We start from the raw sequence: 461,373 nt of genomic DNA on the forward strand, positions 1-461,373 counted from the left end.
CATAACGCGAGTCTCTCGGAATTCTGATACTTCTCACTGACACTCACATTCTTATACAGCAATTCGGCAGCTTGCCACAGCCCCTCTTGAAATAGGCCTTCAGCCACTTCGAACAGCATGGGGGCATAGACCAGATTCTCCAGCAGATTCTGAACCACCTGTTCAACGCAATCCAGACGGCCCAGCTCAGCTGAGCGCACAAGAAATGGCCGCAGACGCCGCCAGGTGGGTGACGAGAAATAGAAACATTCATCCACGTATAAGCTATAAAAATGATCCTCCGGCAGATCCATCGCCCGGGTGATTCGCTCCAGATGATTCATAGCAATGGGCTGGTGACCACTAAGTATCCGGCTAAGCGTTCCTGAATTAATTCCGGATTGTCCCGAGAATTGATTAATAGGCATTCCCTTCTGCGACAAATACAACGCTAATTGATCGCGAATCATAGTTCTAGTAGTAGGGACCACGCAAACACCACCTAACTGGAATCCAATATAATTTCTTTTATAGTTGTAATAATATGTCACATTATTCCAATGGTCAATAACGCAGACTGCTGCAGATTAGTCTAATCCGTGAACTACAGGCAACCGGATTGCCATGATCGCAAAAAAATAGAGACTCTAGTAGTCTCATAAGGTAGGTCCACCCTTTCGATTCAAATTCCCCATCATCACCTCTATCTTGCTCATAACAGCATCCCGTAGACTTTGAGGCTCCATCGCTTCAATAATCGGACCATAAGAGAGAAAGTAATTTGAAAGCCAATCTCCTTCGGGCATCGATGCGATAACAGTAAAAGATCCATCTTCATGTTTTGTTATTTCTTTTTCACTAAAGTCATCGTATATTCTATACGCTCCAGCCGGAGAGATTTTTAACCGAATATCAATAAATTTCTGAAATTGATTATCTGTCACTTCAGCCGCAGATTCCACTAATGTCTCTTGCTCAAAAACCTCTTCAGTGATTTCAATATTAGCCATACGGGATATTTTGAATGTTCTGTATGTTCTTTTATCATAGCAATACGCTTTCAAATACCATGCCTTATCCTTAAAAATCAACTTAATCGGCTCAACCCTGCGCAAGCTTTTCACACCTGAGGTATTAAAATATTCGAATATAATAATATGTTTGCTTATAATTTCCATTTTTAGTGCATGGAAATTTTCTTTGTTTCGTTCATCACTTCCCCAGGGTGAGAAGTCCAATTCAATCCAATTAACATCACTCTTTTTGAAAAGGCTGCTTAACCGTAAAAGAATAGTCTCAATTTCCGGATACCGCGCTGCTGATAGATTCTGCAAGGCGAGCAGTATTTCATCCTGTTCTTTTTCAGAAAGTAATGACTTATTGAGTATAAACTTGTCAAGAATGACGATTCCGCCGCCTCTGCCTTGATTCGTATAGATAGGTATGCCAGCGCTGCTTAATGTCTCAATATCGCGATATATTGTTCTAACCGATACTTCAAAACGGTCGGCAAGCTCTTTCCCCGTAGTTTCTTTTTTCTCAAGTAAGTAATAAACAATGCCGAAAAGTCTGCTGATCTGCATTAAAGCACCTCAATTCAAGTACAGTATATCGTTCTAAACACGACACCAGTGTGTCATATTTACATATTTTTTAACACAAAACCAGACGGACTGTTGTCAGGTTTTGTCCTTTATATTAAGAAGTGTACAATCAACTGCGGCGTTGTCCGCACATTATAAAGGAGAATGATTATTATGATAAACAAAATTCAATTACCCCAACCGGTTGAGGAACATTTTCATGCGACAAATACAGATGATCCCGCGGCCTTCCTTTCGATCTTTGCCGAGGATGCCGTTGTTTTTGACACCGGCAAAGAATATCACGGGAAAACCGCTATCAAAGAGTGGAGCGACCAAGACTATTTCGAAGTAGGCTTAAGACTAGAAATCATAAATGTCGTTCAGAATGCCAAGGAGATCGTTGTTACCGCAAAATCAGACGGAAATTACGACAAAACCGGACTACCGGACCCCCTCTATCTTGATTTTCATTTTACTGTGGAAGGGGATAAAATTACACGCCTGCACAATGTTCTTTCCTCTAACAGTAGGGCAATTCCTTTGCCGCAGCCTATTGCAGCCTATTATCATGCCTCAGATATCTTTGACGGTGACCTTCTCGCTAACTGCTTTGCAGAGGATGCCATATTAGTTGACAATGGAGAAGAATTTCATGGTCCCGAAGTTATCAGCAAGTTCATTGTGAAGGCAAACAGAGACGCTGCGGGTAGGATTGAAATCACCAATTGTGCGGAGAAAAATGACGAAACGGTTGTCACCGCCACCATTTCAGGTAATTTCAAAGGCAGTCCAATTCCACTGGATTTCCGCTTCACGCTTAATAACGGGAAAATCAAAGCCTTGAATATCGTAGTGTCAGGTGTATAAAGAGGATGGTGGAGAATTTAATTAAGGTAAATCAAGATAAAGAGCAGGTTATCGAAAAGATAACCTGCTGCATATAACGTCGTCTATGTCTTCTTTGTTAGAACCCTGTTATTATATCCGGCAACTTCCGGACAGGCAATCTCCTCAGCTTCCCGGCGTTATGATTCAGCAGAAACATCTAGTAGTCTCATAAGGTCTCTATCGTCCTGGTATCACAATTGCAAAGCTGCTGCCTCTACTGTTCCCCCTGCTTCACCCACTGCGGAACCAGCGCTTAATCTGCTCCAGCGAACCCTTCGCTTCCGGGCCATTGTAGCCGAAGGCATTGCCAATCATCTTAATATATTCGTTAAAAGTCGTCTCCCGGCTATACCGGTCACTCCACCACGCCTTCGCGTTATAGCCCGAGTCCGCCCCGATATAAGTCAGCTCAATCCCCGACTTCTTATACACATGATCAAATATAAACTTCACCCGCCGCATATGAAAATCCGACGACACCACAATCGCCGACTTAAAGCCATGCTGCTTCATGATCGGAAGCGTGAACTGCGCGTTCTGGTAGGTGCTCTCGGCAGCATCTTCTGTCAGAATAGCGGATTCCGGGATGCCCAAGGAAAGGGCTGTTTCACGCATGTCACCGGCGGGGCCGGTGATCTCTTTAGCGTTAGACAGCAGGAGCTGCGGCGCGTAGCCTTTTTGATACAGCTTAACCCCTTGCTCCACCCGCCCTCCCCCGCCGCTGAGGATGATGATTACGTCTGCTTGCTTTGGAGTCTCCGATACGGGAAGGAAGCGCCCGGCAGTGAAGAAAATAATAAGTAACAGTAGTAATACTACACACAAGAAAATAATTATTTTATTCTTCGTTAATTTAACTCGTCTGTCATTTATAACATTATAATCCCTCAACCAAATCACATCTTTTTCCAAACCATTTTATTAACTATCCCTGTGTAACTCTGTATAATTTTCACTACCTTTACACTTACATTTTCGTCATTATAGTCTGGTGTCGTAATGCCTAAGTCACCATTTGCATACATGGAAACAGCAAGTTCTACAGACTGCAATACCTGTTCAGTGGTTATACTTCCAATAATAAAATTCCCCTTGTCCATAGACTCTGGCCTTTCGGTGCTGGTACGAACAGAGACTGCCGGGAATTTAAAATAAGAGGCTTCCTCAGGTATTGTTCCACTATCCGATACTACACAAAATGCATTCATTTGCAAACTATTATAATCAGAAAACCCAAAAGGAGTTAAACTCCTCACATTAGGATGGAATTTAAAATTTCTTTGATCAATAAATTTAGCACTTCGAGGATGAGTACTGTATATAACAGGCATATCATACTTATCAGCCATAGCGTTGACAGCATTCATCAGTGCTAGAAAGTTGTCTTCATTATCTATATTCTCTTCACGATGTGCGGATAGCAATATATACTTTTGTTTATCTAAACCCAAATCCGTTAGTATATTACTACTGTTTATCTTGTTAAGATTAGCACTTAAGACTTCTGACATAGGTGATCCAGTTACGTAAGTACGTTCTTTAGCAACGCCCTCATAGTTTAAATAACGGCGTGCATGCTCACTGTAACATAAATTCACATCTGCTATATGATCGACAATCCGTCTATTGGTTTCTTCGGGTAAGTTCTCATCATAGCACCTATTCCCAGCCTCCATATGAAAGATAGGAATTTTCAATCTTTTGGCTGATATTGCTGATAAAGCAGAATTTGTATCACCTAGAATTAAAAGCGCATCTGGTTTAACTTCTGAGAGCACCTTGTAGCTCTTTGAGATAATGTTGCCAATTGTCTCTCCTAAGTCACTACCTACTGCACTAAGGTAATAATCTGGCTCTCTCAACCCCAAGTCTTCAAAGAAAATCTGATTAAGAGAGTAGTCATAATTCTGTCCTGTATGAACAAGAATATGTTCAAAATACATATCGCACTTTTTAATCACTTCAGAAAGACGAATAATCTCCGGTCTTGTTCCAAGAATGGTCATTAATTTAAGTTTACTCATTTAAACCTCCACGAAATAGGTATCTGGATTCTCTGGATCAAAAGATTCATTAGCCCACATTATAGTCACCATATCCGTGTCACCCAAATTCTCGATATTGTGGGTATACCCAACAGGGATATCAACAACCTCTAGTACTTCTCCACTAACGTGATATTCAATAATTTCACTAAAGCCTATTTTCCTGAATCTTATGACACCAGTTCCACTTACAACCAGAAATTTCTCATTCTTTGTATGATGCCAATGGTTCCCCTTTGTAATCCCTGGTTTTGAAATGTTCACAGAGATTTGTCCTCTTTCTGGAGTTTTAATAAACTCAGTGAAGGATCCTCTATTATCTACATTCATTTTTAAGGGGTAGCTAAATTTTTCTGTAGGTAAATAACTTAAGTAAGTACTATATAACTTTTTAGAGAAGAGATCTGACATATTAGGAATTGCCCGTTCTTCACGGCTATTCTTGAACGAATATATTAGATCCACAATTTCTCCAAGAGTTGTAGAATGAATTACCGGAACTTCACAAAAATCCCCTTGTTTGTTCTCATTTCCCTTAAGCGCATGAATAAGTTCCTTAACCAGATCATCTATATATACTAGATTCATAACAACGCTTCGATCATTTACGTTAATTGGCAAATCACAAGCAATATTATGACAGAATGTTGCTACAGCACTGTTATAGTTAGGTTTGCACCATTTCCCAAATACATTCGGAAAACGATAAATCAACACTTTCGCCCCAGTCTCAGCAGCATAATGAAACATAAGATCTTCCCCAGCTTTTTTACTCATTCCATAAGCATTATTAAGGTTCGCCTGAGTTGAAGAAGCAATCATAATAGGACAGGTATTGTTATGCGCACTTAATTTTTTTAATAACATTGATGTAAATTCAAAGTTCCCCTCCATAAATTCAGACTGTTCCTTAGGACGATTTACCCCGGCAAGATGAAACACAAAATCTGCTTCTTTACAATATGTATCCAACAGTTCGGATTCAGTATCTTTGTCACATTCCATAATATCAGCATACTTATCATTAATTAATTCAGCGATAAGATTTTTACCAATAAATCCTCTCGCGCCTGTTACCAATATCCTCATAATTGATTCCAGCCTTTTAGTTCATTAGTTACATATTCTAATTCCAGTAATTTTCTCTTTATCTGTTCTATATTAAGTCTTTCAGTATTATGGGAATTATACTCTTCTTCAGAAGATAATTTTTGATCTCCTTCAATAAAATACTTATCATAATTAAGATCCCTATGATCTGCAGGAATTTTATAGAATCCTCCCATATCTACGGCTACCGCATATTCTTCTCTAGTTAATAAAGTCTCATATAACTTTTCTCCATGACGTGTACCAATTACTTTTATATCTTGTTGAACATCAAACAGTTCTCTTACCGCTCGAGCTAGATCTCCAACTGTAGATGCTGGAGATTTTTGCACCATAATATCTCCTGCTTGAGCATTATGAAAAGCAAATATTACAAGCTCTACTGCATCTGCCAGATTCATTAGAAATCTAGTCATATTAGGATCAGTCACGGTTAGCGGTTGATCATTTTTTATCTGATCTACAAACAAAGGAATAACAGAACCTCTTGATGCCATAACATTCCCATAGCGTGTACCACAAATCAAGGTCTTATTAGGATCTATAGTTTTTGCCTTTGCAACGTATACTTTTTCCATCATTGCCTTAGAAATACCCATAGCGTTAATTGGATAGGCGGCTTTATCAGTAGACAAACAAATTACTTTTTTCACTCCACATTCGATAGCAGCTGTTAGTACGTTATCCGTTCCTAATACGTTTGTCTTTACAGCTTCAAGAGGGAAAAACTCACAAGAGGGTACTTGCTTAAGTGCGGCTGCATGAAAAATATAATCTACTCCATACATCGCATTCTTAATAGACTGTAAATCTCTAACGTCACCAATATAAAACTTCACTTTATCATTTTTGTAAAGCTTTCGCATATCGTCTTGCTTCTTCTCATCTCTAGAGAATATACGAATTTCCCCAATGTCAGTACTGAGAAATCTATTGAGCACAGCGTTACCAAAGGATCCAGTTCCCCCGGTGATTAGTAGAGTTTTATTTGTAAACATATTTATCAACTCCAGAGTCTCTTTTTTTCAAAAATTTATTTAACGATATAGGCTGTACAATACAATACAAACCCATAGCTATTATATTGGCAATCACTATCCCTATCCATGAGTCGCACACCATCACAAGGATCCATGCAATAGGTATTTTAATGATAGCACCAATTGTAAAAAATATAGTTTGTGCCTTTAACTGCCCAAGCCCATTTGCAATACTAGAAAGTACGCCATTCCAAATAAATATACTTCCAGATAGTGCAAAAATAACTGCATAAAAATAATTCACCTTAATGGTATTATCACCTAACCAAATATCCACACCAAATTGCAAAATTAGTATCATTCCAAACTCACACAATACTGCTACTAATGCTAGTATTCGTAATATTTTATAGAGCTTTATAATCCATTCGTATCTTTGCTCAGCAAATGCCTTAGTAACAGCTGACCAAATCGGAGTTAATGCTAACGTAAAAACCATACCGATCAGGGTAAATAATTTATTGTATATTTGATATTCAACAACCCTATCTGGCCCGGTGAACCAAGTAATTAAAAACTCATTCGTAGTCGTAATAATCATATACATGATTTGAACCCAGAAGAAAGCCCCTCCGAGCTTCATGATATCATTAGCATACTTTCGATCAAAAAATCTTATATTCGGTCTACATTTAGGTAATTTCTTATAAAAAACTATTAGAGATACTACTATTAAGGGGATATTAACTGCCAATACATTTACAATTGCCATAGATATTAAATTTGACGTTATATCTGATGTCTTAGCTAAAGAAACATAAGTCAATGTAATAATACTAGTTAATAGACTTAATAAATTGATAAGAGCGGATTTTTGCATTGCATATAATATTGATGAAATCAACTTCAATAAAAACTGAAACATAATTCCAGAAAAGATAATACACACTGTTATATATAAAGCTTTTTCAGAAACAATGCTATTAGGTATATTGAATATGGAGTTCCAACTTATCCATTTAAAAACTATCATTGAAAACCCTACAGTTACCAAAACTACTGCACTTATAACAAGATAGGCAGAGGAAATATACTTTTTAGCCATTAAATCATTTTTATTCGTTATCACAGGAACTAAATGATTTCTCAAACCGTTTCCTATGCCTAAATCAAATGTTAGTATCCAAGATAATACAGAGAGCATAGTAAACCAAAGCCCTAATATTCGCTGATTTTCAAAATAGTTTATATAAGCTGGCAATGTGAACAATGAGATGATTAATGCTCCACCTTTAACTAAAAAGGCACCTAAAGTATTAAATAAAATGGTCCTATTATTCTCATTAGTTTTTCTTATCAAACTCTTTAGTTTTGAAATTAAATATACCATTTCAATCCCCTAATAATTCTTTTATATTTCGTACAAATTTGTTATCCAGCATTTTCACTAACTCGAAACTCTTATTTGTATGATTAACATCTATTGACATAATAGCATTTGCAAGCGCCTGAGGACTCTGCTCATCATAATAAGTAACTGCATGACCAATAGCTGAAACCTCAATTGCCTTTAGTCGAACAGAAACTACTTGTAGACCATTAGTCAAGTAAGACAATATTTTTGAAGGAAAAGATGTATTATTATATAGAGCATAAGCATCCTGAGTAGTTAAACCAATATCACAACTTTGCAAAAATCTAATATAATCTTCCCCTTTAAAAAGACCATCATATGTAATAGTGCATTTAGTATTTTTTGAGATTTCATCCACTAATTTCATCAAATCTTTTTTTTCTTTTTCACTTCCAAAACCAATAATATGAACATGATACTTCTCAGTCAAAAATGCTGCAGCTGTGACAGCAAGAATTCCTCCTTTTCTTGGATCTAAAGTGCCAGCATACACTGCATGAATTTTCCCATTATCTAATTTACAAGCCCTGTCTTCCTCAACTTGATAGGAACCATGAATTATTGTATAAGGCTTATTTTGAGTATTAATCTTTTCATTTAACAATTCACTCGGGAAAATGTAAGAATCAGCAATTTCAAAAAAATGATATTCTCTTTTTTCCATTCTTGAAGAGTATTTTTTCACATCTTGATAAATTTCCTCAACTTCTAAAAGAAGTTTAAATTTTTTTATTTTTTTAGCTAAAATTATCGGTTTTAAAATCATCATGGAATGATAAACTATTATTGTTTCACCTTTTTCAATATTCTTCAAGAGAAAAAAGAATAACCAAATCCAAGAATTTAATATTCGTAAAAATTTTAACAATCGTCTTTTAGCCCCAAATGTAGGTCCACACGTAAGAGTTATCCCATCAAAAAGAATTGTTTCCCTACCATAATATAGTCCTTTTTCATTTTTCGACCAAGATGGTGAAATAATCCCTACTTCTTTTCCAGATCTCACTATTGAATCAGCAATATAATCCATTTTATTTGTTGCAGATAAAAACGAATTGCGATTTTCATTAGAAAAGGAATCTGCATCGTAGAATCCAATATATTTCACAATACCCTCCATAATTTCACTCCCAAAAGAAGTAGTACGGACTGACGTCAAGATATCCACTTCCTGTATTTAGTTGAAAAAAGTAGAGCAAAGAAAGTACAAGCCCCGAGATAGCTAAAACTTTTATTTTTGGATTCTGTTGATGTAACACTTCTGGTATTAACAAGGTAATAAATAAATAGTAATAAAAGCCCGCTCTCATAATAACATTAGATTCACTCGCAAAAATTTGTACAAATATAGCAACAAGCATGTAATTTCTATATGCATTAAGATTCATATTTTGATTGTCACTACTATCAAAAACATATGCCAATATTAATATAAATATCATAATAACAAGCATAGTATAAGCATTTGTATCAACTACTTCACCAGGAACCCCTTTAAAGAGTCTATAAATTATCAAAAAAATCTCTTCTTTGAATATAAAAGTGATAATAAAACTTAATAATATAAAAAAGAAATTGAATGGTTTCAGTTTCCAATAATATAACGGATATGCAAAAATAAATATTACAGCAGTGAAGTGAAATAACGTAGCTAATGTTACAAATAAAATGAATTTAATTGTTTTTTTTTCTTGAATGTATTTCAAGCTAAAAAATACTATAGATATAGCAATTGATTGACGTAACCCCGAAAAACTAAATGTAAAAAAACCTAAGGTTATATATATGAATATACTTAATGATGGAATTTTAGAGTTCTTTATCCATATATAACAATTAGGGATTATTATTATTAGTGCAGTAACAGCTAGATATATTTGATTACTTATATTAAGTTTTGATAATATTTGAGAGTATAGTATGTAACCAACGTCATAGTTAAACAAACGTTCTCCTGAAAAAACATTGATATTTTTAACCATTTGATATCCCATTAAATATCCATTTATATCAACACCAACATATCTTGATCGTAACGCTTGAATAAGAAATATTCCAAAACAACCTAATATCACAACAATTTGACTTCGTTTGTATTTATCCCTTAAACCTATGAGAAAAAGTGATACTAATCCTATCCATAATATAAGACAATAGTATAATGTCATGATACTCTCCAATCAAGCACTTGTTATTCAAAGGACAATTTATTCACTCAGAAGTTTGTTGTATATTTCTAAATAATCAAAAACCATATTTTCTTTGGAATAAAATTGTCTTGATGTCTTAGTAATACTTTCAACCAAATGCGAATCTTTTTTGTTAATCCATTTATCTACAAGTAATTTTAGTCTTCCAACATCTCCATAACATGAAAATTCGCTATACTCTGATAAAGCAATTGTTTCAGGAGCTCCAGCTTCAAATCCAACTACAGGCGTTCCACACGCAAGTGATTCAGCACACACCATTGAGAAAGTCTCCCGTTTGCTGGTTAGGATTGTTAAATTAGCTAAGGAATAATAAGCTGCTAAATCATTCTGATTATTCACTCGACCTACATTAATTATATTTTCAGGAAGAGGAATAGATAAATCACGACCACCAATAACTATAATCTTTATATTAGTTCCTACTAACTTTTTTGCCAGCTCTACAATGTATTTACCACCTTTAATATCGTTTTCACTTAGACTAAAATTTGCTGTTACATGAAGCAATATCTTCTCATCACTTAATTGATGTTTTTCTTTTAAATAAAGAAAATCCCTTGGATAAAAGATATTTTTGGTGTCAATTCCATTTTTAATCACCTTAAAATGATGCTCTAACATGATGGGAGATTGCCTAGCTCTATCCTCTAACCATTGAGATACTGATATTATTTCTAACCCTTTGAAATTACTAAAAGCATCCTTCATCTTCAGCCATGCACTATTGGTACGGTCAAACTTATAGGATTTTGTAGCGTCCCATAAACGAGGGCAATTCCCACAACCAGTAAGCCACTTGTTACATTCATAAGCATACCCACAACTACCAGTATGCATAAATTCTGCATGCAATGTTAAAACTGTTTTAATATTATTTTTTTTCAAATAATCAAATAGACGATATATATTAACAAAATAACCATTAATACAATGTAGATGAACAATATCCGGCTTTTTCTTTTTAATTACTGCTATTAACCTACTTGTTGAACTGAAAGCTCCATTATATTGAAGTCCTGTAATGCGTGCTCTCAAGCCATTAAACTTTGCTGAAATTTCACTAGAAGTTTTATATACATTTTTTTCATTCACTACTTTCCCACGGCCATAACAAACATAGGACTGGATATTTTTTTTTTGTAAACTTATATGAATATCATTGACAATATTGCCTGTACTTCCAGATTTATAAACACAATTCACTTGCAGAATCCTCATTATTAATCCCTTACTTTCTTAGCGTATCCAGAATAAGATATTTAAATTCATTAGCGTTATCAAGTATATTATGTCTAGCACTAACAACTTTTAAAGCAGTGTTGATGTATTTCTTGCGTAATTCCCTATCGTTTATAAGCGTATTAAGAGATTCCACTAAATCATTTTTATCTGTTACAGTATAAGCTGACTTCGTTTCCCTTAAATACTTTACAAACGCTAAATTTTCGGGAGCATAAACTAATAAACACGTACCACTTGCAAGGCTATCTGAAATTTTGGTTGAAAATGCATGTTTTAAACTCCATCTGCTATAATCAGAAAAATTTTCCGCATGAACTAGTAAATCACTTTGTTGCATTACACGAATCACATCTTGATAAGGAATCAATCCAATGTATCTAATTCCACTACATCTTTTCAATTCAGCTTCAACCGTTTCATTTGGAATTTTACCATAAACATCAAGCTTGAATCTTTGATCAATTTTTTGTAAAGAATTAGCTATATCAATAAGAGATTTGTGTCTTCCTAAGCCTAAGTTGCCTAAATAAGAGGTTATAAACACTTCATTTTCTATTCTATCAAGTAATGGCACTATACTGGTAGATGTCATTAACACACTACTTTTGTGAATAAAGTGCTTATTATATGTTTCTTGCAACATATCACATATGTAGACTGTATAAGAGGTATACTGCATTAATTTTTCGAATTTCTTTTTATACTGAAAACGATAGAGAAAGTGAGTTAGTGAGATAGTCTTTTTATCTTTAAAATAATAATCTTCACTATTATATAGAAACACCGGTATATTTCTCTCTACGGCAATTTTCAGTACAATTTCTATCATAAATTCGTAATCCCCAACCTGCCATAATATTACATCAGGATTAAAATCATCAACCCATTTTTTAAATGCCTCACTCTTCCATCTACCACTATTCCATATTAGGTTCCGGACAAGATAATTTAACGGGGTTTTCTTTCGATGTTTTAAATATAAATTCTGAAGCATTTTTCCATCTTGATTTTTTATAATATTATGCCGCTCAACCACTCCACCTACTCGCTCTCCTTTATAAAATGCCTTAAGAACCTCAATATCAGTTACTCGAAAATATTTTTCGCAAACACTAGAGTCTGGAATTTCATTGTAAATATAAAATTGTGCTAGAGAATCTTTAGGCCAACCTACAAAAAAGTTCCCTAAAGTACGTCCATTTGAACCTGAGTTAGAAAAACAATTATGAGAAAAAACCAAAACTTTTGGATATGTATCATCATTCACTGAATCATTAAATTTAATCATAGGTTATCTCCCTCTAACAACTGAGACTTATAAACTCCAATAACTGTATCCTCTTTTTACAAACTCATTTTTATCTAATATACTCTTAACATCAATTATAACCTTCTCACTATTTCCCCCTTCGTAGAACAATCTCTCCACTTCTTCTACACTTAAATTCCTAAATTCATTATGACCAACAGCAAAAACAAGACAATCTACATTTCCTATATTTTTCAAATCTATTAGTCTAACCCCATATTCTTTTAATGCTTCATTAGCATTTGCTTGGGGGTCAACTATTATTGGTTCAATATCATATTCTCTTAATCTTTTAATAATATCTTCAACTTTTGAATTTCTTGTATCTGAACAGTTCTCTTTAAAAGTTATACCTAGTATAACTACCCTAGCTTTCTTTACAACTTTATTAGCCAGAATCAATTTTTTAATAATTGCATCTGCCACAAAAGAACCCATTCCATCATTAATTTTTCTTCCAGATAAAATAATTTGAGAATGATATCCCAATTTTTCGGCTTCGTACACAAAATAGTATGGATCTACACCGATACAATGGCCACCAACAAGTCCGGGTTTGAATCCTAATGCGTTCCATTTTGTATCCATTGCTTCAATTACTTCATTAGTATTAATATTCATACGATCAAAAACCATAGCTAACTCATTCATAAATGCAATATTAATATCACGTTGGCTATTTTCTACTACTTTTGCTGCTTCTGCAACTTTTATTGAACTAGCTTTATGAACTCCAGCCTCAATAACCAATTCATATACTTTAGCTATTTCTTCTAACGATTCGTTATCCATACCAGAGACCACTTTAATTATATTCTCAAGTCTATGGACCCTATCTCCAGGATTAATTCTCTCCGGAGAGTACCCGACTTTAAAATCAGTGCCACATTTGAGACCTGATTCCCTTTCTAATATAGGAATGCAAATATCTTCAGTAACACCAGGGTAAACTGTTGATTCATATACAACTATAGATCCTTTAGTTAAGTTCCTGCCAACTAATGTACTTGCTCCTTCAACTGGACTCAGGTCGGGAGTCTTATCAGCGTTTATAGGAGTAGGTACAGCAATTATATGAAACTTGGCTTCTTTAATTTTCCTCTCATCGGAAGTAAAATCCACAGTAGTTTGTTTTACGGCCTCATCTCCCACTTCTTTTATAGGATCAATACCGCTTTTATAAATATGTATCTTTTCTTCATTAAGATCAAAACCAATTACATTAACTTTTTTTGCAAAAGCAAGAGCAATAGGCATACCTACATAACCTAAACCTATCAGAGAAATTTTCTCTTCTTTATTTTTGATTTTCTCGAATAAACTCATGGATTAAGCTCCTCATTTTTCCTGTATTTCACTCTATTAATTAAGTATCTTTTAGTTTCATTAAACAAATCTAGGGGTGAGCATATTATCATCATCAACCCGCTTAAAATTAATCTAAAATATTTTCGGTTTCTTTTATACGCAACTACCATAACCGCATAATGTCTAAAGACAATAAACATTTTTTCTCTTAATGTAAAAATATAAAAATATTTCTTTTTGAAACTATATAACGCAAGTTCTCCAGTAATTTTATTTTCACCCTGGGATATTCCACCATCATTATGTCTATAAGCTATTACATCACATTCTGGGAGGTATCGAATTTTTAATTCATTTTCAATAGACTTCAGCATCAAATAAAACTCTTGCCCCATTTTCGCATCTTCAAAACCTCCGATAGCCCTTAGTCTTTCAGACTTATACATGAATGTTGGCGTTCCTGTAAGATGTCTCATAATATGATATTTTAGTAAATCCCGTTTTTCAAAACCTTTTAAATCTCTATATTCTCTATAATCAACAATTTCTTTTTTTTCATTAACTAGTTTTAAATCTGTAAACGACATATCAGCACCTGTGTTCAACATAAACTCAAGTTGTCTCTTTATTTTCTCTGGAAGATACTCGTCATCATCATCCAAAAAGGTAATATAGTCTCCTGTTGCGACATTTATTCCATTATTCCTCGCCAAGGAGCCTCCAATATTTTTCTTATTCATCAGATAAATAACATCTAGATCATTAATATACCTCTGCATGAAATCTTTCACTTGAGTTCTAAACAAAGAATCCGGTGGATTATCATCGACTATTACCACTTCTATATTTTTATAACTCTGATTCTTGATTGATTCAATTGCCCTAGCTAGATAATTGGTTTCACGTTTAAATGTTGGAATAACTACACTAACTCTACTATTTAAATGTTTCATTCTGCTATTGACCCCTCTTTATTAGGAGTAACTTGATAATTACCTACTACAGTTCTACCTTCAACAACACCATCATGCTTGGCAACTTTGATTATTGTGAGTAGTGTACATTTCAAATCAAACCACAGAGACATATTATTCAAGTATTCACTATCAAAACTTACTTTCAAATTAATAGTAAGCTCATCCCGCCCATTAACCTGCGCCCACCCGGTAAGACCAGGCTTAATCTCATTCGCCCCATACTTATCTCTCTCTGCAATCAGGTCATACTGGTTCCACAGCGCCGGACGAGGGCCAACTATACTCATGTCACCTTTGAGAATATTTATAATCTGAGGAAGCTCATCAAGACTTGTCTTCCTGAGGAATTTGCCTACTTTGGTGATGAAAAAGTCAGGATCTTGCAGGAGATGTGTAGGCATATCGCTTGGTGTATCTGTACGCATGGTTCTGAACTTGAGAATATAGAATTCTTTTTTATTCCTGCCTAACCGCTTTTGCCGAAATAGAACAGGACCTTTAGATGTAGACTTGATCACCACGGCGATAATCAAGAAAAAAGGCCATAACAGGAGCATTCCGATTAGAGCCAATATGAAATCTAAAGTTTGTTTTACGATCATATAAGGCTTCATACATTCACCTTGTCCTTGAGATTCTATGGTTTACAGCTACGCTTGAATATAATGCATCCTAAAACTGTAAACCATGTTTGTTCTGATATTGATACTTTTCAAGCCTATTATTTCCCCATACCCTCAGCCGCGGCTCTTCCCTTATCTAACTCAGCCTCGAAGGCCGCTCTATACTGAGCAATAATAGCTGTGCTATATCCATTAGTGTTTAGTTTTTGTTCAGCGTCAGCGATTATACTGTTAAATGAGGCTTTAAAAGAGGCTAGTTGCTCTAACCCTTTGGCCTTGATACTTTGCTTGGTTGCAGCATCTGTAGCAGCCACATATTCAAAGGCAATTCCTAACAATGTAGATGTACTCTGCGACTGTAGCGCGCTCAGCTTCGCTTCTGTCTCACTAGTAATACTCTCATAAGAAACCTTACCGGACCCTGTGCCTGCCGATCCTGAACCGCCTGCTGCTCCACCTGGTTCAGCCGCAGGAGTTGCTGCTGGTGCCGGTGTCGGGCTTGCAGATGGACTAATTCCCTTGTCGGTTGGCTTCGCCGAAGCCGTATTTTCTTCGTAGTTCTTGGAATTTGCAGTAATGGTCTTTGTTTTCGGATTCCAGCTAATGGAATTTCCTACAGATTCCGATAAGAATCTTAGGGGGACATAGATCGAGCCGTTCAGCAGATAGCTGGACTGGCCTTGGGGCAACGCCTTCGTACTCCCGTTAAATACATAACTTGCCTTAACGTTGTTCAGCGTAATATTCTTGGCTGTAAAAGAAGGACTGGAAGTCGCATTCATCAGGTATTCCTTAATGACTACCATCTCTGAGCTGCTTGGCTCCGCTACGGTTACCTTCAGGTTCTTGGCATCCCAGTTTACGCTCTTCTGCAGGGCATATGACATGAAGCGTAAAGGAACATAAGTGGTGTTATTGTACATGAACACATGTTGTCCGGCTGGCGGCTGTAGGGCTACACCATCGAATAGCATGGTTACATCCACATTCTGTACTTTGATAGCATTGGACGCCTTGAGAGGCGCTGTTGTTGCAGTGGCTACAGGAGTAGCTGCCGCTACGGTGGTAACCGGAGCCGATGCTGTCAGGGGCTCACAGCCCATTAAGGCTACGCTCAGAAGTACTGCTGCTGGAATCTTGATCTTGAACATGCCTATTCACTTCCTTTTTCTTGGGCTTTGAGTTGCTCTTCTTCAGCTAAGATCTGATCCCGGGTCTTGCCTTGGCTGACGCCGTACTTCTTGGCAATCTGAGCAAGCTCATTATATTGCTCCTCTGAGACCTTGCCGAGGATAATGCTGCGAGCTTCCCGCTTCTCTTCATTGGTTAGTCCGCCTTGGGCCAACTCTTGCAATCTCTTGATATCTGAGACACTGAGCTGCTTAGCTACGATCGCTGCCACATTCGCTTTATCTGTGATCGTTACGTTCTCTTGAACTTCCTTGGCCTTGTCCGTTGAGATATGGGCTAATCCATCCACACCCGCAGGTGTTGGAGCAGGAGTGCTTGCAGGCTTGTCGCTACTAACCGGCTTCTCCGTGCTGGCAGCTGCCGGATTAGCGACATTACCGGATGCAGGTGTACTATCTGGTGCAGAGCTTGAAGCCGGATCAACGGAAGCTGCTGGCTCCGCAGACGGGTCGCTATCTGCTACCACAGGCTCAATCACTTGTCCTTGAGGGACACTGGGCGTATTGCCAGCTTCCACATCGAAGCCGCCCGCCATTGAGTTCATCAGCTTGTCGACAGCATAATTGGCCGCGAATAGTCCGCCAACCCCTAACACCACAATGACCGACAGCATCCAGATCAATACTTTTTTCCATCTTTTCACTTCAGGTACCTCCACATCTCTAATTAGCTAATGGCTGCCTGGATCACTGGCTGCATCGGTACAATCTGGTTAATCACTTCGCGGATGGCTTCTGCATCTTCGGTGATCACCCGTTCTAACCGTTTGAATTCCAGCTCCATCTGGCTCCGGGTGATGACATTAGGTCTGCCGATGAAAATCCGGTCATGCTGAGTGGAACCCAGGTTCTCCTCATCGGTCAGCAGTTCTTCATACAGCTTCTCGCCTTCACGGATGCCGGAGAAGGTGATGTCGATGTCCTTGTAAGGCTCGTAACCGGACAGTGTTATAAGGTCCTCCGCAAGCGTCAGGATCTTAACCGGTTCACCCATATCCAGAACAAAGACTTCTCCGCCATTCGCGAAGGAACCGGACTGGATCACCAGTTGAACAGCCTCGGGAATAGTCATGAAGTACCGGACCATCTCGGGATGCGTTACGGTGACAGGTCCACCGGCTGCAATCTGCTGCTTGAAGGCGGGAATGACGCTGCCCCGGCTGCCTAATACGTTACCGAAGCGTACCGCAGAGAACTTGGTAGGGCTTGTTACATTGAGACTCTGCACATACATCTCGGCAATCCGCTTCGTAGCCCCCATGACGCTGGTCGGGTTCACGGCCTTGTCGGAAGAGATCATCACGAAGCGCTCAGCACCATACATGTCTGCACAGTCAGCTACATTGCGGGTACCGAAGACATTATTCTTGATGGCCTCGGAAGGGTTGCGCTCCATCAGAGGAACGTGCTTATGTGCTGCTGCATGAAAGACCACCTGCGGCTTGTAGCTCTGGAATACATCCATTAACCGGGTACGGTCCTGAATATCAGCAATTACGGTCACGATCTCCAGGTAAGGGAAGCTCTTGCGCAGCTCCATCTCAATCGTATAGATACTGTTCTCGCCGTGTCCCAGAATCAGCAGCTTGTCCGGTGCAAAAGGGGATATCTGGCGGCATAGCTCGGATCCGATCGAACCGCCTGCGCCCGTAACCAGTACGGTCTTGTTATGAACATAGCCCAGAATACTGTTCATGTCTGCAACAATCGGCTCACGGCCCAGAAGGTCTTCTACGCTGACATCGCGGAGCTTCTTGACAGAGATCTTGCCAGCGATCAGGTCATTCAGTGCCGGAATAATCTTCAGCTTCGCGCCTGTAGCCTTGGCCAGATTAATAATCTCGGATATTTGGGTTCTGGAGACCGAGGGCATCGCGATAATAATCTCGTGAATCTCCTTCTCCTTCACAATCCGCGGAATATCATAACGGTTACCCAGTACAGGTACACCCAGAATGGACAGGTGATATTTATCTGCGCTGTCATCAATGAATCCAACCAGCCGGGTGCCCGCGAAGGAAGGTCCCGTCAGTTCTTTGGCAATCAGGATTCCGCAATCTCCGGCCCCGACAATAAGCGTATGAAGCTCAGTATTCTTATTGTTGCTCCGGTCACTGCGGAAGACTCTCCAGAAGAAGCGGACGCCCCCCACCAGCAGCAGAACCGTCTCCATCGACCGGATTGCTATGCTGAATGGCACGCGCTCAGGCAGGATGATATAAGCAGCAGCATATGACAATACTGATCCTACTACAATAGCTTTGAGGACCGAGATAATCTCGTTAATACTGGCATATTGCCACATTCTGCGGTAGAGTCCGAAGTAGACCAGGCTTCCCCCGACCGCCACCGTGGAGATTACGCCGAACACGATCATCTGTACCACATATTCCGGCGGAATCTCATTGTAGAACCGGAACAGGTAGGACGTCACGATGCTGAACCATATGATCGCAACATCGATCATGAATAATACCAACACTCTGGTTTTCGCTGTCATTTTCAGTGCCTCCAAAAACAACATTTTATCTATTAAACAATTCAATTGCCATAGTAGTAATAGTAGTAGCCTTCACTGGCCTTGCGCTTCACATTGTTAAGGACCACGCCCAGCATCTTGGCCCCGACCCGGTCCAGATTGGCCTTCGCCTTAGCTGCAATATCGCGCTTCACCTTACCGTAGCTGACCACCATAATTACGCCATCACTCTTGGAGGCAACAATCTGTGCATCTGTAACGGCCAATAGCGGCGGAGTATCAATCAGAATCACATCATATAATTGACGCAGCTCCTGCAGCACCGCACTCATCCGGTTGGAGGCCATCATCTCAGCGGGATTCGGAGGAATCGGGCCAGATGTCATCAGATACAGGTTGTTCACACCGGATTCCTGAATCACATCGGACAGATTCGCCTGCTGCGAGAGCAAGGAGGACAACCCATACCGGTTACTCAGTGTAAAAGTCTTATGCGCTGTAGGCTTACGCAAGTCACCGTCGATCAGCAGCACCTTCTTATCCGCTTGCGCGTACGCAGCGGCCAGGTTGGCAGTAACGGTTGATTTTCCTTCCTCCGGTCCGGAAGAAGTGACCATAATAATTTGGATCTGTTCATCTACAGAGGAGAAATCTATGTTCGTGCGCAGTGCCCGAAAGGCTTCGGATACCGGCGAACGCGGGTTGGTCACGGTGATCAGATGACGTTGTTTATTTGGCTGCTGTGACATGCTCGAGTTCCCCCGCCTTTCTGCTCTGTGTCTGAGCCTGCTGCCCGGTGGTCTTGGTTTCTTCCTGGCCCAGCCGGGTAATCATAGCTATAGTCGGAAGTCCAAGGTATTTCTTAATGTCGTCTTCTGTCTTCAGCGTATCATCGAGATACTCCAGCAGGAAGGCGATCCCCAGACCAATCATCAGGGATACGATAAAAGCAATGGCGAGGTTCATGACCACATTCGGCTCTACCGGTCCGGGTGCAACTGGCGGATTAAGCTTGGCTTCGTTGAGGATGGACACATTCTGTACGTTGAACAAGGACGGAATCTCCTGCTTAAATACAAGTGATATGGCATTCACGATCTCTGCGGCTCTCTGGTATGAATTATCTCGAACGACAAGTGTCATCACCTGCGTATTATTTACAGAACTCACGTTAACCTTCTTCAGCATTTCCTCTGCCGTAATCCCGAACTGCGGGTAGTTCTTAGCCACAACATCGAGGATCGCCGGAGTCTTGATAATTTCCTTGTACGTATTGATCAGCTGAATGTTGGTATTGATCTGATTCAGATCCAGCTGTGCTGCCGTAGCTTGGGTAGGCGTCTGATTAACAATGATCTTCGTTGAAGCTTCGTAGACAGGATTCTTGATATATAAGCTGTAGATCCCGGCAAGAACACAAGCCACGATAACAATGCTAATAATCATCCACAGTCTCTTCCTGACAATCTGGAAATAATCGCGCAAATCCAATTCTTGTGCTGACAAGTGCATTTCCCTCCAAGCTGTAAATTCTTATACCCTATATCCTAAAAAAGTGCCTCCTCTCTATACGACGAGAGGAGGCTCTCCACAATACTATTTACTTACTTGAAGTTGATTGTACGGTAGATAATAACTGCAGCTTCAGCACGTGTAGCTGTGTTGTTAGGGTTAAACTTGCCGGCGTTACCGATCACCAGGTTGTTGCTGGCAGCGAAGGCTACTCCGTCTTTCAGGGAAGCAGCGATCTTGCCTGCATCGGAGAATTTGCTGAGGGAGCTGACATTCGTTGCAGCTTCCGGCTTCTGCGACTTCACGGCACGGGCAATCATCGTTGCCATCTCAGCACGGGTAATCGTTGCATTAGGATCGAACTGGGCTGCACTGCGTCCAGTAATGATTCCCTTCTCAGCAGCAACAGCTACGTAAGGAGCATACCAGGCAGTGGAGCTTACATCACCGAAGCTCTGCTTCGCGGAGTTGTTCTCCAGGTTCAGTGCGCGGATCAGCATCTTGGCGAATTCTGCACGGGTCACATTGTTCTTCGGAGCAAAGTTGCCGTTGCCTACGCCTTCAATAGCGCCCTTGGCTGCTACGACTGAGATCTGTCTTCCAGCCCAAGCCTGAACACTTGCAACATCCTTGAAGCTGACTTTGTTCTCCAGTACAGCGTAGGAAGAGAAGCCGTCACGTGGTTCAGTGATGTAATCACCATCTACAACACCGCCCTGGTATTGCAATTCTTTGTAGACTACCTTCGCAACGGACAGCAGTTCACGGTCAAGGCCTTCTGTATTCTTAAGCGGCAGCTTGATGATGATTGGCTCCTTGAAAGTGGTTGTAACCACACCGCCCACAGTCAGTTCGAAGTCATATACGCTGGATGCCAGCTTCATGCTGGACAAGGAAGTTACGGTTGTATCTGCTACAGTGGAAGTAGTCAGTGTAATAGCTTCACTGAACTGTCCTACCGGAATCGTTACGGTCAAGCCGTTGAAAGTAATCGCAATGTTGGCAATGCCTTTCGCCTTGGCTGCTTCGATGATTGCTTTGGACAATGGCACTTCTACGGTTGCCGCGTTCACTGTACCCAGGTTCAGGGTAAGTGTAAGACCTGTCTTACCGGCATTGGCAGCAACCAGTGCATCGAAGGCTTTCAGTACGTCAGCATCTACGAGCTTCAGGGTTGCTTTGTCGCCCACAATCGTTACCAGCTTAGATACATCGTACAGACCTGGTGTAGCTGTAGGGTTCGTAACCGGAGCAGTTACTGTGCCGCCACCGCCACCGCCACCTGTGCCAGTTCCAGGAGGGTTAGTAGTACCGCCATCGCTGAAGCCGTAAGCTTTGATATAAGCTGTAGCAAGGGCTTTCACTGCTGGCTTCGTTGCTGGAACTGCAATATTCAGGTTCTTCAGGCTCTCCTTAACATCATCAGGAGAAATGTGAAGATTGTACACTACCTGGCTTACTGTAAGGGCTCCAGTACCTGTGTTATGGTTAAGTACTGTAGTAATAGCATCATTAATCAATTTATCCTGGCTTGCAGGATTAGCAACAATCTCCAGCAGTTCAGCACTTGTCTTGCTGCTGACCAATGCGCGAAGCTCAGCTTCAACACCGTTATCTCCGAACAGGAATTCAATGAAATGATCCGTTGTAAGATTCTTTACGCCAGCCTCAGCTGCAATCTTCTTCAACAGGGCTACGTTATCCACATTGTAGCGGATATCCTTAATTGCAGTGTAATCCTTATCATATACATCATAGACTACACTGGATACGCTCTTGAATGCTGCATGGGCAGTCACCACGTCCGCGTCATTTAGGAAGGTGAGATTCTCAAGTACTGGCTTGAAAATTTCTCTGAATGCTGCAAGATCCACAGCGTTTGCTTGATTTTTGTAATTCAGAAGCGCTAATCTGTCGGCTTCTGTCAGCTGAGCATAAATCTTCTCAACCTTCGCCTTCACATCTGCCTGCGATACTGCTGCTGCGGAAGCTGTACTCACTCCAAAATGTTCAGCCAGCCCCTTGCTGCTGAACGGGAATCCGGCAACGGATGCCGCTGCCATGCTTACTGCTAGTGTAGATACTGCTAATTTTTTCTTCAAAGTCACTTGTCATCCACCTCTTGGTATGTATTTGTATTAATACTAGTGCAAGAATCCAGTAATACCCATTCTACCATTAATGACACGGAAGGTCACCCTTTACGAGAAAAAAATCCGAACAATCTATGAAGTTTGCTGTTAGATTGAATAGAATTCACTCGATTAATCTCGTTATTTGCAAGCACATCGCGCGCATTTTGTAGAAAAAAGTCGACTGACTCTTCTCCCAATTCCCGCCGCACCACTCCGTAAGCCTCGCTTAATCCAAAGGGTCGATGCATAGAATCATGCGCATCCGATGCAATAATATGCACGGCATGCTGCCGGCATAATTCGAGCGACAGCTTCTGCAGCTTACTGCCGAAGACGCCGGCTATACTCTGTGCGGTTACCTGTCCCAGGGCGCCAAGCTCTATTAAACGCAGCAGCTTAGACGGATCGGCAGCAACCTCCGCATTGCGCTCCGGGTGGGCGATAACCGGCACCATTCCCTGGATGACCAGCTCATGGCAGGTCTCCTCCATCGTGCGGGGCACCCGCGAAGAGGGCATCTCCAGCAGAATATACCGGGAACCGGCAAGCGTCAGCAGTTGTCCGCGCTCCAGATCATCGAGCAGTTCTCCGTAGATCCGGATCTCCTGCCCGGGCAGCACGACCAGCGGATTGCCTGCCTCCTGCAGCTTCGCGTTCAGCACCCGCACCGCCGCCTCAATCTCCGGAGCCGGATTCATATAGACTCCGTTCGCATGGTGGGGGGTAGCCACTACAGTTGTAATACCATCGTTATGGGCGTCAAGCGCCATGGCGAGAGCGGCGTCGTAATCAGCGGCTCCGTCATCCATGAAGGGTAGAATGTGGCTATGGATATCTATCATATGTTGTTTATCGGTCCTTTCGTAGAGGATATGTATAGTTTTCGCAAAAAAATACAACCATTTCACTAGGAAATGATTGCCAAATTTTAAAACAATATCATTTATGCTTCCAGTCGGAACAGCCGGACGGCCGCCTCTGCAAGTCTCTCATCGACTTCCTTAATTACTGCCTCTTGCTGACTACGGTTGCGCATATCGAGCAGTCTATCAATCTCTTGACGGAGCTGCTCAATCTCACATTCTATCGTCTGACGCTTGTAGACAGCCAGCATCTCTGCCACTGAATATTTATGCTGATAGATCAGCTTGGTGCCGCCCGGTCTCACTTCCGAGATCCGGCGCACCGAGCCGCCTTCATAGTAGTACATCATTGTAAGATCCTTATAAATCCGGTTTACGGTCCCCGTGCCCTTATACATGAAGAATAGTTTGCGGACTGCATTAATCAGATGAGGATTCACCACCCTGCAGGACAAGGAACCCATATAGATGCCGCCTTTGCGTTCAAAAGACAGATGGACCTCCTCGCCTCCGGCCTCCTCCAGCACAATCTCCTGTTCGCCCGCGCCTAGTACCTTCACACGGTGACTGATATAGCTGGTATCAGCGGTCAGCAGAAACTGGTTCAGCTGAAATTCGGTCATTTGCATCGTTGCATTCACATATTCCATCGCCAGACGCTGAGCCATAAACATCCCTCAATTCTTAATGACAAACCCTTAAGTCTCGGAAGGCGCTTCGTGCTGCGGTTCATCCCCGGAATCCTGATCATCCGGTTCTGCCGGAAGCTCTTCTTCGGTGGGTAGAGTATGTCTATCTATAAGTTCCCATAATTCGTCTTTGCCAAGTCCAATCTCTGATGAATACGCAATGAAGCTGTCTCCCGGCAGCACACCGAGCTCCTGCTTCATTACCTTGATATGCTTCGGCCAGCGGGTCTTCGGAATTTTGTCCGCTTTGGTAGCCACTACGCAGAGCGGCAGATCGTAGTGCTTCAGCCAGTCAAACATCATCTTGTCATTGGCTGTCGGCGGATGGCGCAGATCCACGACAAGCAGGACCATCTTCAGCGTCTCGCGCTCTGCCATGTACTTCTCGACCATTTTGCCCCAGGAGGCGCGCTGTGTCTTCGAGACCTTGGCGTAGCCATAGCCCGGGAAGTCAACGAAATACATGCTCTCATTCACAAGATAATAGTTCATATGCTGCGTCTTGCCCGGTGTAGAACTGGTGCGGGCCAGATTCTTGCGGTTAATCATCCGGTTGATCAGAGAGGACTTCCCTACATTGGAGCGCCCTGCCAGAGCAATCTCCGGCAAGGCATCCACTGGGTATTGGTCAGGGCCTACGGCACTGATAATAAATTCGGCGTTGTTAACTTTCATAAGACTTCCTTTCTAATGCACACTACTGGGCGCTTCAATGCTTATTTCTGTATCTGAATCTGAGCCGGTGTTAACTTCTTCTGCATGGTCTACGAGCGCGTGCTTCAGCACCTGGTCCATATGGGATACCGGCACGAACTCGACATCATTACGGACACTCTCAGGAATATCCTTGAGGTCGCGTTCATTATCCTTCGGCATAAGAATCTTCTTGTAGCCTGCACGGTGCGCGGCCAGGGACTTCTCCTTCAGGCCTCCGATCGGCAATACGCGTCCGCGCAGCGTGATCTCGCCGGTCATGGCCACATGCTTGGAGACATAACGCTTGGTGAGCGCGGAGATCAGCGCCGTGGCGATTGTAATCCCTGCGGACGGACCGTCCTTGGGAATCGCACCTTCGGGAATATGGATGTGAATATCGTTCTTCTCGTGAAAATCAGGGGCAAGCCCCAGCTCCTCCGCCTTCGAGCGGGTATAGCTGAAGGCGGCCTGCGCCGACTCCTTCATTACATCGCCGAGCTGTCCGGTCAGCGTCAGCTTCCCGGTGCCCTGAACCACCGTGACTTCAATCAGCAGCGTATCGCCGCCAACCTCTGTCCAGGCCAGCCCGGTAACGGTACCGATCTGATCCTCCAGCTCAGCCATTCCATAACGGAACTTCGAGGCTCCCAAGTAATCCTTGATCTCCTCCGGAAGAATGCTGACGCGTTCCTTCTCTTCCGAGACAATCTGCTTCGCCGCCTTGCGGCAGAGGGCAGCAATCTGCTGCTCCAGATTCCGCACCCCGGATTCGCGGGTGTACTCGCGGACAATCTTCAGCAGCGTATCGTCTCCGATGGACAGCTGTTCTTCCGCAAGGCCGTGGCTCTTGCGCTGCTTCGGCAGCAGATAACGGCTGGCAATCTGCAGCTTCTCCAGCTCCGTATAGCCGGGAATGAACAGCATCTCCATCCGGTCCAGCAGCGGACGCGGAATGTTGTGCACAGCATTCGCCGTAGTGACGAACATGACGTTCGACAGGTCGAACGGCAGCTCTACGAAGTGATCGCTGAACGTATTGTTCTGTTCCGGGTCCAGCACCTCCAGCAGGGCCGCCGACGGATCGCCGCGGAAGTCCGCTGCCATCTTGTCGATCTCATCCAGCAGGAAGACCGGGTTGATACTGCCTGCCGTCTTCATCCCCTGGATGATCCGGCCCGGCATTGCGCCGACATATGTGCGGCGGTGACCCCGGATCTCGGCTTCATCCCGCACGCCGCCCAGCGAGATGCGGACGAACTTGCGGTTCAGGGAGCGGGCGATGGAGCGGGCGAGCGAGGTTTTGCCGACACCCGGAGGACCTACCAGACACAGAATCGGCCCCTTCAGACCCTTGACCAGCTTCTGCACGGCCAGGTATTCCAGTACCCGTTCCTTCGGCTTCTCCAGACCGTAGTGGTCTGCGTCCAGCACTTCTTCCGCCTTACGGATATCCAGATCATCTTCCGTGGCTTCACTCCAGGGCAGACCGAGCAGCCAATCCACGTAGTTGCGGATAACGCTGCCTTCGGCCGAGCTTGCCGGCATTTTCTCCAGACGGTCGATCTCCTTCAGGATCTTCTCCTGCACCCGCTCCGGCAGATTCTTCTCTTCCATCTGGGTGCGCAGCTCATCGGCTTCACCGGCCCGGCCTTCCTTCTCGCCAAGCTCCTTCTGGATCGCTTTCATCTGTTCACGCAGGTAATATTCCTTCTGGGTCTTCTCCATCTGCTTCTTCACACGCTGGCTGATCTTACGTTCCAGCTCCAGCACTTCTCGCTCATTATTGAGGATATCGAGCAGCTTCTCCAGACGCTTGCTGACGTCAATGGTTTCCAGGATCTCCTGTTTGTCCTTGATCTTCAGCGCCAGATGACTGGTGATGACATCCGCCAGCCGCCCAGGCTCCTCAATATCGGAGACCGCAGCGAGCGTCTCTGGCGTTACTTTTTTGGACAAAGTGATGTAGTGTTCGAACTGGCTCAGCACGCTGCGCATCAGGGCATCGCTCTCCTGGTCCACATCCTCCTGCTCCGGCAGCTCACGCGCCATCACCTCATAGTACTCCTCGTTGTCCGTATAATGAATGATCTCAGCCCGCTCTACGCCTTCCACCAGCACACGGATCGTACCATTGGGAAGCTTCAGCATCTGCCGCACATTCGCCACCGTACCCACGCGGAATATATCCTCTTGCCCCGGCTCCTCAATATTAACTTCAGATTGGGAGCAGAGGAGAATAAGATTATCTTCAACCATAGCTTTCTCTAGTGCCCGGACGGACTTCTCACGGCCTACATCCAGATGCAGAACCATACTGGGATATACAAGAAGACCTCTAAGCGGTAATAAAGGAAAACGACGACCTTTGGATTTATTTTGTATCATCGCTTTCGCACCTCCCATGGTTCATAAGTAGTGTCATATGCATTCATTCTAACAAAAGCCGCATGAAAACACCAACAACCCGTGTCCGCAATTGGCGTTATTGGCACGCTCACCCATCGGTATGTAGTATTCGCCGAACATTCGTGTCCTATGCCGCTGCTGCTCCCCCTCCTAATGCGCCAAAAAAAATCCCCCGGCAGCTGCCCGCCAGGGGATTCTACTATGTGTCTGTCTTACCCGGGCAGACTCTCGCCCGAAGCATCCGCCTTCAACAGTGAAGGCGCTGAAGAGAAGGTCTCGCCAGACACGGCAGGCATTCTGATGTCTGCCGTATCGGTGCCGAACAGGTGGCGGAAGACTTCCTCCACCGTGTCCACCGGGATCACCCGCAGCGCGCCGAGATCGGCGAACAGCGACTGCCAGTTCTCCTTCGGAATCAGCACAGTCGTTGCTCCCGCCTGGAAGGCAGCCTCCACTTTGGCGACTACGCCGCCGACCGGCTTCACCCGGCCATGGATGCCAACCTCCCCGGTGATCGCCACCGTGTTGTCCACCAGCAGCTGCCGGATGGCAGAGACGATGGCTACCGCCATGGCCACCCCGGCGGACGGTCCGTCAATCGGCGTCCCGCCGGGGAAGTTAATGTGCAGGTCATACTTGTCCGGCTCCAGCTTCATGGAGCGCAGGACGGTCAGCACATTCTCAATCGAGCCCCGGGCCATGCTCTTGCGCCGCACAGTCCGCGAGCCTCCGCGTGTCTCCTCTTCATCGACTACCCCGGTGATATTCAGCCTGCCCGGCCCGTTAAGGGCTGGCGCGGCTGAGACCTCAATCTCCAGCAGTGTGCCCATGCCAGGCCCGTAGACGGCAAGGCCGTTGACCAGCCCGACCTGCGGGGCGGATGGTATCTTGCGCTCCGTCCGCAGCGGCAGCTGGCTGCTGCTGGCGACCCATTCCACTTCCGCAGCGCTCAGCGTATCCCGGCCTTCGGTCAGCGCCAGACCAGCGGCCAGCTGAATCATATTCACCGCCTCGCGGCCGTTCGTAGCGTACTGCTGCACGACCTCGACCGCTTCGGGGCTTGGCTTCAGCCCGATCTTCTGGACGGCATCCCGTCCGATCACGGCAATCTCCTCCGGCAGCAGCGGACGGAAATAAATCTCCATGCAGCGCGAACGCAGCGCCGGCGAGATCTCGTCCGGCGACCGTGTCGTGGCTCCGACCAGCCGGAAATCGGCAGGCAGGCCATTTTGGAAAATATCATGAATATACGCTGGTGTGTTGCTGTCCTCCGAGTTGTAATAGGCGCTCTCCAGCAGCACCTTGCGGTCTTCCAGCACCTTCAGCAGCTTATTCATCTGAATAGGATGCAGCTCGCCAATCTCATCGAGGAACAGAATTCCCCCATGCGCCTTGGTTACTGCGCCCGGCTTCGGCTGCGGGACTCCGGCCACCCCCATGGCCCCCGCACCCTGATAGATCGGATCATGCACGGAGCCGATCAGCGGATCGGCAATGCCGCGCTCGTCGAAGCGCGCCGTAGTGGCGTCGATCTCGGTGAATTTGGCATCACGTTTGAATGGCGATAACGCATTCTTCTTCGCTTCTTCCATAACTACCCGCGCCGCTGCCGTCTTGCCTACACCCGGCGGCCCGTAGATAATAACATGCTGCGGATTGGCACTGCATAACGCGGCCTTCAAGGCGCGCAGCCCATCCTTCTGTCCGACGATATCGTCAATGGAGGCGGGACGCGTCTTTTCCGAGAGCGGCTTGGTCAGTGAGATCATCCGCATCTTCCGCAGCTTGTCCAGCTCCTTGCGCGATTCCCGGTCCACCGCTGTCTTATTGGTCTTCTGTCCCCGCAGCAGATTCCAAAAATAAACGCCGATGACCAGCGCGAAAAAGAGCTGCACGACCATCAGCAATATACTTAGTTCCATAGGTCACCCTCCTGTATCCTTCCGTCTGCATGTTCTGTATTCAGCTACTACTAGGTAGTATAGCCGTTTCAAACATTCGTAAACTCCCGCAGCAAAAAAACCGAATCCCATTCTCCTTCCTTGCCGATAGATTGCATAGGATCACCTCATACGGAAAGACTATACGGGATGATGGGAGGCGAATGAACATGACACAGCTGGAGAACGCAGGCTCGCCGCAGGAGAAACTGCCGGACTCTCTGTCCGCTTTTATAGAGGGAATACAAGTCCGTCTGGGCACAAGTACAGATATCATCTACCGATTCATTACACTCGGACCCTCGTCTGTAGTGGTTGTATATATTGAAGGAATGGCTGATCCGCAGGCTCTGATGAAGGCCATTCATGAAGACGCGGGCCAGTTCAATGAGTTCAGTGAACCGCAGCCGGAGCGCTGCCTGAAGCTGCTGCAGGACAGAACGCTCTCCCTCGGCAAGGTTGGAGGGATTACTAATTATACAGAGGTAGAGACGGAACTGCTGGCCGGTAACTCGGTCATCTATATCGATGGAAGCACGCATGCGTTATCTGCCGGTACAGAAGCGCTGAAGCAGCGTTCAGTGGAAGACGCGGTATCCCAATCTGTAGTAAGAGGGCCGCGTGAAGGCTTCACCGAATCCCTGCGGGAGAACACGGCGCTGATCCGCCGGCGTATCCAGAACCCCAAGCTGCGTATTGAACAGCGGAAGCTTGGAGAGCAGACCCAGACCAATGTCGCAGTGATGTATATTGAAGGCAATGCCGATCCCGAAGTGCTGCAGGAGCTGCGCAGGCGGCTGGATGCCGCTAAGCTCGACAGTGTGCTGGAGAGTAACTATATCGAGGAGATGATTCAGGACCAGCGCTACAGCCCCTTTCCGACTGTCTATAATACGGAGCGGCCGGATTCGGCCGCATCCGCACTGCTGGAAGGCCGGATCGCCATTCTGGTGGAGGGCACCCCGTTTATCCTGGTGGTTCCAGCGCTATTAGTGCAGTTCTTCCAGTCCAGTGAGGATTATTACCAGCGGAGTGATTTTGCCACTCTGGTCCGGATGCTCCGCTTCTTCTGCTTTGCCATCGCACTGTTGACTCCCTCCTTCTATATAGCGATCACTACCTTCCACCAGGAGATGATTCCGACCACCCTGCTGATCAGCCTGATCGGGCAGCGCGAGGGGATTCCTTTTCCGGCCTTCCTTGAAGCCTACATCATGGAGATTACCTTCGAGATTCTGCGCGAGGCCGGCATCCGTCTGCCCAAGTCGATCGGCCAGTCGGTGTCCATCGTCGGAACGCTGGTGATTGGTCAAGCGGCGGTCGATGCAGGACTTGTCTCGGCGGCCATGGTTATTGTCGTATCCATTACAGCCATCGCCAATTTCACCTTGCCTGCCTTCAATGTGGGAATTTCCGTGCGGATGCTGCGGTTTGTCCTGATGGTTATTGCCGCTTCCTTCGGTCTATTCGGAATCATCATTGCCTTGATTATTCTGGGATTGCATCTGTGCAGCCTTGAATCTATGGGCATCCCTTACATGACCTCTTTTGCCCCCATGCGCCGGCAGAGCCAGAAAGATACGTTCATCCGCTTATCCCGGCGCACCATGAAGAAGTATTTTGGGCAGAATTAGCAGGGCGACATGAACTCTCTTCAACGAAAGGACTGCTGGCCATGTGGAGAAAATTCCTGTGTATCCTTCTGATCATCAGCCTTACCTTGCTCACCGGATGCTGGAGCCGCAAAGAGCTGAATGATCTGGCGCTCGTCATGGCACTCGGCATTGATCTCGATCCGGGCGGCTATGCCGTCACTGTTCAGGTGATGAATCCCGGGGAGGCGGGCAACCAGAAGGGAGGCAGCTCCGGGGGGGTGCCTGTGGTGACTTATCAGGCCATTGGCAGAACTGTTCCCGATGCGTTGCAGCGTATGTTGAGCATGACTCCGCGTATGCTGTATCTGGCCCACATCCGCGTGTTAGTCATCGGAGAGGCCTTGGCCCGCAGGGGAGTCAGCGATGTGCTGGACTTCATCTCTCGCAACCACGAGCTGCGTACGGATTTCTTCCTGCTGGTGGCGAAGGAATCCAGGGCCTCCAAGATACTGGAAATCATCACCCCATTCGAGCATATTCCGGCGAACTCCCTGTATTCTTCGATTCTGGTCTCGCATAAAAAATGGGCAGCCACCGGGAAAGTGACCCTCCAGCAGTTCATTACCGAGCTGGAGCGCGGCGGCTCCAATCCGGTGATGTCCGGTGTGCAACTGAATGGAGACGGGCAGAATGGAGGGTCCGTGAATAATGTGGATACGATCAGCCCGAAGACCATGATCGAGCATGCGGGAATCGCAGTATTTAAAAAAGACAAGCTGGTTGGCTGGCTGGACGAACCTGGCAGCAAAACGGTCAATTATGTCCTGGATGAAGTAGACTCCACAGTTAGCAATGAACACAGTCCCGGAGGCGGACTTGCAGGCTTCATAATAACCCGTTCAGACAGCAATCTGGACGTCCGGCTAGATGCACAGGGCAAGCCTGAATTTACGGTAAGGCTAAATATTGAAGCCAATCTCACCACGATTCAAGGCAAGCTTAATCTGAATAATCCGGCCAGCATCGAAGATATTCAGAGGAATCTGGAGCAGGATTATGACCTCAGCCTCACGCAAAATATCCGGGAGGTCCAGCAGAAATACGGCGCTGACATCTTCGGGTTCGGCGAAGCCCTGCACCGGAAGTATCCCCGTCTGTGGCGAACGTACCGCGAGAATTGGGAGGACAGCTTCAGAACCGTCAAGGTAAATGTACGCTCCAAGATAGTGATTCAGCGCATCGGTTCGATCATCCAACCTTTGAAACAGGAGATAGAGGAAAAATGACTTGGAATCTGATTCTGCTGTTATTTCTGTTACTGGTATTGATCCTGAAGACACCTGCCGTAATTAGACTACGGTCACTGCGGGATGCAGCCGCCTTCTATAGTCTCTGGAGTCTTACGGTTGCGGCAACCTTACTGGACATGGCAGACTTGCCTCAGTTCAGGCCGCTCGACTGGGTACGCAGTATCATGCAGCTTCTGTCCTGAAATAACTTTCATGAGCGAGGGAGTGAACCACCTGTGAAGAATCGTTCGGGTATTTCCTTACGGCAGTTCTATATCATGACCTTCGGACTCACCATCGGAACCTCCATTCTGATCATCCCAAGCGGATTAGCACATACTGCAAGAGAAGATGCCTGGGTCGCTGCTCTTTGCAGCCTCCTGATTAATCTGATTATGGTCATCCTGTATCTCGCGGTTGCCCGCCTGTATCCCGGCAGAGATCTCTATGAAATACTCGAAGCGGGTTTCGGCAAATGGGTTGGCAAAATTGTCTCGCTACTGTATCTGTTCTATTTCATGATTCTCACCGGTACGCTGCTGGGCGACCTCGGCTTCTTCATCACCAGTGAGATTCTGCCCGAAACACCAATTGAAGCGGTCCAGATTATCTTCCTGATCGCTGCCATAGTGAGTGTCAGTTCAGGGGTTGTCGTATTTGCCAGAGTATGCGAATTATTATTCCCCTGGGTGCTGTTCCTGTTCCTGATTCTGGTGCTGGCCCTGATTCCCAAAATCGAATGGAATCATATCAAGCCGGTCCTGGAAGGGGGGTTACCTCCTATCCTCCTTGGCGGCTATCAATCCGCTGTGTTTCAGGAACTCATCGTGCTGATGACCTTCCTGCCACTCGTCAGGAAGCCAAAAAGCGGGGAGCGGGCCTTTCTGCTGGGCACGTTCACAGGCGGCATGGTCCTTAGCATCATCGTGCTGCTCAGCTTGCTCATTCTCGGGATTGAACAGACGGAGAACAGCACCTTCCCCGCCTATGCACTGGCCAAAACGATCAATATCGGAAATATTCTGCAGCGGGTCGAAGGCATTCTGATCACCATTTGGGTACTGACCTTTTTCATCAAAATCTCGTTGCTCTACTTCTCCATTCTGAAGGGGCTGCAATCCGTCTTCCATCTGCGGAAGCAGGACTATCTCATCTATCCCCTGGCTGTATTGTTCATCATCATCGCTTGGAATACTTATATCAATACCGTTTATGTTAATGAAATCATTGCAAAAGTATGGGGGAATTTCGCGTTCATCTTCTTGGTGATTCTTCCCTTACTGCTCTATATGCTAACTTTGTTGAAGAAGACTATACGTAAGATTCGCATAAAAAAACGCCCTGGTGCAAACGTCTGATTGGACAGACTTCTGCAGCGGGGCACTTCAGGTACATGGACATAATTATAATTAGGACAGGGTTCGTAACGAACGGGGCGTTCTGTTAATTCCCGTTCTCCGAATTGCTGAGCGCAGCGGCCGGAGCCAGTCCGGCATGACTACGGCCGGGAATCTCGCCGGTCGCCTCGAAATGCTCCACAATAATGTCAATCTCCTTCTTCAGCTCGGAGACCAGCTCCGCCTCAGGCACCTTGCGGATCATCTTGCCGTAACGGAACAACAGCCCTTCTCCGCGCGCACCGGCGATGCCGATGTCCGCTTCTCTGGCTTCCCCCGGACCATTCACCGCACAGCCGAGGACGGATACCTTAATCGGCACCTTCAGCTTGGAGATGTACTCCTCCACTTCGTTCGCAATCGAGAAGAGGTCAATATCCAGGCGTCCGCAGGTCGGGCAGGAGATCAGAGTTGCCGCATTCGAGATCAGACCGAAGGTCTTCAGCAGCTCACGGGCCACCTTCACTTCCTCTACCGGATCAGCACTCAGGGAGATCCGCACTGTACTGCCGATGCCCATGGAGAGCAGCGCGCCGATCCCGGCGGAGCTTTTCACTGTTCCGGCGAACAGAGTACCGGACTCGGTAATCCCCAGATGCAGCGGATAAGGAATGACCTCCGCTGCCTTGCGGTAGGCTTCGATGGCCATTGGCACATCGGACGCCTTCAGCGATACGATAATATCGTGGAAGTCCAGCTCCTCCAGAATGCCGATATGGTACAAGGCACTCTCCACCATCGCCTCCGGTGTAGGATAACCGTATTTCTCCAGCAGGTGATTCTCCAGCGAACCGGCGTTAACCCCGATACGGATCGGTATCCCCTTCTCCTTACAGGCCTTAACGACAGCTTCCACCTTATCACGGCGTCCGATATTGCCGGGATTGATCCGCACCTTGTCGATGCCGTTCTCAATCGCCAGCAGGGCCAGCTTGTAATTGAAATGAATATCCGCTACGAGCGGGATATGAATCTGCTTCTTGATTTCCTTAATCGCTGCTGCCGCTTCTTCATTGTTGACCGTTACGCGCACTAGCTGACAGCCGGCTTCCTCCAGCCGCAGAATCTCGGCCACGGTTGCCTCCACATCAGCGGTCTTGGTCGTACACATGCTTTGGATGGCAACCTCGTTGTTACCCCCGATAATCACTCCGCCAACATTGACGGGACGGGTCTGGTGTCTCAGGAACATGGTTTTCTCCCCCATAACGATCAAAGCTCCACCCTCCCCGCCCCCGCAGGTCATGCGGGGTGTGCGGGAGAAAGTGGAGACCCTGAGCTGTATTGTTAAGCCGTGTCAGGCCCGGTTATTTAAGCCTGGCTTACGCGCTTTCTTCTTTTTTCTTATCCTTCTTGAGACTAAGCTCCGGCAGGGACTTCTCCTTAACAACCTCCTCGGTAATGACACAATCCTTAATGTCATCCCGTGAAGGCACCTCGTACATCACATCAAGCATAATGCTCTCAATGATGGCACGCAGTCCGCGGGCACCGGTGTTGCGCTTGATCGCTTCCTTCGCAATCGCTTCAAGAGCAAGCGGTTCGAACTTCAGAGCTACATTATCCATCTCCAGCAGCTTCACATACTGCTTCACGAGCGCATTCTTAGGCTCGGAGAGAATACGTACCAGGGTGCTCTCATCAAGCGGCTCCAAGGTCGAGATCACCGGCAGACGGCCGACGAACTCTGGGATAAGACCGAACTTCAGCAGATCCTCAGGCAATACCATGGACAGGTATTCACCGGCCTTGAGGTCCTTCTGTCCTTCAACCGCAGCGTTGAAGCCGATGACTTTTTTGCCGATACGGCGCTTGATCATCTGCTCCAGGCCGTCGAAGGCACCGCCCACGATGAACAGAATGTTCGTAGTATCGATCTGAATGAATTCCTGATGAGGATGCTTGCGTCCGCCTTGCGGCGGAACTGAAGCGACTGTACCTTCCAGAATCTTCAGCAGCGCCTGCTGAACGCCTTCACCGGATACGTCACGGGTAATGGACGGGTTCTCGGATTTACGCGCTACCTTGTCAATTTCGTCTATATAGATAATGCCGCGTTCGGCTTTCTCCACATCATAATCAGCCGCTTGAATCAGCTTCAGGAGAATGTTCTCAACATCTTCACCCACATAACCGGCTTCCGTAAGGGAAGTGGCATCTGCAATGGCAAAAGGTACGTTGATGATCTTCGCCATCGTCTGCGCCAGCAGGGTCTTACCGGAGCCTGTAGGTCCGAGCAGCAGAATGTTGCTCTTCGTCAGCTCCACATCTTCAATCTTGCTCTGGCTGTTGACACGCTTGTAGTGATTGTATACAGCAACGGAGAGCGATTTCTTCGCTTGCTCCTGGCCGATAACGTATTGATCCAAGATATCACGGATTTCCTTCGGTTTCGGAATATCCTTCATATCCAGCTCTTCTTCGTGGCCCAGCTCCTCTTCCACAATCTCCGTGCACAGCTCGATGCATTCGTCACATATATAAACGCCAGGTCCTGCTACGAGCTTACGAACCTGCTCTTGTGATTTCCCGCAAAAGGAACATTTCAATTGTCCTTTTTCATCGTTAAATTTAAACATCTTACCACCCCTTTAAGATATGATCGGTGAAGAGAGTACCTGGTCAATGAGCCCGTATTCCTTCGCTTCTTCCGCGCTCATGAAGTTATCGCGGTCTGTATCCCGTTCGATTTTGTCAAGGGGCTGACCTGTGCGCTCTACATAAATCTGATTCAGCTTCGCCTTGGTCTTGAGAATCCAGTCGGTATGAATCCAGATGTCGGACGCCTGCCCCTGAACGCCGCCAAGCGGCTGATGAATCATGACCTCGCTGTTGGTCAGCGCATATCTCTTGCCGGGCGCTCCGGCTGTCAGGAGCAATGATCCCATACTGGCTGCCATCCCTACGCAAATCGTTGAAACATCCGGTTTGATATATTGCATCGTATCATATATACCCATGCCGGCTGTGACAGAACCACCGGGCGAGTTGAGGTACAAGTGAATGTCTTTTTCGGGGTCATCTGCTGCCAGGAACAGCAACTGCGCAATAACCAGATTGGCGACATCATCGTCAATCGCACTGCTCAGGAAGATGATGCGATCCTTGAGCAATCTGGAATAGATATCGTATGAGCGTTCTCCCCGGCTTGTCGTTTCCACAACCATTGGTACCAGACTCATGCCACCAACCTCTTTTCTCTATACAGATTAGTCTTTCCGTTTCAGAAATATTTTAACACGTTCAAAGCGGGATGTCATTTATTCACTGTGCCCCTAAACCGCATTGCTCATGTGCATGCCATTATAACGCAATTCCACGGACAATGCCAATTGACGGATTCATGATATGTACTACCAAACGCCCGGCCCCCGATAAAAATAAGGCACGTAACAAAAACTTACGTGCCTTATCAAATCTCTATGGAGGCTAATGGATAGCCGTTCTAGGTAAAGGATTGAAGCTTACTCAGCCTTTGCTTCTTCTGCTGCTTCTTCTGCAGGTGCTGCCGGAGCTTCAACTTCCACGCTGTTGCTAACGAGGAATTCGATGGTCTTGCGCAGGGAGATCTCATCGTTCAGGCTGCTCAGGGAACCGTTGGCTGCCAGAATGCTGCGGATTTCTTCAGGAGTACGCTTGTAAGCTTCAGCCATAGTAGCCAGCTCTTGCGTAACTTCTTCTTCCGACACTTCGATCTTCTCTTCCTTAGCAATAACTTCCAGAACAAGGTTGTTACGAACGCGCTTCTCAGCATCGCCCTTCATTTGTCCCTGCAGGTCTTCACGAGTCTGGCCCGAGAAGCTGAGGAACATATCCATGTTCATGCCCTGCTGGCGGAGACGGGTATCGAAGTCACGAACCATGTTCTCCACTTCGCTGGCGATCATGGCTTCAGGAATTTCCACTTCAGCATTAGCTGCTGCTGCGTCAACTACCGCGGATTCACGAACGCTCTTCAGCTCTTCCTGCTTACGGGATTCGAGCTGTGCTTTCAGGTCTGCTTTGTATTCTTCCAGTGTGTCGAATTCACTAACATCCTTGGCGAATTCATCATCCAGCTCAGGAAGCTGTTTGCGTTTGATTTCATGCAGCTTCACTTTGAATACAGCAGCTTTGCCTGCGAGTTCAGCAGCGTGGTAAGTCTCAGGGAAGGTTACTTCAACATCCTTGAAGTCTCCAGTGGACATGCCCACTACCTGCTCTTCGAATCCTGGAATGAAGGAATTGCTGCCCAGCTCCAGGGAATGACGCTCAGCCTGTCCGCCTTCGAATGGAACGCCATCAACTGAACCGTCAAAATCAATTACTGTGATGTCGCCGTTCGCTGCTGCTCCTTCTTCAATGACAACAAGCTCAGCGTGACGCTCTTGCAGACGCTTCAGTTCAGCATCCAGCTCTTCGTCAGTAACTTCTGCCTTCTGTACTGGAACTTCCAGACCTTTGTACTCGCCCAGCTTCACTTCTGGCTTAACTGTGATCTTCGCTTTGAAGATGAACGGCTGGCCCTTGGCGAATTGCTCGATGTCCACTTCAGGACGGTCTACAGGGAAGATGTCAGTCTGTTCAACGGCTTCGCCGTAAGCTTCAGGAAGAAGAATGTCGATAGCATCCTGATACAGGCTTTCAACACCGAAACGGGATTCAAAAATCGGCCGCGGTACTTTACCTTTACGGAATCCAGGTACGTTTGCTTTCTTTACCACTTTATTAAAGGCTTTGTCGAGTGCTGCAGCTACGCGGTCTGCTTCTACTTCGACTTCAAGAACTCCGAGGTTCTTCTCTATCTTTTCCCAAGTTGCTTTCATAATATACTTTTCCCTCCAAAAATAGGTTACATGTTTACTTAAATAGTCCAACATTTCACGCACAGAATAACCACTATATTATATACAACATTACTTTATTTATCAAGTAGAGAACTCTTCACGAATCCCCTGAGCGAACGGTAGGCCCCCTCAAATTGGAAGCGCATGCTATCGGTGATGCCGTACATCCCCCGTGTTTCCTCTTCTTTGCGGTTCCCGTTCAGGCTCTCCGACACCATCTGGTGCAGGGCCCCCGCCCAAATATCCAGCTCCGAATACTCCCCGTCCAGCAGCTTGCGGTAATCCGCCGTCCCGTAGATGGACATGACGAACTGCCCCCACAGCTCCTGGGCAAAATAATACAGCGTCGGCTCATGCACCTCCGCCTGCTCTGCCACCCGTTCCAGCACCTGGCTGATCTGCGGCGGGAATTCGTCGTTCTGCAGCGGCACGGTCTCGATCTCCACCTCAGCAGCCTCATGGCCCCGGCTCAGCCTGATTGCCCCCTGAGCCCCTCTGCGCCGCAGCGTCTGCAGCGTGCGGAATTGCAGCAGGGGGTGCACCTCCGCCTGCTGCAGCCAGCCGGTCAGCGCTTCATCCACCCCGCTCCCCTCCAGGTAGGAGAGCTGCTCCAGCGCAAGCACTGTCGCTTCAGACAGCGGTTCGTTCATCACCCGCTTCAGCAGCTTATCCGGGTACTCCGCATCCTCCTCCAGCTTGGATCTGGCCAGAATCCGGGCCATGTCCTCTTCCCCCAGATCCATATCCTCCGCATCCGGGGCATCGTCCCCGTCACCGCCCTGCGCCGCGTAGGGGAAGGCCGCCGCCAGCCATTCCAGCAGCGACCGCCATTCCTCGTAGTGCCGCTCTTCCTGTCCCTGGCACTGCAGCAAAAAACGCAGCAGCTCCATCGCTTCCCCGTAACGTTCATTCTCCAGCATAACTGTGAGCTGAATCTGGTAGTAATCCAGGGTCTTGGGAAACAGCACGATGTTCTCTTTGGCGGGGGAATTGAATTGATTCATGAGGGCACCTCCTTTTCTCCGAACTGTAATCGCTTCTGATCCTTAATCAATTGTAGATTATAGCATATCCCTGCCCGGTTTCAAAAAAACAAGTTGAAAAAGTTAACTATGTATGATAACATAATTTTTGCTTGCTTTTCAGTCAGTCTTCATGTCCCGGTAGCTCAGTTGGATAGAGCATGCGCCTTCTAAGCGCACGGTCGGGGGTTCGAATCCCTTCCGGGACGTCATAGAAACAGCCTTCCTTCGGGAGGGCTGTTTTGTCGTCCGGGGGATGAGAACCCTAGGCGCCAGCCGGGGACGTTGGAGCATACGCTTCGTTAGCACTACTTCGCAATCAGCCGAATTTTGGCTGTATCCCTTCCGGGACGTCATAGAAACAGCCTTCCTTCGGGAAGGCTGTTTTGTCGTCCGGAGGATGAGAACCCCCTTTTATTTTGAATAGGATCAACGTAGGCGCTTGGGTGGACGCTGCGCGAACGGAACGTTGTTACAATCGCTGTTGTCTCCAGATTTTATTTATTTCCCTATTCGGTAAAAATCCGGAGACAAAGGCGACCGCTATCGCTTTTCCGCGGGTCGTTCCGTCCTCTCCGCTGTTTGAGCGGGAAATGAACCTTCAAAGAAACCACCACTCTTTAGTAGTGGAGGAATAAGAACCATGCACGAACTTTGCGGACTGACGATCCCTTATTCCGGCGGATTCCGCCTGTCCGCAGGGTCATGCGGACTCAAAGGCCGTTAAGTAACCTGTTTCTCCGCTTTTTCTGCTCGAATGAACAGTTTAACGTCCTCTGAGTCCGTTTAAGACAGAAAAGTTGGTTTTTTCGGCGAATAGCGTACCCTCAGTCCGGATAGCTCTGCTGGTGGCTACGTTCTATTTGTTCAACATGAACCGGCTCTAGTCCCACCCATTAAGCGTTAGCACCACAGCATTTCTTGAACTTCTTCCCGCTTCCGCAGGGGCAGGGGTCGTTACGGCCTACTTTTGCCGGGCTTATATAAGTTTTGTCAGTTCCGTTAAGTCTGTTATAAGTTCCTATAGGGGCTTTAACTCTAGACATCCGGTCTACTTCTTTCCTGCGCTTGGCCATCCGCGCCTCTTCCGCATCAAGCTTCTTCTTCCACTGCAGCAGTGACGGGTGAGCCGTATCAGAAATTACACAGTAAGCATAGATGGACTCTGTGAGATTCAAGTACCCCTCGTCATAGCCTTCCTCCACCATGGCCTCAACTAGCGGAAGACCTTGGCTTGATCCCAATTGGCAAAGGTCATCAGCCAGTTTAGTCGCATTGGTAATATCACGTTCTTCCGGCAATAAGGCGAGCAGCGCCTCCTCGGAGTCCGGCAGCTTAATTCTTCCGAATACATCGGCGGCAAATATCCGGAAGAATTCCTGTGAAGCAGAGACATATTGCTCGGTTAACGTCTTGATCACCCCGGCTGTGCCTATTTGAGCCAGCGCGTCAACGGAAGTGGTTGGAAGCAAATCATCATCTGTACCCAAAAAACTGCACAGCACAGGGATAGCCGTCTCCAGCTTCATCTGACCTGCCAGTTGGATTAGATAGTGGACTTCGTAGCTCGGAGAATCCGGGTCGTTATCGCGCAGCTTTTCCAGCACAGTATCAGCGTCCAGACATTGTCTAAGCGCCAGCTCATTCACTAGCTCATCCCCGTACACATTATCGAACTCATCCCAGTATTTCCCTGAACTCTGCTCCAGAAATAAGCTGAATTCGTCCAACAGCTCCTGGTCTGTCATCTTTGAGAGGCGAATCTTCTGATCAACCTTAATTTTCCATTCCGGAATTTCCTGGACAGACTCCATGAACGGGTCCAATAGCCGAAGATCACAATTCCTCAAAATTCCCAGCACCAGAAATCTTGTATTATAGTGGGTGGAAGGAGATTGGTACCAAGCCAGCAGCTCACGGATCGTTTCCTCGGTCTGCGGGAACTTATAGGCATGAAACAGGTGAACCTCTTCGGTATCCTTGCATTGCTTCAGCTTTTGTAACACAAGCGGCATCAGCGTAGTATCGTGCTCATACAAGAAACTGTCGGCAAAATACCTCAAAGCAGTATTGCTCACAGCCGGCTCCGGATGGAGAATAAAGCTTTTTACTTGTTCGGTATTGAACATTAGCAGGTCCCCCTCTTATTATGTTGCTTACTCATCCTTCGGCTGCATACTCCCACTAGTCAACGATGGATTTCGAGGTACCTCCTGCTTAGCCGGCACATAATGAGTAGCGTAATGTTTCTCAACATTGGGATCTCCGGACTTCGAAAAGCGGAGCGGTCGCTTCGGGCCTTTGCCCCACCTCATATAGGCGGTGTAAGACGGCTTCAAATGAAGCTCCCGCGCGTTCTCGCGAAGCAGCGACATGATAAAGCTGAATTGAGACAGATTGCCCTGAAGCACACGTTCCAAATATGGCACTCTTCCGAAGCGCCACTCTTCTACGAGCTTAGGAGTGATTTTCCCGATCCTCAAGAATACATCCAGGGGACTTACGAAACCCTTCTCCGAAACGATTTCATTGACCACATGGCGTACCTTCGTTCGCAGTTCAAGCCTATTCATGCAAGGACTCCTCCTGATGCCGGCAATCGGGACACTTCTCCGGAAAGTAAATGCCATCTGCCCGGTAGCAGCTAAAATCAAGGTGATCGAATACATACGGATAGCCGCATTCCGCACACTGCAGCAGCACTGGATCGCGCGAACGTACAATCAGTGATTGCGCACGTTCCCGCAGCAGCTCATGCCACTCCATCTCCACCAGCCGTTCGCGCTCATTCAGGTCTGCTATTACCTGCCTGATCTCAGCCTGTACCTTCCTGAACTCTATGGGCTGCCATTGCTGTAAAAAAGGGATGTATTTCCGGTCACCGGAACACAGGATTTTGAACAGGAACATCAGAATCATCCCCCGGTTCCGGTCCTTCAGATACTCCATACTGACCGGCGTGATCCCTTGGTCCAGCCAGTTCTCCCACTCCCGCAGCAGCTCCTCCGTCGCCCGCTCCCGCCGGACGGTCCAGCCGTAGACGGTGAACTCGATCAAGGGAAGCTTCCCGGACAGCTCGGTCTTCAGGTACCCGGCTTCGATGAGGACATCCACCTTCTCCATGATCTGCTCCATCGTCAGTTCGCGGAAGAAGCCATAGGCAGGAGTGTGATCCAAGCCGAGTTCAAGCAGCTTCTTCTCCTTCGAGCCCTTCAGGATCTCGGCCAAAAGCGTACGCCCCCCGGCGGCGATAATCTCATCGGCTGCCTGCAGAATGGCTAGCAGCTCCGGCCTTGGCAGCGGTGTATTCAAGGGATACTCGGTCGTCTGCTTCCGGTTCGGCTTACGGCGACTCTTCTTCTGCGTACTCACAGCGTTCTGCCTCCTTGTCCTTATCATGGGCACAGGCTAGTCCAGCCTGCACGTATTTTATAGTCGAATTATACCATATCAGGGCCGGGAAACAGGAAATTTAGAGGTGAGTTTCAGCGCTTCCCGGAGCACTCAGAAGCTCCAACCCCTTCACAGCAAACAGGCTGCCCGCCATGAAACTTCCATAGCAGAGCAGCCTGTTCTTACAGGGTTATAGCGATAGCGTGAATCCGCGCATCCGCATCCCTCTCAGCGTCCCCGGCGGCGGTTGCCCAGCCACAGCGGGAAGCGGAACATAAAGTTGATCAGCAGCACGACAAAGACCAGCACAGCGGCAGACTTATCCGCGATTTGCCGCGCATCCTCGACGATGGCCTCAGACTGCACGTACCACAGATGCACAGCCAGCGTCTCGCCCGGTGAGAAGAGGTTGAAGTCCCACATCTCGCCGGAGGTGCTGAGCCCGGCGGTCAGGATAATGACCGCCGACTCCCCGAAGGCGCGGCCGGCCACCAGGCAGACGCCTGTGACGATGGCCGGAAGGGCTACCGGCACGACGACCTTGCGGATGACATGGAACTTCGTCATGCCGAGGGCGTAGCCGGCTTCACGGATCTCGCCGGGGACCGCTCGCACTGCTTCCTCCGTGACGCGGGCCAGCATCGGCAGATTCAGCAGCGCCAGGCTGACGCCCCCGCCGAGGATCGTTAAGCCAACACCGAAGTACTCGGCGAAGATCGCCAGGCCCAGGAGGCCGAACACGATGGACGGCACCGAGGACAGGGATTCCACGCAGATGCGCAGCGCACCCGTGAAGGCATTATCCGGCGCGTACTCCGCCATATAGATCCCTGCCCCGATCCCGATCGGAACGGAGATCAGGAGCGAGATGAACAGGATATAGAAGGAGTTGAACAGGACGGGACCAATCCCGCCGCCGGGATCGATCTCCTCCGGCTGCTTGAGCAGGAAATCGGGTCTGAGCGAAGGCAAACCTTTGCTTAGAATGGTGAACAGCAGCCAGAAGATCAGCAGCATGACCAGAACGCCCAGCGTATAGAAGCCGATGGTCGCCAGTTTATTACGCCGCTGGGCTCTGGCCGTATGGCGTGTGCGCGTGAATCCGTTCATCAGGCATCCCTCCGTTTGCGGCCCAGGAGCCGGATAATCAGAATGAGTACAAACGAGATCAGCAGCAGCAGGAAGGCCATCATGTGCAAGGAATAGTTCCAAGTGGAGTCGAACTCCACGTTGGAGATCTGCATCACGATATTACTGGTCAGCACCGAGGTGGGTGCGAACAGGCTTTTCGCCAGCTGCGGCGTATTGCCGATGACCATCACAACCGCCATGGTCTCCCCGACTGCGCGGGTCATGCCAAGAATGACCGCCGAGATAATGCCCCGGCTGGCCGCGGGCAGAACGACGCGCATAATGACCTGCAGGCGGGTTGAGCCTAGCGCATAGGCGGCATCACGGTATTTGCGCGGAACAGAGACAATCGCATCATCGCTGATCCGGCAGATGGTCGGCAGCACCATCAATGCCAGCACGAGTGCGGCGGCAAGCAGTCCGTCCCCGAGACCTTCTCCGCTGACTCTGCGCAGGAAGGGCAGCAGCACGGTCAAGCCCAGATAGCCGTATACAATAGAAGGAATACCGACCAGCAGATCAAGCACCGGACGGATGAAGCTCTTCAGCCAATTCGGGGCAATCTCCGCACAGAGCACAGCCATCCCGACCGAGATGGGCACGGCAATGACCAGCGTCAGCGCGGTAAGCGATAATGTATTTACGATGAAGGCGGCGGCGCCGAAGGCATCCTCTTCCGGCGTCCAGTTGAACGAGAAGAAGAAGTCCTGCGGGGAGATGCGGGTGAAGAGCAGCAGCGCCGTTTTGCCGATGAATACAATAACTAGTCCCAGCACAAGACAGAGCGCAAGGATGCTGAATAAGAAATAATAACGGGAGATGCTGTTGCCCAGCAGATGTCTGCGGTGCCGCTTGGTGTTACGTTTAACTTCCTCTAGGCTTGTCTGTGCCTTAGCGCTCAGGCTATGAACCGGTGCCCCCATACTTTCCCTCCTGTAAGAGGCCAACCCCGTATATCCCGGAGCTGGCCGCTGTTACCTATCAATCTATTATGCTTGCTTGTCTTGAGCGATCTTAGGATTGCATCGCAGAGATTGGAATGAACTTAAGCTTCTTAAGCGAGCCCTGCTGGAACTTCTTGCTCTGTACATATTCGATGAATTCTTTGGTCGCGCCGGTCGGCTGGCCCTTCGTCATGTAGTAGCCGTAAGCCCAGATCTTGTACGAGCCGTTGATTACGTTATCCGTGTTAGCTTCCACACCGTTGAACTTCACAGCCTTGATATCGCCGCCCGTTACATAGACAAGGTCGATGTAACCGATAGCGTTAGGCGTTGTACCTACAGCTGTTTTCATGTCGCCGCTGGAGCCGGTTTCCTTGTAGTTCTTCTCTTTCTTCACGATGTCTCCGCCGCCCAGCGCTTTGGCCTGATAGTTAACGCGCGTACCGGAGCCAAAGGCACGAGTGATCACTACGATATTCGCATCCGATCCGCCGACCTCTTTCCAGTTGGTGATTTTACCGGCGTAGATGCCTTTGAGCTGCTCTGTAGTCAGGTTGTCTACTCCGACATTCTTATTAACGATGGTTGCAAAAGGAATCACAGCGACCTTATTCGCCACCTGTCCGTCAAAGGCCTTGAAGCCCGGAACATCAATGCTGGCATCCCAGTCGCAGGCTCCGATATCGGCAATCCCCTTCTTCACGGCCTGCGGTCCAGTCACGGAGCCCTTGCCGGAAGCGGCGATCTTCACTTTAGGGTGAAGCTTCTGGAATTCCTTAGCGGCCTGCAGCGTCAGCGGAAGCAGGGCCGTAGAACCGTTAACGGTGATTTTACCCTTGAGGCTGTCCGCTGCTGCGGCTGCCCCTGCAAAGGATGCGGTAACCGCGATCACCGCGGTAAGTGCTGTAACTGTGAATTTTTTGAACATCTTCATGTTTGAATTCTCCTCCCGGCGGTGTGCGCCGATTAAATGTTGTAATTAATTAGCAGCTTCCGGTGAGACTGACAATTGCAGCGCTTTGCCGTTCTGAATGACCAGTACCTTGCCGTCGCTTATAATAGCCAGCTTGCTGCCGTCTGCCGATACCGCCACTTCCGATACATCTTCAGTTGTCCGGTACAGTTCAACCGGAGCTGCACTGCCTGCAATAGAGTAAATTACCGTGCTGCCGTCCGCTGTAGTCCCGGAGACAACGAGGCCCGTGCTAACGCCTGTGGACCAGTTCACCTCTGCACCGAGGGTGACATCTGTGCTTTTACCGTCTGCTGTGATCAGCTTCAGCGTGTTAGCGGCATTGCCGTCTGCATCCGCACTCAGGTAGCTCACGCTGCCGCCAGCCAGAATCTCAGGATACAGCTTGTTGTCAGACGTAGTAGTCAAGGCTGCCGGCTTAGCACCTTTGGTCGTAAGATCCAGCTTATAGAGCTGTTCTCCAGCCTTGCTGAAGTCTACGGTAAGTGAATCTTCTGTGCTGTCGGCATCATTCTTCGCGGTACCGGTGATGTTGACGATGTATACTGCACTTTTGCCGTCTGCCGATATGCGAAGCTCCGATTTGTTCTCCACTTTATCTTCAAGCAGAGCCTTGATCTCTCCGGTCTCTACTGAAATCTGTGCCAGCTTCTCCTGCTTGTCGCCCTGGACGAAATAGAGCGTCTTGCCGTCACTGGACCACACGATATCTGTCTTCACGCTGGTGTCCTTGCCGAGCGGACTGATTAAGCCGGTGGACAGGTTGATCAGCTTCAGCTGGCCGGTCTCATCGCTGAATGCGCCCCACTGCTGGTCGGCGGAGACTGCGAAATCCACCGCGCCTTCGCTGGAAGAGAACAGATCATAGTTGCCTGGAGTCTGGGTGAATTTATAGAGCAGTGTGGACTCAGCGTCGCTTCTATTCGCAATCAGGCTGCCGTCAGCGCTCCAGTGAAGGGTATCAAATGAACCGGCGGGCCGGGCAAAGCTCAGAATCGTGTGGGCATCGGCCGCAAGCTCACCGCCAAGCGCCGTAACCAGCTTCGTCAGCTCCACATACGTTTTGCCGTTACGTACAACCGGGGCCACTGTGAATTCCAGGGCTTCGCCATCCACCTGATAGCTTTTCACGCCAGGCTGGAGCTGTACACTATGTAGACCTTTGCTGTCATTCAGCTGGATTCCGCTGCTGCCGTGCACAAGTCCTGCTCCCAGCTCTGCGGCTACCTGGCTCAATGAATAGAGCTTGTATCCGCCGCTGTTAATTGTGCTGAGTGTAACCGGCGTACCGTTGATGCTCCAGGACATGCTGCCCTCTACGGCTGCTGTGTTCACAGCTGCGGCACTTACTTGGCTGCTTGTGGCCAGAACACTAACAGCTCCCCCTGTTACGAGAAGTGCAGAAGCCAGAGCCGCGCCGATCCATTTACTATTCTTCAATTAGATTCACCCTTTTCCTATAGGTAACTGCTAATGTTATTTTCGTCTACGAGTGTCAATTCTGTTGCGCAGGAATGTTATGGAAATATTAACTGTAAAAATAATTACACGCCCAAACCAAACAAGACCCGCCCGGGAACCCTCCCGGACCGGCCTATTGTAAATCCTGTGTTAATTCACAATCCACGTCACGATAATCTCGTTCCCGCCGCGCTCTGATTCCGAGGGACTGCCAATAATAGAATACGAATAAGAGCCGTTCACTTTGCCGTTAATCAGCAGGTTATGGCTGTCGACAATCTCTGTCCCGAGTTCCAGCTCCTTCTCTCTTACATACTTCTGATATGTAGTTCCAAGAGCGGCCATACTCTCCTTCGTCTGATAGACCAGCATGGAGGATTTCTTCCCCTCTGACTGTTCACCTTGGGTAAAAGTAATGCCTGCCCCTTCGGGAATCGGCAGATCCTCCGGCAAATATTGCCTTGCCTCCGTCTTCTCGTCTGCCAAGGTATGAAACCGTCCGCCACTGCCGGACTTGTCCGCATCGCCGCAGCCGCTAAGTCCAGCCGCAGCCAGCAGAGCTGCCAGAGGAAGGAGCAGCTTATGTCCTGCCATAATTCCACCGCCTTTAGTGAATTGGGTTTCAGGATGCCGGTAACCATAGGATGTCCCTTTTATTACCCGGATCAAGAGCAGGAGTAACGGATAATCCTTACAATTTTATTTACTTTTGAGCAGGGAATCATTAGTATAATGAGTGAGCGCTCACTCATTATTATGGCGAATGGAGGAGATTGGTATGGATGAGGGGAAGCCTGTCATTGCGGTTACTCATGTGAATCGGGCTTTTGGCGATAAAACAGTGTTGAAGGATATTACGCTTCAGGTGAATCAGGCAGAGACCTTCGGGATTCTGGGGCCATCCGGCTCCGGCAAAACCACGCTGGTCAAGCTGCTTACGGGCATAGACGAGGTAACCTCCGGTGAGGTCACCGTGCTGGGGGTGCGGATGCCGAAGCTTGCCATGCTCCAGCAGATCGGATATATGGCCCAGTCGGATGCCTTGTATACGGAGCTTAGCGCCAAGGAGAATCTGGAGTTCTTCGCTGCTCTGTATGGCTTGAAGGGCGGCAACCGTACACGGCGGATCGGGGATGTGATGGAGCTGGTGAATTTGCAGGAGCATCTGCGGAAGCGGGTGGACCAATATTCCGGCGGCATGAAGCGCCGGCTGTCCTTGGCGATTGCCCTGCTCCATGAGCCGCCGCTGCTGCTGCTGGATGAACCGACGGTCGGCATCGATCCGGTGCTGCGCCAGTCCATCTGGAAGGAGCTGAAGGCGCTGAACCGCAAGGGAACGACGATTGTGCTGACCACACATGTGATGGATGAGGCGGAGAAATGTGACCGGCTGGCGATGATCCGGGACGGCGTGCTGCTGGCGGCTGATACCCCGGCCGGACTGCTTCAGGCCACCGGCACCGCCAGCATCGAGGAAGCCTTCCTCTGCTATGGAGGTGTACGCCGATGAGAATCCGGGCGATTACCCTGAGAATTCTGCAGCAGTTCATCCATGACCGGAGAACCATGGCGCTCATGTTCATCGCTCCCCTGCTGGTGCTTAGCCTGATGAGCCTGGTGTTCGGCAGCGATGCTTATGAGCCTAGGATCGGCGTCTCGGGGGGTGCGGCAGTGTTCAGTTCAGCGCTGGAAGCCCAGCAAGCTGAGGTTACCAGCTATGCCGATGAATCTACCGGTCAGGCTGCCTTGAGGGCTGGAGCCATCGATGCTCTCCTTACAATGAAGGGAGACGCTCCCGCTGTTGTCCTTGAAGGCAGCAATCCGGCGGCTAACCGCGCTGTGATCATGGCATTGCAGGAAGCTGCGCAGAGCCTCCGGCCGCAAGCTCCGGGCGGCGGGCAGCTCCAGCCGCAGATCAGCTATCTCTACGGCGCGGAGGATATGAAGACGATTGACCGCTTCGGCCCGATTATGATCGGGGTGTTCGTGTTCTTCTTTGTCTTCCTGATTGCCGGTGTCTCCTTCCTGCGCGAACGGACCACGGGCACACTGGAGCGTCTGCTCTCCACCCCGCTGAAGCGCTGGGAGATCGTCACCGGATATGTGTGCGGCTTCGGCATCTTCACCGTCTTCCAGGCCCTGCTCATCTCCTGGTTCTCCATCCAGGTGCTGGGGATTATGATGACGGGCAGCTTCGGCTACGTGCTGCTGATGACGCTGCTGCTGTCGATGTCGGCGCTGACGCTCGGCACCCTGCTCTCGGCATTCGCCGCCAATGAGCTGCAGATGATCCAGTTCATTCCCCTGGTCATTGTGCCGCAGATCTTCCTGAGCGGATTATTTCCGCTGGATACCCTTCCGCTCTGGCTCCAGCGCATTGGACTCGCCACCCCCATCTACTACGGCTCAGAGGCACTGATGGATATCATGGTACGCGGCAGAGGCTGGAGTGATATCGCCGGGGATGTGTTCATGCTGATCGGATTCTCCCTGCTGTTCATGCTGCTGAATGTACTGGCTCTGCGCAAGCACCGCAGAATGTAAAGGGTGAACGGGCTATGGTACACTAGGAGGAACTGCAAGAGTCTGGAGGTTCTATTGATGGAGAATAACCCTGCTGCCGATCAGGGGCAGCTGGAGCAAGACCAGTGGGTCCAGGAGCTGCTGGACCTCAGCGAGAAGGAGCAGGTCACGCCCAAGCAGCTGTCCATTCTGCGGGCGGCAATTGATGTTTTTGCGGAGAAGGGATTCTCGGCGGCCGCCACCAGTGAGATTGCCCAGAAGGCCGGCGTGGCCGAAGGCACGATCTTCCGTTATTACCGGACCAAAAAAGATCTGCTGCTCGCCATCGTTGTGCCCACCATGAGCCGGATGATCGCCCCATTCGTACTGCGCAACTTCAGCGGTGTGCTGGATGTGCCGTTCGAGAGCTACGAAGCCTTCCTTAAGGCCTTCATGGTGAATCGGCTGGAGTTCGTCCGCAGGAATCTGAAGATCGTCAAAATTCTCATTCAGGAGATCCCCTTCCAGCCTGCGCTGAAGGAGCAGCTGACCGAGAATATCTTCGAGCAGGTTCTGGCGCGTGTCACTGCAATTACCGAGCACTTCAAGGCGGAAGGTGAAGTGATTGATGCGCCCACTCCTGCGATTATCCGCTTTACCATCTCCGCGATTGCCGGATACCTGCTGACCCGGCTGGTGCTGATGCCGGAGCAGGACTGGAATGATGAGGCAGAGATTGAACAGACGATAAGCTTCATTCTGCACGGGATCGGCGGGAATGGATAATCTTTAAGTACGATATCCCCCGTGGGGGTGGCTTAGATAGAAGCAATAAAAGGAAGTGAGTATACGTGGGTTATCAGGTGCCGGAACGGGTAATCAAGCTGCTGTGCGGCAATGCCGCTTTTGACCAGGGAGCGGCTTATTATCATGCCCATAAGGTGGATCTTGTCTATACGGAGCATAACGAGGAAGAGGAATATTCCAAATACCGCGCTGAGGTCCATGGGCTGGAGAGCCATGAGATCGCGCTGATTATCGACAGTGACGGGGATGTGCAGGGGGAATGCACCTGCCCGGCTTACTATCACGGCGGCCCCTTCTGCAAGCATATTGCGGCGGCGCTGGTGGCGGTCCTCTACCGCAGCCGGGCGGCCGGAGCTGAACAGGCTGCAGATATGCTGGCAGATGCAGAGGAGACTTATCCCGTAAGGGACGGCAGTCTGCCGCTCGTGCAAGGCAGCTCCCCCCTCTCCGGGGCAGAGCACAAGGAGCGAAGCGCAGACCGGCAGCTGGTGAGCAGCATGCTCGGAATATTCACCGGAGGGCGGCAGCTGCCAAGCGGTGCCGGCACGTATATCGACCTGCGGACTCCGCTCCAGGTCGAGTTCATCTGCCGGCCCTTCAACATCGGCTACAGCAGCACGATGCTTGGAATCGAAGTGAAGCTGGGCCCCAAGCGCCTCTATATCGCGCAGAAGATCAGACCTTTTCTGGAGCAGGTTCGCCGGGGCGAGCCTTTTGAGTTCACAGCGCACTTCAGCTATGACCCCGCCCTGCACAGCTTCTCCAAGGAAGATAATGAGGTCCTGCTGAAGCTGATTGAGATCATGCAGAATGAGAAGGTCTACAACAGCCTCAACAATCCGTATGCTGCCGGCTCCAGCCATCCGGGAAATGACCGGCTGCTGCCGGTGGCCCCTTTTTTCTGGAAGAGTCTGTACCCCCTGCTAGAAGCCGCGCCTGCCGTACGCCTTCAGCATGGACAGCTTCAACTTGACCGCTTGTCGGTCTCGGAGGAGCTGCTGCCGCTCAGCTTCCAGTTCGACCAGGCACAGGAGGAAGGCTACCGGCTGGATGTCCGGGGGCTTGAGCAGCTTACGGTTCTGGAGAGCTACGGGCTGGTCTTGACCGAAGGCAGGCTGCTGAAGCTCCCGGCGCAGGAATGCGGGCGTCTCTCCGAGCTGAAGCGGATGCTCAGCAGCAGCCGGCGGGATAGCCTGGCGATTGCGCCTGAGCAGATGGAGCCCTTCATGGACAGGGTCATACCCGGCCTGAAGAAGCTGGGCAGAGTAAGCATTGCCGACGCCATCGCGGACCGGATCGTCCAGACCCGGCTACACGCCAGACTCTACCTGGACCGGGTAAGGGACCGGCTGCTGGCCGGGCTGGAATTCCAATACGGCGGAATTGTCATCAATCCGCTGGAGGAGAAGGCGCATGAGCGGAGCAGCGAGGTCATTCTGATGCGGGACGGGGAAGCGGAGCGGCGGATTCTGGACCTGATGGCCCATGAGTCCTTCTCGCGGACGGAGAGCGGGTATATCATGCGTGACGAGGACGGGGAATTCGACTTCCTGCACCATACCATCCCGCTCTTGGAACCGCTGCTTCAGGTCTATGCGACCACTGCGGTCAAGGAGCGGGTGCTTACGGAGCATGCAGCGCCCAAGGTCAGCCTGAGCTGGAACGAGAAGACCGACTGGCTGGACTTCAAGTTCGCCATGGAGGGCATCACGGAGAATGACATTACCGCGGTCCTGAAATCTCTCCAGGAAAAACGTAAATATCACCGGCTCAAGGACGGAGCTCTGCTCCCGCTGGATACCGCTGAGTTCCAGGAGATTATCGCGCTGATGAACGAGCTCGGCGTCCGCAGCGTGGATATCCGGAGTACGGAGTTCTCCTTGCCGCTGGTCCGTGCCCTCCATCTCCATGCAGGCACCTTCCAGGGGCAGACTATCGAGACCGGACGCTCCTTCCGGCGGCTGCTTGCTAATATGGCGAGTCCCGAGAATCTGGACTTCCCAGTGCCGGAGAGTCTGGCTCCCGTGCTGCGGGATTACCAGCAGTACGGCTTCCAGTGGATGAGGACGCTGGCCCATTACCGCTTCGGCGGGATTCTGGCGGACGATATGGGCCTTGGCAAAACACTGCAGAGCATCACCTTCCTGCTCTCGATGCGGGAAGACATCCGGCAGAGCGGCGTGCCCGCGCTTATTGTGGCGCCGGCCTCCCTGCTCTATAACTGGCTTAACGAGCTGAAGCGCTTTGCCCCGGAGCTTCAGGCGGTCATTGCCGACGGCACCGCCGGTGAACGCAGCCGGGCCCTGCGGAACACGGCCGGGCATGATGTCATCATCACCTCGTACCCGCTGCTGCGCAGAGATGTGGATGAGTATGCCAAGCAGTCGTTCCATACGCTCATTCTGGATGAAGCGCAGATGATCAAGAATCACGAGACTCAGACTTCGCAGGCGGTCAGATTGCTTCAGGCCCGCTACCGCTTTGCGCTGACCGGTACGCCGGTGGAGAATGCGCTGGAGGACCTGTGGTCGATCTTCAGTGTCGTTTTCCCTGGACTGTTCCCCGGAAAGAAGGCGTTCCATGATCTTCCCCGGGAGACGGTCGCCAGGCGCGCCCGCCCCTTCCTGCTGCGCCGCCTGAAGAGCGATGTGCTGAAGGAACTGCCGGACAAAATCGAGTCCCTCCAGGCCTCCGAGCTGCTGCCGGAGCAGAAACGGCTCTATGTCGCCTACCTGGCCAGATTGCGCAAAGAAGCGCTTAAGCATCTGGACAGCGACAGCTTCGGGAACGGCCGGCTCAAGGTGCTGGCCGGACTGACCCGGCTGCGCCAGCTGTGCTGCCATCCCGCCCTGTTCGTGGACGGATATACCGGAGGCTCCGGCAAATTCGAGCAGCTACTGGAGATTATCGACGAATGCCGGAGCTCCGGCAAACGGATGCTGATCTTCTCGCAGTTCACGCAAATGCTCGGCATGATCAGTCGTGAACTGGCGCTGCTGGGGATTACGCATTTCTATCTCGACGGACAGACCCCGGCCTCTCAGCGGGTTGAGCTGTGCAGCCGCTTCAATGAAGGCGAGCGCGACCTGTTCCTGATCTCGCTGAAGGCGGGCGGCACCGGCCTCAACCTGACCGGCGCCGATACGGTCATTCTCTATGACCTGTGGTGGAACCCTGCGGTCGAACAGCAGGCCGCCGACCGCGCCCACCGGATCGGGCAGAAAAAGATCGTACAGGTCATCCGCCTGGTAGCCCAGGGTACGGTGGAGGATAAAATGTACGAGCTGCAGCAGAAAAAGAAAAACCTGATTGACGAGGTGATCCAGCCGGGGCAGGAGGCGTTGTCGAGCTTGAGCGAGCATGATATACGTGAAATCCTCTCGATCTGAGTTGAACAACCTGTTGTAGCCCGTTCTGCTCTATTCGCAATATAAACAGGGACCTTCTGAGCGAGTAGCTCTGAAAGGTCCCTGTTTCATTTTACAACTGGCAAGTCCAGAATAATACCCTAACCCTCTATACGTCTGAGCTTAATTTCTCATGCGTCACTACACGGTGTGCATTCACCAGCTGGCCGGTTGATGTCTTGCCCCACACGGATATTCCGAGCTCATCTTCGTCTACTTCTCCAGTGATGAACACAAATTCATAGGCATTCAGATCGGCAAAATAATCCCGGGTTACCACTTGATTCGGAGCAACCTCAATCACCTCACTGACATACAGCGTTCTGGTGGTGCCCAGCACATACCCTTGAATACTAATAGTAGCACTGCCCGGGGCACTCCGCTTCACTATTCTTACCGTCACCGTCTGCGTAGGTCTGACTCCCGAAACGGCATTGTTCTCTATCGGTCCTGTTGACAAAATCGCCATCCTGTCTCGTCCTCCCTTGAAGTTCTAGTGTCAAAGTACGATATATTCATATTCGGACTTTCCTGTAACGGTGTGGACACAGGCCTGAGCCTATTCACCAATGACCGCAGGCACGCATATTCTTGAATAAGGAAAGACCGCCCATGGGCCGCGCTTTCTCCATACGAACGCCGAACGGAAGAAGGGACTCCCATGCCCCCTCCAGGAAAAGGAAAGAAGCCCGCCGCCAAAAAAACACCGTCCAGCTCCAAAACCCAGACACCTAAGGGGCTTGAATTCGCCGTAGCTGCACTTCTATTGACCGGCAAGCTGAAAGTAGACTCCATCCAGATGTACACGGACGCATCCATGTTCGTCAGTCTGGTGGGCAAATATAAAACCTTAAGTGATTTGAGCAATGACAATGTCGATAAGCTGGTCAGCTTCCTCGATAACAACAGCAGCCTTACGCTGAACGAGATCATGGCCGCTTTGAAAAAGAAAGCCGAAAACACCTGAACACATACGCAAGTGAAAGTGAGGGACGGGGCTATGGACAGTTTTGACGGAGAGGGATTTGCCGGTGGACTCCTGCTGGTCATTGTAATAGTGCTGCTGATTTATGGTTCAACAGACATCAAGAACCTGACAGGAGCGCCCAATGACGAGTAATTCTTAACCGGAGGACTCCTGCTGCACGGTAATCTGCTCTTGCTTTCTTTCGGAAATTCGCTATACTGATACAAACCCATATTGAATCGATGACCGGGAGAGTAATGGTCTTATATCTAGTCCCCAGCGAGCCGGGAAAGTGGAAGCCGGTACAGATTAGAACCATGAAGCGCACCCGTGAGATGGACTTCTGAACCTTAGAGTAGGAAGCCCCGGCCGAGGACCGTTAACCTGTAAGGTGGCTGAACCGTAAGGCTCAGCAACGAGAGTGGTACCGCGAGCGCACAAGCCTCGTCTCTTAGGAGATGAAGGCTTTTTTTGTCGTTATTTTATTCAGGAGGTTGTTATTCATGCCAATGCTAAGTGAGCTAATCCAAGAAAGCCTGAAGCAGTCTGTTCACAAAATCGCGCTAACCCTGGGCGTGCCAGCCATCGCTGAAGTAAATGTTGCCCTGGAGCAGCCGGCGAGTGCCGACCACGGGGATTATTCCAGCAATATCGCCATGCAGCTCGCCCGCCCCCTGCGCAAAGCTCCACTGGCTATCGCCGGGCTGATCGTCGCCGAGCTTGAAGCTTCGAGCTCTGTTCACGGACTGGTGCTGAGAACCGAAGTGGCCGGTCCGGGGTTTATTAATATGTATCTGGATTGGCAGGCCTGGGCACGGTCGAAGGGGAGTTTCACGCTGCCTCAGCATGCAGGAGGGTCGAAAGTGATTGTAGAGCATACCTCCGTCAATCCGAATAAAAGTATGCACATTGGACACCTGAGAAACTCATGTATCGGGGACGCGCTGGTGAGGGTACTGCGGGCGACCGGCCATACCGTTGAGGTGCACAACTATGTGGATGATCTCGGCAATCAGCTGGCAGATACCGTAGCCGGTCTGCTGAATGTTCCGCTGGCGGGAGCCCATGTCCGGTTCGGAGACTACTGCTGGGACATCTATGCCGAGATTAACAAAACGTATGCGCAGCAGCCGGAGATGGTACAGAAGCGAACTGAGATTCTTCATGCGCTGGAGGAAGGCCACGGCAACACTGCCTGGATTGGCAACCTCGTCGCCGGGCAGATCGTGAAAGAGCATGTGGAGGAGATGCGGGGGTTCGGCATTGACTACGATCTGCTGGTGTGGGAGAGCAACATTCTGAAGGAGGGCTTCTGGGCCTCGGCATTCGAGCTTCTGTCGCAGACGGAGATCTTCGTGCAGGAGACGGAAGGCAAGCTGGCAGGCTGCTGGATTCTGAAGCAATCCACTGAAGACGCTACACCAGACACGCTGGAGGAGCATCAGAAGGATAAGGTGCTGGTTCGCTCGAACGGAATTTTGACCTATACCGCCAAGGACATCGCCTATCATCTGTGGAAGTTCGGACTGCTGGAGAAGGACTTTAGCTACAGCGAATTTCAGAGCGGACTGTGGACGACCGGCTTGAGCGGACAGGCTCTGCCTTTTGGACGGGCGGACCAGGTCGTGAACGTCATCGATTACCGGCAGGAATATCCGCAGCAGATGGTCAAGCAGGCGCTCAAGGCATTGGGATTCGGTGCGCAGGCAGACGCGCTGCATCATGTCAGCTATGGGGTGGTCTCGCTGAGTCCCGCTTCTGCGGCCGGGCTCGGCATTGATACCTCCAGCGGCAAAAGCTCCTACGCCATGTCCGGTCGCCAGGGAGTCGGCATTAAGGTAACCGAGCTGGTCCGGCTCATGGAAGACATGATTGAATCCACCCGTTCGGACAAAAACGGCCTGTCCAGCCGGCTCATCGCCACCGCTGCCATCCGTTACTACCTGCTGCGCTTCAATCTGGGCACCGAGATTGTGTTCGACTTCAAGCAGGCAATGGAAATCTCCGGCAACACCGGCGTCTACCTGATGTACGCCTATGCCCGGGCGCAGCGCGTGCTTAGTAAGGCCGCTGCGGCAGGTGGCGGGAACGGTGTTAGCGAGTCCGGCGCTAGCGAGTCCGGTGTGGGCGAGTTCGGTGTGGGCGAGTTCGGTGCTAGCGATTCTGAAGTTGGCGAGTCTGATGTGGGCGAGTTCGGCGCTAGCGATTCTGACGTTGACGGGTCCGTCGTTGACGAGTCTGGCGTTGGCGAGTCTGGCGTTGGCGAGTACGGTGTGGGCGAGTCTGGCGTTGGCGAGTCTGGCGTTGGCGAGTACGGTGTGGGCGAGTCTGGCGTTGGCGGGGTACCGCTGTTCCCGGCGCAGCTCGAAGCGGCTGAGCTTGCCCTGCTGAGACAGCTCAGCTTGTGGCAAGACACACTCTATACAGCAAGCCGGGAGCTTACGCCGAATACGATCTGTAACTATGCCTATTCCCTGGCGTCGTTGTTCAGTAACTTCTACTCCGCTTGTCCAATTCTCAAAGGCGGGGAAGCCAGCATCACCTTCCGCCTGTGGCTGACCCGGAGCTTCACCGATACGCTGGGCGAAGCGCTCGACGTACTCGGTCTGCCTAAGCCGGAGCGGATGTAGACACATTGAGTCTTCATCCTCTTAAGAACCAATTACTCTAGCGGATGAATGAGCAGAACCTATGCGGGTCCGTGCAGCTTGCACAGCTACTCTCCCTTCTCCATCCGCCCACTCCTGGGGGCATCCTCTGAATTCAAGAGAATTCAAGTGTACTTATACACTAGGGGCATTAATGCCCCTCATTTCCGCTCGACGCCCACTTCCGGCACATTCTGGGGCACTTGTGCCCCTCATTTCCGCTCGACGCCGACTTCCGGCACATTCTGGGGCACTAATGCCCCTCATTTCCGCTCGACGCTGACTTCCGGCACATTCTGGGGCACTATTGCCCCTCATTTGCTCATTTTACTCACTATTGGTGAATTCAGGAGCACTTATGTACCTCATTCGCTCATTTGGGCCGCATTCAGTAAATTTAGAGTCAATTGGTCCGTTCTAAATTGAGCGTATTAAGATCGCTCCTTTGGAATGGATGGTTTTTGAGCTCTTTTGGATTGTTATGTATTTTGCACCCCGCTTAAACAGTGGAGCGGACGGAACGATTGTGTAAAAGCGATAGCGGTCGCCTTTGTGTCCGGATTTTCACCGCTAAGGGGAATACATAAAATCTGGACACAACAGCGATTGGAACAACGGTCCGTTTGCGGAGCGTCCACCCAAGTGCCCACGTTGATCCTACTCAAAATAAAAAGGGGTTCTCATCCCCCGGACAACAAAACAGCCCTCCCGAAGGAAGGCTGCTGTTTTGACGTCCCGGAAGGGATACAGCCCATTCGGGCTGATTGCGAAGTAATCCTAACGAAGCTTATGCTCCAACGTCCCCGGCTGGCGCCAAGGGTTCTCATCCCGGGACGTCAAAACAGCCCTCCCGAAGGAAGGCTGCTGTTTTGACGTCCCGGAAGGGATTCGAACCCCCGACCGTGCGCTTAGAAGGCGCATGCTCTATCCAACTGAGCTACCGGGACATGTAGGATAACGTTGTATCACTTGAAGCTTTTGAAGAGATATGTATTAACGCAACGTTATTCATTATACCTGATTCAGCAGAATTAGCAAGACCAAACTCTTCCAGTTAAGAAGCTTCCCGCAACCGCCGTCACGGAAAGCCTCCTGCTCTATGGTCAATCAGGGAAGCTGCCGGAAGTGCTCGCCCAGTTGCCGCTTCAGATCGCCGAAGATCAGCAGCTCGCGCTGGAACTTGGAGCGTTCATCCTCCGGAGTCATCACCGTACTGCCGGTGAAGCCGCTGACCGTAACGTCCTTGAAGGCATCATGCAGATTATTGTCGAACCAGTCGGTGGCCGTATCCGCATCATTCGTCAGAATTCGGACAATTTCATAGCCCTCCTCGCGCTGATCCTCAACAATATACACCAGCAGCGCGGAATCGCCCACAGCTCCAGGCAATACGCCAACCTCTGCGCAAGGCGCGCCGTCATAGTCAGTCATTCTGCGGATTTTGGCGTCTTTAATGTAATACACTTGTCATCATCCCTCCTGGCAAATTTCCCTCTCCCCTAGTGTTCGGATAAGGACATACATTTTATCCCTTCAATCGGCATATATCTGTATTACTTGGCAAAAAAGAAAGGACAGACAACAATCGCACAAAAGAGAGGATGAATCAGACATGTGCGGAATAACCGGATTTGTCCAGTGGCGCGGTGATCTTACCGGGCACTCGCAGCTGCTCGTCAGAATGACCGAAACGTTAGCCAACCGCGGACCGGATGCAGCCGGAACCTGGATTTCAGGGCCTATTGCCTTCGGACACCGCCGACTCAGCGTCATCGATCCCGAGAACGGTGCACAGCCGATGATTGCCCGCCATGAGGATAAGTTATACGCTATAGTATATAACGGCGAGCTATATAATGCCCCTGAGCTGAAAAAAGAGTTGAAGCAGCGCGGGCATCATTTTCTCACGGAATGCGATACCGAGGTTCTGCTGCATGCCTACATCGAATGGGGGCCGGATTGCACGGAGAAGCTCAATGGCATCTTCGCCTTTGCCGTCTGGGACAGCTTACGTGATCAGGTATTCCTGGCCCGTGACCGCCTGGGCGTGAAGCCTCTGTTCTACAGCCAAGTGGAGGACGTCTTCGTCTTCGGGTCCGAGCCCAAGGCGCTGCTGCAGCATCCCCTCGTCCAGCCGAAGGTCGGGCCGGAGGGTCTGGCCGAGATTTTCATTATTGGTCCGGCACGGACTCCGGGACAAGGGGTATACAAAGATATATTCGAGCTTCGCCCTGGGTCTGCCATGATTTACAGCCGCAGCGGAATCCGCAGCTATGCTTACTGGAAGCTGGAGAGCGTCCAGCATACCGATAACGTGGATGAGACGGCAGCACGGGTGCGCGAATTGCTCCAGGATACGCTGGAACGCCAGCTGGTCTCCGATGTCCCAGTCTGCTCGCTGCTCTCCGGCGGACTTGATTCCAGCGCCCTGACTGCGCTTGCCGTAGATTATTACAAGCGGACCGGCCAGGGCCGGGTCGATACCTTCTCCGTCGATTATGTAGACAACGATAAGCACTTCAAAAGCCATAGCTTCCAGCCCGGAGCCGACGGCCCCTGGATTCAGCGGATGGTCGACGAGCTGGACACGAATCATCACTTTATCGCTTTTGACACCCCGGAGTTGGTAGCCGCACTCGATAACGCTCTGTACTCCCGCGATTTGCCGGGGATGACCGACGTCGATTCCTCACTCTATTTGTTCTGCCAGGAGATCAAAAAGAAGGCCACAGTAGCCATCTCAGGCGAAGCAGCAGACGAAATCTTCGGCGGCTATCCCTGGTTCCACCGTGAGGAGATGTTATCTTCCGGCACCTTCCCCTGGTCAGTGGCCCCCAATATGCGTGCCGGATTATTATCGCCGGAAATCCGGGAGTGGATACGTCCGCTGGAATATTTGGGAGACCGGTACAGCGATGCGGTAGCTGAGGTACCGAAGCTTGACGGCGAGACCGGCAAACAGGCACAGATGCGGGTGATGTCCTATCTCAACATAACCCGCTTCATGCCGACCCTGCTGGACCGCAAGGACCGGATGAGCATGGGCGTGGGACTGGAGGTACGCGTTCCGTATTGTGACCACCGGCTGGTGCAATATGTTTTTAACATTCCATGGGAGATTAAGATGGTAGGCAACCGGGAAAAAGGCATCCTGCGCAAGGCGCTGGAGGGTGTACTGCCGGACGATGTGCTCTACCGCAAAAAAAGCCCGTACCCCAAAACGCATAACCCTGCCTATCTGAACAAGGTGCGCTCACAGGTACTAAGCATTCTGGACGATCCTTCCTCTCCCATTCTCCCGCTCATTGATCCGGCCAAAATCAGAGAAATCGCCGCATCGCCAGAGTCCTCCACCAATCTGCCGTGGTTCGGCCAGCTGATGTCCGGCCCGCAATTATTCGCTTATCTGGCCCAGGTCAACCTGTGGCTGAAGACATACAATGTGTCGATCGGCTGATGCCGCTTCAAACCAAAAACAGCGGCTCTCATCAAAGAGAGCCGCTGTTTTTATTTTATATTTTAGCAAGCCGGTCCGCCTTATTTTTCAGCGCAAATCATGAACACCGGCGTTGAACGGTACAAGACTTGCTGTTGCTCATCCAACACCTGTCCGTTCAGATTCTCTTCCGTATAGACAGCGGAGAAGCCCACCTCTGTGAGTGCCCGCACATCCCACTCCGGCCGCCACTCTCTTGTCAGCGGTAAGGCCAGGCTCAGACGGTCAGTCTCTTCGATGTTCGTATGATGCGGAAGCTCACCATAGCCCTTATCGATATAGGCCTGCTGATCCTCTGCGTGCTTCCGCGCCATCTCTTCATCCCATAGATGACGGTTCCAGTTGGCATCGAAGACCAGCAGCCGTCCCCCGGGCTTGAGTACTCTTGCCCACTCCTTGTAGGCTGACTGCGGATCGGCAAGACTCCAAGTGACATTGCGGCACACGATGAGATCAAAGCTCTCCGCAGCAAAATCCAGCTTATGCGAGTCCATCTTGCGGAACGTTACATCGACTCCTTCCCGGCTGGAGTGCAGACGCGCCTCTTCCAGCATATTGTCTGTACAATCTATGGCCGTAACCAAATGTCCGGCGCTTGAGAGAATGACGGAGAAGAAGCCGGGACCACAGCCAATATCCAGAACATGCAGGCTGTCCTTCTGTGGAGCATGATCAAGGATAAGCTTCAGCCAGGCCTCCCGCTGGAAACCGTTCAGCTCCTTCTGGATTCCTTCACTATACAGCTCTGCTTCGCCTTCCCAATACTGTTCTACCTCTTGTTGTATACTCATTATCATTCACTCCTTCTTGGCAAGTACTGTATCTTGATCATTTACTGTCCACATCCAGCTGGTTCCAAAAGACAGGTGTGAACGTGGTGTACCCCGGCTTGAATCCGGTCACTCTGTGATTAACGGCCAATATGTCATCAGGGAAATAAATCGCTGCAAACATCGCCTCCTGATACATTCTGAGGAATATGGAATCATAGGCACTCTGACGTTCCTGAAGATCCATGGCTCCGACTGCGTTATCAATCTGTGCTTCCAGCTCCGCATCAGACCATACCACAGCAGGTGCTTCAGTGGTTCGGTGGAACAGGGACAACAGGAACGAATGCGGATTATAAGCATCATCATAGGTCCGGTACAGGATGAGATCGTAAGCTTTGCTTGTCCATAAGGCATCATAATAAGCATTCGGCTCAAGCACCTGAAGCTTGACGTCAATGCCAATCTCCTTGAGTTCGGATTGAATCAGCTCACTAATGGTCTTCCATTCCGGATATTCCGCCTGCTGCAGCACGAAATTGAACTCAAGCGGGTTTCCGTCCTTCTCGGCAATTCCATCTCCATCCGAATCCTTATAGCCGGCAGTGGCCAGCAGTTGCTTCGCTTCTTCAGGATCGAAGCCGTACCATGTGTTATTGGACTCTGTGACATAGGGAACGGTCAGCGGGAACAAGCCCTTGGCCTCCTGTCCAATACCATTCATAAGATCGTTCACAATGCTTTTTTTGTTCATCGCCAAATTAATCGCTTTGCGGACATTCAGGTCTTGCAGAGCAGATGTATTATAGTTAAAAATCATGAAATGCGAGCTTGTTCCTGGTGATTTTTGCAGAGTTAGTGAGGAATCCGCTTCGATCACGGGTACACTTTCGACTGGAAGCTTCCCCATTTGTCCCCCGGCAATATCTACATCCCCGCTTTGCAGCGCCAGTACTCTGGACTGTGGATCAGGAATGACCTTCATAATAATTTTGGACAGCTTCGGCAGGTCTCCCCAATAATTAGGATTGCTGACCAGTACGGCTTCCTGATCCGTCTTATAGCTCTCTGCCATCCAAGGACCGGTTCCAATCGCCCGGACGAATGTACCGTTAATATCACCTGCTGGCTCCACTGCGGTAGGGCTGATAATCCGTACCGGTCTTGCAAAGGACAGCTCGGTCAGGAACGGATAATACGCTTTGTTGAATGTCATAGTAATCGTATGCTCGTCTACGACCTCAAGAGATTCCATGGCGGTAGCTACATTCAGCGAATTGGCCGGATCTTTAACCCAGCGTTCGAAGGAGAACTTGACCGCATCCGCATTAAATTCCGTACCATCTGAGAATTTGACCCCCTGACGAAGATGGAAGGTATAGACCTTCCCATCCTCAGAGATGTCCCATGACTCCGCAAGCGAAGGCAGGATTTCGCCCTTCTCGCCGTACTCAACTAATCCGTCGTATATCATCGCATGTACGTTCATCGAACCCTCATAGGCCCCGGCATCCAGCCGGTCAAGACCGGCATCAGCCGCTATGGCAACAGTAATCGCCTTGTCCGGGGAGTCAGAGGTTTGGGCTGCTCTATCAGAATGACTACAACCTGATATCCCCATTATTATTACAAGAAGCAGGATGAATAGTGATGTTGTTAATACAGTTTTTGACTTTGAGCTGGCTCTCATTCTCTGTACTCCTTTTCTCTATCTTTTCTCCTTAAGTGGGGGTCTTGCACAGGTATCGAGGATAGCAATTTCCGTGTATAAGGGTGGTCTGCCTGCTGCATGAGCCCCTCACCTGATTGCTTCTCCACAATCTCCCCTTGAACCATCACAGCTACACTGTCGCAAAAACGGTTCACGACCGACAAGTCATGTGTAATGAACACGTAGGATAATTCCAGCTCACGCTTTAATGCCTGCAACAGATCCATCATCTGCTTACGCAAGGTGACATCGAGACTGGAGAACGGTTCATCACAGATGATCAGCTCCGGGCGCAGTGCAATAGCTCTCGCAATTCCGACCCGTTGCTGCTGTCCGCCGCTGAGTTCATGCGGATAACTGTGAATGTGCTTCCGCTCAAGTCCAACAAGCTCAAGCGTGTCAGCTATCAGAACTCTGCGCGCGCCTGCCTTCCTCTCCCCGTAGTTCCGCAGAGGCTCTCCAATAATTTGCTCTACTGTGAACAGTGGATTAAAGGAAGCCAGACTGTTCTGGAACACCATCTGCATCCTGCTGCGGATCTTACGCATTTCGCTGAAGCTCCAGTCTGTATAATCCATACTTCGGTACAGCACTCTGCCGGAGGAGGGTTTCTCCAGTCCCAGCAAGAGCCTGGCCAAGGTACTCTTCCCGCAGCCGCTTTCACCCACCAGTCCCAGGGTTTCTCCGCTCTCCAGGCTGAAGGACACATCATTCACAGCTTGTACACTCCTTGCTTCAGATGTGAACCACCCCCTTTTCATTCCATACTTCTTATTCAGGCTTACCGCCTCCAGCAGCTTCATGGATCACCACCTCCCCCGTAGAACATATAATTCTATAGTTGTTATCTGCAATCCATTAAGTATTTAGTGTAGGGATGCACTGGACGTGAAAAGATGTCAAAGACGTTGCCTGATTCCACAATCCTTCCGGATTTCATCACATATACATAATCTGCAAGCTCGGCGACAACGCCGAGATCATGCGTAATGAGCAGGATGCCCATATGATTCGCCCGTCTGATCCGGTCCAGCTCCGTAAGTATCTGTGCCTGGATGGTTACATCCAGAGCCGTTGTAGGTTCATCTGCAATAAGTAAGCTTGCCCCGGAAGCCAGCGCGATAGCGATCATCACCCGTTGGCACATCCCGCCGCTAATTTGAAAAGGATATTTACTAAATAGCTGCGCCGGATCGTTAAGGCCCGCTTGCTGCATCTGCTTCATAGCCAGTTGCTTTGCTTCTTGCCCAGTGACTTGCCGGTGCAGGGCGATCGTCTCCATGATCTGCCTTCCAACCGGAAGCACCGGATTCAGCGCGTTCATGGGATCTTGAAAAATAACCGCCATTTCTGTTCCCCGGAGCTTCCTCAGCTGGCGGGTGGAGCACTCCCGGAGATTGTGGCCGTGAAGCCAGATGTCTCCGCTATCAATGCAGCCTGGAGGATCTAGCAGTCCCAGAATAGACATCGCCGTAACACTTTTCCCGCTGCCGCTCTCGCCAACCAGTGCAACAATCTGCCCGGACCTCACTTCGAGACTGATATCCTCTACAGCCCTGACTTGCTGACTTCCGGTATGGAAGCTGGTCGATAAGTGACTAACCTTCAGCAGGGTGGATTCATTGTTCATTTACCGGACACTCACCTCCCGGGTATCGTAATCACGCGCTGAGCGGCGCAAGCCTTCCCCCAACAGATTGAAGCCCAGAACTGCCAGCAGGATGGCCATTCCTGGGAAGAGCATGAGCCGCGGCTCAGTCTGAATATAGGCACGGCTGTCGTTCAGCATCATCCCCCATTCCGGTGTAGGCGGCTGGGCTCCCAGACCAAGGAAGGACAAGCCCGCAATCGAGAGCATAATTGTACCCGTCTCCATAGAAGCCAGAACCAGAATGGGCCGCGCCGCAACCGGCAGGATATGCCTGAGCACAATTTGCAAATGGGAAGTGCCCGACGCTGCGGCGGCTGCGATATATCCGCCTTCCTTGATCTGAAGCACCAGGCTGCGGATCACTCTGGCATATCCCGTCCACCAGACGGCTGCAAAGGCGATTAACAGATTCTTCATACTGGCGCCCAACATGGCTGTAATTGCGAGCGATAGAATTAAGCTGGGAAAAGCAAGTAAGATGTCGATGATCCGCATAATCAATTGATCAATTTTGCCGCCAGCGTAACCAGCCAGTAAACCAACGGGGATACTAATAGCAAAAACTACAGTCAAAACGGCAAATGAATAGTAAAGCGTAGTTCTTGTCCCATAGATTAAACGGGATAGCACACAGCGCCCCAGATGATCCGTACCCAGCGGATAATCCCAGGAAGGCATACTCAGCTTATGCTCCATGTGAATCTGCAGCGGGTCAGAAGGGGAGAGCCAGGGGGCAAAGAGTCCGGCGCCAATGAACAAAAGGATAATCCCTGTCCCGAGCTTCGCTCCGTTATTCTTAAATAAGCTACTTCGAAACATAATACCGTACTCCTTTTACAGCGTCACCGCAGCCTGATTCGCGGGTCCAGCATCAGATGCAGTGAATCTACTGCCAGGTTAATCAGAACAACGACGACAGCCATCCATAATACATAACCCTGAATGACAATATAGTCTTTTGCAAAAATCGCCTCAATCACATACTTTCCAATCCCCGGCCAGGAAAATATAGTCTCTACGACCACAGAGCCGCCGAGAAGCCCTGCTATGTTAACCCCAAGTAAGGTAAGACTCGGAAGAAGTGCATTACGAAGCGCATGTCTGGTGATGACTCTCCATTCCTGTAGCCCCTTGGCCCTCGCCGCCTTGATGTAGAGCGTAGCCAGAACGTCCAGCAGACTAGAACGAATCAAACGGATGTACACCCCTGCCATGCCAAACCCAAGTGTAAAAGCGGGCAGAATGACACTGGAGACCCCATCCATTCCTGTTACAGGTAATAGCTTCAGCTTCACTGAACCATAATAAATCAGGAGCAGACCCAGCCAGTAGCCTGGCATGGATACGCTAAACAGAGCACATACTCTTCCCAGCCGGTCAAACCATTTTCCCGGATACAGTGCAGAGCCTACCCCCATAGGCAGAGCTATAAGAATAGCAGCCAATAAGGAACAGCCGCTCAACAGCGCAGTAGCCGGGAAACGGTTCATCAGCTCTGTGAATACCGGACGATTGCTGCTGTAGGATATGCCCAGATCGAGGTGGAGCACACGGTACAACCAATGAACATATTGCATATATACAGGTCCATCCAGACCCAGTGCAATTCTTGCCGCCTCAATGGCTTCATATGTAGGCTTAATACCATCAGCACGCAGCATAATCTCTGCAGGATCACCTGAGGTTAGGTGCATCAGCGCAAAGGTTATGACTGAGATGCCTAGCAGCACAGGAATGAGCTGCAATAAGCGTTGCAACAAAGTTCGTATAATGGCATTCAACTCCATGTCTTTAATCGTAATTATTACGATTATAACATAAAAATTTTAAATGAATAGTCCTAATAAAAAAATAGCATGCTGCCGCCAAATGCAAAAAGCAGCCTCCCTTGAGGAGGCCGCTCTGTGCATCTACAGCTTATAATGCTCTATCTGTCAGCTTAGAAATTGAAATTATCCGGGTCCGGGCCGAAGCGGTGGTTCTGATTCAGCTCCTCGATGGCTTTAACATCCTCATCGCTGAGTGTGAAGTCGAAGAATCCGGCGTTCTCGATGATCCGCTCCTGATGGACCGACTTCGGAATGGTGATGACACCCTGCTGCAGATCCCAGCGCAGAACAATCTGTGCTACCGTCTTGCCGTAACGCTCTGCCAATTCCTTCAGCAGCGGCAGGTCCAGATTCCCCTGCATGAGCGGACTCCAGGCTTCCAGCTGGATATCATGCTCCCGTGCATACTTCAGCAATTCACGCTGGGTCAGCAGCGGATGGAATTCCACCTGGTCCACCACCGGCACCATGCCGCTGTCCTCGATGATATCCTCCAGATGATGCGGCTGGAAGTTGCTCACCCCGATGGATTTGACCAGTCCTTCCTTTTGCAGATGGATCAGCGCTTTCCAGGTTTCTTTATATTTACCAGCAACCGGCCAATGGATCAGATACAAATCTACCTGCTCCAGGCCCAGCTTCTTGCGGCTGACTTCAAAGGCCTTCAGTGTCGATTCATACCCCTGATCCGGGTTGCGGACCTTGGTGGTAATAAAGAGCTCTTCCCGGGGGACTCCGCATTCACGGATGGCCTGCCCCACACCCTCTTCATTGTTATAGCCGGCAGCCGTATCAATACTGCGGTACCCCGTCTCCACCGCAGACTTCACCGCACGGATAACCTCCTCACCATCCTTGGTCTGCCATACGCCAAGACCCAGCCACGGCATAGTTACTCCATCGTTCAAGGTAGGCCCGCCTGTAAATGGTGCGTTCTTCTCACTCATATCGATACCCTCCAAGCCTAATTTGAATTCAACAAGCTTCCTTAACCGTATTACCGCTCTCATAATCATCCAATTGCGAAATCTGTTCCCGTTATAGCGAATAGGTTGCCAAATCGTGAAGATTGTATGCCTCTTATGTACAAAAATGGAGCACAGCCCCTTCCCGGCCGTACTCCATTACATAACCCGCTTATTTCTTGTCAATCAGCTTGAAATCATCAAAATGGAACTCCGGCGATACGATGCAGGAGACGAGCGCCGGCTCTTCGCCGAGCGGGCGGGCGGCCTGCCATACGCCTGGAGGAATCACTACCTGCGGCTGCTGGCCCGCAGCGATATCCAGACCCAGGATAACCTCCGTTACGTTCTCCGGCTCTGCGCCATTGCCTCCCAGACTAAGCACGATCGGGCTGCCGGAATGATACAGCCAGATTTCGGAGGACAATACAGTATGCCAATCCGAACTCTCGTCAGCATGAAGCAGGAAATAGATCGATGAAGCTGATGCGCGCGGGCCCGAATAAGCCTCGCCCAGCGTGTCCTGAGGAATCTCAAACGGAGAATTCCACAGTCTCTTGTACCATCCGCCTTCCACGTGGGGCTGTAGCCCCAAGGTTTCTACGAGCGGGGAAATTTCTTTTTGCGTCATGGGTTCTTCTCCTTCAAGTTTTGCACAGCGGCAAAACAGTCTTCATAAGCAAAGGCTTAAGAGGTACAAGCGTACCTGCTAAGCCTCGGCCTGATTGTGCTATTAACTGTAACGGATCCTGCAGCAATTGTAAATTATCTTCTGCTTATTTGGCTTCTTTGCTAGCCTTGAATACTTCGGCAATCGCTCCCAGGCTGCCCAGCGTCTCCACCGCACTGGTCGGCAGGAATATTTTGTTCGCTGGTCCCTTAGACATGTCAGTCAGAGCTTCAAAGGACTGATAGGCCAGTACTTTTTCATCCAGTCCTGCGCTGGCAATCATGGCAATCCGGGCCTTCTCGGCCATCGCCACTGCTTCGATCGCCTTGGCCTGACCGAGAGCTTCCAGCTCCTGCGCCTGACCGAGACCTTCCGCCTGACGGATGCGGGCTTCCTTATCCCCTTCGGCCTTCAGGATCTTACTCTGCTTATCCCCTTCAGCACGAAGGATCATATCCTGCTTGGCGGCTTCCGCCTCCAGGACAATCGCACGCTTGCTGCGTTCTGCCTTCATCTGTTTGTCCATGGCTTCCTGGATATCGAGCGGCGGCTTGATGTCGATAACTTCGACACGCTCAATGCGCACGCCCCACTTCTCTGTCGCTTCATCCAGCGCGAGACGGATGTCGGAGGAGATTTTTTCACGGCCGGACAAGGTTTCATCCAGCTCCAGCTTACCGATAATCTGACGCATGGTGGCTGTGGAGATATTCCGTACCCCATACACATAATCGGAGATTCCGTACGTTGCTTCTTCCGGACCCACTACCTGATAGAAGATAATCGTATCGATCTGCACCTGTACGTTATCCTTCGTGATTACCGTCTGCGGCGGTACATTCGCCTGTTGAATCCGCAAGTCATGATAGACCCGCACCTGATCAATAACCGGAATCAGAATGTTCAGACCTGGTGTGAGCAGGCGATGGAATTTACCCAGACGCTCTACAACTCCAACTCTTTGCTGCGGGACAATCTTGATCGTCATTGCGATAAATACTACGACGACAACAATAATAATTCCGATAATCACCAATTCCATTAGTACATATCCCCCCATCGTTCTACTTCAATAATGGTAGTGCTTCTTCTTACTACAATTACCTGCTGACCCTTGCCCAGTGCTACTGTAGAGGTCGCACTCCATGTATCGCCGCCAATCTTGACCTGCCCGTAACGGCCAGGCTCAATCGGTTCGGTCACCAGACCCTGTCTGCCGATAATCTCGGTCCCGGTATCCTTGAAGCCCCGCGCATTGCGCAGCCGCTCAGACAATGGCTTGGTGAAGAACGTCAGGGCCAGGGCTACCAGCGAACCCGCTACAACCTGCAGCAGCCATGCATCCGGCAGCACAAGCGCAACCAGTCCGGCAGCCAAGGCTCCCAGGCTAAGCCATAACAAATAGAATGTAAACGTAAACATCTCTACAACAAACAAGACGCCAGCGGCAATTAACCACAATACCCACATACTCATTGGTGAACCCACCACCTTCCGCTATATACTACTATAACGAAATAATCGGCATCACGTTTCACAAAATTTTTGGAGGCCGGGACAGCCGCCTGTCTGTTCATTATATTTCAGCCTGTGGAAGCTTATGAACCTTAAGCGGATACAGGTCGGCTAAATTGTATTTAAACATAAATATATCCCATCGAAGCGCAAAAAACTCATTACCCAAATTTCCGTACCCCGGAATCCTGCTTCCAAAACCTCCAAGGAACGGAATTAGTTATAAATACGGTGCCAGCCACCACGCCTGAACTGGAATGGAGAGGGGCGGATCAAGCAAGTGGATTTAATACATCTAAATAAGATATATTATGGCTCCTACAGAAATTAGTTGGAGAAACAACACTTAATCGGCCCAGATTCCCTTGAATGGGGAGCGTTCGGCGGATTAACTGTACTTTTCCAACTGCTTCCTTCAATGACCGCGTTTCAGCGAAATTAAATGCCTTTTTTCCAACTGTGTTCGCACTCTATTCATAATAGCAAGCAGATTAAACAGCAGGATCGCTCGTAGCAACGTATCATTCTAAAAAGCACTTAAAAAAACGGTGCCAGCTTAAAAGCCAGCACCGTTCCTTGTTCTATACTTAGGCATACTCATGCCCTATGGCTGGATTTCCGTGCTGTCCGCTCCGCCTTTAGTTCAGCTTCCAGAGCGCAGGAGTGACATTCGGCTCCCAGCCGGCCAGAGAGGTATGCGCCTGCAGGCAGGTGTAGGATTGCCCGCTGTAAGTTACGATATTGCCGACACTATAAGTGGCGCCCGCTTTCCAGGCAGCAGCGCCTGGGGTAGCCGAAGGGACTGGCGTCACTACAGGAGTAGAGGTTGGCGCTACTGTCGGCGTAGCCGAAGGGCTTACTGTCGGGAGTGGCGTAGCTGTCGGCTGCGGAGTAGCGTTACCGCAAGTTCCGGTCACCCGCCACACCCCGAAGGCTCCGCTAAGATCCGGCCGGTCCCCTTGCGTCCACCACTGGGCCTGATAGATCAGCCCTCCATAGGAGGCCTGCTGCCCCTGTGTGTAGACAGCGGTGGAACTCCACGCAGCGGCCGTGCATTGACCTGGTGTCGCAGTCGGCGTAGCTGTTGCGGTCGGCGTGGCCGATGGCTTCACTGTTGCGGTTGGTGTCACTGTTGCCGTAGGTGTTGCTGACGGCTTCACTGTCGCGGTCGGCGTGGCCGATGGCTTCACCGTTGCGGTCGGCACCGGCGTAGCCGTTGGTGTCACTACTCCGCCGCCCAGTTCAGCGCTGAGCTTGGTCTGCAGCGTCTTATTGCGGTCCCCGCTGGTCTCCCAGAACATGGCTCCGGCCAGACCCTTGGTTTTCAGGTAGCTGGCTTTGAAGCCGATGGATTCGGCATCATCATAGCTGATGAAGGTTTGATTGGACGGGTTATAGAGATAAGGGACCTTGGAGGTGTTGTTCCAGTAACGGGTGTAGCCGTTCTTATTGATATAATTGGCTTCCAGATCACTGAAATCGTAGTTGCCCTTCTCCCAGGTTCCGGTCTGGGAGATCCCGGCAGATACCTGATACTGCCCGTTCCCCGCAGCAGGGGCCCCGCCCCAGCCCCGGCCGTAGAACGGCATGCCGAGCACCAGCTTATTAGCCGGTACGCCTGCACTCAGATAGCTGGTCACCGCCTTGTCGATATTATAGTTCGCCGGCTCGGTCAGCCCTGACGATGCGGCTGCCGGGTCATAATACAGCGGCGCATTGTGGCCGGTAGTAGGGTTCCAGCTGCCGTTGAAGTCGTAGGTCATAATGTTGATCCAGTCCACCACAGAGGCGATTCCGCTAAGATTGTTATTCTGGATGTAGGTCGGTCCGGCACCGGAAGCGATGGTCAGCAGATACGTTTTGCCGTCGGCAGCTCCTGCGGCATTCAGCTTCTCCCGGATCTTTTGGAGCAGCAGGATGTAGTTCTGCTTATCCTCGGGGCGGTAGCTGTTGCCCGCAAGTCCCCCGCTGACCGGGTATTCCCAGTCCAGATCGACACCGTCCATCTTGTATTTGCGGATGAAATCGACGGAAGAATTGGCGAACACCTCACGGCTTGCCGCCGTGGCAGCCACATCCGAGAAGCGGTTGGACCAGGTCCAGCCCCCGACGGAGATCATCGTTTTCAGATTCGGATTCTTCTCCTTCAGCTTCCAGAGCTGCTTCAGATTCCCCTTGATCGGGTCATCCCATTTATCATCACCGAAGCTTTTCTGGGCATCGATCCAGGGATCGCCCAGCACTACGGTGCCATTGGGAACGCTGATCGCCTGCCCCTGCTCGTTCTGGCAGGACCAGGTGACCGGATTCGGCCCGGTCGGGTCGGGATTGCCGTGTATTCCGTTCCAGCAAATGTCGGCAAAGGCATAGTTGATGACATTCATTTTGCCAGGATCGATATCCGTTACATTATAAGCCCGCCCGTAGGCGGCCCATGAAGCATAGTAGCCGACAATCTTGTAGTCTCCGGCTGCCTGAACAGTTCTGCTGTTTGCACCAAAAGCCGAAAAAAGAGTAAGGAAAAGGACTGCCGCCAAGCCAAGCACAAAGGATTTGCTTTTGATAAAGGCCATTTCGTGATTACCTCCCCGGTTCAATGCGTAACCTGTAAGCCTGCTTCATGGACATCCATGCGTCTTTGCCATCAAGGATATTAAGTGACCGTTCTTCCCTTGCCGCGAATGAGAAAGCTCAGCGTTCACCTCCCGGACCCGATTGGCCTTGACCTTCACCCTGTGAAACTATTAAACTCCTGGCAATCTGACTGGTAGAATAGTGAAATACAGCTCAAAAAAAGCGCAGTTCAGCAGCATACGGATCACTCGCTCCGCTACGGCCTACGTTGTTGTTTGGTACAGGGCAGGGTGGGTGGATTGCGACGATTTGCGGAAGGATGCAGGATCTGCGAAGGGGTGAAGTCAACTCTTATTCTCATACAAAGCCGGAGGATATGCTAGGGATAAATTTCCATAATCAGGGGGGATTATTATCTAAAAAAAACAGAAGCAGCCCCGAGCATACTGCTTACGGGCTGCTTCCAAGATTCCAACTCTTCTATTTACCGCCGCTCTGCGCAGCAGCAAGCTTCTCGGTCAGACGCCGCAGCGCCGTCCCGCGGTGGCTGATCGACTGCTTCTCTTCAAGCGTCAGCTCAGCCATCGTCTTCTCGTATTCCGGGAGATAGAACAGCGGGTCATAACCGAAACCGCCGGCACCCGCAGGCTCCGAGGTAATCCAGCCTTCGACCGTACCCTCAGCCGTCCATTCCCGGCCGTCCGCCGGATCATAGAGCGACAGGGCACAGACGAACCGGGCAGGACTCAGCAGCGGCTGTCCGGTATCCTCACCCTGCTTCAGCCGCTCCAGCTCGCTCATCAGCTTCAGATTGTTCGCCTCATCATCCGCCGCCTCGCCGGCATAACGGGCCGAGTATACGCCGGGGCTTCCGTCCAGCGCCTCTACACAGAGACCGGAATCGTCTGCCAGCACCGGCAGTCCAAGAGCGTCCCCTACAGCGCGGGATTTCTTGAAGGCATTCTCGGCAAAAGTGGCCCCGTCCTCGACCACATCCGGCAGATCCGGGTAGTCATACATGCTTTTGACCGTAAGTCCCAAGGGAGCAAAGGCATGCTGGAACTCCCGCACCTTGCCTTTGTTCTTCGTCGCGACAATCAGAATTCCGCTGCCGGACTTCATCCTACACCTCTTGACCGGGCTGGCCGGCAGGGATTTTGAGCGCGATGGCGCCAAGGACTTCTTTTTGCACAGCGATCAGCTCGTAGATCCCCTTCTCTCCGAGACCCAGCAGCTGGTCCAGCTCCTGGCGGGTGAACGGGCGCTCTTCGCCCGTGCCCTGAACCTCAACGAAAGCGCCGCTGCCCGTCATGACCACATTCATATCCACCTTCGCCTTGGAATCCTCTTCATAATTCAGATCGAGCAGCGTCTTGTCGCCAACGACACCCACACTGATGGCTGCCAGGTAGTCTGTAATCGGGAAGACCGTCAGCTTATTCTGGAGGGCAAGCTTGTTCATGGCGAAGGCCATCGCTACAAAAGCACCCGTGATCGAAGCCGTCCGCGTTCCCCCGTCTGCCTGAATTACATCGCAGTCCAGCGTAATACTGCGTTCGCCGAGCGCCTGCAAATTCACGACCGAACGCAGGGCCCGTCCGATCAGGCGCTGGATTTCCATGGTCCGCCCGGTCAGCTTGCCGCGTGCGGCTTCACGCTGGTTGCGGGTCTGGGTCGCGCGGGGAAGCATCGAATATTCGGCGGTTACCCAGCCCTTGCCTTGTCCCTTCAGAAACGGCGGGACCTTCTCATCCACGGTTGCCGTACAGATGACCTTGGTATCTCCCATCTCAATGATGACGGAGCCTTCTGCATATTTGTTGGTCTGGGTCGTTATCGTCAGTGGCCGGAGCTGGTCTTCGTTGCGTCCGTTTGATCTCATCTTTTCTGCCTCCTACATCGTATAGCGCAAAGTTTGTGTATACATTCATCCGTATCTTATACGCAGAAACGGGTGCCGCCCCCTATGGAAGAGAACGGCACCGCTGCTCCTGACCCGTTATTCGGATGAACAATACTTTATTCTATCAAAGAGTAGGCACAAAAGCATCTTTTTAGGCCGGTGGACCCGCTCTAAAGCGGCAGCTCGTTCACATATTCCGGCGCGGAGACCGGCTGACCGTAATCGACGTTGTTGGTACCCGTAACCGTATCCTTGCCGTTCAGACGGATCTGTACCAGCGAATCATCTGTATTCTGGGCCACCGTCAGCACGACCGACTCCAGCATCTCCTCGGGAATGCTTGTGCTGCCTTCGAACATATCATCGGTCAGCGATACGGTGACTACCCCGTTCTGCCCTGCTTTTACAGAATCAACTACCGTTCCCTGCGTCATGACCATCTCCAGGCCGTTCTCGGACTGCGGTCCGGCAATCAGCTCGCTCAGAGCTGCCTTCACCGTATCCCCGCCAGCGGGTACAAAACGGGTAACCGGAACATAATACTGGTGGCCGCCATCCGGTGAAGCAGCTGCGAAATAGACCGTGACTGCGCTGGAGTTCATCATCAGTGCGTTATGCTTCGGCAGATTAATGCCCATGGTACGGGACAGCGGGCGATCCAGCGGTGTGCCTTGCAGCGGCATTTCAGTCAGCTTTTTGCCATCGACCCAGAGCTGTACTCCCTTGATGTCATCCTGCCCGGTCAGTGTCCAGGTCAGCGCTTCAAGGATTTTGCGTTCATCCGCAGGATCGTAGTCGTTAAACGCCGAGTTGAATTCAACAATTGCGACATGGTCCTGGCCGACAGATACATTGTTCACTTTCGTCCCTGCAGGAAGTACGCCTTGGAAGCCCTTAGGCAGTGCAGACGCGTAATCCCCCTTGCTGACGAGTGCCGTGAGGGAATTTTTCAGCATGACCGTGTCCTCGCTTTTTGGAAAAGACAGAGCCACCGGAGCCAGCAGACCGTTCTGATCCTCCAGATACACAGTAGTCCGCTCCCCGGCTACAGCAGGCGCACCGGTATCCTTCACCCCGGCAGACAGATCAGTCTCATCCATGGAGGCCGGTCCGAATACACCGGTATCCAGCGTATCTTCCCCGCTCACTTGCAGCATTTGCGCTTCTACGGCGGCGGGAGGCGGGTCCACAGCGGCGGATTCTGAACCGAACAGACTGCAGCCGGAGAGCACAAGCGGAACGGCCAGCAGGCAAGCCGCAGACGCCCCGCGGAGGTGTTTCACTGGTTTCATCAATCTTCATTACCCCTTTCTAGCGTTAAGATCAGTTTGTACTGCTATGTATACGAGCCCTGTGTCCAAAAAATAACAACAGCTTATCCTAAATTACAGAAGTTCTGCCGGAACCCCTGCTTGGCTGCGGACACTGCTGTGTTCATCCAAGTTCAGCCTGCTTGCGGGATACAATTCCGGACGTTTCTGGACATCGGTCTGCCGCTTGCGTACAATTTAGTACATACCTGCTAATTCAACCTACTCACGAATGGAGGACTTTTCATGACTGATGCCAAAATTCCTTACAGCCTCAACAGCAAAGCCGTTGCCGAAGCGACCCGGTACTGGCTGCACAAGCGCGGGGTCACTCTGGAGGAGATTGCCGAGCTTGTCATGATGCTGCAAAAGAAATACTATCCGGGCCTGACCATGGAAGAATGTATTCATAACGTTGAGATGGTCCTCAGCAAGCGTGAGGTGCAGAACGCAGTCTTGACCGGCATCCAGCTGGATGTGCTGGCGGAGGAGGGCAAGCTGTTCTCGCCGCTGCAGGATATGATTGAGAACGATGAAGGATTGTACGGGGTAGACGAGATTCTCGCCTTCTCGATTGTTAATGTATATGGCAGTATCGGGTTCACCAACTATGGTTACGTGGACAAGCTCAAGCCCGGCGTACTGGAGAGGCTGAATGACAAAACCACCGGCCAGATTCATACCTATCTGGATGATATCGTCGGTGCTGTAGCCGCAGCGGCCAGCAGCCGGATCGCCCACCGCAAGCAGGCGGAACGCGAGCAGGAGCTGGGCCTGCCCCATGCCCCGGAGGACGCGGAAGAGGCTGCACGGCGCAGCCGGCTGGAGGAGACGTTGCCGGAATAAGATGAGAGCTACTATTCATAAAAGGAAAGGTGCGAAGTATGCATGACCTATTCGTTCGTAGTGGAGCCGCTGGCTGTCCAGGATTTCGAGAGTGAGGATGAGCGGATTGAGCGGTGTAAGGAATGGAATCTTCTGCCCGGTTCAGCCACCCGGGTCAAGACTTATCTGTACAAGCGGCAGGGCCTGACCCTGCCTTGTGAAATTATAGGGTTTGTGGATAATCAGACGGTGGTGGTCCAGTTCGAGAATAAGCAGCAGCATTGTATCCACCCGGCCTACCTCAAAGAAATGCAGACCGCCAGCTTCGGCCAGCGCGCGCAAGCGGCGGCGGATGCACGGTCCGAGGACCCGGCAGAAGCTGCCGGAGAAGCCGAGTTGCTGGAGAACCAGCCGGTTGCGGAGGTTCGCGGTGAGGATGATTCGGAGGGTGCGGGGAGTGCTGGTGCTGCGGTGGGCGATACTGCGGAGCGTTCAGAGAGTGGGAGTGCTGATGCCGCTGGAGGCGTGACTGCTGGGGAGACAGCGGCTCCTGCAGAGAAGCCGCGCAAGCCACCCGCCTCCAAAAAGAAGCCCGCCCTGCAGCTGCCGGAAGACAAGCTCAAGGTTACAGCGGTTGTCAAGGAATTTACGACCGTTCCCAACCACTTTTCGGATAACGATGATGAAGTGATTATCTATGACAATGTAGCGATAGAAGGGCATGAGCTGGCCATTGACGAAGTCTGGTCAAGCCATAGTGCCACGCTGAAGAAGCTGGAGCTGAAGGAGGGCGACCCTGTTTCTTTTGAAGCGAAGATTGTAGCTAAGAAGCTCTCCCAGCACCCAGTCAAATACAAAATCAACAACCCTTCCAAGATGAAGGTGATCCAGCCGGATTCTTAAGAATGGGGATAATTGCAGACCGCAGGCCACTGGACGGCACCGTCAGATTATTGTCTAGGGCAGAGCGTCCAGCGGCTGCGGTCCCATTTGGTTGCGTTCGAGGAGGATGCTGATATCCTCCATCAGCTTTTTGGCCGAAATAGGCAGCGATTGTGTAATCCACCATTCCATGACTCCCACAGCAGCCGAAGCCATAAAATGCAGCAGCATCTCCTTGTTCATCCCCCGGTTCACACCCTCCATATCGATCTGCTCCGCCAGTCCCTCCATCAGCATGGCATGCAGACGGCTTCTGAAGGCAGGAATGCCGCTGTTATTAATGAGTGTAATGAAGACGGTAGCATGCTGCTCCACATATTCAGCCGTACGCAGCAGGGGACCGGAGGAGGTGAAATCCAGATTCTCCTGCACGCCCATACAGCGGTCACGCAGCTCCGTCATTTCCTGCTCAACACACTGATCCAGCAGATCATATTTGTCCACAAAATGCAGATAGATAGTCCCTCTGCTGACATTAGCCCGCTCCGCAATCTCATGTACCGTAATCTGTTCAAAGCTCTTCTCTTCCATCAGACTAAGAAACGCCTTAAAAATAGCATCCCGCGTCTTCCCGATCCGCCTGTCCACCGCCATCCCCTCTTACCTCTCCTTCCCTTGAGCCCTTAGTTGGGTTCATTATATTTATCAGTTGTCAAAAAATCAACAGGTGTGCAGAATTCAAGGGCACTATGCTCCTCATTTACGCTACTCGGCCACTTTCGGCGAATTCAGGGGCATTTGTGCTCTTCATTTACGCTCCTCCGCCCACTTTCGGCGAATTCAGGGGCACTTGTGCTCTTCATTTACGCTCCCCCGCCCACTTTCGCCGAATTCAGGGGCACTTGCGCTCCTCATTCAGACTGCTCAAAGGGATTAATCCCTTTCATTTCTACACATCTGCCATTTCTAGCTGAATCAATGGGATTTATACCTTTCATTTCTACACATCCGCCACTTCCAGCTGAATCCTCCACAGCCCCCTAAAGAAGTTGGAGTCCTCCCCCACAAAAATGTAGACTAGATATAGGAGGAGGATGAACGGTATGGGACACTTAACAGGAACAAGAGAGAAGGCAGCGCAAGAGGTGTTGTCTGGCATTAAGGCAGCGGTGGTTGCCCGCAAGTATGGGGTGACCCCATCGACGGTGAATCAGTGGGTGAGGGACTACCGAGAGGCCCATGGGGAACAAGATCATCCGTATCCCCAGGAGCAGGTGGAGGAACTGAAGCGCCTCCTGGACGTGGAGCAGAAATACGAGAAGGCCGTCAAGATCCTCGGCGAAAAGGAGTTAGAGATCGAGATTCTGCGTGAACTGCTAAAAAAGCCAACCCCTGCTTATCCGAAAAAATCGAGGTAGCCGACATGTTCATTAAGCAGGGGAATACCGCAGCGTTGGTACTACGTCTCGTGGGGCTAGCAGAGTCTACGTATTACGACCGTAAGAAACGCAAGAAGCAGGATGTACAGGCCGTACCCCAGGGGCGCGGAAGACCCGTACCCGGCTATTCCCTGACCGAGTCTGGAGAGAAGATTAGCGACGAGGAAATCCAGGAATGGCTGCTGGAATTAATCGCTGGAGAGGAGCACGTGTACGGGTACAAACTGCTGGCCAAGTGCTTGTGGAACCAGCACGGGCTGAGGCTCAATCACAAGAAAAGCTACCGGCTGTGTCAGGCGCTGGATATCCTACAGCCGCAGCGTCACAAGCGTTTTAAGCATCCTCGGAAGCTGCCGGAGAACCGGGTCATTACAGGGGCGGGTCAGCTCTGGCAGATGGACATTAAGTACGGTTACGTGGCGGGCCAGGGCAGGCATTTCTTTGTCCTGAGTATTATCGATGTCTTTACCCGTGTCATCGTCGGCTACCACCGCGGATCGTCGTGTGAAGCCAAGCACGCCTGCCAGACGCTGGGACGCGCCATGGAGCAACACTGCGCCCCTGACAGCGCACGCCCGGTGATCCGCACCGACAATGGTCCACAGTTCGTCAGCCATCTGTTTGGCGACATGTGTGAAAGCTGGGAAATGACCCATGAACGCATTCCGCCTCGAACGCCGGATTTAAATGCTTTTATTGAATCGTTCCACAGTAATATCGATCGGGATTTGTTCCGCAAAGAGGCCTTCGAGACGTTCGAAGAGGCCTATGAAGCCGTGGACCGGTACATGGACTTCTACAACAATCGCAGAATGCATACAAGCCTTCGGAACATGCCGCCAGCTACCTTTGCGGAATGGGTCTTGACCCTAGAAGACCGCTCCCGCTTCTTCTGGCCGAGAGAAAAAGCGAAATAAAGAGCATATCTACGACAAGTACCGATTTTATACGGAGGACTCCGGGATAAGGGGGTCGCACCGAATCAATGGGATTTATCCCTTTCATTTCTGCTCATCCGCCATTTTCAGCTGAATCAATGGGATTTATCCCTTTCATTTCTGCTCATCCGCCATTTTCAGCTGAATCAATGGGATTTATCCCTTTGAATCTCATACCTCACCGCTTACAGCCGACTTTGGAGGAGGGATGAGATGAGTAGTGTTGTTTTCAGGCTACAAGTTCTCACCAACGAATTAGCCATTTCTTCCAGGCATTCCAGTTCTCTAGGTTCTCAGAATAATGTGAGGGTAACATCAGGCGAATAAGCGTGTTAGAGTCAACGGGTTGTGTGCAGCGGGGTATCAGCAGCGGGTTGTACCATTGAGTTACGGGTTGTGAGTTACGGGTTGTAAGTTACGGGTTGTGAGCTTAAGAGTTATGAATTGTGAGTTACGTGTTATGAGCTACTTGTGAATTGGCTGAGTGTGATGAGCTACGTGTATGTGTTATGAACTACATGTGATGAGCAGCGGGCTATCGGCAGCAGATTACAGTATGTTGTAATCTGCTGCCAGGAGCACGCACTGCTTCCTCGCACCAGTCTACTCCACAGCCGTGAAAAGCAGGCCGCCGCCTGGCCCGGCCTCCGTCTCGGCCGCCCGCCCCCGGCGCACCAGCTCGGCCAGATGGGCCAGCGCCTCGCTCATGGCGAACCGCATCTGGTGCGCTGTCGCGACCCGGCTGCGGAACAGCCCCTCGCAGACCGCGAACCCGCTCTGCGGTCCGCCTGCGAGCAGCGCGGCTGTAGCATCCAGCCGCTCCTCATGGTGCCGGAGCAGGCTGTCCGCCCGCGCCGTGAACCCCGGGAACGGTTCCCGGTGGCCCGGGAACGCCAGCGTAACCCGCAGGCTGCGCAACTCCCGCAGCCCCTCCAGGAACGTCAGCAGCGGCTGCGGATCGCTGCCCGGCTGCAGGCCGACATTGGGCGAGATCTGCGGCAGCACAGCATCGCCGCAGAGGATCTGCCCGCTGCCGCCGTGGTAGAATGACACATGCCCCGGCGCATGCCCGCCTGTGATAATGGGCTGCCATTTCCGGCTGCCCATCACAAACGGCTCCGCGGCATTGATATAGGTGACCTCCGGCTGCGGGGTCACCTCGGGCAGGAAGCTATCCAGATGCTCACGGATACCCAGAAGCCACTCCTCCGGCATGCCATGCCGCCGGAAAAAGAGCGGCAGCGCTTCATTCAGAATCGCCTCGTCCCCCCAGGCCAGGGCAGCCTCGGCATGCGCCCGCTCGCTCATCCACACCCGCGCTCCGCTGCGGGACTGCATCCAGCCTGCCAGCCCGTAATGGTCGGGATGATGATGGGTCACCACGATATCCCGCACCTGCGTCCAGGTAAGGCTCAGCGCCTCGAGTACCCCCTGCCAGGCATGCTCGGCAGCCGGTGTATGCGGTCCTGGATCAATGACCGTAACCCTGCCGTCCTTGTCCGGCAGAAGATAGCTGTTAACCTGGCGCAGCGGCAGCCCCATTGGTACAGATACCTGAAGAACTCCTTCGTCCCAAGCTTGAATGATCTCCTTGTTCAACCTTCCTTCGCCTCCTCTAAGCCCTCTCCCTGATGCCATCTCTAAGGTCTGCCTCCCATGAAGATCATGCGGGCTGAGGCTTCAGTGTCATATTCCTCTTCATCGTAGCCGCCGTGAACGGTATCCAGCCGCAGCCCGGCAGCGTCAAGCATTCTGCGGAAATCCTCCAGCGTGTAGAGCTTCACCCGTTCCTGGCACCTGCGGGCCGGAGCGCTCCCGGCCTTCGAGGTCAGCAGGATCTCCTTTTTCACATACCCCTCCTCGATCCGGCGGGTCTCGTCAATCGTGATATCTCCATCCTCGCGGACCGAATGGGGCACCAGATGGCGGATGACGTAAGCCGGGTTCAGGAAATCAATGAGGAACCGGCCACCCGGCTTCAGCATCCGGCAGATCTCCTTAAGCACCTTAATCTGCTCCTCATCCTCTTCAAAATACCCAAAAGAAGTGAACAAATTGACCACAGCATCGAAGCCGCCCGTAAGCGGAAGCTCACGCATATCCGAGCGCAGCCAGGTTACCTGCTCCGCACCCGCCTGCGCACGCGCCTCACGCAGCAGCACCTCCGACAGATCCACGCCCGTTACTTCATAGCCAGCCTGCGACAGAGCCAGCGAATGGCGGCCCATGCCGCAGCAGAGGTCCAGCACCTTCGCGCCCCGGGGCAGGCCAAGCCACTGGATCAGGCTCTCCACCTCATGACGCGCACCGCTGAAATCCCTGTGTCTGTATACAATCAGATAGTCCTCGCCAAAACATTGCTCATACCACTCACTCATCTCTCTCCTAACTCCCTCCATACCCCGCTTCACCGCACGGGCTTTCCCTGTCTCTAATAACGCCTATTGTACCGCCTTTTACTATAGAAGCCCAGCGAAGTCACAGACCTGCAACACATAATCATTTATTTATATTTAAAGGAATAGGATCACAGTGCGGGTTAAAAACGTATTACCTCGCGGCGTATATGTATTCAGTTTTCCGCATACATTCGGCCTACTCACCCTCCACGTGCCCATTGTATTCGGTTTTCCGCATACATTCGGCCTACTCGCCCTCCACGTGCCCATTGTATTCGGTTTTCCGCATACATTCGGCCTACTCGCCCTCCATGTGCCCATTGTATTCGGTTTTCCGCATACATTCGGCCCACTCGCCCTCGACGTGCCCATTGTATTCGGTTTTCCGCATACATTCGGCCCACTCGCCCTCCATGTGCCCATTGTATTCGGTTTTCCGCATACATTTTACCTCCTCAACTAGTCCGTCCTGCATACGCTGAAAATTAGTTGCACTCCTCCTGCTGCCCCTCCCCCTGCTCTTCTTCCTGCTCTTTCTCCTGCTCTTCCTCCTGCTCTTTCTCCCGCTCCTTCCTCAGCCCTACCATCCCCACAGAGCAGAAACGATTCATGGAATCGTAATTTCCTGAACAAACACAAACAGCAGCCCCGGTACCGCCGGGGCTGCTGCACATCTGTACGTTTGGTTATGAAGTAAGTTATGGGATCCTAAGTTATAGCTTCACTTCGCTTTAGCAGAGCCCTTATCCAACCGCTGGAGATACACGCGCGCTTCATAAGGGCGGAGCTTCAACTGCTGGAGATCCTCCTCCTGAGCAGGCTCATAATTGGAGATCAGCATCTCCAGCTTCGCGGCCGGCTGGAATTCCTCCGGCAGCTCGAATACCGGCTCATGCCCAAAGAAATTCAGGACCACGAGCAGGCGCTCGTCCTCCAGCGTCCGGGTATAGGCATAGATTTCGGGATGCTCCTTCAGCAGCAGTCCATATTCGCCGTAGACGATGACCTGATGTTTTTTACGCAGCTGGATCAGCTTTTTATAATAGTTGTAAATAGAGTCGGGGTCCTTGACGCTGCTGGCTGCGTTGATCTCCCGGGAGTTCGAGTTGACCCTGATCCACGGGACACCTGTGGTGAACCCGCCATCCTCGCCATCATCCCATTGCATCGGAGTCCGGGCATTGTCGCGGCTTTTGGTATGAATAGCAGCCATGATGTCGGCTTCGGGAACACCGGCGTTGCGCTTTTCCTCATAATAGTTCAAGGTCTCCACATCCCGGTAATCATCGATCGACTCGAAGGCCACATTGGTCATGCCGATCTCCTCACCCTGATAAATATACGGCGTGCCTTCAAGCATATGAATGAAGGTGGCGAGCATCTTGGCCGACGGAACCCGGTAGTACAGGTCATCGCCGAACCGCGAGACCGAGCGCGGCTGGTCGTGATTACACAGATAGTTGGCGTTCCAGCCCCGGTTATGCAGGACGGTCTGCCAATCGCTGATGATGGTCTTAAGCTCCGTCAGCTTCCAGGGCACCACATCCCATTTCCCGCTGCCCGGCGAGGCGGCATCCAGATTCATATGCTCGAACTGAAAGGTCATATTCAGCTCGCGGCGTCCGTCTCCAACATAATCCAGCGCCTGCTCCGGCCCGAGGCCGGAGGTCTCCCCTACCGTCATGATGTCGTAGTAATAGAGCACCTGATCGTGCAGATTCTGCAGCAGGGTATGCACATGATTCAGGTTCGAGAACATGTCATAGGCGCGGACAGTGGGGGTGCCGCCTGGATTCAGGGCATCCGGGTAGCCTTCCGCCTTCACAATATGGGCAATTGCATCGAAGCGGAAGCCATCCACACCCTTCTTCAGCCACCATTGCACCATCTCGTGCAGCTTGTCGATGACGGCCGGATTCTCCCAGTTGAGATCGGGCTGGAACCTGGAGTACAAGTGCAGATAATATTCATCCGTCCGGGGGTCAAGCTCCCAGACCGAGCCGCTGAAGTAGGATTCCCAGTTGTTCGGGGGGCCGCCGTTTTTGCCTTTGCGCCAGATATAATAGTCCCGTTTGGGATTATCCTTCGAGCTTCTCGATTCAACGAACCACGGGTGCTCATGCGAGGTATGGTTCAGCACCAGATCCATCATCAGCTTCATGCCGCGGGAATGCATCTCGCGCAGCAGCAGGTCGAAGTCATCCATCGTGCCGAATTCCTTCATAATGTCGCAGTAGTCGCTGATATCATAGCCATTGTCATGGTTCGGGGATTTATAAATCGGGCAGACCCAGATCACATCCACCCCGAGGTCCTGCAAGTAATCAAGCTTCGATAAGATCCCGCGCAGATCTCCAATGCCGTCACCGTTACTGTCCATGAAGCTAATCGGATAGATCTGGTAGACAACACTCTCTTTCCACCATTTAGGGTTCACTTCAGATACCTCCGCTTCTCTCGATTCCTGTGGTGCTAGACATAATAATATATCTTAACCATACTGGCTGAAGTGAATAACAATTTATCTAAAAAGCGTATAACTGCTCCTTAGTGTCAACCCCAGAACAGCAACTTCAACAACTGCGTATCTACAAGCCTTATAGACCCTTGCCGAAAAAAGAAAGGGCGGAAACCCGATCAGGTCCCTCGCCATCTAAACAACCCTGCTCTTTATCCTTGCAGTTGATCTGCTAGGCCAGCTGCTTAATCACAATCGAAGCATTGACATTGGCTTGTGTGCCCCCAGCCAGCGTCTGCAGTGTGACGGCGGCAGATGAGCTGTGATTCCGGAGCGTCAGCACATCACCTGAGGATAAAGCGATTATCGCCTGCCCGGTATTCTGCTGAGTGCCTGCGCCCGATCCATAGACCGTTCCCGGAACCTGTGCCCCATTCACGAATAGGGCGAACTGGCTGGGCTCCACACCGGATACCGAGAAATTAACCTCATAGATTCCGGCATTGGCAACCGAAATTGTAGTTGTCCCAGGGGCATGTGTAATTCCCGGAGTAATCAGCCCATTCGTATCAAAAGACACATCTGCCTCAATCGGCACTACCTGTGCTCCGAGATTATATACATAAGCAAACTGGGCGATTCCTCCAGCCGCTCCTGTGGCCCCGGTTGCACCCGCTGGACCGGCAACTCCTGTTGCCCCTGTGGCTCCAGCTGGCCCTGCTACACCTGTAGCGCCTGTGGCCCCGGCGGACCCTGCTGCACCTGTAGCGCCTGTGGCCCCGGCGGGCCCTGCTGCTCCATCTGCTCCGGCAGGACCTGCCGGGCCTACAGGGCCTGCCGCTCCGCCCGCTCCTGCGGGTCCTGCCGGTCCTACTGCTCCCGCAGGTCCTGCGGGTCCTACAGGGCCTGCGGGTCCTGGTGCGCCCGCCGGCCCTGCCGGGCCAATCCCTCCCAGCGCTCCGGCTATCCCAGCTGCTCCCGCTGCACCTAACGCACCGGCTGCTCCTGCGGCTCCGGCTGCTCCGAGTGCACCCTGAGCTCCGGCTGCACCCAATGCTCCGGCTGCTCCCGCTGCACCCAGAAGCCCGGCAGCCCCGGCGGCTCCACGGGCACCAGCTGCCCCGCCTGCTCCTGCTGCCCCGCCTGCTCCTGCTGCTCCGCCTACGCCTGCGGCTCCGAGCGCACCAGCCGCTCCCGCGGCTCCAGCTGTTCCCAGTGCTTCTACAGCTCCAGCCGCATTCAAGGCTCCTGCGGCTCCGGCTGCACCCAAAGCACCTAATGGAATATTAACGCGGACAATTTGCTTTTTGACGATAATATTTTTCTTGCAGCTGCAATTGTTGTCCTTCCGTTTTCTCACGGGACGTTTCGCTCTCGGCAAAGGGCATCCGGTAAGCTCCTCTGTGCAGCTCCGCTTTTTCTTCTTATATTCCGTACGACCCATATTCGACACCTCCTATAGACTCTATGTATCCTACTCCGTTCACCCAGAAAGGGCATGGACATTCATCCTGTAGGCAAATAATTATTTTATGGAAAAGTGGTTAATTGTACAGGATGGACAAGCTCAATTCACCCCGTCAGGCCGGAGTTTGTTCTCATACCCGCTCACCACCCGTCCACCAAAAACATATACTATTGCCGGACAAAAAGCTTTCATTGCCCCGTTGATCATATTTGATTGCAATGCAAAAAAAGAGTATTCCATTGCATAAACTGCAATCGAATACTCTTCCAGTAAAGCACCATGCTAAATCCGGGAGTAAGAATATCACCTCAAGAGTTCAATGAAGTGAGACCATAGCAACCGAGTGCTCCTATTTACAGCAGCCCGACCATCTTCAAGCCTTCATAGATCCCGTCCTCGCGGACAGATTTCGTAATGAAGGAGGCGGCCGCCTTCGCTGCCTTCTCGCCGTTGCCCATGGCAATGCCATACCCGACATACCCCAGCATCTCCACATCATTCAGGCCATCGCCAAAAGCATAGACCTCTTCCTTCTTCACCCCGATCACCTTCAGCATCTCCGCGATCCCGTTCGCTTTGGAGCCGTTGCCGGGCAGCACATCCATACACAGCGGGTGCCAGCGGATGAAATTCAGCTCCGGGTACCGCTCGGCATAGATCTGCTGACTCTCCTGCGGACAGAAGATCATCGCCTGGTAAATGTCATTTTTCAGAAAATATCCCGCATCATGCGTCGGAAATACCAGCTTCAGCGAACCAACGCTCGTATTGATGTACTCATGATCGGCCACATTCACTCTCATGCCCGCCGTATCCGTATACGCAACAGGGTGATCCAGCTTCTCCGCGAACAAGGTCAGCTCCTCCAGCACGCTGGTCGCAATCGGGTTCTTGTACACCGGCTTCCCTTCATAGACTACATACTGCCCGTTCAGCGAGACATATGAGTCAATTCCCAGCTCCCCGCGCAGCCCCTCGAACATATAATCCGCTCTTCCGGTAGCAATTGCTACATGGTGCCCGCGTCTCTTCAGTTCCGCTATCGCTTCTCTGGTGGAAGCCGGAATATTCTTGTCTTCATCATAGATCGTACCGTCAATATCGAAAAAAATCGTTTTCTTCAAAGTGATGCCTTCCCTTCTCCATACGCTCTGCCTATTTACAGCCTGCTCAAATTGTAACAAAATCCTCCGTCAAAGTAGAGTCTATTCTCCCCCCGGCCTGCCAGCCCCGGATATCATCAGCCGTTGTATTCCAAAAAAAGCTGCGCCGCACTCCACATGGAGGACAGCCCAGCTTAAGCATCCGCATATATAAAACGCACTTATAGTAGAACTCAAAGCTTGGTCGTCACTGCGGTGAACATTTGGACTTCCGGCCGCTGTTGTATTTTGGATTTCCTAATTGCAACCACTCCTCGTGGTAGAAATCCAAACACAATGGCGGTCGCTATCGCTCCTCCAGTTCCAAATTTCCCCTCCGCTTCTTTTTGCTTTTTGTTAAATTCTTTAGTGCGTTGCCTACACCGCGTTCTGCGCGCGCTGCTGCTCTTCCATCAGCCACTGCAGCAGCATGACTTCCGGCACAGTGCCCTTGCGGGCCTCCGCGTAGGCCCGGACCTTCTCCAGCAGACGGCCGGCCGTCTCGGCGCTGACCGCAAGTCCCTGCTGCTCCAGCACATGGGCCACGCCGCCGCTGCCGGAATGCTTGCCCAGCACATAGCGGTGCGCGCGGCCGACCACCGCCGGATCGAAGAACTGATACGTCTCCTGCTCCTTCATCAGCCCGTCCACATGAATCCCGGATTCATGGGTGAAGGCGAGCTGTCCCACGACCGGCTTCGCATCGCCGACACTGCGGCCGGACGCGGCAATAACCTTGTCCGCGAGGCTCTGGAGCCCCTCCAGCCGGACCGCGCATTCCCCGCCGTACAAATAGCGCCAGGCCATGGCTACTTCCTCCATGGCCGCATTGCCGGTCCTCTCGCCGATCCCGGCCACCGTCGTACTGGCCCACACCGCTCCGGCGGCGATGCCGCTGAGCGTATTCGCGCAGGCCAGCCCGAAGTCATTGTGGCAGTGTACCTCCAGCTCCACATCCCCAGGCACTGCGCCCAGCAGCTGGCTTACCCGCTCTGCCATCTGGCCCGGATGATGGGCTGAGACGGTATCTGCATACCGGAACCTGCGGATGCCTTCCTTGTATAAGGTATTCACCACTTCGATCAGGAAGCCTATATCCGCCCTGGAGGAGTCCTCCATGCCTGCCGATACAGTCATACCCTGCCGCAGCCCGTACTCCACGGTACGCAGCAGCTTGTTCAGACCTTCCTGGGGTGTCAGCCCCAGCTTGCCCTGCAGCTGAATCTCCGACACCGGAATGGAGATATGGCTCCAGTTCACGCCGGTAGCCTTGGCCTTGTCAATATCCCCGGGGACCGAGCGGTTCCATGTCATTAGCTTCATGGGTAATCCCAGCTCAGCAACAGCGGCAATATCCTCCTGCTCCCGCTTGCCCATGGCAGGAATGCCTACCTCTGCTTGCTCTACTCCGCTCTCCGACAGCAACTTTGCGATTTCCAGCTTTTCCGCCCTCGTGAATGATACTCCAGCCGCCTGTTCACCATCCCTGAGTGTCGTGTCACATAGCTTGAGACGTTTCACGGTTTACCTCCCTCTCCGCAGCAAGCGCAATTCGGATTACGGGCAATACGGACGCTATAACAGGCGAAGTCGAGTGAGCTGAAGCGATGCATTACGCCCGCGTAAGTTGTCCCTACCCCTGTAATCCATTTTACGGCCTCCAGCGCTGCCAGACAACCGGCAATCCCGGAGGTGGCGCCCAGAACCGGGAACCCGAGCGGCTCCCACTGCGGCGGCACCACCGGATACAGGCACTCGAGGCAAGGCGTAAGTCCGGGAATCACCGTAGTAAGCGATATTTCAAAGCCATACATGGCCGCTTCCACCATAGGTGTATTCGTATCGACACATAGCCGGTTCAGCGCATAACGCTCCGGGAAGTCGTAGCGGGCATCGATGACAAGATCGGCTGCTTCCACCCAAGGCCATGCCGCAGGATATTCAATTCTGGAATTATAGCCTTCAATCTCTACATGCGGATTCAGCTGCTTCAGCCGGGCAACCGCCGTACTCATCCGCTCCTGACCCAGATGCCCGCTGTCCATCAGAATCTGCCGGTTCAGGTCAGGGGCTACAATGACCCCCTCATGGGCCAAAATAAGCCGGCCTACTCCAGCCGCCGCCAAATAGAGGGCAGCCGTTCCGCCAAGCCCGCCGATTCCGGCCACCATAACCGTCGCTTCCTTCAGCGCCTTCTGCCCGTCTTCCCCGACCAGCTTCAGCTGCCGGGTGTACCGTTCCAGCTCCAAACCTCCGGCAAGCTGCTCCATCCCTGACTCCCCCTGTGACCACTTATATTAGATATTCCTTTCTTACTCTAGCCCTCCAGGCTAAGCAGGCCGTGCGCTGAAGTCAGCTCTTTATATTTCTCCAGCCATGCCATTCCTTCTTCAATGCACTCCACCCCGTACGAAATCGTCTTCTCAGCCGAAGTGAACGGGAAGGGGAAGCCGGCCCGCAGGCTCTTAAGCACCACAATGACTCTGCCGCTGTAGAGCAGCCCCCGTCCGAAGCCCTCGCCGTTAATCTCCGCCGTACTCTGGATCATAAGGCCGGTTCTCTCCTCCATAACGCCTGCCATGGCCTGGAACAGCAGCGGCACCTGCTGGCGGACCTTGGGCGACACCGCGCAATTGAATTCCGATTGATCCTTATCCCCGGCAGACGCCAGGAACAGCTTCGCGATCTTCTCCAGCGGAGGAAGGCTGCTGCTACGTCCGAAAAAGTCTCCGGCATCTAGAAGATGACACAGACGCCGGATCAGGGCATCTGCGGTCTCCGGATTCAGCTCCTTGCGCGCTCTGGGACTGCGCTGTCTCACCGCCGCAGCTCCCGGAATCACCGTACACTGCAGTGCCGCACTCTCATTAGCCATGGGTTCCATCAGCATCTCCCCCTTCATTCTCTTCCTCTTCCCGCAGCACCTTGGCCAACCACATCGGAGGCTTGCCTTGAAGCATCTCGACCAACCGCTTCAGCTGCTCTTCGATAGGGCTGCCGAACGGTAGCTTCACCGGCATAATCTTCCGGCGGGTTACCCGCGCAGCAGCCGATGCACCGATCTGCATGATGAAGATCAGAGTACAGTCGCCTATGGAATCCAGGCGGCTGTCGATTTTTCCAGCTTCATCCTGGTGCGGTACGGCAGACAGCTTGCGCAGCTCCAACAGCTCGGCTCCGGCTTTCGTTACATTATATACAGCGAACATCGGACTCTGTCCGAAATGCGCATTCACACGGCTTCCATCATCTGTGGCGAACGCTACTTTCACGGTGCCCTGCCTCCCTTTGCATTAACAGATTCCCTGCCTTATTACTCCATTCCATTGCTCCCCGGTACCCGGCCGAGACGGACATGTAAGCGCCAAGCTCATTCCAGACCGGGAACCCGGCCGGCATGAACGCGGCACCGATCCGCTGTGCCCCGGCGATCCCGTGGGAATTGCTGATCCAGAGATCCGCTCCCTTGCCCAGCACCTCGGCATCATCCAGATCGCCCACCCACACCTCGCGCTCCATTCCGGCAATAAGCGGGGTCTCGAACGAGGTGATCAGCGCCTTCTGCTCTACGCCCAGCTCCTCCAGCCACCCCGAGACCGAATGCAGATGATCCGGTTCCAATGCGGCAACAACCGACATTCCGGCAAATTGAAAATGCGCGTCCAGCATGCTGTCGAGCAGATTCTCCCGCTGCCAGCAATACCGCAGCGGCACCGGCTCCCCGCTGATCTGATGCAGGAAATGCAGCAGTTCATCGGTCGCCTTAAGCCCCATTGCCCCTTCGAATACCTTATACGGGGTCCCTATCGCATTATGCAGCCGTCTGGCCGGACGTTCCATGCTGCCGCCCACGGCAATCGTCAGCCCGGACTGCAGGCTCTGAAGCATAGAGTCCAGCGGAACCCCGCCGCGCGTCAGCGGCGAGAACCCGGTCAGTAGATGGCCGGACAAGGAGGTCGAGATATCCGGCAGCGCAATCACCTCGAAGCCGAAGGAGGAGATGATCTCCTTCAGTTCCATCACATCGGCCGGGGTTAAGAACGAGCCCGGCAGCAGGGTAATCTGCCGGGTATTTACGCTTCTTTGCCCCCGGTGTCCTGCCTGCTGGATCATCTCGTCAATCATGGCCTCCACCGTAGAGCTGAAGCCCGATTCCAGCGATCCGCGAAAATCAGGCAGCACCACGGAGAAGGCGAGACCTCCGCGCATATTCCGCTCTCTTTTATACGTCTTAAGCATGTTCTGATAATCCACACCGGCTACATCGGTCAATTCCGTCCCAATGATGCCGATGATATCCGGGCGGTGCTTGCTCAGCACCAGATTCAGCGCCTCCTCCAGATTGCGGTTGGCATCGAAGATGACATCCATCTCCTGCAGCGCCGAGGTCTGCACGGCTATCGGTTCCCGGAAATGCCGGGTCAGGAGCGCCTTCGGAAAAGCGGAGCAGCCCTGGGAGCCGTGAATCAGCGGCATGGCCCGGTAGCAGCCCTGCAATGCCAGTACGGCACCCAGCGACTGCCCGATCTTCATCGGGTTAACAGATGCGGGCTTTTTTCTCCGGTTAACGGTCATAGGGCGGTGCCTCCTTATCCCAGGGAGCGGGGCTTGCTGCCAGCTTCCAGATCGGGTTCGCAAGTGAATAGGTCAGCTCTTTGGCCAGCCGCAGCAGCCCTTCATATCCGGCATACGCCTTGTGGCGCTCCTGATTAATATCAATGAAGGGAATCTGCTCTTTCATCGCCACATACATATTGCGGCCGCCGGCAATCATAATATCCGCCTTGCGCTCTCTTACCGTCTTAATAATCCGGCTGGCCCCGCCCTCGGGAATGTATTCTGTATCATCACCCACACGGTCGGCAATCCGCCGCACATCATCCTCCGTGCTCTTGTTCGTCCCTACCCCGACGACCTGAACTCCCAGCTCCTTCAGGGCCGAGATGACGGACCAGCTTTTGACGCCGCCCGTATAGAGTACAGCCCGCTTCCCCCTCAGCAGCTTGCGGTAAGGCCGCAGCTCCTGGCTTAAGCGGGCTTCCTCCCGCTCGGTGAGCCGGTCCACCCGCCGCTCCATCTCCCGGTCATTCATCAGATAGGCCATCTGGCGCAGCGAATAGGTCGTCTCCTTCGCACCATAGAACGAGCCTTCGAAATACGGGATACCGTATCTCGCCTCCATCTCCTTGGCAAAGCCCAGCAGCGCCCGGCTGCAGACCACCATATTCACTCTCGCCCGGTGCGCCCACGTAATTTCTTTATAACGGGCATCCCCCGTAATCCGCGAGGTTACGGCGATCCCGGCGCTGTTCATCAGCTTCTCAATATCCCACATCTCACCGGCGATATTGTACTCCCCGATCAGGTTGACCCCCAGGGCCGTCTCCGGCTCCGGCTCCCCCGTCCCGATGACATACTGCAGCAGCGCATCCCCCGCCAGCCGGTTCCCGAGATTCTTGCTGCCGACGAAGCCAGGGCTGTTCACCGGGATAACAGGAATCCCTATCCGGTCCGCCGCCTCTTTGCAGACCGCATCCATATCTTCGCCGATCAGCGCGGTCACGCAGGTTGAATATACAAATATTGCCGGAGGCGCAAAGCGCCCGGCAATATAATCAATGCTGTCCTTCAATTTCTTCTCGCCGCCAAAAATAATATCAGAATCCGTAAGATCCGTAGCGAAGCCGTATCGGGACAGGGAGGGGCCGCTGGATAACGTGCCTCTGCTCTCCCAGCTGTTTCCGGCGCAGGCAATCGGTCCGTGAACCAGATGCGCCGCATCCATAATCGGCAGCAGCGTGATCTGGGCTCCGTCGAAGGAGCAGCCTCCGGCAGCTTCGCCCGGCTTGGGCCTTGGACAGGGCTTCGCCTTAGGCGCTATACTCCCGCAAGCCTGGGAATCAAATTCATCTTGCCGTAAAGGGTCCATCGGCTCTTCATCTCCTTCGCTTAAGAGGCTTGTGTTCCACACGAATCTTGCGCACTTCTATCTTATTAATGGCTAAAGACAAACGGCTCTAGCGCACCAGCTCAAAATTAAAGCCGGAGTTATGATCATCAAGCTGCTGCAGAATCGTGTTCACGATCAGGCTGAGCAGGTTGAGTGTTCCCTGATACCCGATAATCGGATAACGGTGCATATGATGGCGGTCGAAGATCGGGAAGCCGACCCGCACCAGCGGCACCTCCGCATCCTTGGCGGCAAATTTCAGATGGGAGCTGCCAATCGCCAGATCCACCTTGTCATTCAGCAGCAGCGAGCGCATATGCCACAGGTCTTTGCCGACATGCACAGTAGCTTCGGTGCCATACGGACTTGCTGCCAGCAGCGCTTCGGCTTCGTCCTTGAACTTCACTTCATTGAAGTCCACATCACCGTTCGAGCAGATAATGTGCACCGGCTCCATTCCGGTCTCGAGGCAGAACCCGATCAGGCCGATGAGCAGGTCCGGGTCACCTACCAGCGCCACCCGCTTGCCGTGCAGGTAAGGGTGACTGTCCATCAGCGCATCCACGACACGGCCGCGTTCTTCGGTGAGTATTGCTGGAATCGGGAGACCGGTCAGTTCGCTGATCGTATCCAGCAGCGTATCTGTGCCCTTAATGCCCAGCGGCGTGGATAACGCTGCCAGCTGCTGGTTCCAAGTGCCGCTGATATATTCCTGGGTCTTTTTCAGCGTATACTTTTGCAGGGACAAGGTGGCAAGCGCATTGGCTGCCTGCGGAACATCCGCAAGCTTCGTGCCGCCGTAGTAGTATTCATACTCTCCGGTTGCCGGTGAATCGTAGTTCCCGCTGTGGTCTCCAAGTATGGTGTACTTCGTATCGAAGGCACCCAGAATCTTGCGCAGCTCTGCAAAGTTGCCGGTGTATGGCTCGAAGCCCAGCATCACATTCAGCTTCTCTCCGCTCTCCGCGCCGCTCCCCGGCTTGCTCTCAATACCCGAACGGGTATAGAGGTAGCTCAGGATACCCTTGATCATGGCGTCGTAGCCAGTGATATGTGAGCCGACGAAGCTCGGCGTGTTGCAGTAGGCCACCGGATATTCCTCACTGATCACCCCTTTAATGCGGGCATTGCCGATAAAAGAGTTCAGGTCATCCCCGATGACCTCAGCCATACAGGTGGTACAGATCGCAACCATCTCCGGTTTGTACAAGGCGACACTGTTCTCCAGACCGTCAATCAGGTTATTCATCCCGCCGAATACGGCTGCATCCTCTGTCATGGATGTGGACACGGACGGCGTAGGCTCCTTGAAGTGGCGGCTGAGATGGCTGCGGAAGTAGGCGTTGCAGCCCTGCGAACCGTGTACGAACGGCAGCGTCTTCTCGAATCCGAGTGCAGCCATGACCGAACCCAGCGGCTGGCACGCTTTATGCGGATTAATCACCACATTCTGGCGGCTGAAATTCTTCTCCATATATTCTGCAGACTTGGAGTACGCGAGTGCTTCGGCGGTCTCCTGCTCGCTGCAGGGCGCTTCGAACTGCTTCTTGTTCTCCCGCTGCTGCACATAACGCTCTTCCTTGAACAAGCTGGTATTATCTTTAATGTTCAGTTCATCCCTGCTCATACGCCCGCCTCCTTCGGCTCCATTGTTCCTTGTCTGCTCACCAGAGCCCATACAGGGCTGTTCACGGTCATATCCATATCCTTCGCGAACACCTTAAAGCCGTCGAAGCCGTGATACGGGCCGCTATAATCCCAGGAATGCATCTGCCGGAACGGCACGCCCATCTTGTGATAGACATATTTCTCCTTCACGCCTGAGCCCACCAGATCAATGTTCATCTTCTTCGTGAGCTCTTCCAGCTCATAAGCTGTAGGATCATCCATGACAATGGTTCCCTCGGCAAGCATCGGGAGCATCTTCTCATAGTCATCCTTATGGGCGAATTCATAACCGGAGGCTACGATATCCATCCCCAGATCTTCATAAGCACCGATGGTATGGCGGGAACGCAGGCCCCCGATCATCAGCATGACGGTCTTATTTTCCAGGCGAGGTCTGTATTTGCGGATCACTGCATCCATGACCGGCTTGTATCTGGCAATCATCTGCTCGCAATTCTCTTGAATTGTCTCATCGAACAAGGCTGCAATCGCCCGCAGGCTCTCATACGTCTTCGTAGGCCCGAAGAAATTGTATTCCAGATAAGGGATACCGTAGGCTTTCTCCATATGGTCTACCATATAGTTCATGGAGCGGTGGCAGTGGATCAGGGTCAGCTTCGCTTTGTGGGCTACCTCCAGCTCGTTCAGAGAGCCGTCACCGGACCACTGGGCAATAACGCGCAGGCCCATCTCTTCCAGGAGGATACGGGAGGCCCAGGCGTCGCCGCCAATGTTATAGTCCCCGATAATATTGACATCGTAAGGCCCGGTCTCGGCCAGCTCGGCACGGCCCATCACGAAGTCACGGATCGCATCGTTCGCAATATGATGGCCCAGCGACTGGCTGACTCCGCGGAAGCCTTCGCAGCGTACCGGAACAACCGGCATTTCCAGCTCCTTGGACATCTTCTTCGACACCGCTTCGATATCATCACCGATCAGGCCGACCGGGCATTCCGACTGGACGGAGATCCCTTTGGCCAGCGGGAACATCTCGGTAATCTCACGCATAATGACGGCCAGCTTCTTATCCCCGCCGAACACGATATCCGTCTCCTGAAAATCACTGGTAATCTGCATCGCCGTAAAGTTATCGATGCCAAGCGTCCCATTCGCAAAGTTACGGCGTGAGCCCCAGCTATACTGTCCGCAGCCCACCGGCCCGTGACTGATATGGACCATATCCTTGATCGGCCCCCAGACCACCCCTTTGGAGCCGGCATAGGCGCAGCCGCGCGGGGTCATGACACCCGGACGGGATTTGATATTGGACTTCACCGCACAGGTGCTGCAATCAATGGCCTTTTCATCCGCCACCTGAAAATGCTTCTCGCGGTCCTTCCGCGCCTTTTTGGGATAAGCTTCCAGAATCTCTTCAACCAGCTTCTGATTCTCTTCAATATTCAGTCCCATGGTTTGACCCTCCTTCTGTTAATGGCTTACTTAAGAGTTGAACGTTAAGCGTGGTCGTCACTGCGGTGAACATTTGGACTTCCAGCCGCTGTTGTCTCCAGATGTTTTTTATTATTCCGCTTAGCGGATAACATCCGGAGACTGCATATGCTTCCGAAGCGAGCTTTCCTGCGGAAAGCTTTCAGGCGGACGCTACCGCTCCTCCAGTTCCAAATTTCCCCTCCGCTTCTTTACGCTTTTTGTTAAGTTCTTTAGTAAGCCTTATTGCCCGGAAGCCGCCAGCTTCTTGATCGCAGCTTCTTCATCTTCAATGATGCCGAATTCCATCAGCAGCTCTTCCAGCTCTTCCATCGAGATCGGGGTAGGGATCGTCAGCATTTTGTTATTGAGGATTTTCTCGGCCAATATTTCATATTCTTTCGCCTGCTGGTGCTCAGGATTATATTGGGCTACGGTCATTCTGCGCAGCTCGGCATGCTGAACGATGTTGTCGCGGGGAACAAAGTGAATCATCTGTGTGTTCAGGCGGCAGGCCAGCTCCATGATCAGCTCATCCTCACGGTCTGTATTCCGGCTGTTGCAGATCAGGCCGCCGAGTCTTACGCCGCCGCTAGTGGCATATTTCAGGATACCTCGGGCGATATTGTTCGCTGCGTACATCGCCATCATCTCGCCGGAGCAGACGATATAGATCTCCTGGGCCTTGCCCTCACGGATCGGCATGGCGAATCCGCCGCATACTACGTCACCCAGTACGTCATAGGAGACGAAATCCAGATCCTGATAGGCGCCCTCCTGCTCCAGGAAGTTGATCGCAGTGATAATCCCGCGTCCTGCGCAGCCTACCCCCGGCTCCGGCCCGCCGCACTCTACGTTGATAATGTCGCCGAAGCCTGTCTGCAGCACATCCTCAAGCTCCAGGTCCTCTACGGAGCCAAGCTCAGCCGCCAGCTCCAGCACGGAGTTCTGGGCTTTGGTATTCAGGATCAGACGGGTGGAATCCGCCTTCGGGTCGCAGCCTACGATCATGACTCTTTGTTGGAATTTGGTTGCCAGCTGAGCCAGGGTGTTTTGTGAAGTTGTCGATTTACCGATACCGCCTTTACCGTAGAACGCGATTTGTCTCATTGTTCATCATCCCTTCGAAATGTTTAGTTTTTCAAAATAAGAGCTGTACTTCACGCTTTCGAGAATGGCTTCCTGAATGCCGCCTTTGCGGACAAGAGGCAGGACACCGATTGCGTTCAGGCTGGCCCTTGGGGCCTCGCCGATGCCGGAGCAGAGAAGAATACGGCAGTCACTTAGAATTGATATAATTTCTTGCAGCGTAGCTGCTTTGTCACCGTTACAATCGGCCTTGCCATGGCAATAGGCTTGGATCTTGCGGACACCCAGGAGCTGTACATCCGTTCCGTCGGTGTCGTAGACCAGGAACTCAGTGGCATGACCGAAATGCTGATTCACCTTGTCGCCGCCTCTGGTGGCAACCGCGACCCGTGTCTTCGGCCCGCCGGCCTGAATGCGTCTGGCCTGTCTGGCCAAGACGCGCTCGCGGATCTTGGTGTCCAGCTCACGCTGGAACATCGCCCGGGCTTCTTCATTAATGACTGGCTCAGCCTCCATCGCTTCGAGCGGAAAATCGGGATTGCGGTCCTGGCCCAGCAGCCCGATCGCATCGGCCCGGCATTGCCGGCAGTGACGCATCACCTTCATCCCGTCACGGCCCAGCTGCTCCTGCAAATTAAGCAATTCCTTCGGACGGGGTGCCTTACGGCCATCCGCTTCATACTGGCTGCCCGGTGCGAGAATAAGCGGTGTTACATTGTGCAGCGTGGCTCCGAGCTCTTTTACCCGCGCTGACACTGCAGTCAGATGATGATCGTTAATCCCCGGAATCATAATGGAATTCACTTTGACCAGAATCCCCAGCTTCGCCAGCATCTCAAGTCCCAGTAATTGACGGCGGATCAGCAGCTCGGCTGCCTCTCTGCCTTCGTACCGTACGCCTTCATCGAACACCCAGGGATAAATCGCCTGGCCGACCTCAGGGTCAATGGCGTTGATGGTGATCGTGACATGGCGGATGCCCAGCTCCATAATCTCATCCACATGCCGGTACAGCGTGAGTCCGTTAGTGCTGAGACAGAGAGAGACATCAGGCACATGCTTCCTGACCCGGGCGAAGGTATCGAAGGTCTGCTCCGGGTTCGCCAGCGGATCTCCGGGGCCGGCTACACCCACGACCGAGAGCTGCATCAGCCCAGCGGCAACTCCCCGCACCTTGCGTTCCGCCTGCTCCGGAGTAAGCACCTCACTGACCACGCCCGGCCTGCTCTCATTCACACAGTCGAACTTGCGGTTACAGTAATTGCACTGGATGTTACAGGCGGGAGCAACCGGGATGTGCATCCGGGCATAGAAACGGTGGGCCTCCTCGCTGTAGCAAGGGTGGCGGCTAATCTCCTCTTCCGCTTCACTTGATAGACATGACGGCTGCATCATTTCCCACCTCCTAAAAGTTTATGGTTCAAATAGCCTTTGTTTTGGTTAATGTTATTTTATCTAACATTAATTTCACTTGGCCGCTTTAATTAGTTTCATCATATTTTCATTACCGGGGATCGTCAATTAGTCCAACGTTCGTTTTGCCCTTCATTTCCTTTTGTTTGCAGTTTCGCCATATGACATGTCAACTTACATGACTCACACTTATCATGTTTCCGTTTTCAGGCCTGTCATTTCTATTGATAGTTGTTCTTACAAAAACATTGACAACACCTCTTAACTCGGATATGATACTTTTAGCCAGAAACGAATCACCTAAAATTTCATATAATCCCGTAAAGGGGAGTAGCTGTTAGATAAAATCGTCAATACGAGAATATGAGGATATTCTCCGGTTTTATCGGCAATAGATTATTGTTAGCGAGACCTTTACCAACCAGGTTACCTTTATTCCAAAGGCTAATCTGTTTGGTAAAGGTCTTTTTTATATATATTTTTGGTTAAACTAATGGTATCACCGTTAGTTTCTCAAAAAGCAGCTAAACCCACTTGAGGAGGAAACAGCAATGGATTGGGGATTATTATTAGAGTACGGATGGGTATTGCTCGTTCTCGTAGCACTGGAAGGGCTGCTTGCCGCAGACAACGCACTTGTACTCGCAATTATGGTTAAGCATCTTCCTGATGAGGAACGTAAGAAGGCATTGTTCTACGGATTGGCTGGAGCGTTTGTGTTCCGGTTCGGATCGCTGTTCGTCATCTCCTATCTGGTAGACATCTGGCAGGTACAAGCCATCGGTGCGCTATATCTGTTATTTATCGCGGGGAATCACATCTTCCGAAAAGTGTTATTCGCTAAGCCGGTCACGGAAGACGCCGCTGAAAGCGGAAGCCCTGGAGCTGTAAATAAGAAGAAAGCCAGCTTCTGGTTCACCGTACTTAAGGTCGAGGTAGCAGATATTGCCTTTGCTGTAGACTCCATCCTCGCAGCCGTAGCCCTGGCCGTTGCTCTTCCGGCAAGTGGTATCCGCAACATCGGCGGCCTCGACGGCGGACAGTTCCTTGTAATCTTCGCGGGCGGGTTCATTGGTCTCGTGATTATGCGGTTCGCTGCTTCCTTCTTCGTTAAGCTGCTTCACACCCGTCCGGGTCTTGAGGTTGCTGCCTTCTTCATCGTCGGCTGGGTAGGGGTTAAGCTCGCAGTCATCACGCTGGCCCATCCTGCTCTGGGTGTATTGTCTGAAGACTTCGCACACAGCACCTGGTGGAAACTGACCTTCTATGTAGTTCTGATCATCATTGCAGCTACAGGCTGGTTCATGAGCAGTGTCAAGACCGAAGAGAATGTCGGCGAGAATCCTGTCAAGGAAGTCGATAAGCAGCTCGGTAAATAATCTATATTAGAAAGAAAAGCTCTATAAGATGCCCTTAAGATTAGAACTCAAAGCTTGGTCGTCGCTGCGGTGAACATTTGGACTTCCGGCCGCTATTGTATTTGAATTTCCTGATTGAAACCGCTGCTCGCGGTAGAAATCCAAATACAGCTTTTGCTTACGATGCGAGCTTTCCTTCGGAAAGCTTTCAGGCGGTCGCTTCCGCTCCTACAGTTCCAAATTCCCCCTCCGTTTCTTTTTGCTTTTTGTTAATTCTTTAGTTCGTCTTATATAGTCCATAAAAAAGAAATCGCCCCTTTGGGATGGATGGTCGATCTTCCATCTTACCAAAAGGGCGATTTCTTTTTGAGTTTTTGAAACTTAGATGTATTGTATACCGCTTAAACAGCGGAGAGGACGGAACGATTGTGTAGAAGCGGCAGCGGTCGCCTTGGTCTCCGGATTTTCACCACATAGGGGAATAAAAAAAATCTGGAGACCACAGCGATTGGAACAACGGTCCGTTCGCGCAGCGTCCACCCAAGTGCTCACGTTGCTCCCACTCAAACACTATCTCCGCCACTTCATGAATCTGTAATCCAGCACATCCACCAGCAGGAACAGCACGAATCCCACCAGACTGAACAGCATAATTCCGGCATACATCTCAGGGTAGTCCAGCCGCAGCCAGGCATCCATGATAAAGAAGCCCATGCCATGCTCCGTGCCGTAGATTTCGGTGAAAAAGAGTACGGAAATCGCTGTACCCAGCGAAATGCGAATCGTACTGAGGATCACCGATAAAGCGCCGGGAAGCGTCACATTCCAGAATTTCTGCATCGTGCTGGCACCAATACTCGTCAGGACATCATAAGTACTCTCAGGAATAGCCTTCACACCATCGCGTACCGAGATAATGACCTGAAACAGCAGGATCAGCATAATCATCAGCACCTTGGAGGTTTCTCCGAGACCGAAGAAGAGCATAACCACCGGCAGCAGCGCAATTTTGGGAATCGGATAGGTCAGATAGACGACCGGGTCCAATATCCGGTTCCAGAAAGGAGAGCGGCCCATTAGCAGACCGGCCAGCAGACCGAGCAGCAGAGCCAGCAGCACACCTTCAGTGATGCGCATCAGACTGTAGCCGACATTCAGCGCCACATCATGGGCCCCAAGCTGAAACATTGCCTTATAGACCGCGCCCGGGCTGGGAAGAATCGCGTGATTCATGAGCAGATAAGCGACATACCAGAGCGCATTCATTCCGGCAAAAACGAGCAGCAGGCGCAGCAGGTGAACAAAACGCCGTCGTTTTACCATTTCTCCATCATTACCTTTCGGATTCTCTTTGACTGCATAAAGTACTCCTCGCTCTCCCGCTTCTGGGAATGCTTCATGGCAAATACAGCAGCGTTATCGAGAATCTCCGGCGGCTCCTGCTGGCCCGGCAGCATGATGATAATCTTCTGTCCCAAGAGAATCGCCTCCTCCACATCGTGGGTCACGAACAGCGTGGTCGCCGGATGCGCCTGCCAGTTGTCGATAAAAATCTGCTGCAGCTCTTCCCGCGTAATGGCATCCAGCGCCGAGAACGGCTCATCCAGCAGCAGAAGCGTCGGCAGTATGGCAAAGGCGCGGGCAATGGCCACCCGCTGCTGCTGACCGCCGCTCAGTGAGAGCGGAAACCGGCCGGCGAGCTGGGCGATTCCCATGGATTCAAGCCAGTGCATAATTTGCCGGTCCTGCTCCCGCCTACCCCGGCCTGCCCCGCCCGGACGGGCGATCCGCATCGCAATCCCGATATTGTCTTTGACCGTCTTCCAGGGCAGCAGGCCATAATTCTGCGGCACGAGCCCGATTAGCGTGTCCTTGTCATGGACAGATCTGCCATTGAAGAGCAGTTCGCCTTCGTAACCGGGCAGCAGTCCGGCAATCGCCCGCAGCAGCGTGGATTTGCCGCTGCCCGAGGGACCGATCACCGTATAAATCCCGTGCTCCGGCAGGGTCAGGTTCATTTCCCCCAGGGCCAGCTGCCCGTTCTGATAAGCTACATGGAGCTGATTAATGCGGAGACCGCTATTTTTTAAACTGGACATCGGAGATCACATCTTCAGCCGATAGTGTTTTGGTCAACAGTCCTTTTTCACGGGCCCAGGCAAAAGCAGCCTCCACTTCCTTCACATCTACCTGGTTCGCAGGCAGATACTCCGGCACCTTAATCTCATTCTTCAGCGTATCGGGATAGCCCACTTCCTTAATAATCAGGTCGATATATTCCGATTGGTCATGCGTCTTCATATAATCGACAGCCTCATCATAAGCGGCGTACATATCGCGGATTCCTTGACCCTTGGCATCAATGGCACTCTGTGGAAAAGCCAGCACAAACGGATTGATCCCCGCACTATGGGTGGAGCTGAGAACGCGCAGACCGGCAGTACGGCCCATGGTGACAAAAGGCTCCGGCAAAACAGCCGCATCCGCCTTATGATTCTTAAGCAGCTCCAGACGCGTTGGAATCTGCGGCACTTCCGTTACAGTAATATCGGCTTCTGTCAGGCCTGCCTGCTTCAGCATCATGGCAACGGTATACTGGGTTGAGGTGTTCTTGGACAGGATGACGGTCTTCCCCTTCAGATCCTTTACCTCTTTCACTTCATCATTTCCGGTCAGCAGGTCGAATTCACCTGTGGTCGTGCTCGTGATTTTGACATCAAGTCCTGCTTCATTATAGATCGAGATTGCCACCAGATCCGCACTGAGGCCATCTACCTTACCCGCCTGAAAAGCCACATCACGATCCTTCGCGCTCTTGAAGGTCTGGATATCCAGGTTCACATGATGCTTCTGATCAAATCCCTGCTCATGGGCAATAATAAAAGGAATTGCATCGATGGATGGCAGCAGTCCCAGCGATATCGTAACGGCCTCAGCAGCTACAGCTGTAGCAGCTCCTGTATTAGTATCTTTGGCATTTCCTGCCTGATTTGCGCTATCGCATCCGGCAGCTACTACACTGACAGCAGCAGTCAGCACGACTAGCTTCATAAGGTGTTTCCAGTTTCTTGTCTTCATGGATCTTAATTCCCCCATCTCTTATCGGTTACGCTTCATGCGAATTTATTCACATACATAGTACACCCATTGTCCTATTTTGTATATTTATAAATTTAAGTATCAGTTTTCTAATGTCCAATATGTTCATGGAATTCTTTTTACAGCAGCACCCAATAATGACGCAAATATGCTATAATGACCTGTACCTATTCCGCAGGTATCCCCCCTTCAAGCAGCAGTCCTATTCCAACCCTATCTAAGGAGCTGTGCCCTATGAGCGATGTAATTCTCCAGCAGATTCTTGCCGAGCTGCAAGGAGTAAAGTCCGAAATTAACGGAATGAAGTCTGAAATTGCAGGAATTAAGACCGAAATCTCAGGAATCAAGACCGAAATTGCAGGCATCAAGTCCGATGTTAAAAATCTTCAGTCAGAATTCGCTACATTTAAGTCTGAAATTGTTGGCGAGTTGGTTATCATCAAGGATGAAATTGAAAGCATCAAGAATGAAATTGAAAACATCAAGACCGACATCGTTACCATCAAGGATGATATCGAAAGCATCAAGGAAGATACGAAGCTAATCCCGCTTATTCAACAGGCGGTGTCCGAAGTGAATACTGAAGTCGTTGCTGGCCGGGATTCTCTGGAGCGGATCGACCGAAGCCTGCGAGGACATGACGCAACGCTGGATATACTGGCCCGGCGTTCTATAGATCAGGAAGCTGAATTGAAACGTTTAGCTGCTTCCGCATAACATCCCGCCCCGAAGCGACCGCCCTCCCGGCTGCCGCTTTTTTGTTGCCTGCATATAGTCCATCTCACGAGGACATTGTTCTCTTATACAAATACAAACCCAGTTATCACAACATTATTCCTTATTTATTTGTCTTTATCAGGCGGACATTTCATTGCTTTTTGGATTATGTATGCTATAATGAAAGCGTAACCAAAAGAGATGTCCCAGAGGTTCATTACCGTATTTCATCGCCAAGGAGGATGAATGCAATGCTGGCAGGAATTAAGGAACTGAAGAATTGGGTAACCGGGATGTGGCAGCCGGGGATGGCTTCCGGAGAAGAGGATTACCGGAGAATGGAATACAGCGCACACCGCCATCTGCACACACCGCCAACGCCAAGCCCGCTAACTTACGAGCAGGAATCGCGCATCAAGACTGTCAAATTTCACTAATTTCCAGTTAGATGTATATATAGAACACCCTTCACCTATTAGGTTAAGGCCGCTAAGGAACGGGAGCATCCCGGCTCAGGCGGCCTTTTATTTGTTGCAGTAGATAAATTGAACTAATGATCTTTAGGTTTTAGGATTAAACGTGACTCCAGAGAAGTTTTGGACTTCCGGCCGCTGTTGTCTGCAGATTTCTCGATGTATCCCGTTTTTAACGGTTGAAATCCGCATACAAAGACGGACGCTACCGCTACTCCAGTTCCAAAATTCCCCTCCACCACTTTTCCTTTAACTATAATTTTTTAGTCCAATTTATATAGATTCATTATCTTGCTAACCACCGCAGGATCGTCTGTGCCGCTTCCTGATAGCGCTGTCCTACGAGAAGGCCGGTATGGGTGGTGTTCCAAAGACCTGTGTAGGCTGCGCGGAAATACGCTGCATTAGCTCTGCCCCGGTGCTCATCCTCATCACTGTTAATGGCATGGATCACCAGACAAGGGCAAGTAATGAACCCGCTGTCTACGGATACCCCTGCTGCCCCGAAATGATAAGAAAAGGTTCGAAACGCCTTGGCGGACTCCATCGTCAGGTATTTTCGCTGAAACGCTATGTCTTCTACCGTCTCATCCAGGCTGATCTCCTCTTCGCGGACCGGTGCGGGTACTACGTTACCCGGTACTGTCTTAACGATATCCGTATAAGGAACCTCCTCATGTACCTCTCTGCATAGACTCGAATCAATCAACACAAGTCCGGCCAGCCCGGCTGTCTCCGCCACCTTCTGGCTAAGAATTCCGCCCATGCTGAACCCGATTAGGGCAGGAGCAACTCCGCATTCAGCTTGGATCACCCGCATCACTTCATGGATATCCTCCAGATAATCTTCAAAGGTAATTTGCGTCATATCCAGCACCCGGCTCCGGTAATGACTTCTCAGATTCATCACATAACAGGTCCAGCCTTCACGGATGAAATGGGGAATGTACTTGCTCCACATCCAGCTTCCGGTATAGGCACCGTGTACAAACAGTAGGGGTACCTTATTCTCCTGTTCCTGGCCTTTTCCCGCCTCCTCTCCCTTATAAATCTCCAGGTAGAGATCATGCTCACCGACATATTTCTCTGTATGCGGCGGTAATTCATCAGTGTAGTCTCTCATTATAATGTCCTCTCTATAATTAGTTTGATATCAAACTATCACACCAAATTTTTAGAAATTATGATTGATTTTTATTAAAATCGCCAGCAAAATTGTCTGCTCCTCTTCCGTGATATCGCGGTAGAACTGCTTCAGCATAGCAGAAGAGACCGATTCAAATACCGGCTCCAGCGCCTTCCCCTTCCCGGTTAGAGTAACGTATACGTACCGTGTGTCCTCCTGATCCCTCTCCTTCTTAACCAGTCCCAGCCGGACCAGCTTATCCACAAGTGCTGTAACCGTAGATTTGTCCTTATGAATATGTGCCGAGATCCCGGCCATGGTCAGTCTGTGCTTAGACAGCAGCGCATAGAGAATATCTCCGTGAGAGGTGGCAATGTCCTCTACTCCCTGCTTCGCCATCTCTTGAACGATGAAGCGGTTAACCTTCTCGCGGATCTTGGATATAAGTGAAATAGCGTCTCTGGTCTCCATACATGGATTATAGTTTGATATCAAACCATTGTCAATAGATTAGTACATCAGTTCTGCTCCTATTCAGAGTCCTTATCAAGCAGCATGACTTCCTCACCCCGCTTCTGCCGGATCGCAATATTGGTTCTGCCCCAGGAGCACATCAGGTCAATGATTTCATTGGCTGTCACTCCATACTCGGTGATGTAATATTCCACTTTGGGCGGCATTTGGCTGTAGACCACTCTGCCGATGATCCCGTCCCGTTCCAGCTCACGAAGCTGCTGAATTAGAACTTTTTGCGAGATGCCCGGAATACTGCGCTGCAGTTCACTGGTCCTCTTGGTCCCCGACATCAGTATACATATGATCAGCGACTTCCATTTCCCGCCGATAATCTCAAGCGTTGCCTCGATCCCTAAATGATATTGCTTCATCCCCCGTACCTCCTTTGCCCTAATTTGAACACTGCTTCTCTTAGCATGCCATAATATCCGGCAAAGTCTAGTGCACACCTTGAGGTAACCTTGTTACTTTATTGTGTGTATTTACATTTTCGGGGGCTTACAAAATAATAGAAACAGCTGCACAACACAAATTATACACCGGAAAGGTGATCCCTAATGACAACCCTGGTAATCCTGGCACACCCCGATATAGAGGCTTCAAGAGTGAACCGGAGATGGAGACAAGAGCTGCTGCTGCATCCGGAGGACGTTACGGTCCACGAGCTCTACAAGGAGTACCCGGACTGGAGCATCGATGTTCTGCGGGAGCAGCGTTTATTGGAGGCGCATGACCTGATTATTTTCCAATTCCCCTTATACTGGTATAGCTACCCCCCGCTGCTGAAAAAATGGCTGGACGATGTGTTCACTCACGGCTGGGCTTACGGCTCAAGCGGAAACAAGCTGAAGGGTAAGAAGCTGGGCATAGCTATGACCATCGGCGATAAAAAGGAAAACTACCAGCCAGCCGGCTCTGTTTCTTTTACCATAGATGAAGTGATCGCGCCTTTCAAAGCCAGTGCCATCCATGTTGGAGCAATCGCCTTGCCTTACTTCGCCGTGTTCGGCGCTTCCTTCCAGGCGAGTGACGATAAAATTAATCAGAGTGCCGTGGATTATCTGGAGTACGTTCATTCCAGTAATTCCCTGGGTGGCCCACAATAAATAGGACAGCTCCTCCAGACTTAGCGTGTCGGCCGAATAGAAGCGTGTACTTCTTCTCTGCTCTATACAGTGCAATATACTCTCTTTACTCACTACGTCTCTACTAACCTTTGGCAGATCAATAATTTGTGATTCCGCATGAAATGACTTCACAATTGGTGGTTGTGCAATGCCCTTAATCTTGTCTGTTTTGATCTGCTTGAATTCATGAAATAATTTATCATTTGATAAAATTCAGATGGTGATCTAACTCACTCTTCCGTGATTTTGGTAAACAAAAAACCTCCCCTCACCCCGAAGGGAAAAGGAAGGCTTACACGTATTGTCATTGGAGTATGGCGGCAATATTTCCAGCAATTACGTTTGATTTTTGTACGGTACTTGCATTAATCAGGATCAATAAGCGCTTAGATTACCACCTCATCCTCCAAAATCAGCCGGTATCCCTTCTTGCCTTCCCTGGCAGCAAGTCCCCAGGCCTCGGCTGCCATCCAGGCGGGATCACTCCCCAGCCGGACCTTAAAGGCCCGGCAAGCTTCGGCCCGCCTGCGCAATTCTTCGCCGGCCCCGGGTTTAGCCGTTCCGGCAATCTTCTGCCGCAAGGCTCTCCACAGCTCTACATCCGCCAGGGCTCTTTGCAGCCAGGGTTCTGCTTCTGTCTGGAACTTGGAATTCTCCATTTCAAGCAACCGGTAGGAGACGCTCTCCAGTCGGTCGAAATACGCGTCAAGCCAGCGTATATCTCTGCTCTGCACAGCCTCTTTCAATTCCTCATATCCACCGCTATAGAGCTGGCTATTGAGATTCTGGCGGCAGAAGAACATCATGTCGTCTGCCAGCTCTCCGGCAAATTCGCGGACCGACAGCTCCCAGGATAGCTCAAGCATATAACGCTCACTGTTCCACATATAGTGGGCCATGGTGTTCAGTGTAATCTTGGAGCATTCCCACTGCACCATCGGATTCGCTACCACGGCCTGATGTCCGGTCTGGCCAAGCCGGGAATAACGCCCGCGGACCGGGTCCAGAAACAACCGGTCATAGTCGGCATCATTGACAGGTATGTTGTCCCACAGCCACAGCTCATGTCCGTAATGGCTGTAATTATCCCGTGCATGCCTGCTCCCGACTTGCCGGGCAAAAACGGCAGAGCCAGTCCAAAATACCTTGATCTCCGAATGCAGCTTCTCACCGATATCCCGCTTATATTCGGTATCCCAGGAGGACCAGTACTCAGAGGGGCACATCACCAGCATAACCTTCTGCAATTGACGGCTTAAATAGTCGTAGACACGGTTGGCCACATAAGCGTGTGCCAGTCCGGAGCGCTCAAGGTAATGAAGGTTCTCCCCTGACAAGGCGTAGTCGATGTCGTCCATCAGCAGGACGAAATGCCGCACCCCCATGGCGATCATTCCCCCCAGCTTCGCTTCCAGACTGGCAAAATCGTCTTCACTGCGAAACTGCAGATCGTTCCCCGGACTAATGCAATAATAGAAGTCCACCAGCTGCGCATCGCACTCCTGCTTCAGCTCACGAATCTGCTCAAACATCGCCTCAGGATAAGGCTCACGCCACAGCTCGCGGTGATAAGGATCATCCTTGGGAGCATGCATGAAGGTATTCATTCGATGAGCCGCCAGATAACGCACAGCATCCATCCGGTCCTCGAAGCTCCACGGTGTGCCGTAGAAGCCTTCAATAATGCCGCGGACTGGAAAAGAAGGCTCATCGTGAATGGTCGCCACAGGCAAGCGGCACCTGCCTTCATCTAGGCTCAGCAGCCGGTGCAGAGCATCCATTCCATACCGTAGTCCCCTCTTATTAGAGGCAGCTATCGTAACTGTGCCGTCCTTACGGATATCCAGCAGATAGCCATCCGCTTTAAGCGATCTCTCATATTTAAGTTCCAGCTTGATATTTCCAGGTTCAGGTGTTTCCTCATTTTCTCCAGACGGCTCAAGGATCACAATCGGGCCTTCGGCGGCAAGCGGCCACTCCCACTTCTGGATCATGGAGAACTTTGAAGTCAGCTCGATTCTCAACTGCTGCCCTTCCACCACCAACTCTTCACCCTGATCGTAATAGTCCCGAAAGTAATACTGCCGTTCCCTTAACGGCATCGTCATATGCATACCTCCTTAATCCGTAACCTTTACATTTCCAAACACGGCCTTGTTCCGCGAGTCATTCCCGGGGTTGCTGAGGGCAATCCCGATATACACCTTGCTTTTCATCGGGATCTGAATGGTTCCGACCGTCTGCCAGCTGCTCCCATTTGCCGAAATCGACCCTTTGAACGTATTGCCGGTTCTTGTCAGCTTCAGCCATTTCGGAGCTGAGGCAGTTGCCGTATGATCGGCCATAGTTCCCGCAGTTTCTGAACGATACTGGAAGGTGGCCCCATTCGATGGGGTAAGCATCATATCCGCGTGCTTGGAATTATGGCTCAGGGACTCCCGGATCATAATGCCGGCCTTGGCCCAGCCGTCCAGCCAACTGGTGGACTGCACCTTAACCACAATCTCCGCATTGCCGCTCACGGGTTGGTAGATATAATTCAGCTGATCCCCATTCCCCCAAATATCCGTAGAGCTGCTACTGAGTGTAAACTGCTTATTGGAAGCATTGTAGGTGGCGTTCCCCGGCATGGAACCGATATTCCGCGCCTTCCATACCGCAGGCAGCTGGGCCGGATAGTCCTGCTCTACCGGAGCCGTCCAGCCCGGCGTCGGCCAGGTCTCACGTTCATGGATGTTTGCCAGTTCCTCTTCCGGCCAGGCCCCGTAGGCAAAGAACGACAGGCGCTTCACACCCGGATAATTCTCGCGGATGCCCTTGTAGACCTCCTGATATTGATCATCGGACCAGTCATTATCCAGGGTAGCTACAATATCCACATCACTGCCGCTGATCGCGTCACTGGTATCCTTCAGGATACCGTAGGAGGTGCTGTATACCCAATCACTGTTGAATTCCCAGTCATCGAAGTACGCCATCGGTGCGACAAAGTCGATCTCATCCTTGAACTTGGCTACATTCTGTCCAACCTCGGTAAATTCCGGCGGCAGAATATATACACCGAGCTGCACATCCGGATTCGCGGATTCGGAAATATCCTCACGGATATCGCCTACATACTGTCCGATTTGTTCAGTTCTCCATTCATTCCACTGCTGACGCTGCGGCGAATCCGTATTGAAGTCAATGCTGAGCGGCGAATACCCGAACTGCGCCTGATACTTGGCAACCGTATAATCACTGACATCCATGTTGTAATTGTCGAAGCGGATCCAGTCCAGTACAACACCGTCCACATCATAATTCCCGATCACTTCCTGAATGATGGAGCGTTCATACTGCTGCACTTCATGGTGAATCGGATTGACGAAATATTCGTTGCCGTTAGAGCCCGTAAACGGAGTCTGAACCCCGTTCACCAGCGACTGCATCTGCCATTCATCATGAGCGAGGAAGGCCTGCTGGTCATGGAACTGGGGAATCCAGGCATGAACCTTGATGCCTGCGGCATGAGCTGCCGTAATGACAGCCTGCAAAGCATCGAAATTCTGATAGCCCTGGGCAATAGGAGCGATATCACTCTGATAAAATACACTGCCGGACGGAACCTCATCATCTTCATCCTGCTTCACATTCATGCTGATGACATCGACCCCGTAGCTGGTGGACAGCGCGATGAAATTCTGCACATCCGCCAAGTTCTTGAACTGGTTAACAGTCCGTACAATCACTTCCGTCTCAAATGGGGGATTGCTCTGCTCCTCGGCCTGTGCCGGAAGGGGAAGGGAACCCCCCGCTACCGAAGAAACCAACACAATGCCTAACACTGCCATGAACCTCGATCTCAATGCAAATGCCATAATATCGCCTCCACATCATAGTTTTATTTGGCCAGTTGCCCGTACGGCAGTTATTTCGTCAGGTTCATTTTCTTCACATTTTCCTGCCATTTTTCAGTTCTGAACTCAAGCAGCTTATCCAGCCCGGCTTTTTCGGTGTTCTTTCTGGCGGTATCCAGTGCTGCCAGCACCTCTTCATCCGATTTCGCCTGAACCATCTGGGCGTAAGCAAGAGTGTAAATATCTGCGATATTCTGTGCGATAATGCCGGTCTCCGTATCCGGAAGCGGATCGGTATTTACGAATTGTGTAATGTCCAGCGCGGTTTTCCAGGTCACGGTGGACTGGGCCACGGTCTCCCAGGATTTCTGGTTCGCGGAGAGCAGCGCCTCGAGGCTCATTTTGGCCGTATCAATGAAGGTCGTATTCCCGGCCCAGTTGAAGTCCTCGAATTTCCGCATCGTATCCGTACGCTCGTTAGCAGGCGTTGTCTTGTATTTCTCGTTTGGAATCGGCGCTCCATCCGCATCCTCCTCATCCCAGTACAAGCCCTTGGGGCCGAAGAATAGCACCTTCTGTCCCTCCGGACCCGTAATCCAGTCAAAGTAAGCGAAGATAGCCTCCGGGTCCTTGGCTTGTTTGGTAATGACGCTGACGTTCCAGCCCAGCGTCTCAAAGCCGCTTACAAATACTTTGGTCTTGTCTACTCCTGCTTTGTGGACAGGCCAGATAATTTCATAACCGCTGTCCGGATTGCTTGCTGTCAATGCCCGGTGTCCCTCGGCTCCATACGTAGTGATATTGGATTCGACCATGACTGCTACCCGGCCGGTATTGACCTTTTCCTTGACCGCATCCTGGGTTTGCTGCAGCGCATCCTGTGTAATTAGCCGTTCACGGTACAGCTTATTGATGTACAGCACCATCTCCTCGTAAGCGGGATCATCCAGGATCGATGACAGCTTATCGCCATCCGGATATCCCATGAGTGTAACGAACTTGCTGGTGGAGTTCTCCTTGAAGCCGCCATACATGATCTCCAGACCTGCACCCTTCTCCCCAACCTCCAGAGGGACTACATCCGGATACTTGTCTTGCACCAGGAGCAAATATTGATACAAGTCATCAAAGGTCTCCAGCGCCGGCCTGCCGAGTGCGTTATAGATATCCTTATTCACCATCCATCCGCCGTTGCCGAATTGCCCGGAGGTATACCAGTTCGGGATTTGATAGATTTTCCCGTCGTCGGAACGGAGCAGATTCAGGGTCGATTCCTTCACATATTTCTTGAAGTTCGGATATTTCTCATAGTAATCATCCAGTGCAACGAGCTGCCCCGCCTGCACCAGCCTCTCCACTGAGGACCCCCGGTCCGTAAAAATGACATCCGGCAAATCGCCGCCGACGATCATCGTGTTCAGCTTTTCTCCGGCCGCTCCTCCGGATTGGATCGGTTCAACCGTAACCTTGCGGTTCTCCTGAATCCACTTCGTCGCCTCATTCTCCCCCCATGGTGATGTCGTGAGCCAGTCGTAGTTGCCATAGAAGCTGAAGGTCACAGGCTTGATCCCGCTGCCGTCATCTGTAGCGGCCCCGGTATTCAGATTGTTCCCGCTTGTGTTCTGTGAAGTGTCAGAATTCCCCCCTCCGCTACAGGCAGCGAGCAGCAGCACCAGCGAAGTCAGCAACAGAGCTACCCATGTCAGGCGTTTGCGCATTCTTTTTCCTTCTTTCTACGTAAGATGGGGACTGCTATTCTTTCAATGAACCGACCATCACGCCCTTCACAAAGTACTTCTGGAGAAAAGGGTAGGTCAGGATAATCGGAATAGTAGCGATCATCATCGTAGCCATAGTCAGTGACTTCGTGGTAATCGTCCGATTCCGGTTCATATGATCCAGCGCGATCGCATTCGAGGAGCCAATCTGGGTCATGATGTTGGAGTTCATTACCTGCCGCAGCAGCGTCTGTATAGGCAGCAGGTGATCCTCGGTAATGTAGATCGCTCCCGTAAACCAGTCATTCCAGTAACCGACTGCGGTGAATAAGGCTATCGTGGCCAGCACCGGGCCGGAGACGGGAATCACGATCCGGAAGAAAATGCCGTAGTTGCTGCTGCCGTCGATTTTGGCGGATTCCTCCAGTCCCTCCGGCAAAGCGCTGAAGAAGGTGCGGATGACAATCATGTTCCAGACGCTGATGATGCCGGGGATAATCAGCACCCAAAAGGTATCCAGCATCCCCAAAGAACGGATGAGTAAATAACTGGGGATAAGCCCTCCGCTGAAGAACATCGTAATCATGAAGAACACCATGTATTGCTTGCGGAAAAGTAAGGTCTTCTTGGACATGCCGTAAGCTAGCAAGGCCGTAAAGAATACGGATAATGCTGTGCCGCAGAGCGTTCTGAGAATGGTGATCAGAAACGAATTCAGCAGGCGGTCATCCTGAAACACAATATAATAATTTTCCAGGGTAAAGGCTCTCGGCCACAGGGTTACACCGCCGAGCGCCGTATCGCTCCCCAGATTAAAGGAAATGACGAGCGCGTTCCAAAACGGGTACAGCATGAGTAGCGCCAGCAATGCCAAAAGGATATAAATACTCCGCTGCATCATTTTGTCGCCCAGGCTTAGTCTCATTGTTCGGCCCTCCTAAAAGGTTTATGGAGCATTGTTGTGGTATCTACCAGAGACTTACATCTGCCCGGCGGGCGATTTTGTTGGCTGTCACCAGCAGAAGGACACTGATTACCGCTTTGAACAGCCCTACCGCTGTCGCATAAGAGAATCTGGCATTTAATATCCCGACGCGGTACACATAGGTGTCGATCACATCGGAGTAGGGCCTGAGGATTGGATTGGTTGCAAGCAGCAGAATATCCTCGAAGCCTGCACTGAGCAGACCGCCGATGGCAAGAATCATAAAGATGACGATAATGGGGGTAATGCTGGGGAGTGTAATCAGGTGAATTTGCTTAAAGCGGCTTGCTCCGTCTATAGATGCAGCCTCATACAGGGTCGGATCAATGCCGGCAATCGCCGCCAGATAGACAATACTTCCGAATCCGACCTCCTTCCAGACATTTACACTTACCAGAATAGACCAGAAGTATTTCGGTACGGCAAGGAAGTTAACCGGCTCCTGGACCAGATTGAACCGTTCCAGCAGATAGTTCACCGTTCCGTTATCAACGGACAACAGCGAAAATACGAAACCGGATACAATAACCCAGGACAGGAAATAAGGTAGGTAGCTGACGGTCTGGATCACACGTTTGAAGCCCATATGCCCGACTTCATTCAGCATCAGGGCAAGCAGTATCGGGGCAGGAAACGAGATAATCAATTTTAACAGGCTAATCACAAGGGTGTTGCGCATCACATTCCAGAACTCCGGCGCCTCGAAGAACATTCTGAATTGCATCCATCCCACCCAGGGGCTATTCATCATACCGCCGAAAATATCGTATTGCTGGAACGCCATAACCACGCCATACATCGGAATGTAACTGAAAATGAATACAAAGATAATTCCCGGCCAAACCATAGACTGCAAATCCAATTGACTGTTAAACTTCTTCCACCTGCTCGGTTTCCCGGCCGTATTCATCCGCTTGACCTCCTCTGGACGATTCTATTGAAATAACGGCAAAAACGGTTTGTTCTTCTCCAGCATTTCATCCAGCAGCTGTTCCGCTACGGTAACCGAAGGCATGAGCGGATGATGAACCATCGCCTGCAGGGCCACATCCCGGTCTCCGTGTACAGCCGCCTCAATGGTAAGGCTCTCGTATTGCTTGACGGCAGCCAGCAGACCTCTGACGGATTGGGGAACCCTGCGCAGCGGAATCGGCAGCGGACCCTGCTTGGTGACTATACAATTCACCTCAATCGAAGCATCGTCCGGCAGGAAATCAATGATTCCGTTATTCCTTACATTCAGCGTCTGGATATCGCGCGAATCATTATGAATGGAACGCATCAGCAGCACTGCCGCCTCCGAGTAATAGGCTCCGCCGCGCTGTTCCAGCTGCCCCGGCTTCTCCTTCAGCTCAACGTTCCGGTACAGCTCAAACAGCTCCTCCTCCACCTTCTTCACGACTTCAGCGCGTGATCCGGCCGTTGCTGCGGCTTCCTTCTGTTCCGCTAGCATCGCATCAGTCATATAGTAATAGCTCAAGTAATAGGAAGGGATAGCTTTCAGACTGTTCAGAAACCGGTGGTCCCAGGAATCAAACGGCACATTGCTTGCCTTATAGCTCTCGGGGTAATCAATAAGCTCCTGCAGCTTGCTCTTCCCGTCAATCACGACATCGGATACCCAGTGCAGATGGTTGATGCCGACAAACTCCGCATAGATCTTCTCTATGGGAAGTCCGAAGAACCCGGAGAGCCACTTTTGAAATCCGATTGGCGAGTTGCACAGGCCTACGCTTCTAACCGATGAATATTTGTGAACTGCTTCAGTCACCATTCCGGCCGGATTCGTAAAATTCAGCAGCCAGGCATCCGGTGCCAGCTCCTCGATATCCCTGCAAATATCCAGAATGACCGGGATGGTCCGCAGGCCCTTCATCATGCCTCCGGGACCCGTCGTCTCCTGACCGATGACACCGTATCGAAGCGGAATCAATTCGTCCCACTTGCGTGCTTCCAGCATCCCTACCCGGATTTGCGTGCAGACGAAGTCCGCTCCGGCAATGGCCTCCCGGCGGTCAAGCGTCGCTGCAACGGTAATCGGCAGTCCGGATTCAGCAATCATGCGCTTGCTCAGTTCCGTAATCGTATGTAACTTCTCTCTTCCTTCTTCAATATCCACCAGCCATATTTCGCGGACAGGAAGCTCCTGGTGGTGCAGGATGATCCCTTCAATTAATTCAGGCGTATACGACGACCCCGCTCCGATAACAACCAGCTTCAAGGTTTCCCCCATGATAATTGCTCCTCCTTACCCTGTGATAGATGATCAAGAACCTCCTGATTCACATGCAACCCGCTGCTTTCCATTGCCAGAACGACCGACCCTACAACCGGCTCCCGGGTTAAAATCCTTAATGTGCCGTTCGGCGCCGCCTGCTTCACTCTTCGTTCAATGGCCCGGCGGATGATACCCGGGCGGTCTCCCTTGGTCAGCAGGCTACCTGCAAGCACGATGTCGAAGGATTCCTCCTCCATGGCCAACCGGCGGACAGCCGAGGCAGCCGCCAGACCCAGCTCATCCCCTTGCTTGACCAGCAGCCCGGTGGCCACCGGGTCCCCTTCCTTTGCCGCCTGAAACAGCAGCTCCGCAATTTGGGGAGGCAGGTCTCTGAAATGATCGAGGTAATCCTCTCTTAGCTGCGGGACATTGGAATAGCCCAGCAACTGAGTTAAGCGTTCGCTTAGGACCGTCTTCTGCTCTCTTCCGTCATCCGCCCTGAGGACACTGCGGAAGACCTCCATACTCAAGTCGTAGCCGCCGCCGAAATCCCCGAACCGGTACCCGAATCCGCCGCACTGATAGGTTTCGCCCGCCGGATTTTTGCCGCTGCAATTCACGCCGGAGCCGCAAATCAGCACGATCCCGTAATTCTTCTCTGTACCTGAACGCAACGCATTCCAGGTATCACAGGAAATCTCCGTCCGGGGAAGGCCGAGACGGCCGATGATCGGCCGTAAAATCCTAAAATCAGCCTCTCTGTCCGCTCCCGCCAATCCGAACCAGGAATAATCCAGTTGCTCCCTGGTCAGCCCGGATGCTGTAATGGCTTCCGCTACAGCCTGCTGCAAGCTGTTCTCCGCCTGCTCACGGTTCAGCTGATGATTCCCGTTCCCGCCCTTGCCTGCACCGAGAAGCCTCCCCTGTTCATCTGCAATCATTGCGTAGGTCTTACTGCCCCCTGCATCCACTCCCAAAAAATACTTCACAGATCATTCACTCCTAAATTTCAAGTTAATCGAACAGAAGCGGTAGATTCACGGATGAGAAGCTGAGGAGCAAGCTTCGTTACCGCAGGGGGCATCACCTCCCCATTGATCAGCTTCAGCAGTAAGTCAACGCCGATATTGCCCATCTGCGCCTCTGGCTGTCTGACCGTTGTGAGCCGCGGGTAGAATTCACCGACGAACTGCTGATCATCAAAGCCGACCACGGAGATATCCTGAGGCACCAGAATCCCCTCCTCACGCAGGGCTTGAACAACTCCGAGGGCAATAAAGTCGTCTCCCGAAAAAATGGCTGTCGGCAGCTTATCCTCGCGGACCCATCTCTTCGCCACCTCATAACCGCTGCTTACCGTAAAGCCGCAATATTCCGTGCCAAAGGGCGTTAGTCCCGCTTCATCCAGCGCCTGGACATAACCCCGTTTGCGCTCCATTACACTCAGGAACTCCGAAGGGCCGCCGATATAGGCGATCTGGGTGTGTCCAAGACTAATCAGGTGTCTTGTTGCTTCATACCCGCCCTGATAGTTATCGACGACGACACTCGGAACATCCTCATGCTCGAACTGGTTATCCAGCAGGACAACCGGGATGTTCTTTCGCTTCAGCTCCTCCACATATTCCTTCTCCTCCAGCGGAGACAGCAGGATAATCCCGTCCACGCGGTCCTTCTGGAACAGGAAGTTCACCCCATCATCATCGTTCTCGGCTATGGACAGTGCCAGAAAGTACCCCTGCTCAGCCAGCTTCCGGTTCACCACGCGGATCACACGGTCATAGAAAGAGTCATTAAAGTTGGTAATCGACATCCCAATGACTCCGGTCTTGCCGCGCACAAGGCTCCGTGCTGCTGAATTAGGCTGATAATTTAATTCCTCTATCGCTCTCAGCACTTTCTGGCGGTTGCCTTCACGTACAGAGGGGGAATTGTTAAGTACTCTGGATACGGTCACTACAGAGAGCCCCGACTTCTTGGCTACATCATGAATATTCATCTAAGTATCTATGCCTCCACACTCAAAAGTTTAAACGATTTAACTTTCAAAGAAATAAAAAAGATTTACTCAGCACGCCATAACTTACAGCCTGACTGAAAAATCGAACATTGAACGTCAGCTTTGCATTTATTAAAAGTATCAAAACCATTCCAAAAGTTTAAAGGTTTATACTTTACACTGATTTTACAACCAATTCCCCCGGCCGTCAATCCATAAAATGCAGCCGGACTTGACTTAATATTTCGGGAGGTTGGATCGCCGGGACTAGTAAGAGCAAAAAAAATCTCATCCCGAAGGATAAGAGAAAGCTTAATGATGCGCAAGCTGAAGCAGAGCCGCTATGATATACTAAACATATGATAAGCCAAGTGAGGTGAAGCCAATGAAGTGGGGAGAGATTACAGAATTGCACCCAAGCCGCTTTGTACTGGTGGAAGCAATTAAAGCAAGCTCAAGTAACCGCATGCGTCATTTAGAAGATATGGCAGTCATACAAGATTACGATAACCCGCAAGAAGCGTGGAGCGGCTATAAAAAGCTGCATAAACTTCATCCAAACCGTGAACTGTATGTATTCCATACAAGCAGAAATGATGTTGAGTTTGTGGAAGAGTTTTTTTCAGGAGTAAGGCAACCGATATGAAGTTACACCTCCTCCATGGCCTGACTATTATTTCTTTGACACTAACTCACCAAGGTAAATCCATTTCTCTTAGAAATCTTTTATTTGATACTGGCTGTGCTGCAACCGTTTTTGATTCCGATATACTAGCTGTAATAGGTATCGATATTGATTTTATTAACGGAAGAGCCAAGCGAATGTATGGAGTAGGAGGAACGAGCGAAATTTGTTATGAGCAGCAGATTCCCGACTTTTGCATTGAAGATATCGATTTGAGTGATTTTCCCATACTGCTTGGTTCGATTCAAGAGCCTTACGGCTTTGATGGAATTATTGGCATTGATTTTATGATGAGCGCCAAATGCAAGGTGAATTTTGAAACCATGACCATCGAACTTGATAAATAAACCAAGCGATGCCCCATCAGAGGTCAGCAAGCGCTTGGTTTATTTTTGCCCGCAACAAAAAACCTCCCCTCATCCCGAAGGATAAGAGAAGGCTTAAACGCATCACCTCTGAAGCATGGCAGCTATATTTTCAGCTCCCCAAGCTTGATCAGCTCGACAACCGCTTGCGAACGGCCTTTTACGTTTAATTTTTGCATTACGTTTGAGATGTGGTTGCGGACGGTTTTTTCGCTGATGAATAACAGTCCGGCAATATCCCGTGTAGTTTTGTCCTGCACAAGAAGCTCGAATACTTCGCGTTCACGATGCGTCAGCAAAAATTTGCTATGATGTTCGTTGCCCTTCAATGGTGTCACCCCTCCTTGCCCTGGGTTTGTTTGGTATAACAAGGTAAAGGGATACAGTCAAAACATACTATGTGGAGGGGCAGTTAATGGTGCTGTCGCAGCATTAAATTGGGCGGGGGCAGGCGCGGAGCATGGACAAACCCGGTACTTCTGACCCGAATGCACACAAAAAACGGCTGCTGCTCCTTAGTCATTAAGGCGGCATCCGTCGGGCAATGTCTATAGAAACCACGCTGCTAAAGGGTTGCTCAGGAAAAAAATATTGCTGAACATCCTTCCTGCCCGCAGCGTGAAACGGCTAACGTTACCGGTCCGTCACGCCCTTGCGGTCACGCCGGTTTCTCCGGTAAGGCTTGTTGCACCCCCAGTGTAAAGTATGAAATGGATTCCATAGCAAGCTTTTTATCGGCCGAAAAGCTGTTCATTTCTATGTTAGAATAAGGTCATACCAGTCTCACACAGGAGGCGCAGACGAACGTGGCTAATATTAAAGAAATCGCCCGGATGGCCGGAGTGTCTGTAACGACCGTCTCACGGGTGCTCAATAATCATCCGTATGTCAGCAAGGACAAAAGAGCCGCTGTATTGCAAACGATTGAGCAGCTCGACTATACCCGCAATATGAACGCCGTTCATCTGATTACCGGACGTACCGGTGCGGTGGCGGTGATTCTGCCGTATATTCATGCTTTTTATTTCTCGATTATTATGAATGGACTTGCCCACGAGGCGCTGCTCTCGCAATACCGGCTGATTCTGTGCCAGAGCAATTACCTGGAGGAAGAAGAAATCAAAGTGCTGGAGATGCTGCGCCATAAAGAGATTGACGGTGTTGTTATTGTATCTACTGCGCTGAAACCGGACATCATCGAGGAGTATACGGCCTACGGTCCAGTTGTCACTTGCCAGGACAGCGGAGAGCGGCGCTATTCCTCTGTCTATATTGAGCATTATGCGGCTTTTCGGGAGGGGCTGGAGTACTTGACCGGCAAAGGGTACCGCTCCATCGGGTATTGCGAAGGAAGGAGTAACGGCAGCAGCGCCGTGATCCGGCAGGCTGCTTACCGCGAATTCATTGCTGAGCATAAGCTGGCTTTTGAAGAGGAATGGATGATCTATGACTGTACAACGGAGGAAGACGGCGCAGCCGCTGCACAGTCCCTGCTGAAGATGCCACAGCGGCCGGAAGCCATAATTATTACTGGAGACCATGTAGCTGCCGGGCTGATTATTGAAGCGCGTAGAGCCGGCCTCAGCATCCCTGGGGACCTCGCAGTTATGGGCTTCGATAACCAGCCGATTGGACGGCTGCTTCAGATTACCACCATGGACAACCACCTGTATGAGATGGGGGCCGCCGCCTTCCGCATTATCCATGAGCAGATTCACTCGGAGCGCCCCGAGCCGGTCTACCGCAAGCTGGACTACCGGATTATTGAGCGGGCCACGGTGTAGAATCCGATCAGCCGGAAATTTATAAATACGAACTGCGTCTTCCGCCTGCCGGGAGGCGTATTTTTGCATTTTATTTGTGCGGATCAGTATGAATATGATAATTATCACTTTTTTATTGACAGCCAATAGGGGGAGATTTATGATAAGTCCATCATTGATAACGATTATCATTTTCATAAATGAAAAGGGGTATCCATACAGATGAAAATAGGCTATGCAGTACCCGCAGGTTTGCTTGCGGCTTCCCTCCTGTTTGCCGGCTGTGCGGGCAAGGACAACAGTAATAACGATGGCAACAACGGCAACAGTGGTAACAACTCAGGGAATAATGCTGCAGCCCAGGCAGGCAGCGGGGCAGAAAGTGTAGCGAAGGCCGGAGGTGAGACGAATGCAGATTTCACCACTGCCATCGACGAATACCGCAAATACGTCATTGAACAATGCGATGCGTTCGTTAAGCAGACCGAGGGCTTCACGGATGCTGTCAAGGAGGGCAAGCTGGATGAAGCCAAGACGCTGTATGCTCCGGCACGCATGCATTATGAGCGGATCGAGCCGATCGCTGAAGCGCTTGGGGATCTGGACCCGAATATTGATGCCCGTGAGAATGATGTAGATGCTGCGGACTGGCGCGGCTTCCATAAGATTGAACAGGCTCTCTGGCAGAACAATACAACGGAGGGCATGACGGATGTCGCGGACCGCCTGCTGAAGGATGCGCAGCTGCTGCGCGCCAAGGTGGAGACGGCCGGAATCGATGCCAATCTGCTCGTTACCGGGGCTGTTGAGCTGCTGAATGAGGTCTCCTCCTCCAAAGTAACGGGGGAAGAGGAGCGTTATTCCCATACGGATTTGTATGATTTTGTGGCGAATGTGGAGGGGGCCCAGAAGATCTATGAGCTGCTGAAGCCGGAGCTGGCCAAAAAAGACCCGGCCCTTGAGCAAACCATCGGCGAACGGTTCAACGCCTTAATGAATGAGCTGGCGCCGTTCAAATCGGGGGAGGGTTACGTCTCTTACGAAACGCTCAAACCGGAGGAGGTCCGCAGGTTAAGCCAGAACCTCGACGCCTTGGCTGAGCCGCTATCCAACATGGGAACGATTCTGGGAGTGTGACGATATGAACAAGAAAGATAAGAATTCCCGGAATAAGGCTGACGCGGATCACGGGATTCCTGCGCCGGAGACCAAACTGTTCAACACCAAATTCAGCCGCCGCGATATGCTGCGGCTGACCGGTGCCTCGGGTCTCGGGCTGCTGCTCGGCGGAGGCGGTGTGGGCGGCATTATGGCGGCACGCCAGGCAGCAGGACGGGCGGTCCCGGCCGCCGCAGCCTCCGGGCAGAATGAAGAGCAGGCGGATACGATCCCCTTCTACGGCAAGCATCAGGCGGGGATTCTTACCCCTGCGCAGAATTTTCTGTGCTTCGCTTCATTTGATGTGACGACTACCAAGGTCAGTGATCTGAAAAAACTGCTGGAGGACTGGACTGCCGCCGCTGCTGCCCTGACCTCGGGTACGATGATCGGCACGGCGAACGACAAGCCCAATCTCCCGCCTACTGACACCGGCGAGGCGGACGGCCTCACTCCTTCGGGGTGCACGCTTACCTTCGGGGCAGGTCCGGCCCTGTTCGACAGCCGCTTCGGCCTCTCCGGCAAACGGCCCGCCTCCTTCACCGAGCTCCCGGCATTCCCAGGGGACAGCCTGGAGCCGCAGTGGTGCGGCGGCGATCTCTGTGTGCAGGCCTGCGCGGACGATATGCAGGTGGCGTTCCATGCCATCCGCAATCTCGCCCGTATCGCCAGGGGTACGGCGGTGCTGCGCTGGACCCAGGAAGGCTTCCAGCGCAGCGGCAGCGCCGATCCGTCAGGCGGCACCCCGCGTAATCTGCTTGGCTTCAAGGACGGCACGGGGAATCCGGACGTCACCGATGAGGCGCAGATGCGAAATATCGTCTGGAGCGGCAGCGCCGATGGCCCGGCCTGGATGAACGGGGGCACGTATCTTGCGGTGCGACGCGTACGGTTCCGTATTGAGGTCTGGGACCGCTCCTCGCTGAGCGATCAGGAGGCCACCTTCGGGCGGCACCGGCAGAGCGGTGCACCGATTGGAGCCGGAGATGAATTCGCCGAGCTGAATCTGGCAGCAGCCGATGCCAGCGGCAAGCCCGTCATTCCGCCGGATTCCCATTCCGCCCTCGCTCATGGGGACGGCTCGGTCAAGATTCTGCGCCGCTCCTACTCCTATTCCAGCGGCATGGATCTCAAGACCGGACAGCTTGATGCCGGTCTGGTGTTCATCAGCTTCCAAAAGGATCTGATGAAGCAGTTCGTCAGCATCCAGCAGCGCCTTGCGAAGAATGACCGGCTGAATGAATACATGGTTCACACCGGCAGCGCCGTCTTCGCCTGCTTCCCGGGTGTACTGGAAGGCGGATATATCGGGGAGCTGCTGCTCGAGGGATGAAATGCCTAGGTTGTGACCGGTGACGCTGAGGAAGCAGGGCTATGGGGATTGCGAGGCCGAAAGCGCAACGGCGATTCGGGGACCGGAGAGGACGGAAAGGTAGCTGATCGTTACGGACTGAGAGGCCTTTATTTTCTCTTTTCGAGCATATTCAGCTACTCCAACGGACTGCACGGCGCTTATTTCCGCTACAGCGGGCGTTTTCCTCCCAATTATTTGTACATAAGCTCCACTGAGTCCGTTTAACTTGCAGAAACGTTAATATTACTAAAATAAGCGCAGCTGAGTCCGTTGCAAGTGACCCCTCCTCGCTAAACTTGAAGGGAATGATCCCGATGATGATCACGGTTACACAGAGTCCATGGCGGCCGATCAGGGCAGCGCTGCTGCTCCTCTGCCTGCTTGTGCTGCTGCCCGGCGCGCCGGCTTCTGCGTCAGGCGCGCCGCTGGATGAGCTGCTGCCGCCTGTAGGCAGCGCGCTGGTCGAGGCCGGCCAGAGCCGCTGGGAGGCGGCGGCGGCCGATGTTGAATCGTTCGCGGCGCTGTGGCGCAGCGCGAACGAGAGCAAGCCGGACCCGGCACTCGCCGGTCCGGCTGCTGAGGTGGACGCCGCGCTGGCCGCCGCGGCGGAAGCCTTGGCGGGCGGCGGCGGAGCGCCCGCCAAGGCGGCCCTGTCCACGCTCGCCCGCAGCGTGGACGCGTTCGTCACCGCCGCCGCAGGCGAAGGCGGCGGTGACACGGGCGCCGCCGGACGCGCAGCGGCGGCGAAGCTGCTGCCCGCGGCGGAGCGCACGCGGGATGCGGCGCGCAGCGCCGACTGGGCCGCGGCGGCGGAAGCCTACCGCGCCGTGGTGAACGGCTGGACGCCGGTGGAACGCGGCATCCGGGCAGACAATCCCGCCGTCTACGGCTTGCTGGAGACGAAGATGAGCCTGCTGCGCATTGCGCTGCAGGCAGAGCCGGTCCGCGGAGAGGCAGCGCAGGCGGAATCGGAAGCGCTGGTGACGCTGCTGTCCGGCTACAGCGAAGGCAAAACCGTCGATACCGGTGGCGCGCCAGCGGAGCCGGCTTCCATTGAAGGGCTGATCAGCTATCTGAAGCAAGCTTCCGCCTCTGCCCAGGCCGGCGACAGCGCAGCAGCCGCTGATATAATGGAACAGTTCATCGCTGCCTGGCCTTCGGCCGAAGGCCAGGTCCAACTGGCCTCGTCCAAGGTCTATGCCAGCATCGAGAACAAGAGCACCGCCGTCACCGGTTATCTGCTCTCCAGCCCTCCGAAGCTGGACCAAGCGCTATCGCTTATGGACACAATGCTCTCTGAGCTGACGCCGCTGGCCGGGGAACAGACTTATACCGCATGGGATGCGGCACTCATTCTGCTGCGCGAGGGGCTGGAGGCGATTCTTGTACTCGCCGCCCTGCTTGCCTATCTGCGCCGTGAAGCAGTACCGGCGGCCCGCCGCTGGGTCTGGTCCGGCGCAGCGGCAGGTCTGGCTGCAAGCATCGGCCTCGCCGTATTGCTGACCTATTCCCTCTCCCAAGCCGCCTCCGGCGGCGCACGCGAGCTGATCGAAGGCATCACCGGCCTCGTCGCTGTGGTCATGATGCTCACCGTCGGCCGCTGGCTGCATGGGAAATCCAGCACGGCAGCCTGGAATAAATATGTGGACCGCCAGATGCAGGGCGCTCTGGCCAAAGGCAATCTGTGGTACCTGTTCTTCATCGCTGCGCTGGCCATTTTGCGCGAAGGGGCCGAGACTACGATTTTCTACGCAGGAATGGCACCGGCCATTAATACCTCTCAACTGCTGCTCGGGATTGGCAGTGCCCTTGTGATCCTGATTATCCTCGGCTATGCCATGATTGCACTGAGCGCCAGATTGCCGGTTGCCGCCTTCTTCCGCGCTGCTACAGTGCTGATCTACTATCTGGTGTTCCGCTTCCTAGGTGAGAGCCTTCACGCCTTGCAGATCGCCGGCAAGCTGCCCGCCCATAACGGGCACAGTCTGCCTTCCATCGGCTGGCTGGGCATATATCCGACTTGGGAGACCACCCTCCCGCAGCTGCTGATTCTTGCCTTCATCCTGTGGGAGCTGCTGCGCGGCAGACGAACTGCAAATAGGACAAAGGCTGCAAACGGGATCACGAAGTAACTATACTAATTATGTAAAAGCTGCAATCTGTGCGTGTGCCTTCAAACACGCAGATTGCAGCTTTTTGTATCTCTGCCCTAATCCGAACTTGTAAGGAATATTTACAAGTTCAGATTAAAGAATCAACAGAAGTTGAATGCCGTGTCAAACACTAATCGCTGAGCGTGCAAGTGCAGAAAAGGACCATATAGGATTACCTGCGCGTCAGCACAATGTATGTTGTTTTCCACATACATTTGGCCCATGTGCCTGCGCGTCAGCATAATGTATGTTGTTTTCCACATACATTTGGCCCATGTGTCTACGCGTCAGCACAATGTATGTTGTTTTCGACATACATTTGGCCTATGTGCCTACGCATCAGCACAATGTATGCTGTTTTCCACATACATTCGCATTTGGCCCATGTGCTTACGCGTCAGCACAATGAACGTTGTTTTCCACATACACTTGGGCCGCAATTATATACATACTTTATCCAAAATCCACCTCCCTCCCCCTTAATTCAGCCCCAGATCAGCCTTAAACCAAACTGCCTATTGCAACCTTCCGCAATTTGTTTTATCCTGAGTATGAAAATAATTTTCTTAATAAACATATGAATTGTGTAAAATAATTTCAGAAAGCGGTGCATTCGGCCAGATTAAGTATTCATTCTACATGTACATCTTATAAGTAGAGAAAGCTACATGAATCTGAATCTATAGAAAAGAAGGTGAACGCTTGTCTCCCATTCTGCATGCTCTGGAGCATGACAAGCCCAAGCTGTCGCAAATGGAACGCAAGCTGGCTGAGCGTATTCTGGCCTCGCCCGGGGAGATTGTCCATATGGGCATCACCGAGCTGGCGGAGGAATGCGGTATCAGCACAGCGACGATTACGCGGTTCTGCAAAGCGCTGCACTTCAAGGGGTATCCCGATTTCAAGCTCAAGCTGGCGGCTGAGCTGGCGCATAGCGATGGCTCGCCGGAGACCGGCAGCTCCTCTTATCAGGACATCGTGGCCGGCAATCCGCTGCAATTCATTGTAGAGGCCATGCAGGCCAACCACCTGGCCTCGATCCGGGATACCACCTCGCTGCTGGATCTGAGCCGGCTGCAGCAGGTCATTGATCTGCTGTGCCGGGCGCGGCGGGTTGATCTGTACGGGATGGCAACCTCATCCATCGTAGCCCAGGATTTCTATCAGAAGCTGATCCGCATCGGCGTGAACTGTACCGCTTTTGCCGATTCCCATATGCAGATTACTTCCGCTTCCTCACTCTCTTCCGGCGATGTAGCCTTCGCAGTCTCTTATTCAGGAGAGACCCCGGAGACGGTGGATGCCTTAACCTGTGCGGCCGCAAGCGGCGCAGCCACGGTGTCGTTAACCTCATACGGAAGCAGTACTCTCGCTACACTCGCTGATATTCCGCTGTTCTCCTCGTCTCTTGAGCAGGGCATGCGGCGCGGTGATATGGCCTCACGGATCGCACAGCTGCACATTATCGATATTCTGTTCACCGGCATGGTCAGTACCCGGTTTGGAGATTTCATCCCCAAGCTGGAGCAATCTTATCTGAACGTCCAACATTACCGTCATAAACGGGGAGGTCAAATCTAATGAACATTTTGAAATTTCAGCATGAAGAAGATTTCGCAGCCACAGGAGCCAACCTGATCGCCAGTCTGCTGCAGAGCAATCCCAGAGCCGTTCTGGGGCTGGCTACCGGAAGCTCCCCTGTCGGGGTATACGAGAAGCTGGTGGAGATGCACCGCAAGGGCAATGTCAGCTTCGCCAAGGCATCATCCTACAATCTGGACGAATATGTCGGACTGCCTGTGGATCATCCGCAGAGCTACCGGAGCTTCATGAATGAGCATCTGTTCAATCACATTGATATCGACCTGGCACGCACCCATGTGCCTAACGGAAATGCTCCGGACCTTGCGGCCGAATGCCGTGCGTATGACAAGCTGCTGGAGGATAACGGTCCGGTGGATCTGCAGATCCTCGGCATCGGCAGCAATGGCCATATCGGCTTCAACGAGCCGGATGCCAGCCTGAGCAGCGGAACACATGTGGTCGATCTGCTGGAAGAGACCCTGGAAGCCAATGCCCGCTTCTTCGAGCGTGTAGAGGATGTGCCGCGTCAGGCAGTAACAATGGGCATCGGCGGAATTCTTAAGGCGAAGCAGATTGTACTGCTTGTCCGCGGGGAAGAGAAGGCGGAAGCGGTTAAAAATGCGCTGGAGGGCCCAATCACTACCCAGTGTCCCGCCTCGCTGCTGCAGAGCCATCCGAATGTGGTCGTCCTGCTGGATGAAGGAGCTGCGAAATGGCTGAAATAAACGGTGCGCACGGAGAATTGTTGTACGGCAAGGTGCTGACTCCTGACGGAATCACCGAGCAGGGTGTAATTGCCGTAGCGGACGGCTTGATTCAATATGCCGGAGAAGCCTCCTGGCTGCCCGCAGCCTATGAGAGCTGGCAGACAGTCACCCGGGAGCCGCAAGGTCTGCTGATCCCCGGATTCGTCGATGTGCATGTGCACGGCGGAGCCGGACATGACTTCATGTACAGCGATGCAGATGCGCTTGACGATATCACACGGTTCCATGCCTCACACGGGACGACCTCTATGCTTGCTACAACCATGACGGCTGCCAAGGCAGACATCGATCAGGTGTTAGCTGAGGTGGATGCTTATCGTTCCCGTGAGGGCGGCATGCCTTATGCAAGGCTGGCAGGTGTACATCTGGAGGGACCGTTCATCAGCGTGAGATGGCCAGGAGCGCAGAATCCTGAGCACATTGTTCCGGCTAATATAGAATGGCTGAAGGAATGGGAGGACAAGTATCCGGGAATGATCCGTCAGGTCACCCTGGCTCCTGAGCGTGAAGCTGCCCTGGAAGCTATCCAGTGGCTGCGCAAGCATGGCATTACGGCTGCGCTCGGCCACACAGATGCCACATTCGAGCAGGTGATTACCGCTGCAGATGCCGGGCTGAACCATGCGGTGCACATGTTCAATGCCATGACACCGCTGCATCACCGCAAGCCGGGAACAGCCGGTGCCGTCCTGTTCGATCCCCGGATCAGAGCCGAGGTCATTGCCGACGGCATCCATGTTCATCCGGCAGCCATCAGCCTCATTACCCGGCTCAAAAACAATCATAATCTGCTGCTGATCACAGATGCCATGTCAGCAACCGGACTCAGCGACGGAGAATATGCCATCGGTGATCTGCCTGTGATCGTCAAGGACGGCATAGCCACGCTGAAGGAGCACCCCGAAGCGCTGGCCGGCAGCACACTGACGATGATTAGCGGGTTCCGTTATCTGGTTCAGGAGGTTGGTCTCAGTCTGCTGGAAGCCTCACAGGCTGCCAGCCTTAATCCGGCGCTGTCGCTCGGCATGCAGCGGTCTATCGGAACGCTTGAGGCAGGGAAGCGCGGCGATATTCTGCAGCTGGATCAAGACCTGAACCTGCGGGGCGTATGGATCGGCGGACGTAAGCTGGAGGCCTGATCCGGATAAGACACAGCTTCGTATTCGTATAAACACAACAATGCAGCCCTCTCACCGGAAATCCGGGTGAGAGGGCTGCATTGTTTGCGTCTGTCGTCATTCACTTTTGCCCTTCTGTGCCGTCATTTGAATAAGCCTCATATCCCTCTGGAATACTATCTTCATTCAAAGCACTATGCTTGTAGTGCCTGCTTACTGTCCGCTGCGCGCAGGGAAAATCCGTTCCGCCATGATGCGGAATTCATTCGCGAAGCCTCTGAGCGGATGTCCGGCACGGAATTCCCGGGCATAATAATCGGCCCGTTCCACGAAATCCGGGTTCGCCGAGACATAGACATTGCTGACGTATGTGTTGCCTTTTTTAACCTCTGCGGCGATTTTGTTCTTGATCTCCCCGGGAAGCGTGTCTTTATCCTCCCCTATACTGCTTCTGGACATCAGCCCGTTATTGCCGTTCCCCGGATAATCTTCGGGAGCTGCCATACCTGTACCGCCAATGGTTCCAGTGCCTGTCAGACTTCCCGGAATGCCGGCCATGGAGCCGCCTGTTCCCGTCATTCCCGGCACCCCCGCAGCAGTTCCTCTTCCGGTAGCTTTCTCGCGGGTGGTACTCCGGGTGTGAACCTTGCCCGAAGCATCCTCCAGCATTACAGCGACATAAGCGCTTCTGCCAACCATAATAACGTTAGCTGAACGGACTTCCCGCATCGCCGCAACACGGTCAGCCAATTCCTTGCTCATCTCCATGCTGCCGAAGTCATCGTCACGGTTCATGTCCCGTGCGGAGTTCACGTGGATTCGCCCGTCTGTCCCCCGTACACTTTTCGTCTGCATATTGCCGCTATCTGCCGAATGGCCGGCACCGCAGCCGGTCATACTTATGGTGCCGAGCAGCAAGGCTGCAGACACGGACAAGCCTAATTTCGATCGCAACATTCCTTCATCCCCCATCACAGAATAATATAGTGTAGTGTGACAACCCTTAGCATGGCTCCTCCTCTGCCCGGTTATCCAGAAAGGATTTGGCAGAGCTGCCTCCACAGTCACATGTAAGAGAACTCCGGCGTATCTTATATAACAGCAGACTGTGTTTCTCCGCGAGAGTCCAGATCAGGAGGGGTAAGCTTGAGAATTCTATTTACGTTTTATGTACCGAGCGGCGGGGTTGAGACCCTGAACAGACTGCGGTGTGAGAGCCTTCAGAAGAACGGCATCGAATGCCATGTGCTCTATCTCATGCCGGGGTCCGGCACCCACAATAGTGTAAGCTTCCCGGTATTTGTCACGAACCAGGATGAAGAGATCAGAACGGTACTGAATACCCATCATTATGACGCCATTATCGTAACCTCCGATTATCTGCTGCTCGAACGCCTGCGCCGGCTGGGGTATGGCGGCATCCTGATCTACGAGTCCCAGGGTCTGGGAACACGAAGCGAAGCACGTAACGTGATTATAGAGTCCGTGCCTTATCTCCAAGCCTTCTGCAATGCCGTGCTGATTCCCCCCACCGATCATTTACTGGAGCTGTTTATCGAGATCTGCCCCTGGCTACAGCGCTATGTTATTCCGAACCTCGTGGATGTACAAGGATTCCGCTATATCCCGGCCGAAGCGCCCGTTGATCCTGTTATCGCCTGGGTAGGGCGGCTGGAGCCCAACAAGAACTGGAGCGAGTACCTGAAGATTGCCTATCATATCCGCAAACAGAGGCCTAACCTTCATCTCTGGATGTTCCATGATCCGAGCTTGGCCTCAGATGACCAGAAGGCGGCATTCAATGAAGAGCTGCAGGCCCTTGGCCTGAATGACCGGCTGAATGTGTTCACGAACATGCCTAACCAGATGATGCCTGTCTATTATTCATCGATTGCCGCTTCAGGAGGCTTTCTGCTGTCCAGCTCAGTCACAGAAGGCTTCGGATATGCTGTAGCTGAGGCTGTCTGCTGCTCCTGTCCGGTACTCAGCACGGATTCCGACGGAGTCAGATCCTTCATCACCCATAATATTACCGGCAAATTCTATCCGCTTGGCAATGTGGAGGCTGCCGTGAACGAAGGACTTGAGCTGATGAATAACACTGCGCTGCGTGAAGCCATCTGCTATCAGGGCCGTCAGCATATGGTTACGCATTTCGGATTCGATCAATACGCACATTCCTTCCGCGAGATGATGAACTCCTTCTCTATCTTCTAACTATTGCAAGCAAGCTTCATATATCCTATCTGCAGGCCAAAAAAACCTTCAAGCCCCAGCGCCAGCCGGGGCTTGAAGGTTTCTCTGTGTTTGGCGTTCTGCCTGGAGGCATCACACGCCTTGTCTGGACACCATCTCGAACAACTCGGCCTGGAAAATCTGCACGCTTCTCTCCCAGGTAAACTGCAGTGAATCCTGCTCTCCCCTGGCGGCCAGACGCTGTCGAAGCTCTCGGTCCTCTATCAGCGTCACTATATCCGCAGCAAGACGGTTCTCATGACGGTATGACATCAGACAGTTCTGCCCGTGTGCGCAGTATTCAAGATTCCCCCCCGAATATACGGTAACCAGTGCAGCACCGCAGCGCATCGCCTCCAGCCCCGGCAACGAACCGGCATCATTAGTACTTGCGCTGACAAAAATATCTGTCTCATTGTAATGAAAAGCCAGCTCGTTGTCATTGCCGGGTGTCCGAAGCTGATAACGCCCGGTGTTAAGCAAGGCCTGCAGACTATCAGATGCGGCATATTCAGCAGGGGGAGTCATGATATAGATCTCCACCTCTGGATGAAGCCGCTTGACCATATCGAGCTGCTGAATCAGGTATTCCTGTTCCCGGTGGCCGGAGAATCCGCCCTCCGGACGCCGCATGATGGCCGAGACGATCAGCGGCCAGTCTGCGTTGTCGCGTAAATGCGTATTCTTGAAATCCGGAGCAACGCCGACCGGAACAATTCTGCCCTTAATGCCGTGATTGATCCGTATGACCTCCTGCTGCCAGCGGGACAGCAGAAGCAGGTTGCGGGTAATGCTGTAGGAAGCGAACGACTGGTTATTATCCGGCAAGAAATTCGGCTCATAGCATAAGGCCAGCCGGATATGCAGCCCTTTGCCCTGCCGGCTGGCCCGCTCGGCAACCGGAACGGTTGTATAATAATTGGAGATAATTACATCCCCATAGGGAAAATCATCTTCGGTAAGCACCGGAGCGGGCGCAGTGATAATCGGACATTTCATCTCATATTCAACAAAACCATGGCTGGGCAAAAGAACAACGACCTCATGGCCAATTTCAGCCAGACGGTTAGCCAGCTCAGTTATCATCCGCTGCGCGCCGCCTCTGGATAAGGTCAGAACCGGGAAGGTCAGTCTCAATTCCTTGTCTCCTTTCTCAGCAGCTGCGTCAAATTGCCCCTGTGCATGAACTGCACCCTTGCAATCTCCCGGTTCTGCGCCTCGCTGTGCAGGACCGAGCCCATCTCATTATGCACACGGTAATCCAGCAGCGGCTCTTCTATATATGACCACTCATAATGCGGAAGAATCCGCAGCCACATATCATAATCCTGTGTATACAGGAGGCTCTCATTAAATGCTCCCACCCTGGAGAGGATCTCCATATCAAACAGCACCGTGCTGCCGTTAACCGGACAGCTGGACATCATGGTCTGAATGAGGGCCGGCCTGCTGCAGGCCGGCATCCGGACGATATCCTGAAACCGTTGCCCGTGCTCATTAATATAGTAGTAAGCCGTATGATTGAAGGAGGTTCCCGAGCTGCGGATGACTTCTATTTGCCGTCTGATTTTATCGGGATGGAACAGATCGTCCGCGCTTAACCAGGCAAAATAAGCTCCGTTTGCCACCTCAATTCCCCTATTGAGCGCCGAGCCGGTTCCTCCGTTGGTCTTGCGGACATACACGATCCGGCTCTTATAGGCTTCAAGCTTCTCCGTATGGAGTGTGGAACCGTCATCCACCACGATCAGCTCGATATCCGCGTAGCTCTGGGCCAGCACGCTCTCAACCGCCAGATGCACGTAGGGACAATTATAGAACGGAATCACCACCGAGACCTTGGTCTTCTGATTCATGCCCCGGCCTCCTCCCTGAGTTCATTTATACTGTCTTGCAGGCGAGCAGGGCGTCCAGCGGCGCGTGATTCTCACCGAAGGCTTCCCGGAATGAAGGATTCTCCGCATGGTGAAATCCCTTCAGTACGGTTACCGCGTAGCCCAGCTTCAGAAAGTCCTCAGGCTCCCAGCCGCTCCAGTGCTTCTGGTAATACTCCCCATGCAGATTGAAATGGTCCTTCCCCTCCTGCGGGAAGAAGCCCCGTGGTGTAAATACGATGACACGGTTCGCAGCGATAAGCTCCGCCTTACGCAGCAGCTCTATGCCTTCACTCATCGAAAAATGCTCCAGAGAATCGATCAGAGTGACCGCAGAGAAGGTTCCCGGCAGGAACAGCTTATCGATATGGCCGGCATCGGCATGAACCGGAATGATATGAGGGGACTTGTATTTGCGGTGCAGCAGATAAGGCCTGTGGATATCCAGCCCCAGCACTACAGCGGCCTCATACCGCTCCAGCAGCGTACCGGTACCGCTGCCGATATCCAGAATACTCTCGGAGAATTTCAGCTGCTCCAGCAGGACCGGCAGGAAGTCTTTCACTTCAATTTCCCGGTACATATGCTCTCCCTCCTAAGCGTTAGTTGCTTGGTCTTGGGCTGTGCTGCAGTGCCGGCTATGCGCGCTCCGGCAGCTAGCCGCCCATGGAAGCAATCAGGGCGCTTAAGGGAGCGTGATAACGGGCACTGGTTGCTGCAGCCTCGGCCATAATGACATCGTAGTGTCTGAGCGTGCCCATTCCCTCATGCCGGCGGTAAGCCGTCAAGGACTGGTTCAGCATCACCGGTGCATAACCGTTTAGAATTGCCCGGTACCACAGATCATAATCATGGGTATACGGCAGTGCTTCATCGAACATTCCGATGGCTCCGAAGATCTCCCGCTTGAACATCACCGTACAGCCGTTGATAGGATTGCCGTACAGGAAGCAGCGCAGATATTCAAGCTGGTTCGGGAATACGGCCGCAGCATTCAGCTCCATAGCCTGCGAGTTTCCGTTAATGTAATTGAAGTTGGTGTACGAGATCAGCAAACGGTTCTGTTCCATGAACAGAACCTGATTATTGATCTTGTCACGATAGAACATATCATCCGAGCTGAGCCAGACTACATAATCTCCCGTGGCATGCGCAATACCGTGGTTAAGTGCCGAAGCGGTGCCGCCGTTGGCCTTGCCCAGATAGTGAATGTAGGGCAGATAAGGGGTAATCCGCTCTGCATGCAGAGTTGAACCGTCATCCACTACGATAATCTCATAAGGCTGCCAGGATTGGCTTATGGCGCTCTGCAGCGCCTGCTCAATATAAGGGCAATTGTAAAAAGGAATAACTACGGATACTCTGGGCTTCATAACAACCTTCCTTCCTTACCGGCCCTTGCATAGCCGATAATATCCGCCAGCGAACGGTCCAGCGCAATCTCCGGCATCCAGCCGGAAATAACAGCATAGTCCCCCGATTCTTCAGGCGGTACCTTACTATCAGCAGATTCAAATGGAGGCTTCGCCGGAACGGCAGGTGTCGGGGAAGGATTGCCCCGACTGTGCTCCTCCTGCGGGCCCCAGTCCATCGCAACCGGAGCTGCGGCATGGGCCAGCAGCTTCGCCGCAACCTCCCCCAGCTCCCGCTCTGTCCCGGAATCAATGCGGTAGATCCTTCCTGTCTCGCCCGAATCCAGAATGAAGCCATAGGCCCTGACCGCATCACGCACATCCAGAAAGTCACGCAGCGCATGGCGCGAGGAGAGCCGAAACGCAGCAGGTGCGGCCGATCCGGTTACAGCGGCTGCTTCACTGCGCACAATATGCTGTGCCAGCAGGGAACAGAAGCCGGTGGACGGACCCGGACCAATCAGGTTCGAGGGCTCCGCCATCAGCACCGGCTGTGCAAACAGCTTTGCCCAGGCCAGCGATACCAGCTCCTCCAGCGTCTTGCTAAGGCTATAGGGATGGGGCGGGTCTGCCGCACCCGGTCTATACTTAAGCCGGGAGCCGGCCACCAGAATACGGCTGGCCGGCTGGACACGCAGCGCCTCAAGCAAATATAGAGTAGCCATTACATTGGTCTCCATGTAGAGCAGCGGGTCCCTCCAGGACTCCGGGACCGAATTCTTGCCTGCCAGGTGCAGCACCTGATCCGGCTTCACCGCTCCAATCATTGCCGCCACAGCCCTGCGGTCCCCCAGGTCACAGACATACTGCTGAACGCCGTCCGGGAACAACTCCGCAGCTGGCTTGCGTCGGACTACAGCAGTCACCTCCGCTCCTCCGGCGGCAAAGTAGGCCACGGCATGCCTGCCGGTAAAGCCGGAAGCTCCGGTAATAAGGAGACGCCGCCCGCTCATGTCAGCAGCTCTGAGCTGCGCATAAAGTCGGCAAGCTCGCTAAGCATCCGGGGATAGGAAGGCAGCTCAATCGTGACATCGCTTCTCGTGCTGATCAGCGTCCGGTCCTGAACCGGCGTCTGCTGCGGGATGATCTCAACATCCTCTTTATGAAATGCGGTCTGCATCATCTGCAGCAGCTGATATTTGCTTACGGGCTGCGGGTGGGCCAGATGAATCAGCCCGGAGAGATCCGAGTCCAGCAGGGAATCGATGGCTTTGGCCAGCTCCAGGGTGGTGACTCCATTCCACATCACGCATTCATATCCGGTTACCCGGCCTTTCTGGGCCAGAAACCATTCCATGAGGCCGATTCCGCCGGAGCGGATCTCGGGCCCGATAATGGAGGTACGGATCGTGAGATGTCCGGGATCGCGCACTTCTCCAAGACTCTTGGTGAGGGCGTAGACCGAGGTTCCATCCGCGGCATCCTCCTCCGTATATCCGCCGCGTGTTCCTTCGAACACGCAGTCGGAGCTGATATGGATGAGCCGGGCATGAATCTGGTCTGCTGCCCGCCGCAGGCGGTGGGGCAGAAATCCGTTGACATGATACGCGCCGATCCGGTCCCGTTCGGCGAATTGATTGAGTACCCCCATCGCATTAATAATGCAATGGGGGGAGACGATTTCAACCAGCTTCTCTACACCGGCGATGTCGTCGGCGTCTACATACAACCCTCCAAGATCCTTCTTATCCCGGGTTGTATGGAAGATGTGGTGCTTGCCCTGGCGGCGAAAATACTCCGCCAGCATATGACCTGCCATACCATTTCCGCCGAGAATCAGGAGCTTCACTGGAGGAACCCTCCCCGGATCAGGATATCTTTGATTTCAGCCTGCTCCATCAGATGATTCTCCGAGCTGAAGCTGCTGAAGGACACATGGGGGAAATGACGGTAATGCTCCTTCAGCTCCGGCATATCGAGTGTGGGCAGAATAACCAGGTACTGCTCATCGTAGACCACCGTAGTCAGGCTCTCGAAATCGCTCATCAGGATCTCATGGATTTTCTCACCCGGGCGGATGCCGGTCTCGATCATACTGACATCCGTCCGGCCGGAAGCTTCAATCAGCACATCGGCCAAATCCACGATCCGGCAGGTCGGCATGGTCATGACAAAGATCTCTCCGCCGATACTGACATCGGAAGCCTTGAACAGCAGGGTAATGGCATCGCGCAGGGTGAAAAAAAACCGGGTCATGTTCATATCCGTAATCTTTACCTGTCCCTTGTCCTTGATCTGCTTCATGAACAGATGGACCACGCTGCCGTTCGTGCCCAGCACATTGCCTCCGCGCACGGTAACAAACTTGGTGCCTGAACCGATCAGATTGGCATAGACGAACAGCTTCTCACCGATGGCCTTGGTCATACCGTAGAAGTTCGACGGATTGGCCGCCTTGTCGGTAGAAATGTAGATCGCCTTCTCCACATTGTTGGCAATCGCGGCTTCGATGACATTTTGTGTGCCGACCACATTCGTCTTGAGCGCCTCGTACGGCTGGTCCTCGCAGACGGGTACATGCTTGAGCGCGGCCAGATGGAAGACATAATCCACACCGCAGCAGGCAGCCACCAGCGCATCCTTGTCACGGATATCGCCGATGATGAAGCTGAGATGCTTATCTTCAAATTCACGGCTCATGGCTACCTGTGCAGACTCACTGCGGGAGAATACGATGATTTCTTTGGGATGCTGCGGCAGCAGCTGCCGGATCAGCTCATGCCCCCAGGAACCGGTACCGCCTGTAACCAGAATCCGTTTATTATTGAACATGCAGGTTCCCTCCAAGCAGAAATTTAACTACCTTTACCGAGACACCTTGGGCAAGATACCCTTCCGGCGCCTCCCAATCGGGCTTAAGCGACGTCATCAGCACGGTGCAGCGCAGAATGCTGTTCTGTTCTACCCCGGACACTACATTACTTCCGCAATCGATAGTTTCCGGGCGTTCTGTCGTCCGGCGTATGGTCACCGTAGGCACTCCCATCAGGCAACATTCTTCTTGAACGGTGCCGCTGTCGGTAATGGCGCACAGGGCATAACGTTCCAGATGAACAAAGTCAAAAAATCCGAAAGGTTCGTGAAACTCCACCAGCGGGTTCATACTCAGCGGGAACTGCTCCGTAAGCTTGGAGCGTGTACGGGGATGGATGCTGCAGATCAGGCGGAGTCCCAAATGCTCAGCCACCAGGTTCAGCCCGGACATAATCTGGAGCAGCGACTCCGGATCATCGACATTCTCGGCCCGGTGGGCTGTTACCAGCAGATACCGGCCGGCTTCAAGCTTCAGCCGGGACAGGATGTCACTGGCCGCGATCTGCTCTTCGTAATGCGTAATCACCTCATGGATGGGGTTGCCGGTTAACACGATACGCTGGCTGGGAAACCCTTCGCTGAGCAGATGTCTCTTACTCTGCTGGGTATAGGGCATATTTATGGTGGAGACGGCATCTATGACACGGCGGTTTTTCTCCTCCGGCACTTTCAGATCGTAACAGCGGTTGCCTGCTTCCATATGCACCACAGGGATGCCCATCCGCTCGGCCAGAATGGCACATAGCGCACTGTTGGTATCCCCCAGCAGCAGCACGCGGTCCGGCTGCTCTTGAAGCAGAATGCTCTCCAGACTGCCGAACATGGCGGCCAGCTGACCCCCGAGTCCGGCCTGCTTATCCTGCAACACGTAGTCCGGTGCGCGGAGTCCCAGCTCAGCGAAGAATACCCCGCTGAGACTGGCCGTGAAATTCTGTCCCGTATGCACCAGCACATGCCGCTCCGCATACCGGTCCAGCAGCGGAATGATAACGCTAAGGCGGATGATCTCGGGCCGCGTGCCCAAAATCGTCATGATCTTCATGGGTTCACTCCCCTTTGATTATGGCCTGCCCTTAGGAACCGGGCAGGCTGCTCAGGATGCCTTACGCCGCCGCTTGCTCCGGCGGCTTCCGGCCTGGCCCGCGCGGCGCTTCTTGCCGCCGCTGGCCCGACGGCGCGCGGAGCCTGCCGCGCGCTTCTTGCGGCGCGGGCGCGTTCCCGCCGCGCCGCTCCGGGACTTGGCGCGGCGCAGCCTGCCGCGCCGCAGCTTCGCGGCCCGCAGCCGTGCGGCGCGGCGCCCGGTCTTGCCCCGCGTCGGCTGTGCCGCGGGGGCGCTCTTTCCGCCCGCCGGCGCAGCAGCGGGCGGGGCTTCCGGGCCGCCGATGAGCTGCGGCGGCTGGAGGCAGTAGCGGAGATGCCACCTCTCCGCTAAGCCTTGCAGCCGGACGCGGTAAGCCGCCGGGCCGTAGACGGCCTCGATGCGCTCCCGCGCCTGCCGGCCAATGCCGGCCGCCATCGCCTGGTCGGCCAGCAGCGCGTTCACCCGCCCGGCCAGCGCATCCATGTCTCCCGCAGGCACTAGCAGCTCGCCGCAGCCTGCGGCGTCCAGAATCTCCCGCAGGCCGCCGGAATCATAAGCGACAACCGGCTTGCTGAAGGCATAGCCCTCCAGGGCGGTCATGCCGAAGCCTTCCCGGATCAGGCTGGGGACAACAAGCAGATCCATCGCGCAGTAAGCGGCCGGCAGACATTCTTCGTACCCGACAAACCGGAAGCGTGAGGTCAGACCCTCCAGCTTCACCTTGCGGACACAGCGCTCATAGTAGCTTTTATCCCCGGGAGTCCCCACTACGAGGTAGCGGGCAGCCGGATGCTGCTCATGCACCAGAACCGCCATCTTGACGAAATGCTCCAGTCCCTTCTCCTTATTAATGAAGGAAGAGACATAGCCAATCAGCGGGTCCCCCGGGGCGATCTTCAGCTCACTCCGCCGTTCCCCGCGCAGCTTGCTCCAGGCCTCGAACATCAAATCCGCGTCACTCCATGACGGAGGAAGCTGGGTCACCTTGCTATCGCGGATCTCCTCGGGGAAGCACGATGCCGCTGTCTGTGAAATCGCCAGAATCTCATCGCTGTTGTTGTGGATCAGCTCTACGCTGATCGGGGTGAACTCGTTGTCTGTAATGGTCTCCGAGATCTTCCAGATCACCGGTATGCCCAGTGTCTTCGCCGCGATGGGCGGCAGGGCATGCACACAGGTGCTGGTGATCACGAAGGACGGACGGAGCTCCGCAAGCCAGTGAGTCAGCTCATGATATTCCCGGCCCTCCTGCAGCTTGCGGATATCTGCCGGAAGACCGGCATAGGGAGTGTATACTCCATAGACCAGCGGAATAGACATCAGCCGGACTTGAAGGCCGTAGCTCCGGGCCAGCTGTGTCAGCTTCCCGTCCTGCGGGGCTACGAGGATACAATTGAAGTAAGGAGACAGCTCCCGGCTGAAGAATAACAGCAGCTTCTCCGCACCCGTAATACTGCGCGTGTTGGAGACATGGGAAAAGAGGACGATCGTCGCTTTGTCGGCCATGGTGTCTCGGCGCTCCCCTGCGAAGGGCTGTGGAGCAGCCATTCACCTCCTAAATTTTGAATGCACACAATCTGTTATCACTCAGCAGTGCTCCTGCTTGGGACGGGTATATTAGCTGACAGGCTAACATCTCTGCCCGGTACTCCAGTATATTGAGGAGGCACAGATGCCGGCACGACACCTGTCCCCTGTGATACGCACATTTTGCTGACAGCCTGTTCTACGATTGCCCTGCTGGCTTACCCGTAAATAACCCTAAGCAGCTGGCTCAGACGTCTGGTATACGTATGATCCCTCAGTGTCCGTTCGAAGGCGCGGAGGGACATCTCCCGGCGCTCTTCCTCGTGCGTCAGATAGTACTGGATTTTGTCCATCAGCTCGCGGGGGCCGGAGAAGGTGTCGATCTCTTCGCCCACCTTGTAGAAGGAGCCGAGATCATCACGGGCATCGCAGAGCTGCAGCGTGCCGCTGGCAGCAATCTCGAACGTGCGCGGATTCGGCGATACAGCCGGAATATACAGCGTGTTATTGTTGACGGCATCGTCGATATGCGAGCGGTGAAGGTTGATCACAATCTTCGAGCCGCTGTAAGCTACAGCCGTCTCCTGGGGGGACATCCATTTGCCGATCTCAATCCGGTCGCCATAGAGCGGTGCTTCCGGCAACCGGTCCCACCAGATTCCGTTAATGACCGTGTTATAGCTCATCAGCTCCGGCATAATATCGCGGAAGAAATTAATCCGGTTCCAGTAGGCAGACCCGATGAAGCTGACATCCCGGCTGACCGGCGAGCGTCCGGTAGTCGGACGGTAATGCTCACGGTGTGCGGCAAAGGGCAGATAGTGGACCTCCGTGCAGCCAAGGCCGCGGTAGATCTCTACGCAATTACGCTCCAGTGTGAATACATAGTCATAGTGAGGCACAATCTTCATTGTGAAATCGGTGTAATACGGATCATCGGTCAGCCAGATCGCGGTCTTGATGCCCTGACCGCGCAGAATAGCCACCTGCTCCAGGGGCAAATCCAGGCCATCCAGCACAAGCACGAGGTCGGGACGCTGGGCAGAAGCCAGCTCTACCAGATTCTGGCGCACATCGGTAATCGTCACGTGAGTGGTCAGTCTTTGCAGCGCGAAGAGCACAGCATCATCAATCGGAGAGTACGGATACCCTTTGCCTGAAGCCACGTACATCACATGGATATTCCTTACCGGCTGCGGCTCCTCCGGGCGTCCGTCCAGAACAGCCAGACGTCCCCGCAGATATCCTTCGTCATAGCCTCCCTTGAAGCCGGTCAGACGTCCCCGCAGCTTCTCTTCCTCCGCAGGGGTTCTCGGCAACGGCGGGGCAGGCATAATAAATTCGTTGTTCATGAGTATTCGCTCCTTTTGATCCATAATGAAATTCACCCTCTTGAAGTAAGAACACCCAATAAATGAGGCAGACGCGAAGTAAAGGTATGCCGGCGCAGCGTGGTCTGCAGTCCCCGCAGCGCATACTGCCGGCGCTCCTTGTCGTGCTTCAGGTAATAATCAATTTTGCGCTTCAGCTCATCGGCAGAAGCGAAGGTCTCCAGATCCCGGCCCGGCTTGTAGTGGATATCCAGATCCTGCCGGATATCGGTCAGCTGCATCGTCCCGCAGGCGCTGATCTCATAGGTCCGGGGATTAATGGAGAGGGACGGAAGCTGGAACGTATTCCGGTTGTCCATCCCTCCCTCCCAGGGCCGGTGGATATTAATGACCAGCTTCGCGCCGCTGTAATAATTGGCGGTCTCCTCCGGCGGGATGAAGCCCTCTCTGATGTACGGAGACAGCTCCTCGAAGTGGGCCAGCCGCTCCCAGAATCCGCCGGCGATGAGCACCTTCTTTCCCCGCAGGAAGGGGACCAGTTCATCGAACAGCTCCGTACGGTTGCGGAAGGCGTTGCCGATGAACACGACATCATAGTGATATTGCGGTCCGGTGTGGCGCGGGTAGAACATCTGGGGGTTGACGCACAGCGGAAGGTAATGCACAGACGCCGTCCCCAGCGAACGGTAGAATTCCACACAGCCCAGCTCATGCGTGAACACATAATCGTAATGCCGGCAGATGACGGATGTGTCCTCGGTGAAATAAGGATCATCCACAAACCAGATCGCCGCCGGGATACCCAGCTGTCTTATTGCCGTAATTTGTTCCAGATGATTCTCCGGAAAAACATGCAGCCCGTTCATCACCAGCACCGCCTCAGGCAATTCGCGCGATGCCACCTCCAGCATAGTTTCCGGAGGACAGATAATCAGCTCGCTTACCAGCAGCCGCAGCGCTTCTGCGACTCCCGCATCGATGGCCTGAAACCCCTGGGGAACATACATCAGTTTTAACGGCTGACATTCCCCCACTTCAAGGGTATTCAGGCGCTTCACGGCTTCGCACAGGCCGAGATGGTACCCTTGCAGATAGCCATCCCGGTAATCCTGTGGAAGCCCGCCTCTCTTTTTTGTTTTCACGGCCTTCACCCTGCCCCGTTATATTCTCAAGACAGTAGTACTATATGCGGAGTCAGCATCCGCCTCATGGACATCTGTCTGTATCACACCGAAATTGGCATATGCCCCCGGTCTTTCGCCCGCTTGGCCCGAACATCTACAGAATCCGTCCACTCTTGTCCATGCAGAGGCAGGGTCTGCACTTCGAAGCCTACTCAAGTCCTTTGCGGGTAAGACGGGAATCATCTACAATTAGAGGCATCACCTTTCACAAGAAAAACCTACTGAGGAGGCACTAAGATATGAGTTCAATCTATGACCCTATGCTGTATCTGCGCCATGTCGAGCTGCTGCGCGATGCAGTCCCTTCCTTTGGAAGCTATCCTTTTAATCTGCCGGTGGTACGCACCCTGGACCGGCTTGCTTTTCAGAAGCAGGTCACTTTTCTGGTAGGAGAGAACGGTAGCGGGAAGTCTACCTTGTTAGAGGGCATTGCTGCTGCCTGGGGGTTCAATCCGGAAGGGGGGACGCTGAATTTCTCGTTTAATACCCGCGCCTCGCATTCCAGTCTCTACGAATATTTGCGGATTGCCAAAGGAGTGAAGCGGCCGAAGGACGGCTTTTTCCTGCGTGCGGAGAGCTATTACAATGTGGCTTCTTATATCGATGCGCTGGATGAGGAGCCGGGCGCGGGGAACCGGATTAAAGACTCCTATGGAGGAAGCTCGCTGCATGAGCAGTCGCATGGAGAATCCTTCTTCTCCACATTCGTTCACCGCTTTGGCGGACAGGGCATCTATATTCTGGACGAGCCCGAAGCCGCTTTGTCTCCCCTGCGGCAGATGTCACTGCTGGCGCGGATGCATGAGCTGGCTGCGCAGAATTCCCAGTTCATCATCGCCACCCACTCCCCCATTCTGATGTCCTATCCGGGTGCAGAGATTCTTCTGCTGAAGGGAGAGAGTATCACGCCTGTTGCGCTGGAAGACACGGATCATTACACAGTCACCCGCGCCTTCATGACGAACCGGGAGAAGATGCTCCGCGAGCTGCTGGGCGATGAGCCTGATCCCTTATAAGCAGAAACGGCTCGGCCGTCCTGTTAAGAACGGCATTCGTTTCAGCGAGAACGTTAGGATTAAAACATATAAACGCTTAAATTTTAAAAAAAGACACTCCGCGGCGTTAACCGTCAAAGTGTCTCTTGTATTTGCATAGCTGCTCTGTATTTCTCTAATAAAGCTGGTCATCCTTCTCCGTATTACAATCACTGTATTCATTCAGGAGCGCATCCAGCTTCACCGATTGGCGGAGTACCCGGACATCCTGCATCCCGTACTCCAAGGCCAGTTTGTTCAGTTCCTGTCTTGCCTGTTCAATCTTATCCTTGTATTCTTCATTCCCCATAGCGGCCCCCTTGTAGGATGAGGCTGTATCAAGCCATTTCCACTCTTTTACTAAAGTTCCAAACACATTGTATTCTATAATCCGCTAGGGGTCAATTAAGGGTTTGACTTGACAGGTTATTTCAGCAGCCTCGACAGCTTATGCAGCGTCCAGCCCAGCATCGCCACCGCCATCATATCGAAGCAGACATTGAACAGGAACAGATGCTTGCCGATATCCGCGCGCCCGTCACCGAGAATCGGAACCAGGAACGAGAACAGGCCGATCAGTCCCAGCAGCATCATCAATTCTCCGGCAATCCGCCCTGCCGCCTCCCGCGTACGGAAGTATTGATAGAACACTCCGGCGTAATACACTAGATAGAAAATAACCAGGAACCCGAGGGAATGGGGCAGATGCTTGTTCTTGAGCTCGCTCCACCCGCTGTACATTCCTGCTACCGCGCCCGCAGGCTTGCCTTCGCTTTTCTCATAGCTTCCGAGATAGTAGGGACGGATAGACATGCTGTTAGCAGCCGCATACTTCATATTCTCTATTAACCGGCCGGGATGCTTCATATAAAAGAAAAGCACATCCTTATGCGAGACACGGTCATAGAAATCCGGACCCAGCGATGGATCATCCTGCTTGATCGCCGTATCCCCCTGGAAATAATTCGTCCCCGCCAGTACCTCGAGGCGCTCCGGCAGCCCCAGGTCGCGCAGATCGCCGCGCACATCCGGAGATTCGTTCAGTATGCCGAAGAACACCGTCTGATACAGGTTGATATGCTTAAGCTCCTTCGGCGCCGCCACATACATAATCACCGATACCAGCGCCGTAGCTACCGCAAGACTTAGCGCCAGCTTGCGCCAGCTGCCTGTTCCATTCAGCGTCCGCAGGCGCAGGAAGATCAGCGCGAAGGCGAGGCCGACCGGGGCATTCTGGATTTTGGAGCAGATCAGGAACAGCACGACAATGAAGAACAGCGTAAGTCCTTTGGAGGACGGCTGCTCCTGCCCGGTAAGCCTCAGACCCAGCGCGAACGTAAGCAGCATGAAGACCATCGACACGGGTTCGCCGAACAGAGAGTTGAAATAAGCCAGATAGCCGATATCGTAGAACACAAACAGCATTCCCGCACCCAGCAGCAGGCCTGTGGCATAGGAGCTCTTCGCACCCAGCTTGACGATCATCCACGTGGCAGCCAGCAGCAGCACTGCATATACAACTGCCAGAAGACGGATATCGAAGTAGCTGCCGTGAAATAAGCCCGCAAGCAGCCTTGGCACCAGCACCAGCAAAATTTGCGAGGACGGGTAGAAGCCCTTGAACAGATCATCATAAGCAAACTTAGAATGACTGTAGCTGAAGAAGCGGTCGGCATAGTCCTCCCCGGCATCAAAATAATTCAGCCCGACCGTATTCATCATCCGCAAAAAATCGCCGTTATCGGCAACGCCTGTGAAGGGCCGCACGAACAACAGATAGAGGATCAGCACAGCGCCGGCCAGCGAGATGAGGTATTCGGGTTTCCATAGTCTTTTCATAACATTCTCCTAACGCTGCGGAAGCAGCTTCACATATTCGTCAGATAAGCCCATCAGCTTCAGGATATAGTCGTAATCGCTCTGATAGGCACTGAAATCCTTCACCGGCTCATGCGTATCCAGCGAGACCGCCTCACCGTCCGAGAAGCTCTTACCGGGCACAAACAATACTTCATCATTAAAAAACGAGCCTGTCGGCAAATAATAGCGCATGCCCACCACATTACGGTCCACATTCAGCAAATCATGCCCGAACGCCGTGAACCCTTCGTCCTTCAGCGATACCCCGAGCAGATTGGCTACCGTCGGCAGCACATCCAGCTGTCCGCCGGTCCGCTCCACAACCTGTCCCTGCTTCATACCGGGCACGTGGATCACGAGCGGAATGTTGAACCGGCTGATCCGGTCATCATACTTGATGCCCAGCGCGTCCTCCACCTGCTCCGCCGGGACGTCCTTCGGCTGCAGGCCGAAATGGTCACCGTACAGCACCAGCACGGTATCCTCCCACATGCCCTGCTGCTTCAATCCGTCAATCAGTGTGCCTATCGCATAATCCGTATAGTTCACCGCGCTCAGATAATCGCCAAGCATCGTGCCCTGGAGCTTGTCCGGCACCTGAATGCGGCGGAAGCTGTCCGGCACCTTGAACGGATGATGGCTGGAGGCCGTCACCAGCTGGGCATAGAAAGGCGTGCCCTTCTGATGCAGCACCGCCAGCTTCTCCACGGCAGTAGCATAGAGCTGCTCATCGGAAGCCCCGAACGAATTGAAATGGTCATTCTTGAAGGAGCCTTTGTCATAGTAGCCGTTGAAGCCAAGCGCCGGATAGAGCTCATTCCGGTTCCAGAAGCCGACCTTATTCACATGGAACGTGTACGCCTCATAGCCCTTATCCCGCAAAAGCCGCGGCAGTCCCGGCAGCTCCCGGTCCCCGAAGCCTGTGGACATGGCCAGCGAAGCGATCGGATAAATCGAGGTGTTGCTCATAAATTCCGCATCCGAGGTATTGCCCGGACCTACCTGCTGATACACATGCGGGAAATAGAAGCCCTCTCCGGCCAGACCATTCAGCACCGGGGTCAGCTCCTGACCCTCCAGTGACTGATGCAGCGGGAAATTCTGGAACGCCTCCAGTTGGATGATGATGACGTTTTTCCCTTTTTGCGATCCGAAATGCTCAGGCAGACCGCCTGTCACAGCCTTGTATGGATAGGTAGCCTCCAGTGACTTCACCTTGGCTATCGTCTCCTGAAGATCACCGGTCCCGATGAGGCCGTTATCCTCCCGGGCCTTGATCGCTGCCACCACCTCATAATTCAGGAATCCGGCCGTCTCCGCCTGAACCAGCTCATTGGTAATTTCCCTGGCCGAATGAATCGAATACGCCGACAGCGAGCCGCCCCCTATGATTGCCACCAGCAGCACCACCAGATAGATGCTCCGGGTTCTGCTTGCAGGCTGACTGCCCCGCTGCCAGCGCATAGGGCCTCTTTTCCATCTACGGAAGAGCGAATAAATTATCACTATCAGCAGATCGGCAAAAAACAGATAATCGACCCACTCAATCGTAGATTCCACACTCTCTTTTACCTGAAAGACCTGGTTCAGCTCATAGAGCGCCAGATAGGTAGGCACCGAGCCGAAGTGATTGAAGTACACACTGGCCGCGAAGAGCAGCAGCGACAATAAGCCATTGAAGGTCCAGAAGACCCCTTTTCTCATCCGCCGAGGCGTAATTACAGCCAGCACACCTAGCAGCAGGAGCACCGGCGCCAGATCCGCAGCGATCCACTCCCAGGCAATCCGGTCAAAGAACAGCCCTCTCAACAGCAGCAGCTTCAGCCACAGCAGTCCCGCCACGATATAGAAATGCACCTGCGCAGACGCAGGTTTGCCCTCTCTCATTGCCATCCCCTCTTACTCTCTTCATTAATAGTGGTGTAAAATTAATTCCTTATTTCTGTAAAAAGCTCACGTTGCTCTAGTATAGCAATACTTGTAAAGGGAATCAAAAGAGGGCCACCCTATTAAACAACTGAGCGGGAGAAAAGGTTCATTAAGGTCATTATCATTATCCGGACAAAAAAAGCAGAGGCGCGAAGTCCCCTGCAAGGATACAAATTGAATCTGAGATGCTTCTGGTCCAGGCTGCAATCATGCCTCCGGTCACTATAGTCAGTTTGTCTGGAACAACTGGCATGGAGCCCCTACCGCTCAGGATAGCCGCGCGCTGCCCAGTAATCTTTTAATCGAAAGGTTCGCTTCATGGAGCACGACTTCCTTGTCGATGGTCTTCAGCAGCCCTGTGTGCATAAGAATCTCACCGTCAACCATCGTTGTCTCCACATCGGCACGGGTGGCCGAGTAGACAATCCGCGAGATCGGGTCCACATCATAGGAGGGGAAGGTATGGAAATTATAGAGGTTAAGGATAGCCAGATCTGCCTTCTTGCCGACCTCGATGCTGCCGATCTGATCCTCCATCCCGACCGCCTTCGCCCCCCCGATGGTCGCCATCCGAAAGACGCTCCGGGCATCCATCGTAGTCGGGCCATGCGCGGGCTTTTGGATGACTGCTGCCAGACGCATCTCGTTGAACATATCCAGGTTATTGTTGCAGGGCGCGCCGTCTGCACCCAGGCTGAGGTGAATATGGTCATGTAACATACCAGGCGTATCAGCAATGCCGGAGGCCAGCTTGAGGTTCGAGCCCGGACAGTGGCTGACATGAACACCGCGGTCCCGCAGAATCCGCTTTTCCTGCTCATCCAGCCAGACACAGTGAGCTAGAATCAGACGTTCGTTAGCCAGCCCCAGGTGATCCAGATAGACGACATTGCGCATACCGGTCATCGCCTGCACAAGCTCGATCTCGCCCAGATTCTCGGAAGCATGGGTATGCACCTTCACCCCGTAACGGGCCGAGAGGCTCTGTACCTCCCGCAGCAGCGGCTCCGTACAAGAAATGACAAACCGCGGGGAAAAAGCATACTGAATCCGGCCATTCGCATATCCGTTCCATTTCTCCAGCAGATCCACACTCTCCTGCAGCGAAGCCGCCGTCTCCTCCTGCAGGGCCGCCGGTGCATCGGGGTTCTTCCGGTCCATCATGACCTTCCCTGACAACGCGCGGATACCGCTCTTCGCAATCGCCTGGAAGGCATAATCCGTATGATGTACCGTCTCCATATCCACGATGGTCGTTGTGCCGCTGGTGATTAATTCCCCAATGCCGAGCATGGCAGAATAGTACAGGGACTCCTCGTCATGCGCCGCCTCCAGCGGCCAGATCCGCTTGCGCAGCCAGTCCATCAGCTCCAGATCATCCCCTTTGCCGCGGAACAGCGTCTGGCACAGATGAATATGCGTCTGGATAAAGCCGGGGATAACCGTCCGGTTCTTAGCGTCTATGACAAGTTCATCCCCATTCCCTTCAAGGCCGGTGCCAATCTCCACAATCAGATCGCCCTTGATACGGATATCGCCATATATAATGTCCTCCTGCTTGTTCATCGTAATAATCTCCGCATGCTTGATCAGGATATTCGCCATTGTCTTCTCCCCCTAGTCTTGTTGATATCCGGCTGCCTGTAACACAAAAAGGCCACAAAAATATGCCTCAGCATATTTTCGTAGCCAGAAATTTACGGTTCCCGGTAGAGACCCTTAAACCAATTATTAAGGATATACGAAAAGGACTATTCCAATGCTTATGAATAATCCCATCATAATTGAAAGACAACTTTCCTGTCAATAAGAGTTATTAAAGTTAACACAAATATTCGATAAAGTGAGTTTAGGGCATGAATCAACATTTTAACAATAGAAAATCAGACTTCAATGTAATGTTAACTCACTTGATCGGAAGTTATCTCTCCATATTCTCTGGCAGCACCTTCTCAAACACCGGAAAAGCAGCGGTACGGCCGGGAAAACAAATCTCGCCTCTCTGCGAATACCCGAGCGAAGGATACAGCTTAAGCACCCTGTCATTCTTCGCATATGTATCAAGCCGGATGCTTCTATGCCCGCTGCTGCGGGCGAATTCCTCGGCAAAGGCGATCAGCCGCCGGGCAATCCCTCTGCCCTGAATCTCGGGATGTACCGCGAGCCGGTGCATGATCAGATGCGGCCCCTGCTGCTGTTCCCATTCAATGCCTGCATATTGCTCCGCCTGGTTCTCATCCAGCACAAGAATCCCGGCAATCGCCTCATGCTCCAGGCAGACAAATAAGGTGCCCTTACCGATATCTTCACTAATGACTTCCCGGTTAGGGTACCCTTCATCCCATTGATCGCTTCCGCCTGCCTGCATAACTTGTACACATTCGGCAATCAGATTCATAATCTCCTGGATTTCCTCACTCCGCGCTCTTCGTATCTCATTACCCATCATGTGTGTTCCCCGCTTTCCTGCCTGAATAGTGACCCCGGTAAAGATTCTGTTAAGAAGTCTACCATATCCGGCCGGAAATTCCGAGAGCCCGCCTTATCCCAAAGTTCCCCATGTGCTATAGGGGCGGCGCAATATGCGCCAGCCCCTATATAACCGCAGCCCTGGTCCGCTGCTGTTCCTGCGGCTCTGTCAGCCAAGCTCCAGCTTATGCCCGTCCTCGAAGCCCTTGGCGAAACCGGCGTCGAACCCCACGTTGTATGCTTCGGTGTAGCCCTGCTGATAGGCGTCTCCCGGCGGCAGTTCCGGCGGGACGCCCAGCTCCGGGGGGAGCGGAATCACCTGCGGCACCAATGGTGTTTCGATTGCCGGTATGACCTGCACAGCGCGCACCCTGCGTAACCGGCGGCGTAGCCTTCTTTTTTTGCGCAGCTGCAGGGATTTCTTCCCCGGCTTACCGGGCAGACCCTTGCGCGATTTGCGTCCGGGACCTTTGCGTATCCGTGTCTTCCGCGACAGCAGCGGTCTGCGTCTCTTGCCCTTGCCCGTGGAACCAAGCTTGCCCAGTCTCTTTCTCTTCATCATCTACGCCTCCTGTACTTCATCTACTTCTGGCGGTCCCCTCTGAGCAGACCTTGCTCAGCCAGGGGGCTGCAGGCACTCCTTCTTTGGGCTCATGCAGCGAAATACCGGATATCATCCGGCACATCGAACTCTGGTACCCGCTAAGAATCCTGATATTGTCGCTCAGCTTGCGGGCTGTCAGCTCCGATTGCCCCGTCACTTCAGCAATACTCTCGAGGATGGCTGCAAGCGCTGCCTGGCTGCGGGCGATCGAGCGGATCATCTCCAGCTTGACGGCGTGTTCGGAGAGCAGCCCGCCGCTCATTTGCTGTCGTCCCCGAAGCTGAAGCCCTCGCCATCCCCGCCGAAATCGCCGCCCTCGTCTTCCCCGCTGCCCAGCACCGCCTTCAGATTGCTGTACAGCCCGTTCTCCAGCTTCGTCAGCCCCTCTACCATTTCCACGATTACCTCGTGAATAGAGATGGATTCCTTCAACTGGTCTTCGTGGGAGTCGAACGCTCTAGCGTGGATATGATGATGGGTCCACTGCTTCACTTTTTCCGCTTCCACCGCTTTGGCCTCGAGAATCATCGCGATGTTCCACTGGATGGCAGCGGTCGACTCCAGCATTTGCAGATATGCCTTTTCTCTGCTCATCCTCCGCCTCCTTGCTCAGATTACACGTTACCCTTACTCTTCTTCCTGACCGTTTAATTCCTTGATGACCCTGCCTACTCCCTCAGCCATCGCCTCTTCGAGATCAGCAAGTGCATTGAGATAAGCAATGATATTTTTGTTGACTTGGCCTGAGCTTTCCACCAGCCCACTGAATCCGCCGAAATCAGGGTCCGCATCCGGCAGATCGTGAACTATTTGCGACATACGGACGGCTACGTGGCGTTCGGCGTCGAGAATCCGTGCCATTTGTTCGTGCGTATGGGCCATGTGCTGCAGGACTTTTGTAATTTTACTCTGCACCTTCATGTCTCCTTTGCTCAAACGCCCTGCTACAGCATATGCGGCATCCGCCTTGACGGTGCCGGAGAAGCGCCGCAAGTTGGGCTGGGACATGTCGCAAGATGACCATTAATTTCAATGTTTGAATCCCCGTGTCCGCTTCCGCTTCAAGGTACGGAGAAGGCTGCATGCTGGAGCATATTGACAAGGGACAGGACGGCAGACTATGCTTGGCTGAAAACACATCCTAATGGTGTATGTCCGCATCTATGTACCCGGATTAGAACTGGAGGCAATCTATGAAACTTACAGGTGAACACCTGGACCTATCTCCTCTGAGCGCACCCGAGCTGGCGTTAGCCTTAGAGAATTACGCCGGGCTGGAGCAGGCGCTGGGCCTGAACGTGACGGCAACCGCAACCCTGATGGACGATGAAGAGATGCGCTATGCGATGCGGGTCAGGCATGCGAAGGTACTACAGGATGAAGAGAATTACTGCTGGCTGACCATGTGGGCCATCATCCACCGGGAGCAGCGGCAGCTCATCGGCTTCCTGATTCTCAAAGGCCGCCCGAACGAGCAAGGAGAGGTCATCGTTGGTTATGTCCTGGACGAGAGATACTGGGGCCAGGGCTATGCCACAGAAGCGCTGCGGCAGATCACCGCCTGGATCTTCAGCCATCCCGGCGCACGCTGGGTCATTGCAGATACCGAGAAGGACAACCTAGCCTCCCACCGTGTCCTGCAGCACCTGGGTGCAGAGCTGTACCGCGAGACCGAGGATTTGTTCTGGTGGAGAATCGCCCGGTCAGCAAGCAGCTGATCGTGATGAGTTGGGTGGCTGCCAAGCTGGGGGCTGCATGCTAAGGGCGATAAGCTGGGGCTCATGCTGAGGCGATAAGCTGCGGACTACGGGCGATAAGTTGAAGGCTGCAAGCTGGAGACTATAAACCCAGGGCTGTATGCTACGGGGGTTAAGTAAAAGGCTGCAAGCTGAAACGGCTGCACTGCCCGCCGGGGGAGTTAGAACCGACTTTCGACCCCTGCGCCCGCTTTCGGCGGATTCAGGGGCATTTGTGCTCTTCATTTCTGCCGAACGCTGACTTTCACCGGATTCAGGGGCATTTGTGCTCTTCATTTCCGCCGAACGCCAACTTTCGCCGGATTCAGGGGCATTTGTGCTCTTCATTTCTGTCGAACGCCAACTTTTGCCCGATTCAGGGGCATTTGTGCTCTTCATTTTAGCCCAGCGCCGACTTTTGGTGAATTCAGAGGGATTTATCCCTCTCCTTCCAGCCGCCAGCCCACTTCCGGCGAATTCTATGGGATTTATCCCTTTAGTTACCTTTTACCACTCAAGTTTCCTTCAATCCTCTTCCTCTTCCTCTTCCTCTTCCTATGTAGACCAACTAATTACTCTTCCCTCTCCCTCTCACCCGCTCTCCCCCCCTTCCACCCCGTTCAATAATCGCCCTCACCTACCAAAAAAAACGCCGCCCCTCAGGGCAGCGTATCTCTCAGCTTATCTCCGGCTTCGCGCAGAGACTGGAAGGTTCCCGCGTCGCTCCACCAGCCTTGCAGCACATCATAGCTTAGCTTGCGCTCGGCAGCATACAGGTTGTTCACATCAGTAATCTCCAGCTCGCCCCTTCTGGAAGGCGAAATCCGGCGGATGATATCGAATACAGCTTCATCGTACATATATATGCCTGTAACACAGAATTTCGTCTTCGGCTGCTCCGGCTTCTCTTCAATGTAAGCAATCAGGGAGGCATCGGCGCTGTCAAACACCGGAACTCCGTATCTGCGCGCATCCTCGACAGGCTTCAGGAGCACCTTCGCGGTACCCGCCGGCTGTTGCAGATAACTCTTCACGTAAGGCTCCAGACTATCCTTGAACAGATTATCCCCCAGCAGCACGACAAACCGTTCCCCCGGCAGGATGAATCCTTCCGCCAGCTCCAGCGCTTCCGCGATGCCGCCTGCCGCCTCCTGGATTTTGTAAGTCAGGGATACGCCAAATTCAGCGCCGCTGCCCAAAAAGTCAGTGTACTGTCCTGCGGACTGTTTGCTGATGACCAGGAGAATATCGGTGATCCCCCCCTGGCGCAGCCGCTCGATCCCGTAGCACACCATAGGGTACTTGCCGACCGGAAGCAAATGTTTGTTCATCAGCCGGGTGAGCGGGTATAGCCTTGTTCCTGTTCCGCCTGCCAGTATGACTCCTTTCACTTACGTTCCTCCTCTTTCTCTACGTCTTTTGCCTTCGGCCAGCGGCCTCAGATGAACTGCGCCGGGTCCACTTGCCATTTCTCTATAAAAAACCTGCGGTTGCGCTCCACCAGCTCCTGCAATGAGGCGGAATAGACCTCCTTGAAGCTGGCGCTGCCTTCATGATGAACCAGGCAATCTCCGGCAATCAGCAGCCGGTATCCCTGCAGCCGGGCACGGTAGCAGTAATCGTCATCCTCATAATGGCCCGGCGAGAATCGTTCATCGAGCAGGCCGATCGCGTCCATAAGCTGTCTTTTGAATAAAAAGCACAGACCTACAAGCCTTCGGGTCTCCACCCACTTCGCTGCATCAGGAATATTGGCCCGGAGTGCCTCGGCATGGAACCCTGCAATATCGGTATAGCCGGTCTGTACCTGCTGCTGTCCGCTGGCATAATTCGTCACCGGTCCGACAATCCCTATATCGGAGGCACTGTACAAAGCGCTCTTCAGATTATCCAGCCAGCCTTGCGACACAATGACGTCATTGTTCAGCAGCAGCAGCTCCTCCCCCGCAGCCAGCTGAAGCCCAATATTGCAGGCCAGCGGAAAACCGCGGTTCTCCGGGAGGGAAATGAACTTCAGCTTGCTGGCACGGCAATAGGCTTCGGTACCATCATCCGAGGCATTGTCCACTACAATAATCTCATAGGCTGACCGGGTATGCGCTCTGATCGATTCGACGCAGGAACGCAGCAGCCCAAGCCTGTTATACGTAGGAATAATAATGCTCGTCATTGTCATAACGCGTTCCTCCAGGCGGCAATCTGCCGGCGGTGCTCCAGCAAATTATCGGCCGACAGCTGCCCGCTGCTCTGCTGGTGGGCAATCACACAGACCAGGGCTTCCGCGTGATCACCGGCAATCAGCTGCTCCATAGCATTCCCGGCACCCGTGTTGCCCTGGCGCAGCCGGTTCTGCTTGATCACATTCACCCCTCCGGCCTTCTCCACCCGCAGGCGGCCCAGAATGGAGAGCGCCAGCGCCCGAGGCGGCACCATCAGCTCGCGGTAGCCGATTCTCTCCAGCGCCCGGCGGGATAAGGCATGCGGAACCGCCGTCATGGAGCTTGCTCCAAGATCAGGGCGGCCCAGAACCTGATTCAGGTAGAGCTTGCAGCGGGTAACCGCATCACTTAGCCCGAAGGGCGGCAGCAGCGGATCAAGGTCATTGAGCGCCACATCCACCCCCCGGTCCACCGCAGCCACAAAAGAGGACAGCTGCCCGGCGGAGATCACCATATCGCCGTCCAGAAACAACAGGATATCTCCCCGGCTAAGCTTGGCGCCAAGAGAACGTCCCACATCATGTCCGGCAGATTCCGGAATGTACACTATACTTGCCTGAGCGCATAGCCGGGTCCGCTGAAAGCTGCGGTCATTACATCCATTGAGCACAACAATAATTTCTTGCGGCTTCAGGCGTTCCACCTGCTCCAACAGCTTCGGCAACGTCTGCTCCTCATTCCTGGCCGAGATAATGACCGACAGCGAACCCTGAGATGCCGGCAGGGACAGGCCCCTACGCCCGGAAGCGGGCTTCCGCTTGGACCGGGAGAGGCCAGGGCCCGCCGCCGCAGGCTTGTTGCGGCGCTTCGCGGACCGCCGCTTAGCTGCGCCTCCACGCACTACTGCGCTGCGTCTGGCGGAGCGGCCTGTAGAGCCGCTGCTTCCAGGAGCAGTACGCCCCGCTGAAGACCGGCCGCTGACGGATACTTCCCGCGCTCCCATCATCTCACCATCTCCCTTCGCCGGATGCCGTCCCCGAAGCCAGCCCGGCCGCCCTTGCGTTCCAGCACCATTGCTACAGCATCCAGGTGGTCTCTGAGGATAGCCTCCTGCAGAAGATCACTGCCGCTGTGCTTCCGGCGGACCGCATTCATCCTGCCCACAGGCACGTTATACACCGCCGTCACAACCAGACCCTCCAGTACTGCCTGCGCATGTGCGAGCGGCGGCCTCGACAGCAGACCGCTGCCCAGAACATCTAGCGCCCTGCGGCTAATCGCATGAGGAACGGCGGTCAAGGAGCAGCCCTTCAGCTCAGACCTTCCGAGCAGAAGATTCAGCACATGCTTGGATAACACCACCGGATGCGGAAATCTGCTGCGGACCGGGCCGGAATAATCATTCAAGGCCAGATCCGCTCCGCCGCTGACCGCGTTCACGAAGGGACGCAGACGCGAGGCGGGGATCACCAGATCCCCATCAGTGAACAGCAGAACCGCTCCCTTCGCCGCCTCCGCGCCTACGCTTCGCCCGACATCGTGTCCGAGCGGCTGTTCATACACAATTACGTTAGCTCCGCAGGAGCGCGCAATATCTGCGGTCTGATCCGCAGAACCGTTAACAATCACAATAACCTCACAGCGGGGATGAACGCCTCTGGCTCCGGCAATCACTGCGGCAATCGTCGCCGCCTCATTCATGGCCGGAATAATAACCGACACCTCAGGCTGCGGATGATTCACCGCAGGCGGCAGTACAGCAGGCCGTACCGGCCTTGCCACCGGCCGCCGTGTTGTCCGGGTTGCCCGCCGCCCCGTGCGGCGGGCAGATGCTCCTTTTCTTTTCATGCTCATCCACCTTCCTTCACAGGGCTGCTCCCGGGCTGAGGGTTACACCATAGTCTATGTATCCCGCCACCCCCGGTAACGGCAAGTGTCTCCCTGAGCGCAGATAATTGGACAAATGCCGCTATGCGCCTCCACCCGGCAATAGGCCGCCACAGGAGAGCGCTTACAGGAGGAGGAACACTTCCGATCATCAGCAGCAGGAGTATATTAAAGCAGCTACAACACTTCTCCCGGCCTCCCTGCTTGTACAATTAGCAGAAATGAATAGCGTGAAGCCTATAAATGCTGGCGTAATCATGCACAAAAGGCGCAACCCACGGCTGCGCCTCATGTACAATCTATTCTGCCCTCAATCAATCAAAAGCACGATGCTCCACAGCAGGTTTGACCAGCGGAGTACCGAGCGCAATCCACGACAGCACGCCATAGAAATGCTGGGTCTCGCGCAGCCGTACCACCTCAATCGTCGCTCCTCCGCCCGTTCTGTTCTTAAGCGAGGCATGGAAGTACGGCTGGTTAGCCATGGCAACCAGCACATAGCCGGTATGGCCGAAGCTCTCGTCAAAAGAAACCGTCACCTCCACACTCTCCGCCTCACCATTGAACATGAACGCCGTCATCCCGAACTGCTGCAAAACCTCGCGGTTCCCGACACTCTGCACCGGATGGAAGGACAGATGCTCCGCATTGACTGATCCGGGCGCCAGATGATCCCCGTTCACTGCACCCTGAGCAATATGATGGCTCTGGATGCTGTCTTCTTCCAGATGCCGGGACTGGACGGCAAAGGGAGCGATTTTGGCAGCCTTCACCGCCTCATCCTGCAGTTCAGAGCTTCCTACCGCACCTTCAGCCAGATGGCCGGTGCCGACGCTGTGAATCGCAAGCTTCGCTCCGTTCACACTATGGTCCGGGAGCAGCTCGGAGGTCAGCGCATCCCCGGCCAGATGCTCAAGGCCTATACTACCAGGACGGATATGGCGTCCGTCAACGATTCCGGGAGCCAGATGGCCTCCGTAAATGCTGCCCGGAGCCAGATGATTAGGCCCCACCGCTCCTGGCGCCAGCTTGCTGCTGTCTATACTGCCCTCACCCAGCAGCTCGGAGGTCAGCGTGTTCTCGGCCAGATGCTCACGCCGGATGCTGCCCGTGCGGAGATGGCTGCTATCCACTGAATCAGGCGCCAGATGATCTCCGTTCACTACACCCTGAGCAATATGATGACTCTGGATGCTGTCTTCTTCCAGATGCCGGGACTGGATGGCAAAGGGAGCGATTTTGGCAGCCTTCACCGCCTCGTCCTGCAGCTCAGTGCTGCCTACCGCACCTTCAGCCAGATGCCCGGTGCCGACGCTGTGAAGCGCAAGCTTCTCTCCGGTAACACTATGGTCCGGGAGCAGCTCGGAGGTCAGCGCATCCCCGGCCAGATGCTCGAGGCCTATACTACCAGAACGGATATGGCGTCCGTCAACGATTCCGGGAGCCAGATGGCCTCCGTAGATACTGCCCGGAGCCAGATGATTAGAGCCCACCGCTCCTGGCGCCAGCTTACTGCCGTCTATGCTGCCCTCACCCAGCAGCTCGGAGGTCAGCGTATTCTCTGCCAGATGCTCACGCTGGATGCTGCCCGCGCGGAGATGGCTGCTATCTACTGAATCAGGCGCCAGATGATCCCCGCTCACCGCATTCTGAACAATGTGGTAGCTCTGCACGCTGTCTTCTTCCAGATGCCGGGACTGAATGGCAAAGGAAGAGATTTTGGAACCATCCACCGCCTCATCCTGAAGCTCTGAGCTTCCCACTGCCCCTTCCGCCAGATGCCTGGTTCCAATGCTGTGAGGAGCAACCTTCCCCCCTGTAATACTGTCATCCTGCAAAAGCTCAGAGGTCCGGGCATCCTGGGCCAGATGCTCCAGGCCGATGCTGCCGGGACGGATATGACAGCTATCCACGGCTTCAGGCGCCAGGTGACCTCCGTAGATGCTGCCGGAAGCCAAATGGATAGAGCCCACAGAACCTGCGGCCAGCTTGCTTCCACTAATACTGCCATCCGGCAGCAGCTCCGCACTTCTGGTTTCCTCCGCGAGATGCGCCAGCCGGATAATTCCCGGCGCCAAATGGCGATCCCGGATTACTCCGCCTGCAAGATGTTCTGCGTTCACGCTCTGCGGCTGGAGATGCTGCGAACCCACTGCGCCTTCAACCAGCTTGCTTCCACCTATACTGCCATCCGGCAGCAGCTCTGCACTTCTGGTTTCCTCCGCGAGATGCGCCAGCCGGATAATTCCTGAGCCCAAATGATGCTCCTGGATAGCTCTACCGGCAAGATGCTCTGCGTCCACGCTCTGCGGCTGAAGATGCTGCGAATCCACTGCGCCTTCGGCCAGCTTGCTTCCACCTATACTGCCATCCGGCAGCAGGTCCGCACTCTTCGTCTCCTCAGCCAGATGCGCCAGCCGGATAATTCCTGAGCCCAAATGACGCTCCTGAATTACTCTGTCTGCAAGATGCTCTGCGTCCACGCTCTGCGGCTGGAGATGCTGCGAATCCACTGCGCCTTCAGCCAGCTTGCTTCCACCTATACTGCCATCCGGCAGCAGCTCCGCACTCCTCGTTTCCTCAGCCAAATGCGTCAGCCGGATAATCCCCGCCCCGAGATGACGCTCCTGAATTACTCCGCCAGCAAGATGCTCTGCGTCCACACTCTGCGGCTGGAGATGCTGCGAATCCACTGCGCCTTCAGCCAGCTTGCTTCCGCCTATGCAGCCATCCGGCAGCAGGTCCGCGCCCCGCGTATCGGAAGCCAGATGACTGAGCTGAATGCTGCCGGCGCGGATATGCCGGCTGCTTACTGCATCCGCAGCCAGGTGGCCGCCATACACACTGCCTGCAGCCAAATGGAAGGCCCCTACCACTCCCGCCCCCAGCTTGCTGCCTGCGATGCTGCCATCCGGCAGAAGATCCGCGCTGCGTGTCTCTTTGGCCAGATGGGCCAGCGTAATCTCTCCGGCACCGATATGCCGGGCTTCCACCGCTGCCTGCGCCAAATGAACGGCCTGAACACTCGCTTCAGCCAAGTGAACCGACTCTACAGCACCCGCTGCCAGCTTCTCTGCGCCAATGCTTCCGTCGGGCAGCAGGTCTGCACTGCGGACCTCATCTGCCAGATGCGCCAGGCTAATGCCTCCATCCGCGAGATGCCGCCCTTCCACTGAGGCATCAGCCAGCTCGCTTCCGCCTACACTGCCAGGAGTGAGATGACGGGAAGCTACCGCCCCCTCGGCCAGCTTGGTGCCGCTGATGCTGCCATCCTGAATCTGGATCGATGAGACAGAGCTTGGAATAAGATGTCCGTTGCCGATCGACATCGGCCGGATATGTGCTCCGCCCACACTGCCAGCCGCCAAATGTCTGCCTTGCACAGACGTATCCTTAAGCGAATCCGGGCCGACCGCGCCTGCCGACAGATGCTCAGTCTGCACTGCTGAGGCTGCCAGCTTTTCCGCGCTTACACTGCCGTCCGCCAGCTTAATGGAAGTGACGGCCAGATCACCGAGTTTATCCGTTGAGACACTCTCCGGCGATAGCTTCAGCGAAGTGACGGCATAGTCAGCCAAATGATGCGGCTGTACAATCGCAGCAGTAAGATGGGCCTCCTTGACGGCACCGGAGGACAGCTTATCTGCCGTTACCGAACCGGATTGCAGCGCGGATGAAGTCACACTGCTGTCTCCCAAATGCCGGCGTTCGATGGCGCCGGATGCCAGATGACTGGCGTCTACAGCCTCCTCCTGCAGCACCCGCCCGCTGATGCTGCCATCCGCCAGGTGCTTCTCCTCCACGGCGCAGACCGCAATATGCTCTCCGCTGACCGCTTCTTTTGCCAGAATCGTACTCCCGACCGCGCCCATGGCCAGCTTGGCGGTAATGATGCTGCCGTCCGCCAGCTTGGCTGCGGTAATACTCTGGGGGCTAATATGCTCTCCTGTAACGGATTCATACCCCAGTTGTTCTTCCGTAACTGCCCCTTTGGCCAGATGGCCGGTCAGGACGGATTGCTCCTGCAGCTGGGCAGAGCCTACAGATTCTGCAGCCAGATGAGAATTATCCACAGCTTCGCGCTGCAGATGAGCCGAAGTGACAGCCTGCGCGGCAATCTGCGCACTGCGCACGGCAGATTTCGCAATATGGCGCGTCATCACGGCTTCGTCAGCCAGCTTATGAGCGAGAATGCTCTGATCCGCAATTTTGGAAGAGGTGACCGCCTGCTCTATCAGCTGTGCAGTTCCTACCGCGCCGTCCGCCAGCTTCACAAAAGAAATGCTGCGGTCTGCCAGATGACGGCTGCCAACTTCACCTTCGGCAATATGGTCGGCATGGATGCTCTCCGGGTTAATGTGCTGGCTGCGGATAGCTTTCGCCGCGATCTGCCGGGACCCGGTTGCCCCATCTGCGAGATGCCCGCTCTCAATAATACCGGGCTGAAGCTGCTCCTTGCCGATCAGGCGCGCCGCCAGCTGTTCCCGTCCAATGGCACCCGGGGCCAGATGCCTCGCGGTAATGACGCCTTCCCCCACATGACGGCTCTCGATCACTGCATCACCCAGCTTGACACCGCTGATCTCACCATCGGCGATTTTGTCGGCGGACACCGCTTCGTCAGCCAGCTTAGAGCGGTCAATACTGCCGTTACTGAGATGGCGGCTGTCAATACTGCTGCTGAGAATCTTCTCACCAGTCACTGCCCCATCATCCAGCAGCTCCGCTGTGATAATGAACTCACTGAGATGCCGGCTGCTGATGGCACCATCGGCAATATGTCCTCCGCTGATCATCCGGTCTGCCAGCTTCTCCGGACCGACGCTGCCATCCTTCAGCTTCTCGCCGCCGATGGAGTGATCCAGCAGTTTGCCCCCGCTGACACTGCTCTCCGCCAGATGCTCACCGGTAACGGACTCCGGCGCTATCTTCGAGGAGGTAACCGCCCGGTCCGCAAGGTTGATGCTCTGCACTGCATAGTCCTGCAGCCAGGGTGTGCCGATGATGCCATGCTTTAGCCTGGACCCGTCAATGGTCCGTGGAGCAATCTTGGCGCCGGTGACGGCGCCATCGGACAGATCATCGGTGTATACGGGCTGCAGGCGTTCTTTTTCCGGCGGAGCTGTTACCTCCGCTTCTAGCAGGGCAGCAGGGCCTTCCTGCTGGCGCCCCTCTTCCGTCACCGCTCCCTGATTCCCCTCCGGTGCAGGCACAGTCTGCTGGAGCGGCGCGGTCACTTCCAGCATCTCCACCCCGCTCACCTGCAGGGCAAGGTCTTCCCCCTCTGCCACTTCCACCCATTCCAATTCCTGGTTCTGTTGTGTTTTGGGACTGCTGTCCAACATGCTAAGTTCAGTCGTATCGGGATTATCCACGTAATAGAGCGGTCTTTTGGAACTTCGCTGCTGTTTTCGTTTGGGACTCTTCACAAGCAGTCTCCTCCTTCCATCTATTGTATCTTCTAGGCATCATATGCAGCAGCATGGGCGGATGACACCCTTCCCCTAGCCGGTAATCCAATCTTCTCCTTTCAAAAAAGGGCATCTGCCGCCGCGCATCCGTCCAACCCTTACGGGCACGTACATACATACAATGACAGGAGACATAAAAACAGCCGGGAAGTACTTCAAGATAACAGGAGGAACGAACATGGGGCAAAAGCTCGTTGGGATACTGCTAAATGCCGCTATGCACGGGGGCGTTCCCCGGTTAAAAACCGGACAGGAATCTCTGGCCAACTATGAAGAGGCCGCCGCTGCATACGGATTAACCCCTTGCTTTGTGAAGCTGTCCGACATCGACGTAGCGTCCGGCTTCAGCAGTGTCTATATGAAGAAAGGTCTGCAAGGCTACCGCAGACAAATCGTCCCTACGCCGGAGGTCATCCACAACCGGGCAATCTATGATCCCCGCAGCACTGGCGTCGAGCGCCTGCTCCGGCAAGGAATTCAGGTCTATAACAGCTGCAACCGCTACGGCAAGGATCAGATTCACGGCCTGCTGGAGCGCAGCCGCGAACTGCAAGCTTATCTGCCGGTCACTGCAAGCGGACTCTCCGGCCTGAGGGAGATGATGAACCGCTACCCGGATCTGATCCTCAAGCCTTGCCGGGGCAGCGTGGGTAACGGCGTGATGCGGCTCACCCGCAGCGGCGAAGGACGCTGGCTCTGGAGCTACTCTCTCTCTGGCTCAAGACGCAAGGTTAGCAGAGCCGTTAACCCGGACGCCCTTCCCCGGGTCCTCCGCGCCCGGCTCTCTTCTGTGCCCTATCTGGTCCAGGAACGGATTCCGCTGGCCGAGATTAATGGACGCCCCTTTGACCTGCGTGTTACGGTACAGCGGGGCTGGGGCGGAGCATGGCAGGTCACCGGCCTGTTCGCCAAGCTCGCCGCTCCAGGCGGCTTTGTATCGAACATTGCCAGAGGAGGCGAAGCCCTGAAATCCTCTTTTGCCCTGGAGCAGGCATTCCCTGGAGAAGAGGCGGCCAGAATCCGTATGTCCGTCCTCTCACTCAGTCTCGCCCTCGCCCGTGAGCTGGAGAAGAGTCTGCCGGGGCTGGCCGATATCGGTCTGGACATCGGTGTCACGAAGCACGGACAGCTGTATTTCATTGAATGCAACGGGCGCGACCAGCGTTACGGCTTCCAGAAGGCCGGACTGCGCGGGGTATGGAAAGACAGCTACCGCCAGCCTATGGGCTATGCCAGATATCTGTACGAAGAAGCATTAAGAATGAACTCTTATTGATTTGTCTCCTATTCTATGTCAATATAATGCAGAGCGGGTGGAGTCCCTTGGCACAGGATAACACTGCTGCATGATGGAAGGGAGATGGGCATGGTTAAACAATTGCTGCGGCTGATGACCGAGCTATCCTCGCACAGATGGCTTTCCAGGTTGATGGGGGCTTTATCCCACAGCAGACTCAGCCGCCTTATGATTCCGGTATTTATTCGTTCCTATCAGATTCCTGCCGCCGAGGCGGAGAAGGCTGCCGGAGAATACCGTACACTGAATGAATTCTTCAGCCGCCGCCTGAAGCCGGGGATGCGCCCGGTGGCCAGCGGTGAGCATGCCGTAGCCAGTCCTGTAGACGCGATGATTACGGCAATGGGCGAAATCAACTGCGGCACGATAATGAATGTGAAGGGGCAGGATTATACGCTGGAGGATTTGCTTAATCACTCGCCACACCTCGAACTGTACAAGAAAGGCTATTATTTCGTCCTCTACTTAAGCCCTACCGATTATCACCGGATTCACTCCCCGTTAACCGGACAGCTGAGGGAGAGCGATTATATCCGCGGACGGGCTTACCCCGTGAATGATTTCGGCATGCGCCATATGAAGAGTGTCCTGAGCCGTAACGAACGGCTGATTACTTATATAGCCGGCAGCTATGGCGAGACCGCCGTGGTCAAGGTAGGCGCAATGAATGTGAGCAGTATCCGCTATACTGATGAGACGGCCAAAGAATGGCAGCGCGGCGACGACCTGGCATATTTCGAATTCGGTTCCACGGTAGTCCTGCTGATGGAGAGCGGCACCTTCACCCCGCGCCCCGGGCTGGCCCCGGATACGAAGGTGAAGATGGGCGAGCTGCTGGGAGAGATGCGGCGGCCGGTCTAGTTCTGCCGGACCTGATCCTGCACGAACGTCACAACTGATAATAGGACAGGATTACACTTTCCGCACAGCACAAAACCCGACTAAGGACACGAATTCGTGTACCTTGGACGGGTTTTTTTGAACTCTAAATGAAGCTTCCGGGTTAGCGCATAGGTTGCGTTCGTCAGGCTTTTTTACCGGATAAAGGTGTATCTTACGCGCTCCGATTTCCGGAAGTAGGCTGTCCATATCACACAGGTGAATAACGCTCTAATCAGATCACGCATACTGCTTCCATCCTCCAGCTCACTGGCAACAGGAATATTCATCACGAGCACATAATCAACGATCCCGATCAGCAGGTTGACGGAATAGAGGATAATCATCATACGCGGCAGAAGTGCCTTTTTTTGATAAAACAAAATCAAAGTAAAAACAGTAAGCAACAGCAGCACTCCGTTCGCAGCCGCTTCAAATATAATCACCGGCGCCCAGAGCGGATGGTACATTTCCCCTTGCGGAGATGCCAGAATCCCCCAATACTCCTGGCTGAAGCTGGGAATATTGTAGTTCAACAGCTGATACGATACTTGAATTAACGTTGCGATTAATCCGATCTGCACCAGCACCAGCCAGCCTCCGAGACCTGACGGGCGTAGCGGTGGATAGTTTGGGGGTGAAGACGGTTGTACATTGATTTCCACAATTTGTTCCTCCTCATATAGTATAACCTTAACAAGAATATACATAATCCCCCTTATACTCAACTACAAATTATGTTTCATAAAAAAGGAGTATCCCAACCCCCTATGACGGCTGGAATACTCCCTTTATTATCATATACGCTAAGCTATGCTGGGCACAGCGCCGCTCCGTTTACTCCGTAACCTTACTCTGATTCGCCACCTCGCGGGCTTTCTGCTGCACCTCTTCCGGTTCGCCGAGGTAGAAGCGGCTGATCGGCTTCACATCGTCATCGAGCTTGTAGACCAGCGGAACGCCGGTCGGGATATTGAGATCCAGCAGCGCGGTCTCGTCGATATCCTCCATATACTTGATCAGGGCCCGCAGCGTGTTGCCGTGCGCCGAGATCAGAACCCGCTCCTTCTTGCGGATGAGCGGCACAATCCGGTTGGTCCAGAAATCTCCGACCCGGTGCACGGTATCCTCCAAGCTCTCGCCGCGCGGGATGTCACCCGGCCGGACTTCCTTGTAGCGGATATCATGTCTGGCATAACGCGGATCATCCGGCTCCAGCATCGGAGGGCGGACCGAGAGGCTGCGCCGCCAGATATGGAGCTGCTCCTCACCGTATTGAAGTGCGGTTTCACTTTTGCTGAGGCCCTGCAATGCACCGTAATGGCGCTCATTGAGCTTCCAGGATTTCTGCACCGGAATCCACAGCAGATCCATCTCATCCAGGATATAGTTCAGCGTCTTGATCGAACGCTTCAGCACCGAGGCGAATGCGAGATCGAAGGTATATCCGGCATCCTTCAGCAGCTTGCCCGCCTTCTTCGCCTCTTCAACACCCTTCTCCGTTAGATCAGGATCACTCCAGCCCGTAAACAGATTCTGCCGGTTGTATTCACTCTCTCCATGCCGTATCAGGACTATTTCGTACATAAGTATTCTCCTTCTCCCGTGTATATTTTGGCTGTGATGCTTTCCTTTATTTTGTCACAGCGCAGTGTCCGCTTCAACTTCAGGCCTGCCTTGCGGACTGGGGGGCCGCTATTTCAGCTATTCTGCCAGATCACGCAGGGCAAGCGGACTCAGATGCTCTTAAGTTAGCCCATACGCCTCCATTTCGGCCCCAATCAGCCTGATAACGGCTCCTGAGTCCGCAGCAGGGGGAATAAGTGACTTTTTCGCAAAATAAGGTCCTCACGGTCCGCATAGCACCGATGGCACACATGGCACGCATAGCACATACGGCACATTAAGCACCCGTTGCATACACAGCACATCTAGCACCCGAAGCACCTATACCACACTCAGCACAATACTCCCCCGCCGCTTCAGCGAATCTCCGATGGGCTCTTCCCGGTATGCTGCTTGAACTGGCGGCTGAAAAAGAAGATGTCCCTGTAGCCGAGCGCATCCGCCACCTCTGTGACGTTCATGCCCGCATACAGCAGCAGATGCTGAGCCCGTTCGATCCGTGCGCGAATCACATAGGACTGGACCGAGGAGCCGGTGATCTCCTTGAACTTGATCGAGAAATAGCGAGGGGACAGCCCTGCACGGGCGGCCAGATCCTCTACCCGGTGCGCCGCCCCGGGATGCTGGCTGACATAGTTGGCGACCTCGTGGATCACCTCCGCCAGCTGGTTGCTGACATGGCGCTCGACCGGCCTTGCCTGATCCTGCCGCAGCAGATGAATCATGAGCTGCTTCAGAATCAGACGGCCCTCCTCCTCCGCAGCGTAGGTCTGCACCAGGAACAGCCGGACATAACGGGCCAGCAGATGCTCGAATTCCACCGTCTCGCTCAGCTCGTGGTAGAACGCCGGTACCTCGGTCACCTCTTCGGCAACATCGAAATGAATATATGTAAGCACAAGCGGCTTTTGCGGATTATGTGTGGCGCTGGTATAATCCCCCGGGCGGAACAGGAAGCAGCTTCCCTTCCCTACCTGATAGGGCACTCCTCCGCGCACAACAGTCCCCTCCCCGCTCCAGACGTAGAATAAATCGTAATTTTGCAGCGGCTTCTCTCTTTTTTGCCACTTCCAGCCCGGTTCACAGACAATCTTCGCCAGAGCCGGGAGGATTACAAAAGAGGATGGCGATGCATGCAGCATATGATTCCCTCCTATAGATATAGCTTAAGCTTACTTTTCATAATACCTTGTCCGGTTCCCATTTGTACATCTTCTGGGCTGCGCATGGGGACGGGACGCCGCTTCGTTTCCAAAACTATTTATGAAAACGCAGCATTCCTAAGTGACGGGGGCAATCCACGGTGTTATAATGTTAGGCAATGTTAGCGTATATATCCCAGAAGAATACCGGAAGGATGAAACTGATGAATCCACTGGCTGGACAATTGAATGACAGCATCAAGGCAGGCAATGAACATGTGTACAATATGCTCTCTGGTCTCGGTAAAGCGATTTATTTTCCCAAAGAGGGGATTCTGAGCCAATCCGCAGAGGCAACGGCTCATGCTAAAAAGTATAACGCCACCATCGGGATTGCTACCGAGAACGGGTTGCCGATGCACCTTGGCGTAATCCAGGATAAGCTCTCCGCCTTCAGCCCCAAGGACCTGTACGGCTATGCACCTCCGGCAGGCAAGCCTGAGCTTCGCTCTGTCTGGCGGGAGAAGATGCTGCGGGAGAATCCGTCGCTTGAAGGCAAGTCCTTCAGTAATCCAATCGTCACGAATGCGCTGACCCACGGGCTTAGCATCGTTGCCGATCTGTTCGCAGAGCAAGGGGATGCCGTCATTTATCCGGACAAAAACTGGGAGAACTACGAGCTGACCTTCGGCATCCGCCGCCAGACTGAAACCGTGAATTACCCGCTCTTCACGGAGGACATGAGCTTCAACAGCGAAGGGCTGCTGGATGCCCTGCTGGCCCAGAAGGACCGCGGCAAAGCCATCGTCCTCCTTAATTTCCCGAATAATCCAACCGGATATACGCCAGGCCTTGCAGAAGGCGAGGCCATTGTTGCCGCTATCCTGCGTGCTGCCGAAGAAGGCGTTAATGTGGTAGTGGTCAGCGATGACGCTTATTTCGGACTTTTTTTCGAGGATTCACTCAAGGAATCCCTGTTCGGCAAGCTGGCGAATCTGCATCCTCGCGTGCTGGCGGTCAAGATTGACGGAGCCACCAAAGAAGAATTCGTCTGGGGCTTCCGCGTCGGCTTCATCACCTACGCTTCGGAGAACAAGGAGCTGCTGGCTGCGCTGGAACAAAAAACCCTGGGCATTATCCGGGCCACCATCTCCAGCGGCGCGCATCCGTCGCAGACCTTCGTGCTGGACGCGCTGAAGGCGCCGGAATTCTCAGCCCAGAAGGAAGAGAAATTCCTCATCATGAAAGGCCGGGCCAACAAAGTGAAGGCACTGCTGGACAGCGGTAAATACGGCGATGATGTATGGACGTATTATCCGTTCAACTCCGGTTACTTCATGTGCCTGAAGCTCTTTACTGTCTCTGCGGAGGATCTGCGGCTTCACCTGATTCACACCTACGGCCTGGGCACCATCGCCCTTGGCGAGAGCGACCTGCGCATTGCCTTTTCCTGTATCGAGGAGGATCAGCTGGAAGATCTGTTCGATCTGGTCTATGCGGGCATCCGTGATTTGGAGAAGGCTTGATCATCCGCCTGTGCATACCTGCGTCAGCCCCGGAAGGCCGGGGCTGATTTTTTTTGCCCGGTGCTACGGCATTGGCCTATACACGTTCTGCCCTCCGCACATACAATACGATGTACTCAAGTACAACAACTCACACGCGAAAGGGGAATGAACATGAGCGAAGAAGTTAGAGGCGGATACGGATACGGCGGCGGGTTCACAAGCACTGGAGCGATCCTGGTTCTCTTTATCCTGCTGGTCATCATCAGCCGTTCACTCTTTGTCTAACAGGGAGTGAGTCCCCTGGAGGGAGCTGCGTGCTCTCTCCGATCCACGTGTTATAGCATTCCCTGCTCCACCTGATATGAAGAGGGAATTCCCTTTTATACATTCTTATCTTCTAAAAATGGCCTCAGACTCCGCATCCGCGAGAGTCTGAGGCCATTTGTGTTACGCACACCCGCTTGCGGGTACGCCTTGTCGGCTGCTGCAATCTGTTCTACAGGTCGTCTTCATCCATACGCGCTTCCTTGCGGGTGGAGTTGGCCTTGAACAGATACGCCAGCAGGAATCCGCAGGCGAAGGTGCCTAGCACTTCCAGCGGGCGCTGCCCTAACTGAAGCAGGAGCGGCAATCCGGTCAGCAGCGCCAGGACCAGATGGGCCCGGAATACAAACTGGATCGTTCCCTTGCCCTTGCTGCCCTCCGGCAGCGGGTAGACGGTCAGCCAGAACGATTCGCTGTGCAGCTTGCGCAGCGCCGTCAGCTGAATGCCCATCAGGAAGAGGAAGAATACATAGATGCCGCTGCCGAGATAGCTGTCCTTCATCATCCACACCAGGAACAGATCCAGCACAGCCATCCGCAGGACGATGCCGAAGACGTCACCCCGGGCGAAGCTTTTGGTCAAGAGGAACCGGTAGGCTGAATCCCGTTGCCAACTCAGCCCGCTGCCCCAACGCGACAGATAACGGCGGGCATATACCCGCTGCTCGCGTCCCGGAACATCGACGAACCAGCCGAGGACCATCAACGCCCGGGTCCCCTGGTTCTTCTCCATGGTGATCAGGCGTTCCCACGGAACAGCATGCCGTCCGGGAACGGCCAGCGCGGCCGCATAGGCTGCGGCCAGAATCAGGATGAAGATCAGGGCGCGCATGGACGGCTGCCATAGCCATGCCCCGACCATTAGACCGCCGACCGCCCAGCGCAGCAGGTTATAGCCAGCCGCAGCGGGGCGGGAGAGCATCGCCGTCTCCCGCCATAACCCGTAGCTGGATAACAGCTTGACCAGAATCAGCACCAGCAGGGTAGCCAGCAGCCCCCGCGGTGACTCCTCGGTGCGTATGTACAGCGGCCATAATGTAATGAGGATAAAGGCCAGGCGCAGAATCTTCCACACATTGCCGCTGACCCAGGACGGGGCGAAATACTCTCTCATCCGGTGGCCCTGCGGCAGCAGGAAGATCGTATCCGGGGTCTGCAGATACGTCCGGAAGCTGCTGTGCACCGCCGCAGGCACCAGCAGGACGAACATAATCCAGCGGATCGGTACGCCAGGCGGAATATCGCGCAGCAGCGCTGTATACCAGGCGGAGAAGATGATCAGCACCAGCAGGAACACCATGGCGACACCGCTCTGAATGATATATCCCATATAAGGGACAAGGCTTCCTGTGAACCGGCTGCGCCGCTGCCGGCGCAGCTCCTTCAAATCCATATCATTTCCCTCCTTGAACCAGCTCGTAGAACAGCTGCTCCAAATTCAAGCCCTGCCGCCCGGCCTTCGCGGTCATCTCGGCGAGGGTTCCCTCCGCTATCACCTTACCGCCGTGCAGCACAATGAACCGGTCACAATAGTTCTCAATCGTAGAGAGAATATGCGAGCTGAGCAGAATTGAAGCTCCGGACTTCTTCAGGTCCAGCATGAAATCCAGCAGGGAGCGGATACCCAGCGGGTCGAGGCCGAGGAACGGCTCGTCGATGACATACAGGGCCGGGCGCGCTACGAACGCGCACATAATCATCACCTTCTGCTTCATGCCTTTGGACAGATGGGAGGACAAGGTATCCATCTTGTCCTCCATATTGAAGAGTGCAGCCAGCTGGCTGGTGCGTGATTCATAATCACTGCGCTCCACGCCATACGCTCTGGCAGTGAATTCTACATGCTCACGAACCGTCATTTCCTCATAGAGCAGAGGGGACTCCGGCACGAAGGACAGCGCACTGTGGTAGCTCTCAGGATCGCTGCTGCGCGTCTTCCCTTGTACCGTAATCTCACCCTTATGCGGGGACATCAGCCCCAGGATATGCTTCATCGTAGTGCTCTTGCCTGCACCGTTCAGTCCGATTAACCCAACCATCTCACCGGGCTGCACCTGCAGGCCGATGTCATGCAGCACCGGCTTGTTCAGGCTGTAGCCTCCGCTGAGGCCCGTAATTTCCAATACGGGAGCTGTATTCATTGACCGTCACCTCTCGGGGTTTTGTTCTTGAGCCATTTCGGGGCTCCCTTATTCTTGCGGTTCTGCTCCCGCTCCGCATTGCTGCGGGCCTTGCCGCCGGGCCCCGCCGCGCTGCGCGTGCCGGCGCTCACTCCCGGCCGGTGCTGCTCGCGCCGCGCCGTAACGCCACTGCCGCCAGCCGCTGCGCCCGGCTGGCCTGCCGGCGCGTCGCCGCCTGTCCCTCCGGCTGCTGTTCCAGCCGCCGAGGTCCGCACCTGCGGCTTGCCGGTGCGCGGCGCTGCAATGCCGCCGCGCGGTTCAGCCCCTTCGCGGCGCTCCTTCCCGCCCCCGCCGCCTAAATCACTGCGCTCGCCTTCCGCCAGCGCCTTGCCGAAGGCCATGGCCCGCTCGTCCAGCTGGATATCCAGCTCGCGGGCGAATTTGCGCATGATGAACGTCTGCTGCTCCGTAACGATCGTTACGGATAAGCCGCGTTTGCCCATGCGCCCGGTCCGTCCGGCACGGTGGACATAGTGCTCAGAGTCAAAGGCCGGATCGAAGCTGACGACAAGCGTCAGATTCTCAATGTCCAGGCCCCGCGCCGCTACGTCACTGGCGACCAGCACCTTGAGCTTGCCGTCCCGGAAGCGGGTCAGCACGTTTGCGCGCGTCACCTTGTCCGCATCTCCATAGAGCGCAGCAGCCGGAAGCCCCAGATGGTTCAGCTTCGCAGTCACTTCAGCGATGTCGTCCGTAGCGTTCACGAACACAATGGCCCGGTCCGGCTTGTAGTGGCGGATGACCCGGCGCAGCATATCGATCTTGTTCCGCTCCTCGCACACCACATAGTGATGCTCCAGGCTCGCTGCGGTCATCATCTCCGGCTCAATGCCCACCTCCGCCGGATTCTTCATTTCCCGGTTCGCCAGCAGACGGGTCTCCGGTCCAATGGTGGCTGACAGCATGACCAGCTGCCGCGTACGCAGCGCACTGCTGACGATCTTCGTCACTTCGCCTGCACCGCTAAGCTGGAACATCTGATCTGCCTCATCGAGAATAATCGTGCTCACCTCGTGCATCTTGAGCTTGCGCAGCCCGATCAGCTCACGTATGCGTCCCGGGGTGCCTACCACCAGATGCGGATGCTCCCGCAGCTTGTCAATCTGGCGCTTGATCGCCGCCCCGCCGATCAGCCCCATGGCCCGGATGCCCCGGTGTGCCCCGTAGCGCTCCGCTTCACGGAGAATTTGCATCGCCAGCTCCTGGGTTGGGGCCAGCACCAGCTTTTGCACCGATTTCGAGTCCGGGTTAATCCCTTGCAGCAGCGGCAGCAGATAAGCCAGTGTCTTGCCTGTTCCTGTCTGGGATGCGGCCAGAACATCTCTTCCTTCCAGCAGAAGCGGGATCGTCTGCTCCTGCACAGGGGATGGTTCGGTGATGCCGAATTCAGACAATCGGGCAGCAAGGTCTTCCTGGATGCCGATAGCCGCAAAAGAAGCTTTATTCATAATAGGGTTTCATCCTTTTCACTTAAGATAATATGTTCATTATATGCCAAAAAGGCCTCTCCACCAAATGGAAGGCCATAAAATCTAAGTTGGGGCCGTATTTAACACGGTCATACCATCCTGTATACCAAAGGGGGACAAGCCGTTCACGCCACAGACGGTAACTATGATCTATACTTCTCTGGTCATTTTCTGTTCATCAGGTTATAGGTCAGCTTGTCTGCCAGCCGCGGAAACAGGCCATAGAGCCGGATGCCGAAGCCTGCCAGACCGGGCAGATCCACTTCCTCTTTGCCCTTGTCCATCAGCTTGACGATCTTCGCGGACACATGCTGCGGCGTCATCATGATCCGGCTTACGCTTCGTTCATAATTGCCTGAAGGGTCGGCGGTCTTGAAGAATTCGGTGGCGATAGGTCCGGGGTTCACAGCCGAGACAATAATACCGCTCTTACGAAGCTCCTGGCGGAGCGCATTGGTGAAGCCGAGAACAGCATGCTTGGTGGCCGTGTAGGACACTGAGCGTGCTGTTCCGATTTTGCCGGCCATGGAAGCCACATTCACGATCTGACCGCTGCCGCGTGTAAGCATATGAGGAACGACAGCCTTGGTGCAGCGCACAATTCCCATATAGTTAACATCCATCATGTCGGCGAACTCTTCAGACTCCATCTCTGTAAAAGCCGCAAACTTGCCGTAACCGGCATTATTGAGCAGAATGTCAATTCTGCCGTATTGCTCCAGGATCTCCGCAAAGGTATGCTTAACTGCTGTTTCATCGGTCACATCACAGACGAACAGCCCATGCTCCCCCTGAATGCCCGCCGCAACAGCCTGCAGCTTGTCCCTGGACCGGGCCAGCAGAACGGGAACTGCCCCACGCTCGCTGAGCATCTGTGCCGTTAGCGCTCCAATCCCGCTGGAAGCTCCTGTAATCACCACAATCTTGCCTTGTACTGCCATGGAATAGGTTCAACTCCCGATTATTTGCCTAAGAGATCATAACCTGAATATCAAGCTCCCCGATGCCTTCCATCAGAAGAGGAATACTCAATGCTTTGCGCGGCAGGATGGACATACCCTCGGACTTCATCAGCTTCGGCGGGGTAATGTCTACCGACACCCCTTGATTGGAAAGAATAGTACTGGCATTGCCGCTGATCATATTGCCCAGCTCGGAAATGGCGCTCTGGCCCATCTCATCCATCTCTGTTATCACATAACCGCCCATCATGGCCGACACCATCTTAAGTGCTACCGGTTCGGCAATCCCGAAGATAATATTCCCGCTGAGCTGACCTGTCATTCCTACTTGGATCCATATATGATTATCGATCAGTTCAATATCCTTAATCCCCAGCATACCGGTGGACGGCGAGACTTGGATCACCTGTTCAATTACAATGCGCGCAGACTCTAAAAACGGATTGATTACTTCTGCTTTCATGAAAGTGCTGTCCCCCTCGACCAGTCTTTAGTCATATACCAAAAGTCCTAAGCAATAAAATTTATTATACTTCATATATCGGCATTATTCACCAAAAATTAATGGTCTTGTCGAATGATTTCTGAAGATAGTTTGGAGCGCAACATTGCCCTCCCGGGAGGAATCTCCTATAATTTAATCAATAAACGTAAGATCTGCGGCGTCACACCCTCCGAGTGCAGCACTCACAGCGACCCTTGTACCTATCTGCTTTGTCAGAATCCGCGGCTTGCAGACTCTAATTCTGGAAGCCGGCATGTGCGCATACGCCCTCCGGAAAGCTGCGGCTTTCCCTGTTTGTACAAATATACGGCGGCACCATCCGGTAGCCATAAGGGGGACAGTCCATGAATATCAGCCAGCTCGAAACATTGATCACCATCTCCAAAACCATGAGCTTCCGCAAGGCGGGAGAGCTGCTCAACCTGACGCAGCCGGCGGTCTCGGCCCAGATCAAAAGCCTGGAGGAAGAGTTCAAAACGCAGCTTGTTGACCGGAACCAGCCGGTGACGCTGACGGACAGGGGCAAGGTCTTCCTCGCCCACGCGGAACAGATTGTCGGAATCGTAGATGAGCTTAAGCAGCGCCTTGCCGATCTCGAAGAGAATCCCCAAGGGCATATTATTCTCGGTACGACCACCTCCATCGCCATCCAGATTCTCCCCCGGGTGCTCTCCTACTTCCAGGATCAGTTCCCTCATATCAAAACCTCGATCTCATCCATGTCCTCCTCCCAGATCTACCAGCAAGTCGAGAACGGGATTGTGGATGTCGGCATCGGCTATCTGATCGGCCGCAATCCGGGAATGACGACCTCGGTCCTGTATTATGATACTTTTGAACTGGTGGTTTCGCCCCGCCATCCGCTGGCCCAGGTCAAAACAGCCGGGATCGAGGCACTGGGCACCATCCCGCTCATCCTGCTCTCACCGGATACGGTCGGCCGGAAATTTGTCGATGAGGTACTGGCGAGGCACGGTATTCAGCCGCTGGTGATTATGGAGCTGACCAGCAGTGAGGAAGTGAAGCGGATGGTCGAGCTTGATCTGGGAGCGGCGGTCATCTCCAAGCAGTCTGTCACTGCCGAGGTCAGAAGCGGAACCCTGCGGATCGTCCCGATCATCGAGCTTGAGGTTACCCATCCTGTAGGTGTCATTACCAAGTCGGGCAAGTATGTCAACTCTGCGATGAGACAGTTCCTGAGCGACCTTAAGGGAATGCCCGAGACCCAGTTCATCGGCTCAGAGTAACCTGCACCCTATTTCGCCATATTGGCCTAAGGAGATGTTCCCATTATGAAGTTCGACCTGCATACCCATCATTTCCGCTGCGGCCATGCTGACGGCACGATCCGGGATTATATTGAAGCCGCAATAGCGGCGGGGCTGGATGTCATCGGTATTTCCGATCATTCGCCTTACTTCGGAAGCCCGTCCGAGCAGGCTTTTCCGCGCATTGCTATGGCCAAGTCCGAGCTGGTCCACTATGTAGAGGAAGTATTGTCGCTGCAAAAAGAATACGAAGGCCGCATTGATGTTCTGCTCGGTATGGAATCCGACTTTTTCCCGGAGCATGCGGAGCTGTACCGCAAGACCTACGCCGCATACCCGTTCGATTATATAATCGGCTCCGTGCATCATGTTGAGGAGGTCAGTATCTTCAACCAGGGCCGCTGGAAGGGGCTTGACCCCGCGCAGAGGCTTGCCTCCAAAAGCGAGTACTACCGGCTGATTGCCGAATCCGCACGCAGCGGCATCTTCCAGATTCTCGGCCACATCGATGCCATGAAGGGGAACTATCCGCCGTTCTCCGAGATCGCTGCCCCCAAGGAGATTGACGAAGCCTTGCGCGTAATAGGCGAATGCGGCCCGGCCATCGAGATCAACACCTCCGGCGGCACCAAGCTGTGCGGCGGCTGGTACCCTTCCGATGAGATTCTGGAGCGGGCCCTGCACTTCGGCGTGGAGGTCAGCTTCGGCTCCGATGCCCATCTCCCTGCCCGCGTTGCCGACCAGCGCAATCAGGTGGCTGCGCGGCTGAAGGAGATTGGATTCGAATACTGGGTCTATTACAAGCGGCGCGAGAAGGTTAAGGTCGCGTTGTAGGCAGTAAGTGGGCGGGAATTCTCCGCGTACAACCAGCACCGCGCAAACAGGCAGCGTAACGGGACACTCCCCGTCACGCTGCCTGCTGCTGTGGTGCTTTTTTGCGCTGTACACCTAATACTGTGCTTATTCCTTATTCAGATTCTCACAGGTGAAGCCCTGCTGCTTCAGGGTACGCTGCGAGTCCCCATACTGCGGATTCAGAGCGTAGAAGCGGGCAATCATACTAGTCCAGCTACGTTCCGTCAGCCCCTGGGACTTGAGCAGCTCCCGGTGAGTCTCATTATATTCTTCGATCAAGTGTTGCTGATCCGGGTTATAGACCTCTTCATGGTACACAGCTGCTATAGGCAGGCGTGAACCCTTCGGCTGTTCCCCCGCCGGATAGCCGATGCAGAGGCCGACCACCGGGAATACATACGCTGGCAGCTGCAGCAGTTCAATCACCCCTGCCGTGTTACGGCGTACGCCCCCAATCGGGATAATCCCCAACCCGAGCGACTCGGCGGCAGCTACTGCGTTCGATAGTGCAATGCCGACATCCGTAGCCCCAACGAGCAGCGCGTCTATATCCGCAGCCGTTTCGAACGGTTGGCCTTCCAGCTCCGCCGCAAGCTTGGCCCGGTGAAAGTCCATGCAGAACACCAGGAATACCGGTGCTTCCGCCACATGCTTCTGGTTACCGCTCAGCGCCGACAGCTGCTGCCTGCGTTCCTCGCTGCGTACCACAATTATCGATACTTGCTGGCCATTCACCCACGACGGTGCCGCCTGGGCTGCCTCAATAATCGTCTTCAGCTTCCAAGGCTCCACCGCCTGCCCGCTGTAGTTCCGGAATGAACGGTGGTTCATAAGTAATTTAATCACATCATTCAAAGATTCATTGCCTCCCCATCTATACTTGTCCATGTACCATCTACACTATCATAGCTCAATCCCCTTGGAGACTGCCAGCACACAATGTTTGATGCCACAAGTATGGTGGCTGCAAATTCAGGTGCACTAATGCTCCTCATTCAGCCATTTAGCCAACTATCTATGAATTCAGGGGCATTATTGCTCTTCATTCGGACATTTAGCAAACTATCTGCAAATTCAGGTGCACTAATGCTCCTCATTCGGCCACTTAGCCGACTTCCAGCCGCTTCAATGGGATTTATCCCTCTCCTCGGGAGCCCTGGCCCGCACACGGCCAAAAAAAATGGACCCGAATCATCGGGTCCCAACAGCAGTTATATTTTCAAAAGGGGGTCATGTACTTAGTTTAACCGCTGACTGTTAGAGTTTGATAACGGCATTATTTCAATTGTGTAACAATGTGAAGACTTTCATTACGTCGCCCGAGCCGTCCGCCATCGGCAGGGTCCGCTCCAGGGTCAGGCCGTTCCTCAGCATGACCTGAGCGGACCGGTAATTATCCCCACGGCAGCGCCCCTCGACCTTCCTCAGGCCGAGTTCCCTGAAACCGTAGGCCAGCAGCAATCCCAGTGCCTCGGTTGCATACCCGCGACCCCACCATAACGGATTCAGCATATAGCCCAGCACCGCCTGGCCCTCCTGCCGGTTCCAGTTCTGCAGGGAGACTGAACCGATCAGCTCCGGCTGGCCTAACATATAGATTCCTGCATGCAGCGCGCCGGGATCATAGCCGTGCAGCATCCGGTTCACCAGCTTATCCAGCACACCCTGCCGGGAAGTCGATCCATGGCGCAGCTGAATATGCGGCTGCACCTCAGGGTGGGAGAGCAGCGACTTCAGCAGCGCTCCGTCGCCGGACGCCATATTCTTCAGTTCTACCTTAGAACCTTGCAGTGACATCCCCATGATCATCTCATAAGTGCTCATGAACTTCTCCCTCTTCTTCTCCCGCCTATCGCGTCCCTCTCTTGCAGTCCGGCTACCCCCGGCGCAGAGTCAGCACGGTAAGCTCCGGGCGGCACAGGAAGCGCAGCGGCATCAATGTCTCGCCGAAACCCCTGTTCACATACACTGGCATGGCCTTATTCTCTGTATAATACAAGCCGTCTATGTATTTCTGAGATCCGTAGGGCGTGAACGGCGCGCCGACCAGCGGCAGGCGAATCTGACCGCCGTGGCTATGCCCCGAGAGCTGAAGGTGAAACGGGTACGCTTCCGCCACATCGGCGTAATCCGGCTCATGCATCAGCAGCACCGTGAAGATGCCGTCAGGAATATCCCGGATGGCTGCCTCCGGGTCCGGCTTGCCGTGCAGCATGTCATCCAGTCCTGCTACGGCAATCGTCGCTCCGCCTTGCTTGATCAGATAAGACTCGTTCCGCAGGACGCGGAATCCGGCCTCCGTCAGCAGACGGGTCAGCAACTCCGTATTCTTGTAATCATGATTCCCGAGGATGGCATACTTCCCAAGCGGAGCCTGTAGCTCTGCCAGCAGGGGGACTGAGTCGGTCAGATCCTCGGCATAGCTGTCTACGATATCCCCGGTGAAGCAGATCAGATCCGGCTGCTCTTCCTTGATATGCTTCGTCAGCCGGGCCAGATCCTTCGCATCCTTGTTGAAGCCCAGATGCACATCGCTGAAATGGACCAGCCGGGTCCCGGCGAACGCGGACGGCAGCTCCGCAAGCGGCAGCTCCCGGCGGGTCACCTCTAACCAGTTCGGCTCCCCCTGCCAGGCATAGCCGCCGGCGAGGAGACCCGCCCCTACCACCGCTCCTGCTCCCCGGGCCAGGAACTGGCGGCGGGTCATCTTGCGGCCGCTTCGGCCTTCCGGCTTCGGGGGGCCTGTTCCCGCGCCATCGGCAGCAGCAGGAACTGTACGCTCGGGAGAGCCTCCGAACGATTTTTTCATAGGGAGATTCTCCTCTCTGTCTTGAATTCTAATCGGGTTATTGCCGATCCGCTACGGCTTCATCCACTTTGTCATCAATATCTACTTCAATGGCCGCCTCAATCTCTTCCTCCGTGGTATTTACCCCAAGAATCTTGCGGAACAAGCCCAGCATGGACAGCGCATAGGCGACCGTAATGAAGCTGAAGCAGATCTGCATAACTACAACCAGCCTTGAGGTATTGTCTATGGGAGCTATATCTCCGTAACCGACGGTCGTAAAAGTAGCCACGCTGAAATAGAGGAACGTAATCAACTGGCTAAGCAGATCCTGGCCCAAGCCTTCTCCCTGGAACGAGGACTGTCCAAACAGCTTATATATCGATGTATATACGACTGTAAAAAAAAGAATGCAGGTGAACGCAGCGATGCTGATCCGGACCAGCGTCTGCTGCATTCTGACTTCCTTATTGTTGGAATCCCTGATTTCATGGAAAATAAACAGAATATAAAACAGGACTGAGGCCAGGACAAAAAACAGAATCAGTCCGCGCAGTCCCCGGTTGCCGGGCACAATCGTCCCCAGATCGATCAGGTTCAGCAGATCCTCCACCGAGATCAGCGCATAGATCAGAATAGGAGCAAGCAACACGCCTCTGCCCATCCAGTTCAGCTTCAACCGGGCAAACCTCACTACCAGGAATACAATGACAATGATATTAAAAGCCCAGATCCACCATGCCATGGCTTTTACGCTCCTGTTCTATGCTCCCGGCTTCCCGCCGGGAAGGTCCTTATCCGGTCCGCTTATGACTCTGATCCGGCATTCTTCCTCAGGAGCCTCGCGGTAGGCAAGGGCAATACCCTTAGCCTGAATGTCCTTGCGGCTGACCCGCCGCTGCTTGAAGCTCACTTCAACCTCCTGTGTGAACGGGAACGGGGTCAGGGTCAGCGTAGCACTGTCCTGCCACTCCGCCTCAATGGCACGGCCGGAGGTGAAGCTGAACTCCTCACTGCCGGAGAAGCCGTCTGCGAACCAGGGGTGCTTCTCGGATTCGGCGCTGCCCGGCCTACTAAGCGCCAGGAACAGCGACAGATCATCGCAGAATTGCAGCAGTCTGGCGTCATAATACAGCTCGCCTTCTTCAAGCGGTTTGCTCTGCTCCAGCGCCCGGTGGATACGGGCACGTCGGTCCGCTTCATCCTCCAGATATTGCGTCAGCTCCGGGCATTCCTCACCCGACACCTCAATCAGCCGTTCAAAATGCGAGCTGCACAGCAGCGCCCCGTATGGCGTCTCCGCTTCCACCTCATCGATTCCCCGTCTATAAAAGGTCAGCTTCGGCACAACCGGGAAATCGAGGAAGCTGTAAGGCAGCCCCTCCGCATCATTCCAGAACGGTGTCTCATCCAGATCAATCCAGCCCCGGTCATGGTTACTTACTGCCCACAGTACCTCAGCCCGGCGGCCTTCCGCGGGCGTATGCTCTTCCTTGAACCACTTAGCAAATTCTCCAGCCAGCAGACCGTGCTCATGCTGCTTCGTCATTACAAGCGTTCCATCCTGTTCACGGCAAATCACAGTCATTCCTCCCCGTTATCCGCTGTCAGACGGTTATCTTCAGCTATGTAGATTATAACATATTCACCTATATTTATCGGAACCTGTGGACGTATGGCTATTCTATGCAGCTACAGGCTTCTCATTACAGGCTGTCTACACATGTACCCTTTTTCCAGCCGGCCAGAAACATCCTTGACCTGTTACTATGCCAGACGCAGCCAAACAGGCCACCCAGGATTGACACCTGAATGGCCTGCTACAATTCTGATTATAGAGAAATGGGCTACATTGCCTCAGACACCCAGCCAGCGCTTGAACATATGCTTCGTCGTCTGCTTGTTGATCTCGGCAATGGAGGTCGTGAGCGGAATGCCCTTCGGGCAGGCCCGCACACAGTTCTGCGAGTTGCCGCAGCCGTCGATCCCGCCGTCTTCCATGAGCGCATCCAGGCGCTCTTCAGCGTTCATCTCACCTGTCGGGTGAGCGTTGAACAGCCGCACCTGCGAGATGGCTGCCGGCCCGATGAAATCGGTCTTCTCGTTGACATTCGGGCAGGCCTCCAGGCAGACGCCGCAGGTCATGCATTTGGACAGCTCATAGGCCCACTGGCGCTTCTTCTCCGGCATGCGCGGTCCCGGACCGAGATCATACGTGCCGTCAATCGGAATCCAGGCCTTGACCCGCTTCAGGGCATTGAACATCCGGCTGCGGTCAATCACCAGGTCGCGGACGACCGGGAAGGTCTTCATCGGCTCAATGCGCACCGGCTGCTCCAGATTGTCGATGAGCGCTGCGCAGGCCTGACGGGGTTTGCCGTTGATGACCATGGAGCAGGCGCCGCAGACCTCCTCCAGACAGTTGGATTCCCAGCATACAGGAACTGTATTATCGCCTTTCGCGTTCACCGGATTACGCTGAATCTCCATCAGCGCGCTGATCACGTTCATCCCCGGACGGTAGGCAAGCTCGAACTCCTCCGTATAGGGGCTGGTCTCCGGTTCATCCTGGCGGGTAATAATAAATTTCACATTTTTGGGAGCTGCTGCTGTTTCCGCCATGTCAGTTACCTCCTAGAAAGTTTGGTTAGTCTAACCTGTCAGTCCTTCGAGTAATCCCGTACGCGCGGAGGAATCAGCGATACATCGACTTCCTCGTAGGAGATCTGCGGACCGTCTGCTGTCCAAGCGGCTTTGGTGGTCTTGAGGAATTCCTCATCATTGCGCGTCGGGAATTCCGGCTTGTAATGTGCGCCCCGGCTCTCATTGCGCAGGAGGGCTCCAAGCGTCATCGCCTCCGATAGCTCCAGCATGTTCCACAGCTGGCGGGTGAAGGCCACGCCCTGGTTGCTCCAGCGCGAAGTGTCGCTCATATTGATATTCTTGTAGCGTTCCTTCAGTTCTTTGATTTTGCCGATGGTCGCTTCCAGCTTCTTGTTCTCACGCACCACGGTCATGTTCGCCGTCATCCATTCGCCAAGCTCCTTATGGATCACGTAAGCATTCTCTGTACCAGTCATCCCCAGGAGAGACTCATATTTATCGGTCTGCGTCTTGTGGAAGCTATCGAACACCGTCGAGGAGATATCCTGCACTGATTTCTTAAGGCCCTTGATGTATTCCACAGCCTTCGGACCAGAGACCATCCCGCCATAAATGGCAGAGACCAGGGAATTCGCGCCCAGACGGTTGGCCCCGTGGTATTGATATTCACATTCCCCTGCCGCGAACAAGCCGGGAATATTCGTCATTTGATTATAGTCGACCCACATGCCGCCCATCGAATAATGCACAGCCGGGAAGATTTTCATCGGAATCTTGCGGGGATCATCCCCCATGAACTTCTCGTAGATCTCAATAATGCCGCCCAGCTTGACGTCAAGCTCCTTCGGGTCCTTATGCGACAGATCCAGGTAGACCATGTTCTCGCCGTTAATGCCCAGCCCCTGATCCACACACACATTGAAAATCTCACGGGTAGCAATATCGCGCGGCACCAGGTTACCGTACGAAGGATATTTCTCTTCAAGGAAGTACCACGGTTTACCGTCCTTATAGGTCCAGATCCGTCCGCCTTCACCGCGCGCCGATTCCGACATGAGCCGCAGCTTGTCATCGCCGGGAATCGCCGTCGGGTGAATCTGAATAAATTCCCCGTTCGCATAATGCACACCCTGTTGATACACGGCGCTTGCGGCGGTTCCTGTGTTGATGACCGAATTCGTGGTTTTGCCGAAAATAATTCCCGGACCGCCGCTGGCCAGAATGACCGCGTCCGCCGGGAAGGTCTGAATCTCCATCGTCTTCAGATTCTGGGCGCTGATGCCGCGGCAGACCCGCTCATCATCCAGAATCACCGAGAGGAATTCCCAGTTCTCGCTCTTGGTCACCAAGCCTTCCGCTTCCCAGCGGCGCACCTGCTCATCCAGCGCATACAATAGCTGCTGGCCGGTAGTCGCCCCGGCAAAGGCTGTGCGGTGGCGCTTCGTTCCGCCGAACCGGCGGAAGTCGAGCAGCCCCTCTGGGGTACGGTTGAACATTACGCCCATCCGGTCCATCAGGTGAATAATGCCCGGTGCCGCTTCGCACATGGCCTTCACCGGAGGCTGGTTGGCCAGGAAGTCGCCGCCGTAGACGGTATCGTCGAAATGCTCCCAGGGCGAGTCGCCCTCGCCCTTGGTATTCACGGCGCCATTGATGCCGCCTTGAGCGCAGACGGAATGTGATCTTTTGACAGGGACCAGTGAGAATAGATGTACATGCGCGCCGGATTCAGCGGCCTTAATGGTAGCCATCAGGCCGGCCAGACCGCCGCCCACGATGATGATATCGGCTGATGCCATGATTGTTCCCCTCCTACAAGTTAATAGTTCTCTCTTCTATTACTAAATAAAGCTGCGCAGCGACTGCATCGCCACGGCTGCCGTTTGGAATTCATCGTTACGGAAGGTAACCAGCGACAGGACGAACATGAAAGTAACGATAACGAAAATACCTAGGCAAAGTACGGACGATACTCTCTGCGAACGCGGCCCCACCGTGATTCCCCAGCTGATCAGGAACGACCATAGACCGTTGGAGAAGTGGAAGCAGGCAGCCACGATTCCGACAATATAGAGAGTCATCAGCAGCGGCTGGGTCACAATGTTATGCATCACTCCGCCAAGCTGATCATGCTCCACCTTGCCGAGCGCTACCTGGACGCGGGTGTCCCACAGATGCCAGACAATGAAGATGAAGGTGACAACTCCGCTGATCCGCTGCAGCGTATAACGCCAGTTGCGCTCAAGATTGTAGCGGTTCAGGTTCGGCTTGGACTGGTACGCGATGTACAGGCCGTAGACTCCATGGTACAGCAGCGGCAGCCAGATGCCGAACAATTCCAGGAAGAAGACAAGCGGCAGGCTGTTCAGCCACAGCACACTGTCTGTGAAACCAGAAGCGCCACCCTCTACTGCTGCGAAGTTCGTCAGCATGTGCTCAAGGAAGAATGCCCCGAGCGGGATAACGCCGAGCAAGGAATGAATCTTTCTGGAATAAAATCCTCTCATGCAAAGTGTCCCCTTTCCATATAAAACAGCGTTTTCACAAGTCTTTTTAAAGAGCATACACCGCCGGGAGTACAGTTGAAACAGGGCAGCGGCAGACTTGATTTACCGGCTAATAGTCTGTTTTCACCACTATCCATTGTTTTCCCGGACTTTGCTGAATAATTCACAATATGTGAATATCTTGTGTCACTTTTCATGTTACTCTTTTTTTGCTTATAAGGGAATTGCAATCTAATTATTAATCGTTATACAATAATTGCATAAGAATATTTTTAATATGATAATAATTCTCATTTAGCTTCATTAATAACTTACAATTTAGGGTTGTCTTCCTGCTCATCAGGAGAACCTTGGATCCTCGGCTATACTTTTTATCACAGTTGGATGGGAATTTGGGAGAGAGGAGCACTTTGAAATGTATGATGATTTAGATGCGTTTGCTGCGGTGGTGGAGCACTCCAGCCTGAACCGGGCCTCACGCCAGCTCAACCTGTCCCAACCTGCCCTCTCCCGCAAAATCTCCAAGCTGGAGGAGCGGCTCGGCGTCGCCCTGTTCAACCGCTTCGGCAAGCGCCTGGAGCTTACAGAGGTTGGCCGGCTTACCTACACCTATGCGCTGGAGCAGCGGCAGCAGCGTTCCAAGTTCCTGGAAGCGTTATCGAAGTTCAAGGAGGGCGAGCCGCAGCTCGTAACCCTGGGTGCCAGCCTGACCACATTGCAGACCACCCTGCCTCCTCTGGTAAAAGCGTACACCGAGAAATATCCGGCAGCCGAGTTGAAGCTCATCACCGGGAAGACCCATGAGATGGTTACCGCTGTCAGCGAAGGCAAATGCGATGTCGCCATTATCGCCTCCCAGGTCCGGGAGCCGGGGCTGCGCTGCATCCCGCTGTTCGAGGACCAGCTCCGGCTGGTCGTCTCCGAGCAGCATCCGCTGACCCTGACGACGCGGCTCACCATGGAGCATCTCTCCCGGCTGCCGATGATTCTTTTCTCCAAGGGAACCTGGTACCGCCGGACGACAGATGATCTGTTCCAGCGCTGCGGGGTTGATCCCGATGTACGGATGGAGATCGATTCCTTCGAGGCCATCGTCCGTCTGCTGCCCACCATCAAAGCTGCGGCCCTGCTGCCGAATTCGTATCTGCGCCCGGAGCTGCTGAACGGCGGGGGGCTGGTCTCCCTGCACATCAAGGAGCTGGAGCAGACGCAGCGGACCACTTGCCTCATCTACCAGAGCAGCGGCGGACTCAGTACGGCAGCGCGCTGCCTGGTGCAGGTGACGGAGGATGTCTTCCTGAACAGCCGCGAGTAGCGGCGGGGAACACAGCAATCACCCGGCAAGCCTCCGTAATGCTACGGATCGGCCTGCCGGGTGAGGATACTGCCGGGTAATTCTTTTGCTATACTAAGCCAGGCTTACATCGAATTAACGGAACTTGCCTGCATCAATTGCCGCCTGCTTCTCATCGAGAATCTCCTGGTAGCCTGCCTCCAGATACGTCTTCTTGGCGGCTTCATACGTAGCATCGAATTCTGCCTCCGGAGCGAGCACCACCTTCACGTACAGCTCCTGGAACAGCGTATTCAGATCCGCCTTGTATTCGTTCACCTTCTCCAGCACTACATTGAACAGGGCATCCGGTGTACGGAATTCGGCAACCTCGTCATAATACTTCACCAGATCATCCGCCAGCGGCTCATAACCGGCCGGTGCCCAGTTGCGCAGGTTGGCCTTGCGGGTCTTGGCTTCATCCGGGTACTGGGCAATTTCTGTCACCAGACCCCAATAGTCCTTGTTATTGTTCTGTGCCAGCACCGCTTCGCCCTTATAATCCGGGTTCTTCAGCGCAATGCCGTCTGCGTCAAGCGTATAGTTCTCCCCTTCGATCCCGTTCTGGAACTTGAACAGGTTCTCCGGCTGGCTGAGCCATTCCAGATACATCCATACCGCTGCGCGTTCTTCAGGCGTAGACTCATAGTTAATCCCCATGATGAAGCCGAACGGCCAGTAAGCGCGTCCCTGAGGCTTGTTGCCTTCCGGAACTCCCGCATACGGAGGCACTACGGCAAATTCAGCATCCGGATTATTCTGCAGCGTAGCCGCAAAGACATCGGTGTTGTTCGCCAGATAGAAGCCGAAGTTGCCGGTTTTGCCTGCCACGAATTCAGCCTTAATCTTCGGTTCATCGTTGCGCAGATAGAATTCCTTATCGATCAGGCCGTTGTTATACTGATAATTGAGGTTACGCAGGTAAGCCTCAGTCTCCTCCGTAGTCAGATCGGCCACGCTGAGATCGGAATACAGCGCACGATATTTCGCATCCACCGGCCATTTACGGAACGGATAGTTGAAGTTGAAGAAGTTCTGCAGCAGATTGCCGCCGCTTACCCCGAGTCCGGCTTCCTTCCACTTGGCCAGCATCTCGTTATACTTCTCCAGCGAGGTCAGATCCTCAACCTTCATGCCTACCTTTTCCACCCAGTCCTTGCGGATAATGTTGACGAAGTTGTCGGCTTCAGGACGCGCAGCGAAGAAGAAGGTCTTCTGATCATCCACGGTACCATACTGTTCAATCGTCTCACCCATACTTTTCCAGTAGGTCGGCGCATAATTCTGAATCTCTGCATAGTCGAGCGGCTGCATCACATCCTCACCATAATAAGTAAGCGCTTGCGGCATATCATAGTGGAAAATAATATCCGGAGCCTTGTGCGAAGCCAGCAGCTGTTCGAAATCCGTTACTTCCTTGGAGCGGGTGATCGGCACATAATTAACCTCTATATTATATTTGTCGCCGAACTCCGCCTGCACCCAGCGGGTATAATAGTTATCGGACACGTTCCAGCCTTCATAGGCACGCTCATAGACCGGAATGTCGAGCGAGACTTTTTTCTCGAAGCCCTTGGAATAATCAGGATAGGCTCCTTCGGCTTGGTTCGTAGCAGCGGCTGTCTCGGCCGGCTTATTGCTGGATTCAGCTGTATCCTTGGTGTTATTTCCCCCGGAACACCCGGCCAGCAGGCCGGCCGTCATGACGGATGCCATCATTAACGAATACACGCTTCTTTTACTCATCGCAATTCCCCCATTTTTTGAATTTTCGTGATTCCAAAGAATGACTATATACCAGGGACGCAGGATTACTCCTTGACGGCTCCAAGCATAACACCTTGAACGAAGTATTTCTGGACGAACGGATACACACAGAGGATAGGCAAGGTAGCGAATACAACGACTGACGCCTTCAAAACTTCGGGATTGCTGAGCTGCACCTGGCTGGCCTCCAGCTGGAAGCTTTCACTTGCCTGAATGACCAGATAATACAGCTTGAGCTGAAGCGGCCGGAGCGAGGTCTCATGCTTGATATAGAACAATGCGTCCTGATAAGCATTCCAGCGTCCCACTGCATAGAAGAGAGCGAGTGTCGCCATAATCGGCTTGGATAAAGGCAGCACAATGCTGAACAGAATCCGGAAATGCCCGGCACCGTCGATCCGCGCAGACTCTTCCAGACTTACGGGAATCCCGTGCGTTAGAGAAGTCTTCATAATCAGCAGATTGAAGGCACTGAAGGAGAGGGGCAGCACCAGTGACCAGATGGTATCCATCAGCCCCAGATTATTGATGTTCATATAGTCGGGAATGATGCCCCCGCTGAAATACATGGTGAACAGGAAGATGAAGGTGATCACCCTGCGGCCCTTGAACTGGGTTCGGGACAGCGGATAGGCGGCGCAGATGGTCAGAATCATGCCCAGAATGGTGAACAGCACCGTCACGATGACCGAGATATACAGGGAACGGAGGATGCTGGCATCCGCGAAGATTTTGTTATACGCTTCAATGGTGAAGCCCTGCGGCCACAGAAAGACCTTGTTGGCAATGACAAAGGAGTCCGAGCTCAGCGATTTCGATACGACATGAATGAACGGCAGCAGGCAGATCAATGAGATGATAATAATGACGAGGCGGATCAGCGTTTCCCAGATATCAATACGTGCTTTATGGGGTGCAGCAGTGCCTCCGGCAATTGCTTTCATGGTTCCTCTCCTTTCTACAAAATCCCATCCTCACCAAGCTTCTTGGCTACGCGGTCTGCGGAAATAACCAGAATAATCCCGATGACGGACTGGAATAATCCGATGGCAGTCGCCCGGCTGAAGTTGCCGCTCTCAATCCCCCAGCGGTACACCAGAACGGGAATGGTGGTGGTGTACTCCGTGGTGGCCTTATTCTGCAGCGCATAGATACGCTCGAAGGAGCCGTCCATTACTTTGCCCAGCGCCATAATCAAGAGCGTCACAATCGTTGCCCGGATCGATGGAAGGGTGATATTCCATACCTTTCTCCAGCGCCCTGCCCCGTCCACCGTAGCCGCTTCATACATCTCAGGGTTGATGCCGCTCATCGCCGCCAGGTAGATAATCGTGCCCCAGCCCATGCTCTGCCAGACCCCGATCACGAGATAGCTAATGAGCCAATTCGTATCCTGCTGCAGGAACGGAATCCGGGTACCTCCCATCAGCTCTATGAGGTTATTGACAACGCCGCCCCCCTCACTGAGGAGCTGATACGCGATGGCTCCGATAATGACCCAGGAGAGGAAATGGGGCAAATACAGCACCGTCTGATTGATTCTTTTGAACCGTACACTCTTGATCTCGTTCAGCAGCAGAGCCAGCACAATCGGCATCGTGAAGCTGAAGCACAGGTCAAGCACGTTCAGCAGCAGAGTGTTGCGGACGGCCCGGATGAAATCAGGCTTGGCGAACAGGTCCTGGAAGACCTGCAGCCCGGCCCATTCACTGCCCCAGAAGCCTCTGGCGATCTTATAGTCCTTGAAGGCGATTACAAGTCCGGTCATGGGCAAATATTTGAATACGATGACAAAAGCCAGCGGAAGCATCACCAGCAGATAGAGCTGCCAATCCCGCTGTAAATAATAGCTGAACCCCTGTTTCCTTCTTAATAATGGACTGTGATTCGTTTGTGAAGCGCTTGCAGCTTTCAACATATTCACCTCCTGCCTTGAATTCTTCTTGCCGGCTGCCGGCTCGTGTTCTCCGGCCTGGCTCCTATGCTACCGCCTTCGCCGGGGCTTGAATATCATGAGTATTGATGATCACCTATCACAATTGATTCACAAATGATTGTTGCCCGGCGCACCAAGCTTCAGGCTAAGGTGAATAATCAAAACTGATAGGCATTCCCAAAATCAATAAAGCGCTTTCACTTAGGAGAGCAGGTACAAGTCGGATAGCGAGGGATGGGGCCGGGGGTGATTGGAGTGATTGGGGCGATCAAGGAGCAATCAAGGAGCAATCAAGGAGCGATGATAGCTAACAGGGAGCGATTCGGGAGCTATGAGAGCTATCAGGAATGATTAGGGAGCTACTGTTGCTCGCCCCGCCCGCTTTTACTAATATAGATTTGAACACTCCTACTTTCCACGAACTCAGGGGCACTTGTGCTCTTCATTTACTCAGTTGGCCAACTTTTCTGAAATTCAGGGGCACTTATGCTTCTCATCCGCTCACTTTCGGCTCCATCAGAGGGATTTATCCCTTTCTTTTCCGCATCCAGCTCACTTTCAGCACTATCAGAGGGATTTATCCCTTTCTTTTCCGCATCCAGCCCACTTTCGGCACCACCAGAGGGATTTATCCCTCTCATTTCCACCGCCTGCCCACTTTCCACCGACAAGCCGAAAAACTAAGATCCTTGAAACGAGATACCGGTCCGCCGGGGATGGGTTTCTAATGGTTTCTACGGGTTTCCATGAGCTTTTATGGGCTTTTATGGGCTTTTATGGGCTTTTATGGGCTTTTATGGGCTTTCATCACCATCTATGAGCTTCTAAGAACTCTTGCTCTTAGCCGATTTGTAGCCGCTCGGCGGCATGCCTTCATACTTGCGGAAAAAGCGGTTGAAGCTCTGCACATTGGCGTAACCGACCTCTGCGGCAATCTGCTTGATCGTCAGTCCCGAATCCAGCAGCAGCTCCTTGGCCTGCTCGATTCTTAGCTGGTTCACGAAATCAATCATGCTGCTGCCGGTCTGCTCATAGACAAGCTTGCGCATATAAGAGTAGCTGATGCCAATCTGCTTGGCCATGTCCTCGAAGACAATCTCTTCGCGGTAGTGCTGCTTCAGGTACTCCATGATCCGCTGCGCATAATTGGTCTCATGGGTGCTTCGGTCCAGGCTCTGTACAATCTCACAGTAAAAATCATACAGGTACTCCTCCAGCTCATCCAGCGTATCCATCGCGGCGAGAATCGAATACACGTTGCCCCGGCCCATAATCATCCTTCCGGTTCCGAGGTGGTTCTCCCGGAGATGCTTGATCGTCGCGCCCATCAGCTGATGATAGATGAACATAATATTATCGTAGGAGATATGTTCCTCTGCAGAGATCTGGCTGCGGATGCTCTGCAGCTCCTTGAAGATTCCCACCAGGTCGCCGGCATCCAGGAAATTCAGAATTCGCCGCTCGCTGCTCTCAGAGTCAACATACTTGCGGCTGTTATCCTCCCCGTCATGCCAGTACATGATGCTTCCGGCCCCCTTGATCATCCTGCGTTTAATCACCTCCATCGCCTCGAACAGCCGCAGCGCCACCCTCTCCGGAGCATCCGTCCGCTCACTCACCCCAATCGTGACCGAATGCTCCAGCAGCTCAAGAGACTGATCGCGGATCTCCTCCAGCGCCTGATGAATCAGAGTACTATGCGCCTCCCCCTCCTCCGGGGCAAAGTTCAGTACAATCACTGTACAGCCCTCATTATGGTAGATACAGCGGGCCACCAGCCCCTCAGCGAAAACATTCTCATACTTGGCACTCAGCAAATACCGGTGATAACTGCGCGTCTCCACATTGGTATGGCCCACGTATCTTCTATATTGGTCGATGGAGACCACCACCACTCTGTAACAGGCATGCGGAAAAACCTCCGTAATCCGCGGCGGAATCTCACCGCGCAGCAGACGGTGCACGGCAAGACTGCGGGTATCCTGTTCGCGCTCCTGCAGCAGCTGGAACAGACTCTCTTCCTCCTCCTGCATCCGTTTGAAGGCCAGATCCAGGAAGGCCAGCTCATTCTTGTTCACTACGCCCAGATCCAGCTTCGAGCGCATCGTCTGCACCAATTGCCTCAGGGGCCTGGATAGCCAAGTGGCAAGGAAGATGGCCAGCAGCGTCCCCAGTACAATGATCGCCCCCGTCAGCAGAATAATATTTCCCTGCATCTCCCGGGACTTGGTCATTAGCTCATCCATGGAGCTCCAGCTGACATTCCACCACCCGGACAAGGAGGAGCGGCTCCAGGCATACACCGTCCGTTTGCCCTCCAGCTTGCGGAAGGTGTAGCCTTCACTGGCTTCCTGATTCAGAATCTCCTGTAAGAACGGCAGCTTACGGCTGTCGGAGAGCAGCATGGACCGGTCATTGAAGGAGATCACCGTACCCGCAGCGTCCAGCAGCAGGTAGTTGCTCTCACCCACCTCGGTAGCATGCAGATATTTGCCGATCTGGCTCTCCTTCATGTTGACGACAATCACTCCCCGGGTGGTGGTGGACAGGCGGTTGAGTGGGTACACATAAGACACCACATTCTCGCCCGACGCAAGCTTACGGGGCACCCATACCCCGCTGATCCCCCTGCGCCCCTTAAGCGCTTCTGTGATCCATCCGATAGGCTCATAGCGGGCAAGCGTCGTGATGCTGCTGTCGGTAGAGAAGACATAATCGGAATCCTCCAGGACAAAGAATGAAGAGTACACACCATCCACCCGGCGGTTCAGGTTCAGCAGTTCCTTGGTCACGGACAGCGCCAGACTTACATTGTTATAGTTGGCGTTAATCTCATCGTAGGTCTCGAAGCTGCGGATGCGGTCAAAAATATTCGTCGCCGCCAGACGCGATGTATCCTGGGCCAGATTGGCCAGCGCGTTCTCGTTCAGCCTGCGGTTGGCATTAAGCCCGGCCAGCGTGGATTCCCCGATAGCCGCTTCAGAATTCTGTATAATCTGTGACCCGCTGTACCAGGTCAGGACTGCTGTAGGAATAGCCATAATGCAGAATAGAATCAACGCCAGCTGCAGGATCATCGGTGTTTTTTTCATCACATATCCCCCTAAGCATTTCTATGTTACCGCTTACAATATTTTTATTTTATCATTTCAGGATACATTTTACATATGTGTATAGGAAAATTTTTCAACCCCCGCGCGGCATGTTACAGGCTGATATGCAGGCGTTCTAATGTGCGGCTGCAGGCTTACGCCGAAACAGCAAAAACGCCTGGATGCATTGCCATCCGGGCGTTTGTAGCTTTCTTTTATCGGGATAGGCTGGCTGGCAGGAAGTCCTTACTCCGCATTCACCGCTTCATCCTCGAACTCCTCGATGCTGTCGTTGGAGCCGATTACCACCATGATGTCTCCCTGATGCACATGATCATGCGCGGTCGGGGCAACGATGATGCCATCCTCGCGGTTCAGGGCAATGATGCTGCAGCCGTATTTGGCGCGGGTGTTCAGCTCAGAGAGGCTTTTGCCGTTCATGCAGGCGGGCACCGTCAGCTCAACGACCTTGTAATCCTTGGAGATCTCGATATAATCGAGCAGATTCGGCGTCACCAGCTGATGAGCCACGCGGATACCCATATCCCGCTCCGGGAAAATCACCCGGTCTACCCCCAGCTTCGACAGCGCGCGGCCATGCAGAATGGAGATGGCTTTGCCGACCACCTGCTTGACGCCCAGCTCCTTCAGCAGAATCGCGGCCAGAATACTCCGCTCCATATTATCGCCGATCGCCACAATGCCGCAGTCGAAGTTACGCACCCCGAGCGAGCGCATAATCCCTTCATCCGTAGCATCCGCCATAACTGCATGCGTCAGCCGTCCGGTCATCTCCTCCACCCGCTCCTCCTGGTGGTCAATGCCAAGCACCTCGTAGCCCATGGACATCAGCTCCAGCGCCAGACTTGAGCCGAAGCGGCCCAGGCCGATTACAACAAACTGCTGTGGTTTCATGACTTGATTCCCCTATCCAATTATCATTTTGCCTTCCGGATATTTATATAATGGTTTACCCTGTCTCGGACCGAGCGCATACGCCAGCGTCAGCAGTCCCAGCCGTCCGGCGAACATGGTCAGGCAGATCAGGATCTTGCCGACCTGTGTCAGCTCAGGGGTCAGTCCCAGACTCAGTCCGACATTGGCAAACGCTGAGATCGTCTCGAACAGAATCATCAGATACGGCAGCCCCTCGGTAGTCGAGAGCATCATCGAGACCGTAACGATCAGCAGCAGCGCCAGCAGCGTAATGGTCAGTGCCTTGAACACGCGCTCCTGAGCCAGCCGGTAACGGAAGAGCACGATGTCTTCGCGGCCGCGCAGCATGGAGATGACAGCTCCGATCATCAGCGTGAAGGTTGTGGTCTTAATGCCGCCGCCGGTAGAACCGGGGGAAGCCCCGATGAACATCAGAATCACAATGAAGAACTGTGTGGCCTGACGCAGTCCCGTGATATCCAGCGTGTTGGCCCCTGCCGTACGCGGTGCCACCGATTGGAACAGGGAGGCCCATAGCTTGCTCCCGAGGTTCAGCGGTCCCAGGGTCCGCGAATTGGTGAACTCGAAGATGAAGATGACCACCATTCCGGTCACAATCAGTCCGGCTGTCATCGACAGCACCACCTTGCTGTGGAGCGACAGCCGGCGTGTGCGGCGGTATTCGGCCAGGTCGGAGATGACGATGAAGCCGATTCCCCCGGAGATGATCAGGAACATAACGACCAGGTTAATGACAGGGTCTCCGACATAGCTGATTAAGCTATGATCATGCCCGCCGAACAGATCGAATCCGGCGTTATTGAACATCGACACCGCGTGGAACACCCCGTAGTAGACCGCGCGGCCCAGCGGCATATCCACCGCCCAGCGGATGGACAGGAGAAGCGCTCCCGCAGCTTCAATGACCAGGGAATAGAGCAGCACCTTGCGGATCAGCCGCACAATCCCTTCCATCGAGCTCTGATTCATGGCTTCCTGAAGAATCAGCCGGTCACGCAGTGAGATTCTGCGCCTGAACACCAGCGCAAACAGCGTGGCCATCGTCATGAACCCGAGCCCGCCAATCTGGATCAGCACCAGAATGACCGCTTGTCCGAATCCCGTAAGATGGGTACCGGTATCCACTACAGCCAGTCCGGTCACACAGGCGGCAGAGGTGGCCGTGAACAGCGCGTCCATGAAGCGGAGCGGCTGCCCGGGTACGCTGGATACCGGAAGCATAAGCAGCAACGTGCCGATGAAGATAACCGCGGCGAAGCTCAGCACCAGGATTTGCGGAGGAGCCAGCTTCAGGAAGCGGAAGCCGGTGATCTTGGAAGACGGTGACGCCAAACTTCTCATCCTTTCAGGGTTCCATATTAGAAGTTACGAATCGGTCAGTATCAGATAAGCATACAAAATTATATACGTTATTGCCTAACTTCACAAAGACTCATTTTGATAAGAAGACAAAAATAACAAGCCTTTAAGCATAAGCCGGGACTTCTTCACGTAAAAGGATAATAAGGCATTTCTTTGTACCTGCCCGGCATGTAATACTATAATGGATGGATGAGAGCATTTTATTTCAAGGAGGCGTTCCATGAATCCCGTCGGCCAGCCCCTGCATCAGCGGCCCCTTACTACCAAACTTATCCTTGCCGGAATTCTCGGACTCATTCTATTTGTCATGTTCCAGATCGCTCCCCAGCTTCTCTCCAGTTCAGACGGGGATACAGCCATTCTCAGCAAAAGCGAAATCCGGGAGAAGGCCGCCGCCTTCGCCGCCGGGCAGCTCGGCTATGAAGCCGCAGCCGGAGATGAATGGGTGATCCTGTACAAGACGGACTCTTCCTTCTACGGCTATATGTCCCGTGAGAAGCTGCTTCCGGACTATTCCAAGAATAAGCTGGACCAGCGTTATCCGTTCGATGTGTACCATGCGGTGCTCTATACGTCCGGAGAGGCGGCAGCCCGGCTGGCAGTCGATCTCAATATGTATACCGGCAAGCCTGCGGCTTTTGCTGTTGGCGCCGATGCCGATGCTGCGTCCGGGCTGAATTACGGGGAGCGGCCCACGGCGGCAACCAAACGTACCGATCCTGCCAATCCTGTAAGCAGCATACCGGAGCTGAGTCTGGAGGCAAAAGAGAGGCTTGCCCTTCCCTGGCTGAAGCTATGGGGGGCCAATCCTGCCAAGCTGAAGATTGAGGCTAATCTTGAGGGATACGGGCTTGTCTATTCCGACAACTCCGTCACCATAGGTGAATTACCGCTTAAGTACCAATTCAATTATCTGAACGGCGAGGTCTCGTACTTCCGTGCCGGATTCTCGGCTCCTGCCTGGCATGATACTTATGTGGACGGGCAGACCTCGCTTGCCAAGAAGCTCACCTTGTTCGGCTACGGCCTACCTACCCTGCTGCTCGGCATCCTGGCGATGATCTACGGCATTCTGCGCAGGAAGCATACTTCCTGGAAACGCGGAATTTTCCTGAGCTCCGTCCATTTCCTGATCATGATGGTCAGCAGCTACAATGTGGTATCCGAATCCGGCAGCGGCAGCGCTGAAGCCAGGGTTACAGCAGTAGTCATGTTCATCATCTACGTTCTGTACAGTCTGCTGATGTCGCTCCTGCTCTACTTCTCTCTGGTCGGAGGGGACGGCTTGTGGCGCTCTGAGGAGAAGCTGAATCCTTGGCCCCGGGCCTCCGAGCCCGGCTACGGCCACTATGTACTGAAAAGTATTCAGGCTGGTTATATCTGGGCCTTCATCCTGCTTGGCGTACAGACCGTCATGTTCATTATTCTGTCCTATACGCTGGATAACTGGTCCACCACTGACGCCAGCCAGTCGCCTTACAATATGAAATATGCCTGGCTGCTGCCGATTGTAGCCTGGCTGGCCGGGCTCTCGGAGGAGGCGGTCTACCGTCTGTTCGGTATCCGGATGCTGAAGAAGCTGGTCAAGAATACGCTCATCGCTTCACTGATCACGACCCTAATCTGGGCACTCGGACATACGCTCTACCCGATCTATCCCGTCATCTCACGGCCGATTGAGCTGACGGTCATCGGTCTTCTGTTCAGCTATATTTTCATCCGGTACGGGTTCATCGCGGTGATGTTCAGCCATGTGGTATTCGACAGCATCCTGATGGGCGCGACACTGATCTTCATGCAGGATAAGGTGAATATCGGCGCTGGCATCGTGACCATCATCCTGCCGTTCATCGTCGGTTATCTGGTGTATCGCTTCAACCCTCCACGGGAGCCGAAGCAGGCCGAACCGAATCCTACTCCATAAACACCAGAAGCGGCTGCGCCTCCTCCTCCGGGATAGCGCAGCCGCTTCTGTATTGTTATGCTGTCCAGACTGACTTGTGCATTCTGTGCATTAATAGACGGACAATTCCCATAAAGAGTAGCCATATTGTGTGCCGCGCTGCGTCCCGTTCACTTTCACGTACCGCGCGCTGACCGGGTTGAAGCTGATATCGTCGATGTCCCCATCCCCGGTTGTTGTGGAATAGGCCGTTGTCCAATTCGTGCCGTCTGCTGACGTCTCGATTGTGTAGGCTTTGGCGTACGCGCCCTCCCAGTTCAGCAGGACACGGCTAACCGTCTGGGCAGAACCCAGATCCACCTGAATCCACTGCGGATCACTGAAGTCCGACTCCCAGCGGGTGCCAAGATCTCCGTCCACAGCACCGGCTGCGGGCTGCTTCGGATTCTCCGAAGCGGTCACCGCCTTGTTCAGCGCAAGGTTCACAGTTGGCGTTGTGCCGCCGGTAATCACCTGCTGCACCGAAGCATCATTATATCCGGCTGCAGTGACTGTAATCGTGTAAGTTTTCCCTGCAGGGAACAGCGCAGGGTTCAGGGTGATTGTACCGGCTGCCACGGTATAATTCGCTGCCGCTGCTGCCACTCCATCCACCCTCACCGCAGTAATTGCATTTCTCCAGGCCGCATTCTCCGTGAACGTCAGCTCAATCGGCTGGCCTGCTGCGTTCCCGGTGGTATCGGCTGTCATGGCAGGCGGAGTAAGCGGTGTTACAGCGCTGCCGCTGCCGTACACTTCCAGTTCCCATAAGGAATACCCGTACGGCGTACCGCGCTCTGTGCCATTAACCTTCACATACCGCGCGCTGACCGGGGTGAAGCTAATGTCATCGATGTCCCCGTCTCCGGTTGTTGCCGAATAGACCGTTGCCCAGTTCGCTCCGTCTGCCGACGTCTGGATCGAGTAGGCTTTGGCGTACGCGCCCTCCCAGTTCAGCAGCACACGGCTGACCGTCTGGGCAGAGCCCAGATCCACCTGAATCCACTGCGGATCGCTGAAGTCTGATTCCCAGCGGGTGCCCGGGTTCCCGTCCACAGCTGCGGCAGCGGGCTGCTTCGGATTCTCCGAGGCAGTCACCGCCTTGTTCAGCGCAAGGTTCCCTGTCGGCGTTGTGCTGCCGGTAATCACCTGCTGCACCGAAGTATCGGTATATCCGTCTGCCGTCACTGTAACCGTGTAAGTTTTTGCCGTGGGGAACAGCGCGGTGTTCAGCGTGATTTTACCGGCTTCCACAGTATAATTCGCTGCCGTTGCTGTCACTCCATCCACCTTCACTGCAGTGATTGCATTTCTCCAGGCCGCATTTTCCGTGAACGTCAGCTCAATCGGCTGGCCGGCTGCGTTCTGAGTGGTATCGGCTGTCATGGCAGGCGGAGTAAGCAGCGTATCTGTGGTGACCTTCGTCGGGTCCACCTTCACCAGCTTCTTGGCTTCGACTACAGCCGAGCCTGTCACTCCTCCGCTGTTGCGGAACGTAACGGTTATGGCCGCATTCGTCGGATTCCAGACCAGCGCGCGGTAGGCGGAACCTTTTTTATACACCGTTGCACTGTAGCCGTTCTCCGCCCAAATGTCCTTGGTGCGTGATCCAAGCGTGGCCATATTGTGCACGAACCAGTACGTGTTGTACAATTCGTTCTGCTGCGGCAGTGCCGGATTCCATTTATTCAGCACCGCCTGCGGATCGCTCAGCGCCTGAATCGGCCAGACAATATGGTACCAGTCCGGTTCCGGCCCGCCGTTATCGGCCACGAAGCCGCTGTATAATCCAGCCGCCTTAGCCGTATCGAACCCGTAGCTGGTTAAATATTCTGCTGTAGGCAGCCAGTGAATGCCATAGACATACACCGGATTCCCGTTGAAAAAGGTGCCGAAGAAATTCGAGCTTCCGTAAATCTGGCCCACCGTTTTATGCGTATAGCCCGGCAGCCAGTTATCCTGGTCGTAGTTGAACCAGTACTGCTGTACTGCTCTAAGCTCCGTCGTGAAGCCCATAATGGACGCATCGCGGAAGGCTGTATTGCCGGTCAGCGTGCTCCACATATATTGGCCGACCCAGCCGAACAGCGATTCCCCTGCTGCTTCCTGGTTATTGCCGCTGTCATTGTCCGCATACCCGCCGGCCCAGGAATGACCTTCATACGGGTCGAAGTTGCGGAAGTACGGGTACTTAGGGTCTGTCTTCGACGGATTGGCATAATCCCGGATCAGCTCATCGACCATTCCGCTGAATTTATTTCTGAAGTCGGTATCATAGGTGGCGAGCACGGCCGATGCAAAAACATAATAGCCATACGTGAAATGATGGTCCGTGATGCCGGAGTTCGCGCCGAACTCGCTGTTTTTATAGATCAATGTTCCCCAGTCAGAGTTGTAGTCGAAATAATAATCGGTTTCCCCCGAGGTGTACGTATACCAGTCTGTAAGCACCGTCTTCATCCGGGAGAGGAACAGATTCTTGTAGCTCTCATTGCCGATCTGATCGGCGATCAGCACACCCATGGCCAGCGGATGCAGCTTCTTGCCCTGCCAGTACGCATCGGCCTGCATCAGATTGGTGGCAGTGTCCGTATCCAGCAACGCCAGGTAATTCAGCAGATCCTGACGGGAATAGGTAGAATCGCCCGGCTCGGTGAACTGCGGCACAATGCCGTGGAATTTATCCGTAGTGGCGAACGAATTGCCCTCTGTCACCTTCATCGTTCCGCGGATGGACGGGAAGGAGACAGCGGTCAGCGGTGTTGTGGTCACCTTCCACTGGTGGGGAAGCTGGGCCATCAGCGTGGTATTCGGGAAGCCTGAACGCTTGAGTTCTGTTACCGCATTGAAGGTAGTTGTGACATCTGAGGTCGTCTCGTTGAAGGTATAGGCCACCTTCGTGTCCGTCACGAAGGCATAGCCGTGCTGGTAGAAATAATTCAGATTGGACGGTGCCGGAAGAGCCGACAGGGACAGGTAATTCTGGCCTCCTCCCAGCTGAATTTTGAGCTTGGCGCCGACCCGCTTGAAGGTTGTACCGGCCGGAGCATACAGCCCATAGTGTCTGGTTACCATTTCAGGCGTTGGCGCCCCGTTGGAATTGGTAACCGCAATGCCGATATGGTCTGCAGTCACGGTGTCGCCGTCTGCAGCCAGAATCGTAGTATTGCTGTCATTAAAGAAGCGGGCCCCGGCGGGCAGATACACTTCAGGACTGGACGGATCACTGAACTGCGAGTAGAGGTAAGGCGAGCCTTTGACGAACGTTGTCTTCAGCTTCTCCGCAGCGCCATCGCTTAACACCGCAGTCGCCGACCAGTCGCCGTAACCGGTAATCCGGTTCGACATCCCCGAAGTATTAATGTTGCCGGCCATCAGGAACAGGTCCGGGCTTCCCGCCGCTTCCTGCGCCTTGCCGTCGGCGCTTAAGTAGCCTGCACCCGGATTCAGAATGCTGAGGCCCTGCTTGGTATATTTCGATTTGAGCGGAAGCGTGATAATGCCGTTGCCGAGCTGATTGATCATAATGGACTGCCACCAGTCATTGGAAGGCAGCGGCGCAGTCAGCGCATCTGATTTGTACAGCGGATATTTAGGCTGGGGAACCGAGAGGTCATTCGCGGCATGGCTGCCTTGGCCTACGGGTACTGTGGTCAGTGTAGGCAAGGCCGGAATGTTATAGACCGGCTTGGGATCGCCTGCCACATAATCATAGGCTTGGAATTCAAAGATCGAGTACCCGAAGGAGGTGGCTCTGCTGATACCCTTCATCCGCAGATAGCGGCCGCTGGCATAGACCGGCAGATTAAGTGTGCCACCGTCGCCGTGAAGCTCGCGGTATACCGTAGTCCATGTGCTTCCGTCATTGGAAACCTGAATATCATAGATCCGGCCGGCAGCGGCCTCCCAATTAATGACCACCCGGCCCAGCGTACGTACGCTGCCCAGATCAACGCTCAGCCATTCATTATCGGTCGCGTTGGAAGACCAGCGTGTGTTCAGGTTGCCGTCTACCGCCAGTGCCGGCAGGGTAGAGCCGACAGGGAGATAGTCGGCCACCTGATAGGATGAAGCCGTCGCGGGCTTGTTCAAGGCCACATTCGGACCCAAAACTACCGGAGGAGGATTAACGCCGCCAGTGCCGTATACTTCAAACTCATAGAGGGAAATGCCGTATTGCGTCAGGTTCCGCTCTGTGGCGAATACCCGGACATAACGGCCGGTGCCGCTGAGTGTAATGTCATCCACACCGCCGTCTCCAGTAGTTGTGGAATAGATATCACTCCAATTCAATTCATCTGCGGATACCTGGATCTTGTAAGACTTGGCGTAAGCCCCTTCCCAGCGGAGCACAACGCGGTCTACCGTTGCAGTTGCCCCGAGATCCACATAAATCCAGTTCGGGTCCGTCCCCCATGAACTGCTCCACCGGGAACCTGTATTGCCGTCCACCGCCAGATCCGGGGTATTATTGCCCTCCGTGCCCGATGCATACGCGGGCCGGTCTGTGGAGAGCAGATAAGAGTCCGCGGCATATGCCCGTCCGGGCGGAAGAACCTGCACGAGACTCAGCAGCATGACGATGCTTAGAATAAGAGCGGTCCCGCTGATTCCCCTCTTGCGTCTTACAGATTTTGAATATACCATTCCCTTTATCCTCCTCTTTACGATTGGATTGCAGCTCTTCAGCCTGTAAACCTGACTTTTTCCGGAGTCCATTTCCCGGAGTCTGCATCAGCCCCTTACCCTGGTTCTGGAAGTCCACAGCTTTCACACAAGCGCTTTCATAGATTCATAATAAGCGTACCCCTTACCGAAACCGGTTGCAATTGGTAAAAGCGACGATTTATGCAAAATATGAAGATTTATCTAATTGTGCAGCGACAGATTACGGAACTTCACCCCATTTGCGCATTATGTTCGGTTTTCCGCACACATTGGCCTTCCGGGAATGTAGCGGGATTTCTGAGAATACCATCCATTCCTGACCACAACCAAAGAAGCCGGCCCATATGGGGCCGGCCTCTGTTCCGTTACCGTTCAACTCTACTTTAGATTGACGGCTCCTCATCCTTCAGCGCCTCCAGAATCTGACCGGCCAGCTTCTCGCCGATGGACAGCACCTTGAAATCCTCGATGGAGGCTTCCTTGATCTTCTTGAGTGACCCGAAATGCTTCAGCAGCAGCTTCCGGCGCTTATCCCCGATGCCCGGAATCGAATCGAGCTTCGAGGTGACCATTGACTTGCCGCGCTGCTCCCGGTGGAACGTGATCGCGAAGCGGTGAACCTCATCCTGGATACGCTGCAGCAGGTAGAACTCCTGGCTGTCTCTGGCGAGCGAGACCGGCTCGGCGGAGTCGCCGACCAGCAGCTGGGCGGTTCTGTGCTTGTCATCCTTGACCAGACCGCAGACGGGAATGAATAACCCCAGCTCATTCTGCAGAATATCGATCGCCGAAGAGATCTGGCCTTTGCCTCCATCGACTACGATCAGATCCGGCTGCGGCAGATTCTCCTTCAGCACCCGTTCATAACGCCGCCGGATCACCTCGCGCATCGTCTCATAATCATCCGGCCCCTGTACGGTGCGGACCTTATACTTACGGTACTCTTTGCGGGCGGGCTTGCCATCGATGAAAACCACCATGGCCGAGACCGGATTGGCCCCCTGGATATTCGAGTTATCGAACGCTTCGATCCGGTTCAGCGAGTCCAGCCCCAGGCTCTGCCCCAGACTGCTGGCCGCGCCGGAGGTGCGCTCCTCGTCCCGCTCGATCAGGCGGAACTTCTCATTCAGCGCGACCCGGCTGTTCTGGCAGGCCATGCCGATCATCTGCTTCTTCAGCCCGCGCTGCGGCACCAGCACCTTAATGCCCAGCCATTCCTGCAGGGCGGCTGCGCCTCCGGCCGCATCTACGGTCCCTTCGGCAGCCGCCTCCTGCTCTGCCTGCTCCTGCACAGCTTCGGCAGCCGTGGAGAGATCAGCCGCAAGCATCTGACCAGCGGCGTCCAGCTCGCGCAACTCCTCTCCGGCCTCCGTCTCGTCCTCTGCGCCCAAGGCAGCCATCAGCGCCTGTCCGCTCGGCATTCCTACAGCCTCCGGTCCGCCGCTTCCCTGACCAGCGGCGCTGCCTGCTTCCGGCGGAAGCATTCCGGCGCTGGCCATATCCGGCAGCAGGATTTCCTGCGGCAGCGCGGGATTGTCGCTGTAATACTGCGTCACATAAGACATGAAGTCACTGTACGCCTCTCCGTAGAACGGAAAAGCCGACGAGTGGCGCTGAATCATTTTCCCTTGCCGCATGTACAGGATCTGCACACACATCCAGCCCTTGTCTACCGCATAGCCGAAGACGTCGCGGTCCTTGGTATCGGCCGTATTGATCTTCTGCTTCTCCATCACGGCATCGATATGCTGGATCTGGTCGCGCAGCTCCTTGGCCCGCTCGAAGTACAGCTCCTCCGCCGCCTCCTGCATCTTCTTCTGCAGATCCTTCTTCACCGCATCATGCCCTCCGCCAAGGAACGAGGAGATGTTCTGAATAATCTCCTCATAGGCTGACTTCGGCACTTCCTTCTCGCACGGAGCCAGGCATTGGCCCATGTGGTAGTACAGGCAGACCTCCTTCGGCATTACCCCGCATTTGCGCAGCGGATACATCCGGTCCAGCAGCTTCTTCGTCTGCTGGGCGGCGTAGCTGTTCGGATATGGTCCGAAATATTTCGCTTTATCTTTCAGCACCCGGCGGGTAACCTCCAGGCGCGGATGGGCTTCGTTCGTGATTTTCAGATAAGGAAAGGTCTTGTCATCCTTCAGCAGCACGTTGTAGCGCGGCATATGCTTCTTGATCAGATTGCACTCCAGAATGAGTGCTTCCATGTTGCTCGACGTCACGATATATTCGAAATCAACAATATTGGCGACCAGCCGCTGCGTCTTCCCGTTGTGACTGCCGGTAAAATAAGAGCGTACACGGTTCTTCAGCACTTTGGCCTTGCCGACATAGATGATCGTACCCTCTTGATTCTTCATCAGATAGCAGCCGGGCAGATCAGGCAGCAGCGCAAGCTTGTTGCGGATATTATCCATATAATCCATAAGTTCTCCCCCACCTGTTACTACACGGTTATAAGGTAAGTTTAGAATAGAATGTACTACACATTCAAGCCTTAATATAGAACATCCGTTTCTATAGGACAGACAAAGCGCCTTCGGTAATCCGAAGGCGCTTTGTCTGAAGGGCCGCATGGCCCTGGTTACAGCAGGTTATAATCCATTATTGATGCTTGGCTACGATATTCTTAAGGGAGTCCTTGGAGTTCAGTCCTACGACTTTGTCGACAGGCTGGCCGTCTTTGAAGAAGATCAGAGTAGGAATACTCATTACTCCAAAACGGGAAGCTGTCTCAGGATTCTCATCGACATTCAATTTAGCAATCTTCACATCGTCACCCAGCTCGGTGGACAATTCCTCGAGAATTGGGGCAAGCATTTTGCAAGGGCCGCACCAAGGTGCCCAGAAATCTACTACTACAGTACCTTGACCTTCCACTTCATTCACGAAGGATTGGTCAGACACGTTCACGATAGCCATGATATTGTTCCTCCTTAGATAAGTTTTGTGAGCTTAAGCTGTACGAAATAACTTCCGCTCCTATAGCCTGAGCCAAGTCCGCAGAATTTACTCCGAGATCATAGCGGGATAAAATGCTTCATGTAATATGATAACCAGATTATCATTTACCGACACATCCACAGTATAACATAAATACAATGCATTTGTTATATATTTCGAGAAATTATATTGCATAAAATTAATTTGTCTTTTAGCGGTTTAGACTTTGTCCCTGAGATTCAGCTTCATCGTCCACGAGGTACCGGCTGTCCCCACATACTCGAAGCCGAGCTTGTGATATAACCGGACGGCCGCCTGATTCTCCGGATCAACGCTGAGCGAAAGTGACGGGTATCCATCGGACACGGCTTGCTGTATGATGCCCTCCATAAGCCTGATTCCCAATCCCTGCTGCCTGTAGTCAGACCGAATAGCAATGCCTAACTCCGGGGTTGTGGCATCCACAAATCCGTAGCCCTGGTTCGTCTCGTCAAACAGCCTGTACCAGGCAGCACCTGCGGGCTGATTATCCACCAGTGCGATTACCGCCCTGTCGCCTTGTCTCCCCCAATGTTCGTTGTACTTCGCAATCCCCGGGGAATTCAGCAGCTTACTTCTGGGAGGCTTACCTTGTTCAATATGAATGGACTCATAATGCATATCCATAAGAAAATCATACTCCTGCGGTTCCATAGGTCTTATATTTAGCATAGAATCACCCTTTTGGCATACGATCTTATCTTTACAACTTCCCTGCATCTTCGTATACTTGAAGAAAGCGCATTAATTGTCAATGACTTCTCTCACATGTATAACTGTAACCCACTTCATGCAGTCATGCAACAGCAAGGAGGAAGAAGCGAATGGACGTCAATGTCAACGCACAGGTCCGTGACCCGCGGGAGCATATCAATGAGGAGCCCCGCAACGATCTCGGTGATCTGATGGCTGGTTTCTTCGGGATGACCGGCTTCATGACCGTGGTCTTCTTCGGAATGGTAATCATCAAGTATTTGTCCGAATAGCTGCTTAGGTGCAGTGTCCGGTATTCTTCGCCCAGGCCTGGGCGGGATGCCGGATTTTTTTGCGTTCATTTTGCGATCCGTCAAGTGCCGTTAAAAATAACATAAATTTACAATTTAATAAAAAGAAAACACATTTTTGTTTCACAGGAGCCGTGTTACTCTGTATGCGAAAGCGCTCTTATACCCTATTTTGAGGAGGAAAGAAGAATGAAAAAGCTTGTCAGCCTTGCTGTCGCAGGCTTGTTGGCATCGGCGCTGTATTCCCCGGTATCGTTCGCTGACAACCCTGTTGTACAGACCATCTACACGGCAGACCCGGCCCCGCTTGTATACAATGATACGGTCTACCTGTACACCGGACATGACGAAGACAACTCGACCTACTATACGATGAATAATTGGAGGGTCTACTCCTCCAAGGACATGGCGAACTGGACCGATCACGGGTCACCGCTATCCTACAAGGCGTTCAGCTGGTCGAGCGGAGAAGCTTGGGCCAGCCAGGTGATTGAGCGCAACGGCAAATTCTACTTTTATGTCACGGCAAAAAGCACTTCGCTCGGACGGCCCGCCATCGGCGTCGCCGTTTCTAACAGCCCGACCGGCCCGTTCGTGGACGCTATCGGCAAACCGCTCGTCTCCAGCAGCTGGGGCGACATCGATCCTACGGTATATGTAGACAGTGACGGCCAGGCCTATCTCTACTGGGGGAATCCGACACTGAAGTATGTGAAGCTGAACCCGGATATGATCTCCTACAACCAGAGCACAGGGATTGTCCAGGTACCTATGACCACAGACAGCTTCGGTGTGCGAAACGGCAATGCTGACAGACCAACCCTCTACGAAGAAGGACCCTGGTTCTACAAACGCGGCAGCTTATACTACATGGTCTACGCCGCAAGCGGTATTCCAGAGAATATCGCCTATTCCACCAGCTCTTCGCCTACCGGCCCATGGAAGTACAGAGGGATCATTATGCCCACCCAAGGCGGGAGTTTCACGAATCACCCGGGCATCATCGACTTCAAAGGGCGCTCTTATTTCTTTTATCACAATGGCGCGCTGCCTGGCGGGGGCGGCTTTACCCGGTCAGTGGGGGTAGAGCAATTCACCTACAACGCAGACGGAAGCTTCCCGGTCATCAACATGACAACCGCCGGGCCGCAGCCCATCGCCACCCTTAACCCCTATGTCAGAACGCAAGCCGAGACCAGTGCATGGGCGGCCGGGGTAGAGACCGAGACCACCTCAGATACGGACGGGGGAATGAATGTCGGCTTCATAGATCACGGCGATTATCTCAAAATCAAAAATGTGAACTTCGGCGCCGGAGCCGCAGCCTTCGAGGCCCGGGTAGCGTCAGCAGGCAGCGGCGGTAATATTGAGCTGCGGCTGGACAGTCCGACAGGAACGCTGGTCGGCACCTGTGCAGTGCAGAATACAGGGGGCTGGCAGAGCTGGGTGACCAAGACCTGCACGGTCAGCGGAGCAAGCGGGACTCATGACCTTTACCTGAAATTCACAGGCGGCAGCGGATACTTGTTCAATATCAACTGGTGGAAATTCAACGCCAGCTAAATCTAAGCGCAGGCAAACAGGGGACCCCGGCCAGATGCTGGCGTGGTCCCCTATTTTAAAATATAGAATTTATAGGTTTCACCCGATAACTTATCCGAAGCCGTTTCCGCTTGTATTAATAAAAATTCAGTCTCTGGCCCTGCCACGCTGGTTCTCCCCATGCAGCGGAATCACCTCTACGAACGGGGCAATCCGGTCCATCAGCCGCTGACCCTTGTAGAGCTCTTCCCCGTCCTTGCTGGTGATGCTCAGATGCTTCTCCAGCCCGTCCAGCGGATAATTCGAGGTATAGAAGGTCGGCTTGCGGTTCATCCGGTAGTTCAGGATCGCTCCGAGCACATGGTCACGCGCCCAGGGATTGAGATTCTCGGCGCCGATGTCATCGAAGATGAGCAGATCACAATTCTTCATCGTATCGACCATTTCCTTCAGCTTCTGGTTGTCCATCATGATCAGCTTCAGTTCCTCGATGAAATCCGGCATATAGACAATCACGCCGCTGTAGCCCGAGATAGCCAGCTCATGGAGCAGATAGCACATCAGGAAGGTTTTGCCGGTCCCGAAGCTGCCCTGCAAATAGATACCCCGCGAAGTCAGGCCCTCTGCCCGCACAGTTGCTATATAGTCAAATATCTTGTTCACGGCTGAGGCCCGCCGGGGGTCCTTGCCCATAATATCCATCTCATCATATCCGCCGTTCAGCACCCGCTCATCCACATAGAAGCTGCGAATCCGCTTGCGGACATTATCCTGATTATCCTGTGCAATCTTCAGCTTGCACGGTGTCTTGCGTTCGTACAGATCCGTTACACCATTAACCGTCTCTACAGTAAGCTTGCTGTAATGCCCCTGGAAATCATTCGGGCAAGCCGCCAGGCCGGGGCAGTTCTTGCAATGCCGGTCCTCTTCGACATACTGGTATAGCCGGCTCAAGTGCAGCCGCAGCCGGGACTCGTCCAGCTCGGGATGCTCCGCCTGAAGCTCCTTGACCAGGGGATGGTTCAGCAGGGTCTGCTCCAGGTCACGGGAGCGCTGGCGCAGAGCGGGGTTGTTCATCGAACGCAGCACTTCGCCCATGGACTCCATCGCTGCACCTCACTTTCTTCAGGGCGTTCTCAGAACGCCTTTTTTCTTGCTGGCCTTGATCTCGGCCGCTTTCTTCATCATCGCCGCGAATTCCTCTTCCGATACGGTTCCGGCGCTGCCGTCATCAAGCACAATCGGAATCTCCTGCTTGCCGGACCGCCCGCCGCTCTTCGTATACGAACGCTGGCGGGCTCCCGCAGTGCCTGTGCCGGAGGAGGCGGAAGCCGCCCCCTTGCCCTTCACCTTCGACTGGTCACGGATATAGCGCACGGCCTTCTCGTAAGTATTCACCTGCTTCACCAGCATATTGGAGGCAATCGCCTCCACGAAGTTGCGGTTCATCCGCTGATCGCCGCCGGAGGCCACCATCGTCATCAGATAATGGATCAGGACATTGATCACTTCGCCGCTGAGCTTATAGTTCAGATCAATCTTCTCGAAGATATCCATCAGCTGGCCCGGAACTGCCCCCGGGAAGAACGTCTGTAGGAGCCGTGTATAAGGCTCGTTGCGCAGCATCATATTATATTGGTGAATGTCGCATTTGGACAGAAATTGCGGAGGCACTTCTACATAGAACTCCATTTCGACAGCCTGCTCCACCGGCACTGCGGAGGGATCACTCTCTTCCTCAGCGGCGGATCGCAGCGACACTACCTTGGCGGCAGCAATCTCTCTTTTCTCCTGACGCTTCCTATCCTGACGGAAATGCTGGCTTGCCTTGTACTGCAGCGTATCCAGAATCACCTCTCCGTCCGGCGTGAAGACATCATCCTCATCCAGCAGACGGCATACATCCTGCGGGCCAAGCTCGTATTTGCGGGCCACATAATTAATGACACCCATCTGGTTATGGTCAAAACGCAGCTTCTCAACATGCGCACGGTTCACCGATTCACGCGGGAAGCGCAGGATAATATCGCTGTAGGCTATATTCGGCTCAACCGCCTGAGTGGTGCCGGGCTGACGCACGGAGGCTACCTCGGCCAGCGCCTGCTCCAGCTCATAGTCGATCACATGGGTATTCAGCTCAAAAATATCATAAAAGGGCAGTGATATATTCTCTTTCCCGAGCGACCGCCCGCTCCATTCCTCCGGTTCCCGGTGCCAGAACTGCTCACGCAGCGACAGCACAGCGAACTTGCCGATCTTATCCCGGAGCAGCAGCGTCAGATGCTGGGTTGCAAAGAAATCAGCCGGCGACAGCGGCGGCATTAACTCGTATTCGTACATATAATCATCATTCTCCGCGGCATACAGCCGGCAGGTCTGCAGCAGTCCCACCGCCTCCAGCCGGGAAGCCTGGTCTACCATATATTTACGGCCCTTCTCGTTGGGTTCAACGCCCAGGGTCATAAAGAGCCTGCGCTGCTGCTCCACACCGGAGTAACCGATAGATTCAGCCGGAATATGCTCGAACAGCAATCTGTACAGGCTGATGGCGAACGCGCCTACCATTGGCTGATAGACTGAGCCCAGCATACGTCCATCCAGCTGGCTTAGACCGAATTCGCGGGACACGCAGTACCGGTGATGTTCAGTGAAATGATGCAGGTTGCTCATACGCATCTGCGGATACCTCCCCCTCTTCTATACGAATTCATATAGATTTCTATTCTATCACAAAACACCCGGCCGAAAATGTAAAATAAAGATGAATCCTTGGCTCTTCTGGCGGAAAAAGAAAAAAACGGCTCCCCCCATTACAGGAGATTAGCCGTTTCTTGTTGTACCGCCCTTCAGGCAGCGCTTAGAACATCTTGTATCCGCCCAGCCGCAGCTTCTGAATGGTCCAGCCGCTCAGCACCGCTCCGGCAAGACCGGCTACCCCGGTAAGATAATCCACAATGTGGAAGGTAGAGAGGTGCTCCCATAAGGACATCGCGCTCCGGTCCCAGATGGAGTAGACCACCACCGGAAGAATGACAATGACGAACAGATAGGCAGGGAACCAGGTAGTCTTCATCAGCATGTTAAGAATGAAGCCAATGCCGAACATCATCACAAAGAATAAAACGGCCAGAACAAACACCGGAATAAAGCCCATCGTACCGCCATCCCCTCTCTCTATAAAGAACCGCACACCTAAGCTTATATAATAGTAAGTTTACTAGAAAAAATGTAGCGAAGCAATGAACATTATCGCGCTCAATACCGGAATTCGCGTGAATGGGGGCCTTGGCGTTTGCTCTCTGCCGCCCGCTGCGCTACAATGCAAATAGCACCCGACCTATGTTCATACATATTTAAGGTATGCGGACCAAGAAGATTTTACGCGAGGATATTCCACCGATAACCTATAAGGAGTGAACAACTTGAACGAAGCCGCTTTGACACTGGAAGGCTGGTATGCGCTGCATGACTTCCGCTCACTGAACTGGACAGCCTGGACGGCAGCCGATGACGAGGAACGGGCAGTGGCCCTGGAGGAGCTGCATGCCTTCATGCAGGAGTGGGGACCTGTCGAGGAAGCGAAGGAGGGCAGCACTGCTGTCTATTCCATCGTGGGCCAGAAGGCTGATTTCGTGATGATGTTTCTGAGAGAGAGTCTGGAGGCGCTGAATGCGCTGGAGACCGCTTTTAACAAAATCGCCTTTGCCCAATATACTACGAAGGCTTATTCCTATGTAAGCATCGTTGAGCTCAGCAACTACGCCGCAGGAGGAAATGCCGGTGACGGCAGCGATCCGATGCTGAACCCGCATGTCGCTGCCCGGCTGAAGCCTGTACTGCCGCAAATGAAGCATATCTGCTTCTACCCGATGAACAAGAAGCGTGAGCTTGCCGACAACTGGTACATGCTGGATATGGAGAAACGCCGGGAGCTGATGTATTCGCACGGCCTGATCGGACGCAGCTATGCCGGCAAGGTGAAGCAGATCATCACCGGCTCCGTCGGCTTCGATGACTGGGAGTGGGGCGTGACTCTGTTCGCCGAGGATGCCCTGCAGTTCAAGAAGCTCGTCTACGAGATGCGCTTCGATGAAGTCAGCGCCCGCTACGGAGAGTTCGGCCCCTTCTATGTCGGCAACCTGCTGAACGAAGAATCGTTCGAGGAGATGCTGAAGCTGTAACAGCATAAACGCAAATAGACCGCCCCCTCTAGCAAAGGTATGCGGTCTATTTCTTGACTACTTTTCCGAAAGCCGCCGCCCTTAAAAGCGGCTATTGCACCCGAGAGCCGTGTTGCAAGCACGGCTCTCTTTGCATTGTACGTCTTTTCTACTTCCACTTATGCCGAAGGTTCCTTATCGTCCTCTTCGTCTTCGTCTTCGTCTTCGTCTTCGTCTTCGTCCCCGTCACGCAGGCTCTCCAGGTATTCCGCTGTCGCCCGGTCACGCGCGCGTCCCTTATCCTTCAGGCGTTCGATGGCCGGAAGAATGAGAATATCGATTTCCTTCTGGATATTGTAGGCCAGATCATACCGCGTCTGATCCTCCAGATAAGAGCCTACCTCAATCAGAGCATTATAGCGGTCGAGCTCCTCGCGCGTCAGCAGTCCGCGTACTTGCACGCTGCAGTGGCGCATCTTAGAGGAATCTTCCTTTTTTGAGCACGAGCGGGATGCCGCCGATGATGAGCAGGTAGCGCATATCGACAACCTTCTTCAGCTGCGCTGCCTTCCAGCCTTTGTAGGTCTTCTCGCCGACTACGGCAATTCCCTGGCCCTTGCCAAGTGAAGCTACGGTTCCCTTGTTGCTGAAGGCGAATTTCTTCGGCTGCTGGCTGCGGATGGCCGCTACGAGATTATGCGCACAGCATTCTCCCTGCTGCATAGCAATCTGTGCCGTCGGCGGGTAAGGACGCCCTTCCGGATTAATCATGAGGGAGCCGTCACCTATGATGAAGATGTTCTCATGTCCCGGAGCCCGCAGATATTCGTCTACCTTCACCCGTCCGCGCATCGCTTCGAAGCCGGCAGCCTCGATCAGACGGTTCCCGCGGATACCGCCGGTCCATACAATGGTGGAAGCCTTGATCTCTTCACCCGTGGCCAGAATCACGCCGCCAGGCAGGCATTCCTTGATCGCTACGCCCATCTTGAAGGTTACCCCCTTCTTGGTGAGTACGGTCATGGCATGCTCAACCAGCTCAGGCGCGAACCCCGGCAGAGCCGTAGGCGCAGCTTCTATATTATAGATGTTGACCATGCTTGGATCGACATCAAATTCTTTGCATAGTGCAGGAATCCGGTCAGCCAGCTCCGCAACAAATTCAATCCCGCTGAAGCCCGCGCCGCCAATGACGAAGTTGATATGCTCCTGTGCATTATTCTCATTCTTGTATTTGGCGAACTGGTACTGGATATGCTCCCGGATCAGCCGCACAGAGTTGATGCTGCGGATGGTCAGCGCATATTTGTCGAGTCCCGGAATCCCGAACGTTTCAGGCTCACCGCCAAGGGCAATCACAAGGTAATCATACGAGAGCGTTCCGTCCTCCAGAATAACCTTCTTCTGCTGGGTGCGAATCTCTTGCACCGAGGATTTGACAAGATCGATCTTGAACTCATCGATTAATTTGGAGATAGACACGCGTGTATGCTCGATGCTGTCCGTGCCCGCTGCAGGCATATGCAGATGGGTCGTGAAATAGTGATATTCATGGCGGTTAACCAGGGTTACATCGGCTTCATTATAATTCAAAGCTTTCTGCAGCCGCTGGGCGGTCAAAATCCCTCCATACCCCGCGCCTAGAATAACGATTTTGGGAATACTGCTCATGTTCCGGCTCCTTCCAACAGGTGAATCTGTCTATGTGTTATTTTTTGTAAAAAAATCAGGTTTCTTTTGTGAATTTATACACTTAAATTCAGAAGAATTTCCAATAAAACTTAAAGGATTTCTAAAATAACCATATCCATTGTAAACCTTAGTATCGTTTTAATCAAATATAATCATACAACAAAATGTCACACTTTTTCTTTGAAATCAAGGCCTTTGCAGGCAGGTGAGACTATGTTTATAATGAGTAGGTACGCTTGTATGGCAAATTGAAACTATCAACTCGGAGGTGTAATATTACGTGACATTAGAGCAAACCGTTCCTATGAGCGATCTGCTGATTATAGGCGGAGGACCAGCCGGTATGTTTGCCGCTTTTTACGGCGGTATGCGCCAGGCTTCAGTAACCCTTATTGAGAGTATGCCCCAACTCGGAGGGCAGCTTGCTGCTCTGTATCCTGAGAAATATATTTACGATGTCGCCGGCTTCCCCAAAATTACCGCACAGGAGCTGGTGGACAACCTGTCCCGGCAGATGGAGCTGTTCCAGTCCGATATCCGTCTGGAGGAGAAGGTCGTATCGGTTGTGAAGCAGGGTGAGCGCCATTTCACCGTCACCACCGACAAGGCTGAATATCACAGCAAAGCCATTATCATCACGGCAGGCGTAGGCGCATTTGAGCCGCGGCGTCTGGAGGTACCGGATGCACAGCGCTTCGAGAAAGCCAACCTGCATTATTTCGTAAATGATCTGAATGCTTATAAGGATAAAAAGGTGCTGATCAGCGGCGGCGGCGATTCCGCTGTGGACTGGGCGCTGATGCTGGAGCCGATCGCTGAACAGGTAACCCTGATTCACCGCCGCGATAAATTCCGTGCGCATGAGCATAGTGTAGAGAATCTGATGGCCTCTAAGGTAAATGTGATTACGCCGTCCGAGATCACTGAGCTTCACGGTGAAGAATTCATTACCAAGGTCACCTTGTCCCATATCAAGACCAAGGAAACTCAAGAAATCGCAGTAGACAGCGTTATTGTCAATTTCGGCTTTGTCTCCTCTCTGGGCCCGATTGCCGAGTGGGGAATCGACATTGAGGGCAACTCCATTGTAGTTGACTCCCGCATGGAGACCAGCATTCCGGGAATCTTCGCCGCTGGCGATATCACGACTTATCCGGGTAAGCTGAAGCTGATCGCTGTAGGATTCGGAGAAGCGCCGACAGCAGTCAATAACGCCAAGGTATATATTGATCCGGATGCGAAGCTGTCTCCGGGACACAGCAGTAATCTTAAGCTCTAGGTTGTCTATAACCTTATAGCCATAATAAAAGGGTATCCTTTCAGGTTGATTCCACCTCAACTTGAAAAGATACCCTATTCCTTGATGCTTGCGGTTTAAAGAAGTCCAATGCTGCAGGATGTGCTCTGATCTTTAATGCAGAACCGCATGGTCTGGAGAGTGTAAGTTCCGTTTGCGAATTTCAGCGAGAAGCAGGGCGATGAAATCATGCTCCAAATGCAGCTCTATCGCTCTGTGATAAGAGTCAAGCAGCATCTCATCCGACAATTCAACCATAACGTTCACCTACCTTTCCTTTATTTGGATCTGAATCTATCATAGCAAACTATCATTTTTCGAACAAGCGTTCTCATTATCCACAAGCTGCTGTGGAAATCCTGTGTATAATATGTGAGTAAGGGTTATAATGTCAGCAATTGCGCAGTGGACTATGGGGATAACAGTTATGCACAGGGCTGAAACCTGACATCTCCACACAAAAACTTTTTTAGAATGTTCATAATTGGCTGGGATATTTCTTGTTTTATTACCTCTGAATCTAAACAACTAAACGCAATATTATCCTATTACTGTATTTATCGTCAAATATAAAAATTTTATTAATCATTTAGGTCTTGTATTTACTTCCAGAATCCAAATCTTCCCCCGATGATCTACAGCATAGTCGAAGCCCAGTTCACCGATCCCCGGGAAATGCCGCTCCAGCAGCTCGGTACAGATTAGGGTCAGCCTGCGCATTTCCGCCTTTTTGGATGAGGTCCCCACTCTTGGCAATGATCTTCGCAGTCCCTGGCGGCAGCTGAGCATCGTACCTCCTTTGCAGAGATTCGTAACGAACAATCCCGGCCGGGCGACTCTCCCTACCATAGATCGGAACTCCCAGTGCTCGCCGTTCTTCACTACTTTGACCCGGTAATCAATCGGACGCCCGGAGATCCGTGCAAGGGAAATTCCCTGCTGGATCAAATATTTCCGTTTCACCTTGAATCTGTCCAGTGCCTGGCGCATGGAAGTAAAGTCTCCATAGATACGTGTGCTCTGCATATACGTGAAGCCATACCCCCTATGATCCCGGAACACCTTGATGACACCATATCCTCCTCCGCCTACAACCGGCTTGATGACAACATTGCCGTATCTTCCAAGCATCGCGGACAATCCGGCAGCACTATATTCCCGCGTTCTCGGAATGTAACCGGCAACCCGTGAATCGCTAAGCAGCGCCGCCGTCTTCAGCAGCTTGCTTGCCAGTTCTCTCCCCGCCATTATTTGCCCTCTCCTTTCGCATTCCCAGCCTACCCTATAGATTACTCACGAAAGGCCGTGCCCTCCTGTATGATTGTCCGTGGTATAGCAGGCCACAGCAAAAAAGGGCATATGGCTGCGGGGCCTTATGTCCCTGATTCATTTGACTGGAAAATCATTAAAATTCGTTGTATTATTGCCTGAAAGGGAGGGTTTCCTAATGGCTGAGTTTTTTGAAATCCTGTATTGGTTTGCGATGATCGGCATGTCTGTTGTACTGGCAGGAACGACAATACTCGTCTGTGCGCTTGGCTTCAAATTCATCAAGGACCGGCGCAGAGTGCTCGGTGCCGGCTGCATCGCCTTTTCCCTGGGGGCCTCCGCCCTGATCGTGTTCATGATTAACCTGAAATTTATTATCCCCGCCTGAAGCTTGTTCCCGGCAGCAGTGGCCCAGGAAGCGGATTGCGCGTTCCCCTGCCGTCATTGCTGCCTTCGGGCGGAACTCTTAAACGTCCATTCTTACATGATTCATAGATTCGCTCCGTTACCTTATTCTATGAAAACTGCAGCAGGCCGGCCTGTGCAGACAGACTGCTTCATTCGCTGAGCAGGTTCCGGCCTATTCCCCACTTTTTCGTTCCCTCCCTCTCCTGCAAGACACTCCAATCTTTGAAATTTCCGTTCAGACAACAACTTTTTCACTTTATATCCGTAATATGTATGTGCAATAAATTGGAAGACCTACTATTTTGAAAAAGGAGATTCTATCGTGTCGAAACCTGTGTACGGAAAACAGGCGGCTTCTGTCAAAGCTACGGACAAGCTTTCAGGGGCAGCTTGGATGATTTGCGCTGCGTTCCTGCTGTTCCTGGGCTGGGCCGCTTTTCAGATCGGATTGTTCAACGGAATGAGGGCGGAGTTCGAGAAGCCTATCTATGTAGCTGCATTGGTGAGCGGGCTTCTGATGCTGGCCTCTGCGATCCTGTATCTCAGAACCTTCAAGCTGGAGAGTCAGCGTGACCTGCTCACTGCAGCGGCCATTCTGCTTCCCGTAACCTATGCCCTGTCGCTATTCGGCGCAGCTTCCCGTTACTCGGCTATGAACATGCTGTTCACCCAGTTCACCTATGCCGCAGTCTTCATCATCAGCATCCTTCTGCTCCGGCACAAGCGGCTCAATTCCGCCGTCCAGCATGGCGTGCTTACCCTCGCTTACTTAATCGTAGGCTTTGGACTGCTCAACTGGCTCGGAAGCTGGAAGCTGGCTGGCAGCCTGGTGGGCTGGTTCTCAGAGACCGTAATTAACGGCAGGTATAACGATGCAGTTATGACTGATTCGAACGGCCTGCGCCTGACTTCCATTTTTCAGTATGCCAATACATATGCAGCCTTCCTGATGGCGTTTCTGTTCGTGGCCGTCTTCGCGCTGATCCGCTCCCGCAAATGGGCCGGACAGCTGTTGCACGGCTTCATGCTGGTGCCAATCATTGTCTCGCTGCTGCTTACCTTATCCCGTGGCGGACTCGTGCTGCTGCCGGTAGTATTCATCCTCCTGCTGCTCTTCCTGAAGCCTGTGCAGCAGATTCTGTGGATTGTCCATCTTGCGATTGCCGGCCTATTCTCTCTGCTGATTACCAGCCCGGTCACACGGCTGGGCCTGGAGCTGAATACGGAGTTCACCTCGTCCTCTGCCCTTAAAGGCTGGGGCTATCTGCTGGGAGCATCTGCCTGTGCAGGCGTGCTCTGTCTGGTGGTTCAGCGTTACCTGGCACCTTATCTGAGCCGCAAGCTTAACAGACTAGAATCACGCCGCATGAGCGGATTGTGGATTCCAGCCGTCTCTGTGGCTGGCGTCGCGATCATCGCCTTCCTGTTCATCGGCACCAGCGCGCGTAATATTCTCCCGGCGAATATCGGAACACGGCTGGAGAATATCAACTTCAGGCAGCACAGTGTCCTGGAGCGTTTTACCTTTTACGAGGATGCCATGAAGGTCGTCAAGGATTACCCGGTACTGGGCGCGGGCGGCGGCGGCTGGGCTACACTCTATGAGCATTATCAGAACAACCCTTATCTGAGCCGCCAGGCGCATAACTTTTTCCTGCAATATCTGATTGAAGTCGGCATTGTCGGCTTTCTGGTGTTCATGGGCTTCATTCTATTCATCTTCTACAAGTTCAGCAGAGGATATCTGAAACGGGAGACCGATGACTATAACAACGGATTCTTCTATCTCATTATCGCCTTGTCCATTCTCGTTCACAGCCTGCTGGATTTCAACCTCAGTTATGCGTTCATGGGGATGCTCGTCTTCCTCTCTCTGGGGGGAATGGCTGTGGCCATGGAGAGCAAGCCGCTCCGCTTTACGTGGAACAAGCTGTGGATCAGGGCTGGCTATTTCACAGTACTCGGAGTCGGCACAGGCTACCTGCTCTTCCTGTCTCTAGGGTACATCCGGTCAAGCTCTGAGGCTTATGCCGCCAAGAAGCTGATCCAAGTGAGCCAGTCCTATGAGGAGATCAAGGCTCCTTTGGTAAAAGCACTCAACATCCGCCCCTACCACCCCGAATCCGCTATGTACTTGTCCTTGCTGGATCAGAAGGTGTATGAGCAGACCAAGAACGAGCAGTTCCTGGACGAGGCCTATGCGGTATTGACCCGTGCGCTGAAGGATGAGCCGTCCAACAAAGAGCTGCTGACCCAGCTCGCAGGCTACTATGACCTGAAGAGCGAGAGCGATGCCGCCTATCATGTCTACCTGGACAACGCGGACAAGTTCATGTGGGATATCAACTGGTATGCCCAGTTCATCAGCCGGGCTTCACTCCTTGGACAGCAAGCTTATTCCAAGCAGGATGAAGCCGGGCAACAGACGTATTTCGCTTCCGCACTTGCTGCCTACAGACATGTAACGGACGGTATAGCGCATCTAAAAAGCCTCCCTCCCGAGCAGCTTCAGGGCCGTGAATTCTTCGTTACACCTACGATCGGCCTGAACATAGGGAGAGTACACCTCCTGTCGGGAGACAAGGATGCGGCGGCCGCTGCTGTGAAGCAGGGCTTCGTTGGCGGATACGAGGATCTGACCGACAGCGAAAGCCTGTGGACGACCGCCTGGTACAGCGGAGTGATTGCCCGGTCGCAGGAGCTGGGAGCCGCAGCCCTGAAGCGGTCGCAGGAAGCGGCGGCCGAGGGCAAGCTGGAGCTCAAGGACCAGGAGACGCTTAACAAGCAGCGGTATTTCAAAACCGGCTTGGATGCGTATACTTACGCCATTGCAGACCGGGATGCGAAGCAGCAGGATGTCACCGTCACACCGGAACTGCTGCTGAATACCGCGAAGATCCAGTACATGTCGCAGGACATGCAGGCCGCAGAAGCCACACTGAAGCAAGGTCTCAGTGAGGACTACAGCAACCCTGTCAACCGTGAGCTTGCCCGGTGGCTGCTGGCCGTTCAACAGAGACTGCAAAGCGCCCAGGATCAGGCGGTCTATCAGAAGCTGATCGCTGCTGATCCGGAAGAAGCGGCGAGGATTAATGAAGTGGCGGGAATGCCGCTGTAACCGCATAGTATCACTTATCCCTTAATTAACAACAAAGAGAGCGCCTGCCTGCGGCAGTGCGCTTTTTGCTGTGTACGGGGGCTGAGCCGCTATGTTATGTCCATTGGCAACTGACAACTGCGCTCCCATGTGCCTCCTTATTTTTGCTAGTAGACCATCAGAATTAAACAAGTGATTTCATTCCATAAATGTGGTAAGGAATGAAGCCGTGTTCGTAGCGAAAAAACTGGGATAAGTGTATTCTGCGCAACTAAAAACAGTGAAACGGGTGAACTTCCTCTTCTAATTGTAGTCTGTACAACTAAATTTGCCCGGATGGGCGAAAATCCAGGTATAGGGGCATTTTAATTGCACGAACTACATCTAAACTGAGATTTGGCGGCACATCGGACGATTTAGTTGTACGAATTGCAATTAAGCCTGCAGCTGCACCCTTCAACCCTACAGCCCGGCACGCGGGCGCAGCCCCTTATACTCCTCCTCCAGAATCGAATATTGGTAGGAGTCCATCCACTTCTCTTTATGATACATATGCCCTCTAAGATGCCCTTCGTATGTCATGCCAAGCTTCTGCATTACACGCGCGGAGCCGATATTCTCGGGGCGGCAGGTCGCATAGATCCGGTGAAGCTCCAGCTTATGAAAGCCCAAGTCCAGCGGTGCAGCGGCAGCCTCAGTAGCATATCCCTGTCCCCAGTACAGCCTGTTGTAGCAATAGCCGATCTCCCCTTGCCCTGTTCCGGTAATATGCAGGCCGCAGCCGCCGATCAGCAGCCCGTTCTCCTTCAGAACTACCGCATACTCGAAGCCCTGGCGCGGCTCCTCCTGCTGCAATATCAGCGTATGGCGGATATATTCGCCGGTATCCTCCAGAGAATTGGGCCCCCAGATCGAATGCGTTACTACTGCCGGATCAGATGCATACTCGTGTACCTGCCCTATATCCTCTGGAGTGAACTCTCTGATGATCAGACGTCTGGTCTCAAATTCCATATCTCTGCGGCCTCCTTACGCTTCTATTTGTCGAACAACCCTCTGCCAATCAAATTAGCTGTCACCGGCGGCTTGCCGATCTCCCGCGCCCATACCGAGAGCTGGCCGATATGATGGATCTCATGGGCGATCACATGCCGCATCACTTCCCCGTAGGGATGGGGCTCGCGTTCCCCTTCATCCGTAATATCAACCATAATCCGGTCTTCCAGCTCATCCGACCAGCCGTAGACAAACGGAGCCAGCTCCGCATGGCAGCGGGCGGAGAAATCCTGCACAAGCTCCAGGCTGGCGATTTCCCCGAATGCTGGAATTTCAATGGCTCTCTCCTGAATGCCGCCGCAGATCCAGCCGTATTCAACCGCTACAATGTGATACAACGTGGGCAGGATATAGCCTAAGCCCCCGGCGCGCGGCTTCATCAATTCGTCCCTGTCCACCCCGCTGCACCAGTTGAACCAATCCTGGCGCACTTGCCAGTTATACTCAAATAGCTTCTGCATCCGCTGCCTCCATTCTCCATATATTCCCTTACTCCATTCTTGTGTCACACTTTAACATAAAACAGGACAGGCCCGCTACCGCTAATTGCGGCAACAGCCTGTCCCCTAAGCTTGTCCTGCATTTATTCAAACACGTACTCGCCTTCGCCAACAGTCAGCGTCTGTCCCTTCAGTTGAGGGGAGTTCGTGCGGAACACGATCCGGCTGAGCCGGTTCTCCTCCCCTGGCGTGAATTCAAACGTCTGGTCTCCGGCCTTAAGGCTGTAGCTGCCATCCGAACCATCCGCAGATGCGCTCACCGGAAGACCAAACAGTTCACTCCAGTGGCTGGCGGCAGCGGCCGGATCGCTGACCCGGAAGCCTGCACTGACGACCTCCACCTGGCCTGCAGGGTGAGGACGGTTGATTCCCGCACTGTTCAGACTAGCCAGCCGCTGCTCATCCCTCTCGTTCCACTGAATAATGAACGGATAGGGCAGTCCCTGGAAGTCACCGTCAATGGTCATCATCCGCCACTCGATCCACCGGCCCTGATCATCCAGACGGCGGCCGTCAATGACCGGCGACAATAACAACCCCGCTTGCCTCAGGGTTGCCTCAACAGCTTCAATATCATCCGTGCGCAGCACCACCCGGCTAAGCACTTCATGCTCCGGCAAAAGCGTGACGGCATCCCGCACCACCACATTATGCTTGGTCGCCCGTGCCAGCTCCAGGTTCTCGATGCCGAGGAACTCCAGGTAGGTGAGCCCGAAATAACTGAGGGCGTTATACGTTCCCCAATCCTTATGCGATCCGCCCCGGAAGGCTGTTAGTCCATGCTCCGCGAAGAGCTGAACCGGCTGGTCCAGATCATTCACATAATGTACAAGGTGATCCCATTTCAGTACGGCCATTACTTCTTCACTCCCAGCTCCGTGGTCCTCTTCACCGCGACCAGTACACTCCGCTGCAATCCGGCAGCGAAATCACTGTTGTTCAGCTCATACAAGCCGTGCATACCGACGCCGCCAGGCGAGTTGTTGATATCCAGCAGTTGTCTTGGATGCAGTCCGGTCTGTTGCAGCATAGCCACCGCTCCCAGCATATTTTCCAGCGCCACCTTCCAGGCTTGCTCCCGCGGCAGTCCGGCAAGAACTCCGGCATCCGTGAAAGACTCAATGAAATAATAGATGTAGTTCGGTCCGGCTACCCCGAAGCCTGTGAAAATATCAATATAGGATTCCTCCAGAACCTGCACCTTGCCGAAGCCCAGCAGAAATGCTTCTACCTGCTCCAGAGAAGCGGCAGCATTCAGAGCTACACCGCTGTATCCATAACCGGTATCGGTCAAGGTATTCGGGATCACGCGGACAATCGGACGTTCTGCTCCGAAATAATCTCCAAGCTGGGCAATCGTTACCCCCGCTACAATCGATACAATGACCGCAGACGGTGAGGCAGATTGCTGGATCAGAGTTCCAAGTGCAGCCAAATTATCCTGCGGACGAACAGCGATAACGATCAGCTCTGCCCCGGAGAGGCCCTCTTCTTGCGTGCTCTCCGTGTTTACATTATATTTGGTTTTTAGAAGCTCAAGCCGGCCCTCATTAATATCTGACACACTGATCTGTCCGGCAGCCAGCGTGCCTCCTGCCAGGCAGGCCCGGATGATCGCTTCCGCCATCTGCCCGCCGCCAATGAAATGAATCTTGCCTTTTGACACTTCCATTCACTCCCTGATTAGATTAGTTATTGGCCCAAGCCTCCGGCAGAATGAACCCGGCATATTTCTCCTGTCCCAGGATGTATTCCTCGAACTCCTTGGATTCATACGCAGCCTTCAGATCCTTGGCCCACGGGGTATCCTGGTCCTTCTTGTTCACCGATACGATGATTCTGTGCTGCATAGGCGTATTCTCAATCTTCAGCGCATCTGTAATCTTGCGGTCGGGAGCGTTAGCGATATAATTCCCGTTCACTACACCATAATCAACGTCCTGCAGCGAGACCAGAATCTGTGCCGGGTCCAGCACTTTCAGGTCAATCTTGAACTTGTCCGGCTCCACGCTGTTGACATTGAAGTCCGCTACCCCGGCGCCCTCTTTGATCTTGACCCAACCCAGCTCCTCTAGAATCCGCAGCGCGCGCTCCTGATTAACCGGGTCGTTCGGAATCGCGACGGTAGTGCCGTCCTTCACATCGTCAAGCGTCGTGTGGTTAACCGAGTACAGCCCCTGCGGTGCACCTGGAACATAAGCAATGCCTACCATATCGGCGCCAATTTCCTTATTGATCGCATCCATATAGGCCGTACTCTGGAAGATACTCGCGTCAATCGAGCCTTCCTTCATGGCCGGGTTGACCTGCATATTCTGCGAGAAGGTTTTGATATCCACAGTATACCCTTTCCCTTCCAGGATCGGGAGAATGGATTGCCGGAACTGCTCCTCATACGTACCTACGCCGAATCCGACTGTGATTTCCTTTTTATCCCCGGAGCTTGCCGCTTCCTTATTGTTACCGCAAGCCGCCAGCACCGCCATCGAACTAATCAGTAGAACCGCCAGTAATTTTCTCATCACTCTCATCCCCTATCCTAATACTGTGTTTTTAAAATGCACTAATGCCTCGTCTGTAACCGTCAGCGGAATGGCGCAGTTGGGCGACAGAATAAACGGCTGCCCCTTCATCTTGGCCATGGCTTCCTTAGCCTGCTGTTCAATCTGCTCCAGATGATTTCCGGCAAACAGCCCGTGATCCACTCCGCCCACCTTCGTAGCCTTGAGATCGGCGTCCAGCCCGGGATTGCCTTCGGCTACCGTATCCCAGCTGATCCCGTCAATCCGGTAATCATTGAATTTCTCAGGCTGGGCATGAGCACCGCAGGTATGTAAAATATTCTTGCCATAGCTCGCCGCCTCCAGCACGATGGAATCATACGGTCTCGACAGCTCATCGAACATCGCTTCATCAAATAAGCCGGGGTGGGCTGTGCCTGTCACCGCATAGAACAGTCCATCTGATCCCGCCTGCCGCAGCTCCTGCACATAATCGGCCAAGGTTAAGGCAATCGCATGCAGGGCATGATGCGCAGCGGCACGGTGTTCCTTGAAGAGCGATTCCAGCGTCACCGGCTGCTCAATCCCGAATACGGTCTCCGTAACATAAGCAGAACGTCCTACTATGAACAGCAATACCGTGAGCGGTGAGAATACCGTCTGAATCAGCGGCGTATCCGGCAAGCCCTGGCGGATCTTCCTTACCGCCTCCAGATGCTCCAGCAGCGAAGGGGTTTGTGCGGCTTTTTTCACCTCAAGATCCCAGAGATTCGCGGCTGCCGGAACTGCCGTAGTCAGCTGTCTCGGAAATACCGTCCGGTAATCTGCGAAGTTATACTCATTTCCCCAGGCTTCCGCCAGATAGGTCGCTCTCGGGTTGATTTTCACCCAGTCCCAATCATATTTCTCCGTAAAAGAAATCGTAGACGACGCCAAGTCCTCAGCGTTCTGCTCCTTGTCAATAAAGTGGCGCCATCCGCTGATCATCGGCCGGTCCGCAAGTTCCCCGGATAAGATCGCCTGAAAACGCTCCTGCTTGCTCCATACACTCATCTGCCTATCCCCTTTGTCTCGTAATCTCTAGTAACGGCGAATCTTGCGCGCCAATGTGTTGCCCAGGGACTGAATACCCTGCACCAGAATGATCAGAATAATAACGGTAGCAACCATGACCACCTTGTCAAAACGCTGATATCCGTACACGATAGCCAAATCACCAACCCCACCGCCGCCTACGGTTCCGGCCATTGCGGTTGCCCCGATAAGCCCGATGGTCGCTGTGGTCAGGGAGAGGATCAGCGAGCCAATCGCTTCCGGCAGCAGGAAGTACCATATGACTTGTAACGGCGTAGCTCCCATTGCTTCCGCTGCCTCTAGAATACCCGGATTGACCTCCAGCAGAGAATTCTCCACCAGCCGTGCGATATAAGGTGCGATGTAGATAATCAGCGGAACAATCGCGGCACTGGTCCCAATCGAAGTATGAACAATTGCCCGTGTTACCGGAATGATAGCGACAAGTAAGATAATGAACGGAAGCGAACGGATAATGTTGATCAGCGGATTGAGCACCGTATAGAGCGCCTTATTCTCCAGTACCCCGCCTGGGCGGGTAATGACAAGCAGGATGCCAAGGGGGACCCCCAGAAGCGAACCTACAAAAAGCGACACGCCCACCATCTGAATCGTTTCAATAATTGCCTTCAGGAATTGCTCACTTGTGATCGATGTCGAGAACATAGGACTTCACCTCCTCTACCCGGACCTCATGCTGCTTCATGTAATTCAAGGCCGCTTCCATCTGTGCCGGATCACCTTGCAGTTGAACGATAATCGTACCGAGCGTCGTCTCTTGAATCTCTGTCGTATTCGCAAACAGAATGTTAACCTTGACGCCATAGGAGCGGATGATCTCATACAATACAGGCTCAGAAGCGCTCTCTCCGGCAAAATTCAGCTTATACACCCGGCTCCCCTGCTCAGTCTTCAGAGTTCTGCGGACGCTTGAGGTCATACTGTTCTGAATGACTGTTTTGACGAAATTCTGCGTCGTCTGATGCTTCGGTTCTCCGAACACATTCAGCACGCTGCCCTGCTCGATAATCCGTCCCTCTTCCATCACCGCTACCTTGTTGCAGATCTCCTGAATCACCGACATCTCATGCGTGATGATCATCACGGTGATGTTGTATTCCGCGTTGATCCGCTTGAGCAGCTGCAGGATGGACTGTGTCGTCTGCGGATCCAGAGCGGAAGTAGCTTCATCGCACAATAGTATGGAAGGGTTCGAGGCAAGCGCCCGGGCAATTCCAACCCGCTGCTTCTGTCCCCCTGACAGCTCGCTCGGATAGCTTCCAGCCTTGTCGCTTAGCCCGACGAATTCGAGCAGCTCCTCCACCCGCTTGCGGATTTCCGCCTTGCTCTTTTTCAGCAGAACGAGTGGAATGGCCACATTGTCGAACACCTTTTTGGACTCCAGCAGATTAAAATGCTGAAAAATCATGCCGATGTTTTTCTTGGCTGCCCGCAGCTCTTTGTCGCTGTACGCGCCCAGATCGTACCCGTCTACCAGCACCTGGCCCTCAGATGGCCGTTCCAGGTAATTGACCAGGCGGATTAACGTGCTTTTTCCGGCTCCGCTGTAGCCGATGACTCCGAAGATATCGCCCTTCTCCACCTTCAGGCTAATCCCCTTCAGCGCTTCTATCTTCACCTCTTTGCGGGTGAACGTCTTGTACACATTCCGTAGTTCAATCATAGTTGTTCCCCTCAATCATCTGGTAAATTTAGGATTCAGGATTCAAGTCTGCTGTTTCAGCTTCGCAAGCGCCTCTTCTGCCAGCAGGGCGAAATACTTAGCCGCCGGCAGGATGGCCGCCTCATCGACATCGAAACGGGGATGATGCAGCGCATGGTTCGGGCCGGTACCAATGTTCACAAAAGCACCCGGGATCTGCTGCAAATAATAGGCGAAATCTTCTCCGCCCATCTGCGGCGGAATATCATGTACCTCATAGCCTGATTGTGCCGCGACCTCTTTGGTGAAGTCTGTCCATCCTCCGTGATTGACCGTAGCGGGCGGGCCGGGATACCAGTGCAGCTTCGCCTCTGCTCCGGCTGCGGCTGCAATCCCTTCTATGATCCGCGTCATTTGGGCCGGGATGCTGCTGCGGATCTCTTCGTTATAGGTACGTACTGTACCTTCCAGCTCCACCTTCTCCGGCAGGACATTCCAGGTGAAGCCCCCGTTGATCCGGGTCACACTGAGCACGACCGGCTCTTGCGTGTTATTCAGGCGGCTGACTACGGTTTGCAGCATCGTAATGATCTGCGCGGCAGTCACAATGGTGTCTACCCCTTTCTCCGGTGTAGCGGCGTGAGCGCCGACCCCTTGCACCGTAATCTCAAAGCGGTCCACCCCCGCCGTTAAAGCTCCCGTTCTTGTGCCGAACGCCCCGTTAGGCAGGTCCGGTGAATTATGTAATCCGAAGATGGCCTCCACCCCGCTTAGCCCGCCGGATGCCAGTACATCCTCCGCACCGTGTCCCGTCTCTTCAGCCGGCTGGAACAGGATTCTGACCTTGCCCGGCAGTTCATGCTCACGCTGCTTCAGCAGGCTGGCCGCGCCCAGGATGACAGCGGTGTGGAAGTCATGGCCGCAGGCATGCATGGCTCCCGGAATCTCTGATGCGAACGGCAGGCCCGTCTGCTCCTCAATCGGCAGGGCATCGATATCGCAACGGATCGCTACTATGCTGCCATCACCTTTCCCCACCTCTGCGATCAGCCCGGTCTTCAGAGGAAGGTCCAGCACACGTATTCCCGCTTCATTCAGCCATTTACGCAGCTTCTCCGTGGTTCTGTACTCCTGATTGCTAAGCTCCGGTTCACGGTGCAGGTTCCTCCGCACTTCGGTTAGCCGGGCTGCCAGTGCTTCTTCCGTCTCATGCTGTGGTCTCATATTCCTGTTCTTCCCCCTTCATTACGTATGTTCAATTCCTCTAATCCGCTCCAGTGCAGTCGCGAGGCTGCTTAAGATATGCTCCCGCATCGCCCGCTCTGCCCCCTCCTCATCCCTGGCTACAATCCTCTGCAGAATCACAAGATGCTCCTCATCCGCCTGCGTATTCCAGTCCCCGTGCAGAGAGACATAACGGCAATACCGGAGGGAACGGTCTCTTAGCTGGTTCAGCACCTTCTCAAAAGTCTTCAGCGCGCTGATCTCCCACAAGTAATCATGGAATTCGAAGCCATAGGATACAACATCCTGCTGATCCCCCATCTGGAAGGATTGCTTCAGCTTCTCCAGAATCAGCGTTAACCGCTGAATATCCTTGATAGTAGCGTTTCTGGCAGCGCTTCTGGCGATATGGCCTTCAAGCATGCTGCGGATCTGGAAGATCTCTTCGACCTCCTTAATCGTTAAAGGGGCTACCCGCAGCCTGCCGTTGGGCTGGCGCACCAGGAAGTCCTCATTCTCCAGCCGCTGAATCGCTTCCCGTAACGGAGTCCGGCTGACCCCGAGAAGTGCCGCCAGGCTCTCTTCGTTAACCGCCTGATCCGGCTCCAGCTCGCTATCTATTATTTTTTGCTTAAGTGCATAGTAGGTATTATCCTTCGACAATCTTCGTGAACGCATTTCCATAGATTTCATTGCTCCTCGCCACTCATTTGCGGGTCGCCCGGTCAACTGTATAATTGTATACAATTAATAAGAGGAGAGAGATTTAAGATAAAATGAAAGTATCGGTTGAAAATCTCTCTGTGCAATCAAGCTTTTTTCATACTATAATCCCATTATCCCCACTAGTCAAGTATGTTTTATAGGGGAATTGCGAATTGACACTAATTGGACAAATAAATAACCCTCCTGCACCTAATAGGTGTCGAGGGCTATTCACCTTACTAAAGTTCAAATACTATCTCATCACTTGCCTCACCCATCTTGAACGGGTGACTGTATTCTTTGAACCTAAATTGAATTCCTGAAATCTCATCAGGTAAGGGTGGAGAGACTACATATTTATATGATGCATGATCTGATCCGCTTCCACCACTAATCATTCGGCAATCATATTGGCCGTTAATATCTAGTTCGTAATGCCTATGTTGATGAGAGTTGGATTCAACTTCCGGCTCATCGTCCCAATCTATATTTAGTGTTAATACACTTGCATTACTGTATTGTCGTAAGGACGTTAGAGTATAGAAACGCTCCCCGTTCACGACTGACTTCAGAATTGCAATGTGTTGTCTAAATCCGGCTGGTTCAATCATTGGTTTATATTGTTCTTCATTCATCATACTTCCAAATAACGACATCAAGAATCCTTCATAAAGCCCAAGTTCCTCTGACCATTTAGAAATATACTCTAACGGAGGAAATCCTGGATTATTATCCGCCACTTCCTTTCTCTTCTTGATCAAAGAGCAAATTTCTTGATCGATATCAATAATCCGTTCATCATAATGCTCTGTTGGACGTTCAAATGGCATTCTCATTCGTATCATTGTTACCCTCCTCATAGCTCCATTAATTATTTCATCACCATATTTTAACATATAATGGTTTAATTCAACATAAAAAAACCTCCCGACCGAAAGAAGCTCCTTTCTATATTACGATTAAAGTTGACAAATAATTGCCTTTTCTCCCATATTTATTTGGTGTCAGGTATAATAGATATGTTAAAGTCGATAATATTTACCACTAAATCCTGGAATGAAAAGAACCCTTCAACACAAAGTTGGGAGGAGTGTACCAATGATGGAGAAGAATTGGTTTGATTTATTGTGCAGGCCTTATAAAGAATTGGAAAAAGACCAACAGGAGAGCATCTACAAAAAATATCGCATTTTTATTTATCCCTATCTATATGCTCTACTTTCCGATCACTCACTTACTGAAGATTTGATTCATGAAAGCTTTTTAAAAATTTCATCAAGAGCACCACAGCTACAATCCATGCGGAATATTCCTGCTTGGATCAAACGTGTTGCTTATACTACCGCAATTGATTTTATAAGGAAGGCAAAAAAAGAAGCTGAGATTTTTAACGCCCTCGTTCCCCTTTATGAAACTTCTATTGGCTTTTCTGTAGAAACGGTATTAGAAAAAAAATGGCTGCATGAGGAATTGTATGATGCTATCGGAGAATTACAAAATAACCACCGTGCAATGGTGGAAATGTTTTATTTGGATGGGAAAAGTTGCAAGGAAATTGGAGCAATCGTGGACATAACGGAATCCACTACCTTAAAGAGATTGCAAAGAGCTAGAAATCATCTCCGACAGCTTATGTCACAGAATTAAGTTCAGTTATTTAAAATAGAAGAAAGTACCGGATGTTATCATTGGTGAATATATATTAGACCACAATAAACGGCAAACCCTTGTCCTAGACCTTGCATTCTCCCTTGGGAAACGATGAGCGCTTGAGTCTATTTTCATAAAATCAAGATTTCCAAAAAATATTTAGCCCATTTCCGTAGTTAAACGAATGTTCTGCACATAAAGAAAAGCGCCAATGCCCCCAAGGCGGGGCGGCGCTTTATTTACTGTGGAGAGGGCTATCGAGGACCATGAGCTTGCCTTTAGTCGCTTACCTGAATAGACTTTCGAGCCGTTTCTATTTTGAAGACCTCATTCTTTCCTCCGCCTTTAACCGAAAATTCTGCAATCGCGGAAATCTCGTAGGTGCCCGGTTTTTTAATCCGGTATTGAGATTTTTCTGAAATGACAGCCCCCTTCGGCATTGAAGTTGTAAGTCCAATATCTTTTCTTGCAATCGAATTAATCACCTTGCCGTTACTGTCCCGTACAACATAGTAAAATGCCGTGCTTCCCGTTGTAATCTCCAGATCCCGTCCAGTTTCATTTTTCAACTCAGCAGAAATAACAAATTCCTGATTTGCTTTCACCTGCTTCGGAATAGAGATCTGAACTGAAAAAGGTTCACTTTTCACGTTTTCTGAGGCAGATGGCGTGGGACTCGCCTTGGCAGCTATGGATTCATTCGGTTCCGAAGAATGATACAAAATTACGGCCATCAAAAGGAGAACAATCAGCTTGTTCAACATAAACACCTCCAACCTAATTGACGTCACGACAGATGGTTTTGTTTCGCTAAAATGGGTATGAATTCTAAAAAGAGATGTCAGGTTTCGCCTTAAACCATCGTTATATATTCAGTAGCCCCATATAGGAGAGTGAACTGCAACTTGATCTGCATCGGCTACAATCCGGGAGTTGTTGCAGAGCGCAAAATTAAAAGGAAGGGAGAATGGAGTCATTATCTACCGTCCGCTTTGCCACATTTCCCAATCACCCCATTTCAATACGAAGGGATGTTGATGAGGAATGTTTGTAAGAAAGTATATACTCCCTGTTTTCCTGGCAGCTTTACTCCTTTGCAGTTCAATCACTTCTGTACATGCAGAAGGAAGCTCTAATGCTGAAGCAAAGGCTTTTTTCGGAACAATCTCCGAAATCCAGGCTGCCACGCAAAAACAAAATGAATTGAACGAGATTCCGTATCCGATAGAATTGAGCACTCCTCCAGAACAATTAAAGAACAGCAAAGTTCTTGCCGATTATGTCGAGAAACAGCGGGTGAAAGCAGACTTACCGACCATTAAGAAACTAATTGAAAATGATCCCTCCCGTTTCTCGGGCCACTATTACGATGCGGATACCGGAATGGTAACCGTTCAGATCACGGAAGATTCGGAATCTTTGAAGGCATTAATAAGAAAAGCCTCAAAAAACGGAGATAAAATAAAATTTGAAGTAACAAAATACTCGTGGTCGGATATTACTGAAGCGAAAGAAAAAATCAAAAAAACAGTCCAACCGGGAACAGTACTTGCGCTCATACCGGATACAATGAACAATAAGCTTATTATCGCCTTAGACGAAAAATCTGGCATACAATCAAAGCAAACAGTTTCATCACTGCTTCTCGAAAAGTCAGATCTGCTTGTCTACACAACATTGCCAGCCTCAGCATTTAAAACGGAAACCGATAATACAAATTGGGGTTCCACCATTCCAATGGGTGCAAAAATCGGTGGCAATTACCGTCCAAACCCGAGTAACCCCTCACAAACGATCTATGGCGTATGCACTAACGGATATTTTGGCGTAAATGCTTCTGATCAAGCTGTAGTGGTGACTTCTGGCCATTGCCAAACAGCAGGCACCGTTAGTGCATGGTATCAGCCGACAAATGCAACGAGTTCGATAGGTGATTACACATTCAGGACTACATCCCCCGGTGACGGTTCAGCAGGGGCTTCCGATTCCGGATATATTACTTTAAATTCTGGATTTTCACCATGGGCACGAGTACCATACCCTTCTTCAACTAATATGGCTATGATAACAGGTACCTACGTAACCGATACGGTTGGGGATACCATCTACATGAGGGGCGCAAATAGTGGAGCAACGACTTCTGGCACGATCAAATATTCAAATGTTGATATTTGGTGGGGCTCAGATGGTTATGGTTATAACACTAACGAAGTCCTTGCCTCTGGCTACACCTCAGTAGGAGGGGATAGCGGCGGGCCTGTATTAACTAATTATGCTTATAACAATAATCTTTCTGGCTGGACCTTCAAACTGGCAGGAACTCATACAGGATCGCTAACAATAGACCAAGATTTGGCGAGCGGTATTAAAGCAGGCACCTATAAAGTATACGAGGCGTTGTGGTCAACATTTTCTGATTTAGGTCTTACTGGACTTTATCTCATTTCTCCATAACATCGACTTCCCGACAAAAAGCCGCAGAATCCTGTGTCTAGGATCTGCGGCTCTTTGTTGTATCTGGCCTTGTGGGTTCCTAATAAGTACAGTTTGCACCATACATAATTAAGAGGTCGCGGAAGCCGCAATCCACGCTTACTTTATCAATAATTCAGCATTCACAGGTTTAGCAAGGCTCCGCCGCCGGGTTCCCTGCTTCTTCCTTCGTACGGAACGAGGAGCCGCAGCCGCATGTAGCGCTGGCGTTGGGATTATTGATGGTGAAGCCGCCGGTCATGCCGGATTCCTCGAAGTCGATCTCCAGGCCGTTGAGGTAACGGATATCGTCTTTGCTGACGACCACCTTCAGACCTGCAACGTCCATGTAGATGTCCTGCTCAGTCTCGGTATCATCGAAGCCCATCGCGTACGAGAATCCGCTGCAGCCCCCGGCGGTTACGCCCAGACGGAGGAACATATCCGGCACTTCCTGCTCCGCAAGCATGGCCTTCAGCTGGCCTGCCGCTGTCTCACTTATGTTAATCATAATAACAACCTCCTTAGGGTTCATTGTATTGGAATCAAGCAGCCTTCAGGCTGTACGTAATGAAATCAATGCCTTGCCGGGAAAAGAATGAGTATGATGTATATCATTTTCATCGGCTCTTTCAATCAGTATACTCCACTATTCTTCTGCCCTCAAGTCGTAAACCGGGCGCAGGTAAGCCATTTATCCCGGAAGACCTGCAGTTTCTGGCGGTTGCTCACCCTACGGGAGAAGTTTATAATGAGAAAAGCGATAAATTTTCGAAAAATTGTCACGGGGGTTGCAGTTAACCTCTATTTATAATGCCGGCTGTTGCCGGATATTCTCAGGTACACGATTATGCGATGCAATTGCCTCGCCAACCTTCAGGAGGAACTTATATGTCTACCCTTATTACACCCCACACAGATGCCCGGATGGCGAACATCATTGAGAAGGTTCGCGGCGGAGAACGATTGAATTTGGAAGACGGCGTTTATTTATATGAGAGTAACGATCTCTTAACGATCGGACAGCTGGCTAATGAGGTCAATCTGCGAAAGAACGGGAATAAAGTCTATTTTATCGAGAACATGAGTCTATATTTCACCAATGTCTGCGAATCCCGCTGTGCCTTCTGCAATTTCCGCAAGGATGAAGGCGAAGAAGGGGCCTACACCCTCTCCGGCCAGGAGATGGTGGAGTATGTGCAGCAGCATATTCATCCCGGCGTGCGCGAGTTCCATATTGTAGGCGGGCATAATGATAATGTGCCCTTCCAGTACTATGTTGATTCGCTGCAGGCTCTGAACGAGCATTTCCCCGAAGTGACTCTCAAGGCCTATACAGCGGCAGAGATCGACTTCTTCACCCGCATCAGCGGACTTAGTATCCGTGAAGTGCTGGAGCAGTTGCGCGCCGCCGGACTGAAGACCCTTACCGGAGGAGGGGCAGAGATTCTGTCTGACCAGTACCGCAAAAAAATGCGCGTCGACAAAGCCAATGTCGAGGAATATCTCGAGGTGCACCGCACCGCCCATCACCTTGGCATGAAGACCCATACCACGATGCTGTACGGGTCGATTGAGTCCCGTGAAGACCGCATCCGCCATATGCTGCAAATTCGTGACTTGCAAGACGAGACCGGCGGTTTTATGGTATTCATTCCGCTGTCCATGCAGCCTAAGAACAAGAATGCAGGCATTATGCGCCGCAACTCCGCGAATGAGGATCTGAAGACCATTGCCGTCAGCCGCCTGATGCTGGACAATTTCGATCACATCAAGGCCTACTTCATTAATATCGGGCCCCAGTTGACCCAGGTTGCCCTGAACTTCGGCGCTTCCGATGTGCACGGAACGATCCTGAAGGAACGGATCAGCCACGCTGCCGGCGCGCTGACGCCGGAGGGCTTGACCCGGGATGAGCTGATCTGGCTCGTGAAGGGCGCAGGACGGATTCCTGTAGAACGGGATACCTTCTATAACGAGATCAAGGTATACGAATAAGAACAGAACAAGCTTACCTCAGCCAGTGAACGCAGAACTGCCTTGTCCATTATGTACCCGAAAGGAAGATCAGTTGGCATGAGAACCCTACTTGTCTTGGGCGGCGGCTACGGCGGTCTTGCCCTCATTCAGCAACTGCTGGATAATCATCTTCCTCCTGATGTGGAAATCATCCTGGTGGACCGGATGCCGTATCAGGGGATCAAGACCGAATATTATGCACTGGCCGCAGGCACCGCCACCGATTACCATCTGCGGATTCAATTCCCGGTACACCCCCGCCTGACCGTACGTTACGGGCAGGTGGGTTCCATTGATCTGGAGAGCAGGCTGGTCCTGCTCGATTCCGGGGAGCCGGTAGCCTATGATATCCTGGCGATTGCCCTCGGCTGTACGGATAATTACCATAACATTCCGGGTGCCGAGGAATACACCTGCAGTATTCAGAGCTTCGCCGGAACCCGGGAAACTTACCGCCGGCTGAACGATGTGAAGCCTTATGGAACCGTCAATATTGTCGGCGGGGGACTGAGCGGCGTAGAGATTGCCTCGGAGCTGCGGGAGAGCCGGCCGGATCTGAATATCTCTCTGATGGACCGGGGAGAACGTATTTTATCTTCTTTTCCGGCCAAGCTGTCCAGGTATGTCGAGGAATGGTTCAGTGAGCATCAGGTGGAGACGATTGGCGGGGTGTCGGTCTCTCATGTCGAGAAGGATGCCATCTTCAATGGCACCCAAGCTATTCCGGCGGATGTGACGGTATGGACTGCCGGTATTCAACCCGTGAAGGTCGTGCAGCAGCTGGAGCTTCCGAAGGACCGTGGAGGCAGGCTCATTGTGGGGGAATATTACAATATCGCTGAATATCCGGAGGTCTATGTGATCGGGGACTGTGCCAGCCTGCCCTTCGCGCCCAGTGCACAGGCGGCGGGTGCCCAGGGCGAGCAGGTGGGACAGATATTACAGGCGTTATGGCGGGGGGAAACCCCGAAGCTGAATAAGATTAAGCTGAAGGGAACCCTCGGTTCACTCGGTAAAAATGCCGGCTTCGGCCTGATGGGCCGCCGCTCCGTCATGGGCCGGGTTCCGCGCCTGCTGAAGAGCGGCGTCCTGTGGATGTCCAAACGCCATTTCGGCTAAAGAATCCCGGCTTGAATCCAGGCGGCTTAGTCTATCTCCAGGTTGTCCCAGGCCTCTGCCTCTCGTATAGCGGCTTCTATGGCCTCTTCCAGAGCAGCGGGGGAATCAGCCTCAATGATCTCCCCGTCAACCATGGCGAACGGCTGGAGATAACACTCTCCGCAGTTGTTCAGACAGCCGTACTCCACTACATCATATTCAGGGTTTTGCTCCAGCTTAAGCTTGAGCGGTTCAGTGCCGTGGCCGATGTTGCTGGCACAGAATTCTATAATTGGTCTCATGATAATCTCCCTATTCTGCCTTAACCATTTTATTTTTTAACTTTTTGTACTATAATAAACATACGAAAGGAGTGATTGAGAAATGAGTGAGAATGTACAAAGCGCAACCATGTACGATGAAGTACTGGAAGTCCTTGATAAACTTCGTCCGTTCCTGCAGCGCGATGGCGGTGACGTGGAACTGATTGATGTTGAAGACGGCATCGTTAAGCTGAAGCTTATGGGTGCATGCGGCAGTTGCCCAAGCTCCACGATCACGCTAAAAGCCGGGATCGAACGCGCCCTGATTGAAGAAGTAGAAGGCGTGGAAGAAGTCGTTCAGGTATTCTAATCCCGTTTCATAAACCATCCCGGCCTCCGCTAAGAGGCCGGGATTTTTTTTATTATAGAGGATTTCGTCTGTAGGATCAACCACCCGGCGATTCAAAAAGACCAGAAGCCGCTCCGCCAGCCATTTCTGGCTACGGGCTTCTTCTGGTCTCATTAGATTATTCCGCTTCCCTAGGCTTAAGCTTAGAATGCCGGGATAATTGCTCCGTCATATTGCTTTTCGATGAATTCCTTCGCTTCCGGGGAAGTCAGCGCTGCTGCCAGCTTCTGAATGGCATCGGAATCCTTATTGTCAGGACGGGCTACCAGCAGGTTAGCATACGGGGAATCTCCGCCTTCGATGAACAACGCATCCTTCGTAGGAGACAGCTTGGCATCCAGTGCGAAGTTGGTGTTGATCAGCGCCAGGTCCACTTCATCCAGCTGACGGGGCAGCATGGCTGCATCCAGCTCAATGATGTCAAGCTTCTTAGGGTTCTCGGTGATATCCGCTTTGGTGGAAGCAATATTGGTGTCATCCTTCAGCTTGATAAGACCGTTCTTCGCCAGCAGAATCAAGGCGCGGCCTCCGTTCGTTGCATCATTCGGAATCGCAACCTTCGCACCTTCTGCCAATTCATCGATCGATTTGATCTTTTTGGAATAGGCGCCAAATGGCTCTACATGAACAGCAGTTACAGATACGAGATCTGTGCCGTTCTTGGTGTTCTGATCATCCAGGTAAGGCTTGTGCTGGAAGAAGTTCGCATCGAGCTGCTTCTCGGCAAGCTGTGTATTGGGAAGAATATAATCTGTGAATTCTTTGATCTCCAGCTTAATGCCTTGGGCTTCAAGCAGTGGGGCAATCGCTTTGAGGATCTCCGCATGCGGTACAGGAGAAGCACCAATCACCAGGGTTACCGGGTCCGCAGCAGGCTCTGTAGTCGGCTCTGCAGCAGCCGCTTCTGTAGGTGCCGTTGTCGCAGCAGAATTCGTGGTGTTATTCGCCTTGTTGTTTCCGCAAGCGGCAAGCACCAATATCAAGGTCAGGCTGAAGAATGTAAGCAGTACTTTTTTCATCTGTAAATCCCCCTCTAATCCATATGGTTTATTGAATAAGGCTATATGTGGACGTACCTTATTTCCGTGTAAAATGTCTTACCAGCCGGTCACCGGCCATTTGCAGCAGCTGCACCAGAATCACCATCAGCGCTACCGAGATAAGCATGACTTCCTTCTCATAGCGGTAATATCCGTAGCGGATCGCCAGGTCACCCAGTCCGCCGCCGCCGATCATGCCGGACATTGCGGTATACGAGACAAGGGTCACAACAGTAATGGTTACACCGGCAAGCAGACCCGGACGAGCCTCCGGCAGCAGCACGCGCATAACGATCTGCCCGGTGGACGCTCCCATGCCCTGCGCCGCTTCAATAATTCCCCGGTCAACCTCCCGCAGTGCCGTCTCCACCAGTCTGGCGAAGAATGGCGCCGCGCCGATTACCAGTGCCGGAATCGTTCCAAGCACACCAATCGAAGTGCCCATAATGGCCTTGCTGAACGGAATCAGGGCAACCATCAGAATGATAAAAGGAACCGAACGCAGGATATTCACAACGAAGGATAATACCGAGTAAACCACCCTGATAATAACGTTATTTGACTTGCCCCATAAATATAACACAATTCCAAGCGGTAAACCAAGGATTATTGTGAATATTCCTGAAATAGCGATCATTTTGAGTGTAGCAATCGTAGCTTCCAGCATTTCTTCCCAATTAATTGTGCTAAAGTCCATTACAAAATCACCTCCACATCAAGACCTTGCGCTATGAGCTCAGTGAGCGTGGCTTCGACCGCACCCTCAGGTCCTTCGAACCGGACGATCAGCTGGCCGTAAGGAACATCCTTGATCGTAGAGATGGTTCCATGAAGAATGGCGAAGTGAACCCCGGTTCCCTGAACCACCTGTGAGAGCGTCGACCCGTAAGTCTTTTGTCCGAGAAAAGTGATTTTGACCGACTTCGTGTAACCTGGCTGTACAGCATCAATCGCTTGCCGGAGCGGTCCGTCCGACTGGGTCTCACTGCGGATGAATTCCTTGGTAACCTCATGCTTCGGCTTCAGAAAGACCTCGGCCACTTCACCCTGCTCCACAATACCGCCGCCATGGATCACGGCAACACGGTCGCAGATGCTCTGAATGACATGCATCTCATGGGTAATCAACACGATGGTCAGATGGAATTTGCTGTTGATATCCATCAGCAGGCGCAGAATGGAGTCTGTCGTCTGCGGATCAAGCGCCGAGGTCGCCTCATCGCATAACAGAACATCCGGATCACTTGCCAGCGCCCGGGCGATTCCGACACGCTGCTTCTGTCCGCCGGATAGCTGAGCCGGGTACTTATTCCAGTGCTCCTCCAGCCCGACCAGGGCGAGCAGTTCCTTAACCTTTTGTTCAATCTCGTTCCTTCCGGCTCCGATCAGCCGCAGCGGAAACGCGATATTATCATAGACTGTAGCCGATGAGAGCAGGTTGAAATGCTGAAAAATCATTCCGATCTTACGCCGCTGCTCCTGCAGCTGTCCCTGGCTGAGCGCTGTCAGCTCGACACCGTCCACCCACACCTCGCCCGCAGTCGGACGTTCCAGCAGATTAATGCAGCGGATCAGCGTGCTTTTGCCGGCCCCGGAGTGACCGATCACCCCGAAGATTTCCCCCTTCTTAATCGACAGGCTCAGCGCAGAGAGTGCAGTTGCCTGCTTACTGCCTTTGCCATACACCTTGGTTATATCCTTCAATTCTATCAACCGCTGCGTCCCCCTTCTGTTCTAGCTTCCATCATTGCAAAAAAGACCCCCTACGATCCATGCAGATCGCAAGAGGCCCTGTGTGTATAATGACAATGCCTTCTCATCTGCCAAAACCCCCGAATCCGGCGGCATTGTAGGAATTAGCACCATGACATTTGGATGCAGCGTAAGGCTGTATTCAAACCGGTTGCCGGGCTTCATCGGGCCTATCCCTCCGCCGCTCTCGATAAGATCATAGTATGAAGTTATAGACTCCGTATCCTGTCAGAAGTTAATGTATGCCTAAGTATAATTCAGTTTCGAGATTTTTGTCAAAGGTAAGTTTTTACGGACGGGCTTGTCCGGATTTCGGGCCTGGGGCCGCTTTGTTCTTGTGCCATTGTTCATTCCCGTAGCTGTATGCGGCGGCCAGTGATTGGCATACCATCTCCAGGCTCTGCTTCAAATCCTCCAGGTGGCTGTCGAGATCCTCCAGACGAATCTTGTCATGCAATCCCTGGTGACGCTGCCAGAGGTCGTCGGTCATCTCCGCGTTCATGTAATGGATCTCAGCGTTGCGCCGCTTGCGCAGATTCTCCACTGGCTCCCGGTAGGAATTCCTGATTCGCTCCAGCTTCTCCGCCAGCGGATGATGCGGGTGAAGCAGCTGAAATTGCCTCAGCACCGTGAAATAAGAGAAATGCGTCTTCACCTTGCCTGTATTGAGATTGTACAGATTATTCAGCACCGTGCCCAGCTTGTCCAGCAGCGAGAAGACACGGATGAAGCCATCCTTGTAGAAATACACATATCTGGCGTACTCCCCCTGCTCCGTGGACGACATATCATCCATATAACCTGCGATCACTGACTTCCGGAAAAAGGCTGCTGCGAACCAGCTCTGCTCCAGCTCATCCAGAGAGGAGATCAGGCCGCGTGTCCAAATTTCCAGCTTGCGGTATTCATGGTCATGGTCTTCATGTGCCGCCATCTCCTTGCGCAGCATGGAGGCTGCCTTCGCCATGGACTCCATAGCTTCAGCCAGCACACCGCTGTTCACGCGGGGCGGCTCTCCAAGTAACGTCCGCAGCATATTTTGACCCTCCTTAAAGTTCACTTTTACACTAGAGGAAAATAACGGTTCCAGTTGCGGTCTACCCGCTTCGCAATATCCTCGCTCGGAGCCAGTTCCTCCGGGTATCCCGGCTTCATCCGGGCATCTATAATGATCGGCAGTGTATAGCTGACGCTGCCCCGGTGTACCCCGGCCGCCGAATAGATATCATCCGCCGGATTGAAGCGGGTGAATACGGTCCACAGGAAGGAGGTCTGCGTGCTTACCGCCTCTTCTGCCTGATCCACCAGCACAATCAGCGGCCAGGCGGTCTCCCTCTCCTTGAAGGCAGCCACCAGCCGCTCCGGCAGCTCCGGGTCCTCTTCATAGGATGCACCGGAAACGGCTAAACATCCTCCGCAATAAGGCACAGCGGCGGTGATTGATGGAAGCAGACCCTCTGTATAGGTCCGTGGCAGCTCACGGACCGGGCTGCCAATGCCCGCCATCACCGCCTTACTGCCATGATTCAGCTTACGTCCGGTATAATCCAGTGTATCCATGGAGGTATTGGCAAAGATCGTCAGATCCGATTGCGGATTGAAGCGCTCAAGCACAGTTTCCAGCAGCTTGGGGAAATCCGTTAGCTCCACCTGCACATTAGTCAACAGCAGGAATTTGGTTAAAGAGAGCTGACCTTCCCCTAAGATACGAAACGCTGACACCATATACTCACGGGGATAGCTCTCCCTAACGACCGCTGAGGTCAGTGAATGCGAACCGGATTCGGAGTAGGACCACAGCGCTTTGACCGAAGGGATCAGCAGAGGATAGGCTGGAGCGAGCAGCCGCTGCAAATAATCCTTCAGATAATAATCCTCCTGGCGCGGCTTGCCGGTGATGGTCGCCGGGTAGATGGCATCCTTGCGGTGCCACATCCGCTGAACATGCATGACCGGGAAATTATGCTGCATGGAATAGTAGCCGGACTGGCTGCCGTAAGGCCCTTCCGCTCTCCGCTCCAGCGGAGACACGCGTCCCCGGATGGAGAATTCCGCCTCAGCCGGAATCCGGTGCCCGCCCAAGGGGTCCTGCACCATGGGAAGCTTGCCGCCCAGCATCAGCGAAGCCAGCATCAGCTCCGGAATCCGTTCCGGCACCGGTGCCACTGCCGCTGCAATTAGGGCCGGCGGCCCGCCGATGAAGACAGACACCGGCAGGGTCTCGCCGAGAAGCTCTGCCTGCGAGTGATGGAAGCCGCCGCCCTTGTGAATCTGCCAGTGAATACCTGTGGTGCTGTCGTCATACATCTGAATCCGGTACAGTCCGAGATTATGATCCTTGGGGTTGGTGATATTCTCCGTATAGACCAGAGGAAGCGTGATGAATGCCCCGCCGTCCTTAGGCCAGGCCGTAATCCGGGGCAGCTCCTTCAGCGGATCACTGCTGCTGCAGACGCCGAGTACCGGAGCCTCTCCTTGCGGTATATTCTTGGTTCCTGCCCTCAGCAGCTCCAGCAGCACCGTCTTCTCCCGCCATAAGCCGGCGCCTGAAGGCGGAAACAGCTGGTCCATCGCCGTTGTCAGCGACTTCAGCAGCTGCTCCGGTCTTGTCCCAAAGGCCTTGTTGACGCGCTGAACTGTACCGAACAGGTTCGTAGCGACCGGGAACGGTGTTCCTTGCACGTTCGTGAACAGCAGTGCCGGGCCTTCCTCCTCCACCACCCGGCGGTGAATTTCGGCAAGCTCCAGATAAGGATCAACAGGGGTATCTATCACTGCCAGATCCTTATCCCTGCGGAGCTGCTCAATCCATTGTCGTAAATTACCGTATCGCACTATAGCGTTCCTCCTCAAACAGGACCTTATGCTTATCCCGTCCACCGTTGCCGTTTACTTATTACTTGCTGCCCCTGCCGGCTCCGCTTAACTGCCAGACCCTTACACTCATGTAGCACAGAACCCCGAAGAGTCCGGAGATCAGCACGATATGAGACAACGCAGCAAATATGTACAATCTTTCATTATTCAATGTGTATACTACTGCGGCTCCGCTGAATACCTGCATCAGGCATAACAGAACTGCCGCTACTCCCAGAGCCCTCAGCTCCGGCAGCTCCTTATGCTTCCAGAAGGCCAGATGCCCAAGTATAGCCGTCAGCAGGAACAGAATCGCCGCCGCCATCCGGTGAATGAATACAATCCCTACTCCGCCGCTCATCTCCGGAATCCATTGTCCGTTACACAGCGGCCAGCCGGAGCACCCGCCTTGGGAGCTGGTATGGCTTACGTAGGCGCCGATGTAGACCACGATATATGAATATACTGCAGTAACCCAGGTTAAGTTGCGGAAGGCTGGGCGGACTTTGGGACTTCCTGTGCTGAATTCCGCTCCTGGAGCGAATGTCCGTCTGGTCCCAAGCGCCAGCATCAGCGAACCGGCGAAGGCAATCAGCGAGAAGCCCATATGCAGGGCCATAACCGCAGCCGACTGCGATTTCACTACTGCAAGCGCTCCCATCCCGCCTTGAACGATGACGAAGATCAGGGTCAGCAGGGCATAGGCCAGCAGATCTCTGCGGTGCCTGGCATAACGCCAGAAGGCAACCATGGAAGCCAGGGACAGCAGGCCAGCCAGGCCGCTGAACAAGCGGTGGGTATATTCAATCAGAGAGCCGATGGTATAGGCCGGAATCAGCTTCCCGTGGCACAGCGGCCACTGATTTCCGCATTCCAGTCCCGAGCCGGTCTTAGTCACCACAACCCCGCCGAACAGCGCCATGAACATAATGAGACAGGTCAGATAGCTGAGCCATTTTAATTGATGTGTCGTCAATAGTATCACCCGTATTGTATTGGAATGAGTATGAAACATATAAATGCTTATATGATTAGAAAAAAAGCACCGCTTCTGCTCGGATAGGGCGAAAGCGGTGCTGCGGAATTACTTGTGAATGCTGAGATAAACGTCCAGCGCCGTATCAAGAAACTTCTCGATTTCCTCCCGGGACTTCCGGAGCTTGTTCACAAACCGGACCAGTTCCCGTCCATCGGTGTACGCGACAAAGCTTGGAATGCCCAGAATATTCTGTTCCTGGCTGACATCGCCTACGGCATCGACATCCACTTCGACTAGGGTAAGACGCTCTGCATATTTCTGTTCCACATCCGGCATGAACGGATCAATGAATTTGCAATCCACACACCAATCTGCCTTGAAGACTGCCACCGTCAGGCGCGGAGACTGAATTGCCACCTGGAACTGGGCAGGCGAGCTGATTTTGTCCATTTATTGACCATTCCCTTCTATCAGAAAGTTACACAAGAAGCTTGCTCTTTAAGTGAAGCAAAATGTACGGAATAAGTCAAACATCATTATTCACCGGCACGAACACGGGCGGGCTGCAATTTCATTAAAGGACCCAGCAGCTTGCGCAGCGGACGGGGATAACCGGCAATCTCCTGGCTGCTGAGTACACCCAGAATAATCAGGAGAACCAGATACACAATCACGACTGCCGCTCCAACCACCAGACAGGTGATCAGGAAGGCCAGACGGGCCGGCATCAGATCAGTCATCAACAGGCCTGCTTCATTCAGACCATAGCCGATGCCTGCCGAGGCCAGAACCGCAATGGAGAAGCCTCCCCAGCGTTTGCCGAGAATGGAGAAGGGTACGATTTTTTTGAGCATCCGCAGATTCAGCAGTGTAATGACAATGAAGCACAATGCCGTAGAGCCGATAATGCCGTAGATGCCGAACCACTGGCTGAACAGGAAATTGGAGCCAAACTTCACGAGGATACCAACAAGTACATAATACATCGATATCCGCGATTTGCCCATTCCAAGCAGGATCGAGTTCGTGGTCATCATCGTAATCTGGAAAATGGTACCCAGCGTCAGCATCGCCACAATGCCGCTTCCATCGAGTGTCTTGAACAAGAGGCCATTCACAGAATAAGCAGCCACGACCAGGGAGAGCACAACCGGTGTGCCGGTCAGAATGGACACCCGCATGGCAAGTGTGACCTGACGCTGCAGGTGCTGTTCATCTTTGCGGGCGAAGGCGGCAGATATAATCGGAATCAGCGATGCACTTAGGGCGATCGACAAGACCGGAGGAATCCCGGCCACGCTCTGTGCCCGGCTGCCGAAGATCCCCAGTGTCCACGTGGCTTCCTTCAAGCCGATTTGTCCGCTAAGCAGCGGCACAATAAAGGTAGTATCAATGAAGTTCACTACAGGCACCGTAACGGAAGACAATACAATCGGTATGGACAGCTTGAAAATATCCTTGTAAATCTTCAGCAGCGGGATACGGGCCTCACTCGATTCATATAATGCAACCTTCTCCTCGCTGCGGCGCAGCTTCATGGCATAATACAGCATCACGCCAAAGGCGCCGATACTGCCGAGCACACTCCCGAAGGATGCGCCTGCTGCCATCCAGGTGTTGCTGTAGCCCTGGCGCAGCAGAATGAAGGCAAGCAGAATGGCCGTGGATACCCGGGCAATCTGCTCAACAATCTGTGAGATGCCGCCGGCCATCATATTGTTACGCCCTTGGAAATACCCGCGCATCATCGCGATCGCGGGGAATAGCAGCAGCGCCGGGGCAATCGCCCGTATGGCCAATGTACTCTCGGGAACCTTGCTGGATTCCGCATAATAAGGAGCAGCTATGTAGAGCGCCACACTCATAAGCACACCAACCACAGCCGCAAAAATCAGCGCCGCCCGGTACACCTGCTGTGCTTCCTGCGGGCGGTTCAGCGCATAGCGCTCGGACACCATTTTACTAAGTGTGCTGGGAATTCCAGCTGTCGCCAGCGGCAGCAGCAGCAGATACACGTTGTTGGCTTGTGTAAACGCAGCGTTACCGACTTCATTGAATAAATGCTCCAGCGGCACCCGCTGGGCAAGCCCGAGGACACGGGCCACCAGTGCGGCTGCCGCCAGAATAAGCGTGCCTTTGACAAAGGATTCTTTCTTGGTGGACAAGCTGTTTCGCCTTCTTCACAATAAATTTAGTAACGCCCGATCCAGATAAAGAAGAGGACGATCATAGCAATCTGCAGAATAATCTTGACGACTGTGCTGCTGAACAGCCCCAGCAGAGCGCCGAAGCTGACCTTAACCGCTTTGCCGGCCTTCTCGCCAGCAATCAGCTCGCCGATGAAGGCACCTGCGAACGGGCCAATCAGCAGGCCAAATGCCGGAATCACAAACGGACCGGCAATCAGACCGATGGTGCTGCCGATCACCGAAGCGCGGGAGCCGCCGAACTTCTTGACGCCCCAGGCCCCGACCACGTAGTCGGCAACGAACAGAACGACAACGATCAGGGTCTGGGCAATCCAGAACCAGGGACCGAAGGAGTCGAAGGAAAAGAACCAGCCATATACAAAGAAAGCCAGGTAAATCGCAAGCGCCCCCGGCAGGATCGGATATACCGCCCCCGCCAGCCCGATTGCGAACAAAGCAATGATCAGAATCCAGCCCAGAATTGTCAATTCCCTCAACTCCTTAAGTTTAGATAGCTATCAATGGTGCGGGTCGTAACTGCGGTGAATGTTTGGCTTCCGGCCGCTGTTGTCACCAGATTTCTTGATTCAAACCGCTGTTAGCGGTGGAAATCCGGTGACTGCTGATGCTTCCGAAGCTAGCTTTCCTACGGAAAGCTTTCAGGCGGTCGCTACCGCTCCTACAGCTCAAACTTCCCCTCCGTTACTCCCACCTATATTGTTGTCTCTCAGTAATCTTAAGCTCGTTTCGACACTCTACCGGCCGAGGTTCCGGCCTCTGTCAGGATGTACTTCTGGATCACTTCCGCGATCCCGTCTTCATTATTCGTAGCTACTACCGCATCCGCTTCCTGCTTAACAGTTTCCTGCGCATTGCCCATAGCCACTCCGAAGCCGGACTGCTGGATCGCTGCCAGGTCGTTGAGGCTGTCGCCTACGGCAACAACCTGGGACATGTTAATGCCGAGCAGCTTGCATACTTCAAGTATGCCTGAAGCCTTATTGACGCCAAGCGGATTAATCTCCAGGTTGAACGGCGAGGAGTTGGTGATCTCCAGCCCGCCCAGCTCCTGCAGGCGCATCAGCAGCTTATGACGGATATCGTTATCCTCGGTGGAATAGCCGAATTTCAACCATTCCCTGCTGTCAATCTCCCCGTCCCAGCTATCCCGGTTGTACACTTCATCTACGGAGTAGGCCCAGAACCAGATATCGAATTCTTCAGCGATCTTGTGCATCTCCCGGACCAGTTCAACATCCATCAGGGACCGGCGATACAGCTCATGAGGCGCACGCCAGACTTCACTTCCGTTGACCATAATCATCGGAGTGTTCAAGCCAAGCTGTTCAGCATACGGCATCGCACTGCGCGAGGAGCGTCCGGTAGACAGGCAGACATGTACGCCGGCTTCCATCGCTTTTTTGATCCATTCCACCGTAAGCGGGGTAATCTTCTGTTCGTCGTTCAGTAGGGTTCCATCCATATCCAATGCTAGCAGGCGGTATTTGGCAGTCATTTGCCACCCCTCCATTCTTGGTTGCTCTTTCGTTTGAAGGCAACCGTATATTTGGTATTACGCAGATCCATCTCCTACTCGATTATAATATCATCAGTTTGTTGCAGGAGTATTATCGGCACTGTCACCGGAAGCAGCGCCGTCATTTGAGTTCGCTGTTTTCAGGCTTTTCTTAGGCACACCGTCCAGTCCGTACTCCCAATCATAAGCATCGAAAATTTTACGCGCAACCGGAGCGGCACTGTTGGAGCCGAAGCCGCCTTCCGGAATGACCACAGCCACCGCTAACTTAGGATTATTACGCGGGGCGAAGGCAATAAATACCCCGTTATCGCGTAATTGCCCTTTTCCCAGCTGCTGTGAGGTCCCTGTCTTACGGGCAAAATCATAAGGGAAATCTGCGAATGCGGAGACCTTACTGTTCATGCCCTTTTTAATCTCTCTCCAATAGGACTTGTCAAAGGTCGTCACTTCATCCAGCACCTCGCGCTCAAACTTCTTGACCACCTTGCCCGCTGAATCCGTAATCTTGCTGACAAGCTGCGGCTTAATCCGCACCCCTTCATTCGCAAGCGTCGAGGCATACTGGGCTAGCTGCAGCACCGTATAACGGCCCTGCTGTCCGAAGGAGGCATAGACCAGCGCGGCTTGCGCACTGCCCGCTGCCTTAGTATCTGTGTAGTTGATCTGTCCCAGGTATTCATTAGGCAGACCGCTCTGCGTAGATACGCCCAGGCCGAATTCTTTCATATACTTATCCCAGATATTAATGCCCTCACCCTTGTAATGCTCATAAAGCTTCTTACCGACCATATCCACCATGAACACGTTGGAGGAATCCTCAATCGCCTTAGCCGGACCCATCCGGCCGTATACGTGACCCGAGGAATTTCGGACAGAGGATTTATCATCCTTACCGAAATAAGCAATCCCTTTGTCAGTGTACGTAGAGGAGGTACTGAAGAAGCCTTCATTCAGACCAATCAGCACCGTCAGAGGCTTAATGGTGGAACCGAGCAGCACTGTGGAGCCGAATCCATGACCGGACAGGCCGGAAGAATACGGGGTGATCGTCCCGTTCTGGTAATTGCCCATGATCTTGTTCCAGGTATCTGAATCCAGCTTCTCCGCTGTCCAGACATTGGTATCGTAATCCGGCATACTGGCCATGGCCACAATATTGCCGGTATCGACCTCCATCGCCACGGCGTAGCCTGTCTTGGCGTCAGGATGAGTCTTACCCTGTACAGAGTTGCGGTGCAGCCAATTAATCTGTTCGGTGATGGCCTGCTCCGTCTTAAGCTGAACATTCTTGTCAATCGTCATCCAGATATCATTACCCTTGACAGGCGGCACTACCTCTTCCACCTTCTCGGCCATGTTCTGCGGATTCACCGAGATGACCTGATAGCCGTTCTTGCCGCGCAGCTCCCGCTGGTATTGCAGCTCCAGACCGTCGAAGCCGACGAATTCATCGTCTTTATAATTCAGGCCGGGATCTGCGCCGATCTTCTTCATCGCGCTCTGAATATTCTTGTAGATGTTGAGCGTGTTGGAGGATTTGAAGGGCTTGATATAGCCGACCGTCTGCACGGCAACGGTATCCTTGTCGTAATGACGCACGCCTTCTTCTACGATCTCCAGACCGGGGAACTCGCTTTTGTGCTCCATGAAATAGGCGATTTCCTTGGTGGTCAGACCGGATTTGATCTTGCGGGCCATATAGCCCGAATATTTCTTGAAATATAAATCCAGAGAATTAATCACTTCATTAACGGTCAGCTTCTCGCCGTTCGGGTCGCCATATTCGTCAAATTTCGCAACCAGATTATTCGCCAGCGCATACGCATTGGCTCTTGCCTCCGGCTTCAGCGAGCTGATCCCCGTCTCCTTGTCCACCGCCTTGGCTGTATATTCTTTCGTAAGCGTAACATACAGCGTTTGAACGGAGGTGGAGTAGGCAATTTGCTCGCCTGCAGCTGCGCGGATGCCTCCGCGGATGGAGGCGAGCGGGACACTTTTGGTATCCCGGCTGGTCTCTACCTCGGTCAGCGTCGGTCCTTCCACAAATTGAATAACTGCGAGGCGAATAATAATGACACAAAAAATAACAAACGTGCTGAAGAAAAACACGTTAAGCCGCAGGCCAAGCGAGCTCTTGCTGTCCTTCTCTTCCGGGGGGGAGGCCTGCTTTCGGAAAACACCCACAGTTTTTCACTCCTCTACATCAAAATAAACCGTTTAATCCACCCTTGACTCTGGCACATTCTTCTTAGGGACTCCATCCAGTCCATACTCCTGGTCATAGGCTTCAAAAATCCGGCGGGCTACCGGTGCGGCACTGTTCGCTCCAAAGCCGCCTTCCGGAATAATCACGGCCACCGCAAGCTTAGGATGCTCACGCGGAGCATAAGCAATGAACACCCCGTTGTCACGGATGGCCCCGAAGGCTTCCATCTCAGAGGTTCCTGTCTTGCGGGCGAAGTCATACGGGAATCCGTCAAACGCCTTAACCTTAGTATTCATCCCGCGCTTGATCTCCTTCCAGTAAGAAGGGTGAAACGAGATGCTGTCCAGGACTTCCCGTCCAAATTGCTTAACCGTCTTCCCATCGGGATCTGTAATCTTACTGACGAGCTGGGGCTTAATCCGCACGCCTTCATTCGCAAGTGTTGCCGTATACTGGGCAAGCTGCAGTGCGGTGTATTTCCCCTTCTGGCCGAAGGAGGCATAGACCAGCGCCGCTTGGGCAGAGCCTGCCTTCTTGGGATCAAGATAATCGGCAACCCCGGGACTTTCACCCGGAAGCCCGCTTTGCGTAGATACCCCAAGCCCGAATGCCTTCATATATTTATCCCATATGGCAATGCCTTCTCCCGGATACTTCTTGTACAGGGCATTACCGACCCACTCTACCATAAAAGCATTCGAGGATTCCTGAATCGCCTTCGCCGGACTAAGCGGGCCCAGGACATGGCCGGAGGAATTCCTCACGGAGGAGCTGTTATCTTTACCGAAATAACCAATTCCTTTATCCATGTAAGTATCACCGGTAGTGAATAAGCCTTCTTCCAGACCGATCAGGACGCTTAACGGCTTAATCGTAGAACCCAGGTAGATCAATGACTTCAGTCCGTTGCCGGAGATACCGGAGGAAATATCGGTAATCGTCCCGTTCTGATAATAGTCCTCAATTTTGGCCCACTCTTCTGGCGGTAGCCTCTCGGCATTCCAGACATTCGTATCATAGTCCGGCATATTCGCCATTGCCACTACATTGCCTGTATCGACTTCCATCGCAACGGCATAGCCGGTGAGCGCATCCTTATGAAGCTTCCCCTGTACAGGGTTGCGGTGCAGCCAGTTGAGCTGATCCATAATCGCCTGTTCTGTGCTCATCTGCACCTGCTTGTTAATCGTCATCCAGATATCGTTGCCCTTGACGGGCGGGACCAACGCAATAACCTCTTCGGCCATATTCTGGGCATTGACTGAGATCGTCTGATACCCGTTCTTCCCTCTAAGCTCGCGCTGGTATTGCTGTTCAAGACCATAGATGCCGACGAACTCATCTTCCCTGTAGCTAAGTCCCGGGTCCGCACCCGTTTGTTTCATGGCGCTGCGGATATTTTTGTATAAATTATATCCTGTTTCTGTAGAACGGAATTGCTTCATATAACCAACCGTTTGGACAGCCACCGTGTCCTTGTCATAATGGCGGATACTCTCCTCCACCACTGACACCCCGGGATAACGCTGCCTGTTCTCCATCAGATGGGCGACTTCCTTCATCGTAAGACCGGCCTTGATCTTGCGCGGTACATACCCCAGTGACTTCTTGTAATCAAGGTCCAGCAGTTGCAGGATATCCTCCTTGAGCAGCTTCTTCGCAGAGGGATCCCCATACTGTTCAAAAACGGATGACAGCCCCGCCACCAGCGCCTTCGTATTCTCCTTGGCTTCAGCGGTGGGTTCATATAAGCCGGTGTTCTTATTCTTGACCTTCGCGGTGTATTCTTGGGTTAACGTAACGAATAGCGACTGAATCGGTGTGGAATGGGCGATGTCTTCCCCGCCCGCCGCGTGAATAGTCCCCCGGATCGCCGCAAGCGGAACATCCTTGGTCTCCCGGCTGGCCTCCACCTCGCTAAGCTCGGGACTCTCTACAAACTGCAGTCCCGCAAGCCGGATCATAATGATCACAAAAATAAAAAAAGTGCCGAAGAAAAACAGATTTATGCGTAAGCTCAGGTAGTTGCGGGTCTCTCCATCACCCGGGCCGGAGCCCGGCTTACCGAACCATCTCACAGCAAGTCCTCTCCTTGTATGGTTTGCAGTACTGCTTATCCGTCAGATCACGGGCAAGAGCTAACAGTACCGTCCTTTGAAAAGACGGCACAGCCGTTTCCACTTGCCCGCTGTTATTGTACCATAGATACAAGAGCGTCCGCTTCCTTCTCAGAGGACGTTTTCCTTGATATGCGTGGAGTCGAAATCCCCCGGATTGAACCAGTTGCCGCTGCTGGCCCAGGTGGAATCGAGCGGAATCCAGGCTGCGCTGCTGCTGATATAGATCTCATTCCAGGCATGCGGGCCATAACCGCCTTGACCGTCATAGCCCTTGCCGGTGACGACACGCACCTGAAGACCTTGCGAGCGGGCCATCATGGCATAGAGCCGCGCGTAATCAATGCATACCCCAAGCCGTGTATCCATCGTATCCTGCGGGGTCTGCTCGTGCCAGATCCGTCTCTCTTCATAATTCTTCGCCTTGTTATAGTCGTAGGCAATACGCGAGCCTACCCAGTCATAGAGCAGCCTGGCCTTCTCTTCATCGCCGCTTGCTTGTCCGGCGATCTCTGCGGCTGCACCGGCAATATCCGCCGAAATATCATGGTCAATCACCTCATATTTACGACGGAGAATGTCACTCATCTCGGCGGCTACCGCCTTGGTCAGTACCGGAAGCTTGCCTCTGACCTGTTCACCGGCCAGCGGCTCAAATACCGCTTCCGCACTCTGGCTGTAGACCGGTGATGATTGCACATAGCGGCTGAAGCCGCTGTCCGGGTTCAGGGCGACACTGATGAACAGGACAAAGACCAGCACCATGGCCCGGGTAAGCCCTGCGGCGGTGCCAAGCACTGCCCCGACCAGCCGGCTGGCGCCTGTGATCCGCCCCGAACCCCTCCCGGACTGGCGCGGCAGGCGAAACGGCAGCAGCAGGAACAGCAGACCCAGCAGCAGACGAATCAAGGTATAGCACAGCAAGAGCAGCAACAGAAACCGCACTACCGGTGAATTCGCCAGTACAGAGGCACCGGTATAATATAGCTGCTGCCATTGGCTTAGCTTGTCCTCCGGCGGAGTAATGCCGGAAGCCCAGTTCCCGGCAGCAGGCGAGAGGTATACGGCTGCGGGAATCGCCATCACCAGCGAAGCTGCCGCAAGCACTCCTGATCCGAGCATGCCGAACAGCCCTCCGGCTGCTCTGCGGAAGCCCCGGCCCCAGCCCTGCAGTGCAGAGAAGAGGACGATCAGCAGCAGAACAATGGAGATGATATTGGCTTCACGAAGACTTTCTATCCAGGTATTCAATGAATCACTCCTCCTTCTGCTGCTGCAGGTAACCCTGAGCCCGCTGCACTATTACTTGCCCGCCTGCTTCCGGGCTTCGTCGATGAAGGTCTTGGTTGTATCCGTAACGCTCCACTTCCCGAGGCTGACTCCGCGGAAGACCACTTCCACCTTGTCCTCTGCAGCAGAGCCCTTCACCTCCAAATTAGGAGTAGTGATGGTGAAGGTGCCGTCACCGCCAGAGGTATAGACCGCCTCCTGCGCTTCTTTGAGCATAACCTCCTGCGCCTCATTCTTCAGCGTGCTGACTGTCCCGTCCGCCACTTTGTTAACGGCATTACCGATCTGATCCATGGTCACCCCGCTATAAATGAATAACCCCACCACAATAACGACGACGATAGCCCATTTCAGCATAGTCTTAACGATGTTAACGACTGCGAACAGCAGGACAAGCGCAATAACGATAACAAGCCAATTCTCTCTGATAAACTGTGACCACACTTCCGGATTCATCAATTTCACAACACCCCAATCGCAAATTTCGCCACTCCGGGACGCTGTCCCGTCAGACATTTCATTAATATTAATTATTATACATGAATGACCTTTATAATTCATGGTTGCCGGAATGCAGAACTGCATACAGAGGCTGGCCAAGAAAATGGTATAAGCCCCCGCTGCCGCACGTAAAGTACAAGTAGGCTGTTCCCTCTGCTGGAATCCGTTCCGTCATCAGCGGCTGGCCGCTAATCTGGAGGTGTTATCCGTGAAAACTGCAATGTGGCTGTACCTCTTCATGTTCCTGGCGTTCTTCGATTTACATGCCCAGTACCCTATCCTGACACCCTTTGCCATGTCCCTGGGAGCGGGCCCGGCCTTCATCGGCTGGATGATGGGGATGTATTCCCTGACCCACCTCCCGGGCAATCTGCTGGCCGGTGTACTTGTAGACCGCAACGGCAGCCGCCGCTATATCGTATTCGCCCTTACTGTAGCAGGTCTGATCCTGCTTCTGCAGGCGCATGCCCAGCTGCCCTGGCATCTACTCCTGCTGCGGGCAGCGAGCGGGTTCGCTCTGGCGTTCCTCTCCCCTGCCTGTATGACCCTCTTGGCCTCGCTCTCGTCTGACCCTGCGACCCAGGGTAAATACATGTCAGGCAACGGAATTATTCACACGCTAGCTTCGGTTGTCTCCCCTGCCGCCGGAGCCTTCATCGTCGCCAAAGCCGGTTACTCCGGCACGTTCAGTACATTGGGGTGGCTCCTGATCTTCACCGGTGTGATGGCCTTCTTCAGTGTGCCGAAGCATAATCCGGCCCTGGCCCTGCCGGGGCCAGTACTCCCGGTGAAGGAGAATCTGCCGTCTGGGGCGGCCGCTACCGGCCAGCCTGCTGTCTCCAGGCGTTACTATCTGCTGCCCTTCTTCGTATCCTGCTCCCAGGGCGTACTGTTCTTCGAGCTTCCGCTGTCACAAGGACAAGACGGGATGGTATCTACCGGAATTCTGCTCTCCCTGCTCAGCCTTGGAGCGCTGGCGACCCTCTGCCTGTTCTTCCTGAACCGCCTCTCGCCGGGCATCCGGATTGCCGCTGCCCTGCTGGGAATGGCTCTCTGCTTCTTCACCCTGGCTGCCTTCCGCAGCATCCCGGCCGGAGTGATTCTCTTCCTGCTCGGCTCTGCCAAAGGCGTGTTGTTCCCGGCTATGGCCTCCCTCTTCATCAGTCTGGGCGGCGCAGGACGGCTGGGCCGGACCTTCTCGCTGCAATCCATCGCCATGTCCCTCGGAGCCTTCGCCGGACCCGTCGCTGCCGGGCAGCTAAGGGAGTACGTGTCCCCGTACTTCATCGCCTTCGTGCTGCTGATGACAGCCCTTATGCTGCTGCCTCCGGGCAGATCCGGCCGTCTCTCTTCCTACGCTCCCGGCTGGAACAGCCCGGCCGCCTGAATGCGACATTTCCCGGGGAATGAATACATATTGTTCCGCCAAGCTGTTAAAAATAGCGCAGCTTAGGTACAATATCGTCATAACAACTAAGATCCGGGGGCTGATTGCATATGTCCATCACCATTATTGTCGAAGGCAAGAACGACCGCAGCAGACTGAGGCGGCTGCTTGAACCAGAGGTCGACATTCTGTGCACCTTCGGTACGCTGAATACCCTGAAGCTGGAATCCCTGCGGAATACCATCCGGGACGGGGAAGTCTACCTGTACATGGACAATGACAGCTCAGGCAAAAAAATCCGTGCAGTCCTGCGTGATGCCTTTCCCGATGCCATTCATATGTATACCCGCAAGGGTTATGCCGGCGTGGAAGGGACTCCGGATGAATATAACATCACCCAGCTGGAGAAGGCCGGACTTGAAGATTTCATTATTTACCCCCAGCCGTATCCGCAGGGTATAGAAGGATAATTCATCGCATGAAGCATATACATTCTTAACCTTTCACCACAAAACGAGGGTGTCCTGTGCAGCAGCTCCACTGCTCCACGGACACCCTCGTTTATTGCGTTCCTGTGCTATTCACGGGCCAGCTTCTTAACCGTTCTGGCCAGGAACTCCGGCGTTACTTTCTCCGTATCCCCGGCATCGTACAATCCCCGGAGCCGGTTGTTCTTGTCCACCAGGCCAATAAGGTTCGCGTGGGCGAAATCATCCTTGCTCGTGCCATAGATCAGCACCTTGAAGGACTCCGCTGCCAGCTTGCGTACCTGCTCCTGATCCCCCCGCAGGAAGTACCAGCCGTTATAATCGGCATGGAACTTGTCGGCGAAGGCCTTGATCGCTTCCCTTGTATCATTCTTCGGATCGAAAGATATCGAGACGAATTCAACGTCTTTGCCGAAGCTGCCGTCTTTAACCAATATATCCTGCGTCTCTGACAGCATATAGGTGGTAATCGGACACACATCGGGACAGACCGTGAAGAAGAAATAGACCAGCCTTGCTGTGCCTGCCGTATCCGCCAGACTGATCTGCTTCCCGTCCACATTCTCCAGAGAGAAGTCCTGTACCTGACCTATGACAGGCAGCTTCTTCTCACCGAACCCAAAGGATTGGACTGCCAGATAGCCAGCCATAATTATTGCAATCAGCAGCAGCAGCCAGGTCCACTTGTAGCGCTTCAAGGTCTGCACAGGACGCCCTCCCCCTCTATCCTAAGAATACTTACACGTGAATGGTATTCAGCACCAGGGCAATCAGACTTAAGGTCAGATAATTAATGGAGAAGAGGAAGCTTTTCTTCGCCCATACCTCATCATCCTTTGCCTTGAATCCGATTAGAGTTAAGTAGAGCCATGCCACCGACAGTCCCAGTGATACAATCAGATAATATATACCTGCATAATCATAGGCGTACATCAGCACAGGCACCGGTAGCAGCAATGCCACATAAGGAATCATCTGGAATTTGGTGCGGCGCGTCCCCTTCACAACCGGAAGGAGCGGAAATCCTGCTGCTCTGTATTCCTCCTTGCGGCGGATGCCAAGGGCCCAGAAATGGGGCGGCTGCCACAAAAAGAGCATTGCGAACAGCAGCCAGGCGCCGAGATCCACTGTTCCTGTAACAGCCACATAGCCGATGACAGGAGGCATGGCTCCCGAGATCGCACCTACCGAGGTGCTCCAGGTGGAGGTTCTTTTGAGCCAAAGGGTGTACACTACAACATATACGAACATGCCGACTATGCCGAATAATCCGGCTAGTACGCCGCAGAAGGCGAACAGCACGCCCAGCCCGGCAATGCCGAGCCCAATGCCATAGATAAGAACCGTTGTCGGCTTCAGCCTTCCTGTAGGCAGCCCGCGTTCCCGGGTCCGTTCCATCTTCATATCCAAATCGCGGTCAAAATAATTATTGAAGACACAGGCTGAAGCCATGACCAGCATGGTGCCGAGCAAAGTCAGAATCAGGCGGCCATACTGTACATCCCAGCCTGATGCCACCCAGTAGCCTGCGAATGCCGCAATCAGATTGGAGCGGATAATCCCGGGCTTTGTAACGGTAATAAAGTCGCGCCAGCTTGCACCTTCCGGTGGAGACTTGGCAGACATTGATGCGGAATCAGAAGAAGCTTGATATCTCAATTGATTGTCCACGTATCGGGTTCCTCCTTCTAGGGAACTTCTTACACTCCGCTATTAACTTTATCATAGCAAACTGGGAAAGACTTTGACAATCATTGACCAAGATGTTCATTAATTCGACAATTACGTGACGATATTTATTTTCCCGTCCTTAAATAACTTAGCCCAATAATGGGTAGTTATTAATAGAGAACTTCCGTACAAAGGAGATCTGACTAATGGATACTGCCACACATTTTGTTATGGGACTTGGACTTGCAGGTCTGTCCTTCGTCGATCCGCTCGTCGCTTCGAATGGAACGCTTGCCGGAGCGGTGATGGTAGCTACTGTACTGGCTTCTCAGGCACCGGATGCCGATACCGCCCTGCGTCTGAAGGATAACGCGGTATACATCCGCAATCACAGGGGGATCACCCATTCCCTGCCCTTCTTACTGCTGTGGCCGGCATTGATCACCGTGGTCATCGGGCCGTTGTTCGGCTTCACGGACCTGAGCACCTTAAGCCATATCGCACTCTGGAGCTTCATCGGCGTTGCCGTCCATGTATTCTCCGATCTGTTCAACACCTACGGGACTCAGGCCGCACGCCCGTTCACCGAGAAATGGATCGCCTGGAACATCATCCATATTTTCGATCCGTTTATCTTCGGCAGCCATGCAGCGGCGATTATTCTCTGGATCAGCGGACTGGTGCCGCCCGCTCCCCTGTTCATCACCTTGTATGCCTGCATCGTCTTGTACTACATCTGGCGGACCCTCGTTCATGCCCGCATTACCCGCAGCATCAAGAACAAGGATGTTCACCATAATGCAGGCGACCGTTACTATGTGATCCCAACCATTTCGCCAACGCGGTGGAATCTGGTCAAAGCTAAGCCGGACGGAAGCTACAATGTCGGGCTGCTGAACAGCGGACGGCTGGAATGGTTCAAGCATGCGGTGTGCTCCACTCACCCCGCTGTCGAGCGTTCCAAATCCCATCCGGATATTCAGGCCTTCCTGTACTTCACCTCGTACGCTGTCGCGGAGGTGGAGGAGCTGCCCTCTGGTTATATTGTACGCTGGGGAGATGTCCGTTATTTACACCGTAAGCAATTCCCGTTCGTGGCTGTGCTGGTCATGGACCATGAGTATAGAGCGCTGAATACTTATGTCGGCTGGCTGAGCAGCGAGAAGCTGGATGAGCGCTTCGCCGTTGATCCGGGCACCGTCAAGCTGTAGGAAGTTTTTTGAAGACAGGTGGCATCTGCCGGGGCAGGTGCCTTTTTTTAATTACATTAACTACCTAAAATACATAAACGAATTAAAACTACAACCAGCTCCAGACAAGCAAGCCTTCAACACTTAGTAATTATTTGTAATATAAGTGTCTTCATCACGGACAGTCTGCTGTTGCAGGGAATGGAGTTAAGCCCACCTGTGCGGTCAAAGTTCACGCCGAGATGTTGTAAATATTGCAACTCTGGAACAGGGATTAAGATGTCGCTGTAGGGATTGTTGCATGAAATGCAGGAATTTCACCGCTCCGCCGTTTGGGGGAGGAAGATTGTGGCCTTTTGTGCAACATTATTTGATTTGGAGCGATTTATTAATCGAGATGTTGCAATTTGTGCAGGATTATGCAGCTCACCTAATACGTTATAGACTTTATTTAACGGGGGATCTATTCTCTTGCCCCCTCTTGACGTAACGGGACCGCATAAGGCACAATCAACAACAAAAGCGGTTACAATTCAAAGCCTATTTACGCTCACTTTACGTGAAATCCCGGCATGCTGCGAGCACACCGGGATTCACTTGTACATTATTTGAAGCAGAAAGGAAGGCTGGAACATATGGGTAAAGGTCTGTCACTGTGGTTCGCCTGCTCTTCAATTCTACTCCTCACAGCAGCTTCCATCTCGATCAGCTATAACATTTGGCTGGCGCTGCTGCTCGGCGCGCTGTGCGTGCTTAACATCGGCTGGGGCTTCATCGTCAAGGCCAGGCTGAGACGCAAGGCGGAGAGCAACCAGCCTACCCCTTAACTTAACGGGTAGGCAGGAAGCCCATCCGTTCCTTCACGCCCTCCAGGGTACGGGCGGCACTTATACGTGCACTTTCGGCACCCTGAGCCAGAATATCGCTGAGCATCCCTGAGCTGCGGATATCCTGATATCTTTGCTGGATTGGCTCCAGCAGCGCTACGACCACTTCAGCCAGCTCTTTTTTGAAGCCGCCGTACATTTGGCCTTCATATTTGTCGGCAATCTGCTGCAGGCTCATTCCCGAGCACTCGGCATAGATGCTCATCAGATTGCTGATCTCCGGCTTAGCCGCCGGGTCGAAAATAACCTCACGGCCGGAATCCGTTGTGGCCCGGCTAATCTTTTTGCGGATTACATCAGGCGGGTCCAGGAGTCCGATTCTGCTGCCGGGGTTGGGATCGCTTTTGCTCATCTTCTTGGTGCCGTCATCCAGGGACATGATCCGCGCCCCGACCTCCGGAATGTAAGGCTCAGGGACGGTGAAGAAGTCACCGAACCGGTGATTGAAGCGTCCCGCCAGGTCACGTGTCAGCTCCAGATGCTGCTTCTGGTCTTCGCCTACCGGTACCAGATCCGCATTGTAGACCAGAATGTCGGCGGCCATCAGCGACGGATAGACGAACAGACCTGCGCCTACGGATTCTTTGCCGGCCGACTTATCCTTGAACTGTGTCATCCGTTCCAGCTCACCCATGGCAGTGAGCGTAGTCAGAATCCAGCCCAGCTCGGCATGCTGCGGCACATGGGACTGCATGTAGACATGCGCGATCGACGGATCAATGCCTGCTGCCAGATACAACGCGGCTACCGATTCCGAATTCTCGCGCAGGGCTGCGGGGTCCTGGGCTACCGTAATGGCATGCAGATCGACCACCATGAAGTAACATTCGTACTCCTTTTGAAGCTTGACGAAATTCTTGATTGCCCCGATATAATTACCGAGTGTGAGTGAACCGCTGGGCTGTATGCCCGACAATACTTTTTTAGCCATCCTCTTATCCTCCATCATCATTATAATTGTCCGCTGGTGCAAGGAACGCAAAAAGGCCCCACATCCGCAAGGGACGTGAGACCGTGGTACCACCCTTATTCGCTGCCTGGAGTCCCCGGAGGGATCTATTCAAACAGCCTTGGCTTCCGTTAACGGGGAAGAGACGGCCGGTCTACTTAGGGCTTCTGCAGCCTGTTCGAGCGCGGCGCTCAAGGGTCCATTCAGTCAGAGGTGCACCACCGGTTCACATCAGCCACCGGCTTTCTGGAGGTACAGTCCATGCTTACTTGTCCCTGTCATCGCATTACTTGTGTTAATTGATGCCTCCATCATAGATCGGCCCGGAGAAGTTGTCAAATCCCTAACCTCCGCCGGATAAATCTGGTATGATAAAGGTATTCGTGTGTATGTAATCCGATTACAGCTTATCAAAGGAGCATATCTCTTATGAAACAGGTGACCAAAGGGCAATGGAACGGTTATGATACGTATATTTTGCATAGCCGGGAACTGGAAGTCACGCTTCTGCCCAGGCTGGGTAATAACGTAATTTCATTATGGGACCGCACCATGGAGCGGCAGATCCTCCGTCAGCCTGAAGAAAGCGACTTGGCATCATATATGCAGAAGCCTTATCACTTCGGCCTTCCGCTTCTTGTGCCGCCTGGCCGCATACGCGGCGGAAGCTTCCTGTTCGACGGAACAAGCTACCAGTTCGACCGGAATGCGGGAGGACATCATATTCACGGGCTGCACCGCACCCAGGCTTGGTGTGTCAGTGATATTGAGGAGGACGAGTTCGGCTGCGCGGTCACCACTGAGTTCATAACCACAGATGATCCGGAGTGGATCAGACAATTCCCTGAGCCGCTGAAGCTTGAAATGACCTTCCGGCTTCAGGATGACCGGCTGCAGCAGACGCTCAAGGTTACTCATCTCGGCAGCAAGCGTGTTCCTTTTGGCGCAGGCTACCATACCTGGTTCATGCTTGACGGAACGCCGTCCCGCTGGAATGTTACCCTTCCTGCCGGAGCCGTCTGCGAGCTGAGTGAGGATCTCCTGCCTACCGGACAGCTATTGCCGCTCGGAGAGCTTACGAGCCTGCATACCCGGCTGAATCTTCAAGGTGCGGACCTGGATACCGTCCTGCGTATAGCAGAGGGCCAGCCTGCCGAGGCCGTGCTGATGCGCGATGATGGATACGGGCTGCGTTACTCAGCCGATACTGACTTCTTCCGCCACTGGATTCTCTATACCAAAGGCGAGGCCGACCAGTTCCTGTGCATTGAACCGCTCACCTGGCTCCCGGATGCGCCTAATCTCCAGCAGGACGCCTCCGCTACCGGGCTGATCACGCTTGAACCCGGACAGACGCTGGTGCTGGGGGGCACCCTGCAGATGATCTACCCGGAACAATAAATTTCATAATAATTACCATCCTATAAAACTTCAACATCCGTGCATGAATTCTCCCTCCCGCGCTCATACTATCTTCACAACGGGCGAAGGAGGTGAGCACACATGGGTCAAGCAGGTCAACAAAGTCGTGGTAGCCGTTCTAACAACCTGGTCGTTCCTCAAGCGAATGCAGCGCTGCAGCAGTTGAAATATGAAGCAGCACAAGAGCTTGGAGTAACTATCCCGGCTGACGGTTATTATGGGAACTATACTTCCCGCGAAACAGGTTCTTTGGGAGGATATATCACCAAACGTCTGGTGCAACTGGCAGAGCAACAACTGTCCGGTCGTTCGTAATCGCTACCTTATCTTTACAAACCGTCTAAGCCGTGAGGCATAGACCGAGCAGCTTCACAGCCCTCCCGCGCTTCTCGTCGAAGCGCAGGGGGGCTTTTCTATATGTATATAGAATCAGCCGAAGGATTGATCCGAGACATCGCCGTGGTTGCTGCGCGGATAGCGGATCATCAGATTCGCCATATTGTAATTGGACTCCAGCGTGGCATCCACCACCACCATCCCCTGGCGTACAGCAAATTCATAGCTGATCTCTCCATGTGTCCACCGTTTCTTATATTTCAGGCTCTCCAGCGCCATGACGCGGAATGAGGATTGCTGGCCTGAAGTCAGCCCCTCCTGCCCGGCTGCGAAGCTTCCGCTGCGTCCGGCGAGCGGATTGTGGCGGACCCCGAACTTGCCGATGATATTATTCCTGATCTGTACAAATACGGTCCCTGAATTCAGTCCTGACAATTCCTCCTGCAGCTCATGAAATACCAGATCCATCTGTCTTGCAAGCGATAATTGTTCCGTCCTCACATGCATTTCCTCCTAAAAGTCTTGTGGGTGATGCAGCCTCATGGCTCTGCCTCACACAACACTTGCTTCGTAAGCAGTTGTTTGAATTTTGTGGGTCTAGCAGCGCTTATATAAGGCTTTAGGCTCATTATAGGGTACTAATTAAACACGCACAACATTATTCAACATAATTGGGTTATAATCCCTATAAATGCGCAAATTATTTAGTATTAATAGCAATATACAAGCTTTTGTCGCCATTTATCGACAAATAAACAGCATAAAAAGACCCCTAAACCGGGGTCTTTGCACATTCACACCATATTCAACCGCCATCATTTTACTGTAAAAAAGCAATTCGTCTCATTTTCGACAAATTCTTAGCCGCGTTGTTCCGTCATTTCCAGGAATTCATTAATATCGGCAACGATTAAATCTGCAGCCCCCTGCCAGAAATCCGGCTTGGACAGATCAACGCCCAAATGCTTCGACACCAGATCCTCCAGCGTCATCACTCCGGTATCCTGCAGCAGGCTGTCATATTTACCGGCAAAGGAAGCCCCTTCCTCAAGCGCGAGCCGGTATAGACCGGTGCTGAACATATACCCTACCGTATACGGGAAGTTGTAGAACGGCACATCTGTGATATAGAAATGAAGCTTGGACGCCCAGAAATGAGGATGATATTCGGAAAGAACCCCGCAGAAGGCTTCCTTCTGGGCTTCCTCCATCAGCGCGGACAATTCCTCACTGCTTACCAGACCTGCCTTGCGCTTCTCATAGAAGCGGGTCTCGAACAGGAAGCGGGCATGGATATTCATGAAGAACGCCACACTGTTCTGGATCTTCGCTTCAAGCAGCGCCAGCTTCTCCTCACTGTCCGTCGCAGATTTCACCTGCGCATCCGACACAATGACCTCCGCGAAGGTGGAAGCCGTCTCCGCCACGTTCATCGCATAGTTCTGGTTGAACAGCGGCTGGTCCTCCAGCAGGAAGGAATGATAGGCATGGCCCAGCTCATGCGCAAGTGTGGATACATTGGACGGCGTACCGCTGTAGGTCATGAAGATGCGGGATTCCTTGCTCTCCGGGAAGGAGACGCAGAAGCCCCCCGGACGCTTCGCGGCCCGGTCTTCGACCTCGATCCAATCCTTGTCGAAGGCGCGTTCGGCGAAATCCGCCAGCTTCGGACTGAATTTGCGGAACTGGGTCACGATGTCGGCGGCTGCCTGTTCATAGGGAATTTTGCCGGAGGACTTGCCGACTGGCGCATCCACATCGACCCAGGCGAGTGACTCCAGACCCAGAATCTCCGCCTTGCGCTTCAGATAAGATACCAGGGCAGGCTTACTCTTCGTGATTACATCCCACATGACATCCAGGGTCTCACGGGACATACGGTTGATGCCCAGTGGCTCCTTCAGCACATCCTCCCAGCCGCGGCCCTTGTACAGCTTCAGGCGGAAGCCTGCCAGATGATTCAAGGTATCTGCACAATAGTCGGCCGCGCCGCCCCAGGCTTCTTCCCATTTGCGGAACATCGTACTGCGGACCTCAGGATTCTCATCCGCCAGCTTGTTGAAGGCTTGCCCGGCAGAGAGCAGCTTCTGCTCCCCGTCTTCTTCACAAGGAATCTGGATCTGTCCGACAATCGTCTCATAATGCTCGCTCCAGCCATGATAGCCGTCAACTGCAAGCTCAAGTGCCAGGCTCTCCAGCTCCGGGCTCATCTTCTCACGGGCCAGATTCCGGCTCTCACTGAGCACGAAATTCAGCGGGGCAATCTCCGGCCGGGCCATCCACTCGGCCCATACCGCGTCAGAGGTCTGCCGGAGCACGTTATCGAAGGCAGAGCTGATGCCCTCATAACCGGCGCGCAGCCCCGTTACCTTGGAGGACAGTCTCACCGCCCCTTTGTCGAGCTGATTCTGTGCACCCAGACAGCCGGCGAATTCCGAGGCCTGTGTAAGGCGTCCGGCACAGCTCTGCAGCAGCTCAATGACCGGGTCCAGTCCCTTCGTTGAAGCCGCATCAGCCGGTGCGGCAGCGGCAGCCACCTGTGCGCGCAGGCGCTCAATATCGGATTCGAGCTGGCTCAGGAAGCTCTCAAACTGCGGGGAGGCCGAGCCTCCCGGAAAAATCGATTCCAGCTCCCATGTCAGTGATAACGGTTGTTTCATATATACTCACCATTCCTTCGTTATAGAGTAGTTTTCTTTGTATTTGCGGTACAGCCATGGTAAAGTGAATCATGATACTCCACTAATTGTAAGGAGGGCATCCTGATGAAGCCACTGCAAATATCGCCGGAGACGGCCATCACCTTATCGAAACAACTCGGCGTTCCGCTGGAACACCTGATGCATATGCCCCAACATATCCTGCTGCAAAAGATCGCTGAATTATCCAAGAAGGCCGCTAGCGAGACCCCCGAAGGCAGCGTGCCTGCTCCCTCTGACGAGAAGGACAAGCAATGATCCCCTTCAGCCATACCTGGCCTTATGACATTATTCTTGGCGACATGTACGTGCAATACTGCCCCTTCTGCGACCATGAGAATGTTCTTCTGCCGATGAAGCCGCGGGAGCTGCAGCACGTGCGTGACGGCAAAAAAAAGCTGCTGGTCTTTCCCTGCTGCAGTGCAAGTCCCACCGTCATTGATAATGACAATGACTACCTGTTGTTTGACCGGGCGGTCCGCTAAACGCGGTTGTCCGGCAGTTCGCCCCGCTTAAGCGGGCAGAGGCGTAGAAGAGGCATCCCTTCTACGCCTTTTTGCGTTCCGGTATACCGGATAGACACTCTAACACCCTCACTCCGCCTTCTATGTACCTGCGGGAAGCCCGTCCGGATCAACGTCCAGCCCGCGCATCTGCTCACGCAGAATGGCCCATTGCTCGCGAGAAGCCCGGATCATGGCCGCATCCGTAATCCGCTGGTCATTAATGACCCTTGAGAACCACCGCACAGCAGCGGCGAACTCCCCGATCCGGCGGTTCAACTCACCAATCAGATACATCAGCCGCGCATCATTACCACCGGATGAATCATTCTCGAACACCTTCACATACTCATCCAGCGAATAGGCCAGGAAACGCTGCTCCTGCACCGAATCCCCTTGATAACGGTACAGCCAGGCAATATGGTGAAGCAGGCTGGCTATAATACGTTCCTTGTCCTTAATGCTCTGCGCGCAGATCAGCGCCAGCTTGTACGTCTCCAGCGCCTCCTCCCAGCTACGCTTCTCTCCGAAGTCGCGGGCTTGCCACCGTCTTCCTACTTGTGCATCGAAGGACTTGCGCTGCCAGTCAGCCAGCTTGTCTGCAGAATTCTCCGTGGAGGCAAAGCCGCACTTTGGACAGACCCGAACCACATAATAATCGGGATTCTCCGCCTTGTAATAGGAGCAGAAGTCCGCATCGCGGCGGATGGCCTTCTTAAGGCTGGGACGTACTCTTGAGGTTGAAAATTCATGTTCACAGTTACAGCAGGTAACCTTAATCGAGTAAAGCGGTATTAATTCCGGCACGGGTGCCCTCATCCTTTCACAACTACACTTTATTCATGGGGCATATTGACAAAATGATGGGCGGGACCCGCCAGCCGGCTCAGGACAAACGTACGCAGGGACTCCTCCACACCAATCTCCTCCAGCGCCGCCTTCATGCAGGCGAGCCAATCCTCCGCCAGAGCAGGAGTGATGGGGACATGCATATGTCTGGCTCTCATCATAGGATGGCCGTGCTGCTCGGAGAACAGGGCAGGGCCTCCAAAGAATTGGCTCAAGAACTGATATTGCTTCTCCAGCACCGGAGTAATATCTTCAGGGAATAACGGGCTGAGCTGCGGGTGAAGCTGCACCTTGGCATAGAACACAGTCACCAGACGGTGAATTCCCTCAGCGCCTCCCAGGCTGTCATACAGGCTCTCTTTCGGATTCATTTGGAGGTTTCGCCTTCTTCCATATTAATCTGATAAGCAGTTGCTTATCATTATACCAAAAAACAGGCCGCACAGTTATCCCTGCCTTAAGACATGCCTGCTAAGCCTATGAAAATAAAAATTTGAACAAAAAAAGGCGCCAAACCGGAGTTCAGCGCTCGTAAGCTAATCAGTATGTTCTAAAATCTTCATCACCAGGCGGGACAAGGGAGACCCGGATCACATATACAAAAGCACAAACGAGCACTCCGGCAACTACACTCATCACCATCACTCCATCCCTGAAAATCTATCTCAACAAGATGTGCATTAATTAAGTTTATAATACCATAATTTCAATGAAAAAGCACCGGTAAATGTAACCGTTTTCCTCGTTTTTTTGTGCTGTTTGTCCAGCTTTCGGCATACAACTAAGCATAGAACTGGAGGCGAGAAACCGATGACTCTGAACAAAATCGCAAGCCCGCTGCTCGGGATCGTGCTGGCGGGCTGTATGCTGCTGATGCTGGTCCATCCCGCCAGCTCCCTGGATGCGGCGCTGCGCGGGCTCGCCGTCTGGTGGGATGTGCTGTTTCCCTCGCTGTTCCCATTCTTCGTCATCTCTGAAATTATGCTGGGCTTCGGCATCGTCCATCTCTTCGGCGCTCTGCTTGATCCGCTGATGCGCCCGCTCTTCAATATACCCGGCAGCGGCGGCTTCGCCCTAGCAATGGGATATGTATCAGGATACCCTGTCGGCGCGAAATTAACCGCCAAGCTGCGCGAGCAGGGAATGATCAGCAGAATCGAAGGCGAGCGGCTCGTCGCCTTCACGACCTCCTCGGACCCGATTTTCCTGCTGGGTGCTGTCTCAGTCGGATTCTTTCACGATGCCTCTCTGGGGCTTGTGCTTGCCCTTGCCCATTACGGGGGAGGGCTCATCGTAGGTCTGCTGATGTCCTTCCATGGCCGGGGCAGGCCGGAAGCAGCAGCTGTGAACACCGCCCTCCCCCATTCAGGCAGCTCTTCTGCATCTTCGGAAGGACAAGGCCCCGGCAGGCTGCGGACTGCCCTGAACGCGATGGCACATGCGCGCCGGGTAGACGGCAGAAGTCTCGGCGAGCTGCTGAAGAGTGCCATTACCTCCTCACTCCAGCTTATTATTGTTGTCGGCGGCCTGGTTGTCTTCTTCAATGTGCTGATGGAGCTGCTCGCCCGTGCCGGCGTAATGTCCGCCCTGTTCAGCATGACCGGACGACTGCTGTCGCTGGCCGGCTTCCCGCCTGAGCTCTCAGCCGCCTTGGTCAGCGGCTTATTCGAAGTGACGCTCGGCGCCCGGTCGGCTGGTGAAGCTGCCGGAGGCGTGCCGCTGCAATTCAAGGCTGCTGCGGCAGCGTTCATCCTCTCCTGGGGCGGCTTGTCGGTTCATGCACAGGTCGCCAGTATCCTGAACGGTACCGGACTGCGCTATCTCCCGTTCATGGCCGCCCGCCTGGTGCATGCCCTGCTCTCAGCGGTTCTGCTTCTCCTGCTATGGAAGCCGGTAGTCAGCTCGGGACTGGCCGGTCAGTGGTCCGCACTACCCGCCGCCTCCGGGCTAGCCGCTCCAGAAGCCGCTCTAATCAGCAGCATCAGTCTGCTCTGCCTTCTGCTCGCAGTCATGCTGGCCCTGTCGCTGGTGGTCTTTCTGCTGGGGAAGCTGTGGCGGCAATCTTATGCGCACCGCAGCTAATTCGATATGTCACGGCTCTATTGATGCAGCACTGAAGCGGATTCCGGCTTTTCACAGCGCTAATATTGTGTTCCGGGTCAAGATTGATTATGATCGGTGTATGACTGAATTACACAAAGGAGCCTGTACACCTTGAGATATTATGTTCTGGACCGCGGAGATGAATTATCCATCCAACTAGCGGAGCAATTTCACAAGCTGGCGCAAGGCCGGAATCTGGAGCTGGATGCCAAGTCACCGGAAATCGTGATCTCGATTGGCGGTGACGGCACGATGCTGCACGCTTTTCATACGTTTATCGATCAGATCCCGAACCTCGCATTTGTAGGCGTGCATACCGGCCATTTGGGCTTCTATGCGGACTGGCAGGCCGAAGAGCTGCCGTCCTTGATTGATTACATGTGCGGAGAGGTTGGGCCGCATAAACCCCGTATCGTACAGTACCCGCTGCTCGAACTGGAAATACATAAGAAATCCGGCTCCAGCAAGCACATTGCCCTGAACGAATTCACCCTTAAGGGCGTGGACGGGACGGTTGTGATCCAGGTGGATATTAATGATGTGACCTTTGAAATGTTCCGCGGGGACGGCCTGTGTGTATCCACACCTTCCGGCAGTACCGCTTATAACAAAAGTCTGGGAGGTGCTATGGTACACCCCTCGATCGAGGCGCTGCAGATTGCTGAAATTGCCTCCATTAATAACCGGGTATTCCGCACCATGGGCTCGCCGCTAATGCTGCCTAAGCATCATCACTGCGATATCTTCTCGCGCAAGGATCAGCGCCTGCTGCTGACCATTGACCATAATAATATTCCGGTGGATGATCTGATTTCGGTACGTGCTCAGGTCGCTGACCACAAAATCAGCTTCGCCCGTTACCGCCCTTTCCCGTTCTGGAACCGTGTCCGGGAGGCCTTCTTGGTCTAGTTAGTATTTGCCGATAAAGCCGGAGATGCCCCCGATCTCCGGCTTTATCATGCCGGCTGACGGGAACTCTACTGAGCCTGGCAGTATCCCGTAGAATAAATAGACAGACGGAATTTCCAAATGGTATAATGGTTCTATTTTACAAAGTTTTCTATTTGAAGGAGCGAATCTATTGAAGAAATTAGTATCCCTGCTAGGCATCAGCCTGCTGGCCCTTGTGCTGGCGGTTCCCGCTTTTGCCGCAGACAAACCCATTAAGGTGTATATTAACGGCAGCAATCTTGCCTTCACAGCAGGGACTTCGTATCTGAAGAATAATACGGTGCTCGTGCCTTTCCGCGTTATTTTTGAGAAGCTTGGCCTGCAGGTGCTGTGGGACTCCAAGACGGGTACGGTAACCGGCACCGGAACAGGGCTGGATATCAGCCTTAAGGTAGGCAGCAAGCGGGCCAGCGTCAATGGAACCGTCAAGCAGCTTACAGTCGCTCCTGTATCGAACGCCGGGACCACTTACATACCCTTGCGCTTCATTGCCGAAGCCACCGGGGGCACAGCGGTCTGGGATGCAGCCAGCCGCAGCGTGAAGATCACCGTATCGCCGTCCTCCGCCTCCAGTGAGCAGGAGATCAAGGCTATCATTCAATTAGCTAACCAATATTATAATGAAGAGAAGGCCAGCAGCTTCTATTCGCTTGTCGATGCAGGGGCAGACAAACCAGAAGCTGTAAGCAATATGAATTCCCAGTTCGAGCTATATGACATCAAGAACACGATTGAGAGTCTTAAAGTCCTCAGTGTTACAGGTAATGAAGCTACAGTCTATACTGTCGAAAAAGCAGTACGAACCGGCGGTTATTATACTCCGGATGAGCAGTACGAATATTTATATACACTGATCCGTCAAGACGGCGCGTGGAAGATCTCCGAAATGGAGCTGCAGGAATCCTCTGTGCTGCTGACGCGCGAACAAGGCATGAAGCCCGCTGTGCTTCCACAGGGCGATCAGACCGGGATTAAGGATACGCTGAGCAAATACTACCAGGGTATGAATGCCCGCAATGCAGATGCAGTCCTTGCCGTGATGACCTCGTACGATAAGGAAGAGGATGACTCTTACAAAGAGGAGCTGCGTGATTATTTCAAAACCTACGATCTGAGCTATGCGGTGTCTTCCTCCAATGTCTTCTATTACACTGACTATGAAGCCGCAGTCTATACGGAAGTGGTGATTACGGACGGTGAATCGAAGGAGACCTATACCCAGTCTCTGATCCTCCTGCTCTCGAAGCCGGAGAGCGGTGCCTGGACGATCGACACTACTTATCATATCGGCTTCGACGCGCAGTCCTAAATTCAAAAATTCATCTAAAGGATGTAATGAACTCATGAAATCAGCCAAAATCGTTACTGCACTCTTAAGCGGCTGTCTGGCGCTATCCATCGCCTGGGCCCCTGCTGCTTCAGCGGCAGATGCTGCTGCCTCTACAGAAGCGGCGCAAGCCTCGAAGACGGAGATCATCAATGAAATTATGCAATATCTGGAGTATTACAACGTTGAGGGTGTGGACCAGGATACACTTATCCGCGGTGCAATTGACGGTATGGTAGGCACATTGGAAGATCCTTATAGCCAATACTTCACGAAGGAGGAGGCTGCTGACTTCGGTCATCAGGTCGATCTGGAATATGTCGGCATCGGTGTCCGGCTGATGTATACGGCCAAAGAGCTATATATTGAAGAGGTCATGAGCGGTTCCCCGGCCGAGGCCGCGGGGCTAAAGCGCGGCGACTCCATTCTCAAGATCAACGGGGTGCGGGTGGCTGATACGAACGGCGATGAGCTGAGCGGCAAAGCGGGCACGAAGGTCTCTCTGCTGATTCAGAGAAACGGAGCTAACAAATCCTATACGGTAACCCGCAGTGAAATTGCTACAAGCTCCGTAACCAGCAAGATGCTTAACTCTAAAATTGCTTATATCTCCATCAACGGCTTCACCCAGACTGCCGATGAGGAATTCTCCGCAGCGCTGGACAAAATGCGTTCAGGCGGCATGAAATCGCTGGTTCTTGATCTGCGAGATAATACGGGCGGTTATATGGACAGCGCCCAGAATATCGTCTCGAAGTTCATGGATTCCGGCATTATGATGTACACCTCCGATCAGACCGGTACACTGAAGCCGGTCGCAATTACGAACGGCAGCAAGATCGGCGTGCCTGTGGTCGTATTGACCAATGAATATACGGCCAGCGCCTCCGAAGCCTTAACCGGTGCACTTCGTGACAACAAGCTGGCTACAGTTGTAGGCACGCGCTCATACGGAAAGGCCCGGATTCAGAGCCTGATTCCCATGTCCGGCGGCGGCGAGCTGAAGCTGACCACCATGAAGTATCTGACTCCGAACAAGGAGGACTTCAACCATATCGGGCTTGCTCCTGATATCGAGGTTAAGGGCAAAACTGCCCAGTTGATTACCGCTCTGCAAATTGCCGGCATGAAAGAGATTGTCGCGTCTGGTGACCATCATATCCTGGATATCAACGGCACTGCTTTTGCCGGAAATGTAGGTCTGATCAAGCAGGGCGATAAGGTGTATGCTGCCTCCCGTGTCCTCGCCGCACTAGTGGAGAATGAGGTCTCCTGGGATGCCAAGAATAAAAAGGTAATGCTGACCACCGGCGCCGGTAACGTATTCGGGTTCACCCTGGCCTCCAAGGAGGCGCTGTTCCAGGACGGAGAGTCCTTCATCGAGCTGAATGCCTTCAAGAAAAAGTTCCCTGCGCTCGTATGGAGCTACAATGCTTCACTGAAACAGCTGAAATTAGCTGTGAAATAGAATCGTCAGCGGTTTTTCGCATACCTTTGGCCCGTGCCCTCTCGCCCGCCCATAGAATTAGAAAAAGCCCCTTCAGCTAGTGTGCTGAAGAGGCTTTTTGAGTTACATTGAGAAACCGGGGGTACATGCTGTCCCCTTGGCTATCGTTCTAGTTGTCCTGCTTGTTCTGGTTACTATCCTGTCTGCTCTGGTTGTCCTGCTTCTCCGGTCTATCCTGCTTATTCTGATTCGCCTGCTTGTTAGACCGGTTGGAATGGTTGTCTTTGTGTTCTCTGTTCTGCCGGGCATTATTCGGTTGGCCTTGCTGGCCTCTGCCCTGGAACTCTTTATGGTTCTTCTTGCCCTGGCCTTCTTTGTTACGGTGATTGCGGCTCTGGTGCTCACGCACCGGTCTGTCTTTGGTTACATGCTCCCGGCCTGCACCCTTCGTCTGCGGCTCCCGGTGTTCTTTTACCGTTACCACCTGTTCAGCATCCTGCTCCAGATCCTCGTCTAGCTCCGGCTCCGGGATTTCCTTGATCAGAATATCCTTGAAGCTTCCCTCCTGCGGGGACTCCTTCAGCTTATGCAGCACAAAGTACGCACAACCAAAGTTACAGTATTCGTTAATATAATCCACCATGCCTGAGATGGCCGTGTCCCGGTTCACTTTAGGGTGATTATCCCGGTAAAAGCCTTTGAGGCGCAATTGGCTGTAGCCCCAGTCACCGATGATATAATCGTACCGGTCCAGCACTTCGCTGTATCTTCCGCGAAAAGCCTCAGGGTTCCAGCCATCCTTATGATCGAGCATCAGCTCGTAACCTTTTCCACCTATAACGATCAAGCGTGTGTCGCCTGCCTTTCAATGATATCTAGGGGGGCGTTGATAAGCCGTCATTGCGCGGGATTTTGAATTACCGGACGCTGCCGCTCCTACAATTTCAAAATCCCTCTCCATGACTCCATCAACGTGAGGGTGGGAAACGTCACCCAAGAACCTCGCCGGCTATCGCGGCATTGGTTCTTTCGACCCTTCAACCCCTTTTAAAAACAAACCTAAACCTTAAAATCTAAAAACATTAAAAACCAAAACCTATCTACTGTGACTCCGTCACGCGGCAAACTTGTTTACACAAATTTGTATAAAATCGAACCCAACGCAAATAGACTAAAAGACCTACCTATGCCTGTGAAACGGAACGCGCCTCACGGGCCACCGCAGCAGACTTCACCTGCTCATGGGCACGATAAGAGCTGCGCACCAGCGGGCCGGCCTCCACATGGCTGAAGCCGCGCTTCAAGCCCTCTTCCTTCAGCACCGCGAACTCCTCCGGCGGATAGTATTTCTCCACATTCAGATGCTTCGGCGAAGGCTGAAGATATTGTCCTAATGTCAATATATCACAATCTACGGCTCTAAGGTCATCCATCGCCTGCAGAATCTCATCCCACTCCTCACCGACGCCAAGCATAATGCTCGATTTGGTCGGAATCTCCGGCTTCATCTCCTTGGCCCGGCGCAGCAGCTCCAGGGAACGGCGGTACTTGGCCCTGGCCCGGACACGGTCGGACATCCGCTCCACAGTCTCGATATTGTGATTCAGGATATCCGGACGGCTGTTCATCACGGTCTCCAGGCTCTCGCGGTCCCCCAGAAAATCAGGAATCAGCACTTCAATGCTGCATAGAGGAAGGCGCTTACGGATCGCGGACACAGTCTCGGCAAAAATCGCCGCACCCCCATCCTTCAGATCATCGCGGGCCACGCTCGTAACCACACAATGCTTAAGCTGCATGCCTTCGGCAGCCTCTGCCACTCGTTCCGGCTCCAGCAGGTCCAGCTCGGTCGGCAGGCCTGTATTCACCGCACAGAAGCGGCAAGCGCGCGTACAAATATCCCCCAGAATCATGAAGGTCGCCGTGCGGTTAGCCCAGCATTCATAAATATTCGGGCAGCGTGCTTCCTCGCATACGGTATGTAACGTCTTCGAGCGCATCATACCCTTGATTTCCTGATATTCCTCACCGGTGGTTAACTTGATTTTGATCCAGTCTGGCTTGGGCTGTTTGGCTGTTCGATTAGTCAAAGTGATGAGACCCCGCTTTCGAGCTGAATGTCATGTCAATTTATTTCACAGTCAAAAGTTGCTGCCTCATATTATAGCATGTGAAGTAGTCCTTTGCCTGTTTTTGTGAACCTTGGAGCAGTCATGGATAAAAAAAGTCCTTTTGCTTCAATCTAAAGAAAAGCATCTGGCCCGAGTGCCGCTTCCGCAAACCTATATGCAATTCATGCGCCCAAACGCAGGAGGATGAGATCATGCTGGCTTTAATAAAGAGCCCCTACACCCGGAGAACCTTGATGTGTATGTCTGCCGCCGCCCTGCTCTGGAGCGGTAGTCCTGCCGAAAGTACCCAAGCTGCCCGTTATCATAAAATTCCCGAACTGAGCTCGGGCAGTCCTGCTCCCGCAGACAGCAAAGAGACTGCCGCCGCTGACCGCAAGCAGCTCTTTGAGCAGATGGGTGCGGCAACCGGCATTCCCTGGTACCGCTTCGCTGCCATCGATCAGTATGAACGGTCCATCGCCAGGAAAAGCAAAAAAACAGCCGCCGCAGATAGCACTTCTGCAGCGGCTAAGCCACGGCTTACCGGAATTATGATTCCGGCGCCCGTATGGTCCGGTCCGCTGAATCCGGATCAGGACGACAAGCAGCCGGAGTCGATCCGCTTTTTCGGCGGCTTCGGGCTGGACGGCTCGGGAGACGGCATCGCCGATCCCGAGAGCGATGCCGATGTGCTCTACAGCATGGCCCGCCACCTGCTCAAGTACGGGGATTCCGCTACGGATTTCAATATAGGGATCTGGGAGTATTATCATAACGGGCGGGCCGCCCAGCGCGTCTCCCAGTTCGCCAAGCTATATGAGCATTTCGGACGGCTGGACCTGTCCGGCAGCGCATTTCCGCTGCCGATCGGGACTAATTATGCCTACCGCAGCACCTGGGGCACCGGCCGGAGCTGGGGCGGCGCGCGCATTCACGAAGGTACGGATCTGTTCGCGCCGCATGGCTTGACGGTGCGCAGCACCTGCTTCGGCATTGTCGAGACCAAGGGCTGGAACCGCTACGGCGGATGGCGCATCGGTATCCGCGATATCGAGAACCGCTACCATTATTATGCCCACCTGATGGGGTATGAGAAGTCCCTGCTGCGCGGGGATATTGTCACTCCGGGACAGACCATCGGCTGGGTCGGCAGCTCCGGTTATGGCAGCCCGGGCACACAGGGCAAGTTCCCGCCCCACCTGCATTATGGCATCTACCGTGACCGCGGCATTACGGAGTGGGCCTTCGATCCTTATCCGCTGCTCAAGCAATGGGAGAACAAGGAATTCCGGCTGCTGAGACAAAACAAAAAGAAGAAATAACACCCGCTTGCTGCGTCCCTCAGAGTCCGTTACTCTTTTACCGTGGACAGAGGTTACAGGTTAGTGCAGCATCAGACAGCCAAATGGCTCGATCTCCACAAGAAGCTTGCTTGAGCTGCGGAGGGTGAGTCCGCTTAACAGCTCAGTCAGCACTTTGGTGTCCGAACGGTAGGCGGGCAGCTCCAGATGGTAGCGGTTGGGGGAGTTATTGATAATTAGCCCCATCCGATCCTGCCCGCTGCGCCGGACATAGCCAAGGATCACCCGCGTCTCATCTGTGAACCAGGGGCGGAAGGCCCCACGGCGCAGCACCTCATGCTCTGTTCTCAGCGAGATCAGCCGCTTGTACCAGTCCAGCAGTCCGGTATGCTGAGCCTGCTCCTCCCAGAGCATCGGCTGCCGGCAATGCGGGTCTGTAGCGCCTTCCATTCCAACCTCATCCCCGTAATAGATCATCGGCAGCCCAATATAAGTCATCTGGAAAAAGACAGCCAGCCGCATCCGGCTCATTGCCGTAGCTTCCCGGTCCCAGCCCCGGCCCCCCTCCTTGCAGGCGGTCAGGAAACGCAGCGTATCGTGGCTGCCCAGCAGCTGGAACATCGCCGAATTGGCCTGATCATTGTACAAGGCCTCCTGGTGCAGCAGCTGCTCCATGAACCGCGACGGCCCCGCAGACTGCGCTGCAAAAAACTCCAGCACCGCATCCCGCAGCAGGTAATTCATCCCGCCGTCGAACTGGTCTCCCCGCAGCCAGGGCCCGGAAGCATGCATAATCTCGCCGATCAGCAGAAGGTCCGGGAATTCCGCCTTCAGCTCCCGACGCAGTCTTGTCCAGAAGGCCGGAGTCACCTCGTTGGCCACATCCAGCCTCCAGCCGTCGATCCCCGCTTCCCGCACCCAATACCTGGCTACGTCCATCATGTAATCTGCTACCTCGGGATGATCCATATTGAGCTTAGGCATACTCGCCTCCGCCTTGGCGAAGGTCTCATAGCCGGGAGCCGGCGCCCCGCTGACCGGGAAGGAATGGATATAGAACCAGTCCTTGTAGCGCGAAGCCTCCCCATGCTCCAGCACATCCCGGAAGGCAAAAAAGGTATCGCCGGAATGATTAAAGACCGCATCCAGCAGAACCTTCATTCCCAGCCGGTGGGCAGTCCCGACCAGCATCTTCAGATCCTCAAGCGTCCCGAATCCAGGGTCTACCTTATAGTAATCGGAAGTATTATACTTATGCCCGGAAGGCGATTCAAAGATTGGCGTCATATAAATAGCAGTCACGCCAAGCTCTTGCAAGTATGTAAGCTTGTCTGTAATGCCTTGAAGCGTCCCCTGATGGTAGCTCTCGGGGTAAATCTGATAGACCACCGTGTCTGAACTCCAGGCAGGCAGCGCAATAGCCTGCGGGCGGTGAATATAGGCATATTGAAAGGCACCCGCCTGGTCCCTGTTCTCCGAGCTTCCCCGCTCCCCATACCATATGTATTCACCTGCGGGATTCCCGATGTGGAACAGATACCGGCATTTGCCAGTCTCGGCAGGAATAAGGGCTTCATGAATGTCATACGCTCCGGCACAGCCGATCCGCTCCATCTCTTGCGGAAGCTCATGGCCGGGTGAATCATAACGGTCAGCGTGGACAACCGTGCAGGACAAGGACTGTCCGCTCTGCACGAATAGTCTGAGTTTAAGCAGGCGGGGGCCTGCCGGGAAGGCAAAAGGGTCCTCCGCTGTGTGATATACGAATAACCGGGTAAGCATACTGTATAGTCTCCTTTTATGCCGCATAGAGCAGTCTCAGCAACTGTGTTATTATGACAGGTAGAACAAGGTTCGCCATTAGGGCGTACCATACCGTAAGGACGGGAGGGAAAGCTATGAAAGTTACTATTAAGGATATCGCCCAGGCAGCGGGTGTCGCCAAATCCACTGTATCCAAGGTCATGAACGACTCTCCCAAAATATCCGAGGAAACGAAGGCCCGGGTCCGGGACATCATCAAGCAGATGAACTATACCCCAAGCAGCATCGCCACCGGACTTGCCAGACAGAGCAGCAATACGATAGCTATCCTCATTGATATGTCCAAGGAAAGCGAGTTTCTCAATCAGTTCTTTTATAACATTATCGGCGGGGTGGAGAGCATCATTGGTCCTCTGAAATATGAGCTGACCATTGCCAATATCCAGCATGACCATGCGGAGGGGCATTTCCTGCAGAGGCTGGTGCTGAATAAGCGGGTGGACGGCATTATTGCCAACACCTCGGTGCTGACTCCTGAGCTGTGCGCGGAGCTGAACCGGCTTGAGTTCCCCTATATCTCCATCGGTGAGATCAACGCTCCGGGAATCTGGGTCGATTGCGACAATGAGCTGGGCGGATTCATGCTGACCCGGCATCTGCTGGACCAGGGCTACCGGTCTGTAGCCTTCATCGGCGGCGAGAAGGATGAGCCGCTCTTCCTGCGCCGTGCAGCCGGCTATCAGCGGGCACTCAGCGAGGCGGGAATGGCTGTGCAGAGCGGCTGGATCATCAATGGCCGGGCGGTGGAGGAGGATGGCTATCAGGCAGCCAAGCAGCTCCTGCAAAGTGCGAATCCCCCCGACTCCATCGTCTGCATGAGTAACTTCTCTGCTTACGGCGTGCTGCAGGCGGCCCGGGAATTGAATATCTCCATTCCTTCACAGCTGGGCATTGCCACGTTCGATGAATATCCCTTGTCCCCCTACACCACTCCTCCGCTGACTTCACTCGATATGGATACCTTCCAGCTCGGCGCATCCGCAGGACGATTATTAATGGACAAGCTGGATAACAAAGAAGCTGCTGTGAGCGGACAACTGCTGGAGCCGGAGTTGATTCCCCGGTTATCTTCCAAGCGAAGCGGCGGAGATGCTGCGGAATAACTAACGGAATCACGCAATAACGGAATAGAAGAATAGCGGGAGGACGGTAATCATCCTTTTCAATAGGAAACCGGTTTCCTTAAGCTGAAAATACCACGCCCCCTCCTCAATGTCAACGTATAATCATAAAAGCAGCGACAGACCGAAGAACCCTTTCCAGCCCTGGAAGGGTTCTTCGTCTACCCGGAATCGCCGGCGCGGCGGATAAACCGGAGCACTTCATCCATCATGGCGGGACTCTCCGCGCTATGGCAGACCATATGTCCGCTTTGCTCCATAATCAGCACCTGTCTGCGTTCCGAGGGGATCGTCTGCCGGAGATAGTCCGCACTTTTGAATTTCACCAGATGATCCCGCCTGCCCTGTACAATCAAGGTCGGCACCTTCAGCTGCGGATAAACCTCGAAGCTCTCACGCACCAGCCGCTGGAACTCCCGCGTGGCTCTCATGGGTGTAGAACCCCATTTGCTGAGATAATTCCGGAGCATCTCCGGGCGGACCAGTGTGCGCAGAATCTCGGCCGGGTTGAGCGGATACACCGGGGTTGACAACAAGGTGAGCGACTGAATCCTGGAAGCATACTGAACGGATAGCCGAGATGCAATCAGCGCTCCGGTAGAGAAGCCGATCAGATGCACTTTTTCGACGCTTGAGAATAGCTGCTTCAGCTCCTCCTCGGCGCTTAGCTGCCAGTCCCCCCGGCTTGAATGGAGCAGCTCCCTTCTGCTGCCTCCATGTCCATGCAAGGTAAACATTCTGGCCGCATATCCGTTCGCCTCCAGAAACTGCGCAAGCGGAGAAATCTCGTATTCGCCTCCGGTGAAGCCGTGTATAAACAGACAGCTCTCCATGCTTCCTCCTCCCAATCTTCTAATTCATCCATTTATAGAAAAATAAACCTTAACCACGCTGAAGTCAAGTGGGCACGGTTTTGCATAGCGTGAATATACCCCCCTTACAATTTCAAAGTCTATTCTCTCAAAGCGGCTATAGAGGTACTGAAGCATTGGCCCGCTATCTCTCCCACCAGTTCAGGCTTAGCGCAGATATAATCGTCCCGACTGCCGCGCTTGATGAACTTACGCTGATGCTGATGACATTGTTCGGAGGGACTATAATACTGCCAGTAAAAGCCGGACTGAACACTCCCGGAGCAATCTGATAACTCGCCAGCACGTTGCCCCCGGAAATAGCTGCGGTGGAGGACTGGACCGTCATGCTGCTTGCTGCCGCGCTGGCCAGATTATTATTTACCGGCGTCACCGTGGACGGTGAAGAAATTGTGCCTCCTTTGACAATGGTAAAGCTGCCAGAGATCGAGGTCAGCACCGAGGTGCCGCCGATACTGCCGCTGATCCGGGACAGATACAAGGTCCGGCCGCTGCCCGCAGGATTACTGATGCGGACTGAAATAACAGCCGAGAGAAGCGACAGCACGATCGTTGCCGAGTTCGAGGCATTCGCCGAGAATAATACGGCGGCCTGCGAAGCGCTGATCTCTGGCGGGGCACTGATATCCGGGGCACGGAAGGTGTTCGTCATTTCCACATAGACCGGCTGGTCATTGTCATTGATTACATAGTTGTTGGGCATGGTTCTTCTCCTCCTCTTCCGTTCTAAAATTCCCACCAGCTGATGTTGCCTGTTGCCGCAGTACTCCCTGACGCAATGGTTACCGATATCGTAAGAGAGTTGCCGGGAGGCAGGATCATCCTGCCGTCCATATTAAGGATGACCGGACCTATGGCCAGCAGCATCGACATTAATGTTGCCGGAGAACCTGTAGGCGCAGCCGTTGCGGTCCGGGCAGTGCCGACGCTTGTGACCGAGCTCCCGAAATTATAGTTGACCGGGGTGACTGTTGATCCACTCACCGTTGCATTACGCAGCAAGGTTAAGGTGACCGACGCTGTTCCCGTGCTTGCGATGATGCGGGAGATATACAAGGTACGTCCGCTGCCGCCGGGATTAGCTATCTGCATGACAAGCGGGGTTGAAGTACCCACCGTGGAGGCAAAAGGAATCCCAAACAATAAACCTGACATCGCGGCTCCCGCTTCAGGCAGAGTATCGATCCCGGGTGCAATATAGGTGTTAACCTGCTCGGTATACAGCGGCTGGCTATTCTGATTAAATACAGTCTCATTCGGCATATTCTCACTCCTTCTGTCGGTCTAGCATATTTTCATAGTATGCGAAGCTGTCCGGCAGGTTGTTTGGCGGCTGCGTATTTTTGCAGGGCTAACCCAGTCATTCTCTTAAAAGCTCCATATCCTAATATCACACCATTCGAATGGTCCTGTCCAACTCATGCTTCTCTCTATTAACCCGGCAGCCTATACATGCTTATGGACCCAGACGACGGTTTGGGTCTTTTCATGAGCAGGCTGACGGCAGAAATCGCCCACAGAAAGGATGACTCCATTTGCCAAATTTCAGTTCATTTCAGGCCAATCCGGATAATTTGCGCACACTTATTTTTGGGCGGGACCCCTCGACCCTGATCGACCGGCCGCTAACTACGGATACCAGCGGGAACCTGACCACCGTCATTTTGAACGGCACCATCTCTAGTATACTTGGTGCGACTATCACTGCTGGTACTTTAACATCTGCTGGTACGGTGACCAACCTCTTAGACGGTACGATTACTAGCGTGCTTGGTGCGACTATCACTGCTGGTACTTTAACATCCGCTGGTACGGTGACCAACCTCTTAGACGGTACGATTACTAGCGTGCTTGGTGCGACTATCACTGCCGGTACTCTATCATCTGCTGGTACAGTGACCAACCTCTTAGACGGTACGATTACTAGCGTGCTTGGTGCGACTATCACTGCTGGTACTTTAACATCTGCTGGTACGGTGACCAACCTCTTAGACGGTACGATTACTAGCGTACTTGGTGCGACTATCACTGCTGGTACTTTAACATCCGCTGGTACGGTGACCAACCTCTTAGACGGTACGATTACTAGCGTGCTTGGCGCGACTATCACTGCCGGTACTCTATCATCTGCTGGTACGGTGACCAACCTCTTAGACGGTACGATTACTAGCGTGCTTGGTGCGACTATCACTGCTGGTACTCTATCATCTGCTGGTACAGTAACGAACATCCTCGCTGGTACCATTACTAGCGTGCTTGGTGCGACTATCACTGCTGGTACTTTAACATCTGCTGGTACGGTGACTAACCTGTTGGACGGTACGATTACTAGCGTGCTTGGTGCGACTATCACTGCTGGTACTTTAACATCCGCTGGTACGGTGACCAACCTGTTGGATGGTACCATTACTAGCGTGCTTGGTGCGACTATCACTGCTGGTACTCTGAGCAGCGTAACGTCTATTTCCCAGCGCAGCTTCATTGAGCTGCCTACAACGGCAATTGCAACCTCGGATACCTATACGCCGCTGCCGGCCAACAATACCAGTGTCCTTGGCACCTATTCCTACTTCATTGTGAATACCGGAGCCAATCCGGTGAATACACGGGTCGAGATCAGTGCAGACGGAACCAACTATTTCGTCGATACGACCGGAGACAATCCGCTGCCAGCAGGTTCTGTAGACGTTATTGTGCCTGCCCGGTTCCTGAAATACACCCGCCTCTCCTATCAATCCGCCACGCCGGGTGCGGCTTCTACGCTTAATGTTATTTTTGATGCACAAGGAACGTAAGCATAATTTCCGTCATACGATGCAGGAGCCAAGAGTGCATGGATACCCATGTACTCTTGGCTGTGCGTTATTCCGCATCTACATAAGACGGCAGCAACGCATGTACATTCTTATTTTTGCAGAATACCCGGAGGAATTAAGGCCCGCGAAGGAGGAACGATCTTGAATCAATCTGCCAAACCTACACTAGGAGTACAGCTCATAGTCAACAATGAAGCCGAGCTGCTCCCACGTTGCCTAGCTAGTCTGCAGGGCGCCGATGAAATCATCGTGGTCGATACCGGCTCCACGGACCAGTCCGTGGAAATCGCCCGGAGATACGGGGCAACGGTCATTGAAGCCCAGTGGAACCACCATTTCTCAGACGCACGCAATACCGGTCTCTCCCATGCGGCCAGCAGTTGGATACTGGTCCTGGATGCAGATGAAATCCTTCAGACTTCCATAGATTCAATCAAGGAGATTCTCGGAGGCAGCACAGCCGAAGCGTACACGGTGCGCATAGAGAACCTGCTGGGAAGCAGGCCCGAGGATCGTCTGTATCACCATCCTGTGCGGCTGTTCCGGGGTGGGCAGGGCTATCTTTTCAGCGGGAGAATTCACGAAAGTGTAGAGTCCTCTATTCTCACAAAACATGGGTCCGCCTCCATCGAGGCCAGTCCAATAGAGATTCTTCACTTCGGCTACCTGCCCCCGGTCATGCGCGCCAAGCATAAAATCAGCCGCAACGAGCACCTGCTGCGGCTTGCGCTTGCGGAAGAGCCTGACGATGTGTTCAGCCGTTATAATCTGGCAGTCACCTGCTGTCAGGACGGACGGCTGGAGGAAGCCGGAGAACTGCTGCGCCAGAGTCTTACCCTCGCTCCGCTTCAGGCTTCTTACCGTCCCTCGATCATTCGCGATCTGTGCAAAATTGATCTGGCCGCCGGTAATGTGAAAGCGGTCGACAGCCTGCTGACCCGCGAGCTGACACGTTATGGAGATTATCCCGACCTGCATTACATGCAGGGCCAGTCGTGGGAGAACCAAGGATTCTATGAGCGCGCCGTCCAGTCTTACCAGCACGCCATAGATACCTCGTCTGCCCCGACTCCGCGCAGAGCATACGTCACTGAACAGGGCATGGACAGCTTCCGCCCGCTGCACCGGATGGGGGCCATTTTCCAGCAGCTCGGGAAGCAAAAGGAGGCCGCGCAGTTGTATCATCGTGCGCTTCAGCAGCACTCCCTGTATCTCCCCGCTTTGGAGGGGATCGCTGCTGCTTTTCAGGAGCTGGAGGTGCCGGAGGGAGAGATCGCCGCACTCTTGATACAGCTGACCGGCACAGCACAGCGTGCTGCCAGAACCGCAATTATCGGTACTTTATATCGGCTGGGCGCTTATAAGGCAATTGCAGAGCTGCCGCCTGCGGTCTGCCCGCTGGAGGAGGACACCTTGCTGTTCCTGCTGTCTTCCTGGATCATTACCGGAAAATATCATTCGTTCAGGAAGACAGCCGACAAGCTGCGGGCCGGCACTCTACAGCTCTCAGCCGGAGGATTGAACACAGAAACGGTGCGGCAGCTATGGCTCCTTGAAGCCATGGTGACATGGGAACTGGGCGAGAAGCTGCAAGAGGAGCTCTGGCTGCAATCACCTGCGGAAGTGCGTTCCGAATTGCTGGAGATCGATGCAAGGTTGTCGTCCGATGCTGCCGTGCAGCAAGCGGAGTTCGCCGCCTTCGGGGAATCCCCTCTGCTTGCCGAGGTCATCCGGCTTGCTGTGAAGCACCAGTTCATCGCCCTGGGCAAGCGGCTCGTTGAACGCTTCCCAGCGCATACAAGCACTCTGGCAGAGGCGCTCTATGAGGAAGGCTGGCGTGCAGAAGCGGGGGAACTGTTCATTGGCCTTGCAGGCAGCAAGGAAGCTTCAGGGGCAACCCTACGGTATCTCGGAGAACTGCTCATCGATAAAGGACATTATGCGGAAGCTGCCAGCTGGTACCGGCTTGCCTTGGGGGAATCCCCTGCAGACGATGCAGTTAGCACCGGACTAGCGCTCTGTTATCTTCATCTGGCGGAGCAGCGTCTCGCAGAAGCTGTAGAACGACTACAGGGGAAGGGGCAACCGCCTCATGGCCCGCTTCAGGAGGACAGTGCAGCGGTGGTTCAATCCATCGCGGTGCTGCGCCGCACCCCTTGGCATACGAAGTGGAATTACACCCAACGGCAGAGAGGAGCAGGTCTGAGCTAATGACCACGAAACCACACCAACCGCTGATTTCCTTATGCATGATTGTCAAAAATGAAGCCGACAACCTGGCCCGCTGTCTGCGGAGTGCGCGCGGGGCTGCGGATGAAATCATCATTGTGGACACCGGCTCCACCGACGCCACCCGATCCATTGCCCGCAGCTTCGGTGCCCGGATCATCGATTACCCGTGGAACGGGGATTTTGCCGCCGCACGCAATGCCGGTCTGGCCCTGGCGCAAGGCACCTGGATTCTGGTGCTGGATGCAGACGAGGAGCTGGAGCCGGGGAGCCGGGAGGAGCTGCTGGTATGCGCGAAGCATACGGAGTATGAGGCTTTTTTTGTGCGGATTCATAATCATCAGGGGACGGAGCGTGCTTCGCAGACTCTTACGGTCAACCCGATCCTCCGGATGTTCAAGAACCGCCCGAATTATCGCTTCAGCGGCATTATTCATGAGCAGATTGCGGCTGTCATTGTGCAGGAGAACCCGGATGCCGCGATGCATATGGGCACCGTCATTGTCCATCACTACGGCTATGCCGACGGAGTCGTGGAGCGGAAAGATAAAATCAGCCGTAATCTCGGATTGCTGAAGCAGCAGCTGGAGCAAAGTCCTGGAGATGCTTTTCAGCATTTCAATCTGGCGGTTGAATATATGCGGCTTGGCGATTACGGGCAGGCGCTGGAGCATATCGGCACCTCGCTGAACATGGCCCAGCCGGGTACCAGCTATGTTCACCTGCTCTATAAATACAAAGTCCGCTGCCTGGCGGTAACCGGTGATTACCCGGGTGCGCTGGAGACCTGCGGGCAGGGAAGCACGCTTTTCCCGGATTATCCCGATCTTCACCATCTCAAGGGGGCGCTGCTGCTACAGGTGTCTGCCTTAGCCGAAGCCAAGACCGCGCTGTTCCGGGCACTGGAGATCGGTGCCTCGCCTCCCCTCTACCATACAGAATCCGGGTTAGGCACCTATCTCACCCATACGCTGCTGGGGCAAGTCTGCCAGCAGATCGGCGAAGCGCATGAAGCGGCAGCCTGCTTCACCAGGGCAGCCCAGCTCCAGCCGGACCCCTGGCCGCTGATCCCCCGGCTCACGCGCCTGTTCAAATGCACGGGCCGCGAACCTGAGCTTCACGGCTGGCTGGCCGGGCAGCTGCCCGGCATCCTGACGGAGCAGCGCCAGGAGCTACTGCGCCTGCTGGTAAGGGATGGCTGTTACACAGCGGCGGCTGATATGCTTGAGGGCGGTGTGGGATCTGGTGTGGCGGCGGAAGAGAGGGATGCGGCGGCGCAGAGTGCGGGTGAGATCGATGGCGTGATGCAAGATGCGGGAGCGGTGGATGCTACGGCGCAGAGTGCGGGTGAGATCGATGGCGTGATGCAAGATGCGGGAGTGGTGGATGCTACGGCGCAGAGTGCGGATGAGATCGATGGCGTGATGCAAGATGCGGGAGTGGTGGATGCTACGGCGCAGAGTGCGGGTGAGATCGATGGCGTGTTGCAAGATGCGGGAGCGGTGGATGCGGCGGCGCAGAGTGCGGGTGAGATCGATGCTGGGGTAGGTGCTGGAGCGGTAGATGATGCAGGGCTGGAGGTGCCGCCTACTGCTGATTTGTTGGAGCTGTTGCAGCGGGCGGAAGCAGCTTCCGCAGCTGAGCTGAGCTACGATGATATCACCGGGCTGCTAAATCATCCTGCAGTTAACCCGGCGGACGGGAACACCTCACTCCCCTTATCTGCTATTGCTGCGGCTGTGCAGCCCTTGATTCTTTTGGCTGACAAGGTTCTGGCTGCGCTCGTAACTTCGGCCATATATTCACCGGCTGCTGCGGCTGCGCGTCTCACTCTTCCGCTTCCCAGATCAACCGATTAGTATGTCATCAGATGATCGGAGTTGCGATAAGCCTTAATTGTATTTGGTACAACTAAAACGCCTGATTGCTCGCCAATTTCCGGTTTAGTTGTACTTCGTACATTTAAACATCCGTTGATTCTTCCCTCTCCCCTTTTTGGGCAGATTTAGTTGTACAGACTACAGTTATCCAATGAAAGTGTGCCTTTTCGCTCGTTTTAGGTGTACGTTCTGCAACTATCCCTGCATAGTCCGTTTTTATTCAGCAGAGTGTCAGTTGCCTGGGCGTTGCGGACTGAGGGGCGTTTATTTTGGAGAAAACGCATGACTGGGAAGAGTTACGGACTCCACGGCGCTTAAAGGCGGATATGCTGCCTTAAATCATCGGTTAGAGTGATAATAGGTTCCTCTGAGTCCGCAACTCCGTAAAAAGTGCTGTTTTTTTGAAAATAACGGCTCTCCAGTCCATAAGGGGTATACCCGCTTGCTTTGCACCCCTACTTTTTCAATCAGATGCTGTTAGGAAGGAGCTTACAGACCATGGATACTCCCGGGATCTCGCTCTGCATGATCGTAAGGAATGAGGCGCAGCATCTGGAGCAATGCCTCCTGTCTGTTCAGGGTATGGTCTCGGAGATTATTATCGCGGATACCGGATCAGAGGACAACAGTATGGCTATCGCCGGCAGGTTCGGTGCCCGGGTAATCAGGCTGCCCTGGGAACACGATTTCTCCAAAGCCCGTAATCATACCCTACAGCTGGCCTCCTATGGGTGGATTCTGGTGCTGGATGCAGATGAAGCCCTTGCTGACTGGATGCCAGAGGAGTTAAAGCTTCTGCTGGAATCGGAGCATGCGGACGGGTATTTCCTGCCTTTTATTCATTATGTAGGTGATGCCTCCGGGCGCGAATACGTGACAGACAATGTTTGCAGACTCTTCCGAAACGATGTACGTATCTGTTTTCGCGGCAGCATTCATGAAGAGGTAGCCTCCAGCATCTGGAGCCTCCCCGGAGGACATATTGCTTATGCCCGTCTGCCTGTCCACCATTACGGCTATCTGGATGATGAGCTTCAGCGCAAAAATAAAGCCAGCCGCAATCTGCAGCTAATCCACGCTGCTCTGCGGCTTGAACCGGATAGCGTTCCTCTGCGGTACGCACTGGGCACGGAATATTACCAGCAGGGGCAATATCAGGCTGCGGCGGGCCTGCTGCTGCCGCTGCTGGAAGAAGCTCAGCCCGACTCCGGCTATACCGCCGACCTGTATCTCAAAACAGCCTTTGCCCTCCAAGCGGGCGGGCGGCCTGCGGACGCGGAGTCTGTCTATCAGGCCGGGATTGGGCTGTACGCAGATTTCACTGATCTGCTGGAGAGCTATGCGGGTCTGCTGCTGGAGCAAGGGCAGGTATGGCGGGCATACCCTCTGCTCCAGCAGGCGCTGGACAGCGGGGATACCGCACATAAATACCCTTCCTCCTCCGGCAGCGGAACCTACCGCACCCGCCTATCCGCCGGGCGGGTCTGCGAGCGGCTGTTCCTCTACGAGGAAGCAATGGAGCATTACAGACAGGCGATCGGCTACGCGCCTGATGACGTAACCGCCTGGGAGCAGCTGGCCACGTTGTGCCTGCTGTCCGGGCAAACGGAGCAGCTGACGGTGTTCACGCGTCAGCTGCTTCCTGCCCTGCCCCGACGAGTGCTGAGCAGGCTGGTGCCTGCCGCACTCAATGCCCGCGCCGCCTCGTGGATGGCGGCGCTTCTCGCAGCACCGCATCTGCCGGAGGATATCCGGCAGGTGCTTCAGGTGCTGCTGGGGACGCTGTTCCGCGACCCGGAACAGCCCGGGGCCGCATCCGCTGAGCTTGCGCGGATGCGGGAGGATGCGCCGGATGACCCGTGGGTATCCGGCTATCTGTGGGCCTTGTCCTGCCGCAGCGGCGGAATCGCCGCGGCAAGACAAGGCCTGGGGCGGCTGGCGGAGCTGCCGCCCGGGCTTGCAGCCATGCACCGCCGGCTGGCGGGGCAGCAGCCCGGCCCGGCGGAGCATCGGGCAGGCTCTAACAGCATGCAGGAGCACCAAGTCGCCTCCCCCCATGCTGAAACCAGCCATTCCAAGCTGCCACAATGCCAAACCGAAGAACAAGAAGACCCTTCTGTTCCGGCAGAATGTTCCTTCCCGGCCCCCGATATCGGCAGCTTAGCCGATTCGGAACACCGCGCAGACACACCGCGTAGCTCTACAAATTTTTCTTACGCAGCACAACTGCTGCTTCAAGCAGGCGCTTGGGACACATTGCTCCTGCTTGGCAAGCCCTTTGGCGCTGCACACTTTCTCTGGAGCAGACTTCCCCTGCCGCTGCTGCAAGGAATGCTGCATGCACCTGCTTCATTTAGATTACAGTGGTGTGCGGAATATACCGGGCAATCTCAGTACCATAGATTGCCCGGGGATGCTGCCGAATGGCTGCTCTATGCAGCCATAGCTCAATCCTGCGGGCAAGCTCCACAGCTTACGTCAGACGATGAACAGACGCTACTGCAATCCGGCAGCGCTGCCGCAATCACTGGCCTCAGTTATTACATGCTGCTGCTTGCAGCGGAGGTTCACCCGGAGGGGAGCATCGCCGCTACTGGCAGCATTCCGTGGCTGCTGCTTGTGAAGTCGGTGCTTCAGGGTGGGGGATGACAGAGATAACAATGTCTGAAGCTGCGCTTGGTTTCAAAGCTTTACTCATTCTCTTAACTCATAGGCAAAACGAAAGACCCTGAGGGGTAGCTCCCTCAGGGTCAACTTTAGACCTTTCTGCTCAGTTATAAATATTATACTCTTTAGCAACTACCCACCCATTAAGACCATACGAAGCGGAGATCGCATAGTAGTTATAATTTTCATGTAGTAAATATTCAAGCAAATCCTCTCTTTTTTCATAATACATCGGCCAAGCGGAGTCCTTTTGGTGCTCTAACAATTCCTTATTACTTTTGACAAATCGACTTATTTCGAATTGGCTGATATCAAGAAGAATACTCCCTTGCAACTGCGTTTCAAACATATGCGCCAAGACATCAATGAACTCAATCATGACGGGAACTGAATTGTCTTTGCCGCCCAATGTTTGGAATGTAATTTTTGACTTTTGCAAATCAACCTTATAAGAAATAATTTCATTATCATGAATATTTTGCATTCGTCCCCAACCTCCCAGTGAAAATCCTGCTCAAAATACAACATTACCCTGCTCATCCCGGCTACATTTCAAAGTTACTGCATAAAAAGCAGGATTTTTCATCCTCCAAACGCTCAGCGGGGGGCAATTCTTGCATTTTATACAACAACTCTATCATATCCCCGGATATCCCGGTTTCCGAGTTGCAATTTGTACAACATTATGGGAATACAGGGGTAATAACATTAATTGAATGACGCATTCCTCTCCGGCACCACTACAAAAAAGGCCCCGTCATAAGCCAAGGCCTCATTCCTCCTGTATTCACCTACGATAAGCCGACAAGCTTACCACCGGTCGGTCATCCTTACCGGCTTGATAACGCCTGCACCGAGTTCCAGTCTGTCGATGCATAACATGCGGTTGCCCGGCTCCCGGTCTCCGATGAGTCTGCGGTGATAGACGATCAGCCATTCATCGCGGTCCGGCAGATGCAAATATCCGTGATGGCCGGGGCCTTCCGCCACCGGCTCCTGCCTCTCCAGTATGGTCCCCAGGTTCGGGAATGGACCAAGCGGGTTGTCGCTTACGCCATAAGCGACCCGGTAGGTCCCGTTGGTCCATCCGCCCATTGACCACATCAGATAATACAGGCCGTCCTTCTTGATCATACACGGCCCCTCCACATAACCCGGCGGGGTGACGGAAAGGATGACCTCTCCGTCCGGGAACGGAACAAACCCCGTCATCTCCTCATTCATCCGGGCCACGTTGCAATGCCCCCAGCCCCCGTAATACAGATAGATTGCACCGTCATCATCCTTGAACAGATGAGCGTCGATCGGCTGCGCGCCGTGAACGAACCCGCCGATCAGCGGCCGGTGGAGATACCCTCTGTAGGGGCCTTCGGGAGCATCCGCAACAGCAATCTCCAGCCCGCCGGCTTCGCCGTCCTTCTGGATATCGTTCGAGGCAAAGACCAGATAATGCCGGCCGTGATGCTCAATCTGGGTCGGAGCCCATACCGCTCTCCAGATCCAGGGGAAATCATCCATTTCGATGATCCCCTCGTGGGTCGTCCAGTGAACCAGATCCCCGGAACTGAAGGCATCCAGATTCATCTGCCGGGTATATTCCGTGAAGGATCTGGTGGCATACACATAATGCCTGCCCCCATATGTTCTGGCCTCCGGGTCAGCATACCAGCCCGGGATAACCGGGTTCGTAATTCCGCGCAAGCGAATCTCCTCCTTTGCTCTGCACTAGCGAATTCAATAGCCGTACAGGCCACTTCCTTCCCGTTCCCGCACCCAGACCTGCATGAAACCAGGCTCCCTGTTGTCCCAAGCATAATAGGGGATGAACCTGAGCGGCCTGCCGTCTGCATCCCGGCTCTGCAGCACCGTCACCCCGCCCAGCAGCTCCGGCAGATGCTTCACCCGGAACCTCGCTCCGGCCGGCAGGGAGAAGGCATCATAGGAACTGCCGGGATGGTCCGTCTGCTCCAGACAATATACAACGGGTCCCCGCTGCACGGCAACCCTCCCTCTGTCCGCCTCCACCTCCGGTCTGGCCCGCACCTTATTCACGGGCAGCTCCAGCTCAAGCACCACCGTATCCCCCGGCGACCAGTTCCGCTCGAGCACCATATACCCCTGATGCGTCAAGGCTTCCGCCTCCCCGATGCTGATGCCTCCTGCCTCCACCCGGTACCCGCTGCACCACTCCGGCACCCGCAGCCGGATACTGAATTCGGCGCTTGCAGCAGGGTTCACCTCAAGCTCTATCCGGCCATCCCAGGGATAACGGGTGCTTAGCTTCAGCCTGACGCCCAGCCCGCTGGCAAGCCTAAGCTCCGCTTCGCTGTTCATATATTGATTCACCGCCAGGCCATCCTCTGTAACAGCATAGGAGTACTGGCCCAGGGATGGCAGAAAGCGGGCCAGATTGGTCGGACAGCAAGAGGTTTCAAACCATGGGACACGATGATGCCCGCCCTGGGAAGCCAGCGGATTCTCATAGAAATATTGATCCCCGGACAGGGAGATTCCCGACAAAGCGCCATTATACAGCTCACGTTCTACCACATCGGCATATTTACCGTCCCCGAACGTCAGATTCATCCGGTGATTCCAGAACACCATGGCAATGGCGGCGCAGGTCTCGCAATAGGCTGTCTCATTAGGCAGGTCATAATCGGAGGTGAAGCCTTCATTGTGCCTGGACGGCCCGATGCCGCCCGTTACATACATGTTGCGCTCAACCGTATGTGTCCAGACCCTGTGCAGAGCCTCCGTATAAGCGGAATCTCCTGAAGCATGGACAATATCCGCCATGGCCGTATACAGATACATGGCACGGACGGCATGGCCGGTGACCTGCTTAATCTCGCGGACGGGGACATCGTCCTGGCAATAGGCCGGTCCCCACTCCGGATTATCCCAGATCGCGCCAACACCATAGCCATGGCCTCGCTCCTCCAGCAGCCAGAGTGCCAACTTCCAGTAGCGCTCACTCTGCGTCACGCGGTACAGCTTCACCAGTGCCAGCTCGATCTCCTCATGCCCCTCCACCCAGTGCCGCTTGCCGGGGCCGAAGACCTCGTCAACATGATCGGCCAGACGGCAGGCCACCTCCAGCAACTCGCGCTTGCCGGTGGCTGCATAATAGGCAACCGCCGCTTCGATCAGATGGCCGCCGTTGTACATCTCGTGCTTCTCCATGTCTGTCCACTTGCCCTGGGGATTCTCCAGGGTAAAGTACGCACACAGATAGCCGTCTTCTTCCTGCGCAGCCGAGATCAGCCCGATGATCCGGTCAGCCTCAGCCTCCAGCGCCGCATCCCGCTCTGACATCAGCGCATAGGCAATGCCTTCAAGCACCTTGTAGACATCTGAGTCGTTATAATATTTGCCTTCGTAATGCCCTTCCAGCAGTCCTGCTGCCTTGGCGAAGTTATTGATGCGGCCGGTCTCCTCACATTTGGACAGGCAATCCGGCAGCGTGGTCTGCCTCAGCACCTTCAGGCGCGGCTTCCAGAACTCGTCATTGATAGTTACACAGGTGAAGGACACATCTTGCCAGGCATGAATCTTCGCTTGTTGCTCTGCCATTTCCGTTCCCCGCCTCCTTTATCCTTTTAATCCCGTTAAGGTTATGCCCTCCAGGAAGTAACGCTGTCCGGCCAGAAACACAATGACACAAGGCAGAACGACAGTGGCCGAGGCCGCCATCAGCAGATCCCACTGCGCGGTATAGGTGCCCTGGAACATTTGCAGGCCCAGCGCGAGGGTGAACCATTTGTCGCTTTTCAGATAGATCAACGGTCCCATGAAGTCATTCCAGGAGGCCAGGAAGCTGAACAAGGCCACTACGATAATCGCGGAACGGCTTAGGGGAAAGATGATCCGGGTATAGATCTGCCAGTAATTCGCCCCGTCCACATAGGCAGCTTCATCGAAATCGCGCGGAATGCTCAGATAGAATTGCCGGAGAAGGAAGATGTTGAAGATTCCCCCGCCGAAATAAGCGGGCACAATCAGCGGATACAACGTATCGTAGAACCCCATCATTTGCCAGCCCAGAAAGCTTGGGATCATCGTCACCGCCGCCGGCAGCATCATGCTGGTCATCAGGACCGCGAACACCGCATCCCTGCCCTTCCAAGGAATCCGTGAGAATCCGAAGGCTCCGATGCTGCTCGTAATTACGGTTCCCACCAGCACGGTGACCACGATGATGAGCGTATTCTTGAAGAAAACATCGAACGGCAGCACCGTAAGCGCCTTATGGAAATTGCCCCATTGAAACGGCTTCGGTATCCATTCGGGGGGCATGGTGAATATTTGCGATAAATTCATCAGCGAGCTGCGGATCAGCCAGACAAACGGAATGATGAACATACAGGAGATTAGGATCAGCGCCCCGTAACCTGCGGTAAGTGAAAGCTTCGATGGCCTCAAGCCCGGTCCCCCCCTTCGTAATACACCCATGACTTCGAGGTTCTGAAGACGATGAAGGTGAAGAACAGAATAATGACGAACAAGATCCAGGCCAGCGCGGACGCATACCCCATCTCGGCATCCCGGAAGCCTGTTCTCCACAAATAAAATACATAGAACAAACTCCGGTTATTCGGTCCGCCCTGCGTCAGAATGTAGGCTTCGTTGAAGACCTGGAAGGAACCGATAATCGTCATGATTGTATTGAAAAAGATTGTCGGGGTGACCATCGGAACCGTCACATGGCTCAGCTTACGGAACCAGCCCCCTCCATCCACCTCAATGGCCTCATAATACTGCCGGGGGATGCCGGATAGTCCGGCGAGGAAAATAATCACCGTGCTGCCGATCCCCCAGAGCGTGGTAAGTACGACTGAGGGGATCACGCTGCCTTCCCCGTACAGCCAGTTGCTGGTCGGCAGATGCAAGCGGCTCAGCAGCGAATTGATGAGGCCCAGGTCAGGGTTAAGCAGCCACATCCAGATCATGGCCGAGGCCACCGCCGGAACAATACTCGGCAGGTAGATGATCGTACGGAAGATAGCCCTTCCCTTCACATTGAGATTCAATAGCAGCGCGATCCCGAAGGAGAGGAGAATCACCGCAGGCACACGCAGTATGACGAAATAGAAGGTGATCCCCAGCGATTTATAGAACAGCTCATCTTCACCTGAGAACAGCCGCAGGTAATTATCCAGACCGGTGAAAGCGGTCTGCTCTTTGAACACATTATAGTTAGTCAGGCTGAGCACCAGGCTGGCGATCATGGGACCCAGCGTAAAAATGGCAAACCCAAGGATGGCGGGGGCGGTGAACAGCAGCCCGTAGAACATTCCTTTTCGCATACTGGCCTCCAGTCTTGTTGATTATTCCTTGATATCGCGCCGTCCCTTAATCTGGGCCTGGACCTTTGCCGCGATGGAGTCCATCGCTTCCTGGGCAGTCTGCTGGCCGAGCCACACCTTATCCAGCGCAGGATTGACCAAGTCCATAATATTGTTGAAATTCTTCACATAGCCGGTCGGGGTCTGATGCCCTTTGGTCAGAATCACATCGACAATGGCTTCCTTATAGCCGGACGGTCTGGCGTCCAGATTCTCCGTCCATTTGGCCAGTAGCGCAGGATCGGTGTACCAGTCCTTGGGAGATGGCATCCAGGTTCCGGCTGTAAGCATGTCAATGGAGGCTTCGGGATCGAGCAGCGCCTTCAGCAGCTCCCAGGTCTCCTGGGGATGCTTGGTGGATTTGAAAATGGAGAACATGCCGCAGACCACGGTGGTGACCGGCTCCTTCATTACAGGCATGACCCCGACATTGAAGTTGAAGTTCGACTGGGCGAGGCCTGCGCTTGCCCATTGCCCGTCTACAGTCATCGCCACCTTCTTGGTCTGGAGCGCTACATTCGTTGCCGGAATATTCTTGGACTGCACGGGTGAAGGGGAGACATGATGCACATTCATCAGATCGGATATTTTCTGAAGGGCTTCCACCGCCTCCGGCTGGTTCAGCCCGAAGGTTTTGCCGTCCGCTGAGATGAAATCCCCGCCGTTGGAATAGATGAAGTTGCTGTACACCCCCCACCAGGTGGAGATATTTGCTCCATATTGCTTGATTCTGGTCGGATCGAAGCCTTCCTGGTCCGCTGTTTTGCCGTTCATGTCCACCGTCAGCTTCTTGGCCACCTCAACGAATTCATCCCAGGTCCAGGCATCCGCCACATTCGACGGAGGAGGTTCAATGCCGGCGTCCTTGAAGATATCCTCATTGTAGAACAAGGCGAAGGATTCGGGGCCGGGGCCGATTCCGATAACATTGCCCGGCTCCAGGGAATAGGTAATATTGGGAACCAGTGTATCCGGACTGATATCGGCATCCGTATCCAGGAATTCCTGAAGATTATAGAATTTGCCCTGCTCCGCCATCGGAAAAGCAATGGTGCCCGATTCCATCATGGCAATGTCCGGAACATCATTCCCGGCGACCATAGTCGTCAGCTTGGTATCATAATCGGCGGCAATATGCTGAAGCTCGACCTTAACGCTCGGATGCTTGGCCTCGAAATTCTGAATCGCTTTTTTATAAGGAGCCACTTCCTCCGGTGAGCCCCAGACCGTCATCCGCAGCTTAATATTCTCCTTCGATCCGGAATTCCCGGAAGATGCGGAAGTGTCAGGGCTTGCAGTATTAGACTTCGAGCACGCAGACAGCACGGCGGCAAGCATCAGAACCAGAGCCAATGTGATGAAGACTGATTTCCTGGGTTGCGACATATTCGGAAGCCCCTCTCGATTTCTAAGTTCAACGGGTTCATAGCTGCAGTCTATGATGTCTTTATTATAAAATATAAGATAGCGCTTACATAACCCTAATCTCTTTGGATTGGTGGACCGGGATTGGCTTATAGCGGCAAAGTAATCACTACCTTCGTGCCTGCTCCCGGAGTCGAGAAGATGGATATCCCGTACTCGCCGCCGTAGGTCATCTGAATGCGGTCAATAGTATTCTTAATACCCACAGAGGAAGACTTCTGATACAGAATTCTGTGTACCGTCTCCGCACTCATGCCCCGGCCGTTGTCGGCCACCTCGTAATGCCGGGTTCTGCCGTTAATCCAGCCGCGGATTCCAATGAGTCCTCCAGAGCCGGTCTGATCGAAGCCGTGAAGAATCGCATTCTCCACAAAGGGCTGGAACAGCAGTCTCGGCACATCGTACGCCAAGAGCTGCGGGTCCATATCATACTCCACGGTGAACTTGTCCTCGAAGCGGATCGACATAATATAGAAGTAATTACTCATCCAGCTCATCTCTTCGGACAACGGTACGGCGTCCCATGTCTTCCGGGAGGTATAATGCAGCATGTTGGATAGACAGACAAGCATCCTGCTAAGCTCCTGCTGATCATTCTCAATTGCCGTCCAGTTCATCACATTCAGCGTATTATACAGGAAGTGCGGATGCATCTGCATATTCAGCGCCTGTATCTCAGCCTCTTTCTCCTTCAGCTTGATCTCGTAATTCTCCGTCACCAGCAGCTGAATCCGGTCATTCATCCGGTTGAAGCGCTGCGTCAGCACGCCGAACTCGTCATGGCTCACCACATCCACGCGGGTCTGGAAATCTCCCTCGCCCACCGATCTCATTGCGCTGAGCAGCCGCTTGATGGGCTTAGTGATTTTACCTGCAATGAAATAAGCGAAGATCAGAGCCACAATCCCCATCACAACAGCCAGTACAGTAATAGATGTCCGGATCACCGGCACCAGGCTGCTCACCAGCCCTGCCTCCGGTATCCACACCACAGACATCCAGCCGGTCACCTCCGAACGGTCGAAGCAGACGATCACCGCTTCGCCGTCCAGCTTCATTCTCCGTGCCCCGCTGTTCTCCCGCTGCAGCTTGTCCAGTCCTGCCTCCTTATAGATCTGTGCAACCTGACCCGGCTCACTGCTGGCGACTACCCTGTCCTGCGGATCAAGCACCATGTAGCGCGAGTTCCCCGGAAGGCTGTCTGCATACAAGGATTTAAGCACCTCGGATTTGAAGCTTATGGCAAGTACGGGGCGTTCCACTCCGGCATCCATTTTAGCAAGCTTCGTATTGCTCAGATAGGTGAAGTCCAGCAGACGTGTAGCCGAGAAGAGATAACGGAACTCCAGATTTCCGCCTTGCAGATAGGGCTGGTTGAACATGGACGCGAACTCATAAGTCGGTATCCACACCAGCTTCCCTCCCGCCTGCCGGGCCATACGGTATATATCCGATTGCGTCGGTTCTCCTTGAGGCAGGGGTTGTCCGAAGGTGAAGTAGGAGGTCCATAGCTGGTAGGCAAAGATATCCTGGTTCTGGGAAAAGGTTTTGCCGAGCACAGCCGTCACCTGCCGGTCGGCTGCGAACAGCTCCGCTTCATTCGCGGGGTCCAGCTGGTTGAAGATGCGGAACAGATCCTTATCGAGGAACAAGGACATGCTGTTCTGGTCCACGATCCGCAGCTTGGTGTCCATGACTTCATTATTCTTCCTGACAATCTCATATACATTCTTCTGCGCCTGCTCTGTGATAATCTTCAGGCTGGTCCGGTAGAATAAAGCCCCCAGAACGAGCAGGGGAATGGCGATCAACAGAATATAGCTGGCCAGCAGCCGGTAACGGAAGGTGATCTTCATGCCTCACGTTTCCTTTGCGACAGCGCATGCTTATAGGCTTTGGGCGACATGCCGTAATACTTCTTGAATACGCGGCAAAAATATTTCGTATCCTGAAATCCGCATTCCAGGGATATCTCATATATTCGGAGCGGCTCCCCGGCAAGCAGTACCTTGGCCCGCTTCATCCGGGCCGCCGTCACATGCTCCGAGAACGTTTTTCCCGTCCTGTTCTTGATCAGTGTACTGAAATAGGAAGGGTTAAAATGGAAATGCTCAGCTGCCCGCTCCAGTGTAAGCTCCTCCTTCATATGCTGCTGTATCCAGCTTAGGCATTCAGCGATCATGCTCTCCCCCTGATCCTGCCGGGATACGGTTAAGGCCAAATGCGCTTCCCGGAGTGCCTGCCCCAAATGGGCCACCAGCTCCGGGTACGAGCGGCATGAGCGGATAAGCATCGTAGCCGTACCGGTCAGCATCTGCTGCGCTCTCTTATCCAGAATGTCCTGATGCTCACTCCGGATCTGCAGCAGCATTAGCGATGCCTGCTCCTTTAGCAGCATAGGGCTGGCATGTCCACCGTCTGCAAGCTGGCAGAGGGCTTCCACACAAGCTTCCAGAACAAGCGCAGCATCATCCATTTTCAACGCCTCATAGACCTTGCTCCAGTCAGGAACGGCCTCGCGGGAAGAAAACCTGATCTCATCTGAAAACAGCAGCCCCTGCCGGAAATCATAGAAGTTGTAACTGTTGGCCGTTCTGGCTGCCAGATAGGACCGCGGCGCTTCCTCCCGGAGGGAACGGCATTCCGGGCCAATCCCGTGGGTGAGCTGTCCGGTATGCGCCCAATCCGCCGCCAAGGAACGGGCAATGGACCGGGCTTCTTCCCGCTTGTCCCCGGTAAGGGCTTCCAGGGAAATCAAGGTAACGGCGGCAAGAGAGCCGTCCTCCGTCATCCCGCTCAAGGGAATGGTGATGGCTTCCCCCCACCTGCCCCAGGCCTGCTCCAGAGCACGGATGAACACGCCGCTGTCCTGCCTCTCCCCGCTATCCTGGCAGGAGTTCAGCTCCGAATACACAGCGACACCGCTCTCCCGCAGCCAATCATAACCGTCCAGCTCCGCCAGCTCGGCCAAGGACGCACTGCCGTTCAGCCAGGACAGCATGAGCCGGTTCAGGTAGGCGGAAGAAGCGAGCTTAAGCCGGTGCTGCATTTCTTCCTCTTCACGGCGCTGCCTCTGTTCCGCTGTCAGCAGAAGGTCGATCCGGCTTAGGACATCCGCTACCTGGTCAATCTCCACCGGCTTCAGCAGGTAATCGTAAGCCCCATAATGAACTGCCTTCTGCGCATACTCGAACAGATTGTAAGCGGATACCATTACGACCTTGGTCCGGATACCTTCAAGCTTAAGCCGTTCCAGAAATTCAAGCCCATCCATTCCGGGCATACGGATATCAGTCAATATAGCTTCCGGGCGGTGGGCTTTCACCATTTCCATAGCGGACAAGCCATCCTGCACCGCCACCACCTGATCCTCCGGCCGAAGGCGTCCGATCAGATTGACCATCCCTCTAAGATGTCTGGGCTCATCATCCACGATCAATATTCTCATTATGCTAGCCCCCCAAGATTGGCTTACAGCCCCTGTCAGCCGCAGTGTTGCCCTTATTATAGAAGCCATTCCGGTTCATTCCTAGTGGATTCATATTGGAAAGGTGGATTTGAATTGAAAAATATGAGCTCAATCCTGAAAACAAGTAGAAAAATGTAGCTTAATTACTCCACTTCTGGCGGTTACAGGACAATAAGTGGATTAACAGCATCTGCTAATACCGTTCTGACCACTAGTGGAGAAATTACGAAAATTTAAATGCTGTTTTTCCAACTCTTGTCGCAATATCCGCCATTCGTCCATTAACAAGTGTCCTAATTCCACCCACTTCCCTCATCGTCCTCATCGCACCGGCAGCCTGCCAACTAATTCCGAACTTTATCCGCATTAGCCTGTATCAACCTCTCCGGCACAATAAAAAAAGACCCCCATTTAGCCATTAAATGACCACAGGAGCCCTTACCCCGACATTATCCCCGCTTCTCCCCTACTCCGGCCCATCCCCCGTATTTCCGCTTCCGCTTTCCGCATCCGGCGCATTGTTGCTGCCTGATGCAGGCGAGGGGCTCTCCCCGCTGCCCGCATGTCCGCCTGATCCGCCCGAGCCTGAACTGCTGTTGCCGCCGCCTGAAGGCGTGCCTTCCGCGCCGGTGCTGCTTTTCTCCGTACTCAGCGAAGGGGCCGGGATGGCGATGCCCGGGGCGCTGCTGCCGTTCTCGCCGACAGGCTTGCCCTGATTGTCATAGTAGTACATCGGAACGTCACCGACTACCATCAGGTAGGAGACGGGGATCTCTGTGTCCACCACCTGCGGCTCCATGTCAAAGGGGATTACGACCGCTACCTCGGTCACAATGTGAATATAGACCTCAACCAGAATCATATTGATTCCGGCATTTTGCTGCCGGGTATTCAGCTCCACCTTCACGGCCCCCTGAGGTTCGATCTTGATCGGAATATCGGGTCCAAAGGAGGCAATCAGCGGGCTGCCAAGCGCCTGGCCCAGCGGAATACGCTCGCTGCGGTTATGCAGTTCCTGCAGTGTGGACTGTATCACCTCGGCGGCTTGCGAGGTAATCCGCATATGCTCCTTATAGTTGAGCATGAAGCCGGAGATTTTGCCGCTCTTATCCGTCTTCCAGTCAATCAGCGCCTCAGCATTCCCGCCGTCCGCCACCTGGGACGTAATTGCCTTGTTAATGGATTCCGTAGCGATCTGCTTCACCCGGATCTGCGCCAGATGGAGAATCGGCGGCTTCAGGTGCTGCTCCACATAACGCAGCCCCTGCAGCACCGCCAGAAGCAGCAGCAGGCTCAGAACGATCCAGAATCTGCCCCGTCTGCGCGGCTTCCGCCCCTTGTCCCCGTCAGCTTCCTGCCGCTTCCCGTCCCTGCTGCCGAACAGGCGGAACCCGCCGCCCCCGCGCCCGGCCTTGCGCCAGACCCGCTGGCCCGGAGCGCCCGCTGTTCTCCCGGACGGCTTCGCTGTCCCGTAATCCGCTCCGCTCCCGTCCAGCCGGCCGCCGGACCTGGAGGGCTTCGCCACGAAGCCCCCGCTCCGTCCCCAGCTCCGGCCAGGCAGACCCGCGCCGGGTCTTGAAGGCTTCGCTTCGAACCTTGCTCCCGAACCCGCACCCGGCGGCCGGATTCCCGCTCTGGACGGTTTGGCCTTGAAGGCCTGGCGGCGCCCGACCGGCCCCCTCAGACCGCTTCCGCTGAAGTCCGGCAGCCGCAGACGCCCGAAGAGCGGTACGCCTGCGCTCCGTTTCCCCCATTTTCTGATTCTGCCCATGCCTGCAGTCCCTCCCGACATTCCTGCGGTCAAGCCGCTCCCTGTACTAATAGGCTATTCGGCGCACACGCAAAATAACCCCACAATGTGGGGTTTCCGCTTTGATATATCTGGTCCATTCTGAGGGTTGTCTCCCTCACCGCCGCTTGTACGGAGCAGCATTGTTGCAATTCTTGCAGGATTTCTCGAAATTTGTTACTGGCTGTGGCCACATGATATTCGCTTTTACTCATACATCCGCCCACACGCCTTCGCACTCGCCATTGTATTCGGTTTTTCATACACATGTTGGTTTCTCTTCCAGATAATTCACATAATCCTCCTCCCAACCCTATCCCCACCATAAAACAAGAACAAAATGCCTGCGGCATCCCCATTGTGATCGGTTTTTCGACCATATCCGGCCCACACGCCTCTGCCGCACCGATTGTAGCCGGTTTTTCGACCACATCCGGCCCACACGTCTCTGCCGCACCGAATGTAGTCGGTTTTTCGACCACATTCGGCCCACACGCCTCTGCCGCACTGAATGTAGTCGGTTTTTCGACCACATTCGGCCCACACGCCTCTGCCGCACTGAATGTAGTCGGTTTTTCGACCACATCCGGCCCACACGCCTCTGCCGCACCGAATGTGATCGGTTTTTCGACCACATCCGGCCCACACGCCACTGCCGCACCAAATGTGATCGGTTTTTCGACCATATCCGGCCCACACGCCTCTGCCGCACCAAATGTGATCGGTTTTTCGACCATATCCGGCCCCGAATATAGTCATCCTGCCGATGCTCCAAGACACTTACCCCCAACTTTATGCACAACTTATCCACATCGGACGCAAATCATAATTTCCTAATCCACAAAAAAAAAGAACATCCCCGCGGCAGCACACCGCAGCAACGTTCTTCTAATGCCCCGCCCGCTTGCGCTTATCCTCCTGAAGATGCCCCCAATGCAGCCGGACAAAGATAGCAAGCAGAATCAGCATAAATACGCCATACCACAACAGAAAACCGTTCCAGTCCTCACGCGGGACAATGAGCGAGGAGCTGAGCGTACCGAACAGCCAGATAAAAGACAGATTGCCGAGCACCGTCCCCCAGACAAAAGCCGCCGGCTTCATCGGAGACACGGCTGACATCAGGTTGATGATATTGCTGGGCACAATCGGAATCGTACGCAGCAGCACCAGGGTCCAGATGCCGTATCGGTCCAGATAGGTCTGCCATTTCTCATACTTCTTGAGCTTGTAGCCCCATTTGCGGTCGAACCAGTCGAAGAGATAGCGCCGGAAGAGAAAATAGACAATTACCGCGCCCAGGTTGCAGGCCAGCCAGCTGACAGCCATCCCGCCGATCACTTCGAATACAGAGACATGCAGCACAATCAGAATCGCCAGGGGGAAAAATCCGAACAAGCTTTGCAGCACGGCGAGCGGAAAGGTAGCAAAAACAATATACGGGCCGCTAAGTCCCAGACTTTGCAGCAGCCAGTCAATCCAGGCATTGATGATCTCGGTCATAGAGCGCTCTCCTTCCCTGACTCTTAGCAGCATGTAAAGGAACCGCTCATTAATGTTGAAGAAAAACACCCCTTGCGGGGTGTTTATTGAACATCTAACTATAGATTCTGCGACATAAGCGTACAAGTTACAGAATTGTTGCTTATTTTCTCCCATCATAGCACACATCGGTCATCGCCGCCAGATCACTGAACCCTACAGAGTTCACTTAAGCAGAGATACCAGCCGTCCACTCATTAACCTTGGCTTCATTACTCTCTACCCATTCCTTGGCCGCTTCTTCAGGCGATTGTCCGCCCTGAATCTTGACCATAACCTGCTCCATATCCTCTGCGGTCCATTTGAATTGGCTCAGGAACTTGTGCACATCCGGCATATCTTCCTTCAGACCTGAGCGGACCATGGTATGAATCTGCTCAGCTCCGCCGTAGACATTCTTCGGATCGTCCAGGTACTTGAGGTCCATGTTGGCGAACATCCAGTGCGGAGTCCAGCCGGTGACCACAATCGGTTCATTCTTGTCAAAAGCCTTCTGCAGCTCCTGCGCCATTGCCGCCGACGAGCTCTCCAGCAGCGTATAATCGCTCAAGCCGTAGGCTTCGAGCGCTTTTTCCGTGGCCGTCATAATTCCGGCCCCCGGCTCAATTCCGATAATCCGCTTATCGAGCGTTGCCGCTACTTCCGCATTATTCAGATCTTCAATGGAGTTGATCTCCATATAGGCGGGAACGGCAAGCCCGGTCTTCGTTCCATCCAGATTCACACCGGCATCCTCAATGTCCTTGCCGTATTTCTCCAGATAAGAGGCATGCGTGCTTGGCAGCCAGGCGGCTACCATGGCGTCTGCGCTTCCGTCAGCAATCCCGGCCCACATCGGCCCGGCATCGACCTGCAGCATCTCCACCTTCACGCCGAGCTTCGTTTCCAGCACTTCCTTGACTACGTTAGTACTGGCGATCTCGGAATCCCAGGCCACATAAGCCAGCTTCACCGTACTGTTATTATTGGACGAACAACCAGCTACCAGAATTACTGCCATTAGCAGCATCAGCAGGACCAGTGGTCTGCGCTTTATCAATTGGATTCTTTTCATATTAATCATACACTCCTATTCTTGTGGTTTGGATTTGAAGAGCTTCTGGGTCAGACGATCCAGCAGGATGGCAATAATAACAATCGCAATCCCCGCCTCGAAGCCCGCACCCGTCTTCGCCTGTGATACTGCACGGTATACATAGGCACCTACACCCTGGGCACCGATCATGGACGAGATGACGACCATAGACAGCGAGAGCATAATCGTCTGGTTAATCCCGGCCATAATAGTCGGGAGCGCGATCGGCAATTGCAGCTTGAACAGCTTCTGCCCTGCGGTTGAACCGAAGGCATCCGCCGCTTCCACCAGCTCCGGTGAGACCTGGCGAATCCCCAGGTTCGTTAACCGGATGGTTGGCGGAATCGCAAATATAATAGAAGCAATGACGCCGGGAACAACGCCCAGCGAGAAGAACGACACGGCTGGAAGCAGATATACGAACGCCGGCATCGTCTGCATGAAGTCTAAGATAGGGGTGGCAATGTTCTGGAAAGTCCGGCTCTGTGCACACAGCACTCCGAGCGGAACCCCGATCACTACAGCCAGCAGAGAGGCTGTCAGTACCAGGGCCAGCGACTGCATCGACGGTCCCCACAATCCAAGATTGTCAATCAGGAGCAGTCCGACCACCGCAAACAGCGCCATCCGCCATTTGCCGATCCAGTAGGCCAGAGCTGCGATCAGAAGGGTCAGCACCATTGCGGGCAGGAAATTCAGCGCCGCATCAATCCCGCTCACCATTCCGCCAATCACAGCATGAATGATATCAAATATAGGGCCGAAGTAGGTCGTGAGCCAATTTTCAATCCATTCTACGCCCTTTCCGAGCGGTATTTTGGGTAAATTCATGAACCAATTCCTCCTTCAGGAACCGCGTTACCGGCCAGGGCAGACAACACGGCCCCTTTGATAACAATGCCCTTCAGCTTCTCGCCTTCCCCCACTACAGCAACGGGCAGATGCGTCTCCGACATCAGCTCGAACAGATCATTCAGCAGGGTATCCGGCTGAACCCGGGGAATGTCGCGCAGCATCACATCCAGAATACTGCGGTTCTCCTTCAAGGCCTGTGAGGCATTATCCGCTGTCAGCAGACCTTGCAGCCGCATCTCATTATCTGCGACATACAGGCTGGAGACCCCGCTGTCCCGCATGAGCTGCAGGGCTACCCGGGGACCGCGTTCCGGGCGGATCATCTCCGGCTGGCGCATCACATGGGAAGCGGTCAATACTTTGGACAGATCCACATCCTCCACGAAGCGTTCCACATATTTGTTCGCAGGCTGAATCAGAATTTCTTCCGGCGATCCGATCTGGACAATGACCCCGTCCTTCATCAGGGCAATACGGTCCCCGATCCGCAGCGCTTCATCCAGATCATGCGTGATGAAGACAATCGTCTTCTTCACTCTGGATTGCAGCTCCAGCAATTCCTGCTGCATATCCTTGCGGATCAGCGGATCAAGCGCACTGAAGGCTTCATCCATCAGCAGAATGTCAGGATCATTGGCCAGACCGCGCGCCAGGCCGACACGCTGCTGCATGCCTCCGCTGAGCTGATCCGGGCGGTGGTTCTCCCAGCCCTTCAGCCCTACAAGCTCAAGAGCCTCCATGGCCAGCCGGGTTCGTTTGCTTTTCTCCACGCCCTGGACTTCCAGTCCGTATTCTGCGTTAGCCAGCACACTGCGGTGCGGGAACAGTGCGAACTTTTGAAAGACCATGCCGATATTCTTCCGCCGGAATTCCCGAAGCTGCTCCGGATTCATCTTGACAACATCCTTACCCTTGAACAGCACCTGTCCTCCGGTAGGCTCAATCAGCCGGTTCAACAGACGGACAAGCGTGGATTTACCACTGCCCGACAATCCCATAATGACAAATATTTCTCCCTCTTCAATGCTGAATTCGGCTTTATTCACACCGACCGTCAGCTTGGCTTCCCGGGCGATCTTTTCTTTGGACCAGCCTTGTTCTAATAATGGAAGCGCCCGTGCTGCATCATGACCGAATACTTTGGTTAACTGTTTCACCTCTATAATTGCCATGTTGACCTCCTTCTCTCCTTTTACTTTCGGGTTAACGCTACTGACCTAGTGTAACGGACTTACGAAAAAATACGCAAAGCTCATATTCGCTAAGAATTGAGTGTACAGTTTTAACTTTACGTACTTTACGTATAGAATACTCTGTTTAACGCCGGATTCCGTTCCGGATGAATTCTTTACTTCTTGCCGGGGATTTGATTACAATACACTAGGAGAGACATGCAGAATGTCAGCCTATTCCTCAGGAGGGACATCATGAACGATTTAGAGGGGCTTTTGCCCGAGCAAATAGAAAAAATCAGCAAAGCCCGTGAACGGGTCATCGACTCTATCGGCAAAAATATGGATTTATACGGCATCACCCTGTCCATCGGGCATTTATACGGTTACATGTACTTTAATGAGGGCCCGGTTACACTGGATGAGCTAAGCAGCACCATGGGCATGAGTAAGACCTCCATGAGTACTGGAGTACGTACACTGCTTGATTTGAAGATGATCGATAAAGTCTGGGGCAAGGGCACCCGCAAGGATCTGTTCGAGGTGGTTCCCGACTGGCATCAGAACTTCAGCGATTACTTCTCTATTAAATGGAGAAAAGCAGTTGAAGGGAATATGACCGCCCTTAACAAATCACTCGCCGAAATCCGGCAAATGAAAATCGATTACGCGGACGAGCCCGACCTATCGCGCCTGCTCCACACCGACGAGCTCAAGATTGAAGAAGCCATTAAATATTACCGCTGGCTGCTGAAGCTGATCGAAGCGCTGGAGACCGGCAAGATCTTTGAATTAATCCCTAAAGAATAATATCAGCTATTGGCGTTCAAACTATTCTGCTCATGCTGAAAAGGCTGTTCCAAAAGGGGATGTTCCATAAGCCATGAAATGGCAGGGACACCCCGTGTTTTGGAGTTGGATGGACGTTTGCGCTCGGTGAGGACGCTCCGCGAACGAAACGTTGTTACAATCGCTGTGCTCTCCAGATTTTTTTCATTCCCCTATTCGGTGAAAATCCGGAGACCAAGGCGACCGCTATCGCTTCTCCACAATCGTTTCGTCCTCTCCACTGTTTAAGCAGGAAATGGAACTACCAAAGACTTCAAGGGAACCTAGCCTCGCATACATTTGAGCCATCGCCTACGTTTGAGCACAATGTATGCTGTTTTCCGCATACATTCGGGCCATCACATGCGTTTGAGCACAATTTATGCTGTTTTCCGCATACATTCGGGCCATGCGCCTGCGTGTGAGCACAATGTATGTTGTTTTCCGCATACATTTGGGCCATGCGCCTGCGTTTAAGCACAATGTATGCTGTTTTTCACTTTCATTTGATCCCATATGATGCTTTATCAGGGAAACTATAGTTTCCATATAAGTATCAAAACGGCCGCGACCCTTTAATTCAAGGATTGCGGCCGTTTTCGCATGCTGATGTGCTGTCTTTCGGCAGTTATACTTCCGGCAAATCACACCATCTTTCGTTAGCTTACGGGTTCTCGATCAGACTGACATCATCGATGTAGATATGATTGCCTGCTTCGATAGCCGCATTCGTCTCTGCGCTGTTTCCGGGATTCAGCCCCAGCAGAAAGACCAGATGAACCCCTGCATCCGTTCCGCCGTTCATGGTGAAGGTGTAGCTGAAGCGCTGCATTTCGCCAGTTAATGAAGCGGCGGTTGTCTGCAAATATTTCGTATAATCTCCTCCGAAATGCTCGACTGCTACTTCAATCTGCCGGTTGATATCCGAACGGGCGCTGAAGGCCAAGGTATAGCTTTTACCCTGAGTCAGCTTCAAATCTCTGTAATCTACCTGAGCGGCGTAGTTGGCAGATCCCGTGAAGCCCAGCGACACCTCAAGCTCCCCATTCTGGACTGCGGCATTTCCGGTGCTCTCGAAGTACTGGGTCCAGCCTTTAAGGGCCGGCTGCGCATCGAATGTGCCGTTATCCAGTGTGCCGCTGGCAGGCTCGGTGTCCGGTCCGTCTGTTACCTTTCTAAGCACGATATCATCCAAAGAAATCGTATGCGCCGTATGGTTCGCCGTTTTATCTTCACCCAGCGTGGCGCCGATCAGATAGTTCAGCTTCAGCGGATTGGCGTTCGTCACACTGAACTGAGTGCTGTAAGTCGCCCATGTGGCTGTAATGTCGAACTTCGCCTGAGCCGCCTGGGCAGAGGTTCCGCTATATTCCACGATAATCTGCCGGGGAACGGTAGATTTCGCTCTGAAGCTTAGCTCATAGGTTGCGCCAGCTTCCAGCGGTATTTTCTCCTGATAGAGCTGGGTGTGCCAGGCTTGTGACCCGGCCGCCGTGATCAGCACCTCCGCTGCTCCGTTCACCACTTGGAAGGACGAGACTCCGCCTTCGCCGGACCAGGTGGACCAGCCCGAGCTGCCGCCGGTGAATGATCCGTTGACGACCAGATTGTTATCATTCGCCAGTATAGTCTGAAGCACACTAGCATTGACGTACCCTTCGGCTTCCACGGTAATGTTATAGCTTCCCTCTGCCGGGAAGGCGGCAGGCTGAATTGTGATTGCTCCCGACCCTACATTGTACAGCTCCGCCGCAAGCGTGACGCCGTTCACTTTAAGAGACTTAATGCTGCCGGACCATTCTGCTTTCGGGATGAAGGTAAGCTCAATCGGCTGTGATACCCGGTTGGCTGTGGAATCTGCGAGCAGCTCCTGCGGCTTCGCCGGGGCATCCTTGATCTCGAATCGCACATTGTCGATGATGATATCATGACTTTGCGGAACGCTCACACCCCCTACCTTGCCAAGCAGGAATTTCAGCGAGAGCATATCATTCGCCCCCTGCCGGAATTCGAACCGGTAATGCTTCATCTCTGGTGTCAGCTCCACCGTCTTATCGATGGAAGGGGAATAGCTCGCATTCTCTGCCTTCACATTCATCTGCCGGGCCACGCTGGCACTGGCATCGAATTCAACCACATAATCGAGGCCCGCCGCTGCCTTGAGGTTATTCTGGAAAAGCATCACCGAATACGCCTGATTGCCGGTATTCGTAATGCTGAATTTGGCTGCTCCATCCACCGCAGCGGCAGTGCTCTGGCCGCCGTCTTCTGTCAGCAGCCGCTCCCAGCTCGTAAGCCCGAAGCTGAAATCCCCGTTCAAGAGCGGGTAATAGGTCAGATCAGGATCATAATAGGAGCTGGTGCGTACCAGCGCGAATTGATCCAGAAAGACCGTTCCTGCTGTCCCGTCAAGCCGCAGTACGAATTGTCCAAGATGATCCGTGGCCCCCGCGAGATTCTTGAACAGCGCTTCAACCTGCTGATGTCCTGCATTCAGCTGAACCGGCTCCGAAGCATAGACTACGCCGTCATTGCCTTGCAGTTCGACTACAGCTGTCCTTGCGGAGAAGCTATCGGCCTCGAAGGTCAGCTTATAATCCTGGCCTTGCACCAGGAAGATTCCCTTCTGTTGCAGCGTAACCTCGCTGCCGCCGGTGTCTGCGTCTGTAATGTCCAGCTTCAGGCGGCCGTCAGCCTCAACCCGCGGAGTAACCTCCGCACCTCCTGAAGCAGCAATATGCCAATAGCTCATCCGGTCCGGTTCTCCCAGATCAAAGCTGCCGTTGTAGAGATGGTTGCCGCTGCCGAGCGGCGCCTTGGCGCTGTCTTGATCGAAGGGAATGCTATCGATTTCTTCAAGCCGTGCATTGCCAAGCCAGACCGGAGAAGCATTGGTCCCCAGATTGAACTCAATCCGCGCAGCATTGTCCGAGCTCTCCTTCATCTGGAACATCGTCTCGTAATGCTGAAGCTGCGGGGTCAGCACCGCCTTGAATGCCGGGGAATAGGACGGGAAGCCCAGCGGCGCGCCACCGGTCAGCCGTGCTGTGAACTCCCTCGCCGTATCTGTTCTGGCGTCGAAGCTCAGCTTGTAAAATCTGCCCTTTGCCAGCGAGACAATGGCTTGCGGCTGAATCGAATAGGTGTTGCCGCCTGGCTTCAAGATGTTTACCTTGAGCAGATTCACGCCGCCTGCCTGCTCCAGAGACAGAGCCGCATCCGCGCCTTCATCTTTGTAGAGTACCCAGTGGGCTGTATTCGGGATGCCCATCCCCGGATCTCCCTCCACCTGCTGCGTGAATCCGCTGTTATAAATGAAGTTCCCATCTGCCAGCGGCGGCTTCGCTCCCTCCAGATAAGGCTCCTTCGCCAGCTCCACCGGTACCGGCTGCCGGTATTCGCGTCCGGTCAGCTCATAGATTCTGACATAGTCAATCTCCATGGAACTCGGAAATACGGTCTCATCCGTAGGGTTACCGTCAAAGTTGCCGCCGACTGCCAAATTCATCAGCAGGTGGAACTTCTGGTTGAACGGTGCCGGATACGCATTGATAGCCGGCTGTCCGCTGCTCTTGCTGTACCAGTCATTCTTGGTCGAGAACAGCACCCCGTCCACATACCAGCGGATCTCTCCCGGCTCCCACTCAATGGAGTAGGTGTGGAACTCTTCAATGGTGGAACTGCCAGGCAATACATACTCCTTGCCGGAATAGACATTATCCGGCCACTGGGAACCATAATGGATCGTTCCGGCAACCACATTCGGACGGCTGCCCCAGCCTTCCATAATATCCAGCTCCCCGGAGGCCGCCCAATTGCCGTACACATAATTCTCCGGCAGCATCCAGATCGCCGGCCACAGCCCCTTGCCAGCCGGAGCTTTTGCCCGGATCTCGAATTTGCCGTACATTTTGCTGTACAAGCCATTGGTCTTAATTCTGGTGGAAGTGTACGGCTTGCCGCCTATTGCCTCCTTGCGTGCGGTAATGATTAGCTTACCGTCCTGCTCTTTCACATTCTTCGGATCATTGGTGTAATATTCCAGCTCATTATTGCCCCAGCCCGGATTCCCGACAGCGGTGCCGTCTCCGAGATCATAGGTCCACTTCGCAGGATCAATGACATTGTCATCGAATTCATCATTCCACACCAGACTCCACGGATCAGTGCTCGGCGCGGGTGTTGACGTGGGTGTCGGCGTCGCTGTCGGTTCCGGCGTAGGCTTCGCTGTCGGTGTCGGCGTCGGTGTCGCTGTTGGCTCCGGCGTGACCTCTGGTGTTGGTACTGGCGTCGGCTCCGGCGTAACCTCTGGCGTCGGTGTTGGCGTCGGTGTCGGCTTCGCTGTCGGTTCCGGCGTAGGCGTAACCACCGGAGTCGGCGTCACTTCCGGCGAAGGAGTGACAGCCGGTGTAGCCGTCGCTGTCTCTCCGCCACCGGCGGCCACAGGCGGCTGGCTGGCCTGCGGCGAGGCCAGATTGAGATTGCTGCGGCTGCCTGGCATGAGAACAATGCCCCCGGCCGTTACAGCCTCGGCCTGATTCAGCACAGTACCTAAGCTACCGCTGCCTGTAATTGTAGTGCCCCGGGCACCGGCTGTAAGGAGCAGCTCAGCCACCTGCGCCTGATTCATCAGCACCAGCTTGCCGGGAGTGCCCCAGATCAGCTTGGATAGCTTGCCTGACAAGCTCAGCGTGAGGTTGCCTCCGGCCGCATCAGCGGTGGATACAACCCCATAATTGCCAATAAGAGTGACCGTCTGCTCACCTGCCGGGAGGACAACACCAGCGAATCCCTCCCCGGTAAGCGCAGCTTCTTCAAGGATAGCACCGGAATCAAGATGTACCGTTCCGGCGGATGTTGTCCCGCTGGCAACGATGCGGACACTGCCCTTCGGCTTCGCCACCTGCACAGCCCCAAGGCTGCTGTCCGTAAGGCTCACGCCCTGCCCTCCACCGCCGCGAATATAGGTTGTGCCGGTAACCTGCACCCCCTGAAGCCGGATCACTCCTTCCCCGATCCCCTCGGTAAGATAGAGATTTCCTTCTATGATAGTGTCCCTCAGTGTAATATCCTCATGGCTCAGCACCACATTGCCCTTCACCTTGCCCAGCTTCACTTCCCCGGCGGCGGAGCGCAGCTCCGGCACCAGTGTATCCGCCAGCTTCGCCAGCTCGGCACGGGTGATCCTCCCGTCCGGCTTGAATAAGCCTCCGGGATAGCCCTGCATATAACCGGCTGCCGTAAAAGCATCCGCCGCAGCGCTAACTGCACTATCGGCTCCCGCCAGGTCGCTATACCTCCCCTGCGCTTGACGCTCTGTCTCCAGCCTCAGTATCCGCTGGAGCGCAAGGACCGCCTCCCCGCGTTTCAGCGGAGCCGCAGGTTCGATTCGCTGATGTGCGTCTTCACTCAGATACCCAGCTGCTACCGCTTTGGCGATATCGTCCTTGTACCAGGCCGCCGCCGGGATATCCGCCGGTAGCACAGCCGCCATATCCTTATAGCCGAATATACGGTTGACGATTGCCGTGAATTCTGCCCGGGTGACCTGCTGCTCCGGCCGGAAGCTGCCGTCCCCGTAGCCGGAGATCACCCCGCTGCGGCTCCAGCGCTGCACCGCATATGCCGCCCAGCTGCCCTCTTTTACATCGGTAAACGCTTTCAAATCATTAGCAGCCAAGCTCCCGCTCTGCAAGGCGGCTGTGGTCTCCGCAGACGCTGTCAGTCTGCTCTGAACAGACTTCGCCTCAGCCCCGCCGCTGCCCAGCGGCGATAGAAGTCCCGTTACGATGACAGCGGCCGCTAACAACGCTGATATATTTCTTTTCATTCCGTGTATGCCTCCTCAGGATTAGAGTCTCCTCTTACCGCATTTCCATCGCCCCGCTGCCTTCAAGTTGCTCTCAGCTCAATCTAAAGTACTCTCAGGCCCCCTGACCGAAATCGGTTTCGATTTTCTCCGTGCCATTCCTCTAAACGCAATTAACCTTTGACTTGTTTCGGCAAGTTGAATAGACTCTAGAAAGGACTGCTGTTTGACAGCAGAGAGTGTCCAAGTGAACGGTCAGTAGCCTTGAGAAACCCTGGCATACCCGTCTTTTGGCCCTGTTATAACTATGAAGCGGGGGTGAGCATAGCCATGCAAATGAATATCAAAAAAATCGCCGAAATGGCCGGGGTCTCTGTATCGACTGTCTCCAAAATCATGAATAATTACAGCGATGTTTCCGAAAAAACGAAACGAAGAGTGCTCGAAATCATCGAACAAACCGGATATACCCCCTCAAGCTCCGCCAAGACGCTGGCTACCAAGAAATCGAATCTGATCGGGGTTATTTTTGCCGGTGAGCTAAATGTGGAATTTACCCATCCTTTTTTTGTTGAGGTGCTGAATTCGTTCAAGAAGCAGATGGGGGTTCTGGGGTATGATCTGATTTTCTTCTCGAATGAAAAGTTCATTAACAGCGGCGATTACTACTCGCGTTGCCTGCATTTCCATGTGGACGGCTGTGTCATTATCTCGGGAGAACAGATGGAGCCTGCGATACAGGAACTCGACCAGAGCCATATTCCCTGCATCGGCGTTGACCTGGAGCTGACCGGCAGGAAATCCGGCTATGTCATGTCAGACAATTACCAGATTGCTTCCAAAGTGGTGGAGCATTTCTACCTGCTCGGACACCGGGAGCTTGGTTTCATAGGCAGCAGAGCGGATTCGGATATCTCCAACCGGCGCGAAGCAGGGTATGTCAGAGCCATTGCCGGCTTCGGCCTGGTCATGAATCCTAAGTGGTTCGTGCATGGTGATGATTTCTTCGAGCCCAGCGGGTATGCAGCAATGAACTCGTTAATTGCATCAGGAGATTTGCCAAAAGCGGTCTTCGCCGCCTCCGATCTCCTCGCCCTCGGTGCAATCCGCGCCTTGAAGGAGCAGGGTCTGCGTGTTCCTGAGGATGTAGCCATCATCGGCTGTGACGATATCGAGGCCTGCCAGTATACCAGCCCTACGCTGACTACCATCCGCCAGAACAAAGAACGCCTGGGTGTGCTCGCCGCCCATATGCTGTTCGATCTCATCAATAACCAGTCTGAGGGTGGCTCGTTTGTGGTTGAACCGGCGCTGATCGTCCGTGAATCCTGCGGCAGCGGGCTGAAACACTTGAACCGCTGAACGCCTAAACCACCGGATCGCCGTAACGCTGAACTTCTGCCTCTCCCGGATTTGCCCTGCGATCCCTCCCCTCCAGCTCAGAACTTCGCTTGGCTGCATGATGCACCCACCCGAAAACGCTTTCGATACTATAATCGCTCATTTAACGGGCTGCTTCAAGGCACCGTTTTTCTGGTTTTGGGGACCATTTTTCGGCTTGGCCCCCACATTGGCCTGTCCTTGCTTCTTTAGCCTGAACCCATCACAGCGAGGTAGGCTCAGCTACCTGAGGGTCCAGCGACAGTCTGACCAATTGACCCGCATGACTAAGCCCCGCACCGAATCCGTACAACAGCACCTGGTGACCGCTGCGCACCTTCCCTTCGCGGATACCCAGATCCAGCGCAAGCGGAATACTGGCAGCCGAGGTATTACCGAAGGCTTCAAGACTGTACAGTGCCTGCTCCAGAGGATAGTTCAGCCGTTCACAGATGGGTTCAATCATCCGCAGATTAGCGCTGTGCGGGATGAACCAGTCTACTCCCGCAATATCTGCTCCGGCGTTCTTCAGCACCTGCTGTACTCCCTGCGGAACCGTACGGACCGCCCACTTGAATACTTCCCGGCCATTTTGCACCAGCAGCCCTGTCCCGGAGAGCTCCACTCCGTTCACCTTCTCCGACAGCCCTGTGCGATAGACATGCTGCGCTCCGCTTCCGTCACTGCCGAGATGGTATCCCATGAAGTCGTCCTGCGCCCCGCCGCTCTCGACCAGCACAGCCCCTGCACCATCCCCGAACAGAATACAGGTACTGCGGTCCGTATAATCTGTGATCTTGGACAGCGTATCGGCACCAATGACCAGCACCTTATGATGCAGTCCCGAGGACACCAGCGCGTGAGCCGTATGCAGAGCATATACGAATCCGGCGCAGGCGGTACTCAGATCCATCGCTCCCGCAGTCAGCGGAATGCCAAGGGTATTCTGGACAATGGACGCTACAGATGGAAAAGAGAAGTCAGGCGTGCTGGTCGCCACAAGCACCATATCGACATCCTGCATGCTTTTGCCATAACGCTTCATCATATCCCGGACGGCAGCAGCACACAGATCACTGGTATATTCATCCTCGCGGCTGATCCTGCGCTCCCGGATCCCCGTCCGCTGCACAATCCACTCATCATTGGTATCCACCATCTGCTCCAGGTCCTGATTCGTAAGTCTCCGGGCCGGCACGTAAGATCCGATCGCTGTTATTTTTGCACCTGTCATTAGATCCACCTCAGCTTTTGATTTTATTAGTATCTGATATTAGTACTTGGTACTAATTATAACCTGCTCCAAACTATTTTGCAAAATGTATACCCGGAAATGCCGAGCGGCAATCACATCTTAACATTGTAAAGATCACAAACACATGCTACAATCTTTACAATGTTAAGATGACAAGCAAGTATGAAAGGAAGAATGCATACCTTGAAAGATAAACCTTACCACCGCGGCAATTTACGCAACCAGCTGATCGAAGCCGGCATCAAGCTGATTAACTTGGACGGCATGAATAGCTTTTCCCTGCGCAAAGTAGCCGCCGAATGTGCAGTCAGCCATACCGCCCCCTACAGCCATTTTAAAAATATAGATGAACTGGTAGCCGCCATGGGGGAGCATGTCACGAGCCAGTTTATGGACACTCTGCATGCCTCGGTTCAAGGCCAGGAGGGGAACCCTGATACGATTATTCTGCTGGGGCAGGCCTATATTGATTTTTTCATAGAGCATCCACAGTATTTCCAGTTTCTGTTCTACCATTCAGGCATCGTCATTGATCTGGACAGCTACGATTCTGACAGCTACCCGCCATTTGCCCTGTTCCGGACAACGGTCTATGAAGTGTTCCGCAGCAGCGGGCTGCCGGAGCCGGAATTCACCAAGCACTTAGTTACACTCTGGTCCATGGTGCATGGAATTACAGCTTTGCTTACCAATAACGGAGTGCGGTATTCGGGCAACTGGCGCGATCTGCTGGAGCTTAAATCTATCTTTTAGGGAGATGAAGTCTTGAGAACGATCATACACGATCTGCAGGAGCAAGAATTCGCGGGCTGGCTGGGGGATACGGCGCAAGAGGAAGTAACAGTCATCTCGGATAGCGGTGCGATCCGTTCGTGCATGGGCTGCTTCGGCTGCTGGACCCGGACTCCCGGGACATGCGTCATTAAGAGAGATGGCTACGACAATCTGGGGGAGTTGTTCTCCCGCAGCGATGAGCTCATGATCATCAGTAAATGTATGTACGGCAGCTATAGCCCCTTTGTGCTGAATGTGCTGAACCGGAGCCTCTCCTACATGCTGCCCTATTTTGTCACCACACACGGGGAGACACATCACCGGCCCCGCTATAAGCACCAGCTCACATTATCCGTACATTTCTATGGCAATGACCTTACGGAGGGTGAGCAGCATACGGCCCGAATGCTGGTCGCGGCAAACGGCCTGAATCTGTATTCGTCAGAGAACAACGTCTATTTCCACACCAGCCCGCAGCACATTAAGGAGGCCCTCCAATGAACATCGCGCTGATTAACGGCAGCCCCAAGCCAAACGGCAGCAACTCGGGCATACTGCTGTCCATGCTCGAGCCGCTGATTGCGGACGGGAACGAACTGCACCCCTATACGCCGAATAAAAGACCGCTCACTCCTGAAGAGTACAGCGAGCTATGCCGCATGGATGTGCTGGTTCTGGCCTTCCCGTTGTATTATGACGGAATTCCGTCACACTTGTTCCAGCTGCTGGTTACCCTGGAAGGATATTTGAAGACCGAGCGCGAACGGGAGATTTACGTCTATGCGCTGATTAACAACGGCTTCTACGAGGGACAGCAGAACCACATTGCGGTGGAGATCCTTAAGAATTGGTGCGCGCGCGCCGGTGTTCACTTCGGGCAAGCCATAGGCCAAGGCGCCGGGGAAATGCTAGGCTCCCTGGATAAGGTGCCTCTGGGCCGGGGGCCGCTGAAGAATCTGGGCCGTGCCATGCATAGCCTGGCCGAGAGCATCCAGTCCAGAAGCGCCGGGGAATCCCTGCTCTTCAGCCCGAACTTCCCCCGCTTTGCCTGGAAATTCTATTCCACCCGTTCCTTCTGGCACCGCACAGCCAGGGAGAACGGACTGAAGCCGAAGGATCTGCGGCGGCGGATGTAACGAATACTGTAACTAATTGCATACTGGCGGTGGGGGCTGCCGTACCCGATTACGATACGAGTGGAGGACTTAATTTAGGACTTAATTGCACTCCGTACATCTAAATCACCTGATATTCCTCCGATGATATGTTTAGTTGTATTTCGTACACCTAAATTCCACCAATACCGGACTTATCCCTCATTCGGGCAGATTTAGTTGTACAAACTACTGTTAGAAGCGGATACACCTCCTTTTCACTGTTTTTAAATGTATGGAATACAGCTATCTCCTCTATTTTTTTAAATAAATCATAGTATAGAGTACCTGTTACATAGTCTGCTGAGAAAGGGGATGCCTATGCACAGGATAGGAAAGTTATTGTTAGCACTTGTTCTTATAGTGATGATCACCGGGTGTAGTAGGCTTAGCTCCATGCCTTTACCCGAAATGAGCGCTACTTTGGATACTGGTGAAGTTGTTCCTGTGGAGATTAGTACGTATAGTTGGGGTGCTAAAGAGTTATACGGAGGTCCATGGGAAGCTATGGAGGAGAAAGATCCCGAGATCATTCCTGGCGGATCTACAATTAATATACAATTTGACTCTACACCTGATTCCATACTAATAAGAGAACACTTTAGTAAATACAAGTTCAAAGATATAACCGATTCTAACCAATTTAATATCCCGGATGATAAAGGGACCTACATTTATGGAGTAATGGCTACTTGGAAGAAAGGTTCCGCGATTTATGCCTTAAAAATTCAAGTTGAATAAAAAGCACTTAAGTTTTGAACTTGAAGCTTCACCGTCACTGCGGTGAACATTTGGACTTCCGGCCGCTGTTGTCCCCAGATTTCTTGATTAATATCGCTGTTCGCGAGTGAAATCCGGTGACAAAGGCGGTCGCTACCGCTCCTACAGTTCCAAATTTCCCCTCCGCTTCTTTTGCTTTTTGTTTATTTCTTTAGTGCTTTTTAATATGAATAGTACAACTTTTATTATCCCCAAAGAGCCCGGACCCCCTAACAGGACCAGGCTCTTTGGCATACCGCTATCTTGCTGAATTTAGAGTATTTCATCTCCAGTAATTCGCGGCCCATTGGCGTTACATTCTCACTTCACCGGCAACTCCACACCAGCCTCCTCCACCAGCTTCTCCGGCTTGACCGTGTTCCTGGAGCGGCAGTTCAGAAATTCCACTTCTTCCCCATTCTCAACATAAAAGGCCGGGCCGTCATGGTTCTCAATTGTGACCTGCTGGAACTGCACCTCGCGGACATTGCCGAGGAAGAAGCCCCGGCGCTGCATGTCCTGAAGTCCTGCCATCATATCCGGCTGGCCGGGCACCGCGTGCTCCGCCATCGAGATATCGATGTTGGTGAAGGTGATTTCCGAGACGGCCTGCTCCGCCAGCCCGTACAGGAATCCCGCCGCCGCATGGACATTGCGGGCTGTAATATTGGCATAATGAATCCGCCGGAACTGCGGGGTCTCCTCCGTCACCGGATACGGGTTCTTGTCCCAGACGTATTTCTCCTTGCCCCGGGGTCCGCAGAAATAATAGAGATTCAGCGTGAAGGGACAGATCACATCCTCCATCACAATGTTGCTGATCCGGATATCCTCAATAATCCCGCCCCGTCCCCGCCGGGACTTCATGCGGATGCCGCGGTCCGTCTGCTTAAATACACAATTGCTGATCGTCACATTGCGGATATCGCCGCTCATCTCACTGCCCAGCACCACCGCGCCGTGGCCGTGGACCATCACGCAGTTCGTAATCGTGATATTCTCGCAGGGAATCCGCTCCCGGGTATCCTCGGTGCCTGCCTTAATGGCAATACAGTCATCGCCGACATCGATATGGCAGTTGCTGATACGCACATCGCGGCAGGATTCGGGATTGATTCCATCGGTATTCGGGGAATCTGCCGGATTCAGAATCGACAGATTATCGATCATCACATTGCTGCAATTAATCGGATTCACCGTCCAGCTTGGGGAATTTACCAGCGTCAGATCGCGGAGCGTCACCCGGTTGCAATCGTCGAAACCAATCAGTCTTGGACGGGGATACTCCAGCTCTTCCGGGCGGCTTCGGTGCTTCTCCCACCAAGGTTCTCCATTCCCGTCAATGGTTCCGCTCCCGGTAATAGAGACATTAGTCAGGCCCACTCCGTAGATGCAGGCTGCATGAACCTCCTGCTCCACCCCTTCCCACCGTGATTCCACGGCAGGATAATCCGCCGGATCGGTACTGAAGGACAATACCGCACCGGGGCTGACATGCAGCTCAATATTGCTGTATAGACGGATTGCGCCGGTCAGGAAGGTACCGGCCGGAATATATACCGTTCCGCCACCGGCACTGCGTGCTGCTGCAACCGCGTCCGCAATCGCTTGCGTTGCTGGTACTCCGCTGTCCCGCTGCGCTCCGTAGTCTATTATGTTATACACGGTCCGCCTCCATTCTTGTCATCCGCTGCCGGGCTGATCCAGGCAGCTTCCGGCTCTATTGTGCCTGTGTCTGAACCGGCAGCCCTCTAACTCCACTCCGCTTATGCCGGATACAAACCCTGCATCTCCACACAGGCCATCACCAGCGCTCCCACGCCGTGCAGATCATTGCTGACCTTCGGACGGGTTACATAGTTACGGTAATCTCCCGCCGAGGTCCCGATGCAGATATCCGGCAGCAGCAGCCGGCCCTGCTCATCCCACTGGAGCACCTGAATTAAGCCTTCGTAGCCTTTACGCGCGGCTTCCGCCGCTTCATCCGCAACTTCAGCCGGAAGGATACCCAGCTTCACTGCTCTGGCAATCGTGTAGACGAACAGACAGGAGCCGGAGGTCTCCAGCCAATTATCAGGTTCATGTCCCTTATCCACCACCTGATACCACAGGCCGCTCTGCGGGTCCTGATAACGGATCAACGCCTGTACGAATCCGCTTAGCTCGGCTGCAAGCTCGGCCCGTCCAGGATCAGTCTCCGGCAGTTCATCCATGAACTGTGAGACGGCAAGCCCGTACCAGCCAAGCGAGCGGCTCCAGAATTCCGGCGAGCAGCCGGTGGCGGGATTCGACCATGGCATGCGGCGGCTCTCATCCCAGGCATGGTAGAGCAGGCCGGTCTCCTCGTCCTTCATGTATTTGCGCATCAGGCGCTCCTGGTGCAGCACCTCGGCCCGCAAGGCATCGTCTCTATAAGTATTCGCGTATTTCAGCGAGAACACCCCGGCCATGTACAGCCCGTCCAGCCACATCTGGTGCGGATATTTGTCCTTATGCCAGTACCCGCCCTCGGAGGTCCGGTTCAGCGTCAGCAGCAGATGGCGGAGCTTGAACGCAGCCTCCCGGTATTTCCGCTTACTGGTCCGTTCATACAGTGTGAAGAGCAGCAGCCCCGCCTGCACGGCATCCAGCTCATCCCGGGCAAAGTCGAAATTCCCCTGTTCATCCACCAGATCATCCACATACTGCTGGATATAATGGATGTAGCGGTCCTCCCGGAGTGTCTTCCACAGCAGCTCCATTCCGCACAGGAAAACGCCCTGATGATAATGCCAGCGGTGCGCAGGCGGGAGTTCTCCCGCCTGATACGTATCCATTAATGAATCACAGGCCTTTTGTGCCCATTCAATCGGTGTTTGCGGCAGACTGCCTATCATCGTAATCCCCCTTCAATTGGTCAGAATATCCGGCGGCCCCTCTATCTCAACGACCCTCCTTCCATCCTTCATCCTTCAGCCGTCAGTCATCAGCCGTCAGTCATCAGCCCTTCATCGAGCCCAGCATCGCACCCTTGGCAAAATGCTTCTGCAGGAACGGATACACCATCAGAATCGGCAGCGTAGCGACCACGATAACCGCCATCTTGATCGTCTGATCCGGCGGCGGAACCGTGCCGTCCAGTGTCGCACTATGATCCATCCCGCTGGCCAGCACGACAATCTGCCGCAGCAGGACCTGAATCGGCCATTTGGCGCTGTTATCAAGATAGAGAATGGCGCTCATATAAGTGTTCCAGTACGTCACAGCGTAGAACAGAGAGATCGTGGCAATCGCTGGCAGCGACAGGGGCAGCACGATTTTGAACAGAATCCCGAAGTCATTGCAGCCGTCAATCTTGGCCGATTCCTCCAGCCCCTCCGGAATGTTCTGAAAAAAGTTCTTGAGTATAATCATATTGAACGCACTGATCGCGGAAGGAAGAATCAGCGCCGCATACGAGTCAATCAGCCCCAGCTCCTTCACCACGAGGAACGTAGGAATCATCCCCCCGTGGAACAGCATCGTGAACACCACCAGGAAGTTGAACACCCGGCGGCCGTCCAGATCCTTGCGGGAGAGACCGTAGGCCATCAGCGCCGTGATGAACATACTGAACAGCGTGCCTATCAGCGTGACTCCAATCGATACCCCTAGGGCTCTGAAGATCGTATTCGTGGAGAAAATAAATTTGTACGCCTCTAAGCTCCATACCTTCGGAATCAGTACAAACTTGTTGGCAGCCAGCTCAGCACTGGTTGTGAAGGAGCCTGCTACAACGTGGATGAACGGCAGCACCGTTACCAGCGCGATAAGGGCAAGCAGTATAAAGTTGACGGCAGAGAATAGTCTGCCGCTGAACGTGCGGTCTTCTACCATTTGAATTCCTCCTGCGGCATTTTAATATACGCCTTCTTCTCCTATTTTCTTGGACACCTTATTGACGGTCATGACCATGATCAGGCCCACAATCGACTTGAAGAAGCCGATGGCTGTACTGTAGCTGAACTGCCCTTGCCGCAGACCGGCGGTGTAGACATACGTATCGATAATTTCCGCAACCTCGCGGTTCATGGAGTTGAGCAGCAGGTAGACATGCTCGAAGCCCAGGTCGAGAACGGAACCGATTTTCAGAATAAACAGGGTGATAATCACTCCCCGGATGGCCGGAAGCGTAATATGCCAGACCTGTCTGAGCCGTCCGGCTCCGTCCATGCGCGAAGCTTCATAGAGCCCCGGATCAATAGCCGCAATGGAAGCCAGATAGATAATCGTGCCCCAGCCTGCTTCCCGCCAGATGACCTGAAGGATATACATCGGCCGGAACCAGCCTGGACTCAGCAGGAAATTGATCTTGGCGAATCCGAAGTAAGCGAGCAGCTCGTTGATAATCCCCCCGTCCATCGTCACCATGACGAAGGAGATTGAGACGACGATAACCCAAGACATGAAGTGCGGCAGATACACCAGGGTCTGGAAGAATCTTTTGAAGAAGGTGCCTCTGAGTTCATTAAGCATCAGGGCCAGAATAATCGGAATCGGAAAATAAATCAGAATATTCATCCCGAACAGAATCAGCGTATTGGCTAATATGTTCAAGAAATCAGGCTCGGTGAACAGCCGGCTGAAATGCTTCATGCCCACCCATTCGCTCCCGGTAATCCCTTGGTAAGGCTTGTAATCCTGGAAGGAAATAATCAGTCCGTACATCGGCAAGTATTTGAAGATAATGAAATACAGCACGCCGGGGATGAGCATGACATAGAGCAATTTGTTGCGCCACAGCCGCTTCTTCAGCTCACTGCTGCTCTTGTATTTCTTCGGCTGCGGTTCGGGAACTACGCGGGGCGGGGCGGTTACTTCCTGCATGATTCTCTTCCTTTCTCTGTAAATTATTCTATAGTAGAAAAAAAGGCTGCCGGAGCGCTAACCCGGGGCAGCCCTCTTCCTGTGTTCAGTCCGCTGTTATCGCGGCTGCGCTCTGTTTATTTTTTGTACGCGGCATTATATTCTTCGATGATCTTCGCCCCGCCCCGGCTCTTCCAGTTCTCGACTTCCTTCTCGAAGCCGGCCTTATCAAGCTGACCATACATGTACTTGTAAGTCGCATCCGCAATAATCTGCTGCAGCTCTACGCCCTTGGACGTATAGGTTGCCGAGTCGAGCGCCGCCGTAGGATCTGCGACCCCGTACTTCACGTTCTCCAGCACCAGCTCCTCTGCATGAATCCGGCCCGGCAGCACGTTTAAGCTCTGGTACATACCGTTCGTTTCGTATTCGCCGATGACGCTGTCCTTGAAGCCTTTGACTTCGCGTTCAATGAGCTCTTTATTGTCGGTCGCTTTGGCTTTGCCGTCCACCACGGTATAGTGTGTGCCTTCAATGCCCCAGTACATCAGGTTCGATACTTCAGGAGTCATCATGTAGTCGAAGAACTTCAGAATCTTCTTCAGCTCCGCTTCATCCTTCACCGCCGATTTCGGGAACAGTACGACATTGTTATAGCCGGGAATCATCCACTGGGCGAACTTGCCGTCAGGTCCAGCCACCATACTATGCGTATCCAGCACGGCATCCGGCACGTTCTTGATCAGGTCCTTGTTCAGGGAATCGATATCCTGCATCGAGCCGCCGATATAGAGCCCGGCTTTGCCGCTGGTGAACATATTGACCGCATCCGTCTTGCTGGTTGCTGCGAAGTCCTGGTTCATGTAACCGCCTTCACGCAGCTTTTTGAAGAAATCCATAGTATCGATATATTGCGGAAAAGTGAACTCTGGCGCAAGCTGACCGTCCTTCTCCGCCCAGTTGTTCGGGGTGCCGAACCAGGAGGAGACGGTTTTGAACGCACCATACACCAGCTCGTTGCGGTCAACAACACCGATGGTATCCTTTTTCCCGTTGCCGTCCGGGTCCTGCTCGGTAAAAGCCTTAGCCATCGCGAACAATTCCTCCGTGTTGGCCGGCGCTTTCAGTCCCAGCTTATCCGCCCAGTCCTTGCGGTAGATGATGCCCTGGCGGGCCAGCGGGCGGCCGATATACAGGGTATACAGCTTGCCGTCTACCTTGGTGTTATTCAGGATCTCCGGCTTCAGCTTATTCAGGTTAGGGAATTCGCTGAGCAGCGGCCCGATCTCCCAGAACTGCCCGTCCTTGATCGCTTCCTTCATCTGCAGGAAGGTCGTCTGGTTCTTCAGGTACGTCACCTGCGGCAGGGAGCCGGTGGCGAACGAGGAGTTCAGCTTCTCTTCATACGTATCGGCCGGGAAGAACTGGTAGGTCAGCTTCGTATTCGTCAATTTCTCCACTTCATTCTTGATCGTATCCGGTGGAGTATCTGTCGTATTCAGCGGCAGCATAATCTTGATCTCTGTCGGCTTCTCCGGCTCTGCGGCCGGGTCCGTGGTTGCGGTTGTGTTGGTCCCGGTGCTGGCGCCCGGGTCTTTCGTGGCTGCCGCCTCTTTGTTGTTGTTACCGCCGCAAGCGGACAACATGCTGAGTGTCAGCAGCGAGCTCAGGAGCAGGGTGAAGGATTTTTTCGTCATTCCTCTTTGACCTCCGTTTAACTTGTATTGGTTACAAGCCTCACATTACGCTCTGGAGGGAATTACGAAAACAATCATTTGCTCATAAAGGTGCGCAGCGGCGGGAGGTGTGGGTTAATGATTATCGTGTGATGGGGGGATAGGCCGTGGGGAAAAACCCTTAGGGAGCGGCGGAGGGTGGGACTGAGGGGCGGCGCCGGGCGGTGAGACAAGGGGAGCGGCGGCGGGCGGGACTGCGTGAGCTTTGGACTTCCGGCCGCTGTTAGATTTGGATTTCCTGATTCGGACCGCTAGTTGCGGTAGAAATCCAAACCTAAAGGCGGACGCTACCGCTCCTACAGTTCCAAACCTCCCTCCGTCCCTTTCTGCCGCTCCAGTTAGGGGGCTTTCAAGGCCTATCCTTGAAAGGGGAGCAATGGGAATAGCCCCGCCGCTTCGCGCGGCGGGGCCTTGGAAGGTTACCTACTCCTGCAGGTAGCAAGTGGAAAAATGCATCTTAATTAGGCTCATTTCCGAGAAAAGGCGGAAGCAGGTGGAAAAAAGGCATCTAATTTTGTTAGTTTTGCCTACTGCGGCCGAATTGGGCGAATTTAAGTGTTGTTTTTCCAATTGTTATTTTAGCAGCGTTTATTTGTTCATCAACAAGTGGAACAATTCCAACTATCTCGGGCCGCATGATCCGAGTACGTACCGATCAAGAGATTTTGAACAAGCTTGATGCTTGCACCGAAAAGCTCCAAACGACCCGTTCCAATGTTATTCGCATTTCACTCTCAAAATAATCTTCCCCTTAGCCCGGCCGGATTCGGAATACTGCATCGCCTGCTGGGCTTCATCCAAAGGAAAAACCCGGTCAATAACAGGCTTGATTGCGCCCGATTCCAGATATGCAGTGATGATGTCCAGTTGCCTGCCGCTTGGCTTCATGAACAGGAAGCTGTATTTGACATTGTACTGTTTCTCCAGCTTGGTTAGCTTACGGGTAACAAGCCGGAGAGCCGTTGTTTTCAGAAAACCAGCACCATACTCTGCACCAAAACGGGCGTTGGGCAGACCCGATACGGATACGACCTGCCCTCCCGGTCTGACGATGCGGAATGCTCGCTCCAGCGCCTCACCACCGAGAGTATCGTATACTCCATCATAATTGTGCAGCACCTGATCGAACTGCTCTGTTTTATAGTTGATGACCTGATCGGCCCCAAGGGATTTAACGAGTTCAGTTCCAGCTTCACTGGCAGTCGTTGCAACGTAAATCCCCATCGCTTTGGCAAGCTGGATGGCAAAGGTGCCTACTCCGCCCGCTCCCGCCTGAATCAATACCTTTTGCCCAGCCGTTAGCTGCAGAATATCATGTAGTGCCTGATAAGAAGTGAGTCCGACCAAAGGAATGGAAGCTGCTTCTTCAAAAGTGAGGTTGTGGGGCTTCAGCGCGATATCATCCTCATGAACGGCAATATACTCCGCGAAGGTGCCAATTTTGCTTTTTCTGGGCCGGCCGTAGATTTCATCCCCTACCCTGAATTTCTTCACCTTGTCCCCCACCCGGGTAATGACGCCCGAGAAATCATTGCCCAGAATAAGCGGCATCTCATATTTCAAAAGCATCCGCAATTTGCCATCCCGGATTTTAAAATCAATCGGATTAATACTGGCCGCACGGATTTCAGCAAGCACCTCATGCTCGCCGACGTCAGGCATTGAGCGGTCCGCTAATTGAAGCGGGGTTTTTCCATATTTTTCAATAACCATTGCTTTCATGATGGACCCTCCAGCTTTTGTCTAATAGAACCGTTCAATGAACTCATCGATATGAGTGACTACATTCCTCAGCGTCCCGAGGTTGGTTCTGACGTCCATGTAATAAAAGTTCTTGGCCCCTTCCTCCCTGACCCTAATAATCCCTGCCTCTCTGAGAATTCTAAGATGATGCGACACCGCCGGGCGCGACAGATGGGTTAGCTCCGTAATCTCGCCTACACGCAGGCCGTTTGTACATGTAGTCTCCATAAGTGCCGTAATAATCGACTGGCGTGTATCATTCCCAATGGCAGACAAGATCTGCTGGCATGTTTTAAAATCTTCTCTAATCCTTCGGACCGCTTGCTGCTTATCCATGTTACTCCCCCTCAATCCGCTTCCCCGTTCAAAAAAACGAACCTTTTGCTGATGAGTATGCCACACCCGGTTACACGCTGCAATATTGGGAAAGAAAATCGAGATCACCAGGTTTTACACACGCCTTAATCTTTCAAGCGGCTGCATTCGAAAAAATCCAACTACTTCAGTCTCTAAAATACGTGTGCTTGTATAGTTCTATAGTTTCATCGTAGTTATCCGCATTCTTTGTATGAAAAAGCAAGGTAACCATGCAGGATCTCATTGACTTTTTGTCCAGGCAATAATATATTATTGTCAGGGCAAAAAAGGGGTGATGAAATGTCCGCTAAGAAGATGGGGCGTCCTCTATCTGACAATCCCAAAAGCAAAAAGATTGAGATACGTGTTGATCAAGAGATTCTGAGCAAGCTAGATGCTTGCACCGAAAAACTACAAACGACCCGTTCCGATGTGATTCGCAAGGGAATTGAAAAGGTGTTTGACGAGCTCCAAAAATAAAGAAGGAAGCAGCGTAAATCCCGCAAAGAACACCGCTACTTCCTACCCACACATCCGCTTGGATAAGCAGACTGCATAAATATCCTACCATGTGCAGGAAGCTCATTCAAGCGATGCGATGAACATAATGGGAGGACAAACATGAAAACAATTTTGGAAGCCTTGTACCATGGGAAGCTTCAACCCAATATGACCATTGTGCCGTCACATCCAGAATACCGCTCAGCTTGCAGACAAGTGGCATCAGAGACACAGCAATGGCGCGAACGGTTAGGTGAGGATGTGTTTCGAGAACTAGAGGAATATTTGGACTTGTGCGACAGCGTGAACAGTATGCATGTGGAAGCTGCCTTTATTGAAGGGTTCAAGTTAGGAGCAAACCTACTGATTGAAACGATGAGTAGTCGGCCATAAGCCGTTGAGAATATATTCGGATTAGTCCCATATCTAAGCCCCACCGCTGAAGCGACGGGGCCTTCTTTTGTATCAACATCTCCATTCTGGAAATGAGGATATTTCTGCAAATCGTTCAGGGTGTGTGCTTGAAGTCTACTGGGAGTGGGCGACGACGGTGATTGGATGCTTAGATTCAAGCCCAGTACAACATTTACTTATCACCATAATGAGTTCGAAAAGCATAAAACTCAATCACTCCACTTTGGATACGATATACTAAACGGTTGGTGTCATCAATGCGACGGCTCCAATATCCAGAGAAATCGCCACGCAGGGCCTCGGGCTTTCCTATCCCCTCATAGCCGTTTCGTTCAATATCTTTTATGAGTTGATTGATCCTTCTCAGTGTTTTTCTATCCTCGGTTTGCCAATATAAATAATCTTCCCAGGCATTGTTTGTAAAAATAAGTTTACTCATCAGCCATATTCTCTAATTCGTTCATTGTTTGAGTCACAGTGTTTCCTTGCTCCATCTGTTGAATGGATTGCTTTAACCATTTGAGGTTGGATGGATTATAGAAAGGATCAGTCTGAGTTGTGATTTCAAAAGGAATTCCACCTTGGCGTAGTGACTGTCTAACAAAGATATTTATCGCCGTTGTCATGTTTAATCCCAAATCTGAAAAAAGCAATTCCGCTTCTTTTTTTAGGTCTTCATCAATCCGAATATTGATATTGGTTTGAGCCATTCTCAACACCTCTTTCATAAGTATTGTTTACATCGTATTATATTTTACTCACAAGGTAAATACAACGTGCGCATATTTAGTGAGGATTGAGTTCGGAGAACAGAGACAACTCTCCGAATACCCTTGAGGTGAATGGTTAGCGATGCAATAGCTAAATTAAAGCAGGATCAATCTGCTGCAAAGGTTCACCAATAAGGCGGATCTTTTTTTATTAAGATGTACAATTTAGCCAAATGATCTTTCGTAGATTAGTCCCATATCTAGGCCCCACCGCTGAAGCGGCGGGGCTGCTTTTGCATCAACAGCTCCATTCTGGAAATGCCGATACTTCTGCAAATCGTTCAAGTGTGTGCTTGAAGTCTGTCTGCTGGGAGTGGGCGACGACGGTGATTGGATGATTTTTGGATGAAGATCAGCAGTGTAGAGGTAATGGTTCGTTTGAGGGTTGTAGGAGAAATAGCTTGTTCATCTGTTAACCTGTACTGCTTCGGGATTGATTAAGAATGTTGGTGAAAACGCCCAGAATCTTATGCTTCTCATCATTGATCAATTGATACTGCTGAACCGACTTCGTTAGAAATTCTAGGCCGCTGTGATATTCACCTCTGTCTAGTAAGTACTTAGCCAATTCCAGTAGTAAATTAGCTTGACGGTCAAGAACTAATCTGCGCGAATATCTCACCTGGACCAGATCAATAACACTCTTCTCTAGGTCCTGCTTAAATTGTTGTAAGATAGCATCGATATTAAAGTTGTATTTATTAGCAGCCTTAAGCATATACAACAACCCGGTAATTCTCTCCTCTTGATGTGCGTTAAGGTAGGCAGAATATTGCTCAATGACAGTAGAATCTCCACTTACCAGCTTTGTCAAAAGAATATTAGCTTTGGACCACTCCATGAACAAACTCTTCCAACGCTCGACCTCATCCCCTTGCTCTCTAACCCAGCTCAAATCAGCATAACTCGTTACATAACCCAAAGCCCCCTCATAATCACCCAGCTCATCGCAGACATTTCCACGCAGCAAATTACTGTACGCAATGTAAAAGAACAGCGGTCTGCCGGGAAGCTTGACGGGTTCGGATGCTCTGTGTTCGTCCAGGACCTTCAGGTCATATTGAATTCTGGCTTTATGGCCCATCTTAGCGGCGTATTCCTCAACTTTGTTCCAGCGCTGTAAGGAGCGGTATGTATTGGCAAGCTCTTTGAGTGCATTCAGCTGATCTACTTCATCCAACCGTTCGACAAAAGGCTCGAACGGGTTCGCAGCCCACAGGTTCCGGTTCTGATCATCGCTGAGCGCAATGGTAAACAGCCTGAACTGGCATAGCGCCAGCCGTTCTGAATGCTGATAACGTTCGGATTCGGCGACAATCTCGTAGATTGCGGTGGCGGCATCCCTTTTCCCGGCTATGAAGAGTTCTTCTGCACTATCAAACAACAGGGAAGCGTACATCAGATTGTCCATAATATGGCAGGCCATTCGCTCAATACTCTCCAGCTTGTTCAGTTCGGCACAGCGGAGCAGCAGCGGTCCAATCCTCCGCCAGTCGGAAGATCCGCCGATAATATAGTCATTAATGTACAGATCGTAGAAGAATCCCTCCTCCTGTCCCATGGCCCGGGTGATCCGGTCCAACTGCTGCATCGCAATAGGCCGGTGCCCGCGAAGAATATTGCTGAGTGTTCCGGAATGAAGCTGAGAACGCTTGGCAAATTGGGTAATCGTCAAACCAGTCCTCCGCAAATATTCCTCCAGTTCCGATAATACCGTAGTCGTTGCCTGCAAGTCCTAACCACCTTTCCTCTTTAATTTGTTATTTATAGAATAATATCCCTTTTATATTACACAAAATATATCAACGGAAGATTCATTAATCAAGTCTTTATTTATGTATTTTTCCTATATTTTAAAAATTTGGAATTTCGATTACCATTCAAATGTGGTACCACATTTTTCTCCTTCCACCTGCATGATGGCTGAGTCTGGACCAGCATTCGGCCTACATCCACCAGCCCATTGTGTTCGGTTTTCCGCATACATCAATGCTCCTCACCATTCTCCTTCAGCCACACTCATTCCAAGCTTATCATTGAAGCCGAGACAGCTTATTTGTCCTCAGTAAAATGCAAAATACCTGCGAGTTCCAATGAGGAACTGCAGGTATTTGCCTAATTCTTTTCTTATAGCGACTGGTACCCGGCTGAACAATTGTGGAGAACCTCACATCGTATAAGCCAAAATAATATCCCCGTTGTCCTCTAACTCCCCAGTCTCGGTGAATCCCACATCCTTATAGAGCTTATTGGCCGTTAGATTATGCGGAATATGCGATACCCTAATCTGTGTGCAGTCCTCGCGGCTGCTCAGCATCTTAATGACCTCTTTAATTGCTGCTTTCCCGTATCCTTTACCCTGAAATCTCCCGTCAATCATAAATCTCAGAATCCAATAGTAACCGTCTGTATATCTTTCATTATCAAAAAGGATAAATCCAACCATCCTTCCTTCAGCAAAAATACCGTAGGGTACCGATGTAGGCTCATTTACCGCATGCACAAGTGAATCTGCATTACTTGCAACCAAGTCCAACTGCTCCGTGCTCACGCTCAATTGAGTACATTCGTGTTCCAGCTCGGGGGTAATCTTATGTAATTTAACAATAGTCAAAGTGTTCACAACCTTCATTATGAATTGATCTTCAGTCAAGCTGAATGGTATAGATGATCTCCCCATCCTGGTTCAAGCGCTGCTCGCTGGTGAATCCTAATTCTTCATACAACTTCATTGCAACTGAATTTCTTTGTTCCACCGTTAAGGATATTAAGCTGCACTTCGGATGGATTTCTTTAATGAATTTAATGATTTCTACCATAGCTTGTTGCCCATAGCCTTTTCGTTGGTGCTTGTGGTCAATCTGAAACCCGCCAATCCAGTAATTATCTGAGCTTCCGGGAGTAAATGAAAGATAGAAGAATCCGATAATTTTTCCATCGATGGATAGAATATACGGATCTAACGCTTCATCCCACGGCTTGATATAGGCATATGCTAGGGACTCCATCACAGAAGGAACGAAGTTGCGCTGCTCCTCACCAACAGATATCTCTAGAGCTTCTTCCCAATTCTGGGCGTTCACAGGTTGGATAACGATTGGTTTCATGTTTTCTCCTTATATCAACAGTTGAGGTATAAATATCATCCTATCATAATATTGGTAAATTATCCTCTCACTCCTCCCCCTCCCGCGCCTTCCCCTCCGCCTCCCCGTACTCCTGAATAATCAGGCTGCCGCCGCTGGCGTGCCATTTCTCGACCTCCCCGGCGAAGCCGGCGGCGTCGATGTTGCCGAGAATATAATTGTAGGTGGCATCCACGATGATCGCGGACAGCTCGGCGTTCTTCTCGTCATAGGTCGGCGAGGTTAGCGACACGGTAGGGTCATCGACCAGAAACTGCTCGTTATCCCGGCTGAGCTGGTCGGCCAGGGCGGTGAGCTGCTCCTTTTGTGCGACCTCCTTGATATGGGTATTGCCTACATCGGCGATCATCAGGGAATTGAGCGGATTGACCTCATACACCCGAAGCTGGGACGTTTCTTCCGGAAGAATCACTTTGCCTTCCCCGTCCAGCTTATAATGGCGGCCCTCGAAGCCGTAAGCCATCAGGTTGGCTACATCCTCATCCATCGTGCGGTCGAAGAATCCCAGCACCTGCTTCAGCTCCTGCTCGGTAGCAATGGCTTTACGTGAAAAGAGGTACAAGCCGTTGTACTTCGGTATGGACCATACCTTATATCCGTCCGGCCCTTTAATCCTGTTAATCAGCGTCAGCTCTGCTTTGGGGTTGATCGCCTTGGCCTCAATGGAGAGCCGCTGCACATCCGTCATGCTCCCGATGAAGATCCCGGCCGTTCCCCGGATGAATTTGTCCCGCTGCACTTCCTTGCTGGTCAGGGCGAAATCCTGGTTAATGATCCCTTCCTTGTATAATTTGCGCATGAAGTTCATCGTGTCCATATATTCAGGGGTGGCGAATTCCGGGATGAACTGTCCATCTTCGATCTTCCAGTTATTCGGCGTGCCGAAATAGGAGCTTAACGTCTTGAATACCCCGTACACCAGATCGTTACGGTCCACCAGTCCGAGGGTGTCTGCCTTGCCGTTGCCGTCCGGGTCATTCGTGGTGAACTGCTTCATCACCTCATAGAGTTCCTCCAGCGTTCCGGGCGGACTGAGATGCAGCTTCTCCAGCCAGTCCTTGCGGATAATAATGCCCTGCCGGGAAGCCGGTCTTTCTGTATAGAGACCATAGATTCCCCCGTCCACCGAAGTCTGCTTAAGAATCGCCGCATTCAATTGACTGAGATTCGGAAATTCCGCCAGATAGGGACCAATCTCCCAAAAAGCGCCCGAGCGGATCATATTCTTGACCGGATTATAATCGGTGAATTTCACGAACGTTACTTTGCCGAGGGAGCCGGTGGTCAGTGCGGTATTCATTTTGTCCGTGTAGACGCCTTCCGGCACCCAGGTAATATCGAGCTGAGTCCCGGTCAGTCTCTCAATCTCGGCAATCAGCTCCGCTGAAGGCGTCTGCGGAAAATGCAGCGGTGCCAGAATCGAGATCGGCGCCGGGGCACCCGCTGAATCGGAATGCTCAGACTTATCCCCGCTGCAAGCGCTTAATATAATGAACAATAAGAATAGGATGAAGCACCCTGCAAGAGCTTTCTTCCTGCCCGTTAACCGGTTGAACATTCCATAACCCCCTGAAGCGTAATATTTATCTGCCTTAGAAGCCTATCTATTGAATAATGCAGCTTATGTATGAATGATTAGAGAAAATGATTATTGCGGCACCAGATGATTATTGTTATTATCCTTCGTGATGCATACACTTAAGACAGTGATTTTCCTATTTCATGCAAAGGTGCTGAACGCTGTTGAAACATCTTAGCTTTCTCAGTAAATTAACTATGTTCGCGTTCGCCATCAGCATCCTGCCGGTGCTGTTCATTGGTTCGTTCTCCTATTTCACATCCTCCAGCGAGATTCAAAAAAATGTTAATGAAAGCAAAAAGGAACTCATTTTACAAATTACCTCAAATGTAGAGCATAAGCTGAATACTGTCAACCAGACACTGAACCAGGTCGTAAACTCTTCGGTGCTGAAGAAGGCGCTGAACAACCCGCTTAGTGAAAACGATTTCATTTTATATAACGACATTCGCAATGAAATCCGCAATATGCAGTCCTTCGATACGAAGCTGGAGGATGTCATCCTGCTCAATCAGCGCCAGAACTGGATGATCAAGAATTCCGGGCTCTACCGGCTGAATGAATACCGCAATTACGGGCAGCTGACGAATCTGCTGAATGTGGAAGGCAGCTCTTCTTGGGTGCTGAACCCCTCCTCCCTGTTCTACAGTGAAGAGAGCATTAACGTGACCGGCTGCAATTACAGCATCAGCCTGATTAAGAAGCTGCCGACCACCAAGCTGCAGAAATACGGACTGGCTCTGGCCAATATTCCGGCCTGCAGTCTCCAGGACTTCATTAATCCCGATATGCAGCCGCTGGACAGTATTATGGTGCTGGATAAAAGCGGTCGGATTCTGCTGCATCCGGACCGCAAGCTGATCGGAGAGCCTGCCACAGCGGCCGGATTCACGGGATTCGAGCAGATCGCCGCTACCACTGAGCCATCGGGACAATTCAAGACCAAGCTTAATGAAGCCGATTACTCGATCACCTATATGCGTTCCCAGCTGAACGGCTGGATCTATCTGTCGGCCACCTCCATCAAGAGTCTGACCCGCGAATCCGGCAAAATTGGCACTTACACGGTATTCGTCTGCACGTTCATGCTGCTCTTGTCTGTGCTGCTTGCCTGGCTCGGCTCCCGGCGTATGTACACACCCATCGAACGGCTGTTGACCCAGATTGGACTGCGCCGTCCCGGTCTGCGGGCAGGGCGTACGGATGAATTCCAGCTCATCGGTGAGCAGGTCCATTCCCTGTTCCAATCCAAGTCACAGCTGGAGAAGGAGGTTAGCCAGCATCTCGGACAGGTGCGGACCTTCTTTCTGATTCAGGCGTTCGGAGGCAATCTGAGAAGACGCGAGCTGATGGAGGAGCTTGTGCAATACGGGTACGGTAAGCAAGTCGAGGAATGGAAGACGATGGCTGTCATTACGCTGAGCATCGACTTCTCCGAGGAGAATAGCTATGAGAAAAAGGATCTCAATCTGCTCTTATTTGCAGCGCATAATATGACTCAGGAGCTGGTCTCTGCGCATCACAGGCTAACCCCTGTGATGATGGGCCATGCCCTGACTGTCGTCATCGGAAGTGAGGAGGAGAGCACGGAAGCTTTTCACCGGATGCTCTATGCGCTGACGGAGAAGCTCCAGCAGGAGATTAACGGGATCCTGAAGCTGCAGGTCAGCATTGGGCTGAGCCTGCCGTTTCATTCGTTTGACAAAATGTCCATTGCCTACCGGGAAAGCCTGGAGGCTCTGAAGCACCGGATTACCCTGGGCAAAGGCATCATTATCCAGTACGAGAATATCAATTCCGGCAAGCATTATCTCAATTTGAACTACCCGACCCACACGGAAAATGACCTGATGGATGCCATCAAGCTGGCGGACAGCGATAAGGCGAAGGAGCTGCTGCATAAGCTGTTCAAGTGTATTTTTGCGCTGGGACTGTCGCCGCAGGAATATCAGATTCCGCTGACCCGGCTGCTGAACAATACGCTCATTATGATGCAGGAATCGGGAATTACGCTGAATCAGATCTATCACGCGGGCGGTTCCCTGTTCGAGGAGCTGACCGATCTGCATATCGTGGCCGAGATTGAAGACTGGTTCTGGACCATTGTGATTCAGCCGGTCATCGTCATCTTCCACAGCAGGCAGAACGCCCAGTATCATAATATCTCCGAGAAGCTGATCGACATCGTCCAGCATGAGTATGACCAGGATCTGACGCTGGAGGAGTGTGCTTCCCGGCTGCATTATAACGCCAACTACATCAGCAGTGTATTCCGCAAGGAGACGCAGTATTATTTCAGTGATTACCTGACCATGTACCGGTTCAAAATGGCCAAGAAATGGCTGGAGGAGACCGATATGCCCGTGAAGGATATCGCCTCCCGCCTGAGATACAATAATTCACAGAATTTCATCCGTTCCTTCCGTAAGCAGGAGGGGATGACCCCCGGGCAGTACCGGGAGAGCTTCCACACGAAGCTTAGAGCGGTCCCGGGCGATGAGTAGGGGCCTTGCCTTCAGGCGGGGCCTCGAGCCTCTTCAGCTTTCTTTTTCTGATAAACCATGTAAGAAGTACAGCCAGAATAAGCAAGATGCCGCCTGCAGTAATCGCAATATTCCTGATATCTGGTACATAGACTACCAGCTGAATCGGCTCGGAATCCGCAAGGGACACATGCCAGGTTAACGTGTTGCCGTCTTGCTCGGCCGCATTATTAGCCCCGTATAGATCATAGGGAATCGTTAATTTGAAATCGACGGAGAAGCTGCCCATCAGCAGCCGCACCAGGGACTTAGGGACATTCAAGCTGCCGATGCCGTGGATAATCTCATCGGAGTAGGCGTTCAGCTTAGGCTGGGCCATCACATCGTATTTGGTATACAGCCACCTGTCCGTCTGTCCCACCTTAGCCTCTACAATATCAAAGCCGCTGCTGCTATTCTTCAGCTCCTCCATCGAAGCATACGATTTATGAAATTGATATTCCGTTGATTTGCCGCTTGCTGTCTTCTTCAGCTCTATGCCTGCGGCCGCCAGCCGGGTGGTTAGAAGCTCCTCCACTTTGCCGCTGACCAGCTTCTCTGCCCGGGCATCCAGCATAAGACTGAAGGCCAGATCCAGGGAGCCGTCCTTCTTCACGGTTACATGGGCGGTGCCTTGCGCGCACCCTGTAAGCAGCAGGACAAGCATAAGCATCATCAGTATTGCCTTAATTCGAGTCCCGTTCAACCTGCGTTTCTTCAACCTCTGTCCCTCCATCCGCTGACTGTTGCTACTAGCTTAACCGTACCTTGAAGAAGCGAATCTTCTCTTATGGAGTCAAGCTTAACACATCCCGGGGAGGTACAGAAAGCCCCCAGCCTGCGGATATCCGTAAGCTGGAGGCTTCCATGTGCATAATCCTGTTATTTTTTCAAATGATAAGGGACGGTAGTGATAATTACATTACGCCGGTACAGCAGATGCGCGCGGATCAGCAGGCTCGATTGGTTATGCAGAATGTTATGCCAGCCCTTCTTCGGTATGAATTGAGGGACAATGACGGTCACCTGATAATTCGACTCGCTGGCCTTGCGCTGAACCGTATCAATGAACTTGGTCAATGGATGAATGATGCTGCGGTAAGGTGAATACAACGTTACCAGCCGTACTTCAGGATGGAATTTCTTCCACTTCTCTTCGAAAATAGCGTCATCCTCCCGCTCGAACGGGATGTGGACGGCGATAATCTGCTGCGCACTCAGCGACTTGGCATACCGCAAGGAATTCTCCACCACATGGGTAATCCCTGCTACCGGCAGGATGATGATATTCCCTTCAATCGCAAGCGGCGGCTCCCCGCAGGTGGCTACCCGCAATTGATCGGCGACCGATTCATAATGCTTGTAGATGCGGTAGAAGAACAGGATAATCAGCGGCAGGAAGACCAGGACCGGCCAGACCTGCGTGAATTTGGTCAGGAAGAACATCATCGTGACAATGAAGCTGATCAGCGCCCCGATTGCATTGATGATCAGCTTAGGCAGCCAGCCCTCTGGCTTGTGCCGGAGCCATTTGACGATCATGCCTGTCTGCGACAGGGTGAATGGGATGAAGACCCCGACTGCATACAGCGGAATGAGATGCTCCGTCCGCCCCTCAAAGGCAATGATCAGGATAATCGACAAGATGCCCAGGCTGAGAATTCCGTTCGAGTACCCCAGACGGTCTCCGCGCACAGTGAACATCCGGGGAATGAATTTATCCTTCGCCAGATTCACAGCCAGCAGCGGAAATGCGGAATATCCGGTGTTCGCCGCCAGAACCAGAATTAAAGCTGTCGTTCCCTGCACAACATAATACATGAAGTTGCGGCCAAAGACATGCTCGGCAATATCGGACACCACCGTAACCTGTTCACGCGGAGCAATGCCGTAATAATACGCCAGGAACACGATGCCTGAGAATAACAGCGCGAGCAGAATTCCCATCGCCGCTAAGGTTTTGGCTGCATTATTCGGTGCCGGTGCCTTGAAATTGGGGATCGCATTCGATATGGCCTCCACCCCAGTCAGCGCCGAGCTGCCCGAGGAGAACGCCCGCAGCAGCAAGAACAGGCTGATTCCGGCCACCGGTGTTCCCAGTGAGGTGTGAAGCTCCGCCGGTACTCTTCCGGTCAACACATTGAACAGGCCCAGCCCGATCATAATGAACATCGCCAGTACGAACAGATAGACCGGGTACGCAAGGAAAGAGGCCGACTCAGTAACCCCGCGCAGATTCAGTGTCGTGATCAGCAGGACGAAGATGATGGCAATTATCACGTTATAAGGATGCAGGCTCGGAAAAGCTGAAGTGATCGCATCCGTTCCCGCAGAGACACTGACCGCTACGGTAAGTATATAATCGACGAGCAAGGAGCCCCCGGCAATCAGACCCGGATATTTACCCAGATTCTCCTTGGATACAACATAAGCTCCGCCGCCCTGGGGATAGGCGAAGATGATCTGCCTATAGGAGAGTATCAGGGCCAGCAGCAGCACCAGTACCCCGCCTGCAATCGGAATGGAATACCAGAATGCGGCTGTACTAACCGTGATCAGCACCAGCAGAATCTGCTCCGGGCCATAGGCCACAGAGGACAAAGCATCTGAGGACAGTATGGCTAGGGCCTTGGTTTTGTTAAGCTTCTGTTCTCCCAGCTGATCGGACTTCAGCGGCCGTCCGATCAGGAACCTTTTTACCGAAGACATCATCATCACTCACCGACTTTTTTATTGTTATATTACCCCTGGTGCACGAATAAAATCTGGACCTTTAATTGGATACAGACACTATTTTTGCTGCCGTTCGATACTACATTAATTCTTTTATCACCATCTGTATATATGCAGATATCCTAGACAAACCCCAAACCATGAATAACAAATGATATTCGCCGAAAGACACAGCAAAAGGGACCAAGCAGGCTTTCCGCTCGGTCCCTTTTGCTTATTTCAGCTTTTTTTGCTATATTCAGCCATTTTCAGGAGGTCTTAGAGCCAGTCCTGTGTAAGCAGCGTCCGCAGCAGCTCCACCTGCTCCCTGCCGATCCGTGCCGTGATTTCGGCTTCAATATTCTGCTTGATCTCCAGCATACTCCGGCAAGCCGCTGTCCCCTTCGCCGTGAGCACGATAGGCTTGTCCCGGCTATTCCCTTCCTTAGCAGCAGTATCCACGTAACCTTCATCCAGCAGATTGTTGATCGTCTTTTGCGTCCCCTGGCGGGAAATGCTGATCAGCCTGCTGATCTCCGAAATGGACAGAACGCCGTGCTGCTCCAGCATCGCCAGAATATGCGTCTCTGTCTTATTCAGCGGCTCGCCGCTCATCTGGTTCACCTTGTCCCGCAGCACCTTATGCTTCTCGCTGATCATATCGACCAGATTCAACCCGCTCATATATTCCTTCATTTACAAGACCTCCATAGATAGAAATGCAGTTCCGTCTAACCGAGAATTACTGTCGCTCCAATTGTCAACCAGGTTGACAATAATCCATCCCACTGCTACTATAAGTGAAGTTTGACAAACTTACATTTAAGGGAGTTCGGAAACATGGGCAGTAACAAAAAGGAAGCTTTAATTTTCACCAGTATGATGTGTTTTTGCATGGTCGTCTTTATGTCTTTTTACAATGTGATTATAGCGAATGGACTCAACAGCAGACTGCTCACGGATGTGGCTGTGGGCTTGCTCCCGGCACTTGCCGTTGCCCTGTTCTGCGATATTGTGGTGGTTGGCAGAATTGCCAAAGGGCTGGCCTTCAAAATAGTGAAGCCGTCCGCACCCCAGATCCGCAAAGTGCTGACGATCTCGTGCTTCATGGTCTGCGGCATGGTCATTCTCATGTCTCTATACGGCACACTAGCACACTTCGGATTCGGGGACAACTTCTTCCGTCATTACTTCTCCATCCTGGGGCTTAATTTCATCTGCGCCCTGCCGCTCCAGCTCCTGGTGGCCGGTCCGCTGACCCGCTTCCTGTTCAGCCGGATGTTTCCGGTCCGTACGGCAGCACCAGGCGTCTAGGGCTGGCTGAAACCAGCCCGCCGCTTTTACTCGAATACGGGCATGGCCTCCAGCCATGGCTGCGGTGTTCCCGCCATACCAAAAAGGGTGCTCAGCAAGCCATGACCTCATGGCTGTGCGGAACACCCTTGTCCGGGATTCATTCTATTGATTATTTATTCCATGAAAGACAGGCGCCCGCCCTGGAGCCGTACACTGCCGCCCTTAGCATAGAAGCTTAGGCCCGAGCAGATGCCTCCAGGGAAGACCAGGCTGGTGATGGCGGCAAGGCCGTCATTGGCGAATATCTCCACCGAACAGGCATCCAGCAGAATACGCAGGCTCTTCAGGCTGCCGATTCCCCCGGTGCTCTGGAGATCGGGAAATATTTCTGAGAAGCCGGTCTCGCCGGACTGATCTCTGTGCAGGGTTAGAGTGTCTTCAGCAGCAGAGTAAATGAGTTCAGTATACTCAGTAGCTGTATGATGAATAATAAGACCGAATTCTTCCGCTTCATTGTCCGTAAGTGTAAGCCGCAGCTCCAGGGCTGAATCCTTGCACTTGATATCCTGGCGCTCGCCCGGTATCAGCAGCATCTCCGGCAATGCCGCAGACTTTGCCGCGAAGTAACGATCCAGCTCTGCTACCGGCTGCTGGCGGATCATCATCCGGCCGTCTGCCGCATCATGCAGCGTCAGTACCCGCGGAATCGTCATCGCTCCGCGCCAGCCCTGGCTTGGAACCTGATTGGCATACCGCCAGTTGCTCATCCAGCCGATGAAGATCCGCCGCCCGTCTGCAGCCGGAATGTCGGAGAAGCTGACCCCTGCGTAATTGTCTTTGCCATAATCCAGCCAGCGGATGTCGCTGTGCTCCGGTGTGAAGACGGAGCCGTCGAAGCCACCGACGAAATATTGCGTCCGCGAGCCGTATCTCGCCCCGCTGTTATCACCGATGCTGACCAGCAGCACCCACCTGCTGTCTCCTGTCCCTTCCACCGGGAGCTCGAAGAGATCCGGGCATTCCCATACTGCATCATGAGAGCCTGCACCCTCACCGAATTCACTCTCCAGGCTCCACTCCCGCAGATTCGGGGAGGAGTAGAACGTGATCGTCTGATCGGTCGCCAGCACCATCATCCATTTCCCGTGAGCTTCAGACCAGAACACCTTCGGATCACGGAAATCGGTCTTGGAAGGATGCGTCAGCACCGGGTTGCCTGCATACTTGATCCAGGTCCGGCCATTGTCATGGCTGTAGGCCAGGCTCTGTCTCTGCACGGCAGGCGACGATTCCGTCGGCTCCTGATGACTGGTATAGATGGCAACGATACCCGGCTTCTCCGGGAATAGCCCGCTGGTATTATTCCAGTCAACGACTGCGCTGCCGGAGAACGCATAGCCGTGATCATCCGGGTACAGCGCAATGTCCAGCTCCTCCCAGTTAATCAGATCCTTACTGACGGCATGACCCCAGTGCATCGGCCCCCAGATGGAGGAATGCGGATGATACTGATAGAACAAATGATATTCCCCTTCGTAATAAACCAGTCCATTTGGATCATTCAGCCAATGCTGCTCCGGCGTAAAATGCAGCGCCGGCCTGTGTTTGGTTCTCCCGATAATTTCCACTCCATTACCACCTTTATCTATTTATAAGTTCATCATGTTCCGCGGCTAGTGCAGTCTCAGCCTTTGTTCTTGAGATAGCTGTCATATCCTCTTTGCTTGATCTCCAGCCATTTGTCCAGCCCGAGTCTGGACAGCTCTGCCTGGTAATCCTTCCATTCCTCTTCCACTTTACCGGTCTTGGTCCATTCCGCGCGCTTGCGGTTCACATAAGCGAACAGGTCCGTCTCAATGGCGGTCAATTCCTTCTGATCCTCCAGGGAGTAGAAGACACGCGGGAAGTTGTTATCGGCCTTCATATAAGGCACCAGCTTCTCCTTCATGAGGTCCAGCCGCCAAGCAGCATCATCCGGCTTGGTAGTCACCTTACCGTAGTATTCATCCAGGATCGCCAGCGGACCGCCGATGCTGGTTTTCTGGCGCAATTCAACCGGAGCCGCGCCTTCCAGCGGCAGATGCTTCAGCATTTTGGCCGATTCATCGTATTCAAAAATATTCTGCTGCGTCTCATCCCCATACGTTCCCCAGTTGTCCTCAACCGACTGCTGCGGCTCATAGAGCTGGTCAATCCACTTGGCGGTAAGCTCCAGATTCTTATTTGAACCGGTAATAACCATCCGTCCACGGTCAAAACCGAAGTTGTTCGTACGGGCTACATTGACCTCTCCGTCCGGTCCGGCAAGCGGCTGCATCAGATCATATTTATCGTTGAACCCGGTAATATTGGCTTTATCCCACTGGAAATAGAGACCGTAGCGCCCGCTCTGCCCTTTAGCCAGATAGGTGTTGTAATCCTGTTCAAACGCCTCTTCGTCGATCAGATCAAGCTGGTACAGCTCGTTCAGATACTTAATGCCCTCTTTATATCCGTCCTGGCCTGCGGTGAAGACCACTTTGCCGTCATTGGTAACCACCGTGTGATCGCCGTTATCCCCGAGACCGAACGAACCGAACAGGAAGTTCATATCCTCATTGCCGTTATTCAGCACAAAAGACAGCGGGATCTCATCCTTCTGGCCGTTCCCGTTCGGATCATCATTCTTGAAGGCAACCAGCACCTTCTTCAGCTCCTCCGTCGTAGTTGGCATAGCGAGTCCCAGCTTCTTCAGCCATTCCACATTGATCCACGGCATCCCGTTGACCGAATGAATGCTCTCCTTGCCGGAGCCCAGCTCTTCAATCCATGGAAAAGCATAGATATGCCCGTCCTGCGCAGTCATCATCGATTTGTACTCCGGCGCGGCGGCCAGCACCTTCTGCAGATTCGGCATGTATTTCTCGATCAGCTCCTCCAGCGGCACAATCGTTCCGTCCTTGCCCAGGGTCAGCAGATCATAATCCGAATACGCGGCATCGATGATTGCATCCGGCAGGTCCCCGCTGGCTACAGCCAGATTTCTTTTCTCAATAAAAGCGTCGTTCGTGTAGTTGGTGAAATCGATGTGGACCCCGGACTTCTCCTCCAGCCGCTTGTAGATCAGCTTCTCGTTCGGATCGGCAGGCGCCAGCGCTGAGCTCTGGGACATGAAGTGCAGCGATACCTTCTCTTTAAGAGGCAGCGTCACATTCTCCAGCTTGTAATCCTCCGAAGCCGAGGAATTGCCGCCCCCTCCGCCGCAGCCCGCAAGCACGGAAGCCGAGAGTGCCAGCACAGACAAGGTTTGCAATGTTTTTTTCATATGAGATTCCCCCTAATATTATTTAATGGAGCCGACCATGGCGCCCTTCTCGAAGTATTTTTGGAAGAACGGATACATCACGATAAGCGGCAGACTGGAGATAACAATGGCAGAATATTTGATCATTTCAGACAATTTCTTAAGCTCCGCCTGGGCCAGTGCATCGGCAATCATGCCGGGCTGCACCTGATTCTGAATCAGGATCGAACGCAGCACCAGCTGCAGCGGGAACAGCCGGGAATCGTCCAGATAAATCATGGCATCGAAATAAGAGTTCCACTGCCCCACGAAGGCATATAAAGCCAGCACGAAGATAATCGGTTTGGACAGCGGCAATACAATCCGGAAGAAAATGCCCAGATCAGACGCCCCGTCGATACTCGCCGCCTGAAACAGCTCCTTGGGCAGGCCCTGGAAATAGGTCTTCGCCAGAATAATATTGAACACGCTGATCGCCCCCGGCAGGATCACCGCCCACACCGTATTCAGCATCCCCAGATCCTTCACGACCAGATAGGTCGGAATCAGACCGCCGCCGAAGAACATCGTAATCAGGAAGAAGATCATTACCGGCCGCTTCCCGGCCAGCCCCTCAATAGACAGCGGATACGCCGCGAAGACGGAGAAGAATACCGTAGCCAGCGCGAAGGCGGCAGAGTAGAACAAGGCGTTGAAGAAGCCGCGGATCATCGCGTCGTTGCTGAGAATTTTGACGTAGCCTGTAATGGTCCAGTCCGACGGCGCAATGGCCAGCCCCTTGGTAATGAGCACATTCGGTGTTAAGAAGGAGGCCAGCACGACATACACCAGCGGAAACAGAATGACCAGGATGAACAAACCAAGCAATATATACGTGATAACAACCAGAATCCGGTCCTTCCCGGAATATTGAATATCCATACTTACCTCCTTTTAATACAGCCCTTCCCCTTCGTTCAGCCGTTTGACGACCGTATTGACGAAGACCAGCAGGATTACGTTAATGACGGAATTGAATAATCCGATCGCGGTGGAATAGGCATAATCGCCGGCCTGCAGACCCACCTTGTAGACATAGGTCGCAATGATCTCCGAGGTCGGGGTATTGAGCGCCGTCTGCATCAGGAAGGCCTTCTCATAGCCGATGGACATGATGCCGCCTGCGGCAAGGATGAACAGCACGGCCATCACCGGCCTCAGCGCGGGCAGATCGATATGGCGGATGCGCTTCAGCAGGGAGGCACCGTCAATCGTCGCCGCATCATGAAGCTGCGGATCTACACCGGCCAGCGTGGCTACATAGATAATCGAGGACCAGCCTGCCGTCTGCCAGATGCCTGACAGAATATATACGGTACGGAAGTAAGCGGGATCACTCATGAAGGACACCGGCTTACCTGTAAAAGTAGTAATGAGCGCGTTCACCACACCTGTCGGCGACAGAAAGACAAACAGCATCCCTGCGACAACCACAACCGAGATAAAGTTAGGTGCATACACAATCAGCTGGATGTTCTTCTTCAGCTTCGCGCTGCGGATCAGATTCAGCATAAGCGCCAGCACAATCGGCACCGGAAAACCCAGAATCAGCCCGTAGGCGCTTAATTTAAGCGTATTCATTAGAATATCGTAGAAATTCGGCGAGGAGAGGAACCGCTCGAAATGCTCGAAGCCCACCCATGCGCTGCCCAGGATGCCTCTGCGCGGGCTGAAATCCTTGAAGGCAATAATAGCGCCGTACATTGGAACGTATTTGAATATAACGGTAAGAATTACGGCCGGAGCCAAGAATAAATACAGGATATAATTCCGGCGCAGATAGCTTAGAATTGATTTACGTGATTTGAGTTCAGTACCCCTTTGTTGAACCATCGGATTTGCCAATTTTCCCCCTCCTTACAGTGCGGCTGTGCTAATGCTGCTGTGCAACAGGGCCGCTGCTAGCTTGCCATTCACATGGCATAGGTCCGCCCGGATCTGTCTATCCTCCTGACGGTTAGGTTACCCACCTCCGGTCTAACTATTAATTTACATTTAACAAAATGAATAGGTTTTCAAATTTACATTTGAACATGTTTTGCCTTTACAATTTATCAGAGATGGTGATTATAAGTCAATACATTTTGCACAAAAAATAATTAAAACCGTGCATTATACAGTGCAAATGTAACATTAACATAGATATTAGTATTTATCAGTGCCTTTAATTTTTGAATTGTAAAATAAATTTGTGCATTTGTAAAATTACGTTGTCAATATTGAGTAAATGCTATATATTAGGTAGCAGAGGTTACTAATACGGGGAAACAAAGGTGGAACACAGTGATGAAGAAAGCAAAGGTCACCATTCAAGACATTGCAGATGCGCTAGGCATCTCCAGAAATACGGCCTCCAAAGCCCTGAACGGTGCAGAGAGCATTCCTCCCGAGACCCGGGAGAAGGTCATCAACAAGGCCATCGAGCTCAAATATAAACAATTCTCCTATCTGGAAGCAGCAGGCAGCGCCTCTGAGAATCAGGGTAATATCGCCCTTTTGACCAGCAATCTCCCCAACAGCTCCCACTTCGGTTCCCAGCTGCTCAGCGGACTGGAGAAGCGTATCAGTACCGAAGGCTATACCTTGTCCATTTATTTTGTCCGGGAGAACGATATTAACGGTATGACTCTGCCCGGCAATTTCGAGCCTGCGAACGTGGACGGCATCATTTGTATTGAAATGTTCAGTAAAGAATACAGCGGGCTGGTTACCGAGCTCGGCATTCCAACGATCTTCATTGACTGCGCGTCCGACATTATTTATCCGGAGCTGAAGGCAGATCTGATGCTCATGGAGAATGAGCACAGTGTGTGTTCCATGACCCGCAAGCTGATGGATCAGGGAGTGCAGAGCTTCGGTTTTGTAGGCGATTACAACCACTGCCGCAGCTTCAATGAACGCTGGATCGGCTTCAATCGGGCACTCTCCGCGGCCGGTATCCCGCTCAATCCCGAATTATGCATTGTGGGTCAGGACCGGGACTACATGCTGGAGGCGGACTGGATGGATCAGCAGCTGGACGCCCTTGACGAATGGCCCTCCGCCTTCATCTGCGCCAATGACTTCATCGCAATCCGTGTCATGAAGTCACTTAAGAACAGAGGAATCAAAGTGCCGGAGCAGGTTGCGGTCTGCGGCTTCGACGATGCCTCGGAATCCCGGATCATCGAACCCCATCTGACAACGGTACATATTTACAGCGGTCATATGGGGATTGTCTCTGCCGAAATGCTGCTCTCCCGGATCAAGGACCCTGCCAAGCCCTATCAGGTGACACATGTCGCTACAGACGTTGTATTCAGAGACTCTACCCCCGCTCTTAGCTAATACCAACCCATTCTGCCTGGAGGTTATTTCACAATGAAACTACATGGTTCAGTCCTTTGTGCGGGCGAGCTGCTCATTGATTTCTTTTGCACCGATGTTGACGTCAGCCTGACCGCAGGGCGGCATTTCTCCAAGCAGGCCGGCGGAGCCCCAGCGAACGTAAGTGCAGCCATTGCCCGGCTCGGCGGCCACTCCGCCTTCCTCGGCAAAGTCGGAGCCGATCCCTTCGGCTTCTTCCTGAAGCAGACGCTGGAAGAACAGAACGTGGATACCTCGATGCTGCTGCTTGATCCCGCAAGCCCGACCACACTGGCTTTTGTCTCGCGCTCAGCGAACGGGGAACGCGATTTTGTGTTCCACCGCGGGGCAGACCGGCTGCTCAGGCTGGAAGAGCTTGACCGGGCAGCCGTCCGTGAGGCGGCCATGCTTCATTTCGGCTCGGCGACAGCGCTGCTGGCTGATCCCTTCCGCGAGGTCTATATGACGCTCATGGATGAAGCGAAGGCGAACGGACAGTTCGTCTCCTTCGATCCCAACTACCGGGGCGATCTGTGGACCGGGCGTCAGGAGGAATTCATCACGCTGTCCAGAGCCGGTATCTCCAAGGCCGATCTGGTAAAGGTCAGCGACGAGGAGCTGCAGCTGATTACAAGCGAAGCGGACCGTGATGCCGCCCTTGATATGCTGCATGAGTGGGGAGCCGGAGCAGTAGCCGTTACTCTGGGCAAAGACGGCACCCTCATCTCCTCCCCGGACTCCCGGCTGCTGATTCCGAGCATCACCGTGAAGTCCATCGATTCCACGGGTGCCGGCGATGCCTTCATCGGAGCGCTGCTCTGCCGGATCAGCCAGCTGGCCCATCCGGCGGACTTCACCCGCAGCGCGGAGCTGCAGCAAGAATTCGTCACCTTCGCCAACCGGGTGGGGGCGATGGTCTGCACCAAGGTCGGGGCGATTGCTGCGCTGCCGACACTGGACGAGGTCCAGGAATTTGCCGGGTAAGCTGCGGAGCTGCTGTTAAACCAATCTTTACCTGCTGTTTTCATCACAGACAGGGGAGCATGGCACGTAATATGATAAGCACATTATCATATGGTTGAAGGAGCAGCTTTTGCATGACGATGAAACAAGAATTCGATAATCTCATGGCGTTTGCCAAGGATTTAATCATTGAGAATCTCGGCTTTTATTATGATATCAATTATGGTTATTTCCAGCCCGAGACCCATCCGATTGTGGACTTCATCCGGCTGATAGGCAGACGTATTCAGAGCCAGCTCATGCTGATGCCCGCGCTCTACGGGGAGGTCGACCAGATGGAGCGGATGTTCTCGGACAACCTGTTCTTTGATGAATGGGCCGAGGTGACGCTGGACGGACGGAGCTTCCACTTCCTGATGCGGCAGATTGACAACAGCAGCAGAATCATCAAACTGGCACGTGACCTGGTCTTCCCCTCCCCCTGGATTCCTCGCAAGCTGCGCGACAGTCTGATCCGCATAGGTGAAGGTACCCTGAACGGAAGCTGGCGGCAGGATAAGGATCATCAGGTTACCCTCTGGCTCCCTCTTGGCATCTCCTTCGTGGAAGGCTCAGGGCATCATTCCATAACGGCGGGGATCGCCAAGGGCGAAGGGGAGCTCTACCCCACCTCGGTGTATGACATCAGCCTCATCTATGATCACGTGTATACCGACGGCAGATATTACTACAGAACGCATGACCATTCGATTATCTCCGAGGTTCATTTCGTGGAATGCGCCGCTATCTTTGAGATCGGCCGGATCATGGCGGCGCAGAAGATTATTTTCTGAGGGACGACAAACCATAATTTCCCAAACAGCAAAGAAGCCGCGAACCCGCCCAAATCGGACGGTTCACGGCTTCTTTAAGTAGTCGCTCTCGGCACGAGCTGGAACCCCAGCGGCTCCTGCTCCGCCTCTTCCCCCTTCAGCTTGCCGAGAATCAGATGCAGCGCATTCTGCGCCTGTGCGCCAATCGGATTATTAAGTGAGGTGATCCCCAGCGTATGGGCCAGCTCCGTGTTGTCGAAGCCGACAATCGCCAGTTCCTCCGGTACCTTCACCTTAAGTCTGCGGGCTTCGCTCAGCACCCCTGCCGCTACCATATCATTGGCGCAGAGGATGGCATTCGGAGGCCCGCCAGGAATCAGCAGCAGCCTGCGGATCAGCTCCTCACCCTGCCGGATGGAAAAGATCCCTGTCTGCGACCATTCCTGGTTCACCTCCAGATGATATTTGCGGGCAGCATCCTGGTACGCCTGTATCCGCCCGGAGGTATTCATACTGGCCGGCCTGCCCCAAGCATTGGCAATCCGCGTATAACCCCGTCCGATCACATGCTCAAGTCCCAGCATGTACCCGTCATATTGATTCATGGCGACACTCTGAATCTCAGGAAGCTCCATCCGCTGCCAGGAGACAATCGGCCCGTATTTGCAATAGGAGCCCAGGAGCGCCTGATCGTTAACGCAGGTGCTGATGACCAGCGCATCGACTCTTTTGCGCCGCATATCCTCGAAGGCTTGCAACTCTTTGGCCGGATCACCCCCGGAGGTATAGATAATCGTCTGATATCCGTGCCGGCTCGCAGTCTCCACGAAGCTGTTCAGAAAAGGCAGCATTACCTCGTTGATCCCCTCCGTTACCATCCCGATCTGCATCGTCTCTCCTGTGGACAAGGAGATGGCATTGCCGTTCGGCACATAGTCCAGCTCTTCCATGATCTTCAGGATGATCTCCCGCGTTGCCTGGCTCACATGGGGAGAACGATTCAGCACCCTCGATACTGTAGCTTTGGAGAATCCCGACAGTTTAGCGATTTGATCCAGATTCGACATGATGGCTCTCCTTACATAATTTTTCATCTTTATAATAATACTTGACATGTAACGCGTTACAACATTTAGCATTGAATTATAGGACCTATGAACAGCTTACCATATCTGAATCCATAACTAATAGAAGGCGGGATTATCTATGAACACTCCATTTCCTGAAGGCTTCCTGTGGGGCGGCGCAGTCGCTGCGAACCAATTGGAAGGCGCATACAACGAAGACGGCAAAGGCCTGTCCACTCAAGACGTAGCTCCGCAAGGAATAAGGGGCCCTATCACCGAGGTGCCTACCGAGGATAATATGAAGCTGGTCGGCATCGACTTTTACCACCGGTACAAAGAAGATGTTAAGCTTTTTGCCGAAATGGGCTTCAAGGTCTTCCGTACCTCCATCGCCTGGTCGCGAATCTTCCCGAACGGCGACGAGCTGGAGCCTAATGAGCAAGGTCTGCAATTCTACGATGACCTGTTCGATGAATGTCACAAATACGGCATTGAGCCGCTGGTGACCCTCTCCCACTACGAAACTCCGCTGCACTTGTCCAAGCAGTATGACGGCTGGGTGAACCGGCAACTAGTCGGCTTCTATGAACGGTATGCCAGAACGGTATTCACCCGCTACAAGGATAAAGTGAAGTACTGGCTGACCTTCAACGAGATCAACTCCATCCTGCACGAGCCATTCATGAGCGGCGGGATCTATACACCGAAGGACAAGCTGAGCAAGCAGGATCTGTACCAGGCCATTCATCACGAGCTGGTCGCAAGTGCTACAGCGGTCAAAATCGGACATGAGATCAATCCGCAGGCCCAGATCGGCTGTATGATCCTAAGCATGCCAACATATCCGCTCACGCCTAACCCGGACGATGTCATTGCGGCAATGAAGTCAGAGCATATGAATTACTTCTTCGGAGATGTGCATGCGAGAGGCGTGTACCCTGGCTATATGAAACGTTACTTCAGAGAGCACGGCATTGAGATTCACATGGAGCCTGGCGATGCGGACATTCTCAAGCATACCGTTGACTTTATCTCGTTCAGCTATTATGTGAGCATCTGCGAGACCGGAGACAGCAGCAAACGTACCCAGGAAGGCAACCTGATCGGGGGCGCACCTAATCCATACCTGAAGGCTTCCGAATGGGGCTGGCAGATTGACCCGCAGGGTCTGCGCTATGTGCTGAATATGTTCTATGACCGTTACCAGAAGCCGCTATTTATTGTGGAAAATGGACTCGGAGCCAAGGATGAGCTGATCACCGGCGAAGACGGCGTGCCAACCGTCAATGACGACTACCGGATTGAGTACCTGAATGACCATCTGGTGCAGGTGGGCGAAGCCATCGAGGACGGCGTTGAAGTCATGGGATACACCTCTTGGGGCTGTATTGACCTGGTCAGTGCGTCAACCGCTGAACTAAGTAAACGCTACGGCTTCATCTATGTAGACCGCCACGACGACAATACAGGAACCCTGGAGCGCTACCGCAAGAAATCCTTCCACTGGTACAAGGATGTTATTGCTACCAATGGACAAAGCCTGCGGCGCTCAGGCCAATAGAATAGCCAGACAATACAGGTTGTCCCGAAAAGCCATAAAAGGCTGCTTGGGACAGCCTTTTTTTCATGGAAAAAGATAGCTTCTTGCGTTCTTCATGCGCCCAGCCTGGGTTAGACTGTAGGAATGGTAGCGACAGCGGCCCATTCCGCCGGTCTTTACCTGCCCCTCCCCCCCGATAACTGAAGATATCAATTTCAGTTGAATAAGCCATTAACAAAAAGCTGGGAAGGAGCAGAGGGGAAATTTGGAACTGTAGGAGCGATAGCGACCGCCTTTGTATACGGATTTCAACCGCAAACAGCGGCTTGAATCAAGAAATCTGTATACAACAGCGGCCGAAAGTCCAAATGTTCACCGCAGCGACGAGTTTAAGCTTTGCGTTACCGTTACTGCCATTCCATCTCATATTCCATCTCATATTAATATCTTCAGTCAGCTCCTTTACCATTTTGAAACTAATTGCCCGAAAGGTTAGGATATACTAGCCACAGATGAATCCTAAGGAGCGTAACTGTAATGAACAAATATACCTTCGGCCTCAGCAGCCTCTTATTCTTAAGCCTGATCGCCTCCGGCTGTGGCACCATGAAGACACCGAGCGATCTGCTTCAAGCCCCGGCACAGGGGAATAGCGACGGCAATCTTACCGGAATCGTCAAATCCTTTCTACCGGCCAACGCGCATTTAACGGTTCCCATCCACTCGGAATCCGGCAGTGCGATTCAATTACAGGATCTGGACAAGGACGGGCAGGGGGAGCTACTGGCCTTCTACAAGACAGACAAGACCGATTACGAGATCAACACCCTTCTCCTCTCACAACAGAACGGCAAGTGGACCAAGCTGGCTAACCTTACCGGGGTGGGCAGCGAATTGAATGAAGTGTCCTTCACAGATGTTACCGGTGACGGAGCGGAGGAGCTGCTGCTCGGATACGGCGGCGGGGAGGGATTGAGCAAAGAGCTGGCGGTCTACAGCCTAAACGGCGGCAAGCTGACCGAGCTGCTTAAGCAGCCTTACGACCAGTTGGTCCTTGGCGACCTGACCGGGAGCGGGCATACCGACATTGCCTTGCTTCAGAGTACCTACACCACAGATAACCTACGCGAGACCCATCTCCTGTTGCTCCGGCTCAAGGACGGTACGCTGCAGACCTTATCTGACCAGAAGCTCGATGGTAATGTCATCGAAGCCCAGTTCGGCAAGGCGTCCCCTACCCGGGAAGCAATCGTCATCGATGCCGCCATTGGCGCACATGCTTCCTATACTTCACTGCTAACTTGGGAAAAAGACAGGTTTACTGATATACTGGCAACAGATGATTATCAGCGTACTGCGCTCGCTGCAAGCAAGGATCTGGTGCTGTCTCCGCCAGCCGTCTCTCCTGACCTGCTTGGCAGCAGCAGTATTGCAATTAAGGACTACCCGCAGTCCAGCCTGGATGTGAATAATGACGGGATCTTGGAATTCGGCTTCCTGGTGCCGCCAGCCGGTACGGAGAGCATGGCTCCCTTGGCGACCCCATTCATCACCAAATATTATCAGTGGGACGGACAGACCGGCCTGACCTTCGTGCAGGAGCAGTTCGACCGCTGGGGCTTCAACTTCCGTATTCCCAAGTCCTGGGCGGGCCAGACCCTGCTGGAGGTTCCGGGAGAATCACCCCAGCCCTGGGAGAAGCTCCAGTTCAGCTACAAGAATACCGGGTCTGCTGTGAAGGCTCCGCTGCTGGAGCTTCGCCTGCTGACGAAGAAGGCCTGGGCTGCCGCAGAGGTCCAGCTGAAGGCTGAGAATAGAGAGTATAAGCTGCTGTATGAGCAGGGGAACTCTAACAATGACACGGAGCCTACCCTATTCGTTGCCGTAATGCCCGCAGCGGATGCCGCCGGCAAGCTGCAGGGGGCCGATCTGCAGAATTATAATCAGCTGAAGCTGACATTAGATGAAGTCGTTCAGCTGGCCGGCACACCTCAGAAGCCCCGGCAATAAGAAGGAGAGCTGTTCATGAAAGTGCTGATACTGGAAGATGAGAAGCCTATCCGTGATCTGCTGTGTATCAACCTTAAGCGGGCAGGCTTCGAGATCGCGGAGGCTTCTACCGGTGAAGAGGCGCTGCGCATTGCAAGAGAACAGAGGGATTTTGACATCGCGATTCTCGACCTGATGCTGCCCGGACTCAGCGGGTTCGAGGTGTGCACCCTTCTGCGGACACACTTCCCCCGGCTGGGAATCATTATGCTCACCGCCAAAAGCCAGGAAATCGACAAGGTCATGGGCCTGGAATCCGGCGCAGACGACTATGTGGTCAAGCCCTTCAGTCCGGTGGAGCTGGTCGCCCGGGTGCGCTCGCTCTACCGCCGGATGTATCCGGGAGAAGTGCTGCCGCAGGAGAATCTTATCGAGCTGCCGCCTTTTACACTATTGCTGGATGAACGGAAATTATTGAAGGACGGGCAGGATATCCCGCTGACCCCAACCGAGTTTATGATCGTTAAGCTGCTGATGGAACAGCCGAACAAGGCCATGAACCGGGATGATATTTTGACAGCCGTATGGGGGCAGTACTTCATGGGGGATCTTAAAATTGTAGATGTGAATATCAGCCGAATCCGCCAGAAGATCGGACAGGAGTCCTCCGGGCCGCAGTTCCTCGAGACCGTGTGGGGATTCGGATATATTTGGAGGGGCTAATTGTGCTGAAGGGAATCAGGTCCAGACTTATCGTCTATATTACCCTTGTGCTGCTCCTGATCGTGCTGCTGCTGGAGGGAGTGTTCATCGCTGCTGTCCACTATTATTATCTGGGCAGTGCGATGGAGACATTGAATACAAGGGCCACGACTTCAGCGACCTTTTTCAATAAGTATCTGGAGAGTTATAGCTTGAATGAGCGGGCGCGTTATATTCTGGAGAATCTCTCCCCTGAGGAGAGCAGTAAGGTGGAAGTGCTGAGTCCAGCTGGGCACGTGGTCATTAATTCCTTCGGCTTCTCCAGTACAGAGCAGGTGAGTACCCCTGATGTGAGAGCAGCTCTGACCAGCGGCAAAGGAAGCTTTCAGAGCATCAAGCCAGTGAACGGGGAACGAATTATGGCGGTCTCTATCGCGCTGAAGGAGTCGGGGAGCACAATCGGCTTGCTGCGGTACTCGGTCTCGGCAGAGCCTTTATATCATGTTATTATCCGGATCGCACTCAATGCAGCCGTCATCGGGCTACTCGTCATTGGATTCGGCTTCATGCTCAGCCTGATTATCGCCAAACGGATCGTAGGGCCGATCCAGCAGCTGACCGGGGTCGCCAAGGAAATGGCCACCGGTAATTTTGCCGTCCGGGCAGCGAGGCGCTATGACGATGAAGTCGGCACCCTTGCGGTAACGCTGAATTATATGTCGGAGGAAATTCTCAAGAGTGAGAAGCTCAAATATGATTTCATCTCCTCCGTCACCCATGAGCTGCGGACCCCGCTTACCTCCATCAAAGGCTGGGGGGAAACGCTGCTGGTCGGTGATTTATCAGATAGGCAGGAGATCCTGCAGGGGCTTGAGGTCATGACCGGGGAGACAGACCGGCTGATCGGACTGGTGGAGGATCTGCTCGACTTCTCCAAATTTCAGGCCGGAGAGATCCGCATTGTGCGCCAGCCGTATGATCTCAGAGGCCTGCTGGAGGATCTGCTGCTGCAGTTCAGATACCGGGGGCAGACGAAGCAGATCCGCCTCTACGCCGACCTTCCCGATCAGCCGCTGCCGGTGGACGGTGATTTTAACCGGTTGAAGCAGGTGTTTGTCAATTTGCTGGATAATGCGTTCAAGTTCACCCCTGCGGAGGGTGAGATCCGCCTTACCGCAGTGCTCGAAGGCGAACGGATAATCGTCACCGTGGCTGACAACGGCGAAGGCATCGAGGCCGCGGATCTGACGCAGCTTGGCACCAAATTCTTCAAAGGCCGCTCCCGTCAGTCCGGCAGCGGCCTGGGCCTCGCCATCTGCAAAGAAATTATCGAGCTGCATGACGGGCGTCTGCGGATCGAGAGTGAGTTCACCAAAGGAACCTCGGTAATTGTTGAGCTGCCGCGCTACGAGGTGGAGCAGCATTTTGCATCACCAGTGCAGCTCTAGCTCTGTATCCCCCTGTGCTTCTATAACTCTACCCGGGCTTGTCCGCTCCCGTGCGCGATTTCCACAACTGGCTTAGTCTCTATAGAGACATTACCGGCCACGGCTCTGGAGATCATACAGGAGGCTTCAGCCTTATGTGCCAGCCGCTCTGCCATCTTCAGCTGCGCCGGTGTCGCACCAGCCTGGAGCACAATGCTAGGCTTGTGCACGATCTTTTCGTACGTGAACACATTATTCGTGACATCTACTGTCGCTTCAGACGCCAGGGTCAGGGCCTCTGGAACAATCTCCGAACGCTCCAGCATTGCGGCCAAAGTAATCAGGTAACAGGTCGCTGCTGCACCCAGCAGCATCTCATCCGGGTTCGTGCCGGTTCCCGGCCCGCCCATCTCCTGCGGAATCGATATAACCGTCCGCAGTCCGCCCGCATCAATATGCCCTTCGCTGTTCCGCCCTCCATTCCATACCGCCTTCAGGTGAAAAGGATGCTTCATCTCACTCCGTCCTTTCTTTTCTGCTTAGCTGATTTTACAGCCATCTCTACACTTCTACTGCAACTTAATCTCGTCAAAAAGCCCCGTCTGCTGATCAGGCTGATCCAGGTATGCAGTCTCATTCGCTGGACAGCTTCCGCCCAGGTACGTAGCAAAAAGCGCCTCTACCTGGGCCATAGTGACCGGCTTTGCGGAATCCTGTAATTCATATCCGAGCTGGCCGTTAGGCTCAATCGTCGCTGTTTTGACATCGCTGAGCCTGGAGATCCCCTGTCCCCGCAGGCTCATCTCCAGCTCATCGACGGTTAATCTAAGCTTCCTCAGATTCTTAGGCTGAAGCTGTCCCTCCGCAATAACAATAACCGCAGGCCCCTTAATTAGCCGCTCAAAAGCATTCCACCGTACCTGCAGCCATTCCACTATAATTAACACTATGATGAATACGGCTGCTGCAACTATAGTAATCAGAATACTATGATCGGCGATCGGCTGCACAATAATCGTCCCAATTGAGATCATGGCGATCGTCGTAGGAATCGTCATCTGCGAGATCGATTTGCGGCCGGCTAGCCGCAGCACCAGCATCCCGACAATGATCAGCACCAGCGCCTTCCAGATTTCGCTCCAGATTTCATTCATCGCTCCGTCTCCTTTTGACAGTAGATAGGCTAGCTTTTGTCTTACAGGAGGCGAATATGCATATCTAGAGAATCGGAGCCCGGCACACGCCCGCCGGAATCCCCAACCGGTTGTAATGCTGCTTGATGTTGACAAGCGCATGCCCGCTGAACACCTGCGCCACTATGTCCTCCAAAGGTCCAGCCTCCACCTGCTCCTTCCGCAGCAGACGCTCCACCGCGCTCTTGATCTCCAAGGGGTATAGATTTCCCGCCACACTGGAGAGGCCATTGCAAGGGCCTGCGGCGAAATTCTCCACAAGCCTCATATCCCCTGCTGCAAAAAGAATGAACCCCTCCGGATACTCCACTCCCACATGCCGCTGCAAATCGCCTGTTTCCTTGTAGCCGACAATATTCGGATGGCGCAGGATTAACGTGTACAGCGACTCCGGGGTCAGATCAAATCCGGTCCGGCCGGGATTATTATACAGCGCTACGGGCTTGCTCGTATGACTAAGCAGTTCCTCCACATAAGCAACCGCCTGTTGCTGCGTAGGCCGGATATACGGGGGAAATCCGATCAGCAGCACATCCATCACTGATGTCTCCACCGCCTGCACCAGCCGGACAGCATCACGGGTTCTTATCGCGGACACGCCGAAGATCAGCTCCATCCCCGGAGAACGCTTTTGATTGAAATATTCAATAATTTCTAATCTTTCCTCAATACTCAGCGAATGCTGCTCGCCAGTACTTCCTGAGATCAGCAGGGATTCGATGCCGTTTTGCTGCTGGTAAGCCACGATAGGCGCAAATCCGTCAGTATTCAGACCCTCATCCCCATGAAAAGGCGTTGGAATCGCCACATTTAATCTTTTCATCCCCTCACCCCTTTCTGTCTTCTCTCTAATGTAACAAAAAATCCCGATGAATCAAGAGAGACTTGATCATCAGGATAAATTCAGTTCTATAGCAACACGGCTTCCCGCTTACTTAGCCTTACCGGCAGGCTCATAGATCAGACAACGCAGTTGTTTACCCGGATAGCGGAATTCCGCATTATATTTGCTGCCATCTTCCAGTAATACATCCACGGCCACCATCCCGCGTTTATTGTTTACCTCAGTGCCCGTCAGATACGCCTTCACTATCTTTCTTTTCTCTCCCTGCTTGTCCTTTACAATCCGGGTAGCTTCCTTTACCCAGCTGTCATCCTTCTTCATGGCAGCCGCAGCTGCCGCGTCGATAGGGGTTCTTTTCATCACAGAGTTAAAAGCTGTCGTATCAACCACCACCCCGGTGTCAGGATCGATCTGCACACTATATTGCCAGTATTCCTGACCTTGTCCAAGCAGAGTAAGCGACTTATATGGTTCAGAGTGAACCGACCAAAATGAAGGTATGCCATAACCCGGTTCCACCAGCATAACATTTGTTTTCAGCTTGGAGACATCGGCATCGAACAGCTTGCGCACACTTTCAGCCGCCCGTGCCTGTACTTCAGCCTTGCTGAATTTCTGCGGTACGGCAACGGCCGGAGCAGTGATATTACGTTTGGATGCCACAAGATTAACCCGGTAGGACCAGTCAATCATTTGCAGCAGCTCTTCATCCGTCCAGGTGCGCTCCGGTTGATGATACGTATTGGTCTTTATATCGAGATACAATTCTCCTTGACCCGCCTCTAGCGGCAGAGGCTTCTGCGGCCGCACACCATCATACACATACTTATCCTCCAGCACCCGCCTGCGGTTGATCTCCGCATCGCTCATCGCCCGGCCTGAAATATGGGGATCGCCTGGGAGCTCTAGATAGTAGTAGATTTGCTGAATTTGTTCCTCTGTCATCTGCTTAATCAGATCATCATTCACGGTAGATACCGGCACGGGTGCCTCGACCTTCAGCACAGGAACAGCACTTCCTGCCGGACTTGCCTTAGCACTAACCGGAGTTGCCGTACTGTACTTTGCGATGACTGCTGAGTTCGCCAGACTGGGGACAAGGAGTCCGCTGAATGCGAACATACCGCTTGAGCATAGGACAACTGCCATCGTAACAGACCACTTTTTCTTGTTCAATTGTATTACCTCCATCGGGATTCAGGATATTAACTCTATCCATAGCTTAATCCCGGGATATTATAGAGTAGAAGTGCAGTTGTTATGGAGTTGTAAAATAGCTTCACAAAGTGGAGCTTAAAAAAAGCCGGATGCTCGTCCCCTCACCAGGAGCAGATTGCAGCTCAACTCTGCCCTGATGCGCTTCGGCAATCTGGCGGCATAGAGAGAGACCGAGACCTGCGTTGCCATAGGCCCGTGAACGGGATTGGTCTACACGGTAGAACGGCTCAAATGCCCGCCTGCTCTGCTCTTCTGTCATTCCACTCCCGCTGTCCTGTACTTCAAGTACCCCTTCTCCGTCCTGCTGATAGGCCAGCAAGCGGATTGTGCTGCCTGGCGGGGACGCAGGAATGGCATTCTCAATCAGATTCACCAGAAAAGCTGCCAGCAGATCCGCATCTCCCCATACGGCAGGAATGGTGCTATCCAGCTCCAGCCGTAATCCGTTATCTGTTACCCTCTGCTGCTCGGTCTGGGCCACAGTGTCGAATAGCGAAGCCACATCTACCTCTGCCAACACCAGCGGCTGATGCCGCAGAACGGACAGATCCAACAGTTTAAAAGCTAGATTCTTCAACCTCACCGTCTCGCTGAGAATATAGCGCCCCGCTTTGACCTGATCCTCCTGATCTATGTTAGCCGTGGTCAGCAGCTCCGCAAATCCCTGCATACTGGTCAGTGGTGTCCGCAGCTCATGAGCTAGATTATCGACCATCCGCTGTTTATCCTCAGCCATGCCTGCGAGATCGCTCATCCGCTGCTCTATCACAGTAGCCATCTTGTTAAAGTTGAAGGCCAGTTCCCCGAATTCATCCCTGCTGTTCAGCTCCACACGATTGGAATAGTCGCCTTCGGCAATCGTCTTCGTCGTCTCCGATAACAGCTTGAGCGGCTTGGTCAGATTCCGGATCAGAAGGTAGAGCAGTACCACAAGAAGCGGCCCTACAATCCAGTTAATCATCACAAAAAAACGGTTAAGCTCCTCCTGCTGAGCGTACAGCCCGCTGATATCGCGCTTGTATACCAGTTCCAAATGTTGATAGGGAGCCGGGAGCGGCATCGCTAACGTCATGATATGTTCTTCCTGTGCTGCACGCGTCTCCTCCTGACCGGGACTCACCCCGTCCTCAATGGGATACAGCAGCCGACCATTCTCACGTAGTTCCAATCCTATTCCCTGTTTGCGGTAATGCTGACCATAAGATTGAGTCACGCTTACCAGCAGTTCAGGGTTGAGCGACATCCCTCTGAACCGATTGGATTCCAGATTCTCATATATACTGTTTGTAATCAGCAGTTGCTCGCTGGCCGCGCGTTTACGCTCACTCGCCATGTTCAGCTGCCAGCTTTTTTTCAACACCATCACGACACTCACATCAAGGGCCGCTATAAACAGCACCAGGACAGCAAGAAGAATCTTATGCCAGAACCGCATGGCTAGACCTGAACTTCCAGCCGGTAGCCCAGCTTGAACACGGTTTTGATCCGTTCTTCCCAGCCCAGCTTTTTGCGCAGCTGCCGGATATGTACATCCACAGTACGGGTATCACCCGCATAATCATAACCCCATGCCAGCTCCAGCAGCTTCTCTCTGGAAAGAGCAATATTCCGGTTACGGATCAGCACTTCAAGCAGCTCGAATTCTCTGGCCGTCAGATCCACCAGCAGCTGATCCACCCACACCTGACGCTCCGTGAACCGGACTTCAACCCCATCACATACAAAAGCAGAGGCGGCCTGCTCATTCCTCCGCAGCACAACATTAATCCGGGCCAGCAGCTCCAGAATCTCAAAAGGCTTAATAATATAATCATCCGCACCCAGCTCGAAGCCCCTGATCCGGTCAGAGAGTGCACCCCGGGCCGTAATCAGAATCACCGGAATCCGTAGTGGCGCAATCTGCTCCATCACCCCGAACCCGTCCAGTCCGGGAAGCATGACATCCAGCAAGATTAGATCCGCACGCTCCTTCTCCAGCATGTCCGCTACCTCCGAGCCGCTATAGGCTTTGGCATACGTATGTCCCACCAGCTTAAGATTCATCGTTATTAAATCATTAATCGCCTGTTCATCCTCAACAACAAGTATATGAGCCATCTGTCGAATATCCTCCTAACTCTGTAGCCACAGAATACCCTTTCATAGGTAACCTAATCTTAATCATACCAGATTCCAAAGCATCCATAACCTATAAGCCGAACCTGACCTTACACAACCGCCTGCCAAAAAATCCTGACAAATCAAGAACTGCTTGATCGTCAGGACTAGTTTGTTCATTGAACATAAGCTTCCCGCTTATTTCCACTTATCGGCAGGCTCATAAATGAGGCAACGCAAAATCATACTCGGATAGCGAAATTCCGCATTATATTTGCTGCCGTCTTCTAATAACACATCTACCGCAACCATTCCACGTTTGTTGTTCACTTCAGTATCGGTCAGATAGGCCTTTACGATCTTCCTTTGCTCTCCTTGCTTGTCCTTAACAATCCGTATAGCTTCCTTGATCCAGCTAGGATCCTTTTGGACTGATTTAGCCGCAGCCTCATCAATAGGCGTTCTTATCGCTGCCAAATTAACTGCTGTCGTATCCACTACCACTCCGGTTTCTGTATCGATAATCACATGGTAATTCCATACCTCCTGTCCTTGTCCCCGCATGGTCCGCTCCTTGTAGGGAGAAAAATACACCCACCATTGGGAAGGAAAGCCATATTCCGCTTTTCTCAGATTAGTTGCCATTTGCATCTTAGACACATCGGCATCGTAGAGCTTACGCACACTTTCAACCGCACGCATGATGAATTTAGATTCGCTGTACTTTTGAGGAAGAACAGGTTTTTCCGGAAAGCGTAGAGAGGCTGCAGACGCCTGGCGATAGTTCCAGTCTATAAGCTGCAGCAGTTCTTCATCGGTCCAAGTTCTATCTGGAACGTAGAGCGTATTGGTCTTTAGATCCAGATATAAATCTCCTTGTCCCGCCTCGAAGGGCAGGGGCTTCTGAGGCCGAAGGCCATCATACTCATACTGATCTTCCAGCACCCATTGACGCTTAGTTCGAAGGTTAAGCTCAGATTCGGTTTGATCCTGGCCGCCAACTACCGTGGGCTCAGGTGCTTTACTCAGAGAATCATAAATTTGCTCCATTAGCTCCTTGTTCATATTCTTCCGCAGGTAATCATCGACAGTAGATACTGGCACAGGTGCCGCTACTTTCAATACAGGAACTGTACTCTCCGGCAGTGTCAGTCTGAGATCATTCTGTGCTGCTGCGCTGCCTTTGGTGACAACAGCAGAGTTCACTAAGTTCGGGACGACAACAGCACTGATGGCGAATAACCCTCCTGCACATAACAGGACTGCTATAGAAGCAGACCACTTCTTCTTATTCAACGGGATAACCTCCACAGGAGTATAGTATTTTCTCTACCATTACCCTACTCTCAACATGTTATAAAGTAGAGTGACAGTTGTTATGGAGTTGTAAAAAGAGACCCTCGCCCGGAATAGAACAAACTTACCCTGCGGGTGAAGAATGCTGGTACCTCAACGCCTTCTGGTAGAATACATCCAGCCCATAGGCTATTTTCTCTCTCATCGGCCGCTTGTAAGGAGCAGCAATGTTGCACTTTTTACAGGAATTCTTTAAAAAAGTTACGGGCTACGCTACATTGTTGCATTATTTGCACAAATTTCGGTGGTTAGAGCAAGTTAGCGCTGAATTTGTTGCATTTCGTGCAGGATTTCAGCATAGACCGCTTCTACGGGGCAGCATTGTTGCACTTCTTGCAGGATTTCTTTATAAATGTTACTGGCTGTGAAGAATGGGACCCATCCCTCGGCGCAGCAGCACCTATTGTGTTCAGATTTCCTAAAAATACAAAAAGACCACTGTCGAGTAATCAACAGTGGTCTTGTGTGCTTGGCAACGTCCTACTCTCCCAGGACCCTTCGGTCCAAGTACCATCGGCGCTGGAGGGCTTAACGGTCGTGTTCGGGATGGGTACGTGTGGAACCCCTCCGCTATCGCCACCAAACGGGCATTTGAATATCAAATGCTATTATTCAGGTCTCAGCATCGCCAAATGCTGAAAACAAATCTTCTTTACAGAGCTACTTGAGCTCCATAAATTACAATTTGATTCCTGAAAACTGAATCCGAAACGAATCTGCGAATTATTTTTTGGATAAGCCCTCGACCGATTAGTATTGGTCAGCTCCATGCATTGCTGCACTTCCACCTCCAACCTATCTACCTCGTCGTCTTCAAGGGGTCTTACATACTGGGAAATCTCATCTTGAGGGGGCTTCACGCTTAGATGCTTTCAGCGCTTATCCCGTCCGTACGTAGCTACTCAGCCATGCTCCTGGCGGAACAACTGATGCACCAGCGGTACGTCCATCCCGGTCCTCTCGTACTAAGGACAGCTCCTCTCAAATTTCCTGCGCCCACGACAGATAGGGACCGAACTGTCTCACGACGTTCTGAACCCAGCTCGCGTACCGCTTTAATGGGCGAACAGCCCAACCCTTGGGACCTACTTCAGCCCCAGGATGCGATGAGCCGACATCGAGGTGCCAAACCTCCCCGTCGATGTGGACTCTTGGGGGAGATAAGCCTGTTATCCCCAGGGTAGCTTTTATCCGTTGAGCGATGGCCCTTCCATGCGGTACCACCGGATCACTAAGTCCGACTTTCGTCCCTGCTCGACTTGTAGGTCTCGCAGTCAAGCTCCCTTATGCCTTTGCACTCTGCGAATGATTTCCAACCATTCTGAGGGAACCTTTGAACGCCTCCGTTACTCTTTAGGAGGCGACCGCCCCAGTCAAACTGCCCGCCTGACACGGTCCCCGTACCCGATGAGGGCACTAGGTTAGAACCTAGATACGATCAGGGTGGTATCCCAACGGCGCCTCCGCAGAAGCTTGCGCTCCTGCCTCCACGGCTCCCACCTATCCTGTACAGATCGTACCCAAATTCAATATCAAGCTGCAGTAAAGCTCCATGGGGTCTTTCCGTCTTGTCGCGGGTAACCTGCATCTTCACAGGTATTAAAATTTCACCGGATCTCTCGTTGAGACAGCGCCCAAGTCGTTACGCCATTCGTGCGGGTCAGAATTTACCTGACAAGGAATTTCGCTACCTTAGGACCGTTATAGTTACGGCCGCCGTTTACTGGGGCTTCGGTTCACAGCTTCGGATTGCTCCTAACCGCTCCCCTTAACCTTCCAGCACCGGGCAGGCGTCAGCCCGTATACTTCGCCTTGCGGCTTCGCACAGACCTGTGTTTTTGCTAAACAGTCGCTTGGGCCTTTTCACTGCGGCCCCCTCGGGCTATTCACCCTACCGAGGCACCCCTTCTCCCGAAGTTACGGGGTCATTTTGCCGAGTTCCTTAACGAGAGTTCTTCCGCGCGCCTTAGAATTCTCTTCTCGCCTACCTGTGTCGGTTTGCGGTACGGGCACCTTCTCCTGGCTAGAGGCTTTTCTTGGCAGTGTGAGATCATGACCTTCGCTACTATAATTTTCGCTCCCCATCACAGCCCAGCCTTAACGATGTGCGGATTTGCCTGCACACCAGCCTCACTGCTTAGACGGACATCCATCAGTCCGCGTCACTACCCTCCTGCGTCACCCCATCGCTCATAGCGGATTACGGTGGTACAGTAATTTCAAACTGTTGTCCTTCGACTACGCCTGTCGGCCTCGCCTTAGGTCCCGACTTACCCTGAGCGGACGAGCCTTCCTCAGGAAACCTTGGGCTTTCGGCGGATCAGATTCTCACTGATCTTTTCGTTACTCATACCGGCATTCTCACTTGTGTAGTGTCCAGCGCTCCTTACGGTACACCTTCAACCCCTACACAACGCTCCCCTACCCCAGATGCAAAGCATCTAGCCATAGCTTCGGTGGTGTGTTTAGCCCCGTTACATTTTCGGCGCAGAGTCACTCGACCAGTGAGCTATTACGCACTCTTTCAATGGTGGCTGCTTCTAAGCCAACATCCTGGTTGTCTGTGCAACTCCACATCCTTTCCCACTTAACACACACTTGGGGACCTTAGCTGATGGTCTGGGCTGTTTCCCTTTTGACAATGGATCTTAGCACTCACTGTCTGACTCCCGGCAAGAAGTAAATGGCATTCGGAGTTTGACTGAGCTTGGTAACCCTTGCGGGCCCCGCACCCAATCAGTGCTCTACCTCCACCACTCCATTCACCGAGGCTAGCCCTAAAGCTATTTCGGGGAGAACCAGCTATCTCCGAGTTCGATTGGAATTTCTCCGCTACCCCCACCTCATCCCCGCATTTTTCAACATGCGTGGGTTCGGGCCTCCAGTGCGTGTTACCGCACCTTCACCCTGGACAGGGGTAGATCACACGGTTTCGGGTCTACGTCCACATACTTAGTCGCCCTATTCAGACTCGCTTTCGCTGCGGCTCCGGCTTCTCACCTTAACCTTGCATGTTAAACGTAACTCGCCGGTTCATTCTACAAAAGGCACGCCATCACCCATAAAGAGGGCTCTGACTTTTTGTAAGCACACGGTTTCAGGTTCTATTTCACTCCCCTTCCGGGGTGCTTTTCACCTTTCCCTCACGGTACTGTTTCACTATCGGTCGCCAGGTAGTATTTAGCCTTAGCAGATGGTCCTGCTGGATTCATACGGGGTTTCACGTGCCCCGCACTACTCGGGATCCGTCTCGGAGAGAACACAGTTTAGGCTACAGGGCTTTTACCTCTATCGCGGGCCTTTCCAGACCTCTTCGCCTACTGAATTCCTTTGTAACTCCATGTGAGACGTCCCACAACCCCAAGAGGCAAGCCCCTTGGTTTAGGCTGTTCCGCGTTCGCTCGCCGCTACTGACGGAATCACTATTGTTTTCTCTTCCTCAGGGTACTTAGATGTTTCAGTTCCCCTGGTCTGCCTCTGCATTTCCTATGTATTCAGAAATGAGTAACTGCGAATTACCACAGCTGGGTTTCCCCATTCGGACACCCCCGGATCAAAGCTTGCTTACAGCTCCCCGAGGCAGTTTCGTTGTTCGCCACGTCCTTCGTCGGCTCCTGGCGCCTAGGCATCCTCCGTGTGCTCTTAGTAGCTTAACCAATACGTTTTCCCTAAGGAAAATCGCTAGTATCGCCATTAATATGAAACTTGTTTACACAAGTTCAGCTTAAAGGAATGTTCTAAAACGCAAATTCGTTTCGGTATCCAGTTTTCAAGGATCAAGTTGCTGTTATTACGGGACAATCACGGCTGTGATGTTCGGAATAACAGACAGTGTTACTTGAGAGTTTGAGCTCTCAAAACTGACCAACGAGTGAGTATTCGAACCCAAGGGTTCTATTTTGGAAGCGAAGCTTCCGATTTGAATGTCTCCATTGCAGAAGACGATTCTCCATAGAAAGGAGGTGATCCAGCCGCACCTTCCGATACGGCTACCTTGTTACGACTTCACCCCAATCATCTACCCCACCTTCGGCGGCTGGCTCCCTTGCGGGTTACCCCACCGACTTCGGGTGTTGTAAACTCTCGTGGTGTGACGGGCGGTGTGTACAAGACCCGGGAACGTATTCACCGCGGCATGCTGATCCGCGATTACTAGCAATTCCGACTTCATGCAGGCGAGTTGCAGCCTGCAATCCGAACTGAGACCGGCTTTGCTGGGATTGGCTCCACCTCGCGGCTTCGCTTCCCGTTGTACCGGCCATTGTAGTACGTGTGTAGCCCAGGTCATAAGGGGCATGATGATTTGACGTCATCCCCACCTTCCTCCGGTTTGTCACCGGCAGTCACTCTAGAGTGCCCAGCTCAACCTGCTGGCAACTAAAGTCAAGGGTTGCGCTCGTTGCGGGACTTAACCCAACATCTCACGACACGAGCTGACGACAACCATGCACCACCTGTCTCAACTTTCCCCGAAGGGCACCTGATGCATCTCTGCTTCGTTAGTTGGATGTCAAGACCTGGTAAGGTTCTTCGCGTTGCTTCGAATTAAACCACATACTCCACTGCTTGTGCGGGTCCCCGTCAATTCCTTTGAGTTTCAGTCTTGCGACCGTACTCCCCAGGCGGAGTGCTTACTGTGTTAACTTCGGCACCAAGGGTATCGAAACCCCTAACACCTAGCACTCATCGTTTACGGCGTGGACTACCAGGGTATCTAATCCTGTTTGCTCCCCACGCTTTCGCGCCTCAGCGTCAGTTACAGCCCAGAAAGTCGCCTTCGCCACTGGTGTTCCTCCACATATCTACGCATTTCACCGCTACACGTGGAATTCCACTTTCCTCTTCTGTACTCAAGTCACCCAGTTTCCAGTGCGACCTCAGGTTGAGCCCAAGGTTTAAACACCAGACTTAAATAACCGCCTGCGCGCGCTTTACGCCCAATAATTCCGGACAACGCTTGCCCCCTACGTATTACCGCGGCTGCTGGCACGTAGTTAGCCGGGGCTTTCTTCTCAGGTACCGTCACTCCGGTAGCAGTTACTCTACCGGACGTTCTTCCCTGGCAACAGAGCTTTACGATCCGAAAACCTTCATCACTCACGCGGCATTGCTCCGTCAGGCTTGCGCCCATTGCGGAAGATTCCCTACTGCTGCCTCCCGTAGGAGTCTGGGCCGTGTCTCAGTCCCAGTGTGGCCGTTCACCCTCTCAGGTCGGCTACGCATCGTCGCCTTGGTGGGCCGTTACCCCACCAACTAGCTAATGCGCCGCAGGCCCATCCCCAAGCAGCAGATTGCTCCGCCTTTCATTCTTCTCTCAGGAGAAAAAAGAAATTATCCGGTATTAGCTACCGTTTCCGGTAGTTATCCCAGGCTTGAGGGCAGGTTGCCTACGTGTTACTCACCCGTCCGCCGCTAAGTTTGAAAGGAAGCAAGCTTCCTCTCAAACTCCGCTCGACTTGCATGTATTAGGCATGCCGCCAGCGTTCGTCCTGAGCCAGGATCAAACTCTCCAAATTGGTATTTAGAAAGAGCGATTGCTCATTTTGAAACATCTGACGAGATTTTACATTCTCATTTTTGGATCTCACCGAAGTGATTTCCCACTCACTCGTTGTTCAGTTTTCAAAGATCAAGCTCGTTGTCAGTGTCGATTAGCTCGTCACCAGCAACTTTTATAATATAACATGGATCAGACAACTATGCAACTATTATTTCAAAAGTTCTTGCTGAAGCAATACCATCAGCTCTTCCGCAGTATCCCAAACCAGAGGACGTATCTCCTGAAGATGGATCCTTAATGTATCTGCCTCATCGCCTCTGACCGTCCAGATTACCGGAATGTTCAGCCCAAGCGCATAGCCCGCTGCCAGATACACCTCAGATGACTGGCCTGTGAGGTCCGCAATAACCAGCTTGCTGTCCGCCACAGGCTCCAGCGAATTCGCAGCTTCGTTCTTGCTGGCAAGCAAACGGGGAAAATAGCCCAACTGCTCGATTTTGGCCCACAGCTTGTCCTGCCACTCCGCCTGCAGCTTCTCATCATCCGGCAGAAGAACGGTGCATTGCTGTAAGGTCCGGCCTCCTGAAGTAGCCACTGCTTCTTCCCACCCCAGAGAGGTCAATGTGAAGTTCATACCTTCCCGGACTAACAGATTCTCACCTTGCAGCCTGTCAATAATATAGACCAGCTCCTGCAGATTGGGAGAGTATGTCAGATTGTAGCTGCGGGACAGGGGATGAATCACTACGGGCTCCCTGGGGCCACTACAATGCCTATATAGATACTGCAACAGCCGGCCTCCTTTATCCTCAGCCGTTACCGGAATACCCGGGGCATTCACAATATCCTCCAGATCGCCGAACGCAAGGATCACCTTCTCGCCACAATCCGTCTTTTCGCGGATATAACCTGAGATCAGATGCAGCATGTCCCGCTTCTGCTGGAACGAGAGCGCAAGAATTGATTCATAGCTGTCTCTAATCAGGCCGTAGCTTCCGCCAGGAGAGCAGGAGCAGTCAATATACTGATCGTACTCACCGTCTGCTGTAATGCGGACAATCTGATCGCAGAATGCACAATGTTTCTTTTGCATAATCATCACCTCTTCAGAATAGCAGTCCCCCTACCTTACCAAGAATGTATTGAAAAGTGGACCGGAAATTCCTTCCTCCCCGACAGCTTGACATGCCTGATTTCGGAATTATGCCAAGGAGATTGCCGAAGCGGAGCATGCGGAGTTCACCACATTTTAATTAAACTGCCAGCAGCTCAAGCTTAGATTACCATACTGATAACTCCGGTGAAGCAGCTGCGCATTACGCCCCGGGTCTCCCGCTCCCATAGCGATGAGCAGCGGAATAAAGTGCTCACTCGTCGGGACCGCCATCTCCGCATAAGGAGCAAGCTCCTCGTATTGAAACAGCGCTTCTGTATCCCATGCTTCTACCTTCTCCTGAATCCAGCGATCAAACTGCTCGGCCCACCCGTTGATCTCATCCGAACTCCAGTTCAATCTCCGCAGATTATGAACGGTTCCCCCGCTGGCGATAATCAGCACATCCTGTTCACGCAGCGCCGCCAGCGCCTTGCCGATCTCATACTGCTGCTCATTAGGCAAATCACGATTCACAGACATCGCCACAACCGGAATATCCGCTTCCGGGTAGAGCAGCTTCAGCACAGCCCATGCGCCGTGGTCGAGCCCTCTTTGTTCATCCCTGACATTCTTCACACCACCCGCGGTCAAAAGCTTCTGAATCTGCTCCACGAGAGCCGGATCACCATGTGCGGGATACGTCATCTGGTACAGCTCGTCCTGGAATCCGCCAAAGTCATAAATGGTATCATACGTTGCCGCCGCGCCCACTGACTGCACGGGTTCCTCCCAATGCGCTGAGAAGAGAACGATGGCTTTCGGTTTGGGCATATGGTCCTTGAACTCTTTTAACAGCTTGGTGTAGGCATTATCTTCAAGAACGATAGATGGGGCTCCGTGTGCAAAAAAATAGGAAGGCATCATAGTCAATCACTCCTTATTAATGGTTAATCCGGCATCCTGCTTGAGCCATTGCAAGAAATCACGCTGGTTCTCTTCAGTTACGCCATGGTCGGACGGATAGAGTCTGAAGGTCAACCGTTCGGTTTGCCCCTCCAGATAGGCGGCAGTCTCATGTCCAATGCGCACCGGGAACACCGAATCGTATTCACCATGTGAAGCGAAGACAGACACGTTCTTAAGGCTGCGGAGGTTATACTCCATTTTCACAAATTCAGGAATATATCCATTCAGTGCTACAATCCCCTTCAGCTGATCTCCCATCGTAAGCGCAAGCGTCATAGACAGAATGGCCCCTTGGCTGAAGCCGAGCAAATAACGTTTGTCCGGATCGATCGGATACTGCTGCGTTGCATAGTGAATGAAGGTCTCAAGATCGCTGACAGCTTGGTCAAACATCTCGCGGATAGGGTTGCCCAGGCTTTTCAAATCATAATATTGATACCCCATACCCAGTGGCAGATTCCCGCGAACCCCGATAATAATGAACTCCTTAGCCAGCGGGGCCACCAGACCGAACATATTGCGCTCATCAGAGCCTTTGCCGTGAAAAGTAAAGATCACCGGGTATTTCCTGCCCTGCTCCAGCCCATCCGGTAGGTGAACATCATATGAATACTTAGGATTCATCTTATTTTCCTCCATAACTGAAGATTATCACTTGAATATTAGTTATAATAATATATTTTCTATATGAGTAATTTATCGCAATGCACATTGACTTGTCAACAATAAAATTGTTAATATGAAAATAAGTTTAGTATTACAAATATTATAGAGGTGTGATCCTATGGATATCGGCGCTACAATACGGGCAATCCGCAAGCGGAAAAATATCACCATCGCGCAAATCTGCGACACTACCGGCCTCTCCCAAGGCTTCATGAGCCAGGTCGAAACCAATAAGACCTCACCTTCCATCGCTACACTGGAGAATATCGCCCAGGCTCTGAAGGTTCCTCTTGCTTATTTGCTGCTCAAAAAAGAAGAACGCATGCAGATTGTCCGCAAGGATGAACGGAGAATCACCACCAGCGGCGCAGCTAAGCTAAAGGTTGAGCACCTCAGCTCCACCCAGAACGTCCGGATGTCGATCGTCGAGTTCCCTCCTGGTGCCATGATTGGGGATGCCCCCCATGCGCATGAAGGACAGGAGGTCCATGTCGTCATTAAAGGAAACATCTATGCCCAGCAAGGGGAAGATGGAGCTGAATTTACTGAGGGTGATTCCTTTAGCTGGAACGCCTGCACCCCCCATTCCGTCCGAAATACGGGTGAGGACACCGCGATTGTACTAATCTCCATCTACACTGAAAACGAAAACGGACAGGATGTCCTCTAAACAATTAAAAGCCCGTACTCTGGCCTTATAGGCGGAGTGCGGGCTTTTATTCACATATTCGCTATCTCATTATATTCAGCATGCTTCTCAATCTCCGTCACGATCATCTGCTGATTGATCTCTTGTATCTTATAGGCCTTGGCCTGTTCTCTGGAGGAGATCACTTTATACCCATCATCTTTGTAAATAATGGCACAGTGATTCTCAATGGCTATGCCTGTTGTATTCATTCCCTTAATCATCTCCAAAAAATCTGCCTCGCGGTTGTCTTCATTATAATGAGGACAGTGAATTCCTGGTAAGATCCCCATCGCCTTCAATTTGATATAGATCCATTTCCCTTCATTATCGAACGCCTCTGAGTCACTATGACCGTATTCGTACCAGCAGATCGAACCCGCACTCATTCCTGACAGCACAACCCCCGAGTCGTACGCTTGCTTCAGCAAAATATCCACACCATGCTCCCGCCAGATGTCCAGCATCTTTCTCGTATTACCGCCACCCACATAGATTAAATCGGCGGATAAGATCATGTTTTCGATCTCTTCTGGTGCATATGTATTCTTCGTCAGTAGTAAATGCTGGACCTCACACCCTAAGTGGTCACCGTACACTAATTGAAAAGAGTCACAATATCCTTCCGCATCCATACTGGCTGTAGGAATGAACAACGCTTTGGGATTCTTTTTGTTCGTTAGATCTACAATCGTTTGATCGATTGCCAAAGTCTCCAATTCGCTAATCTCTCCTCCGCCAATCGCCACAATAATCCCCATCTTCATCACTCCTATTTATAATATTGAAGCAAAAAAAGAATACAAAAAAGTCCCGGATGCATTACGTCTTATTCAGACATACCGGGACTGACTTTGTTGTGAAAGTTATATAGGTTGGTTAAGATAATTCCCCCGCTGCCGCATCCCCTCAAACAGCAGGATCGTTGCGGCCATCGCGGCGTTCAGTGATTCGGCGCGGCCGGCCATCGGGATGAGGATGCTTTTGTCGACTAGACGGGCTGTCTCAGGTGAGATGCCTTGGCCTTCGCTGCCGATCAACAGCCACTGGCTGCCGTGGAAATCATGGGTGTAGCAGGAATCCTCCGCCGTCAGCGAGGTGCTGACCAGCAGCGCACCACGCTCCCGTGCCTGTGGCAGAATCGTGCCGAGCTCGCCCTCCACTACCGGGAGATGGAACATCGAGCCCATCGTGGACCGGATGGTCTTGGGATTGAAGAGGTCGGCGCAGCCCTGGCCGAGGATCACGCCGTCCGCGCCCGCCGCATCCGCGCTGCGGATGATAGTGCCTACATTACCGGGGTCCTGGACCCCGTCCAGCACCATAACCAGGCTGTCCGGCTTCGCCAGAATGGCCTCTATCCCCTTCTGCTCCTTCCGCACAATGGCGAACACCGGCTGCGGGGTGCCCGTGCTGCTGCACTTGGCAACCACCGCCGCCGACACGCCGATGACCTCCATGCCCTGTACGGCCTGAAGCAGCGGCTTCAGCTCAGACGGCATCCCTTTATCGAGGTCGTACGCTAGGCATTCCACATCCACTTCCGCCTGCAGCGCTTCCTGCACCAGATGAATGCCTTCCACGATATATTTGCCGGACCGGTCACGGTGCTTCTTCTCCTGCAATCCGGCCCATTCCTTCACCCGCGTGTTCTGCGGCGACATAATTTCCATAGGGTCCTACCTTTCTGTTGCTTACAGATTCCTATTGATAAGCCATTTCCAGCTTCGTCAGATTATCCTTCCGTCCGACAATGACAAGAACATCACCATCGGTCAGGCGGTCCTCCGCTCTGGGGGAGATATTCATTTCCTCGCCCTGACGGATCGCCATAACATTGCACCCATATTTGGCGCGTATGTCAAGCTCCTGCAGGTTCTTGCCCAGCATCGGTCCTGAGACCTTCATGTCGAGAATGCTGTACTCCGGTGACAGCTCGATGTAATCGAGGATGTTCGGAGAAGCGAGATGATGCGCCACCCGCATCCCCATGTCCCGCTCCGGGTAGATCACCTTATCTGCTCCGATTTTCCCCAGCACCTTGCCGTGCAGCTCACTTTTGGCTTTGGCGATAATGGCAGGTACGCCCAGATCCTTCAAAATCAGCGTTGTCAGAATGCTGGCCTGAATATCCTCCCCGATGGCGACCACCACCACATCGAAGTTACGGATGCCAAGCGCACGCAGCGCCTCTTCATCCGTGGAGTCTGCAGATACGGCATGGGTCACAATGTTGGAGATTTCCTGGGTGCGCTGTTCATCCGCATCAATGGCCAGCACCTCATAGCCCATCCCGCTGAGCGCTTTGGCCACACTTGAGCCGAAGCGGCCCATACCGATGATCGCATACTGTTTTTTTGCCATTAAGCCTTGTCCCTCCCGCCCATATAATACATCTCACACAGTATAGCATAAGCCGTTATAAACTTGAATGTTCAGCGCTCCCGCAGGGCACCTTATAAGAAGGCTGCTTACCTGACTAAGCCCCTGCTTTCGAAGTCAGTTTTGCGATGCTGATTCAGGAAGCAGATGCTCACAAAACTTTAAGGAGGCCGATTATGCCAGTCACCCTTGATTTGCGCCAGGCCATCATTCACAAGGTGCACGGCCAGTCCGAAGAAGGTCTGCGGGAGGTTATTGAGAATTCCGTGGACGGGCCGGAAGCCGCGCTTCCCGGACTGGGTGTCGTCTTTGAGATGATCTGGAAGGACCTCGACCCTGCGAAGCAGGACCGGGTTCTCTCTATGCTGCACAGACATCTGGACAAGCTTACCCCAGGGTCCATCACCTCCTAGAGGAGGCCCATCCCGTCAAAAACCTCCGCACCCCACCGTGCTGCTGCACAGGTGGAGCCGGAGGTTTTTTTATAGCCTAATCGTACATATGCTTAACTGCTCATCTTACTTCTATTACACCCATCAAGGTGCAGTCTCCAGGAACTTCGCGGTCGGATTCTTCTCCATCGCGGTCCGCATAGCGTATTCGTTCTCGAACAGCACTACGTAATTGCCCTTCTTGTCCGTAACCAGAGTGGAGTTGATCCGGAACTTGCTGGCATCCGGCTTGTTCTCATCCACAATCCAGCGTGCGAACTGGTAGCTCATGCGCTGAAGCTGCACATCCACGCCATACTCACCCTTCATGCGGTATTCGAACACCTCGAACTGCAGTTGTCCGACTACACCCAGCAGAATATCATCGAAGTTGACGGTACGGAACACCTGGATCATACCCTCTTCGGTCAGCTGGTCGATCCCCTTCTGGAATTGCTTCGACTTCAGTGCATTCTTGATGGTGACTTTGGAGAAAATCTCCGGCGAGAAGGTCGGCAGCTCATCGAATTCGATATCTCCGGCCTGACTTAGCGTGTCGCCAATCCGGAAGATGCCCGGGTCGAACAGACCGATAATATCCCCCGGATACGCCTCTTCAACAATGTCCCGGTCCTGGGCAAGGAACTGCTGCGGCTGGGATAGCTTGATGTCTTTGCCGGCACGTACATGCTTCACACTCATCCCGCGCTCGAACTTGCCGGACACGATACGCAGGAAAGCGATACGGTCACGGTGTGCAGGATTCATGTTCGCCTGAATTTTGAATACATAGCCGGTGAATTTCTCATTCGTCGGTTCTACAGAGCCCGCTGTACTGCGGCGTGGTTCAGGCTTCGGCGCAAGCTCCAGGAAATTATCCAGGAACGTCTGCACACCGAAGTTGTTGATAGCACTGCCGAAGAATACCGGAGTAATCTCTCCGCGCAGCACCTTCTCATAGTCAAAAGGATCGCCCGCTACATCCAGCAGCTCCAGATCCGCGCATAGCTGATCATGCAGGTACTCCCCCGCCATCTCACGGATAATCGGGTCGCGGTAGCTCTCCACCTTCTGTACTTTAATTACGGAATGGTCATCGCCCTGGAACAGCTCAACCTGATTCTTCATCCGGTCATAGACGCCGCACAGCTCACGCCCCATCCCAATCGGCCAGTTCATCGGCACCGAGCGGATGCCCAGCACATTCTCCAGCTCCTCCATCAGATCAAACGGGCTGCGGCCTTCGCGGTCCAGCTTATTAATGAAGGTGAAGATCGGAATGCCGCGCTTCGCGCAGACCTGGAACAGCTTGATGGTCTGTGTCTCCACACCCTTGGCTACGTCGATCAGCATGACCGCGCTATCAGCCGCAGTGAGCGTACGATAGGTGTCTTCACTGAAATCCTGGTGACCCGGAGTATCCAGAATGTTCACCCGGTGGTCCAGGTAATCAAACTGCATCACAGAGGACGTAACCGAGATTCCGCGCTGCTTCTCAATTTCCATCCAGTCACTGGTGGCGTGCTTGCTTGCCTTACGGGCTTTGACTGTACCTGCCAGACGGATGGCACCTCCGAAGAGCAGCAGTTTCTCTGTCAGCGTAGTTTTACCCGCATCCGGGTGGGAAATAATCGCAAAGGTTCTGCGTTTGTCGACTTCACTCTGAAGCTTATGGTCCGTTGCTTTATTCATTGCACATATCCCTTCATCTATAAATTCATGCTTACTTCTGCCTCTATTACCGGATCAATCAAATCGGTCTATTCATGGATTCAGATCCTTTCCTTAGAGAATCAACAGAGAATCAACGTCTATTTCTTGAACGTAACGTTTACCATGTATAGGATCATCTATAGCGCTAGGCTTAGAAATCTTTATGTTGAAAGCATCCTTCTCAGTATAGCAAAATCCGGCAGAGATTATCTACAAAAAAGCGCCTGTAGTGAAATATCTTGTAATATAAATTCACGATTCAGCAAAAAGATCCCCCCGCAACGAGATGCAGGAGGATCTGTAACAATTCTTCTTCAGGGACTAGCGGTTAACCTGCCAGACCACATTGTCTTCATCCTGGCCGTTGACCGGCCACCAGTGGAAGCCTTCTCCGGCAAGCAATTGGTCGGCTTCAACCGGACCCCAGGAGCCCGCAGGATAGGAAGCCAAGTCGTTGCTCTCTTCCTTCCACGCCTTGGCAATCCGGTCCACGAAGGACCAGGCCGAGGACACTTCATCCCAGCGGGTGAAGTAGGTGGAATCGCCGCGTGCAGCATCATGCAACAGACGCTCATACGCCTCCGGCGAGTTGATGCCGATCATGCAGCTCTGGCAGAAATCCATGGCCAGCGGCTGAATCTCGGATTCCGAGCCCGGCTTCTTCGCATTGATCTTCACATAGATGCCTTCCATCGGATTGACGCGGATGACGAGCAGGTTCGGCTCGAGCTTGTGCTTCTGGCCCAAGTAGACGTTGGTCGGCATTCCTTTGAATTCTACAACCACTTCGGTGGTCTTCACAGGCAGGCGTTTGCCGGTACGGATATAGAAAGGAACTCCAGCCCAGCGGAAGTTATCCACGAACACACGGGCTGCGAAATACGTCTCTGTATTCGATTCCGGGTCCACTTTGTCTTCCTGGCGGTAAGCCGGAAGCGTCTTGCCCTTGTAGAGACCTTGAGTGTATTGGCCGCGGACTACGTTCTCGCGAACTTCATCAGCGGTCGCGTAAGGACGCAGCGAACGTAGAACCTTCACCTTCTCATCACGGATATCTTCAGCCAGCAGACGGCTAGGCGGTTCCATAGCGATCATCGTCAGCAGCTGCAAAATATGGTTCTGGCCCATATCGCGCAGCGCCCCCGCATGATCGTAATACCCGCCGCGTTCTTCCACGCCCACCGTCTCGCCGAGTGTAATCTGAATATTGGCGATATGCTTGTTGTTCCACAATGGCTCAAAGAAGGCATTGGCGAACCGGATCACTTCAATATTCTGAACCATTTCCTTACCCAGGTAGTGGTCAATCCGGTAGATCTCCTCTTCCTTGAAGACTTGGCGGATCTGTTCGTTCAGTTCCTCAGCGGATTCGAGATTGTAGCCGAACGGCTTCTCGATGACCAGACGGTTCCAGCCTCTGGCCTGCAGCATCCCGCCTGCCTTGAGGTTGAAGGATACGCTGCCGAACAGCTCAGGCGCAAGCGCCAGATAGAACATGCGGTTGCCCGGAATATGGAATTTCTCTTCCAGACGCTCCGTCTGCTCATTCAGCTCACGGAAGCCGTCAATATTATTGATGTCGAGTGACTTGTATTCAAAATGCTGTACGAACTCGTTCCATTCCGCAACATCTCCTGCCTGATAACGGCAGAACTCGCGAATGGATTCCTTCACATCTTCCCGGAACTCATCCTGGGTACGGGGACGCCGAGCCACGCCAATGACCGCAAAATCTTGGGTCAGCTTGCCTTCACGGTACAAACTGTAAATCGCCGGGAAAAGCTTACGCCGGGCCAGATCTCCGGTTGCCCCGAAGATAAAGAATACAGCACCGGGTGTATGCAGTGCATCAAGGGTTTGATTTTCAGCCATGGCTCCTCATCTCTCTGTATGTAATATAGTTGACATTCATTCTCATCGCCTGGTATGAAACAACATACGACTATAGGCGTGATGTCATTTTATCATAATTGCACGGAGGATGCCATCACATTCCTGACAGTTTTTCTCGGGATTTCGCACTTTTCCATTACTCTTTCTTATGCCTTCACCGGATTACGCTTATATTAAGTCATTTAACTTCAGTATTCGATTGTAATTAATGGCATTCCAAGGGTTATCCGGTTCACGTCTGCATTGACGTTCTTGTGAACTGCCAGCTGGAGGGCCAGGCTGTGGTTACCGCTGCTGACTGTGCGCTGAAGACCCGGGACACTATACGAATGACTGGATGTAGAGATATCGGTGTAGCTCTCCTCTGCCTGAATACCGGGAAGCTCCGCAGCCATTAACTGCTCCGTAGCAAGGAGTGCTGCCTGCGTTCCGCCCTGCTCCTTCGCTGGTGCCTGCAGCGAAGCATTCCACTCCGCAGCAATTCCCGCCTGCAGCATCGCCTCTCCGGCGTCCGCCGCTGCGGCCGGCAGCTCCGGGGAGCCCAGAAGATCAGCCGTCTCCAGCGTAACAATACAGTAGCTGCGGCCGCCGCCAAGCTCACTCCAGAACAGGGACAGCTGTGTACCGCCACTGAGCTGCGCGGCAGAACGCCAGACCCGGTGCCCATCATCATCTGCGCTGCTAATTCCATCCAGTCCAAGCCTAGTGGCAAGGTGCTGTACAGCAACCTCATCAGTCTCTTCGCCGCTGTATTCCCCCTGCCATTTCAATACGAGCCGGAGCGGCGCGCCGGGAGCGGAGGCCTGTCCGCCCAGTGTGGTCAGCAGGGCAAGGGATTCCTGAAGCTCTCCGGCAGCTGCAGAAGCATCAGCACTCTGTACACCGCTTCTTCCTGCGGGTTCCGCGCTTCGGAATCCGCTCAGGAGCATCAGCGCACATATCCCCGCCAGCGCCAGCACCAACACCAGTATCCCCTTACTCTGCCCTTTATTCCCCACTCCGCATCTCCCTCTCAACCGATCTAGTAATCTACTAGACAGGTTATCCAATTTCAGAGAAAGATATACGAACGCATGCAAAAACACTTCCAAGATCATCCGGGCGGACTCACTTGAAAGTGCTGTGTGGCTTCAATAGACCGGGCTTACTCCGCCAACCCGTTCTTATATGCATAAATAGCCGCCTGGGTCCGGTCTTCAACCCCCAGCTTGGCAAGAACATTCGTGACATGGAATTTCACGGTCTTGATTCCAATAATTAATTGATCAGCAATATCCTGGTTGGATTTGCCCTGGGCTAACAGCTTCAGCACTTCCATCTCGCGTTCGGTAAGCTCTTTGTAAGCCGGTGCCTCTCCTCTTGCATTGGAACGGAACCGGTTCATCATCTTGGAAGCCACCTGCGACTCCAGCACTGACTGGCCTCTGGCGGCTGCCCGGATCGCATCAGCGACTTCGCTGGCCCGTGAGGTCTTAAGCAGGTAACTGAAGGCTCCCGCTTCAATCACCGGATACATCTTCTCATCATCCAAATAACTGGTCAACACAATCACCTTGCAATCCGGGTACAGCTTCAGCAGCTGTCTGGTCGTCTCGATTCCGTCCATGCCGTCCATCACCAGATCCATCAGCACCACATCCGGCGTATACTCCTGGGCCAGACGGATGCCCTCCTCGCCGCTTCCCGCTTCGCCGACGACTTCAATGCCATCCTCGGTGCCAAGCACCGCAGCAAGTCCGATCCGGACCATCTCATGATCGTCTACAAGCAGGACCTTGATTGCATTATCTTCTTCTATCTCCATTGTTACACCTGCCCCCTATTCATTGACTACCGGTACGGTAATATCAATCCGCATGCCTTTGCCGGGAGCAGTGATGAACTGGATCGAGCCCCCGATCTCTGTAATCCGCTCCTGCATATTCGACAGACCGTAAGAGGTCTGCTTGCTGTCATCCATCTCGAACCCGATTCCATCATCGCGCAGCGTGAGCCGGACGGTATCACCCCGGCGGTGCAGGCGGATCTCCATCTTCTCCGCTTTGGCATGGCGGAGCGTATTGGAGATAGCCTCCTGCACAATACGGAACAAATGATTCTCCACGCCCTTCAGCAGCTCTACACCCTGATCCATCTCGAACAGAATATCAATCGGCACCTTGATCTTCAGTTCCTTAATCAGCTCCTGCAGACCTTCTTCCAGCCCCTTACCTTCCAGGTACACCGGTCTCAGGTGCAGCAGCAGCGCCCTCATCTCGGACTGGGCTACTGCAGACATCTCCTCGATCAGCGCGATTTGCCGCTGTGCCTTGTCGAAGTCCTTCTCCAGCGTCCGGCCTACTGCCGTTGCCGTCATCGAGATGGCGAACAGCTGCTGCGATACCGCATCATGCAGCTCCCGTGCCAGCCGCTGCCGTTCCTCTATGATTGCCGTGACCCGGGCCTGCTCAGCAAGCTTCGCGTTATTGGTGGAGAGCCGTTGCAGCGTATTCACCTGATTCTCCCACTTGCCGCTGATCCGCCCGAGCTGTTCCCCGAGCCGCCCCAGCTCATCGTTGCCCAGGTCCGGCATAGCCGGGGTAAGATTGCCTTTCTCCCAGGCGACCAAGGTGGCCCGCAGTAATTCCAGCTTGCGCTTGCTGCGGAAGCCCTGATAGAAGCCGTACCCGATTCCGAAAGCCATCGGCAGCAGAATCAGCGTCAATCCTGTCCTTATGCCAATCCGCCAATCCTCGAACGGCCGTAGTAGCCCATATGTATACATAATATATGTAATAACGAGCAGCATGAACAAAGAGAACAGAGCTCCCTCACCCATACTGCGCGTTACCATATTACTGCTTTTTTTGTCCATGCCGGGAGCTCTCCCTTCTCTCTTGGCCCTAACATACTCTTAGGGGAAGCGTATGTCCAGATCCCCCATTAGATAAGAAATGTTAAACTTCACTTTATGCTCACAGCTGTCATAGTTAGGTGACTTCCAGTTCAGCCGGTTCAGCATCCCCGTATCGCGGTTACTACCGGACTCAATCGAGCCGAACAGTACGAATGCCTCAATCTCCACTCCGTAATCCTCAGACAGCAGAATGTCCACATCGCCAAAAATCCCCTGATACAGCATAATCGTCTCCTGCTCTTCCGCCATGGCCAGTGAAAGATCCACATCCACCTCGCCCAGCACATGCCAGGCGCTCAGACTGCGCATCACCCACGGCGAGAGATCCCAGTCGAATCTGGAAGAAAAGCTTTGCTTCTGCACAAACCCCGCCTTGCGCTGCATTCTTTTCGATTTGACAAAGAACATCCCCAGCGAAAGCAGGCAGATGCCAAGCACCAGCAGCAAATGATCCAGCAACAGCAGGACTGCTCCGACTCCCATTAGCTTATAACCTTGCTTGACCTTGCCCGACGTCGTCTGGTAGATTCCCAGCAGCAGGAACAGGAGTGCGACAATGGAGAAGAAGCCGATCCATTTGCCAAATATCATCAAGCAGCCTACACCAATCAATCCGATGGCAATCAAACGGTTCCGTTTATCCATTTCCGCACCTCCTTAGAGTTTTGCAAAGCAAAACTTACTTCGTAAGCATTGGCTGAGTTTTGCGAAGCAAAACTGACCTCGTAAGCATTAGCTGAAGTATCGCGAAGCTACATCTTCAACATACTGCATCCGCTACAAAAGCCATACCGGTATGGAGAATCCATACCGTATGGCTTTACCTTGATCAGCATATCATATCCGGCTGCTCTTTAGGAACAGGGATTATTGTTCTTTTTTATTCAAAGGAGGGGCTGCAGGAGTTGAGTTCAGCTTGTTCTTGAGTGCGGCAAGCTGCTCCTCCACTTTCAGTTCCTTCTCAGGATCTACCGGCTTAGCATATGCGGTTGCCGAAGGGCTATACGGAGCGCGCATCACATCTGCTTCCGCTTCGAGCTGCATGATCTTTTCTTCCATGCGGTGGAAGCCAAGGGAGGCACTTCCGCTCTCAATGGAATGTACGCTGCTGATCTGGGACATTTGCTTCTTGGCCTTAGCCATCTGAGCGCGGGATACCAGTTCATTGCGTTTGTTGCGCATTTTGTAGAACTCATCCTTCATATCATGAAGCTGCTGCACCAGTTCCTTGGCCTGTACTTCAGCCTGTGCGTGAAGCTCGCCATACTCGGTAAACTTCTGGTCGAAGTAGATTTTCTCTTCCAGCAGCTTACGGGTAACTTCCTCCTGCCCGTTCTTGAGTGCAAGCTCAGCCTGTGCAGCACGTTGTCCGGCAACCTTGGCAGCTTCGTCCACACGCTGTTTCATACGGCGTTCATTAGCCATCTGCTTCGCTACCGTTACTTCAGCCTCATGAATCTCAGCCTCCATATCGCGCAGATACTGATTAAGCATCACAATCGGGTCCTCTACCTTATCCAACATATCATTTACCGACGCCTTAGTCATATCTTTAATCCGTTTGAATACTCCCATAATTTACACTTCTCCCTTCTCGTATTTAGCAAGTTTTTGTTTGAGCTCTTCCACTTCTTTTTGCAGTGCCTTCTTCTCGATATCCTTCATCATGGCATCCAGGCCGGAATCAGGAGCCGCATGAGCGCCTGCCTTCTCATAACCGGGATTGTAGCCCGGCTGTCCGCCATAGGGGCCATATCCCTGAGGTCCTTGGTGCGGAGCCTGTGGTCCGCGGCCATATTCAGGTCCGCCGGAGTAGGGTCCGCCGTACGGGCCGCCCGGCCCACCAGGTCCGGGACCGAAGGGATTGTACTGGTTAGGCTCCTTGGCAATCACCATCGCTGCGATAAAGTATACGAGGATTGTAGCTCCACCGCTAAATGGAATACTGATCACCAGCAGAATCCGGAACAGTGTAGAGTCAATGCCGAGAGTCTCGGACAATCCGCCTGCCAGCCCAGTCATTACTTTGTCTCTTGTTGAACGATACAATCGGGTCATACTACTACTCCTTTCTGCCATCATTGTTCAGCTTCTCCTTTAGACGGGCCATTTCTCTTTCGAGTACGGTTGCCACGGTCTCTCCGGCCTGCACCGCATATTCCTGTCCCATCCGGCGCAAGTCGCTCAGGCTTTTGGCTTCTAGCTCCCAGTCGTTCATCTTGTCTTCCAGACGGCCGAACATTTTGGGAACATCTCCGCCGCCGCCATAAGCACCGGCTCTTTGATTCATGCGCTGCTGCAGCCGCAGCGACTCCATCCGTGCTGCATAGAACTGGCGTTTGCTGTATACCGTCTGATACTCCATTTTGAGCTCGTTCAGCTGGGATTCCAGTTCGAAAAGTGATTGCTGGCTCGTCTCCAGCAGCCCGCTGTATTGCTCCAGCTTTTCCTCGTGGATAATTTTCTCCTGCAATGCCAGCTTGGCCAGATGATCTTCGCCTGCCTTGAGTGCGAGGAGCGCCTGCTCTTCACGTTTGTTCCTCATGGCGGTGGCCTGATTCACCTGCTGCTGCAATTGCTTCGTATGAGAAGCGTACTGCTGGTACAGCCGTTCGGCCTCCCCGATCTCTTCACGGGTTGAATGTAGAAATTGATCAATCAGCTTCACCGGATCTTGGCTCTGCTCCAGTCGTTCATTCAAGTTGGCTACGGTGATGTCCCTCATTCTGCGAAAAACACTCATGATTTCCTGCTCCCTCCCTGCTTCTTAATAAGTATGGACTGTGTGTATTAGTATGTTCTGCTTTGTTTGCCCCTCAGTACCGAGATGCCCCACACTACCAGAGCAATACCCAGCAGTGGACCGATAATCCAGGAAAGCTTGGAGATCAGAGACATGACACCGATGAACAGCACCACCCAGCCGATAATCTTGCGGCCGCTCTTAATTCCGTAGTATCCGAGCACAACCAGCACTGCCGGGAACAGGATACCGAAGATTCCTGAAATCAAGTGAGGCAGAATGCCAAGCAGCATTACCGCTCCGATTACAATCAGCGCAATCGCAAGTCCGTTACCTTTGTTTCTTTGCATTTGTTATCACCGCCTTTCGCTGCTCTCTTTCTTATACCCTTATTCTAGGGCAATCCCGCATCTTTCAAAACAGACTGTGGACGGTTTTATGTACTGGACCTTAGTCGGGGATGGTTGCAGGACTGGAAGCGGCTATACATCCTGAAATATATTCTATTGCTGCTTCCTGCAGATGCGGAGAAGTTTAGCATGCTGAAGAGAAAAAAAGGCTGCAGCGATGTAAGCAACAGCTCATGGATGTACAAATATGTAATGAAGATCGCTGCACTGGGGTTTGCTGAGGGAGATACAAGTAGTCCAAGGCTTTGGGAACAAGAAGTTCAAGGTGGATTTCTACCATGGAGATGCCCTTTTTATTGTCCGACGAATCAAGACTGCACCGCCCCACTTGCAGGATATTCCAGGGTTGGCCATAATATTGGGAGAATGCCTGATTACTAAAGGAGTCATGCCCATGAAGACACTACTCATCGTTGAAGACGATCAAAGCTTGAACAAGGGGATAGCCCTGTCACTTGCCCATAATGAATTGCATATTGAACAAGCCTATTCACTGGCAATGGCTGATCAGATTATCTCCTCAACCCCAATCGATCTCATTCTGCTGGATGTGAACCTTCCGGACGGAAGCGGACTGGATTACTGCGAAAGAATCCGCGGAACCTCGCAGGTGCCGATTATCTTCCTGACGGCCAACGACATGGAGCCGGATATTGTAACCGGGTTTGCTCTGGGGGCTGATGATTATATCACCAAACCGTTCAGTCTGATGATTCTGCGGGCCAGGGTAATGGCCGTCCTGAGAAGAAGTGATGCGCTTACCAGTGAGAGGATCGTTATAGGCCTGCTTGAATTTGATTTTGGCAAAATGGAGTACTTCAAGAACGGCCAGCCGCTGCTGCTGAGCAAATCCGAACAGAAACTGCTGCGCATACTGGTAACGAATAGGGGAAACATTCTGACCCGTGAGCAGCTGATCGACAAAACGTGGAGCCAGGAGGCGGTATTCGTGGATGAGAATGCACTAACGGTAGCCATCAAAAGATTGCGGGCCAAGATCGAAGAGGATCCCTCTTCGCCTCAATATATCAAAACTGTATATGGTTTAGGGTATACATGGACAGAAGGTCCTGTTCTATGAAGAGACAAGAACGGCTGCCGCTTAACCAATTGGTGAATCTGGCATTTGCTGCAGCTTTTATCATTCTGGTGCTGGTATATGTGACTTGTATTATATTACTGGAGATCACTGCTTCATCGCTGCTTGGACTCTCTCTTCTATTCATAATCTGCATACTGATCCTTGGAGGTGCCTGGTCCCGATCGCTCCGGAATATGGTTACTTCTTTCATGGGAAAGGTAGAGACATTGGTAGACAATGCTACTCACGGGCGTGAGCCCACCTATAATTATGAAGAAACCCTGCTCTCCTCCATAGAACATAAATTAATGCGGTACATAGAGATTGCAAGAGTCAACGGACAGAATCTGGAAACGGAAAAGAACAAAATTAAAGAACTGATCTCCGACATCTCCCACCAGACCAAAACACCCTTATCCAATATTATGATCTACAGCCAGTTGCTTGAGGAAAGTCTGGTGAATGATGAACATGCGCTTCAGCTTACTGTACAAGTTAAAAAACAGTCGGAAAAACTCGACTGGCTAATCCAATCCCTGATCAAACTGTCCAGGCTGGAGACGGGCATGATCTCTTTGCGCCTGGAGCCTTGTCCTGTGATCCGTGCGGTTTCTGAAGCAGTCTCCCAGATCCTCATCCAGGCAGAGAACAGCCGCATCACTATCAGTATAAACTGTGAACCTCACATCACAGCGTGCTACGACCCCAAATGGACAACGGAAGTGTTATTCAATCTGCTGGAGAATGCTGTGAAATATTCAGAACCAGGGGGCAGTATCCATATCACTGCGGAAGCAAATGAGATGTTTATACGCCTGGATATCGCAGATACCGGCCGTGGAATCTCCCAGGAAGAGCTGCCCCAAATCTTCAAGAGGTTCTACCGGGGAAAGAATGTGCGCGATTCAGAAGGTGTGGGAATTGGGCTATTCCTGGCCCGGGAGATCATCACCGCTCAAGGCGGACATATGAAAGCTGCTTCTGTTCCCGGACAAGGCACTGTGTTCTCGATCTTCCTGCCGCTATTCTGAATATGTCCATTCCGTCAGATTTCAGACACTCTCCTGTTAGATTTGTCTGATACCTTGTAGAGGTGGATACAAACATACGCACAGGAGGAATATAACATGTCTATTCTACGAATAGAGAATCTCAAGAAATATTATGGAAAAGGAGAGCATACGGTCAAAGCCCTGGATGACGTGTCTATAAATGTAGAAAAAGGGGAGTTCGTGGCAATCGTCGGGACAAGCGGCAGCGGAAAAAGCACGCTGCTTCACATGCTTGGCGGTCTGGACCGGGCTACAGAGGGCAAGGTTTATGTCAACGGGCATGATATTTTTCAGATGAGTGATGAGAAGCTGACCATCTTCAGACGCCGTTCTGTAGGATTTGTCTTCCAGAGTTATAACCTGGTGCCGATCCTGAGTGTGCTGGCAAATATCGTCCTGCCCATTGAGCTTGACGGTGGCCAGATTGACCAGGAATATCTGAACCTGATCATCACAAGTCTGGGGCTTCAGGAGAAAGTTGGTAACCTGCCTTCTGCGCTCTCCGGAGGCCAGCAGCAGCGTGTAGCTATCGCAAGAGCGCTTGCCACCAAACCTTCCATTATTCTGGCCGATGAGCCCACCGGCAATCTGGACAGCAGGACCAGCCAGGAGGTACTTATCCTGCTGAAACAGCTCAGTGTCAAATTCGACCAGACCATTGTAATGATCACACATAACGAGAGCATTGCACAGATGGCGGACCGGATCATCCGCATTGAGGACGGCAGGCTTGCCCTGGGATCGGCGCAGGCCCACGGGGAGAGCCGGTTATGATCGCGACGAACAACCGGAAGACCATATTAAATCTGGCGATGACTAGCCTGAGAGCCAACCGGCTGCGGAATCTGGCTGCCATCTGCGCCATTATACTGACTACACTGCTCATCACCTCCATTTTCACCATGGCTCTAAGCATTAACCAATCCATGCAATACGCACAGATGAAGACAGTCGGAAGTGACTTTCACGGAGGGTTTAAATATCTTAGCCCGGAACAAGTGGAGACGCTGCTGAAGCACCCTTCCATTAAACAATCCTCTCTCTCCCTTAATTCCGGCATATTGCATAATAAAGTGTTCGACCAGGACCGGGTTGAGGTGCTGCAGGTTGACCAGAATTACGCTGATCACGGCTTCATAGAATTTGTTGAAGGGGGATTGCCTGCCGGAGAGAATGAGGTTGCCCTGAATACCTGGGTTCTGGGCAAGCTAGGGGTGCAGCCGGAGCTCGGGAAGGAAATCACACTGCAGATCGATACCGGAGAACAGATCATTAACCGCAAATTCACCTTGGCGGGCTATTATGAAGCGGACAAGCAATTGGCGATGGCGGGTCTGGCTTTTGTCTCCAAGGCCTTCACCGATAAAAACCTCTCAGACATTGATCCCGTACAATCGAAGGAAAGCGGATCCTACGTAAACACCTCAGAACTGAGTGTCATGTTCAACAATTCATTTCATATTGAGAAAAAAATGAACAGGATTCTGGCTGATACGAGAATTACGGCTCCTATCGGGATCAATTGGGCCTACTCCAGCGTATCTTTGGCGGAAAATGTTGAGAATATCCTTCCATATGCCGCAGTTATCTTTATCATTATGCTTAGCGGCTACCTGCTTATTTACAATATTTTTTATATTTCGGTGGTCCAGGATGTGAAGTTCTACGGCCTGCTGAAAATGATTGGCACCACCCCTAGACAACTGAGGAGAATCATCGCTATTCAAGCCAGGCTGCTGTACCTCATTGCTCTGCCATTCGGCCTTAGCTCCGGTTATATGACCGGCAGATGGGTTACACCTCTGACTACTTCGCTATCAGGGGAGATTAAAGGAAATTCTCTATCATCCAGTCCATGGATATTTGCAGGGGCAGCCCTCTTCTCCTTCCTGACCGTGTGGATCGCAGCGCATAAGCCGGGCCGGCTGGCAGCGGACATCGCCCCGGTGGAAGCCGTTAAATTCTCAGGCGTTCAGAATAGCGGAAAAAGAACCCTCAAGCCATCCAAGCATGGAGCCAGACTATACCGGATGTCGTTCTCCAACCTGTTCCGGAGCAAGAAGAAGCTGAGCCTGATGCTATCCTCGCTCTTCTTAAGCATTCTGCTATTTAACACGATATTTACGGTGATCTCCTCTATGGATGTCAATAAATATCTCAGTGCATATATTCATGGAGATTATATGATTCACAACAAGGGAATTGTCCAGCAGGAGGGGGAACGCTCAGTCAATGAAACCGAGCTGTCCGAGGAACTGTGTGCGAAGCTGAAGCATCTGGACGGTGTGGAAAGTATCGATAAAGTATATTATACCCTCTTCTCTTATCCTCCGGATGATTCCGTCCGTGCTTCAGCAGAGTCTTCAGCCACTCCCTCCGCCATTCCCGCCAAAGTTCATACCCAGCTCTACGGGCTCGATTCCGGCTGGTACGATCTCGCTGATCAGGATATACTTGAAGGTCACTTTACCAAGGAACAATTCGATTCCGGAGATTACATACTGGTGGCGGAGACTCTTACAGGGCCAGGTGCTTATACAAGCTACTATCATCCCGGGGATACAATCAGCTATTCCGGATTGAAGAGGAGATACGAAGTGATGGCCGTGCTGAAATATAATGCTTTCTATGCAGCAACCAGTCAAACGTATTTCGGTAACGGCTACAATGCCTTTTTGCCTGCAGCCGAACTCCGGCAAGCCACTTTGGAGAGCGGGACTCCAGCAGACATCCTCTCGCTTACCCTGAATGCAGCCCCAGGCAAGCTTGATGAAACGGGGCAATTGATCAGGGAGGCTATCCGCCCGCTGGATGCTCTGCAGCTGAAATCAAGAGAAGATTACAGGAAGGAGTTAAGCGATAATATCCATATTTTTCAGATTATAGGGTATGGACTGAGTCTCGTAATTGCACTTATTGGCCTGCTTAATTTCATTAATTCTGTCCTGACCGGAGTGATCGCACGCAGGCATGAATTTGCCGTTCTAGAGAGCATTGGAATGACCAAACAGCAGCTCAAGCGTATGCTCGTCTACGAAGGCATGTACACCGTGCTTCTCACTGCGCTGCTTACCTCTACTATAGGTGTGCTGCTGACTTACTGCACCGCCAGGGGTATTGCCGCAGGGATGGCCTACATGGAATTCCGGATGATGTGGCTGCCGTTTATTCTGATCATCCCGATCCTGGCAGTCCTCTCTTATCTCATCACCTTAAGCGCCTATAAGCCGCTCGCCCGCAGCCCGATTGTCGAAAGGCTCCGTGAAATGGAATAAAGGCATGCTGAAACAGCCGGATGCTCTAATAGAGTACCGGCTGTTGCTGTTATAAGATATGAAATACAGTTTAATAATAGCGTACCTGAACAGTCAGCAGAATGTGGTTATTCGCTCTCAGTGTACCGCCGCTGCTGCGGTTGTATATCAAGCGCTGCTTGAGTAACCACAGGCTGTGGCTTACTTCGGAAAAGAGTCACCAAAACCACAGCCCCGATAATGATCACGGCAGCGATCAGGGTGTTCAAGGTAAGCTGTTCGCCTACCAGCAGCCAGCCAAGCAGCACAGCGACTACCGGATTAACGAAGGCATACGTGGAGACGAGGGTAGCGTCAGCATTCTTAAGCAGCCAGATATAGGCTGTGTAGCCGACAATGGAGCCGAAGGTGATCAGGTAGGCCAGAGCCAGGTACGAGCGCATAGAAATGCCGGAGAGTTCAATCCTGGACCAGTCGCCGGTAAAATAAGAGAATATCACCAGCAGCGCGCCTCCCGTTAGCATCTGCGCAGCTGTCGACATCAAGGGTGAACCTGGCATGGTTGCGCTTCGGGAGTACATAGACCCTGCCGCCCAGCTTATGGAAGCTGCCAGCAAGGTAATAATGCCAATCATATCGGTAGCGGTACCGCCCTCTCCCTTCCCCGGCTGGAAGACCAGCACGGCGATGCCGAGCAGTCCAAGAACAATTCCTGCGATGACTCCGGTATTCGGCCGTTTGCCGCCGCGTCCAAGCCAGCCCATCAGCATCATCCAGACAGGCACCGCCGCTACGATGAGCGAAGCGATGGAGGAAGAGACTCTTTGCTCTGACCAGGCTACTACCCCGTTGCCCCCAAGCAGCAGCAAGGCACCTACAATCGCGGAGGATCGCCATTCACGCCCGGCCGGACGCTTCGCTCCGCTTACTCTGGCAATGAGGTACAGGACCACACCTGCCGTGAAAAAGCGGACCCCTGCCATCAGAAAGGGCGGCATCGTCTCGATGGCAATCTTCATGCCTACATAGGTGCCTCCCCAAAATAAATAAACAAATAAGAGTGCTATTCCCACCACATATAACTGATTCATTTTCCCCTTATGCTTCAAGCCGCGTCATCCCTTTTCCCTAAAAACAGGTTTATGAGGGGTCTCCCGTTCTATCATTTATAAGAACATCCCCTGGGCAATATTATAGCATGATCCCTCCCCGTACATTGACTAATCGTTAGAGTATCTCAATGTTAGCGGCTGGTTCTCGTCAAGCCCTACTTTCTCAACATCTCCCTCTTCAATAGTATTATTAATAAAAAGTTTCCAGTGCTTCTCTTTATCATTTTTAATATCACCTACCTTAATTATTTGTCCTTTCTGATCTTTTTCGATTAGCATCCCCTGTTCAGCATTGTCTGAAATGGCCTGAAGTGCTTTCCAGACTGTGGGGTTATCATCAATAATCTTAACGGTCTGAAGAAACAAAATATCATCTTCATTATAAATAACTACATTAACTTTTGTTTCCACATCTCCTTGACCTGTGTATTTTACGCCATGATACTCAGGAGAAATCCCATCCCCCTTTTTACTTCCGCATGCTGTTAACGATAATGCAATAACCATTACCACAACTAATATACTGTAAACGGGTTTTGTAGAATTCACTTTAGGTTGAAACACTATTATTTCCCCCTCCAAGATTATATTAAACTATTTGCTGTCCCTCGCTCATTCACTAAACCGGATTCGTTCCATCAAGCTCTCCTTGCTTAAGCGCCACTGCATGTAGAAGGTAGTCCCTATTTGAACTGTGAAATAGGCGAATAATAGGGTCAGCATGGCTGTCATTGGCAGTTGATATTGGACATAGGCGGAGGATTGCTTGAAAATTTCAACGCCAAAATATCCTGCTGGAATGCCCAGTGAAAAAGTGAACAACAGACTGATTAGGATCACCATTAAGCCTTCACTGCCTAATTGTAAAATCAGCTGACTCTGCGACAGTCCAATAGCTTCAATTAAGCTAATTTCCCGCTTTCTAGAATTCATACTCGTTAAATTGGAATTTATTAAATTAAATATGCTAATAATCATCAATGCTGAAATAAGACCATTAGCCGCCAACTGAAGCACTTTCTTCATCCCATTGAACTCTTGATATATTTCTTGAAAAGAAGTGAATGTTATTCTTCGATCGGCATTTGCAATCCCTTTGAGGGTTTGCTCTACCTTCCCTTGTTGGCCTTGATCGACTAAAACACTAATCTGCTTAATACGTTTATCTAAGTCCAATCGCTTAAACAGGTTCTGATGCGCAATAAGAGCTCCACCCTCTGAAGTACTACCTTTATACGTAACATAATTGGGCAATACACCGACAATAGTGAATACATGTTCTTTCTTTCCTTCTCCATACTTTGCCAATCGTATTTTATCACCCACTTGGTACCCTCCATCTTCCGCGACCGCAATGAGATTATCACCATTTCTCAGTTCCATAAGCATAGAATCATCTTTCCCAAGTCTTTTAAGTGTATTTTTCATTAAGGCATCATCGTAAGCATAAATATCCGTTCGAATTTCCGGGTTTTTCATACTCGCCATGTCCTTGAGATGAAGGTTTGCATCTTGTTTGTTATAGATCAAGACATCATACATTTCTGTTAATACTGTCTTGACACCAGTAATAGCATCTACTTGGTTTATAACTTTGTTATTTAACAGATCTAGGTTTACATCAGTTCCACGGTAAGCAGCAGTACTTAATTTATAATCACCAGGCACCATACTTCCAGCCATATTATTAATATTAATACTACTAAGAATACTCCCAGTGACCACAAAAATAAGTCCTGTCAGGGTAATCGATGTTATGGTAACCCAAGTGCGTTTACGGTATCGGATCAATTGTGCCAATACCAAGGTGAACCCGCTAAATGAATTTTTGAATTTTTTTTTGGTCTTATGTCTTTTCTTTCCTAAATCTTCAGCGGGATTGTAACGAATAGCTGCAATCTCCGTAATTCCTCCTACTTTTTTAGCAGGAATATAAACAGAAAATATAACGAGAATCAGACCTGTAATAAAAGCAATACAAGCAATGTAAGGAGTCAGTTGAACATATAATTCGGAGCTACCACTAGCCGTATTTCCTAAGAAGGGAATAAATGCTGCACTTCCCCCTACCCCCAGCAAAAGCCCCATAAAACTCCCAACCAGCGAAATCATAAGTCCTTCAGTAAGAATCATCTTTCGCAGTTGATTAGGAGTCATTCCTATTGCTTTCATCATCCCAAATAAACGGATCTGTTCTGATATATATATATTGAATATGTTATAAATAACCATGGCTGCACTAATTATAATTACAAACACAACAATGGTTACTTTCAGAATAGATAACGGATTCTGCTCATATGCGCCATTGTAACGTTCATTGATTTGTATTTGATCATCTTTTAGCTGAGAGCCCTCACCAATTTTGTGAGCCGTAGATGAAGCATTAAAGTCTGAATTCAAAAGAGCAAATAAAACAACATCCGGGTTAGGACTATATTGCCTGGAAAGGTTTTGAGAAATAAACATCAGACCAGCTCTAACCGTTTTACGTACGGCGATATCATCAATAATGCCAACTAGCTTAAATTTTTTTGTTATATGTTCTGTTTCCCCTGCATTCATAACTTGCAAATTCAATGGAATTACTACTCCTATGTTAGGAGAAAAGCCAAGTTCGTCAATCACCCATTTATCCAATACAATTTCGTCGTCAGTGACCGGAGCCCTCCCTTGCATTAATTGAATCAGTCCTTCATTAATTCCCTCTATATAACTTATAGCCATATTAATATTCAATTTTTCAAACGTGTCCGACTTAACATTTTTACTGATATAGGAAACATAGTGCTTTTTTATCTTCGGATTATTCTCAATAGCTTGTTGCTGCTCCGGCAACAAATGCTCATACTGCACATGATAGGCACCTAGCTCATTAATCGCTTCTCGCTTGCTCCTCTGGTCGTCAGAGTAGAAATAAGTCAGCACCACAAAAATTAAGGCTACGGCTAAAGCTACTGTACCTACAGTCAATAAGGTCCGGCTTTTGTGATGACGTAAATTTTTCAGGGATACATTGTGGACAGTAATCGTATTTTTCATCCTTCTACCTCTACTGCTATGGAACCGTCCACCACTCGAACAGTCCGACCTGCAAGCTTAGCCACTTCGTCATTATGCGTTACAACAATCAAAGTCTGATTATATTTCTCTACGGATAAACGCAGCAAATCCAAAACGTTGTTGCTAGAACGGCTATCGAGATTTCCTGTGGGTTCATCTGCGAGCACAATAGCCGGTCTAGCTGCCAATGCACGGGCAATTGCCACCCTTTGCTGCTGGCCTCCAGACAATACTGTGGGCAGACTGGCCCGCTTTTCATAGATCCCCAGAGTATTTAAAATATCTTCAATATAGCTAACATCTGCTTTATTCCCATCCAGCCCAATGGGTAAAATGATGTTCTCCCACACATTAAGTGAGGGTACCAAATTAAAAGCCTGAAACACAAATCCGATTTGGCGGCGGCGAAATACGGCTAATTGACTCATTGGCAATGTGTAAATGGAAGTCCCATTTATGATAACCTCCCCGCTTGTAGGCGCATCCAAGCCCCCAATGATGTGCATTAATGTACTTTTGCCTGCACCAGACTGTCCAACAATAGAGATAAACTCACCTTTCGCCACTGAGAAATCAACATTGTGGATTGCCTTCACTTGACCTTCTCCGCTGCCATAATATTTACATAACTTCTTTCCTTCCAGAATCATATCGGCGCCTCCCTTTATACGTGGATACAAAAATATCCTCCCCTAAGTGGTTCTCTAGGAAAGGATATCCAATAGTTATCTATTATTTATCAACTCTGGTGCAGCAAAATCGAAACTTTCACACAGGCGCCACCTGACTTATTGTTCGTTAGCTGAATACTGCCCCCTTGCTTCTCAGCCAGTACCTTGCAAATATTCAACCCCATGCCATAATGGCTCTCCTCAGCTTCCGCCTTGCTTGTATAAAATGGCGTGGTAGCAAGCTTCAGATCCTGGCTTGAGAACCCTTTGCCATCATCACTGACTGTAATTGAAAAGAATCCTTTAACAAATTCAAAACGTACAGAAATCGTCTGACTTGCATAACGAAGCGAATTGGCAATCATATTTTCGTATATCCTGGTAACCATTCCTGTATCAATGTTCAACGATTGTTCAGCGATTTGATTTTCAAATGATAATTCCAATGAATGTTCCCGTGCCAGAAATTCAGCCAAACTGCTTAGTTGTTTCAAAAAAACGGAAACCTCTACTTTCGTCAGGGCTACCGAGATATCTTCGAGTTTTTGCACCTCGCCCATAATTTGCACATAATTCTCCAGCCGTAATATATGTATACTCATAGTTGTTATCGTATCCAGCAGCTTCTCCTTGCTTATTTTATCTCCTGGCAGATATCTATTTAAAAAATCCGCGTAACCTCTTAATACTGTCAGCGGTGTCCGGAGATCATGTGAAAAAGCTGCATTCAACTGTTTTCTGTCCTCTATAGAACGCCACATCTGACGGTTGTTATCCTCCAAAGCAGCTCTCATGCTCTCAAAAGACCTGCACAGCTGCCCCATTTCATCTTCGCTATATTGCGGAATATGAAAATCCAAGTCATTATTGGATATTTTAGCAGAAGCTTCGCGCAAAATCCCAATCGGTTGTTTGAGCTTATTGTGGTAAAACAACCAGGATGCCGACAAGGTAGCCAGCCCAAAAAATATCAAAATGGACCAGGAGTCCAGAAAACTGCATAACTTAATAATCTGTTCATCTGTATAAGAATAATCTGTATTGAAGTCCTTCATGTTGTAGACAATGGCTGGATTCTCAATGTCCGCTGAGGTGTACGAGTCGTTATACTTCAGAAACATATTATTACGTATCTGACCTGCCCCAGTAATAGTAATCACACTAAGGAGTCCGGCAATAAGGACAAATACAAGCATATAGATCATAAATGTCACCCTAATGGATAAGTTACGCCAACCTTTTATTACCCTACCCATTTATAGCCCACACCCCATACTGTTGAAATGTATATGTGATCACTAACCTCATTAAATTTAGACCGAATTCTTCTGATATGCTCTGCAACAACGATGCTATCCCCTTCATGATCCAGGCCCCAGACTTTTTCATAGATATGTTCTTTATCAAAGACTTGACCGCTGTTCATGGACAACAACTCAATAATACCAAATTCTTTCTTGGCAAAAGAAAGTGCGCGTCCTTTGTAATACACCCCTCTGGCGGAGTAGTCGATCACTAAATCATCTGAAAATCTGGTTTGTGTCTTAACAGATTGTCTTCGTTCACGGCGCAGATGTGCCTCTACCCTAGCTCCAAGCTCATCAATGCTGAACGGCTTCACAATATAATCATCCCCGCCCACTCGAAAGCCATTAATTTTATCTGACTCTTCCACTTGCGCAGTCAGGAATATAATAGGGCAGGATACGAAATCCCGTATACGAGTGCACACCTCAAGACCATCAATCTCCGGCATATTAATATCCAGTATAATAATGTCTGGATTATACACTACTTTGCGTAATGCCTCCCCGCCGCTCCGCGCAGTTAAGACCTTATAACCATTTATCTCAAAATAATCTTTCAGCAGATTAACTATATCCGCCTCATCATCAACAATAAGAATTTGATTATTCATAGCTCATAATCCGCCTTCCTCGCCGGTACTTCCCCGTTCCCCGCCGAATATCGCTCCTTCCGCAAGCCCCGACACGAACCGCTGCAGCCAGGCATAGTACTCGGCCGCGTGCTCCAGCTTCTCCAAGTCTCTGAGGCAGGCCTGCCGCTCCTCTTCGGGTGTGTCTGCTGCATAGGCCAGTGCCTGGAGGCCCGGGACCGCAGCTCCCATCGCTTCCTGCATCACATCGATCTCCCGCTGAAGCTTCAGGGTGAAGAAGTTCCGGAAGGCCTCGAAGAAGTCCGTCTCCGCTGCATACAGCTCCTTCCGCTCGCGCTTCTCCGGCAGCTTCGTAACCATCCGGGAGGCGATCAGGGAGCGGACTCCGTAGCTCATATTGCTTTTACTCATATTCATGACCTGCTTCATTTCCTCCAGCGTCATCGGCTTGTCCTCGAAGAACATCACTCCGTACAGCTGACCGAAGGAATAATTCGCTCCATATAAATCCATGGTCTGGGCTATGGCATCGATAACCGGGCCGAGCAGCTGCTCCCGGGGCGAACGGTGCGGATGTTCCTCGCCGAATGCGGCCTGCTTCATCAGGTGGCACCTCATTTTCACATAGAATCGTTCTCTCTACCTTACACAATACCGCAGCTTTACCGCAATCATCCTACAAATTTTACACAAAATCCGACCGGGTTTTACCCCCGCTTGACCACAAGCCTGCCTCATGAGTGTACAATTTTTTTTGAACAGAGGAGCTGTCCTCTGCATTATACCGCATCAACCAATATGAATGAAATGGAGAATATGGACGAAAATGACACGTTCAAAATTATTCAGCGGCTTGAAGCCCGTGCTGTTCACTCTGCCGGCCATGATCCCTTTCGCCGTATTCTGGCTCGCGCCGCTGCTGTATGTGCTGTATCTCAGCTTTACGGAATGGGATTTCATGAGCCCGGAGAAAACCTTTGTCGGCTGGCAGAATTATACCGATCTGCTCAGCAACCCCGCTTTTTACAAAGCGCTGAGGGTGACCGTTCTCTTCTGCCTCGGCAGTGTGCTGCCGGTGATCCTGCTCGGACTGGGTCTGGCCCTCCTCATGAACAGAAAGCTGAAGGGCTCGGCCCTCTATCAGATCCTGCTGTTCTCGCCTTGGGTGACGCCGACCGTCGCTGTGTCTATCGTCTGGTCCTGGATTTATCAGCCTGAAGCCGGGCTTGCCAATGCGGTGCTGAACTTCTTCGGCCTGGATTCCATCGGATGGCTGCAGGACCCCAAATGGGCATTAATCGGCGTCCTGCTGGTCACGATTTGGAAGTCGGTCGGCTGGGCAATGATCTTCTATCTGGTGGCGCTGCGCAATGTGCCTTCCGACCTGCTGGAAGCCGGGGAGCTGGACGGGGCAAGCCCGGTGCAGAAGTTCCTGCGGATTACATGGCCGCTGATCTCGCCGACTACTCTTTTCTTATTCGTGGTGCAGTTAGTCTCGGCACTTCAGGCCTATGACCAGATTAATGTCCTGACCCAGGGCGGCCCGTCCGGCTCCACCCGCACTCTGCTCTATCTGTATTATCAGTCCGCCTTCGAATCGTTCCAGATCGGAGAGGCCTCTTCCGTTGCTGTCGTCCTGGTCTTGATCTGCATGCTGCTGTCTGTCCTCTCGTTCGGGATCAGCAAGCGGACCACTCATTATCAATAGAAGCTTTACTATCAGCCCTTAAGGAGGTCTCACCGCTTGCCTATATTCACAACTATCAGCAGGCTGGTCCGCCAGATTTTTTTCGCCGCGCTTGCTCTTCTGATGGCCTTCCCGTTCTATTGGATGGTTACGAGTGCCCTCAAGACCAATGATGAGATCTGGCGCTCCCCGCCCACACTCTGGCCTGAGGTGCCGCTGTGGGGCAACTTCGCCGCTGCCTGGAACGAGGCGCCGTTCGCCAGATATATGGGTAACAGTATCTTCGTCGCTGTCTCCATTGTCCTCCTGCAGACAATCAATTCCGGGATGATGGCTTATGCGCTGACGCATATGAAATTCCGCCTGAAGGGCTTTTTTGCCGGAGTGATTCTGTTCGGTTATATGGTTCCTGCAACGGCAGTCTACCTGCCCGGATACCTGGTCCTCTCCGAGTTACACTTGCTGAACTCCTATGCGGGCCTGATTCTCTCCAACTGTGTGAGTATCTTCTCGATCTTTCTGATCAGGCAGGCCTTCCTTCAAGTCTCGCATGAGCTGGTGGAGGCCGGTGAAGTGGACGGTGCCTCGCATATGCGGATTCTCTGGACGATCCTTGTGCCGGTCACAAGATCCTCATTCGCCGTACTGGCGCTGATTACCTTCATTGACCAGTACAACAATTACTTCTGGCCGATGCTCATTACGAAGGACCCCAGCCTGCAGCTGGTCTCGGCCGGTCTGCGCAGCTTTTTCGTGGAAGGAGGTGCTTACGGACTGAAATGGCCGCTCATCATGGCCGCCAGCGCCTTCACGATTGCCCCGCTGCTGCTAGTCTTCCTGCTGGCGCAGAAAACGATAATGCAAAGTGTCAACATGACCGCAGGCTCAAGTAAAGGCTAAACCCTAAACTTCAATACCCAAAAGGAGAATGATGATGAACGTATCAAGTAGAAACAGCTTCGCAGTCCTTTTAAAGGACGGTACCGTTCCAGCGAGAAATTCTTCTATTTTCAAAAGGTTGTCTGTAGTATCCCTGATCGCCGGACTTTCCGTGCTCACCGCTTGCGGCGGAAATGCCGCTCCCGGCAATGCATCCACTACGGACGGCGCAGCCGCCGCAGTCCCTGCTGCCAATGCCGCTCCGGCTGGAGGCGCACCGGTCACGATTGAATTCTGGTATGGGCTCGGCGGCAAGCTGGGTGAAAATATGGAATCGCTCATTCAGAAATTCAACGCCTCCCAGCAGGAGGTCATCGTCAAGGGGATCGTGCAGGGGGATTATACAGAGACCGAACAGAAGCTTCAAGCAGCGATTGCTGCCGGGCAGGTCCCGGCGGCGGTCCTCTCCTCCAATATCGATTGGGCGCGCAAGGGTTATTACGCTGCGATGGATGAGCTGATTGCCGAGCAGCCGGACTTCAATAAAGAGGATTTCGTCCAGACCTTCCTGAACCAGGGCCAGGTTGACGGCAAGCAGTATTTCCTCCCGATGTATGGATCGACCCAGGTGATGTACTACCGTAAGGATGCTTTTGCGAAAAGCGGCATAGACGCCAGCCAGATTAAGACCTGGGAAGACCTCGCTGCAGCAGCGAAAAAGATGACCGTCTCCGAAGGCGGCAAAACCACCTTCTACGGCTGGGAACCGATGTGGGGCTCCGGCAATATGGTTGATGCCGCTCTCAGCAAAGGAGGCAGTATTCTTAGTGAGGACGGCACCAAGGTCACGATTGATTCCCCGGAGTGGATCGACGCCTGGGAGTTCTTCCGCAAAGCAATTCATGAGGACAAGACGATGCGCATTCATTCGGGCGGGCAAGGCTGGGAGTACTGGTACAAGACGATTGACGATGTGATGAAAGGCCAGGCGGCCGGATACACCGGCTCCAGCGGCGACCAGGGCGACCTCGATTTCAGCGTCGTCTCCGCTATGGAGCAACCGGGCTGGGCCGGAGCCGGCGAAGGCAAACCTGTCGCCGGGGCGAGTATGGCCGGTATTCCTGCCAAAGCCGGAGACGCCGAGAAGCAGGCAGCGATGAAATGGCTGACCTACTTCACAAGCTCCGAGAATACGGCCTTCTGGTCCATCCACACCGGCTATATTAGCGTCCGCCAGTCTGCGCTGGAAGATCCGGCATTCGTCGCTTTCAGTGAGAGCAACCCGCAGATCAAAATCCCGCTGCAGCAGGCGGCTCATGCTTCCCCTCCGTTCCAGGACCCGACAGGCGGCAAAATTAATGATGCCTTGACCATCGCAGCGGATAAGGTGCAGATTGAGAATATTCCGGCAGCCGAGGCGCTGAAGGAAGCGCAGCAGATGGCTCAGGCGGCACTGGATAAACTGAAATAGAACGGCTGAACAAATTTCTATAAATGAAGGGGGACGCTGCGTGATTGAGCTTAACACTCCGCAAGGAAACTATCCCGTATCGGCCATCCTGTTCGATAAGGATGGAACCTTACTACAGTTCGTATCCCTCTGGGGAAGCTGGGGCGAGTGCTTCCTGGACCAGTTCACCTGGAGGCTTGAGCAGCGCGGACTGAGCTTCCCTGAGCAGCACCGGGCCTCCCTCCTGGGAACAGTTCATGATGACGCAGGGAAGATCACCGATTACGACCGCAACGGTCCGCTCGCCATGGGCACGATGAGCGATCTGTACGCCATTGCGTCCTGGCAGGGTTATTCTCTCGGCCTATCCTGGGCCGAAGCGGTCGAACTGGTGGACTCCTGCCGGAATGCAGCGGATGCGATGCTGGAGCAGAGCCGTCCGGTCCGCCCGCTTCCCGGGCTGGCGCCTTTTCTGGATGCGTGCGCAGCCCAGGGCATACCTATGGCCGTAGTGACTGCCGATGAAACGGCGTCAGCCGAGAGTCATCTGCGCTGGCTGGGCATCCGCCAGTATTTCACCGCCGTGATCGGCACCGATCAGGTGGAGCGGGGCAAGCCCTTCCCCGACATGGCGCTGCTTGCCTGCGGGCGGCTGGGGGTATCTCCGGCTGAAGCCGCCGTGATCGGCGATACGAACGGAGATATGCGGATGGCGAAGGCTGCGGGCACTGCCGTAGCCATTGGGATTGCCGGCGGAATTACCGCCGGGCTGGCGGCTTCAACTGCTGCGAAAGGACCGGCGGTAACGGCGGGTGGAATGGTGCAGACGGCGGCGAGCCGGGTTACCGCTACGGCAGACGCTGCAGGAAGCGAGGCGGCTGATGCGGGACGAAGCGGGCTGACAGCAGACATGCAGGCTGCCGGGGCTCTTTTGCCGGATGCAGATTGTGTAGTATCGTCTTATGCGGAGCTTGGCGTACGAAGGATGGTACGATGAAGGCCGAAGGGGCCTTGGCCTGGGTATTTCTTGCCTTAGCTATTGTCTTCGAGCTGTCCGGAACGGTCTCCATGAAGCTGTCGCATGGCCTCACCCGGCCCTGGCCCTCTGTGCTGATGTTCGTATTCTACGGAATCAGCTTCACCTCACTGAGTGTCGCCCTCACCTCCATCAAGGTTGGAGTCGCTTATGCCGTATGGTCCGGAGCGGGTATCCTCCTGATTTCTCTGGCGGGGGCATTGTTGTTCGAAGAGAGGCTGACGGGCTCCTCCCTCCTATGGGTGACTGTGATTATAGCCGGAATTATTGGTTTGAACATTAGTACCAAAGGGCATTAGCCTAACGAATATAAAATATTTCAAGGAGGCTTCGCTTGCCTATGAATACATTTGCCACACCCGACGTTACTGAACCGCTGTTGACGTTCCAGATTATTACCGACACCCATGTCACGGCCGATCCCGAGCATGAGTACAATCAGAACTTCGGACGGGCGCTTGAGGATATAGCGGGACATACTCAAGGCAGCAGCGGAATCATGCACATTGGAGATATAACAGACAATGGCTTCCCGGAGGAGTATGAGGAGGTCCAGCGTATTCTTGAGCTGCATCAGGCGTCCTTGCCGCAGCTTCGTTACACCTTGGGCAACCATGATGTCGGCCTCGGGCATTGGGAATCCCGCCTTGGGATGTATACTTCCCGGATGGGGATGCCAGGTCCTTATCATGATCACTGGATCGGCGGGTATCATTTCATCTTTCTCGGCACAGAGGAAGGGCTGCCTACGTTCTGCAGTCTATCCGCTGAGCAGCTGCAGTGGCTGGACCGCAAGCTTGGTGAACACGCACCGGACAAAGCCAAGTCTAACGGGCAACTGCAGAAGGACCTGGAACAGACTCACCTGCCGGATCAGCCCGTCTTCCTCTTCCTGCACCAGCCGCTGAAGGATACGGTAGCCGGTTCACTGGAATCTCAGGAATGGTACGGGGTAACACAGGATCAGGAGCTGCGCACTATTCTGTCGCGGCATCCGCAGACCTTGCTGTTCACCGGACATACCCACTGGGAGCTGGAGGTCAGCAACACGATGTTTCCCGGCAACGGGCAGACGGCTACAATGTTCAATGCTGCTTCGGTGGCCTACCTCTGGACGGATGCAGATGAACACAAGAGCGGTAGCCAGGGCTATTATATAGAAGTCTATGCTGATAAAGTGCTTGTACGGGGACGGGATTTCACTACCGGAACCTGGATTGAAGCGGCGCAATATGAGGTGGCGTATCCCGTTAACGCTCTACGGTAAATTAGGGAATCATTGATGTATCAAGCAGGAGCAATGTGCTTCCTGCGCAACAAAAGACGGCCCTCTCTCCCAAGAGAAGGCCGTCTTTCGTTTACTTCGGTATAGGATGTAACCCGTTTATCTTCTATTTAAAAGCAGGAAGCGCGATGTCCGCGTAATTATCCTCCAGGAACTTCTTCACTTCCGGGCCGCTGATCGCCTTCGCCAGCTTCTGGATGGCTTCGGAATCCTTGTTGTCCTCACGGGCAACGAGGGTGATGGTGAAGGCGGAATCTTCACGCTCGGTGATCAGCGCATCCTTCTTCGGAGTCAGACCCAGCGGGCTCGCGTAGGCTGGCGTCATCGCTACCAGATCCGCATCATCCAGCATCCGGGCCAGCATCAGCAGATCGACCTCCTCGAACTTATAGTTCTTCGGATTGGCAGTAATGTCAGCTTGGGTAGCCTGAATTCCTACCCCATCCTTCAGCGTAATCAATCCGGCATCTGCGAACATTTGCAGGGAGCGTCCAATATTGGAAGGATCATTCGCCATCACAAGGGTTGCTCCCTCGGGCAGATCAGCAATATTCTTGAAGCGTTTGGAGTACCCGCCGTAGATGGCATCATATACAGGCTGGACCGGCACCAGCTTTGCCCCTTTGCTGGCATTGAACTGTTCCATGTACGGGACATGCTGGAAGAAGTTCGCATCCACCTCTTTATTCGCCAGTGCTTCGTTCGGCTGCACATTATCAGACAGCACGACAACCTCCATATCCACGCCTTCTTCCTTCAGAATCGGCTTCACGATGTCGAGGATATCCGTCATTGGCGGAATCAGCGAGGCTACTTTGATCTTCACAGGCCCGGTGCTGGTTGCCGCCGGTGTCTCTTCCGCTTCTTTGCTGTTGCCGCAGCCTGCAAGTGCAAGCGTCAATACAAGCAGTACCAGTGCAAACGTGGTGGTTATTCTTCTTCCTGTTCTCTTCATGATATCTCTCAAGCCCCCATTATTGTATAGTATTCTAGCGTTTGTCGAGCAGTCTGGCTATCGTGCTTCCCGTGAATTGGATGAGCTGCACCAGCACAATCATCACGAGAATGGCATAGATCATCACCTCGGTCTCGAAGCGCTGATACCCGTAACGGATGGCGAAATCGCCAACCCCGCCGCCCCCGACAACCCCCATTACGGTTGAAAAAGAAATGAAGCTGATCGTAGACGCCGTGAGTCCCAGCACCAGCCCTGAACGGGCCTCTACATATAGAAATTTGAAGATGATTCCCAGCTTGGATGCTCCCATCGACAATGCCGCTTCAATCGTTCCCCGCGGAACCTCCAGCAGTGATTGCTCTACCAGCCGTGAGTAATAAGCAATGGCAACGATGGACAGCGGCACCGTGGCCGCCAGTGTGCCAATCGACGTACCTACGACCAGCCGCGTGAACGGAATCAGCGCCACCACCAGCAGCAGGAACGGAAACGAACGGATGACATTGACGATGCTGTTCAGCACCAGAGACAGCCCTCTATTCTCATACAACTGGCCTTTGCGGCAAAAATACAGCAGTGTCCCCAGCGGAAGACCCACCAGCAGCGCAGCGCCTATGGCAATGCCGACCATGACAAAGGTCTCGCCGATAGACTGCCACATCTGATCCTGGTATTTCAGCATACTCTCAAACATGGGATGCCCCCGTTCTGCCGGTGATTCTCTCCCGGAAGGAGCCTGAATGCGTTCCCGGCGGTAGGAAGCCGCCCTCGCCGCGGGAGAAGGAATCTACGATCCGTCCGCCCTCCATGACGGATACCTCGGAACAGATGCTCCGCACAACGTCCAGCTCATGGGTAACGATCACGATGGTTACGCCCAGGGAAGCATTGATATGGCGCAGCACCTCCAGAATATCCGCAGTGGTGCCCGGATCAAGCGCAGATGTCGGCTCATCGCACAGCAGCAGCTTCGGATTGTTCGCCAGTGCGCGGGCAATCGCTACCCGCTGGCGCTGTCCGCCGCTGAGCTGGGCCGGATATTGCCCGGCTTTGTCCGCAAGGCCTACGAATTGCAGACATTCCTCCACCCGCTTCATCCGCACTGCACGCGGCACTCCGGCAAGCTCTAGAGAGATCGCCACATTCCGGCTGACGGTAGCATTACCGATCAGGTTAAAATGCTGAAAGATCATACCGATTCTCTGCCGCTGCCGGCGCAGTTCCTTGTCCGGCAGCTCCGTAAGCTGTTGCCCGTCAACCGTAACCGTTCCTGCATCGGGCCGCTCCAGCAGATTCATCAGCCGCAGGAGCGTGGACTTCCCCGCCCCGCTGGCGCCAATAATACCGTGAATGGCACCCGCCTGTACTTCAAGTGATACCTGATCGACAGCCGTATAAGGGCCGTCCTTCAGAGTGAAGCTCTTGCTAACCTGAATCAGCGAAAGAATATGAAGCCCTCCCCTACAGACTGCCTGGACATGCTCCCTGAACCTCAGGACTTATTGTACTATAATTATTTAAAATCTGTTTCATTAAAAATCTCTTTAAATAATAAGGTATTTCTTCCGCTGTGTCATCATTTTTTTCAAAATGATTGCTAAGCCCTTGGAAGAGCAGAGCATTATAAGGATGCTCGCGGCTCTATGGGATTATTCAAGGGAAGCAGGATAGTACCACAAAAACGGGTGCAGTCCCTGGTAGGACTGCACCCGTTTTGCTATTTTGCATACATAAGTCTATTCGCTCTGAACGCTTATTCTTTCACACTGCCGACATTAAGACCCACTACGAAATACTTCTGCATGAACGGATACACCAGCAGTATAGGTACGGAGGCGACCACTGTGATAGCTGCCCGGATCGAAATCGGCGTGACCATCGCCCGTGCTGAATTCTGATCCATCCCCACCCCGTTGGTTACGGTAGGGTTCCCGTTAGAGTTCATCGTTGAAGACAGCAGCTTCATCAGCTCATACTGCAGTGTACTCAGATGTTGCTTGGAGGAGGTGTAGATGAAAGCATCGAACCAGGCATTCCAGGCTCCGACCGCCACGAACAGTGCAATGGTCGCCAGCACCGGCTTACAGAGCGGGAAGACGACCCGCATGAAGATTTTGAAATCCCCGGCGCCGTCGATTCTGGCCGATTCCATCAGACTCTCCGGTATAGTCCCGATGTAAGTGCGGATGACGATCATGTTGAACGCGCTGATCATCGATGGAATAACATAGACCCAGAAGCTGTTCAGCAGGCCTAGGTCCTTAATCAGGAAGTAGTTCGGGATCAGACCTGCGCTGAAATACATCGTCAGCACGAAGACTACAGTAATAAACTTACGGAATACGTACTCCCTGCGGCTTAAGGTATACGCCAGCATGGTAGTCAGAAAAATATTAAGCAATGTAGAAATCACTGTACGTGCCACTGAAATCAGGAAAGCATCAAAAATCGTTCCGGTGGCAAAGATCGCTTTATAATTCTGAACGGTCCATTCTCTTGGCCATAAATAAATGCCGCCGCGGATCGTATCATTCCCTTCATTAAATGAAACAGCAATCGTATTGATGAATGGATATAAAGTCACAACCACCAGACAGACCATGAAGACCGTATTGAAGGAAGTGAACAAAAACGGTTCAAGTCTGCCGGTGCCTAGGTTTCTTTTCGCCGTAAAGCCTGCTTTATGCCCAGGGCTAATCTGCCGGTTATCCGCCATTATAACAACCTCTCTTCCCCAAGCCGCTTGGAAATCCCGTTAGCCATAAGCAGCAATGTCACGCTGACCACCGTTTTGAAAATCCCGCCAGCGGTTGCGAGTGAATAATTCCCTTGTGCAAGTCCATATTTAAGCACGAAAATATCTATCGTTTCGGCCCAGTCTACTACCAGTCCGTTGCCGAGCAGGTACTGCACTTCAAAGCCTGCTTCCAGCACATGTCCTATGGACATAATCATCAGAATAACAATGGTTGCCTTGATGCCAGGCAGGGTTACGTGCATCATTTTCTTGTAACGGTTCGCTCCGTCAATCTCGGCAGCCTCATACAGGGCAGGGTCAATGGAAGCGATGGCTGCCAGATAAATAATCGTATTCCAGCCTACTTCCTTCCACACATGTGAAGCCCCTACGATTCCCCAGAAATATTTGCCTTCACTGAGCCACAGAATCGGCTCTTTAATCAGATGCAGCTTCATCAGAACGATATTTACAATCCCGTCATTGATGGACAGCGAGGTGGCCACAATACCGGTAACGATAATCCATGACAGGAAATGGGGCAGATAGGAGATTGTCTGCACGGTTCTTTTCCAGAATACTTTCTTAATCTCGTTAAGCAGCAGCGCCAGCACGATGGCTGTAACGAAGCCGAGGATCAGATTGATAACCCCCATAGCCAGCGTATTGCGCAGGACACGAATGAAGTTATCATCGGTGAACAAAAACTTGAACTGCTTCAGTCCCACCCATTCCTGCTCACCGAAGGACTTGGCCGGTCTGTAGTTCTGGAAGGCCATGGTCCAGCCCCACACAGGAACGTAGGCAAAAAGGATAATGTAGAGCATTAAAGGCACAGACATCCAGATCAGCTGTTGTTGATTCTTAATTACGCGCCAGGTAATCGGCTGTTTTTTCCTCTTGTTCTTCTTCGGACGCCGGACGCCAGTATCTATTTCTAAGGTCTCATCCATATTCGTTGTCTCCTACTCCATCAAATTAATGTAAGGCGGAAGGCCGGTTGACGGCCTTCCACCTTCTAAAACCCGGTACCAGACCTTACATTATTTACTCCAGTTCTCAATTCTCCACTTAATCTGCTCATTGATCTTGTCTTCGTAAGCCTTCACATTGGCTTTCTCGATCTGTTCCGTATAATCGGTCCATACGGAATCGAATTCGGCCGGCTTGGCAAGAATGGCTTTCGGCAGGAACTTGGTCTGCAGCTCATTTAGCTTGGTACTGGCGATTTTGGCATCCGAGCCTTCAATCAGGTCGATGGACCAGGCAGGATAATACACAGGGTTTGGCGGCGGATCGCTGAAGAAGTCCACGTAGGAATTGAAGCCATAGGCATCCAGAACTTCCTTATCGTACGGCTTCAGACCTGCTTTGTATTCTTCCGGCTGTGCAGCGGCATCCGTGGAGTTGCCGTCGCTGTAGCTTCCTTCGGTCTTAGGCAGATATTCGAACAATGATTTGGCCTTGTTGGCCAGCTGCCAGGTTGCATCGGCTGCATCATCACGCTGCTTCTGGGTTCTCATGAATCTGCCGTTCTCAACAATATAATCCTCGCCTTCTACACCCCAGGAGAACAGCTTCTGCCACTTCTCATCCATCAGGGTGTCGAGCAGCTTGATAATCTTCACCGGATCTTTGGCATTAATGCTGATGCCGAAGCCATTGTTAAGATTGAGCACCGCAAGATCGCGGTAGTGGTCTTTGGTCGACTCATCGTATACCAGCGGAAGACCTACATAAGTGCGTTCAATTTTATTCTGGGTCGTCAGTGAATCCTCAGCAGCGTTGAAGTTCCAGTGCTGGTCGAACATCCCCAGAACGGTTCCGCTGGACAGCTTTGCCATATACTGGTCGTAGTTCTGCACAAAGGTTTCTTTGTCGATAATGCCCTTCTCGTTCATCTCATTCAGCTTCTGATAGTACTTCTTGGCATAATCCTTATTGGCAAATACCTCGGCCACGCCGTCCTTCACGACTACGCCGCCATCATTCGGATGTCCGATCAGATGCTGAGGTGCGTTGAACAGACCCCAGTTTTTCCAGTCATAGTTCAGAATTTCGAACCCGATGGTCGGGCTTCCGTCGATTTTGGGATACTTTGCTTTATATTGCTCAATCAGGTCAAAGTACTGATCCAGTGTCTTAACCTTCGGATAGTTGAATTCCTTAAGCACTGCTTTTTGAATCCAGAAGGCCGGTCCCGAATACCATGAGCTGTTGACCTTACCGTTATATACACCGTAGTTAGGCAAAATATAAATATGTCCGTCATTCGGGTCCTTCATCATGTTCCAATATTCTGCATAATGCGCTTTCAAATTCGGCGCATGCTCTTCGATCAGGTCTTCAAGCGGGATATAAGCCCCTGCTGCTGTAAGCTTGGTGCTCCCGGTCATAAGGTCCGGATAATCCTGGCCGGCAATCATAACGCCCAGCTTCTGGTTAATATCACCTGCCAGGAATTCCATATCGAAGCTGGCACCGGTCTCCTCTTTGATCTTCTTGTAGATCTTGTTGTCCGGTGTCGGCTGTTGCCCGGCTACCCCGATAAATGCGCTAACCTTGAATGGCTCAATCTTTCCTCCCGTGTTAGCTGAAGCAGAATCCGCTGCTGTAGTCGCCTTTGCTTTGTCAGTTGTAGCAGAATTCTTGTCGTTGCCCCCGCCGCAGCCTGACAGTGCGAAGCTAAGGGTTAATAGCGCAACCAGGGAATACTTAAACGTCACTTTCGACTTGCCCCCCATTAAAGCACCTCCATAGTGTTTGTCTTTAATTTGTAAGCACTTACACAAGTAAATTATAGAGGTGAACTATCCGCTAAAATACGACCGAACTAAAGGTGTACCCCCGAAAATTTTAGAACTTGGCATGCCGGTACTCATTCGGGCCCATGTGCAGCTCCTTCTCGAACCGCTTCAGAAACTGTCCGTAATTGGCATAACCGACACGTTCGGCAATCTCTGAGAGCTTCAGCCTGCTCCCGCGCAGGAGCTCAGCCGCAGCCTGAATCCGCAGATGATGCAGCTGCTCATTGAAGGTCATCCCGTTCTTCTTAATCAATAATTGCCCCAGGTATACCGGATGCAGGAAGAAGATCTCGGCCAGCTTCTGAATGCTCAGACTCTCCTGATAATGCTCCCCGATGTACTGGTTGATCTCCCGGACAATCCCATGCGACTTATAATTCTGCTCTTGCACCAGCAGATCTATGGCCTTCCCGCCGTAGGACAATAAGCGGCTGAGGAGCCCGCTCAGCGGGGTCATCGCCTGCTGAATCTCTGATACCTCAACACCCGAGGCCACTCCGCCCTCTTCGCCTGCGGCTTCTGCCCCAGGTGCGAGTGCGAATATCCGGTACATGAGGTGGATTACGAATTTGCGCACCACCTCCGGCGCCACCTGCTGTTCCCGGAAGCTGCGGGCCGCTGCCTCCAGTGCCTCGCGGTAGCCAGCCGCGTCCAGGAGATTCACGCAGTCCAGCAGAGCATCCATCAGCCCGATATGGTCATAGTGATAACTGAAGGGCTTGTCCTGCACCGCGCTGTAAGCCAGCGCCCCTGCCTGCTCCGGCTCGTAAAAGAAATGTAGAAGAGTCTCTTTGGCCCGGCCATAACTGCCCTCTATGGACAATAAGGAGTCTTCGGGGGTTCCCAGAGCGACATGGACATTCTCTCCCCCGTACTCGCTCGGCAGGGCATCCAGCACTTCAGCTATTCCGGCAGCGTCCCCGCTGCCTTCCGTCATCCCGTACACGATCCCGAGCAATCCCGCCTCCAGATCCATCGTTACCAATGCTTTATATCCGGTCAGCAGGGAGACTGTGCGGCTCCTCACCTCTGTATACAGCTCCGGGACTGTCCGGATCAGGCAGATGTTCCAGGAAGTGCTTTCCTTGAAGCCGGGCAGAGTCTCCAGCCATTCCATAAGCTCGGGTTCTCCCTTTTTGCCATATAACAGCCCCTTGATTAAGGTTGCCGCCTCTTCCCCGGAAGCGGTCTCATGGATTCTTCTGCGGTTCGCCTCCTGCTCCAGCTCCAGGCGGATCTCCCGCAGCTCCTCGGTAGCCTCCTCCGGGAAAACCGGCTTCAGCAGATAATGATTGATTCCATAGCTGATTGCCTTACGGGCGTATTCAAACTCACTGTAGCCGCTCAGAATGACGAACTTCGTCGAATCCGTCCCCTCCTGCCGCCACTCCCCGATCATCTCCAGACCATTCATCAGCGGCATATGGATGTCGGTAATGACCAGATCCGGCTGAAGCTGCTTCATCATCTGCAGCCCCTCCCGGCCGTTGCCGCAGGTTCCGCACAGCTCGAAGCCCAGCTCCTGCCAATCGATCCACATCTCCATACCTTCCAGAGCGCTAGGCTCGTCATCGATTAATAGAACTTTGTATTTCATCGTCTATACCTCTCTTTCCAGGGAATAATTCTTCTCAAGCAGCTTCAGGGGAATGCCAAAGGTCACTACGGTTCCCTGATCCGGCGTACTGGATATCTCGAAGCGCACCTGATCTGCGTAATTCAGCTCCAGTCTGCGGTATACATTGCGAATCCCGATGTGGGTGCCCGAGTAATCCTCCTTGCGGACCGCGAACATCAGCTCCTTCAGCTTCTCCGGCTCCATGCCCTTACCATTGTCGGATACTGTAATCTGCAGCCTGTTATCTAGCACGACCGCAGCCACTTTGATTACGCCCAGCCCCTCAATCGTCTGCAGGCCATGCTTGCAGGAATTCTCGACCAGCGGCTGCATACTCAGCTTCGGTATTTTATAATCCAGGGACTGCTCATCGATCTCAAAGGTATAATCGAATTTATCCCTGAACCTGAATTTCTCAATCCTCAGATACATGTCGATAAATGCGATCTCCTCGCGCACCGGCACCAGATCCTCCTTCCAGCTCAATAGTCTGCGCAGCAGCTTCGACAAGCTTTTTATAATATCGGTGACATCGTTATATTTGTTCTTGGTGCAGACCACCAGAATCGCATTCAGCGTGTTGAACAGGAAGTGGGGGTTCATCTGGCTCTGCAGAAAATTCAGTTCCGCCCTGACGCGCTCCATCTCCAGGTTCTTACTCTGGATCTCCAGCTTGTATACATCGTTGATCAGGGAGTGGATTCTGGAGGTCATCCGGTTAAAATTGTGGATTAGCCCGCCAATCTCATCCCGGCCCTCATCGATGGCGATCAGCTCGAACTTCTCGTTCGTCACCTTCTGCATATGCCGGGACAGGCGTTTCACCCGGTAGTTGTAGGAGCGCAGCATGATATATATGAATATGCTGGTCAAAAGAGTAAGCGTGGTGGCTAGGCCCGCTGCGTACAGCCGGATATCGAGAACCGCCTGGGAGATCCGCTCCCCCTGCGTAATTCCGACAATCCTCCAGCCTTTGAGATAATTCGCCGTCCCTACAGCCATTACCCGAACCCCCTCGCTCTCGTCCTGGCTGTCCCCCCACTGATCGAATACCGGATAGGGATCATCTGTAATATGCTGATAGCCGCTGTCCGCTGACATCACGATCTTGTTCTCCCCATTGATCAGATAGAGGCTCAGGTAATCCCGTTCCCGGACGATAATGTCATAGATCTCACTAAGGTCCAGATCGATCCGCAGCACCTTCTCATAGTTGTTCAGATTACGGTAATTGTCCATGGTCTCAATAATGCTGAGCGTCGGGGTGGATGAAGCCAGATTCTTGTTCTCCATGATCCGGTAAGCAGCAACATAGACCTGGGTAGTGGCCTTCTTGGCCTGCCGGTACCAGTCACTGAACCATACTTTATCGTTCATTACCTGATAATTCCCCCCGGATACAACCGTCTGGTTGTTCGTGAATATACTGATTCGTTCCAGCTGGTTATTGACAGGCATATAGCTGTTCATCCGGTCTCTCAATTGTTCGTTGAACATACTGTAGAATTCGATAGAGTCCGTATAGGTCCGGTCCAGCATCTCGTACAGATTCTTATCCGCAGCCAGCGTGTAGCCGACAGAGACTCCCCCTTCAATAAAATCATGGATGTCCTTCCGCGCCCGCTCCATGGAAATCTCCAGATTCTGCTGCTCCCGCGATTTGATGAGATCTGTAATCCGCTCCAGGAATACCAGATTCAGCACCATGATCGGCAGGAGCACACCCACAATGTAGATGAGATAGAACTTGTAGCTTAGCGGAATATCATTGACGATGGTGCCGAATTTAAACCGTTTTGTCGCCATCCCTCACACACACCCGGCTTTCTTAAGATTTCGGGGATCCCACAAAGCACCTGAGTAGCCTTCGAAGCCAAAGATCCCCCTTGTGGGGTTACTTTAGATTTCGGGGTCCCCGCAAAGTATCTGAGTAACCTTCGAAGCCACAGCCCCACTTTGTGGGGTTATTTTAGAGCTGTTTATTGTTGTGGGCATTCTTGTACACCGAAGGTGATGAACCCACCTTATTCTTGAACTTGTCGATGAAATAATCGGTATTGGAAAAGCCCACCTGCACCGCGATATCCGATATCTTGAGCTGGGTGCGCTTGAGCAGGCTTTTGGCCGCTTCGATCCGCTTCTCATTCAGATAATCGCTGAAGCTGCGCCCCGTCTCCTTGCGGAACAACTGGCCCAGATAGGCAGAATTCATGTGGAACTGCCTGGCGAGATCCTGGAGCTGCAGCTTGCTGCGGAATTCCAGATCTACATATTGAATAACATTATAGATGGTGTTCCCCTCGTTATGGGCCCGCAGCTCGGTGAGGTACGCTGCGGTCTCCAGGCAGAGCCGGTCCACATACAGGCTGAGCTTGTAATAATCCCTGAGCCCGCCCAAGTTGCCGTACTCCTTATGCATCGCACACATGATCTGGTCGGGGTCTCCCTGCATCTCAGCAATACTCCGGCATAAGGTCATCTCCAGATGGGCTACCTCAGCCTGTGCAGCGTCAATACTCACCCTCTTGGCGGTCATGGCTGCGAAGGCTTCCCTGGCAGCAGCCCGGATTCTCTCAGGCACGCCTTCCTTCACCTCATCCAGCACACGCGTAAAGTGCCCGTCAGTGAATTCGGGAGACAAGCGGGCCATACGCAGATCATTGTAGTAGAAAATTCCGCCCCGCTCCTTCCGGTATTTAAGCCCCCAGACCTCAAGCGTCTGGGTGTACAGCTCCTGGACGGCGCGCAGGCCGTTCCCCCGGCCGCTGATCATTACAGCCACCGGTACCCCCAGCTTCGCTGACTGCACCTTCTGCACCTGAGCGGCTGCTGCCTCCAGTGCTTCCGTGGACAGTCCGGCTGAGCGAATCAGAAGCCCGGCCCTTCCGGCCGGGTCCTGGAACACATAGCCCAGGTGATCCGGGAAGCCTTCGGTATCCCCTTCATTCAGGCTCACCGTACCTGAACCTGAAATGGCAGCAGCAAGAATGCATTGCAGCTCTGTATCAGGCTGAAGCCCCAGCAGACCGCAGGCGGCGTGTTCCAGCTCCTGACTCCAATCCCCCTGGACACAACGGCTGATCAGATTATGCACCAGAATATTATGCTTCTTCCGTTCCTCTAGTCTGGAAGCGGTTTCATAATGGATAATAGCTCGGATCTTCCCAAGCAGTTCCTCGATCTCCTCCTCATCCACCGGCTTCAGCAGATAGCCGTCCACCTTATGGCGCAGCGCGGTCCGGGCATAGTTGAAATCGTCATACCCGCTCAGGATCACGAACCGGGGCGGCGGGTCTACCGTTTCCTTCACCGCCGCAATCAGCTCCAAGCCGCTCATCACCGGAAGATTGATATCCGTCAGCAGCAGATCCGGCCTGTGCTCCCGGATCAGCCGCAGGGCCTCCCCGGCACTAAGCGCTTCAGCGCATACCTCGAATCCGGCTTTCTCCCAGTCCACCATCGTCCGGAGTCCTTCCAGAACCCAGGGTTCATCGTCCACAATCATGACTTTCAGCATGAGCTCCGCTCCCCTCTCAATAATCAAAATTTGGTAAGTACTTGAATTACAAGTAATGCTAACATACAAGTTCAATCATGTGAATGTTAAGTTAAGCGAGGCTTTCTTTAAACGAAACAGGGAAGTCCGCAGCCAGTATGATCTGGCTATAGACTTCCCTGTTATCAACTTACCTTCTTAACGGCCTATTGTATTCGGTTTTTCACCTACATTCGGCAAACTTTCCTTCCCATACGAGAACAAAATGCCTGCTGCATCCCCATTGTGATCGGTTTTTCGACCACATTCGGCCCACACGCCTCTGCCGCACCGAATGTAGTCGGTTTTTCGACCATATCCAGCCCACACGCCTCTGCCGCACCGAATGTAGTCGGTTTTTCGACCATATCCGGCACACACGCCTCTGCCGCACCGAATGTAGTCGGTTTTTCGACCATATCCGGCACACACGCCTCTGCCGCACCGAATGTAGTCGGTTTTTCGACCATATCCGGCACACACGCCTCTGCCGCACCGAATGTAGTTGGTTTTTCGACCATATCCGGCCCACACGCCTCTGCCGCACCGAATGTGGTCGGTTTTTCGACCATATCCGGCTGTTCGGTGAAATCAGCGAAGTCATTCCTATGACTGATCCAGAATATAGTCATCCTGCCGATGCTCCAAGACACTTACCCCCAACTTTATGCACAACTTATCCACATCGGACGCAAATCATAATTTCCTAATCAACAAAAAAGCCGCCCAACCGCACCGGATGTTTTATGAGAAAAACATCCGGTGCGGGGCGACTTCATAAAAAGCGCTCAACTATAACTTTAGTATCTGTCTTAACCCTATTCCTCTTCTCCCAGCTCCGCCCGCAGCTTCAGGAACACCTGATAGCTCCGCTCCGCTACCTCAGAGATGGCGATCGGGTGGAAGCCCGGCAGATCCGCATACAGCAGGTCATTCAGCGGTGTGGTCCATTGGACCGGCAGCTTAGCAGCCCCCAGCTTCGCTCCCATAATGGAGCCGACAGTGGCCCCGTTGCAGTCGGTATCCATTCCGGCTGATACGGAGGTGACCACCGCTTTCTCGAAGTCATCGCCGCCGTAGATCAGCGAGGCGGCTACAATAGCAGCGTTGTTATTCGTATGCACCGGGTCGTAATGGCTGAATTCGTCCCAGAGGGTGCTGACCAGTTCACGCTCACTGCTTGCCTGCTGTGCAATTTCAACTCCCCGCAGCACATCTTTAGCCAATCTGCTCGTCTGCGGAATCTCACTCAACCCGATCTGGACAATCTCCTGATTGCTGAGGCCTGCGAACGCCGCTGAGATCATCGCGGCATTGAACATCTCGCCGTAGATCCCGTTCTTCACATGCGAGAAGGAAGCATCCCGCCAGCCCAGCTCTGCCGCCAGCTCGGGATGTCCGGCCGCTCCATAAGCCAGGGCATCTGCGCGGATTGCTGCACCGATCCATTCCCGGTACGGATTCAGATGCATCCGTACCCGTTCCTGCCGCAGCGGCCAATCCGCCGGCTTCTCCCCGTGCAGATGGGAGGTCTCCTGAGCAAAGTTCATATAGCTCTGCGTTTCCGCCGTGCAGACCTGACTGTAGGTCAGATGCCCGTGCCACAGCTTGCCGATATCCCAGGAATCCCAGTTCAGCCCTTTTTGCTCCAGCAGCATCAGGCCAAGCACGGTATAACGGATATCGTCATCGCTCTCCATGTAGCTGATCTTCTCACGCGTGCTGGTGAAGGACCAGTCGCTTAAGCCGAGGCCATATTCCTCGCGTGCCGTGGAATGTTCAGGAGTATAACCTGTAATCGGCCAGGCATCCGCACCGCGGAACCACAGCTCGATATTCTCCCAGCCGGTCCGGCCATCCTTCCCGTACAGGTAATCCCAATATTCCAGCGGCTTGCCCAGCGCGCAGCCTACACTCCGCCCGAGCCAGGCCCCGTAGAACCTGTCTCGCCACTGGTCCGGCGTCCAGTCCACCGCTAGCTTGCGCGGACCTTCCGGACGGAGCTGCCTGATCCCCGCCAGATCCGAAGGCTCCTTATAAGGGAAATCAGCGGATACAGGAAGTGCCATCAGCTCCCGGTATACCTCCATCAGCTTGTCCTCATCGTTCCCGGCCGTATCCAGCTTCTCCGCCAAATTGCCCGGCTGGCAGCCTTCCTCGATCCGCTGCTGCAGCTCGAACCTTACCGTCTCCTGCAGACGTTCCCAGCCCGCCATCCGTTAGGATTCTCCTGCCGGAGACCCCAGCTGCCGGTCTAACCGTTCCAACGAATCGAACAGCAGCTTGATGAAGGCTTCGCGGTCCACACCAAGCAGTACCTCTGTATTCGCAGGCTGGTCCGGCTTCTTGCGGCGGTCGGCCACGGTCATGCCGCGGGTAAGCTTGCCTTCGGTCTCTACCGTTACATACAGGTGCTCGGATTCGAACAGCTCCGGGTGCAGCAGCCAGGCAATGGCGCAAGGATCATGCAGCGCATTGCCGACAAAGCCCATTTTCTTCCCGTAGATCGAATAGAAATCCAGCAGCTCGCCGACCATGACGGACACGGGACCGCGGGTCTTCAGCTCCTGAATCTCCTCTTCGAAGATCGCCGCTTTATCTGTCACATCCAATCCGCTCATGACAATCGGAATGCCGGATTCGAAAACGATCCGCGCCGCCTCCGGGTCTACATAAATATTGAACTCCGCTGTCCGAGTCACGTTGCCGTAAGCCAGTCCGCCGCCCATTAGAGAGATCTTCTCGATCCGCTCCTTCACTTCCGGGTACGCCGTAATCAGCAGGGCGATATTCGTCAGCGGGGCGGTAGGCACCAGAGTGATCTTCTCTTCCGAGGCGCGGATAATCTCCAGCATGAATTCTACTGCCCCCTGCTCTACGGGCTTGAACTTGCTAGCCGGCAGCGCCGGGCCATCCATGCCGGACTCCCCGTGGGCTTCCTCCCCGGTAACAAGCTTGCCCAGCAGCGGCGCCGCAGCGCCCTTGGCTACCGGAATATCTGCATTTACAAAGCTGAGAATCTTGAGCGCATTGTCGGTGATTTTATCCAGAATCTGGTTGCCGCCAACGGTTGTAATCCCCCGGATATCCAGCTCTCCCGGATGTGCCAGCGCAAGCAGAATGGCAATCGCGTCGTCATGCCCCGGATCGCAGTCAATAATGATAGGTGTTGGCATCGTTGTCGCTCCCTTAGGTTAGTTGTGAGTGGCTAGATAAGACGCACTAAAGAGTTGAACTTGAAGCTTGGTCGTCGCTGCGGTGAACATTTGGACTTCCGGCCGCTGTTGTCACCAGACCGCTTCTTTTTGCTTTTCGTTAATTTCTTTCATACGCCTTATCTACCTTGTTTATTTCGTAACAGTCGTCTTAAGCTTCTTATTCTTCTTCCGTGTCTCGGAGATGGCGTAGATAATCAGACCGATCACCGTTGCCACATAAGGCAGCGTAGCGATCAGCTCCGCCGGAATCTTCAGCACCTGCAGGGCATTGGATAACGCGTCAGCTGCGCCGAAGAGCAGCGAGGTCAGCGCTGTGCCCACGGTGGTGCTCCGGCCCATGGATTCAGCAGCGATGGCAATCCAGCCCCGGCCGGCGATCATATCGCGGGTGAACAGCGACAGGTAGCCCATCGACATATAGGCTCCGCCCAGACTGGCGAAGAAGCCGCTGAGCAGCAGCGCGCTGTACTGGATACGGACTACACTGACACCCACCGACTGGGCCGCATGCGGATTCTCGCCTACAGAGCGGATACGCAGCCCCAGCGGTGTACGGTTGAGCAGATAATAGACTACGAGTACCGACAGTATAGAGAAATACGTCAGAATGTGGTGCCCCGACAGAATCGGGCCCAGCACCGGAATATCCTGCAGGAGCGGAATATTTATACTCGGCAGTACTTTACTCGCTAAGGAGGTGGAAGATCCCTTGTCGCCGCTCAGCAGGTACAGAATGAATACCGTACCACCAGAGGCGAACATATTGATCGCCACCCCGCCAAGAATAATGTGGGTCTTGAATTTCAAGGTGAAAAAAGCCAGAATGCCCGCAATCAGCGTTCCCGACAGCACCGCCCCAAGCAATCCCACCCAGGCGCTCTGCGTATAGGCGCTCACAATAACCCCGGCCAGCGCCGAGACCAGCATGATCCCTTCCATCCCGATGTTGATGATTCCGGCACGGTTCGAGATCAGCGCCCCCAGTGCAGCGAACAGAATCGGCGTGGTTACACGCAGGACAGAGAAGGCAAAATCCGTCGTCAGAATGACATTCAGCAGACTGTTCATGCTTCCTTCGCCTCCTTCAGCAGCATGCGGTTCTTCCAGAACTTAAGGAACTGCTCAGCGGATATCAGCAGAATAATGACAGCCTGAATGATCGAGATCATCTCGGACGGCACATCGGAGAGGCGCGACATCATATCGGCGCCAATGCGGATATAGGCCAGGAAGAGCGCCGATACAATGACGGAGAACGGATTATTCTTGGCCAGCATGGCCACCAGCGCACCATCCATACCGTAGCCCGGCAAGGACGTCCACTGGAACCGGCTGTACATCCCGAGCACTTCCACCGAGCCGCCCATACCGGCAATGAACCCGGCGATCAGATGGACCAGAATGATCACCTTTGCCGTCTTCATGCCTGAATAACGGGCGAAGTCGCGGTTGACCCCGGTCATCCGCAGCTCATAGCCCCATTTGGTCCGGTAGAGGAACAGATGGGCCAGCACAATAAGCACCAGCACGATAATAAGTCCGGTGTGAATCCGCGTCCCTGCAAACAGCTTGCTGAGCTGTGCGGTTTTCTCGAATTTAAAAGAAACGTTGGCAAAGGCCTTGGCGTCCCGCAGATGATAGTTCAGCAGGTACAGCCCGACCCCAAACAGGATGTTATTGAACATCAGCGAGGTTACCAGCTCATTGGCGTTCCACTTCGCTTTGAGAATACCGGGGATGGCTGAGAGCAGTGCCCCTACGATCGAGCCCGCAAGAATCGCCACTACCGGATGGAACCAGCTGTTCAGGCTGAGATGAATCGCCAGCGCAGTAGTCACGACACCGGAGAAATAGAAGATCCCCTCCGCTCCCAGGTTGAACATATTGGCCCGGAACAGCAGGGAGACCGCAAGACCGGTGAACATCAGCGGAATCGCCATCTCAATGACATTGCCGATATGGCCCTTCGTGGACAATGGCTCCCAGAGGAAGATTCCGATCGTCTTCACCGGGTGGTCACTGACCAGCGAGATAATCAGGAACGCGATAATAAGTGCAATGACGATGACCGCCGCTGTGCGGATCGCCTCGAAATATTTGACTTTAAACATGATATGCGGCCCTCCCGGTCTGCTCTTTGTCCTGCCGGTTAATTCCCAGCATGTAGAGCCCCAGCTCTTCCTCACCGACTGCTGACGGATTATCGAAATAGGCAACAATCTGGCCCTCATACATCACGAGAAGACTGTCGCTCAGCTCCAGAATTTCATTCAAATCCGCGGATACCAGCAGCGTGGCACAGTTCGCTGAGCGCAGCTCCAGCAGCTTCTGGTGAATGAACTGGGCAGCCCCGATATCAACGCCCCGGGTCGGCTGCTCGGCGATCAGCAGCTGCGGATTCGTGGAACATTCCCTGGCTACGACTACCTTCTGCATGTTACCGCCGGACAGCATGCCGATCGGCTGCTGCGGGCCGGAGCAGCGCACCTTGAATTCCTCCACCAGCGCAGAGGCCAGCGCAGCAATTCTTGACCCGTGCAGGAAAAGCCCTTTATTCATATCCTTCTGACGGTAGCGCGTAGAGATCAGATTGTCGGCAATGCTGGCTTCTCCGGCAGAGCCCTGGCGCATCCGGTCCTCAGGGATATAGGATACCCCCAGGTTGCGGATGTCCAGAATATCCAGCTCACGGATGTCCTTCCCCTTCACCTGTACCGACCCGCTGCCTTCAACCCCGCGCAGGCCGCCGGTCAGCGCCTCGATCAGCTGCGTCTGTCCGTTCCCTTCAACGCCGGCGATGCCGACAATCTGGCCTTCACGGACCGAGAAGCTGATCCCGGAGAGCAGCGCTTTTCCCTGGCTGTCTGAGACGCTCAGCCCTTCCACCGCAAGCACCGGCTTGCCGTAGGGAAGATCGCTTTTGTCGTACTTCAGCACCACATCCCGCCCAACCATCAGCCGCGAGATCTCCTGCTCTGTTACTTCCTTAGTATCGAAGACGCCTTCACTCCGGCCGCCGCGCATGATGGTAATCCGGTCACAGATGGCTTTGACCTCCTTCAGCTTGTGCGAGATGAACACAATCGTGTGTCCCTGCTCCTTAAGCTGCTGCAGCTCATGGAACAGCTCCTCCGTCTCCTGCGGAGTCAGCACTGCCGTTGGCTCATCGAGAATGAGAATCTTGGCCCCGCGCACCAGCGCCTTCAGAATTTCCACTTTCTGCTTCATGCCGACACTTAGGTCCTCCACCTTCGCCTTGGCATTCACTGATAGATTATATTTACGTGCAGTTGCCTCCGTCAGGCGTACGGCCTCTGCATAATTGAAGCCAACGCCCTTCTTCGGCTCCATACCGAGCACCATATTCTCCGCCACCGTAAAAGAAGGCACCAGCATGAAATGCTGATGCACCATACCGATACCGCGGTCAATCGCGTCCTGCGGGGACTGCAGCTTCACTTGTTCTCCCCGGATGTAGAGCCCGCCTTCGCTTGGGCTCTCCATTCCGAACATAATTTTCATCAGAGTCGATTTACCGGCTCCGTTCTCACCCGCAATCGCATGGATCTCGCCTTCGCGTAGGGAGAACTCAACGTCCTTGTTGGCAACCACACCGTTCGGATACACTTTGGTGATTCCCCGCATTTCCAGCAGAGCATTTGCCATGGTTCATCAACGCCTTTCAACCAAAGATTCTGTTCATGTCCTTAAGGTTTAACAGCATTACGGATGGCTTCCACTTCAGAAGTCTCCATACCCATTGCGTTATCCACCTTAATTTCCTTATTGATCAGCTTCTGCTTCACTTCTTCAATCTTGGTCTGCAATTCAGCCGGGAATGCCGCCTTGTAGATCTCGTTCTCGGCAATGCCTACGCCGTCTTCGACGAAGCCAAGCACATCGCGTTTACCCATTTCAAGCGTGCCGTCCTGCAGTTTCTTCACTGCGCCAAGGATGGCCGAATCAATCTTTTTAATCGCAGAAGTAACGATCAGGTTGGCTTTCACACTATCCGTATCCTTCAGCAGCATCGCCTGGTCAGAATCGACGCCGATCGCATATTTGTTCTTTTCCTTCGCTGCATCGAAGATGCCAAGGCCCGTACCGCCCGCTACGTTGAAAATAATATCCACACCCGAGTTATACTGGATCAGCGACAATTCCTTGCCCTTGGCAGGGTTTACGAAATCTCCGGCATAAGAGACAGCTACCTTCACTTCTGGATCAACATACTGTGCTCCCTGAATGTAACCAACCAGGAAGGCATTGATGCCGGGAATGTCCATTCCGCCCAGGAATCCGATCACATTGTCCTTGTTGGCATTAGGCATATCAGACTGGGTAGCAAGCGCCGCAGCCGCTCCGGCCAGGAAGGAGACCTCATTGGTCGAGTAAGACATATTGTACATATTGGCAGGCGCTTCCTCGATGTCGGTGTCATAGTTGATGAATTTTTTATCGGGATTTGCTTCTGCCGTTGCATTGAACATTTCTGTAATTTCCGAGCCGCCGGAGATGACAACATCCCAATCCTCAGCAGCGATATCATTAAAAGTCGGCTCCCATTTCGTCTTGTCAGCGCCCATTTCCACAACCTTCGTCTCTGCGCCAAGCTCGCTTTTCACCTTCTGCAGACCATTGTTCGCCGCATCAAAAAACGACTTGTCCCCCAGCGTTCCCGGAATCAGCAGCACCACCTTGAGCTTGTCCCCCGCAGCCGCGCCGCCTTCCTCATTCGTTCCCGGAGTTGCAGTCGCACCATTCCCGTTCCCGGACTTGTTGTTCCCGCATGCAGCGACCAGTACCATAACTGCCAGTAACATTAAAGTGAGCATTTTCTTTTTCATTTTCTAAGTTCACACCCCTATTTGTAATAGATCCACCCTGCCTGAATAGCATAAAATCCCAATTACACGTTTTGTTGGTCCCATCGAATCGGGCAGCATGAATAAGCGACTGTTGAAATTCTGAAAATAAGCATTTTACTCTGAAAACCAAACATTTCATGTTACATTTCGCTAAAAAACCGTAAAATATCCGAACAAGATGGCCAGTCAAGTTGAGAATCTTCGGTTTTATTGATAAGATCATATCAAATGAAAACATAAATATTTATATATTTTCGGTCATGTTTTTGTACGATTCGGCTAAATGACGATCAAGGGAGGCTCATCATGGATCGTGTCCTATATATTGTAAATGCAGAACATGAAGCAGGTACCTATATCCCTCCGCACCAGCATGAGTGCTTCGAGCTTGTCTATTACATCCACGGTCAGGGCACCTGCAGCATCGGCCAGCGCAGCTATCACTTCCGGCCCTCTACCTTCGCCCTCATTCCGGCTGGCTTCAAGCATGATGAGAATCATCAGCCCAGCCCGGAGGTGCTGTTCGTCGGCTTCCACTGCGGCAATCCAGTGATCAATTCGCTGTCCGGTGTGTTTGACGATGATAAAGAGCACACAGTGCTACAGACCCTGCAACGGATGAGCGCTGAGTTCAAGCGCAAGCGCGACGGGTTCAGCGAGCTGCTGAATCTGCAGATGAGTGAAATTACCGTCTATCTCCAGCGGCTGCTCAGCGCCTCCGATTTCCATTCCCCGGCAGAGGATCAGATGCAGTATGTACTCAATTATATGAACGAGCATTACCGCCACAAGCTCTCGGTGGCCTCGCTGGCAGAGATGTCCGGTTACAGCTATGACCGCTTCCGGCATCTTTTCAAGGAGCGGTTCATGCACTCTCCCCACCGTTATCTTTTACTAAAACGCCTGGATTATGCCAAGTCGCTCCTCCTGCACAGCCAAATGCATATTTCCGAGGTCTCGGCTGCAGCCGGATTCGTCAACGACGCCCAGTTCTGCAATATGTTCAAACGGGAGATCGGCCTCTCCCCGCGCACCTTCCGCATTCAGAGCAGAGTCATATAGGGAATAATCCCTCCCCTGTCACAAGTAGCTTTTGTACACGAATCTTGCATTTGTTCACTGCGCAGGGGTCCGGCCTGTTCACAGTTGTAAGCTTGTTCTACTGTCCTGTTCATAGGCTGGAGCTTATAATCGTACTATGAACATTTAAGACAAGGACGGTACCCGCAAGAATACACAGTGAGTCAGGGGGCTACTTTGGATGAGACTGAACAAGATCGGCAATCAACGGGCATTGTACAGCAGACTGCTAGTCAGCATTACGCTTTGCGTCTCCTTAACCTTTCTGGTCTCCACCATCATTTATTACAACTACTATATCGGCGTAGAAAAGAAACAGACCTTCCAGTCCGACCTAGGCAACCTCACACAGACCAGCCGCGAGGTCGTGAACATGACGGATGCTGCGCAATCGCTTTCTTTTCAAATCTACCGCAACAGCACCATCTCCAAAATCGTGTTCTACGATAAGCCGGACATCTACGATGTCACCGCCGCCATGTCCGAGCTGGGCAACTATCTAAGCTCCATGCCTTATATTGAATCCATCTATGTATATAATCCCAAGGGCGGGCAGCTGTATGTTGCCTCCTCCCATGGTCAGAACGGTGTGTATACCGAGAAGGAGCTGGTCGATACCTCCATTCTGGATATCCTGAGCCACTATCAGAACTATAAGGCGTTCACTCCCATTCCCAGAGTCTATTCCAACGGCGCACAGGAGAACGATCAGGTCCGTGCCTACACCTTCCTGTGTCTGGATGCGATCGGCTGGGACCGGGCCATTAATTCGGCGGTGATTGTGAATATTTCGGCTCCGTGGATCAACAAAGAGATCGCCAGCCCGGCGGATTCCACCAGCGCGACCTATATTCTGGATGATCAGGGTGCTTTCCGCTCCAGCAACAGCCTGAAGCAGCAGGAGCTTACCCCGGAGGAAGCAGGATTCATTGAGCAGCGGATCAAGGGCCGGGAGGCCGGGTATTTCATCGCTCCCTTCGGGGGCGTGAACTCGCTGATCTCTTATACGGCACCGGATGATTTAAGCTGGCAGTATGTACGAATTACGCCGTATGAGATCATTACGAAGCAGACCAACAACATCCGCAACACCACCTTGCTGATCGCAGGTTTGGTGCTGGTGGCCGGCATCGGCCTCTCCTGGATCATGTCCAGAAGCCTCTACCTGCCGATGAACCGGATTGTCAGCGAGATGCATATTCTGGAGACCGAGAAGCGCGACAGCATGTTCATGATCCGGCAAAATACACTGCGGGACCTGATCCTCGGCCTGAAGCCCTTGCAGTCCATGCAGCAGGTAGAGAAGCTGCGCCAGCTCGGCATTCATTTCACCTTCAATGATGATTACCGGCTGATCCTGCTGCGGATTGACCGTTACCGGGAGTTCCGGGAAGCCCGCTCCTCTTATCTGCTGGCCTCCAAGTTCGCCATTATGAACATCGCCTCCGAGATCTGCGGCCAGACCTACCGCGTGGAGACCGTAGATATGAACGATGACGGGATTCTGGTGCTGCTGAACATTATCGATCCCGTGGAATATACGGATACCGGCCTAATCGAAGCCCTGCTCCGGCAGATTCAGCAGGCCTGCTCCGACTATCTGAAGATCAGCCTTACTCTGACCTACAGCCATATTGACCGTAATGCCAGCCAGCTGCATCAGCTCTATCAGCAGGTCCGCGAGGCGTCGAATCACCGCCTGTTCTATGGGCATGGCTGTATCCTGAATGCCCAGGACATCTGTGCGCTAGAGTCCAGCACTTATCATTATCCGGCGGACAAGGAGAAGAGGCTAGCGGATGCGCTGCTGAGCGGCAAGCTGACGGACGCCGCCGAGCAGTTCAGCGCGATGATCCGCGAGACCGGAGCCTTCCCTTACCAGACCGCCCAGTTAACCGTGTCCAGGCTCAGCGTCACTGTAAGAGAGATCGTGAATACTATTCAGAAGCGTAACCGCTTACAAATCGATGGAGTGGCCGAGCTGCCCAGCCTTGACGCCATCGAGACGATAGACGAGCTTGAGGAGGCTTTCGCCGCCCTCTTCCATACCCTGCAGGAGCAGCTGGCCGGCAAAAAGAACACCAAGCAGCACGACCTCATCTGCCAGATCAACGCTAAGATCAATGAAGATTACATGAAGCCTCATCTGAGCCTGAACCAGATCGCCGATGAACTGGACATGTCACCCATCTATATCAGCCGCCTCTACAAGCAGCAGACCATGAACAGCATCGTCGATGTCATCCTGGAGGTGCGGATGCGCGAAGTGTGCGCCCTGCTGGAGAACACCGACCTGCCCGTCACCGCGATCGCCGAGCGCTGCGGCTTCACCAGCAGCTCCTACCTGCACCGGATGTTCAAGCGCAGCTTCGGTACAACGCCTACCGACTACCGGCGTTTAAAGAGCGTGCGGACTATATAAATCGTATTTGTAAGTTTTCGAACTGGGGCCGTAGCCCCAGTTTAGATTCAACTTGTTAACATTTTCACAATTGAAAATGTTAAAAAACACGATATACTAAAATCACATAAGATTGGTTTGCTAACTGAGGAAATTGTACAGCAAGCAAAAATCATATCTTCTTATTTATCCGGGAGGTGTCTTTTTTGGAAGACGTTATTAATTTTGTCCAAGCTTTCAAAGGTCTGGAGGAGCGGATCGATGAATTTATTAATGAGGATTCATTCCTGGAATATTTAGAGGGATCAGAAGCAGTTGTTGAAGGAGGAGCTTATGTGTGGTCCAAATTAAAACCTGCTGAAATTAGTAAACAGGATCACATTAACTCAGATTATATGAAATTAGCAGAAGAGGTCAGAAATGTTTTGACCAATGAACACAGTCCGCATATTGAAAAGTTTGAACGGAGTTGTGCCATAGTATTAAACTATATTCGGCAAGACACTCTGCTGTGGGTTCCTGGACTGAAAAACGTAATTGAAAATATAAAATCAGAACTGGACTTACAGCAATTTTTCATAGAATTAACTAGATAGCACACTTTATCATCCATGGTACAGTAACGCTTTGGTGGAACACCAAGCCTTCTTTTAATCGCTTTGGTGGAACACCAAGCCTTCTTTTTTCGCTTTGGTGGAACACCAAGCTTCTTCTGGTTTAATCGCTTTGGTGGAACACCAAGCCTTCTTTTGTTCGCTTTGGTGGAACACCAAGCCTTCTTTTAATCGCTTTGGTGGAACACCAAGCCTTCTTTTGTTCGCTTTGGTGGAACACCAAGCCTTCTTTTAATCGCTTTGGTGGAACACCAAGCCTTCTTTTGTCCGCTTTGGTGGAACACCAAGCCTTCTTTTGTCCGCTTTGGTGGGACACCAAGCCTTCTTTTGTTCGCTTTGGTGGGACACCAAGCCTTCTTTTGTTCGCTTTGGTGGAACACCAAGCCCTTCTCCGTGTGCACGGAGAACTAGGGTACGCTTCACCTCAAGCCCGTCTCCAGATTCGTGGAGACGGGCTCTTCTGCTCTCCCCAACTGCCCCGGAAGCCGGGGGCTGACGCGGCAAGAGGGCCGGGGTTGACGCAGGTGTGCCCAGCGCTTAAACAGCGGAGAAAACGGAATGAATGTGGAGAAGCGGAGCGTTCGCCTTTGTGTCCGGATTTTCACCGCTAAGGTAGAATAAATAAAAATCCGGACACAACAGCGATCGGAACATCGTTCCGTTTTCGGAGCGTCCACCCAAGCGCCATCGCCACTCCAGCACCAACTTCGGCTCCAGCCCCACCCCAGCACCCCCGGGCACACAAAAAGCCCCAAAAGCCATTCGGCTCCAGGGGCTCCCTTCATTATTTTAGACCTTTCTCAGCCACATAAGCCTCCCACTGCTTCGTCCACTCCGCCTGAATCTTCTCCAGGCCCGCCTGCTTGGCCTTCTGCATGAAGGTCTCCAGGCCCTTATCCACATCATCCACCAGTCCGGCCTCCAGCGGGAACAGGTACTGCTTCTCTACCTGCTCAAGCGCAGCCTTCTCTGCCTGATAGGAGGTGTAGTCCTCGGCGAAGCCCAGGAACAGGTCCGGCTTCTGGATTTTATCCAGCTCATCAAAGATCGCCTTGACCCCGTCGAAGCCCTTGTCAAACAGCATGAACTCCGGATTTCTCCACGCCCAGCCGTTCATGCCCTCACGGGTGAAGCCATTGGAGGTACTGGTGCCGACCAGCTTGTAATAGCCGTCTTCTACTGTGTAGTTCTTGCCTTCAATACCGTATTGCGTCAGCTGATTATACCGTTTGTCGAGCACCATCTTCTGATAGAAGGCAAGCGCCCGCTCCGGGTTCTTGCTGCTCTTCGGAATAGCGAACCCGTTGTGAATCGGATGTACAGGGGTCGCATAGCCGGTGGTTAAGCCGAAAGGAGAATACGCCAGCTCCCAATCCGGATGAGTTGTGCTGATCTTCATTTTCATATCATTGAACCGGTTAGGATTGTCCCCGAACATGCTGGCCGCTTTACCTGAAGTGACCGGGTCCTGCATCGTATCCTTAATATTCAGCACATTCTTTGGAATAAAGCCTTTATCGGCCCAGCGCTTCATCATCTTCAGCTCTTCTTTTTGCTCCTCGGAGCCCCAGTAGGAGTAGACCGTGGACGGAGAATCATACTTCACACCCATGCCGTACGGCAGCGCGCCGACCATTTTATGCAGCTCCGTATAGATATAATGAAGGTTGTTACCCACATCGCTGTTGAGGGACATCGGCATCATATCCGGCTCGTTTTTGACAATGCCGTCCATATAAGCCTCATAGCTGGCCAAGTCCTTGGGCTCCGGGAGATTGTATTTCTTACGCAGATCTTCGCGGTAGACGAACCCGTTGGTTACATACTCCTTGAAGGTCGCCGGAACCGTATAGATTTTACCGTCAACCTTAACGTCCTCCCACATCTTCTCAGGGACGAATTTCTGGAGCTCGGGAGCCGCCTTAGGTAGCAGATCATCCAGTGCCAGGAAGGCACCGCGCTTCGCATAGGATTGATATTGCGTCCAGTCCGCCGTAAAAATCAGATCTATCGCCTGCCCGGAGGACAGCAGCAGCTTATACTTCTGATCCCAGTCCGTCCAGCTGGTGAAGTTGAACTTCACCGTGGCGTTCAGGTCCGCTTCAGCCATTTTGTTGACCTCCGCCTGGATGGCCGGAAGATCCTTAGGAGCATCGCCGAGCATATAGAATTGCAGCTCCACCTTTTTCGAGGTGTCGATCCCGCTATCCGCTGCCGGAGCAACTCCCTCTGATGCAGGCGGTGTGCCTGCGTTGCCGTCCTTCCCGGCGCTGCCGGTATTGCCATTGCTGTTCCCCCCGCCGCAACCGGCCAGGAGCGATAGAGCGAGCAATCCAGTTGTAAGCGTAACCAAAGATCGTCTGCCTGCTTTCTTTCTCATGAATGAACCCTCCTAGAATTTGTTGTAAGCCCACGCTTCCCCGATGCCCTCGTGCAGTTCTCTACCCGGAAGCATACCATCCTTGTGTCTAACTCTATGTTAGCCGATATAGCAGATGTACGGTAAAGGTACAGTCTGCCAGCCGGTTCTAACCTTTCACCGCTCCGATCGTCAGACCCTTCACGAAATAACGCTGGATGAACGGATACAGGAACAGAATCGGTCCTGTGACCACAATCGCCATCGCCATCTTGGTGGATTCTGTCGGCAGATCACTGCCTAAGCTGACCCCGGTACCCGCGCCCATATTGGCGATGAAGGAGGCTGAGTTGATGACATTGTACAAATGGAACTGCAGCTGATACTTATGCGGATCATTAATGAACAGCGATGAGGAGAACCAGTCGTTCCAGTAAGCCAGCGCAAGGAACAGGCCTACCGTAGCAATCCCGGGCATCGAGAGCTGCAGTACAATGCGCCAGTATATTTTGAAATCCCCCGCCCCGTCAATCTTGGCCGATTCGAACAGCTCCTCCGGCACCGCCGAGCGGATGAAATTCTTCATCAGAATAATCAGGAACGGCGTCATCAAGCCAGGGAAAATCAGCGCCCCGTAAGAGTCCGTCAGATGCAGATACTTGGTGATCATAATGTACCAGGGCACCAGCCCCCCGCCGAACAGGGTCGTGAAGTAAATATAGAACGAGAAGGTATTGCGGTATTTGAAATCCTTGCGGGCCAGCACATACCCGGCCATCGTCATGAAGAACAGTCCCAGCGTCGTCCCCGTCACCGTAGTAAACAGCGTCACCCCATACGCCCGCAGTACCTCATCAGGGAAGGTGAATACCGTCTTGTAGCCCTCCAGCGAGAACTGCGCCGGGATGAAATGATAACCATCCTTGATGATGGACTCATTAGCTGTCAGGGAAGCCGAAATAATCAGCAGGAACGGAATCAGACAGGCTAAGGAGCCCAGTATAATTACGGTGTAAGCCACTCCCTGGAGTAGTCTGGTGTACGAGTCGTCTTTGATTTGCATGCTCTTTCTCTCCTTCCGCAGCAGGTTCCGCACAACCTAGAACAAGGCGTAATCGTCATTTATTTTACGGATGATATAGTTGACCGTCATAATCAGGAAGAAGCCGAACAGTGATTGGTACAGGCCGGCCGCCGTGGCCATCCCGACATCGAAGGTCACCTTGAGCGAACGGAACACGTACGTATCCAGAATATCCGTTGTATTGTACAGCACCCCGTTATTGCCAATCAGCTGGTAAAAGAGGTCAAACTGCCCCTTCATAATACTCCCCAGCGAGAACAGCAGCAGCATGACGAAGGTCGATTTCAGCATCGGCACCGTGATATACCAGATCCGCTGAAAAATGTGGGCACCGTCAATTTTGGCCGCTTCATAGTATTCCTCACTGATGCCCGTGATGGAGGCCAGGTAGATGACCATGCTGTAGCCGAGATTTTTCCAGAGATAAAAGAGAATGATCAGGAAAATCCAGATAACCGGATTATTATAGACATCCACCGGATTCGCCCCGAACTGCGTCAGCAGCGTATTCAAGAAACCGTTATCATAATTGAACACATTGTAGACGATAACGCTCAGAATAACGAACGATACGAAATACGGCAGGAACATGACCGATTGGGTCAGCTTCTTGAACCACTTCACCCGCAGCTCGCTGAGCAGAATCGCACAGATAATCGCCAGCACATTCCCGAGTAAAATAAAAGCCAGATTGTAGCCGATCGTATTGAGCGTCAGCTTCACCAGCGTGCCCGACTTCCAGAGGAATTCAAAGTTCTTGAGCCCCACGAAGGGAGCGTCGAACAGCCCGGAATTGAAATCAAACTGCGTGAATGCATAATAGACCCCGACCATCGGAAAATACGAGTTAATTAGAAAGAACAACAGCGTAGGCAGCAGCATCAGGAACAGAATCCGGTTATGGACCAGCTCATACACGAAGCCCTTCTTCCTTGTCTTCCGGGTGCCGGACTCAAGCTGCGTGGACAGCCCGCCTGTTCCCTTCAAGGGAAGCTGGGTGACGAGCGGTATACCGGTCTTGCGTTTGCGGTGTCTCAAAGCCTTCACTCTCCTATGCCTATAGATAAGTTGCCGCGTCACTGGGTTCGAAGCCTCTGCCCTTGGGCCTTGATGGCCCCTGCGGCTTCGTGAAATCCAATGTATGACCTGAGTATAGAAGAAGCCTCCTGCGGCTGAACAGTGAAGCTTCGGGATATTCCTGTACTTTACGGCTAACCGCACTGTGCACTTATCATACATTTGTGCAGTAATCGCAAGTTCAACGCAAATAAGCCCCCGGAGTACTCCTTAAGGAGAAGAATCCGGGGGAATTCGGGTGGTCGCGCTGGACCTATCCACAGCCTTACGATTTAAACTTGCCTGTAATAAATTATAGGTGATATACTCTGGGAAATGTACTAATTCTCCAACCTAAACTTTCAATATCCAAACTTTCTTCAGGAGGCCAGCCCATGAACCCGCTTCTGTTCCGCATCCCTCCCCTGCCGCATTATATAGCCAGCGGCCTCAATCACTGCCAGCCCGGCTATCAGCACCGGAGCCGCCAGCAGATCAAGGTATTTGACTTGCTCATTGTCCAGCAGGGATGCCTGTATATCGGCGAGGAGGAGCAGCGCTTCACCGTGAAGGCAGGCGATGCCTTGATCCTTCGCCCCGACTGCCACCACTTTGGAACCGAAGGCTGCAAGGAGGATACGGCCTATCATTGGCTCCACTTTCAGACCTTCCATGACCTGCCCGCCTTATCGGTGACAGGGTCCGCTTCCGGCACTCTGACTGAGACTACAGGAGAGCATCCCGCTTCTCTATTCGATATCAGCTCCTTCAATCTGGTGTTATCGCAGTTTGTTAACTTACTTCTGCCGGACAGAGCTTACGAGGTATTGGAGCAGCTCACGCAATTGCAGGCCACCGCCCACCTCGAAGCCGTCCGCTTCAGGCAGCAGCTCCTCTTCCAGGATCTTCTGCAGCAGCTGGCCGCTTCTGTGAACCCGGAGCACCGCAGCTCCCAAACCACCCTATGTGCCGAGCAGGCCGCCTCCTATCTCCGCACCCACTACCGTGAAGAGATTACAACCGCCATGCTGGGAGACAGCCTCAACTTCCATCCGGTCTATATCGCCCGTTGCATGAACAAGGTATATGGCTGTTCACCCATGGAATATCTGCTCCGCTACCGTATCGGACAGAGCAAGCTGCTGCTAATGCAGACCAGCTTCCCGATCTCCCGGATTGCCGAAGAGGTCGGCTTCAACCAATCCTCCTACTTCAGCTCCAGCTTCATGAAGCTGGAGGGGTTGTCGCCGCGCGAATACCGGCAGCGCTTCTCATGAAACAGGCCATCAGCGAAGAATACGCTGATGGCCTGTTTACTTAGTGATGATTACGCCTCCGGCAATGCCGCCGTCAGCGTGAACTCGAATTCCAGCTGCTGACCCGCTGCGATCCGGTATTCCGGATGCACCGGCGCTCCCCAGCTGTCATCCCCGCCCACACCCATCTGCTGTGCAGCGAGGGTGACAACCGTATAGTGCACCTTAGGCAGCTCATAAGCATGTGCTGCCTGCTCCAGCTCGAACGCTGTATACGGTGACAGCGTACATTCCAGCGGCTGGCCCGCAGCCGCCTGAACTTGCAGCCCATACCCTCGGCTGTCCGTGATGCTCACCTCACGGACGCCCGTCCGGTTGCCGGATTCCTGCGGTACCAGATACGGTGACGGCAGCTCCGTCACCTTACGGCGGAAGCGGGTGAGCCGCGCTCCATATGCGCGGTCACTATAGTTCTCTTCCGGTCCGCGGGCATACCACTCGGAGGCCTCGTAGTCTGCCGGCATCCGGAAGGATACCGCCACTACCGGCACATCCGGCAAGCCGTCTGCTCCGGTGTAGACCATCCGGACACGGACGCTGCCGTCGGCATGAACCGTGTATTCAATGCTTGCCTTCAGCTCACTGCTGATGCTGAAGGCGTAGTCGAAGCTGACCGTAGCCCGGTCTGCTTCGGTGTGCAGGCTGACCGCCGTACACTGGCGGGCCAGACTGGCCGCGAACCAGCCGCCGGCATGGTACCCCAGGCCAGTCCCTTTGTCATTGTCGGTGGTGGCCCGCCAGAACAGCGGAGCCGGCGGAGTCGCAATCATCTCGCGCCCCCCGTAGCAGAGCGACACCAGGGAGCCCGCCTGCTTGGAGAACAGGGCGGAGAAGCCGCGCCCGGTGACCCCGATATTTACATCCCCTTCAATGACGCCGAACTCCCCGGACGCAGGCAGCAGTGCCTTTTTCCCGCCTGCTGTTGCCCCGGCTGCTTCTACGCGGAACACATGCTCTCCATAAGCGGTCTCGAACCCGGAATCCGCCCATAGTTCAGCTTCCTTCAGCGTAAGACTTACCGCCAGCGTGTACTCCCCTGGAGCTGTGGATACATCCGGCAGTTCCAGCGAGATTCTCGCCTCTTCCTGAGCCGCAACCGCAAGCTCCTGCTGCCCCTTGAAGATTTCCCGTCCTTCTCTGAGCAACCTGAACTCCAGCAGCAGCCGCTCCGTTCCCTCGAACAGATTGCCGTTGATCACCGTCACGGCATCCGCTTCAGGAACCAGCCGGATGTTCTGGTAGAGGAACTTCACCTCTTGCATCTTCGGCGTAAGGGTCCGGTCAGCGAAGACGATCCCGTTACCGCAGAAGCTGTAGTCCGTCGGCCGGTCATTGAAATCCCCTCCATACGCCAGATACTCTTCACCGTACCGGTCCTTGGCTACCAGCGCCTGATCGATGTAATCCCAGATGAAGCCGCCCTGATAGAGCGGATAACGGCTCTCCAGCTCGATATATTTATGGAGTCCTCCAACCGAATTCCCCATAGCATGCATATACTCACAGCTGATATACGGCTTATCCGGCTGATTCTCCAGGTACTCCACAATGTCGGCGGGCTTGGCATACATCCGGCTCTCCATATCACTGCTGTCATTATATTTGCGGTTATGGAAGACTCCTTCATAATGCACCAGCCGTCCCGGATCAGCCTTGCGGAAGTAATGGGACACCTTGAAAATGACCTCACCCGCATACGATTCATTGCCGCAGGACCAGATCAGGATCGACGGATGATTTTTATCGCGCTCCAGCATCGATACCGCCCGGTCCATGACAATCCCCTCCCACTCCGGCTTATCCCCGGGGATGTTCCAGGACGGCTCAACGGCGCCCATCTTCTGCCACGAGCCATGGGATTCCAGATTCATCTCATCAATCACATACACCCCGTATTCATCACACAGCTCATACCAGAGCGTCTGATTCGGATAATGCGAGGTCCGCACTGCGTTGATATTATTCTGCTTCAGGATGATGATATCCTTAATCATATCTTCCCTGGAGATGTTCCGTCCTGTGCGGGGGTTGAACTCATGGCGGTTGACGCCTTTGAACATGATCCGTTGGCCGTTCAGCAGCATCAGCTTGTCCTTCAGCTCGAACACGCGGAAGCCCGCCCGCTGCACAATCGCCTCCACCAGTTTCCCTTCGCTATTACTTACAGAGATACAGACGTTATACAGGTACGGATTCTCCGCGCTCCACAGGAACACCTTGCCTGCATCCATACTCAGAGCCGCCTTGCCCGCCACAGCCCGTCCTTCTGCTGTCGCCACCACAGCGCCTGCCGCATTCTTCAGCTCCATTCGGATCATAGCCTCGGCCTCTGATGCCATGCGAAGTTCAGCCGTTAACTTGCCTTCCTCATAGGAAGCATCCAGCCCCGCCTGAATCCGCAGATCCTGTACATGCAGCTCAGGAACCGTATACAAATACACCTCACGAAAAATCCCCGAGAACCGCCAGAAATCCTGATCCTCCAGCCAGCTCCCCGTGCAGCGCTGATAGACCTCAACCGCGAGCTTATTGGCTCCTTCCTGCAGATAGGGTGTCAATTCAAATTCCGCAGGGGTGAAGCTGTCTTCACTGTAGCCGACGAAGTGCCCGTTCAACCATACATAACAAGCCGCCTCTACCCCCTGAAAAGAAATAAAGACCGGTCCCTTCCCCATATTCTCCGGCACCTCAAAAAACTTCACATAGCTGCCCACCGTATTACTGCTCACCGGAATCTCCGGCGGTCTTACAGCATCCAGACCGTCCCAAGGGTACATCGTATTCGCATATTGCGGCCTGCCGTACCCCTGAAGCTGAATATGACCCGGTACCTGGATGTCCCCCCAGCCTCTCGTATCATATTCCGTCTTATAGAAATTCTGCACACGGGCTGCGACATTCACTGCATAACTGAATTTCCAATCTCCGTTCAGAGAGTGGCGCAGCGCCATGGGGGCTTGTCTCTCCGCTTCCTCCATCGTTCTATAATACCGGTGGTCCGAATGCGCTTCCAACCGGTTCACCTTAAATACAGATACATCGCTCAGCCAATCCAGACTAGGTTCATTGCCTGACATTATAGTGTCCTCCTTCATCTTCTTGAAGTGAATCTGTTCCTTATTCTACCCAAAGTTTGCCCCGGCTCCAAGAAGCGGATCACAACTTCGGTGCAGATAACTTACTTTTCAGGTGGTTTTATGATTTCCGGAGGCTTTCGCTTCATTCTCAAGGGAGGCGAAATAAGCGATCTTATGGTCAATCTTCCGGGCAAAGCTCTGAAAGAACTTAATCTTCTCATCGATATGCTGTTTATGCTCCTGCAGCAGCTTGCGCTGATCGGGCAGACGGTCCCTGCCTTCCTGCGAGAACGCAATGAATTGCTTAATGTCCGCTATAGCCATTCCGGTATCCTTCAGGCAGCAGATTAGCGAGATCAGCTCCAGATCCTCATCATTGAAGCAACGGTTACCGTTCACATCCCTTGCCACAACCGGCAATACACCCTCCCGTTCGTAGTAACGCAGCGTATATTGGCTCAGTCCGCTTTTTTGTGCTATGGTTTTGATGCTGTATCCCATCATGCAGCTCCTTTCTGCCAACCATGGCTGGCTTCACCTATATGTAAAGGTAACACCAATCCGTTTCTATGAACAGCCACTCTATGATTCTATTGACTTACACCTAACTCTAAGGTCTAAGCTTACACTATACCTTCATTTAAGGAGTGAATAATTAATGGTAAAAAGAATTAATGTGGCTAACGGTACACTTGAGGTGTCCGAGATTTCACTCGGCTGTATGCGGATCGCTGATTTGTCTCCCAAAGAGGCTGAAGTCCATATCCACAGCGCCCTTGAGGTCGGCATAGACTTTTTTGATCATGCGGATATTTATGCCGGCGGCAAAGCGGAGGAAGTATTCGGGGATGTACTGGCTGCAAATCCCGGCATGCGCGACCGGCTCATGATCCAGGCCAAATGCGGCATCCGCAATGGCTTCTTCGACTTCTCCAAGGAGCATATCGTGAGCTCAGTAGAGAACAGCTTGAAGCGGCTGCAGACCGATTATGTAGATGTCCTGCTCCTCCACCGCCCCGATACCCTGATGGAGCCGGAAGAAGTAGCCGAAGCCTTCGATGATCTGGAGCGCAGAGGGCTGGTCAAGCATTTCGGCGTCAGCAACCAGAACCCTCTACAGATTGAGCTGTTGAAAAAGAATGTCAAGCAGCCCCTCCTCTTCAACCAGCTTCAGCTCAGCATCATGGTTACCGGCATGATTGATGCCGGCTTCAATGTCAACATGACCAATGCGGGTTCCGTAGTCCACGATGGCGGAATCCTGGAGTACAGCCGCCTGCACGATATGACCATCCAGCCCTGGTCGCCGTTCCAATATGGATTCTTCGAGGGCGTATTCCTGGGCAACGAGAAGTTCCCTAAGGTGAATGAAGTGATTAACCGTCTTGCCGCAGAAAAAGAGGTAACCGATACCGCCATCGCGACCGCTTGGCTGCTTCGCCATCCGGCCAAAATGCAGCCGATTGTCGGCACCACCAACACCGCGCGCCTGCTCGACATCGCCAAGGCCTCAAGCATCACCCTCAGCCGCGAGGAATGGTACGAAATTTACCGCGCAGCGGGAAATGTGCTGCCTTAAACCAGACCATCTGTATGAAAGACCTGCAAATCCTCTTTAGAAAGGGGGTTGCGGGTCTTTTTGTATTGCACCCATGACTTCAAGCAAGTTTTATAATAGGCTCTTGCAAAAAATTTTATATCATAATACGCTTTTCACAGACATCGATGTACTTATATTTAGAAGGAGAACAACTATGAATAACAGAATTCTAGATTTCGAGAATCTGATTAAAACAGAGTATGGCAATATTGCTGGTATTGTAGTACTGCTCGGCAGCGAAAAGGTATATGAAGGCTATTTTGACGGCTACACCGCTAACGATCCGATACATATTGCATCGGTGACGAAGAGCGTTGTGTCTGCACTGATCGGCATTGCCATAGACAAAGGCTATATTAATAGCATTGACCAGAAAGTATTGGAATTTTTTCCTGATTACACGGTCAAACGCGGTGAAAAAATGATACAGAATATCACAATTAAAAATATACTGACAATGACCGCACCATATAAATACAAGTCGGAGCCATATACAAAAGTCTATACCAGCGAGGATTGGACCAAAGCTGCGCTGGACTTGTTGGGTGGCAAGGACGATCCTGGAGGATTCAAGTATTCCACAATCGGCCTACAGGTCCTGTCGGGAATCCTCACCAATGCAACCGGCCAATCTGTACTTGATTTTGCCACAGAACATCTGTTTGAACCGTTGGGAATCAAAGCGCCCCCTAATGCGAATATACATTGTAAAGAAGAGTATTTGGCGTTCCTCAAAGATAAATTTGTTAATGGTTGGATCATAGATCCCAAAGGAACGAGCACCGCCGGTTGGGGACTTACCTTAACCCCCTTGGATATGGCAAAGATCGGTCAGCTATACCTAAATGAAGGTTTGTGGAACGGTAAGCGAATGCTATCCGCAAAATGGATCAAGGACAGTACCCAAGAAAACAGCCGATGGGGAGAGTTACCTTACGGGTATTTATGGTGGATTGTTAACAATGAGGGACAAGGTTGTTATGCGGCTTTGGGCGACGGCGGAAATGCGATTTACGTAAATCCCAACAAGAAAATCGTAGTTACGATTGCTTCTCGTTTCATGCCGCGTGCGAAGGACAGAATTGAATTGATTACAAAGTATATCCTACCGTTGTTTGAGCCGACAAAGGAGTAACCGATATCGCCAAAGCCTCGGACATCACCCTCAGCCGCGAGGAATGGTATGAGATTTACCGCGCAGCCGGGAATGTTCTGCCTTAACGAAGAAGGCAAAAAAACACCGCCAGACTTTAGACCTCTTTGGGCTAAAGCTGGCGGTGTTTTCTTTAACTACCTCGCGATTGGGCTTGCTTTTTTACCCATCTTATAAATTCCAATCCAGGCTAACATTAATATGATCTGAGCCAGAACGACCAGCCACAAGACTTCCGTGAAACCTCCTATAAGGCAAAAAATAGTGTTAACCAGAGGGAAACCTAAGAACGTAAACATGATCGGAAAATCTTTTTTGGGAGTGATTGAATAATTAACCTTCCGGTCCCAGAGCTTTAGGAAAGCTAATGCTAAAACTCCGATTGTAATTACAGAAAGTGCAATCAAATTCACCCATTGCATATTAGAGGTTCTTTCGAAGAACGGCCCCATATAATTAAAGAAGTTAGATAACGGTGAGAACATACAAGCCAATGACGCAAGGGCCGCCAGAAACGGATAGATGTAACCAACGGTTTTACTGTAGCCTTTCTTTTTATGCCACCATTCCCCTATCAGAATAAAGACTGTCCAATACCCCGCGATATAAATCCATCCTGTAAAATTCATCACGGGTTCCCCATAGATCTGAGGTTCCCCGGCCAGCGGATAATACGTCCATCTTGCAATGGTTCCATCCATGGTCTCAAAAATCTGTTTAACGGCCACCGGATCGAGTGAAAAGTCAAATACCATAGCGCTCAAGCCCGTAATAAAGGGTTTAGTCCAGGACGGTATATTTACAGACTTCAGAACACGCAAAGTGGAATAAATGATCAGAAACTCAATAATAGGAACAGTAATCGGTATATTAAATAACATTAAGATACTCCGCCCATAGGCGTAGAAACCTTCCCCAAGCGATGAAGCAGTAATTTCAAAAACGGCGGCGTAAAAAAATACAAAACCAAGAAATTGCAGCAGAACTGTTTTGGGATGCGTTTCCTTATCAAGGATATAAAAAACCATTAGAACAGCAGCAATTAAGACGCTAATATCTTGAATTATCCATACAGGTACGACAGTTATATCACCCATATTTTACCTCCATTTAAGTTGAATTTGAATTGAACGTTCAAGTAAATTATAATTTCACTGTGTTACTTAAACAACAGGCTGTTCGATTGAGATATGTTAGTTATCATACAAATCACATTAGATTTGTTCATTTACTATTTTATTATTTTAAATTGGGAGGATAATATGGAAGACAAAAAAACAGATCATAGAGTGAGATATACAAAAATGGTGATCAAAGAAAGCTTGTTGAAGCTGCTGACAGAACGGTCAATCAATAAAGTTACAGTGACCGACATTTGCAGAGAAGCAGGGATTAACCGCAACACCTTTTATTCACACTATGCGAATCAGTTTGAGCTTCTTGCAACGATCGAAAATGATCTTTACGAAGAAATTAAGCAACTTGGAATTAGTTCTTCAAACCCTCAAAAGCTATCTTATGAATTATGTAAGTATATAAAAGCGAATAAAACAATATGTGAGGTTCTGTTCTCCGAGCATGGCGATAAAGAATTATTAGAAAGGATCCTTTATATCAGTCACGATTTAACGATTGAGCGATGGAAGCAGGAATTAAAATATTTTGATCCGCAATTATTTGAGTCCTGGTATACGTTTACCGCTCATGGCAGTATAGCCATTATTAAAAAGTGGGTGAGTAGTGGCCTGAAGGAAAGCCCGAGTAAAGTTGCAGCTTTTATTGATAAAGCCACAGAGGCTGTATCCAAGGCTTTTTATTCCGAGGAATTATAAATCATAAAAAATGAAGCGGTCCCTCTTTTTTGCGGGCCGCTCCCCTGCTCTTTTGCCAACATTCAATTTCATTCCGACTGATCCGGTTGATCTTTTGCTGCTTGTAAAAGTGCGGCCTCTTTCGCTGAAAGCTCATTTATCTATTAGGCTGGAAGGGCCATTCATGGCTGTAGACATCGGATATCTTTTCCAGCACTTGCTTATCATATTATGTGAATTTCAATTCACGACTGAGGTTGTCCGCCGCAAGGACTGCGCCTTATTCGTACCGGGTCAAGATATGCTTGAAATCCGGCTGATGTACCATCGCATCATAAATATAGAGCACATTTCCGCCAGGATAACCGAGTACGCACTCTACGCCTTCCTGCAGCAAGCCGCGCAAAAGCACCTCCGAACCGGTGATATATTCCCCTGCTGGCATGGTTGTTTCATTCGTCATTCCTAATTGCTGTTCCATGGGGCAGCCTCCTTTGCAAAATAAAAAGTTAACCCCTTTATGCTCAGATGAGAGGTAAGTTAGCGATAGAAGTCAACCATATCTCCAAACAACTGTTTAATAAATTCAAGCTCGCTTTCGTTATATTTCCCCAAAAATTCGTACATTCTTTGCTTTTCCTTCGCATGAAGCTCATCATGAGCAGCAAATAGCTTTTTGCCGACAGACGTTAGCCGAAAATACACTTCCTTTTTGTTGTCGTTGAGCTGGGCTTTTCGAACCCAACCTGCCTTTAGTAATTTATTTGCAATTTTGGAGGTATTTCCTTTGCTTAAATTTATTCTCTCCGCGATGGAAGTGAGATTGATCGGCTCCTGCTCACCGATGCACGCAATGATGTGCAGTTCCGTCATATTCAAGCTGAATTCCGATTCAATATGTTTCCGGATATCCTCCAGGTATGTGGCAGTTATTCGGGTTTCATATTGCTCTTTTTGCTCAAGAAACTGAACGAAAAATTTATGAATGGCGGTTTTGTTCTTATTGGCAGTATCCATGATTATACTGGCTCCTAAACTTGTTTTTATTATTATATCATATATTGTTCTCTGTGAAACAAATGTTCATACACTTATTTATATTAGGGTTGACAGAACAAATAGCAACAAAGTAAACTGATATTGTTTCATATGAAACAAAATTAGAATATAATTTTCATCACACTTGTTTTAACAGGCAGTAAAAAAGGTTCCAACGAAACAATAATTGATGAAGGAGGTTTACTGGAAATACTTGACCACTTTTCAAGAGAAGATTTATAAATATGGGAATGGAGCCTACCTGCCTATGGAAATTGTGAATCCGAAGATATTGACGGACAAGGTTACATCTGTAATTTCTCATGTCGTGGTAACTACTGCCTCAAAACTGGCTTTCATCTCAGGTCAGGTTTCTGTAGATGAATCAGGAGCATTGATCGGTTCAGGGGACTATTACGCGCAAGCGATTCAAGTGTTCACCAATCTTAAGTATGCATTGGAAGCCGTGCAAGCGGATCCCTTGTGCATTGCAAAAATGAATATTTTTGTTGTTAACCACAGCCCGGATTTGATTTCGATTATTTTTGACGCCGGATTTCATGTGTTTGGCCCTAACTGGCCGAAGACAGCAAGTACCTATATAGGCGTTCAAGCACTAGCCGATCCTGAATGGCTTATCGAAATAGACGCTATCGTGATCTTCCCATAATGTATAAGGAAAGAGGTTATTGATATGAAATATGAAGTCATCCTGATCGGTGGCGGTCCTGTCGGCATGATGTTGGCTGGAGAATTGGCCTTAGCCGGTGTAAAGGTATGCGTCATTGAGCGACTAAAGGAGACAACCCCATATTCACGTGCGCTTACCGTACATCCACGCACGCTTGAAATATTAGATATGCGTGGAGTGAAATCACAATTAATCAAGCAAGGCCGCTTACTTTCGAGAGGACATTTCGCCGGATTAGATACTCCTTTGGATTTCTCGGTGTTGGATTCTTCTTCCAATCATACCCTCTTTTTACCGCAGAGTGAGACGGAGAAGGTCCTGGAGGACTGGACTGTTAGTCTTGGCGCGGAGGTCTTGAGAGAGGTTGAGGCTCTGTCTGTGCATCAGGATGAGAATGGGGTCAACGTTAAGATCGCGGGACCGCATGGAGAAACAACGTTAAGATCAGCTTATGTGGTAGGTACGGATGGAGCCAGAAGCTTGGTTCGCAAACACGCAAATATATCCTTTGAAGGTACAGATGCGACCTTCACGGCTATTCTGGGGGATGCCGTTCTATCTGATTTGGCTCCTATGAGTGTCATATCCCGAATTACAGAACAAGGATTGGTCAGCATCATTCCAATACATGATCATATCTATCGAGTCTTGATGATCGATATGGAGAGACGTAACGTCTCCAAGGATGAGAGCGTTACATTGGAAGAGTTTCGTTCATCGCTCATCCGTACGACCGGAAGCGACCTGGGATTGAACGATGTGAAATGGATGTCCCGATTTGGAAATGCTACACGGCAAGCGGGACGCTATCGGAATGGTCGATTGTTCTTGGCGGGAGATTCGGCGCACATTCATTTTCCCGCTGGTGGACAGGGAATGAACGTCGGCTTACAAGAAGCGATGAACCTAGGCTGGAAGCTTGCAGGAGCAATCAAAGGCTGGGCTCCAGACTGGCTATTAGACAGTTATCATGCCGAACGTTTTCCATGGAATACGGCCTTGCTCCGGAATACCGAGGTTCAAACCCTGCTTCTGGACGTGACGCCTCTCATCACGGAACTGCGAAGCATGCTGGCTAATCTGATTCAAATACCGGAGGCTAATTATCAAATCGCTGCACAAATTTCCGCCCTGGACGTACATTATGCACCCGACGCCGAAGCGCGTTCCCATCCTTTAAACGGGAAACGTTTCAAAGATCTAAGCTTAAAGCTGAAAGATGGGCAATTAATTAACTCCTATCCACTCCTGCACAAAGGTACTTTTCTTCTGTTGCATTTCCATTCTAATGAACAGAATAGCGGTCAATGGGAAACGTATAGCAACCTTCAAGTTGTACATGCCTCTTTAGCTGAGGCTGACGCGGATTGGAACGACGTCCACACGGCGCTTATTCGGCCGGATGGACATATTGCCTGGGCGATTTCTCTATCCGATCCAAATCCAATTCAAACCATAAAAGAAGGAATCATTCGCTGGTGCGGAGACATTACCGTGTAGTAATTCGGGATAAACTAAAATCACGCAGTGTTGTCTTGCTAGGATCGAAGCCAAGGAACTCCGGTGGCGCTGGTTATCCTTGACCGGCCGGCGGAGCTGGCGACTGGAGGAACTTTTGCGGTAGGGAAATGATCCAGAAAAATAAGAACAGCCCATTAGATGAAAAATCTAATGGGCTGTTCTTACTAAAAATAATACCGGCGAGAGGACTCGAACCTCCACGGTTTCCCACTCGATTTTGAGTCGAGCGCGTCTGCCATTCCGCCACGCCGGCGTACACATATATAAATTCCAGAAAAAAAATAATGGAGGTGCCACCCAGATTTGAACTGGGGATAAAGCTTTTGCAGAGCTTTGCCTTACCACTTGGCTATGGCACCACATGAAATGGAGCGGACGACGGGAATCGAACCCGCGACCCTCGCCTTGGCAAGGCGATGCTCTACCGCTGAGCCACGTCCGCATATAATGGCTGGGGATATAGGAATCGAACCTATGAATGACGGAGTCAAAGTCCGTTGCCTTACCGCTTGGCTAATCCCCAATATATTTTTTAAAAGAAAATGGGGCGACCGATGGGTCTCGAACCCACGAATGCCGGAACCACAATCCGGTGCGTTAACCCCTTCGCCACGGTCGCCATGTGAAGCTTTTAAGTTGTATTGCTATGTAATTCTTATAAAAGAAATGGGGCGACCGATGGGTCTCGAACCCACGAATGCCGGAACCACAATCCGGTGCGTTAACCCCTTCGCCACGGTCGCCATATGATTCTTTTATATGAAATTACTTGGCAGGGGCAGCAGGAATTGAACCCACACCAACGGTTTTGGAGACCGTTGTTCTACCTTTAAACTATGCCCCTAAAAAATGGTGGAGGCTGATGGATTCGAACCACCGAACACGTACGTGAGCAGATTTACAGTCTGATGCGTTTGGCCACTTCGCTAAGCCTCCACGGTATGGTGCCGGCGAGAGGACTTGAACCCCCAACCTACTGATTACAAGTCAGTTGCTCTACCAATTGAGCTACACCGGCATATTAAGTTGTGTATGGTGGCGCGGGAGGGAATCGAACCCCCGACACAAGGATTTTCAGTCCTTTGCTCTACCGACTGAGCTACCGAGCCATAAAAGTAATTTTGTAAAGATGGCGGAACCGACGGGATACTCTTCACTCCGTTACGAGATTGCGAAGTATTCCTTACGATGCCTATGCTTCAACGAACCCAGGGATTTCTCATCCCTTACGCCATTAAAAATGGCGGAACCGACGGGATTCGAACCCGCGATCTCCTGCGTGACAGGCAGGCATGTTAGGCCAACTACACCACGGTTCCAAATTGGTTGCGGGGGCAGGATTTGAACCTGCGGCCTTCGGGTTATGAGCCCGACGAGCTACCGGGCTGCTCCACCCCGCGTCATTGAACAAAATCTATTCGGTTAAGATAGATGGTGGAGGCTGAGGGGTTCGAACCCCCGACCCTCTGCTTGTAAGGCAGATGCTCTCCCAGCTGAGCTAAGCCTCCATGTATCAGTTCCAAAAAAATGGTGACTCGTATGGGATTCGAACCCATGTTACCTCCGTGAAAGGGAGGTGTCTTAACCCCTTGACCAACGAGCCATGCTGTGTAAAAAGTATTCAGTGAAAAGTAACGCTACGGAGAGAGAGGGATTCGAACCCTCGAGACGCTTGTGGCGCCTACACGATTTCCAATCGTGCTCCTTCGGCCAAACTCGGACACCTCTCCATATGGCTCCCCGAACAGGACTCGAACCTGTGACAACTCGATTAACAGTCGAGTGCTCTACCAACTGAGCTATCAGGGAATATACATATCAGGCTTGATCGCCTGAAAACTGAATCCGAAACGAATCTGCGTGTTAAAAGTTTGGATAAGCCCTCGACCGATTAGTATTGGTCAGCTCCATGCATTGCTGCACTTCCACCTCCAACCTATCTACCTCGTCGTCTTCAAGGGGTCTTACATACTGGGAAATCTCATCTTGAGGGGGCTTCACGCTTAGATGCTTTCAGCGCTTATCCCGTCCGTACGTAGCTACTCAGCCATGCTCCTGGCGGAACAACTGATGCACCAGCGGTACGTCCATCCCGGTCCTCTCGTACTAAGGACAGCTCCTCTCAAATTTCCTGCGCCCACGACAGATAGGGACCGAACTGTCTCACGACGTTCTGAACCCAGCTCGCGTACCGCTTTAATGGGCGAACAGCCCAACCCTTGGGACCTACTTCAGCCCCAGGATGCGATGAGCCGACATCGAGGTGCCAAACCTCCCCGTCGATGTGGACTCTTGGGGGAGATAAGCCTGTTATCCCCAGGGTAGCTTTTATCCGTTGAGCGATGGCCCTTCCATGCGGTACCACCGGATCACTAAGTCCGACTTTCGTCCCTGCTCGACTTGTAGGTCTCGCAGTCAAGCTCCCTTATGCCTTTGCACTCTGCGAATGATTTCCAACCATTCTGAGGGAACCTTTGAACGCCTCCGTTACTCTTTAGGAGGCGACCGCCCCAGTCAAACTGCCCGCCTGACACGGTCCCCGTACCCGATGAGGGCACTAGGTTAGAACCTAGATACGATCAGGGTGGTATCCCAACGGCGCCTCCGCAGAAGCTTGCGCTCCTGCCTCCACGGCTCCCACCTATCCTGTACAGATCGTACCCAAATTCAATATCAAGCTGCAGTAAAGCTCCATGGGGTCTTTCCGTCTTGTCGCGGGTAACCTGCATCTTCACAGGTATTAAAATTTCACCGGATCTCTCGTTGAGACAGCGCCCAAGTCGTTACGCCATTCGTGCGGGTCAGAATTTACCTGACAAGGAATTTCGCTACCTTAGGACCGTTATAGTTACGGCCGCCGTTTACTGGGGCTTCGGTTCACAGCTTCGGATTGCTCCTAACCGCTCCCCTTAACCTTCCAGCACCGGGCAGGCGTCAGCCCGTATACTTCGCCTTGCGGCTTCGCACAGACCTGTGTTTTTGCTAAACAGTCGCTTGGGCCTTTTCACTGCGGCCCCCTCGGGCTATTCACCCTACCGAGGCACCCCTTCTCCCGAAGTTACGGGGTCATTTTGCCGAGTTCCTTAACGAGAGTTCTTCCGCGCGCCTTAGAATTCTCTTCTCGCCTACCTGTGTCGGTTTGCGGTACGGGCACCTTCTCCTGGCTAGAGGCTTTTCTTGGCAGTGTGAGATCATGACCTTCGCTACTATAATTTTCGCTCCCCATCACAGCCTAGCCTTACGATGTGCGGATTTGCCTGCACACCAGCCTCACTGCTTAGACGGACATCCATCAGTCCGCGTCACTACCCTCCTGCGTCACCCCATCGCTCATAGCGGATTACGGTGGTACAGTAATTTCAAACTGTTGTCCTTCGACTACGCCTGTCGGCCTCGCCTTAGGTCCCGACTTACCCTGAGCGGACGAGCCTTCCTCAGGAAACCTTGGGCTTTCGGCGGATCAGATTCTCACTGATCTTTTCGTTACTCATACCGGCATTCTCACTTGTATGCTGTCCAGCGCTCCTTACGGTACACCTTCAACCTACATACAACGCTCCCCTACCCCAGATGCAAAGCATCTAGCCATAGCTTCGGTGGTGTGTTTAGCCCCGTTACATTTTCGGCGCAGAGTCACTCGACCAGTGAGCTATTACGCACTCTTTCAATGGTGGCTGCTTCTAAGCCAACATCCTGGTTGTCTGTGCAACTCCACATCCTTTCCCACTTAACACACACTTGGGGACCTTAGCTGATGGTCTGGGCTGTTTCCCTTTTGACAATGGATCTTAGCACTCACTGTCTGACTCCCGGCAAGAAGTAAATGGCATTCGGAGTTTGACTGAGCTTGGTAACCCTTGCGGGCCCCGCACCCAATCAGTGCTCTACCTCCACCACTCCATTCACCGAGGCTAGCCCTAAAGCTATTTCGGGGAGAACCAGCTATCTCCGAGTTCGATTGGAATTTCTCCGCTACCCCCACCTCATCCCCGCATTTTTCAACATGCGTGGGTTCGGGCCTCCAGTGCGTGTTACCGCACCTTCACCCTGGACAGGGGTAGATCACACGGTTTCGGGTCTACGTCCACATACTCAGTCGCCCTATTCAGACTCGCTTTCGCTGCGGCTCCGGCTTCTCACCTTAACCTTGCATGTTAAACGTAACTCGCCGGTTCATTCTACAAAAGGCACGCCATCACCCATAGAAAGGGCTCTGACTTTTTGTAAGCACACGGTTTCAGGTTCTATTTCACTCCCCTTCCGGGGTGCTTTTCACCTTTCCCTCACGGTACTGTTTCACTATCGGTCGCCAGGTAGTATTTAGCCTTAGCAGATGGTCCTGCTGGATTCATACGGGGTTTCACGTGCCCCGCACTACTCGGGATCCGTCTCGGAGAGAACACAGTTTAGGCTACAGGGCTTTTACCTCTATCGCGGGCCTTTCCAGACCTCTTCGCCTACCATATTCCTTTGTAACTCCATGTGAGACGTCCCACAACCCCAAGAGGCAAGCCCCTTGGTTTAGGCTGTTCCGCGTTCGCTCGCCGCTACTGACGGAATCACTATTGTTTTCTCTTCCTCAGGGTACTTAGATGTTTCAGTTCCCCTGGTCTGCCTCTGCATTTCCTATGTATTCAGAAATGAGTAACTGCGAATTACCACAGCTGGGTTTCCCCATTCGGACACCCCCGGATCAAAGCTTGCTTACAGCTCCCCGAGGCAGTTTCGTTGTTCGCCACGTCCTTCGTCGGCTCCTGGCGCCTAGGCATCCTCCGTGTGCTCTTAGTAGCTTAACCAATGCGTTTTCCCTAAGGAAAATCGCTAGTATCGCCATTAATATGAAACTTGTTTACACAAGTTCAGCTTAAAGGAATGTTCTAAAACGCAAATTCGTTTCGGTATCCAGTTTTCAAGGATCAAGTTTAAAGATGAGAGCTTAAACTCTCAAAACTGACCAACGAGTGAGTATTCGAACCCAAGGGTTCTATTAGTGGAAGCAAAGCTTCCGATTTGAATGTCTTCATTGCAGAAGACGATTCTCCATAGAAAGGAGGTGATCCAGCCGCACCTTCCGATACGGCTACCTTGTTACGACTTCACCCCAATCATCTACCCCACCTTCGGCGGCTGGCTCCCTTGCGGGTTACCCCACCGACTTCGGGTGTTGTAAACTCTCGTGGTGTGACGGGCGGTGTGTACAAGACCCGGGAACGTATTCACCGCGGCATGCTGATCCGCGATTACTAGCAATTCCGACTTCATGCAGGCGAGTTGCAGCCTGCAATCCGAACTGAGACCGGCTTTGTTGGGATTGGCTCCACCTCGCGGCTTCGCTTCCCGTTGTACCGGCCATTGTAGTACGTGTGTAGCCCAGGTCATAAGGGGCATGATGATTTGACGTCATCCCCACCTTCCTCCGGTTTGTCACCGGCAGTCAGTCCTAGAGTGCCCAGCTTCACCTGCTGGCAACTAAAGTCAAGGGTTGCGCTCGTTGCGGGACTTAACCCAACATCTCACGACACGAGCTGACGACAACCATGCACCACCTGTCTCAACTTTCCCCGAAGGGCACCTGATGCATCTCTGCTTCGTTAGTTGGATGTCAAGACCTGGTAAGGTTCTTCGCGTTGCTTCGAATTAAACCACATACTCCACTGCTTGTGCGGGTCCCCGTCAATTCCTTTGAGTTTCAGTCTTGCGACCGTACTCCCCAGGCGGAGTGCTTACTGTGTTAACTTCGGCACCAAGGGTATCGAAACCCCTAACACCTAGCACTCATCGTTTACGGCGTGGACTACCAGGGTATCTAATCCTGTTTGCTCCCCACGCTTTCGCGCCTCAGCGTCAGTTACAGCCCAGAAAGTCGCCTTCGCCACTGGTGTTCCTCCACATATCTACGCATTTCACCGCTACACGTGGAATTCCACTTTCCTCTTCTGTACTCAAGTCACCCAGTTTCCAGTGCGACCTCAGGTTGAGCCCAAGGTTTAAACACCAGACTTAAATAACCGCCTGCGCGCGCTTTACGCCCAATAATTCCGGACAACGCTTGCCCCCTACGTATTACCGCGGCTGCTGGCACGTAGTTAGCCGGGGCTTTCTTCTCAGGTACCGTCACTCCGGTAGCAGTTACTCTACCGGACGTTCTTCCCTGGCAACAGAGCTTTACGATCCGAAAACCTTCATCACTCACGCGGCATTGCTCCGTCAGGCTTGCGCCCATTGCGGAAGATTCCCTACTGCTGCCTCCCGTAGGAGTCTGGGCCGTGTCTCAGTCCCAGTGTGGCCGTTCACCCTCTCAGGTCGGCTACGCATCGTCGCCTTGGTGGGCCGTTACCCCACCAACTAGCTAATGCGCCGCAGGCCCATCCCCAAGCAGCAGATTGCTCCGCCTTTCATTCTTCTCTCAGGAGAAAAAAGAAATTATCCGGTATTAGCTACCGTTTCCGGTAGTTATCCCAGGCTTGAGGGCAGGTTGCCTACGTGTTACTCACCCGTCCGCCGCTAAGTCTGAAAGGAAGCAAGCTTCCTCTCAAACTCCGCTCGACTTGCATGTATTAGGCATGCCGCCAGCGTTCGTCCTGAGCCAGGATCAAACTCTCCAAATTGGTATTTAGAAAGAGCGATTGCTCATTTTGAAACATCTGACGAGAATTTACATTCTCATTTTTGGATCTCACTGAAGTGATCTCCGATACTCACTCGTTGTTCAGTTTTCAAAGATCAAGCTCATCTTTCGTCGCCGTTTTTTGTCTCAGCAGCGACCTTTATAATATATCACAGCGCCCTCGTTTTAGTCAACCTTTTTTTTAATTTCTTTTTTCGGCTGATTTACGACTGCATTGCTGCGCATCGTTATGTCAGAGGGACGAGTTATAATTTATCATAAGAACTGCACCCTAGTCAACCCTTAATATTCAGTTTCCTTTCAGCTCTTCTGCAAACCTGGACAAATAAAAAAAGAGAGTACACTCACCCTCTCCATTCTCCCGCTAATGCTATCTATATAGAGCTGTTACCGCCAGTAGGCGATTTGTTAACTTAAAGGGTATAACGAATGGCATGACCATCCCCGGCATCCACTGCCCACGAGGCGATCTCCCGAATTAATGAACGGGATACCAGCTTGCGAAGCACAAGCGGCAACTCTGCCTGGAGCGGGCTGAGCCCCGAATGCTGCAGAAGCTCCTTAATGCTCCACGCCTCCTTACGGCTGCCCAGGATATGAAGCAGCATGATACAGCAATCCTCCATTTTTGACATAAGGGCAAATTCACAGGCGAGCAGAATCAGTTCAATTCTCTGGTCCAGTGTCTCTGTGCTGATAGTCAACTCTTCATATAGCTTATGGACCGGGGAGTTCAAGCTTTTCACCTGTCCCCATACTGCCGGTTCCGGGAAATACCCCGCTTCACTCACTTCAATGCGCGCCCAATGATACAAGGCAATGAGTACGCAATTATAGGCATCCATGGTGCAGCCTGCTTCAATATAACGCTTGGACTTAATATACATATGTAAAAAACGGGAGAATTCCATGAACAGCACCCGTTCTTTGAGCGGGCCCTCAAACTGGGTGAGCTGCTTACGCATCTCCGCCAAGATCCCCTTCGGGTCCCAGAGTACCTCTCCGGATATCAGGCTGCTAAGAAGCTCGTTGTTATCTCCGGCCATAACAGCACGTTCCAATGCAGATAGACCTACATGCACCGATTGTGTCCGCTTATCACCAGCAATGCTATGGGTTATGATGCGTTCCGTCTCCTGTTCCTCATGCAGCAGAAGGACCACCATATCAAAATCGTGCAGCAGCGCACTTTGAAACGTGGCGTCTCCTCTTTGCCGCCAAGCAACGGCTCCAAGAACATTCTCTTCAAAAGTCTCCCCGCTTAATAGGGTCAAATTGGACAGTTCCATGCTTCCCTCCATCAAATTTGGCGATTTTGCGTCCGTCAGTTATAATCTCTATACATAAAGCTTATTCTACATATTCATGCCAGTTCCTCCTGAACAACCGAACTATATTTCAGTTAGGAGATCGTACTCATGAAATTTAAATCGGCCAAAATCAATGCTTTTCGCACCTGGGGACTGCTTCTGACCATGCTTGGCATGGGTCTCATGATCATGGGAACCGCAGGTATTGTATTCTGGGGCTCTGCCGGCAAAGTCGTTGCTGCTGTCGGTCTTGTCATTGGACTCGTCTCCATGATGGCCAGTCTGGCTATTTATTTTTGGGCGGGCATGCTCTCAACCAGTGCGGTTCAGGTGGAATGTCCGGAGTGCCATAAGCTGACCAAAATGCTGGGCAAAACCGACCGCTGCATGTTCTGCCACACCATCCTCACCATGGACCCTGCACAAGCTACCATTACTGCCGAAGAGCTTGAAACCCAGCAACTGAAACACTAATCCTCTCCAAGCAGTGCTTACTGACATTATGCATTTATTTAGAGACAAGGTAATGTAAGAATAGTATTGTCTGCCAAAAAAGGTGTTGTCCACTGTAGGACAACACCTTTTTTTAATGAAATCATCTTATTTAATAATTCCCTTCAATGCTTCCCATGCCTCCGGACTGGCAAAGCTACGGTTCCAGGCTGCCACACCGCCCAGCTTCAAGGACTGGGCCAGCTCTACCCGGGCTGTGAGCGAGGTGGTGTCCTCGATCCAGATTTTGCGGAGAACATCCTCTTCCTTATACTCCACGTAGTTCTGTCCGGCTTCCTTATCGAATACCGGTGTCAGCTTCTTCTCAGCGATGATCTCCTTGACCGCATTCATACTGACGGCCTTGGAGCTTACTTTGGTCTTGCCCTTCTCGGTGGCTTCCGTCCAGATCCGCGTATAGAGTGGCACTCCCAGAATTAACTTCTCTGCTGGCACCTTATCCTCCTCGATAATCCGGTTCATAGAGGTCTTAACCCACGGTAAAGAGGCTACTGATCCTGCAACCGGACTGGCTGCCCAGTGCTCGTCGTAGGCCATTACAATCAGGAAGTCGGACACGGCGGCAAGCGCCGGACGGTCGAGAAACAGGGACCACATCTCGCTCTTGGACTTCGGCGTAACATCAATAGAAACAATCAGATTACGGCTCTGGGCCATCGGCTTCAGTTCCCGCATGAACTGCGTTACGTTCGGTCCATCCTTGGTGTACACATTCTCGAAGTCGATATTAATCCCGTCTAAATTGTACAGGTCTGCATACTTAAGCATCTGCACAATGGCATTCATCCGATTGTCATACGTGGATAAGGCTTCAGTGGTCAAATCGGGTTCAAAGCTGTTGCTCAGCAGCCCCCATACCTCCATCCCCTGATTATGCGCCCAATCTACATAAGAGCGGTCCGCCTGGCTACGCACATTCCCCTTCACATCAATAATGCTGAACCAGGTGGGGCTAACCACATTAATTCCAGGCAAGGCTGCGAATTTGGCGGGATTAGGCTTGCGTTCATACACGGCTTCCCAGAACATGTTTACCGGCTTATCCTTCCAGCTGCGCTCCGCGCGCGTAGGTATTGCGGGCTTTTTCTCTACAGTTCGGGTACCGTCTACGGTAATATCATCCGCCTTGGCGTAGCCCGAATAACCATTATCAAGCTGAGCGTATACCCAGTCCTTGGTGTCCGTGTTCCAGATCCGTACAACATCCCCAGGATTCATATCCGCCAAAATCGGTGCATGCACCGAGGGCTCACTGCGCAGGGCTTTCGTTTTCCCGCCTTCTTTGCCCTTCACCTTGCCAAGCGGCACCGATTCACCTGCAGTCATTAGCAGCACTGCACCGGTATTCGTATCCTCTTCGATCTCGAAGCCGTACAGATTCTCCAGTGTGTCTACCGGAAGATAGGTCACTTTATCTTTAACCTCGGGAGCAAGCCGAAGCTGCAGAGGTTCATTGTTCAGAGCTGCGGCCTTGGATTCCTCCTGCATGTACAACAGACTGCTGTCCGTTGAGAGGATGACTGATTTGCTCTCTTTTTCATAGCGGATAGAAGGATCTACATATTCCTGCAAAAAAGGCAGCGGTAACAGCAGTCCGTCCCCCGTACCCGATGCTGAATAGCCTGTAAGCTGTCCCTTCACAAAAATCGGCTTGTCCAGCCCCTTCCAGTCCGGGTCCAGATGCTGGCGGTTCGGCAGTACATAATAAACAACCCAAAAGGCTGCGGCGGCTATGATGACAAGTCCCAATAAGCGGCGAGTAAGACTTCCACGCTTTGTGACGCGTCTTTGTCTCTGTCTTCTGTCCAAAATAGGTCCTCCAAACCATTCGTTGAATTTTAAAAGCAGGCAACACTTCTGTTAAGTATACGCCATGCAGGCGAGCTTGGTTGCGCGAATCTCTTGGAAGGTTTGTATTTTTGTAACAGCTTGATTCTCTCTTCATATAAAAAAGCGTGCAGAATCCGCATTCGGACTCTACACGCTTATAGGTATCATTCCATTCAGTGCTGCTTCTCGCCGCAGCCTTTGCACACACCGTACAGCTCCATACGCAATCCATGAATCTTGAAGCCTGTGGCCCGTTCGGCCTGCTGCTCTACCTCATGAAGAGTGGAATAGCTGAAATCCTCAATCTTGCCGCATTCCTGGCAGATAACATGATAGTGATCAGATACATTGGCGTCGAAACGGCTGGAATTATCACCGTAGGTCAGCTCACGGACCATACCTGCTTCCATGAACATCTTAAGATTGTTATACACAGTTGCCACACTCATGCTCGGAAACTGAGGCTCAAGTGCCCGGTAAATATCGTCTGCTGTAGGATGATTCATCGCTTCCATCAGATACGTTAGAATCGCATGACGCTGAGGCGTAATACGGACACCGGTTGTCTTGAGTTGCTCCAATGCATGCTGTACGCCACTACCCATCCATGCCACCGCCTTTAATTATACAACTTAATAATAATTCTAATGTAATTGTATGACTCTGCTTTCAACGTTGTCAATGAAGTCATTACATTATATTCATTATTATATAATAAAAATTCCTTATTTCAATATTTGCTCACATTTAAATTGCTGTTTCCGTCTACACGCAGCTTGAATTCACCGGTTCCAATCTGGCCGGAAAGCACTTTTTTGTCAATCACGAGCCCTGGCAGGTCTGTTACGATATCTCCATATCCGCTGGAGCCCTCCACCGTATAATTACCTGTTAGCGGCAGGAACAGTTCAATATCCCCCACTGCACTGTACACATCCCAGTCTCCCCCGAAATCCCCGGAGCGGATGCTGATCCGGCCGTTCAGGGATTCGGCATGCAGCTTGGATCTTGCTCCGGATACCTCCACATTGCCATTCTTCGTGGACAGATCCAGCACATCCCCGCTGTCATATGCCGTGATGTTGCCGACCGCCGTTGACAGCTTCAGGGCACCTCTAACGTCCCAAGCCCCCATATCGCCTCCGCTTGTCCCCAGCTCCACATTGCCCAGGACATCTCTGGTGCGCACCGCACCGTTTAAGGTTTTACCTTTTACATTGCCGTAAATGCGGTGCAGAATCAGCTCCCCGTTCCCGGTCTCCAGCGAGATGTCGGCAATGGCTTCCACATTCTGCAGGGTAATTCCGCCATTCATCGTACGGACGTTCAGGTCGAACCGCCGGTCTTCCGGCAGGGAGATATCCAGGTTGATCCGCGGCTGGCGTTTGCCGGATTCACCGTACGCCTTACTCTGGGGTGTGATCTTGATTGTCGTACCTTCCGTCACCTCGACAAAGGACTGGTCCGCTATGGCTTCCGCCTGCACCCCGTCCAGCTGGTCTACCCAGACGGTTGCCGTAATCTCAATATCCTCCACAGCAGCCCGGTGAATGAGAATGTCTCCATTAATAGCGTCAATATTGACCTTGGAGGTGTTCAGTTCCACCGGAACCATCAGCGGAGCCTTCTGATATGAGCTTCCTTCCGCTTCCCCGTAATCGACTGCCGCCACGGTCAGGTTAAGACTCACCTTGTTCCACAGATGCAGATAGTGCTCCTGCTCGGTTACAATAAACACACAGGCAGCCAGTATTACCGCAGAGAACAATCCCCGCAGATCCATCCGCGCTCTTCCGGCAGTACCGCTCTGCTTCAGACGGCGGAAAAGTATATAGATCAGCAGATACTCTACTCCCCATAATACCGGAATGATAGGCCACCATTTGAGCAGCAGCATCATATAATCTGTTCCATCACGCCAGTCCAGGAGAAGCAGGATTCCGACAGCAGCCAGCGTTACTGAGGCTGTATATCTGCCGATCCGCCGCTTCTTCCGCTCCTTGTCCTGACGCGCTATGGAGTCCCTGGCCATCTCTCTGATCCCCATAAGAAGGCCGAGGCCTATCAGCACCACTGCAACGGCAGCACCGGCAGAGGTCTCAATGAATCCCCGAAGCCAGGGCGGCTTTTGCTGGAAAAGAAAGAGCATCGCCCCGCCGATAAGCAGCAGGAGGCCAAAGGAAATCCCCGGCTCGCTGATCCTTACCCGGCGTCTTGAGGTTGTTGTACCGGACTGGATGGTCTCCAGCTCTTCAAGATCATGCTCAACAGGAAACCGCAGAATCAGGTCTGCGTTCTGAAGCGCGTCAAACACATTATAGAAGTATAACACCGGAATCAGCAGCCCCAGTAAAATCAGCAGCGGTACATTGATTTGCATCCCGATAGATGAGAAATACAGCAATGCCACAATATCCAGCACAATAAGGAAAATGACAGAAACCCCTTTGCGGAGCAGCCCGAGATAGAGATGTCCCGTGCCGGGAAGCACTGCAGCAAGCAGGCCGGCTATAAATTTACGTTTACGCGGACGGCGTTTGGGACGGGGAGGGATGTAGGGATGGTTCAATTCTACGTCAGCTTCAGACAGCGGCAAGCCTGCCTCATTCTCTTCTTCCCGCACGGAAAGCTCCTCATGATTCTGATGGCCGGAACTCATTCTCGGTACTCCTCCTTTCTAAATTGGGATGTACTTGTCATTTCAGCCTGCTTGTCCGGTGGAATTCCAGCAGCTCTACTCCAGGAACCACCTCTTCGGACCCGACAGGAATGAACCCGTGCTTGGTATAGAGCGTCACTGCCGGAAGGTTCAGCTTCCCCGTAGATACGATAAACTGCTCCATCTCCGCGTAACGGACAAAGATAAATTCTAACAGTCTTCCGGCCACGCCTTGGCGGAAATGGTCCGGGCTGACCATCATCCGGGTAACGGTTAGCTTGCCGGGAGACTCCTGGGTGACTGCAACAGCGCCGAGCAGCTCCTCCGTCTCATCGAAGCAGCCGTAGAACTCCTCTGTAACCCGGCTGAGCATGTCCCTCGTCTCCAGCAGCGGCGGTATGTCACGAAACCCGATGATCTCCGCCTCCAGGCGGTATGCCTTATGCTGAAGGCTCCATAGCTCATCCAGCGTGATCTCATCCTGCAGATTCAGCTTCACTATTGTATCCATCCGTACATTCCCCTTATATACTGCACAGGGGCCTGCCGTTGCCGACAAGCCCTGTGCCCAAGATTCTATAATCTATTACCCAATCTAGCTGTTCAGCACTTCTGCTAGCAGTGTGTTCACAAGACCCGGGTTAGCCTTCCCTTTGCTCGCCTTCATGACCTGTCCTACAAGGAAGCCGATCGCTTGTTTCTTGCCGGCCTTGTAGTCTTCGACAGATTGCGGATTAGCAGCGACCACTTCCTGTACGATTTTCTTGATCGCACCTTCATCACTGATCTGCACCAGACCCTTTTCTTCAACGATAACTGCCGGCAGCTTGCCGCTCTCCAGCATTTCTTTGAACACGGTCTTGGCAATTTTGCTGCTGATGGTTCCGCCTGCGATCAGGCCGATCATCTCGCCCAGCCCCTGCGGCGTAATCTTCACCTGGGATAACTCCAGATTATTGCTGTTCAAATACCCCAGCAGATCGCCCATCATCCAGTTGGCGACAGCCTTGGCATCCTGCGTGAAGGCAAGACTGCCCTCGAAGAAGTCCGCAAGCGGCTTGGAGGAAGTGAGCACTCCGGCATCATAGGCAGTCAGACCAAACTCCTCACTGTACCGGGCCTGCCGGGCATCCGGCAGCTCAGGGATCGTGGAGCGGATCGCTTCCTTCCAGTCCTCGCCAATATGCAGCACAATCAGATCCGGGTCCGGGAAATAACGGTAATCATGGGCTTCCTCCTTGCCGCGCATGGACAAGGTCTTGCCTCCCGCTTCATCCCAGCGGCGGGTCTCCTGTACAACGATTCCCCCGTCATCCAGAATCTCCCCCTGACGGAACTGCTCATACTCCAGCCCGCGCAGAACCCCGCGGAAGGAGTTCATATTCTTCAGCTCGGCCCGGATGCCAAATTCCTCCTGCCCCACCGGCCGTAGGCTGATATTGGCATCACAGCGCATCGAGCCTTCTTCCATCTTCACATCCGATACATCGCAATACTGCATAATGGCGCGGATCTTCTCCAGGTAAGCACGCGCTTCCTCCGGTGAACGCAGATCAGGCTCCGAGACAATCTCAATAAGCGGAGTGCCTACCCGGTTGAAGTCAACCAGTGAAGCAAATCCTCCATCCACGTGAGTCAGCTTGCCCGCATCTTCCTCCAGATGAAGACGGGTGATCCCGATCCGTTTGGTCTCTCCATTCACTTCAATATCAATCCAGCCGTTCAGGCCGATAGGCTGATCAAATTGCGAAATCTGGTAGGCCTTCGGGGAATCGGGGTAAAAATAGTTTTTGCGGTCAAACTTGCTGACATCGCCGATCGTACAGTTCAGAGCCATTGCCGCTTTCATGGCATACTCTACCGCCTGGCGGTTAAGCACCGGCAGTACACCGGGGTGGCCGAGACAGACCGGACAGGTATGGGTATTAGGCGGAGCGCCGAATTCTGTGGAGCAGCCGCAGAAGATTTTGGACTTGGTATGAAGCTCCACATGAACTTCAAGCCCGATGACCGTTTCATATTTAGACATAGATAATCTCATCCCTTAAAAGTTTTGTGGGCATATACTCAAACTATATAAGAAGCACTAAAGAAATAAACAAAAAGCAAAAGAAACGGAGGGGAAATTTGGAACTGTAGGAGCGGTAGCGACCGCCTTTGTCACCGGATTTCAACCGCGAACAGCGGTATTAATCAAGAAATCTGGGGACAACAGCGGCCGGAAGTCCAAATGTTCACCGCAGTGACGATGTAGCTTCAAGTTCAAATCTTAAGTGCATCTTAATATAAAAGCTACATTTGCGGGCGGGCCTTGTGATGCTCTGTATGTTGTTCAAAGGCATGCGCAACGCGCAGTACCGTACTCTCATCAAACTCCTTGCCGATAATCTGCAAGCCGACAGGCAGACCTTCAGCGAACCCGCAAGGGATGCTGATAGCAGGAATACCGGCCAGGCTGACAGGAATGGTAAGGATATCATTCAGATACATGGTCAGCGGATCTTCGGTCTGCGAGCCCAGCTTGAAGGCTGTGGTTGGCGCAGTCGGGCCGATCACGACATCATATTTCTTGAACACTTCATCAAAATCCTGCTTAATCAAGGTGCGCACCTTCTGCGCCTTCAAATAATAAGCATCGTAATATCCGGAGCTTAGCGCATAGGTGCCGAGCATGATCCGGCGTTTGACTTCAGGGCCGAAGCCCTGGCTGCGGGAGTTATGGTACAGATCCAGCAATCCACCCCCATCATCCACACGCACTCCGTAACGGACACCGTCAAAACGGGCCAGGTTGGAGGAAGCCTCGGATGAGGAAAGGAGATAATAAGCGGCTACGGCATATTCGGTATGCGGAAGGGAAACCTCTTCCCACACTGCGCCTAGGCCCTCCAGCACTTTGAGTGCTGCGAGCACCGATTCGCGGACCTGGGCGTCCACACCTTCACCCAGGTATTCCTTCGGTACGGCAATCCGCAGACCTGAGATGTCACCAGTCAGCGAACTCAGATAATCAGGTATGCTGACCTTGGCCGAGGTGGAATCCTGGGCATCATAACCGGCAATCGCCTGCAGTACATATGCAGAATCCTCAACGCTGCGGGTAATTGGACCAATCTGATCCAGGGAGGAGGCAAAAGCCACCAGCCCGTAACGGGAGACCAGGCCATAGGTAGGCTTAAGGCCGACTACTCCGCAGTAGGAAGCCGGCTGGCGGATCGAACCGCCGGTGTCGGAACCAAGTGTAAAGAATACCTCTCCGGCCGCAACCGCTGCTGCCGAACCGCCGCTCGAACCGCCTGGAACACGCTCCAAATCCCATGGATTGCGCACAGCGCCGAAGCTGGAATTCTCATTGGACCCGCCCATGGCGAACTCGTCCATGTTCAGCTTACCTATAGTTACGGCATCAGCCTGACGCAGCTTGGAAACTACGGTAGCATCATAAATCGGCTGGAAGTTATTAAGGAACTGGCTGGCACAGGTGGTGCGCAGACCTTGGGTCACAATATTATCCTTGATTCCGGCGGGCAATCCGAATAACAGACCACGCGCAGCTCCGGTTGCCAGCTTGTCATCAAGCGCACGTGCCTGATCGCGGGCCCCCTCTTCATTCAGTGTCAAAAAAGCATGAACCTTGCTGTCACGTTCCGCAATGACGGACAGGGATTCTTCAGTCAGTTCACGGACCGAGACCTCTTTACTGTGCAGCATGTTATGTACTTCAGGTAGTCGATATTGAAACAGGCTCAACTTGCTTCCTCCTCTCAGGGTATGGTTATTCCAGAACAGCGGGAACCTTGAAGTGTCCCTCTTCATGTTCCGGTGCGTTAAGCAGCGCTTCCTCTTGGGTCAGGCTCTCCTTCACCACATCGTCACGCATCACATTGCTGACTTGCAGCACATGGGTGGTCGGCTCTACATTCTCAGTATCCAGCTCATTCAATTTCTCGGCATATTGTAAAATAGCATTCATTTGTTCGGTGAAGGTAGCCTCTTCTTCCGGGCTTAATTGCAGTCGGGCCAGCTTGGCCACATGCTGCACATCTTTGACGGTGATGCTCATAATGGATATCCCTCCTGTTTAAAGGGCTAAAGCGCCCGGATAACGTTTTTAATTATAGGGTAGACGGCCTTACAATTCAATGCGCTTGTCGATTGAGGGGGATATATACAGCAAAAGACCCGCACCTGCTGATTGTGGCAGCAAGCGGGTCTTGAGTGCTTAAGCTTAATCCGGCTAATGATTCATCCGGTAATACAGATCATTCCAGCGCAGCTCATTCTCAAGTGAAATCAGGGTGCTGGAGGTGTCGATGACAAGGCACTCGACTCCTGCCATGCGCGCCCAATCCCGGAGCTGTTCACTTGTTGTATGGAAGGAAAAGGCGAAGTGATGTGCACCCCCGGCTAGAATCCAGGCTTCCGATGCACGGGTCAAGGACGGCTCTGGCTGCCAGAGGAGGCGCGCTACCGGCAGATGAGGCATTCTATGTTCATTCTGTACGGCATTCACTTCATTGACGATCAGACGGAACCGGTCGCCCATATCCACCAGGGTAGCATTGATTCCTCTGCCGCTGGCTCCGTTAAAAATCAGTCTCGCCGGAGCTTCCTTGCCGCCGACAAACAAGGGATGCACTTCAATTCTTGGTCTGTCCGCAGCCAGGGACGGGCAGATCTCCAGCATATGGGAACCCAGCACCATTTCATTACCCTTTTGCAGATGATACGTATAATCCTCCATGAAAGAGGTCCCTTGATTACCGGCCATAATCTTCATCATCCGTACCAGCGCGGCCGTCTTCCAGTCGCCTTCACCGCCGAAGCCGTAGCCTGCCGCCATCAGCCGCTGAGCCGCCAGCCCCGGTAATTGCTTCAGTCCATGCAGATCCTGGAAGCTGGTCACGAACGCTGTATATCCGCCCTCCTCCAAAAATTCGCTCAGCGCAATCTCCATCCGCGCCTGTTCACGAATGGCTTCCCGTTCAGCGCCATCGGCACGTCCCTGATCCGTAAAATCGTACAATTCGGCGTATTCATCCATCAGCGTACGCAGCTTGGCATCACTTACACTCCGAACCCGTTCAGCCAGATCACCGGCCGGATAACCGTTGACCGTCCACCCCAGCTTGATTTGCGCCTCCACCTTATCGCCTTCCGTCACCGCAACATCACGCATATTGTCGCCGAATCTGGCGATCCTCATCGTCTGGCTCCCGGTATAGCCCGCCGCCGTCTTCATCCACCCTCCGATTCTTGCACGCACCTCTTCATCCTTCCAGTGGCCTGCAATAATCTTTCGGGCCATGCGCAGGCGGGCGCCGATGAACCCGAACTCACGGTCGCCGTGCGCCGCCTGGTTCAAGTTCATAAATTCCATATCTATACTGTCCCAAGGAATCTCGACATTGAACTGGGTATGCAGATGCAGCAGCGGCTTGCGCAGCTGGGTCAGCCCCGAGATCCACATTTTGGCCGGTGAGAAGGTGTGCATCCATGTGATCACCCCCGCGCAGGTCCCGCTGGAATTGGCTTCAAGACAAACTCGCAGAATCGCTTCCGGAGCCGTGACCGTTTCGCGGAATTGGATCGGATACGGAAGGCCCCCTTCGCGGTTTAGCTCCTCCACCATTTTCCTGGAGTTCTCCTCCACTTGCTCAAGTACTTCCTCTCCGTACAAACCTTGGCTCCCTGTTACAAACCAGAATACATAAGGCTTAGCCTGCAGCATATCAAATTCCTCCGTTTGTTCAGTTCGTTTTGAATTTCAATTCAATCTCATAATGAACGGCTGCTCCAGGCTCCAGCAGCTTCAAAGCATGCGCTCCGCGCTCTTCCGCTCTCCCCCGGGTCCAGCAATTGGACGGCTCGAGTCCCAGCACATGCTCGCCAGCTCCCGGCATTCTCCACTGCACCAGTCTGGGGAGCGTCAGCCGGTTCCACTTCAGCTCTGCCGTCAGACCGCCCGCAGAATAGGATAAGCCGGGTACAGGAAAAGAAGGGCTGCAGATTTGTGCGCAGATGTACGTTTGCTGCTCCAATGGCTCATGGTAGTACACTTGTTCTTTAAAACGCTGATCCGGCGCCTGCCATTCATGTATCCGTGATATCTCCATATCATCATCACGCGGAGCACAACTGCTCTCCGGCATGATGATCCTGGTATCCTCCGCAAGCAGCGGAAAGCCAAAGTTGAAATGATACAGCATCAGATGCGGGGCCGGTGTAAAGCCTACATTCTCCACGCAATCGTTAAGCTGCAAACTGTTCTCGCCAAGCCTGCTTGTAATCGTGCGGGTCAAACGCAGCTTATGTCCAAAGATGGACGTCTCCTCTACGACTCCCCGCAGGCGTATCTCATATTCATTACCTTGCCATTCCGCCTGATAGGAAGCCTGGCGTGCAGGCGTATGATGAATCTGTCCATGCAATCCATAAGCTCCGTAATCGTCCCGGCCGGCCGCACCTGCCTGCGACAATCCGCAAGTCATCAGCAACCCGCCGGAAGCTGTCTGCAGCCAGTGATTCCCCTCTTCCCGGAAATAAGCGGGATGGGGATCTCCGTTGGCGGCAGACCAGCTAAACGGAATGCCGCAAAATTCAGCCAAAGAGATATCCATTCCCTTGCCGGGATGCACCCAATAGGAGAGGCCGGAGCCGGTCCGCACACGGAACACTTCCTGACCGGCCTCCGGCCCCTCTCTCATTACAAAGGGCTGCACTCCCGCAAGCTGCTCTATCCGGCCAACTCTGGCCTCCAGCTCACGCCGGGTCCATTCTCTGCCATAAAGTCTTGCCATACTGCCATTCCTCCTGCACCCGGGAAGGAAAGCCTCAGGCTTGTCCGGCACTCCCGAAAATTCTCATCGTACGAACAATATCCTGCTGCACTGCTTCCATAGCCCATCTGGATAGATCATGATAATAGCTTTTGCGCTGCTGCGCACTGTTGGCCGCCAATTTCGCCTGGAGGGTATTGGCCACTTCATGCGCCATATTGGAATAATAGTTAAGCTTGCGGATGCCGCACTGTATGGAGGTGATATAGGCGGCTTCATCCAGTCCAGACCCTCCATGCATCACCAGCGGCAGGCCGGTAAGCTCTTTGATGAGCTTCAACCGCTCAAAATCCAGAACCGGTTCTGTCAGATAAACACCGTGCGCTGTCCCGTAAGCAACGGCAAGGGCATCAACATCGGTATGTGCAATAAAAGTTTGGGCTTCTTGGGGATTGGTGTAGACATCGTCCGGATCATATTCTTCTATTTCTTCCTCCGCTCCTCCGCCCTCCGGACGCAGAATCTTGCCAAGCTCGGCTTCTACGGAAACTCCGAGCGCCTTGGCGATTCTGCTGATTTCATTGGTCTGGCGGATATTCTCCTCCAGCGGCAGATGCGCGCCGTCGAACATCACCGACGAGAAGCCGAGCTGCATCGCCCGGATCAGAATTTCGTGATCCTGGCCGTGGTCCAGGTGTACGGCAACGGGAACCCGCGCTTGCCTCGCAGCCGCCAGTATAATGGGAGCGATCACCTCCAGCGGAACAAGCGGAATATGCACTTCCGCAAAGGCAGAATGACCGGTGAGCGTGCCTCCTCGGCCCCGGCAATGATTCCCCGGATCATCTCCAAATTAATAACATTGTACGCGCCGACGGCATAACGTTTGGCTTCGGCATCCTTCATTAACTCTTTCAGGGTCACTAATGGCATTCTTCAGCATCTCCTATAGGTTTGACATGGCGCTATTAACCGCTTGATACAACCGTTTATATTTGGCGTAATTCTCGTCATAGTGCTTACGGTTCTCCGGGCGGGGATAGAAGGTAGTGCCCGCCTTCACCAAACGGCGGGCAGCTTCTGCATAGGAAGGGAACACTCCCAGCGCCACCCCGGCCAGAATAACCGCTCCGAGAATACCTGCCTCTTCGATATCAAGGGCGATGACGGCCCTGTTCATGATGTCCGCCTTGATCTGCAGCCACAGGGCGGACTTGGCACCGCCGCCACAGGCTTTTAGTTCCCTGATACTCATACCTGCTTGCTCCAGGCAATCCAGATTGAGCCTCATCTCAAAGGTGACGCCTTCCATTAAAGCTCTGTACAGCTCACCCTTTGTGGTATTAAAATTCAAGCCCGCGATGACCCCAACCGCAGCCGGGTTCATGTATGGAGTGCCTGAGCCGGCAAAATGCGGCAGTACCAAGATGTCCGTGGGACCTTCTCCGGCGCTCTCGCCCATAATCTCATAGACACTCCGCCCGGACTCATCTGCCGCACATTTCTCTTCATAACCGAACTGGTCCCTGTACCACTTCAGCAGGGAGCCGCCGGTGAAATTAAACGCATAGGTGGTATAACTCCCCTGGATATAAGGAACCAGCGCCAGCTTGCTGAGCGCAAGCGCCTTATCATCGACCTGCATGGTATGGAAGACCGGCGTGATGCACTCTACAGTGCCAATACCGTCTACAGCCGAGCCTTCTTCCGTGACTCCCGCGCCGATGGCGGCGCATACCTGGTCATGTCCGCCGAGCACCAGCTGAAGGTGGGCAGGCAGCCCCAGCGCCTCAGCCGCTGCGGGTGAAATCCGGCCGAGCTGTGATCCAAGCTCCAGCGCCTGGGGAAATATCCCGCTCCTTAAGCCTGACGCCCGGATAATCTCCTCATCCCACTTAAGCCGGTGAACATCAAAGGCCATCGTTCTGGACGCCAGCGAGTAGTCGATCACGGGTCTTGCACCCAGCTTGTAGAGAATAAATGATCCAAACGGCAGAAAGGTATGAAGACGCTCATAAATGTCCGGCTGCTCTTCCCGGTACCACATCAATTTGGAGAGGGTGTACATCGGATGGGGGTGAAGGCCCGTCTTGCCAATGATCTTCTCTTCTCCGATATGCTCCACCAAAACCTCCAGTTGCCCGCTTCCCCGCTTGTCGATATACAGCAGGCTGTTTCCAAGCACGCAGCCCCCGCTGTCGAGCAGAACGGCAGCCTCCCCAAAGGAAGAAACGGACAGTCCGGCAAGCATGGCAGGCGGTCTGTCATACTTAATCATTGCGGAACTGATCACAGCTACCACCGCTTCCCACACCCGCTGCGGACTCAGCTCATAACAGCCGCTTTCCGGCGATTCCATGGGATATTCCCTGTATGCCTGGGCCAGCACCTCACCCGTTGGAGCCATAATCAGGCATTT

The 461,373-nt window shown here is 52.6% G+C and carries 399 protein-coding genes, 18 tRNA genes, 5 rRNA genes, 1 pseudogene, 2 riboswitches and 1 other annotated feature (2 of these 426 cut by a window edge); of the genes and pseudogenes, 110 read left to right on the plus strand and 313 right to left on the minus strand.

Annotation, left to right across the window (positions count from 1 at the left end; all coding sequences use genetic code 11):
- Positions 1–470 carry the 5' portion of a helix-turn-helix transcriptional regulator gene (locus tag NST69_RS24135; protein ID WP_342550217.1) on the minus strand. Its footprint begins 931 nt before the window's first position, so only the first 470 of its 1,401 coding nucleotides appear in the window; it begins with the start codon at positions 468–470; the stop codon falls past the left edge of the window.
- Between the two features lie 165 nt (positions 471–635).
- Positions 636–1,562, minus strand: a complete 927-nt coding sequence (locus NST69_RS24140; RefSeq protein ID WP_342547337.1) for a YafY family protein — start codon at positions 1,560–1,562, stop codon at positions 636–638.
- A gap of 174 nt (positions 1,563–1,736) precedes the next feature.
- Between NST69_RS24140 and NST69_RS24145 the strand changes: the two genes are divergently transcribed.
- Positions 1,737–2,432, plus strand: a complete 696-nt coding sequence (locus tag NST69_RS24145; RefSeq protein ID WP_342547338.1) for a nuclear transport factor 2 family protein — start codon at positions 1,737–1,739, stop codon at positions 2,430–2,432.
- A gap of 252 nt (positions 2,433–2,684) precedes the next feature.
- On the opposite strand, the gene NST69_RS24150 is transcribed toward NST69_RS24145, so the two are convergent.
- From NST69_RS24150 to lonB, 23 genes are all read right to left on the minus strand, one after another.
- Entirely contained in the window at positions 2,685–3,353 is a 669-nt protein-coding gene (locus NST69_RS24150) for a YdcF family protein (RefSeq protein ID WP_342547339.1), read from the minus strand.
- The gene (gene wecB / locus NST69_RS24155) at positions 3,350–4,477 is read right to left on the minus strand and encodes a UDP-N-acetylglucosamine 2-epimerase (non-hydrolyzing) (RefSeq protein WP_342547340.1); all 1,128 of its coding nucleotides are present in this window, start codon (positions 4,475–4,477) and stop codon (positions 3,350–3,352) included. Before wecB (NST69_RS24155) ends, NST69_RS24150 begins: the two co-directional genes overlap by 4 nt.
- Complete coding sequence (locus NST69_RS24160; protein ID WP_342547341.1) at positions 4,478–5,587, minus strand: capsular polysaccharide biosynthesis protein CapF; 1,110 nt, start codon at positions 5,585–5,587, stop codon at positions 4,478–4,480.
- Entirely contained in the window at positions 5,584–6,606 is a 1,023-nt protein-coding gene (locus tag NST69_RS24165) for a polysaccharide biosynthesis protein (protein WP_342547343.1), read from the minus strand. Before NST69_RS24165 ends, NST69_RS24160 begins: the two co-directional genes overlap by 4 nt.
- Complete coding sequence (locus NST69_RS24170) at positions 6,593–7,978, minus strand: polysaccharide biosynthesis C-terminal domain-containing protein (protein ID WP_342547344.1); 1,386 nt, start codon at positions 7,976–7,978, stop codon at positions 6,593–6,595. The genes NST69_RS24165 and NST69_RS24170 overlap by 14 nt, the downstream gene beginning before the upstream one ends.
- A 1-nt stretch (position 7,979) precedes the next feature.
- On the minus strand, positions 7,980–9,122 hold the full coding sequence (locus NST69_RS24175; RefSeq protein ID WP_342547345.1) for a glycosyltransferase: 1,143 nt from the start codon (positions 9,120–9,122) through the stop codon (positions 7,980–7,982).
- 4 nt (positions 9,123–9,126) lie between these two features.
- Positions 9,127–10,170 (minus strand): EpsG family protein, encoded by a 1,044-nt coding sequence (locus NST69_RS24180; protein ID WP_342547346.1) that lies wholly within the window; start codon positions 10,168–10,170, stop codon positions 9,127–9,129.
- A 39-nt stretch (positions 10,171–10,209) separates the two neighbouring features.
- The gene (locus NST69_RS24185) at positions 10,210–11,433 is read right to left on the minus strand and encodes a glycosyltransferase (protein ID WP_342547348.1); all 1,224 of its coding nucleotides are present in this window, start codon (positions 11,431–11,433) and stop codon (positions 10,210–10,212) included.
- 10 nt (positions 11,434–11,443) lie between these two features.
- Positions 11,444–12,745 carry a glycosyltransferase gene (locus tag NST69_RS24190; RefSeq protein WP_342547349.1) on the minus strand — a complete coding sequence of 434 codons (1,302 nt, stop codon included), beginning with the start codon at positions 12,743–12,745 and terminating at the stop codon, positions 11,444–11,446.
- Between the two features lie 27 nt (positions 12,746–12,772).
- Entirely contained in the window at positions 12,773–14,092 is a 1,320-nt protein-coding gene (locus NST69_RS24195; RefSeq protein WP_342547350.1) for a nucleotide sugar dehydrogenase, read from the minus strand.
- Positions 14,089–15,027 carry a glycosyltransferase family 2 protein gene (locus NST69_RS24200; RefSeq protein WP_342547351.1) on the minus strand — a complete coding sequence of 313 codons (939 nt, stop codon included), beginning with the start codon at positions 15,025–15,027 and terminating at the stop codon, positions 14,089–14,091. Before NST69_RS24200 ends, NST69_RS24195 begins: the two co-directional genes overlap by 4 nt.
- Positions 15,024–15,665, minus strand: coding sequence for a sugar transferase (locus tag NST69_RS24205; RefSeq protein ID WP_342547353.1), 642 nt, complete (start codon positions 15,663–15,665; stop codon positions 15,024–15,026). The genes NST69_RS24200 and NST69_RS24205 overlap by 4 nt, the downstream gene beginning before the upstream one ends.
- A 107-nt stretch (positions 15,666–15,772) precedes the next feature.
- Positions 15,773–16,825 carry a stalk domain-containing protein gene (locus tag NST69_RS24210; RefSeq protein ID WP_342547355.1) on the minus strand — a complete coding sequence of 351 codons (1,053 nt, stop codon included), beginning with the start codon at positions 16,823–16,825 and terminating at the stop codon, positions 15,773–15,775.
- Between the two features lie 2 nt (positions 16,826–16,827).
- On the minus strand, positions 16,828–17,508 hold the full coding sequence (locus NST69_RS24215) for a hypothetical protein (RefSeq protein WP_342547356.1): 681 nt from the start codon (positions 17,506–17,508) through the stop codon (positions 16,828–16,830).
- Positions 17,509–17,531: 23 nt separating this feature from the next.
- Positions 17,532–19,364, minus strand: coding sequence for a nucleoside-diphosphate sugar epimerase/dehydratase (locus NST69_RS24220; RefSeq protein ID WP_342547358.1), 1,833 nt, complete (start codon positions 19,362–19,364; stop codon positions 17,532–17,534).
- Positions 19,365–19,405: 41 nt separating this feature from the next.
- Positions 19,406–20,092: a CpsD/CapB family tyrosine-protein kinase gene (locus NST69_RS24225; RefSeq protein ID WP_209876903.1), complete on the minus strand. Its 687-nt coding sequence runs from the start codon at positions 20,090–20,092 to the stop codon at positions 19,406–19,408.
- The gene (locus tag NST69_RS24230; RefSeq protein WP_083678063.1) at positions 20,073–20,849 is read right to left on the minus strand and encodes a Wzz/FepE/Etk N-terminal domain-containing protein; all 777 of its coding nucleotides are present in this window, start codon (positions 20,847–20,849) and stop codon (positions 20,073–20,075) included. Before NST69_RS24230 ends, NST69_RS24225 begins: the two co-directional genes overlap by 20 nt.
- A 98-nt stretch (positions 20,850–20,947) precedes the next feature.
- On the minus strand, positions 20,948–22,963 hold the full coding sequence (locus NST69_RS24235; protein ID WP_339250646.1) for an S-layer homology domain-containing protein: 2,016 nt from the start codon (positions 22,961–22,963) through the stop codon (positions 20,948–20,950).
- 86 nt (positions 22,964–23,049) lie between these two features.
- Positions 23,050–23,832, minus strand: coding sequence for a CpsB/CapC family capsule biosynthesis tyrosine phosphatase (locus NST69_RS24240; protein ID WP_339250649.1), 783 nt, complete (start codon positions 23,830–23,832; stop codon positions 23,050–23,052).
- 101 nt (positions 23,833–23,933) lie between these two features.
- A complete protein-coding gene (locus NST69_RS24245; protein WP_339250651.1) occupies positions 23,934–24,521 on the minus strand; it encodes a non-ribosomal peptide synthetase module in 588 nt (195 codons plus the stop codon).
- A 30-nt stretch (positions 24,522–24,551) separates the two neighbouring features.
- Positions 24,552–25,217: a ribosome biogenesis GTP-binding protein YihA/YsxC gene (gene yihA / locus NST69_RS24250; RefSeq protein ID WP_036726020.1), complete on the minus strand. Its 666-nt coding sequence runs from the start codon at positions 25,215–25,217 to the stop codon at positions 24,552–24,554.
- Between the two features lie 12 nt (positions 25,218–25,229).
- Complete coding sequence (gene lon, locus NST69_RS24255) at positions 25,230–27,623, minus strand: endopeptidase La (protein WP_339311338.1); 2,394 nt, start codon at positions 27,621–27,623, stop codon at positions 25,230–25,232.
- Between the two features lie 233 nt (positions 27,624–27,856).
- Positions 27,857–29,566 (minus strand): ATP-dependent protease LonB, encoded by a 1,710-nt coding sequence (gene lonB, locus NST69_RS24260; RefSeq protein WP_342547363.1) that lies wholly within the window; start codon positions 29,564–29,566, stop codon positions 27,857–27,859.
- A 188-nt stretch (positions 29,567–29,754) separates the two neighbouring features.
- Between lonB and NST69_RS24265 the strand changes: the two genes are divergently transcribed.
- Genes NST69_RS24265 through NST69_RS24280 form a run of 4 tightly spaced genes read left to right on the plus strand, consistent with a single transcriptional unit; the run spans position 29,755 to position 33,826 of the window.
- On the plus strand, positions 29,755–31,218 hold the full coding sequence (locus tag NST69_RS24265; RefSeq protein ID WP_342547365.1) for a spore germination protein: 1,464 nt from the start codon (positions 29,755–29,757) through the stop codon (positions 31,216–31,218).
- A 41-nt stretch (positions 31,219–31,259) separates the two neighbouring features.
- Positions 31,260–32,465, plus strand: coding sequence for a Ger(x)C family spore germination protein (locus NST69_RS24270; protein ID WP_342547366.1), 1,206 nt, complete (start codon positions 31,260–31,262; stop codon positions 32,463–32,465).
- Positions 32,462–32,671, plus strand: a complete 210-nt coding sequence (locus tag NST69_RS24275; RefSeq protein ID WP_342547367.1) for a hypothetical protein — start codon at positions 32,462–32,464, stop codon at positions 32,669–32,671. Before NST69_RS24270 ends, NST69_RS24275 begins: the two co-directional genes overlap by 4 nt.
- 33 nt (positions 32,672–32,704) lie before the next feature.
- Entirely contained in the window at positions 32,705–33,826 is a 1,122-nt protein-coding gene (locus NST69_RS24280; protein WP_339250661.1) for an endospore germination permease, read from the plus strand.
- 85 nt (positions 33,827–33,911) lie between these two features.
- Here the strand turns inward: NST69_RS24280 and ispG are convergent, their stop codons facing one another.
- The 5 genes from ispG to NST69_RS24305 form a co-directional block, all read right to left on the minus strand.
- Positions 33,912–35,057, minus strand: coding sequence for a flavodoxin-dependent (E)-4-hydroxy-3-methylbut-2-enyl-diphosphate synthase (gene ispG / locus NST69_RS24285; protein WP_209877026.1), 1,146 nt, complete (start codon positions 35,055–35,057; stop codon positions 33,912–33,914).
- A gap of 130 nt (positions 35,058–35,187) precedes the next feature.
- On the minus strand, positions 35,188–36,444 hold the full coding sequence (gene clpX / locus NST69_RS24290; RefSeq protein ID WP_209876883.1) for an ATP-dependent Clp protease ATP-binding subunit ClpX: 1,257 nt from the start codon (positions 36,442–36,444) through the stop codon (positions 35,188–35,190).
- A gap of 12 nt (positions 36,445–36,456) precedes the next feature.
- Complete coding sequence (gene clpP / locus NST69_RS24295) at positions 36,457–37,047, minus strand: ATP-dependent Clp endopeptidase proteolytic subunit ClpP (RefSeq protein ID WP_036726029.1); 591 nt, start codon at positions 37,045–37,047, stop codon at positions 36,457–36,459.
- 282 nt (positions 37,048–37,329) lie between these two features.
- Complete coding sequence (gene tig, locus NST69_RS24300; protein WP_339311345.1) at positions 37,330–38,670, minus strand: trigger factor; 1,341 nt, start codon at positions 38,668–38,670, stop codon at positions 37,330–37,332.
- Between the two features lie 95 nt (positions 38,671–38,765).
- The gene (locus tag NST69_RS24305) at positions 38,766–39,695 is read right to left on the minus strand and encodes a hypothetical protein (protein ID WP_209876881.1); all 930 of its coding nucleotides are present in this window, start codon (positions 39,693–39,695) and stop codon (positions 38,766–38,768) included.
- 153 nt (positions 39,696–39,848) lie between these two features.
- Between NST69_RS24305 and NST69_RS24310 the strand changes: the two genes are divergently transcribed.
- Positions 39,849–39,922, plus strand: a tRNA-Arg gene (locus tag NST69_RS24310).
- A gap of 687 nt (positions 39,923–40,609) precedes the next feature.
- Here NST69_RS24310 and NST69_RS24315 read toward each other — a convergent pair.
- The 8 genes from NST69_RS24315 to NST69_RS24350 form a co-directional block, all read right to left on the minus strand.
- A complete protein-coding gene (locus tag NST69_RS24315; protein ID WP_342547368.1) occupies positions 40,610–41,842 on the minus strand; it encodes an SEC-C metal-binding domain-containing protein in 1,233 nt (410 codons plus the stop codon).
- Positions 41,843–41,869: 27 nt separating this feature from the next.
- A complete protein-coding gene (locus NST69_RS24320) occupies positions 41,870–42,286 on the minus strand; it encodes a hypothetical protein (protein WP_342547369.1) in 417 nt (138 codons plus the stop codon).
- Positions 42,279–43,085 carry an RQC-minor-1 family DNA-binding protein gene (locus NST69_RS24325; protein WP_342547371.1) on the minus strand — a complete coding sequence of 269 codons (807 nt, stop codon included), beginning with the start codon at positions 43,083–43,085 and terminating at the stop codon, positions 42,279–42,281. Before NST69_RS24325 ends, NST69_RS24320 begins: the two co-directional genes overlap by 8 nt.
- Before the next feature lie 249 nt (positions 43,086–43,334).
- Positions 43,335–44,216 (minus strand): phosphate ABC transporter permease PstA, encoded by an 882-nt coding sequence (gene pstA / locus NST69_RS24330; RefSeq protein ID WP_036726033.1) that lies wholly within the window; start codon positions 44,214–44,216, stop codon positions 43,335–43,337.
- Positions 44,216–45,160, minus strand: coding sequence for a phosphate ABC transporter permease subunit PstC (gene pstC, locus NST69_RS24335; RefSeq protein ID WP_036726035.1), 945 nt, complete (start codon positions 45,158–45,160; stop codon positions 44,216–44,218). Before pstC ends, pstA begins: the two co-directional genes overlap by 1 nt.
- A 91-nt stretch (positions 45,161–45,251) precedes the next feature.
- Positions 45,252–46,115, minus strand: a complete 864-nt coding sequence (locus NST69_RS24340; RefSeq protein WP_036726036.1) for a phosphate ABC transporter substrate-binding protein — start codon at positions 46,113–46,115, stop codon at positions 45,252–45,254.
- 45 nt (positions 46,116–46,160) lie between these two features.
- The gene (locus tag NST69_RS24345) at positions 46,161–47,594 is read right to left on the minus strand and encodes a stalk domain-containing protein (RefSeq protein WP_342547373.1); all 1,434 of its coding nucleotides are present in this window, start codon (positions 47,592–47,594) and stop codon (positions 46,161–46,163) included.
- Positions 47,595–47,765: 171 nt separating this feature from the next.
- Positions 47,766–48,209 carry a hypothetical protein gene (locus tag NST69_RS24350; RefSeq protein WP_339250679.1) on the minus strand — a complete coding sequence of 148 codons (444 nt, stop codon included), beginning with the start codon at positions 48,207–48,209 and terminating at the stop codon, positions 47,766–47,768.
- Positions 48,210–48,393: 184 nt separating this feature from the next.
- Here NST69_RS24350 and NST69_RS24355 point away from each other — a divergent pair, with 184 nt between their 5' ends.
- The 4 genes from NST69_RS24355 (at position 48,394) to NST69_RS24370 (ending at position 54,313) form a co-directional block, all read left to right on the plus strand.
- Positions 48,394–49,125, plus strand: a complete 732-nt coding sequence (locus NST69_RS24355) for an ABC transporter ATP-binding protein (RefSeq protein ID WP_036726041.1) — start codon at positions 48,394–48,396, stop codon at positions 49,123–49,125.
- The gene (locus tag NST69_RS24360; RefSeq protein WP_342547375.1) at positions 49,122–50,159 is read left to right on the plus strand and encodes an ABC transporter permease; all 1,038 of its coding nucleotides are present in this window, start codon (positions 49,122–49,124) and stop codon (positions 50,157–50,159) included. The genes NST69_RS24355 and NST69_RS24360 overlap by 4 nt, the downstream gene beginning before the upstream one ends.
- A gap of 57 nt (positions 50,160–50,216) precedes the next feature.
- Positions 50,217–50,903: a TetR/AcrR family transcriptional regulator gene (locus NST69_RS24365; RefSeq protein ID WP_051478062.1), complete on the plus strand. Its 687-nt coding sequence runs from the start codon at positions 50,217–50,219 to the stop codon at positions 50,901–50,903.
- 65 nt (positions 50,904–50,968) lie between these two features.
- Positions 50,969–54,313 carry an SNF2 helicase associated domain-containing protein gene (locus NST69_RS24370; RefSeq protein WP_342547376.1) on the plus strand — a complete coding sequence of 1,115 codons (3,345 nt, stop codon included), beginning with the start codon at positions 50,969–50,971 and terminating at the stop codon, positions 54,311–54,313.
- 127 nt (positions 54,314–54,440) lie between these two features.
- On the opposite strand, the gene NST69_RS24375 is transcribed toward NST69_RS24370, so the two are convergent.
- Entirely contained in the window at positions 54,441–54,800 is a 360-nt protein-coding gene (locus NST69_RS24375; RefSeq protein WP_036726044.1) for a hypothetical protein, read from the minus strand.
- 192 nt (positions 54,801–54,992) lie between these two features.
- Between NST69_RS24375 and NST69_RS24380 the strand changes: the two genes are divergently transcribed.
- On the plus strand, positions 54,993–55,298 hold the full coding sequence (locus NST69_RS24380) for a hypothetical protein (protein WP_339311359.1): 306 nt from the start codon (positions 54,993–54,995) through the stop codon (positions 55,296–55,298).
- Between the two features lie 233 nt (positions 55,299–55,531).
- Positions 55,532–55,753, plus strand: a binding site (T-box leader).
- Positions 55,754–55,807: 54 nt separating this feature from the next.
- Positions 55,808–57,928, plus strand: coding sequence for an arginine--tRNA ligase (gene argS / locus NST69_RS24385; RefSeq protein WP_342550218.1), 2,121 nt, complete (start codon positions 55,808–55,810; stop codon positions 57,926–57,928).
- Between the two features lie 891 nt (positions 57,929–58,819).
- On the opposite strand, the gene NST69_RS24390 is transcribed toward argS, so the two are convergent.
- Positions 58,820–58,893 (minus strand) — tRNA-Arg (locus tag NST69_RS24390).
- A 160-nt stretch (positions 58,894–59,053) separates the two neighbouring features.
- The gene (locus NST69_RS24395; protein ID WP_036726047.1) at positions 59,054–59,410 is read right to left on the minus strand and encodes a hypothetical protein; all 357 of its coding nucleotides are present in this window, start codon (positions 59,408–59,410) and stop codon (positions 59,054–59,056) included.
- Between the two features lie 148 nt (positions 59,411–59,558).
- On the opposite strand from NST69_RS24395, the gene asnB reads away from it, so the two are divergent.
- On the plus strand, positions 59,559–61,403 hold the full coding sequence (asnB, locus tag NST69_RS24400) for an asparagine synthase (glutamine-hydrolyzing) (RefSeq protein WP_342547377.1): 1,845 nt from the start codon (positions 59,559–59,561) through the stop codon (positions 61,401–61,403).
- A gap of 80 nt (positions 61,404–61,483) precedes the next feature.
- On the opposite strand, the gene NST69_RS24405 is transcribed toward asnB, so the two are convergent.
- The 14 genes from NST69_RS24405 to NST69_RS24470 all read right to left on the minus strand — a co-directional run bounded on the left by NST69_RS24405 (position 61,484) and on the right by NST69_RS24470 (position 76,322).
- On the minus strand, positions 61,484–62,233 hold the full coding sequence (locus NST69_RS24405) for a class I SAM-dependent methyltransferase (protein WP_342547378.1): 750 nt from the start codon (positions 62,231–62,233) through the stop codon (positions 61,484–61,486).
- Positions 62,234–62,270: 37 nt separating this feature from the next.
- Positions 62,271–63,902, minus strand: coding sequence for a nickel ABC transporter substrate-binding protein (locus NST69_RS24410; protein WP_342547379.1), 1,632 nt, complete (start codon positions 63,900–63,902; stop codon positions 62,271–62,273).
- A complete protein-coding gene (locus NST69_RS24415) occupies positions 63,899–64,726 on the minus strand; it encodes an ATP-binding cassette domain-containing protein (RefSeq protein ID WP_342547380.1) in 828 nt (275 codons plus the stop codon). Before NST69_RS24415 ends, NST69_RS24410 begins: the two co-directional genes overlap by 4 nt.
- Before the next feature lie 41 nt (positions 64,727–64,767).
- A complete protein-coding gene (locus NST69_RS24420) occupies positions 64,768–65,553 on the minus strand; it encodes an ABC transporter ATP-binding protein (RefSeq protein WP_342547381.1) in 786 nt (261 codons plus the stop codon).
- Positions 65,554–66,393 (minus strand): nickel transporter permease, encoded by an 840-nt coding sequence (gene nikC, locus NST69_RS24425; RefSeq protein WP_342547382.1) that lies wholly within the window; start codon positions 66,391–66,393, stop codon positions 65,554–65,556.
- A 23-nt stretch (positions 66,394–66,416) separates the two neighbouring features.
- Entirely contained in the window at positions 66,417–67,361 is a 945-nt protein-coding gene (gene nikB, locus NST69_RS24430) for a nickel ABC transporter permease (RefSeq protein ID WP_051478064.1), read from the minus strand.
- Between the two features lie 152 nt (positions 67,362–67,513).
- Positions 67,514–68,350, minus strand: a complete 837-nt coding sequence (locus tag NST69_RS24435) for an aldo/keto reductase (RefSeq protein WP_342547384.1) — start codon at positions 68,348–68,350, stop codon at positions 67,514–67,516.
- A 190-nt stretch (positions 68,351–68,540) separates the two neighbouring features.
- The gene (locus NST69_RS24440; RefSeq protein ID WP_076083140.1) at positions 68,541–68,999 is read right to left on the minus strand and encodes a cupin domain-containing protein; all 459 of its coding nucleotides are present in this window, start codon (positions 68,997–68,999) and stop codon (positions 68,541–68,543) included.
- 145 nt (positions 69,000–69,144) lie between these two features.
- Positions 69,145–70,080, minus strand: a complete 936-nt coding sequence (locus tag NST69_RS24445; protein ID WP_342547386.1) for an SPFH domain-containing protein — start codon at positions 70,078–70,080, stop codon at positions 69,145–69,147.
- Positions 70,080–70,514, minus strand: a complete 435-nt coding sequence (locus tag NST69_RS24450) for an NfeD family protein (protein ID WP_342547387.1) — start codon at positions 70,512–70,514, stop codon at positions 70,080–70,082. The genes NST69_RS24445 and NST69_RS24450 overlap by 1 nt, the downstream gene beginning before the upstream one ends.
- 677 nt (positions 70,515–71,191) lie before the next feature.
- Positions 71,192–73,126 carry a glycosyl hydrolase family 18 protein gene (locus tag NST69_RS24455; protein ID WP_342547388.1) on the minus strand — a complete coding sequence of 645 codons (1,935 nt, stop codon included), beginning with the start codon at positions 73,124–73,126 and terminating at the stop codon, positions 71,192–71,194.
- Between the two features lie 481 nt (positions 73,127–73,607).
- A complete protein-coding gene (locus NST69_RS24460) occupies positions 73,608–74,249 on the minus strand; it encodes an XTP/dITP diphosphatase (protein ID WP_036726063.1) in 642 nt (213 codons plus the stop codon).
- A 1-nt stretch (position 74,250) separates the two neighbouring features.
- Positions 74,251–75,009: a ribonuclease PH gene (gene rph / locus NST69_RS24465; RefSeq protein WP_076083128.1), complete on the minus strand. Its 759-nt coding sequence runs from the start codon at positions 75,007–75,009 to the stop codon at positions 74,251–74,253.
- A 191-nt stretch (positions 75,010–75,200) separates the two neighbouring features.
- Positions 75,201–76,322, minus strand: a complete 1,122-nt coding sequence (locus NST69_RS24470; protein WP_036726066.1) for a GerMN domain-containing protein — start codon at positions 76,320–76,322, stop codon at positions 75,201–75,203.
- A gap of 264 nt (positions 76,323–76,586) precedes the next feature.
- On the opposite strand from NST69_RS24470, the gene NST69_RS24475 reads away from it, so the two are divergent.
- The gene (locus NST69_RS24475) at positions 76,587–77,186 is read left to right on the plus strand and encodes a phosphatidylglycerophosphatase A (protein ID WP_036694809.1); all 600 of its coding nucleotides are present in this window, start codon (positions 76,587–76,589) and stop codon (positions 77,184–77,186) included.
- A 42-nt stretch (positions 77,187–77,228) separates the two neighbouring features.
- Positions 77,229–78,068, plus strand: coding sequence for a hypothetical protein (locus NST69_RS24480; RefSeq protein WP_342547389.1), 840 nt, complete (start codon positions 77,229–77,231; stop codon positions 78,066–78,068).
- A gap of 54 nt (positions 78,069–78,122) precedes the next feature.
- Here NST69_RS24480 and NST69_RS24485 read toward each other — a convergent pair whose 3' ends face one another.
- Complete coding sequence (locus NST69_RS24485) at positions 78,123–78,701, minus strand: TetR/AcrR family transcriptional regulator (protein WP_342547390.1); 579 nt, start codon at positions 78,699–78,701, stop codon at positions 78,123–78,125.
- A 449-nt stretch (positions 78,702–79,150) separates the two neighbouring features.
- Here NST69_RS24485 and NST69_RS24490 point away from each other — a divergent pair, with 449 nt between their 5' ends.
- Positions 79,151–79,465 (plus strand): helix-turn-helix domain-containing protein, encoded by a 315-nt coding sequence (locus NST69_RS24490; protein ID WP_339313306.1) that lies wholly within the window; start codon positions 79,151–79,153, stop codon positions 79,463–79,465.
- Positions 79,466–79,470: 5 nt separating this feature from the next.
- Positions 79,471–80,403: an IS3 family transposase gene (locus NST69_RS24495; protein ID WP_340957263.1), complete on the plus strand. Its 933-nt coding sequence runs from the start codon at positions 79,471–79,473 to the stop codon at positions 80,401–80,403.
- Between the two features lie 624 nt (positions 80,404–81,027).
- On the opposite strand, the gene NST69_RS24500 is transcribed toward NST69_RS24495, so the two are convergent.
- From NST69_RS24500 to nifB, 16 genes are all read right to left on the minus strand, one after another.
- Complete coding sequence (locus tag NST69_RS24500; protein WP_340980166.1) at positions 81,028–82,023, minus strand: MBL fold metallo-hydrolase; 996 nt, start codon at positions 82,021–82,023, stop codon at positions 81,028–81,030.
- A gap of 41 nt (positions 82,024–82,064) precedes the next feature.
- Complete coding sequence (locus tag NST69_RS24505) at positions 82,065–82,802, minus strand: class I SAM-dependent methyltransferase (RefSeq protein WP_340980167.1); 738 nt, start codon at positions 82,800–82,802, stop codon at positions 82,065–82,067.
- Positions 82,803–83,308: 506 nt separating this feature from the next.
- Positions 83,309–83,434: a hypothetical protein gene (locus NST69_RS24510; protein ID WP_268748450.1), complete on the minus strand. Its 126-nt coding sequence runs from the start codon at positions 83,432–83,434 to the stop codon at positions 83,309–83,311.
- A 110-nt stretch (positions 83,435–83,544) separates the two neighbouring features.
- The gene (locus tag NST69_RS24515) at positions 83,545–85,260 is read right to left on the minus strand and encodes an alpha-glucosidase (protein ID WP_209876087.1); all 1,716 of its coding nucleotides are present in this window, start codon (positions 85,258–85,260) and stop codon (positions 83,545–83,547) included.
- Positions 85,261–85,513: 253 nt separating this feature from the next.
- The gene (locus tag NST69_RS24520) at positions 85,514–86,725 is read right to left on the minus strand and encodes a collagen-like protein (protein WP_342547391.1); all 1,212 of its coding nucleotides are present in this window, start codon (positions 86,723–86,725) and stop codon (positions 85,514–85,516) included.
- A gap of 377 nt (positions 86,726–87,102) precedes the next feature.
- Entirely contained in the window at positions 87,103–87,873 is a 771-nt protein-coding gene (locus NST69_RS24525; protein ID WP_245368363.1) for a Cof-type HAD-IIB family hydrolase, read from the minus strand.
- Positions 87,874–88,269: 396 nt separating this feature from the next.
- Positions 88,270–89,412, minus strand: a complete 1,143-nt coding sequence (locus tag NST69_RS24530) for a homocysteine methyltransferase (RefSeq protein WP_342547392.1) — start codon at positions 89,410–89,412, stop codon at positions 88,270–88,272.
- Entirely contained in the window at positions 89,409–90,161 is a 753-nt protein-coding gene (locus tag NST69_RS24535; protein WP_339311380.1) for a HesA/MoeB/ThiF family protein, read from the minus strand. The genes NST69_RS24530 and NST69_RS24535 overlap by 4 nt, the downstream gene beginning before the upstream one ends.
- A gap of 47 nt (positions 90,162–90,208) precedes the next feature.
- Entirely contained in the window at positions 90,209–90,775 is a 567-nt protein-coding gene (locus NST69_RS24540; protein ID WP_342547393.1) for a DUF269 domain-containing protein, read from the minus strand.
- A complete protein-coding gene (gene nifX, locus NST69_RS24545) occupies positions 90,759–91,163 on the minus strand; it encodes a nitrogen fixation protein NifX (RefSeq protein WP_342547394.1) in 405 nt (134 codons plus the stop codon). The genes NST69_RS24540 and nifX overlap by 17 nt, the downstream gene beginning before the upstream one ends.
- Complete coding sequence (gene nifN / locus NST69_RS24550) at positions 91,138–92,466, minus strand: nitrogenase iron-molybdenum cofactor biosynthesis protein NifN (RefSeq protein ID WP_342547395.1); 1,329 nt, start codon at positions 92,464–92,466, stop codon at positions 91,138–91,140. The genes nifX and nifN overlap by 26 nt, the downstream gene beginning before the upstream one ends.
- The gene (gene nifE, locus NST69_RS24555; protein WP_342547396.1) at positions 92,456–93,820 is read right to left on the minus strand and encodes a nitrogenase iron-molybdenum cofactor biosynthesis protein NifE; all 1,365 of its coding nucleotides are present in this window, start codon (positions 93,818–93,820) and stop codon (positions 92,456–92,458) included. Before nifE ends, nifN begins: the two co-directional genes overlap by 11 nt.
- A gap of 88 nt (positions 93,821–93,908) precedes the next feature.
- On the minus strand, positions 93,909–95,468 hold the full coding sequence (nifK, locus tag NST69_RS24560) for a nitrogenase molybdenum-iron protein subunit beta (RefSeq protein WP_339311389.1): 1,560 nt from the start codon (positions 95,466–95,468) through the stop codon (positions 93,909–93,911).
- Positions 95,465–96,922 carry a nitrogenase molybdenum-iron protein alpha chain gene (gene nifD, locus NST69_RS24565; RefSeq protein ID WP_342547397.1) on the minus strand — a complete coding sequence of 486 codons (1,458 nt, stop codon included), beginning with the start codon at positions 96,920–96,922 and terminating at the stop codon, positions 95,465–95,467. The genes nifK and nifD overlap by 4 nt, the downstream gene beginning before the upstream one ends.
- A gap of 261 nt (positions 96,923–97,183) precedes the next feature.
- Positions 97,184–98,050 (minus strand): nitrogenase iron protein, encoded by an 867-nt coding sequence (nifH, locus tag NST69_RS24570; RefSeq protein ID WP_342547399.1) that lies wholly within the window; start codon positions 98,048–98,050, stop codon positions 97,184–97,186.
- A gap of 6 nt (positions 98,051–98,056) precedes the next feature.
- Complete coding sequence (nifB, locus tag NST69_RS24575) at positions 98,057–99,424, minus strand: nitrogenase cofactor biosynthesis protein NifB (protein WP_339311394.1); 1,368 nt, start codon at positions 99,422–99,424, stop codon at positions 98,057–98,059.
- Between the two features lie 569 nt (positions 99,425–99,993).
- On the opposite strand from nifB, the gene NST69_RS24580 reads away from it, so the two are divergent.
- Positions 99,994–100,821, plus strand: a complete 828-nt coding sequence (locus NST69_RS24580; protein ID WP_076083072.1) for a TerC family protein — start codon at positions 99,994–99,996, stop codon at positions 100,819–100,821.
- 549 nt (positions 100,822–101,370) lie between these two features.
- On the opposite strand, the gene NST69_RS24585 is transcribed toward NST69_RS24580, so the two are convergent.
- The 3 genes from NST69_RS24585 to NST69_RS24595 are packed head-to-tail and all read right to left on the minus strand — an operon-like array spanning position 101,371 to position 103,878.
- Positions 101,371–102,123, minus strand: coding sequence for an ABC transporter permease (locus tag NST69_RS24585; RefSeq protein ID WP_342547400.1), 753 nt, complete (start codon positions 102,121–102,123; stop codon positions 101,371–101,373).
- Entirely contained in the window at positions 102,117–102,899 is a 783-nt protein-coding gene (locus NST69_RS24590) for an ABC transporter ATP-binding protein (protein ID WP_342547401.1), read from the minus strand. The genes NST69_RS24585 and NST69_RS24590 overlap by 7 nt, the downstream gene beginning before the upstream one ends.
- Positions 102,880–103,878: an ABC transporter substrate-binding protein gene (locus NST69_RS24595; RefSeq protein WP_342547402.1), complete on the minus strand. Its 999-nt coding sequence runs from the start codon at positions 103,876–103,878 to the stop codon at positions 102,880–102,882. Before NST69_RS24595 ends, NST69_RS24590 begins: the two co-directional genes overlap by 20 nt.
- 255 nt (positions 103,879–104,133) lie before the next feature.
- On the opposite strand from NST69_RS24595, the gene NST69_RS24600 reads away from it, so the two are divergent.
- The gene (locus NST69_RS24600; RefSeq protein WP_342547403.1) at positions 104,134–104,616 is read left to right on the plus strand and encodes a hypothetical protein; all 483 of its coding nucleotides are present in this window, start codon (positions 104,134–104,136) and stop codon (positions 104,614–104,616) included.
- Between the two features lie 251 nt (positions 104,617–104,867).
- The gene (locus NST69_RS24605) at positions 104,868–105,053 is read left to right on the plus strand and encodes a hypothetical protein (RefSeq protein WP_036723496.1); all 186 of its coding nucleotides are present in this window, start codon (positions 104,868–104,870) and stop codon (positions 105,051–105,053) included.
- Between the two features lie 322 nt (positions 105,054–105,375).
- Here NST69_RS24605 and NST69_RS24610 read toward each other — a convergent pair whose 3' ends face one another.
- Genes NST69_RS24610 through NST69_RS24620 form a run of 3 tightly spaced genes read right to left on the minus strand, consistent with a single transcriptional unit; the run spans position 105,376 to position 107,102 of the window.
- Positions 105,376–106,212, minus strand: a complete 837-nt coding sequence (locus NST69_RS24610; RefSeq protein ID WP_342547405.1) for an alpha/beta hydrolase — start codon at positions 106,210–106,212, stop codon at positions 105,376–105,378.
- Positions 106,213–106,263: 51 nt separating this feature from the next.
- A complete protein-coding gene (locus NST69_RS24615) occupies positions 106,264–106,686 on the minus strand; it encodes a MarR family transcriptional regulator (protein ID WP_342547406.1) in 423 nt (140 codons plus the stop codon).
- A gap of 59 nt (positions 106,687–106,745) precedes the next feature.
- Positions 106,746–107,102 carry a helix-turn-helix domain-containing protein gene (locus tag NST69_RS24620; RefSeq protein ID WP_340980176.1) on the minus strand — a complete coding sequence of 119 codons (357 nt, stop codon included), beginning with the start codon at positions 107,100–107,102 and terminating at the stop codon, positions 106,746–106,748.
- Positions 107,103–107,288: 186 nt separating this feature from the next.
- On the opposite strand from NST69_RS24620, the gene NST69_RS24625 reads away from it, so the two are divergent.
- On the plus strand, positions 107,289–107,837 hold the full coding sequence (locus NST69_RS24625; protein WP_342547407.1) for an NAD(P)H-dependent oxidoreductase: 549 nt from the start codon (positions 107,289–107,291) through the stop codon (positions 107,835–107,837).
- Between the two features lie 407 nt (positions 107,838–108,244).
- Here NST69_RS24625 and NST69_RS24630 read toward each other — a convergent pair whose 3' ends face one another.
- Genes NST69_RS24630 through NST69_RS24665 form a run of 8 tightly spaced genes read right to left on the minus strand, consistent with a single transcriptional unit; the run spans position 108,245 to position 118,617 of the window.
- Positions 108,245–109,966, minus strand: coding sequence for a beta-N-acetylglucosaminidase domain-containing protein (locus NST69_RS24630; RefSeq protein WP_342547409.1), 1,722 nt, complete (start codon positions 109,964–109,966; stop codon positions 108,245–108,247).
- Between the two features lie 12 nt (positions 109,967–109,978).
- Positions 109,979–111,718 carry a family 10 glycosylhydrolase gene (locus NST69_RS24635; protein ID WP_340980180.1) on the minus strand — a complete coding sequence of 580 codons (1,740 nt, stop codon included), beginning with the start codon at positions 111,716–111,718 and terminating at the stop codon, positions 109,979–109,981.
- Positions 111,719–111,768: 50 nt separating this feature from the next.
- Positions 111,769–113,415, minus strand: a complete 1,647-nt coding sequence (locus tag NST69_RS24640; protein WP_340950502.1) for an extracellular solute-binding protein — start codon at positions 113,413–113,415, stop codon at positions 111,769–111,771.
- A gap of 34 nt (positions 113,416–113,449) precedes the next feature.
- Complete coding sequence (locus NST69_RS24645; RefSeq protein WP_339250777.1) at positions 113,450–114,340, minus strand: carbohydrate ABC transporter permease; 891 nt, start codon at positions 114,338–114,340, stop codon at positions 113,450–113,452.
- Positions 114,341–114,383: 43 nt separating this feature from the next.
- Entirely contained in the window at positions 114,384–115,310 is a 927-nt protein-coding gene (locus tag NST69_RS24650; RefSeq protein ID WP_209876049.1) for an ABC transporter permease subunit, read from the minus strand.
- 24 nt (positions 115,311–115,334) lie between these two features.
- Complete coding sequence (locus tag NST69_RS24655) at positions 115,335–116,633, minus strand: 6-phospho-beta-glucosidase (protein WP_342547412.1); 1,299 nt, start codon at positions 116,631–116,633, stop codon at positions 115,335–115,337.
- Positions 116,618–117,607, minus strand: coding sequence for a BadF/BadG/BcrA/BcrD ATPase family protein (locus NST69_RS24660; protein WP_342547414.1), 990 nt, complete (start codon positions 117,605–117,607; stop codon positions 116,618–116,620). The genes NST69_RS24655 and NST69_RS24660 overlap by 16 nt, the downstream gene beginning before the upstream one ends.
- A gap of 20 nt (positions 117,608–117,627) precedes the next feature.
- Positions 117,628–118,617, minus strand: coding sequence for a LacI family DNA-binding transcriptional regulator (locus NST69_RS24665; RefSeq protein WP_342547415.1), 990 nt, complete (start codon positions 118,615–118,617; stop codon positions 117,628–117,630).
- 385 nt (positions 118,618–119,002) lie between these two features.
- On the opposite strand from NST69_RS24665, the gene NST69_RS24670 reads away from it, so the two are divergent.
- On the plus strand, positions 119,003–119,263 hold the full coding sequence (locus NST69_RS24670) for a hypothetical protein (protein WP_342547416.1): 261 nt from the start codon (positions 119,003–119,005) through the stop codon (positions 119,261–119,263).
- A complete protein-coding gene (locus NST69_RS24675; protein ID WP_342547417.1) occupies positions 119,260–119,649 on the plus strand; it encodes an aspartyl protease family protein in 390 nt (129 codons plus the stop codon). Before NST69_RS24670 ends, NST69_RS24675 begins: the two co-directional genes overlap by 4 nt.
- A gap of 122 nt (positions 119,650–119,771) precedes the next feature.
- Here NST69_RS24675 and NST69_RS24680 read toward each other — a convergent pair whose 3' ends face one another.
- Positions 119,772–119,996: a LuxR C-terminal-related transcriptional regulator gene (locus NST69_RS24680; protein ID WP_019908812.1), complete on the minus strand. Its 225-nt coding sequence runs from the start codon at positions 119,994–119,996 to the stop codon at positions 119,772–119,774.
- A 477-nt stretch (positions 119,997–120,473) separates the two neighbouring features.
- Between NST69_RS24680 and NST69_RS24685 the strand changes: the two genes are divergently transcribed.
- From NST69_RS24685 to nagA, 7 genes are all read left to right on the plus strand, one after another.
- Complete coding sequence (locus NST69_RS24685) at positions 120,474–121,451, plus strand: LacI family DNA-binding transcriptional regulator (RefSeq protein WP_342547420.1); 978 nt, start codon at positions 120,474–120,476, stop codon at positions 121,449–121,451.
- Between the two features lie 201 nt (positions 121,452–121,652).
- Complete coding sequence (gene efeO, locus NST69_RS24690; protein ID WP_342547421.1) at positions 121,653–122,567, plus strand: iron uptake system protein EfeO; 915 nt, start codon at positions 121,653–121,655, stop codon at positions 122,565–122,567.
- Positions 122,568–122,571: 4 nt separating this feature from the next.
- The gene (efeB, locus tag NST69_RS24695; protein ID WP_342547422.1) at positions 122,572–123,921 is read left to right on the plus strand and encodes an iron uptake transporter deferrochelatase/peroxidase subunit; all 1,350 of its coding nucleotides are present in this window, start codon (positions 122,572–122,574) and stop codon (positions 123,919–123,921) included.
- Between the two features lie 335 nt (positions 123,922–124,256).
- Entirely contained in the window at positions 124,257–126,074 is a 1,818-nt protein-coding gene (locus tag NST69_RS24700; RefSeq protein WP_342547423.1) for an FTR1 family protein, read from the plus strand.
- A gap of 723 nt (positions 126,075–126,797) precedes the next feature.
- Positions 126,798–127,676 carry a MurR/RpiR family transcriptional regulator gene (locus tag NST69_RS24705; RefSeq protein ID WP_036727152.1) on the plus strand — a complete coding sequence of 293 codons (879 nt, stop codon included), beginning with the start codon at positions 126,798–126,800 and terminating at the stop codon, positions 127,674–127,676.
- The gene (gene nagB / locus NST69_RS24710; protein ID WP_036727151.1) at positions 127,676–128,404 is read left to right on the plus strand and encodes a glucosamine-6-phosphate deaminase; all 729 of its coding nucleotides are present in this window, start codon (positions 127,676–127,678) and stop codon (positions 128,402–128,404) included. The genes NST69_RS24705 and nagB overlap by 1 nt, the downstream gene beginning before the upstream one ends.
- Positions 128,392–129,585, plus strand: a complete 1,194-nt coding sequence (gene nagA, locus NST69_RS24715; protein ID WP_342547424.1) for an N-acetylglucosamine-6-phosphate deacetylase — start codon at positions 128,392–128,394, stop codon at positions 129,583–129,585. The genes nagB and nagA overlap by 13 nt, the downstream gene beginning before the upstream one ends.
- Before the next feature lie 192 nt (positions 129,586–129,777).
- Here the strand turns inward: nagA and NST69_RS24720 are convergent, their stop codons facing one another.
- Positions 129,778–130,521, minus strand: a complete 744-nt coding sequence (locus tag NST69_RS24720; protein ID WP_342547425.1) for a YhcN/YlaJ family sporulation lipoprotein — start codon at positions 130,519–130,521, stop codon at positions 129,778–129,780.
- A gap of 189 nt (positions 130,522–130,710) precedes the next feature.
- Here NST69_RS24720 and NST69_RS24725 point away from each other — a divergent pair, with 189 nt between their 5' ends.
- On the plus strand, positions 130,711–131,781 hold the full coding sequence (locus tag NST69_RS24725) for a glycosyltransferase family 4 protein (RefSeq protein ID WP_342547426.1): 1,071 nt from the start codon (positions 130,711–130,713) through the stop codon (positions 131,779–131,781).
- 111 nt (positions 131,782–131,892) lie between these two features.
- On the opposite strand, the gene NST69_RS24730 is transcribed toward NST69_RS24725, so the two are convergent.
- The 11 genes from NST69_RS24730 to NST69_RS24780 all read right to left on the minus strand — a co-directional run bounded on the left by NST69_RS24730 (position 131,893) and on the right by NST69_RS24780 (position 142,980).
- The gene (locus NST69_RS24730) at positions 131,893–132,936 is read right to left on the minus strand and encodes a glycosyltransferase family 4 protein (protein ID WP_339250799.1); all 1,044 of its coding nucleotides are present in this window, start codon (positions 132,934–132,936) and stop codon (positions 131,893–131,895) included.
- A complete protein-coding gene (locus NST69_RS24735) occupies positions 132,933–133,655 on the minus strand; it encodes a glycosyltransferase (protein WP_339250800.1) in 723 nt (240 codons plus the stop codon). Before NST69_RS24735 ends, NST69_RS24730 begins: the two co-directional genes overlap by 4 nt.
- Positions 133,656–133,680: 25 nt before the next feature.
- Positions 133,681–134,256 (minus strand): class I SAM-dependent methyltransferase, encoded by a 576-nt coding sequence (locus NST69_RS24740; RefSeq protein ID WP_076082334.1) that lies wholly within the window; start codon positions 134,254–134,256, stop codon positions 133,681–133,683.
- Between the two features lie 73 nt (positions 134,257–134,329).
- Positions 134,330–135,046 carry a glycosyltransferase gene (locus NST69_RS24745; RefSeq protein ID WP_036727141.1) on the minus strand — a complete coding sequence of 239 codons (717 nt, stop codon included), beginning with the start codon at positions 135,044–135,046 and terminating at the stop codon, positions 134,330–134,332.
- A complete protein-coding gene (locus NST69_RS24750; protein ID WP_342547427.1) occupies positions 135,043–136,038 on the minus strand; it encodes an NAD-dependent epimerase/dehydratase family protein in 996 nt (331 codons plus the stop codon). Before NST69_RS24750 ends, NST69_RS24745 begins: the two co-directional genes overlap by 4 nt.
- Positions 136,035–136,874 (minus strand): SDR family oxidoreductase, encoded by an 840-nt coding sequence (locus NST69_RS24755; protein WP_036727137.1) that lies wholly within the window; start codon positions 136,872–136,874, stop codon positions 136,035–136,037. Before NST69_RS24755 ends, NST69_RS24750 begins: the two co-directional genes overlap by 4 nt.
- Positions 136,871–137,857, minus strand: a complete 987-nt coding sequence (locus NST69_RS24760; protein ID WP_342547428.1) for a polysaccharide biosynthesis protein — start codon at positions 137,855–137,857, stop codon at positions 136,871–136,873. The genes NST69_RS24755 and NST69_RS24760 overlap by 4 nt, the downstream gene beginning before the upstream one ends.
- Positions 137,847–138,941, minus strand: a complete 1,095-nt coding sequence (gene wecB / locus NST69_RS24765; RefSeq protein ID WP_036727134.1) for a UDP-N-acetylglucosamine 2-epimerase (non-hydrolyzing) — start codon at positions 138,939–138,941, stop codon at positions 137,847–137,849. Before wecB (NST69_RS24765) ends, NST69_RS24760 begins: the two co-directional genes overlap by 11 nt.
- A gap of 51 nt (positions 138,942–138,992) precedes the next feature.
- Positions 138,993–140,528: a glycosyltransferase gene (locus NST69_RS24770; protein WP_342547429.1), complete on the minus strand. Its 1,536-nt coding sequence runs from the start codon at positions 140,526–140,528 to the stop codon at positions 138,993–138,995.
- 197 nt (positions 140,529–140,725) lie between these two features.
- Positions 140,726–141,859, minus strand: a complete 1,134-nt coding sequence (locus NST69_RS24775) for a glycosyltransferase (RefSeq protein WP_209876010.1) — start codon at positions 141,857–141,859, stop codon at positions 140,726–140,728.
- 32 nt (positions 141,860–141,891) lie between these two features.
- Positions 141,892–142,980, minus strand: coding sequence for a DUF3880 domain-containing protein (locus tag NST69_RS24780; protein ID WP_339250807.1), 1,089 nt, complete (start codon positions 142,978–142,980; stop codon positions 141,892–141,894).
- Between the two features lie 281 nt (positions 142,981–143,261).
- Between NST69_RS24780 and NST69_RS24785 the strand changes: the two genes are divergently transcribed.
- On the plus strand, positions 143,262–144,038 hold the full coding sequence (locus NST69_RS24785; protein ID WP_342547430.1) for an AAA family ATPase: 777 nt from the start codon (positions 143,262–143,264) through the stop codon (positions 144,036–144,038).
- A gap of 154 nt (positions 144,039–144,192) precedes the next feature.
- On the opposite strand, the gene NST69_RS24790 is transcribed toward NST69_RS24785, so the two are convergent.
- The 9 genes from NST69_RS24790 to NST69_RS24830 form a co-directional block, all read right to left on the minus strand.
- Positions 144,193–144,366, minus strand: a complete 174-nt coding sequence (locus tag NST69_RS24790) for an aspartyl-phosphate phosphatase Spo0E family protein (RefSeq protein WP_341017000.1) — start codon at positions 144,364–144,366, stop codon at positions 144,193–144,195.
- A 116-nt stretch (positions 144,367–144,482) separates the two neighbouring features.
- On the minus strand, positions 144,483–145,895 hold the full coding sequence (locus NST69_RS24795) for a hypothetical protein (protein ID WP_342547431.1): 1,413 nt from the start codon (positions 145,893–145,895) through the stop codon (positions 144,483–144,485).
- Between the two features lie 9 nt (positions 145,896–145,904).
- Positions 145,905–147,803 (minus strand): LTA synthase family protein, encoded by a 1,899-nt coding sequence (locus NST69_RS24800; protein ID WP_342547432.1) that lies wholly within the window; start codon positions 147,801–147,803, stop codon positions 145,905–145,907.
- 309 nt (positions 147,804–148,112) lie between these two features.
- Positions 148,113–149,450 (minus strand): 5'-deoxyadenosine deaminase, encoded by a 1,338-nt coding sequence (locus NST69_RS24805; protein WP_209876000.1) that lies wholly within the window; start codon positions 149,448–149,450, stop codon positions 148,113–148,115.
- 61 nt (positions 149,451–149,511) lie between these two features.
- A riboswitch (purine riboswitch) is annotated at positions 149,512–149,610 on the minus strand.
- Between the two features lie 156 nt (positions 149,611–149,766).
- Positions 149,767–150,294: a GNAT family N-acetyltransferase gene (locus NST69_RS24810; RefSeq protein ID WP_339250816.1), complete on the minus strand. Its 528-nt coding sequence runs from the start codon at positions 150,292–150,294 to the stop codon at positions 149,767–149,769.
- A 189-nt stretch (positions 150,295–150,483) separates the two neighbouring features.
- Positions 150,484–150,876: a hypothetical protein gene (locus tag NST69_RS24815; RefSeq protein ID WP_155991539.1), complete on the minus strand. Its 393-nt coding sequence runs from the start codon at positions 150,874–150,876 to the stop codon at positions 150,484–150,486.
- A gap of 16 nt (positions 150,877–150,892) precedes the next feature.
- A complete protein-coding gene (locus NST69_RS24820; RefSeq protein WP_036701531.1) occupies positions 150,893–151,180 on the minus strand; it encodes a hypothetical protein in 288 nt (95 codons plus the stop codon).
- The gene (locus NST69_RS24825; protein WP_036727122.1) at positions 151,177–151,512 is read right to left on the minus strand and encodes a hypothetical protein; all 336 of its coding nucleotides are present in this window, start codon (positions 151,510–151,512) and stop codon (positions 151,177–151,179) included. Before NST69_RS24825 ends, NST69_RS24820 begins: the two co-directional genes overlap by 4 nt.
- A gap of 33 nt (positions 151,513–151,545) precedes the next feature.
- The gene (locus NST69_RS24830) at positions 151,546–151,833 is read right to left on the minus strand and encodes a nucleoside-diphosphate sugar epimerase (protein WP_036701568.1); all 288 of its coding nucleotides are present in this window, start codon (positions 151,831–151,833) and stop codon (positions 151,546–151,548) included.
- Between the two features lie 278 nt (positions 151,834–152,111).
- Between NST69_RS24830 and NST69_RS24835 the strand changes: the two genes are divergently transcribed.
- Complete coding sequence (locus NST69_RS24835; protein ID WP_339250822.1) at positions 152,112–152,636, plus strand: GNAT family N-acetyltransferase; 525 nt, start codon at positions 152,112–152,114, stop codon at positions 152,634–152,636.
- Positions 152,637–153,313: 677 nt separating this feature from the next.
- On the opposite strand, the gene NST69_RS24840 is transcribed toward NST69_RS24835, so the two are convergent.
- The 5 genes from NST69_RS24840 to NST69_RS24860 form a co-directional block, all read right to left on the minus strand.
- A complete protein-coding gene (locus NST69_RS24840) occupies positions 153,314–154,045 on the minus strand; it encodes a sugar phosphate nucleotidyltransferase (protein WP_339250824.1) in 732 nt (243 codons plus the stop codon).
- A gap of 47 nt (positions 154,046–154,092) precedes the next feature.
- The gene (locus NST69_RS24845) at positions 154,093–154,830 is read right to left on the minus strand and encodes a glycosyltransferase family 2 protein (protein WP_339250826.1); all 738 of its coding nucleotides are present in this window, start codon (positions 154,828–154,830) and stop codon (positions 154,093–154,095) included.
- Positions 154,827–155,819, minus strand: a complete 993-nt coding sequence (locus NST69_RS24850; RefSeq protein ID WP_245368361.1) for a glycosyltransferase family A protein — start codon at positions 155,817–155,819, stop codon at positions 154,827–154,829. Before NST69_RS24850 ends, NST69_RS24845 begins: the two co-directional genes overlap by 4 nt.
- The gene (locus tag NST69_RS24855) at positions 155,816–156,661 is read right to left on the minus strand and encodes a glycosyltransferase (protein WP_339250831.1); all 846 of its coding nucleotides are present in this window, start codon (positions 156,659–156,661) and stop codon (positions 155,816–155,818) included. Before NST69_RS24855 ends, NST69_RS24850 begins: the two co-directional genes overlap by 4 nt.
- A 353-nt stretch (positions 156,662–157,014) precedes the next feature.
- Complete coding sequence (locus tag NST69_RS24860; RefSeq protein ID WP_342547433.1) at positions 157,015–162,129, minus strand: WIAG-tail domain; 5,115 nt, start codon at positions 162,127–162,129, stop codon at positions 157,015–157,017.
- Between the two features lie 220 nt (positions 162,130–162,349).
- Here NST69_RS24860 and NST69_RS24865 point away from each other — a divergent pair, with 220 nt between their 5' ends.
- Positions 162,350–163,447, plus strand: a complete 1,098-nt coding sequence (locus NST69_RS24865; RefSeq protein WP_342547434.1) for a YheC/YheD family protein — start codon at positions 162,350–162,352, stop codon at positions 163,445–163,447.
- A gap of 90 nt (positions 163,448–163,537) precedes the next feature.
- A complete protein-coding gene (gene asd, locus NST69_RS24870; RefSeq protein ID WP_339250837.1) occupies positions 163,538–164,329 on the plus strand; it encodes an archaetidylserine decarboxylase in 792 nt (263 codons plus the stop codon).
- A gap of 173 nt (positions 164,330–164,502) precedes the next feature.
- Here asd and NST69_RS24875 read toward each other — a convergent pair whose 3' ends face one another.
- From NST69_RS24875 to NST69_RS24885, 3 genes are all read right to left on the minus strand, one after another.
- Positions 164,503–165,012: a DUF2569 domain-containing protein gene (locus NST69_RS24875; protein ID WP_342547435.1), complete on the minus strand. Its 510-nt coding sequence runs from the start codon at positions 165,010–165,012 to the stop codon at positions 164,503–164,505.
- A 172-nt stretch (positions 165,013–165,184) separates the two neighbouring features.
- Positions 165,185–165,934 (minus strand): 2,3-diphosphoglycerate-dependent phosphoglycerate mutase, encoded by a 750-nt coding sequence (gene gpmA / locus NST69_RS24880; RefSeq protein WP_036727105.1) that lies wholly within the window; start codon positions 165,932–165,934, stop codon positions 165,185–165,187.
- A gap of 395 nt (positions 165,935–166,329) precedes the next feature.
- Positions 166,330–167,115 carry an AraC family transcriptional regulator gene (locus NST69_RS24885; protein ID WP_036727103.1) on the minus strand — a complete coding sequence of 262 codons (786 nt, stop codon included), beginning with the start codon at positions 167,113–167,115 and terminating at the stop codon, positions 166,330–166,332.
- A gap of 224 nt (positions 167,116–167,339) precedes the next feature.
- Between NST69_RS24885 and NST69_RS24890 the strand changes: the two genes are divergently transcribed.
- Complete coding sequence (locus NST69_RS24890; protein WP_342547436.1) at positions 167,340–168,641, plus strand: aminotransferase class I/II-fold pyridoxal phosphate-dependent enzyme; 1,302 nt, start codon at positions 167,340–167,342, stop codon at positions 168,639–168,641.
- A 153-nt stretch (positions 168,642–168,794) separates the two neighbouring features.
- Positions 168,795–168,908: a YjcZ family sporulation protein gene (locus tag NST69_RS24895; RefSeq protein ID WP_209875980.1), complete on the plus strand. Its 114-nt coding sequence runs from the start codon at positions 168,795–168,797 to the stop codon at positions 168,906–168,908.
- A 211-nt stretch (positions 168,909–169,119) separates the two neighbouring features.
- Here the strand turns inward: NST69_RS24895 and NST69_RS24900 are convergent, their stop codons facing one another.
- The 5 genes from NST69_RS24900 to NST69_RS24920 form a co-directional block, all read right to left on the minus strand.
- Entirely contained in the window at positions 169,120–170,340 is a 1,221-nt protein-coding gene (locus NST69_RS24900) for an ABC transporter permease (RefSeq protein ID WP_342547437.1), read from the minus strand.
- Between the two features lies 1 nt (position 170,341).
- A complete protein-coding gene (locus tag NST69_RS24905) occupies positions 170,342–171,088 on the minus strand; it encodes an ABC transporter ATP-binding protein (protein ID WP_036701580.1) in 747 nt (248 codons plus the stop codon).
- On the minus strand, positions 171,085–172,575 hold the full coding sequence (locus tag NST69_RS24910) for a DEAD/DEAH box helicase (RefSeq protein WP_342547438.1): 1,491 nt from the start codon (positions 172,573–172,575) through the stop codon (positions 171,085–171,087). Before NST69_RS24910 ends, NST69_RS24905 begins: the two co-directional genes overlap by 4 nt.
- Before the next feature lie 185 nt (positions 172,576–172,760).
- Positions 172,761–173,537, minus strand: a complete 777-nt coding sequence (locus NST69_RS24915) for an SDR family oxidoreductase (RefSeq protein WP_209875965.1) — start codon at positions 173,535–173,537, stop codon at positions 172,761–172,763.
- A gap of 28 nt (positions 173,538–173,565) precedes the next feature.
- Positions 173,566–174,021, minus strand: a complete 456-nt coding sequence (locus tag NST69_RS24920) for a chemotaxis protein CheX (protein ID WP_036727095.1) — start codon at positions 174,019–174,021, stop codon at positions 173,566–173,568.
- Positions 174,022–174,407: 386 nt separating this feature from the next.
- On the opposite strand from NST69_RS24920, the gene NST69_RS24925 reads away from it, so the two are divergent.
- Positions 174,408–175,310 (plus strand): LysR family transcriptional regulator, encoded by a 903-nt coding sequence (locus NST69_RS24925; RefSeq protein ID WP_036701586.1) that lies wholly within the window; start codon positions 174,408–174,410, stop codon positions 175,308–175,310.
- Positions 175,311–175,355: 45 nt separating this feature from the next.
- Positions 175,356–176,165, plus strand: coding sequence for a histidinol-phosphatase (locus NST69_RS24930; RefSeq protein ID WP_339250859.1), 810 nt, complete (start codon positions 175,356–175,358; stop codon positions 176,163–176,165).
- A 126-nt stretch (positions 176,166–176,291) separates the two neighbouring features.
- Here the strand turns inward: NST69_RS24930 and NST69_RS24935 are convergent, their stop codons facing one another.
- The 8 genes from NST69_RS24935 to NST69_RS24970 all read right to left on the minus strand — a co-directional run bounded on the left by NST69_RS24935 (position 176,292) and on the right by NST69_RS24970 (position 184,085).
- The gene (locus NST69_RS24935; RefSeq protein WP_342550219.1) at positions 176,292–177,032 is read right to left on the minus strand and encodes an NADPH-dependent oxidoreductase; all 741 of its coding nucleotides are present in this window, start codon (positions 177,030–177,032) and stop codon (positions 176,292–176,294) included.
- Positions 177,033–177,467: 435 nt separating this feature from the next.
- Complete coding sequence (locus NST69_RS24940; RefSeq protein WP_340950456.1) at positions 177,468–178,010, minus strand: GNAT family N-acetyltransferase; 543 nt, start codon at positions 178,008–178,010, stop codon at positions 177,468–177,470.
- 52 nt (positions 178,011–178,062) lie between these two features.
- Positions 178,063–178,995, minus strand: coding sequence for a metallophosphoesterase (locus tag NST69_RS24945; protein ID WP_076082256.1), 933 nt, complete (start codon positions 178,993–178,995; stop codon positions 178,063–178,065).
- A 37-nt stretch (positions 178,996–179,032) separates the two neighbouring features.
- A complete protein-coding gene (locus tag NST69_RS24950) occupies positions 179,033–179,719 on the minus strand; it encodes an ion channel (protein WP_340950454.1) in 687 nt (228 codons plus the stop codon).
- 18 nt (positions 179,720–179,737) lie between these two features.
- On the minus strand, positions 179,738–180,556 hold the full coding sequence (locus NST69_RS24955; protein ID WP_340950453.1) for a DUF3891 family protein: 819 nt from the start codon (positions 180,554–180,556) through the stop codon (positions 179,738–179,740).
- 275 nt (positions 180,557–180,831) lie between these two features.
- Positions 180,832–181,596 (minus strand): succinate dehydrogenase iron-sulfur subunit, encoded by a 765-nt coding sequence (gene sdhB, locus NST69_RS24960; RefSeq protein WP_036701591.1) that lies wholly within the window; start codon positions 181,594–181,596, stop codon positions 180,832–180,834.
- 38 nt (positions 181,597–181,634) lie between these two features.
- The gene (gene sdhA, locus NST69_RS24965) at positions 181,635–183,377 is read right to left on the minus strand and encodes a succinate dehydrogenase flavoprotein subunit (RefSeq protein WP_036701593.1); all 1,743 of its coding nucleotides are present in this window, start codon (positions 183,375–183,377) and stop codon (positions 181,635–181,637) included.
- Positions 183,378–183,419: 42 nt separating this feature from the next.
- Positions 183,420–184,085, minus strand: a complete 666-nt coding sequence (locus NST69_RS24970; RefSeq protein WP_342547439.1) for a succinate dehydrogenase cytochrome b558 subunit — start codon at positions 184,083–184,085, stop codon at positions 183,420–183,422.
- 415 nt (positions 184,086–184,500) lie between these two features.
- Here NST69_RS24970 and NST69_RS24975 point away from each other — a divergent pair, with 415 nt between their 5' ends.
- On the plus strand, positions 184,501–185,400 hold the full coding sequence (locus tag NST69_RS24975; protein ID WP_340938347.1) for a LysR family transcriptional regulator: 900 nt from the start codon (positions 184,501–184,503) through the stop codon (positions 185,398–185,400).
- 114 nt (positions 185,401–185,514) lie between these two features.
- On the opposite strand, the gene NST69_RS24980 is transcribed toward NST69_RS24975, so the two are convergent.
- The 7 genes from NST69_RS24980 to NST69_RS25010 all read right to left on the minus strand — a co-directional run bounded on the left by NST69_RS24980 (position 185,515) and on the right by NST69_RS25010 (position 194,502).
- Positions 185,515–187,164: an ABC transporter substrate-binding protein gene (locus NST69_RS24980; protein WP_342547440.1), complete on the minus strand. Its 1,650-nt coding sequence runs from the start codon at positions 187,162–187,164 to the stop codon at positions 185,515–185,517.
- A 65-nt stretch (positions 187,165–187,229) separates the two neighbouring features.
- The gene (locus NST69_RS24985; RefSeq protein ID WP_340938344.1) at positions 187,230–188,129 is read right to left on the minus strand and encodes a carbohydrate ABC transporter permease; all 900 of its coding nucleotides are present in this window, start codon (positions 188,127–188,129) and stop codon (positions 187,230–187,232) included.
- A 14-nt stretch (positions 188,130–188,143) separates the two neighbouring features.
- Positions 188,144–189,103: an ABC transporter permease subunit gene (locus NST69_RS24990; RefSeq protein ID WP_340938342.1), complete on the minus strand. Its 960-nt coding sequence runs from the start codon at positions 189,101–189,103 to the stop codon at positions 188,144–188,146.
- A gap of 464 nt (positions 189,104–189,567) precedes the next feature.
- On the minus strand, positions 189,568–189,762 hold the full coding sequence (locus NST69_RS24995; protein ID WP_342547441.1) for a hypothetical protein: 195 nt from the start codon (positions 189,760–189,762) through the stop codon (positions 189,568–189,570).
- Positions 189,763–189,945: 183 nt separating this feature from the next.
- On the minus strand, positions 189,946–192,213 hold the full coding sequence (locus NST69_RS25000; protein ID WP_342547442.1) for an AraC family transcriptional regulator: 2,268 nt from the start codon (positions 192,211–192,213) through the stop codon (positions 189,946–189,948).
- A gap of 246 nt (positions 192,214–192,459) precedes the next feature.
- Positions 192,460–193,128, minus strand: coding sequence for a TrkA family potassium uptake protein (locus tag NST69_RS25005; RefSeq protein WP_036721939.1), 669 nt, complete (start codon positions 193,126–193,128; stop codon positions 192,460–192,462).
- A 12-nt stretch (positions 193,129–193,140) separates the two neighbouring features.
- Entirely contained in the window at positions 193,141–194,502 is a 1,362-nt protein-coding gene (locus NST69_RS25010; protein WP_340994290.1) for a TrkH family potassium uptake protein, read from the minus strand.
- 250 nt (positions 194,503–194,752) lie between these two features.
- Between NST69_RS25010 and NST69_RS25015 the strand changes: the two genes are divergently transcribed.
- Positions 194,753–196,456 carry a CPBP family intramembrane glutamic endopeptidase gene (locus tag NST69_RS25015; RefSeq protein ID WP_342547443.1) on the plus strand — a complete coding sequence of 568 codons (1,704 nt, stop codon included), beginning with the start codon at positions 194,753–194,755 and terminating at the stop codon, positions 196,454–196,456.
- 90 nt (positions 196,457–196,546) lie between these two features.
- On the opposite strand, the gene NST69_RS25020 is transcribed toward NST69_RS25015, so the two are convergent.
- From NST69_RS25020 to NST69_RS25035, 4 genes are all read right to left on the minus strand, one after another.
- Entirely contained in the window at positions 196,547–201,121 is a 4,575-nt protein-coding gene (locus NST69_RS25020) for a discoidin domain-containing protein (RefSeq protein ID WP_342547444.1), read from the minus strand.
- 404 nt (positions 201,122–201,525) lie between these two features.
- The gene (gene uvrC / locus NST69_RS25025; RefSeq protein WP_340938334.1) at positions 201,526–203,574 is read right to left on the minus strand and encodes an excinuclease ABC subunit UvrC; all 2,049 of its coding nucleotides are present in this window, start codon (positions 203,572–203,574) and stop codon (positions 201,526–201,528) included.
- 178 nt (positions 203,575–203,752) lie between these two features.
- Positions 203,753–204,070, minus strand: coding sequence for a thioredoxin (gene trxA / locus NST69_RS25030; protein ID WP_036701616.1), 318 nt, complete (start codon positions 204,068–204,070; stop codon positions 203,753–203,755).
- A 240-nt stretch (positions 204,071–204,310) separates the two neighbouring features.
- Positions 204,311–204,757 (minus strand): GNAT family N-acetyltransferase, encoded by a 447-nt coding sequence (locus tag NST69_RS25035; protein WP_342547445.1) that lies wholly within the window; start codon positions 204,755–204,757, stop codon positions 204,311–204,313.
- A 197-nt stretch (positions 204,758–204,954) separates the two neighbouring features.
- On the opposite strand from NST69_RS25035, the gene NST69_RS25040 reads away from it, so the two are divergent.
- Entirely contained in the window at positions 204,955–205,116 is a 162-nt protein-coding gene (locus tag NST69_RS25040; RefSeq protein ID WP_143803803.1) for a YqzM family protein, read from the plus strand.
- 207 nt (positions 205,117–205,323) lie between these two features.
- On the plus strand, positions 205,324–206,697 hold the full coding sequence (locus NST69_RS25045) for a glycoside hydrolase family 43 protein (protein ID WP_342547446.1): 1,374 nt from the start codon (positions 205,324–205,326) through the stop codon (positions 206,695–206,697).
- Positions 206,698–206,823: 126 nt separating this feature from the next.
- Here NST69_RS25045 and dnaI read toward each other — a convergent pair whose 3' ends face one another.
- The 3 genes from dnaI to NST69_RS25060 all read right to left on the minus strand — a co-directional run bounded on the left by dnaI (position 206,824) and on the right by NST69_RS25060 (position 209,830).
- Positions 206,824–207,783 carry a primosomal protein DnaI gene (dnaI, locus tag NST69_RS25050; RefSeq protein WP_340950433.1) on the minus strand — a complete coding sequence of 320 codons (960 nt, stop codon included), beginning with the start codon at positions 207,781–207,783 and terminating at the stop codon, positions 206,824–206,826.
- Positions 207,784–207,801: 18 nt separating this feature from the next.
- Positions 207,802–209,352, minus strand: coding sequence for a DnaD domain protein (locus tag NST69_RS25055; RefSeq protein ID WP_076081645.1), 1,551 nt, complete (start codon positions 209,350–209,352; stop codon positions 207,802–207,804).
- A gap of 181 nt (positions 209,353–209,533) precedes the next feature.
- A complete protein-coding gene (locus NST69_RS25060; protein ID WP_036721959.1) occupies positions 209,534–209,830 on the minus strand; it encodes a YuiB family protein in 297 nt (98 codons plus the stop codon).
- Positions 209,831–210,098: 268 nt separating this feature from the next.
- On the opposite strand from NST69_RS25060, the gene hemQ reads away from it, so the two are divergent.
- Positions 210,099–210,857 carry a hydrogen peroxide-dependent heme synthase gene (gene hemQ / locus NST69_RS25065; RefSeq protein WP_340950431.1) on the plus strand — a complete coding sequence of 253 codons (759 nt, stop codon included), beginning with the start codon at positions 210,099–210,101 and terminating at the stop codon, positions 210,855–210,857.
- A 158-nt stretch (positions 210,858–211,015) separates the two neighbouring features.
- On the opposite strand, the gene NST69_RS25070 is transcribed toward hemQ, so the two are convergent.
- Positions 211,016–211,312: a hypothetical protein gene (locus NST69_RS25070; RefSeq protein ID WP_342547447.1), complete on the minus strand. Its 297-nt coding sequence runs from the start codon at positions 211,310–211,312 to the stop codon at positions 211,016–211,018.
- 1 nt (position 211,313) lies between these two features.
- Positions 211,314–212,507 (minus strand): NAD(P)/FAD-dependent oxidoreductase, encoded by a 1,194-nt coding sequence (locus NST69_RS25075; protein WP_036701637.1) that lies wholly within the window; start codon positions 212,505–212,507, stop codon positions 211,314–211,316.
- 325 nt (positions 212,508–212,832) lie between these two features.
- Between NST69_RS25075 and NST69_RS25080 the strand changes: the two genes are divergently transcribed.
- Positions 212,833–213,807 carry an NAD(P)/FAD-dependent oxidoreductase gene (locus NST69_RS25080; protein WP_342550220.1) on the plus strand — a complete coding sequence of 325 codons (975 nt, stop codon included), beginning with the start codon at positions 212,833–212,835 and terminating at the stop codon, positions 213,805–213,807.
- A gap of 132 nt (positions 213,808–213,939) precedes the next feature.
- On the opposite strand, the gene sda is transcribed toward NST69_RS25080, so the two are convergent.
- Positions 213,940–214,083: a sporulation histidine kinase inhibitor Sda gene (sda, locus tag NST69_RS25085; protein WP_036721967.1), complete on the minus strand. Its 144-nt coding sequence runs from the start codon at positions 214,081–214,083 to the stop codon at positions 213,940–213,942.
- A 327-nt stretch (positions 214,084–214,410) separates the two neighbouring features.
- Entirely contained in the window at positions 214,411–215,073 is a 663-nt protein-coding gene (locus tag NST69_RS25090) for a YheC/YheD family protein (RefSeq protein WP_036721970.1), read from the minus strand.
- Positions 215,074–215,272: 199 nt separating this feature from the next.
- Between NST69_RS25090 and NST69_RS25095 the strand changes: the two genes are divergently transcribed.
- On the plus strand, positions 215,273–215,482 hold the full coding sequence (locus tag NST69_RS25095) for a hypothetical protein (protein ID WP_036701644.1): 210 nt from the start codon (positions 215,273–215,275) through the stop codon (positions 215,480–215,482).
- Between the two features lie 342 nt (positions 215,483–215,824).
- On the plus strand, positions 215,825–218,620 hold the full coding sequence (locus NST69_RS25100; RefSeq protein WP_342547448.1) for an O-antigen ligase family protein: 2,796 nt from the start codon (positions 215,825–215,827) through the stop codon (positions 218,618–218,620).
- Positions 218,621–219,061: 441 nt separating this feature from the next.
- On the opposite strand, the gene NST69_RS25105 is transcribed toward NST69_RS25100, so the two are convergent.
- From NST69_RS25105 to NST69_RS25155, 11 genes are all read right to left on the minus strand, one after another.
- Complete coding sequence (locus NST69_RS25105) at positions 219,062–219,613, minus strand: GNAT family N-acetyltransferase (RefSeq protein ID WP_342547449.1); 552 nt, start codon at positions 219,611–219,613, stop codon at positions 219,062–219,064.
- 23 nt (positions 219,614–219,636) lie between these two features.
- Positions 219,637–220,116 (minus strand): DinB family protein, encoded by a 480-nt coding sequence (locus tag NST69_RS25110; RefSeq protein WP_342547450.1) that lies wholly within the window; start codon positions 220,114–220,116, stop codon positions 219,637–219,639.
- Positions 220,117–220,238: 122 nt separating this feature from the next.
- Positions 220,239–221,012: a VOC family protein gene (locus NST69_RS25115; RefSeq protein ID WP_339250914.1), complete on the minus strand. Its 774-nt coding sequence runs from the start codon at positions 221,010–221,012 to the stop codon at positions 220,239–220,241.
- Positions 221,012–221,821, minus strand: coding sequence for a pyrroline-5-carboxylate reductase (gene proC / locus NST69_RS25120; RefSeq protein WP_342547452.1), 810 nt, complete (start codon positions 221,819–221,821; stop codon positions 221,012–221,014). Before proC ends, NST69_RS25115 begins: the two co-directional genes overlap by 1 nt.
- 22 nt (positions 221,822–221,843) lie before the next feature.
- Entirely contained in the window at positions 221,844–222,677 is an 834-nt protein-coding gene (locus tag NST69_RS25125; protein WP_339250918.1) for a MetQ/NlpA family ABC transporter substrate-binding protein, read from the minus strand.
- Between the two features lie 12 nt (positions 222,678–222,689).
- Positions 222,690–223,709: a uroporphyrinogen decarboxylase family protein gene (locus NST69_RS25130; protein WP_339250920.1), complete on the minus strand. Its 1,020-nt coding sequence runs from the start codon at positions 223,707–223,709 to the stop codon at positions 222,690–222,692.
- A 27-nt stretch (positions 223,710–223,736) separates the two neighbouring features.
- Positions 223,737–224,396 carry a methionine ABC transporter permease gene (locus NST69_RS25135; protein ID WP_036721991.1) on the minus strand — a complete coding sequence of 220 codons (660 nt, stop codon included), beginning with the start codon at positions 224,394–224,396 and terminating at the stop codon, positions 223,737–223,739.
- Positions 224,371–225,414 (minus strand): methionine ABC transporter ATP-binding protein, encoded by a 1,044-nt coding sequence (locus NST69_RS25140; protein ID WP_339250923.1) that lies wholly within the window; start codon positions 225,412–225,414, stop codon positions 224,371–224,373. Before NST69_RS25140 ends, NST69_RS25135 begins: the two co-directional genes overlap by 26 nt.
- Positions 225,415–225,456: 42 nt before the next feature.
- On the minus strand, positions 225,457–226,617 hold the full coding sequence (locus NST69_RS25145; protein WP_339250925.1) for an amidohydrolase: 1,161 nt from the start codon (positions 226,615–226,617) through the stop codon (positions 225,457–225,459).
- 21 nt (positions 226,618–226,638) lie between these two features.
- A complete protein-coding gene (locus NST69_RS25150; protein ID WP_036722000.1) occupies positions 226,639–227,301 on the minus strand; it encodes a GntR family transcriptional regulator in 663 nt (220 codons plus the stop codon).
- Between the two features lie 260 nt (positions 227,302–227,561).
- Complete coding sequence (locus tag NST69_RS25155) at positions 227,562–228,167, minus strand: hypothetical protein (RefSeq protein WP_340980246.1); 606 nt, start codon at positions 228,165–228,167, stop codon at positions 227,562–227,564.
- 253 nt (positions 228,168–228,420) lie between these two features.
- Here NST69_RS25155 and NST69_RS25160 point away from each other — a divergent pair, with 253 nt between their 5' ends.
- Entirely contained in the window at positions 228,421–228,969 is a 549-nt protein-coding gene (locus tag NST69_RS25160) for an RNA polymerase sigma factor (protein ID WP_051477763.1), read from the plus strand.
- Between the two features lie 281 nt (positions 228,970–229,250).
- Here NST69_RS25160 and NST69_RS25165 read toward each other — a convergent pair whose 3' ends face one another.
- A complete protein-coding gene (locus tag NST69_RS25165) occupies positions 229,251–229,736 on the minus strand; it encodes a hypothetical protein (RefSeq protein ID WP_036722003.1) in 486 nt (161 codons plus the stop codon).
- 280 nt (positions 229,737–230,016) lie between these two features.
- Between NST69_RS25165 and NST69_RS25170 the strand changes: the two genes are divergently transcribed.
- A complete protein-coding gene (locus NST69_RS25170; RefSeq protein ID WP_036722004.1) occupies positions 230,017–231,426 on the plus strand; it encodes a hypothetical protein in 1,410 nt (469 codons plus the stop codon).
- Positions 231,427–231,595: 169 nt separating this feature from the next.
- Here NST69_RS25170 and NST69_RS25175 read toward each other — a convergent pair whose 3' ends face one another.
- Positions 231,596–231,955, minus strand: coding sequence for an iron-sulfur cluster assembly accessory protein (locus NST69_RS25175; RefSeq protein ID WP_036722005.1), 360 nt, complete (start codon positions 231,953–231,955; stop codon positions 231,596–231,598).
- A 380-nt stretch (positions 231,956–232,335) separates the two neighbouring features.
- Between NST69_RS25175 and mqnE the strand changes: the two genes are divergently transcribed.
- Both mqnE and NST69_RS25185 read left to right on the plus strand, forming a co-directional pair.
- The gene (mqnE, locus tag NST69_RS25180) at positions 232,336–233,442 is read left to right on the plus strand and encodes an aminofutalosine synthase MqnE (RefSeq protein ID WP_036722008.1); all 1,107 of its coding nucleotides are present in this window, start codon (positions 232,336–232,338) and stop codon (positions 233,440–233,442) included.
- 78 nt (positions 233,443–233,520) lie between these two features.
- Positions 233,521–234,582 carry an NAD(P)/FAD-dependent oxidoreductase gene (locus NST69_RS25185; RefSeq protein WP_036722010.1) on the plus strand — a complete coding sequence of 354 codons (1,062 nt, stop codon included), beginning with the start codon at positions 233,521–233,523 and terminating at the stop codon, positions 234,580–234,582.
- A 26-nt stretch (positions 234,583–234,608) separates the two neighbouring features.
- On the opposite strand, the gene NST69_RS25190 is transcribed toward NST69_RS25185, so the two are convergent.
- Entirely contained in the window at positions 234,609–234,863 is a 255-nt protein-coding gene (locus tag NST69_RS25190) for a YuzB family protein (RefSeq protein ID WP_063829082.1), read from the minus strand.
- Positions 234,864–234,945: 82 nt separating this feature from the next.
- Here NST69_RS25190 and NST69_RS25195 point away from each other — a divergent pair, with 82 nt between their 5' ends.
- Positions 234,946–235,194, plus strand: a complete 249-nt coding sequence (locus NST69_RS25195) for a NifU family protein (RefSeq protein WP_036701687.1) — start codon at positions 234,946–234,948, stop codon at positions 235,192–235,194.
- A 182-nt stretch (positions 235,195–235,376) separates the two neighbouring features.
- Here NST69_RS25195 and NST69_RS25200 read toward each other — a convergent pair whose 3' ends face one another.
- The 14 genes from NST69_RS25200 to NST69_RS25265 all read right to left on the minus strand — a co-directional run bounded on the left by NST69_RS25200 (position 235,377) and on the right by NST69_RS25265 (position 251,658).
- Entirely contained in the window at positions 235,377–236,252 is an 876-nt protein-coding gene (locus NST69_RS25200; protein WP_036722014.1) for a MetQ/NlpA family ABC transporter substrate-binding protein, read from the minus strand.
- Between the two features lie 58 nt (positions 236,253–236,310).
- Entirely contained in the window at positions 236,311–236,970 is a 660-nt protein-coding gene (locus tag NST69_RS25205) for a methionine ABC transporter permease (RefSeq protein WP_036722016.1), read from the minus strand.
- Positions 236,970–237,986, minus strand: a complete 1,017-nt coding sequence (locus NST69_RS25210; RefSeq protein ID WP_209875902.1) for a methionine ABC transporter ATP-binding protein — start codon at positions 237,984–237,986, stop codon at positions 236,970–236,972. The genes NST69_RS25205 and NST69_RS25210 overlap by 1 nt, the downstream gene beginning before the upstream one ends.
- Positions 237,987–238,086: 100 nt before the next feature.
- Positions 238,087–238,222: riboswitch (SAM riboswitch) on the minus strand.
- A 92-nt stretch (positions 238,223–238,314) separates the two neighbouring features.
- Positions 238,315–239,061 carry a Cthe_2314 family HEPN domain-containing protein gene (locus NST69_RS25215; RefSeq protein WP_036722024.1) on the minus strand — a complete coding sequence of 249 codons (747 nt, stop codon included), beginning with the start codon at positions 239,059–239,061 and terminating at the stop codon, positions 238,315–238,317.
- A 26-nt stretch (positions 239,062–239,087) separates the two neighbouring features.
- Positions 239,088–240,860, minus strand: coding sequence for a UbiD family decarboxylase (locus tag NST69_RS25220; RefSeq protein WP_340950408.1), 1,773 nt, complete (start codon positions 240,858–240,860; stop codon positions 239,088–239,090).
- A gap of 61 nt (positions 240,861–240,921) precedes the next feature.
- Positions 240,922–241,857 carry a COX15/CtaA family protein gene (locus NST69_RS25225; RefSeq protein ID WP_340950407.1) on the minus strand — a complete coding sequence of 312 codons (936 nt, stop codon included), beginning with the start codon at positions 241,855–241,857 and terminating at the stop codon, positions 240,922–240,924.
- A gap of 108 nt (positions 241,858–241,965) precedes the next feature.
- Positions 241,966–242,310, minus strand: coding sequence for a thioredoxin family protein (locus NST69_RS25230; protein WP_036722030.1), 345 nt, complete (start codon positions 242,308–242,310; stop codon positions 241,966–241,968).
- A gap of 86 nt (positions 242,311–242,396) precedes the next feature.
- The gene (locus tag NST69_RS25235) at positions 242,397–244,025 is read right to left on the minus strand and encodes a polysaccharide biosynthesis protein (protein ID WP_209875896.1); all 1,629 of its coding nucleotides are present in this window, start codon (positions 244,023–244,025) and stop codon (positions 242,397–242,399) included.
- Between the two features lie 26 nt (positions 244,026–244,051).
- Entirely contained in the window at positions 244,052–244,537 is a 486-nt protein-coding gene (locus NST69_RS25240) for a DUF456 family protein (RefSeq protein ID WP_340950406.1), read from the minus strand.
- Between the two features lie 248 nt (positions 244,538–244,785).
- Positions 244,786–245,565 (minus strand): Cof-type HAD-IIB family hydrolase, encoded by a 780-nt coding sequence (locus NST69_RS25245; RefSeq protein ID WP_036722039.1) that lies wholly within the window; start codon positions 245,563–245,565, stop codon positions 244,786–244,788.
- Positions 245,566–245,658: 93 nt separating this feature from the next.
- Positions 245,659–247,773, minus strand: coding sequence for a penicillin-binding transpeptidase domain-containing protein (locus tag NST69_RS25250; protein WP_340950403.1), 2,115 nt, complete (start codon positions 247,771–247,773; stop codon positions 245,659–245,661).
- 33 nt (positions 247,774–247,806) lie between these two features.
- Complete coding sequence (locus NST69_RS25255) at positions 247,807–249,873, minus strand: penicillin-binding protein 2 (protein ID WP_340950401.1); 2,067 nt, start codon at positions 249,871–249,873, stop codon at positions 247,807–247,809.
- Between the two features lie 150 nt (positions 249,874–250,023).
- Positions 250,024–251,163, minus strand: a complete 1,140-nt coding sequence (locus tag NST69_RS25260; RefSeq protein WP_342547456.1) for a transglutaminase domain-containing protein — start codon at positions 251,161–251,163, stop codon at positions 250,024–250,026.
- Positions 251,164–251,214: 51 nt separating this feature from the next.
- Complete coding sequence (locus tag NST69_RS25265) at positions 251,215–251,658, minus strand: hypothetical protein (RefSeq protein WP_036722049.1); 444 nt, start codon at positions 251,656–251,658, stop codon at positions 251,215–251,217.
- Between the two features lie 253 nt (positions 251,659–251,911).
- Between NST69_RS25265 and NST69_RS25270 the strand changes: the two genes are divergently transcribed.
- Together NST69_RS25270 and NST69_RS25275 are read left to right on the plus strand one after the other, a co-directional pair.
- Complete coding sequence (locus tag NST69_RS25270; RefSeq protein ID WP_340950397.1) at positions 251,912–253,090, plus strand: MFS transporter; 1,179 nt, start codon at positions 251,912–251,914, stop codon at positions 253,088–253,090.
- Between the two features lie 110 nt (positions 253,091–253,200).
- Positions 253,201–253,560: a DNA primase gene (locus NST69_RS25275; protein WP_036722053.1), complete on the plus strand. Its 360-nt coding sequence runs from the start codon at positions 253,201–253,203 to the stop codon at positions 253,558–253,560.
- 107 nt (positions 253,561–253,667) lie between these two features.
- Here the strand turns inward: NST69_RS25275 and NST69_RS25280 are convergent, their stop codons facing one another.
- The gene (locus NST69_RS25280) at positions 253,668–254,285 is read right to left on the minus strand and encodes an SCO family protein (RefSeq protein ID WP_340950396.1); all 618 of its coding nucleotides are present in this window, start codon (positions 254,283–254,285) and stop codon (positions 253,668–253,670) included.
- A gap of 31 nt (positions 254,286–254,316) precedes the next feature.
- Positions 254,317–255,249, minus strand: coding sequence for a heme o synthase (gene cyoE, locus NST69_RS25285; protein ID WP_036722057.1), 933 nt, complete (start codon positions 255,247–255,249; stop codon positions 254,317–254,319).
- A 206-nt stretch (positions 255,250–255,455) separates the two neighbouring features.
- Here cyoE and NST69_RS25290 point away from each other — a divergent pair, with 206 nt between their 5' ends.
- Positions 255,456–256,460, plus strand: coding sequence for a metal-dependent hydrolase (locus tag NST69_RS25290; protein ID WP_342547457.1), 1,005 nt, complete (start codon positions 255,456–255,458; stop codon positions 256,458–256,460).
- 614 nt (positions 256,461–257,074) lie between these two features.
- A complete protein-coding gene (locus NST69_RS25295) occupies positions 257,075–257,266 on the plus strand; it encodes a hypothetical protein (protein WP_036701722.1) in 192 nt (63 codons plus the stop codon).
- Position 257,267: 1 nt separating this feature from the next.
- Here the strand turns inward: NST69_RS25295 and trpS are convergent, their stop codons facing one another.
- Positions 257,268–258,257, minus strand: a complete 990-nt coding sequence (gene trpS / locus NST69_RS25300) for a tryptophan--tRNA ligase (RefSeq protein WP_036722062.1) — start codon at positions 258,255–258,257, stop codon at positions 257,268–257,270.
- Positions 258,258–258,704: 447 nt separating this feature from the next.
- On the opposite strand from trpS, the gene NST69_RS25305 reads away from it, so the two are divergent.
- Both NST69_RS25305 and NST69_RS25310 read left to right on the plus strand, forming a co-directional pair.
- Positions 258,705–259,676, plus strand: coding sequence for an aldose 1-epimerase (locus tag NST69_RS25305; RefSeq protein WP_342547458.1), 972 nt, complete (start codon positions 258,705–258,707; stop codon positions 259,674–259,676).
- 102 nt (positions 259,677–259,778) lie between these two features.
- Positions 259,779–260,012 carry an alpha/beta-type small acid-soluble spore protein gene (locus tag NST69_RS25310; RefSeq protein WP_036701727.1) on the plus strand — a complete coding sequence of 78 codons (234 nt, stop codon included), beginning with the start codon at positions 259,779–259,781 and terminating at the stop codon, positions 260,010–260,012.
- Positions 260,013–260,126: 114 nt separating this feature from the next.
- On the opposite strand, the gene NST69_RS25315 is transcribed toward NST69_RS25310, so the two are convergent.
- The gene (locus tag NST69_RS25315; protein ID WP_342550221.1) at positions 260,127–260,501 is read right to left on the minus strand and encodes an O-methyltransferase; all 375 of its coding nucleotides are present in this window, start codon (positions 260,499–260,501) and stop codon (positions 260,127–260,129) included.
- A gap of 392 nt (positions 260,502–260,893) precedes the next feature.
- A complete protein-coding gene (locus tag NST69_RS25320; protein ID WP_342547459.1) occupies positions 260,894–262,693 on the minus strand; it encodes a M3 family oligoendopeptidase in 1,800 nt (599 codons plus the stop codon).
- A gap of 105 nt (positions 262,694–262,798) precedes the next feature.
- On the opposite strand from NST69_RS25320, the gene NST69_RS25325 reads away from it, so the two are divergent.
- Both NST69_RS25325 and NST69_RS25330 read left to right on the plus strand, forming a co-directional pair.
- Positions 262,799–262,990 carry a YycC family protein gene (locus tag NST69_RS25325; RefSeq protein ID WP_036722071.1) on the plus strand — a complete coding sequence of 64 codons (192 nt, stop codon included), beginning with the start codon at positions 262,799–262,801 and terminating at the stop codon, positions 262,988–262,990.
- Complete coding sequence (locus NST69_RS25330; RefSeq protein ID WP_036722073.1) at positions 262,987–263,217, plus strand: hypothetical protein; 231 nt, start codon at positions 262,987–262,989, stop codon at positions 263,215–263,217. Before NST69_RS25325 ends, NST69_RS25330 begins: the two co-directional genes overlap by 4 nt.
- A gap of 120 nt (positions 263,218–263,337) precedes the next feature.
- On the opposite strand, the gene NST69_RS25335 is transcribed toward NST69_RS25330, so the two are convergent.
- Both NST69_RS25335 and NST69_RS25340 read right to left on the minus strand, forming a co-directional pair.
- On the minus strand, positions 263,338–264,042 hold the full coding sequence (locus NST69_RS25335; RefSeq protein ID WP_235191738.1) for a DUF2225 domain-containing protein: 705 nt from the start codon (positions 264,040–264,042) through the stop codon (positions 263,338–263,340).
- Between the two features lie 29 nt (positions 264,043–264,071).
- Positions 264,072–264,455 carry a globin gene (locus NST69_RS25340; protein WP_036722077.1) on the minus strand — a complete coding sequence of 128 codons (384 nt, stop codon included), beginning with the start codon at positions 264,453–264,455 and terminating at the stop codon, positions 264,072–264,074.
- Positions 264,456–264,894: 439 nt separating this feature from the next.
- Between NST69_RS25340 and ylbJ the strand changes: the two genes are divergently transcribed.
- The 4 genes from ylbJ (at position 264,895) to NST69_RS25360 (ending at position 269,933) form a co-directional block, all read left to right on the plus strand.
- Positions 264,895–266,166, plus strand: a complete 1,272-nt coding sequence (gene ylbJ / locus NST69_RS25345; protein ID WP_342547460.1) for a sporulation integral membrane protein YlbJ — start codon at positions 264,895–264,897, stop codon at positions 266,164–266,166.
- Between the two features lie 132 nt (positions 266,167–266,298).
- Complete coding sequence (locus tag NST69_RS25350) at positions 266,299–267,096, plus strand: NAD kinase (protein WP_076081552.1); 798 nt, start codon at positions 266,299–266,301, stop codon at positions 267,094–267,096.
- A gap of 172 nt (positions 267,097–267,268) precedes the next feature.
- Positions 267,269–268,447, plus strand: a complete 1,179-nt coding sequence (locus tag NST69_RS25355; RefSeq protein WP_342547461.1) for a stalk domain-containing protein — start codon at positions 267,269–267,271, stop codon at positions 268,445–268,447.
- A gap of 34 nt (positions 268,448–268,481) precedes the next feature.
- On the plus strand, positions 268,482–269,933 hold the full coding sequence (locus NST69_RS25360) for a S41 family peptidase (RefSeq protein ID WP_036722086.1): 1,452 nt from the start codon (positions 268,482–268,484) through the stop codon (positions 269,931–269,933).
- Between the two features lie 148 nt (positions 269,934–270,081).
- On the opposite strand, the gene NST69_RS25365 is transcribed toward NST69_RS25360, so the two are convergent.
- Entirely contained in the window at positions 270,082–270,759 is a 678-nt protein-coding gene (locus NST69_RS25365) for a YutD-like domain-containing protein (RefSeq protein ID WP_340950388.1), read from the minus strand.
- Positions 270,760–271,096: 337 nt separating this feature from the next.
- Entirely contained in the window at positions 271,097–272,002 is a 906-nt protein-coding gene (gene lipA / locus NST69_RS25370; RefSeq protein WP_340980248.1) for a lipoyl synthase, read from the minus strand.
- Between the two features lie 233 nt (positions 272,003–272,235).
- On the opposite strand from lipA, the gene NST69_RS25375 reads away from it, so the two are divergent.
- Positions 272,236–273,345: a M23 family metallopeptidase gene (locus NST69_RS25375; RefSeq protein WP_340980249.1), complete on the plus strand. Its 1,110-nt coding sequence runs from the start codon at positions 272,236–272,238 to the stop codon at positions 273,343–273,345.
- 60 nt (positions 273,346–273,405) lie between these two features.
- Here the strand turns inward: NST69_RS25375 and NST69_RS25380 are convergent, their stop codons facing one another.
- Complete coding sequence (locus NST69_RS25380; RefSeq protein ID WP_340980251.1) at positions 273,406–275,106, minus strand: alpha amylase N-terminal ig-like domain-containing protein; 1,701 nt, start codon at positions 275,104–275,106, stop codon at positions 273,406–273,408.
- 116 nt (positions 275,107–275,222) lie between these two features.
- On the opposite strand from NST69_RS25380, the gene NST69_RS25385 reads away from it, so the two are divergent.
- Positions 275,223–276,251, plus strand: a complete 1,029-nt coding sequence (locus NST69_RS25385) for a LacI family DNA-binding transcriptional regulator (RefSeq protein ID WP_340980252.1) — start codon at positions 275,223–275,225, stop codon at positions 276,249–276,251.
- A 179-nt stretch (positions 276,252–276,430) separates the two neighbouring features.
- Here the strand turns inward: NST69_RS25385 and NST69_RS25390 are convergent, their stop codons facing one another.
- From NST69_RS25390 to NST69_RS25400, 3 genes are all read right to left on the minus strand, one after another.
- On the minus strand, positions 276,431–277,102 hold the full coding sequence (locus NST69_RS25390; protein ID WP_340980253.1) for an alpha/beta fold hydrolase: 672 nt from the start codon (positions 277,100–277,102) through the stop codon (positions 276,431–276,433).
- 163 nt (positions 277,103–277,265) lie between these two features.
- A complete protein-coding gene (locus NST69_RS25395) occupies positions 277,266–277,844 on the minus strand; it encodes a hypothetical protein (RefSeq protein ID WP_339250978.1) in 579 nt (192 codons plus the stop codon).
- A 23-nt stretch (positions 277,845–277,867) separates the two neighbouring features.
- Positions 277,868–278,404, minus strand: coding sequence for a hypothetical protein (locus tag NST69_RS25400; protein WP_339250980.1), 537 nt, complete (start codon positions 278,402–278,404; stop codon positions 277,868–277,870).
- 713 nt (positions 278,405–279,117) lie between these two features.
- Between NST69_RS25400 and NST69_RS25405 the strand changes: the two genes are divergently transcribed.
- The 4 genes from NST69_RS25405 to NST69_RS25420 all read left to right on the plus strand — a co-directional run bounded on the left by NST69_RS25405 (position 279,118) and on the right by NST69_RS25420 (position 286,715).
- Positions 279,118–279,936, plus strand: coding sequence for a DUF6385 domain-containing protein (locus NST69_RS25405; protein ID WP_342547462.1), 819 nt, complete (start codon positions 279,118–279,120; stop codon positions 279,934–279,936).
- Between the two features lie 162 nt (positions 279,937–280,098).
- On the plus strand, positions 280,099–282,168 hold the full coding sequence (locus NST69_RS25410) for a glycosyltransferase family 2 protein (RefSeq protein ID WP_340980256.1): 2,070 nt from the start codon (positions 280,099–280,101) through the stop codon (positions 282,166–282,168).
- Positions 282,168–284,045 carry a glycosyltransferase gene (locus NST69_RS25415; protein WP_342547463.1) on the plus strand — a complete coding sequence of 626 codons (1,878 nt, stop codon included), beginning with the start codon at positions 282,168–282,170 and terminating at the stop codon, positions 284,043–284,045. The genes NST69_RS25410 and NST69_RS25415 overlap by 1 nt, the downstream gene beginning before the upstream one ends.
- 519 nt (positions 284,046–284,564) lie before the next feature.
- Entirely contained in the window at positions 284,565–286,715 is a 2,151-nt protein-coding gene (locus tag NST69_RS25420) for a glycosyltransferase (RefSeq protein ID WP_342547464.1), read from the plus strand.
- Positions 286,716–286,836: 121 nt separating this feature from the next.
- Here the strand turns inward: NST69_RS25420 and NST69_RS25425 are convergent, their stop codons facing one another.
- The 14 genes from NST69_RS25425 to NST69_RS25490 all read right to left on the minus strand — a co-directional run bounded on the left by NST69_RS25425 (position 286,837) and on the right by NST69_RS25490 (position 303,408).
- Positions 286,837–287,217, minus strand: a complete 381-nt coding sequence (locus NST69_RS25425) for a hypothetical protein (RefSeq protein ID WP_342547465.1) — start codon at positions 287,215–287,217, stop codon at positions 286,837–286,839.
- Between the two features lie 326 nt (positions 287,218–287,543).
- Complete coding sequence (locus tag NST69_RS25430) at positions 287,544–288,434, minus strand: glycoside hydrolase family 43 protein (protein ID WP_235192081.1); 891 nt, start codon at positions 288,432–288,434, stop codon at positions 287,544–287,546.
- Positions 288,435–288,467: 33 nt separating this feature from the next.
- Entirely contained in the window at positions 288,468–290,309 is a 1,842-nt protein-coding gene (locus tag NST69_RS25435) for a beta-L-arabinofuranosidase domain-containing protein (RefSeq protein WP_340980260.1), read from the minus strand.
- A gap of 18 nt (positions 290,310–290,327) precedes the next feature.
- A complete protein-coding gene (locus tag NST69_RS25440) occupies positions 290,328–291,098 on the minus strand; it encodes a carbohydrate ABC transporter permease (RefSeq protein WP_235192084.1) in 771 nt (256 codons plus the stop codon).
- A 56-nt stretch (positions 291,099–291,154) separates the two neighbouring features.
- Positions 291,155–292,042, minus strand: a complete 888-nt coding sequence (locus tag NST69_RS25445; RefSeq protein ID WP_036732595.1) for a sugar ABC transporter permease — start codon at positions 292,040–292,042, stop codon at positions 291,155–291,157.
- A 21-nt stretch (positions 292,043–292,063) separates the two neighbouring features.
- Positions 292,064–293,467, minus strand: a complete 1,404-nt coding sequence (locus NST69_RS25450) for a sugar ABC transporter substrate-binding protein (RefSeq protein WP_340980261.1) — start codon at positions 293,465–293,467, stop codon at positions 292,064–292,066.
- Between the two features lie 128 nt (positions 293,468–293,595).
- Positions 293,596–295,362 (minus strand): sensor histidine kinase, encoded by a 1,767-nt coding sequence (locus NST69_RS25455; protein ID WP_340980262.1) that lies wholly within the window; start codon positions 295,360–295,362, stop codon positions 293,596–293,598.
- Positions 295,359–296,954 (minus strand): response regulator, encoded by a 1,596-nt coding sequence (locus NST69_RS25460; protein WP_340980263.1) that lies wholly within the window; start codon positions 296,952–296,954, stop codon positions 295,359–295,361. Before NST69_RS25460 ends, NST69_RS25455 begins: the two co-directional genes overlap by 4 nt.
- 487 nt (positions 296,955–297,441) lie before the next feature.
- The gene (yunB, locus tag NST69_RS25465) at positions 297,442–298,278 is read right to left on the minus strand and encodes a sporulation protein YunB (RefSeq protein WP_340980875.1); all 837 of its coding nucleotides are present in this window, start codon (positions 298,276–298,278) and stop codon (positions 297,442–297,444) included.
- A gap of 497 nt (positions 298,279–298,775) precedes the next feature.
- On the minus strand, positions 298,776–299,501 hold the full coding sequence (locus NST69_RS25470; RefSeq protein WP_340980265.1) for a hypothetical protein: 726 nt from the start codon (positions 299,499–299,501) through the stop codon (positions 298,776–298,778).
- Positions 299,502–299,652: 151 nt separating this feature from the next.
- Complete coding sequence (locus NST69_RS25475; RefSeq protein WP_339251004.1) at positions 299,653–300,267, minus strand: VTT domain-containing protein; 615 nt, start codon at positions 300,265–300,267, stop codon at positions 299,653–299,655.
- A 208-nt stretch (positions 300,268–300,475) separates the two neighbouring features.
- Positions 300,476–301,360, minus strand: coding sequence for a glycine betaine ABC transporter substrate-binding protein (locus NST69_RS25480; protein WP_340980266.1), 885 nt, complete (start codon positions 301,358–301,360; stop codon positions 300,476–300,478).
- A gap of 15 nt (positions 301,361–301,375) precedes the next feature.
- Positions 301,376–302,212 (minus strand): proline/glycine betaine ABC transporter permease, encoded by an 837-nt coding sequence (locus NST69_RS25485; RefSeq protein ID WP_036732574.1) that lies wholly within the window; start codon positions 302,210–302,212, stop codon positions 301,376–301,378.
- Positions 302,209–303,408: a glycine betaine/L-proline ABC transporter ATP-binding protein gene (locus NST69_RS25490; protein WP_036732571.1), complete on the minus strand. Its 1,200-nt coding sequence runs from the start codon at positions 303,406–303,408 to the stop codon at positions 302,209–302,211. Before NST69_RS25490 ends, NST69_RS25485 begins: the two co-directional genes overlap by 4 nt.
- 255 nt (positions 303,409–303,663) lie before the next feature.
- Between NST69_RS25490 and NST69_RS25495 the strand changes: the two genes are divergently transcribed.
- The gene (locus tag NST69_RS25495) at positions 303,664–304,218 is read left to right on the plus strand and encodes a transcriptional regulator (protein ID WP_036732568.1); all 555 of its coding nucleotides are present in this window, start codon (positions 303,664–303,666) and stop codon (positions 304,216–304,218) included.
- 682 nt (positions 304,219–304,900) lie between these two features.
- On the opposite strand, the gene NST69_RS25500 is transcribed toward NST69_RS25495, so the two are convergent.
- Positions 304,901–310,066 (minus strand): carbohydrate binding domain-containing protein, encoded by a 5,166-nt coding sequence (locus NST69_RS25500; RefSeq protein ID WP_340980268.1) that lies wholly within the window; start codon positions 310,064–310,066, stop codon positions 304,901–304,903.
- Between the two features lie 315 nt (positions 310,067–310,381).
- Here NST69_RS25500 and NST69_RS25505 point away from each other — a divergent pair, with 315 nt between their 5' ends.
- Positions 310,382–311,407 carry a LacI family DNA-binding transcriptional regulator gene (locus NST69_RS25505; RefSeq protein WP_340980876.1) on the plus strand — a complete coding sequence of 342 codons (1,026 nt, stop codon included), beginning with the start codon at positions 310,382–310,384 and terminating at the stop codon, positions 311,405–311,407.
- 241 nt (positions 311,408–311,648) lie between these two features.
- Here the strand turns inward: NST69_RS25505 and NST69_RS25510 are convergent, their stop codons facing one another.
- A complete protein-coding gene (locus NST69_RS25510; protein ID WP_340980269.1) occupies positions 311,649–312,659 on the minus strand; it encodes a ketoacyl-ACP synthase III in 1,011 nt (336 codons plus the stop codon).
- A 204-nt stretch (positions 312,660–312,863) separates the two neighbouring features.
- On the opposite strand from NST69_RS25510, the gene NST69_RS25515 reads away from it, so the two are divergent.
- From NST69_RS25515 to NST69_RS25530, 4 genes are all read left to right on the plus strand, one after another.
- On the plus strand, positions 312,864–313,433 hold the full coding sequence (locus NST69_RS25515) for a TetR/AcrR family transcriptional regulator (protein ID WP_340980270.1): 570 nt from the start codon (positions 312,864–312,866) through the stop codon (positions 313,431–313,433).
- A 12-nt stretch (positions 313,434–313,445) separates the two neighbouring features.
- Positions 313,446–313,955, plus strand: a complete 510-nt coding sequence (locus tag NST69_RS25520; RefSeq protein WP_342547466.1) for a flavodoxin family protein — start codon at positions 313,446–313,448, stop codon at positions 313,953–313,955.
- A complete protein-coding gene (locus tag NST69_RS25525) occupies positions 313,952–314,590 on the plus strand; it encodes a hypothetical protein (RefSeq protein ID WP_340958309.1) in 639 nt (212 codons plus the stop codon). Before NST69_RS25520 ends, NST69_RS25525 begins: the two co-directional genes overlap by 4 nt.
- Positions 314,591–314,929: 339 nt before the next feature.
- Positions 314,930–315,349, plus strand: a complete 420-nt coding sequence (locus NST69_RS25530) for a hypothetical protein (RefSeq protein WP_340980272.1) — start codon at positions 314,930–314,932, stop codon at positions 315,347–315,349.
- Between the two features lie 339 nt (positions 315,350–315,688).
- On the opposite strand, the gene NST69_RS25535 is transcribed toward NST69_RS25530, so the two are convergent.
- From NST69_RS25535 to NST69_RS25565, 7 genes are all read right to left on the minus strand, one after another.
- A complete protein-coding gene (locus NST69_RS25535) occupies positions 315,689–317,032 on the minus strand; it encodes a glycoside hydrolase family 28 protein (protein ID WP_340980273.1) in 1,344 nt (447 codons plus the stop codon).
- A 101-nt stretch (positions 317,033–317,133) separates the two neighbouring features.
- Complete coding sequence (locus NST69_RS25540) at positions 317,134–318,243, minus strand: glycoside hydrolase family 88 protein (RefSeq protein ID WP_340980274.1); 1,110 nt, start codon at positions 318,241–318,243, stop codon at positions 317,134–317,136.
- Positions 318,244–318,346: 103 nt separating this feature from the next.
- On the minus strand, positions 318,347–319,222 hold the full coding sequence (locus tag NST69_RS25545) for a carbohydrate ABC transporter permease (protein ID WP_036732546.1): 876 nt from the start codon (positions 319,220–319,222) through the stop codon (positions 318,347–318,349).
- 21 nt (positions 319,223–319,243) lie between these two features.
- Positions 319,244–320,212 (minus strand): sugar ABC transporter permease, encoded by a 969-nt coding sequence (locus NST69_RS25550; protein ID WP_036732542.1) that lies wholly within the window; start codon positions 320,210–320,212, stop codon positions 319,244–319,246.
- Between the two features lie 116 nt (positions 320,213–320,328).
- Positions 320,329–321,888, minus strand: a complete 1,560-nt coding sequence (locus NST69_RS25555) for an extracellular solute-binding protein (RefSeq protein WP_036732540.1) — start codon at positions 321,886–321,888, stop codon at positions 320,329–320,331.
- 756 nt (positions 321,889–322,644) lie between these two features.
- On the minus strand, positions 322,645–323,649 hold the full coding sequence (locus NST69_RS25560) for an NADP-dependent oxidoreductase (protein WP_342547467.1): 1,005 nt from the start codon (positions 323,647–323,649) through the stop codon (positions 322,645–322,647).
- Positions 323,650–323,670: 21 nt separating this feature from the next.
- Entirely contained in the window at positions 323,671–324,006 is a 336-nt protein-coding gene (locus NST69_RS25565; protein WP_342547468.1) for a metalloregulator ArsR/SmtB family transcription factor, read from the minus strand.
- 321 nt (positions 324,007–324,327) lie between these two features.
- Here NST69_RS25565 and NST69_RS25570 point away from each other — a divergent pair, with 321 nt between their 5' ends.
- Both NST69_RS25570 and NST69_RS25575 read left to right on the plus strand, forming a co-directional pair.
- Complete coding sequence (locus NST69_RS25570; protein ID WP_340958303.1) at positions 324,328–324,507, plus strand: CopG family transcriptional regulator; 180 nt, start codon at positions 324,328–324,330, stop codon at positions 324,505–324,507.
- A gap of 141 nt (positions 324,508–324,648) precedes the next feature.
- Positions 324,649–324,921, plus strand: coding sequence for a DUF6809 family protein (locus tag NST69_RS25575; protein WP_342547469.1), 273 nt, complete (start codon positions 324,649–324,651; stop codon positions 324,919–324,921).
- A gap of 193 nt (positions 324,922–325,114) precedes the next feature.
- Here the strand turns inward: NST69_RS25575 and NST69_RS25580 are convergent, their stop codons facing one another.
- The 6 genes from NST69_RS25580 to NST69_RS25605 all read right to left on the minus strand — a co-directional run bounded on the left by NST69_RS25580 (position 325,115) and on the right by NST69_RS25605 (position 330,416).
- Positions 325,115–325,381: a Txe/YoeB family addiction module toxin gene (locus tag NST69_RS25580; RefSeq protein WP_342547470.1), complete on the minus strand. Its 267-nt coding sequence runs from the start codon at positions 325,379–325,381 to the stop codon at positions 325,115–325,117.
- Positions 325,374–325,652 (minus strand): type II toxin-antitoxin system RelB/DinJ family antitoxin, encoded by a 279-nt coding sequence (locus NST69_RS25585; protein WP_342547471.1) that lies wholly within the window; start codon positions 325,650–325,652, stop codon positions 325,374–325,376. The genes NST69_RS25580 and NST69_RS25585 overlap by 8 nt, the downstream gene beginning before the upstream one ends.
- A 472-nt stretch (positions 325,653–326,124) precedes the next feature.
- Positions 326,125–327,444 (minus strand): transcriptional regulator, encoded by a 1,320-nt coding sequence (locus NST69_RS25590; RefSeq protein ID WP_342547472.1) that lies wholly within the window; start codon positions 327,442–327,444, stop codon positions 326,125–326,127.
- 435 nt (positions 327,445–327,879) lie between these two features.
- Entirely contained in the window at positions 327,880–328,326 is a 447-nt protein-coding gene (locus NST69_RS25595; RefSeq protein ID WP_340980275.1) for a GNAT family N-acetyltransferase, read from the minus strand.
- Between the two features lie 31 nt (positions 328,327–328,357).
- A complete protein-coding gene (locus NST69_RS25600; protein WP_340980276.1) occupies positions 328,358–328,819 on the minus strand; it encodes a GNAT family N-acetyltransferase in 462 nt (153 codons plus the stop codon).
- Positions 328,820–328,886: 67 nt separating this feature from the next.
- Entirely contained in the window at positions 328,887–330,416 is a 1,530-nt protein-coding gene (locus NST69_RS25605; protein ID WP_342547473.1) for an extracellular solute-binding protein, read from the minus strand.
- 185 nt (positions 330,417–330,601) lie between these two features.
- Between NST69_RS25605 and NST69_RS25610 the strand changes: the two genes are divergently transcribed.
- Entirely contained in the window at positions 330,602–332,941 is a 2,340-nt protein-coding gene (locus tag NST69_RS25610) for an AraC family transcriptional regulator (protein WP_342547474.1), read from the plus strand.
- Here NST69_RS25610 and NST69_RS25615 read toward each other — a convergent pair.
- The 3 genes from NST69_RS25615 to NST69_RS25625 all read right to left on the minus strand — a co-directional run bounded on the left by NST69_RS25615 (position 332,916) and on the right by NST69_RS25625 (position 336,367).
- Positions 332,916–333,680 carry a hypothetical protein gene (locus tag NST69_RS25615; protein ID WP_342547475.1) on the minus strand — a complete coding sequence of 255 codons (765 nt, stop codon included), beginning with the start codon at positions 333,678–333,680 and terminating at the stop codon, positions 332,916–332,918. The genes NST69_RS25610 and NST69_RS25615 overlap by 26 nt on opposite strands.
- 161 nt (positions 333,681–333,841) lie before the next feature.
- Complete coding sequence (locus NST69_RS25620; protein ID WP_209879170.1) at positions 333,842–335,671, minus strand: APC family permease; 1,830 nt, start codon at positions 335,669–335,671, stop codon at positions 333,842–333,844.
- A 279-nt stretch (positions 335,672–335,950) separates the two neighbouring features.
- Positions 335,951–336,367 carry a MarR family transcriptional regulator gene (locus tag NST69_RS25625; RefSeq protein ID WP_340980280.1) on the minus strand — a complete coding sequence of 139 codons (417 nt, stop codon included), beginning with the start codon at positions 336,365–336,367 and terminating at the stop codon, positions 335,951–335,953.
- A 144-nt stretch (positions 336,368–336,511) separates the two neighbouring features.
- On the opposite strand from NST69_RS25625, the gene NST69_RS25630 reads away from it, so the two are divergent.
- Positions 336,512–336,985: a DUF2798 domain-containing protein gene (locus tag NST69_RS25630; RefSeq protein ID WP_209879119.1), complete on the plus strand. Its 474-nt coding sequence runs from the start codon at positions 336,512–336,514 to the stop codon at positions 336,983–336,985.
- Positions 336,986–337,140: 155 nt separating this feature from the next.
- Here the strand turns inward: NST69_RS25630 and NST69_RS25635 are convergent, their stop codons facing one another.
- From NST69_RS25635 to NST69_RS25650, 4 genes are read right to left on the minus strand one after another with little or no spacing between them, the layout of a single operon-like run.
- On the minus strand, positions 337,141–338,595 hold the full coding sequence (locus NST69_RS25635) for a glycoside hydrolase family 32 protein (RefSeq protein WP_342547476.1): 1,455 nt from the start codon (positions 338,593–338,595) through the stop codon (positions 337,141–337,143).
- A 56-nt stretch (positions 338,596–338,651) separates the two neighbouring features.
- Entirely contained in the window at positions 338,652–340,271 is a 1,620-nt protein-coding gene (locus NST69_RS25640; protein WP_036732511.1) for an extracellular solute-binding protein, read from the minus strand.
- Between the two features lie 18 nt (positions 340,272–340,289).
- Positions 340,290–341,171 (minus strand): carbohydrate ABC transporter permease, encoded by an 882-nt coding sequence (locus NST69_RS25645; RefSeq protein ID WP_036732509.1) that lies wholly within the window; start codon positions 341,169–341,171, stop codon positions 340,290–340,292.
- Positions 341,172–341,183: 12 nt separating this feature from the next.
- Positions 341,184–342,122: an ABC transporter permease subunit gene (locus NST69_RS25650; protein ID WP_076085341.1), complete on the minus strand. Its 939-nt coding sequence runs from the start codon at positions 342,120–342,122 to the stop codon at positions 341,184–341,186.
- A gap of 453 nt (positions 342,123–342,575) precedes the next feature.
- Between NST69_RS25650 and NST69_RS25655 the strand changes: the two genes are divergently transcribed.
- From NST69_RS25655 to NST69_RS25665, 3 genes are all read left to right on the plus strand, one after another.
- Positions 342,576–343,616, plus strand: coding sequence for a LacI family DNA-binding transcriptional regulator (locus NST69_RS25655; RefSeq protein ID WP_340980283.1), 1,041 nt, complete (start codon positions 342,576–342,578; stop codon positions 343,614–343,616).
- Positions 343,617–343,649: 33 nt separating this feature from the next.
- Positions 343,650–344,618, plus strand: a complete 969-nt coding sequence (locus tag NST69_RS25660) for a carbohydrate kinase (protein WP_342547477.1) — start codon at positions 343,650–343,652, stop codon at positions 344,616–344,618.
- 113 nt (positions 344,619–344,731) lie between these two features.
- A complete protein-coding gene (locus NST69_RS25665; RefSeq protein ID WP_342547478.1) occupies positions 344,732–345,430 on the plus strand; it encodes a DUF6710 family protein in 699 nt (232 codons plus the stop codon).
- A 74-nt stretch (positions 345,431–345,504) separates the two neighbouring features.
- Here NST69_RS25665 and NST69_RS25670 read toward each other — a convergent pair whose 3' ends face one another.
- A complete protein-coding gene (locus tag NST69_RS25670) occupies positions 345,505–346,476 on the minus strand; it encodes a LacI family DNA-binding transcriptional regulator (RefSeq protein WP_342547479.1) in 972 nt (323 codons plus the stop codon).
- A gap of 139 nt (positions 346,477–346,615) precedes the next feature.
- Between NST69_RS25670 and NST69_RS25675 the strand changes: the two genes are divergently transcribed.
- The 4 genes from NST69_RS25675 to NST69_RS25690 all read left to right on the plus strand — a co-directional run bounded on the left by NST69_RS25675 (position 346,616) and on the right by NST69_RS25690 (position 352,155).
- The gene (locus NST69_RS25675; RefSeq protein WP_339251059.1) at positions 346,616–348,037 is read left to right on the plus strand and encodes a glycoside hydrolase family 1 protein; all 1,422 of its coding nucleotides are present in this window, start codon (positions 346,616–346,618) and stop codon (positions 348,035–348,037) included.
- Positions 348,038–348,553: 516 nt separating this feature from the next.
- A complete protein-coding gene (locus tag NST69_RS25680; protein WP_342547480.1) occupies positions 348,554–350,026 on the plus strand; it encodes a hypothetical protein in 1,473 nt (490 codons plus the stop codon).
- Positions 350,027–350,041: 15 nt separating this feature from the next.
- On the plus strand, positions 350,042–350,728 hold the full coding sequence (locus NST69_RS25685; protein WP_209879141.1) for a response regulator transcription factor: 687 nt from the start codon (positions 350,042–350,044) through the stop codon (positions 350,726–350,728).
- A 2-nt stretch (positions 350,729–350,730) separates the two neighbouring features.
- A complete protein-coding gene (locus NST69_RS25690) occupies positions 350,731–352,155 on the plus strand; it encodes a HAMP domain-containing sensor histidine kinase (protein WP_340980289.1) in 1,425 nt (474 codons plus the stop codon).
- A 20-nt stretch (positions 352,156–352,175) separates the two neighbouring features.
- Here NST69_RS25690 and NST69_RS25695 read toward each other — a convergent pair whose 3' ends face one another.
- The 13 genes from NST69_RS25695 to NST69_RS25755 all read right to left on the minus strand — a co-directional run bounded on the left by NST69_RS25695 (position 352,176) and on the right by NST69_RS25755 (position 367,028).
- Positions 352,176–352,649: an OsmC family protein gene (locus NST69_RS25695; RefSeq protein ID WP_076085265.1), complete on the minus strand. Its 474-nt coding sequence runs from the start codon at positions 352,647–352,649 to the stop codon at positions 352,176–352,178.
- 54 nt (positions 352,650–352,703) lie between these two features.
- A complete protein-coding gene (locus NST69_RS25700) occupies positions 352,704–353,288 on the minus strand; it encodes a DUF421 domain-containing protein (RefSeq protein ID WP_209879144.1) in 585 nt (194 codons plus the stop codon).
- Positions 353,289–353,352: 64 nt separating this feature from the next.
- Positions 353,353–354,150: a dihydrodipicolinate synthase family protein gene (locus NST69_RS25705; RefSeq protein WP_342547481.1), complete on the minus strand. Its 798-nt coding sequence runs from the start codon at positions 354,148–354,150 to the stop codon at positions 353,353–353,355.
- A gap of 108 nt (positions 354,151–354,258) precedes the next feature.
- The gene (locus tag NST69_RS25710; RefSeq protein WP_342547482.1) at positions 354,259–355,347 is read right to left on the minus strand and encodes a hypothetical protein; all 1,089 of its coding nucleotides are present in this window, start codon (positions 355,345–355,347) and stop codon (positions 354,259–354,261) included.
- A 103-nt stretch (positions 355,348–355,450) separates the two neighbouring features.
- Positions 355,451–356,824 carry a HAMP domain-containing sensor histidine kinase gene (locus NST69_RS25715; RefSeq protein ID WP_342547483.1) on the minus strand — a complete coding sequence of 458 codons (1,374 nt, stop codon included), beginning with the start codon at positions 356,822–356,824 and terminating at the stop codon, positions 355,451–355,453.
- Positions 356,825–356,826: 2 nt separating this feature from the next.
- The gene (locus NST69_RS25720; RefSeq protein WP_342547484.1) at positions 356,827–357,486 is read right to left on the minus strand and encodes a response regulator transcription factor; all 660 of its coding nucleotides are present in this window, start codon (positions 357,484–357,486) and stop codon (positions 356,827–356,829) included.
- A 198-nt stretch (positions 357,487–357,684) separates the two neighbouring features.
- Entirely contained in the window at positions 357,685–358,782 is a 1,098-nt protein-coding gene (locus NST69_RS25725; protein WP_342547485.1) for a hypothetical protein, read from the minus strand.
- Positions 358,783–359,309: 527 nt separating this feature from the next.
- A 5S ribosomal RNA gene (gene rrf, locus NST69_RS25730) occupies positions 359,310–359,426 on the minus strand.
- A gap of 146 nt (positions 359,427–359,572) precedes the next feature.
- Positions 359,573–362,498, minus strand: a 23S ribosomal RNA gene (locus NST69_RS25735).
- 299 nt (positions 362,499–362,797) lie between these two features.
- Positions 362,798–364,358: ribosomal RNA gene (locus tag NST69_RS25740) — 16S ribosomal RNA — on the minus strand.
- Together the 16S, 23S and 5S rRNA genes form the textbook arrangement of a ribosomal RNA operon.
- Positions 364,359–364,550: 192 nt before the next feature.
- A complete protein-coding gene (locus NST69_RS25745) occupies positions 364,551–365,435 on the minus strand; it encodes a hypothetical protein (RefSeq protein WP_342547486.1) in 885 nt (294 codons plus the stop codon).
- Between the two features lie 156 nt (positions 365,436–365,591).
- On the minus strand, positions 365,592–366,362 hold the full coding sequence (locus tag NST69_RS25750) for a class III extradiol ring-cleavage dioxygenase (RefSeq protein ID WP_342547487.1): 771 nt from the start codon (positions 366,360–366,362) through the stop codon (positions 365,592–365,594).
- A 6-nt stretch (positions 366,363–366,368) separates the two neighbouring features.
- Positions 366,369–367,028 (minus strand): alpha/beta hydrolase-fold protein, encoded by a 660-nt coding sequence (locus NST69_RS25755; protein WP_342547488.1) that lies wholly within the window; start codon positions 367,026–367,028, stop codon positions 366,369–366,371.
- Between the two features lie 160 nt (positions 367,029–367,188).
- Between NST69_RS25755 and NST69_RS25760 the strand changes: the two genes are divergently transcribed.
- Complete coding sequence (locus tag NST69_RS25760; protein ID WP_342547489.1) at positions 367,189–367,740, plus strand: helix-turn-helix domain-containing protein; 552 nt, start codon at positions 367,189–367,191, stop codon at positions 367,738–367,740.
- Positions 367,741–367,790: 50 nt separating this feature from the next.
- Here the strand turns inward: NST69_RS25760 and NST69_RS25765 are convergent, their stop codons facing one another.
- The 3 genes from NST69_RS25765 to NST69_RS25775 all read right to left on the minus strand — a co-directional run bounded on the left by NST69_RS25765 (position 367,791) and on the right by NST69_RS25775 (position 370,122).
- Positions 367,791–368,519 (minus strand): peptidase E, encoded by a 729-nt coding sequence (locus NST69_RS25765; RefSeq protein ID WP_342547490.1) that lies wholly within the window; start codon positions 368,517–368,519, stop codon positions 367,791–367,793.
- Between the two features lie 105 nt (positions 368,520–368,624).
- Entirely contained in the window at positions 368,625–369,431 is an 807-nt protein-coding gene (locus tag NST69_RS25770; RefSeq protein ID WP_342547491.1) for an RNA methyltransferase, read from the minus strand.
- A 31-nt stretch (positions 369,432–369,462) separates the two neighbouring features.
- The gene (locus tag NST69_RS25775; protein WP_036700269.1) at positions 369,463–370,122 is read right to left on the minus strand and encodes a TrkA family potassium uptake protein; all 660 of its coding nucleotides are present in this window, start codon (positions 370,120–370,122) and stop codon (positions 369,463–369,465) included.
- A 194-nt stretch (positions 370,123–370,316) separates the two neighbouring features.
- Between NST69_RS25775 and NST69_RS25780 the strand changes: the two genes are divergently transcribed.
- Positions 370,317–370,553, plus strand: coding sequence for a small acid-soluble spore protein SspI (locus NST69_RS25780; RefSeq protein ID WP_036700271.1), 237 nt, complete (start codon positions 370,317–370,319; stop codon positions 370,551–370,553).
- A 123-nt stretch (positions 370,554–370,676) separates the two neighbouring features.
- On the opposite strand, the gene NST69_RS25785 is transcribed toward NST69_RS25780, so the two are convergent.
- From NST69_RS25785 to NST69_RS25830, 10 genes are all read right to left on the minus strand, one after another.
- Positions 370,677–372,263 (minus strand): peptide chain release factor 3, encoded by a 1,587-nt coding sequence (locus tag NST69_RS25785; RefSeq protein WP_340751756.1) that lies wholly within the window; start codon positions 372,261–372,263, stop codon positions 370,677–370,679.
- Positions 372,264–372,605: 342 nt separating this feature from the next.
- Positions 372,606–374,156 (minus strand): glucose-6-phosphate dehydrogenase, encoded by a 1,551-nt coding sequence (gene zwf, locus NST69_RS25790; RefSeq protein WP_340980295.1) that lies wholly within the window; start codon positions 374,154–374,156, stop codon positions 372,606–372,608.
- A gap of 209 nt (positions 374,157–374,365) precedes the next feature.
- Positions 374,366–375,175 carry a hypothetical protein gene (locus tag NST69_RS25795; RefSeq protein WP_342547492.1) on the minus strand — a complete coding sequence of 270 codons (810 nt, stop codon included), beginning with the start codon at positions 375,173–375,175 and terminating at the stop codon, positions 374,366–374,368.
- A 146-nt stretch (positions 375,176–375,321) separates the two neighbouring features.
- Entirely contained in the window at positions 375,322–375,981 is a 660-nt protein-coding gene (locus NST69_RS25800) for a response regulator transcription factor (protein ID WP_036731152.1), read from the minus strand.
- A 15-nt stretch (positions 375,982–375,996) separates the two neighbouring features.
- Complete coding sequence (locus NST69_RS25805) at positions 375,997–377,031, minus strand: sensor histidine kinase (RefSeq protein WP_036731150.1); 1,035 nt, start codon at positions 377,029–377,031, stop codon at positions 375,997–375,999.
- 39 nt (positions 377,032–377,070) lie between these two features.
- Positions 377,071–377,718 carry a cell wall-active antibiotics response protein LiaF gene (gene liaF / locus NST69_RS25810; protein WP_209878920.1) on the minus strand — a complete coding sequence of 216 codons (648 nt, stop codon included), beginning with the start codon at positions 377,716–377,718 and terminating at the stop codon, positions 377,071–377,073.
- Positions 377,719–377,940: 222 nt separating this feature from the next.
- Positions 377,941–378,648 carry a PspA/IM30 family protein gene (locus tag NST69_RS25815; RefSeq protein WP_036731144.1) on the minus strand — a complete coding sequence of 236 codons (708 nt, stop codon included), beginning with the start codon at positions 378,646–378,648 and terminating at the stop codon, positions 377,941–377,943.
- Between the two features lie 3 nt (positions 378,649–378,651).
- Positions 378,652–379,131 (minus strand): PspC domain-containing protein, encoded by a 480-nt coding sequence (locus NST69_RS25820; protein WP_036731142.1) that lies wholly within the window; start codon positions 379,129–379,131, stop codon positions 378,652–378,654.
- Positions 379,132–379,135: 4 nt separating this feature from the next.
- Entirely contained in the window at positions 379,136–379,816 is a 681-nt protein-coding gene (locus NST69_RS25825; RefSeq protein WP_340938118.1) for a PspA/IM30 family protein, read from the minus strand.
- 47 nt (positions 379,817–379,863) lie between these two features.
- Positions 379,864–380,166, minus strand: a complete 303-nt coding sequence (locus NST69_RS25830) for a hypothetical protein (RefSeq protein WP_036731138.1) — start codon at positions 380,164–380,166, stop codon at positions 379,864–379,866.
- A gap of 189 nt (positions 380,167–380,355) precedes the next feature.
- On the opposite strand from NST69_RS25830, the gene NST69_RS25835 reads away from it, so the two are divergent.
- The 5 genes from NST69_RS25835 (at position 380,356) to NST69_RS25855 (ending at position 385,634) form a co-directional block, all read left to right on the plus strand.
- The gene (locus NST69_RS25835; RefSeq protein ID WP_342547493.1) at positions 380,356–380,607 is read left to right on the plus strand and encodes an S-layer homology domain-containing protein; all 252 of its coding nucleotides are present in this window, start codon (positions 380,356–380,358) and stop codon (positions 380,605–380,607) included.
- 13 nt (positions 380,608–380,620) lie between these two features.
- The gene (locus tag NST69_RS25840; RefSeq protein WP_342547494.1) at positions 380,621–381,307 is read left to right on the plus strand and encodes a response regulator transcription factor; all 687 of its coding nucleotides are present in this window, start codon (positions 380,621–380,623) and stop codon (positions 381,305–381,307) included.
- The gene (locus tag NST69_RS25845) at positions 381,304–382,338 is read left to right on the plus strand and encodes a HAMP domain-containing sensor histidine kinase (protein WP_342547495.1); all 1,035 of its coding nucleotides are present in this window, start codon (positions 381,304–381,306) and stop codon (positions 382,336–382,338) included. Before NST69_RS25840 ends, NST69_RS25845 begins: the two co-directional genes overlap by 4 nt.
- 96 nt (positions 382,339–382,434) lie before the next feature.
- A complete protein-coding gene (locus NST69_RS25850; RefSeq protein ID WP_339251100.1) occupies positions 382,435–383,133 on the plus strand; it encodes an ABC transporter ATP-binding protein in 699 nt (232 codons plus the stop codon).
- Entirely contained in the window at positions 383,130–385,634 is a 2,505-nt protein-coding gene (locus tag NST69_RS25855; RefSeq protein WP_342547496.1) for an FtsX-like permease family protein, read from the plus strand. Before NST69_RS25850 ends, NST69_RS25855 begins: the two co-directional genes overlap by 4 nt.
- Before the next feature lie 107 nt (positions 385,635–385,741).
- On the opposite strand, the gene NST69_RS25860 is transcribed toward NST69_RS25855, so the two are convergent.
- The 7 genes from NST69_RS25860 to NST69_RS25890 all read right to left on the minus strand — a co-directional run bounded on the left by NST69_RS25860 (position 385,742) and on the right by NST69_RS25890 (position 392,959).
- Positions 385,742–386,704 (minus strand): EamA family transporter, encoded by a 963-nt coding sequence (locus NST69_RS25860; protein WP_342550222.1) that lies wholly within the window; start codon positions 386,702–386,704, stop codon positions 385,742–385,744.
- A gap of 129 nt (positions 386,705–386,833) precedes the next feature.
- Positions 386,834–387,289, minus strand: a complete 456-nt coding sequence (locus NST69_RS25865; protein WP_342547497.1) for a hypothetical protein — start codon at positions 387,287–387,289, stop codon at positions 386,834–386,836.
- A 48-nt stretch (positions 387,290–387,337) separates the two neighbouring features.
- A complete protein-coding gene (locus NST69_RS25870; RefSeq protein ID WP_342547498.1) occupies positions 387,338–389,767 on the minus strand; it encodes an ABC transporter permease in 2,430 nt (809 codons plus the stop codon).
- The gene (locus NST69_RS25875) at positions 389,764–390,438 is read right to left on the minus strand and encodes an ABC transporter ATP-binding protein (RefSeq protein WP_342547499.1); all 675 of its coding nucleotides are present in this window, start codon (positions 390,436–390,438) and stop codon (positions 389,764–389,766) included. Before NST69_RS25875 ends, NST69_RS25870 begins: the two co-directional genes overlap by 4 nt.
- Before the next feature lie 89 nt (positions 390,439–390,527).
- Positions 390,528–391,664 (minus strand): HAMP domain-containing sensor histidine kinase, encoded by a 1,137-nt coding sequence (locus NST69_RS25880; protein WP_342547500.1) that lies wholly within the window; start codon positions 391,662–391,664, stop codon positions 390,528–390,530.
- 38 nt (positions 391,665–391,702) lie between these two features.
- On the minus strand, positions 391,703–392,377 hold the full coding sequence (locus NST69_RS25885; protein WP_036731187.1) for a response regulator transcription factor: 675 nt from the start codon (positions 392,375–392,377) through the stop codon (positions 391,703–391,705).
- Between the two features lie 3 nt (positions 392,378–392,380).
- Positions 392,381–392,959: a transcriptional regulator gene (locus NST69_RS25890; protein ID WP_342547501.1), complete on the minus strand. Its 579-nt coding sequence runs from the start codon at positions 392,957–392,959 to the stop codon at positions 392,381–392,383.
- Between the two features lie 223 nt (positions 392,960–393,182).
- Between NST69_RS25890 and NST69_RS25895 the strand changes: the two genes are divergently transcribed.
- From NST69_RS25895 to NST69_RS25920, 6 genes are read left to right on the plus strand one after another with little or no spacing between them, the layout of a single operon-like run.
- The gene (locus tag NST69_RS25895) at positions 393,183–394,064 is read left to right on the plus strand and encodes a sugar ABC transporter permease (protein WP_036731118.1); all 882 of its coding nucleotides are present in this window, start codon (positions 393,183–393,185) and stop codon (positions 394,062–394,064) included.
- Between the two features lie 36 nt (positions 394,065–394,100).
- Positions 394,101–394,943 carry a carbohydrate ABC transporter permease gene (locus NST69_RS25900; RefSeq protein WP_342547502.1) on the plus strand — a complete coding sequence of 281 codons (843 nt, stop codon included), beginning with the start codon at positions 394,101–394,103 and terminating at the stop codon, positions 394,941–394,943.
- 34 nt (positions 394,944–394,977) lie between these two features.
- A complete protein-coding gene (locus tag NST69_RS25905) occupies positions 394,978–396,393 on the plus strand; it encodes an ABC transporter substrate-binding protein (protein ID WP_342547503.1) in 1,416 nt (471 codons plus the stop codon).
- Between the two features lie 40 nt (positions 396,394–396,433).
- Positions 396,434–397,369, plus strand: coding sequence for an HAD family hydrolase (locus NST69_RS25910; RefSeq protein ID WP_342547504.1), 936 nt, complete (start codon positions 396,434–396,436; stop codon positions 397,367–397,369).
- Positions 397,366–397,707: a multidrug efflux SMR transporter gene (locus tag NST69_RS25915; protein ID WP_342547505.1), complete on the plus strand. Its 342-nt coding sequence runs from the start codon at positions 397,366–397,368 to the stop codon at positions 397,705–397,707. Before NST69_RS25910 ends, NST69_RS25915 begins: the two co-directional genes overlap by 4 nt.
- A 41-nt stretch (positions 397,708–397,748) precedes the next feature.
- Complete coding sequence (locus tag NST69_RS25920) at positions 397,749–398,675, plus strand: metallophosphoesterase (RefSeq protein ID WP_342547506.1); 927 nt, start codon at positions 397,749–397,751, stop codon at positions 398,673–398,675.
- A gap of 124 nt (positions 398,676–398,799) precedes the next feature.
- Here the strand turns inward: NST69_RS25920 and NST69_RS25925 are convergent, their stop codons facing one another.
- From NST69_RS25925 to NST69_RS26000, 16 genes are all read right to left on the minus strand, one after another.
- Positions 398,800–399,648, minus strand: a complete 849-nt coding sequence (locus NST69_RS25925; RefSeq protein WP_051478475.1) for a MetQ/NlpA family ABC transporter substrate-binding protein — start codon at positions 399,646–399,648, stop codon at positions 398,800–398,802.
- Positions 399,649–399,682: 34 nt separating this feature from the next.
- On the minus strand, positions 399,683–400,345 hold the full coding sequence (locus NST69_RS25930; protein ID WP_036731110.1) for a methionine ABC transporter permease: 663 nt from the start codon (positions 400,343–400,345) through the stop codon (positions 399,683–399,685).
- The gene (locus NST69_RS25935; protein WP_342550223.1) at positions 400,338–401,099 is read right to left on the minus strand and encodes an ATP-binding cassette domain-containing protein; all 762 of its coding nucleotides are present in this window, start codon (positions 401,097–401,099) and stop codon (positions 400,338–400,340) included. The genes NST69_RS25930 and NST69_RS25935 overlap by 8 nt, the downstream gene beginning before the upstream one ends.
- Positions 401,100–401,404: 305 nt before the next feature.
- Complete coding sequence (locus tag NST69_RS25940; protein WP_340938102.1) at positions 401,405–402,367, minus strand: carbohydrate ABC transporter permease; 963 nt, start codon at positions 402,365–402,367, stop codon at positions 401,405–401,407.
- The gene (locus tag NST69_RS25945; protein ID WP_036731106.1) at positions 402,367–403,341 is read right to left on the minus strand and encodes an ABC transporter permease subunit; all 975 of its coding nucleotides are present in this window, start codon (positions 403,339–403,341) and stop codon (positions 402,367–402,369) included. The genes NST69_RS25940 and NST69_RS25945 overlap by 1 nt, the downstream gene beginning before the upstream one ends.
- Before the next feature lie 90 nt (positions 403,342–403,431).
- On the minus strand, positions 403,432–405,132 hold the full coding sequence (locus tag NST69_RS25950) for a sugar ABC transporter substrate-binding protein (RefSeq protein ID WP_342547507.1): 1,701 nt from the start codon (positions 405,130–405,132) through the stop codon (positions 403,432–403,434).
- Between the two features lie 112 nt (positions 405,133–405,244).
- A complete protein-coding gene (locus NST69_RS25955; RefSeq protein WP_342547508.1) occupies positions 405,245–406,792 on the minus strand; it encodes a response regulator in 1,548 nt (515 codons plus the stop codon).
- Between the two features lie 3 nt (positions 406,793–406,795).
- Positions 406,796–408,619 (minus strand): sensor histidine kinase, encoded by a 1,824-nt coding sequence (locus tag NST69_RS25960; RefSeq protein WP_036731099.1) that lies wholly within the window; start codon positions 408,617–408,619, stop codon positions 406,796–406,798.
- A 163-nt stretch (positions 408,620–408,782) separates the two neighbouring features.
- On the minus strand, positions 408,783–410,330 hold the full coding sequence (locus NST69_RS25965; protein WP_342547509.1) for a response regulator transcription factor: 1,548 nt from the start codon (positions 410,328–410,330) through the stop codon (positions 408,783–408,785).
- Positions 410,331–410,536: 206 nt separating this feature from the next.
- Entirely contained in the window at positions 410,537–410,980 is a 444-nt protein-coding gene (locus tag NST69_RS25970; RefSeq protein ID WP_342547510.1) for a hypothetical protein, read from the minus strand.
- A gap of 186 nt (positions 410,981–411,166) precedes the next feature.
- Positions 411,167–412,564 (minus strand): ADP-ribosylglycohydrolase family protein, encoded by a 1,398-nt coding sequence (locus NST69_RS25975; protein ID WP_342547511.1) that lies wholly within the window; start codon positions 412,562–412,564, stop codon positions 411,167–411,169.
- 3 nt (positions 412,565–412,567) lie between these two features.
- Positions 412,568–413,524, minus strand: coding sequence for a nucleoside hydrolase (locus NST69_RS25980; RefSeq protein WP_076085637.1), 957 nt, complete (start codon positions 413,522–413,524; stop codon positions 412,568–412,570).
- A 171-nt stretch (positions 413,525–413,695) separates the two neighbouring features.
- On the minus strand, positions 413,696–414,634 hold the full coding sequence (locus NST69_RS25985) for an ABC transporter permease (RefSeq protein ID WP_342547512.1): 939 nt from the start codon (positions 414,632–414,634) through the stop codon (positions 413,696–413,698).
- Positions 414,631–415,677: an ABC transporter permease gene (locus tag NST69_RS25990; protein WP_036731087.1), complete on the minus strand. Its 1,047-nt coding sequence runs from the start codon at positions 415,675–415,677 to the stop codon at positions 414,631–414,633. Before NST69_RS25990 ends, NST69_RS25985 begins: the two co-directional genes overlap by 4 nt.
- A complete protein-coding gene (locus NST69_RS25995; RefSeq protein WP_342547513.1) occupies positions 415,670–417,232 on the minus strand; it encodes an ABC transporter ATP-binding protein in 1,563 nt (520 codons plus the stop codon). The genes NST69_RS25990 and NST69_RS25995 overlap by 8 nt, the downstream gene beginning before the upstream one ends.
- 41 nt (positions 417,233–417,273) lie before the next feature.
- Positions 417,274–418,413, minus strand: a complete 1,140-nt coding sequence (locus tag NST69_RS26000; RefSeq protein WP_076085628.1) for a BMP family ABC transporter substrate-binding protein — start codon at positions 418,411–418,413, stop codon at positions 417,274–417,276.
- A gap of 327 nt (positions 418,414–418,740) precedes the next feature.
- Here NST69_RS26000 and NST69_RS26005 point away from each other — a divergent pair, with 327 nt between their 5' ends.
- From NST69_RS26005 to NST69_RS26015, 3 genes are all read left to right on the plus strand, one after another.
- The gene (locus tag NST69_RS26005) at positions 418,741–419,496 is read left to right on the plus strand and encodes an AraC family transcriptional regulator (RefSeq protein ID WP_076085625.1); all 756 of its coding nucleotides are present in this window, start codon (positions 418,741–418,743) and stop codon (positions 419,494–419,496) included.
- Between the two features lie 199 nt (positions 419,497–419,695).
- On the plus strand, positions 419,696–421,936 hold the full coding sequence (locus tag NST69_RS26010; protein WP_342547514.1) for a helix-turn-helix domain-containing protein: 2,241 nt from the start codon (positions 419,696–419,698) through the stop codon (positions 421,934–421,936).
- 185 nt (positions 421,937–422,121) lie between these two features.
- A complete protein-coding gene (locus NST69_RS26015) occupies positions 422,122–422,511 on the plus strand; it encodes a hypothetical protein (RefSeq protein WP_209878977.1) in 390 nt (129 codons plus the stop codon).
- An 802-nt stretch (positions 422,512–423,313) separates the two neighbouring features.
- Here NST69_RS26015 and NST69_RS26020 read toward each other — a convergent pair.
- From NST69_RS26020 to NST69_RS26030, 3 genes are all read right to left on the minus strand, one after another.
- The gene (locus tag NST69_RS26020; RefSeq protein WP_036731074.1) at positions 423,314–424,909 is read right to left on the minus strand and encodes an extracellular solute-binding protein; all 1,596 of its coding nucleotides are present in this window, start codon (positions 424,907–424,909) and stop codon (positions 423,314–423,316) included.
- Between the two features lie 148 nt (positions 424,910–425,057).
- Positions 425,058–425,951 carry a carbohydrate ABC transporter permease gene (locus NST69_RS26025; RefSeq protein WP_036700398.1) on the minus strand — a complete coding sequence of 298 codons (894 nt, stop codon included), beginning with the start codon at positions 425,949–425,951 and terminating at the stop codon, positions 425,058–425,060.
- A 36-nt stretch (positions 425,952–425,987) separates the two neighbouring features.
- A complete protein-coding gene (locus tag NST69_RS26030) occupies positions 425,988–426,854 on the minus strand; it encodes an ABC transporter permease subunit (protein ID WP_235192047.1) in 867 nt (288 codons plus the stop codon).
- 569 nt (positions 426,855–427,423) lie between these two features.
- Here NST69_RS26030 and NST69_RS26035 point away from each other — a divergent pair.
- On the plus strand, positions 427,424–428,305 hold the full coding sequence (locus NST69_RS26035; RefSeq protein WP_340950365.1) for a helix-turn-helix domain-containing protein: 882 nt from the start codon (positions 427,424–427,426) through the stop codon (positions 428,303–428,305).
- Positions 428,306–428,355: 50 nt separating this feature from the next.
- Here the strand turns inward: NST69_RS26035 and NST69_RS26040 are convergent, their stop codons facing one another.
- Both NST69_RS26040 and NST69_RS26045 read right to left on the minus strand, forming a co-directional pair.
- Positions 428,356–431,421, minus strand: coding sequence for a glycoside hydrolase family 2 TIM barrel-domain containing protein (locus tag NST69_RS26040; protein ID WP_340950362.1), 3,066 nt, complete (start codon positions 431,419–431,421; stop codon positions 428,356–428,358).
- A gap of 108 nt (positions 431,422–431,529) precedes the next feature.
- On the minus strand, positions 431,530–431,925 hold the full coding sequence (locus tag NST69_RS26045) for a MerR family transcriptional regulator (RefSeq protein ID WP_083685759.1): 396 nt from the start codon (positions 431,923–431,925) through the stop codon (positions 431,530–431,532).
- Positions 431,926–432,079: 154 nt separating this feature from the next.
- Between NST69_RS26045 and NST69_RS26050 the strand changes: the two genes are divergently transcribed.
- Positions 432,080–433,000 carry an aldo/keto reductase gene (locus tag NST69_RS26050; protein ID WP_340980310.1) on the plus strand — a complete coding sequence of 307 codons (921 nt, stop codon included), beginning with the start codon at positions 432,080–432,082 and terminating at the stop codon, positions 432,998–433,000.
- A 175-nt stretch (positions 433,001–433,175) separates the two neighbouring features.
- Positions 433,176–434,156 (plus strand): serine hydrolase, encoded by a 981-nt coding sequence (locus NST69_RS26055; RefSeq protein ID WP_340950360.1) that lies wholly within the window; start codon positions 433,176–433,178, stop codon positions 434,154–434,156.
- A gap of 155 nt (positions 434,157–434,311) precedes the next feature.
- On the opposite strand, the gene NST69_RS26060 is transcribed toward NST69_RS26055, so the two are convergent.
- Positions 434,312–435,271 (minus strand): carotenoid biosynthesis protein, encoded by a 960-nt coding sequence (locus tag NST69_RS26060; RefSeq protein ID WP_340950358.1) that lies wholly within the window; start codon positions 435,269–435,271, stop codon positions 434,312–434,314.
- Positions 435,272–435,436: 165 nt separating this feature from the next.
- Between NST69_RS26060 and NST69_RS26065 the strand changes: the two genes are divergently transcribed.
- Positions 435,437–436,006 (plus strand): TetR/AcrR family transcriptional regulator, encoded by a 570-nt coding sequence (locus tag NST69_RS26065; protein WP_340950355.1) that lies wholly within the window; start codon positions 435,437–435,439, stop codon positions 436,004–436,006.
- Positions 436,007–436,268: 262 nt separating this feature from the next.
- Here the strand turns inward: NST69_RS26065 and NST69_RS26070 are convergent.
- Both NST69_RS26070 and NST69_RS26075 read right to left on the minus strand, forming a co-directional pair.
- Positions 436,269–436,466 (minus strand): annotated as a pseudogene (locus NST69_RS26070) (thiamine pyrophosphate-binding protein); the annotation flags it as partial.
- 59 nt (positions 436,467–436,525) lie between these two features.
- Positions 436,526–437,002, minus strand: coding sequence for a MarR family transcriptional regulator (locus tag NST69_RS26075; protein ID WP_340950353.1), 477 nt, complete (start codon positions 437,000–437,002; stop codon positions 436,526–436,528).
- Between the two features lie 235 nt (positions 437,003–437,237).
- On the opposite strand from NST69_RS26075, the gene NST69_RS26080 reads away from it, so the two are divergent.
- Both NST69_RS26080 and NST69_RS26085 read left to right on the plus strand, forming a co-directional pair.
- The gene (locus NST69_RS26080) at positions 437,238–437,693 is read left to right on the plus strand and encodes a RidA family protein (protein WP_235192044.1); all 456 of its coding nucleotides are present in this window, start codon (positions 437,238–437,240) and stop codon (positions 437,691–437,693) included.
- A 24-nt stretch (positions 437,694–437,717) separates the two neighbouring features.
- The gene (locus NST69_RS26085; protein ID WP_340950352.1) at positions 437,718–439,214 is read left to right on the plus strand and encodes a monooxygenase; all 1,497 of its coding nucleotides are present in this window, start codon (positions 437,718–437,720) and stop codon (positions 439,212–439,214) included.
- A 195-nt stretch (positions 439,215–439,409) separates the two neighbouring features.
- Here the strand turns inward: NST69_RS26085 and NST69_RS26090 are convergent.
- The 19 genes from NST69_RS26090 to NST69_RS26180 form a co-directional block, all read right to left on the minus strand.
- Positions 439,410–439,488, minus strand: a tRNA-Leu gene (locus tag NST69_RS26090).
- A 32-nt stretch (positions 439,489–439,520) separates the two neighbouring features.
- A tRNA-Cys gene (locus tag NST69_RS26095) sits at positions 439,521–439,594 on the minus strand.
- 8 nt (positions 439,595–439,602) lie between these two features.
- Positions 439,603–439,677, minus strand: a tRNA-Gly gene (locus NST69_RS26100).
- A gap of 6 nt (positions 439,678–439,683) precedes the next feature.
- Positions 439,684–439,758, minus strand: a tRNA-Gln gene (locus NST69_RS26105).
- Between the two features lie 20 nt (positions 439,759–439,778).
- Positions 439,779–439,854: transfer RNA gene (locus NST69_RS26110), tRNA-His, on the minus strand.
- 48 nt (positions 439,855–439,902) lie between these two features.
- A tRNA-His gene (locus tag NST69_RS26115) sits at positions 439,903–439,978 on the minus strand.
- A 27-nt stretch (positions 439,979–440,005) separates the two neighbouring features.
- Positions 440,006–440,079, minus strand: a tRNA-Trp gene (locus NST69_RS26120).
- Positions 440,080–440,085: 6 nt separating this feature from the next.
- Positions 440,086–440,171 (minus strand) — tRNA-Tyr (locus tag NST69_RS26125).
- A gap of 6 nt (positions 440,172–440,177) precedes the next feature.
- Positions 440,178–440,253 (minus strand) — tRNA-Thr (locus NST69_RS26130).
- A gap of 15 nt (positions 440,254–440,268) precedes the next feature.
- Positions 440,269–440,344 (minus strand) — tRNA-Phe (locus tag NST69_RS26135).
- A 132-nt stretch (positions 440,345–440,476) separates the two neighbouring features.
- Positions 440,477–440,554: transfer RNA gene (locus NST69_RS26140), tRNA-Asp, on the minus strand.
- Between the two features lie 4 nt (positions 440,555–440,558).
- Positions 440,559–440,635 (minus strand) — tRNA-Met (locus NST69_RS26145).
- Positions 440,636–440,667: 32 nt separating this feature from the next.
- Positions 440,668–440,743: transfer RNA gene (locus NST69_RS26150), tRNA-Val, on the minus strand.
- A gap of 20 nt (positions 440,744–440,763) precedes the next feature.
- Positions 440,764–440,838, minus strand: a tRNA-Glu gene (locus NST69_RS26155).
- A 37-nt stretch (positions 440,839–440,875) separates the two neighbouring features.
- Positions 440,876–440,965, minus strand: a tRNA-Ser gene (locus tag NST69_RS26160).
- A gap of 3 nt (positions 440,966–440,968) precedes the next feature.
- Positions 440,969–441,044 (minus strand) — tRNA-Asn (locus NST69_RS26165).
- Between the two features lie 62 nt (positions 441,045–441,106).
- A 23S ribosomal RNA gene (locus tag NST69_RS26170) occupies positions 441,107–444,031 on the minus strand.
- Between the two features lie 250 nt (positions 444,032–444,281).
- A 16S ribosomal RNA gene (locus tag NST69_RS26175) occupies positions 444,282–445,843 on the minus strand.
- Between the two features lie 433 nt (positions 445,844–446,276).
- Positions 446,277–447,152, minus strand: coding sequence for a nucleotidyltransferase-like protein (locus NST69_RS26180; protein ID WP_209880024.1), 876 nt, complete (start codon positions 447,150–447,152; stop codon positions 446,277–446,279).
- Positions 447,153–447,281: 129 nt separating this feature from the next.
- Between NST69_RS26180 and NST69_RS26185 the strand changes: the two genes are divergently transcribed.
- Positions 447,282–447,647 carry a DUF2614 family zinc ribbon-containing protein gene (locus tag NST69_RS26185; protein ID WP_076080530.1) on the plus strand — a complete coding sequence of 122 codons (366 nt, stop codon included), beginning with the start codon at positions 447,282–447,284 and terminating at the stop codon, positions 447,645–447,647.
- A gap of 126 nt (positions 447,648–447,773) precedes the next feature.
- Here NST69_RS26185 and NST69_RS26190 read toward each other — a convergent pair whose 3' ends face one another.
- The 12 genes from NST69_RS26190 to NST69_RS26245 form a co-directional block, all read right to left on the minus strand.
- Positions 447,774–449,495, minus strand: coding sequence for a glycosyl hydrolase family 18 protein (locus tag NST69_RS26190; RefSeq protein WP_340957989.1), 1,722 nt, complete (start codon positions 449,493–449,495; stop codon positions 447,774–447,776).
- A gap of 194 nt (positions 449,496–449,689) precedes the next feature.
- Entirely contained in the window at positions 449,690–450,121 is a 432-nt protein-coding gene (gene perR / locus NST69_RS26195; RefSeq protein ID WP_209880018.1) for a peroxide-responsive transcriptional repressor PerR, read from the minus strand.
- Between the two features lie 125 nt (positions 450,122–450,246).
- Complete coding sequence (locus NST69_RS26200; RefSeq protein WP_340957988.1) at positions 450,247–452,175, minus strand: DUF4097 family beta strand repeat-containing protein; 1,929 nt, start codon at positions 452,173–452,175, stop codon at positions 450,247–450,249.
- A 37-nt stretch (positions 452,176–452,212) separates the two neighbouring features.
- Positions 452,213–452,686 (minus strand): GNAT family N-acetyltransferase, encoded by a 474-nt coding sequence (locus NST69_RS26205; RefSeq protein WP_340957987.1) that lies wholly within the window; start codon positions 452,684–452,686, stop codon positions 452,213–452,215.
- An 84-nt stretch (positions 452,687–452,770) separates the two neighbouring features.
- Positions 452,771–454,216, minus strand: a complete 1,446-nt coding sequence (gene gatB, locus NST69_RS26210; protein WP_340957986.1) for an Asp-tRNA(Asn)/Glu-tRNA(Gln) amidotransferase subunit GatB — start codon at positions 454,214–454,216, stop codon at positions 452,771–452,773.
- Positions 454,217–454,467: 251 nt separating this feature from the next.
- The gene (gene gatA / locus NST69_RS26215) at positions 454,468–455,925 is read right to left on the minus strand and encodes an Asp-tRNA(Asn)/Glu-tRNA(Gln) amidotransferase subunit GatA (RefSeq protein WP_340957985.1); all 1,458 of its coding nucleotides are present in this window, start codon (positions 455,923–455,925) and stop codon (positions 454,468–454,470) included.
- Between the two features lie 25 nt (positions 455,926–455,950).
- On the minus strand, positions 455,951–456,238 hold the full coding sequence (gene gatC, locus NST69_RS26220) for an Asp-tRNA(Asn)/Glu-tRNA(Gln) amidotransferase subunit GatC (protein ID WP_076080520.1): 288 nt from the start codon (positions 456,236–456,238) through the stop codon (positions 455,951–455,953).
- A 174-nt stretch (positions 456,239–456,412) separates the two neighbouring features.
- Positions 456,413–457,906: an L-arabinose isomerase gene (gene araA, locus NST69_RS26225; protein ID WP_342547515.1), complete on the minus strand. Its 1,494-nt coding sequence runs from the start codon at positions 457,904–457,906 to the stop codon at positions 456,413–456,415.
- A 19-nt stretch (positions 457,907–457,925) separates the two neighbouring features.
- On the minus strand, positions 457,926–458,975 hold the full coding sequence (locus NST69_RS26230; RefSeq protein ID WP_342547516.1) for a DUF4432 family protein: 1,050 nt from the start codon (positions 458,973–458,975) through the stop codon (positions 457,926–457,928).
- A 34-nt stretch (positions 458,976–459,009) separates the two neighbouring features.
- Positions 459,010–459,735 (minus strand): class II fructose-bisphosphate aldolase, encoded by a 726-nt coding sequence (locus tag NST69_RS26235; RefSeq protein ID WP_342547517.1) that lies wholly within the window; start codon positions 459,733–459,735, stop codon positions 459,010–459,012.
- Positions 459,705–459,887 (minus strand): class II fructose-bisphosphate aldolase, encoded by a 183-nt coding sequence (locus NST69_RS26240; protein WP_342547518.1) that lies wholly within the window; start codon positions 459,885–459,887, stop codon positions 459,705–459,707. The genes NST69_RS26235 and NST69_RS26240 overlap by 31 nt, the downstream gene beginning before the upstream one ends.
- A 13-nt stretch (positions 459,888–459,900) precedes the next feature.
- Positions 459,901–461,373 carry the 3' portion of an FGGY-family carbohydrate kinase gene (locus NST69_RS26245; protein ID WP_340957979.1) on the minus strand. 45 nt of this gene lie beyond the right edge of the window, so only the last 1,473 of its 1,518 coding nucleotides appear in the window; its start codon lies off the right edge, out of view; its stop codon occupies positions 459,901–459,903.

Origin of the sequence: Paenibacillus sp. FSL P2-0089 (assembly GCF_038595095.1) — a bacterium.
Lineage (GTDB): Bacteria > Bacillota > Bacilli > Paenibacillales > Paenibacillaceae > Paenibacillus_AQ > Paenibacillus_AQ silagei.

What these genes read in the sequence shown, in the direction of transcription:
- NST69_RS24140 (WP_342547337.1), bottom strand. Translation starts at nt 1,562, where the DNA reads ATGCAGATCAGCAGACTTTTCGGCATTGTTTATTACTTACTTGAGAAA.
- NST69_RS24145 (WP_342547338.1), top strand. Translation starts at nt 1,737, where the DNA reads ATGATAAACAAAATTCAATTACCCCAACCGGTTGAGGAACATTTTCAT.
- wecB (WP_342547340.1), bottom strand. Translation starts at nt 4,477, where the DNA reads ATGAGTAAACTTAAATTAATGACCATTCTTGGAACAAGACCGGAGATT.
- NST69_RS24160 (WP_342547341.1), bottom strand. Translation starts at nt 5,587, where the DNA reads ATGAGGATATTGGTAACAGGCGCGAGAGGATTTATTGGTAAAAATCTT.
- NST69_RS24165 (WP_342547343.1), bottom strand. Translation starts at nt 6,606, where the DNA reads ATGTTTACAAATAAAACTCTACTAATCACCGGGGGAACTGGATCCTTT.
- NST69_RS24170 (WP_342547344.1), bottom strand. Translation starts at nt 7,978, where the DNA reads ATGGTATATTTAATTTCAAAACTAAAGAGTTTGATAAGAAAAACTAAT.
- NST69_RS24175 (WP_342547345.1), bottom strand. Translation starts at nt 9,122, where the DNA reads ATGGAGGGTATTGTGAAATATATTGGATTCTACGATGCAGATTCCTTT.
- NST69_RS24180 (WP_342547346.1), bottom strand. Translation starts at nt 10,170, where the DNA reads ATGACATTATACTATTGTCTTATATTATGGATAGGATTAGTATCACTT.
- NST69_RS24185 (WP_342547348.1), bottom strand. Translation starts at nt 11,433, where the DNA reads ATGAGGATTCTGCAAGTGAATTGTGTTTATAAATCTGGAAGTACAGGC.
- NST69_RS24190 (WP_342547349.1), bottom strand. Translation starts at nt 12,745, where the DNA reads ATGATTAAATTTAATGATTCAGTGAATGATGATACATATCCAAAAGTT.
- NST69_RS24195 (WP_342547350.1), bottom strand. Translation starts at nt 14,092, where the DNA reads ATGAGTTTATTCGAGAAAATCAAAAATAAAGAAGAGAAAATTTCTCTG.
- NST69_RS24200 (WP_342547351.1), bottom strand. Translation starts at nt 15,027, where the DNA reads ATGAAACATTTAAATAGTAGAGTTAGTGTAGTTATTCCAACATTTAAA.
- NST69_RS24205 (WP_342547353.1), bottom strand. Translation starts at nt 15,665, where the DNA reads ATGAAGCCTTATATGATCGTAAAACAAACTTTAGATTTCATATTGGCT.
- NST69_RS24210 (WP_342547355.1), bottom strand. Translation starts at nt 16,825, where the DNA reads ATGTTCAAGATCAAGATTCCAGCAGCAGTACTTCTGAGCGTAGCCTTA.
- NST69_RS24220 (WP_342547358.1), bottom strand. Translation starts at nt 19,364, where the DNA reads ATGACAGCGAAAACCAGAGTGTTGGTATTATTCATGATCGATGTTGCG.
- NST69_RS24225 (WP_209876903.1), bottom strand. Translation starts at nt 20,092, where the DNA reads ATGTCACAGCAGCCAAATAAACAACGTCATCTGATCACCGTGACCAAC.
- NST69_RS24240 (WP_339250649.1), bottom strand. Translation starts at nt 23,832, where the DNA reads ATGATAGATATCCATAGCCACATTCTACCCTTCATGGATGACGGAGCC.
- NST69_RS24245 (WP_339250651.1), bottom strand. Translation starts at nt 24,521, where the DNA reads ATGGCTCAGCGTCTGGCGATGGAATATGTGAATGCAACGATGCAAATG.
- yihA (WP_036726020.1), bottom strand. Translation starts at nt 25,217, where the DNA reads ATGAAAGTTAACAACGCCGAATTTATTATCAGTGCCGTAGGCCCTGAC.
- lon (WP_339311338.1), bottom strand. Translation starts at nt 27,623, where the DNA reads ATGATACAAAATAAATCCAAAGGTCGTCGTTTTCCTTTATTACCGCTT.
- lonB (WP_342547363.1), bottom strand. Translation starts at nt 29,566, where the DNA reads ATGGAACTAAGTATATTGCTGATGGTCGTGCAGCTCTTTTTCGCGCTG.
- NST69_RS24265 (WP_342547365.1), top strand. Translation starts at nt 29,755, where the DNA reads ATGACACAGCTGGAGAACGCAGGCTCGCCGCAGGAGAAACTGCCGGAC.
- NST69_RS24270 (WP_342547366.1), top strand. Translation starts at nt 31,260, where the DNA reads ATGTGGAGAAAATTCCTGTGTATCCTTCTGATCATCAGCCTTACCTTG.
- NST69_RS24275 (WP_342547367.1), top strand. Translation starts at nt 32,462, where the DNA reads ATGACTTGGAATCTGATTCTGCTGTTATTTCTGTTACTGGTATTGATC.
- ispG (WP_209877026.1), bottom strand. Translation starts at nt 35,057, where the DNA reads ATGTTCCTGAGACACCAGACCCGTCCCGTCAATGTTGGCGGAGTGATT.
- clpX (WP_209876883.1), bottom strand. Translation starts at nt 36,444, where the DNA reads ATGTTTAAATTTAACGATGAAAAAGGACAATTGAAATGTTCCTTTTGC.
- clpP (WP_036726029.1), bottom strand. Translation starts at nt 37,047, where the DNA reads ATGAGTCTGGTACCAATGGTTGTGGAAACGACAAGCCGGGGAGAACGC.
- tig (WP_339311345.1), bottom strand. Translation starts at nt 38,670, where the DNA reads ATGAAAGCAACTTGGGAAAAGATAGAGAAGAACCTCGGAGTTCTTGAA.
- NST69_RS24305 (WP_209876881.1), bottom strand. Translation starts at nt 39,695, where the DNA reads ATGAATCAATTCAATTCCCCCGCCAAAGAGAACATCGTGCTGTTTCCC.
- NST69_RS24315 (WP_342547368.1), bottom strand. Translation starts at nt 41,842, where the DNA reads ATGTTCAATACCGAACAAGTAAAAAGCTTTATTCTCCATCCGGAGCCG.
- NST69_RS24320 (WP_342547369.1), bottom strand. Translation starts at nt 42,286, where the DNA reads ATGAATAGGCTTGAACTGCGAACGAAGGTACGCCATGTGGTCAATGAA.
- pstA (WP_036726033.1), bottom strand. Translation starts at nt 44,216, where the DNA reads ATGAACGGATTCACGCGCACACGCCATACGGCCAGAGCCCAGCGGCGT.
- pstC (WP_036726035.1), bottom strand. Translation starts at nt 45,160, where the DNA reads ATGGGGGCACCGGTTCATAGCCTGAGCGCTAAGGCACAGACAAGCCTA.
- NST69_RS24340 (WP_036726036.1), bottom strand. Translation starts at nt 46,115, where the DNA reads ATGAAGATGTTCAAAAAATTCACAGTTACAGCACTTACCGCGGTGATC.
- NST69_RS24350 (WP_339250679.1), bottom strand. Translation starts at nt 48,209, where the DNA reads ATGGCAGGACATAAGCTGCTCCTTCCTCTGGCAGCTCTGCTGGCTGCG.
- NST69_RS24355 (WP_036726041.1), top strand. Translation starts at nt 48,394, where the DNA reads ATGGATGAGGGGAAGCCTGTCATTGCGGTTACTCATGTGAATCGGGCT.
- NST69_RS24360 (WP_342547375.1), top strand. Translation starts at nt 49,122, where the DNA reads ATGAGAATCCGGGCGATTACCCTGAGAATTCTGCAGCAGTTCATCCAT.
- NST69_RS24365 (WP_051478062.1), top strand. Translation starts at nt 50,217, where the DNA reads ATGGAGAATAACCCTGCTGCCGATCAGGGGCAGCTGGAGCAAGACCAG.
- NST69_RS24375 (WP_036726044.1), bottom strand. Translation starts at nt 54,800, where the DNA reads ATGGCGATTTTGTCAACAGGACCGATAGAGAACAATGCCGTTTCGGGA.
- NST69_RS24380 (WP_339311359.1), top strand. Translation starts at nt 54,993, where the DNA reads ATGCCCCCTCCAGGAAAAGGAAAGAAGCCCGCCGCCAAAAAAACACCG.
- argS (WP_342550218.1), top strand. Translation starts at nt 55,808, where the DNA reads ATGCTAAGTGAGCTAATCCAAGAAAGCCTGAAGCAGTCTGTTCACAAA.
- asnB (WP_342547377.1), top strand. Translation starts at nt 59,559, where the DNA reads ATGTGCGGAATAACCGGATTTGTCCAGTGGCGCGGTGATCTTACCGGG.
- NST69_RS24405 (WP_342547378.1), bottom strand. Translation starts at nt 62,233, where the DNA reads ATGAGTATACAACAAGAGGTAGAACAGTATTGGGAAGGCGAAGCAGAG.
- NST69_RS24410 (WP_342547379.1), bottom strand. Translation starts at nt 63,902, where the DNA reads ATGAGAGCCAGCTCAAAGTCAAAAACTGTATTAACAACATCACTATTC.
- NST69_RS24415 (WP_342547380.1), bottom strand. Translation starts at nt 64,726, where the DNA reads ATGAAGCTGCTGGAGGCGGTAAGCCTGAATAAGAAGTATGGAATGAAA.
- NST69_RS24420 (WP_342547381.1), bottom strand. Translation starts at nt 65,553, where the DNA reads ATGAACAATGAATCCACCCTGCTGAAGGTTAGTCACTTATCGACCAGC.
- nikC (WP_342547382.1), bottom strand. Translation starts at nt 66,393, where the DNA reads ATGTTTCGAAGTAGCTTATTTAAGAATAACGGAGCGAAGCTCGGGACA.
- nikB (WP_051478064.1), bottom strand. Translation starts at nt 67,361, where the DNA reads ATGGAGTTGAATGCCATTATACGAACTTTGTTGCAACGCTTATTGCAG.
- NST69_RS24435 (WP_342547384.1), bottom strand. Translation starts at nt 68,350, where the DNA reads ATGAGTGAGAAGAACGCACCATTTACAGGCGGGCCTACCTTGAACGAT.
- NST69_RS24440 (WP_076083140.1), bottom strand. Translation starts at nt 68,999, where the DNA reads ATGACGCAAAAAGAAATTTCCCCGCTCGTAGAAACCTTGGGGCTACAG.
- NST69_RS24445 (WP_342547386.1), bottom strand. Translation starts at nt 70,080, where the DNA reads ATGGAATTGGTGATTATCGGAATTATTATTGTTGTCGTCGTAGTATTT.
- NST69_RS24450 (WP_342547387.1), bottom strand. Translation starts at nt 70,514, where the DNA reads ATGAGTATGTGGGTATTGTGGTTAATTGCCGCTGGCGTCTTGTTTGTT.
- NST69_RS24455 (WP_342547388.1), bottom strand. Translation starts at nt 73,126, where the DNA reads ATGGCCTTTATCAAAAGCAAATCCTTTGTGCTTGGCTTGGCGGCAGTC.
- NST69_RS24460 (WP_036726063.1), bottom strand. Translation starts at nt 74,249, where the DNA reads ATGAAGTCCGGCAGCGGAATTCTGATTGTCGCGACGAAGAACAAAGGC.
- rph (WP_076083128.1), bottom strand. Translation starts at nt 75,009, where the DNA reads ATGAGATCAAACGGACGCAACGAAGACCAGCTCCGGCCACTGACGATA.
- NST69_RS24470 (WP_036726066.1), bottom strand. Translation starts at nt 76,322, where the DNA reads ATGAAACCAGTGAAACACCTCCGCGGGGCGTCTGCGGCTTGCCTGCTG.
- NST69_RS24475 (WP_036694809.1), top strand. Translation starts at nt 76,587, where the DNA reads ATGACTGATGCCAAAATTCCTTACAGCCTCAACAGCAAAGCCGTTGCC.
- NST69_RS24480 (WP_342547389.1), top strand. Translation starts at nt 77,229, where the DNA reads ATGACCTATTCGTTCGTAGTGGAGCCGCTGGCTGTCCAGGATTTCGAG.
- NST69_RS24485 (WP_342547390.1), bottom strand. Translation starts at nt 78,701, where the DNA reads ATGGCGGTGGACAGGCGGATCGGGAAGACGCGGGATGCTATTTTTAAG.
- NST69_RS24490 (WP_339313306.1), top strand. Translation starts at nt 79,151, where the DNA reads ATGGGACACTTAACAGGAACAAGAGAGAAGGCAGCGCAAGAGGTGTTG.
- NST69_RS24495 (WP_340957263.1), top strand. Translation starts at nt 79,471, where the DNA reads ATGTTCATTAAGCAGGGGAATACCGCAGCGTTGGTACTACGTCTCGTG.
- NST69_RS24505 (WP_340980167.1), bottom strand. Translation starts at nt 82,802, where the DNA reads ATGAGTGAGTGGTATGAGCAATGTTTTGGCGAGGACTATCTGATTGTA.
- NST69_RS24510 (WP_268748450.1), bottom strand. Translation starts at nt 83,434, where the DNA reads ATGAATCGTTTCTGCTCTGTGGGGATGGTAGGGCTGAGGAAGGAGCGG.
- NST69_RS24520 (WP_342547391.1), bottom strand. Translation starts at nt 86,725, where the DNA reads ATGGGTCGTACGGAATATAAGAAGAAAAAGCGGAGCTGCACAGAGGAG.
- NST69_RS24535 (WP_339311380.1), bottom strand. Translation starts at nt 90,161, where the DNA reads ATGGAGCAGCTTGCCGGAGGTTTGGAGCTGGAACGGTACACCCGGCAG.
- NST69_RS24540 (WP_342547393.1), bottom strand. Translation starts at nt 90,775, where the DNA reads ATGGAACCCATGGCTAATGAGAGTGCGGCACTGCAGTGTACGGTGATT.
- nifN (WP_342547395.1), bottom strand. Translation starts at nt 92,466, where the DNA reads ATGACCGTTAACCGGAGAAAAAAGCCCGCATCTGTTAACCCGATGAAG.
- nifE (WP_342547396.1), bottom strand. Translation starts at nt 93,820, where the DNA reads ATGGACCCTTTACGGCAAGATGAATTTGATTCCCAGGCTTGCGGGAGT.
- nifK (WP_339311389.1), bottom strand. Translation starts at nt 95,468, where the DNA reads ATGAGCAGGGATGAACTGAACATTAAAGATAATACCAGCTTGTTCAAG.
- nifD (WP_342547397.1), bottom strand. Translation starts at nt 96,922, where the DNA reads ATGGGACTGAATATTGAAGAGAATCAGAAGCTGGTTGAAGAGATTCTG.
- nifH (WP_342547399.1), bottom strand. Translation starts at nt 98,050, where the DNA reads ATGAGACAAATCGCGTTCTACGGTAAAGGCGGTATCGGTAAATCGACA.
- nifB (WP_339311394.1), bottom strand. Translation starts at nt 99,424, where the DNA reads ATGATGCAGCCGTCATGTCTATCAAGTGAAGCGGAAGAGGAGATTAGC.
- NST69_RS24580 (WP_076083072.1), top strand. Translation starts at nt 99,994, where the DNA reads ATGGATTGGGGATTATTATTAGAGTACGGATGGGTATTGCTCGTTCTC.
- NST69_RS24585 (WP_342547400.1), bottom strand. Translation starts at nt 102,123, where the DNA reads ATGGTAAAACGACGGCGTTTTGTTCACCTGCTGCGCCTGCTGCTCGTT.
- NST69_RS24590 (WP_342547401.1), bottom strand. Translation starts at nt 102,899, where the DNA reads ATGTCCAGTTTAAAAAATAGCGGTCTCCGCATTAATCAGCTCCATGTA.
- NST69_RS24595 (WP_342547402.1), bottom strand. Translation starts at nt 103,878, where the DNA reads ATGAAGACAAGAAACTGGAAACACCTTATGAAGCTAGTCGTGCTGACT.
- NST69_RS24600 (WP_342547403.1), top strand. Translation starts at nt 104,134, where the DNA reads ATGAGCGATGTAATTCTCCAGCAGATTCTTGCCGAGCTGCAAGGAGTA.
- NST69_RS24605 (WP_036723496.1), top strand. Translation starts at nt 104,868, where the DNA reads ATGCTGGCAGGAATTAAGGAACTGAAGAATTGGGTAACCGGGATGTGG.
- NST69_RS24610 (WP_342547405.1), bottom strand. Translation starts at nt 106,212, where the DNA reads ATGAGAGACTACACTGATGAATTACCGCCGCATACAGAGAAATATGTC.
- NST69_RS24615 (WP_342547406.1), bottom strand. Translation starts at nt 106,686, where the DNA reads ATGGAGACCAGAGACGCTATTTCACTTATATCCAAGATCCGCGAGAAG.
- NST69_RS24620 (WP_340980176.1), bottom strand. Translation starts at nt 107,102, where the DNA reads ATGAAGCAATATCATTTAGGGATCGAGGCAACGCTTGAGATTATCGGC.
- NST69_RS24625 (WP_342547407.1), top strand. Translation starts at nt 107,289, where the DNA reads ATGACAACCCTGGTAATCCTGGCACACCCCGATATAGAGGCTTCAAGA.
- NST69_RS24630 (WP_342547409.1), bottom strand. Translation starts at nt 109,966, where the DNA reads ATGACGATGCCGTTAAGGGAACGGCAGTATTACTTTCGGGACTATTAC.
- NST69_RS24635 (WP_340980180.1), bottom strand. Translation starts at nt 111,718, where the DNA reads ATGGCATTTGCATTGAGATCGAGGTTCATGGCAGTGTTAGGCATTGTG.
- NST69_RS24640 (WP_340950502.1), bottom strand. Translation starts at nt 113,415, where the DNA reads ATGCGCAAACGCCTGACATGGGTAGCTCTGTTGCTGACTTCGCTGGTG.
- NST69_RS24645 (WP_339250777.1), bottom strand. Translation starts at nt 114,340, where the DNA reads ATGAGACTAAGCCTGGGCGACAAAATGATGCAGCGGAGTATTTATATC.
- NST69_RS24650 (WP_209876049.1), bottom strand. Translation starts at nt 115,310, where the DNA reads ATGAATACGGCCGGGAAACCGAGCAGGTGGAAGAAGTTTAACAGTCAA.
- NST69_RS24655 (WP_342547412.1), bottom strand. Translation starts at nt 116,633, where the DNA reads ATGGGGGAAACCTTGAAGCTGGTTGTTATCGGAGCGGGGTCGTCGTAT.
- NST69_RS24665 (WP_342547415.1), bottom strand. Translation starts at nt 118,617, where the DNA reads ATGAATATTCATGATGTAGCCAAGAAGTCGGGGCTCTCTGTAGTGACC.
- NST69_RS24670 (WP_342547416.1), top strand. Translation starts at nt 119,003, where the DNA reads ATGAAGTGGGGAGAGATTACAGAATTGCACCCAAGCCGCTTTGTACTG.
- NST69_RS24675 (WP_342547417.1), top strand. Translation starts at nt 119,260, where the DNA reads ATGAAGTTACACCTCCTCCATGGCCTGACTATTATTTCTTTGACACTA.
- efeO (WP_342547421.1), top strand. Translation starts at nt 121,653, where the DNA reads ATGAAAATAGGCTATGCAGTACCCGCAGGTTTGCTTGCGGCTTCCCTC.
- efeB (WP_342547422.1), top strand. Translation starts at nt 122,572, where the DNA reads ATGAACAAGAAAGATAAGAATTCCCGGAATAAGGCTGACGCGGATCAC.
- NST69_RS24700 (WP_342547423.1), top strand. Translation starts at nt 124,257, where the DNA reads ATGATGATCACGGTTACACAGAGTCCATGGCGGCCGATCAGGGCAGCG.
- nagB (WP_036727151.1), top strand. Translation starts at nt 127,676, where the DNA reads ATGAACATTTTGAAATTTCAGCATGAAGAAGATTTCGCAGCCACAGGA.
- nagA (WP_342547424.1), top strand. Translation starts at nt 128,392, where the DNA reads ATGGCTGAAATAAACGGTGCGCACGGAGAATTGTTGTACGGCAAGGTG.
- NST69_RS24720 (WP_342547425.1), bottom strand. Translation starts at nt 130,521, where the DNA reads ATGTTGCGATCGAAATTAGGCTTGTCCGTGTCTGCAGCCTTGCTGCTC.
- NST69_RS24735 (WP_339250800.1), bottom strand. Translation starts at nt 133,655, where the DNA reads ATGAATCAGAAGACCAAGGTCTCGGTGGTGATTCCGTTCTATAATTGT.
- NST69_RS24740 (WP_076082334.1), bottom strand. Translation starts at nt 134,256, where the DNA reads ATGTACCGGGAAATTGAAGTGAAAGACTTCCTGCCGGTCCTGCTGGAG.
- NST69_RS24745 (WP_036727141.1), bottom strand. Translation starts at nt 135,046, where the DNA reads ATGAAGCCCAGAGTATCCGTAGTTATTCCTTTTTACAATTGCCCTTAT.
- NST69_RS24750 (WP_342547427.1), bottom strand. Translation starts at nt 136,038, where the DNA reads ATGAGCGGGCGGCGTCTCCTTATTACCGGAGCTTCCGGCTTTACCGGC.
- NST69_RS24760 (WP_342547428.1), bottom strand. Translation starts at nt 137,857, where the DNA reads ATGTTCAATAATAAACGGATTCTGGTTACAGGCGGTACCGGTTCCTGG.
- wecB (WP_036727134.1), bottom strand. Translation starts at nt 138,941, where the DNA reads ATGAAGATCATGACGATTTTGGGCACGCGGCCCGAGATCATCCGCCTT.
- NST69_RS24770 (WP_342547429.1), bottom strand. Translation starts at nt 140,528, where the DNA reads ATGGCTGCTCCACAGCCCTTCGCAGGGGAGCGCCGAGACACCATGGCC.
- NST69_RS24775 (WP_209876010.1), bottom strand. Translation starts at nt 141,859, where the DNA reads ATGAACAACGAATTTATTATGCCTGCCCCGCCGTTGCCGAGAACCCCT.
- NST69_RS24785 (WP_342547430.1), top strand. Translation starts at nt 143,262, where the DNA reads ATGAGTTCAATCTATGACCCTATGCTGTATCTGCGCCATGTCGAGCTG.
- NST69_RS24790 (WP_341017000.1), bottom strand. Translation starts at nt 144,366, where the DNA reads ATGGGGAATGAAGAATACAAGGATAAGATTGAACAGGCAAGACAGGAA.
- NST69_RS24795 (WP_342547431.1), bottom strand. Translation starts at nt 145,895, where the DNA reads ATGAAAAGACTATGGAAACCCGAATACCTCATCTCGCTGGCCGGCGCT.
- NST69_RS24800 (WP_342547432.1), bottom strand. Translation starts at nt 147,803, where the DNA reads ATGAGAGAGGGCAAACCTGCGTCTGCGCAGGTGCATTTCTATATCGTG.
- NST69_RS24805 (WP_209876000.1), bottom strand. Translation starts at nt 149,450, where the DNA reads ATGGCGAATATCCTGATCAAGCATGCGGAGATTATTACGATGAACAAG.
- NST69_RS24810 (WP_339250816.1), bottom strand. Translation starts at nt 150,294, where the DNA reads ATGATGGGTAATGAGATACGAAGAGCGCGGAGTGAGGAAATCCAGGAG.
- NST69_RS24815 (WP_155991539.1), bottom strand. Translation starts at nt 150,876, where the DNA reads ATGATGAAGAGAAAGAGACTGGGCAAGCTTGGTTCCACGGGCAAGGGC.
- NST69_RS24820 (WP_036701531.1), bottom strand. Translation starts at nt 151,180, where the DNA reads ATGAGCGGCGGGCTGCTCTCCGAACACGCCGTCAAGCTGGAGATGATC.
- NST69_RS24825 (WP_036727122.1), bottom strand. Translation starts at nt 151,512, where the DNA reads ATGAGCAGAGAAAAGGCATATCTGCAAATGCTGGAGTCGACCGCTGCC.
- NST69_RS24835 (WP_339250822.1), top strand. Translation starts at nt 152,112, where the DNA reads ATGAAACTTACAGGTGAACACCTGGACCTATCTCCTCTGAGCGCACCC.
- NST69_RS24845 (WP_339250826.1), bottom strand. Translation starts at nt 154,830, where the DNA reads ATGACAATGACGAGCATTATTATTCCTACGTATAACAGGCTTGGGCTG.
- NST69_RS24850 (WP_245368361.1), bottom strand. Translation starts at nt 155,819, where the DNA reads ATGATGGGAGCGCGGGAAGTATCCGTCAGCGGCCGGTCTTCAGCGGGG.
- NST69_RS24855 (WP_339250831.1), bottom strand. Translation starts at nt 156,661, where the DNA reads ATGAAAAGAAAAGGAGCATCTGCCCGCCGCACGGGGCGGCGGGCAACC.
- NST69_RS24865 (WP_342547434.1), top strand. Translation starts at nt 162,350, where the DNA reads ATGGGGCAAAAGCTCGTTGGGATACTGCTAAATGCCGCTATGCACGGG.
- asd (WP_339250837.1), top strand. Translation starts at nt 163,538, where the DNA reads ATGGTTAAACAATTGCTGCGGCTGATGACCGAGCTATCCTCGCACAGA.
- gpmA (WP_036727105.1), bottom strand. Translation starts at nt 165,934, where the DNA reads ATGTACGAAATAGTCCTGATACGGCATGGAGAGAGTGAATACAACCGG.
- NST69_RS24885 (WP_036727103.1), bottom strand. Translation starts at nt 167,115, where the DNA reads ATGCTGCATGCATCGCCATCCTCTTTTGTAATCCTCCCGGCTCTGGCG.
- NST69_RS24890 (WP_342547436.1), top strand. Translation starts at nt 167,340, where the DNA reads ATGAATCCACTGGCTGGACAATTGAATGACAGCATCAAGGCAGGCAAT.
- NST69_RS24895 (WP_209875980.1), top strand. Translation starts at nt 168,795, where the DNA reads ATGAGCGAAGAAGTTAGAGGCGGATACGGATACGGCGGCGGGTTCACA.
- NST69_RS24900 (WP_342547437.1), bottom strand. Translation starts at nt 170,340, where the DNA reads ATGGATTTGAAGGAGCTGCGCCGGCAGCGGCGCAGCCGGTTCACAGGA.
- NST69_RS24905 (WP_036701580.1), bottom strand. Translation starts at nt 171,088, where the DNA reads ATGAATACAGCTCCCGTATTGGAAATTACGGGCCTCAGCGGAGGCTAC.
- NST69_RS24910 (WP_342547438.1), bottom strand. Translation starts at nt 172,575, where the DNA reads ATGAATAAAGCTTCTTTTGCGGCTATCGGCATCCAGGAAGACCTTGCT.
- NST69_RS24915 (WP_209875965.1), bottom strand. Translation starts at nt 173,537, where the DNA reads ATGGCAGTACAAGGCAAGATTGTGGTGATTACAGGAGCTTCCAGCGGG.
- NST69_RS24920 (WP_036727095.1), bottom strand. Translation starts at nt 174,021, where the DNA reads ATGAAAGCAGAAGTAATCAATCCGTTTTTAGAGTCTGCGCGCATTGTA.
- NST69_RS24925 (WP_036701586.1), top strand. Translation starts at nt 174,408, where the DNA reads ATGAATATCAGCCAGCTCGAAACATTGATCACCATCTCCAAAACCATG.
- NST69_RS24930 (WP_339250859.1), top strand. Translation starts at nt 175,356, where the DNA reads ATGAAGTTCGACCTGCATACCCATCATTTCCGCTGCGGCCATGCTGAC.
- NST69_RS24940 (WP_340950456.1), bottom strand. Translation starts at nt 178,010, where the DNA reads ATGAGCACTTATGAGATGATCATGGGGATGTCACTGCAAGGTTCTAAG.
- NST69_RS24945 (WP_076082256.1), bottom strand. Translation starts at nt 178,995, where the DNA reads ATGAAAAAATCGTTCGGAGGCTCTCCCGAGCGTACAGTTCCTGCTGCT.
- NST69_RS24950 (WP_340950454.1), bottom strand. Translation starts at nt 179,719, where the DNA reads ATGGCATGGTGGATCTGGGCTTTTAATATCATTGTCATTGTATTCCTG.
- sdhB (WP_036701591.1), bottom strand. Translation starts at nt 181,596, where the DNA reads ATGGCGGAAACAGCAGCAGCTCCCAAAAATGTGAAATTTATTATTACC.
- sdhA (WP_036701593.1), bottom strand. Translation starts at nt 183,377, where the DNA reads ATGGCATCAGCCGATATCATCATCGTGGGCGGCGGTCTGGCCGGCCTG.
- NST69_RS24970 (WP_342547439.1), bottom strand. Translation starts at nt 184,085, where the DNA reads ATGAGAGGATTTTATTCCAGAAAGATTCATTCCTTGCTCGGCGTTATC.
- NST69_RS24975 (WP_340938347.1), top strand. Translation starts at nt 184,501, where the DNA reads ATGTATGATGATTTAGATGCGTTTGCTGCGGTGGTGGAGCACTCCAGC.
- NST69_RS24980 (WP_342547440.1), bottom strand. Translation starts at nt 187,164, where the DNA reads ATGAGTAAAAGAAGCGTGTATTCGTTAATGATGGCATCCGTCATGACG.
- NST69_RS24985 (WP_340938344.1), bottom strand. Translation starts at nt 188,129, where the DNA reads ATGAAAGCAATTGCCGGAGGCACTGCTGCACCCCATAAAGCACGTATT.
- NST69_RS24990 (WP_340938342.1), bottom strand. Translation starts at nt 189,103, where the DNA reads ATGTTGAAAGCTGCAAGCGCTTCACAAACGAATCACAGTCCATTATTA.
- NST69_RS24995 (WP_342547441.1), bottom strand. Translation starts at nt 189,762, where the DNA reads ATGAGAGGGATAAATCCCTCTGGTGGTGCCGAAAGTGGGCTGGATGCG.
- NST69_RS25000 (WP_342547442.1), bottom strand. Translation starts at nt 192,213, where the DNA reads ATGAAAAAAACACCGATGATCCTGCAGCTGGCGTTGATTCTATTCTGC.
- NST69_RS25005 (WP_036721939.1), bottom strand. Translation starts at nt 193,128, where the DNA reads ATGAAACCACAGCAGTTTGTTGTAATCGGCCTGGGCCGCTTCGGCTCA.
- NST69_RS25015 (WP_342547443.1), top strand. Translation starts at nt 194,753, where the DNA reads ATGAATCCCGTCGGCCAGCCCCTGCATCAGCGGCCCCTTACTACCAAA.
- NST69_RS25020 (WP_342547444.1), bottom strand. Translation starts at nt 201,121, where the DNA reads ATGGTATATTCAAAATCTGTAAGACGCAAGAGGGGAATCAGCGGGACC.
- uvrC (WP_340938334.1), bottom strand. Translation starts at nt 203,574, where the DNA reads ATGGATTATATGGATAATATCCGCAACAAGCTTGCGCTGCTGCCTGAT.
- trxA (WP_036701616.1), bottom strand. Translation starts at nt 204,070, where the DNA reads ATGGCTATCGTGAACGTGTCTGACCAATCCTTCGTGAATGAAGTGGAA.
- NST69_RS25035 (WP_342547445.1), bottom strand. Translation starts at nt 204,757, where the DNA reads ATGGATATGCATTATGAGTCCATTCATATTGAACAAGGTAAGCCTCCC.
- NST69_RS25040 (WP_143803803.1), top strand. Translation starts at nt 204,955, where the DNA reads ATGGACGTCAATGTCAACGCACAGGTCCGTGACCCGCGGGAGCATATC.
- NST69_RS25045 (WP_342547446.1), top strand. Translation starts at nt 205,324, where the DNA reads ATGAAAAAGCTTGTCAGCCTTGCTGTCGCAGGCTTGTTGGCATCGGCG.
- dnaI (WP_340950433.1), bottom strand. Translation starts at nt 207,783, where the DNA reads ATGGAGTCCATGGGCGAAGTGCTGCGTTCGATGAACAACCCCGCTCTG.
- NST69_RS25055 (WP_076081645.1), bottom strand. Translation starts at nt 209,352, where the DNA reads ATGCGTATGAGCAACCTGCATCATTTCACTGAACATCACCGGTACTGC.
- NST69_RS25060 (WP_036721959.1), bottom strand. Translation starts at nt 209,830, where the DNA reads ATGGGCTTTATTCCGGTGTTTGTTCTGGCCGTTTTATTCTTTGTGATG.
- NST69_RS25070 (WP_342547447.1), bottom strand. Translation starts at nt 211,312, where the DNA reads ATGCGCCACTGCAGCGTGCAAGTACGCGGACTGCTGACGCGCGAGGAG.
- NST69_RS25075 (WP_036701637.1), bottom strand. Translation starts at nt 212,507, where the DNA reads ATGAGCAGTATTCCCAAAATCGTTATTCTAGGCGCGGGGTATGGAGGG.
- NST69_RS25080 (WP_342550220.1), top strand. Translation starts at nt 212,833, where the DNA reads ATGAGCGATCTGCTGATTATAGGCGGAGGACCAGCCGGTATGTTTGCC.
- sda (WP_036721967.1), bottom strand. Translation starts at nt 214,083, where the DNA reads ATGGTTGAATTGTCGGATGAGATGCTGCTTGACTCTTATCACAGAGCG.
- NST69_RS25090 (WP_036721970.1), bottom strand. Translation starts at nt 215,073, where the DNA reads ATGGCGGGGAGAGAACTGGCAAGCAAGCTGCTGAAGACGGCGGCGCTG.
- NST69_RS25095 (WP_036701644.1), top strand. Translation starts at nt 215,273, where the DNA reads ATGGCTGAGTTTTTTGAAATCCTGTATTGGTTTGCGATGATCGGCATG.
- NST69_RS25105 (WP_342547449.1), bottom strand. Translation starts at nt 219,613, where the DNA reads ATGGAATTTGAGACCAGACGTCTGATCATCAGAGAGTTCACTCCAGAG.
- NST69_RS25110 (WP_342547450.1), bottom strand. Translation starts at nt 220,116, where the DNA reads ATGCAGAAGCTATTTGAGTATAACTGGCAAGTGCGCCAGGATTGGTTC.
- NST69_RS25115 (WP_339250914.1), bottom strand. Translation starts at nt 221,012, where the DNA reads ATGGCCGTACTGAAATGGGATCACCTTGTACATTATGTGAATGATCTG.
- NST69_RS25125 (WP_339250918.1), bottom strand. Translation starts at nt 222,677, where the DNA reads ATGAGAAAATTACTGGCGGTTCTACTGATTAGTTCGATGGCGGTGCTG.
- NST69_RS25130 (WP_339250920.1), bottom strand. Translation starts at nt 223,709, where the DNA reads ATGAGTGTATGGAGCAAGCAGGAGCGTTTTCAGGCGATCTTATCCGGG.
- NST69_RS25135 (WP_036721991.1), bottom strand. Translation starts at nt 224,396, where the DNA reads ATGTTCTCGACATCGATCACAAGTGAGCAATTCCTGAAGGCAATTATT.
- NST69_RS25140 (WP_339250923.1), bottom strand. Translation starts at nt 225,414, where the DNA reads ATGATTGAACTACGGAATGTGTACAAGACGTTCACCCGCAAAGAGGTG.
- NST69_RS25145 (WP_339250925.1), bottom strand. Translation starts at nt 226,617, where the DNA reads ATGAGACCACAGCATGAGACGGAAGAAGCACTGGCAGCCCGGCTAACC.
- NST69_RS25150 (WP_036722000.1), bottom strand. Translation starts at nt 227,301, where the DNA reads ATGGAAATGCGTTCACGAAGATTGTCGAAGGATAATACCTACTATGCA.
- NST69_RS25155 (WP_340980246.1), bottom strand. Translation starts at nt 228,167, where the DNA reads ATGATACGAATGAGAATGCCATTTGAACGTCCAACAGAGCATTATGAT.
- NST69_RS25160 (WP_051477763.1), top strand. Translation starts at nt 228,421, where the DNA reads ATGATGGAGAAGAATTGGTTTGATTTATTGTGCAGGCCTTATAAAGAA.
- NST69_RS25165 (WP_036722003.1), bottom strand. Translation starts at nt 229,736, where the DNA reads ATGTTGAACAAGCTGATTGTTCTCCTTTTGATGGCCGTAATTTTGTAT.
- NST69_RS25170 (WP_036722004.1), top strand. Translation starts at nt 230,017, where the DNA reads ATGTTTGTAAGAAAGTATATACTCCCTGTTTTCCTGGCAGCTTTACTC.
- NST69_RS25175 (WP_036722005.1), bottom strand. Translation starts at nt 231,955, where the DNA reads ATGATTAACATAAGTGAGACAGCGGCAGGCCAGCTGAAGGCCATGCTT.
- mqnE (WP_036722008.1), top strand. Translation starts at nt 232,336, where the DNA reads ATGTCTACCCTTATTACACCCCACACAGATGCCCGGATGGCGAACATC.
- NST69_RS25185 (WP_036722010.1), top strand. Translation starts at nt 233,521, where the DNA reads ATGAGAACCCTACTTGTCTTGGGCGGCGGCTACGGCGGTCTTGCCCTC.
- NST69_RS25190 (WP_063829082.1), bottom strand. Translation starts at nt 234,863, where the DNA reads ATGAGACCAATTATAGAATTCTGTGCCAGCAACATCGGCCACGGCACT.
- NST69_RS25195 (WP_036701687.1), top strand. Translation starts at nt 234,946, where the DNA reads ATGAGTGAGAATGTACAAAGCGCAACCATGTACGATGAAGTACTGGAA.
- NST69_RS25200 (WP_036722014.1), bottom strand. Translation starts at nt 236,252, where the DNA reads ATGAAAAAAGTACTGCTTACATTCTTCAGCCTGACCTTGATATTGGTG.
- NST69_RS25205 (WP_036722016.1), bottom strand. Translation starts at nt 236,970, where the DNA reads ATGGACTTTAGCACAATTAATTGGGAAGAAATGCTGGAAGCTACGATT.
- NST69_RS25215 (WP_036722024.1), bottom strand. Translation starts at nt 239,061, where the DNA reads ATGCTGCGGACGTTACTTGGAGAGCCGCCCCGCGTGAACAGCGGTGTG.
- NST69_RS25230 (WP_036722030.1), bottom strand. Translation starts at nt 242,310, where the DNA reads ATGGACAAAATCAGCTCGCCTGCCCAGTTCCAGGTGGCAATTCAGTCT.
- NST69_RS25245 (WP_036722039.1), bottom strand. Translation starts at nt 245,565, where the DNA reads ATGACTGCCAAATACCGCCTGCTAGCATTGGATATGGATGGAACCCTA.
- NST69_RS25265 (WP_036722049.1), bottom strand. Translation starts at nt 251,658, where the DNA reads ATGAATCCGGAAGTGTGGTCACAGTTTATCAGAGAGAATTGGCTTGTT.
- NST69_RS25275 (WP_036722053.1), top strand. Translation starts at nt 253,201, where the DNA reads ATGTCCATCACCATTATTGTCGAAGGCAAGAACGACCGCAGCAGACTG.
- NST69_RS25290 (WP_342547457.1), top strand. Translation starts at nt 255,456, where the DNA reads ATGGATACTGCCACACATTTTGTTATGGGACTTGGACTTGCAGGTCTG.
- NST69_RS25295 (WP_036701722.1), top strand. Translation starts at nt 257,075, where the DNA reads ATGGGTAAAGGTCTGTCACTGTGGTTCGCCTGCTCTTCAATTCTACTC.
- trpS (WP_036722062.1), bottom strand. Translation starts at nt 258,257, where the DNA reads ATGGCTAAAAAAGTATTGTCGGGCATACAGCCCAGCGGTTCACTCACA.
- NST69_RS25305 (WP_342547458.1), top strand. Translation starts at nt 258,705, where the DNA reads ATGAAACAGGTGACCAAAGGGCAATGGAACGGTTATGATACGTATATT.
- NST69_RS25310 (WP_036701727.1), top strand. Translation starts at nt 259,779, where the DNA reads ATGGGTCAAGCAGGTCAACAAAGTCGTGGTAGCCGTTCTAACAACCTG.
- NST69_RS25315 (WP_342550221.1), bottom strand. Translation starts at nt 260,501, where the DNA reads ATGGATCTGGTATTTCATGAGCTGCAGGAGGAATTGTCAGGACTGAAT.
- NST69_RS25320 (WP_342547459.1), bottom strand. Translation starts at nt 262,693, where the DNA reads ATGAAACAACCGTTATCACTGACATGGGAGCTGGAATCGATTTTTCCG.
- NST69_RS25325 (WP_036722071.1), top strand. Translation starts at nt 262,799, where the DNA reads ATGAAGCCACTGCAAATATCGCCGGAGACGGCCATCACCTTATCGAAA.
- NST69_RS25330 (WP_036722073.1), top strand. Translation starts at nt 262,987, where the DNA reads ATGATCCCCTTCAGCCATACCTGGCCTTATGACATTATTCTTGGCGAC.
- NST69_RS25340 (WP_036722077.1), bottom strand. Translation starts at nt 264,455, where the DNA reads ATGAATCCGAAAGAGAGCCTGTATGACAGCCTGGGAGGCGCTGAGGGA.
- ylbJ (WP_342547460.1), top strand. Translation starts at nt 264,895, where the DNA reads ATGACTCTGAACAAAATCGCAAGCCCGCTGCTCGGGATCGTGCTGGCG.
- NST69_RS25360 (WP_036722086.1), top strand. Translation starts at nt 268,482, where the DNA reads ATGAAATCAGCCAAAATCGTTACTGCACTCTTAAGCGGCTGTCTGGCG.
- NST69_RS25375 (WP_340980249.1), top strand. Translation starts at nt 272,236, where the DNA reads ATGCTGGCTTTAATAAAGAGCCCCTACACCCGGAGAACCTTGATGTGT.
- NST69_RS25380 (WP_340980251.1), bottom strand. Translation starts at nt 275,106, where the DNA reads ATGCTTACCCGGTTATTCGTATATCACACAGCGGAGGACCCTTTTGCC.
- NST69_RS25385 (WP_340980252.1), top strand. Translation starts at nt 275,223, where the DNA reads ATGAAAGTTACTATTAAGGATATCGCCCAGGCAGCGGGTGTCGCCAAA.
- NST69_RS25390 (WP_340980253.1), bottom strand. Translation starts at nt 277,102, where the DNA reads ATGGAGAGCTGTCTGTTTATACACGGCTTCACCGGAGGCGAATACGAG.
- NST69_RS25395 (WP_339250978.1), bottom strand. Translation starts at nt 277,844, where the DNA reads ATGCCCAACAACTATGTAATCAATGACAATGACCAGCCGGTCTATGTG.
- NST69_RS25400 (WP_339250980.1), bottom strand. Translation starts at nt 278,404, where the DNA reads ATGCCGAATGAGACTGTATTTAATCAGAATAGCCAGCCGCTGTATACC.
- NST69_RS25415 (WP_342547463.1), top strand. Translation starts at nt 282,168, where the DNA reads ATGACCACGAAACCACACCAACCGCTGATTTCCTTATGCATGATTGTC.
- NST69_RS25420 (WP_342547464.1), top strand. Translation starts at nt 284,565, where the DNA reads ATGGATACTCCCGGGATCTCGCTCTGCATGATCGTAAGGAATGAGGCG.
- NST69_RS25425 (WP_342547465.1), bottom strand. Translation starts at nt 287,217, where the DNA reads ATGCAAAATATTCATGATAATGAAATTATTTCTTATAAGGTTGATTTG.
- NST69_RS25435 (WP_340980260.1), bottom strand. Translation starts at nt 290,309, where the DNA reads ATGGCAGAGCAACAAGCGAAGATTCATGCCTGGCAAGATGTGTCCTTC.
- NST69_RS25440 (WP_235192084.1), bottom strand. Translation starts at nt 291,098, where the DNA reads ATGTTCATCATTCCGTTTGTCTGGCTGATCCGCAGCTCGCTGATGAAT.
- NST69_RS25445 (WP_036732595.1), bottom strand. Translation starts at nt 292,042, where the DNA reads ATGCGAAAAGGAATGTTCTACGGGCTGCTGTTCACCGCCCCCGCCATC.
- NST69_RS25450 (WP_340980261.1), bottom strand. Translation starts at nt 293,467, where the DNA reads ATGTCGCAACCCAGGAAATCAGTCTTCATCACATTGGCTCTGGTTCTG.
- NST69_RS25455 (WP_340980262.1), bottom strand. Translation starts at nt 295,362, where the DNA reads ATGAAGATCACCTTCCGTTACCGGCTGCTGGCCAGCTATATTCTGTTG.
- NST69_RS25460 (WP_340980263.1), bottom strand. Translation starts at nt 296,954, where the DNA reads ATGAGAATATTGATCGTGGATGATGAGCCCAGACATCTTAGAGGGATG.
- NST69_RS25470 (WP_340980265.1), bottom strand. Translation starts at nt 299,501, where the DNA reads ATGGTCGAAAAACCGATCACATTTGGTGCGGCAGAGGCGTGTGGGCCG.
- NST69_RS25475 (WP_339251004.1), bottom strand. Translation starts at nt 300,267, where the DNA reads ATGACCGAGATCATCAATGCCTGGATTGACTGGCTGCTGCAAAGTCTG.
- NST69_RS25480 (WP_340980266.1), bottom strand. Translation starts at nt 301,360, where the DNA reads ATGAAAAGAATCCAATTGATAAAGCGCAGACCACTGGTCCTGCTGATG.
- NST69_RS25485 (WP_036732574.1), bottom strand. Translation starts at nt 302,212, where the DNA reads ATGAATTTACCCAAAATACCGCTCGGAAAGGGCGTAGAATGGATTGAA.
- NST69_RS25490 (WP_036732571.1), bottom strand. Translation starts at nt 303,408, where the DNA reads ATGGCAATTATAGAGGTGAAACAGTTAACCAAAGTATTCGGTCATGAT.
- NST69_RS25495 (WP_036732568.1), top strand. Translation starts at nt 303,664, where the DNA reads ATGAACGATTTAGAGGGGCTTTTGCCCGAGCAAATAGAAAAAATCAGC.
- NST69_RS25500 (WP_340980268.1), bottom strand. Translation starts at nt 310,066, where the DNA reads ATGAAAAGAAATATATCAGCGTTGTTAGCGGCCGCTGTCATCGTAACG.
- NST69_RS25505 (WP_340980876.1), top strand. Translation starts at nt 310,382, where the DNA reads ATGAATATCAAAAAAATCGCCGAAATGGCCGGGGTCTCTGTATCGACT.
- NST69_RS25510 (WP_340980269.1), bottom strand. Translation starts at nt 312,659, where the DNA reads ATGACAGGTGCAAAAATAACAGCGATCGGATCTTACGTGCCGGCCCGG.
- NST69_RS25525 (WP_340958309.1), top strand. Translation starts at nt 313,952, where the DNA reads ATGAACATCGCGCTGATTAACGGCAGCCCCAAGCCAAACGGCAGCAAC.
- NST69_RS25530 (WP_340980272.1), top strand. Translation starts at nt 314,930, where the DNA reads ATGCACAGGATAGGAAAGTTATTGTTAGCACTTGTTCTTATAGTGATG.
- NST69_RS25540 (WP_340980274.1), bottom strand. Translation starts at nt 318,243, where the DNA reads ATGATAGGCAGTCTGCCGCAAACACCGATTGAATGGGCACAAAAGGCC.
- NST69_RS25545 (WP_036732546.1), bottom strand. Translation starts at nt 319,222, where the DNA reads ATGGTAGAAGACCGCACGTTCAGCGGCAGACTATTCTCTGCCGTCAAC.
- NST69_RS25550 (WP_036732542.1), bottom strand. Translation starts at nt 320,212, where the DNA reads ATGCAGGAAGTAACCGCCCCGCCCCGCGTAGTTCCCGAACCGCAGCCG.
- NST69_RS25555 (WP_036732540.1), bottom strand. Translation starts at nt 321,888, where the DNA reads ATGACGAAAAAATCCTTCACCCTGCTCCTGAGCTCGCTGCTGACACTC.
- NST69_RS25560 (WP_342547467.1), bottom strand. Translation starts at nt 323,649, where the DNA reads ATGAAAGCAATGGTTATTGAAAAATATGGAAAAACCCCGCTTCAATTA.
- NST69_RS25565 (WP_342547468.1), bottom strand. Translation starts at nt 324,006, where the DNA reads ATGGATAAGCAGCAAGCGGTCCGAAGGATTAGAGAAGATTTTAAAACA.
- NST69_RS25570 (WP_340958303.1), top strand. Translation starts at nt 324,328, where the DNA reads ATGTCCGCTAAGAAGATGGGGCGTCCTCTATCTGACAATCCCAAAAGC.
- NST69_RS25575 (WP_342547469.1), top strand. Translation starts at nt 324,649, where the DNA reads ATGAAAACAATTTTGGAAGCCTTGTACCATGGGAAGCTTCAACCCAAT.
- NST69_RS25580 (WP_342547470.1), bottom strand. Translation starts at nt 325,381, where the DNA reads ATGAGTAAACTTATTTTTACAAACAATGCCTGGGAAGATTATTTATAT.
- NST69_RS25585 (WP_342547471.1), bottom strand. Translation starts at nt 325,652, where the DNA reads ATGGCTCAAACCAATATCAATATTCGGATTGATGAAGACCTAAAAAAA.
- NST69_RS25600 (WP_340980276.1), bottom strand. Translation starts at nt 328,819, where the DNA reads ATGAAACCAATCGTTATCCAACCTGTGAACGCCCAGAATTGGGAAGAA.
- NST69_RS25605 (WP_342547473.1), bottom strand. Translation starts at nt 330,416, where the DNA reads ATGTTCAACCGGTTAACGGGCAGGAAGAAAGCTCTTGCAGGGTGCTTC.
- NST69_RS25620 (WP_209879170.1), bottom strand. Translation starts at nt 335,671, where the DNA reads ATGATGTCTTCGGTAAAAAGGTTCCTGATCGGACGGCCGCTGAAGTCC.
- NST69_RS25625 (WP_340980280.1), bottom strand. Translation starts at nt 336,367, where the DNA reads ATGAAGGAATATATGAGCGGGTTGAATCTGGTCGATATGATCAGCGAG.
- NST69_RS25630 (WP_209879119.1), top strand. Translation starts at nt 336,512, where the DNA reads ATGGGCAGTAACAAAAAGGAAGCTTTAATTTTCACCAGTATGATGTGT.
- NST69_RS25640 (WP_036732511.1), bottom strand. Translation starts at nt 340,271, where the DNA reads ATGAAAAAAACATTGCAAACCTTGTCTGTGCTGGCACTCTCGGCTTCC.
- NST69_RS25645 (WP_036732509.1), bottom strand. Translation starts at nt 341,171, where the DNA reads ATGGATATTCAATATTCCGGGAAGGACCGGATTCTGGTTGTTATCACG.
- NST69_RS25650 (WP_076085341.1), bottom strand. Translation starts at nt 342,122, where the DNA reads ATGGTTCAACAAAGGGGTACTGAACTCAAATCACGTAAATCAATTCTA.
- NST69_RS25655 (WP_340980283.1), top strand. Translation starts at nt 342,576, where the DNA reads ATGAAGAAAGCAAAGGTCACCATTCAAGACATTGCAGATGCGCTAGGC.
- NST69_RS25660 (WP_342547477.1), top strand. Translation starts at nt 343,650, where the DNA reads ATGAAACTACATGGTTCAGTCCTTTGTGCGGGCGAGCTGCTCATTGAT.
- NST69_RS25665 (WP_342547478.1), top strand. Translation starts at nt 344,732, where the DNA reads ATGACGATGAAACAAGAATTCGATAATCTCATGGCGTTTGCCAAGGAT.
- NST69_RS25670 (WP_342547479.1), bottom strand. Translation starts at nt 346,476, where the DNA reads ATGTCGAATCTGGATCAAATCGCTAAACTGTCGGGATTCTCCAAAGCT.
- NST69_RS25675 (WP_339251059.1), top strand. Translation starts at nt 346,616, where the DNA reads ATGAACACTCCATTTCCTGAAGGCTTCCTGTGGGGCGGCGCAGTCGCT.
- NST69_RS25680 (WP_342547480.1), top strand. Translation starts at nt 348,554, where the DNA reads ATGAACAAATATACCTTCGGCCTCAGCAGCCTCTTATTCTTAAGCCTG.
- NST69_RS25685 (WP_209879141.1), top strand. Translation starts at nt 350,042, where the DNA reads ATGAAAGTGCTGATACTGGAAGATGAGAAGCCTATCCGTGATCTGCTG.
- NST69_RS25695 (WP_076085265.1), bottom strand. Translation starts at nt 352,649, where the DNA reads ATGAAGCATCCTTTTCACCTGAAGGCGGTATGGAATGGAGGGCGGAAC.
- NST69_RS25700 (WP_209879144.1), bottom strand. Translation starts at nt 353,288, where the DNA reads ATGAATGAAATCTGGAGCGAAATCTGGAAGGCGCTGGTGCTGATCATT.
- NST69_RS25705 (WP_342547481.1), bottom strand. Translation starts at nt 354,150, where the DNA reads ATGAAAAGATTAAATGTGGCGATTCCAACGCCTTTTCATGGGGATGAG.
- NST69_RS25715 (WP_342547483.1), bottom strand. Translation starts at nt 356,824, where the DNA reads ATGCGGTTCTGGCATAAGATTCTTCTTGCTGTCCTGGTGCTGTTTATA.
- NST69_RS25720 (WP_342547484.1), bottom strand. Translation starts at nt 357,486, where the DNA reads ATGGCTCATATACTTGTTGTTGAGGATGAACAGGCGATTAATGATTTA.
- NST69_RS25745 (WP_342547486.1), bottom strand. Translation starts at nt 365,435, where the DNA reads ATGCAAAAGAAACATTGTGCATTCTGCGATCAGATTGTCCGCATTACA.
- NST69_RS25750 (WP_342547487.1), bottom strand. Translation starts at nt 366,362, where the DNA reads ATGATGCCTTCCTATTTTTTTGCACACGGAGCCCCATCTATCGTTCTT.
- NST69_RS25755 (WP_342547488.1), bottom strand. Translation starts at nt 367,028, where the DNA reads ATGAATCCTAAGTATTCATATGATGTTCACCTACCGGATGGGCTGGAG.
- NST69_RS25760 (WP_342547489.1), top strand. Translation starts at nt 367,189, where the DNA reads ATGGATATCGGCGCTACAATACGGGCAATCCGCAAGCGGAAAAATATC.
- NST69_RS25765 (WP_342547490.1), bottom strand. Translation starts at nt 368,519, where the DNA reads ATGGGGATTATTGTGGCGATTGGCGGAGGAGAGATTAGCGAATTGGAG.
- NST69_RS25770 (WP_342547491.1), bottom strand. Translation starts at nt 369,431, where the DNA reads ATGGAAATTATGTCGCCGCAGAACACGCGGGTGAAGGAATGGGCCGGA.
- NST69_RS25775 (WP_036700269.1), bottom strand. Translation starts at nt 370,122, where the DNA reads ATGGCAAAAAAACAGTATGCGATCATCGGTATGGGCCGCTTCGGCTCA.
- NST69_RS25780 (WP_036700271.1), top strand. Translation starts at nt 370,317, where the DNA reads ATGCCAGTCACCCTTGATTTGCGCCAGGCCATCATTCACAAGGTGCAC.
- NST69_RS25785 (WP_340751756.1), bottom strand. Translation starts at nt 372,263, where the DNA reads ATGAATAAAGCAACGGACCATAAGCTTCAGAGTGAAGTCGACAAACGC.
- zwf (WP_340980295.1), bottom strand. Translation starts at nt 374,156, where the DNA reads ATGGCTGAAAATCAAACCCTTGATGCACTGCATACACCCGGTGCTGTA.
- NST69_RS25800 (WP_036731152.1), bottom strand. Translation starts at nt 375,981, where the DNA reads ATGGAGATAGAAGAAGATAATGCAATCAAGGTCCTGCTTGTAGACGAT.
- NST69_RS25805 (WP_036731150.1), bottom strand. Translation starts at nt 377,031, where the DNA reads ATGGACAAAAAAAGCAGTAATATGGTAACGCGCAGTATGGGTGAGGGA.
- liaF (WP_209878920.1), bottom strand. Translation starts at nt 377,718, where the DNA reads ATGGATAAACGGAACCGTTTGATTGCCATCGGATTGATTGGTGTAGGC.
- NST69_RS25815 (WP_036731144.1), bottom strand. Translation starts at nt 378,648, where the DNA reads ATGGGAGTATTCAAACGGATTAAAGATATGACTAAGGCGTCGGTAAAT.
- NST69_RS25820 (WP_036731142.1), bottom strand. Translation starts at nt 379,131, where the DNA reads ATGACCCGATTGTATCGTTCAACAAGAGACAAAGTAATGACTGGGCTG.
- NST69_RS25825 (WP_340938118.1), bottom strand. Translation starts at nt 379,816, where the DNA reads ATGAGTGTTTTTCGCAGAATGAGGGACATCACCGTAGCCAACTTGAAT.
- NST69_RS25830 (WP_036731138.1), bottom strand. Translation starts at nt 380,166, where the DNA reads ATGCAAAGAAACAAAGGTAACGGACTTGCGATTGCGCTGATTGTAATC.
- NST69_RS25835 (WP_342547493.1), top strand. Translation starts at nt 380,356, where the DNA reads ATGCTGAAGAGAAAAAAAGGCTGCAGCGATGTAAGCAACAGCTCATGG.
- NST69_RS25840 (WP_342547494.1), top strand. Translation starts at nt 380,621, where the DNA reads ATGAAGACACTACTCATCGTTGAAGACGATCAAAGCTTGAACAAGGGG.
- NST69_RS25845 (WP_342547495.1), top strand. Translation starts at nt 381,304, where the DNA reads ATGAAGAGACAAGAACGGCTGCCGCTTAACCAATTGGTGAATCTGGCA.
- NST69_RS25850 (WP_339251100.1), top strand. Translation starts at nt 382,435, where the DNA reads ATGTCTATTCTACGAATAGAGAATCTCAAGAAATATTATGGAAAAGGA.
- NST69_RS25855 (WP_342547496.1), top strand. Translation starts at nt 383,130, where the DNA reads ATGATCGCGACGAACAACCGGAAGACCATATTAAATCTGGCGATGACT.
- NST69_RS25860 (WP_342550222.1), bottom strand. Translation starts at nt 386,704, where the DNA reads ATGAATCAGTTATATGTGGTGGGAATAGCACTCTTATTTGTTTATTTA.
- NST69_RS25870 (WP_342547498.1), bottom strand. Translation starts at nt 389,767, where the DNA reads ATGAAAAATACGATTACTGTCCACAATGTATCCCTGAAAAATTTACGT.
- NST69_RS25875 (WP_342547499.1), bottom strand. Translation starts at nt 390,438, where the DNA reads ATGATTCTGGAAGGAAAGAAGTTATGTAAATATTATGGCAGCGGAGAA.
- NST69_RS25880 (WP_342547500.1), bottom strand. Translation starts at nt 391,664, where the DNA reads ATGATCTATATGCTTGTATTTGTCCTTATTGCCGGACTCCTTAGTGTG.
- NST69_RS25885 (WP_036731187.1), bottom strand. Translation starts at nt 392,377, where the DNA reads ATGAATAATCAAATTCTTATTGTTGATGATGAGGCGGATATAGTTAAT.
- NST69_RS25890 (WP_342547501.1), bottom strand. Translation starts at nt 392,959, where the DNA reads ATGAAGCAGGCCGCATTCGGCGAGGAACATCCGCACCGTTCGCCCCGG.
- NST69_RS25895 (WP_036731118.1), top strand. Translation starts at nt 393,183, where the DNA reads ATGACACGTTCAAAATTATTCAGCGGCTTGAAGCCCGTGCTGTTCACT.
- NST69_RS25905 (WP_342547503.1), top strand. Translation starts at nt 394,978, where the DNA reads ATGAACGTATCAAGTAGAAACAGCTTCGCAGTCCTTTTAAAGGACGGT.
- NST69_RS25915 (WP_342547505.1), top strand. Translation starts at nt 397,366, where the DNA reads ATGAAGGCCGAAGGGGCCTTGGCCTGGGTATTTCTTGCCTTAGCTATT.
- NST69_RS25920 (WP_342547506.1), top strand. Translation starts at nt 397,749, where the DNA reads ATGAATACATTTGCCACACCCGACGTTACTGAACCGCTGTTGACGTTC.
- NST69_RS25925 (WP_051478475.1), bottom strand. Translation starts at nt 399,648, where the DNA reads ATGAAGAGAACAGGAAGAAGAATAACCACCACGTTTGCACTGGTACTG.
- NST69_RS25930 (WP_036731110.1), bottom strand. Translation starts at nt 400,345, where the DNA reads ATGTTTGAGAGTATGCTGAAATACCAGGATCAGATGTGGCAGTCTATC.
- NST69_RS25940 (WP_340938102.1), bottom strand. Translation starts at nt 402,367, where the DNA reads ATGGCGGATAACCGGCAGATTAGCCCTGGGCATAAAGCAGGCTTTACG.
- NST69_RS25945 (WP_036731106.1), bottom strand. Translation starts at nt 403,341, where the DNA reads ATGGATGAGACCTTAGAAATAGATACTGGCGTCCGGCGTCCGAAGAAG.
- NST69_RS25950 (WP_342547507.1), bottom strand. Translation starts at nt 405,132, where the DNA reads ATGGGGGGCAAGTCGAAAGTGACGTTTAAGTATTCCCTGGTTGCGCTA.
- NST69_RS25955 (WP_342547508.1), bottom strand. Translation starts at nt 406,792, where the DNA reads ATGAAATACAAAGTTCTATTAATCGATGACGAGCCTAGCGCTCTGGAA.
- NST69_RS25960 (WP_036731099.1), bottom strand. Translation starts at nt 408,619, where the DNA reads ATGGCGACAAAACGGTTTAAATTCGGCACCATCGTCAATGATATTCCG.
- NST69_RS25965 (WP_342547509.1), bottom strand. Translation starts at nt 410,330, where the DNA reads ATGCTGAAAGTCATGATTGTGGACGATGAACCCTGGGTTCTGGAAGGA.
- NST69_RS25970 (WP_342547510.1), bottom strand. Translation starts at nt 410,980, where the DNA reads ATGACTATATTCTGGATCAGTCATAGGAATGACTTCGCTGATTTCACC.
- NST69_RS25975 (WP_342547511.1), bottom strand. Translation starts at nt 412,564, where the DNA reads ATGGCGGGCTGGGAACGTCTGCAGGAGACGGTAAGGTTCGAGCTGCAG.
- NST69_RS25980 (WP_076085637.1), bottom strand. Translation starts at nt 413,524, where the DNA reads ATGCCAACACCTATCATTATTGACTGCGATCCGGGGCATGACGACGCG.
- NST69_RS25985 (WP_342547512.1), bottom strand. Translation starts at nt 414,634, where the DNA reads ATGAACAGTCTGCTGAATGTCATTCTGACGACGGATTTTGCCTTCTCT.
- NST69_RS25990 (WP_036731087.1), bottom strand. Translation starts at nt 415,677, where the DNA reads ATGTTTAAAGTCAAATATTTCGAGGCGATCCGCACAGCGGCGGTCATC.
- NST69_RS25995 (WP_342547513.1), bottom strand. Translation starts at nt 417,232, where the DNA reads ATGGCAAATGCTCTGCTGGAAATGCGGGGAATCACCAAAGTGTATCCG.
- NST69_RS26000 (WP_076085628.1), bottom strand. Translation starts at nt 418,413, where the DNA reads ATGAAAAAGAAAATGCTCACTTTAATGTTACTGGCAGTTATGGTACTG.
- NST69_RS26005 (WP_076085625.1), top strand. Translation starts at nt 418,741, where the DNA reads ATGGATCGTGTCCTATATATTGTAAATGCAGAACATGAAGCAGGTACC.
- NST69_RS26010 (WP_342547514.1), top strand. Translation starts at nt 419,696, where the DNA reads ATGAGACTGAACAAGATCGGCAATCAACGGGCATTGTACAGCAGACTG.
- NST69_RS26020 (WP_036731074.1), bottom strand. Translation starts at nt 424,909, where the DNA reads ATGAGAAAGAAAGCAGGCAGACGATCTTTGGTTACGCTTACAACTGGA.
- NST69_RS26025 (WP_036700398.1), bottom strand. Translation starts at nt 425,951, where the DNA reads ATGCAAATCAAAGACGACTCGTACACCAGACTACTCCAGGGAGTGGCT.
- NST69_RS26030 (WP_235192047.1), bottom strand. Translation starts at nt 426,854, where the DNA reads ATGCTGCTGCCTACGCTGTTGTTCTTTCTAATTAACTCGTATTTTCCG.
- NST69_RS26035 (WP_340950365.1), top strand. Translation starts at nt 427,424, where the DNA reads ATGAACCCGCTTCTGTTCCGCATCCCTCCCCTGCCGCATTATATAGCC.
- NST69_RS26040 (WP_340950362.1), bottom strand. Translation starts at nt 431,421, where the DNA reads ATGTCAGGCAATGAACCTAGTCTGGATTGGCTGAGCGATGTATCTGTA.
- NST69_RS26045 (WP_083685759.1), bottom strand. Translation starts at nt 431,925, where the DNA reads ATGATGGGATACAGCATCAAAACCATAGCACAAAAAAGCGGACTGAGC.
- NST69_RS26050 (WP_340980310.1), top strand. Translation starts at nt 432,080, where the DNA reads ATGGTAAAAAGAATTAATGTGGCTAACGGTACACTTGAGGTGTCCGAG.
- NST69_RS26055 (WP_340950360.1), top strand. Translation starts at nt 433,176, where the DNA reads ATGAATAACAGAATTCTAGATTTCGAGAATCTGATTAAAACAGAGTAT.
- NST69_RS26060 (WP_340950358.1), bottom strand. Translation starts at nt 435,271, where the DNA reads ATGGGTGATATAACTGTCGTACCTGTATGGATAATTCAAGATATTAGC.
- NST69_RS26065 (WP_340950355.1), top strand. Translation starts at nt 435,437, where the DNA reads ATGGAAGACAAAAAAACAGATCATAGAGTGAGATATACAAAAATGGTG.
- NST69_RS26075 (WP_340950353.1), bottom strand. Translation starts at nt 437,002, where the DNA reads ATGGATACTGCCAATAAGAACAAAACCGCCATTCATAAATTTTTCGTT.
- NST69_RS26085 (WP_340950352.1), top strand. Translation starts at nt 437,718, where the DNA reads ATGAAATATGAAGTCATCCTGATCGGTGGCGGTCCTGTCGGCATGATG.
- NST69_RS26180 (WP_209880024.1), bottom strand. Translation starts at nt 447,152, where the DNA reads ATGGAACTGTCCAATTTGACCCTATTAAGCGGGGAGACTTTTGAAGAG.
- NST69_RS26185 (WP_076080530.1), top strand. Translation starts at nt 447,282, where the DNA reads ATGAAATTTAAATCGGCCAAAATCAATGCTTTTCGCACCTGGGGACTG.
- perR (WP_209880018.1), bottom strand. Translation starts at nt 450,121, where the DNA reads ATGGGTAGTGGCGTACAGCATGCATTGGAGCAACTCAAGACAACCGGT.
- NST69_RS26200 (WP_340957988.1), bottom strand. Translation starts at nt 452,175, where the DNA reads ATGAGTTCCGGCCATCAGAATCATGAGGAGCTTTCCGTGCGGGAAGAA.
- NST69_RS26205 (WP_340957987.1), bottom strand. Translation starts at nt 452,686, where the DNA reads ATGGATACAATAGTGAAGCTGAATCTGCAGGATGAGATCACGCTGGAT.
- gatB (WP_340957986.1), bottom strand. Translation starts at nt 454,216, where the DNA reads ATGAGATTATCTATGTCTAAATATGAAACGGTCATCGGGCTTGAAGTT.
- gatC (WP_076080520.1), bottom strand. Translation starts at nt 456,238, where the DNA reads ATGAGCATCACCGTCAAAGATGTGCAGCATGTGGCCAAGCTGGCCCGA.
- araA (WP_342547515.1), bottom strand. Translation starts at nt 457,906, where the DNA reads ATGCTGCAGGCTAAGCCTTATGTATTCTGGTTTGTAACAGGGAGCCAA.
- NST69_RS26230 (WP_342547516.1), bottom strand. Translation starts at nt 458,975, where the DNA reads ATGGCAAGACTTTATGGCAGAGAATGGACCCGGCGTGAGCTGGAGGCC.
- NST69_RS26240 (WP_342547518.1), bottom strand. Translation starts at nt 459,887, where the DNA reads ATGCCATTAGTGACCCTGAAAGAGTTAATGAAGGATGCCGAAGCCAAA.